Annotated in this window: 394 protein-coding genes, 7 tRNA genes and 6 pseudogenes (2 of these 407 only partly in view); 170 read left to right on the top strand and 237 right to left on the bottom strand. The window is 43.7% G+C overall.

The genetic code is table 11. The features are described 5' to 3' along the window. Positions 1-1,063, top strand: the end of a protein-coding gene (locus ACZ5ZC_RS07565; RefSeq protein WP_464931569.1) for an ABC transporter permease. It extends 1,394 nt beyond the left edge of the window; only the last 1,063 of its 2,457 coding nucleotides appear in the window; its start codon lies beyond the left edge, outside the window; its stop codon occupies positions 1,061-1,063. A 353-nt stretch (positions 1,064-1,416) separates the two neighbouring features. Continuing rightward, positions 1,417-2,856, top strand: coding sequence for an FAD-dependent oxidoreductase (locus tag ACZ5ZC_RS07560; protein WP_464931568.1), 1,440 nt, complete (start codon positions 1,417-1,419; stop codon positions 2,854-2,856). 27 nt (positions 2,857-2,883) lie between these two features. Here the strand turns inward: ACZ5ZC_RS07560 and ACZ5ZC_RS07555 are convergent, their stop codons facing one another. From ACZ5ZC_RS07555 to ACZ5ZC_RS07545, 3 genes are read right to left on the bottom strand one after another with little or no spacing between them, the layout of a single operon-like run. Continuing rightward, complete coding sequence (locus tag ACZ5ZC_RS07555) at positions 2,884-3,819, bottom strand: 5-oxoprolinase subunit C family protein (RefSeq protein WP_046876110.1); 936 nt, start codon at positions 3,817-3,819, stop codon at positions 2,884-2,886. Then, positions 3,816-4,499 carry a 5-oxoprolinase subunit B family protein gene (locus tag ACZ5ZC_RS07550; protein ID WP_134645663.1) on the bottom strand — a complete coding sequence of 228 codons (684 nt, stop codon included), beginning with the start codon at positions 4,497-4,499 and terminating at the stop codon, positions 3,816-3,818. Before ACZ5ZC_RS07550 ends, ACZ5ZC_RS07555 begins: the two co-directional genes overlap by 4 nt. Beyond that, positions 4,499-5,254: a 5-oxoprolinase subunit PxpA gene (locus tag ACZ5ZC_RS07545; RefSeq protein ID WP_330942972.1), complete on the bottom strand. Its 756-nt coding sequence runs from the start codon at positions 5,252-5,254 to the stop codon at positions 4,499-4,501. The genes ACZ5ZC_RS07550 and ACZ5ZC_RS07545 overlap by 1 nt, the downstream gene beginning before the upstream one ends. Positions 5,255-5,573: 319 nt before the next feature. Here ACZ5ZC_RS07545 and ACZ5ZC_RS07540 point away from each other — a divergent pair, with 319 nt between their 5' ends. Next, positions 5,574-7,532 (top strand): diguanylate cyclase domain-containing protein, encoded by a 1,959-nt coding sequence (locus ACZ5ZC_RS07540; RefSeq protein ID WP_464931567.1) that lies wholly within the window; start codon positions 5,574-5,576, stop codon positions 7,530-7,532. A gap of 54 nt (positions 7,533-7,586) precedes the next feature. Beyond that, positions 7,587-8,603, top strand: coding sequence for a UDP-glucose 4-epimerase GalE (gene galE, locus ACZ5ZC_RS07535; protein ID WP_375222879.1), 1,017 nt, complete (start codon positions 7,587-7,589; stop codon positions 8,601-8,603). 334 nt (positions 8,604-8,937) lie between these two features. On the opposite strand, the gene ACZ5ZC_RS07530 is transcribed toward galE, so the two are convergent. Further along, a complete protein-coding gene (locus ACZ5ZC_RS07530) occupies positions 8,938-11,076 on the bottom strand; it encodes a TonB-dependent hemoglobin/transferrin/lactoferrin family receptor (protein ID WP_464931566.1) in 2,139 nt (712 codons plus the stop codon). Between the two features lie 232 nt (positions 11,077-11,308). Between ACZ5ZC_RS07530 and ACZ5ZC_RS07525 the strand changes: the two genes are divergently transcribed. Beyond that, positions 11,309-12,196 carry a LysR substrate-binding domain-containing protein gene (locus tag ACZ5ZC_RS07525; RefSeq protein WP_395207937.1) on the top strand — a complete coding sequence of 296 codons (888 nt, stop codon included), beginning with the start codon at positions 11,309-11,311 and terminating at the stop codon, positions 12,194-12,196. 76 nt (positions 12,197-12,272) lie between these two features. Here ACZ5ZC_RS07525 and ACZ5ZC_RS07520 read toward each other — a convergent pair whose 3' ends face one another. Beyond that, positions 12,273-14,906, bottom strand: a complete 2,634-nt coding sequence (locus ACZ5ZC_RS07520) for a bifunctional acetate--CoA ligase family protein/GNAT family N-acetyltransferase (RefSeq protein ID WP_464931565.1) — start codon at positions 14,904-14,906, stop codon at positions 12,273-12,275. Between the two features lie 236 nt (positions 14,907-15,142). Between ACZ5ZC_RS07520 and ACZ5ZC_RS07515 the strand changes: the two genes are divergently transcribed. The 4 genes from ACZ5ZC_RS07515 (at position 15,143) to yciH (ending at position 17,679) form a co-directional block, all read left to right on the top strand. Continuing rightward, on the top strand, positions 15,143-15,712 hold the full coding sequence (locus tag ACZ5ZC_RS07515) for an SPOR domain-containing protein (RefSeq protein WP_005390018.1): 570 nt from the start codon (positions 15,143-15,145) through the stop codon (positions 15,710-15,712). 149 nt (positions 15,713-15,861) lie between these two features. Next, a complete protein-coding gene (locus ACZ5ZC_RS07510) occupies positions 15,862-16,851 on the top strand; it encodes a D-alanine--D-alanine ligase (protein WP_054867603.1) in 990 nt (329 codons plus the stop codon). Between the two features lie 128 nt (positions 16,852-16,979). After that, the gene (locus ACZ5ZC_RS07505; protein ID WP_054867604.1) at positions 16,980-17,366 is read left to right on the top strand and encodes a DUF3319 domain-containing protein; all 387 of its coding nucleotides are present in this window, start codon (positions 16,980-16,982) and stop codon (positions 17,364-17,366) included. Position 17,367: 1 nt separating this feature from the next. Next, on the top strand, positions 17,368-17,679 hold the full coding sequence (gene yciH, locus ACZ5ZC_RS07500) for a stress response translation initiation inhibitor YciH (RefSeq protein ID WP_012842285.1): 312 nt from the start codon (positions 17,368-17,370) through the stop codon (positions 17,677-17,679). 229 nt (positions 17,680-17,908) lie between these two features. Here yciH and ACZ5ZC_RS07495 read toward each other — a convergent pair whose 3' ends face one another. Then, on the bottom strand, positions 17,909-18,277 hold the full coding sequence (locus ACZ5ZC_RS07495; protein ID WP_054867606.1) for a DUF3693 domain-containing protein: 369 nt from the start codon (positions 18,275-18,277) through the stop codon (positions 17,909-17,911). 126 nt (positions 18,278-18,403) lie between these two features. On the opposite strand from ACZ5ZC_RS07495, the gene ACZ5ZC_RS07490 reads away from it, so the two are divergent. The 10 genes from ACZ5ZC_RS07490 to ACZ5ZC_RS07445 all read left to right on the top strand — a co-directional run bounded on the left by ACZ5ZC_RS07490 (position 18,404) and on the right by ACZ5ZC_RS07445 (position 26,032). Continuing rightward, on the top strand, positions 18,404-18,622 hold the full coding sequence (locus ACZ5ZC_RS07490; RefSeq protein ID WP_140146142.1) for an SAM domain-containing protein: 219 nt from the start codon (positions 18,404-18,406) through the stop codon (positions 18,620-18,622). Continuing rightward, on the top strand, positions 18,606-19,754 hold the full coding sequence (locus ACZ5ZC_RS07485; protein WP_229601808.1) for a replication initiation factor domain-containing protein: 1,149 nt from the start codon (positions 18,606-18,608) through the stop codon (positions 19,752-19,754). Before ACZ5ZC_RS07490 ends, ACZ5ZC_RS07485 begins: the two co-directional genes overlap by 17 nt. A 3-nt stretch (positions 19,755-19,757) precedes the next feature. Then, entirely contained in the window at positions 19,758-20,117 is a 360-nt protein-coding gene (locus ACZ5ZC_RS07480; RefSeq protein WP_005477647.1) for a DUF1293 family protein, read from the top strand. Between the two features lie 3 nt (positions 20,118-20,120). After that, positions 20,121-20,351, top strand: coding sequence for a hypothetical protein (locus ACZ5ZC_RS07475; RefSeq protein ID WP_054867607.1), 231 nt, complete (start codon positions 20,121-20,123; stop codon positions 20,349-20,351). A 5-nt stretch (positions 20,352-20,356) separates the two neighbouring features. Beyond that, positions 20,357-20,602, top strand: a complete 246-nt coding sequence (locus tag ACZ5ZC_RS07470; RefSeq protein ID WP_025552897.1) for a hypothetical protein — start codon at positions 20,357-20,359, stop codon at positions 20,600-20,602. Positions 20,603-20,771: 169 nt separating this feature from the next. Then, on the top strand, positions 20,772-22,271 hold the full coding sequence (locus ACZ5ZC_RS07465) for a hypothetical protein (RefSeq protein ID WP_053300316.1): 1,500 nt from the start codon (positions 20,772-20,774) through the stop codon (positions 22,269-22,271). Position 22,272: 1 nt separating this feature from the next. Then, entirely contained in the window at positions 22,273-22,617 is a 345-nt protein-coding gene (locus tag ACZ5ZC_RS07460; protein ID WP_005477634.1) for a DUF2523 family protein, read from the top strand. Positions 22,618-22,621: 4 nt separating this feature from the next. Further along, positions 22,622-24,007 (top strand): zonular occludens toxin domain-containing protein, encoded by a 1,386-nt coding sequence (locus tag ACZ5ZC_RS07455; RefSeq protein WP_464931564.1) that lies wholly within the window; start codon positions 22,622-22,624, stop codon positions 24,005-24,007. After that, positions 24,007-24,150: a hypothetical protein gene (locus tag ACZ5ZC_RS07450; RefSeq protein WP_080347355.1), complete on the top strand. Its 144-nt coding sequence runs from the start codon at positions 24,007-24,009 to the stop codon at positions 24,148-24,150. The genes ACZ5ZC_RS07455 and ACZ5ZC_RS07450 overlap by 1 nt, the downstream gene beginning before the upstream one ends. 475 nt (positions 24,151-24,625) lie before the next feature. Continuing rightward, positions 24,626-26,032 (top strand): HEPN domain-containing protein, encoded by a 1,407-nt coding sequence (locus ACZ5ZC_RS07445; protein WP_464931563.1) that lies wholly within the window; start codon positions 24,626-24,628, stop codon positions 26,030-26,032. A gap of 26 nt (positions 26,033-26,058) precedes the next feature. On the opposite strand, the gene ACZ5ZC_RS07440 is transcribed toward ACZ5ZC_RS07445, so the two are convergent. The 3 genes from ACZ5ZC_RS07440 to ACZ5ZC_RS07430 all read right to left on the bottom strand — a co-directional run bounded on the left by ACZ5ZC_RS07440 (position 26,059) and on the right by ACZ5ZC_RS07430 (position 27,379). After that, positions 26,059-26,427 carry a regulator gene (locus ACZ5ZC_RS07440; protein WP_464931562.1) on the bottom strand — a complete coding sequence of 123 codons (369 nt, stop codon included), beginning with the start codon at positions 26,425-26,427 and terminating at the stop codon, positions 26,059-26,061. Positions 26,428-26,514: 87 nt separating this feature from the next. Next, positions 26,515-26,691 carry a hypothetical protein gene (locus tag ACZ5ZC_RS07435; RefSeq protein WP_162860670.1) on the bottom strand — a complete coding sequence of 59 codons (177 nt, stop codon included), beginning with the start codon at positions 26,689-26,691 and terminating at the stop codon, positions 26,515-26,517. A 331-nt stretch (positions 26,692-27,022) separates the two neighbouring features. Next, positions 27,023-27,379, bottom strand: coding sequence for a hypothetical protein (locus tag ACZ5ZC_RS07430; protein WP_054867612.1), 357 nt, complete (start codon positions 27,377-27,379; stop codon positions 27,023-27,025). Positions 27,380-27,460: 81 nt separating this feature from the next. Here ACZ5ZC_RS07430 and ACZ5ZC_RS07425 point away from each other — a divergent pair, with 81 nt between their 5' ends. Beyond that, positions 27,461-28,300 (top strand): LysR family transcriptional regulator, encoded by an 840-nt coding sequence (locus tag ACZ5ZC_RS07425; protein ID WP_012842273.1) that lies wholly within the window; start codon positions 27,461-27,463, stop codon positions 28,298-28,300. Positions 28,301-28,606: 306 nt separating this feature from the next. Further along, a complete protein-coding gene (locus tag ACZ5ZC_RS07420; RefSeq protein ID WP_012842272.1) occupies positions 28,607-28,819 on the top strand; it encodes a hypothetical protein in 213 nt (70 codons plus the stop codon). Positions 28,820-28,921: 102 nt separating this feature from the next. On the opposite strand, the gene ACZ5ZC_RS07415 is transcribed toward ACZ5ZC_RS07420, so the two are convergent. From ACZ5ZC_RS07415 to ACZ5ZC_RS07370, 10 genes are all read right to left on the bottom strand, one after another. After that, a complete protein-coding gene (locus ACZ5ZC_RS07415) occupies positions 28,922-29,311 on the bottom strand; it encodes a universal stress protein (protein ID WP_046875460.1) in 390 nt (129 codons plus the stop codon). Between the two features lie 928 nt (positions 29,312-30,239). Next, the gene (locus ACZ5ZC_RS07410) at positions 30,240-30,401 is read right to left on the bottom strand and encodes a YoaH family protein (RefSeq protein WP_005394474.1); all 162 of its coding nucleotides are present in this window, start codon (positions 30,399-30,401) and stop codon (positions 30,240-30,242) included. A 42-nt stretch (positions 30,402-30,443) separates the two neighbouring features. Then, positions 30,444-31,565: a conjugal transfer protein TraF gene (locus ACZ5ZC_RS07405; RefSeq protein ID WP_047009186.1), complete on the bottom strand. Its 1,122-nt coding sequence runs from the start codon at positions 31,563-31,565 to the stop codon at positions 30,444-30,446. Between the two features lie 60 nt (positions 31,566-31,625). Beyond that, complete coding sequence (locus ACZ5ZC_RS07400) at positions 31,626-32,507, bottom strand: DUF2861 family protein (protein WP_005394478.1); 882 nt, start codon at positions 32,505-32,507, stop codon at positions 31,626-31,628. A gap of 6 nt (positions 32,508-32,513) precedes the next feature. Next, positions 32,514-33,176 carry a response regulator transcription factor VxrB gene (gene vxrB, locus ACZ5ZC_RS07395; protein WP_005394480.1) on the bottom strand — a complete coding sequence of 221 codons (663 nt, stop codon included), beginning with the start codon at positions 33,174-33,176 and terminating at the stop codon, positions 32,514-32,516. Continuing rightward, a complete protein-coding gene (vxrA, locus tag ACZ5ZC_RS07390; protein ID WP_005394482.1) occupies positions 33,151-34,605 on the bottom strand; it encodes a sensor histidine kinase VxrA in 1,455 nt (484 codons plus the stop codon). The genes vxrB and vxrA overlap by 26 nt, the downstream gene beginning before the upstream one ends. A 155-nt stretch (positions 34,606-34,760) precedes the next feature. Then, positions 34,761-36,137 carry a Re/Si-specific NAD(P)(+) transhydrogenase subunit beta gene (gene pntB / locus ACZ5ZC_RS07385; RefSeq protein WP_005394484.1) on the bottom strand — a complete coding sequence of 459 codons (1,377 nt, stop codon included), beginning with the start codon at positions 36,135-36,137 and terminating at the stop codon, positions 34,761-34,763. Between the two features lie 8 nt (positions 36,138-36,145). Further along, positions 36,146-37,702, bottom strand: coding sequence for a Re/Si-specific NAD(P)(+) transhydrogenase subunit alpha (locus ACZ5ZC_RS07380; protein ID WP_395196226.1), 1,557 nt, complete (start codon positions 37,700-37,702; stop codon positions 36,146-36,148). Between the two features lie 435 nt (positions 37,703-38,137). Further along, positions 38,138-38,419, bottom strand: coding sequence for an HlyU family transcriptional regulator (locus tag ACZ5ZC_RS07375; protein WP_005394488.1), 282 nt, complete (start codon positions 38,417-38,419; stop codon positions 38,138-38,140). Between the two features lie 41 nt (positions 38,420-38,460). After that, positions 38,461-38,829, bottom strand: coding sequence for a late competence development ComFB family protein (locus ACZ5ZC_RS07370; RefSeq protein ID WP_054867617.1), 369 nt, complete (start codon positions 38,827-38,829; stop codon positions 38,461-38,463). Positions 38,830-39,083: 254 nt separating this feature from the next. Here ACZ5ZC_RS07370 and ACZ5ZC_RS07365 point away from each other — a divergent pair, with 254 nt between their 5' ends. Next, positions 39,084-40,322, top strand: coding sequence for a GGDEF domain-containing protein (locus ACZ5ZC_RS07365; RefSeq protein ID WP_053808401.1), 1,239 nt, complete (start codon positions 39,084-39,086; stop codon positions 40,320-40,322). Between the two features lie 24 nt (positions 40,323-40,346). On the opposite strand, the gene ACZ5ZC_RS07360 is transcribed toward ACZ5ZC_RS07365, so the two are convergent. After that, on the bottom strand, positions 40,347-41,339 hold the full coding sequence (locus ACZ5ZC_RS07360; RefSeq protein WP_047009190.1) for a Solitary outer membrane autotransporter beta-barrel domain: 993 nt from the start codon (positions 41,337-41,339) through the stop codon (positions 40,347-40,349). Continuing rightward, the gene (locus ACZ5ZC_RS07355; protein WP_046875455.1) at positions 41,336-42,295 is read right to left on the bottom strand and encodes a GGDEF domain-containing response regulator; all 960 of its coding nucleotides are present in this window, start codon (positions 42,293-42,295) and stop codon (positions 41,336-41,338) included. Before ACZ5ZC_RS07355 ends, ACZ5ZC_RS07360 begins: the two co-directional genes overlap by 4 nt. A 273-nt stretch (positions 42,296-42,568) precedes the next feature. On the opposite strand from ACZ5ZC_RS07355, the gene ACZ5ZC_RS07350 reads away from it, so the two are divergent. Further along, complete coding sequence (locus tag ACZ5ZC_RS07350; protein ID WP_005394495.1) at positions 42,569-43,006, top strand: DUF3069 domain-containing protein; 438 nt, start codon at positions 42,569-42,571, stop codon at positions 43,004-43,006. Positions 43,007-43,077: 71 nt separating this feature from the next. Here ACZ5ZC_RS07350 and modC read toward each other — a convergent pair whose 3' ends face one another. The 4 genes from modC to ACZ5ZC_RS07330 all read right to left on the bottom strand — a co-directional run bounded on the left by modC (position 43,078) and on the right by ACZ5ZC_RS07330 (position 47,174). Beyond that, positions 43,078-44,184 (bottom strand): molybdenum ABC transporter ATP-binding protein ModC, encoded by a 1,107-nt coding sequence (modC, locus tag ACZ5ZC_RS07345; protein WP_268853413.1) that lies wholly within the window; start codon positions 44,182-44,184, stop codon positions 43,078-43,080. Beyond that, the gene (modB, locus tag ACZ5ZC_RS07340; protein ID WP_012842264.1) at positions 44,184-44,870 is read right to left on the bottom strand and encodes a molybdate ABC transporter permease subunit; all 687 of its coding nucleotides are present in this window, start codon (positions 44,868-44,870) and stop codon (positions 44,184-44,186) included. The genes modC and modB overlap by 1 nt, the downstream gene beginning before the upstream one ends. A 27-nt stretch (positions 44,871-44,897) precedes the next feature. After that, a complete protein-coding gene (modA, locus tag ACZ5ZC_RS07335; RefSeq protein ID WP_012842263.1) occupies positions 44,898-45,653 on the bottom strand; it encodes a molybdate ABC transporter substrate-binding protein in 756 nt (251 codons plus the stop codon). 69 nt (positions 45,654-45,722) lie between these two features. Continuing rightward, complete coding sequence (locus ACZ5ZC_RS07330; RefSeq protein WP_464931561.1) at positions 45,723-47,174, bottom strand: cobyric acid synthase; 1,452 nt, start codon at positions 47,172-47,174, stop codon at positions 45,723-45,725. Between the two features lie 155 nt (positions 47,175-47,329). Between ACZ5ZC_RS07330 and ACZ5ZC_RS07325 the strand changes: the two genes are divergently transcribed. Together ACZ5ZC_RS07325 and ACZ5ZC_RS07320 are read left to right on the top strand one after the other, a co-directional pair. Further along, entirely contained in the window at positions 47,330-47,704 is a 375-nt protein-coding gene (locus tag ACZ5ZC_RS07325; RefSeq protein WP_005394506.1) for a YgiW/YdeI family stress tolerance OB fold protein, read from the top strand. Positions 47,705-47,858: 154 nt separating this feature from the next. Next, a complete protein-coding gene (locus ACZ5ZC_RS07320; protein WP_005394515.1) occupies positions 47,859-48,395 on the top strand; it encodes a hypothetical protein in 537 nt (178 codons plus the stop codon). Between the two features lie 113 nt (positions 48,396-48,508). Here ACZ5ZC_RS07320 and ACZ5ZC_RS07315 read toward each other — a convergent pair whose 3' ends face one another. The 3 genes from ACZ5ZC_RS07315 to ACZ5ZC_RS07305 form a co-directional block, all read right to left on the bottom strand. Next, positions 48,509-49,192, bottom strand: a complete 684-nt coding sequence (locus ACZ5ZC_RS07315) for an ATP-dependent zinc protease family protein (protein WP_054867620.1) — start codon at positions 49,190-49,192, stop codon at positions 48,509-48,511. Positions 49,193-49,203: 11 nt separating this feature from the next. Next, a complete protein-coding gene (locus ACZ5ZC_RS07310) occupies positions 49,204-50,391 on the bottom strand; it encodes an amino acid aminotransferase (protein ID WP_054867621.1) in 1,188 nt (395 codons plus the stop codon). 155 nt (positions 50,392-50,546) lie between these two features. After that, positions 50,547-51,404: an AraC family transcriptional regulator gene (locus ACZ5ZC_RS07305; RefSeq protein ID WP_053808398.1), complete on the bottom strand. Its 858-nt coding sequence runs from the start codon at positions 51,402-51,404 to the stop codon at positions 50,547-50,549. 120 nt (positions 51,405-51,524) lie between these two features. Between ACZ5ZC_RS07305 and ACZ5ZC_RS07300 the strand changes: the two genes are divergently transcribed. Then, positions 51,525-52,910 (top strand): MATE family efflux transporter, encoded by a 1,386-nt coding sequence (locus tag ACZ5ZC_RS07300; RefSeq protein ID WP_464931560.1) that lies wholly within the window; start codon positions 51,525-51,527, stop codon positions 52,908-52,910. An 84-nt stretch (positions 52,911-52,994) separates the two neighbouring features. On the opposite strand, the gene nrdG is transcribed toward ACZ5ZC_RS07300, so the two are convergent. Both nrdG and nrdD read right to left on the bottom strand, forming a co-directional pair. Next, positions 52,995-53,465, bottom strand: coding sequence for an anaerobic ribonucleoside-triphosphate reductase-activating protein (gene nrdG / locus ACZ5ZC_RS07295; protein WP_054867622.1), 471 nt, complete (start codon positions 53,463-53,465; stop codon positions 52,995-52,997). Positions 53,466-53,549: 84 nt separating this feature from the next. Next, positions 53,550-55,670, bottom strand: a complete 2,121-nt coding sequence (gene nrdD / locus ACZ5ZC_RS07290) for an anaerobic ribonucleoside-triphosphate reductase (RefSeq protein WP_330942986.1) — start codon at positions 55,668-55,670, stop codon at positions 53,550-53,552. Positions 55,671-55,979: 309 nt separating this feature from the next. On the opposite strand from nrdD, the gene ACZ5ZC_RS07285 reads away from it, so the two are divergent. Next, positions 55,980-56,846 carry an endonuclease/exonuclease/phosphatase family protein gene (locus ACZ5ZC_RS07285; protein ID WP_054867624.1) on the top strand — a complete coding sequence of 289 codons (867 nt, stop codon included), beginning with the start codon at positions 55,980-55,982 and terminating at the stop codon, positions 56,844-56,846. Between the two features lie 91 nt (positions 56,847-56,937). Here ACZ5ZC_RS07285 and ACZ5ZC_RS07280 read toward each other — a convergent pair whose 3' ends face one another. The 5 genes from ACZ5ZC_RS07280 to ACZ5ZC_RS07260 are packed head-to-tail and all read right to left on the bottom strand — an operon-like array spanning position 56,938 to position 62,552. Continuing rightward, the gene (locus tag ACZ5ZC_RS07280) at positions 56,938-57,993 is read right to left on the bottom strand and encodes an efflux RND transporter periplasmic adaptor subunit (RefSeq protein ID WP_464931559.1); all 1,056 of its coding nucleotides are present in this window, start codon (positions 57,991-57,993) and stop codon (positions 56,938-56,940) included. Then, positions 57,990-61,298: an efflux RND transporter permease subunit gene (locus tag ACZ5ZC_RS07275; RefSeq protein WP_464931558.1), complete on the bottom strand. Its 3,309-nt coding sequence runs from the start codon at positions 61,296-61,298 to the stop codon at positions 57,990-57,992. Before ACZ5ZC_RS07275 ends, ACZ5ZC_RS07280 begins: the two co-directional genes overlap by 4 nt. 28 nt (positions 61,299-61,326) lie before the next feature. Then, on the bottom strand, positions 61,327-61,785 hold the full coding sequence (locus tag ACZ5ZC_RS07270) for a YeeE/YedE family protein (RefSeq protein ID WP_005479357.1): 459 nt from the start codon (positions 61,783-61,785) through the stop codon (positions 61,327-61,329). 10 nt (positions 61,786-61,795) lie between these two features. Continuing rightward, a complete protein-coding gene (locus ACZ5ZC_RS07265) occupies positions 61,796-62,215 on the bottom strand; it encodes a YeeE/YedE family protein (RefSeq protein ID WP_054867626.1) in 420 nt (139 codons plus the stop codon). A 28-nt stretch (positions 62,216-62,243) separates the two neighbouring features. After that, complete coding sequence (locus ACZ5ZC_RS07260) at positions 62,244-62,552, bottom strand: ArsR/SmtB family transcription factor (protein ID WP_012842251.1); 309 nt, start codon at positions 62,550-62,552, stop codon at positions 62,244-62,246. 178 nt (positions 62,553-62,730) lie between these two features. On the opposite strand from ACZ5ZC_RS07260, the gene ACZ5ZC_RS07255 reads away from it, so the two are divergent. Then, complete coding sequence (locus tag ACZ5ZC_RS07255; protein ID WP_012842250.1) at positions 62,731-62,916, top strand: YgaP family membrane protein; 186 nt, start codon at positions 62,731-62,733, stop codon at positions 62,914-62,916. 71 nt (positions 62,917-62,987) lie between these two features. Next, positions 62,988-64,691, top strand: coding sequence for an FAD-dependent oxidoreductase (locus tag ACZ5ZC_RS07250; RefSeq protein WP_464931557.1), 1,704 nt, complete (start codon positions 62,988-62,990; stop codon positions 64,689-64,691). 76 nt (positions 64,692-64,767) lie between these two features. On the opposite strand, the gene ACZ5ZC_RS07245 is transcribed toward ACZ5ZC_RS07250, so the two are convergent. The 4 genes from ACZ5ZC_RS07245 to ACZ5ZC_RS07230 all read right to left on the bottom strand — a co-directional run bounded on the left by ACZ5ZC_RS07245 (position 64,768) and on the right by ACZ5ZC_RS07230 (position 69,649). Next, positions 64,768-65,463: an aspartate/glutamate racemase family protein gene (locus ACZ5ZC_RS07245; RefSeq protein ID WP_258507503.1), complete on the bottom strand. Its 696-nt coding sequence runs from the start codon at positions 65,461-65,463 to the stop codon at positions 64,768-64,770. A gap of 145 nt (positions 65,464-65,608) precedes the next feature. Next, complete coding sequence (locus ACZ5ZC_RS07240) at positions 65,609-66,409, bottom strand: PhzF family phenazine biosynthesis protein (RefSeq protein ID WP_464931556.1); 801 nt, start codon at positions 66,407-66,409, stop codon at positions 65,609-65,611. A 141-nt stretch (positions 66,410-66,550) separates the two neighbouring features. After that, the gene (locus ACZ5ZC_RS07235; RefSeq protein ID WP_046875407.1) at positions 66,551-67,027 is read right to left on the bottom strand and encodes a DM13 domain-containing protein; all 477 of its coding nucleotides are present in this window, start codon (positions 67,025-67,027) and stop codon (positions 66,551-66,553) included. Between the two features lie 297 nt (positions 67,028-67,324). After that, positions 67,325-69,649 (bottom strand): FdhF/YdeP family oxidoreductase, encoded by a 2,325-nt coding sequence (locus ACZ5ZC_RS07230; protein WP_464931555.1) that lies wholly within the window; start codon positions 69,647-69,649, stop codon positions 67,325-67,327. A 667-nt stretch (positions 69,650-70,316) separates the two neighbouring features. Between ACZ5ZC_RS07230 and ACZ5ZC_RS07225 the strand changes: the two genes are divergently transcribed. From ACZ5ZC_RS07225 to ACZ5ZC_RS07180, 10 genes are all read left to right on the top strand, one after another. Further along, positions 70,317-71,201, top strand: a complete 885-nt coding sequence (locus tag ACZ5ZC_RS07225; protein WP_005460961.1) for a LysR family global transcriptional regulator AcsS — start codon at positions 70,317-70,319, stop codon at positions 71,199-71,201. 53 nt (positions 71,202-71,254) lie between these two features. After that, positions 71,255-72,085: a formate dehydrogenase accessory sulfurtransferase FdhD gene (gene fdhD, locus ACZ5ZC_RS07220; protein WP_017447522.1), complete on the top strand. Its 831-nt coding sequence runs from the start codon at positions 71,255-71,257 to the stop codon at positions 72,083-72,085. Between the two features lie 406 nt (positions 72,086-72,491). Further along, positions 72,492-73,886, top strand: coding sequence for a hexose-6-phosphate:phosphate antiporter (uhpT, locus tag ACZ5ZC_RS07215; RefSeq protein WP_021707729.1), 1,395 nt, complete (start codon positions 72,492-72,494; stop codon positions 73,884-73,886). A gap of 138 nt (positions 73,887-74,024) precedes the next feature. Continuing rightward, positions 74,025-74,633 (top strand): transcriptional regulator UhpA, encoded by a 609-nt coding sequence (gene uhpA / locus ACZ5ZC_RS07210; protein WP_005376090.1) that lies wholly within the window; start codon positions 74,025-74,027, stop codon positions 74,631-74,633. Next, positions 74,633-76,135 (top strand): signal transduction histidine-protein kinase/phosphatase UhpB, encoded by a 1,503-nt coding sequence (gene uhpB, locus ACZ5ZC_RS07205; RefSeq protein WP_258652279.1) that lies wholly within the window; start codon positions 74,633-74,635, stop codon positions 76,133-76,135. Before uhpA ends, uhpB begins: the two co-directional genes overlap by 1 nt. A 6-nt stretch (positions 76,136-76,141) precedes the next feature. After that, on the top strand, positions 76,142-77,482 hold the full coding sequence (gene uhpC / locus ACZ5ZC_RS07200) for an MFS transporter family glucose-6-phosphate receptor UhpC (protein WP_464931554.1): 1,341 nt from the start codon (positions 76,142-76,144) through the stop codon (positions 77,480-77,482). A 124-nt stretch (positions 77,483-77,606) separates the two neighbouring features. Further along, a complete protein-coding gene (gene manA, locus ACZ5ZC_RS07195) occupies positions 77,607-78,824 on the top strand; it encodes a mannose-6-phosphate isomerase, class I (protein ID WP_176319492.1) in 1,218 nt (405 codons plus the stop codon). A gap of 352 nt (positions 78,825-79,176) precedes the next feature. After that, on the top strand, positions 79,177-80,439 hold the full coding sequence (locus tag ACZ5ZC_RS07190; protein WP_464931553.1) for a hydroxymethylglutaryl-CoA reductase: 1,263 nt from the start codon (positions 79,177-79,179) through the stop codon (positions 80,437-80,439). A 407-nt stretch (positions 80,440-80,846) separates the two neighbouring features. Further along, on the top strand, positions 80,847-82,415 hold the full coding sequence (locus tag ACZ5ZC_RS07185; RefSeq protein ID WP_464931552.1) for a DUF1800 domain-containing protein: 1,569 nt from the start codon (positions 80,847-80,849) through the stop codon (positions 82,413-82,415). A gap of 9 nt (positions 82,416-82,424) precedes the next feature. Then, the gene (locus tag ACZ5ZC_RS07180; protein ID WP_464931551.1) at positions 82,425-83,750 is read left to right on the top strand and encodes a DUF1501 domain-containing protein; all 1,326 of its coding nucleotides are present in this window, start codon (positions 82,425-82,427) and stop codon (positions 83,748-83,750) included. An 86-nt stretch (positions 83,751-83,836) separates the two neighbouring features. Here the strand turns inward: ACZ5ZC_RS07180 and ACZ5ZC_RS07175 are convergent, their stop codons facing one another. After that, on the bottom strand, positions 83,837-84,931 hold the full coding sequence (locus ACZ5ZC_RS07175; protein ID WP_139059428.1) for a ketoacyl-ACP synthase III: 1,095 nt from the start codon (positions 84,929-84,931) through the stop codon (positions 83,837-83,839). Positions 84,932-85,093: 162 nt separating this feature from the next. Here ACZ5ZC_RS07175 and trxC point away from each other — a divergent pair, with 162 nt between their 5' ends. After that, positions 85,094-85,528, top strand: a complete 435-nt coding sequence (gene trxC, locus ACZ5ZC_RS07170) for a thioredoxin TrxC (RefSeq protein ID WP_464931550.1) — start codon at positions 85,094-85,096, stop codon at positions 85,526-85,528. Positions 85,529-85,704: 176 nt separating this feature from the next. Then, entirely contained in the window at positions 85,705-86,865 is a 1,161-nt protein-coding gene (locus ACZ5ZC_RS07165; RefSeq protein WP_054867635.1) for an MFS transporter, read from the top strand. A gap of 48 nt (positions 86,866-86,913) precedes the next feature. On the opposite strand, the gene ACZ5ZC_RS07160 is transcribed toward ACZ5ZC_RS07165, so the two are convergent. Both ACZ5ZC_RS07160 and ACZ5ZC_RS07155 read right to left on the bottom strand, forming a co-directional pair. Continuing rightward, entirely contained in the window at positions 86,914-87,303 is a 390-nt protein-coding gene (locus tag ACZ5ZC_RS07160; protein WP_258692254.1) for a nitrous oxide-stimulated promoter family protein, read from the bottom strand. Between the two features lie 13 nt (positions 87,304-87,316). Then, positions 87,317-87,826, bottom strand: a complete 510-nt coding sequence (locus ACZ5ZC_RS07155; protein ID WP_054867636.1) for a GNAT family N-acetyltransferase — start codon at positions 87,824-87,826, stop codon at positions 87,317-87,319. Positions 87,827-87,962: 136 nt separating this feature from the next. On the opposite strand from ACZ5ZC_RS07155, the gene ACZ5ZC_RS07150 reads away from it, so the two are divergent. Further along, a complete protein-coding gene (locus ACZ5ZC_RS07150) occupies positions 87,963-88,154 on the top strand; it encodes a DUF2986 domain-containing protein (RefSeq protein WP_012842232.1) in 192 nt (63 codons plus the stop codon). A 53-nt stretch (positions 88,155-88,207) separates the two neighbouring features. Here the strand turns inward: ACZ5ZC_RS07150 and ACZ5ZC_RS07145 are convergent, their stop codons facing one another. Then, positions 88,208-90,379 carry a TonB-dependent receptor gene (locus ACZ5ZC_RS07145; protein ID WP_054867637.1) on the bottom strand — a complete coding sequence of 724 codons (2,172 nt, stop codon included), beginning with the start codon at positions 90,377-90,379 and terminating at the stop codon, positions 88,208-88,210. Between the two features lie 89 nt (positions 90,380-90,468). After that, positions 90,469-91,206, bottom strand: a complete 738-nt coding sequence (locus ACZ5ZC_RS07140) for a siderophore ferric iron reductase (protein WP_054867638.1) — start codon at positions 91,204-91,206, stop codon at positions 90,469-90,471. A gap of 420 nt (positions 91,207-91,626) precedes the next feature. On the opposite strand from ACZ5ZC_RS07140, the gene ACZ5ZC_RS07135 reads away from it, so the two are divergent. After that, complete coding sequence (locus ACZ5ZC_RS07135) at positions 91,627-92,958, top strand: anaerobic C4-dicarboxylate transporter (protein ID WP_005394592.1); 1,332 nt, start codon at positions 91,627-91,629, stop codon at positions 92,956-92,958. An 88-nt stretch (positions 92,959-93,046) separates the two neighbouring features. On the opposite strand, the gene ACZ5ZC_RS07130 is transcribed toward ACZ5ZC_RS07135, so the two are convergent. After that, the gene (locus tag ACZ5ZC_RS07130; RefSeq protein WP_005394594.1) at positions 93,047-93,535 is read right to left on the bottom strand and encodes a LabA-like NYN domain-containing protein; all 489 of its coding nucleotides are present in this window, start codon (positions 93,533-93,535) and stop codon (positions 93,047-93,049) included. Between the two features lie 117 nt (positions 93,536-93,652). Between ACZ5ZC_RS07130 and ACZ5ZC_RS07125 the strand changes: the two genes are divergently transcribed. Next, positions 93,653-94,093 (top strand): DUF4174 domain-containing protein, encoded by a 441-nt coding sequence (locus ACZ5ZC_RS07125; protein WP_012842228.1) that lies wholly within the window; start codon positions 93,653-93,655, stop codon positions 94,091-94,093. A 13-nt stretch (positions 94,094-94,106) separates the two neighbouring features. On the opposite strand, the gene cobA (ACZ5ZC_RS07120) is transcribed toward ACZ5ZC_RS07125, so the two are convergent. The 4 genes from cobA (ACZ5ZC_RS07120) to nirB (ACZ5ZC_RS07105) form a co-directional block, all read right to left on the bottom strand. After that, complete coding sequence (gene cobA, locus ACZ5ZC_RS07120) at positions 94,107-94,865, bottom strand: uroporphyrinogen-III C-methyltransferase (protein WP_152814329.1); 759 nt, start codon at positions 94,863-94,865, stop codon at positions 94,107-94,109. 173 nt (positions 94,866-95,038) lie between these two features. Further along, entirely contained in the window at positions 95,039-95,890 is an 852-nt protein-coding gene (locus ACZ5ZC_RS07115; RefSeq protein ID WP_005394601.1) for a formate/nitrite transporter family protein, read from the bottom strand. A 196-nt stretch (positions 95,891-96,086) separates the two neighbouring features. Beyond that, positions 96,087-96,410 (bottom strand): nitrite reductase small subunit NirD, encoded by a 324-nt coding sequence (nirD, locus tag ACZ5ZC_RS07110; protein WP_054867640.1) that lies wholly within the window; start codon positions 96,408-96,410, stop codon positions 96,087-96,089. 13 nt (positions 96,411-96,423) lie between these two features. Further along, positions 96,424-98,988: a nitrite reductase large subunit NirB gene (gene nirB, locus ACZ5ZC_RS07105; RefSeq protein ID WP_054867641.1), complete on the bottom strand. Its 2,565-nt coding sequence runs from the start codon at positions 98,986-98,988 to the stop codon at positions 96,424-96,426. Between the two features lie 529 nt (positions 98,989-99,517). Here nirB (ACZ5ZC_RS07105) and rnk point away from each other — a divergent pair. From rnk to ACZ5ZC_RS07090, 3 genes are all read left to right on the top strand, one after another. Then, a complete protein-coding gene (gene rnk, locus ACZ5ZC_RS07100; protein WP_054867642.1) occupies positions 99,518-99,925 on the top strand; it encodes a nucleoside diphosphate kinase regulator in 408 nt (135 codons plus the stop codon). 238 nt (positions 99,926-100,163) lie between these two features. Beyond that, entirely contained in the window at positions 100,164-101,117 is a 954-nt protein-coding gene (locus ACZ5ZC_RS07095) for a GGDEF domain-containing protein (RefSeq protein WP_046875474.1), read from the top strand. Between the two features lie 479 nt (positions 101,118-101,596). Continuing rightward, positions 101,597-103,381 (top strand): Ig-like domain-containing protein, encoded by a 1,785-nt coding sequence (locus ACZ5ZC_RS07090; RefSeq protein WP_464931549.1) that lies wholly within the window; start codon positions 101,597-101,599, stop codon positions 103,379-103,381. Between the two features lie 63 nt (positions 103,382-103,444). Here the strand turns inward: ACZ5ZC_RS07090 and ACZ5ZC_RS07085 are convergent, their stop codons facing one another. Beyond that, the gene (locus ACZ5ZC_RS07085) at positions 103,445-105,040 is read right to left on the bottom strand and encodes a hypothetical protein (RefSeq protein WP_005398290.1); all 1,596 of its coding nucleotides are present in this window, start codon (positions 105,038-105,040) and stop codon (positions 103,445-103,447) included. 680 nt (positions 105,041-105,720) lie between these two features. Between ACZ5ZC_RS07085 and ACZ5ZC_RS07080 the strand changes: the two genes are divergently transcribed. Next, entirely contained in the window at positions 105,721-107,007 is a 1,287-nt protein-coding gene (locus ACZ5ZC_RS07080) for a DUF11 domain-containing protein (RefSeq protein WP_225461124.1), read from the top strand. A gap of 72 nt (positions 107,008-107,079) precedes the next feature. Here ACZ5ZC_RS07080 and ACZ5ZC_RS07075 read toward each other — a convergent pair whose 3' ends face one another. The 3 genes from ACZ5ZC_RS07075 to ACZ5ZC_RS07065 all read right to left on the bottom strand — a co-directional run bounded on the left by ACZ5ZC_RS07075 (position 107,080) and on the right by ACZ5ZC_RS07065 (position 109,941). Next, positions 107,080-108,762 carry an Ig-like domain-containing protein gene (locus tag ACZ5ZC_RS07075; RefSeq protein WP_464931816.1) on the bottom strand — a complete coding sequence of 561 codons (1,683 nt, stop codon included), beginning with the start codon at positions 108,760-108,762 and terminating at the stop codon, positions 107,080-107,082. Positions 108,763-109,743: 981 nt separating this feature from the next. Next, a tRNA-Cys gene (locus ACZ5ZC_RS07070) sits at positions 109,744-109,817 on the bottom strand. Positions 109,818-109,854: 37 nt separating this feature from the next. Continuing rightward, positions 109,855-109,941: transfer RNA gene (locus ACZ5ZC_RS07065), tRNA-Leu, on the bottom strand. Positions 109,942-110,242: 301 nt separating this feature from the next. Here ACZ5ZC_RS07065 and ACZ5ZC_RS07060 point away from each other — a divergent pair. Beyond that, positions 110,243-111,172, top strand: coding sequence for a CHAD domain-containing protein (locus ACZ5ZC_RS07060; protein ID WP_464931548.1), 930 nt, complete (start codon positions 110,243-110,245; stop codon positions 111,170-111,172). Between the two features lie 68 nt (positions 111,173-111,240). After that, entirely contained in the window at positions 111,241-112,029 is a 789-nt protein-coding gene (locus ACZ5ZC_RS07055) for a lipase family protein (protein ID WP_256951707.1), read from the top strand. A gap of 74 nt (positions 112,030-112,103) precedes the next feature. Here the strand turns inward: ACZ5ZC_RS07055 and ACZ5ZC_RS07050 are convergent, their stop codons facing one another. The 4 genes from ACZ5ZC_RS07050 to ACZ5ZC_RS07035 form a co-directional block, all read right to left on the bottom strand. Next, on the bottom strand, positions 112,104-112,358 hold the full coding sequence (locus ACZ5ZC_RS07050; protein ID WP_012842214.1) for a hypothetical protein: 255 nt from the start codon (positions 112,356-112,358) through the stop codon (positions 112,104-112,106). Positions 112,359-112,488: 130 nt separating this feature from the next. Continuing rightward, the gene (gene amyS / locus ACZ5ZC_RS07045) at positions 112,489-114,012 is read right to left on the bottom strand and encodes an alpha-amylase (RefSeq protein ID WP_053808368.1); all 1,524 of its coding nucleotides are present in this window, start codon (positions 114,010-114,012) and stop codon (positions 112,489-112,491) included. A gap of 308 nt (positions 114,013-114,320) precedes the next feature. Then, positions 114,321-114,394 (bottom strand) — tRNA-Cys (locus ACZ5ZC_RS07040). Positions 114,395-114,431: 37 nt separating this feature from the next. Next, positions 114,432-114,518: transfer RNA gene (locus ACZ5ZC_RS07035), tRNA-Leu, on the bottom strand. 551 nt (positions 114,519-115,069) lie between these two features. On the opposite strand from ACZ5ZC_RS07035, the gene ACZ5ZC_RS07030 reads away from it, so the two are divergent. The 4 genes from ACZ5ZC_RS07030 (at position 115,070) to ACZ5ZC_RS07015 (ending at position 119,473) form a co-directional block, all read left to right on the top strand. Beyond that, entirely contained in the window at positions 115,070-116,701 is a 1,632-nt protein-coding gene (locus tag ACZ5ZC_RS07030) for a methyl-accepting chemotaxis protein (protein ID WP_012842212.1), read from the top strand. Between the two features lie 189 nt (positions 116,702-116,890). Then, entirely contained in the window at positions 116,891-118,120 is a 1,230-nt protein-coding gene (alr, locus tag ACZ5ZC_RS07025) for an alanine racemase (RefSeq protein ID WP_074189652.1), read from the top strand. A gap of 316 nt (positions 118,121-118,436) precedes the next feature. Beyond that, the gene (locus ACZ5ZC_RS07020; protein ID WP_054867649.1) at positions 118,437-119,168 is read left to right on the top strand and encodes an AzlC family ABC transporter permease; all 732 of its coding nucleotides are present in this window, start codon (positions 118,437-118,439) and stop codon (positions 119,166-119,168) included. Continuing rightward, the gene (locus ACZ5ZC_RS07015) at positions 119,165-119,473 is read left to right on the top strand and encodes an AzlD family protein (protein WP_005396412.1); all 309 of its coding nucleotides are present in this window, start codon (positions 119,165-119,167) and stop codon (positions 119,471-119,473) included. Before ACZ5ZC_RS07020 ends, ACZ5ZC_RS07015 begins: the two co-directional genes overlap by 4 nt. Positions 119,474-119,613: 140 nt before the next feature. Here ACZ5ZC_RS07015 and dld read toward each other — a convergent pair whose 3' ends face one another. From dld to ACZ5ZC_RS06985, 6 genes are all read right to left on the bottom strand, one after another. Then, complete coding sequence (dld, locus tag ACZ5ZC_RS07010) at positions 119,614-121,320, bottom strand: D-lactate dehydrogenase (protein WP_109169012.1); 1,707 nt, start codon at positions 121,318-121,320, stop codon at positions 119,614-119,616. Between the two features lie 384 nt (positions 121,321-121,704). Further along, entirely contained in the window at positions 121,705-122,607 is a 903-nt protein-coding gene (locus ACZ5ZC_RS07005; protein WP_258507476.1) for a LysR family transcriptional regulator, read from the bottom strand. 236 nt (positions 122,608-122,843) lie between these two features. Continuing rightward, a tRNA-Gly gene (locus tag ACZ5ZC_RS07000) sits at positions 122,844-122,919 on the bottom strand. 36 nt (positions 122,920-122,955) lie between these two features. Next, positions 122,956-123,029, bottom strand: a tRNA-Cys gene (locus ACZ5ZC_RS06995). Between the two features lie 206 nt (positions 123,030-123,235). Then, positions 123,236-124,690 carry an ATPase RavA stimulator ViaA gene (viaA, locus tag ACZ5ZC_RS06990; protein WP_012842207.1) on the bottom strand — a complete coding sequence of 485 codons (1,455 nt, stop codon included), beginning with the start codon at positions 124,688-124,690 and terminating at the stop codon, positions 123,236-123,238. A 9-nt stretch (positions 124,691-124,699) separates the two neighbouring features. After that, positions 124,700-126,361: an ATPase RavA domain-containing protein gene (locus tag ACZ5ZC_RS06985; RefSeq protein ID WP_464931547.1), complete on the bottom strand. Its 1,662-nt coding sequence runs from the start codon at positions 126,359-126,361 to the stop codon at positions 124,700-124,702. 268 nt (positions 126,362-126,629) lie between these two features. On the opposite strand from ACZ5ZC_RS06985, the gene ACZ5ZC_RS06980 reads away from it, so the two are divergent. The 5 genes from ACZ5ZC_RS06980 (at position 126,630) to ACZ5ZC_RS06960 (ending at position 131,412) form a co-directional block, all read left to right on the top strand. Continuing rightward, positions 126,630-127,145: an NUDIX hydrolase gene (locus tag ACZ5ZC_RS06980; protein WP_047009230.1), complete on the top strand. Its 516-nt coding sequence runs from the start codon at positions 126,630-126,632 to the stop codon at positions 127,143-127,145. 22 nt (positions 127,146-127,167) lie between these two features. Continuing rightward, entirely contained in the window at positions 127,168-128,172 is a 1,005-nt protein-coding gene (gene ltaE / locus ACZ5ZC_RS06975; protein WP_464931546.1) for a low-specificity L-threonine aldolase, read from the top strand. Between the two features lie 79 nt (positions 128,173-128,251). Beyond that, entirely contained in the window at positions 128,252-128,572 is a 321-nt protein-coding gene (locus ACZ5ZC_RS06970; RefSeq protein WP_005396401.1) for a c-type cytochrome, read from the top strand. A 203-nt stretch (positions 128,573-128,775) separates the two neighbouring features. Beyond that, complete coding sequence (yfcC, locus tag ACZ5ZC_RS06965) at positions 128,776-130,308, top strand: putative basic amino acid antiporter YfcC (protein WP_464931545.1); 1,533 nt, start codon at positions 128,776-128,778, stop codon at positions 130,306-130,308. A 108-nt stretch (positions 130,309-130,416) separates the two neighbouring features. After that, positions 130,417-131,412: a succinylglutamate desuccinylase/aspartoacylase family protein gene (locus ACZ5ZC_RS06960; protein ID WP_464931544.1), complete on the top strand. Its 996-nt coding sequence runs from the start codon at positions 130,417-130,419 to the stop codon at positions 131,410-131,412. A 198-nt stretch (positions 131,413-131,610) separates the two neighbouring features. Here ACZ5ZC_RS06960 and ACZ5ZC_RS06955 read toward each other — a convergent pair whose 3' ends face one another. Continuing rightward, a complete protein-coding gene (locus ACZ5ZC_RS06955) occupies positions 131,611-132,144 on the bottom strand; it encodes a lipocalin family protein (RefSeq protein ID WP_464931543.1) in 534 nt (177 codons plus the stop codon). Between the two features lie 314 nt (positions 132,145-132,458). On the opposite strand from ACZ5ZC_RS06955, the gene ACZ5ZC_RS06950 reads away from it, so the two are divergent. Next, a complete protein-coding gene (locus ACZ5ZC_RS06950; RefSeq protein WP_005396397.1) occupies positions 132,459-132,839 on the top strand; it encodes a cystatin family protein in 381 nt (126 codons plus the stop codon). 56 nt (positions 132,840-132,895) lie between these two features. On the opposite strand, the gene ACZ5ZC_RS06945 is transcribed toward ACZ5ZC_RS06950, so the two are convergent. The 22 genes from ACZ5ZC_RS06945 to tagH form a co-directional block, all read right to left on the bottom strand. Further along, complete coding sequence (locus ACZ5ZC_RS06945; protein WP_054868050.1) at positions 132,896-135,952, bottom strand: AAA family ATPase; 3,057 nt, start codon at positions 135,950-135,952, stop codon at positions 132,896-132,898. A 9-nt stretch (positions 135,953-135,961) separates the two neighbouring features. Then, the gene (locus tag ACZ5ZC_RS06940) at positions 135,962-137,095 is read right to left on the bottom strand and encodes an exonuclease SbcCD subunit D (RefSeq protein ID WP_012842192.1); all 1,134 of its coding nucleotides are present in this window, start codon (positions 137,093-137,095) and stop codon (positions 135,962-135,964) included. Between the two features lie 324 nt (positions 137,096-137,419). Continuing rightward, a complete protein-coding gene (locus tag ACZ5ZC_RS06935; protein ID WP_046875363.1) occupies positions 137,420-138,259 on the bottom strand; it encodes a hypothetical protein in 840 nt (279 codons plus the stop codon). Next, positions 138,260-138,550, bottom strand: coding sequence for a PAAR domain-containing protein (locus tag ACZ5ZC_RS06930; RefSeq protein ID WP_005375969.1), 291 nt, complete (start codon positions 138,548-138,550; stop codon positions 138,260-138,262). Positions 138,551-138,561: 11 nt separating this feature from the next. Next, a complete protein-coding gene (tssI, locus tag ACZ5ZC_RS06925; protein ID WP_104970760.1) occupies positions 138,562-140,397 on the bottom strand; it encodes a type VI secretion system tip protein TssI/VgrG in 1,836 nt (611 codons plus the stop codon). A 48-nt stretch (positions 140,398-140,445) separates the two neighbouring features. Next, the gene (locus ACZ5ZC_RS06920) at positions 140,446-140,925 is read right to left on the bottom strand and encodes an Hcp family type VI secretion system effector (RefSeq protein ID WP_005375967.1); all 480 of its coding nucleotides are present in this window, start codon (positions 140,923-140,925) and stop codon (positions 140,446-140,448) included. A gap of 208 nt (positions 140,926-141,133) precedes the next feature. Continuing rightward, a complete protein-coding gene (gene tssH, locus ACZ5ZC_RS06915; protein ID WP_124007982.1) occupies positions 141,134-143,701 on the bottom strand; it encodes a type VI secretion system ATPase TssH in 2,568 nt (855 codons plus the stop codon). Between the two features lie 10 nt (positions 143,702-143,711). Beyond that, positions 143,712-144,677 carry a type VI secretion system baseplate subunit TssG gene (gene tssG / locus ACZ5ZC_RS06910; RefSeq protein WP_046875360.1) on the bottom strand — a complete coding sequence of 322 codons (966 nt, stop codon included), beginning with the start codon at positions 144,675-144,677 and terminating at the stop codon, positions 143,712-143,714. Beyond that, complete coding sequence (tssF, locus tag ACZ5ZC_RS06905; protein ID WP_464931542.1) at positions 144,674-146,497, bottom strand: type VI secretion system baseplate subunit TssF; 1,824 nt, start codon at positions 146,495-146,497, stop codon at positions 144,674-144,676. Before tssF ends, tssG begins: the two co-directional genes overlap by 4 nt. Then, on the bottom strand, positions 146,494-146,958 hold the full coding sequence (gene tssE, locus ACZ5ZC_RS06900) for a type VI secretion system baseplate subunit TssE (protein ID WP_464931541.1): 465 nt from the start codon (positions 146,956-146,958) through the stop codon (positions 146,494-146,496). The genes tssF and tssE overlap by 4 nt, the downstream gene beginning before the upstream one ends. Before the next feature lie 7 nt (positions 146,959-146,965). Continuing rightward, complete coding sequence (locus ACZ5ZC_RS06895; protein WP_176319527.1) at positions 146,966-147,760, bottom strand: type VI secretion system accessory protein TagJ; 795 nt, start codon at positions 147,758-147,760, stop codon at positions 146,966-146,968. Positions 147,761-147,770: 10 nt separating this feature from the next. Then, positions 147,771-149,282 carry a type VI secretion system contractile sheath large subunit gene (gene tssC / locus ACZ5ZC_RS06890; RefSeq protein WP_152814361.1) on the bottom strand — a complete coding sequence of 504 codons (1,512 nt, stop codon included), beginning with the start codon at positions 149,280-149,282 and terminating at the stop codon, positions 147,771-147,773. A 52-nt stretch (positions 149,283-149,334) separates the two neighbouring features. Continuing rightward, the gene (tssC, locus tag ACZ5ZC_RS06885; RefSeq protein WP_005396386.1) at positions 149,335-150,828 is read right to left on the bottom strand and encodes a type VI secretion system contractile sheath large subunit; all 1,494 of its coding nucleotides are present in this window, start codon (positions 150,826-150,828) and stop codon (positions 149,335-149,337) included. Beyond that, positions 150,828-151,358 (bottom strand): type VI secretion system contractile sheath small subunit, encoded by a 531-nt coding sequence (gene tssB, locus ACZ5ZC_RS06880; protein ID WP_054868044.1) that lies wholly within the window; start codon positions 151,356-151,358, stop codon positions 150,828-150,830. Before tssB ends, tssC (ACZ5ZC_RS06885) begins: the two co-directional genes overlap by 1 nt. Before the next feature lie 15 nt (positions 151,359-151,373). Further along, positions 151,374-152,492 (bottom strand): type VI secretion system protein TssA, encoded by a 1,119-nt coding sequence (gene tssA / locus ACZ5ZC_RS06875; protein WP_012842182.1) that lies wholly within the window; start codon positions 152,490-152,492, stop codon positions 151,374-151,376. Further along, the gene (locus ACZ5ZC_RS06870; RefSeq protein WP_005398381.1) at positions 152,485-153,279 is read right to left on the bottom strand and encodes a PP2C family protein-serine/threonine phosphatase; all 795 of its coding nucleotides are present in this window, start codon (positions 153,277-153,279) and stop codon (positions 152,485-152,487) included. The genes tssA and ACZ5ZC_RS06870 overlap by 8 nt, the downstream gene beginning before the upstream one ends. A 9-nt stretch (positions 153,280-153,288) precedes the next feature. Continuing rightward, positions 153,289-153,984 (bottom strand): type VI secretion system-associated protein TagF, encoded by a 696-nt coding sequence (gene tagF / locus ACZ5ZC_RS06865; RefSeq protein WP_464931540.1) that lies wholly within the window; start codon positions 153,982-153,984, stop codon positions 153,289-153,291. Then, positions 153,966-157,484: a type VI secretion system membrane subunit TssM gene (gene tssM, locus ACZ5ZC_RS06860; RefSeq protein ID WP_109169030.1), complete on the bottom strand. Its 3,519-nt coding sequence runs from the start codon at positions 157,482-157,484 to the stop codon at positions 153,966-153,968. The genes tagF and tssM overlap by 19 nt, the downstream gene beginning before the upstream one ends. Before the next feature lie 16 nt (positions 157,485-157,500). Next, positions 157,501-158,793, bottom strand: a complete 1,293-nt coding sequence (tssL, locus tag ACZ5ZC_RS06855; RefSeq protein ID WP_464931539.1) for a type VI secretion system protein TssL, long form — start codon at positions 158,791-158,793, stop codon at positions 157,501-157,503. Positions 158,794-158,804: 11 nt separating this feature from the next. Next, positions 158,805-160,094 carry a type VI secretion system baseplate subunit TssK gene (gene tssK / locus ACZ5ZC_RS06850; protein ID WP_012842178.1) on the bottom strand — a complete coding sequence of 430 codons (1,290 nt, stop codon included), beginning with the start codon at positions 160,092-160,094 and terminating at the stop codon, positions 158,805-158,807. Positions 160,095-160,151: 57 nt separating this feature from the next. Next, positions 160,152-160,607, bottom strand: a complete 456-nt coding sequence (gene tssJ, locus ACZ5ZC_RS06845; protein WP_005395676.1) for a type VI secretion system lipoprotein TssJ — start codon at positions 160,605-160,607, stop codon at positions 160,152-160,154. A gap of 11 nt (positions 160,608-160,618) precedes the next feature. After that, positions 160,619-161,812 (bottom strand): type VI secretion system-associated FHA domain protein TagH, encoded by a 1,194-nt coding sequence (gene tagH / locus ACZ5ZC_RS06840; RefSeq protein ID WP_005395675.1) that lies wholly within the window; start codon positions 161,810-161,812, stop codon positions 160,619-160,621. A gap of 312 nt (positions 161,813-162,124) precedes the next feature. On the opposite strand from tagH, the gene ACZ5ZC_RS06835 reads away from it, so the two are divergent. From ACZ5ZC_RS06835 to ACZ5ZC_RS06825, 3 genes are all read left to right on the top strand, one after another. Continuing rightward, positions 162,125-164,275 carry a serine/threonine-protein kinase gene (locus ACZ5ZC_RS06835; RefSeq protein ID WP_395214286.1) on the top strand — a complete coding sequence of 717 codons (2,151 nt, stop codon included), beginning with the start codon at positions 162,125-162,127 and terminating at the stop codon, positions 164,273-164,275. 429 nt (positions 164,276-164,704) lie between these two features. Beyond that, complete coding sequence (locus tag ACZ5ZC_RS06830; protein WP_005395669.1) at positions 164,705-165,040, top strand: Hpt domain-containing protein; 336 nt, start codon at positions 164,705-164,707, stop codon at positions 165,038-165,040. Between the two features lie 34 nt (positions 165,041-165,074). Next, positions 165,075-165,266, top strand: a complete 192-nt coding sequence (locus ACZ5ZC_RS06825) for a hypothetical protein (protein WP_054868056.1) — start codon at positions 165,075-165,077, stop codon at positions 165,264-165,266. A gap of 32 nt (positions 165,267-165,298) precedes the next feature. Here the strand turns inward: ACZ5ZC_RS06825 and ACZ5ZC_RS06820 are convergent, their stop codons facing one another. The 4 genes from ACZ5ZC_RS06820 to ACZ5ZC_RS06805 form a co-directional block, all read right to left on the bottom strand. Further along, entirely contained in the window at positions 165,299-165,796 is a 498-nt protein-coding gene (locus ACZ5ZC_RS06820) for an ATP-binding protein (protein WP_053808346.1), read from the bottom strand. A 23-nt stretch (positions 165,797-165,819) separates the two neighbouring features. Then, on the bottom strand, positions 165,820-167,013 hold the full coding sequence (locus tag ACZ5ZC_RS06815) for a PP2C family protein-serine/threonine phosphatase (protein WP_395214287.1): 1,194 nt from the start codon (positions 167,011-167,013) through the stop codon (positions 165,820-165,822). 29 nt (positions 167,014-167,042) lie between these two features. Continuing rightward, positions 167,043-167,303 carry a hypothetical protein gene (locus ACZ5ZC_RS06810; protein WP_005395662.1) on the bottom strand — a complete coding sequence of 87 codons (261 nt, stop codon included), beginning with the start codon at positions 167,301-167,303 and terminating at the stop codon, positions 167,043-167,045. Positions 167,304-167,516: 213 nt separating this feature from the next. Continuing rightward, on the bottom strand, positions 167,517-168,131 hold the full coding sequence (locus ACZ5ZC_RS06805; RefSeq protein WP_054868038.1) for a glutathione S-transferase: 615 nt from the start codon (positions 168,129-168,131) through the stop codon (positions 167,517-167,519). Between the two features lie 144 nt (positions 168,132-168,275). On the opposite strand from ACZ5ZC_RS06805, the gene ACZ5ZC_RS06800 reads away from it, so the two are divergent. Together ACZ5ZC_RS06800 and ACZ5ZC_RS06795 are read left to right on the top strand one after the other, a co-directional pair. Further along, on the top strand, positions 168,276-168,851 hold the full coding sequence (locus ACZ5ZC_RS06800) for a TetR/AcrR family transcriptional regulator (protein ID WP_005395660.1): 576 nt from the start codon (positions 168,276-168,278) through the stop codon (positions 168,849-168,851). A 1-nt stretch (position 168,852) separates the two neighbouring features. Continuing rightward, positions 168,853-169,257, top strand: a complete 405-nt coding sequence (locus ACZ5ZC_RS06795; RefSeq protein ID WP_054868037.1) for a PPC domain-containing DNA-binding protein — start codon at positions 168,853-168,855, stop codon at positions 169,255-169,257. Between the two features lie 98 nt (positions 169,258-169,355). Here ACZ5ZC_RS06795 and nirD (ACZ5ZC_RS06790) read toward each other — a convergent pair whose 3' ends face one another. The 11 genes from nirD (ACZ5ZC_RS06790) to ACZ5ZC_RS06740 form a co-directional block, all read right to left on the bottom strand. After that, positions 169,356-169,691, bottom strand: a complete 336-nt coding sequence (gene nirD / locus ACZ5ZC_RS06790) for a nitrite reductase small subunit NirD (protein ID WP_054868036.1) — start codon at positions 169,689-169,691, stop codon at positions 169,356-169,358. Continuing rightward, the gene (gene nirB / locus ACZ5ZC_RS06785) at positions 169,692-172,211 is read right to left on the bottom strand and encodes a nitrite reductase large subunit NirB (protein WP_464931538.1); all 2,520 of its coding nucleotides are present in this window, start codon (positions 172,209-172,211) and stop codon (positions 169,692-169,694) included. A gap of 10 nt (positions 172,212-172,221) precedes the next feature. Then, a complete protein-coding gene (locus ACZ5ZC_RS06780) occupies positions 172,222-173,058 on the bottom strand; it encodes an ABC transporter ATP-binding protein (protein ID WP_005450080.1) in 837 nt (278 codons plus the stop codon). Between the two features lie 11 nt (positions 173,059-173,069). Beyond that, positions 173,070-174,035 (bottom strand): ABC transporter permease, encoded by a 966-nt coding sequence (locus ACZ5ZC_RS06775; RefSeq protein ID WP_012842517.1) that lies wholly within the window; start codon positions 174,033-174,035, stop codon positions 173,070-173,072. Positions 174,036-174,115: 80 nt separating this feature from the next. Next, positions 174,116-175,480 (bottom strand): CmpA/NrtA family ABC transporter substrate-binding protein, encoded by a 1,365-nt coding sequence (locus ACZ5ZC_RS06770; protein WP_104970777.1) that lies wholly within the window; start codon positions 175,478-175,480, stop codon positions 174,116-174,118. Between the two features lie 265 nt (positions 175,481-175,745). Further along, positions 175,746-176,327: an ANTAR domain-containing response regulator gene (locus ACZ5ZC_RS06765; RefSeq protein WP_054868034.1), complete on the bottom strand. Its 582-nt coding sequence runs from the start codon at positions 176,325-176,327 to the stop codon at positions 175,746-175,748. A 74-nt stretch (positions 176,328-176,401) separates the two neighbouring features. Beyond that, positions 176,402-177,319, bottom strand: coding sequence for a dienelactone hydrolase family protein (locus tag ACZ5ZC_RS06760; protein ID WP_464931537.1), 918 nt, complete (start codon positions 177,317-177,319; stop codon positions 176,402-176,404). A gap of 170 nt (positions 177,320-177,489) precedes the next feature. Further along, the gene (locus ACZ5ZC_RS06755) at positions 177,490-178,443 is read right to left on the bottom strand and encodes a glycosyl transferase family protein (protein ID WP_048625126.1); all 954 of its coding nucleotides are present in this window, start codon (positions 178,441-178,443) and stop codon (positions 177,490-177,492) included. Next, positions 178,440-179,345, bottom strand: a complete 906-nt coding sequence (gene cobA / locus ACZ5ZC_RS06750) for a uroporphyrinogen-III C-methyltransferase (protein ID WP_256952362.1) — start codon at positions 179,343-179,345, stop codon at positions 178,440-178,442. The genes ACZ5ZC_RS06755 and cobA (ACZ5ZC_RS06750) overlap by 4 nt, the downstream gene beginning before the upstream one ends. A 20-nt stretch (positions 179,346-179,365) precedes the next feature. Then, a complete protein-coding gene (locus ACZ5ZC_RS06745) occupies positions 179,366-182,011 on the bottom strand; it encodes a molybdopterin-dependent oxidoreductase (protein WP_464931536.1) in 2,646 nt (881 codons plus the stop codon). A gap of 292 nt (positions 182,012-182,303) precedes the next feature. Continuing rightward, entirely contained in the window at positions 182,304-182,738 is a 435-nt protein-coding gene (locus tag ACZ5ZC_RS06740; protein ID WP_005395641.1) for a GNAT family N-acetyltransferase, read from the bottom strand. Positions 182,739-183,119: 381 nt separating this feature from the next. On the opposite strand from ACZ5ZC_RS06740, the gene ACZ5ZC_RS06735 reads away from it, so the two are divergent. The 5 genes from ACZ5ZC_RS06735 (at position 183,120) to ACZ5ZC_RS06715 (ending at position 189,751) form a co-directional block, all read left to right on the top strand. Continuing rightward, complete coding sequence (locus tag ACZ5ZC_RS06735; RefSeq protein ID WP_150918067.1) at positions 183,120-184,376, top strand: aromatic amino acid transport family protein; 1,257 nt, start codon at positions 183,120-183,122, stop codon at positions 184,374-184,376. 616 nt (positions 184,377-184,992) lie between these two features. Next, positions 184,993-186,906 (top strand): tetratricopeptide repeat-containing diguanylate cyclase, encoded by a 1,914-nt coding sequence (locus ACZ5ZC_RS06730; RefSeq protein ID WP_395211210.1) that lies wholly within the window; start codon positions 184,993-184,995, stop codon positions 186,904-186,906. Between the two features lie 7 nt (positions 186,907-186,913). After that, positions 186,914-187,255, top strand: a complete 342-nt coding sequence (locus ACZ5ZC_RS06725) for a hypothetical protein (RefSeq protein ID WP_012842508.1) — start codon at positions 186,914-186,916, stop codon at positions 187,253-187,255. A 249-nt stretch (positions 187,256-187,504) separates the two neighbouring features. Beyond that, positions 187,505-189,283 carry a S8 family peptidase gene (locus ACZ5ZC_RS06720; protein ID WP_048625132.1) on the top strand — a complete coding sequence of 593 codons (1,779 nt, stop codon included), beginning with the start codon at positions 187,505-187,507 and terminating at the stop codon, positions 189,281-189,283. 12 nt (positions 189,284-189,295) lie between these two features. Beyond that, positions 189,296-189,751, top strand: coding sequence for a hypothetical protein (locus tag ACZ5ZC_RS06715; protein WP_054868032.1), 456 nt, complete (start codon positions 189,296-189,298; stop codon positions 189,749-189,751). A 147-nt stretch (positions 189,752-189,898) separates the two neighbouring features. On the opposite strand, the gene ACZ5ZC_RS06710 is transcribed toward ACZ5ZC_RS06715, so the two are convergent. The 3 genes from ACZ5ZC_RS06710 to ACZ5ZC_RS06700 all read right to left on the bottom strand — a co-directional run bounded on the left by ACZ5ZC_RS06710 (position 189,899) and on the right by ACZ5ZC_RS06700 (position 192,798). Then, on the bottom strand, positions 189,899-190,828 hold the full coding sequence (locus tag ACZ5ZC_RS06710) for an SRPBCC family protein (protein ID WP_047009264.1): 930 nt from the start codon (positions 190,826-190,828) through the stop codon (positions 189,899-189,901). 88 nt (positions 190,829-190,916) lie between these two features. Beyond that, on the bottom strand, positions 190,917-192,158 hold the full coding sequence (locus ACZ5ZC_RS06705) for a sensor histidine kinase (protein ID WP_464931535.1): 1,242 nt from the start codon (positions 192,156-192,158) through the stop codon (positions 190,917-190,919). Beyond that, positions 192,130-192,798, bottom strand: a complete 669-nt coding sequence (locus ACZ5ZC_RS06700; RefSeq protein WP_464931534.1) for a response regulator transcription factor — start codon at positions 192,796-192,798, stop codon at positions 192,130-192,132. The genes ACZ5ZC_RS06705 and ACZ5ZC_RS06700 overlap by 29 nt, the downstream gene beginning before the upstream one ends. 90 nt (positions 192,799-192,888) lie before the next feature. On the opposite strand from ACZ5ZC_RS06700, the gene ACZ5ZC_RS06695 reads away from it, so the two are divergent. Further along, a complete protein-coding gene (locus ACZ5ZC_RS06695) occupies positions 192,889-194,088 on the top strand; it encodes a DUF5666 domain-containing protein (protein ID WP_464931533.1) in 1,200 nt (399 codons plus the stop codon). 159 nt (positions 194,089-194,247) lie between these two features. Here the strand turns inward: ACZ5ZC_RS06695 and ACZ5ZC_RS06690 are convergent, their stop codons facing one another. Further along, complete coding sequence (locus ACZ5ZC_RS06690; RefSeq protein WP_054868029.1) at positions 194,248-195,297, bottom strand: hypothetical protein; 1,050 nt, start codon at positions 195,295-195,297, stop codon at positions 194,248-194,250. Between the two features lie 438 nt (positions 195,298-195,735). On the opposite strand from ACZ5ZC_RS06690, the gene ACZ5ZC_RS06685 reads away from it, so the two are divergent. Next, positions 195,736-196,197 carry a hypothetical protein gene (locus tag ACZ5ZC_RS06685; RefSeq protein WP_054868028.1) on the top strand — a complete coding sequence of 154 codons (462 nt, stop codon included), beginning with the start codon at positions 195,736-195,738 and terminating at the stop codon, positions 196,195-196,197. Between the two features lie 93 nt (positions 196,198-196,290). After that, positions 196,291-196,764, top strand: a complete 474-nt coding sequence (locus ACZ5ZC_RS06680) for a copper chaperone PCu(A)C (protein ID WP_005395626.1) — start codon at positions 196,291-196,293, stop codon at positions 196,762-196,764. Between the two features lie 340 nt (positions 196,765-197,104). On the opposite strand, the gene yegD is transcribed toward ACZ5ZC_RS06680, so the two are convergent. From yegD to ACZ5ZC_RS06665, 3 genes are all read right to left on the bottom strand, one after another. Next, positions 197,105-198,457, bottom strand: a complete 1,353-nt coding sequence (gene yegD, locus ACZ5ZC_RS06675) for a molecular chaperone (protein WP_006742470.1) — start codon at positions 198,455-198,457, stop codon at positions 197,105-197,107. 112 nt (positions 198,458-198,569) lie between these two features. Beyond that, positions 198,570-199,193, bottom strand: coding sequence for a hypothetical protein (locus ACZ5ZC_RS06670; RefSeq protein WP_005395624.1), 624 nt, complete (start codon positions 199,191-199,193; stop codon positions 198,570-198,572). 325 nt (positions 199,194-199,518) lie between these two features. Further along, on the bottom strand, positions 199,519-199,839 hold the full coding sequence (locus tag ACZ5ZC_RS06665; RefSeq protein WP_005375836.1) for a DOPA 4,5-dioxygenase family protein: 321 nt from the start codon (positions 199,837-199,839) through the stop codon (positions 199,519-199,521). A 657-nt stretch (positions 199,840-200,496) separates the two neighbouring features. On the opposite strand from ACZ5ZC_RS06665, the gene pdhA reads away from it, so the two are divergent. The 3 genes from pdhA to ACZ5ZC_RS06650 are packed head-to-tail and all read left to right on the top strand — an operon-like array spanning position 200,497 to position 203,712. Then, positions 200,497-201,591, top strand: coding sequence for a pyruvate dehydrogenase (acetyl-transferring) E1 component subunit alpha (gene pdhA, locus ACZ5ZC_RS06660; RefSeq protein ID WP_464931532.1), 1,095 nt, complete (start codon positions 200,497-200,499; stop codon positions 201,589-201,591). Then, entirely contained in the window at positions 201,584-202,567 is a 984-nt protein-coding gene (locus ACZ5ZC_RS06655; protein ID WP_268853450.1) for an alpha-ketoacid dehydrogenase subunit beta, read from the top strand. The genes pdhA and ACZ5ZC_RS06655 overlap by 8 nt, the downstream gene beginning before the upstream one ends. Further along, the gene (locus tag ACZ5ZC_RS06650) at positions 202,564-203,712 is read left to right on the top strand and encodes a dihydrolipoamide acetyltransferase family protein (RefSeq protein WP_464931531.1); all 1,149 of its coding nucleotides are present in this window, start codon (positions 202,564-202,566) and stop codon (positions 203,710-203,712) included. The genes ACZ5ZC_RS06655 and ACZ5ZC_RS06650 overlap by 4 nt, the downstream gene beginning before the upstream one ends. A gap of 66 nt (positions 203,713-203,778) precedes the next feature. Here the strand turns inward: ACZ5ZC_RS06650 and ACZ5ZC_RS06645 are convergent, their stop codons facing one another. Next, entirely contained in the window at positions 203,779-204,744 is a 966-nt protein-coding gene (locus ACZ5ZC_RS06645; protein ID WP_464931530.1) for an electron transfer flavoprotein subunit alpha/FixB family protein, read from the bottom strand. Positions 204,745-204,882: 138 nt separating this feature from the next. Between ACZ5ZC_RS06645 and ACZ5ZC_RS06640 the strand changes: the two genes are divergently transcribed. Continuing rightward, positions 204,883-206,544 carry an electron transfer flavoprotein-ubiquinone oxidoreductase gene (locus tag ACZ5ZC_RS06640; protein ID WP_432609390.1) on the top strand — a complete coding sequence of 554 codons (1,662 nt, stop codon included), beginning with the start codon at positions 204,883-204,885 and terminating at the stop codon, positions 206,542-206,544. 159 nt (positions 206,545-206,703) lie between these two features. Here the strand turns inward: ACZ5ZC_RS06640 and ACZ5ZC_RS06635 are convergent, their stop codons facing one another. Further along, positions 206,704-215,238: a VCBS domain-containing protein gene (locus ACZ5ZC_RS06635; protein WP_464931529.1), complete on the bottom strand. Its 8,535-nt coding sequence runs from the start codon at positions 215,236-215,238 to the stop codon at positions 206,704-206,706. 368 nt (positions 215,239-215,606) lie between these two features. Between ACZ5ZC_RS06635 and ACZ5ZC_RS06630 the strand changes: the two genes are divergently transcribed. The 3 genes from ACZ5ZC_RS06630 (at position 215,607) to ACZ5ZC_RS06620 (ending at position 219,527) form a co-directional block, all read left to right on the top strand. Continuing rightward, the gene (locus tag ACZ5ZC_RS06630; protein ID WP_054868229.1) at positions 215,607-216,920 is read left to right on the top strand and encodes a TolC family outer membrane protein; all 1,314 of its coding nucleotides are present in this window, start codon (positions 215,607-215,609) and stop codon (positions 216,918-216,920) included. Positions 216,921-216,925: 5 nt separating this feature from the next. Beyond that, the gene (locus ACZ5ZC_RS06625; RefSeq protein WP_168187771.1) at positions 216,926-217,543 is read left to right on the top strand and encodes an OmpA family protein; all 618 of its coding nucleotides are present in this window, start codon (positions 216,926-216,928) and stop codon (positions 217,541-217,543) included. 328 nt (positions 217,544-217,871) lie between these two features. Continuing rightward, positions 217,872-219,527, top strand: a complete 1,656-nt coding sequence (locus tag ACZ5ZC_RS06620) for an ABC transporter substrate-binding protein (RefSeq protein WP_464931528.1) — start codon at positions 217,872-217,874, stop codon at positions 219,525-219,527. Positions 219,528-219,601: 74 nt separating this feature from the next. Here the strand turns inward: ACZ5ZC_RS06620 and ACZ5ZC_RS06615 are convergent, their stop codons facing one another. The 5 genes from ACZ5ZC_RS06615 to artP form a co-directional block, all read right to left on the bottom strand. Further along, a complete protein-coding gene (locus tag ACZ5ZC_RS06615) occupies positions 219,602-220,174 on the bottom strand; it encodes a protocatechuate 3,4-dioxygenase (protein ID WP_012842497.1) in 573 nt (190 codons plus the stop codon). Between the two features lie 138 nt (positions 220,175-220,312). Continuing rightward, positions 220,313-220,981: an arginine ABC transporter permease ArtM gene (artM, locus tag ACZ5ZC_RS06610; RefSeq protein ID WP_253657992.1), complete on the bottom strand. Its 669-nt coding sequence runs from the start codon at positions 220,979-220,981 to the stop codon at positions 220,313-220,315. Further along, positions 220,978-221,667, bottom strand: a complete 690-nt coding sequence (artQ, locus tag ACZ5ZC_RS06605) for an arginine ABC transporter permease ArtQ (protein WP_005388570.1) — start codon at positions 221,665-221,667, stop codon at positions 220,978-220,980. The genes artM and artQ overlap by 4 nt, the downstream gene beginning before the upstream one ends. 1 nt (position 221,668) lies before the next feature. Next, positions 221,669-222,412, bottom strand: a complete 744-nt coding sequence (locus ACZ5ZC_RS06600; RefSeq protein WP_054868226.1) for an arginine ABC transporter substrate-binding protein — start codon at positions 222,410-222,412, stop codon at positions 221,669-221,671. 88 nt (positions 222,413-222,500) lie between these two features. Continuing rightward, positions 222,501-223,229, bottom strand: coding sequence for an arginine ABC transporter ATP-binding protein ArtP (artP, locus tag ACZ5ZC_RS06595; protein WP_101911867.1), 729 nt, complete (start codon positions 223,227-223,229; stop codon positions 222,501-222,503). A gap of 427 nt (positions 223,230-223,656) precedes the next feature. Between artP and ACZ5ZC_RS06590 the strand changes: the two genes are divergently transcribed. Both ACZ5ZC_RS06590 and ACZ5ZC_RS06585 read left to right on the top strand, forming a co-directional pair. Beyond that, positions 223,657-225,891 carry a hypothetical protein gene (locus ACZ5ZC_RS06590; protein WP_268853455.1) on the top strand — a complete coding sequence of 745 codons (2,235 nt, stop codon included), beginning with the start codon at positions 223,657-223,659 and terminating at the stop codon, positions 225,889-225,891. A 141-nt stretch (positions 225,892-226,032) separates the two neighbouring features. Then, entirely contained in the window at positions 226,033-227,028 is a 996-nt protein-coding gene (locus ACZ5ZC_RS06585; RefSeq protein ID WP_005390942.1) for an ABC transporter substrate-binding protein, read from the top strand. An 82-nt stretch (positions 227,029-227,110) separates the two neighbouring features. Here ACZ5ZC_RS06585 and ACZ5ZC_RS06580 read toward each other — a convergent pair whose 3' ends face one another. The 7 genes from ACZ5ZC_RS06580 to ACZ5ZC_RS06550 all read right to left on the bottom strand — a co-directional run bounded on the left by ACZ5ZC_RS06580 (position 227,111) and on the right by ACZ5ZC_RS06550 (position 234,901). Next, positions 227,111-227,488 (bottom strand): nuclear transport factor 2 family protein, encoded by a 378-nt coding sequence (locus ACZ5ZC_RS06580; RefSeq protein ID WP_005390944.1) that lies wholly within the window; start codon positions 227,486-227,488, stop codon positions 227,111-227,113. 144 nt (positions 227,489-227,632) lie between these two features. Continuing rightward, positions 227,633-228,364 (bottom strand): DUF3726 domain-containing protein, encoded by a 732-nt coding sequence (locus ACZ5ZC_RS06575; protein ID WP_054868223.1) that lies wholly within the window; start codon positions 228,362-228,364, stop codon positions 227,633-227,635. Continuing rightward, positions 228,361-230,097, bottom strand: coding sequence for a hypothetical protein (locus ACZ5ZC_RS06570; RefSeq protein ID WP_464931527.1), 1,737 nt, complete (start codon positions 230,095-230,097; stop codon positions 228,361-228,363). Before ACZ5ZC_RS06570 ends, ACZ5ZC_RS06575 begins: the two co-directional genes overlap by 4 nt. A 101-nt stretch (positions 230,098-230,198) precedes the next feature. Beyond that, entirely contained in the window at positions 230,199-231,800 is a 1,602-nt protein-coding gene (locus ACZ5ZC_RS06565) for a BCCT family transporter (RefSeq protein ID WP_203342852.1), read from the bottom strand. Between the two features lie 110 nt (positions 231,801-231,910). Continuing rightward, positions 231,911-232,900 carry a membrane dipeptidase gene (locus tag ACZ5ZC_RS06560; protein WP_006742451.1) on the bottom strand — a complete coding sequence of 330 codons (990 nt, stop codon included), beginning with the start codon at positions 232,898-232,900 and terminating at the stop codon, positions 231,911-231,913. A gap of 69 nt (positions 232,901-232,969) precedes the next feature. Then, on the bottom strand, positions 232,970-234,430 hold the full coding sequence (locus tag ACZ5ZC_RS06555; RefSeq protein ID WP_053349978.1) for an aldehyde dehydrogenase family protein: 1,461 nt from the start codon (positions 234,428-234,430) through the stop codon (positions 232,970-232,972). A gap of 72 nt (positions 234,431-234,502) precedes the next feature. Next, positions 234,503-234,901: a RidA family protein gene (locus ACZ5ZC_RS06550; RefSeq protein ID WP_017634254.1), complete on the bottom strand. Its 399-nt coding sequence runs from the start codon at positions 234,899-234,901 to the stop codon at positions 234,503-234,505. Between the two features lie 155 nt (positions 234,902-235,056). Between ACZ5ZC_RS06550 and ACZ5ZC_RS06545 the strand changes: the two genes are divergently transcribed. Next, complete coding sequence (locus ACZ5ZC_RS06545) at positions 235,057-235,947, top strand: LysR family transcriptional regulator (RefSeq protein WP_006742449.1); 891 nt, start codon at positions 235,057-235,059, stop codon at positions 235,945-235,947. A 105-nt stretch (positions 235,948-236,052) separates the two neighbouring features. Here ACZ5ZC_RS06545 and ACZ5ZC_RS06540 read toward each other — a convergent pair whose 3' ends face one another. From ACZ5ZC_RS06540 to ACZ5ZC_RS06470, 15 genes are all read right to left on the bottom strand, one after another. Then, positions 236,053-237,438: an FAD-binding oxidoreductase gene (locus tag ACZ5ZC_RS06540; protein ID WP_253651234.1), complete on the bottom strand. Its 1,386-nt coding sequence runs from the start codon at positions 237,436-237,438 to the stop codon at positions 236,053-236,055. A 527-nt stretch (positions 237,439-237,965) separates the two neighbouring features. Next, on the bottom strand, positions 237,966-239,069 hold the full coding sequence (locus tag ACZ5ZC_RS06535) for an NADH:flavin oxidoreductase (protein WP_256951912.1): 1,104 nt from the start codon (positions 239,067-239,069) through the stop codon (positions 237,966-237,968). 217 nt (positions 239,070-239,286) lie between these two features. Further along, a complete protein-coding gene (locus ACZ5ZC_RS06530; RefSeq protein ID WP_464931526.1) occupies positions 239,287-239,700 on the bottom strand; it encodes a hypothetical protein in 414 nt (137 codons plus the stop codon). Between the two features lie 123 nt (positions 239,701-239,823). Continuing rightward, entirely contained in the window at positions 239,824-240,744 is a 921-nt protein-coding gene (gene cyoE / locus ACZ5ZC_RS06525) for a heme o synthase (RefSeq protein ID WP_085343639.1), read from the bottom strand. Then, positions 240,705-241,016, bottom strand: a complete 312-nt coding sequence (cyoD, locus tag ACZ5ZC_RS06520; protein WP_012842490.1) for a cytochrome o ubiquinol oxidase subunit IV — start codon at positions 241,014-241,016, stop codon at positions 240,705-240,707. The genes cyoE (ACZ5ZC_RS06525) and cyoD overlap by 40 nt, the downstream gene beginning before the upstream one ends. Then, the gene (gene cyoC, locus ACZ5ZC_RS06515) at positions 241,016-241,618 is read right to left on the bottom strand and encodes a cytochrome o ubiquinol oxidase subunit III (RefSeq protein WP_005375782.1); all 603 of its coding nucleotides are present in this window, start codon (positions 241,616-241,618) and stop codon (positions 241,016-241,018) included. Before cyoC ends, cyoD begins: the two co-directional genes overlap by 1 nt. After that, positions 241,608-243,644, bottom strand: a complete 2,037-nt coding sequence (gene cyoB, locus ACZ5ZC_RS06510; RefSeq protein ID WP_005375781.1) for a cytochrome o ubiquinol oxidase subunit I — start codon at positions 243,642-243,644, stop codon at positions 241,608-241,610. The genes cyoC and cyoB overlap by 11 nt, the downstream gene beginning before the upstream one ends. A 5-nt stretch (positions 243,645-243,649) precedes the next feature. Beyond that, on the bottom strand, positions 243,650-244,531 hold the full coding sequence (gene cyoA / locus ACZ5ZC_RS06505; protein ID WP_005388604.1) for a ubiquinol oxidase subunit II: 882 nt from the start codon (positions 244,529-244,531) through the stop codon (positions 243,650-243,652). A gap of 789 nt (positions 244,532-245,320) precedes the next feature. Then, positions 245,321-246,079 (bottom strand): SDR family oxidoreductase, encoded by a 759-nt coding sequence (locus ACZ5ZC_RS06500; protein WP_065646176.1) that lies wholly within the window; start codon positions 246,077-246,079, stop codon positions 245,321-245,323. A gap of 110 nt (positions 246,080-246,189) precedes the next feature. Next, a complete protein-coding gene (mmsB, locus tag ACZ5ZC_RS06495; protein ID WP_005390978.1) occupies positions 246,190-247,095 on the bottom strand; it encodes a 3-hydroxyisobutyrate dehydrogenase in 906 nt (301 codons plus the stop codon). Positions 247,096-247,106: 11 nt separating this feature from the next. After that, complete coding sequence (locus ACZ5ZC_RS06490) at positions 247,107-248,246, bottom strand: enoyl-CoA hydratase/isomerase family protein (RefSeq protein WP_464931525.1); 1,140 nt, start codon at positions 248,244-248,246, stop codon at positions 247,107-247,109. A gap of 8 nt (positions 248,247-248,254) precedes the next feature. Then, positions 248,255-249,040: an enoyl-CoA hydratase gene (locus ACZ5ZC_RS06485; protein ID WP_464931524.1), complete on the bottom strand. Its 786-nt coding sequence runs from the start codon at positions 249,038-249,040 to the stop codon at positions 248,255-248,257. A gap of 38 nt (positions 249,041-249,078) precedes the next feature. Then, entirely contained in the window at positions 249,079-250,233 is a 1,155-nt protein-coding gene (locus ACZ5ZC_RS06480; RefSeq protein ID WP_434635532.1) for an acyl-CoA dehydrogenase family protein, read from the bottom strand. A gap of 19 nt (positions 250,234-250,252) precedes the next feature. Further along, on the bottom strand, positions 250,253-251,746 hold the full coding sequence (locus ACZ5ZC_RS06475) for a CoA-acylating methylmalonate-semialdehyde dehydrogenase (RefSeq protein ID WP_464931815.1): 1,494 nt from the start codon (positions 251,744-251,746) through the stop codon (positions 250,253-250,255). 23 nt (positions 251,747-251,769) lie between these two features. Next, on the bottom strand, positions 251,770-252,981 hold the full coding sequence (locus ACZ5ZC_RS06470; RefSeq protein ID WP_464931523.1) for a thiolase family protein: 1,212 nt from the start codon (positions 252,979-252,981) through the stop codon (positions 251,770-251,772). Positions 252,982-253,258: 277 nt separating this feature from the next. Between ACZ5ZC_RS06470 and ACZ5ZC_RS06465 the strand changes: the two genes are divergently transcribed. The 5 genes from ACZ5ZC_RS06465 to ACZ5ZC_RS06445 all read left to right on the top strand — a co-directional run bounded on the left by ACZ5ZC_RS06465 (position 253,259) and on the right by ACZ5ZC_RS06445 (position 258,276). Continuing rightward, positions 253,259-253,633, top strand: coding sequence for a MerR family transcriptional regulator (locus ACZ5ZC_RS06465; RefSeq protein WP_012842485.1), 375 nt, complete (start codon positions 253,259-253,261; stop codon positions 253,631-253,633). Positions 253,634-253,699: 66 nt separating this feature from the next. Further along, positions 253,700-254,869: an isovaleryl-CoA dehydrogenase gene (locus tag ACZ5ZC_RS06460; protein WP_046873648.1), complete on the top strand. Its 1,170-nt coding sequence runs from the start codon at positions 253,700-253,702 to the stop codon at positions 254,867-254,869. A gap of 25 nt (positions 254,870-254,894) precedes the next feature. Continuing rightward, a complete protein-coding gene (locus ACZ5ZC_RS06455) occupies positions 254,895-256,499 on the top strand; it encodes a carboxyl transferase domain-containing protein (protein WP_464931522.1) in 1,605 nt (534 codons plus the stop codon). Between the two features lie 29 nt (positions 256,500-256,528). Continuing rightward, entirely contained in the window at positions 256,529-257,368 is an 840-nt protein-coding gene (locus tag ACZ5ZC_RS06450; RefSeq protein ID WP_048625205.1) for an enoyl-CoA hydratase-related protein, read from the top strand. Continuing rightward, positions 257,368-258,276: a hydroxymethylglutaryl-CoA lyase gene (locus tag ACZ5ZC_RS06445; protein WP_085343631.1), complete on the top strand. Its 909-nt coding sequence runs from the start codon at positions 257,368-257,370 to the stop codon at positions 258,274-258,276. The genes ACZ5ZC_RS06450 and ACZ5ZC_RS06445 overlap by 1 nt, the downstream gene beginning before the upstream one ends. 8 nt (positions 258,277-258,284) lie before the next feature. On the opposite strand, the gene ACZ5ZC_RS06440 is transcribed toward ACZ5ZC_RS06445, so the two are convergent. From ACZ5ZC_RS06440 to ACZ5ZC_RS06420, 5 genes are all read right to left on the bottom strand, one after another. Beyond that, complete coding sequence (locus ACZ5ZC_RS06440; protein WP_054868212.1) at positions 258,285-258,836, bottom strand: DUF2301 domain-containing membrane protein; 552 nt, start codon at positions 258,834-258,836, stop codon at positions 258,285-258,287. A 40-nt stretch (positions 258,837-258,876) separates the two neighbouring features. Further along, on the bottom strand, positions 258,877-259,755 hold the full coding sequence (locus ACZ5ZC_RS06435) for a DMT family transporter (protein WP_054868211.1): 879 nt from the start codon (positions 259,753-259,755) through the stop codon (positions 258,877-258,879). 211 nt (positions 259,756-259,966) lie between these two features. Then, positions 259,967-263,014: a D-2-hydroxyglutarate dehydrogenase YdiJ gene (gene ydiJ / locus ACZ5ZC_RS06430; protein WP_464931521.1), complete on the bottom strand. Its 3,048-nt coding sequence runs from the start codon at positions 263,012-263,014 to the stop codon at positions 259,967-259,969. 55 nt (positions 263,015-263,069) lie between these two features. After that, positions 263,070-263,939 (bottom strand): amidohydrolase family protein, encoded by an 870-nt coding sequence (locus ACZ5ZC_RS06425; protein WP_464931520.1) that lies wholly within the window; start codon positions 263,937-263,939, stop codon positions 263,070-263,072. Positions 263,940-263,997: 58 nt separating this feature from the next. Further along, positions 263,998-264,891 (bottom strand): alpha/beta hydrolase, encoded by an 894-nt coding sequence (locus tag ACZ5ZC_RS06420; protein WP_005391008.1) that lies wholly within the window; start codon positions 264,889-264,891, stop codon positions 263,998-264,000. A gap of 154 nt (positions 264,892-265,045) precedes the next feature. On the opposite strand from ACZ5ZC_RS06420, the gene ACZ5ZC_RS06415 reads away from it, so the two are divergent. Then, entirely contained in the window at positions 265,046-266,002 is a 957-nt protein-coding gene (locus ACZ5ZC_RS06415) for a GlxA family transcriptional regulator (protein ID WP_054868210.1), read from the top strand. 37 nt (positions 266,003-266,039) lie between these two features. Here the strand turns inward: ACZ5ZC_RS06415 and ACZ5ZC_RS06410 are convergent, their stop codons facing one another. The 8 genes and pseudogenes from ACZ5ZC_RS06410 to ACZ5ZC_RS06375 form a co-directional block, all read right to left on the bottom strand. After that, positions 266,040-267,398: an MmgE/PrpD family protein gene (locus ACZ5ZC_RS06410; RefSeq protein WP_256952336.1), complete on the bottom strand. Its 1,359-nt coding sequence runs from the start codon at positions 267,396-267,398 to the stop codon at positions 266,040-266,042. Between the two features lie 17 nt (positions 267,399-267,415). After that, on the bottom strand, positions 267,416-268,252 hold the full coding sequence (locus ACZ5ZC_RS06405; RefSeq protein ID WP_237311161.1) for a nitrilase-related carbon-nitrogen hydrolase: 837 nt from the start codon (positions 268,250-268,252) through the stop codon (positions 267,416-267,418). Positions 268,253-268,256: 4 nt separating this feature from the next. After that, on the bottom strand, positions 268,257-269,138 hold the full coding sequence (locus ACZ5ZC_RS06400) for a glycine betaine ABC transporter substrate-binding protein (RefSeq protein WP_046873659.1): 882 nt from the start codon (positions 269,136-269,138) through the stop codon (positions 268,257-268,259). A gap of 35 nt (positions 269,139-269,173) precedes the next feature. Continuing rightward, entirely contained in the window at positions 269,174-269,908 is a 735-nt protein-coding gene (locus ACZ5ZC_RS06395) for an ABC transporter permease (protein WP_006742426.1), read from the bottom strand. Next, positions 269,905-271,074 carry an ABC transporter ATP-binding protein gene (locus tag ACZ5ZC_RS06390; RefSeq protein WP_054868206.1) on the bottom strand — a complete coding sequence of 390 codons (1,170 nt, stop codon included), beginning with the start codon at positions 271,072-271,074 and terminating at the stop codon, positions 269,905-269,907. The genes ACZ5ZC_RS06395 and ACZ5ZC_RS06390 overlap by 4 nt, the downstream gene beginning before the upstream one ends. A gap of 27 nt (positions 271,075-271,101) precedes the next feature. Then, positions 271,102-271,701 (bottom strand): ABC transporter permease, encoded by a 600-nt coding sequence (locus ACZ5ZC_RS06385; protein ID WP_012842483.1) that lies wholly within the window; start codon positions 271,699-271,701, stop codon positions 271,102-271,104. Positions 271,702-271,991: 290 nt separating this feature from the next. Beyond that, complete coding sequence (locus ACZ5ZC_RS06380; RefSeq protein WP_464931519.1) at positions 271,992-273,305, bottom strand: methyl-accepting chemotaxis protein; 1,314 nt, start codon at positions 273,303-273,305, stop codon at positions 271,992-271,994. Positions 273,306-273,855: 550 nt separating this feature from the next. Beyond that, a pseudogene (locus tag ACZ5ZC_RS06375) lies at positions 273,856-274,377 on the bottom strand (group II intron maturase-specific domain-containing protein); the annotation flags it as partial. On the opposite strand from ACZ5ZC_RS06375, the gene ACZ5ZC_RS06370 reads away from it, so the two are divergent. After that, positions 274,363-274,521: a winged helix-turn-helix domain-containing protein gene (locus ACZ5ZC_RS06370; protein ID WP_180767994.1), complete on the top strand. Its 159-nt coding sequence runs from the start codon at positions 274,363-274,365 to the stop codon at positions 274,519-274,521. The pseudogene ACZ5ZC_RS06375 and the gene ACZ5ZC_RS06370 sit on opposite strands and share 15 nt — an antisense overlap. A 251-nt stretch (positions 274,522-274,772) precedes the next feature. Here ACZ5ZC_RS06370 and ACZ5ZC_RS06365 read toward each other — a convergent pair whose 3' ends face one another. From ACZ5ZC_RS06365 to ACZ5ZC_RS06345, 5 genes are all read right to left on the bottom strand, one after another. Beyond that, positions 274,773-275,774: a hypothetical protein gene (locus tag ACZ5ZC_RS06365; RefSeq protein ID WP_025607520.1), complete on the bottom strand. Its 1,002-nt coding sequence runs from the start codon at positions 275,772-275,774 to the stop codon at positions 274,773-274,775. A 342-nt stretch (positions 275,775-276,116) separates the two neighbouring features. Beyond that, entirely contained in the window at positions 276,117-276,962 is an 846-nt protein-coding gene (locus ACZ5ZC_RS06360) for a hypothetical protein (protein WP_050936048.1), read from the bottom strand. Positions 276,963-277,084: 122 nt separating this feature from the next. Continuing rightward, positions 277,085-277,576: a hypothetical protein gene (locus ACZ5ZC_RS06355; RefSeq protein WP_464931518.1), complete on the bottom strand. Its 492-nt coding sequence runs from the start codon at positions 277,574-277,576 to the stop codon at positions 277,085-277,087. A 142-nt stretch (positions 277,577-277,718) separates the two neighbouring features. Next, the gene (locus ACZ5ZC_RS06350) at positions 277,719-278,165 is read right to left on the bottom strand and encodes a hypothetical protein (protein ID WP_050935799.1); all 447 of its coding nucleotides are present in this window, start codon (positions 278,163-278,165) and stop codon (positions 277,719-277,721) included. Between the two features lie 56 nt (positions 278,166-278,221). Next, entirely contained in the window at positions 278,222-278,611 is a 390-nt protein-coding gene (locus tag ACZ5ZC_RS06345; protein WP_464931517.1) for a hypothetical protein, read from the bottom strand. A 504-nt stretch (positions 278,612-279,115) separates the two neighbouring features. Between ACZ5ZC_RS06345 and ACZ5ZC_RS06340 the strand changes: the two are divergent. Further along, positions 279,116-279,348: pseudogene (locus tag ACZ5ZC_RS06340) on the top strand (MerR family transcriptional regulator); the annotation flags it as partial. 77 nt (positions 279,349-279,425) lie between these two features. Further along, positions 279,426-280,356, top strand: a pseudogene (locus tag ACZ5ZC_RS06335) (IS1595 family transposase). A gap of 5 nt (positions 280,357-280,361) precedes the next feature. Here ACZ5ZC_RS06335 and ACZ5ZC_RS06330 read toward each other — a convergent pair. The 3 genes from ACZ5ZC_RS06330 to ACZ5ZC_RS06320 all read right to left on the bottom strand — a co-directional run bounded on the left by ACZ5ZC_RS06330 (position 280,362) and on the right by ACZ5ZC_RS06320 (position 283,455). Further along, a complete protein-coding gene (locus tag ACZ5ZC_RS06330) occupies positions 280,362-281,462 on the bottom strand; it encodes a hypothetical protein (protein ID WP_464931516.1) in 1,101 nt (366 codons plus the stop codon). A gap of 839 nt (positions 281,463-282,301) precedes the next feature. Continuing rightward, positions 282,302-282,916, bottom strand: a complete 615-nt coding sequence (locus tag ACZ5ZC_RS06325) for a hypothetical protein (protein ID WP_225478322.1) — start codon at positions 282,914-282,916, stop codon at positions 282,302-282,304. Between the two features lie 107 nt (positions 282,917-283,023). Then, complete coding sequence (locus ACZ5ZC_RS06320; protein WP_464931515.1) at positions 283,024-283,455, bottom strand: hypothetical protein; 432 nt, start codon at positions 283,453-283,455, stop codon at positions 283,024-283,026. A gap of 656 nt (positions 283,456-284,111) precedes the next feature. On the opposite strand from ACZ5ZC_RS06320, the gene ACZ5ZC_RS06315 reads away from it, so the two are divergent. Further along, positions 284,112-285,635, top strand: coding sequence for an ISNCY family transposase (locus ACZ5ZC_RS06315; protein ID WP_203527022.1), 1,524 nt, complete (start codon positions 284,112-284,114; stop codon positions 285,633-285,635). Positions 285,636-285,753: 118 nt separating this feature from the next. Here ACZ5ZC_RS06315 and ACZ5ZC_RS06310 read toward each other — a convergent pair whose 3' ends face one another. Both ACZ5ZC_RS06310 and ACZ5ZC_RS06305 read right to left on the bottom strand, forming a co-directional pair. After that, positions 285,754-286,467 carry a hypothetical protein gene (locus ACZ5ZC_RS06310; RefSeq protein WP_059678442.1) on the bottom strand — a complete coding sequence of 238 codons (714 nt, stop codon included), beginning with the start codon at positions 286,465-286,467 and terminating at the stop codon, positions 285,754-285,756. 428 nt (positions 286,468-286,895) lie between these two features. Continuing rightward, positions 286,896-287,264: a hypothetical protein gene (locus ACZ5ZC_RS06305; protein WP_464931514.1), complete on the bottom strand. Its 369-nt coding sequence runs from the start codon at positions 287,262-287,264 to the stop codon at positions 286,896-286,898. Positions 287,265-287,352: 88 nt separating this feature from the next. Between ACZ5ZC_RS06305 and ACZ5ZC_RS06300 the strand changes: the two genes are divergently transcribed. The 4 genes from ACZ5ZC_RS06300 (at position 287,353) to ACZ5ZC_RS06285 (ending at position 291,206) form a co-directional block, all read left to right on the top strand. Beyond that, the gene (locus tag ACZ5ZC_RS06300; protein WP_464931513.1) at positions 287,353-288,273 is read left to right on the top strand and encodes an IS5 family transposase; all 921 of its coding nucleotides are present in this window, start codon (positions 287,353-287,355) and stop codon (positions 288,271-288,273) included. Positions 288,274-288,623: 350 nt separating this feature from the next. Continuing rightward, positions 288,624-289,934 (top strand): type II toxin-antitoxin system HipA family toxin, encoded by a 1,311-nt coding sequence (locus ACZ5ZC_RS06295; protein ID WP_464931512.1) that lies wholly within the window; start codon positions 288,624-288,626, stop codon positions 289,932-289,934. Positions 289,935-290,161: 227 nt separating this feature from the next. Next, positions 290,162-290,776 carry a hypothetical protein gene (locus tag ACZ5ZC_RS06290; protein ID WP_464931511.1) on the top strand — a complete coding sequence of 205 codons (615 nt, stop codon included), beginning with the start codon at positions 290,162-290,164 and terminating at the stop codon, positions 290,774-290,776. A gap of 58 nt (positions 290,777-290,834) precedes the next feature. Continuing rightward, the gene (locus tag ACZ5ZC_RS06285) at positions 290,835-291,206 is read left to right on the top strand and encodes a hypothetical protein (protein WP_464931510.1); all 372 of its coding nucleotides are present in this window, start codon (positions 290,835-290,837) and stop codon (positions 291,204-291,206) included. A 45-nt stretch (positions 291,207-291,251) separates the two neighbouring features. Here ACZ5ZC_RS06285 and ACZ5ZC_RS06280 read toward each other — a convergent pair whose 3' ends face one another. Both ACZ5ZC_RS06280 and ACZ5ZC_RS06275 read right to left on the bottom strand, forming a co-directional pair. Then, positions 291,252-291,527, bottom strand: a complete 276-nt coding sequence (locus ACZ5ZC_RS06280) for a hypothetical protein (protein ID WP_054868370.1) — start codon at positions 291,525-291,527, stop codon at positions 291,252-291,254. A 20-nt stretch (positions 291,528-291,547) separates the two neighbouring features. Beyond that, positions 291,548-291,928 (bottom strand): hypothetical protein, encoded by a 381-nt coding sequence (locus tag ACZ5ZC_RS06275; RefSeq protein WP_464931509.1) that lies wholly within the window; start codon positions 291,926-291,928, stop codon positions 291,548-291,550. 189 nt (positions 291,929-292,117) lie between these two features. On the opposite strand from ACZ5ZC_RS06275, the gene ACZ5ZC_RS06270 reads away from it, so the two are divergent. The 14 genes from ACZ5ZC_RS06270 to brxL all read left to right on the top strand — a co-directional run bounded on the left by ACZ5ZC_RS06270 (position 292,118) and on the right by brxL (position 316,698). Next, positions 292,118-292,561, top strand: a complete 444-nt coding sequence (locus ACZ5ZC_RS06270; RefSeq protein ID WP_054868368.1) for a hypothetical protein — start codon at positions 292,118-292,120, stop codon at positions 292,559-292,561. A gap of 700 nt (positions 292,562-293,261) precedes the next feature. Continuing rightward, a complete protein-coding gene (locus ACZ5ZC_RS06265; RefSeq protein WP_464931508.1) occupies positions 293,262-295,685 on the top strand; it encodes a DEAD/DEAH box helicase family protein in 2,424 nt (807 codons plus the stop codon). Between the two features lie 57 nt (positions 295,686-295,742). Beyond that, complete coding sequence (locus tag ACZ5ZC_RS06260) at positions 295,743-296,228, top strand: hypothetical protein (RefSeq protein ID WP_464931507.1); 486 nt, start codon at positions 295,743-295,745, stop codon at positions 296,226-296,228. A gap of 155 nt (positions 296,229-296,383) precedes the next feature. Continuing rightward, positions 296,384-296,812, top strand: a complete 429-nt coding sequence (locus ACZ5ZC_RS06255; RefSeq protein WP_464931506.1) for a hypothetical protein — start codon at positions 296,384-296,386, stop codon at positions 296,810-296,812. Between the two features lie 188 nt (positions 296,813-297,000). Further along, positions 297,001-297,906, top strand: coding sequence for a helix-turn-helix transcriptional regulator (locus tag ACZ5ZC_RS06250; protein ID WP_065091085.1), 906 nt, complete (start codon positions 297,001-297,003; stop codon positions 297,904-297,906). Continuing rightward, positions 297,899-298,495, top strand: a complete 597-nt coding sequence (locus ACZ5ZC_RS06245) for a DUF1819 family protein (protein ID WP_136997939.1) — start codon at positions 297,899-297,901, stop codon at positions 298,493-298,495. The genes ACZ5ZC_RS06250 and ACZ5ZC_RS06245 overlap by 8 nt, the downstream gene beginning before the upstream one ends. Further along, positions 298,495-299,082 carry a DUF1788 domain-containing protein gene (locus ACZ5ZC_RS06240; RefSeq protein WP_213895853.1) on the top strand — a complete coding sequence of 196 codons (588 nt, stop codon included), beginning with the start codon at positions 298,495-298,497 and terminating at the stop codon, positions 299,080-299,082. The genes ACZ5ZC_RS06245 and ACZ5ZC_RS06240 overlap by 1 nt, the downstream gene beginning before the upstream one ends. A 63-nt stretch (positions 299,083-299,145) precedes the next feature. Beyond that, positions 299,146-302,823 (top strand): BREX system P-loop protein BrxC, encoded by a 3,678-nt coding sequence (gene brxC / locus ACZ5ZC_RS06235; RefSeq protein ID WP_464931505.1) that lies wholly within the window; start codon positions 299,146-299,148, stop codon positions 302,821-302,823. A 70-nt stretch (positions 302,824-302,893) separates the two neighbouring features. Continuing rightward, complete coding sequence (pglX, locus tag ACZ5ZC_RS06230) at positions 302,894-306,523, top strand: BREX-1 system adenine-specific DNA-methyltransferase PglX (protein WP_464931504.1); 3,630 nt, start codon at positions 302,894-302,896, stop codon at positions 306,521-306,523. Positions 306,524-306,581: 58 nt separating this feature from the next. Beyond that, entirely contained in the window at positions 306,582-308,510 is a 1,929-nt protein-coding gene (locus ACZ5ZC_RS06225; RefSeq protein ID WP_464931503.1) for a DUF262 domain-containing protein, read from the top strand. A gap of 16 nt (positions 308,511-308,526) precedes the next feature. Next, complete coding sequence (locus ACZ5ZC_RS06220; protein WP_140128971.1) at positions 308,527-309,987, top strand: hypothetical protein; 1,461 nt, start codon at positions 308,527-308,529, stop codon at positions 309,985-309,987. Next, positions 309,974-311,758, top strand: a complete 1,785-nt coding sequence (locus tag ACZ5ZC_RS06215) for an acetate and sugar kinases/Hsc70/actin family protein (protein WP_154217599.1) — start codon at positions 309,974-309,976, stop codon at positions 311,756-311,758. Before ACZ5ZC_RS06220 ends, ACZ5ZC_RS06215 begins: the two co-directional genes overlap by 14 nt. Before the next feature lie 126 nt (positions 311,759-311,884). Further along, entirely contained in the window at positions 311,885-314,584 is a 2,700-nt protein-coding gene (gene pglZ, locus ACZ5ZC_RS06210) for a BREX-1 system phosphatase PglZ type A (RefSeq protein WP_464931502.1), read from the top strand. Between the two features lie 74 nt (positions 314,585-314,658). Then, positions 314,659-316,698: a protease Lon-related BREX system protein BrxL gene (gene brxL, locus ACZ5ZC_RS06205; RefSeq protein WP_464931814.1), complete on the top strand. Its 2,040-nt coding sequence runs from the start codon at positions 314,659-314,661 to the stop codon at positions 316,696-316,698. A 176-nt stretch (positions 316,699-316,874) separates the two neighbouring features. Here brxL and ACZ5ZC_RS06200 read toward each other — a convergent pair whose 3' ends face one another. After that, positions 316,875-317,981: a hypothetical protein gene (locus tag ACZ5ZC_RS06200; protein ID WP_464931501.1), complete on the bottom strand. Its 1,107-nt coding sequence runs from the start codon at positions 317,979-317,981 to the stop codon at positions 316,875-316,877. A gap of 303 nt (positions 317,982-318,284) precedes the next feature. Between ACZ5ZC_RS06200 and ACZ5ZC_RS06195 the strand changes: the two genes are divergently transcribed. Next, positions 318,285-318,461: a DUF4113 domain-containing protein gene (locus tag ACZ5ZC_RS06195; RefSeq protein WP_158155143.1), complete on the top strand. Its 177-nt coding sequence runs from the start codon at positions 318,285-318,287 to the stop codon at positions 318,459-318,461. On the opposite strand, the gene ACZ5ZC_RS06190 is transcribed toward ACZ5ZC_RS06195, so the two are convergent. From ACZ5ZC_RS06190 to ACZ5ZC_RS06160, 7 genes are all read right to left on the bottom strand, one after another. After that, the gene (locus ACZ5ZC_RS06190; RefSeq protein WP_054868358.1) at positions 318,426-318,827 is read right to left on the bottom strand and encodes a hypothetical protein; all 402 of its coding nucleotides are present in this window, start codon (positions 318,825-318,827) and stop codon (positions 318,426-318,428) included. The genes ACZ5ZC_RS06195 and ACZ5ZC_RS06190 overlap by 36 nt on opposite strands. Further along, entirely contained in the window at positions 318,824-319,246 is a 423-nt protein-coding gene (locus ACZ5ZC_RS06185) for an ATP-binding protein (RefSeq protein WP_464931500.1), read from the bottom strand. Before ACZ5ZC_RS06185 ends, ACZ5ZC_RS06190 begins: the two co-directional genes overlap by 4 nt. Before the next feature lie 494 nt (positions 319,247-319,740). Next, the gene (gene ltrA / locus ACZ5ZC_RS06180) at positions 319,741-321,213 is read right to left on the bottom strand and encodes a group II intron reverse transcriptase/maturase (protein WP_031820039.1); all 1,473 of its coding nucleotides are present in this window, start codon (positions 321,211-321,213) and stop codon (positions 319,741-319,743) included. 804 nt (positions 321,214-322,017) lie between these two features. Further along, positions 322,018-323,091, bottom strand: coding sequence for a patatin-like phospholipase family protein (locus tag ACZ5ZC_RS06175; protein WP_464931499.1), 1,074 nt, complete (start codon positions 323,089-323,091; stop codon positions 322,018-322,020). Further along, complete coding sequence (locus tag ACZ5ZC_RS06170; protein ID WP_464931498.1) at positions 323,088-323,960, bottom strand: diguanylate cyclase regulator RdcB family protein; 873 nt, start codon at positions 323,958-323,960, stop codon at positions 323,088-323,090. The genes ACZ5ZC_RS06175 and ACZ5ZC_RS06170 overlap by 4 nt, the downstream gene beginning before the upstream one ends. Beyond that, positions 323,947-326,355 (bottom strand): dynamin family protein, encoded by a 2,409-nt coding sequence (locus ACZ5ZC_RS06165; RefSeq protein WP_140134971.1) that lies wholly within the window; start codon positions 326,353-326,355, stop codon positions 323,947-323,949. The genes ACZ5ZC_RS06170 and ACZ5ZC_RS06165 overlap by 14 nt, the downstream gene beginning before the upstream one ends. Positions 326,356-326,773: 418 nt before the next feature. Then, on the bottom strand, positions 326,774-327,406 hold the full coding sequence (locus ACZ5ZC_RS06160; RefSeq protein WP_025612724.1) for a GGDEF domain-containing protein: 633 nt from the start codon (positions 327,404-327,406) through the stop codon (positions 326,774-326,776). A gap of 335 nt (positions 327,407-327,741) precedes the next feature. Between ACZ5ZC_RS06160 and ACZ5ZC_RS06155 the strand changes: the two genes are divergently transcribed. The 6 genes from ACZ5ZC_RS06155 (at position 327,742) to ACZ5ZC_RS06130 (ending at position 331,291) form a co-directional block, all read left to right on the top strand. Beyond that, a complete protein-coding gene (locus ACZ5ZC_RS06155; protein WP_025576232.1) occupies positions 327,742-328,707 on the top strand; it encodes a helix-turn-helix transcriptional regulator in 966 nt (321 codons plus the stop codon). Between the two features lie 125 nt (positions 328,708-328,832). Next, positions 328,833-329,750: an ATP-binding protein gene (locus tag ACZ5ZC_RS06150; protein ID WP_025576234.1), complete on the top strand. Its 918-nt coding sequence runs from the start codon at positions 328,833-328,835 to the stop codon at positions 329,748-329,750. Further along, a complete protein-coding gene (locus ACZ5ZC_RS06145) occupies positions 329,747-330,085 on the top strand; it encodes a hypothetical protein (RefSeq protein WP_025576235.1) in 339 nt (112 codons plus the stop codon). Before ACZ5ZC_RS06150 ends, ACZ5ZC_RS06145 begins: the two co-directional genes overlap by 4 nt. Positions 330,086-330,099: 14 nt before the next feature. After that, positions 330,100-330,465 carry a hypothetical protein gene (locus ACZ5ZC_RS06140; protein WP_025576237.1) on the top strand — a complete coding sequence of 122 codons (366 nt, stop codon included), beginning with the start codon at positions 330,100-330,102 and terminating at the stop codon, positions 330,463-330,465. Positions 330,466-330,475: 10 nt separating this feature from the next. Beyond that, on the top strand, positions 330,476-330,880 hold the full coding sequence (locus tag ACZ5ZC_RS06135; protein ID WP_025612725.1) for a hypothetical protein: 405 nt from the start codon (positions 330,476-330,478) through the stop codon (positions 330,878-330,880). A gap of 6 nt (positions 330,881-330,886) precedes the next feature. Next, complete coding sequence (locus ACZ5ZC_RS06130; protein WP_262658360.1) at positions 330,887-331,291, top strand: tellurite resistance TerB family protein; 405 nt, start codon at positions 330,887-330,889, stop codon at positions 331,289-331,291. 423 nt (positions 331,292-331,714) lie between these two features. On the opposite strand, the pseudogene tnpC reads toward ACZ5ZC_RS06130, so the two are convergent. From tnpC to ACZ5ZC_RS06115, 3 genes and pseudogenes are all read right to left on the bottom strand, one after another. Beyond that, positions 331,715-333,183: pseudogene (gene tnpC / locus ACZ5ZC_RS06125) on the bottom strand (IS66 family transposase). Positions 333,184-333,454: 271 nt separating this feature from the next. Then, complete coding sequence (locus ACZ5ZC_RS06120) at positions 333,455-334,108, bottom strand: HEPN domain-containing protein (protein ID WP_069535817.1); 654 nt, start codon at positions 334,106-334,108, stop codon at positions 333,455-333,457. Positions 334,109-334,499: 391 nt separating this feature from the next. Continuing rightward, positions 334,500-335,075, bottom strand: a complete 576-nt coding sequence (locus tag ACZ5ZC_RS06115; RefSeq protein ID WP_054868450.1) for a DUF2913 family protein — start codon at positions 335,073-335,075, stop codon at positions 334,500-334,502. Positions 335,076-335,845: 770 nt separating this feature from the next. Here ACZ5ZC_RS06115 and ltrA (ACZ5ZC_RS06110) point away from each other — a divergent pair. Together ltrA (ACZ5ZC_RS06110) and ACZ5ZC_RS06105 are read left to right on the top strand one after the other, a co-directional pair. Beyond that, the gene (gene ltrA, locus ACZ5ZC_RS06110; protein WP_031820039.1) at positions 335,846-337,318 is read left to right on the top strand and encodes a group II intron reverse transcriptase/maturase; all 1,473 of its coding nucleotides are present in this window, start codon (positions 335,846-335,848) and stop codon (positions 337,316-337,318) included. 243 nt (positions 337,319-337,561) lie between these two features. Beyond that, the gene (locus tag ACZ5ZC_RS06105) at positions 337,562-337,816 is read left to right on the top strand and encodes a helix-turn-helix domain-containing protein (protein WP_054868282.1); all 255 of its coding nucleotides are present in this window, start codon (positions 337,562-337,564) and stop codon (positions 337,814-337,816) included. 887 nt (positions 337,817-338,703) lie between these two features. Here ACZ5ZC_RS06105 and ACZ5ZC_RS06100 read toward each other — a convergent pair. The 9 genes from ACZ5ZC_RS06100 to ACZ5ZC_RS06060 form a co-directional block, all read right to left on the bottom strand. Further along, entirely contained in the window at positions 338,704-339,612 is a 909-nt protein-coding gene (locus ACZ5ZC_RS06100) for an IS5 family transposase (protein WP_464931497.1), read from the bottom strand. A gap of 203 nt (positions 339,613-339,815) precedes the next feature. Continuing rightward, positions 339,816-340,847 (bottom strand): IS110 family RNA-guided transposase, encoded by a 1,032-nt coding sequence (locus tag ACZ5ZC_RS06095; protein WP_464931496.1) that lies wholly within the window; start codon positions 340,845-340,847, stop codon positions 339,816-339,818. Positions 340,848-340,977: 130 nt separating this feature from the next. Further along, the gene (locus tag ACZ5ZC_RS06090; protein WP_054868281.1) at positions 340,978-341,349 is read right to left on the bottom strand and encodes an HVO_A0114 family putative DNA-binding protein; all 372 of its coding nucleotides are present in this window, start codon (positions 341,347-341,349) and stop codon (positions 340,978-340,980) included. Positions 341,350-341,479: 130 nt separating this feature from the next. After that, positions 341,480-341,677, bottom strand: coding sequence for a hypothetical protein (locus tag ACZ5ZC_RS06085; protein WP_054868280.1), 198 nt, complete (start codon positions 341,675-341,677; stop codon positions 341,480-341,482). A gap of 156 nt (positions 341,678-341,833) precedes the next feature. Next, complete coding sequence (locus ACZ5ZC_RS06080) at positions 341,834-342,601, bottom strand: hypothetical protein (RefSeq protein ID WP_054868283.1); 768 nt, start codon at positions 342,599-342,601, stop codon at positions 341,834-341,836. A gap of 295 nt (positions 342,602-342,896) precedes the next feature. Next, positions 342,897-344,300 carry a relaxase/mobilization nuclease domain-containing protein gene (locus ACZ5ZC_RS06075; protein WP_464931495.1) on the bottom strand — a complete coding sequence of 468 codons (1,404 nt, stop codon included), beginning with the start codon at positions 344,298-344,300 and terminating at the stop codon, positions 342,897-342,899. Continuing rightward, a complete protein-coding gene (locus ACZ5ZC_RS06070; protein ID WP_065861136.1) occupies positions 344,297-344,836 on the bottom strand; it encodes a chromosome partitioning protein ParA in 540 nt (179 codons plus the stop codon). Before ACZ5ZC_RS06070 ends, ACZ5ZC_RS06075 begins: the two co-directional genes overlap by 4 nt. A gap of 929 nt (positions 344,837-345,765) precedes the next feature. Then, positions 345,766-347,562: a recombinase family protein gene (locus ACZ5ZC_RS06065; protein ID WP_014234481.1), complete on the bottom strand. Its 1,797-nt coding sequence runs from the start codon at positions 347,560-347,562 to the stop codon at positions 345,766-345,768. Between the two features lie 176 nt (positions 347,563-347,738). After that, positions 347,739-348,938: an acetate/propionate family kinase gene (locus ACZ5ZC_RS06060; protein WP_074189974.1), complete on the bottom strand. Its 1,200-nt coding sequence runs from the start codon at positions 348,936-348,938 to the stop codon at positions 347,739-347,741. Positions 348,939-349,301: 363 nt separating this feature from the next. Between ACZ5ZC_RS06060 and ACZ5ZC_RS06055 the strand changes: the two genes are divergently transcribed. Beyond that, positions 349,302-350,840, top strand: a complete 1,539-nt coding sequence (locus ACZ5ZC_RS06055) for a putative bifunctional diguanylate cyclase/phosphodiesterase (RefSeq protein ID WP_031780182.1) — start codon at positions 349,302-349,304, stop codon at positions 350,838-350,840. Positions 350,841-350,913: 73 nt separating this feature from the next. On the opposite strand, the gene ACZ5ZC_RS06050 is transcribed toward ACZ5ZC_RS06055, so the two are convergent. After that, the gene (locus ACZ5ZC_RS06050; protein ID WP_012842482.1) at positions 350,914-352,848 is read right to left on the bottom strand and encodes a DEAD/DEAH box helicase; all 1,935 of its coding nucleotides are present in this window, start codon (positions 352,846-352,848) and stop codon (positions 350,914-350,916) included. 413 nt (positions 352,849-353,261) lie between these two features. Here ACZ5ZC_RS06050 and rnb point away from each other — a divergent pair, with 413 nt between their 5' ends. Both rnb and ACZ5ZC_RS06040 read left to right on the top strand, forming a co-directional pair. Beyond that, a complete protein-coding gene (rnb, locus tag ACZ5ZC_RS06045) occupies positions 353,262-355,265 on the top strand; it encodes an exoribonuclease II (RefSeq protein ID WP_012842481.1) in 2,004 nt (667 codons plus the stop codon). 72 nt (positions 355,266-355,337) lie between these two features. Continuing rightward, entirely contained in the window at positions 355,338-356,147 is an 810-nt protein-coding gene (locus tag ACZ5ZC_RS06040; RefSeq protein WP_012842480.1) for an AraC family transcriptional regulator, read from the top strand. Between the two features lie 40 nt (positions 356,148-356,187). Here ACZ5ZC_RS06040 and ACZ5ZC_RS06035 read toward each other — a convergent pair whose 3' ends face one another. Next, positions 356,188-356,541: a DUF3024 domain-containing protein gene (locus tag ACZ5ZC_RS06035; RefSeq protein WP_012842479.1), complete on the bottom strand. Its 354-nt coding sequence runs from the start codon at positions 356,539-356,541 to the stop codon at positions 356,188-356,190. A gap of 266 nt (positions 356,542-356,807) precedes the next feature. On the opposite strand from ACZ5ZC_RS06035, the gene ACZ5ZC_RS06030 reads away from it, so the two are divergent. After that, the gene (locus ACZ5ZC_RS06030; protein WP_005391035.1) at positions 356,808-357,632 is read left to right on the top strand and encodes a phosphate ABC transporter substrate-binding protein; all 825 of its coding nucleotides are present in this window, start codon (positions 356,808-356,810) and stop codon (positions 357,630-357,632) included. Between the two features lie 59 nt (positions 357,633-357,691). Here ACZ5ZC_RS06030 and ACZ5ZC_RS06025 read toward each other — a convergent pair whose 3' ends face one another. Further along, complete coding sequence (locus ACZ5ZC_RS06025) at positions 357,692-358,372, bottom strand: MaoC family dehydratase (RefSeq protein ID WP_054868278.1); 681 nt, start codon at positions 358,370-358,372, stop codon at positions 357,692-357,694. 328 nt (positions 358,373-358,700) lie between these two features. Here ACZ5ZC_RS06025 and ACZ5ZC_RS06020 point away from each other — a divergent pair. Further along, positions 358,701-358,791, top strand: a tRNA-Ser gene (locus ACZ5ZC_RS06020). Positions 358,792-358,953: 162 nt separating this feature from the next. On the opposite strand, the gene ACZ5ZC_RS06015 is transcribed toward ACZ5ZC_RS06020, so the two are convergent. Next, entirely contained in the window at positions 358,954-360,504 is a 1,551-nt protein-coding gene (locus tag ACZ5ZC_RS06015; protein ID WP_464931494.1) for a methyl-accepting chemotaxis protein, read from the bottom strand. Between the two features lie 284 nt (positions 360,505-360,788). Here ACZ5ZC_RS06015 and modF point away from each other — a divergent pair, with 284 nt between their 5' ends. After that, positions 360,789-362,243, top strand: coding sequence for a molybdate ABC transporter ATP-binding protein ModF (modF, locus tag ACZ5ZC_RS06010; protein WP_464931493.1), 1,455 nt, complete (start codon positions 360,789-360,791; stop codon positions 362,241-362,243). On the opposite strand, the gene ACZ5ZC_RS06005 is transcribed toward modF, so the two are convergent. Then, the gene (locus tag ACZ5ZC_RS06005; RefSeq protein ID WP_047009316.1) at positions 362,231-363,703 is read right to left on the bottom strand and encodes an EAL domain-containing protein; all 1,473 of its coding nucleotides are present in this window, start codon (positions 363,701-363,703) and stop codon (positions 362,231-362,233) included. The two genes, modF and ACZ5ZC_RS06005, sit on opposite strands and share 13 nt — an antisense overlap. Positions 363,704-364,051: 348 nt before the next feature. Here ACZ5ZC_RS06005 and ACZ5ZC_RS06000 point away from each other — a divergent pair, with 348 nt between their 5' ends. From ACZ5ZC_RS06000 to ACZ5ZC_RS05990, 3 genes are all read left to right on the top strand, one after another. Then, entirely contained in the window at positions 364,052-364,786 is a 735-nt protein-coding gene (locus ACZ5ZC_RS06000) for an IclR family transcriptional regulator (RefSeq protein ID WP_005391048.1), read from the top strand. 6 nt (positions 364,787-364,792) lie between these two features. Next, entirely contained in the window at positions 364,793-365,632 is an 840-nt protein-coding gene (locus tag ACZ5ZC_RS05995; protein ID WP_054868275.1) for an arginase family protein, read from the top strand. 307 nt (positions 365,633-365,939) lie between these two features. Further along, complete coding sequence (locus ACZ5ZC_RS05990) at positions 365,940-368,966, top strand: DUF6701 domain-containing protein (protein WP_464931492.1); 3,027 nt, start codon at positions 365,940-365,942, stop codon at positions 368,964-368,966. Between the two features lie 65 nt (positions 368,967-369,031). Here ACZ5ZC_RS05990 and ACZ5ZC_RS05985 read toward each other — a convergent pair whose 3' ends face one another. The 4 genes and pseudogenes from ACZ5ZC_RS05985 to pcp all read right to left on the bottom strand — a co-directional run bounded on the left by ACZ5ZC_RS05985 (position 369,032) and on the right by pcp (position 372,644). Then, on the bottom strand, positions 369,032-370,324 hold the full coding sequence (locus ACZ5ZC_RS05985) for a DEAD/DEAH box helicase (RefSeq protein ID WP_054868273.1): 1,293 nt from the start codon (positions 370,322-370,324) through the stop codon (positions 369,032-369,034). A 170-nt stretch (positions 370,325-370,494) separates the two neighbouring features. After that, positions 370,495-371,481 carry a CobW family GTP-binding protein gene (locus tag ACZ5ZC_RS05980; protein WP_464931491.1) on the bottom strand — a complete coding sequence of 329 codons (987 nt, stop codon included), beginning with the start codon at positions 371,479-371,481 and terminating at the stop codon, positions 370,495-370,497. Between the two features lie 63 nt (positions 371,482-371,544). After that, positions 371,545-371,808: pseudogene (locus ACZ5ZC_RS05975) on the bottom strand (hypothetical protein). Positions 371,809-372,005: 197 nt separating this feature from the next. Further along, a complete protein-coding gene (pcp, locus tag ACZ5ZC_RS05970; protein WP_301576982.1) occupies positions 372,006-372,644 on the bottom strand; it encodes a pyroglutamyl-peptidase I in 639 nt (212 codons plus the stop codon). 287 nt (positions 372,645-372,931) lie between these two features. On the opposite strand from pcp, the gene ACZ5ZC_RS05965 reads away from it, so the two are divergent. The 4 genes from ACZ5ZC_RS05965 to trpB all read left to right on the top strand — a co-directional run bounded on the left by ACZ5ZC_RS05965 (position 372,932) and on the right by trpB (position 377,866). Continuing rightward, positions 372,932-373,180, top strand: coding sequence for a hypothetical protein (locus ACZ5ZC_RS05965; RefSeq protein ID WP_005375646.1), 249 nt, complete (start codon positions 372,932-372,934; stop codon positions 373,178-373,180). 307 nt (positions 373,181-373,487) lie between these two features. Beyond that, positions 373,488-373,700, top strand: coding sequence for a cold-shock protein (locus tag ACZ5ZC_RS05960; protein ID WP_005375644.1), 213 nt, complete (start codon positions 373,488-373,490; stop codon positions 373,698-373,700). 294 nt (positions 373,701-373,994) lie between these two features. After that, entirely contained in the window at positions 373,995-376,241 is a 2,247-nt protein-coding gene (gene rnr / locus ACZ5ZC_RS05955) for a ribonuclease R (RefSeq protein WP_464931490.1), read from the top strand. A gap of 401 nt (positions 376,242-376,642) precedes the next feature. After that, positions 376,643-377,866 (top strand): tryptophan synthase subunit beta, encoded by a 1,224-nt coding sequence (trpB, locus tag ACZ5ZC_RS05950; RefSeq protein WP_085344662.1) that lies wholly within the window; start codon positions 376,643-376,645, stop codon positions 377,864-377,866. A 196-nt stretch (positions 377,867-378,062) separates the two neighbouring features. On the opposite strand, the gene ACZ5ZC_RS05945 is transcribed toward trpB, so the two are convergent. After that, positions 378,063-379,520 carry a DUF3360 domain-containing protein gene (locus ACZ5ZC_RS05945; protein ID WP_182035728.1) on the bottom strand — a complete coding sequence of 486 codons (1,458 nt, stop codon included), beginning with the start codon at positions 379,518-379,520 and terminating at the stop codon, positions 378,063-378,065. 487 nt (positions 379,521-380,007) lie between these two features. Between ACZ5ZC_RS05945 and ACZ5ZC_RS05940 the strand changes: the two genes are divergently transcribed. Then, on the top strand, positions 380,008-380,421 hold the full coding sequence (locus ACZ5ZC_RS05940; protein ID WP_005391068.1) for a VF530 family protein: 414 nt from the start codon (positions 380,008-380,010) through the stop codon (positions 380,419-380,421). Positions 380,422-380,571: 150 nt separating this feature from the next. On the opposite strand, the gene ACZ5ZC_RS05935 is transcribed toward ACZ5ZC_RS05940, so the two are convergent. Next, on the bottom strand, positions 380,572-381,822 hold the full coding sequence (locus ACZ5ZC_RS05935) for a DEAD/DEAH box helicase (protein ID WP_395214320.1): 1,251 nt from the start codon (positions 381,820-381,822) through the stop codon (positions 380,572-380,574). Between the two features lie 547 nt (positions 381,823-382,369). Between ACZ5ZC_RS05935 and ACZ5ZC_RS05930 the strand changes: the two genes are divergently transcribed. Both ACZ5ZC_RS05930 and yidZ read left to right on the top strand, forming a co-directional pair. Beyond that, positions 382,370-383,575: an MFS transporter gene (locus ACZ5ZC_RS05930; protein WP_054868270.1), complete on the top strand. Its 1,206-nt coding sequence runs from the start codon at positions 382,370-382,372 to the stop codon at positions 383,573-383,575. Next, on the top strand, positions 383,550-384,506 hold the full coding sequence (gene yidZ / locus ACZ5ZC_RS05925; RefSeq protein WP_243327694.1) for an HTH-type transcriptional regulator YidZ: 957 nt from the start codon (positions 383,550-383,552) through the stop codon (positions 384,504-384,506). The genes ACZ5ZC_RS05930 and yidZ overlap by 26 nt, the downstream gene beginning before the upstream one ends. A gap of 274 nt (positions 384,507-384,780) precedes the next feature. Here the strand turns inward: yidZ and ACZ5ZC_RS05920 are convergent, their stop codons facing one another. Beyond that, positions 384,781-385,575 carry an AraC family transcriptional regulator gene (locus tag ACZ5ZC_RS05920; protein WP_464931489.1) on the bottom strand — a complete coding sequence of 265 codons (795 nt, stop codon included), beginning with the start codon at positions 385,573-385,575 and terminating at the stop codon, positions 384,781-384,783. Positions 385,576-385,697: 122 nt separating this feature from the next. Here ACZ5ZC_RS05920 and ACZ5ZC_RS05915 point away from each other — a divergent pair, with 122 nt between their 5' ends. Further along, positions 385,698-386,504 carry a sulfite exporter TauE/SafE family protein gene (locus ACZ5ZC_RS05915; RefSeq protein WP_176319595.1) on the top strand — a complete coding sequence of 269 codons (807 nt, stop codon included), beginning with the start codon at positions 385,698-385,700 and terminating at the stop codon, positions 386,502-386,504. Positions 386,505-386,626: 122 nt separating this feature from the next. Here the strand turns inward: ACZ5ZC_RS05915 and ACZ5ZC_RS05910 are convergent, their stop codons facing one another. The 7 genes from ACZ5ZC_RS05910 to ACZ5ZC_RS05880 all read right to left on the bottom strand — a co-directional run bounded on the left by ACZ5ZC_RS05910 (position 386,627) and on the right by ACZ5ZC_RS05880 (position 394,678). Next, positions 386,627-387,646, bottom strand: a complete 1,020-nt coding sequence (locus ACZ5ZC_RS05910; RefSeq protein WP_464931488.1) for an alpha/beta hydrolase family protein — start codon at positions 387,644-387,646, stop codon at positions 386,627-386,629. A gap of 267 nt (positions 387,647-387,913) precedes the next feature. After that, positions 387,914-389,386, bottom strand: coding sequence for a group II intron reverse transcriptase/maturase (gene ltrA, locus ACZ5ZC_RS05905; protein ID WP_031820039.1), 1,473 nt, complete (start codon positions 389,384-389,386; stop codon positions 387,914-387,916). A gap of 755 nt (positions 389,387-390,141) precedes the next feature. Then, positions 390,142-391,383, bottom strand: a complete 1,242-nt coding sequence (locus ACZ5ZC_RS05900) for an NRAMP family divalent metal transporter (protein WP_182035733.1) — start codon at positions 391,381-391,383, stop codon at positions 390,142-390,144. Positions 391,384-391,452: 69 nt separating this feature from the next. Continuing rightward, a complete protein-coding gene (locus ACZ5ZC_RS05895; protein ID WP_225492070.1) occupies positions 391,453-392,415 on the bottom strand; it encodes a 5-oxoprolinase subunit C family protein in 963 nt (320 codons plus the stop codon). After that, on the bottom strand, positions 392,412-393,131 hold the full coding sequence (gene pxpB, locus ACZ5ZC_RS05890) for a 5-oxoprolinase subunit PxpB (protein ID WP_182035735.1): 720 nt from the start codon (positions 393,129-393,131) through the stop codon (positions 392,412-392,414). The genes ACZ5ZC_RS05895 and pxpB overlap by 4 nt, the downstream gene beginning before the upstream one ends. Next, positions 393,128-393,862 (bottom strand): 5-oxoprolinase subunit PxpA, encoded by a 735-nt coding sequence (locus ACZ5ZC_RS05885; protein WP_182035736.1) that lies wholly within the window; start codon positions 393,860-393,862, stop codon positions 393,128-393,130. The genes pxpB and ACZ5ZC_RS05885 overlap by 4 nt, the downstream gene beginning before the upstream one ends. Before the next feature lie 21 nt (positions 393,863-393,883). Further along, positions 393,884-394,678: a putative hydro-lyase gene (locus ACZ5ZC_RS05880; RefSeq protein WP_374987241.1), complete on the bottom strand. Its 795-nt coding sequence runs from the start codon at positions 394,676-394,678 to the stop codon at positions 393,884-393,886. A 160-nt stretch (positions 394,679-394,838) separates the two neighbouring features. Between ACZ5ZC_RS05880 and ACZ5ZC_RS05875 the strand changes: the two genes are divergently transcribed. Next, entirely contained in the window at positions 394,839-395,714 is an 876-nt protein-coding gene (locus tag ACZ5ZC_RS05875) for a LysR family transcriptional regulator (RefSeq protein ID WP_182035858.1), read from the top strand. Between the two features lie 521 nt (positions 395,715-396,235). Here ACZ5ZC_RS05875 and ACZ5ZC_RS05870 read toward each other — a convergent pair. Further along, positions 396,236-396,538: a Fis family transcriptional regulator gene (locus ACZ5ZC_RS05870; RefSeq protein ID WP_182035738.1), complete on the bottom strand. Its 303-nt coding sequence runs from the start codon at positions 396,536-396,538 to the stop codon at positions 396,236-396,238. Between the two features lie 887 nt (positions 396,539-397,425). On the opposite strand from ACZ5ZC_RS05870, the gene ltrA (ACZ5ZC_RS05865) reads away from it, so the two are divergent. Next, positions 397,426-398,898, top strand: coding sequence for a group II intron reverse transcriptase/maturase (gene ltrA / locus ACZ5ZC_RS05865; protein ID WP_464931487.1), 1,473 nt, complete (start codon positions 397,426-397,428; stop codon positions 398,896-398,898). Positions 398,899-399,077: 179 nt separating this feature from the next. Here the strand turns inward: ltrA (ACZ5ZC_RS05865) and ACZ5ZC_RS05860 are convergent. Beyond that, positions 399,078-399,384 (bottom strand): annotated as a pseudogene (locus ACZ5ZC_RS05860) (IS1-like element transposase); the annotation flags it as partial. A gap of 421 nt (positions 399,385-399,805) precedes the next feature. Here ACZ5ZC_RS05860 and ACZ5ZC_RS05855 point away from each other — a divergent pair. Both ACZ5ZC_RS05855 and ACZ5ZC_RS05850 read left to right on the top strand, forming a co-directional pair. Next, the gene (locus tag ACZ5ZC_RS05855; protein WP_253657966.1) at positions 399,806-401,410 is read left to right on the top strand and encodes a S8 family peptidase; all 1,605 of its coding nucleotides are present in this window, start codon (positions 399,806-399,808) and stop codon (positions 401,408-401,410) included. Positions 401,411-402,178: 768 nt separating this feature from the next. After that, positions 402,179-402,427 (top strand): hypothetical protein, encoded by a 249-nt coding sequence (locus tag ACZ5ZC_RS05850; RefSeq protein ID WP_046873682.1) that lies wholly within the window; start codon positions 402,179-402,181, stop codon positions 402,425-402,427. A gap of 139 nt (positions 402,428-402,566) precedes the next feature. Here the strand turns inward: ACZ5ZC_RS05850 and ACZ5ZC_RS05845 are convergent, their stop codons facing one another. Both ACZ5ZC_RS05845 and ACZ5ZC_RS05840 read right to left on the bottom strand, forming a co-directional pair. Next, the gene (locus ACZ5ZC_RS05845; protein ID WP_464931486.1) at positions 402,567-402,812 is read right to left on the bottom strand and encodes a hypothetical protein; all 246 of its coding nucleotides are present in this window, start codon (positions 402,810-402,812) and stop codon (positions 402,567-402,569) included. 40 nt (positions 402,813-402,852) lie between these two features. Beyond that, entirely contained in the window at positions 402,853-403,068 is a 216-nt protein-coding gene (locus ACZ5ZC_RS05840) for a DUF3820 family protein (RefSeq protein ID WP_005375557.1), read from the bottom strand. Between the two features lie 143 nt (positions 403,069-403,211). Here ACZ5ZC_RS05840 and ACZ5ZC_RS05835 point away from each other — a divergent pair, with 143 nt between their 5' ends. Then, the gene (locus ACZ5ZC_RS05835) at positions 403,212-403,520 is read left to right on the top strand and encodes a cysteine-rich CWC family protein (RefSeq protein ID WP_080955956.1); all 309 of its coding nucleotides are present in this window, start codon (positions 403,212-403,214) and stop codon (positions 403,518-403,520) included. 38 nt (positions 403,521-403,558) lie between these two features. On the opposite strand, the gene ACZ5ZC_RS05830 is transcribed toward ACZ5ZC_RS05835, so the two are convergent. Continuing rightward, the gene (locus tag ACZ5ZC_RS05830; protein WP_054867570.1) at positions 403,559-403,903 is read right to left on the bottom strand and encodes a HopJ type III effector protein; all 345 of its coding nucleotides are present in this window, start codon (positions 403,901-403,903) and stop codon (positions 403,559-403,561) included. A gap of 199 nt (positions 403,904-404,102) precedes the next feature. On the opposite strand from ACZ5ZC_RS05830, the gene ACZ5ZC_RS05825 reads away from it, so the two are divergent. After that, positions 404,103-405,872 (top strand): choice-of-anchor I family protein, encoded by a 1,770-nt coding sequence (locus tag ACZ5ZC_RS05825; RefSeq protein ID WP_464931485.1) that lies wholly within the window; start codon positions 404,103-404,105, stop codon positions 405,870-405,872. A gap of 69 nt (positions 405,873-405,941) precedes the next feature. Here the strand turns inward: ACZ5ZC_RS05825 and ACZ5ZC_RS05820 are convergent, their stop codons facing one another. Continuing rightward, positions 405,942-406,280, bottom strand: coding sequence for a 4a-hydroxytetrahydrobiopterin dehydratase (locus tag ACZ5ZC_RS05820; RefSeq protein WP_054867569.1), 339 nt, complete (start codon positions 406,278-406,280; stop codon positions 405,942-405,944). Further along, complete coding sequence (gene phhA / locus ACZ5ZC_RS05815) at positions 406,270-407,064, bottom strand: phenylalanine 4-monooxygenase (RefSeq protein ID WP_005391119.1); 795 nt, start codon at positions 407,062-407,064, stop codon at positions 406,270-406,272. The genes ACZ5ZC_RS05820 and phhA overlap by 11 nt, the downstream gene beginning before the upstream one ends. A gap of 222 nt (positions 407,065-407,286) precedes the next feature. Here phhA and ACZ5ZC_RS05810 point away from each other — a divergent pair, with 222 nt between their 5' ends. After that, positions 407,287-409,260, top strand: coding sequence for an acetoacetate--CoA ligase (locus tag ACZ5ZC_RS05810; protein ID WP_464931484.1), 1,974 nt, complete (start codon positions 407,287-407,289; stop codon positions 409,258-409,260). Between the two features lie 155 nt (positions 409,261-409,415). Here the strand turns inward: ACZ5ZC_RS05810 and ACZ5ZC_RS05805 are convergent, their stop codons facing one another. Further along, positions 409,416-409,991: a class I SAM-dependent DNA methyltransferase gene (locus tag ACZ5ZC_RS05805; protein WP_006742039.1), complete on the bottom strand. Its 576-nt coding sequence runs from the start codon at positions 409,989-409,991 to the stop codon at positions 409,416-409,418. Between the two features lie 171 nt (positions 409,992-410,162). On the opposite strand from ACZ5ZC_RS05805, the gene ACZ5ZC_RS05800 reads away from it, so the two are divergent. Next, complete coding sequence (locus ACZ5ZC_RS05800; protein WP_054867567.1) at positions 410,163-411,041, top strand: LysR family transcriptional regulator; 879 nt, start codon at positions 410,163-410,165, stop codon at positions 411,039-411,041. A gap of 176 nt (positions 411,042-411,217) precedes the next feature. Continuing rightward, positions 411,218-412,114, top strand: a complete 897-nt coding sequence (locus ACZ5ZC_RS05795; protein WP_005391129.1) for a cation diffusion facilitator family transporter — start codon at positions 411,218-411,220, stop codon at positions 412,112-412,114. 91 nt (positions 412,115-412,205) lie between these two features. Here ACZ5ZC_RS05795 and yddG read toward each other — a convergent pair whose 3' ends face one another. Beyond that, entirely contained in the window at positions 412,206-413,108 is a 903-nt protein-coding gene (yddG, locus tag ACZ5ZC_RS05790) for an aromatic amino acid DMT transporter YddG (RefSeq protein WP_048625236.1), read from the bottom strand. A gap of 120 nt (positions 413,109-413,228) precedes the next feature. Between yddG and ACZ5ZC_RS05785 the strand changes: the two genes are divergently transcribed. The 5 genes from ACZ5ZC_RS05785 (at position 413,229) to ACZ5ZC_RS05765 (ending at position 417,501) form a co-directional block, all read left to right on the top strand. After that, a complete protein-coding gene (locus tag ACZ5ZC_RS05785) occupies positions 413,229-413,378 on the top strand; it encodes a hypothetical protein (protein ID WP_006742043.1) in 150 nt (49 codons plus the stop codon). Positions 413,379-413,390: 12 nt separating this feature from the next. Continuing rightward, on the top strand, positions 413,391-414,041 hold the full coding sequence (gene elbB, locus ACZ5ZC_RS05780) for an isoprenoid biosynthesis glyoxalase ElbB (RefSeq protein ID WP_046873691.1): 651 nt from the start codon (positions 413,391-413,393) through the stop codon (positions 414,039-414,041). A gap of 333 nt (positions 414,042-414,374) precedes the next feature. Further along, entirely contained in the window at positions 414,375-415,523 is a 1,149-nt protein-coding gene (gene yiaY, locus ACZ5ZC_RS05775) for an L-threonine dehydrogenase (RefSeq protein ID WP_005391135.1), read from the top strand. Between the two features lie 138 nt (positions 415,524-415,661). After that, positions 415,662-416,738: a PQQ-dependent sugar dehydrogenase gene (locus ACZ5ZC_RS05770; protein WP_464931483.1), complete on the top strand. Its 1,077-nt coding sequence runs from the start codon at positions 415,662-415,664 to the stop codon at positions 416,736-416,738. A gap of 142 nt (positions 416,739-416,880) precedes the next feature. After that, positions 416,881-417,501, top strand: a complete 621-nt coding sequence (locus tag ACZ5ZC_RS05765) for an HAD family hydrolase (RefSeq protein WP_046873693.1) — start codon at positions 416,881-416,883, stop codon at positions 417,499-417,501. A gap of 99 nt (positions 417,502-417,600) precedes the next feature. On the opposite strand, the gene ACZ5ZC_RS05760 is transcribed toward ACZ5ZC_RS05765, so the two are convergent. From ACZ5ZC_RS05760 to ACZ5ZC_RS05720, 9 genes are all read right to left on the bottom strand, one after another. Next, positions 417,601-418,080, bottom strand: coding sequence for a Dps family protein (locus ACZ5ZC_RS05760; RefSeq protein ID WP_054867564.1), 480 nt, complete (start codon positions 418,078-418,080; stop codon positions 417,601-417,603). Between the two features lie 300 nt (positions 418,081-418,380). Further along, entirely contained in the window at positions 418,381-420,381 is a 2,001-nt protein-coding gene (locus tag ACZ5ZC_RS05755; protein ID WP_464931482.1) for a HAMP domain-containing methyl-accepting chemotaxis protein, read from the bottom strand. Between the two features lie 144 nt (positions 420,382-420,525). Continuing rightward, positions 420,526-421,734 (bottom strand): hypothetical protein, encoded by a 1,209-nt coding sequence (locus ACZ5ZC_RS05750; RefSeq protein ID WP_054867562.1) that lies wholly within the window; start codon positions 421,732-421,734, stop codon positions 420,526-420,528. After that, the gene (locus ACZ5ZC_RS05745; RefSeq protein WP_054867561.1) at positions 421,724-422,440 is read right to left on the bottom strand and encodes an ABC transporter ATP-binding protein; all 717 of its coding nucleotides are present in this window, start codon (positions 422,438-422,440) and stop codon (positions 421,724-421,726) included. The genes ACZ5ZC_RS05750 and ACZ5ZC_RS05745 overlap by 11 nt, the downstream gene beginning before the upstream one ends. Further along, positions 422,440-423,675 (bottom strand): ABC transporter permease, encoded by a 1,236-nt coding sequence (locus tag ACZ5ZC_RS05740; protein WP_464931481.1) that lies wholly within the window; start codon positions 423,673-423,675, stop codon positions 422,440-422,442. The genes ACZ5ZC_RS05745 and ACZ5ZC_RS05740 overlap by 1 nt, the downstream gene beginning before the upstream one ends. Further along, the gene (locus ACZ5ZC_RS05735) at positions 423,665-424,894 is read right to left on the bottom strand and encodes an ABC transporter permease (protein WP_074189927.1); all 1,230 of its coding nucleotides are present in this window, start codon (positions 424,892-424,894) and stop codon (positions 423,665-423,667) included. The genes ACZ5ZC_RS05740 and ACZ5ZC_RS05735 overlap by 11 nt, the downstream gene beginning before the upstream one ends. A gap of 34 nt (positions 424,895-424,928) precedes the next feature. Next, positions 424,929-425,675 (bottom strand): outer membrane lipoprotein-sorting protein, encoded by a 747-nt coding sequence (locus ACZ5ZC_RS05730; protein WP_054867559.1) that lies wholly within the window; start codon positions 425,673-425,675, stop codon positions 424,929-424,931. Between the two features lie 117 nt (positions 425,676-425,792). Beyond that, positions 425,793-427,235: a diguanylate cyclase domain-containing protein gene (locus tag ACZ5ZC_RS05725; protein ID WP_054867558.1), complete on the bottom strand. Its 1,443-nt coding sequence runs from the start codon at positions 427,233-427,235 to the stop codon at positions 425,793-425,795. A gap of 142 nt (positions 427,236-427,377) precedes the next feature. After that, positions 427,378-427,719: an alternative ribosome-rescue factor A gene (locus tag ACZ5ZC_RS05720; RefSeq protein ID WP_085344318.1), complete on the bottom strand. Its 342-nt coding sequence runs from the start codon at positions 427,717-427,719 to the stop codon at positions 427,378-427,380. Between the two features lie 365 nt (positions 427,720-428,084). Between ACZ5ZC_RS05720 and ACZ5ZC_RS05715 the strand changes: the two genes are divergently transcribed. The 4 genes from ACZ5ZC_RS05715 (at position 428,085) to ACZ5ZC_RS05700 (ending at position 429,931) form a co-directional block, all read left to right on the top strand. Continuing rightward, positions 428,085-428,294, top strand: coding sequence for a cold-shock protein (locus ACZ5ZC_RS05715; RefSeq protein WP_005375625.1), 210 nt, complete (start codon positions 428,085-428,087; stop codon positions 428,292-428,294). Positions 428,295-428,385: 91 nt separating this feature from the next. Beyond that, the gene (locus ACZ5ZC_RS05710) at positions 428,386-428,931 is read left to right on the top strand and encodes a YaeQ family protein (RefSeq protein WP_005391156.1); all 546 of its coding nucleotides are present in this window, start codon (positions 428,386-428,388) and stop codon (positions 428,929-428,931) included. Continuing rightward, a complete protein-coding gene (locus tag ACZ5ZC_RS05705; protein WP_046873701.1) occupies positions 428,918-429,460 on the top strand; it encodes a hypothetical protein in 543 nt (180 codons plus the stop codon). The genes ACZ5ZC_RS05710 and ACZ5ZC_RS05705 overlap by 14 nt, the downstream gene beginning before the upstream one ends. A gap of 111 nt (positions 429,461-429,571) precedes the next feature. Then, on the top strand, positions 429,572-429,931 hold the full coding sequence (locus ACZ5ZC_RS05700) for a glutaredoxin family protein (protein WP_054867555.1): 360 nt from the start codon (positions 429,572-429,574) through the stop codon (positions 429,929-429,931). Positions 429,932-430,123: 192 nt separating this feature from the next. Here ACZ5ZC_RS05700 and ACZ5ZC_RS05695 read toward each other — a convergent pair whose 3' ends face one another. Continuing rightward, positions 430,124-430,750, bottom strand: a complete 627-nt coding sequence (locus ACZ5ZC_RS05695; RefSeq protein WP_041853166.1) for an OmpA family protein — start codon at positions 430,748-430,750, stop codon at positions 430,124-430,126. Between the two features lie 278 nt (positions 430,751-431,028). Here ACZ5ZC_RS05695 and ACZ5ZC_RS05690 point away from each other — a divergent pair, with 278 nt between their 5' ends. Both ACZ5ZC_RS05690 and ACZ5ZC_RS05685 read left to right on the top strand, forming a co-directional pair. Continuing rightward, positions 431,029-431,661 (top strand): thiol:disulfide interchange protein DsbA/DsbL, encoded by a 633-nt coding sequence (locus ACZ5ZC_RS05690; protein ID WP_457860416.1) that lies wholly within the window; start codon positions 431,029-431,031, stop codon positions 431,659-431,661. A gap of 13 nt (positions 431,662-431,674) precedes the next feature. Next, a complete protein-coding gene (locus ACZ5ZC_RS05685; protein WP_005391162.1) occupies positions 431,675-432,148 on the top strand; it encodes an FKBP-type peptidyl-prolyl cis-trans isomerase in 474 nt (157 codons plus the stop codon). Positions 432,149-432,229: 81 nt separating this feature from the next. On the opposite strand, the gene cyoE (ACZ5ZC_RS05680) is transcribed toward ACZ5ZC_RS05685, so the two are convergent. From cyoE (ACZ5ZC_RS05680) to ACZ5ZC_RS05665, 4 genes are read right to left on the bottom strand one after another with little or no spacing between them, the layout of a single operon-like run. Beyond that, positions 432,230-433,129, bottom strand: a complete 900-nt coding sequence (cyoE, locus tag ACZ5ZC_RS05680) for a heme o synthase (RefSeq protein WP_006742059.1) — start codon at positions 433,127-433,129, stop codon at positions 432,230-432,232. Beyond that, complete coding sequence (locus ACZ5ZC_RS05675) at positions 433,122-434,141, bottom strand: COX15/CtaA family protein (protein WP_006742060.1); 1,020 nt, start codon at positions 434,139-434,141, stop codon at positions 433,122-433,124. Before ACZ5ZC_RS05675 ends, cyoE (ACZ5ZC_RS05680) begins: the two co-directional genes overlap by 8 nt. Before the next feature lie 12 nt (positions 434,142-434,153). Next, entirely contained in the window at positions 434,154-434,690 is a 537-nt protein-coding gene (locus ACZ5ZC_RS05670; protein ID WP_012842467.1) for a hypothetical protein, read from the bottom strand. Then, positions 434,680-435,477, bottom strand: coding sequence for an SURF1 family protein (locus ACZ5ZC_RS05665; RefSeq protein WP_041853124.1), 798 nt, complete (start codon positions 435,475-435,477; stop codon positions 434,680-434,682). The genes ACZ5ZC_RS05670 and ACZ5ZC_RS05665 overlap by 11 nt, the downstream gene beginning before the upstream one ends. Between ACZ5ZC_RS05665 and ACZ5ZC_RS05660 the strand changes: the two genes are divergently transcribed. Continuing rightward, positions 435,470-435,706, top strand: a complete 237-nt coding sequence (locus ACZ5ZC_RS05660; RefSeq protein WP_005391169.1) for a DUF2909 family protein — start codon at positions 435,470-435,472, stop codon at positions 435,704-435,706. The genes ACZ5ZC_RS05665 and ACZ5ZC_RS05660 overlap by 8 nt on opposite strands. 13 nt (positions 435,707-435,719) lie before the next feature. Here ACZ5ZC_RS05660 and ACZ5ZC_RS05655 read toward each other — a convergent pair whose 3' ends face one another. The 4 genes from ACZ5ZC_RS05655 to coxB are packed head-to-tail and all read right to left on the bottom strand — an operon-like array spanning position 435,720 to position 440,007. After that, on the bottom strand, positions 435,720-436,604 hold the full coding sequence (locus tag ACZ5ZC_RS05655; protein ID WP_041853123.1) for a cytochrome c oxidase subunit 3: 885 nt from the start codon (positions 436,602-436,604) through the stop codon (positions 435,720-435,722). Positions 436,605-436,655: 51 nt separating this feature from the next. After that, positions 436,656-437,195, bottom strand: coding sequence for a cytochrome c oxidase assembly protein (locus tag ACZ5ZC_RS05650; protein ID WP_395216540.1), 540 nt, complete (start codon positions 437,193-437,195; stop codon positions 436,656-436,658). Positions 437,196-437,215: 20 nt separating this feature from the next. Beyond that, positions 437,216-438,847 (bottom strand): cytochrome c oxidase subunit I, encoded by a 1,632-nt coding sequence (gene ctaD / locus ACZ5ZC_RS05645; RefSeq protein WP_005391175.1) that lies wholly within the window; start codon positions 438,845-438,847, stop codon positions 437,216-437,218. After that, positions 438,844-440,007, bottom strand: coding sequence for a cytochrome c oxidase subunit II (gene coxB, locus ACZ5ZC_RS05640; protein ID WP_006742066.1), 1,164 nt, complete (start codon positions 440,005-440,007; stop codon positions 438,844-438,846). The genes ctaD and coxB overlap by 4 nt, the downstream gene beginning before the upstream one ends. Positions 440,008-440,337: 330 nt before the next feature. On the opposite strand from coxB, the gene ACZ5ZC_RS05635 reads away from it, so the two are divergent. Next, on the top strand, positions 440,338-442,032 hold the full coding sequence (locus ACZ5ZC_RS05635; RefSeq protein ID WP_464931480.1) for a phospho-sugar mutase: 1,695 nt from the start codon (positions 440,338-440,340) through the stop codon (positions 442,030-442,032). A gap of 99 nt (positions 442,033-442,131) precedes the next feature. Here ACZ5ZC_RS05635 and ACZ5ZC_RS05630 read toward each other — a convergent pair whose 3' ends face one another. Both ACZ5ZC_RS05630 and ACZ5ZC_RS05625 read right to left on the bottom strand, forming a co-directional pair. Continuing rightward, positions 442,132-442,554, bottom strand: coding sequence for a GNAT family N-acetyltransferase (locus tag ACZ5ZC_RS05630; protein ID WP_054867553.1), 423 nt, complete (start codon positions 442,552-442,554; stop codon positions 442,132-442,134). Between the two features lie 79 nt (positions 442,555-442,633). Then, positions 442,634-443,266: a LysE family translocator gene (locus ACZ5ZC_RS05625; RefSeq protein ID WP_281189860.1), complete on the bottom strand. Its 633-nt coding sequence runs from the start codon at positions 443,264-443,266 to the stop codon at positions 442,634-442,636. A gap of 230 nt (positions 443,267-443,496) precedes the next feature. Between ACZ5ZC_RS05625 and ACZ5ZC_RS05620 the strand changes: the two genes are divergently transcribed. The 3 genes from ACZ5ZC_RS05620 to ACZ5ZC_RS05610 all read left to right on the top strand — a co-directional run bounded on the left by ACZ5ZC_RS05620 (position 443,497) and on the right by ACZ5ZC_RS05610 (position 445,424). Further along, a complete protein-coding gene (locus ACZ5ZC_RS05620) occupies positions 443,497-444,324 on the top strand; it encodes an AraC family transcriptional regulator (RefSeq protein ID WP_256964459.1) in 828 nt (275 codons plus the stop codon). Positions 444,325-444,402: 78 nt separating this feature from the next. Then, complete coding sequence (locus tag ACZ5ZC_RS05615) at positions 444,403-445,113, top strand: AzlC family ABC transporter permease (RefSeq protein WP_074189916.1); 711 nt, start codon at positions 444,403-444,405, stop codon at positions 445,111-445,113. After that, on the top strand, positions 445,113-445,424 hold the full coding sequence (locus ACZ5ZC_RS05610) for an AzlD domain-containing protein (RefSeq protein WP_006742072.1): 312 nt from the start codon (positions 445,113-445,115) through the stop codon (positions 445,422-445,424). Before ACZ5ZC_RS05615 ends, ACZ5ZC_RS05610 begins: the two co-directional genes overlap by 1 nt. Here the strand turns inward: ACZ5ZC_RS05610 and ACZ5ZC_RS05605 are convergent. After that, positions 445,421-446,035 (bottom strand): fumarylacetoacetate hydrolase family protein, encoded by a 615-nt coding sequence (locus ACZ5ZC_RS05605; RefSeq protein ID WP_005391187.1) that lies wholly within the window; start codon positions 446,033-446,035, stop codon positions 445,421-445,423. The genes ACZ5ZC_RS05610 and ACZ5ZC_RS05605 overlap by 4 nt on opposite strands. A 221-nt stretch (positions 446,036-446,256) precedes the next feature. Then, a complete protein-coding gene (locus tag ACZ5ZC_RS05600) occupies positions 446,257-447,315 on the bottom strand; it encodes a porin (RefSeq protein WP_046873713.1) in 1,059 nt (352 codons plus the stop codon). A gap of 610 nt (positions 447,316-447,925) precedes the next feature. On the opposite strand from ACZ5ZC_RS05600, the gene ACZ5ZC_RS05595 reads away from it, so the two are divergent. The 3 genes from ACZ5ZC_RS05595 to ACZ5ZC_RS05585 all read left to right on the top strand — a co-directional run bounded on the left by ACZ5ZC_RS05595 (position 447,926) and on the right by ACZ5ZC_RS05585 (position 450,879). Then, on the top strand, positions 447,926-448,897 hold the full coding sequence (locus ACZ5ZC_RS05595) for a porin (protein ID WP_054867550.1): 972 nt from the start codon (positions 447,926-447,928) through the stop codon (positions 448,895-448,897). Positions 448,898-449,362: 465 nt separating this feature from the next. Next, positions 449,363-450,220 carry a DMT family transporter gene (locus tag ACZ5ZC_RS05590; protein ID WP_054867549.1) on the top strand — a complete coding sequence of 286 codons (858 nt, stop codon included), beginning with the start codon at positions 449,363-449,365 and terminating at the stop codon, positions 450,218-450,220. Positions 450,221-450,264: 44 nt separating this feature from the next. After that, positions 450,265-450,879: a glutaredoxin domain-containing protein gene (locus ACZ5ZC_RS05585; RefSeq protein ID WP_053809571.1), complete on the top strand. Its 615-nt coding sequence runs from the start codon at positions 450,265-450,267 to the stop codon at positions 450,877-450,879. Between the two features lie 126 nt (positions 450,880-451,005). Here the strand turns inward: ACZ5ZC_RS05585 and ACZ5ZC_RS05580 are convergent, their stop codons facing one another. From ACZ5ZC_RS05580 to ACZ5ZC_RS05570, 3 genes are all read right to left on the bottom strand, one after another. Further along, positions 451,006-451,140, bottom strand: a complete 135-nt coding sequence (locus ACZ5ZC_RS05580; protein ID WP_005391196.1) for a hypothetical protein — start codon at positions 451,138-451,140, stop codon at positions 451,006-451,008. A 133-nt stretch (positions 451,141-451,273) separates the two neighbouring features. Continuing rightward, on the bottom strand, positions 451,274-451,621 hold the full coding sequence (locus tag ACZ5ZC_RS05575; protein WP_005391198.1) for a hypothetical protein: 348 nt from the start codon (positions 451,619-451,621) through the stop codon (positions 451,274-451,276). A gap of 178 nt (positions 451,622-451,799) precedes the next feature. After that, positions 451,800-452,993, bottom strand: a complete 1,194-nt coding sequence (locus tag ACZ5ZC_RS05570) for a multidrug effflux MFS transporter (protein ID WP_464931479.1) — start codon at positions 452,991-452,993, stop codon at positions 451,800-451,802. Between the two features lie 105 nt (positions 452,994-453,098). On the opposite strand from ACZ5ZC_RS05570, the gene ACZ5ZC_RS05565 reads away from it, so the two are divergent. Further along, positions 453,099-453,986: a LysR family transcriptional regulator gene (locus tag ACZ5ZC_RS05565; protein WP_005391202.1), complete on the top strand. Its 888-nt coding sequence runs from the start codon at positions 453,099-453,101 to the stop codon at positions 453,984-453,986. A gap of 183 nt (positions 453,987-454,169) precedes the next feature. Then, positions 454,170-455,990, top strand: coding sequence for a putative bifunctional diguanylate cyclase/phosphodiesterase (locus ACZ5ZC_RS05560; protein ID WP_006742077.1), 1,821 nt, complete (start codon positions 454,170-454,172; stop codon positions 455,988-455,990). A 107-nt stretch (positions 455,991-456,097) separates the two neighbouring features. Here ACZ5ZC_RS05560 and ACZ5ZC_RS05555 read toward each other — a convergent pair whose 3' ends face one another. Both ACZ5ZC_RS05555 and ACZ5ZC_RS05550 read right to left on the bottom strand, forming a co-directional pair. Beyond that, entirely contained in the window at positions 456,098-457,381 is a 1,284-nt protein-coding gene (locus ACZ5ZC_RS05555; RefSeq protein WP_031780190.1) for a peptidoglycan DD-metalloendopeptidase family protein, read from the bottom strand. A 124-nt stretch (positions 457,382-457,505) separates the two neighbouring features. Beyond that, a complete protein-coding gene (locus tag ACZ5ZC_RS05550; RefSeq protein ID WP_464931478.1) occupies positions 457,506-458,135 on the bottom strand; it encodes a hypothetical protein in 630 nt (209 codons plus the stop codon). A gap of 203 nt (positions 458,136-458,338) precedes the next feature. On the opposite strand from ACZ5ZC_RS05550, the gene ACZ5ZC_RS05545 reads away from it, so the two are divergent. From ACZ5ZC_RS05545 to ACZ5ZC_RS05535, 3 genes are all read left to right on the top strand, one after another. Next, positions 458,339-458,740 carry a GFA family protein gene (locus ACZ5ZC_RS05545; protein WP_012842460.1) on the top strand — a complete coding sequence of 134 codons (402 nt, stop codon included), beginning with the start codon at positions 458,339-458,341 and terminating at the stop codon, positions 458,738-458,740. 152 nt (positions 458,741-458,892) lie between these two features. Then, positions 458,893-459,564 (top strand): YoaK family protein, encoded by a 672-nt coding sequence (locus tag ACZ5ZC_RS05540; RefSeq protein ID WP_395196121.1) that lies wholly within the window; start codon positions 458,893-458,895, stop codon positions 459,562-459,564. A 455-nt stretch (positions 459,565-460,019) separates the two neighbouring features. Beyond that, positions 460,020-461,373, top strand: partial view of a YjiH family protein gene (locus tag ACZ5ZC_RS05535; RefSeq protein ID WP_041853121.1) — the 5' portion only. The gene runs 11 nt beyond the window's last position; only the first 1,354 of its 1,365 coding nucleotides appear in the window; the start codon lies at positions 460,020-460,022; its stop codon lies beyond the right edge, outside the window.

Here is a 461,373-nt window from a genome sequence, read left to right as displayed (position 1 = left end):
AGTAACTAGTGGCCTGCAGTTTGGTGCTTTGGCGTTGTCTTTGATGCTGCTATCTATTATCTGGCTTGTGCGCAGCGATATTCTCGCGGATTGGGAGAGAACCTTACCTGCAGACGCGCCAAATGTCTTCGCATTAAATATTGGTGATTACGAACTCGATAGCTACCTAGAAACCTTAGATAAAAATGGGGTTACACGGTCACAAGCTTATCCAATTATTCGTGGTCGATTGACAGAGATTAATGGTCAAAACGTCAAAGAGATTGAATATGAAGGAGAAGGCTCTGACGCAATACGTCGTGAATTGAACCTTACGTGGGGAGACAGCCTGCCAGAGTATAATGATGTGCTTGCGGGTGAATGGACAAATAAGGGGAGTGTCTCCGTAGAAGCCGATGTAGCAAATGACTTGGGCATCGAACTTGGTGACAAACTGCGCTTTGTTATTAATAGCCAGAACTACGATGCGGTAGTAGATACCATTCGTTATGTTGAATGGCGTGATATGAAGCCTAACTTTTACTTTATTTTCTCATCCGACGTTATGGCTAATCTACCGGGTTCTTACCTCATCAGTTATAGAATTGATGAAGGGAACGAAGCACTATTAACGTCTATGTCTCGATCTCACCCAACAGTATCTGTTTTAGATATTCGTACCATGGGCGAAAAAATCCAGGACTTGATTCAACAAATCGTATCGGCAATCACTATTCTTGCTCTTTTAGGCGTGGTTGCGGGGTTGCTACTTATCTTTACGCTATTGAGATTAAGCTTATCCCAACGTCAACAGGAGATCCGTTTGTATCGCACATTAGGTTCAAGTAAAAAACGGATCAATACAACTCTGTGGGCCGAATACGGCATTATGGCGTTGATAGCTAGCGGTGTCGCGGTATTCGCTGCGGAAGTTTGTGTGGCCGCGGTAATGACATATGGCTTCGATCTGAACGCACAAATTCACCCCGAATTGTGGATAGCTTTACCACTGGCAACATTTGTTACGTTGGCACTTGTCGTAATGAGTTTGTTGAAAAGATTGTTAACGCCAGTAAACACTTAATCACTGCAAATGTTATTAAATGTGGAACACTCCATGACACTTTTATTTTAGTTATCCACAAAAACAGTGGATAACTTTTGGGATAACTAAATGGGGTAAAAAGTGGGGTGTTTCTGCAGGCTTTGCGCCATGGGTCTTACAGTGAAATTGTTATTCACATAGGCACAAAAAAGTGTCTTCCTAACCATGTCGTCAAGTACTTTTTTTGCAATTTTTTTCTACTTTAACGCACCATAAAGGCGCAGTTGGATATTTCGCAAACCCATGAACTTTTTGTGATTTTAATCAAGCCCAAACACGAGTAGAATCCACCGTTAGTAAAGAATTTTCCTTATAAAATTTTTAGTGAAGCAATGAAGTCTGAGTTTCCAAATTACAAAGATAAGCACATCGCTGTTGTTGGTGGCGGTGTCGCAGGTGCAACAGCAGCAATTCATTTTGCGGAGCTGGGTTTTAAAGTTTCCGTAATAGAGAAGGGCGTATCACTGGTAAATGGTCCGCCCATTTGCCATTTACATGCAGGTGGCAACTTATATCGAGAGATTTCTGAGCAACAATGTTTAGATTTGTTAGCACAATCCATTGATACCGTTCGCCTATATCCGCTTTCACTGAATATTCGCCCGACGATCATTGCAGTCCCTCATTCAGATGGTGGAGACCCATCCGCACTTATTCCTCGACTAGAGGTGGTGAAAAATACTTATCAAACGCTCGTTGATAAAGATGAAAGTAACAAAGTGCTTGGTGAACCAAGTGAATACTACAAATTATATTCAAAAGAGGCTCTAGAAGCACTCGCACAACGCACTCAACCAAGTCACCCTGCAACCTTTGATGAGTGGTGTATTCCTTTTGCTCAACATGCTGATCTAGAAGCGCTAAAGTACCCAGTTGTGGCGGTTCAGGAATATGGCTGGAGTGTTTTTCGCCTTGCCGCAATTGCCAACTTAACGTTGAACGCTCTGCCAAATGCCTCAGTATGCACACAAGCAACGCTCAAACAAGCGGACTGGATGGGTAATCACTGGCAACTTGGTTACGAACGAGATGGCATTGATTATCTTATGACATGTGACTACTTGGTCAATGCATGTGGTTTTGAAACAGGATCCATTGACAATACCATCGGTGCCAAGCGTGATAGGTTAGTTGAGTTTAAAGCCGCTTACGTAACCAAGTGGGCAGACTGTCAACAACTGTGGCCAGAAGTTATTTTCCATGGACCGCGTGGAACTGATAAAGGAATGGCTCAACTGACCCCCTATGGTGATGGTTATTTTCAGCTTCACGGCATGACGAAAGGAATTACGCTATTTGAAGATGGCTTAGTTGAGAGTACGCCGTCTTCTGCTCAGCCTGAACTGCCAGTACCTTTACTCTCAAAGATACGTAACGGTTGGCGAGAAGAAGTCTTAGAAGAACGAACCAATAATGCTATTAAACACATGGCGCAGTTCATTCCCGACTATCATTCTGCTATCAAAGGGGGAAAAGCCCTGTTTGGTGCCCAGCAAATTCCTGGAACGGATCCGGTACTCAGGGCAGCCGATGTGACCTTTGAAGACAACCATTACGCACGAATAGAAGTGGTAAAAGCGTCATCAACACTACTCGCAGCGCAAAAAATGCTTCAGTTCTGGTTTGATATCGAACCTAACCAAAACGTGGAATCACAACATCCAGTCGCTGTGCATTGGTCTGAGCAAGAAATTGAGCAGTACGCGATTAAACTCACGCAAGAGCGAGACTATCCGCAAGCGTTAGCAGAGCGTTATGGGATGCCGGCATAATAGTTACGTATGGGCTCAGAGGTTGTATTAATATCCAAAAAACTGAGCCCATTGGCACCATACTTCTTGCAAGCCTTGTCTATCTCCTTTCACAAAATTCACTTTTTGCCCGGGTTTCGCCTGTGCCAACCTTGGCAGGTCAATACGTGCTACACAGCCAAACTTAGGATAGCCTCCGATGGTTTGGTGATCGTTGAGCAACACAATGGGATTACCATCGTTAGGAACTTGAATCGATCCTAGCGCAATTCCTTCCGACAGTACGCCTTCGTAAGGCGGTTTGATTTTGTTTCCTTCAAGACGATAGCCCATACGATTTGAATCAGGGGATATGGTAAATGCGTTGCTATAAAAGGCTTGGCGAGCGTCTTCATCAAAGTCCTCATTTTGATAGCCTTCAATCACTCTCAGCTTAATGGGTAAGTTGTAATCCGGCTTAAAGCGAAATGTCATCAGCCTTGGTTTGTGTTTCGGTAAGTTATGAGGAAAAAAGGGAAGAATATCGCCTGCTTTTAAAGCGCCACCATTTGAGTCATAACCACCAAGAGATTCTCTCGTGACTGTAGAGGCACTTCCTAAGTGCTGAGCAATATCGAATCCACCTTTAACCGCAAGATAGGATCGAAGTCCATTTTTTGCGACTCCGAACTGCAGCTTCTGCCCCTTCTTCAACGTAAAGTCAGACCAATTTGAGATAGGCTCACCATCTACTTTTGCATTCAAATCACCACCACATATTGCAAGATGGCAGTTATGTAGTGCGACAAAGCAAGCGTTACCCAAAGTAATTTCAATCGCTGCACAATTGACTACGTTCCCAAGTAAATGGTTTGCCCAACTGTAGGCGTAATCATCTACGGGGCCACCTTGAGTCACGCCAATATGCGCTAAGCCAAAACGACCAAAGTCTTGAATCAAAGAAAGTGGCCCTGACTTTTCCACCAGCAATCCAGCGTAACTCATAGAACACCTCCTAACTCGATAAACTTTTGTTTGGAAATGGCATTAAACGTGACCTTGTCACCTACTTCAAACGGTATAAAAGGTGGCGTATCAGAGAAAAGGGGAAGCGGGCTTCTACCGATAATGTTCCATCCGCCAGGACTATCTGATGGATAGACGGCCGTTTTAGAGTCTGCGATTCCCACGCTTCCGGCTGGTACTCGCGTTCTTGGTGTAGCTAACCTTGGCATATGTAATTGAGTATCGACATCGGAGAGGAATGCAAAACCTGGAGCAAAACCAATCGCTGAAACCGCATACTCGGCCTGAGTATGTAAAGAAATGAGCGCGTCTAATGATAGTCCACGATCTTGAAAGCGGGACAAATCTAGCGCGGTTTCTTCGGAGTAGTATACGGGAATAGTGATGTGATTAGGTTGAACAAGGCTGAGCGATTGAGTATCAAACTGACGGATCATTTGATGCAGTTTATGCACTAAATCTTTTTCATTGATTCGAAAAGGCAAGTAATCAATCAGGATGGTTTGATAGGATGGGACTACGTTCATAATGATTGACGCTAGAGTGTCTTTGATGTTTCGAGCAAGTTCTCCGACCGCATTTTCAGAGATATTCTCGTCAAACTTAATGAAAATACTGCACTCAGAGATCAAAGAGATACTAAATTTCTCTTTATGCATTAATTTCCTCCCGCGTATAGGCTTTGACGGATCTTTTGGATCAGCGCGATCGACTCTTCATTGTCACCATGAACACAAATCGTATCGGCTTCCAGTAAAATGTAGCCGCCAGAAGCGGTTTTGACACGCCCAGAGTCTGCTAACGTACGGACTTGCTCAAGTATCGCATGCTCATTCTTTAACACGGCATCAGGCTGTGTCCTAGGTGTAAGTAATCCGTCATCTTGATACAAGCGGTCTGCAAATGCTTCAAACAGCAAGGGAACGTCATAGTCATCTGCGATTTCTAAGTATTTTTCGTTTTCCTGTGACGCTAAAATCATTAACGGCACTTTGAATAAAGCTGCCGCCTTTACGACTGCTCTAAATATCGCATCACTTTTCATCATGTCGTTGTATAACGCGCCATGAGGCTTTATATAGCTGATATCTGTGTATTGAGCCTGACAAAGTGCCTGTAAAGCGCCTACTTGGTATATAACCATGTTAGTAATTTCATCACCCGTCATGTTTATACTGCGCCTGCCAAAGCCTTGGAGGTCGGCGTAGCCCGGGTGTGCTCCAATATCAACATCGTTGTCGTTGGCGAGAGTGATAGTGTCGTGCATGACATTAGGATCGGAAGCATGAAAACCGCACGCGATGTTTGCCATATCAACATGAGGCATAACATCTTCGTCTGCCCCCATAATCCAAGAGCCAAAGCTCTCACCCATGTCACAGTTCAATGTAAGTTGCTGTTTATTCAATGTCATACGTTTTATTTCTACACAAGCAATGGGTTCACGATGCAGGAAAATGCATCTAGGTTCAGTGACTCACTTCATTCTTCTATCATGAAAGCGAGGTTTATGATCTGATGGCTGACGAAAAAGATCACTTTAGTCCATAAAGATGTTGCCGTTATTTGAGTTGATCCGAATTTTAAGGTATTTCGTTCCTTTTCCATCCAATTTTTGAGAATTTAAGGTTATTTTGCATTGGCATCGTGTTAATCTTGTCGCCCTTAATGGGTAATGGATTGCATAACAACGCTTCTGTCATTTTTAGTGGTTGTCTGCGACAGGAATACATATGTCATTACGAGCAAAGCTTATTTGGCCAATTTTGGTCTTTATAACGGCTATCTTTGTTATCTCAAAAGGTTATACCTCGTATACTGCATACCAATCGTCTAAGCATGAGTTGGTCGAACAAACGAGAAAGTTGATTAACAATGTTTCTTTCTCAATTAAAGATGCGCTAACGACAAAGAACAAGCAAAAAGCTCAAACTACTCTCATCAACTTTTTAAACCAGCCGAATGTTACGCGGGTCAAACTTTACGACCAAGATGATCAACCTTTCGTTGTTCTTGAAGGAGGTGGGGTATCAGCTCCCGTCCCTAATCAAACTGAAAGAAGCAAGTTACACGCGCTAGGTTATGCCTTATCAGCCAAATTTCTTTATGTTCTAGAACCGATTATTCACGATGGTCGTGTCATTGGCAGTATGAGGGTTACGCTTTCCCATCGTCCAATCATAGAAGCCCAACAATCTTTACTTCAAGATGGTACTGTACTTCTTCTGTTGCTGTTCGCTGGTGGCACTATCTTTTACATAAGTATCGATAGGCTTGTTCTCAAACCTGTCATAGAACTGAGTCATACGATAGAGAGTGTGACACACGGACAAAATACGGATACTCAAGTTCGCTATTACTCCAAGGATGAAATTGGAGAACTCGCACATTCCTTCAATCAAATGATGAACAAGTTAACAACACGCGAGAAACAGCGGCAACATTCATTAGAAGTGTTAGAACAAAAGCGGGCATTTTCAGAAGAAGTCATTGAATCTGTTCAACATGCATTAGTTATTACCGACAACTTCGGGCGTGTTATTTACTGTAATACTGCGACTCGGCAGATATTTCAAAAAAAATCAGAGGAACTTGAGTATGCCAATATCCGTGATCTAATTAAAACGAAAACACCGAATGAGCTGAGCCAAATCCTAAGTAGGGGGTTAGAATGCGATGATATTCACCTCAAAAATGCAGACAACGAACAGCAGTTGAGTTTAACCAGTCGTCGTTTGTCCACACATGGACACTTATTGTTTTCGATTCAAGATATCACCGAAATTGAAGAGGCCATGAGCAGGCAGCGTGTTGCGGGGCGTGTTTTTGAGAGCAGCCAAGATGGCCTCATCGTTCTTAATCATCGAGGTGTTATCACAATGGCTAACCCTGCGGTCACTAAGTTAGTTGGACTAGAGATGGATCAGCTTATTGGGAAGTCATTTATCCAAACACTTAAGTGGCGCAAGTTGCAGGAAATGATGCCTAGCATCATTGAATCGATAGAAAACTACGGGGTATGGCAAGGGGAAGTTATTGAACAGAACCATCTTGGCCAGTTTGTGCCGATGTTTGCAAGGGTTAATCGTATCGTTAAGTGTGAAGACAATGGGTTCTACGACCTAGTCATTGTTCTTACCGATCTTTCTGGTGCAAAAGAGATGGAACGACTTGAGTACTTAGCTCATCACGATGCACTAACGGGGTTAGCGAATCGCTCCAAGTTCCATTTAGAGTTGGAAGAATTAGTACAACGGTCGGGATACTTACGTGACGAATTTGCGGTGCTTTACCTCGATCTCGATGGTTTTAAAGAGGTTAATGATACCTATGGCCATGACGCAGGTGATGAAGTTCTGAAAAAAGTAGCCGAGCGTCTAACATCTGCGACTCGACATAGTGATTTAATCGCAAGACTTTCGGGTGATGAATTTGTCATGTTGGTTAATCCTGCCAACCAAAAAGTCGTCACCCGAATTGCAGAACAACTGCTCGAAAGCGTATGCACACCAATCGAGTACAAAGGTAACTCGCTCAAGGTTGGCGTTAGCATCGGCGTAAAATTGGTCGGTGTTAATGAGCGAGATGCCACTCGAGTGTTAAAAAGTGCAGATACTGCAATGTATCAAGCTAAAAAAGCCGGAAAAGGCCAAGCAATATTAATGGGATGCGAATTGCAGGAGACAGTTTAAATCGTAACGTCAAAGCTTTAAACTAAACCCATTCGCGTCAGAAGGAATGATAAAATGAAAGTACTTGTTACGGGTGGTATGGGCTATATTGGTAGCCATACATGTATTCAAATGATCGAAGCTGGTATGACGCCAGTGATTCTAGATAACCTGTACAACAGTAAGTCTACGGTCTTAGAGCGCATTGAAAAGGTATGTGGCGTAAAGCCAACCTTCATCCAAGCCGATATCAGAGATAAATCGACAATGGTAGAGGTTCTAAAATCGCACGATATAGAAGCGGTTATCCATTTTGCAGGTTTAAAGGCCGTCGGTGAGTCCGTAGCAAAACCTCTAGAGTATTATGACAACAATGTGAATGGCACTTTGGTATTGGTTGATGCAATGCGCGAAGTTGGAGTTAAATCGTTGGTATTTAGCTCCTCAGCAACTGTCTATGGCGATCCTGCATCTGTTCCAATCACAGAAGACTTTCCAACTAGCGCAACTAACCCTTACGGACGCAGTAAATTAATGGTGGAAGAGTGTTTAACAGACTTCCAAAAGGCGAATCCAGATTGGAGCATCACACTTCTTCGTTACTTTAACCCTGTAGGTTCACATCCAACTGGTGAGTTAGGTGAAGATCCTCAAGGTATTCCAAATAACCTAATGCCGTTTGTTTCTCAAGTTGCGGTGGGCCGCCGAGAGTTCCTCTCTGTATTCGGTAGCGACTACCCAACGAAAGATGGCACCGGCGTGCGTGACTACATTCATGTGATGGACTTATCCGATGGTCACGTCGCTGCTTTGGAAAAAGTAGGTAACAAAGCTGGCCTTCATGTCTATAACCTTGGCACTGGCAATGGCTACAGTGTGCTTGAAATGGTGAAAGCATTTGAAACTGCAAGTGGTAAAGACGTTCCATACCAACTTGTTGAACGTCGTCCAGGCGATATTGCGGAGTGTTGGGCTGATCCATCAAAAGCAATGAATGAGTTAGGTTGGAAAGCGTCTCGCACTCTAGAAGAAATGACTGGTGATACATGGCGTTGGCAATCTAACAACCCTCAAGGTTACCCAGACGCCTAATTTTGATTTACATAATAATAACAAAAAGACGCATAATTGCGTCTTTTTTGATCCAAATCGGAAAAAATCGTAAATTACTGGTTAAAAGGTAGCAAGTCTATATAGAGCTGTTAAACTATGTCCGACTCTTAATTTGGGTTATAAATTTTCTCATAGCTATTGGGGTAGTTCATGGAACTCGGTCTGATCATCACTTTTATCATTGCAGCAGCAGTAATGGTGAAAAAAGAGATGGCAAAACAGTAAACTTTCATTTTTCATACTTTTCTTTACATTTTTGAAATGAAAGCCATAAAAAAAGCCAGCATTACGCTGGCTTTTGTGTTTTTAAGGTTTAGAACTCGTATTTAACACTAATGTTGTAATTACGCTCAGCTTGCGTTTTATCTCGACTTAACTCAGTCTTACCGCGAACATCGTTCCAAAGATGGTATTCTTCATTCGTCAGATTCATAACACCAGCATGAATGGTTATATCTTTCATTGGTTTGTAGTACGCCGTTAAGTCAACGACTGTCGCAGACGGCAAAGCAACTTGGTCTTTGATTCCGCCTTTATCACCATCAGAGTTGATATCACTGTTCGATTTCTTAGCCGTGTAGTTTACTTTTAGACTTGTCCCCCAAAGTGCATTTGGTGAATCGTAATTTACCGCTGCCACTGCATTCCATGGGTTGACGCTGTTCAATGGGTTACCATCACCATCTTCACCTTCTGTGTATGCTGCAACAAAACGAGTTGTCACGCCTGATGGAAGACCGGCAATAGCATGCCAATCAAGACGGTTAGATAGCTCAACCCCTTTAATATTTGCTTCATTAATATTGATATTTGTGAATTCAGTTAAACCACCATTATTTGATGACGTTTGCTCAATAAAGTCACTGTAATCACTGTAGTAGAACGCTACTTCAGTTGCAGACGCTGCAGTGTTATGACGGTAACCAAGCTCATAAGACAAACTCTTTTCAGATCCCAAATTTGGGTTAGGGCGGTTGGTATAGCCATGAGCCGGATTATCGTAGGTGTAGTAAAGCTCGTCGAACGATGGCGCTCGAAACCCTTGGCTCACTTGCGCGAAGATCGTGCCAGGTTGCGATATAGAGTAAGTTGCTCCTAAACGACCAGTTAATGCAGAGTCGCTAAACTTCTCGAATGACTCTTCAGAGGTGTTGGAAGGATTAGTAGAGAAGTAATCGTAACGCACACCTGGAGTCAGAATTAGCTTGTCATTAAGAAGTGAAATTTCATCTTGCAAGAATAAACCAAAGCTTTCTTCTTTTGCATCCGGAGTGTAAACGTAAACGGTATCTGGCGTGCCGGGATCGGAATTCAACTCGCGATTGGTATTACTGATGTCACTATGTTTATACGATATTCCGTAAACAATATAGTGATTTTGAATCTCTTTATCTAACTGAGTTTCGAATTCAAATTTGTCTTCAGTATATTCATAATCTTTTTTCTGTTGGTTGTCACCACTAGGCGGTACGTAAGGTGGATAACCTGGGCTGGCTTCGATAAAGCGATTAGACACGCCGTTTTCTTCTTTACCAATCCATGTAAGCTTGGACGTGATCGTATCCGAGATAGCTGCATCTGCAAACCAAATGTGCTTGAGCCCAATGCGATTTTGCTTGGTTGTGTCTTCAGCGTTGAAGTTTTTGTAACTTTTATGTGCGATCTCTGAGTCAGTCTCGTTGTAAATAACTTCTCCCAAGAACTCCAAGCGATGAGCGTCATTCAATTGAGATTGAAGTTTTACCAATAGGTCGTTTTTGTAATAATCTTGGTTGTCCACAGAATAGTTATCGTAAGGTGCCTTAGAGAAATTTTGTAGCTCTCCACCATCACGTCGTGTAAAGGCAACAAGTGCTTCTGTATTACCGAAACGCTTTGCTAAAGCTACATGCTCACTAAAAGAGTTATCTTCCGATGAATAAGAAAGTTTTGCTTGACCACCAAAGTCTTTACCATCTTTGAGGAAATCCTTCGGATCTTTTGTTTCGAATGCGACAACACCCCCAATTGCATCACTACCATGTAGACTAGAAGCTGCACCTTTAACAATTTCGACACTCTTTAGCATATCAGGGTCAACAGTAACGGCACTAGAGTTGATAAACGAATATGGTCCACCGCTGAATACACCTGGTTGAGATGCACCGTCTACTAAGATTTTAACTCGTTTACCTTCCGTCCCGCGAATGTTAATACTTTGAACGCCTTGGCGTTGAGTGCCATTAACAGTAACTCCTGGCGTATACTCGAATAGATCATTCAAGTCCTTTACCATGTTTTCTTCGATTTCTTTCTCAGAAATAACGGCAACAGACGCAGCAACCGTATCAATGGTTTGGTTGGTACGGGTTGCCGACACAACGACTTCTTCAAACTTAGAAACTTCTTCCGCATAAGCAGTCTGGGAAAGGGCAACTAAAATCGAGGCTGACAAAATTGATTTTTTATACATTGGCTTCAATACCTTAGATCCATAATAGGTAACAACAAACGGGATATTAATAGATCTAAATAATAATTACTATCATTACCATTGTCGTTTGTGGTTTTATCTTGAGTAGAACTCTTAGGTTATGAGCATTTCTAGTCTTTAGTTATCAGTGTGTTATATTGTTTAATGTTAGTTCTTGATAAGATCATCCAAATACAATCAATGTGACAAAAATCACATTAAGAGAGGCCATGTGCAGAGTCCAATTACGTTAGAAGCGCTCCATATTCTGGATGCCATTGACCGAAGAGGGAGTTTTGCAGCTGCTGCGAATGAGTTAGATAGAGCCCCGTCATCACTGAGTTATCAGATCCAGAAACTCGAGCAAGACTTAGACATCATTATCTTCGATCGCTCTGGTCACAAAGCCTATTTTACTGAAGCAGGAAAGCTCATCCTTGAAAGAGGGCGAGCCATTTTACAAGCCAGTGAAAAGTTAGTGAACGATGCAACGTTATTGGCGAATGGCTGGGAACTGGATATTACCATTGCCTTTGATGGCATTATTCCTATATCCAATTTCTTCCCTATGGTTGATGCATTGGCTGAAGTCAGCTCAACACGAGTCAGACTGCAAGAAGAGATCTTGGCTGGTAGCTGGGAATCGCTGAATACAGGTAGAGCGGATTTACTGATTTGCCCATCACTGGATACACTTCCTCAAGAAGTCAAATCAGAAAAAATTGGTAAGATGAGCATGTTTTGGGTAGCGGCAGCTGATCACTATGTTCACAAGCGTAGTGGTAAGTTTGATGAGGCGGCGCGAGAAAAGTACCGAATCATTGCCATTGCAGACACTGCACGCGAACAACCTGCGCTCTCAATTAATATCATTCAAAAACAGCCTCGCTTGACCGTCACCAACTTTACGGCAAAAGTAGATGCGCTCACTGCAGGTTTAGGCATTGGTACGTTACCAAGCCAAATTGCACAACCTTTGATTGATAGTGGCGTATTGAAGCGAATCGAAGGTACAGAAGAGCAACCGATGGATATTATCTTAGCATGGCGCCGAAATACCATGGGTGAGGCGAAATCCTGGTGTATTCAATACTTGAAAAAGAATTGGAAACTAAAGTAACAACGTAACTTTTACTTCTTAGGTTCCCATTGCTTACCGAATCTAAGAAGTAAAGTTATCGCTAATGCTTTATTTTTCAATTTAAAGGAAGCACCATATCTGCCGTACCATCGGCAAACTGAACATCGACTTCAAATCCCAGGTTTTGAGCTAACATCAACATCCCTCTGTTTGTAGGCATGGTCATTCCAGACATTTGCTTTGTGCCTTTAATCTTGCAATAGCTGATAATTTTCTGCATCAGCACTTTACCTAAGCCTTTTCCTTTCAAATCTGAACGAACCAAAATAGCAAACTCAGCATCACTATTATCTGGTGTAATCAATGCGCGGGCTACGCCTATGAAAGACGGTCCGTCGGTATTAAACGCTACCGCAACAAACGCCATTTCGCGGTCATAGTCGATTTGGGTGAAGTTTGCCAAAGCCTCATGGTTGAACTCACCAACCTCAGAAAAGAAACGCTTATACAGATCTTCTTTCGATACGCTATTAATGAATTGAGCATGCAGCGGCTCATCTTCAGGCAGGATAGGGCGCAGCAGGATAGGTTGGCCATCTCGAAGCGTTACAGTTTCGACAAATTCTGCCGGGAAAGGACGAATCGCCAGACGTTTTTGCGCATCTCCCTCGTATTTACACAGTGTGATGTCCGCATCGAGGATAGTTAAATCGCTTTCCGACACCAATACTGGATGGATATCCAGCCTTTGTATTTCTGGCAACTCAACCGCCATTTGGGAGATACGAACTAAGAATTTCGACAACTCACTAATATCGAGCGCATCTTTGTGTTTCTGCAGGCGAATCTTTCCAGACTTTAAAGCCACAACGACAAGGTAGCGTGCAAGCGTCATGTTCAAAGGAGGAAGTGCAGCGACGGCATCTTGGGCGATATTCCACTCCGAGCCGCCTTGACCAAGCAAGATCACAGGTCCAAAGACCTTATCTACTGCAATACTAATCCGTAGCTCTTCAGCGCTGCCGAGCTTTGCCATACCTTGTACCAACAGACCGTGTACATTGGCAGAAGGGTAACTTAGCTTTACGGTATCTAGAATGGATAGCGCTGCGTTGGAAACTTCTCGACTGTTTCTTAAATTCAGGGCGACACCGTGTACATCCGATTTATGAGGAATGTCTGGAGATCGCAACTTAACCGCAACAGGGTATCCGATATTTTCTGCCATATGCACGGCTTCAATTTCGTCAGATGCAATCCATGTTGGCAGAACATTAAACCCGAACAGCTTAAATAATGGGCTGGTTTGATGCGTATCCAAGGTAACTGTGTTTTTATCCAGTAGTCGTTCATTTACCCATTCTTTTGCAGAACTCACACTTCCAGAGTGCAATGGCTCAGCCGTCGTTGGCGTTTCCATTAATTGCTTCTGGTTTCGCCGATACTCAACCAGGTGCATGTATGCAACGACCGCACTTTCCGGCGTTCGATAGGTTGGAATGCCAGCTTGAGTAAATGCCAGTCGTGCCTCTCTCGACGTTTGTTCTCCTGACCAGTTGGTCAAGATATTAAAATGCTTATGCCGAGGGTGAGCCTTGATCGCCTCAATAACAGCTTGAGCAGTTTCAAGAGGGTCGGAAACCGCAGAAGGACTATGCATAATCAAGATCGCATCTGCACAGTCGTTATTCATCAGTGCGTTAATGGTATCAATGTAGCGTTTTTTTGTTGCGTCACCAGACAGATCAATCGGATTTCGAGCGCGCCAGTTGGACGGGAGTGCAGTTTGTAATTGCTCAATGGCAGCGTCATCAAGTGTTGCGAGCTGGCCACCACGTTCAATCAAAGTATCAACGGACATAACAGCAGGGCCGCCGCCATTGGTGACGATCGCTAAACGCTCTCCACGAAGTGGCACAGAATGCGTGAGTGTTTCTACCGCAGCGAATAGCTCATGCGTATTGCTGACTCGTAACATACCAGTTCGACGGATGGCAGAATCGTAAATTACATCAAGCGTATCACCATCTTGCTGTTCGAAAGTATTCATCTCTTTAGAGCGGCCCGCTTTTAATACCAATATACGGCGGTTCCGTGAAGCAGCTCGCGCAGCAGACATAAATCGTCGAGCATCTTGGATGTTATCCACATAAAGCAGAATAGCTTCCGTATTCCCATCCATACTTAAGTAATCAAGCAAATCTGCAAAATCGATATCCTGTCCGCGTCCAATCGAAATGAACGAAGAAAAGCCAATATTCTTATCATTTGCCCAGTCTAACACTGTGGTACAAACCGCCGCAGATTGTGAGATGAACGCAATTTTTCCGGGCTTAGCCGCAACAGGAGAAAACGTGCAGTTAAAATTGTGCCAAGGCAAGATAATACCTAAGCTGTTTGGTCCTAAAACTCGAATATTCAATGATGAAATATTTAAAGGCTGGGCGTCATCAGAGATAACAATCGCAAACGGTGTGCCTCTCTCATCTAACTCTTTAAGCAGTTGCTCGTTGCGTGAAACGTTCGTACATAAAATCGCAATATCTGGCGTATAGGGTAGGGAAGCCACATCAGGGTAGGCTATAACTCCGGATACCGCTTTGTATCGCGGCGTTACTGGCATAATCGCGCCACCAAACCCACTTTGTAGAAGGTTGCGCATAACTACATGTCCTGCTCGCAATGCTTTTTGAGATGCCCCAATAACGGCCACAGAGTTGGGTTTAAAGAGTTTATGTAGTTTATTCATGCTGACTCCTAGCCGTTTGCAAGTAACGTTTGCCTATCGGTTTCATATCAATCATAAACGAATAATTTATTGATAAAACGTCTTCAGACCAGACATTGCATAAAATGTGGGCGATGCTTATGGAGTTTGTGTTATTCATCACATCAAAATCACAGATTATTGTATTTGATGCTTGATAAACGGCCCTGCTATCGGCATGATTTATCGTAATATTTATCCAGAGCATTTGTTACTTCATGAAAAAAATCGCAATCATCGGCTTGTCAGTCCTGCTTTCTGCTTGTGCATCTGAAACTTACATCACAGACGTAACTTCTGAAAGTTATCGAGAGGACTACAAATCAGATCGTATCTCTAAGCCAATTATGGCGTCTGAAAACGCTGTAGTAGAAAAAGACGTACAACCAACTGTTGTGAAAATGACGGCAAAGCCTGAAGAGAAAAAAGTAGTCAAGCTAACGCCAAAAGAGCAGGCGAAGCCAGTTAAGATCGTACCACCGAGTAAAAAGCAAGCAGGTATTCAACGATTCGGCTATACCATTCAAGTCGCGGCTGTGGGTAGCCAAGCGAAAGTCGATCAGTTTGCAAATAAGCTGCCACAGAACGGTCAGCCAATTTGGGAAAACTACAAAGTCGTCAACGGTACTAAGTGGTTCTCAGTTTTATACGGAGACTACGCAACAAGCGCGGAAGCCAAGCAAGCGATTTCGACTTTGCCTGCTCAATTTCAGCAGTTAAGACCATTTGTTAAAAGCATTGACGCCATTAAAAACTCAGCTTATCCAACGCTTAACAAATTAAACTAACACATCAAATAAGGGAGCGAATAGCTCCCTTATTTATTTGTTCAAATCCTACTCGAACAAAATTCCTCACACTAAAATTACTGTACGTCACACTTCAAAGGTTTATCATAATAAATAGTATCTTTTGTAGGTCACGGAAAGATTGATTCATGATTAAAAATATTCTTCTACTATGCGGCGGCGGCTCTTCTGAGCACGAGATTTCATTATTGTCTGCAAACTTTGTCGAACAACAATTAAATCTTATTGAAGACGTTCACGTTACACGCGTAGAAATTAAAAACGAAGGTTGGATGACCAACCAAGGTGAGTTGGTTTACTTGGATCTCAATACCAAGCAGTTGTGCTCAAGTGAATCTAATCAAACCATCGATTTCATTGTGCCTTGTATACATGGTTTTCCAGGCGAGACAGGTGATATTCAATCTCTGTTTGAAATCGCAGGTATTCCTTACCTTGGTTGCGGGCCAGAAGCAAGTAGCAATAGCTTCAATAAAATCACATCTAAGCTTTGGTACGACGCTATCGGCATTCCCAATACGCCATACTTATTCTTAACGCGCAACGATGAAGAAGCTCATACTCAAGCTCATAAAGCATTTGAAAAGTGGGGAAAAGTCTTTGTCAAAGCCGCTCGTCAAGGGTCATCTGTTGGATGTTACAGCGTCACAGAAAAAGATAAACTTTCCAATGCAGTAAATGATGCGTTTGGGTTTTCTGACCAAGTGTTGGTTGAAAAATCAGTAAAACCACGAGAGCTTGAAGTTGCTGCATATGAGATGAATGGCCAGCTGCACATAACCAAACCAGGCGAGGTTATTGCACCTGACGGTGCTTTTTACTCGTACGATGAAAAGTACAGCAGTTCAAGTCACTCGCTCACTGAAGTTGAAGCGAAGAATCTAACCCAAGCACAATTAGATGCAATTCAGCACGCATCTGAGAGGGTATTTAAGCAAATGAATCTTCGCCATTTGTCTCGTATCGACTTTTTCTTAACGGAAGATGATGAGATTTACTTAAACGAAGTAAACACATTCCCAGGTATGACTCCGATCTCGATGTTCCCTAAAATGCTTCACAATAACGGGCACAAATTCCATGAGTTCTTGGAAGATTGTATAAACAGTGCAAAGTGATTAACGTTATCAAGGCGCGTTTTATGATAGAAATTGTTTTCTAGAGCAAGGTTTACTCAAGCCGTATTTGAATATTGCTCAGTAGCAATTATGATTATATCAACGCATTAAACAGATGACTCAGTGGTATGGCGATTTCAAACTATAGAGGTTTTAACCTGCAGTCAGGCGGACCAGATGGCAGTATTTGGAAGGTTAAAATCAAGAACCACGTCTTACAAGGCAGTTTGACGGCGGTAAAGAAAAGCATTGATTGGTGGTGCGACACCGCATCAATTATTTATCCCAAAGAGTTTGCCGCCCTTGGACAAAGAGCGCAGCAAGTTGGTGGTGCAAAATCAGAAGTCTTTAACGGTTATACGATTCAAAATGATACAGGTCAGCCCAACTCTTGGTACTGTATGTTTAATGGTAAACTGATTAAGGGTAGTAAAACTGCTATTCAACGTCATATCGAAGCTTATTTAGCTGCAAAGCAAAAAGCGATGCAAGCTCAACAACAAAAGAAACAATAGAATGACTCTGGTATATTCAACAGAAACCGGTCGAATTAAGCCGGAAGAAGAAAAAACATCTCGCCCCAAAGGCGACGGTATTGTACGAATTCAGCGCCAAACGAAAGGACGTAAAGGTAAAGGTGTATGCATCGTGACAGGTTTAGACTTGGATGATGCACCTTTAAAATTATTAGCTGCAGAACTCAAAAAAGTCTGCGGCTGTGGTGGCTCGGTAAAAGATGGCAATATCGAAATTCAAGGTGATGCTAGAGACAAGATCAAAGCGCATCTTGAAAAGAAAGGCATGACAGTCAAATTAGCCGGTGGCTAATTTACATTCAGGGAAACTCAGAATGGCGTCTAAAAATAGACGCCATTTTTTATTTTAGTAAGTAATACGCTAATTGAAGAACAAGCAATCGCAGATTGATAGATCGATATTAGCTATTTTATGGTAAATAGCCATTATGTTTAATACTCACATTAAAGTCTTTAACTTTCAAATTCACAGGGGAATAGGAGCGCTCATTGGCAACATTTGGCGTACGAGCACATTCAATTTAACATAATATACATAATGCGCACTGTAATAGTGGTTCCTGTGGACTTGAAATCACTAAGGCTAATCCAGTGCAAGCCATTGAGATTCCTGACAATCCAAGCCCATTAAACTTTTTTGCAATTCCTTCCCATACTGCTTTTATCTGCGGATTATCATTGCGATCAGCGTGACAACCCAACAATGCAATCTCAGGGTCTAAACCTGATTGCTCTGCAAGAAAAATTGCTTGTGTATCAGTCATATAACGCTTTCCTTTGCGGAAATCACTGATTCTCTGCGGCGGTACATTCATATCCGCTGCAATTTGTTTGTCTTGTACGTAACTTTGAGCCTTTTTGTAGGCATCTAATAGTTTGTTCTGATACATACCGCTTCCTCCGTTTCCGTCAGTTTAGCTTATCAATCACCATTTTTGGTGTCTTGCGCTAACCAATTTTGGTGATTACGCTAATAACCAAATTTGGTTACTCACTTCAAAACTGGATTGGTTTTAATGGAATCTCAAGCTCAAATCATCTATTACGACTTGCTACCTGACTACACGGTTTCTGTGTTGGTCAAAGGTTGCGACGAATGGGATTTGCTTAAATCCATGTCTCATCTTGAGTCTTGGGCTTCCTCTCAGTTCACTTCTTATGAGTTGGTGTCCATCACCAACACGACCGTTGAACAACGTATCAATTTGGGGGTGTTTGATGACTACTGCAACTAACATCCTTAAAAGTTTCGATGAGCAAAGCGTTCATATTGATTACCTGTGTTTTACGTTTGCTGTGAAAGACTTACGCCATTGTCATGACGCCGTTCGTCGATTGCACAAGCATGAGGAATACAAAGGCTTTGCCAAATCTGGACTGTTACAGCGTCACTGTCGCGCACCTAAGTTCCCTGCTCCACCTGTGTTTAATCCGACGGTTGCTAAGACATCTGAAGAAATTGAAGCGTACAACAAAGCCTTTGATATCTGTTACCGAAACTATTTGGAAGATTGCTTGCGCATCTTCACCAACCAAGTGCTTGGTTTGTCATTGTCTGCGCCTCGTGGTTTAGGTTTCCAGTTCTACACCGAATCCATGAAACTGACCTCGCCAGATGGTGAAGACTTCTGCGGCTTCGTTGGTATCGGCGGTAACAATGACACGGTGCATTTCCAAATCAACGGAACGGGATGCAAGCATGTATTTGCCCGTCGTCCTGCGTGGTCGCTGCATGACTGGCTGACCAATGTACTTGGTGTGCAAACTCTGGCGCGTGTTGACTTGGCCTATGACGATTACGACGGGATTTTCGATTGCGAATACGCTTACAAGGCGTGGCGTGACGACTGTTTCCGCACTGCTGAACGTGGCCGTGGTCCTGTACTTCATGAAGATATGACCATTGCCAGTATCGGCAAAGACGGCAAACCGATTTACACCAAAGAGCAATACTCGATTGGTTCGCGTACCTCGCGCATTTACTGGCGTATCTACAACAAGGCTCTTGAGCAGAAACTCGCAAACACGGGTCTTGTCTGGTATCGCTCTGAAGTCGAGCTGAAAAAATGGAATGTTGATGTGTTGCTGAATCCAGCTGGCGCGTATGCCGCGCTCAATGATTTCGCAGCCTCGATTTCTACCGCTAAGAAATTCAATACCAAACCTGTCCCGACGAAACGCGCAGCGTTAGACCTGCTGGCCTCTGCGCACTGGATGCGTCGCCAGTACGGGAAAATCCTTAATTCACTTATCGAATTCCATGAGGGCGACATTGAAACCGTGGTCGGTTCCCTTGTCCGTGATGGAACGAAATTCACCTTCCCCGATACCTACGGCAAGTTGGTGACTCACATATTGGAGACTTAACAAATGGCTAAATCCGTTTTTGTACTTGGCATGGATATCACTTGGAACTCAGCACGTGGCGACAGTGCTCAACTGAACGTGTCACGTCCTCTACGTGAAATCAACTCAGAGAAATTCAAACGCCGCACTATCGGTGAATCGGGTGATGTGAATCCCCAATGGGATCAACCGTTGATGATTGACCATGAATATGCCCTGCTTCTTGAGCGCACTGGTGCTCTTGTTCCTCGCCGCGAATACCAATTGCGCTTGGAGATTAATCCAGAAGACCCACTGGCGGGCGCTATCGTGACTGAGCTTATTCCAGTCGACCAAGAAATTAAGAAGCACTTCGAGGCTTCAATGAAACCCGTTCAAGGCTAAAAAATGTCTGTATGCGTCACCGTCGTTAACCAGTATGGCAATTTGAAAGCAACGAAAACGCCTGTTGTGGATTGCCAAGAATACGTGCTGATTTCGGCGGTGGACTACCAAGAATATAAGGAACCAGTCCTCTTCAACGGTGACTTGTTCCTGTATGTCAGTGGCGTGCTCTTGATCAACATGGTCGTTGGTCACTGGGTGGGTCGTGTTGTTCGCCTTATGAGTAAAAGGTAAATCTTATGAAAAAACTAGAACTTGTTGTAACTAACGTAAAACACGCAGTCGTAAACAAAAAAACCGCAGCTGGCGCTGCTCTTATGGTCGCGTCTGTCTCTCCGGCCTTCGCTGAAGTCGATATCACGGGCGCAATCAACTCTGCGGTATCCGGTGGTCAAGCTAACGTATCACTGGTTGTGGCGGGTCTAATTGGTATGGCTGCACTGGGCTTTGGTGTGACTATGGTTGTTGGCTTCTTGCGTCGCTAACGGTTCGCCTCCATGCCTCCTTTATCTGGTAATTTACTTGGAGATGTTCTCGCTATCATTCTAGGTGTTGCCTTTGCGGGGGCATTTCTCCACGGCTTTGTGAGTGGCATCAATACTCACTAATCAGTTAATCAAGGGGGCTTCGGCTCCCTTTTTTATTGGCTTCTTTATGAAAAAACTACTGCTTTTTCTTCCGTTAATCTTTCTGTCTTTTTATAGCCAAGCTTCTGCGACTCAATTTCCCACAACGGGTACCGCAAGGGATGTAGGTGGTATTTTTGATTGTGCTGAGAACGGGAAAAGCTACAACATTGCTAGCGTGCTTTCTTGTCTTGAGAATCGCAGCGTTCCATATAAGAACTACAAAACCACGACGTGCTTTTTGCAAGTGAACAAGTATGGTGGTGGTTCCATTTGTAATGTTTCAGGCGGAGATTATCCCGGTCAAACGGTTAGGTTTAATGGTTGGTATGGGTTTCAATGTCCTGCTGGCACCGAACTTAACCGAGAAAACATGTGCGAATCGAACTGTGAATTTGGCACCAATCCTGATGGCTCATGCATGGATGCTTGTCAGTTCAAACAGTCCATTGGCGATACGGTGAAATTGTATTGGCACCCTGCTGTCTACGGCGAACTGGTGACGGGCGCGTGTTACGGTGACTACGGTGCCACTCGATGCGAAATGACCAAAAACGAATCCACCATTATTTGTACTGGCGTTCCTGATGGACAGTACACGCCCGACTCTCAATGCTCTCTGCGCTTTGCTTACACTGGACGTCAGTGTGAAGGTGGCACACTTTTCTGGGGCGTGAATGGGCCAGACGAGCCAATCATTCCACCGGATACGCCAGAAGACCCAACCCATGACCCTGACGACCCAACAGGCGAGATTGAAGACCCAAGTGTCCTACCCGATGATTCAACCAACACGGTCAATCCCGGTGTCGTTGATGATAAACCGGACGTAGAAGACCCTGACACGGATGAATCGACAGACACGGCAGTCCTTTCTGCTATTAAAGGGCTTAACGTGGATGTGAACAAAGGCATTCATGATCTTAACGTCGATATCAACCAGTCACACGCGGACATCACCAACGCGGTTATTGATGTGAAAGGCTCTTTGGTCGATAACACCCAAGCCATTCAAGAGCAGCAAATCAATGACAACAAAATTTATAACAACACCAAGGCACTCATCCAACAGGCCAACGGCGATATCACTACGGCGGTGAACAACAATACCAACGCCACTATTGGTATTCGTGACGATTTAAAAGGGCTTGGTGATTCTGTGGGCGAACTCGATAGCAGCTTAAATGCGATTGAGGGTCTATTGACTGGCTCAGAGTTTGGTACACCTACGGGCACCGCTATCACTGGCGAAATCTTCACGGCAGAAGACTTTGCCAACCTGCAAACTACGATAGATGAAAAAGCCGAATCCATCCAAGGCTATGTGGACGACATCAAAGGCTTAATCACTATCGGCACCAACTTCAACAACGGCACATTAAGCGACAAGTCTTTTAACATCAAAGGCGCAACCGTTGAATCAGGATTACAGCGTTTTGATGCGGTATCGGGCTACGTGCGCCCTGTCGTGCTGTTCATTTGTGCCTTAATCGCCCTTTGGGTTCTGTTTGGTAATCGGAGTAAATAACATGGAATACATCTACTCAGCATTAGAGTTTATTGCCAACATTGGGCAAACCTTTCTCGACTTCTTTGATGTGGCGATTGAATGGATAAAGAACGCGTTTGAATACGGCGCGATGTGGCTTATCTCAGTATGGCTCGATATCAAGATTGCCTCGATACAAATCGCACTCAAGATTGCGCAGCTGCTGCTCGAAGAGTATGGCGTCTATACGCTTGTCGAAGACCGCTTTAATGCACTTCCCTCTGACGTCCGTTATATCTTGACCGAATACGGCGTCACCTCTGGGCTACGTGTCATCTTTGATGCGTTCGCTACGTCTTTAGTTATGCGTTTTTTTAACTGGTGATTGAATGGCTACTTCATTTCGATACGGTCACGGTGGCTCTTACAAATCGGCTTGCGCTGTGTGGTTTGACTTACTGCCTGCACTGCGTGAAGGTCGAATTTGCATTACCAACATTCATGGCATGCAGCCACTTGAAGTGATTGAACAACGCCTTGGTGAGAAGTTTCCTGATACGGCTCGGCTCATTCGCATTAGCTCTCGCAATCCTGAAGGCTTCGAGCTTTGGAAATACTTTTTCTGTTGGGCGCCCATTGGGGCGTTCATCCTCATTGATGAGTGTCAGCAAATCTTCTCGGTCAATGCAGGTTTTAAAATGGCGAACATACACAAGCGCCCTTTCACTGACTTTGAGCCTCACTTACCGGAGGGATTCTCTGAGCTGTTTCACTCTCGTTGGCTAACGATTGATACATCCAGTTTGGACAATGGCGAGATAGACGATTGCCAACGCACACGCTTTGATGAGCAAGGACGCATCATCTATCCAGAGAACTTTAACAACGCCTTTATGGAGCACCGGCACTACAACTGGGACATTGTGTTGCTCACGCCTGACTTTGCTCAAATCCCGAAAGAGTTAAAAGGTGTTGCGGAGTTGGCCAAGCAACATAAGGGTAAAGATGGGATCTTCTTTTCCAACCGCAAACCGCGCATCTTGGAACATGACCCGACTCGAACGGTCACCAAACCAAGCAAAGACGATGTGGTTTATAACCTCAAGGTGCCGCTTGATGTCCACCTACTCTACGCCTCGACCGTCACGGGGCAAATCACCAAGTCGGGGCTTGGAAAGAATATCTTTCTTAACCCGAAATTCTTAGCAGCTATGGCACTGGTCGTGCTTTCATTTGGGTACTTAGTTTATGCGCTTATTGGTATGGTTTCTGATTCTGAGACGACAACTGCGGAAGGAACGCAGCTTCATCAAACTTTGCAGCAAAGTGGCGTTTCGACTTCGCAAGGTCAAGCACGTCCTGGTCAAAGTGGTTCGCCTGGTTCTGTCATGGGTTCTAGTGGTTCTGGCTGTACGGGTTCTGGTTGCGGGAATGAGTCTTATCATGACGTAGGCACCGTTCCGGCTTGGTTCCCACTGGCGAACTCAGAGAGTATCTATGTCTCTGCGGTGGAACGTTGGCACAAAGCCACCTCGATACACGTCAACGTGCATTTTGAGGTTGTCACACCGCGTGGTGTGACTTACCTCGATGACGGGTTCCTAAATAAGTTGGGCGTCAAGATGGAATATCTGGACGATTGTCTCGTCCAGTTGTCCCACGGCGCATCCAACTTCTATGTCACGTGTTCGCCGTATGAGCAATATGCACAACGGCAAGAGCAAGATATTGAACTCAAACCCGTTGGCGGTTTGTTTGGTGGGGACGAAAGCTAATGAATGAATACGTAACGCATGGACAGCTGGTTGACATCATCGAGCTGTTTGATCATCTCTCGATAGTGAATGCAGTCATTGTGGTGCTCGTGTATGACCTTGCGAGATATCTCCTAGGCAAACTGGTCGACTACTTCAATTAAAGGCACGGTGCCTGCCCCGCAGGGATAAGGAGTTGCGGAGCGACGACGAGGCACCAAGCCGCCCACCACAGCAAAACCTAGCCTCATTACTTAATCGGCGCGGTTAGCAGCCCAAAGCTACTTGGATGCTGCCGCCCTCCTTCCTGCTAGACCAGCCTCGCAGAGACTATCCACACCAAAGGCGCGTTAACCTACCGGAACGCTGCATACTCACAACATCAAAGCTTTGCGAGTGTCGAGCAATGCTTACTCTTCTTTTCTGGGTTCTCTCCGACGGACGCACGGAGCAAGTGAGGACGGGCTAGGACGATTGCGCGACGTGCGGCGGGAGGTCAAACCCCCGAATCTGTATTACGGGGGTAAATTCCCACTCCGAGCTGGCGTTGTACACTGTACAAGAAATTCTAGCTATAGCAAAATCTTGCAGCCCTGTATTACAATCAAATAAAACAGATTGTTATAATTATGGGTGCACATGAAAGACGATGTTACTGAATTAAGACTGTCAGAAACTTACGAGTTAAACGTAACGATTGATGTCAAAGGAGTTCCTTTTGCAGCAAAACTGAAGCTAAGCCCAAGAGAGATTTTATTACATGTATTTGGGGAGGTACGTGAAGGTAGAAAGTTTGCCTTTGACTGGAGCAACATGGAGAACCTTGAATGTCACTGTATTAATAAAACATTCATACTTAATAATGTAAACCTTTTGCGCGCATCCAAAAGGACATTGACTAGCTATAACAAAGATGTCGTTGTTATAGAATGCTCATATAGCGTTGGTTATTTAGTCCTAGTACCATCCAATTTTTACCAAGAGCATATAGGATTTGATTCCTTAAGCTTGCATTCATCATGTCTCAATCGATGGTTAGGTCATACAAAAAAACAAAGAGAAATCGTTGATTCATATTATAAAAGTAATCCATTTAGTAATAGCGATCTTTTAAATGAATTCCATATTTCGTTAAATAATAATGAATATTTTACCGTAGGGTACAACCTGACAGTATATGACTCACCAAATGAGTTTAGTACAGGTATGCTTTTCACTCCGTCTTTTAATTATTTATTTAATGAAAAACTTATCGCTAAAGATGTTAAGTATAAATTTGATGAATTGTATACACTTTTGGTGTTTTTTATTGGTAGAGATTTTTCAATTGAAAAAATAGATGTCAGTTATGGTCAAAGTAGTCAATTGGCTAGTTTGTACTTTCCCACAGAACACTTCTCGCAGCACAACAAAATGGACTATGAGTTTTTTCCATGTAGTCATAATCTTAACTATGACCAACTTGGACTACCTTCTTTGCCTTTGGAATCATTTTCCAATTTCTTCAGCTTAGATAAACACGATAAAAACCATTTTTTCAAATATTTAAAATACAAGAGAATGACAAGTGATGAAGAGAAGTTCCTTGGTTACTTCAGACTTTTAGAGTCTTTATGTAAAAAGGAAAAAAGCTTTCTTGATGATGAAGTTTTAAATGATTTAATTAAAAGATCTAGAAACTATCTTATTAAAAAATTTGGTGACAAGAAAAACGTAAACTCTTTCCTCAAAGGAATTCCTTACTATAACAAGAGAAAATACAATACCGCAAAATGCATCCAAGACTTATATTTATCAATTCCAACAGAAGTTACTAAAACATGGTTATTTTCTAAAGGCGACATTCCAAAAGTAACGAAAATTAGAAATGACATTACACATGCTAATGATTTTTATATAACTGAGGAAGAATTACATAAAAATACTATATTTATAGAGGTATTATTGATTTTTTCGTTATCAAACAAGATTGGAATTGATTTTGAAATAATGAAAAATATAATTAACAGGTTAAGCCAATACTTATTCATTATAAATAAAGATTAGACAAATGCCCCATTTCGGGGCATTTATTAGATTTTCGTTTGAATTATCGCTCTAACATATCTGAGGATTTTTGTCATCGTAACTTGGTCTGGTTCGCTTCCAATCTCTAACAAAGCAATTCCAGTCAAAACTTGTTGAGCCGTTACTAGCTGCCCTGTTGGAAGTTCTAATCTATCATAATGCATTTTGAATTGTTCCCATTGCTCAGATGAGCTCAATTCCCTTCCCTTTGTCATTCTCATCAGCCGTTTACACTCAGGAGGAATGGTTTTCCCCTTATCCCATTCTTTGACTGTTCTCACAGTTTTTAAACAAAGTTCAGCAGCTTGTTCGACGGATAAACCACATTCAAATTCACGAAAAATATAGTTTTTAGTCATTTCGTGATACTTCATTGAATAGTCCCTCAAAAGAGAGACATTTTATAGGACTAGCATATGCAATCGCATTCAACATAAGCAGATATAATACGCACTTTAGAGTTAGAAGATTAGCATTGAAGATGATAGCTTGGTGACGCCGTATTTGGCTTTTCGCTTTATAGACTGCAGTAGCCGATTAAGGTCCTGCACTGTATCTTTGATTACGTTCGACACTATACGCGTTTGTTCTGCATCTTGCTCATTCAAGTAGACGAACAGTTGGATTGGATATTCCATTATTTCTCTGCAAATTTACTGCTCATTATATCCTTTCGATAACTTATGTTTTAAGTTATCGAAAGGATGAGAAAATTCAATGTTCTCACTTATGGTCACGTATTATCCATCCCAAAAAGTGTAATTATTACATTAGCTTTATAGGAACAAGGCATCCATTAGATGTAAACTCTCTACTTTTCAATCTATACCTAGATCTTTCTTCATATGTTCACTCAACTCGCTAGTGGTTCTTACATTAATTTTATGTTTGCAATGATGGATTCTCAACTCTTCACCAAATAATTTTACTAACGATTTTGTATACAAAGCACTAATATTATTTATTATTCTATACAATGTACCTTTCTGATAAACAGATCTTTTCGAATTTTGTATTGCAGTCTTCATATTTAAATATTCTCACATTTTTAACTTTATAATTTAAAGAATTATTTTCAAGTTCGATCTTTATTATTGCTTTTGTCGATTTTGAATGAGTCATTATCAATGATGCGCAATCGACAATTAAATCACCTGAATCTAACTTAGTAAGTTCACGAGAGAGAACTTTTATTTTTAAATTTTCCGTTTCGTTATTTAAGTCGATTGAGTTAATTTCTTCAGGATATTTGTTTAACTTAATATCCAATATGGTTTTATTAAGGTAGTAGTCTGCCATTATTTCATGACGGCTTTTAAATATCATTGTCCCCCTCCGTTGATGCAAGTTATACTTTCCCTCCCGTTAAAAGACAACGTGACTCAGAGTTGCAAAAAGGTAACAATCATGGAATTGATGAACAATGAGCTGGTCTGCTTTGCAGCCATTTGTAAACACCTCTCTCTTACAGAGGCATCAAAAGAACTTGGAAAGTCGAAAGCTCAAGTCAGCAGGCAGTTAGCGGCATTAGAAAAGCAACTTGGTGTAACACTCGTCCACAGGACAACAAGAAAACTCGTTTTAACTGATCATGGCGAAAGCATTAGAGAGCTTGCCATCAAAACGTTAGAGAGCTTGCAGGAGTTAAATTACAGAGCTAGCTCGTTGAGTGAATGCATTAATGGAAAGTTTAAAATTACAATGCCCAATTCTATAGCCTCTTCTATTTTTGGTTCTGTTCTTAAAGGCTTACAAGAACGATATCCAGCAGTGAACTTTGAAATATCATCAAGTAACAATGTTGAGAATTTATTAGAAAGTAATGTAGATTTAGCGATTAGGCTTAATAATATTATTGATGACACTCTGATTGCACATAAAATCGGTGATTATAACGATGTTTTAATATCTACAGTTAACAATGCCAATAATAACACGCTATTAATCTACAAGAATCACTCGAATAAGGAATCGATTAAAAAGCAGTACACTGACGTTATCGAAGTTGATAACACCTCTATTTTAATAAACTTTGTCTCTGAGGGGGTTGGGGTTGGCGTCATCCCAAATTATCTTGTAAAAGGTAACCATATAGACAACAATATCCAAATTTCACAAAATTTTGATATAGAACGCTCCATGTATATCGCCTACCCTTATCAAAACCCTTTACCAAGAAAGCTAGCTGAAATATCTACTTTTATTAGGTCTGAGTTATCAAAAATATTGAAAAATGAATCACTTTAGGATGGCTTTTCAGGTTTATAATTTTCCTTTGATAACTCATGAGGTCTAGCGAGAAGCTTTGTAACGTATTGTTTCAAAGAGCCTCGTTAGGCATTTATGAAAATCCCCATCTTTATGCTTGTTATCACAACATGAGATGCTATACCGTTTCATTATCAAGGCTTTGCGTGGAATAAATCACGTGGGTGAAACGATAGATTGACTTACATTAAAAATTTAATCGAAAGCAGCTTTATATTAAATTGATTTCATACCGTTCTGCGTGTATCTTCTACCCATATCCCCACAATAACCAAGGAGAATGCCATGGATAAGCTACTCGCGTCTGCACTAGAAATTAAGCAGCGAACTATGGTGACTGGCTTTTTTGCTAGAAATGGATTCAAAATCGCTATGACCGATTTTGATGATGTCACTTTTGAGCGAGAAGGTGTGCAAGTTAACGTGCATTTTGATTTGCAGTCAAACGCAGAGTCTGCATCTATTTTATCCCAAGAGGCTTCTGCCATTCCTGGTTAATTATTTTGTCGTCAATCATACGTAAAGCCGAACACAAACGTTCGGCTTTTTAATATGCGAAAAACGGGATTACAAAAGATGTGGCACAAACCTGCGTTACTGTCACTCATCCAAGTAAACAATCAATAAATCCGCTTCAACCTCATTTGCTACCTTTGGTACCGATGAAAAGAAACGGCTCAATAAATTATGATGATGACCGCAGACAACTAGGTCTATTCCCTCTTTTTTTACGATTCCCGACAATTTGATATGAAGGTCACCGATAACTGCCATCGTCTCGTGTACTGGATATAGGCATTTATCAGCGAGTTCTTGTAGCTCCTTTTGCAACTTTTGTTCTTCTTTCGGCTCCATGATCACACGATCAACATCCACATAAACGAATGAAAGTTTGGCGTTCGAGTTCTTTGCTTGAGTTATTGCTTTTTCGATAACGACTTGGCTAGATTGAGATAAATCAACAGCGACTAAAACGTGCTTGTAACTCATTCTTTCTCTCCTAGTTAGTTTTCATGTGCTTATAGTAAGTCTAGTTCACTAAGAGCGAATGCAATGTCTAAACTCATATTTCATGAAAATATGGGAGTTTGATATAAGAATGTGGAAACAGCCGAGCGATCAGCTATCTAATAGCCATTGAAGGCTCGTGAAGTCAACTAGTGACTTAGGAACCGGTTATTGATATGTGGCCCATTTTGTTCTCCCTCCTTAGGATGTACATAACTATGTAACTAACGCAAACAAACCCACGCTACACTGTCACTACGCTTCTAAATCCTGTCAATTTCTATTGCAGCTTGTTTTATATTCCTAATTACAACGTCGCCTAGTTTAGTAAAACCACTTGGCAATAAGTAATTTCTTCGTGTAATCCATCGATCAAGATTAAGAGCTATTTTCATAGACAACACTGAATTAAAGACAAGATTTAGAGTTAAAACAGAGTCCAACACTCCTATGTTCAATCTAAAACCGACATACGTCTGCGAGTACTTACTGTCTCTATAAGGTCAACTATATAACTATATTCAGATTTTATTTTCTGTTACAACGTGTCTTTTTTGCCTTTTCAGCATAATCCTCTACTTGAAAAAATACCCAACAAACGCCTTGTAATTTAATTACACAAAAACATGACCGAAATAGAAACACAAGACAAAAAAACCAACGTAAGTTGCTGAATTTATTTATTTTAATTTAAAAATAGCATTTTACCCCATATCCGTTCAAGCCAGAACGCATCAAGGTTAACTTAAACAAGTAAAATTTTACTAACTGCTTAGTACAGAATAGAGGGAGTTGAATAAATTGAATGGTATAGAAATAACGTTACGACGTAACTACGTTAAGGTGTGAAAATATTTGAGGATAATATGAGACCAAAAAAAAACAGGGCCAAAGCCCTGATATGAATTAATTAGTTTTGTTGCTGTTGTTTTTCTGCGTACTCAGATCGAATCTGTTCGGCAACAATTTTGATGGCTTCTGCTGTACTTGTGCCCTTCGCCATCAATTCTTGAATTTTCTCTACAGCTTGTTGTTGCTCTTGGTGAGATAGAGGGGGTAAATCGTCAAACATAAAAAAGCTCCTCATTTTGAGGAGCAGACTATAACGATTCAATTAATAGGTCGCAAGGAAATTAATGGATGCCCCCATTGCGTTCTCGTTCGTGTACTGAGCGGCAATATCTAATTCGATCAACTTAAGTGGAGACAGTCCAATACCTGCAGTAATGGTACCTTCGTCGCTACTTCGAGCTAAGTTTTTCATATAACCCGCTCGCAATGCCAGTTGACGCAAGATATCAAATTCAATACCAGCTCGAATCATTTGCGTATTATCATCGAAGGATGAAAAACGTTTTTCTTCATTAAGATCGTAGTCGACACTCATAGTAAAGTAATCGGCAACAACCCCTGCCCCGACCGTATATACGGGACGCATGCTGTACTCGTATGATTTTATCGTATCACTGCCATACATGAACGATTTTGTTTTAACGTCTCTTCCGATCAAGTTTTTTGCTGAAATACCGAGACGATATGGGCCAAAGAACCAAAGCGCGCCCGCATCCAAGTTAAACATCGTTTCCGCTGTCTCATGTTCACGTAAGTCTTTGGTATCGAAATTCTGAAAACTCGTGGCGTAAGAGTACGTATAAATACGCTGAAGTTTAGGCGTAACACCAAATGAAAGGTGTTGATTCATAAAGTTGGTGTATTTAGCAAGTGATACACCTGCTTCAGCAACACCAATAGAAACACCTTGTACGTAGCTATCGTCTAACGGATTAGTACCTGACGTATCTACTTTTGGTTGTACGAATGATTCAGTGTATAACTTACCGTATGCAGTTGCAGATAAAAATTTATTAGGAATACCTATAGCGACAACGCCACCAAGATCAAAGTCAGTTTTTTTTCCATCTATGGCATTCATCGATTTTTTGATTTCATCGACATCAGTCAATTTGCTGATGCGTTCGATTTCATCGACAAGATCATATTGATCATCGTAGTTGCCACCAAAACTTGGCACGATCATTCCTGCATCATCGTTTCGGCGATAAATTGCAGTAAGTGCGGGGTTGAAAAAAGGAGCAGTCAGATAAGTTGCTGATACCGTACCAACGCCACCCATCGCATCGCTACGAGCTTCTATCGCATAAGTGGCAGCCGAAGCAACGTTTGCGAAAAGTGTGGTGGCAACAGAGGTGGCTAGAATTTTATATTTGGTTTTCATACTACACTTGTGATTTTGGTTCTTCCTGAACCTTTATCGGCACAAATGGTATTTCTTTAACTATTCTTCTTGGGAAAGATCATAGGTTCGGCTAATAGTTTGAGCTTGCTCAACAATTATATCGCCCTGCCAACGACGACTGTTGATACTCACTGCTAGCACGTATCTATCATTTGGGACACCCGCAAGCTCTAGTGAATTGGGATAGTTAGACTCGTAAGTCTTTTTCCACATTTGCTCGTATTGACCATCAATGTAGTCATATAAACCAACTTCAAGTTGCGGTAATGGACAATGGGGATTACGAAGTGCGCTCTTTTCTACTTTCCAATTCTCTTTAGATGTCCAACGAACATATTGCGAAGAATTGGAATCTCCTAATATTACCCAAGTTCGATACTCTTGTTTATCTTTAGAAACAATAGTTAAGTGATACAAGCCTGCTTCAAGCTTACCCGTGAGGTTGTAGCGTTTCGAATAACTACGCTCATTGGCTAATTCTGTACCGCTCGGCTGTTCTTCATAACTGAATGAACTGTCTGCGGATATAGAATCATCCACCCATCGATTAAATGAAATATTTTCGATGTCAGTTGTAGCTCTTAGCTTGATCACTAACCTAAATGTATCTCGCCCAGGGCTTTGGATGGTCTGACGAATAACGTTCACGCCACTTATCCATTCAGGCAGCGTTACACCAGTGAGAGACTTGCCACAGTTTTTAGATAGTGACTGACCAAGAAGGTCATTGAGATGAGGAGTCAAATCTTTACTTGGTTCCGTTTGCCACAGTTCAACAAGAGAGTTGAACATACCGGCAAGATCATCTTCAAGTAAGTGTTGATGTGCCTGCGTTAAAGGCGTGTTAGTTTGAAACCAGTCCATTGCATGGACTGGTTTCACTAACGCTAATGAGAGAACTACGGGGAGTAGTGTTTTCATTATGACTTATGCTTTCATCTTGTAGCCAACACCGCGAAGTGTTTCAATTTCCAGTCCTGGCAGTTTTTGACGAAGCTGCAATACGTGCGTATCCACAGTACGTGTCGTTGGGAAGTGATTGTAACCCCAAACGTGGTCAAGTAGCTCATCACGAGTAAACACGCGACCTAAGTTCGACGCTAAAAATAGCAGTAGATCAAACTCTGTACGAGTTAACGTAATTAGCTCATCTTTATAGGTAACTTCACGAGTTGAACGATCAATTTCTAAGTCTTTTGTGATCACTTTATCAGCGCTGCTTTGCTCTGCTGAATCCGGTGCTCGTAGCTGTGCACGGATTCTCGCAAAGAGTTCCGCTTCAGCAAAAGGCTTCGTTAAGTAGTCGTTCGCGCCGGAATCAAGGCCTGCAACTTTATCTTTTACGGTAACAAGTGCCGTTAGCAAGATAACTGGTACGTCTTTAATCTGTTTCCATTCTGGGAGACATTGTACAGAGTCACCATCTGGGAGTTGGCGATCGAGAATAACCAAGTCAGCTTTTTTCCATTGTGGTTCTACGTCTGCAATACGTTCCACATGTAAACACTCATATCCTGCTTGTTCCAGGCTTACTAACAGGCCATCAGCCAAGTTTTTATCGTCCTCAACGAGAAGCAGTGTCTGTTTCACAAGGTATCTCCAATATAAAGGTTGTAGGTGGTCCCATAAGGGACATTTTTCCGCCCATGCGGCCTACCATAGATTCAACGATTGTTAACCCAAGTCCTAACCCGCTCTTACTGACGAACGGTTTCTTCAAATTTGCCCAATCTTTAGCCGTTAGGCCACCAGCATCTCGGACTTGGAATACTATTTTTTCTTCACTAGTTGAAACATCCAATTCAACAGGTGCAATACCGTACTTAAGCGCATTACGAAGCAAGTTATCGATACAAGTTCCTAACCAGTACACATTAACTTTAGCAGCCACATCTTCATTGATGTTGAAAAGCACGGCACTATCAAATTCTTCTTCGATCTTAAATTCTAACCAGTCTGCGACAGACGGAACCCAGTCTGTTGCAAGCATTTGGTTATCAGATTGCAAATAATCTTTACTCGCTTCTGCCAATTGACGCAAACGACGTGTATCTTCACACAATCTGCGAAACTCGTCATATACGCTTTCAGGTAGATGCTCGAACTCTCGGCGAAAGCCCTCAACCGTCAGTGATAGAGATGCAATCGGTGTTCTGAGCTCATGCGTTAAAATTTGCAACACAAGCATTCTACTACGGAGCTCTTCTCGCTTACTATTCCAGCGGTATACAGCCCAACCAATCACTAGAAGAATATTTGCGATTACCAGTATGATCATACTGATCCGCAAAACTTGTGAGTGATCTTCTACATCCCAACAAATATTGCCTCGTTTAACAAAGCAACTTTTGCTTTGAGACGCTAGAGCGTACGACAGACCCGCATTAGCGACGTTTTCTTCCCAGATATCTTTCTCGAAGACAAAGTAACGGTCACCACGTCGTAACCAAAGTTCGTTACCTTCGATAAACATGCTCGCGCCTGCAATCAAAGCATTAATGGCGTCGTCGTCCATGTTTTTCAAGCTTTCTAACAACTCATCCCCTTCCTCATTGTCACGCTCTTTAATATGCATGTATTGAGCAAGCTTGGGTTTGAGTTCTGGATACTTATCCACATAGCGTGCAGCATAAGTCCCACCACCAGGGTGAATGAGGCCACTACGCGAGAACCAACGTGGTGTCAGTTGCGTCCCTTTACAGATAGCTCTTGTAAATACTAACGGCTCAGTAATTAAAGGACTTAGTGGCAATTTACCACGACAAGTATTCGCTAAGCTGTAAAGCTGTTGTATATCTTTTAACGGATAGTCAGACGTTTGCGGCAGAAGCGAATCTGGCGCAAGTAACTTGGTAGGATAATTTGATTGCAGAATACGAATATCATACGATTTAAGAGCTACTTCATAATTAAATAGCTCTGTAAACGTATCTATTCTTTCTGGTAGTGAATCGGAAAATGCAGGTGCCGAAAAAAGCGGCAATACAGTTGCAAAACCGAGCAAAAACTTTTTAATCAAACTGTTACCGTCACTTGTTACATTAGCCAAAACTATACATCAATCTACAAGCAATTGACATCTGCTAACAGAAGGATTTGCATTACTATAACATTGAAACGGAACAAAAAAGGGCCAGCGATTGCTGACCCTGTATAGTTTTAAATCAAGAATGGTTAGAGTGCTTTAAAAATAGACTCGACACTTTCCTTCGCATCACCAAATAGCATTGATGTATTTTCTTTGAAGAACAGTGGGTTCTGTACACCTGCGTAACCAGTATTCATTGAACGCTTGAATACCACTACATTTTTCGCGTTCCAAACCTCCAGTACAGGCATACCAGCAATCGGGCTGTTCGGATCTTCCAGAGCTGCTGGGTTTACCGTATCGTTAGCGCCGATAACCAGTACTGTATCTGTTTCAGCGAAGTCATCATTGATTTCATCCATTTCAAGAACGATATCATACGGTACTTTCGCTTCAGCAAGTAACACGTTCATATGTCCCGGAAGACGACCTGCTACTGGGTGAATACCAAAGCGAACCTCAATACCTTTTGAACGAAGTACGTCAGTAATTTCATGCACTGGATACTGCGCTTGCGCTACAGCCATACCATATCCTGGAGTGATGATTACTGATTTTGAGTTCTTCAGCATTTCAGCGACTTCTTCTGCCGTTGTTTCGCGGTGTTCGCCCTGCTCTTCGTCACCTGAAATTACAATCTCTTGACCAAAGCCACCAGCAATAACACTGATAAACGAACGGTTCATGGCTTTACACATGATGTAAGAAAGAATCGCACCTGAAGAACCAACCAACGCACCTGTTACGATTAATAGATCATTTGCGAGCATGAAACCTGCTGCTGCTGCTGCCCAACCTGAATATGAGTTCAGCATTGAAACGACAACTGGCATATCAGCACCACCAATTGAAGCAACTAAGTGGTAACCGAACGCGAACGCAATCAGTGTCATCACAATCAGAGCGAACATGCTGCCATCTGCTTTTACGAAGTAGATCATAAGAAGCGTAGAAATCACAACCGCTGCAAGGTTCATTTTGTGCTTGTGAGGAAGGTTAAGCGGCGAAGAAGAAATCACACCACGTAACTTACCAAATGCAACAATTGAACCCGTGAAGGTTACGGCACCAATGAAAACACCCAAGAATACTTCTACAAGGTGGATAACATGTTCAGCATGAGTTGCTGCTTCTGGCGCATCAAGGTAACTGTTGTAGCCAACTAAAACCGCAGCTAAACCTACAAAGCTGTGCAGTATCGCAACCAGTTCTGGCATTTCGGTCATTTCTACTTTCTTCGCATAGAAAATACCGATCGCCCCACCTATCGCCATCGCAATAATTATCCACCCAAAGCCTTGAGCATCAGGGCTGAAGATCGTCGCGATCAGCGCGATCGTCATACCTGCGATACCATAGTAGTTACCATTACGAGCGGACTCTTGCTTTGAAAGCCCCGCCAAACTCATGATGAAAAATAATGCAGCAACAATGTAAGCTGCTTGTACTAATCCTGCAGACATTGTAACTCCTATTTATCTTTGCGGAACATTTCAAGCATACGCTTGGTGACGGTGAAACCACCGAAGATATTGATGCTGGCGATCAATACAGCAATAAAGGATAGGAATGAAACGACCCCATTACCTTGCCCAATTTGCAGTAATGCACCAACCACAATAATGCCGGAGATAGCATTCGTTACCGACATAAGCGGAGTATGAAGTGCATGGGTAACATTCCAAACCACGTAGTAGCCGACAACACAAGCTAAAACAAATACAGTAAAGTGAGAAAGGAACGCTGCCGGCGCAACCGATGCAATCCAAGCAAAAGCACCTACTGCCGCGGCTACACCAATAATCTTCTTCGTTGGAGAGGTCGGTTCTTCTACTTTAGGCTCTGGTTTCGCAGGTTGCTCTTGTTTCACTTGCGGCTGCGCTGAAACCTGGATTGGTGGCGCAGGCCATGTAATTTCACCTTCTTTAACCACGGTGACACCACGGATAACAACATCTTCGAAATCAATATTGATGTTACCGTCTTTTTCTTTACACAGCAGTTTTAGAAGGTTAACAAGGTTTGTCGCGTAAAGTTGAGAAGATTGCGTTGGCAAACGACCGACCATGTCAGTGTAACCAACAATTTTTACGCCGTTATCTGTCATGATAACTTGGTCTTTAACTGTGTATTCACAGTTACCGCCATTAGCAGCTGCCAAGTCAACAATGACACTGCCCGCTTTCATGCTGTCGACCATTTCCTTGGTGATCAGCTTCGGAGCAGGTTTGCCAGGGATTAGTGCCGTTGTAATAATGATATCAACATCTTTAGCTTGCTCTGCATATAACTCTGCCGCTTTTTTGTTGAAGTCATCGGACATTTCTTTTGCGTAGCCGTCACCAGAACCAGAGTCTTCTTGGAAATCCACGGTCAGGAACTCTGCTCCCATGGACTCAACTTGTTCTTTTACTTCTGGGCGAACGTCAAATGCACGAACAATAGCCCCTAGGCTACCCGCAGCACCGATTGCAGCCAAACCAGCCACACCCGCACCAGCGACCAATACTTTCGCTGGTGGTACTTTACCGGCAGCCGTGATTTGACCTGTAAAGAAACGACCAAACTCATGAGCTGCTTCAACAACCGCACGATACCCAGCGATGTTAGCCATCGAAGAGAGCGCGTCTAAGGCTTGTGCACGAGAGATACGAGGAACGGAATCCATGGCAAGAACGTTAATGTTCTTACTTGAAAGTTGTTCCATCAACTCTGCGTTTTGAGCAGGCCAAATAAAGCTAACAAGTGTTGCACTATCTTGTAGTAGTGCGATTTCGTCAATGCCTTGTTCTTCATCTACGATTGGCGCATTAACTTTTAGAATAAGACCAGATGCCCAAACTTCTTCACTAGAAACGATTTTCGCACCAGCAGCTTCATAAGCAGCATCATCGAAACTCGCAAGCACCCCCGCTTGGGATTCAATCGCGATATCGAATCCCAACTTTATTAACTGCTCAACCGACTTCGGCGATGCAGCTACTCGCGATTCACCCGCAAGTATCTCTTTAGGTACACCGATTTGCAAAACGCATACTCCTTGTATACATATCAATAAATTAGTCCCAAAACAGAGCGTAGCTCTACTCTAACTCTTTTTTATTTCTATCTGTTTACCACGCAAGACAATTGCAAACGAAAGATGGTGTTTGGGGCCACCCATTTGCACAATAACACCTTGACTAACAGCCCTGTTATTATTCTGTTTGTATCGAACGCGTCTCATTACTTCAAGTGTTTTGTAATTTAAATACTAAATTTCATTACATATAACGCTAAGTAATGAATGATTGTCGCTCTGAGCACGAAAAATAACAACGCTATGCCTTACTAGACTGAGGTCTAACCAGATCATAATTAAATGCTGACTTAACAAACATTTAAGCTCTAAAAAAGAAAGAGCCATCAGCATATACACTAATGGCTCTTTTTAAGATGATTGGAATCAAGTTGCGGTGAATTGTTAGTCGAAGATTTTATCGCCCATTTGATCGATAAACATTTGAGATTTCTTCAACATAAGTTCATTGGCATCTTGTTCCGAGCCGAGCAAATCTGAACGAATAAATCGATGCGTTTTCACTTCATCGTCGTATTGCTTTTCTATTCGACCAGCAATGCGGTATTGCCCACCCTCTGAAAGGCTCTCTTGGTAAATAAGGAAACCTTTGTACTCAACTGGTTCCACAGTTTTTACTTCAGCAGTCTTTTCACTACCACCAAACAAACGCGAAAAAAATCCCACGGTTCCTCCTTGGGTAAGCTCATCGATAGATTAAGCTTGTATCACTTAATATTGACATTGAGGATTGATTTTTCATACCAGTCCAATTCTTTGTCTTCATCATAACTGGTATGAGTAAAAATTACAGGTACATCATGATCTCGGTTTTTACGCCGGTCTTCTTTCACCATTTCTGCCGCGTTTTTCACCGCGATATCTGCACTTTGCTTAAATTGGGTGAGCTTTTGTTCCGGAAGCGAAGATAAAAAATCAATATCATGACGAATATAGACGGGTTTGAGCTGAATAAGTGCAAGGCACGCGATATCTGCGAGCTGCTCGTTGTCATACTGCTCTACAAACTGAGGCAAACTGAGCACTTGTCCAACAAGTGTTTCCATGTAGTTATGCACATCTGAACTTATCTGCATTGGCAAATCTCCCTTGTTCTATGAAAACAAGTATAGCAACGACTTGTTTATAACAACTTATTGATTGCTCTTAATTTAATCAATCTCTCTCTTTTTGTCGTAATGTCTCCCAAAATACTTGGGAAAATGAGCAAATAGACGTATTCTTGCTAGTTCTCGAAGCATGAAAATCGATAGCAGATTAATATCTATATTGATGAAACGCTTAACCTAACCAATTATATAATCAACTATTTTCAGGCAATTTGTAATAGATGTCCTCATCATCAATGACTTCATCAGGCTTTCGATTCCTTTTCCCATTTATGTTGCTGGGATTAGTGAGTTCGAGCATGAACAACATCATTCAGATGACTCAGTCAAACTGGGGTATTGCCGCAAATTTGCCGTACATACTGTTAGGCTGTGCACTGCTCCTTTGCTATTCATTTAAGCAAGGTCGGGAGTCAATGGTGTGCTTAGCGACGTTACTGGCCTATTTCGTGATACAGCACAGGCTACAAGTTCCACTTCAAAGTGGTACAGCCTTACTTGAGCTGACCATTTTAGCCACGCTACTTCCTGTTTCTTTTCTTGCGGTATTTTTGTTTAGTAAAGACGGTTTCGACTCAAGAGCCATGTTTACTTACCTCTTGATGTTAACGATGTTCGTTCTTTGGTCTTACCTTACGTTAGCGTATTACGTTGAAGGTGGGTTTGAACAATGGACAAGCGGCATTTTATTTATCGTACCTACGGTTTCTAAACTGCCTTTTATTCTAGTTTTATATTGTGTGGGTATTGTCTGCTTCCTCGGAATTCTTGTTTTAAAGAAGAATGAAATCATCCATGCTATGACCTACTCTGCAATGGTGCTGGCGTCCGCGACGTTCATTTTCTTTGATGTGCAATACATATCTAGCACCATGTTTACCCTAACGGGATTGCTTATCATTATTTATGCTGCCTCTGCCAGCCATCAATTGGCTTTCACAGATAGCTTAACGCGGATCCCGAGTAGGCGCGCACTCGACCTTGACTTAAAACACATGGGCAAAAAGTTCACGATCGCAATGCTTGATGTTGACCACTTTAAAAAGTTTAACGATACCTACGGTCACGATACGGGTGATGACGTATTAAAAATGGTCGCTTCGCGTCTAACTAAAACTCCCGGTGGCGCAAAAGTATATCGATTTGGCGGAGAAGAATTTACCATCGTCTTTAAAGGCAAGTACGCAGATGAGTGTAAAGAGTTTTTAGAAGAAGCACGTAAATCCATTGCAGAGTATGAGATGATTTTACGTGATGAAGAATCCCGCCCAGATAACCATAAACAAGGTCAAAAAAAGCGTGGTAACGACAGTTCGAGGAGAAAGTCGGTCTTTGTTACCGCAAGTTTCGGAGCGGCCGACAGCAAAAACGGGCAAGCACCTCAGGACGTGATTAAGTTAGCGGACGAAGCGCTTTACAAAGCGAAAAAAGCTGGACGCAATTGCGTGAGGCTTCATTAATCCCCCAGAGCGAAAGTTAGCCGACTAATCTTGATTAAAGAACAAGACTAAGCTTCCTCCTTTTAACGCACTGCCATAATTGATCGTTAATCCGATCCCGATATTATCTATCCAATCGGAGTCAAATGGTGGTGTCATTAACCATCCAACACTGGCTTCGTAGTAGTGCACAGTATTCATGGGTTTTCTTGTATCACCACCAATATCAACTCGATTGAAGCTCGAATACACTGACTGCACAGTATCTCCAATGTGGGTAAAATCATAAAACACCTTTATTCCATTGACCCAATACCAGCCTTCCGGATTGCCAATATCACCATTATTTGCTTTACCCCAGCCAGTGCCATAAAAATAGTGAGGAGCCGACCAGAGGTACCATTTCCCCCACGATTCATGCTCTAGGTATTTGAGCTTTGTGTTGACTTCTCCAACAACGGCCCAAGCACTGGTGTTTAGGTATACACCTTCTAGAAATGGTTTTAGGTCATTCAGTGCATTACTACGATAACTATAATCGTTTTGATAGTACATTAAGTGTGAGCCGATTGCGCCACTAAGCGTTAGTTTGTCTGTGAGGTGTTTTTCTCCAGCAAACTCAATATATCCGCCCATGACTAACTCTTTACTTTTATCTGGAATCTGTCCTTTTTGGTCTACATACACATCTTGCTCTGTACTTAAGGCATAAACTCGGCCATTTAATAGGTAGTGAGTTTGTATTCCCTCTTGTTCAAACAAATCAAAACTAAATGGTAGCGTTGATACAGCGATCTTCTTTCTGAGATCAACCGAATCTTGAGTACCAATGTCTTCGTTATCTATGTTGAAGTATTCGTTCGGATCGAAATCATGAAATCCTACCGTAAAGACATCGCTATCTGACAGAACGATCCCAATAGCAAAGTTCCTTTCATACTCTTTTTGTATCTGATCTTGAATCGAATTAGCCTTAGAACATAATGAAAAAAGTGACAGTGTAGCTAAGGCGTAACTATTGATAACAGCTTGTTTCAACTTGCATTTACCACCGTATGTGTATTTCTTCCTAAAGATTTTGAGGTATACAACGCTCTATCCACCGTCGCATACAAATCAGACTGCAGCTCTTTTCCCGTTGGTTGAAAAACAAAAACACCTTGTGACACTGTCACCCTATTAGACACACTAGAATACTCATGTGGGTAATCCAGAAAATACATGGCCTCTTGTATACGTTCTGCTTCTCTTTCTGCGGTTTGGGCGTCTGTGCAACCCAGTAACACCACAAACTCTTCTCCGCCATAACGCCCTACGTATTCACCAGAGCGACAAAATGTTGCTTTAAGTTGGTTCGCAATGGCTTGCAAGCAACGATCTCCTTCTATATGACCGTAATTATCATTAAACGGTTTGAAAAAATCGACGTCTAATAAAATCAAAGCCATTGGCATGTTGTGACGGCCATGCCATGCAACCATCGATTCTAACTTATGATCGATATAACGACGGTTATAGAGTTTGGTTAAGCCATCTTCATTCGCTTGCTGGGTCAAAAGTTGATTCACTTTCTCCAATTGAGCTGTCGCTTGTTTAAGCTCTCGTCTCATATGGGCAATACGCTGCATTGCGATAAGCTTAGAGTTCAGTACGAGTTTATCTACGGGTTTAATTAAATAATCATCACCGCCGGCCTCTATGGCTTTTGCAATCATTTCTGGCTCTTCGTGACTGCTCAGGAAAATTATTGGGATCCAATCGGGAAAGGTTTCTCTGATATGAAGAGAGACTTCAAAACCGTTCATATCTGGCATCGATATATCGAGTAATACCAGTTCAGGATCAAAACTCTCGTAGGTGTTTAGTGCTTCTAGCCCACTACCCACCGCTTTTACAATATGTCCAAGTTGCTTAAGACGAATAGCCAACTGCATCCTATCTAGCTGAACATCGTCAACCAGGAGGATTCGCATTGATGTCCCTGTCGGTTGCATAACGCGTTCCATTTCTTATTTTATCTTTATTAAACATATACCATACTCAAAGAGTTGTTGCATTCGACTCATAATTAAGTGCTATATTTTTGTTTAAATATCACGGAATCAATTGTCTATAACGATTACACTGAAAATTGCCCTACCAAAACATGACCAACGAACGTTAGTTCAACAAACTCACGTGTTCTGGTCATCTTGCGGACACATGGGTATAGCTATTTGATGCATTTGGTATTAATATTCCCGCCTTTTTGTAATGAGAGACACACCATGTCAGAAGCAACTAACAGCGAAAGCAAAAAAATCGATCTAGCAACCATTTCTCCTGAACTACGTAAAGTTATTGAGTTTGACGAAGTTCCAGAGCAAATGTTCGAAATGGTTACCTCTATCCATGAAGTGTCTGAAGAAGCAGTGCGTGAGTCTTGGGACGAAATGCCTGCAAGTGCTCAGAACATTCTAGATAACTTCGAGCAATTTCATGCTCTAGTTTCTGTTGGCCAAGCATTTGCTGGTATCAACGTGATGGAAGAATTCCCTACTCTTAATCTGCCAGAAAACATGACAGATGAAGATAAAGAAGAATACCGCGCTCAATTACTTGATAATGTGCTTCACAACTGCGTGAAAGACATGGTTAAGCAACTTAAAAAAGCACGTCGCGACCCACTTCTTAAACGCGAATTCAAAGAAGTGTTCGCAAAATAACGTTTTTCCGACAAAATAAAGGCCGCGTTTGCGGCCTTTTTTGATCATTAAGCGTGCGTAGCTTTAAATGATTAATGCGGCGCTAATGCCACGTCTTTTTGCGTGACACTGACACCTTTAATTTGTGCGAATACACTATCACCTGCCTTTAAGTCGAGATCATCAAGCGCCCAAGGTGTTATTGTTGCCCACAAATAACATCCCTCATCTAGCTTTAGCGATACATTAATACTCTGTTTATCATCAGCCGCGTTAAACACCTCGATTGAATCGACAGTCGCAGGCAGGATATTTCGAATAGAAGTCGCCTTAGGTTGCTCTAGCGTAATAGAAACGTCGTTGGCACGCACTTGTAAGCGAATTGGCGTCTCTGGCTCACCATCAATCTTTTGCACCCATAGTGATGCATTAGGTGCAAGGCTGACACAAGTCAGCGCATAACGCTCATGATGTTCAGCAATTCGGCCTTCAAATAAGCTGCTTTGATCCGAGAAAGACTGCCATGGACGCATCGCATGAGAAGCCCACACATCTTCAAGCTTACCTGAACTCGTAATTTTACCTTGATCGATAATAGCGAGGTGTTGAGCGAGTCTTAAGATCTCCTGCAGGCTATGCGTGACATAGATAATCGGAATATTAACCTTATCCGACAATTCCTCCAGAAATGGCATCACCTCACGTTTTCTCGGCATATCAAGCGACGCAAGTGGTTCATCCATCAAAAGCAAGTTGGGTTTTGATAGTAATGCGCGCGCAATCGCAACACGTTGCTTTTCACCACCAGACAGTGAGATCGGGAAGCGCTTTAGTAACGGTTTGATAGACAAGAGTTCGGTGACTGCATCAAAGTACTCGTCATCTTTTTCTTTAACGCCATACAACAAGTTGCCTTGAACCGAATAGTGAGGAAATAGACGCGAGTCCTGAAACACGTAACCAATGCCGCGCTTGTGTGTTGGTAAGTTGATCCCCATTTCACTATCAAACAAAACGTGATCACCAATCGCAACATGTCCCTGCTTTGGTGCAACTAATCCGCTGATGATATTAATTAACGTGGTTTTTCCCGCACCAGATCGCCCAAACAAAGCGCTAATTCCGTTACAAGGTAACTCAAGTTTAATATCGAAATCAGTATCACCAAGCATTTGTTTAAATTGAACTTTAATCGTCATTACTTCGCACCCAATCGACTTGCCGCTTTGCGATTTAGCCATTCAGAGATCATTAATGTAGACAAAGCTAGCGCGACAGAAATGATACATAGGCGAGCCGCCTGCATTTCCGCACCTGGCGTTTCAATAAAGTTGTACATTGCCAGTGGAATCGTTTGGGTCTCTCCCGGAATGTTAGAGACGAAACTGATAGTCGCCCCGAATTCACCAAGACTACGAGCAAAGGACAGCATCGTCCCAGTAATAATTCCGGGAATGGTCAGTGGTAACGTAATGGTGAGAAAAACTTTTAAAGGAGAAGCGCCTAACGTTGAAGCGGCATGTTCCAGTTTTGGGTCGACGTTCTCTAAACTTAACCGCACAGACCGAACCATCAAAGGCAAGGCCACCACAATACAAGCGACTACTGCTCCTTTCCAATTAAAGCTAAAGACTAGCCCTACATGTTCATAAAGCCACTTGCCAAGAAATCCTTGCCGCCCTAGAGAAACCAACAACAAATAGCCGATAACCACTGGCGGCAATACCAGTGGTAAATGAATTAAGCTATCTAGAATCGATTTACCGAAGAACGTTTTTCGAGAAAGTAGCCAAGCAAGAAAAACACCGAGAGGAATGAGCCAAAGTACTGCGTACGCGCCCACTTTGAGGCTTAACATTAAGGCTTGGTATTCCAGTTCTGTCACGCTTCGTTCCTATGATTGAAAGCCGGTTTATTGCAGAAAGCCATATTGAGCAAAAACGCGTGCGGCTTCGTCCGATTTTAGGTACTGGAAGAACTGCTCGGACTCAATAGAATCATTCACAACCGCAGCCGGATAAACAATAGCCGCATGCGTATCACTCGCGAATTCACCAACAATTTTGACTTTGTCGGTTAACTGCGCATCGGTTTTGTAGACCACGCCTAAAGGTGCTTCCCCACGTTCAACCAACGCCAAAGCTAGGCGCACATTCTTTGCTGGTGCGATTTGAGTTTGGATCTCTTTCCATACACCCAGTGTAGTCAGTGATTCTTTCGCGTACATACCAGCAGGCACTGACGTCGGATTGCCTAACGCAAGGCGATTTCCATGCAATGCCTTTTCCCATGCTGTTGCATCAGAGAAGTTAAATGAGGTTAATTCTGAAGACTGAGGCGCAATCAACACTAAGCTATTGCGCACCAAGCTTGTGACATTGTCACGAGAAATAACGTCTTTATCGACCAAATAATCCATCCATTTAGTATTCGCAGAAATGAATATATCCGCTGGTGCGCCGTTGATAATTTGTCGAGCGATAGAAGAAGAACCACCATAAACGGGAGTGATAGAAACGTCATACTTTTCTTCAAAGTTTTGTGCGATTTCGTCGATCGCATTCGTCATCGAAGACGCCGCATACACTTTGAGGTTCGTAGCTGCGTTAGCTGAAAATGAAATGCTTAATATTGCCGCGAGGCAAGCATGCGTTTTCCATGCTTTCATAGAGAAACTCCAATACAAGGCAAGCGAAAGAACTGGTTATTTGGGTTGAAAGTTCAATCAGTTAATGTGCTATTTAAACAAAAAATCAAGGTTCATATGTTGTTCTATCGCATCTGCAATACGATTAATTCCTTGTTCCTTTAACTCTTCAAAGTCTTGTTGTTTGATTTGAGTGCCGTTTACCCACTCTGACACCAGGCTTAAGACATCTGCCTCATCAAAGAACCCGTGAAGGTAGGTTCCCATGATTTGGCCACACTTGCTGATAGCCCCCTCTGCTTCACCAGTACTCAATGTAAGAGGTTGAATGCCCTGCACTTCACTTTGTCCTACGTGGATTTCATACCCCTTTGCATTGGCTGTTTTGCCATTAAGAGAAAGCTGTGCTTGTGTATTTGTAAGCTGTTTGCTGTTAGTTAGCGTCGTGGTGATGTCTAGTAAGCCAAGCCCTTCGCTTTGACCCGGCTGGCCTTCGACGCCATTTGGATCATCAATCAAGTTTCCAAGCATCTGGTAGCCACCGCAGATACCAATCACTTTTCCACCAAGACGAATATGACGTAAGATATCTTTATCCCACCCTTGGCTTCTTAGATACTCTAAGTCGTCTCTAACTGATTTGGTCCCAGGCAAAATAACAAGATCGGCTTTATCTATTTTCTCGCCTTTGCCTACATAACGTAGATTGATGTCGGGATTCAATCGCAACACATCAAAATCAGTATGATTACTAATCCGGGTTAAAACAGGCACAACGACATTCAGTTTTACCTCAGAGTGCAACTCTTGCTGCGCGGTGATCGCGTCTTCTGCTTCTAAATTCAAACCATGAAGAAAAGGAAGCACGCCGAGTACAGGTTTGCCTGTTTTTTCTTCTAGCCAGTCGAGGCCCGATTGCAATAAACGAATATCACCTCGAAAACGGTTGATAACAAATCCTTTTACTCGCGCTTGTTCAGATTCAGAAAGTAACGCGAGTGTTCCGTACAAATGTGCAAACACACCACCACGATCAATATCAGCAACAATGATCACCGGAACATCAGCGGCCTCCGCAAAACCCATGTTCGCAATATCGCCTTCACGTAAATTGATTTCAGCAGGACTCCCTGCGCCCTCGATCATGATCGAATCAAATTCTTGAGTTAGACGAGAGAAGGAATCTAACACCGTGTCCATCGCAACTTTCTTGTAATCATGGAAACCAGCCGCATCCATATTGGAAATTACCTTGCCCTGCAAAATGATCTGAGCACCTGTATCACTATTGGGTTTAATCAAAACCGGATTCATATGCACGGTTGGCTCAATATTACACGCCTGTGCCTGAACTGCCTGAGCTCGACCTATTTCACCGCCATCTTTGGTTACCGCACTATTTAGTGCCATGTTTTGTGGCTTAAATGGGGCAACGTTTATCCCTTTTCTCGCTAATACACGGCATAAACCTGCCACAAGGACACTTTTTCCGGCATCCGAAGTGGTGCCTTGAACCATTAAAGATGGGATCGCTGATTTCATGAACATTTGTAAGGAATAGAGGAAGATGAACAATCATAACGTCATCGTCCCCACTTACTCAAGCAAATGAATAGAATATGAATGTTGAAATCATCATTGGTTCAAACAAGCTCTGTTTTAATGAACCCATCAAAACAAACCGATGAGGATGTAACATGAAAAAGAATACAATTATCGCAACAATCGCCGCCTTAGTTATTGCTCCTTCTATCGCATTCGCGAAAGATCACGCTAAAAACCAATCAAACTTGCAGTTTAATGGTCCTGTCACTGTGGAAAAATTGGACGCCTTGCTAAACGACTCCAATATGTTTACTGAAAAAGATGTAGTCGTTGAAGGTAACTTATTACGTCAAGTTCGCGCGGATAAGTTTGTCTTTAGCGACGGTTCCGGTGAAGTGATGGTGGAATTCGATGACGATATTCAGCTAAACACTCCGATTGATCACACGACTAAAGTCCGTCTGTTTGGAGAATTTGAAGGCGGAAATAAGCCAGAAATTGAAGTCGAGCAACTGGTGATCATGTAAAACAACCCCCGATTGCTTTGGATATCAGCATGATGTGGTGACCATTACAGCTAAATGGTGACGGCAAGCACTTAAAATGATAGCTTTATCAATCTTGGTCTGCTTTTTGCAGACCATTTTTTTGTTCATTTTAATCATCTTGCCCGGAGACACCATGCTAGGTAAAGCTCTAAAGGTTGCAGCCTTTGGTTTGTGCGCTGTTTTGCCACTTTCCGCACATGCAAATAATTTCAACTACAACACGATGGAATTTCGCATGGGCACTAGCCCTGGTACATTTGGTGGCGAGTTCAATACCTACTTTACGGAAAACACCCACTTCATTGCTCGCGCAGACAGTGAATTCAGCGGAGACTGGGACATTGCTGGTGGTATTGGCTTTAACGGCCCAGCAGGCCAATTTGCAGATATTTATGGCCAAATGTTAGTACACAACATTAAAGAAAACGGCAGTGATAAAGTGGGTGACGAGTGGCGCACTGAGGTGAATATTGGTACTCGTATTTGGTTCATGCAAAATGTTGAGCTACATGCCCGTATCGGTCAAATAATGGATAACGACGATTCCAATACCGTTTATAATTTTGGCGCAAGATTCCACTCTACTCAGCAACTATCACTTGGCGCGGATTTCAAAAATAATGGTGTCTATGGCCAACAAATTGTGATGTCTGCTCGTTTTGCATTTTAATTAAGTAACTAAGCAGTTGCATTAATAAGTGTGTGATTCAATAAAAATGGCCTCCGGTTTCGGAGGCCATTTTTGTTAAGTACCGATTGTTAGCAGGAACTAGTAACAAGGCATTAATTTTTGCCGGATTTTTTAGGTTTATCTTGGACATACTTTTTCGATACATCCACAACGGCGATATCTCTAAAAAAGCTTCGACCAAGTAAAATTGGAAACTTCATATGCCCACGCTCAGCTAACGTAAACTCTGTCTTTTCTTTGTGGTCACCGACGGTAATATACGCTTTTACTACCGCTCGTTTATCCACCTCTTCTGACGATGACTGCTTGATTTTAGCCCAGCGCTCTACAGGTACTTTAAACTCTTTAGTTTCTTTATCGCCCAAGTCGATCTTAAACTGAACCCAATCTTTACCATCACGCTCAAACGGAACAATGTCTGTCGCGCTAATTGATGATGTTGTCGCCCCTGTATCAACCCTAGCTTTGAAGGTTTGATCAATTTCAGGAACGTAAACCCACTCTTCAGAACCAAGAATCAACATGCCGTCTGGTGTCTTTGTCACTTTGGCTGGTTTTGTCGGTTTTGGCTCGGGCTTTTTCTCAGGTTTTACTTCAGGCTTAGGCTCAACCTCAGGCGTTGGATCAACCTCTGGTTTCACTTCTGGCTCTACTTTGACAGGTTCTTCGACCTTCGGCGACTCAGGCTCAACAGGTTCCTGCGTCGTTTGAGTTGACGTACACGCAATTAAACTGCCGCTCATCATAAGCGGCAGAATCAGTTTCCAGTTTTTCATCCACACTCCAATTAAGCTTGAGATACTTTCTTAATTGCGTCCGCTACGTATGGAATATGAGTTTCGGTAAGTCCAGCGATGTTAATTCGACCATCGCCAACACCATAAATGCCATAATCTTCACGCAGTTGCGCCATTTGGTTTTCACTAAAGCCTAGCACAGTAAACATGCCTTTGTGACCCTCAATGAAGTCAAATTGATCGGTATTATGGTTGTTTCTCAATTCGTTACACAAACTTTGACGAAGACTAACCAAACGATGTTGCATTTCACTCAACTCTTGCTTCCAAACGGAAGTCAGGTTGTCATCTTGAAGAATCGTCTTAACCAAAGCCGCTCCATGATCGGGTGGCATCGTGTAAGTAGAACGCGCTAACGTAAGTAACTTGCCTTTTGCGTTGGCCACGTCTTGCATGTTCTTACCAACGACAATCGCCGCACCTGTGCGCTCGCGATATAGGCCAAAGTTCTTCGAACATGATGTCGTAATTAACATCTCTTCAACGTTATCTGCCATGAAGCGAAGCCCTTTTGCGTCTTCCTCTAAGCCATCACCAAAGCCTTGGTAGGCAATATCAACAAATGGCGTGAAACCGTTCTTCTGTGACAATTCCGTAATGGCTTGCCAAGCAGAAAAATCGATATCTGCGCCTGTTGGGTTGTGACAGCAACCATGCAGCAATACAACATCGGAAGGCCCTGCTTTCGCAAGATCATCCATCATTTTTGCTGTGTCTACTTGTTTCGTTTCTGGAGAAAAGTAATGGTAGAACTTAACTTTAAGACCTGCCGCTTCCATCACTGGTTTATGGTTTACGTAGCTAGGGTTTGAAATCCAAACCGTCGTATCTGGCTGTGCGACCTTCATTAGGTCACCTAACATACGCAGCGCACCACTTGCACCTGGCGTTTGAATGGCAGCAACACGATCCATTGCTGACGTTCCCGTCAGTAGCAAATCGATCATGCTTTTATTAAATTCTTCGCAACCCGCAAGACCAACGTAAGATTTAGTTTTTTGAGTTTCAACAACGACATCCTGCGCCATTAGAATGGCTTTCATGATTGGCGTTTCGCCTGCGCTGTTCTTATAGACGCCAATACCAAGGTCAACCTTGTTTGGACGGTCATCGTTACGGTATGCAACGGATAGAGATAAAATAGGATCTAATACGGGAGTTGGGAGATTAGAAAACATGAAAGTCATAACCCTTTGAAATTCAAGTACCGAACCTCACGTTAACACCATCGCAAAAAATGGCGAAATGATTTTTCACTTATTTCATCAATTAGAGAACAAAATTCTGGGTTACGATAAGTTTTGTGCGCTCTATCGGTTATAAAAAGAACGATTCACTCCTCAATATACCAATCCACTCTTCCGTTTTTCCTAAATTCTCTTGGCGTCATGCTCGACCACGCTTTAAAACGTGTACTAAAGTTGGCACTAGTTGGATATCCGACTATCTCTCCAATATGTTGAATCGGCCATTCTGTTGAACGAAGTAACCTAGCAGCGTATTCCATGCGCATACGTGTTAAATGTGCCATCGGGCTTCGACCGAACTGCTTTTGAGTCAGACGGTGCAAATGTGGCTCCGAACATGGATATAAAGCTGCCACTTGCTCGACACTCCAATCCTTATGGAGCTGACGCTGGACAAGATCGAATACGCGCCGAAGCCTCAATTGGCTGCGTGATATCGACTCTGAGGGCGGCATGTTTAACATCAGCTCTAACTGAGCCACGCTATGTGCACCAACCGCACCACCATAATCAATGGGAAGATTAATACTGCGTAACAACGTTTGGATACACGCATACATCACCTCAGGTGCAGATGTGAGCTGGTAACTAATATTACTCTCTATCATTGGCCATGCTCTATCAGGAGTAAGAAAAAGCCATGCGATCTGCCAGGGTTCCTCTTCCATACCAAAACCGTTTTCAACACCTGCAGGCACCGTGATCAACGAGCCAGGCTCCAAATCATATCGACACGCCCCACTTTCTAACCAACCTTTACCGCGCACGGTGTAAAGCAGCATGTGTTTTTTTTGGTTTTTACGATAAACAGAGAAGAAGTCACGACAGGTTGCAATTCCGCACTGCACAATGCCTCTCTCCTCCAATGCCAGTACTCGACTGTGATCAATAAACTCTTGATAGGTTTTTTCTGAAATCGCGTAGCGTTCTTGTTTATCTTCCATGATTTATTGGCTCACATATACACTAGTGGAGAGTTTTACAAAGGTTTTGGATGCCTTTGAAAAATACACCGCCAAATCATAGGGATAAACTACTCGCATTAATCTTTAAGGAGAAATGCGATGCTCTTAACACGCGAATACATCGATAAAGCATTTTGGCAAAAGCTGATTGCGATTGGCCTTCCTGTTTCACTTCAATCCATGCTTTTTGCGTTACTCGGCGTCGTGGATATTTTCATGGTGAGCCAACTCGGCGAATCCGCAACGGCTGCAGTCGGTGTCGGAAACCGCATCTTTTTCTTTAACCTTGCAGTCATTTTCGGTCTTTGCGGTGCAGTAACGGTGCTGGCTTCTCAATATTACGGCTCAGGGAACCTGGCAGGAATCCGCAGAACACTGGCGCAATCTTGGTTTATTTCCATTTTAGTGACGCTGCCGTTTATTGTTCTTTATGCGATTTTTGATAAAGAGATCGTCTCTTTCATGTCAGACGATCCTGAATACGTCGCTTATGCGCGTGATTATCTTGTGATTACGGGCTTTAGCCTCATTGCAACCGCGATAGTGGTGCCGATAGAAGCGGTATTGCGCTCCGTAGGCCAAACCAAACTGGCAACCAACGTCAGTGTCTCGGCTATTGTCGTGAATGTCGTGCTTAATTATGTTTTGATTTTCGGTTTATTCGGCTTCCCTCAATGGGGCGTATTTGGTGCAGCCGTTGGCAGCTTTGTTTCTCGATTTTTCCAAACGGCAGTGTTGATTTACTTTTTCTGTAAACGCTACGCATACCTTATTCCGACCAAGTTCGATTGGGCGCAAGGCCGTTTAAAGCAGTATCGTCAAAAATACTTTAAGGTTTCTCTACCCATGTTGGTCCACGATGCGCTCTGGACTGGTGGGCTGATCGTTTACAGCATCATCTATGGTCAATTGGGCGTTTCAGAACTTGCGATCATCTCATTCTTATCACCGATTGAAGGTGTACTGATTTCAACCTTTATGGGATTTGCGGTCGCTGCATCCGTTCTTCTTGGGAATGATATTGGCGCAAAACATTATGATCGGGTCGAGAAAACAGCGTGGTGGTATGTGTTAACCAGCGCAATCTTAGCCACCTTATTGTTTTTCCTAGTGTGGTTGAGCTCGCCTTTGATTCATCATCTATTAGTACTGAGCCCATTAACCGATGCAGAAATGGCACTCAACGTATGCTTAGTCATGGCGCTGGGTATGATTTTGAGAGTGTTTAACATGGTAGGGATTGGCGGCGTACTAAAGAGCGGCGCAGATATTCGCTACAGCATTTTCATTGATACGTTTGGTCAGTGGGCTATTGGTATTCCCCTTACCTATTACACCGGTATGGTACTCGGGTTGCCTTTGCATTTTGTCTTGATGTCTCTGCTAGCGGAAGAATTTGTGAAAGGCGTACTGACTACTTATCGTATCCAATCTAAACGTTGGATAAATAATATGGTCGAGGATGACCAAACGGTGACAGCGTAACTAGAAATACACTAACGAACTCACACCAAAAGGGCTCACCCGTTATGCACGTGTGAGCCCTTTTTATGTTTGGATAATGCTTGATTAAATATCCGTAAAGTGATGAATGATTTGGTTTGAACTGCCACGCCATTCGAGATTGAGATCTTTCTTGTCTTGTTCAAACTTACCATCAATCAAAACATCGATGTATTGCACCACTTCTCTTTGCGCGTCATCCAGTTCAGCCAGCGTGTAGCCTGTCCAAACCCAGATGTCTTTACCGGGACACTCTTCTCTCACCCTTTTCACGATCTTTAAAATATGAGGTACATTAGCAGGATGAAGCGGATCTCCGCCCGACAACGACAAACCGCGACGCTTAATGCGCGTGTCATTCAAGTCATTGATGATCTTGTCTTCCGCTTCTTGCGTGAACAACACTCCCGAATCCAAGCGTTGCGTCGACTGGTTATAACAGCCACGACACTGATGTACACAGCCCGACACAAACAATGTGCAGCGCGTACCCGGTCCGTTAACAACGTCAATTGGATAATATTGGTGGTAGTTCATAATGCGTCTCTTTGTTATCGCGAAAAAGAAAATCAACCTAAAGCAGGTTGATTTTCAAAGTGTTGAATCGAGTGGTAATTAACCTTATAGGTGTTTCACTCGACGTTTAACTTCTTCTTGTTTGCCGAAGTTAAACGGACGTGCATCTGGGCTGCCCAAGTAGCCACATACGCGACGTGTCACCGATACTTTGGTTGAATCGTGGTTGCCACAACTTGGGCAAGTAAAGCCTTTGCTTGTACATTCAAACTCACCGGTGTAACCACATTCATAACACTCATCAATCGGAGTGTTGGTTCCGTAGTAAGGAACGCGGGTGTAACTGTAGTCCCACACGTTTTCTAGTGCTTCTACATTACGTTGCATGTTCGGGAACTCACCGTAGCAGATGAAGCCACCGCTTGAGATTTCTGGGTAAGGCATCTCGAAGTCGATCTTATCGTAAGGGTTAACTTTCTTCTCAACATCCAAGTGGAAGCTGTTGGTGTAGTAACCTTTGTCTGTTACGCCTTCAATCAAACCAAACTCTTTGGTGTCGATGCGGCAGAAACGACTACATAGGTTTTCACTTGGTGTTGCGTACAAGCTAAAGCCATAGCCAGTTTCGTCAGCCCATTGGTTCACCGCATCTTTTAGATGTTTGATGATCGCGACCGCTTTTTCACGCAATACGGCATCATCGTAAACGTGCGCTTCAGTACCAAACAACGCGTTGATAGTTTCATGCACGCCAATGTAGCCTAGAGAAATTGACGCACGGCCGTTTTTGAAGATTTCTGCAATCGAATCGTCCGCTTTCAAGCGCACACCACATGCACCTTCCATATATAGAATTGGTGCAACGCGCGCTTTTACGTTCTCTAGACGAGAAATACGTGTTTCTAGTGCTTTACGAGCAAGACGTAGACGATCATCAAGCAGTTCATAGAACTTCGCTTCGCTGCCTTTTGCACGAAGCGCGATACGTGGCAAGTTCAAGCTAACTACACCAAGGTTGTTACGACCTTCATGGATAAGTTCGCCATTCTCTTCGTAAGTACCTAGGAAGCTACGACAACCCATCGGTGTTTTGAATGAACCCGTTACTTCCACGACTTTGTCGTAGTTAAGAATGTCTGGGTACATACGTTTTGAAGCACACTCAAGTGCAAGCTTCTTAATGTCGTAGTTAGGATCTTCTGCCTTGTGGTTTAGACCGTCTTTAATACCGAACACCAATTTAGGGAATACGGCGGTTTTACGGTTTTTGCCAAGACCAGCGATACGGTTTTTCAAAATCGATTGCTGAATAAGACGAGACGCCCAGCTTGTACCAAGACCAAAACCAAACGTTACGAATGGGGTTTGCCCGTTCGCCGTGTGCAGCGTGTTTACTTCGTATTCTAGAGATTGGAACGCGTCATAACACTCTTTCTCTGTACGTGCTTTTGCGAACTCTTCTGGCTCAGCAATGTTCCACTCTTTTGCGATCTCTAGGTGCTTCTCGTAGCTTGTGATTACGTACGGTTCTAGAACTTCATCAATACGGTTGATGGTTGTACCGCCGTAAATGTGGCTCGCTACTTGAGCAATGATCTGTGCCGTTACTGCTGTTGCTGTTGAAATTGATTTAGGAGTATCAATCTCAGCATTACCCATTTTAAAGCCGTGCGTTAGCATGCCTTTAAGATCGATAAGCATACAGTTAAACATTGGGAAGAACGGAGCGTAATCCAGATCGTGGTAGTGAATGTCACCCACTTCGTGTGCTTGAACCACATCGCGAGGAAGGATGTGCGTTTTCGCGTAGTGCTTCGCCACGATACCCGCTAAAAGGTCACGCTGAGTTGGGATAACTTTGCCGTCTTTGTTCGCGTTTTCGTTGATCAAATCAAGGTTACTTTCTTCAATCAAGCCTTCGATTTCACGAGTTAGTGCACTTTGCTTTTCACGCGCGATGTCGCGGTCATGGCGATATTCAATGTAAGAACGTGCTAGGGCTTTGTAAGGACCTTGCATGAGCTCATTCTCGACTAAGTCTTGAATCTCATGGATGTGAACTTCATCGTGATCTTTTAGCTGTAACTCGACAGCAAGAGCGACATTAAGAGCATAAATGGCGACATCTTTATCTTTGTTTTCCGCTGCTGCTTCAACTGCTGCTTGGATACGATCCCTGTTGAACGGAGCTCTTGAGCCGTCACGCTTGATTACGATTGGTTTCACTTTCTTCTCCTTACCCCAGCATACTCACAGAGTTATCCACAAACACACTATATGGGGTTATTTTTTATTCTGCTAACACAATATATTGTGGCGTATTTAACGAAAAGCACCACTTGAAAACATTGATTTTGATCAATAAAGATCGGCTAGCGGACAAGAACAAATCGATCTTATTGGTACTGATCTCAGTTGCGAAGAAAACCATGAAAATTGCAAAATTGGTACGAAATCTACTTGCTTTTTTTAGAGCGCTTATAGGATAAAGGTTGGAAAGGAATACGCTAAAATCCAGGAGTGAAACAAGCCAATATGCGATCACTATTTGTTACTGCCTTATTAATTTTTAGTTCAACGTCACTTGCTCAAAACTCCATCAACTTAACCAGTTGGAATATAGAATGGCTGTCTATAAATGGAGGTAAGGTTTCTAGAACCAGTGACGATTTCGTCAAACTCAATCAATATGTGAATAAAACTCAAGCCGACATCATCGCCTTTCAAGAGGTCGACTCCAAAGCCGCCGTTCAAAAAGCCGTAGGCGATGGCTATGCGATTTACCTCTCTGATCGAGCTCAATCAAACAATAAGCACCTTCAGTTTTCTGATACCAACCAGTACACCGGTTTTGCTGTGCGCAAAGACATTGAAGTGTCTGACCCAGCAGACTTCTCAATCACGCGTGGTAATAGCAAGTTGCGCTTTGCCAGCTACATCGTCGTTAACCCAAACCAAAAGGACGAGCTTCACCTGCTCTCTGTGCATTTAAAAGCAGGATGCAGCGGAGCATACAAAAACAACCGCAATTGCCAAACTCTGAGCCAACAAGGAGAAGCACTTGCGAAATGGATGAGCGAGAGAGAAAAGAAAAAGCAGCAATACGCCGTAATGGGCGATTTTAATCACAACTTGTCGTATCAACGTGATTGGCTGTGGGCGATCATGACGCTTGGTAACGATGCACAATTGGTAACGCGAGATACCCAAGCGGATTGCAAGGTTCGCTCAAATAAGAACTCAAGAAAAACACACCAATTCCGTTCTTTGATTGATCACATTATTGTTAGCCCGCAAATAAAAGCGAAAAATGCGCATCAAACTCTGTTCAGCTCACAAGATGTTTTGGATTACAAACTGAGTGACCATTGTCCTGTAAACACAACGGTAACGCTTAACTGAACGAACAAAGTAGCCCAGCATCATGCTGGGCTACTTTATGTTGTTACCTGTTAGATAGACGTTTGATTAGTTAACGAGAGAAACCGTTCTATCAAAGCGATCTTGGATTCAGCAGTACGACGTCACCCTGCTTTAACCCCGTTCGCACTCTCCCCAACTCTCCAAGCTGAATAAGCCGAGTTTCTACCTCACCGCTGTCTTGCACCACTTTTACGTAGTCCAATTGGCCAACTTGGTAAACCGCCTCTTTTGGCACGCGAAGTACAACATCGTCGGTCAAGGTCAACGCGACTTTGGCGTATGTACCTGGATAGATAGCCGTTGGCGGCTCAAATTGAAGCTTTACGGTATAACTGCGCGAGTTGGCATCTGCCGACGGCGTCACTTCTTTTACCGCCGCTTGCGCATTGAGATTGTAAGACGGGAAAACAACGTCCACTTCTTTATCGTAAGTCACATAAGGCATGACAGACTCAGCAAAGTTCACCTCTATTTCCAACGAGTTTGGGTTGTACATCGATAAAAGCAAAGCACCCGGTGTCGCGGTATCACCTTTGTTGATGGGCTTTTGCGTGATCAAGCCATCAAACGGCGCAGTAATAATGCTGTAGCCAAAGGTCGTTTCCGCCTCAGAGACCGCCGCCTGAGCTTTATTGAAGTTGGCTTGCGCGGTTTGCAACGCACTTTCCGCTTGGTCAAATTGCGATTGAGGGATCAGTTTTTTGTTTAAAAGCGCTCTGACACGAGAAAACTCCTTTCTCGCCGCATTGAGCTGCGCTTGTGCAGAGGATAAAGCCTCCTCACTTTGACGAACTCGCGCGTCGAGATCATCGCTTTCTAGCCGCGCCAACACGTCTCCTTGCTTCACTCTATCGCCAACCTTCACCAATACCTCCATCACCGATGCCGTTAACCGTGCAGCGATATCGGCGTGCTGCTCTGCAACGACGACGCCCGGAAACTCTCGAACAACCGATTCGCTGGTTAACATCAGTTGATGTGTCTCTGCGTTATTTACATCAATCTGGTTGGTTTTCGCGTCATGTTCTGTCGGCAACTTTTCTGTAAAAAAACCAGCCATATAGAGAAAAAGAAGCGCGAGTATGGCAAACAGAATCACGCCTAACCATTTGGTATCTAATTTCATTGCTCTTCCTCCATCTGAGGTAATCCATGTCCTTTGGTGTTTTGGTATGCAAGGTTGTAAACCACCGGAACCACAAGCAGCGTAAAGATGGTTGAGGCGGCAATACCGAATATGATTGCCCAAGCCAAACCGTTAAAAATTGGGTCTAACGTAATCACGACGTTACCCAGTAACGTTGTACCCGCGGTCAGCAATATTGGCCGAATACGAACAACACCAGATTCAATCAACGCATCATGTAAGCTACGACCTTCAGCCAGCGATTGCTGAACAAATTCAATCAAAACGAGTGAGTTACGCACCACAATCCCAGCTAGCGCAATCATGCCGATCATCGCGGTCGCCGTGAACAGAGCCGGATTGGGGTAATTACCGATGTCACTGCTTAACACATTCAAAATCCAGAACCCCGGCATAATCCCAATCACGGTCAGAGGTATCGCCAGCATGATGATGCCCGATACCGCAGGTAAACCAGTTTGAATCAACATCACTACAAATACGCCAAGCAGCGCAGCGCCATAAGCAATGCCTAAATCGCGGAATACGTCCACTGTGATTTTCCATTCCCCTTCTCCACTCCAAACCACTTCGATGTTGTCTGGGACGCTCCAAGTGACACCAGCGCCATTGCTCAAGTACGTGCGATCTTGCAAGTGACGATGCGCCTCTTCCTCGTGAATTGTATCTTGGTCAGCCATCACATCGGCAATCACTTCACCCGGAACACGCCCAACTACCTCAGCGTAGACATACACAACAGGCTTGAGGTTTTTATGGAAAATCGGTTTGTCCGCTGCGCGTTTCACAAAATGACCGACTTCAGACAACTGCACGATAGGCTGAGGAGCATCCACAACCGCCCCATTGGATTCTACTTTTGCAATGCCCGGACGGCCTCGCACATAAAGCTGCTCTAGTTGATTCAGGTTATCTCTGTCTTCGCGTCGGAGCTGCACTTCGATAGGCAGTGGGTCCACTTCTCTTGGATCGGCGATATAACCGAGCACTTTGGCGTTCGCGGCAGTAATAAGCGTGTTATTGATATCAGCAACAGAAACTCCAGACAGCGCCGCTTTTTCTTGATCAACGATGAATTGCCACGTTTCTAAATCACCTTGGATGCTGGTATCCACCTCAGAAACCAACTGTTCTTTGCGAAGCCTATCCGCGACTTTCTCTGCTTGAATCATCAGATCTTCATAAGATGTCGCTTCATCACCGTAAACTTCTGCCGTAATGGTGGCGATAACAGGCGGGCCTGGCGGCACTTCGACTAGCTGCACGTCAGCGTCAAAATTATCTGCAATCTGCTCTAAATCCGCCCTGAGTCGTGTCACCAGTTCGTGTGATTGCATTGCGCGGCGATTCTTCTCTGCAAGAACGACTCGAAGCTCGCCTTGGTATGGTTCGCTACGCATAAAGTAGTGGCGCACCATGCCGTTGAAATCCATTGGGGAAGCGGTGCCTGCAAAGCCCGACACACTTGTCACTTCCGGCACCGTCATTAAATAGTCCGTAAAGCTCGACAGCGCGTTGGAGGTATCCACAAAGCTTGAAGACTCTGGCATGTTTAATACCAATTGGAACTCATTTTTATTGTCATAAGGAAGCAACTTGAGTGGAACTAAGCGAAGTGCTGGCAACAATGCTGCCAAGACGAACAACAAGGCAACCAAACCAAGGAAAAGCCACGCTTTCTTACGACTTTCAAGTAGCGGAATCAACACACCACGATACAAACGATACATCGGCGAAGATTGGATGTCATAGTGGCCGTTTTCCTCAGCACCTTTGAGTAGCTTCTTGGCAAGCCAAGGCGTGATCATAAACGCAACAACGGTACTAAAGATAACGCTGATCGGAACGTTGAACGCCAGTGGCGCCATGTAAGGCCCCATCATCCCAGTGATAAAAAACATCGGCGTAAACACGATCACGATTGCGACCGTCGACATTAACAAGGCGCTACGAATTTCTGCCATGGCGAGAACAATCGCGTTGGTTCGTGTTAGATTTTTGCGTTTGAGGTAGCGTTCAATGTTGTCGATACTGGCGATCGGATCGTCCACGATCAAACCTAGCGCCAAAATCAATGCAAAGAGTGTGACTCGATTGATGGAATAGCCAAATGCCAAGTCCATCCCGAGCGCGGCGCCATAGCTAATCGGAATCGCGATACCAACCACCAATGCGCTTCGCCAGTTCAAGAACAAACCGACAAACACCACGACCGTTAGAATAGAGATGCCAAGGCTTGATACCAAGTTGTTTACTTTCGCATTCGCCGTTTCGCCATAGTCACGAATGACTGCAACGTGAACTTGTGGAGGAAACTGCTCGGATTGAAGCTCCGCCAGTTTATCCCGAACAGACTGAGCGACGTTAACTGCGTTCGAGCCTTTTTGCTTAGCGACAGAAATGAACACCGCTGGGTATGCTTCATCGTGGTTTTTATCGCGATACCAAGTATCGGATGTCGCCTCACCTTCACCGTCGTAAATACGCGCGACATCTTTCAAGTAAACGGGTTTGCCATTGAGCACCGCGATAACAAGATCGCCAACTTCTTCGGCGTTGGTCAGAAACCGTCCCGACTCCAATGTGTAATTTTGCCCGTTTACGCGAACGTTCTTGCCTTGGGTTTTGCTATTACTGAGCTGAATGGCCTGTTCGAGGTCATCGATGGTTACTTTGAAGTTTGCCATCGCAACGGAATCAAGCTCTATCTGGATTTTTCTCGGCTCACCGCCAATCACTTCCACCTTGTTGGTGGCATCCAATGATTTAATGCCTAACGTGGCTTGGTCTGCAATACGTCTCAACTGATGGCGATCGAGAATGTCTGGATCGGTGGAATAAATTGCGGCAACAACAATGGGTACATCATCGATTTCAACAGGCTTTACAAGCCAGTTAGTGACAGAAGGAGGAACTTTGTCTTGGTTGGAATAGAGTTTGTTGTAAAGCTTAACCAAAGCATCTTCACGGTTTTCGCCGACATAGAAACGAACGATGACTTGCGCAGCACCTTCCATTGACGAAGAATAAACGTATTCCACACCGTCAATTTGGCTAACAAGCTTTTCTAATGGTTCAGTGATTTGATTTTCGACTTGAGAAGCGCTTAGTCCGGGAGCCGAAACCAATACATCTGCCATTGGCACAACGATTTGCGGGTCTTCCTCTTTCGGGGTCAACCACAAAGCCGCGGCACCGACCATAAGCGCGAGTAAAATCATGATCGGAGGGAAAAAGCTGTTCATCACGGACTGAACAAAACTTCGCTTTAGTTTGTCGGGCATCCTTTCCCCTCCATATCAGATTGATTATTTACGCGTTCGCGGTTTTCATCTTCTTCGCGTTACGGTGAGTAATGATCGCCTTCGCGAACAGAGATCCAACTAACATCGCAAGGAAGAACACCACAATGCTCACGTTGCCTAATGCCAGACTCGCAACCGCAGGGCCAGGGCAAATACCCGCCAAACCCCAACCTAAACCAAAGATCGCCGCACCAGATAACAAACGTCCGTCGATGTTCTTATTGGTTGGTGTGCAAAACGCTTCCCCGCTAACTGATTGTTTTCTCGGCTTGATGATTAAAAAATAGCTTGGCATGAATACCGCGAGTGCGCCGCCCATCACAAAAGCCAAACTTGGGTCCCAACTGCCAGAAATATCTAAAAATCCAATGACTTTAGCTGGGTCGATCATGCCGGACACCGCCATGCCCATACCGAATAACACACCGCTCAAAAGAGCAGAAAAACGAAAAATAGTCTTGTTCATGGAATCTCTCTTAAACTAGGTGAAGTCGAACGAATACCGTTAAGCCAGCGACAACCATAAATACACAGGTCGCCACAACAGAGCGTTTAGACAAACGGCCCATGCCACAAATGCCGTGTCCGCTAGTACATCCGTTACCCAGTCTGGTTCCGATTCCTACCAATAAACCAGCGGCAATCACCATCCCTAAAGAAAGGTTCGCGGTACTAGGAACCGCAACGCCCAACATTAGGACGCTAATCAAGCCACCAGCTATCATTCCAACCGCAAAAAGCAATCGCCACGAATAATCGCCTTTTTTCGGTGACATAATGCCATTCATAATTCCACTGATTCCGGCAATTTTCCCGTTAACCAACAACAATATAGTGGCGGAGATCCCTAACAAAAGGCCACCAAACAACGATTCCCATGGAATAACGTTTAACATTATTTACCTCTAAAATCTTAGCTACGAATTAGTTACAGAAAACGCTATGAAGCGCCTTTATTAATGACTCAACTCTCGGTTCTGACAACGAATAAAACACTTGCTGTGATGCCTTACGAGCCTTGATCAATTTGTGTTTGCGAAGCACCGTCAAGTGCTGTGAAAAGGCTGATTGGCTAAGGAACGAGTTCTTTTGTAGCTCCCCAACACCAACCTCACCTTGGGTCAGTTGGCACAACACCATTAGCCTTTCCGGATGTGCCATTACTTTTAGGAGATCAGCAGCTTCATTGGCATTGCCTTTCATTGCTGCTACATCCATATCTGTATAGCTCATGACTCACCTCTATATTAAAAACTAAATTAGATACTACTAAAGTAACATGTTTAGTCAACACTAAATTAGTAATGATGAATTTAGATAAATTAACATTAGACATTTCTAATTTAGATAATTATAGTGATGAATATCAAAGGATGGCGTTCTCAGTTTGAGAGTACGAAGGAGAGGAGTTATGACGTTAGAAAATGCAGTACGAATTTTTGCAGGCACGATGGTATTGATCTCGGTCATACTAACCGTGTTCGTTCACAGTAACTTCATTTGGTTCACCGTGTTTATCGGCGTTAATCTTATTCAAAGTGCTTACACGGGAATCTGCCCTGCTGCTTATTTTTTAAAGAAATTTGGTTTTAGATAATCTAGAGCGTAGTGACCTTTCACACTGGCTATTCGTGAAAGGTCAGTTCGCCCTAAAACTTGGAGTTAAAAATGACTAAGATCTTAATCGTCGGTGGTGTTGCAGGTGGTGCATCTGCGGCGGCGCGTGCTCGTCGTCTAAGCGAAGATGCCGAAATCATCATGTTTGAACGTGGCCCATTCGTTTCATTTGCCAACTGTGGCTTGCCTTATCACATCGGCGGCGATATCCAAGAACGCAGTAAGTTACTACTACAAACGCCAGAAAGCTTTTTAGCACGCTTTAACGTTGATGTTCGCGTGATGAATGAAGTGGTTTCTATAAACCGACAGGACAAGACCGTTACGATCAAAAACCTGTTGGATGAGTCTGAATACGTAGAATCGTACGATTTTCTACTGCTTAGCCCAGGTGCCGGCCCTATTGTTCCGCCAATTCCAGGTCTCGATAACCCGCTCACCCACTCGCTACGCAACATTCCAGATATGGATCGCATCATCGAAACGATCCAAATGAACAAGCCAGAGCATGCGACGGTTGTTGGCGGCGGTTTCATCGGTTTAGAAATGATGGAAGCCTTCCACCAACTTGGCATTAAAACCTCTCTGATCGAAATGGCAGACCAAGTCATGACGCCAGTAGACCGTGAAATGGCAGGCTTTGCTCATGCAGAAATTCGTGACAAAGGTATCGACCTAAAACTTGGCGTCGCGCTTGAATCTGTGAAATTCGTACCTAACGAGCACGTTGCAAGTTTCGACTCTGGTGAGAGTGAGAAACACCAACACCTAGAAGGTGAATTGGAGTTAACACTGAACAACGGTGAAAAACTCACTACCGATATTTTGATTATGGCAATTGGTGTTCGTCCTGAGACAAAACTGGCGCAAGAAGCTGGCCTTCAAATTGGCGCGCTAGGCGGTATTTACACGAACGAATACATGCAAACCAGCGATCCTTCGATCTACGCTGTCGGCGACGCGATAGAAGAGAAAGACTTCGTGACTGGCGAGCAAACTCTAGTGCCACTTGCAGGCCCGGCAAACCGTCAAGGTCGTATGGCAGCAGACAATATGCTCGGCCGCAAAGAAACTTACCAAGGCACACAAGGGACAGCGATTTGTAAAATCTTTGACCTTGCTGTGGCTTCTACCGGTAAAAACGAGAAGCAACTAAAACGCGCTGGCGTTGAATACGAAAAAGTGTACGTCCATACCGCAAGCCACGCGAGCTACTACCCTGGTGCAGAAGTGGTGTCGTTCAAAATGTTGTTCGATCCAAAATCAGGCAAGATTTTAGGTGCTCAAGCAGTTGGTAAAGACGGTATCGACAAACGTATTGACGTTATGGCTGTTGCACAACGTGCTGGTATGACGGTTGAACAACTACAGCATCTTGAACTGACTTACGCGCCACCTTACGGCAGTGCAAAAGATGTGATCAACCAAGCGGCGTTTGTGGCAAATAACATCATCAAAGGTGACGCAGCGGCGATTCATTACGATGAAATCGACAACCTGACTGAAGATCAAATTCTCCTCGACGTCCGTAACCCGGGGGAATTGGAGTCTGTTGGTTATCTTGAAGGGGCAATCAACATTCCGGTTGATCAGCTGCGCCATCGTATGGGTGAACTACCAAAAGACAAAGAGATTGTAATTTACTGTCAGGTCGGCTTGCGTGGTAACGTGGCATACCGTCAACTGGTCAACAATGGTTACAAAGCCCGCAACTTGATTGGTGGATACAGAACACTCAAATTCTCGCGCTTATAACGGGATAATAAAAACAGAGAAAACCGAGGGATTGGTTTTCTCTTTTGTTTATTTACATGGACTCAAATCTAGCTCATTAACCTTTTATCGCCAAACGGACTGCTGCTTGAGCATGGATAGAAGTGGTATCAAGTAGCGTAACATCGGTGTGACTTTGGTTTACAAGTAAGGCAATTTCAGTGCACCCGAGAATCACAGCTTCAGCTCCCTGCTCTTTTAGTTTTTCAATAATTTGCAGGTATATCGTTCTCGATTCTTCTTTGATTTCACCTTGGCATAACTCTTTATAAATAATGTTATGCACTACAGAGCGATCATCTTGAGCAGGAGTTATGACATCCAGCCCATAGGGGTCGGAAAGCCGTCCTTTGTAAAAGTCTTGCTCCATTGTGAATTGAGTACCAAGGAGTCCGACCTTTTGAACCCCTTTCTCACGAAGTAACTCAGCAGTCGCGTCTGCGATATGTAGTATGGGGATATTAATGCTGGCTTCAATTTGAGGAGCAACTTTGTGCATTGTGTTCGTACAAATAAGAATAAAATCAGCGCCCCCTTTTTCTATTGAAGATGCAGCATCAGATAGAATACTTGCCGTTTCTTCCCATTTACCTTGGTGTTGAAGTTTCTCTATCTCTGAAAAATTCACGCTATACATACAAATTTTTGCGGAATTTAGGCCACCTAACGCCTCTTTGACCCCTTCGTTGATCAATTTGTAATAACTAAGCGTCGACTCCCAGCTCATGCCGCCTAGAAGACCGATAGTTTTCATATAACTCTCCAATCGTTATACACCACCGAGGGAGGGGTGTTTTTACAAACAAAATCAACTAAGTGAATAGACAACCTTCTAGCTTTGTCACTAGTGAGAACTGGATAAACCTACAATCAGAAAAAACGAGAACCAAAAGGGACGACTACGCGATTCTCATATCTCCTCGCAACATTGTTACCGCACTTCCAGAAAGCTTAACGTATTCCGGACTCAATAGTTCTGTATAAACAACTCCACTTCTCTTGGATGCTTGAAAGCCTTTTAATTGCGCTTTACCGAGCTCTTTGGCCCAGTAAACACATAAAGCGCAATGAGCAGAACCTGTTACTGGGTCCTCATCAACACCCACCCAAGAGGCAAAATAGCGAGAGACAAAATCAGCGTCAGTGCTTGATTGAGCAGTGATAACAACTCCACGACCTTTTTGTTTAAGTAACGCACTAAAATCAGGTTCGAGTTGCTCTATCAAAGACTCATCATTGATGACGATCAACTGCTTATTATCAAACTGACCATAAGCGTTTACATCAGCCACATCGAGCCCTAAGCCGTAAAGCAAGTCTGTGTTAATACTTGCTCGCATATCTAAAAGAGGAGCAGGAAACACCAAATGAATGTCGTCATGATCAAGTTGTGCAGTTAAAACGCCGGATAGCGTGCCAAACTCAATGGTATCCCCTGTACTATATAACCCTTGCTCTCTCAGCACGTGCGCCGTGGCCAATGTGCCATGTCCACACAAAGCGACTTCCGTTTCAGGTGTAAACCAACGAAGTTGCATTGTGTTTAATGACAGAAACGCGGTTTCAGATAGTGACATCTCTGCCGCTATGGCCAACATCATTTCCTCATCAAGGCTTGATTCTGTGATACACACACCTGCAGGATTGCCTTTGAACACATCTGATGTAAACGAGTCGACCTGAAAAATTTTAACTTCCACAAAATATCCTTAAGTTCTATCAACCACTGTAGAACCATTAGCAGCACTTAGTGCATTTGTACCACGTAATGTATTGCACCAGTTCTTTGAGCAGTAAACCTTTATTAACTAAGAAGAAACCACTTTTTCTTCTGATGGGATTTATTGGTATTTTGCCGAAGTAATGAACTCACCGAATGTTTCACACCAAACAACAACAGTATTGTATTCAGAAATGGAAATCCCTTGAGGAACCTCAACAACGAAGTTATTGAATGTTTTGACATCACCAACCAAGCTCATCTCAGATTTAAGGTCATTAAACGCTTGTTCAGTCTCGACAAATTTAGGAGATAAATAGAGTTTATAGTCAGGCCCGGGAGCGAGCTTTCCTACCAGCGTAATAGCTTGGGAACTCAGATGAATTTCACCTTCTCCCCAATGAAAAGCGTCGCTATCTTTGAGGTCCCTCGTGACAACTGCACTGTATTCTGCACCTTGCATGCGCTCAGAAACTTGCTCATCGGTCGGCGCAGGCGGTGCAATAAGAATCGGTAAAGTATAGATACCTATCGCAATACCAATCGCAACAGCCACTAAGTGGCTTAACGTTAATTTAATTATACTTTTCAAGGTCATCTATCTTCTTGTTAGTTTCATCAGCTTAGATTTCGGCTCAAATACAGACATCCGTCAGGTTATACGTCCAATAGCCTAATTTCATTAATATTATACACAAGCTGGACCAATGCGCCTTAATTGCTGCCTTTTAGAGTGCTATCCAATAACCCCGTTATTAACGAAAATAACTATTTTAATTCAGCCCCCTACACGCCTTCGACGAAATGATCTAAAGGCAAAGTGAGCAATTAAAAACGGCTGATAATTGATATCAGCCGTTTGCTTATCTGGAATGTCGTTGTGCTGGTTTGGGAACTATTCTGCTTCCACCAAAGCGATCTTATCGGATGTCGATTTTTCCAATTTGATCGCAATAAACTTAGAGGTTGGCGTAAACGTTCTATCCCCATAACTATCTAAAGGAACCAATGGGTTCGTTTCTGGATAGTAAGCCGCCGCCTGACCTGCTGGTACGTCATAGGCAACAAGCGTAAATCCGCTCACGCGACGCTCTACGCCATCTTCCCATAATGACACCATGTCCACTTTGTTTCCCGGTTCAAAACCGAGTTTACGAATATCCGCTTCATTGATAAACAGCACTTCGCGCATACCAAATACTCCACGATAACGGTCATTCAAGCCGTAAAGTGTCGTATTGTATTGGTCGTGTGAGCGCATGGTTTGCAAGATCAAATCTGGCTTTTGGCCTTTTTCGAGTATCGCTTCGCTGATCAACTGCTTCGGCAACTCGCTAGAGCTGAACTGTGCTTTGCCGCTTGGTGTATTCCATCGACGCTCGGCAGCTGGGTTTACCAAGTGGAATCCACCCGGGTGTTTAAGCTTATGGTTAAAGTCGGTAAAGCTCGGAATCGTGTCGGCAATCAAATCGCGAATACGGTCGTAATCTTCAATTGCCCACAGCCAATCAATTGGTTTTGCCCCAAGTGTAGCATTGGCAATACCGGCAATAATCGCTGGTTCTGAACGCAAATGCTCCGAACGCGGTTTTAGCTGACCAAATGAGATATGCACCATGCTGAAAGTATCTTCAACCGTCACGCCTTGTGGGCCAGTCGCTTGCTGATCAATCTCGGTACGGCCTAAGCACGGAAGAATAAGCGCATCTTTACCTGTGACAAGGTGAGAACGATTTAACTTCGTCGAAATGTGTACGGTTAAATTACAGTTTCGCATCGCGTTGTGCGTACGTTCTGTGTCTGGCGTTGCTTGTGCAAAGTTACCGCCCAAACCGATAAATACTTTCGCTTGCCCTTCTTCCATCGCTTTAATGGCTTGCACAGTGTTGTGGCCTTCACCACGCGGGACGGCAAAGTTAAATCGACTTTCAATGCGATCCAACAACAGATCTGAAGGTTTTTCATCAATGCCCATCGTACGGTCGCCCTGAACGTTACTGTGACCACGCACTGGTGAAAGACCCGCGCCCGGCTTACCAACGTTACCTCGTAATATTTGCACGTTTGCGACTTCTTTAATGGTTGGCACAGAGTGACGATGCTGAGTCAACCCCATTGCCCAACACATGATCACACGTTCTGCACGTCGATACATGCTCGCCACCATCTCGATTTCACTTAAATCAAGACCCGATTGTTCCGCGATGTGTTCCCAAGAGGTTGCGTCCACTTCAGCCAAATACTCATCAATACCTATCGTGTGTTGCTTGATGAATTCACGGTCAAATACCGCTTTGCCACCGTTTTGCAATGCCTCGCGTTCCCATTGCAGCAAGAACTTCGCGATGCCACGAAACACTGCCATGTCTCCACCTAAAGCAGGACGCAGGTACGCCGTGTTTGTAGGCTCTGAGCCATTACTCAACATCTCAATCGGCATTTGTGGGTTTTGGAAACGCTCTAATCCGCGCTCTTTGAGCGGGTTTAGACAGATAACCTGTGCACCACGTTTTACCGCTTCGCGCAGAGGTTCAAGCATTCGTGGGTGGTTCGTGCCCGGGTTTTGACCTATCACGAAAATCGCGTCGGCTTCTTCAAAATCATCAAAGATCACTGTGCCTTTACCAACACCAATGGTGTCTTTCATCCCGATTGCACTGGCTTCGTGGCACATGTTGGAACAATCTGGGAAGTTGTTGGTACCGAATGCGCGCACAAATAGCTGATACAAAAACGCCGCTTCGTTGCTTGCACGACCAGAGGTATAAAACTCCGCTTGGTGCGGCGAATCCAATTGATTGAGATGTTTCGCGACAAGAGCAAAAGCCTCATCCCAAGAGACAGGTACATAGTGGTCGGACTCGGCATCGTATCGCATTGGGTGCGTGATACGGCCTTGGTATTCCAACCAGTAATCGGTTTGCGTTGAGAGAGATGAAACGCTGTGATTGGCAAAAAACTCAGGATCAACCAGACGATTGGTCGCCTCCCAGTTTACCGCTTTCGCGCCATTCTCACAAAAATTGACTTTACCACTATCTGGCGACTCGCCCCATGCACATCCCGGGCAGTCGAAACCGCCATTTTGGTTGGTTTTGAGCATAGTGCGAATGTTTTTAACTGCATTTTCACTGCCCCACCAACTTCTGGTTACGGCTTTCAGTGCACCCCAACCACCAGCAGGACCTTTGTATGCTTTTATTTGTTCTTTTTGGCTCACGACTTTACTCCTCGCAGATATACCAGCAAGCAGGGTGCCCGTGAAAACAAGCGCGTTATTTATTGAGATAATGCGGAAGTATTGAAGGGCTTAGTTTCTAATCCATGTATTTTTTAATCCAAATAAGTAACCACTCAACATGCTCTCGCTTGTCCGAGCGTTTACTTATCTAGATTCTTGCTATCGGATACCCGCCTACTGTTTCTAAGACTGTTAGATTCAATTTGCATTGTTGCGCCTTGATCTAAATCAAAGATTAAGTCGTTATTCAATATGCGTCCAATTGATAATCCTGACCGAGTGATAAACAAAATCTATGACGAACTTTTCCACTGACGCTCATCACATTTTTAATCAATACAATTTATGAGGTTAATCGTTTTCCCATTCGATTCCACCTAGTTCGCTTAACGAACTCAATAAAATCGGCATTCTTGATAATAGATAGTATCTATCACACTATAGATACTTTAAATTTGACCCTAATTAATATCAGGAATAGCCTTGATTCAGATCAATTTTGAGTGTGGTTTTATTCTTGACTTGGTTTTGGTTTTCCATTTCCCAGTTAAAACGCTCCAGCGCTTAAAAAGTACGGTAGTGCTGTGCCCTTTTTTAGGGAGTTCCCCCGTACATGTGACTCACAACGCAAGGTGAACAATCCATTATGGATATCAAACAACTGAAATATCTCATCGCACTTGAACAGACCAAACACTTTGGTCAAGCCGCCGCATTGTGCCACATTACGCAGCCTACCTTGTCCATGAGAATCCGAAGCTTAGAGGAAGAACTCGACCTCGAATTAATCCAGAGAAGTCAACGATTTGAAGGATTTACTGAAGCCGGAGAACGCATTTTAGCTTGGGCAAAAACCGTCTTAGCCGCTCATGATGGATTGCAAGCCGAAGCCGCCAACTGCCGTGGTCAGTTGGTCGGTTCACTTCGGCTTGGAATGGTGCCACTCGCCAGCCAAAACCCGATGCAATTGCTCAAACCATTAGCTCAACAGTTCCCTGAGTTACGCTTTCAAATACTCTCCATGACGACCGAACAGATCATAGACCAACTCAATCGCAATCAACTTGATTTGGGGATGTGTTATGTCGATCAAGTCAACACCGCGTACTTCGATGTTATCGAGCTAGATTCGACCAAACTTGGCGTTTTATTCGATGAGCGTCATTTTGATTTTGCCGAATCTGAAGTGTTGTGGGAGTCTCTCAATAACATTCCGCTAGGGCTACTTTCGAAGGGCATGCACTATCGCCACTCGATTGATCTTAGCTTTGTGAGTAAAGGGCTAGTTCCGCAAACCGTCATTGAAAGTAACTCCACCTTTCACTTGATCCAAGCAGTAACCAGTGGCCTTTGTTGCGCCATTATGCCGCTGAATTGTGGATTAGAAGAGCTGAACGATACGCTTCGCATTATCCCTATCGAAGAAGCCGCCGTTCACGCCCCACTAGGTTTGTTAAAGCGAAAACAAGAACCCTTCTCCGCGCTCACCGATCAGTGCTTCGCAGAAGCAAAAAACATATTCAATCGATAACAAGAATCCACACGTCAATGTTTGGCATACACAACGGCTTATGAGGTGATTTCATGAGATGTACTACTCAATCTTATTTTGAACTGTCCGATTTCAATCAAGCACCACCTCAACCAAGTGCGTTCAATTACCGAGAATTGATTGATGGCCGCCCAGTGCAACAAATGTCGTTGGCGAGCGAGTCCGCTTTAGCTATCAGCTACAACGGCATTAGCCAAGCGGTCATGATGGTGACGCCAGGCCATCTGGAAGACTTCGTGAAAGGGTTTAGCTTAAGCACAGGCATCGTCCACGACTTCAAAGAGATCAAAGACATTGAAATTGGTGGCGATCACGAATCTCACTATGCGGAAGTGGAAATCAGCAACCGCGCTTTCTGGGCGTTAAAAACACAACGCCGAAATCTTGCTGGCACAACAGGATGCGGCATTTGTGGCGTCGAGGCTCTTGAACAAGCTTTGCCTGATTTGGCGCCGCTGACCCCGTCTCTTCCTCCGCGCTCCGATGTATTTGAAGGGCTGCGAGACAAAGTCGCACTGCATCAAGAAGCCGCACGTGAATCTGGCGCGTTACACGCCGCTTTATTTGCAGATTTACAAGGCAACATCAAGTTGTGCCGAGAGGACATCGGCCGTCACAACGCGCTAGATAAGTTGATTGGCGCATTGGCCAACAATCACATCGAGCCTCAAAGTGGCTTCGCTATCATGACAAGCCGTTGCAGCTTGGAGTTGATCCACAAAGCCGTTCGCGCGCGCATCCCCACTCTGGTTTGCTTATCTGCACCTACAGCGTTAACCGTCGAATGGGCAAGAAGAAACCATTTGAACCTAATTCACTTACCAAAACACGGCTCGCCGCGTCTATACAGCCCTGCGCCTTAACACGTCAACTTAGCCGAATTCCTAATATTTCTAACAGAGACCTCTGGGTCTCTGTTGTTTGCTTCTCGTTCCCAATTGATACTTAGCGACAAGACACTACTCTCTCCAACCAAACGTGCTCACCCCTTGTCTGCACTAAGCTTACGCATATTAACCCGCTTGCATTTGAACGCTTTCCAATCCGATAAGAACCCTGTCAAAAACCCATAAATTAGTAAGGATTTTGTGTGACTCTTTTCACGCTTTTCCGCCTTCCTAGGCATTTCTAGGAATTTTTCCTAGCCGATCTAGGCAACCATCTCATGTGCCTCACAAAACCACTCTCTAGAATTCCGCTCAGTCAAAGGTAACAAGAGCGCATAACGGTCTCCGTTGTGTTTCTAAAACAATTACAAGAGAGTTCATCATGTTAAAATTCCTCGAACAGGTGCGGAAGCCGACCCTCGATCTTCCTGTCGAAGTTAGAAGAAAGATGTGGTTTAAACCGTTCATCCAATCTTACTTGGTCGTATTCATCGGCTACCTAACCATGTACTTGATTCGTAAGAACTTCAATGTCGCGCAAAACGACATGATCTCAACTTACGGTTTGAGCATGACAGACCTAGGTCTTATTGGCCTTGGCTTCTCCATCACATACGGCATCGGTAAAACCGTTGTGTCTTACTACGCTGACGGTAAGAACACCAAGCAATTCCTCCCTTTTATGCTGATCCTTTCTGGTCTTGCAATGCTTGGTTTCAGCTTCAGCATGGGCGGCGGTAGTGCAAGCCTGTTCTTGATGGTAGCTTTCTACGCTCTAAGTGGTTTCTTCCAAAGTACTGGTGGCCCTTCTAGTTACTCAACCATTACAAAATGGACACCTCGTAACAAACGCGGCTCTTACCTAGGTTTGTGGAACATGTCACACAACGTTGGTGGTGCGGGCGCAGCGGGTGTTGCTCTTTTCGGTGCTAACTACCTATTCGACGGCCACGTAATCGGCATGTTCGTGTTCCCTTCTATCATCGCGATCATCGTTGGCTTTATCGGTATGCGCTTTGGTAGCGACTCTCCAGAAGCTTATGGTCTAGGTAAAGTAGAAGAACTTTTCGATGAAGCAGTGAGTGAAGAAGACACCGCCGCAGAAGAAAACCAGATGACCAAAAAAGAAATCTTTGTTGAATACGTTCTTAAAAACAAAGTTATCTGGCTACTTTGCTTTGCCAACATCTTCCTTTACATCGTTCGTATCGGCATCGACCAATGGTCAACGGTATACGCGTACCAAGAGCTTGGTCTGTCAAAAGAAACGGCAATCTCTGGCTTTACTCTGTTCGAAGTCGGTGCGCTTGTGGGTACTTTGATGTGGGGTTACTTATCTGACCTAGCAAACGGTCGCCGCGCATTGGTTGCTTGTGTATCTCTTGGTTTGATCATCGTATCGCTTGAGTTCTACCAGCACGCCACTAGCGAGTTCATGTACTTGGCCTCACTATTTGTATTGGGCTTCTTGGTGTTTGGTCCGCAACTTCTTATCGGTGTTGCCGCGGTTGGTTTTGTCCCTAAAAAAGCAATCAGTGTGGCTGACGGCGTAAAAGGTACATTCGCTTACCTAATCGGTGACAGCTTCGCGAAACTTGGTCTCGGTATGATTGCAGACGGTACACCAATCTTCGGTCTAACAGGCTGGAAAGGTACCTTCGCAGCCCTAGATACCTCCGCCATGATTTGTATTGTTTTGCTTGCTTTCGTCGCTATCGCGGAAGAGAAGAAGATTCGACACGCGAAGAAGCTTCAACTTGCACAAAACCAAGCCTAACTTCTCTGCGCGCTTTACTTCGGTAAAGCGCGCAAGATCATTAAAAAGCATGGTTCAATTCAGTATCATTAAAGATTTTTCTATTGGCTCCTGTTGGAGCTTATTGTTGTTAGTCGTCTGCTCTATTTGGTTGTAATAATGATTCATGTTGCTCTAGTTGATGATCACGTCATCGTGCGTTCGGGTTTCGCACAATTATTAAATTTAGAAAGTGATATTACCGTTGTTGGTGAATTCGGCTCTGTCGCCGAAGCGCGAAAAGGGTTGCCTGCGGTACACCCTCACGTCGTCATCCTAGATATTTCCATGCCAGATGAAAGCGGCTTAAACTTTCTTAGCGAAATACCAACTGGCATTGCCTGCGTGATGCTTAGCGTGCATGACTCCCCTGCGATGGTGGAAAAATCACTAAAGCTAGGTGCAAAAGGCTATCTTAGTAAACGCTGTAGCCCAGACGAACTTATTCAAGCCGTGAGAACCAGTGCTTCTGGCGGCTGTTACCTCACATCAGATATTGCACTTAAACTTGCAACGCCTAGCGACAACACCACCTCTCTATGCCAACTGACAAAACGTGAAAACGAGGTCTGTCAGCTACTTGCGACCGGGTTGGATGTAAAGTCAGTCGCGGCAGAGCTTGGCTTGAGCCACAAGACCGTGCATGTGCATCGTGCGAATGCCATCGACAAACTCGGCGTGAAAAACAACGTTGAGCTCGCCAAACTATTTTCTCAAGAGTCCTTTTAATGCGAGCTTACGCTGTTACTACCATTTGCGGACTATTTGTTATGGCTTGCGCCTGGTTTTGCTTGTGGGTGATTGCCTATTACTTTGTCAATGATCCCGAGCTGGCGATCTTATTGTTTCCTTTCGCTTTACGATTAGGTGTCGCCCTGCACACTCGCACCGCTTATTGGCCGACGATTTACCTTTCGGAGTGGGGGCTTTCCATCGCACTTGCGATGTTACTGGGTCAACCGCAGTGGCTTACCGTGCTGATTGCGAGCATTGCCAGTATCCCGGTCACTCTGATTGCGAAAAAATACTACTACGGAGACCAAAACCGCCATTTAGCCGTGATGAGCGTTGTCATTATCATTAGCGCGTTTATTAATGTGATGGCCGTTGGTTTTCACGTTCCTTCGGTTTACATGGTGTGGCTGGCTAGCATTTCTGGAGGCTTGCTCGTGGTGCCTATGTGCTACTTGTTATGGAGTTATTTGTTCCAAAGTCGTTGGTCTCCGCTTAGCTCTCTCCTACTTAGTAATGCCGTTGTATTTCAGGTGCGTCATATCGTGCTTTATGCGCTGCTTTTGATCGGCAGTATTTTAGTGCAAACCAGTTTGCCTGAAGAGCTAAAACGATTTGCGCCATTTTGTATGGCGATTCCAATCATCGTGCTTGCTCTGCGTTACGGCTGGCAAGGTGCCCTACTCGCCACCATGCTCAACAGCATTGCGCTGATTGCGGCTCGCAGCGGCGTATCAAATCTAGAAATCACCGATTTGTTATTATCTCTCTCGGCGCAAACCATCACCGGCATTATGCTAGGTTTAGGGGTTCAGAAACAAAAAGACCTCAATCACAAACTGCGCGGCGAACTTGCACGCAATCAGAATTTGTCTCGCCAGCTTATCAAAGCGGAAGAATCCGTAAGACGCGATATTGCGCGCGAGCTACATGACGAAATCGGCCAGAACATCACGGCGATCCGCACACAAGCCAACATCATTAAGCGGGTAAATAACGCAGAAACAAGCGTGGGTTGCGCCGACATGATCGAAGGGCTTTCCCTCAACGTGTACGACACCACTAAGCGACTGTTAAGCAAGCTAAGACCAAAAATGCTGGATGATTTGGACTTAAAAGAATCCGTCGAACAACTAACGCGAGAAATGGAGTTCGCCAATCACGGAACCAACGTTCAACTGAACTGGCAGGGCGATTACACCAGCCTGAGTGACACACTCAAAGTCACCCTATTCCGTTTATGCCAAGAATCATTAAATAACGCAGCCAAGTACGCAGAAGCGCAGTTGATCAATATTGAACTGACAATTGGAGAAGCTGCGGTGTCACTGATGATTCACGATGATGGTGTCGGCTTCAAAGTTCAGGACAGCATGAAAGGCATGGGCGTTCGCGGCATGCAAGAGCGTGTGCACGCGTTAGGTGGAAAAATGGTTATTTACTCCACCAGCGATCAAGTGATTGGCACACAAATCAGCATTACTTTACCTAAGGTGTAACTCAAGATGTTTGGCTTTTTACGTTCACCTAAATTTACTCAACCGAGTCTGAGCAACGAGCAAATCAACCAGCGTTACCGCCATTGGCGTTTGCACATTATGCTGGGGATGTACATCGGCTACGCAGGTTTCTACTTTACCCGTAAGACCTTTAACTACGCCGCACCAGCGATGATTACCGATCTTGGTTTAGATAAAGGCGATTTGGGTCTTATAGGCACGCTTTTCTACATTACTTACGGCTGCTCGAAGTTTATTTCTGGCACGATTTCGGATCGCTCTAACCCTCGTTATTTCATGGGGCTAGGCTTGATTGCGACAGGTCTGGTCAATATCGCGTTCGGCTTTTCTAGCTCACTCGCGGCTTTCATCACTTTGTGGGTCTTAAACGCGTGGTTCCAAGGCTGGGGCTGGCCTTCATGCTCCAAGCTGCTAACCACTTGGTATTCACGCTCCGAGCGTGGCTTCTTATGGGCGATTTGGAACACCGCACACAACGTTGGTGGCGCGCTGATCCCAATTTTGGTGGGCTATTTAACGTTGCACTACAGCTGGCGTGAAGGCTTTATTCTACCCGGCATCATCGGTGTATTACTCGGTCTATTCGTTTGTTGGCGGTTGCGCGACAAACCCACAACAATGGGCTTACCAAGTGTCGGACAATGGCGCAACGACGCACTAGAACTTGCGCAAGAAAATTACGGACGTGGCCTCACCTACCGAGAAATTCTGAAATCGTACGTATTTAACAACAAATACATCTGGCTGCTCGCGTTCAGTTATGTGTTGGTTTACATCGTCCGAACCGCAATCAACGACTGGGGAAACCTGTACTTGACCGAGCAGCATCACTATAGCCTGATTAACGCCAACGCTGCTCTGTCGATGTTTGAAATCGGCGGTTTTGTTGGTTCATTGGTTGCGGGTTGGGGCTCAGACAAACTCTTTGGCGGTAACCGTGGGCCAATGAACTTGCTGTTCGCGATTGGGATTTTCTTATCTGTCTCCGCGCTTTGGCTGATGCCTCTGACCAACTTTGCATTCCAAGCGGCGGGATTGTTCTCCATCGGCTTCTTTGTCTTTGGGCCACAAATGCTGATCGGTATGGCGGCGGCGGAGTGCTCTCACAAAGATTCTGCCGGCGCGGCAACAGGATTCGTGGGCTTGTTCGCCTACATGGGCGCAGCATTGTCTGGCTATCCACTGGCGTTAATTCTTGAAGAATATCATTGGACGGGTTTCTTCATCACCATTTCAGTTTGTGCAGCCGTCATTGGCCTTTTGTTGCTGCCATTTTTGCAAGCGCAACCATCACGAAAACCACTCGAACCAAAACCTCGGTTGTAAATCGACTTATCGCCCTTCGGGCAAATTGGCGAGTGACCTAACCGCGCTCGCCATCCTTATTTAACGTATCTCTGCTCAATTTTTCTTCCGATTCAGTTCGGAGGGTTAACTATGGGAAAAATTCATGAATTTGAACACTATTTCATCGCATAGCTTCTTTCAAATGAACAACAAAATCCAAAACTACGCTTGGGGAAGCACCTCTTCTATTCACGATTTGTTTGGCTTTTCTAACGAAACGAATGAGCCTCAAGCAGAAGTATGGATGGGGACTCACCCAAACGGCTGCTCTGAAGTTCAGATTGAGCAAAACACGCTACCTTTGTCTGAACTGATCAAACAAAACCAACCCGCTTACTTATCAGCAGAAACCGCAACGAAATTTGGCGACCTGCCCTTTCTGTTTAAGATCTTAGCGGCCGAACACGCGCTGTCGATTCAAGTTCACCCAAACAAACAAGATGCCGAAGTAGGTTTCGAAAAAGAGCAAAGTGCTGGCATCCCACTAAACGCGAGCCATCGTAACTACAAAGATCCAAACCACAAACCTGAGTTGGTGTACGCGCTGACAAGTTACCAAGCCATGAACGGTTTTCGCTCGTATGCCGAGATTATTGAGGCATTTAGCCTTTGCGATATCGATGAGCTACGCGCACCGCTAGATGCATTCAAACGCGAAATCAACTCACAAGGTTTACGCGATTTCTTTGTGCACATTCTGACCATGGAAGGAGAAACAAAAGAGCGAGCACTGAAGCAGCTTCTTGCCCACGCTTCACGCCAATCGGAACAAGGCACTGACAGCGATGTTTTCCAGCTCATCTTGGATCTATCCACTCAATACCCCGGCGATGTCGGCTTGTTTGCTCCATTACTGTTGAATGTCATCACGCTGCAACCTGGCGAAGCGATGTTCCTGAGCGCAAGAACGCCACACGCTTACATTAAAGGAACGGGATTAGAGATCATGGCGAACTCAGATAACGTTTTGCGTGCAGGACTCACGCCGAAACATATGGATGTTGAAGAACTGGTTAAATGCACAGACTTTGTGCCTAAGCCGTTTAACAGCCTTGTTCTTGAACCCAATGCAAATGGTTGCCAAAGCCTTTACCCCGTTCCAGTGGCAGACTTTAGTTTCAGCATTATTAACCAACCGAACAATGAAGTGGTTGAGGCAAACAGCGCAGAGATTTTGATGGCGATTGATGCCGACCTGGCACTCATCAGTGATAACGGTGAGACGTTAACCGCAGCGAAAGGACAATCGGTATTTGTTCCTGCTTACGTTGGCCATTACCGTATTCAAAGTGCGGGACGTGTGGCTCGCGCCTTTAACTAACTTCTGAATAACGGATTCAAGCTAGCGTCTGACCCAAGGGACTGGGTTAGACAATTTATTCCTCTCATAGATTGAACCATTCCGCTTTTAAGGCACTCATGCTTACACCTTGTCGAATCCAAACACCTACAGGCCAGTTTCTCTAAGAGCCATAACCTCCCGGATCTGCCATTTACTGCAACATTCATTGTCAAAACCCATTTATTTCCGGTAAATTCGCCGCTCCAATATCAAATCACTTGGATAATAAAGGCGCTTGCACAGTGGTATTTGTTGCAAAACGTATAATCAACGTTGTAATCAAAGCCTCAATCACTACAATCTCTGGTTCGATTTTTCAGTTAACGTTTGTATGCCGAAGTTAAACCAAGATAACCCTGTTCAAAGCTCCGCCCTTTCCGATATCGAAACCAGCAGTAAGATTCAATCGGCATTAGAACCGAAGTTTCACAAGCCAGAGAAACGTCTCTGCTTAAGCCCTGGCCTATCGGATAAGCATTTGGCGCGCCGTTGGCAAGTATTGGAACAAGTGACCAATAAAGATCATCTTCTTGATCCTTTCACACAGTCACATTGCGACGCTTACTCCAACAACATCGAGCACTTCATTGGTACTGTCAATGTGCCGGTCGGCATCGCAGGTCCTTTACGCGTCAACGGTTTGTATGCGAACGATGACTTTTTGGTTCCGCTCGCAACGACAGAAGCCGCGTTAGTCGCTTCCTACAACCGTGGCGCAAATCTTGTTACCGCCGCTGGTGGCGCAAGCGCATTGTTACTGAGTGAAGGGGTGAGCAGAACACCAGTGTTCGCCTTTAATAACCTTGCCAACGCTGGCCAGTTCGTCAGTTGGGTTGTGACCCAGTTTGAAGTATTTCGTCAAATTGCGGAATCCACCACCTCACATGGCAAACTCAAAGATATCAATGTAAATATCGAAGGAAACCACGTTTATTTGGTCTTTGAATACGTGACCGGTGACGCTTCCGGACAAAACATGGTGACCATCGCAACAAACGAAGTGTTCCATCATATTTTGGCGACCAGCCCAATCAAACCAACTCAAGCATTCTTGGATGGCAACTTATCAGGCGACAAAAAACCAAACGCGCACACGCTGCGCTCGGTACGCGGTAAGAAAGTATCCGCCGAAGTGGCCATTCCTGCTGAGTTGGTGCAAAAATATCTGCATACCACGCCAGAGTCTATGGTTCAATTTGGCAAAATGACCACGGTGGGTGGTTTACTCAGCGGGACGATTGGCGTCAACGCGCATTACGCGAATGCCCTTGCCGCGCTGTACATTGCGTGTGGTCAAGATGCCGCTTGCGTTGCAGAGTCTGCCATTGGTATCACTCGTATGGATGTGGACGCTCAAGGCAACTTGTACACGAGCGTTACCTTGCCAAACATCATGGTTGGCACGGTTGGCGGGGGCACTGGCCTTCCAACACAAAAAGCATGTTTGGATATTTTGGGGTTGCACGGCAACGGCAATGCGAAAGCCTTAGCCGAAGTCGCAGCTGCGCTTTGTCTGGCTGGCGAACTCTCGATTGTCGGCGCATTTTGTGCCGATCACTTCTCCCGGGCTCACCATAAACTTGCTAGAAAATAATCCTTTTTACTTTGTACAAGAGAACACCCATGCGGTTTTCTCTTGTGCCAATAAAACAACTTTATTTATTAGCTCATAAATTAGTTTAAGTTATATTGCAGACTTAATAATTACACCACTCTCACGTTGACCGCATTATTGCAGTATCACCACACATTCCTCGCTATATCACTGTTTGACCCTATTCTCACGCGATATTAAATATCAGTACGTTACCTAAATAAATATCAAAAACATCTAGCACTAAAGTACCAAATTCATAGATTGAGTTTTTTGTTAGTCACTTATAGAGACTATACTCGTTCCTGCAGCTGCTTGATTTTTCTAAATTTATTATTTAGCTCAAATGAGCTTAATCACTCCCGTTAAATGGATTTAAGTCGTTCCCTCGGGTAAGCGAGTTAACTATGAGACGTCAGAAACAGAATGAAATCTCTTGTTGGGTTCTAGGGTTGATTATCTTATTACTAAGTTACGTCCCTTCAGTACCAGCAGAAATGGAACTAACGCCCTCCGATCAAACCGTTGCGCGTTTCCTCTATCAGAGCACTTTTGGGCCAACACCAACATTAATTGATGAGGTAGAAGAAGTCGGGATGGAAAGTTGGATATCTCAACAAATCAACCTTCCTGCCACCTATCATCAACCGCTCTATCGGACACCTTTTTCCAAAGGCGCACAATCCAATCGCGAAAACGCTTGGTATCAAATTGTTATTACCGCTGATGATCAACTCAGACAGCGCATGGCGTATGCATTAAGCCAGATCTTAGTGGTCTCTCGCTATGGCGGTGTCCTTTCCAGTAAGCCCACTGGTCTAGTCGACTACTATGACGTATTGATTGCTAACGCTTTTGGCAACTACCGAGATTTATTATATGACGTTTCCATTCATCCTGTTATGGGCAGCTATTTGTCAATGCTCGGTAGCGCAAAAGAGAACAACACGACGGGTGCATTACCTGATGAGAACTTCGCTCGAGAGTTGATGCAGTTGTTCACCCTAGGCTTGTATGAACTGAATATCGATGGCAGTAAAAAGCTTGATCGTACAACGGGTAAGCCTATCCCCACATATACCCAAACGGATATTCAAGAGCTCGCTCGAGCATTAACTGGGTGGAAAAATGCCGATTTAGCGTTTGTCGAACCGATGCGAGTCATCAGCCACCGACACGATGATGGCGAGAAACGATTGCTTGGTAACACAATTCCTGCTGGTTTAACTGCGCAAGAAGAGCTTTCAAAAGTGATCGATATTTTGATGTCTCATCCAAACATGGCGCCGTTTGTTTCTAAGCTACTTATCCAACGTTTTGTAACTTCGAATCCAAGTCCGGAGTACATCGCACGTGTTGCTTCGGTATTCAATAACAATGGCAAAGGAGAAAAAGGAGATTTAAACGCGGTCATTCATGCCATCTTGCTCGATTCTGAGGCTCTAGGCATGACAGATACCCCGCCAATAAAAGTGAAAGAGCCAATACTGGTCCTAACTAATTTTCATCGAGCAGCGGGTTTTACAATCAAATCTACACGTTACGAAGACGCCACTACGATGATGAATATCGCCAATCAAGGACCTCTTCGTTCTCCTTCCGTATTTAATTTTTACTCTCCTGATTACCAACCATCTAACGAGTTTACGGAGTCTGGTATTAGCTCTCCGGAGTATGAGCTACTGAACTGGTCTGTTTATACCGATTTGGTCAACTATATGTTGACCAGCACTCGCAGAGGCGGCGGTGATTCCTACACACTCGATCTCGGCGAGTTTTATCTTCTTTTAGATGATCACGATGCCTTAGTCGAGCTGGTTAACGCACGCTTCTTTGCTGGAACGGCCTCGGCGGAATTAAAAAAACTCATGCTCACCGTGTTAGATGAATATCGTGAGGACTATGTGCCAACAACAAAGCTCGCCTTGGTGATTTTTACCGCCATTTCCGGCGATGAATTCTATATTCAGGATTAGGAGTGGATTATGGATATTTCACGACGACATTTTATAAAAAGCACTGCATCGATGGGCGCTTTAGCTTCGCTTGGTCTACCGGGTTATTCTCTCGCGGCGCCATCTAATGACTTTCGAGCATTAATATGTGTCTATTTAGCAGGTGGAAACGATGCGTTCAACACTGTACTGCCATTGTCTGACGCGCACTATAACCAATATGCCAAAGTCAGAGGGGCTCTTTCTGTCGCCAAAGACGACATACTCCCTATCAATTTGCGTACCGCCGATAGCTCGGATAATCTGGTAGAACTTGGCTTACACCCCAAACTAAAGGCGCTGTCTTCAATTTTCGAACAAGGCGATGCCAATATCGTGCTCAATAGCGGTATTCTCAACCATCCCGTTACAAAACAAGCGATTGAGCTAGGTGAAGCGTCACTTCCCGAGCAACTGTTTTCCCACAATTCACAAACAGACGCTTGGTTACTTGGTGGTATGCAAGAATCTAGCAATTTGGGTTGGGCGGGCAGAATGTTGGACGTATTAACTTCTGAATCAGAAATAACCCCGCTATACAGTGTGCACGGGAACTCGCTTTGGTTACGCGCGATGGAACACCGCCAAACCGTGCTGAAAAAAGACCGTGCGGTTCAGCTTACCGCGATTGATAACCCACTATACAAGGGGATCTATGATCAACTGCTTTCTCATCAAACAGAGAATCCGTTTAGTGGTCACTTTAATTTGATGGTTGATGAATCGATGATGATGAGCCGCGTGCTAAGCGAGCAACTCAATCATATTGATGACGCGCCGCTGTTCACCTCATCAACACTCGGCAAGCAGATGCAAACCGTCTACAAATTGATCGCAAGCCAAGATGTGTTAAAGCAACAACGACAAGTCTTCTTCGTTAAACACTCTGGCTACGACCTACACGATTCTCAATTAGTTCGACACCCCGTACTACTCGAAGATCTAGCAACTAACCTCTTAGCAATGTATCGTGCGATTGAAGGGTTGGGGCTAAACAAGCAAGTCACCTCTTTTACAATGTCTGACTTTGGTCGACGGATGACAAGCAACGGTAACGGCACCGATCACGGTTGGGGTGGTCATCAACTATTGATTGGAGGCGCGGTGAATGGTCAGCGACCTATCGGCACATGGCCTGAACTAGTATTGGGTGGAAACGATGACTATTCTCAAGGTCGACTCATACCCCAAATTGCAGCGGATCAAGTGGGCTCAACCCTCGCGCAATGGATGGGCGTGAGTGATAACGCGGCATTGGAATACGTGTTCCCGAATATCCGCAACTTCGCTAATTCAAACCTTGGCTTTATGGCTTAAGCTGCTTTAATGAGCTCTTAATTAACTTGTCATGAAAAAGGGAGCATTTACGCTCTCTTTTCAATATCATTTCCGCTGAATGTCCGTTACGCTTCGTCGCGACGACGCTCGTTACACAGCTTAATGGCACGCTCAAGCAATTCTAGCGCGGATTGCTCACATTCAGGCAGAACCGCATCACTTTCACCAATTGGCGTTACGCGGTCACCCCATTTCAATACTGCCGCACCCCATGTCAAACCTGCACCAAATGCAGCAAGAAGCATGTTATCACCTGGGTTAACTCGGCCTTGCTCTACCGCTTCACACAATGCAATTGGCACCGTCGCTGCAGAAGTATTGCCGTAGTTTTGGATGTTCACAAACGCTTTGTCGTGTGGGATCCCAGATAGGTCACATAGGGTTTGAATAATGCGAATATTCGCTTGATGAGGAATAACAACGTCGATTTGGTCGGTAGTTAACTGTGATGCTTTAAGCACGGTTTTCGCAGCTAGCCCCATGCCTTTTACCGCACGTTTAAAAATTTCTTGTCCTACAAAGTTGAAATCCCAGTAACCGTTGTCCTCAGCAAAGCGATCCATACAAGTACCAAACTTTGGCACGGATAGAATATCGCGACCTTTAGCGTCACAACCAATTTGAGATTGCAGTAGACCCGTTTCTTTTTCTGTTCTTGATAACACAACGGCGCCCGCGCCATCACCAAATAGAACAGCGGTATCTCGCATGGCCCAATCAATGTAGAAAGACAATCTTTCCGCGCCAATAATGATCGCGTTGCGATAGTTACCTGATTGAATCAAACGTGTACCCGTTTCAAGGCCGTAGACAAATCCCGTACATGCGGCATTTAAATCAAAGGCCGCCGCAGAACGAATACCCAAGTTCTGCTGTATTTTAGATGCGATGTTTGGAATAAGTGAATCCGGAGAACAAGTCGCCACAATGATTAAATCAACGTCGCTTGCGTCAACGCCCGCGCGCGCCAATGCGTGTTTGGCAGCAACGGTTGCCATGTCTGAAGTATTTACATGGCTAATACGGCGGTTTTCGATACCCGTGCGGGTACGAATCCACTCATCTGAAGTATCAAGGAAAGTGCTAAGATCATCGTTAGAGAGCACGGCAGGAGGAACACATTTCCCCCAACCTGTAATTTCAGCGTAGTAATTTGTCATCGCAGACCTATTTATTGTTGTATTTTAATAAAATTTCTTAGAACCTTAGGCTCAAATACAAACCTGCTCTGCGTTATTTCGGCAGGTTAAAAAATAAGTATACAAATAATGAGGCTGACTGGTAAGTCATGTTTTCATCAATACGTAATAAAGGAAGAAGTCATGTCATCGTTTAAAACTCGCTGCCCTTCATGCGGCGGTCTGAATCGTGTCCCTAATGAGCGTGTTGCAGAGTCTGCAACTTGCGGTAAATGTAAAAGTGCACTTTTTGATGGCGCGCCTATCGAAGGAACGCAAGATAACTTTTCTGCCCTATTACAAAGTTATACGCCTGTTGTCGTCGACTTTTGGGCCCCTTGGTGTAATCCGTGCGTCGGTTTTGCCCCTGTTTTCTCGGATGTCGCTCATGAACAAGCAGGAACGGCTCGTTTTGTAAAGATTGATACAGAAGCACAACAAGCGCTCGCTGCACAATTTGGCATTCGAAGCATTCCTACCATCATGGTTTTCAAGAACGGTCAACGCGTTGATATGATCAATGGTGCGCTACCGAAAAGTCAGTTTGATCAATGGTTAAATCAAGCACTTAATAAGTAATTCTCCACGCCAACCTCACTGGTAGGTTGGCGTTTTTATGCAACTTATCGACCTATCTATTTAACAAATATTATTTGTCGAAACGACTTAAATTAATCATTTTACTTGCCTAACTATTAGCCTCATATTCGCGCCGAATAACCCATAGATTTCATTTAACTTATAGGCGCAAAACAGTGGAAAACACAGTCGTTCCTGCAGCATCACCACGAGTTACAGTTCCAGTCGTCGCACTGTCTCTTTATGCGGTGGCTTCGGGCTATTTAATGAGCTTGATCCCTCTCATGCTCGGTGAATACAACATCTCAGCAGATTATGCGAGTTGGTTGGCGAGTGTTTTTTATGGCGGCTTATTGGTCGGCGCGATGTTTATTGAACGTGTCGTGCGTCAAGTGGGTCACCGTAAAGCGTTTATTGGCTGCTTAGCGGCATTCTCGCTAACGATTGTCACGCTACCCGTTTTTGCTAATGGGTTAGTGTGGCTTGCTGCTCGTTTTATCGCAGGTATTGCCGTTGCGGGCGTTTTTGTCATTGTTGAATCTTGGCTAATGTCTGGCGACGAAGCATCACGTGCAAAACGTTTGAGCTTGTACATGCTATCGCTTTATGGCGGTTCTGCATTAGGCCAATTTGGCATTGGTGTACTTGGCGTAAGTGGCGGTGTTCCGTTCATTGCAATCACAACTCTGATCCTAATGGCGATGTTGGTGCTGATGTTTATTGAGTGTGAACAACCAAACAGCCATGAATCAACCGCTTTGTCATTTAAGCAAATCGCCAAGCTAAACCATGCTGCAATTATTGGTTGTGTTGTATCTGGTTTGACCTTAGGCGCGATATACGGATTAATGCCTGTTGAGCTCACTAACCGTAAAATCAACCATCAAGACGTTGGTACATTGATGGCACTAGTGATCCTAGGTGGCATGTTGGTTCAACCAATGGTGACCACATTGAACAAATACATGAGCCGCACAGTGCTAATGGCGTTCTTCTGTATTTTGGGTATTTTTTCGATCGGTTTGACCTTTATTTCATCGTCAGCCGTGGTATTAGCTGCTGCTTTATTCTTTTTAGGTGCAGCTACTTTTGCCTTGTACCCAATTGCGATCAACTTAGGTTGTGAAGGACTTGATGAGCGCTTTATTGTCTCTGCCACACAAGTCATGCTGTTCAGCTACAGCATTGGCTCTGTTGCTGGCCCGGTTGTGGCTGATAAATTTATGGGCCAAGAACATGGCTTACTAGGCTACTTGTTTGCCGCTTTGGTTGCGACTGGCGTATACATGCTACTTGCAGCGAGCAAAACTAAGCAGCGTATGGCCGCTGGCCTCTAACCACGCAACTTCTACTCAACGAAAACGAGGGCATGTCGCCCTCGTTTTTTATTCTTCGCTTTTTTGTTTAGATAAACGTTTGTGACGGTTTGACGCGTTCGCTGCAGGTTTTTCCGGTACCGCGCGCTTTTCATGAAGTAAATGACGAACCGCCAAGATGGGATGTTTCAGTAGCATTCTGGGGCCAGAGTAACGCATGACCAAACGCATTTGCTCTTTCGGGGCCGGTTTATAACAGTGAATCGGACACTTGTTACACGTCGGTTTATTCTCTCCGTAAGGACAACGGTCAAGACGAACTTCTGCGTATTCAAGCAGCTCACGACATTCTGAGCACAAGTCACTTTTTGTTCCATGGTGATCGTGACAGTAAACCTCTACCATGGCTTTTACCGTCTTAAATTCAGTGGCGAGCTTGCCAAGTAAAATATCGCTCATGAGCTTCCAAAAATCACAACGTCATTGTGTAAAGTTCTAACGTTCGACCATTATCGTATTGCTGCTCAACTCGTTCAAACTCAAAGCCCAGTTTTTTGAGCAAACTTATACTACGAATATTGTCATTGTTGGTGATGGCAGCCAACTTATCGAGTTTCATTCCCTCTCGAGCATATTCCAGCACCGCGGTTGCCGACTCGACTCCGTAGCCGCAACCATAAGCAGAAGGTAAAAAACCATACCCGAGATCGTAGTGTTGCAATGTGTCACGCTTAACTAGCCCACAAATACCGATCGACTGTCCATCGTCCTTTTTCTCTACTACGAGTAAACTCACGCCTTTAACTTTTTGCATGCGTAGCATGTTTTCTTTTATATAACGCGCCGCTTCATATTCAGTACGAATTTGTTTATCTCCGACAAAACGATAAAAGTCTGGGTGGTTATAAAGTTCTAATATGAATGGTGCATCATCTACACTCACAAGACGTAATATCAAACGTTCAGTGATCAGTGTTTTCATTTGGACTCCATTAAAACGCGAGAGATGATTGGACATAGAAACGTACTTGAATCTTGCGACCGACGTAAGGGCTTATTTAGTTGTAACTTGATAAAAAAATAACTATCCTGCCCCGCTAAATTAAAGGACCACCACCATGAACCGCAAGAAGAAAATCAATCAGATCTTAAAAGCGAAGCAGAAGAAGCACAACGCTAAGCTACATAAGAGCAATAAGCCGCGTTATATCTCCAAAGCTGAACGTGCAAAAATGGAAGCTGAAGAGCAAAACCAAGCCTCGGAAAGCACGGAAAATGTTGTAGACACAGTGCCGACAGATCAAGCCTAAAAGAAAAGCCGCTTTATGCGGCTTTTTTGTTTATTGTACGGAGAGAATTGACTTTAATATTCAACACTGTAGTTCAGTGTGAATGTGCGACCTCTTCCTTTGTAGTCGTAAGCTGCTGCATCGTAGTGTGCCGCATAAAGAATCTGCGCACGTTGACCCCAAGCGGTTGTGTAGTCTTCGTCAAATAGATTTTGAATACCAAAGCCTAACTGCCCAATAGGTAGTGTTACATTACCCAGAAGATCAAACGTGGTGTAGCCCTCCAACTTATTGTTGGCGTCATCTTCGTAATCAAACATCGTCTGACTTTGTAGACGAATCGAGTACGAATCTTGGTAGTATGCAGCCCATGCATCAGCCTTAGACGTACTGGCTTTACCTGCGCTCAAATCTTCCCATTTACCATCGGTTTTCAGCTCAGAAACTACGTAGTGTCCTGATGCCCCTAACAGGATATCGCGAGTCACCCAGTAATTGATGTTTGCTTCTGCACCGTAAACACGCTGCTCGTCGTCAACATTCGTAATCAACAACGTTTTTCTATCATACTTGATGGAGTTGTCTGAAAGCGAGTAATAGCCTGCCGCCTGAAGCGCAAGAGAGTTGGTATCAAGACGGTAACCGATCTCATAGCTGTCCGTTTTAATACCTGACATTTTTGAGTCAGACACGTTAATGCTGTTGTTCAACGCATAGTGACCGTTTGCATCTACAGCATCATAGCTGCCTTGACCATAGTACTTCGCAGGATCAGCAAGTTCGAAACCTTGGGAGAAATTTGCCCAAAGTTGAGATTCATCATTAAGCTGATAAATGGTGCCCAAATTAAACAGACTTACAGAATAGTCGGTGCTGCCACCTGGTACCGCATCCGCTGATACGCCATTACCCGAGGCAATCTTCTTTTGTACGCTATAGGCAACAAAGTCATCAATCTTGTTGTCCATGTATTGATAGCGGTAGCCTGCTTGAACGGACCAATCTTGATTAATTTGATAGTCACCTTGAACAAACATTGCGTAAGACGTTACATCTACACCTGGGTAACGACCAACTTCGGCGTACGTTTTATTAATCAAGTTTCCAGAGTTGTTTGCAATGCTTGGATCGAACAGAGCTTGATTGCTCTCAAAACGGTCTAAATACGCATCAACACCATAAACAAGGTTGAATGATTCCCAGTTTTTTGCCAGTGCCAAACGTCCAGCAAAAACCTCTGTCTTTTGCTGAGAAGCACCTTGATAATAAGGAGTAAATGTTTGGTCTTCACTTCGGTAAGATAACTCGCCAATCAGTTGATGACCGAATACGCTGTCGTGGGCGTAGTTCGCACTTAAGAGAACTCGCTCTGTACCGTGTTCACGATCGGAATCGAATCCCTCTCGTACATCAACAAATTTATTGTTAACAATGTACAAGCCGTATGGCGAATCTTGCTGGCTGTCATAGTATTGTGCGACAAGGTTTAACTTGCTGGCATCGGAGATTTGAATCTCTGTCGATCCCATAACATCGAGCGTTGAATTGTACTGCAAAGAGCCTTGGGAGATATCTGGCGTGACAATGTCGCCATTTGCGTCAAATGCACCTTGTGTCTCGGTGTACACAACCGAACCTCTAGCGGCAACTCGATCGTTACCACCGGAAATAGACTGGGCTAATTTGTAATCAAAATCGTCGCTGCTGTTAAAACCTGTAGTGCCACTCACGTAGGATTCAAATGACAATGCATCCGAATACGCTTTCTTGGTGATAATGTTGATAACACCACCTGTAGCGCCAGCACCATAAATGGAGGTTGCACCAGATAGTACTTCAATTCGCTCGATGTTGAATGGGTCAATTGCATCAAGCTGACGACTAATTGGGCGAGAAGACTGCAGTGAGACACCATCAATCATCACCAACATCGCTCTGCCACGCAGGTTCTGGCCGTAGTTAGTTCGACCACCCGTACCAACGTCTAACGAAGGAATGGTTGCAGAAAGAATGTCACCAAGTGTCTTGCCCGCGCGATATTGTTGGGCAATTTCCTCTTGCCCTACAAACCAAACCGTTCCTGGAATATCAGAGATCGACTTCGGCATCACACTGCCCACGACCACCATTTGTTCATCACTTGGTGTTGATGTTTGTTGAAGTTCTTCCGCAGCTATTGAGCTAACTGCGTATCCACTGCTCATCGCAAGTACGATGAGATTAAGAGAAAACGTCCTTTTTATCATTGTATTTATCTTTTTGTTGTCAACAAGAGCGTGCAATGATACTTATTCTCACTCTCAAATCGAGCACTGTTACATAAGTTAACCAAATGTTAATTAGGATTATGCTTGCTCATAAGCTGTCGATTTTTTTCTAAACGAGGACAATCTTCACAAAGCTTTCTGCCTTCACACTTATAGACTAAACAACAGCTTTTTCTGACCAATTTTAGCGGCTGATCCAGTGACGTCTCATAAAGTGAATGACTACTGTTGGCATCTAAACCCAATGCCTGCAACCACAAGATGGCATGCTCACGCAATGTCGTGTTGGTCATTTGCGGAAAACGCTGTTGAAGACGAATCAAACAAGCCATGATCCCATCCGACATCAATTGATGAGTGAAACCTGGGCGAATGCGCGTCCATTGACTCATTTCTTGTTGGTAGAAATCGAACAACTCTCGAATTTGACGTCCGGCCTCTTTTATTAATTCTTCTGGCTTATCATGTATATGTGTTTCGTCAGCGAATCGATATCCAGACACAAAACAAGGCTTGAGGTGCTGCGCCATCTCACGAATGTTTGGCAACGTGTGGAAACCGTAGATAGAAATGAACGCAACATAAACAGGCTGCCAACACAACAAATCCCACGTTCTCGTCAACCAATACGCTTTCCCCGCTTCCGGATGAGCCTCAGACAACTGTTGGTAAAGGCCTTGAATGATCGGATTGATATCATTTTCGATATGAATAACTTCTTGCCCTATTTCGCCAATATCACCGTGCAGGTAAGGCGTAATCTCACTCGAAGTTTGAAATAGTTGCGGGAAAAATTGCTCAGACATGATGTTTTATTGTTGGTGTAGTCATTCTGACACCTTTATACCCAAGCACTAATCGCAATGCAAACTATTATCCTTTGCGTTCACATAACAAGAGCCTATTCTCATCTGTGGTCTCTGTCTTTATTTTCAAGCTCTTTGCGCCCGTAAGGTCCGGTTACGTATGCGATGAATAGCAACAAACTCTTAAACCTCTTCGCATTTAGCGCTGACATGATCGCAAAAATACACAGCATAAAAACATCCTGATAAAACTGTGTTAACAGTTTCCCTGTTTAGCGTGAGTTATTGCCAATAATTGAATATTGCTGTTTCTTATCCAAAGGAGTGTGAACAACATGAAGTATTTTCTTTCTGAATATCGGGACAATGTAATTAAGTAATTTGGCTATATAGCCCCCTGTTTTGAATAAGGAAATCCACATGTTGTATCTTGAGTTTCTATTTTTGCTCGTGATGCTGTATATCGGCTCACGTTATGGTGGTATAGGCCTTGGGGTCGTATCTGGTATTGGTTTGGTGATTGAAGTCTTCATCTTTAAGATGCCGCCAACCTCCCCTCCTGTCACCGTTATGTTGATAATCTTGGCAGTGGTAACATGTGCATCCATTCTTGAAGCGGCTGGTGGTTTGAAATACATGCTGCAAGTTGCCGAACGTGTGCTTCGTAAGAACCCAAAACGCGTCACCCTGATCGCTCCTTTTGTTACTTACTTTATGACCTTCTTGCTCGGCACAGGTCACGCGGTTTACTCCATCATGCCAATCATTGGCGACGTTGCACTGAAAAACGGCATTCGTCCGGAACGTCCAATGGCAGCCGCTTCCGTCGCTTCGCAAATCGCGATTACGGCCTCTCCAATTTCAGCGGCAGTCGTTTACTACTTGGCACAACTCTCTGATATTCAGCACGAGATCACTCTGCTTTCTATTTTGCTCGTTACTGTTCCAGCGACGCTATTCGGTACGTTGCTGATGTCACTTTACAGCCTAAAACGCGGTAAAGAACTGGAAGACGATGAAGAATACCAAGAGCGTTTAAAAGATCCGGTGTGGCGTGAAAAGATCCTCAACACCACTGCAACGTCTCTTGATGAAGTGCTACCAACAAGTGCTCGTAACTCTGTGTTGCTGTTCATCGCATCTATCTTGGTTATCGTCGTTATCGCGATGTGGCCGGACATTCGTACCATCGTAGATGGCGCGAAACCAATCAGCATGGCCGTTGTGATTCAAATGATGATGCTCTGCTTCGGCGGTATCATTTTGCTTGCAACCAAAACTGATCCACGTGACGTACCAAACGGCGTAGTATTCAAATCAGGTATGGTGGCTGCCATTGCTATCTTCGGTATCGCCTGGATGTCAGATACTTACTTCCAATACGCAATGCCTCAGTTCAAATCTGGCATCGTTGAGATGGTAACCAACTACCCTTGGACGTTCGCGCTTGCGTTGTTCATTGTATCGGTTGTGGTGAATTCTCAAGCAGCAACGGCTCGTATGATGCTGCCTGTTGGTCTTGGCTTGGGTCTGGATCCGGCACTGCTTATCGGCCTAATGCCTGCGGTATACGGTTACTTCTTTATTCCGAACTACCCTTCAGATATCGCGACAGTGAACTTCGATACGTCAGGTACCACTAAGATTGGTAAGTGGTACTTCAACCACTCATTTATGTCGGTCGGTTTGATTGGTGTGATTGGTGCTTGCTGTTTGGGCTACTTGTTAGGACAAATGATCATTCCTTCATAATTAGCCAAATCAACAATAAATTAGAGGCGAGTCATTGTACGTTAGCGTACAGCCTGAATGACTCGCCTTTTCTTTGTCACGTTAGTGATTACAGTAAGAAGTCATCATCAATCGCGACAAAGTTATCGGCACAATCAATCAGAGTTTGGGATGTTAGCTTAGGCACACCATAAACGGTCACCGTTTTATTGAAGCGCTGCTGAATTCGTTCCACCAGAAGACTAAAGTCCCCATCTCCAGAAACGAGAATCACTTCTTCAACTTCAGGGGCAATTTCAATCGCATCAAGAGTAATACCGACATCCCAGTCGCCTTTCGAGCTGCCGTCACGACGCTGAATATAGGGTTTAAGCATTACCTCAAACCCAACACCGCGTAAAATGTGATGAAACTGGCGCTGTTTTGGATCGTTACTCGCGATGGCATAAGCACGAGCACTCACCACCTCTTTCCCTTGCGTCGCAACATACCAAAACTGGTTGTAATCAAAATTACTGCGATACGCTTCGCGACAGGTGTAATACACATTCTGTACATCAACCAAAATGGCGATCTTTTGTTTTCTTTCTGAATTCATCTTTTCTACGCTTGATTTATTTGCTGCCTACCCTAAGTCAGTTTTGGAAAAAGCACAATGAGCCAATTCCACTAAACTTAACGTATAAACGGTATTTGGGTTTCTAGGGGAACTGTCATGGGCGGAAAGTTACTAGTGATACTACTTTCTTGTATCTTGTCATCGACAGCATTCGGTTATCCAGCACATTCAAAGTACTGGCCGCATCGGAGTGTGCTTTACTTCGCTCCAGAAAACGATGAATACGTCAAACAATTCTTGCTAGAAACACTTATGAATGAGTGTGAGTTGGAAGACAGAGATGTGGTCACATTAGTCATTACAGAACAAGGCTATACGTCTCCAGCTTGGCTCAAAGAAGAGTTTGATTTGAAAATGCTTGCCAAGCTGTATGAAATTGAAAAAGGCTCACATACCGCAATTTTACTGGGTAAAGATGGCCAAGAGAAATACCGATGGGGCGCAGAAACGGATTGGCCATTTATCAACAACTTGATTGATCAAATGCCAATGCGTAAGCAAGAAATGCAGAGACGTCACAGCCCCTGCAAAATCTAACCATTAGACGAACTTATTTTCTAAACCAGTCTAGTTTGTTGTGCAACTGAGTCACGCTGCCAACGACGATCAATGCTGGACTGATCGCTTTCTCAGCCATTTCAGAAAGTTCATTTAGTTTACCTTGGAACACGCGTTGCTCTGCTCGCGTCCCATTTTCGATGATTGCGCATGACATTTCTGGATCTAAGCCGTGCGTGATGAGCTTGTCCATAATGTGGCCGCTTTGCTTCAACCCCATGTAGAACACAAGCGTGTTGTTTGATTGCGCTAACGAGCGCCATTCAATTTCGCGACCGTCTTTTTGCACGTGACCCGTGATGAATTGAACGCTTTGCGCATGATCACGGTGCGTTAGTGGAATACCTGCGTAAGCCGTCGCGCCAGCCGCAGCGGTGATCCCCGGCACCACTTCGTATTGAATACCGTATTCTGCAAGCTCTTCCAACTCTTCACCGCCGCGTCCAAAGATAAATGAATCTCCACCTTTTAGGCGCACAACGCGTTTCCCTTCTTGTGCTTTTTCCACCAAAATTTGGTTGATCTGGTCTTGTGGTACGCAGTGAAAATCGAGCTTTTTCCCGACATAAATCATCTCGGCGGATACGTGTGCTAACTCTAGAATCTCTTTAGATACCAATCGGTCATACACCACAACTTCAGCCGCTTGAATGGCTTTCAAACCTTTGACCGTCAGCAAGTCTGGATCGCCCGGCCCCGCACCAACTAGAGAAACAAAGCCGCTGTTTAAAGATGAGTTCGCAGTAGTCATATCAACGCCTATCGGAAATTTGGATATAAAGAGTAACACTCACGTTATTAACTTAAGGTTTAAACTACCCCAAGGAGTTATTACTTTTTATAGCTAAATCAATACAATATCTATTGAAAGTTAAATGAGTTGAGTAGCCCTACCTTCCATAGATAGGGCCAGATAAAAGCAGTTTATTTTGCGATTGCAGGCTCTGCTTTTACTTCTTCTTCAACTACGTTGATAGAAGGCGCTGTTTTCGCATGAGTTAGGTACAGTGGCAGACAAGTCATTACAAGACCACCAACGATGTTACCTAAGATGGTTGGGATAAGGTTGAAGTTCAACCAAGTCGCGATACCAAAATCCGCACCTAGAATCATACCCAGTGGGAATAGGAACATGTTTACCACGGTGTGCTCAAATACGAGTGCGAAGAAGATGAAGATTGGGAACCACATCATCGCTACACGACCAGATACTGAACGTGCCGTCATGTTGCCGATCACGCCTAGGCACACCATTAGGTTACAGAAGATAGCGCGAACAAAACACGTGATCCATCCGTCCATGCCCATGTTTTCGAAACCAAGGCTACGGGCAGTCGATACAGCGACAAACTTCTTCGCTACCGCGTTCAATTCTAGAGAGAAGTTACCGGTTAGAGAGATAGCCACTAGGTAAGCCACTATTAGAGAACCAATCAGGTTACCCAAACCTACCAATCCCCAGCAACGGAAAATACGACCCCAAGTGATACCCGGACGGTTAGCAAACTTAGCCAAAGGCGCAAGACCAAAAACACCTGTGACAAGGTCGTAACCCATCACACTGAGAATCACAAAGCCCACAGGGAAAACAAGCGCCCCCACAAGGCCAATGCCCGTTTGTACAATCGCGGTAATAGCAACCACCACCGCAAGAGACAGAATAACGCCTGCCATCGTGCCGCGAAGCAGAAGATCTCGAGTGCTGGTATTAATTTTCGCTTCACCCACGTTGATCATGGTTTGCACGAATTCAGCAGGTTTAAAGTCTGTAGACATGAATGTGTCCTTATTCAAAATTGAAAGTTAAAAAGTTAAAGATTGAATAGAGAAAGGCTTCCCGTTGACACCCACTGCTGTCGACATCATCTCGCTTCCCTGTTCCCCCAAGATGACGCTTGGAAAGCCTTTGTCTATTGAATCTAAGTACTCAGTGCATTCCCTCCCCTTAAGGAGGAGGGAATGCGAACCAAGCTTATGCAGAAATTTCTACTTCACCGTTGGTTACGCGCGTTTTGTACGCTTTCACGTTAAAACGCTCGTCTTCCATGCACGCACCTGTTGCCAGGTTAAAGCGTTGCTTTTTAAGTGGGCTTGCTACCCAAAGTTCGCCTTGGTGCTCACAAATCAAACCGCGAGAAAGCACGTTTGATTGGAAGAACGGGTCTGTGTTGCTGATCGCCAGCACTTCTTCTGCTTGTGTTGGGCGGAATACCGCAACTTGCTGACCATCAACCAGTGCACAAACACCCGTGCCCGGTACGATGTCGCTGATTTGGCAAATCTTTTCAAATGACATAATCAACCTTCCCTTATGCTTCAGTGATCGCTACGTGTAGGATGTCGCCTTTCGCTTCAGGGTGTTTTTCCGTGAAAGTTGCCGGGCGGTGCTGTTCACGCTCTTGTACAAACATAACGTTGTCATCGCGCTTGTCAGAGTTGATGAAGTGTGCGAAACGAGTCAGTTGTGATTCGTCGTTGATAGTCGCAGTCCACTCACACTCGTACTCGTCTACAAGCTTCGCTACGTCAGCTTCTAGTTGAGCGTTGATGCCAAGTTTGTCGTCAACAATCACTTCGCGTAGGTAGTCAACGCCACCTTCCATGTTTTCCATCCAAACTGATGTGCGTTGTAGTGGCGCAGCAGTACGGATGTAGAACATCATGAAGCGGTCGATGTACTTGATTAGCGTTTCTTTATCTAGATCGCTTGCTAGTAGGTCTGCGTGACGAGGTTTCATACCACCGTTACCACATACGTACATGTTCCAGCCTGCGTCAGTCGCGATGATGCCAAGGTCTTTACCTTGTGCTTCCGCACACTCACGAGTACAGCCAGAAACACCGAACTTCATCTTATGAGGTGTACGAATGCCTTTGTAACGGTTCTCGATGTAAGAACCTAGACCAACAGAATCTTGAACACCGTAACGACACCAAGTTGAGCCAACACAGGTCTTCGCCATACGAAGTGCTTTTGCGTACGCTTGACCTGTTTCGAAACCAGCGTCGATAAGCTTGCGCCAGATCTCTGGAAGATCGTCTTTTTGAGCACCAAATAGACCAATACGTTGAGCACCGGTTACTTTGGTGTATAGGTTGTATTCTGCAGCAACGTTCGCTAGCGCACCCAGTGCTTGAGGTGTTACTTCACCACCCGCCATACGTGGAATGACAGAGTAAGTACCGTCCTTTTGGATGTTACCTAGGAAGTTATCGTTCGTGTCGTGAAGCTTAACCAGTTGTGGCTTAAGAATGTGCTCACCCCAGCAAGAAGCCAAGATAGAACCAGCCAGTGGTTTACAAACTTCACAGCCGTAACCTTTACCGTATTTATCTAAAAGCTCATCAAACGTTTTGATCTCTTCGATACGGATTAGGTGGAATAGCTCTTGGCGTGAGTATGCAAAGTGCTCACACACGTCGTTCTTCACTTCGATACCAGATTTAGCAAGCTCAGCATTTAGAACAGACGTCACTAGAGGAATACAACCACCACAGCCTGTACCTGCGCCAGTCACTGCTTTGATGTCACCCAATGTGTGGTGACCATCAGCAACCGCTTGAGCGATCTTGCCTTTGGTTACGTCGAAACATGAACAGATCACTGCGCTTTCTGGTAGTGCATCCGCACCGAGTGCTGGTTTCTCAGCGCCTGCGTGTGCAGGAAGGATCAATGCGTCTGGGTGTTCTGGTAGGTCGATTTCGTTCAACATCAATTGAAGCAGATCGCCGTAGTCAGACGTATCACCCACGAGTACTGCACCTAGCAGCTTCTTGTTGTCTTCAGAAACGATAAGACGTTTGTAAACTTCTTGCTCTTCGTTTTGGTAAACGTAACTCTTACAACCTTCAGTGCGACCGTTCGCATCACCGATAGAACCTACTTTTACACCAAGAAGTTTCAGCTTCGCAGACATGTCAGCGCCTTCGAATTTGCTTTCTGTGTTACCCAGTAGGTGATCAACGGCAACCGTCGCCATCTTGTAACCCGGAGCAACAAGGCCGTAGAACATGTCGTTCCAAGACGCACACTCACCAATCGCGTAGATGTTCTCATCAGAAGTCTGGCAGTGGTCGTTGATGGCAACACCGCCACGAGGGCCAAGTTCTAGCTCCATTTGGCGTGCTAGTTTGTCTTGTGGACGAATACCCGCTGAAAATACAATGAAGTCTGTTTCTAACTCAGTGCCGTCAGCAAAACGCATAACGTTGCGTGCGTTTGTGCCTTCTGGCGCAATCTCAAGCGTGTTTTTGCTGGTGTGAACGTTCACGCCCATACGCTCGATTTTTTGACGAAGTTGGTTACCACCAGCAAGGTCAAGTTGCTCAGCCATCAGCTTTGGCGCGAACTCAACAACGTGTGTTTCTACACCCAATGCTTTTAGTGCGCCTGCCGCTTCAAGACCTAGAAGACCACCACCGATAACCACGCCTGATTTGCTGTTTTTCGCACACGCTTCAATCGCTTTTAGATCTTCGATCGTGCGGTAAACAAAACAGTCTTTGCTTTCGTGGCCTTTGATAGGCGGGACAAATGGGAATGAGCCTGTAGCAAGAATCAGCTTGTCGTATTGAACTTCACGGCCCGTGCTGGAATAAACAATGCGGTTTTCACGGTTGATGTTAATCGCGCGTTCGCCGATCAGCATATTAATACCGTGTTTCTCGTAGAAGCCTTCTTTTACTAAAGAAAGTTCATCTGCAGTATGGTGAGAAAAGTAAGAGGAAAGGTGCACACGGTCGTATGCGACACGAGGTTCTTCACAGAAAACGGTAATCTCCATATTAGAGATATCAGTTTTCTCGACTAAGTCTTCAATATAACGGTGCCCTACCATACCGTTACCGATGACTACTAGCTTCAACTTGCTCATTATAATTCCTAAGGGTTAGGTTCTTATCACTGAGCTCATTGTTAATTGTGAAAGAAAATTAATACATGATGTAAATCAATTACAATTTTAAACTACCCTAAAGGGGTAGATGAACGTTTTTATCTTGATATTGAAGAATAAAAGGTAATTTATTAACGGATGTTGGTAGTTTTTACAAAATGAGATAACCGCAGTCATGCTCACAAAGGGCTATACAGTTTTGGCTTTTACAGAATGGCAATGATTGTCGAGTTAAACCACGCTAACGATAAACCCAGCTTTGTTTAAAAACAAAGCATTCGTTTTAACCTAGCCGTTTCAAGGCTACTAAAGGTGAACAACTGAAGTGACTGAAAGTTTTAGAAAAATCAAGTCTCACAACAAAAATCTTTTACTAGCTAAGTCGCACTATAAAGACTAGAATCTGATTTAGTTCATATGGAATAAAATCCATATGATTGATACCGTAATTGACATATAGAGTGCCGTCCCATGTTTGTGAGGCGGCCTTTTATTTGGGAGTCATAAAATGTCAGAAAACAATTCTATCTACATTTCAAGCTTAGATATGAACCGAATCACGGCTTTGTTGGATAAAATGCCAAACATCGCGGCGGAGCTTGTTGAGCTAGAAGCAGAGCTAGACCGTGCGACGGTTCTTGAGCCAGAACAAATGCCAGATAATGTGGTCACGATGAACTCAACTGTAGAGTTTAAATTTGCAGGTGAAGATAGAGCCATGACAAAGACACTGGTTTACCCATCTGAGCTGAAAAGCAGTGATGATATTTCCATTTTTGCACCCGTAGGCAGCGCACTGATCGGTTTGTCTGTTGGTCAAAAACTTGAATGGCCAATGCCAAATAATCAAGTGAAGACAATTGAAATTGTCGATATCACCTACCAGCCTGAGCGTTGTGGTGCACTAAACCGCTAACCCTCAGTAGTCCCGGTGCAAAGGCCTCATTTATGACTTTGCACCAGGAGAGCCCCTCGCTTATCCCCTATTTCCCTCTTTGTTTTTCCAAGCATTTACTTTGCTGCTCTTAAGTAACATCACCGATTCTTTATTATTTACCGCATATTCAATACTTATATCTCCAAGCTCAATCATAGAAATTGCAAAGTATTTTTCGTATATTGTCGCTCCGAAAACGACGTAAATTATGCGCAAAATGGAAGAATATCTAACTCGAATTGCCTGCTTAGAAAAAGAAAATGAAGAGCTGAAGCGGAAGAATGCGCGACTACAAGAAAAGTTGAATGCTGCACTCGACAGTAATGGACTGTGTTTGTGGGAGCAGCATATTCCTTCAGGTACTTTGACGATATTCAATATGCAGTGGGGCAAAATGCTAGGTTATCAGCCCCATGAATTAACCGCGACGGTTGAAACGTGGAAAAACAATCTCCACCCTGAAGATTATGATCTTGCGGTGGGTGCATTTGAAGATCACCTAGCTGGCAAAACCGACCTTTATGAGGTAGTTCATCGCATGATTCATAAAGACGGCAGTGATAGTTGGGTCTACGATCGAGGGCGCATCGTCGAGTATGGTTCTGATGGCGAACCACTACGCATGATGGGCACTCATATCGATATTACAAAAGAAAAGCGATATGAGCAGCAACTGGCTAAGTTAGCTTCGAGTGATCCATTGACCGGACTGTTAAATAGAAAAGCAATTGAGGAAAACTTTAATCATCAACCTCAAACCAAGCCGTCTCAGCAGTCTGCCTTAGTGTTTGTTGATATAGATAATTTTAAAGCAGTTAACGACCAGCTAGGCCATCATACTGGTGATACTCTCCTCATCAATATCGCCAATAGCTTAACAGAGCTTGCGCCAAGCAAGTCTCAAGTCGGACGCATAGGAGGAGATGAGTTTGTCGTTTTAAGCTCTTATTCAAATCAAGAAGAAATATCTCAACTTTGTGATCGACTCTTAAGTTCCATCATTCCTGCGATAAATCAGGACTTAAATAAAGTAACGATTGGAATGAGCATCGGTGTTTGTCTATTTGATAAAGGAAAACAACAGTTTAATGAAGTTTATCAAAAAGCCGATCATGCAATGTATGAGATAAAGAAAAATGGCAAAAATGGCGTTGCCTATATCCAGATATAATAATTCTCTTGTTTTTTGAAATTAATATTTCTTTAATTTTACAATTTTCTCTACGGAATTGATAGCGTCTTATTTTTAATAAGTCATTTATATAGTAAACAAAAGAAATAACAAACAATTAAGAGTGTTGCATACTACACGGTGTAATATTATTACTGTCTTTGTGACTGCTTTTGTTGCATACAATATTATTTCTTATTATTTTTATAAAAACCACTAGTAAAAAGTAGTTAAACATTATAATTCATAAACTTATAAAAACCGAAATGCATGGTTGAATTTTAACCACCCCTTCTGCTAATATCTCGCCTCGTGTTTAAAAGTAATAAACACACACAAATATAAAACAAACTTTATAAAACATAATGCACACTTGATAATTACTGGTTCTATTTGGGTAGAGCTCGGTATTTATTTTATTTAAAACATTATGAATTTGTAATTTCATTTAATATCAAAATATTAAGTAGGTATATAAATTGAAGAAGGTCATCCTCCCTCAATTGGGCTTTGTTGCGTCAAATTTACGCTTGCTAGCTCTTGGCTTTGTAACCCTCGTGTCAGCATATTCTTTTTCATCAGAGGTTTATGCTGAGCAAGTGGCTAGTGGTGAACAAAAAACATTAGTTGTACTCGTCAATTTCCAAGAAAACCCTCAAGAGATCCCGATCTCTAAAGAAGACGCCCATCATGTTGTTTTTAATACCGTTAGCGACTTCTATTCGCAAATGTCCCAGGGGCAACTTTGGCTATCTGGTGATGTTGCTGGAACATTCACCTTACCGATATCAAACCAAATTTGCGATGATGATGCTGTAGCAGCGGAAGCCAACAAAATGGCTGAAACTGCGGGATATCAACTATCAAACTATGACCGTTTTATCTACTTAACAACCAAAACTGGATGTGCATCAGAAGGCTCTGGTAGTCAAGGAGTAACTCCCTCTAGAGCGTCAATAAATGCGGTTTTCGAGCCTCGAGTTATCGCCCATGAATTAGGACATAATTTTGGATTGCATCACGCTTCCGCACTCGACTGTAAAGACGGTACGTTAGCTGGTGATTGCCGTGTCATAGAGTACGGTGATAGCTACGATACAATGGGTAACTACGATATGGGTTACTTTAGCGCCTTCCAATTGGAAAACTTAGGGTGGCAGACCTCCCCTGCTCAAATCATTTCTAGTGATGGTGTTTACTCTATTGATGCCTATGAAGACTTTGAAAGTACTTCATCAAAAGTTTTAAAAATCCCAAGAGGTACCGATCCAATTACAGGTCAGCGCCAATGGTTTTACGTTGAATATCGACAAGCTCTTGGCTACGACAGCTTTTTACGTGACCGTTCGTACATCGTATACCGCCAAGATGTGACAGAAGGTGTGGTTGTGCGCCTAGCGACAGACGGTGATCTTAAAAGTAGCCGCTTGCTACACATGAAGCCTGACTCCACTTTCAAACAATTATTTGGGAGTAATGACTGGGAAGACCCTGCTCTTCCAATTGGTGGAACGTTCACCGATCCAAAAACAGGCGTGTCGATTACTTTGGAAAGTGCTAATGGTCAAAACGCACAGGTCAGTGTCATATTTGGTGGTGAATCCGGGCAATGCGTTGCGACATCGCCTCTACTCTCTCTAACCCCACTATCAGGTTCTGATGCAAATGCTGGAGAAACGTTAGCGTATAATCTTAAAGTGACGAACCAGAACAATACAGAATGTGCAGACGCGACTTATACAACGGCTTTAAGCGTTCCTGACGGATGGAATTATGACTCAAGCGCCTTGACGGTTCCTTCCGGCATGAGTGCAGAAACGACGGTCATGGTTACGTCAAACAGCGATGCTCAGCCGAACTCTTACAGCATAACCGTTGACGTTATAGATGCTGAAAATGAACAATCAGCCAAAACCGAGCTATCTTACACAGTGTTGTCTCAGTCGACGTCACCACTTGAGGCGGTGAATGATAGCGTAACGATCAGTGATAAATCCGTCGTTCGCATCGAGCAGTTAAATAATGACTCGTTTGAACAATCGACCTCTCTTGCCATTACGGTCGCTAAGCCAAACAAAGGCAGCGCCCGTGTACTGAGTGATGGCTCCATTGAATACACACCTTCGAAGAAGTTTAAGAATAATGATTCATTTACTTATACGATCAGTGACGGTCAATCTTCTTCAACCGCGACGATTAGTATCACCTTACAATCGACTTCTGGTGGGAATGGTGGTGGAAACGGTAAAGGGAAACCGAACTAAATCACGCAATTCATATGAAAAAGCCTGGAGAATACTCCAGGCTTTTTATTCACAAGACATCAATTAGTTGCTTGGTGCAGGACAAATATCACAGTCTGCAGAAGCTGTATTCGTCGCTTGAGTATTATCGATTTTCAAGAAACCAACCGCCGTCACAGTATCACGGAAAGATTGTGTTTCTGCATTGCTAAATGCCGTTGGGATATAACTACCAGTATAAGACTGACATTGATCCGAAGCGAGTTCGATATTATCCACTACTGTCACGTCATCAGAAGCATCCTCAGGCGTACCTGAGTCATCCACAACAGAAACATTCACTAAAGTAAGTCCAGGCGTTGTGTTACATACCATTCCCGAGAAGCTCACTTCTGCAATGATACCGTTTTCAGTAAGTTTGAAGCCGCTTTCACATGATTTCGTAACACTAATCATTGGAGACAAGCTCAATGACTCACATGGATCACTTGCGGTATCAGTAATGGTCGCTTGACCACCCGGAGTCGCAGCTGCTGTGACTTTCACCGTATTAGTTAGACCATTGCTTGTACTTTCAAAACTGCCGCTGTATGAAGCACTATCACCTGAAGCAATGGCACCTAAGCTATGTGTAGTACCTGCTTCTAAATCCTCTACAACAACATCGTAGAGCGTACCGACACCATCATTAATCACGTCGCCGCTGTATGAGTAAACGTAACCATCTTCTGTTTCATTCACGACCGCTTGATTACATGTTTTGGTGATATCAACACTACACAACTCAAAGTCACCAACCACAAAGTCTTTCAACTGAGCGGTAATACTGCTTGATGCTCTTGTTTCGGCTGCAAACGAGCTAAAACAGGTGTCTGTTTGTAGAAGTTCAGTAAGGTTTACACCACCTTCAAAGAAGGTTTCTGGAGGGAAGACATTTTCGACACCACTTTTTGGCGTATACGCCCATGGTGCAGGTGAGTCAGTTGTATTGGTTGAAGCACACACATCTTGCGCGCCTGGTGAACACAGTGCATTTGTCTTAACTTTCAAACGTAAGTTTGTCGCAGCACACTGACCATCTTGTGGATTATTGTTATCAGCTTTCGCACAAGTTGTGTCCCATTCAAGAACCAAAATTTCTGGCCCCTCATTTGCCCCTTGCAAATAATTCACCTGAATCAAAAGGTCACCAGCAATATGTTGACCAGTGAATGTACCGTCTGGGTTTGTACTGACTGAGTCTTGATAAAACCAAAAACCTAAGAAGGCATCACCGCTGTTACCAAAACGGTCTGCACCAAAGGTGAGTACAAGGTCATTATTAATGTTGTATGCCGCTGCATACGCATGAAGAATGTCCCCTTTATCAAGTACCGTACCAGTCTTCCAACCAAGTTCCGGTATGTCTTTGATGTCTTTATTACCACCAGTAAAGATTGTATCCGGTGTTGCCGTGTCATTCTCAAAGCTAAATACTAATGCTCCACCACTGTTTGGCGGCGTTGACCAGTCATCTGGAGCACCTACTCCAGAGTCATCTATCGCATTAGCATTTGCTTCTAACTCAAACACGCCATCTGTTGGTGTTGCAAATGCAGAGCTACCTATTAGCAAGCTTGTAAATATTGCATAAAGAAAGCTCTTCATCGTATGCCAGATACCTGACTTACAAGAATTCATAACCTACTCCTTAGAACGCTTCTAAAGCTAGACGAAGGTCCCTATGTCATTAATTGCCTTTTAAGAAAAAGTGAAAGCGAGATACAACTTTCGTTTCGAGCTCGTATAACGCATAGAGCATGCCACCACTTAAGGTTATGATTTTATTAAACTAAATATTTTCAACAGCGAAGAGAATGAACAGAGTGTTCAATTTTAAAGAAAGAGAAAGAAAACAAAAGAGACAAAAAAACCTACGATAACAAAGATATATACGTGTTCTAGGATAATGTTACAGATTGACACTTTATTGTTTACACCTGTGACAGATGCGCAAAAGCGACAGTATTGAAACTGTCCACTATGAATATGAAATAGACGCTTACTCACCTACTCCCAATAATGTGAAGGTGATGTGTAACACCTGTTTGCATAGTGTTACATCCTTTACACATCTAATTGAATACTCATTTAACTAAAACATATTCAGTCGTTTAGCGAATAAGTTTTAGCTCAACCATTTATGAAAATATAAACAAACTGTTCACCCCTCTGTACAAAAATAAAAAATAATCAACAAATACAAAAGGTTAAATATGGAACACTCTATGCTAGTCAACTGGCGCAGTTTAACTCTGTGAGAAAACTATCACGTATGTGGGCTCAAGGACGTAGCGAGCCCACTTACACAAGGAGGTTTTATGAAAACCATATTTAACTCTTGGTGGGGCAATAAGAGTTACCGTTGTTCCACTTTATGTAGCCAGAATATACTTACAGCGATCAATATCAGCAGCATGTTTAAGCTGTTTACTTGGGTCATAGCGGTTAGCTTAGTGCTGAGCTCTCAAATTGTTTACGCATCCGCTGGCGACCCTTCAAGCCGAGGCGTGCAACCAATATTTGTTGAAGGGAATAACACCTGTCAACAATTACTTCCAGGGATCGATGGTTTGATAGAATACAAGCTTGAGCCAGTTACAGACGGCACTTTCGGTGATGGCATGCTTGAAGTGGTTATTGATCAACAACCTGGGGCAAAAACCTTCAGTTGGGATCAAGGTGATAGCCCTGTGATTATGCAAGCTATCTTCGTAAAAGGTGGTCCTGACGGAAACCTATATAACTACTTTACAGATGGATTATTGTATCAAGATGATGCCTTACTACATGCACCTGTGGGTAACAATGGTAGATACTATGGCTTAAGTCATATTTCATTCTGTTACACACCAGGCGTACCAGACATTAAAATCACTAAAACTTGTACATTTGGTGATGTTGTCAATGGTAACACTTTGAAATACAACTATAAACTCACTGTAGAAAACACCGGTGACTTTGCATTGTATGATGTTGTGGCAACAGACACTACAGCCGTTGACAACGATATGGCTGCTGGTGACCATGTGTTCAATTTAGCTATGCTCGCCGTTGGACAAACGCAAGAGTTTAATGGTTCGTTTATTATTGACCAAAACGGTATCACTAACTACGCAGAAGTAAGCGCAGCACTTGAAACTGGTGGTGGTGTTGCGGTTTCTGACAACGCAGATTGGGAATGCCCAAGCCAAAACATCCCTGGTTCATTGTCTCTAGAGAAAGACTGTAGTGTCGTCGTCGTGAATCGATTTGAAGATACTGGTATTAATGAATACGGTCTTCAAGTCAATTACAGTGGTAGTGTATGTAATACCTCCAATGTCACCATTGACGGCATTGTCGTAATCGACAACAAAGACTCGAATCCAATCCAGGTTGGTATGCTTGCGCCTGCTGAGTGTTACGACTTTACTGGTAACTACGAGCCAATCCCAGGAGATGGTGAAGGCCTTCCATTACCGGGTGAAGAAGTCAGAGCGTTTACAGATACTGTGGATGCGAGTGGTGAAACTATCTTCGGTAATGTTGTCGTAGAAGCGATAACAGCGTCTGCAGAATGTACGCTATGTCCAACTTGTCCAGAGCCTGTTAACTGCCCTGAATAAGGTCTACTTACAACTTAATAAAACAACGCCTGACGTTAACTCGTCAGGCGTTTTCTTTCGAACTATATCGTTCTATTTATTCTTACCTTTCCCATTGTTACCAGAATTGCCAGAATCGCCACCAGATGAGGACTCTAACTTCACTGAGACCTGAGCGGTCGAGCTGCTTTGACCATCACCTATGGTATAGGTAAAGCTGTCGTTATTTTTGAATTTCTTCTCAGGTGTGTAACGCAGGGTGCCATCTGATAACAGCTCTAGTCGCCCCTTACTTGGTCTAGTAAAAGAAACCACGCTTGCAGCGTTTTGCTCTCCAACAACATCGTTTGCCATCACATCGATAGTCACCGACTGTTTCGAAGACATAGTCACCTGATCATCAACAGCAACGAGCTCTGGTGATGGTGAGATTTCAGTGGTTACAGAGTAATTCACGGATGCTGCGGTTTGCAGACTTGAGTCCTCTCCGTGCGTCACGATCATATTCAAAGCATAGTCTTTATCACTAGCGTCAACCGAAGATACGACTGATATCATTACTTGTCCGGTTTCACCTGCTGCTAGCGTGATTGCATTGCTGCTTGCTTTCCAACCAGTTGGCACTGACGCGTTTACAGAAAAACTGCTCGCTGAACAATCTGCACTATCTTTGTTGGTAATAGTGACCTGATATTGAACCTCATCGCCGGCTGCAACCGAGTTGTTTGTTGCAGCTTTCGCAGTCACTGATGGAGCATTAACAGTACAAGTCCCGATATTACCGTTGTCAGAGCCGTCAAAGAAAACGCTTACTTCGGCGATGCCGTTCGCTGCACTCACCAAACTCAATGTTACACCTGAGTCTGGGTCAGTATAGCTACCACCGACCGGCATAGATGGGTCAAACCAGTCATTTCGGCCAAAAACCGCACGATATTCAGAATCAGTTTTAAAGTGAAGCAGATTACTGCTGCGTCCATCGCCTTCTACAGCACTTCGAATGATGATGCCATCCGTAACGTCCCCACGATAGAACGAGTAAGAACGAGCATCTAAAAAGTCGTCAAACCCAATAGACTGGCGGTATTCAATGTAAAACCATTTTTTTGCACCTGTAGAAGGATCAGTACCACGAGGTACTTTTATCGTAACTGGCTGATCACTAGTCGTCTCGTAATTCGCGATGGAGTAAGTACCATTTTGAGTAACTTCCAGTGTCTTTGAGGCGTGCTCTCCCTCTAGCCATCCTAGTCGCTCGCGCTGGAAAGTATTCAAATAGCCGATGTCTGGACCACCCATTACATCATAGGTATCACCGTATTCACGCAACGTACAGTTGTCTGAAAGCGTATGCTCGCCACAATCAAGAGCACGAGAGTGATGCAAACCAAAGTTATGTCCAAGCTCATGAGCGATATTCATCGGAGAAAAATCACCATTGATGTGCGCGCGTGAAGGCATGCCATCAATAGTTGCCGATCCAGCGACACCACATGCCGTTTTTGTCATCAAGTAAACAATACGATCGTACTCTTCAAGCTTCACTCCCGCAGCGATGGCTTCTTGATCCGCTGCATCTTGAACAGCGGTAAAATCACAAACCTGATTAGACAACGGTAGATTAAACCAACCCACGACTTTCCCAGACAGCCACATTTGATCAAAAGAGCTTTCACGGTAGAAGTCATTCACTGTGCCAAAGATTAGATTATTTGCTTCTGACAAACTTAATGGCTGCTCATTTGGGTTCTCTTTGAAGTTCAGCAGGATAACCAATGTATTTTGCTGTCCCGTCGTACTTCCTGCTGCACTGGCGTAATGGATGCTCTGTAAACAAGCGAATATTACTAATAAAAATGACAACCCTTTATTTAGGATTGTTCTATTTATTTTAATATTTTTTATCACTGCTTCACCTAATTTTGAATTAATAACTAGTTCACCTTCCCGCCAATATAAGCAGAAATGGTAGGGTAAAATAATATAAATTTTAGGCAATAAAATGCCCTAGCCTATAAAGCCAAATATATTCCTATATACATCAACATGGTTATAAAAATATAACCACCAAAAATATAAGAGCCGGAATCATAGCAAAGCAACCGGTCAAAATTCAACCAGAGCGATAAGTAATTTAGGTTAAGTTTGTGTAATAATAAATTTGTCCATTTTTGTCAGTTACTTAAAATAACCTTATGATTGTTTTATATGAACAAACTTTGTATTCAACAATGACTTTAATAAATCACTTGCACTACAGCCAATTTAAATCATTAAAAATCAAACAAGTAGAAATTGAACTAAAACAACCTCAATTTCATCGCATGAAATTATAACCTTTAAATTCATTAACTTAATAACGAGTCATTCGAATAATATACCTCAACAACTCTTGAGTAATATTATCCACCTTTAATTGTTAAGTTTACGTTAAATTAAAGTGGTGAAAAGTTTTTTGCTCACCTAGTTTTATACTCGATTAAAAGACAGACTGAGCGATACAGTGCAATATCAACTAAAGACATATAGAGAAACAAGCAGGATATATGTGCAACTTTATTTTCAGTATTGAACTAAAATCACATGACAATATGACGCTATAGATAGCAATTCAGGAAAACCAGTTAAAGGGTGATTAACTGATAATTGAGGTTGGTATTTGTACAAAAATTAATTATTCAATAAAAAATGTGTATTAGAATAGTTTGACAATACCAGATAGTAAAAAACCGGCACAAGGCCGGTTTTTAGAAATAGTGGAGGCGCCTCCCGGAGTCGAACCGAGGTCCACGGATTTGCAATCCGCTGCATAGCCACTCTGCCAAGGCGCCTTTCTGATTTTTATATCTCTGTTACCAAAGATTTTGATGGTGCCCCGGGCCGGACTTGAACCGGCACAGCGCGAACGCCGAGGGATTTTAAATCCCTTGTGTCTACCAATTCCACCACCAGGGCAACGCAATCATGCGATGGGTTAGACACCATCTGTCTCAGCGGCCTTTGCCGTGAGAACGAGGCGTACTTTAACGGATTAATTTATCTGGTCAACAAAAAATTAGTCTTTTTTATTCAATTGGTTAAAAAGCCAACTCAAACGAACAAAGGGCGATCATTTTGCTCACAAGAACATCAGTATGCTTTGCTCTCGTTTACTTTGCTTCATCACTTAATGTCAACGAGGAATCGACAAGTCGCACAAATTGGCAGTATGGGTATAAACTTAACTCGTACTGCAGGGGACAAATAAGCGCTCATCATGTTTCGAAAGTCATCATTTCAATTACCGCTACATACTGATTCCGAACTCGACTTCGTAGTGCCCCACTTCTTACTTACTGAATTTGATTATGCGCGCTCTCTGGAACAGGGGATCGTCCAAGACTTGGATCCTGAATATACACACCAATATCGCGTCACACTGAGGCGCATACGCTCACTATGCTTGCTACTTCGCGAATTGATACCTCCTTTTGAACAGCGTATTTTGAAACCTCATTTAAAAATAATGATGAAGAAAACAAATAAGCTGCGTGATTTAGACGTATTTATCTTGGACAAAAGCCAATACATTGAAATGCTCCCAAACCATAAATCCTCTCTTGAGCCGCTTTTTGGCGTTATAGAATCCGAACGTGCTTACGAACAGGCAAAAGTTGCGCGTTGGCTAGCGACACAAGAATACACTATGCACTGCACTTTGGTCAGGAATAGTCTGCTGCGAAGTACACAACACGAACGAGTGGATAACAACGTACCTGCGTTACTCTTCGCAAGCCAAAAAGTCTCCGAACAATTTAAAAAGGTCGACAAAGCACGGCGCAAGATCTCGGACAAAAGTTGTGACAACGTGATTCACTCGATGCGGATAAAGTGCAAAGCGCTGCGTTATTTGCTAGAAGGGTTTTCCGCACTCTACCCTTCCCCACAGCACAAAAACAACGTGAAACAATTAAAACTATTGCAAGACAAGCTCGGTGATTTTAACGACACTTCAAGTCAAATTGAATTTTTCACACAGATCAAAGAGGCAGTAAACCTCAATAAACAAGATCGTAAGACCCTGAAAAAGCTGCTTAACGTGCTTAGTGAACATCACGATACTTCGCACCAGACCATCTTAACGCACTTAGATCAATTTGAGGCTTTCATCTACGATACCAACACACAAAGTCTCTACCAGCACTAACCTAGGTTCACGTATTTTTAATATTCATTAATTACAGTCGGTCGTTAGGCTCCATAAAGAAAGATAACGTGAAACCATTAAAACGATACCAATATGAGCGCTATGCCGTACTCTGTAATCTCGCCTATCCTCGCGTCTTCAGACAAACTCAATACGGATTCGATCCTAATGGGCAACGAGTCATTAGAAATGAACACGGTAAGATTATGATTCGCGTGCTCTGGAGTAAAAAACAGAGTGAAGTGGTCGTAGTAATTAAAGGCTCACACAGTATCAGTGATTGGTTGTTGAACTTCGCGATGTGGACGAGAAGCTGTCGACGGTTGGGACTGAATTACCGCATTCACGCGGGTTTCTATCATCTTCTGTTTCAAGAAAGTTTACCGAGCCGAAATGAAGATCGGTTGGGGTTGACCGTGATCGAGCGCCTCGAAGGTATCGTTGTACCGCTCATTCTTAGGGGAAAAAGAATCACCATTACTGGTCACTCTTCAGGTGGCGCGATTGGCAATGTTTTTGCCGACTATATTGAGAAAAAATACCCAAAGAGCATTAAACGCGTCGTGACTTTCGGTCAGCCCGCAGTTGGAGATTGGACCTTTAAAAAACGCTACCGTTTGGGGCACAAAACTTACCGGATTTGTTGCGACATCGACATCGTGACATTCATGCCGCCAGTGCCTTTTCTCTATTGGCATGTAGGCAAAATGCTATGGTTGTATAACGGGAAAATATACGAGAATACGCCAACGTTCATTCGACTTGGCCGTTCTCTATTTAGTTGGTTGATGCTACCATTCTCTTATCACTTTATGAGTAAATACATCCGCGATAAAGACTTCTTTGACGAACGCTGAGCTAAGTACCCTAAAACTATGATGTACAGACACGAAAAAGCCGGACTCAGCCGGCTTTACGTTTTTGTGGTGAATTACAGAGAGGCAATTTCTTTTTCAAGTTGATATTTGCTATCTGTGACTATGCGCTCTAACACTTCAACGCGTCGCTTCAAGTCACCAATTTGCTTGTTAAGGTTATCTTGTTCTTCTTGGCTCATCGTATTACGTTCAGATATCTCCAAGGCTCTTACCTCTTTACGATGATTCAAGATTAACTTAATTATCCCGCCCCCAAATATGGCACCGAACACAATAGCCACAACCAATACATCAGCAATAGATTCCATTCTTCATCTTCCTCTAGATAATGCTCAAATATAAGTTACTCATTTGTTAAATGAATATCAAATAACGTATTGATTCACTGCAAAGTTTCATCAAAATTTGCCTGTTCTGTATCAAAATCACAAGAATGGATTACTCAACGCTAACCCAAACCGAGACAGATCCACCATTTACAGGGAACTCAGCCCACCCGTTCGCATCTGTCCAAATGTCTTCAGTTCGGATGCCCAACTTGTCGACATAGCGTGTACTTGGCTTGCCCGTATACATCCACTTCGAGCCACCTGGTCCATCGCTCATGATCACTGCCATTGAATGTGGATGTTCTGCATCGCCCTCGCGAGTCCAGCCAATTACATCCCAATGGTCAAGATAAGAATGTTGTTTGCCATACGCATAGTCTTTACGCAGTGTTACGAGCTCTTCGATGTAAGGCACTTTGACCATATTGATGTCATGCCCTTTATCACTGTACTGCGCGCCGTAGTAATCTGCATAAAACACAGATGGATAACCTTCTTCACGCAATAAGATAAACGCGTAAGCGAGCGGCTTAAACCACCAATCAACCGTCGACTCCAACGCCTGCAAAGGTTGAGTATCATGGTTTTCTACTAAGGTTACCGCTTTGACTGGATTGTCCTTCATCAGCGTACCATCCATGATTTGACGCATATCGTAGCTACCACCCGATTTAGACGCATTGTAGAAGTTCATATGTAACGGTGCGTCGAATAGCGACATGCTGCCAGAAGTTTTGGTGATAAAGTTATGCAGCTGATTCACATCGTAGTTCCAGTACTCTCCGACCGTGAAGAGTTCTTTCCCTGTTTTCCAACGTAGGTGATCAATCCATTCTTGAAGATATTGGTATTTGATGTGCTTCACCGCATCCATTCTAAAGCCATCAACACCAGTCATGTTGATGTACCACTCACCCCAATCTTTCAGTTCTTGTTTAACTTCAGGATGATCCATGTCTAAGTCAGCATACATAAGGTAGTCGTAATTCCCCTTTTCAGAACTGACTTCCCAATCCCATGCCTTACCTTCACCTTTGAATTTAAAAATGGCTTTTTCTTTACCTGCATCGTCCCAGTCCACCCCATCAAAATGGTACCAAGTCCAATGGAAGTTAGAGTACTTGTCGTTGCGTCCAGGGAAATCAAACTCCACCCACGCTTCAATCCATTTATCACCAAGTTCAATGTTGCGGTTGTTCCAATCTACCCGCTTAGTATCAACCCAAGATTTCCCATCCGCACCACCACGGTGGTTAAACACCACGTCACCATAAACCTGGATATTGTTATTGTGAGCGGCATTGATAGCGCTAAGATACTGATCTTTCGTGCCGTATTTGGTGCGCACTGATCCTTTTTGATCAAACTCCCCCAAGTCGTACATGTCATAAACGCCGTAGCCGACATCATTACTGCCACCCGCACCTTTGTATGCAGGCGGTAGCCAGAGCGCTGTGAATCCGTTTTCTGCTAGCGTTGGAGCGTTATTTTCCACTTGAGTCCACAGTGTGCCATCGTTAGGCACATACCAATGGAAATACTGCATCATTGTGCCATTCTCAGCAGCCAATGCAGATGAACTTAGCAACAAGGTTAAAGGTAAAATAGTGCGTTTTAATTTAAATGTTTTCATTATTTTTCTCTCACGTTAAGGACTAAAATCCTCCTTTCTGCTCATACACACCAAGCATTGCCAACGGTCACGCTAGCCAAGTTGCTGCCTGTGATACAAAAAGTTCGGATTACAATCGAAGAGAAATTAGCACCAATCACCCTATACAATTATTGAGTTATTTAACATTTATAAAATCAATGACTAGCGCATTGAAAATATTGAATGGTGATCAAAACATGGGAGGAATTTAGAGAAGAGTGAACGAGTATAGATTGATGGATTTAAAACGAAGAAAGCCAGTCATTTAAGACTGGCTTTCGAAATAGTGGAGGCGCCTCCCGGAGTCGAACCGAGGTCCACGGATTTGCAATCCGCTGCATAGCCACTCTGCCAAGGCGCCTTTCTGATTTTTATATCTCTGTTACCAAAGATGTTGATGGTGCCCCGGGCCGGACTTGAACCGGCACAGCGCGAACGCCGAGGGATTTTAAATCCCTTGTGTCTACCAATTCCACCACCAGGGCAACGCAATCATGCGATGGGTTAGACACCATCTGTCTCAGCGACCTTTGCCGTGAGAACGAGGCGTACTTTAACGGATTAATTTATCTGGTCAACAATAAATTTTATCTTTTTGATTTAAGTGCTTAAAAAGCGATCCAGACGGTACAATTGGCATTCAATTAGGCCAAGAAACACTCGTTAGCTTCATCAACTTTAAATCACACACATGTTGATGCCCGTAACTGCTTAGCTTGTAAACGCCTGACTAACGCGGATCGTAGTCACCACTCTCTTCAGCTCGGTAACATCTGTAACAATTGGAGTCCCTACTCTTGGCACTATTTCACACGAAATATCATATTTTGTTACCGATAACTTTGCATCGAATGTGGTCGTACCTTTATAAAATCATTGACATTTTTTATTTTCAAAAAAAGCTCAATTCATTATCGAAAATATCAATAAATAATGATAGCTTACACTCGTTGCAGTAATTTAATGGACATATATCACATATAAGGACGTGGTTTACTTTGGCGACACACCATAAGAAAAACAAGGTATATCACTAATGTCTATCAAGAATCTTTCTATAGCGAAAAAGATATCGCTATCGTTTTTACTCATTGCCATCGTCAACATTGCGTTTGGCGTATTTTTATCTACAGAGCTCAAAAGCATTAAATCTGAGCTTTTAAACTATACCGATGATACGCTTCCTGCTATGGAAAGAGTAGATTCGATCCGAGATCACTTGTCTCGCTGGCGCCGTGCTCAGTTTGCGACATACACTTATGAAGACGCAGACCAAATCAGAAACAAAATTGCCAGCAACATTCGCGAACGTGAAAAGATCAGCAAAGAGCTCGATTCTTACGGTGAAACGATTTGGCCTGGTGAAGAGCAACAAACTTACCAGCGCCTTATGCGTCAGTGGAAAAAGTACTTGGTCACTATGGATCAGTACAACGAAGCGATGCTAGCCAACGACAAAAGCAAGGCCCACCCTATTTTGGCGAACTCTTTACCTGCTTTCGAAGCGGTTGACTCTGAGCTCGGTGAACTGATCCGTCTACTTAAAAATGCTATGGACAGTAACAAAACTCATATTCTTTCTTCTGTAAATGGATTGAGTAACTCGTCAATTGCAAGCAACGTGATTATTCTGCTTATCATGGTAGGCATGACGTACGTGCTGACACGCCTTATTTGTGGCCCACTAAAACTTGTTGTCGAGCAAGCAAATGCCATCGCAACAGGTGACCTATCAAACGACATCGATCGTAAAGCCATCGGCAATGACGAGCTAGGTGAGCTGGCAGATGCGACCACTAAGATGCAAGATGACTTGCGCCAAGTTATCGACAACGTGATTGCTGCGGTCACACAGTTAAGCAGTGCAGTAGAAGAGATGAATCAAATCTCTGATATTTCTGCGTCTGGTATGAAAGATCAACAACTGCAAATCACACACATTGCTACGGCAATGACAGAAATGAAAGCAGCAGTAGCCGATGTTGCACGTAATACTGAAGATTCAGCGAACCAAGCTAACGAAGCAAACCGTCGTACACAACATGGTGTTCGTGAAACGCAAGGCATGGTTGACGCGATTCATGAAGTTTCAAACGTAATTGGTGCTGCCGGCGATACTGTGGCAGAGCTTGAACAGCAATCGAATAAAATTAACGTTATTGTTGATGTTATCCGTGACATTGCCGATCAAACCAACCTACTTGCGCTTAATGCAGCCATTGAAGCTGCGCGTGCTGGTGAGTCTGGTCGCGGTTTTGCCGTGGTTGCGGACGAGGTTCGAACGCTTGCAGGCCGTACGCAAGATTCAACCAGCGAAATTACGTCGATCATTGAACAGCTACAATCGCTTGCAAAAGACGCGAAATCTGCGACAGAACTTTCTAGAACCAGTATCTCAGAATGTGCAGAGCAAGGCATTCAATCAAAACAGCTGATGAGCGACATTGAACACTCGATTTCTGATATCTCAGACATGGGTACCCAAATCGCCACGGCTTGTAACCAGCAAGACTCTGTTGCAGAAGAGCTTAACCGTAGCATTGAAAACATACACTTGGCATCTCAAGAAGTATCACAGGGCTCAGAGCAAACCGCACAGGCTTGTCGTGAGCTAAGCCAGCTGTCAATTTCTCTTAAAGATGTAATGAGCCGCTTTAAACTGAGTTAAACTCAGTGGATACCTTAGTTGATATTGAATCAACCTCGATTTGCACAAATTGAGTGCAATCACTGAGGTATATTGAATCATGATCTTCAAAAACGCTCCAAAGCACTACTTGGAGCGTTTTACTTCGTCAGGTACTTTCCCCAAGTACTCAATAACATAACCAATACAAAAAACGCGTACGGAGACTTTATGCGCTTAAATAAAACCTTACTATCACTGACTATCGCTGCTGCAACCGTTGCTCCTGCGATGCAAGCTACTGCTGCCCCTCTTCAAATTAGCAACACTGTAGTAAAAGCAGAGCAAGTTCAAGGCGCTAACGCTTGGCTGGAAATAAACTTAGGTCAGTTCCGCGATAATATTGAGCAGTTTAAATCGCACATGGATGGCAAAACGAAAATCTGCGCCGTGATGAAAGCCGACGCATACGGTAATGGCATCGCGGGCCTGATGCCAACCATTATCGAACAACAAATTCCTTGCGTTGCCGTTGCAAGTAACGCTGAAGCACAGACCGTTCGTGACAGTGGCTTTAAAGGTCAACTTATGCGTGTACGTTCGGCGGATATTGGCGAGATCGAAGCTGCAATCGACTTAAATATTGAAGAGCTGATTGGCACTGCAGAGCAAGCCAAAGTACTGTCTAAGCTAGCAGAGAAAGCGGGTAAAGAAATCAAAGTTCACCTTGCTCTTAACGACGGTGGTATGGGACGTAATGGCGTTGATATGACGACAAAAGCGGGCAAGCAAGAAGCGCTAGAAATCGCTCAACAAGCTGGCGTTAATATTGTTGGCATCATGACTCATTTCCCTAACTACAATGCAGACGAAGTTCGTCAAAAGTTATCTTCGTTCAAAAACAGCTCTGCATGGCTGATTAAAGAAGCGGGCCTAAAACGCGAAGATATTTTGCTGCACGTGGCAAACTCTTACACTGCACTTAATGTTCCTGAAGCACAGCTTGATATGGTTCGTCCTGGTGGCGTTTTATACGGTGATCTGCCAACCAACCCTGAGTACCCTTCTATCGTGTCTTTCAAAACACGCGTGGCATCCGTTCACCACCTGCCAAAAAATAGCACTGTCGGTTACGACAGCAGCTACAAAACGAGCAAAGAAAGCCTAATGGCGAACATTCCTGTTGGTTACTCTGATGGCTACCCACGAAAAATGGGCAATACGGCAGAAGTACTGATCAATGGCCAACGAGCAAAAGTTGCAGGTGTGGCTTCAATGAACACCACCATGGTTGATATTACAGGTATCAAAGATGTTGAGCCTGGTTCTGAAGTTGTACTGTTTGGCTCTCAGCAAGGCAAAACGATTTCGGCAGCAGAAATGGAAAAACATGCAGAGGTCATCTTCCCAGAACTATACACGGTTTGGGGTACTGCGAACCCTCGTGTCTACGTAAAATAAACCCTTTCAGTTATTCGTAACAGAACGAAAAAGCGAGCCTCGTGCTCGCTTTCCTACTTATATACTAATCTGTAACAATCCGTGCTCTTCTCAATTGAACAGAGTTTGCTATTTGCGTTGCGTTACTTTCCTTGAGCCCTAGCAAGTGACAAATCCTCTAACCCCTTCATCTTAAAATCGTTCAGGTATACTTGTTTTTTATATAGCACTTAGTGTTTGAAAGCCCTTTCAATTGATGTTAAACATGAAGTTTACAAAAGAATAACAAACGCATTCATATGGCACAGCCCTTTTTGCCTGCTGGCTAGGTATCTCTATGACAGAAAATACTCAACATCTTCAGCGTTCCTCATCTGAGTTGCACGAATTTACTCGGGTCGACGTGTGGAACGGTTTCACCCAACTTTTACCTCTGTCCATGTTTGTGGTCATATTTGGCCTCGCATTCGGTGTTGCCGCCGTACAAACTGGACTAGATGTATTTCCCACTATGTTGATGAGCACACTGGTCTTCGCCGGTGCTTCACAATTTGCCACGCTAGAAATGTGGGGAGCAGAAGTACCTCTGATTCCAGTGCTTATTACTGTATTTGCTATTAATGCTCGTCACCTCTTGATGGGCGCTACGCTTTATCCATGGTTACGACAACTCCCAACGACAAAACGTTACGGTGTAATGCTAGTAGCATCAGACGCAAACTGGGCAATGGCACTCAATGCATTTGGTAGAAAAGAACCAGGTTTTGGTTTGCTTGTTGGTGGCGGCTTAGCGATGTGGTCGTTTTGGATTGTTGGAACCTGGATCGGCATTTATTTTGGTAACGCAATCAAAGACCCGGTGAGCCTCGGGCTCGATATGGTTATGGGATGCTTCCTGCTGTCTATGGTTGTGGCAGGGCCGAAAGACTTAAGAATCTTTGCAATTTGGGCCACAGCAGCAGCCTCTTCTATGTTGGCGTACTGGTATTTACCAGAGAATAGCCACGTAGTGGTTGGCGCTATTACTGGTGGAGTCTTAGGTGCTTGTTGGAAGGAGAAAAAAGCATGAACATCGAAACGAGCGTAGGTGGAACACTGCTTATCATCATCGCTATGGCGTTAGTCACGCTCATAACCCGCTGGGGCGGAGTATATGTCATGTCATTCATTCCAATTAGCGAACGGGTTCAACGTTTCATTACTGCGATGTCAGGTTCCGTATTGGTTGCCCTTTTAGCCCCACTAGCGGTTGAGGGTGATTACGGTGCTAGAGCAGCACTTTTTTCTACTGCTGTCGTTATGTTCATCGTGAAAAAGCCTCTGCCCGCAATTGCAGCTGGCATCATTGCAGCCGCCGCGGTACGCGCTATTTAACCGTTGTTTCAACGCCGATACCAGTCATCAATAAAAAGCCCCAAAACACGAAGCCCTGATGTCACGAGTGTCATCAGGGCTTATCTTATGCTCATCGTTTTAACGATGAGCAACGATATTAATCACGGTGAGATAGAACATTATGCACAGCAGTTACAATTGCGCTTATATTTGTCCATTTTACCAATACCAGGGTTAAAGGTGTTGGTTGGATCTAGCTCGTGGTAAAACTTCTGCAGCGAATTTTCAGCTTCGTACAAGTGACCCACATTATGTTCTGCTGGGTATTTAGCTCCACGGCTATTGAGGTGTTCTAGCATCAGCTTTTTCATCAACTTCGTGTCGGTCCCTTTTTTGAAAATGTAATCTTGATGGAATACATAACACATAAAGTGACCATAATAGAGTGCTTGAACAAGGTTCTTACTCACTTCTTCTGGTAAAGTTTCTAGCCACTCTTCATCATTACGTCGCAATGCGATATCAAGTGCAACGATATCTTCTACGTCTTTTCGGTGAATCGTCTCGTAACGAATTGCTGCACCTGCTGCTGCAAAGCGATGTAAATAAGCTTTTTTACCCTCTTCCGGCGTACACTCGAAGAAATCACAGTCGTCTTCAACAGCCCAAACTTCTTTGAGGTATTTTTGTGCTTCAGCAATACCACCATCACTCATTTTCAATACCAGGTGATGCTCATACTTGTCACGGAAATCCAGCATTCGTTCTGGTAAATGTTGTGGGAACAACTTACTCGCGTAGTACAAAATGGTATCCGGCAGGTATTTACTAACAAACGGGACGCGCTCTAAGAAATTTTCTACTTTAGCTTTAAGTGCAAACATTTTTGGCAGCTTATCAGTGCCTAATAAGTCGATGGATAAGAAGACATCTTTGCCGTACTTCTCTGCCATGTTGAAGATATCTCGATGCAAGTATTCTCCCATCTCAGGCAAGTTCTCAAACGTAGATAAGAAATCTTTTCGCAGCTTCGTCAGTTTCGCAGGATCATTGGTGCCAAGGTAAAAAACCTGCTCTTTTTCAGGTACTGGGTAGCTGTCAACTCGAACGGCAAAAACACCCAACTTACCAGCACAGCCACTGGCTTCAAATAATCGACGTTCATCGGCATTAAAACGAGAAGGAATGTCAGAAGTCACGTCTCGAACACGTTCATCGTATTCTTTGTCTGATGCCATTCGCTCGTCATGAATGATCTTCGCTGGGTCAAAGTTTCCTTCTTGCAGGTTTGTCAGAATTTCTTCTGGCGTTTCACCTAACCCTTCAATACCAAGGTGATTAACCAGGTGTAACTGGCCTTGCTTATCGACCTGCGCATAGATCGCCAGTTCCGTGTAAGCAGGACCACGCTTGACTAACGCACCGCCTGAGTTATTGGCGATACCACCAACCACAGTGGCACCTAATGATGAAGAACCGATGATAGAGTGCGGCGCTCGGTTCACCGCCTTCAATTCTTTTTCCAATGAGTGCAAACTTGCACCTGGCAAGCATACCGCCTGCTTACCGCCATCTAATAAGTGAATCTTCTTGATTTTGGTAATATTGATCACGACCACATCACGGTCATAATCATTACCACTTGGAGCTGAGCCTTCTGTTAAACCTGTTTTGGCAGCCTGCATAATAATAATGCAGTTTGCTTCAACGCACTGTTTAATTATCTTCCATTGTTCTACAAGAGTATTAGGAAACACGATAGCAAGCGCAGTGCCACTACCTGAGCGAAAACCTGAGCGGTAGTATTTTGTTTTAACCTCGTCGGTTAGGACATTTTCTTCCCCAACGATAGTTTTAAATTCGTCAATCAGCTGCTTTTGTTTCATATCCGTATCTCTCGTTATTGTACTTCGCTCACATCACCGTTTAGTGACGGTAATGGGCGTTTGAGCCACTATAAGCAGTCCATTTATCGGCGTCTATGTCAGGCAGGCGAGCAACACTTAACCAATAGACAACAAACAAAATAATTCTTTTATTTTTCTGTCACTTATCTTTCACATTCGGAAAATTTAACGCAAGAAACAGACCGTTTCTTAAAAGAAACAATAGCAAAACCATTTGTTAACAGTTGTGCGCAGCATCTTGTTATCAATATTAGTGATAAAACAAGGAGAAAGCTTAAGCTTCTAAATTTATAAGAATTATTAGAAATGAAGATGGAAACAATAACTCAACACCAACATAACGATTGGTGTTGAGTTATTGTCTTAAAATCGATGATTTTGACTTTGAAAGCTGGTGTATAGATGATCAATGAAGATCTTAATTTTTTCTGGTTGTTGACGAGTGTAAGGATACACTGCATAAATACCCAAACATTTGGCGGTTTCGTCTTTGAACAATTGAATCAGGCGGCCTTGCTTTAAGTCTTCATAAACCAAGACACGCGGCACATAGATGATTCCCTGCCCTAACAGCGCCACATTTCTCAATACAGAAGAATTGTTGGTACAGAGGTTACCGTCGACGGTGATTTGATATACCTCGTCTCCCTCTTTAAACGCCCACTCATGCGCTCCGGTTTCTTGGTAGGAATAGACTAAACAATTGTGTTTATCCAAGGCTTGAGGTTGTTTAGGTATGCCATGTTTAGCCAGGTATTGGGGTGACGCGCAAATAATCCAATTCGCATCCACCAGCTTTCTTGCAATCAGACTAGAATCTGGCAACACACCCGTTCTAATTGCCAGATCAAAACGTTCATTCACGATATCGACGAAACGATTATCTAGATCCATGTCGATATTGATGTCAGGATATTTCTGATTAAACTCATTGATCACTTGAGGAAGAATTAACTCACCAGAGATAGTGGGTACAGAAACTTTAATGTTTCCAGATAAATTCTTACCCAACCCCACAATGGATTCTTCTGCCGTTGCCACCGCTTGATAAACGGCTTTTGCATGAGTAAAGAACGCCCGCCCTGCCTCCGTCAACGTTAACGTTCGCGTTGTTCGGTAAAGAAGCTGTACACCAAGCTCTTGCTCAAGCTTCGCGATGCGTTTACTGACAACCGATTTGGTCAATGACATGTGTCTTGCTGCAGCGCTAAATGAACCTTGCTCGATCAGGTGATAGAAAATGATGTAATCGTCGGTATTTCTCATGCGTCTTCGTCAAATCCTTTGGAGACCGACATTGTAAACGGATATTGGTCAATCTGCGAAATATCGGGTCACACTTAACAACATAACTGGTGACAGAAACAAGTGTTATACCCACAGTTCAAGAAACTGAGATGGCGTAAATTTATCAATATTCAGATACAAAAAAACCAGCTTTCGCTGGTTTTAAGTTGATGCACTTGGCATCGAGATACCGCAATTGCCATATCTGAATAATTTGGAGCGACACACGAGGTTCGAACTCGTGACCTCAACCTTGGCAAGGTTGCGCTCTACCAACTGAGCTAGTGTCGCATTGATTCTCGAAAGCCATTCACTCTCAAAGAATAATGGAGGCGCCTCCCGGAGTCGAACCGAGGTCCACGGATTTGCAATCCGCTGCATAGCCACTCTGCCAAGGCGCCTTTTTTACTTCGCTTCAGGGCTCTTCCCCGTTGCGTTGGTGGCTACTTTACGGATTGAGAGAAGATAGTCAAACAAAAATCTTTCATTTTCTGTTTGTTTGATTTCTTTTAAGCCAATTAGACCAAAGTTCGATCTTATCGGCTTAAAACGAAGCAATATAAATCTAGCTTTCTGTACGTTTTACTCAATAGAATTTCAATGTCACTTAATAATTACCGACCCGTTTAAGCAACCTGCCCACAACATTAGGATGATAAGACCAAGTGTGATCAAACATCGACATTAATGCTGGGTTTCCGTATTTAGATAGACTGATCGCGTGAAAACGGTTTTTCTTCGCTTTAAGCGCATCCACTTTGGCAAGCAACTCGTCTTGTTGTTTTGGCGCGATAAAGTCGGAAATGACCACCATATCGGCATTTTTGTACTTATCACCGCTCATCAAGTCGATAGATTTGATCAAAGTTGGCTCTAAGTCTGTACCACCATGGAAGCTATAAGTTAAAAAGTCCGCCGCCTCGCGCAGACCATCTTGTTTGGTTAGCTCATACGTAATGTGTTCCGTCGAAAAAATAATGACATAGCAATCACGTTGCTCCGCTAATGCAATTTGCATCAGCGCATAAGCCATGGCTTTGGCGCATTGTTCAGGAAACCCGCTCATTGAGCCGGACGCGTCCACACACACAATAAACGGTCCTTTTTCGATATCTACCGCTTTGTTGTCAGGTCGGTGAGCTTTAACTTTACGTAACGTGCGCGATTTGCCCTGTGTACGGTAGTTCATAAGTCGTTTATCGACTAAGTGTTTATAGAACACGACCTCGAGTTCAGGATACGCCAAAAACATCGTTTCGTTGGGAAGTAGCTTATTTAAATCATCGCTTTCGTGAATGCCGACAATATCATCTGTCGCTTCATCACTCTTCTCTTCGATCATTTGTAGCTCTTCAGTAGGCGCGCGGTTAAGTTCGGGATCATTCACTTGCCCCGCCATACGGCCAAGTTGCTCGGCTATTTCTTGCAAGCCTTGGTGCTTCTTCAGAAACTCCGCATGGCGTTTCATCACTGTTAAGTCAGTTTTGCTCAACTTGGCAGATGCCATATCCCATAAGCGCCCTACACTTTCAGCATCACCCGACTCTGTGACCTTATCCATATTACGCATGGTCTCCATACGCTGATACAGGTCATTCAGCACTTTCTCTTTATTGGCCTCAAGCTCGCTTACTTGCGCTTGCTTAATCGCATCGGCTAGGCTTTGGTACCATTGATCACAGAAGTAATGTGGGAACATGGGATTATTCATCCCCTTGTTCTTCTCCATCATTCGGCGAGCCTGCATATAAAAAGCGGAGTGCCACTCAAGCTTTTTAATCACATCTTCGATGTTTTCGAAAAACGCCTCTTCATCCCAGTGAATGACCTCTTGATATAAAGACAGCTCTTGTTGGAAACGCTCTGTCTCACATACTTTGGTAATCCGTTTTTTAACACTGCCTCGCCACTTTAATAAGTGGCCTTTAACCGAAGATTTAACGCCTCGGTTTTCTGCCATCATCATGACTTGTGAACGCGCCATTAAATCATTAACTGCGCTATCGATGATGCCAGAGTCGGCTACCATCAGCGCGAGGTTAAGTCCGTCTGCACCTAGCATGTCGTCTCCTTATGAGAAAAACTGATGTAAGTTTTTAAAGCGTTGGATAACTTTCTCGCTTTCAGCTTGGATAGACTCAAGTCTCTGACTGACCTGCTGCAGACTCGACTCCATTAGGCGTGGTAATTCAGGATCAACAAAGCTATGCGGAAGCGCATCATGGAAATTCGCTTTTACCTTGCGCATATGGTGCTCTGCTTCATTGAGTTGATTTACGGCTTTTTCACTCTGCGTTAACCACTTTTGGTAAAGCTCTACATCCAAGCCCTCTTGAGTCACTAAGCTCACCAGAATGCCTCGGTTTGCGATATCACGGATAACTAGGTTATTTGCGGCATCAACATCAAATCGTAAACGGCACATGTTGGTGTTTTGATTGACGTAGCCATACACATCACCGTGTCCCTCTTTGATGACTCGGTCTAGTTCATCTTTTGGCACGTAAACCCAGCGGCTATCGCCTTTCTCTGATTCTGAAACCGACATGTTGCTTTGCAAAATAACCAGTTTAACTAAGTTAACGGCTGCGCCAACTTTGTAGGTCTTAGCTTTAGAGGTATCAAAACGCATGGTTTCTTTGCGCAGAATACCCGTTGCCGCTTCAGACGTTAACGTCATGCGGTAGGCATCTTCAAGCTCATGCTGAACATCGACCAAAGACTCGCGACAGTATTCAATTTCCTGTTCGGCGTCTTGTTGGTCAAATGCATGTTTTAGGGCGAACTCTTGGACCACTTCGCGTACCACGTCTCGCGATTCAGGGCTGTTCCATAAACAATCTTGCAGCAACAGTAGATCAAGTGGGTTGATTTCATCGCGTCCATTAAAAAACGCGCTCGCTTTTAGCAATTTCACGGCTTTCTTCCAGCGGCGGTCAGACACATACATGTCGGTATTAGCGACATCGCCAAACTGAGCTTCGACTTTGCTTTCTAACATCGTTTTAAGCTGGAAAAGCTTCTCGAATGCATTATCGGTTAGCGTCAGCTTGTCGAGCTGCTGTTGCCATTGATGATATTCTTCATCTGTTATTGCTAGCCCTTCTGGCACTTGTGCCTCTTGTGACGTGCCTACCGTCAACATCGACTTAAAGTTTTGTTTATTCTGAATTCGATTCACAAACACGCGCACCAACATGCGGTCATAGAGTGCATCCAAACCACTGTCTTCATCTGGCAGTTCATTGGACGCCGATACCAACAAACGCATTGGCACACGCTCAATATCGCTGCCATTTTTGAACGTTTTCTCATTGACCACTGTCAGCAATGTATTCAGAATGGCGGGGCCCGCCTTCCAGATTTCATCTAAAAATACGACTTGTGCGGTTGGCAAATACCCTTTAGTTAAGCGAACATAACGACCGTTATCTTTGAGTTCTTGAATACTCAGTGGCCCAAAAACTTCTTCAGGTGTTGAGAATCGAGTCATCAAGTATTCAAAGTAACTGCTATTATCGAACGCTTGGATAAGTCGCTTGGCAATTAAGCTTTTTGCAATGCCAGGTGGGCCTAAAAGAAAAACACTTTCACCAGCAAGTGCCGCAAGGAGGCAGAGCTTGATGGTATGTTCGCGTTCATAAACGCCATCCGTTAACGCTTTAGCCAACTTGTTGATGCGTTCTGAGAGAAGCGCTTTTTCGGCATTTGAGGCAAATAAGGTTTGTGTCATACGTTCTCCGGCTGCTGAACTGGTATTGCGTTAACATTTTTATACACTTGTTATAACTTTGTTACAAATGTATTTTGTTGAATTCCCCTTATAGCAGATGCTTACCCCCTTCTTTAGCCAGCAATCAAAGTTTCCATTTATGAGATACAGCTCACTGAAAGTGCAAACGCTTTCGTAGTGTTGCAACATTTTTTGCTTTTGTTTCCCACCATTTGTGGTTAATGTCGAAAAACGTCAAAATGCGGTAACAGCTAGGGTTAATAACTGCATGAGCAAAATAATTCATAAATGGAAGCAAATTTCTCTGATTGAAGAAGAGGTTATGCTTCCTACAGGACAGGCAATTACGCACACCACAATCCATCATCCGGGCGCTGCGGTGATTCTCCCGATTACAACGGAAGGAGAGGTAGTCCTAGTCCATCAATTTCGCCCTTCACTTAATAAATGGCTTCTGGAGCTCCCTGCTGGTACAAGAGAAGGCAATGAAGACCCTCTCTGCTGCGCGAAAAGAGAGCTAGAAGAAGAAACGGGCTATAGTGCAGAAAAATTCACTTCTCTCGGCCAAGTCACTCCCCTTGCCGGATTTTGTGATGAGATACAGTACCTATTTGTTGCTGAGAAGCTCAGCCAAACCAACCGTTACGAATGTGATGAAGATGAAGTGATTGAGGTTGTTACCTTGTCACTCCAACAACTCGAAGACAAGATTATTGATGGCACAATTACCGATGCCAAAACGATCGCTTGTTTAAGCAAAGCGCGCCTTTGCGGATATATTTAGGACTTTGACCAAGGAGACATTCATGGATTTTCGATCAGATACCGTTACACAGCCTACCCAAGCAATGCGAGAGGCCATGTTTAAGGCCCCCGTTGGGGATGATGTTTATGGTGATGACCCTACGGTCAATGAGCTTGAGGAGTTTGCCGCAGAGCTTGCAGGATTCGAAGCGGCTTTGTTTACCACTTCGGGCACACAAGCCAATCTGCTCGGCCTAATGGCGCATTGTGAACGCGGAGATGAATATCTGTGTGGGCAACAAGCACATAACTACAAGTACGAAGCCGGCGGCGCAGCAGTACTTGGGTCAATTCAACCTCAACCAGTCGAAAATAACCCAGATGGCACACTCCCATTTGATAAACTGGCAGCGGCGATTAAGCCAGATGATTGTCACTTTGCTCGTACCAAGCTGCTCAGCTTAGAAAACACGATTAATGGTAAAGTATTACCTCTGTCTTATTTAGCAGAAGCACGTGACTTCGTGAATAAACATAACTTGCAGATGCATCTAGATGGCGCTCGCGTTTTTAATGCAGCCGCTGCGCTTGACGTTCCGGTAAAAGAAATCGGTCAGTATTTTGATTCAATGACGATTTGTCTGTCGAAAGGTTTGGCTGCCCCTGTTGGTTCGTTACTGCTTGGTAGCAAAGAGTACATCGCAAAAGCACGTCGCTTAAGAAAGATGGTCGGCGGTGGTATGCGTCAAGCGGGTATTCTTGCCGCAGCAGGCAAACTCGCCCTTACCGAACAAGTGGAACAGCTAAAACAAGATCATATCAACGCAAAAAATTTAGCAGAAAGTTTAGCAGAACTGCCTGGTTTTTCAGTCAACCCTGATTTTGTTCAAACGAACATCGTGTTCGCGAAGCTTGATCCTCAAGTGGACATAGTAAGTATCGCTGCGAAACTGAAGGAACAAAATATTACGATAACACCTGGAAACCCTATTCGTTTCGTGACTCATAAAGACATTTCAGCGCAAGATATCGACAATTTCTTATCAAGCATTAAATCTCTGCTTTAGTTTGATTTTGATCATTGAGCTTCCCCTAAGGGGAAGCTTTATTGTATCGATATGACTTTTTAGCGAATAGACAATCTTCATGTTCAGATTTGTACTTCTAACTTCTCTTATTTTCTCTTCCGCTAGCCATGCCGCGCCTTTTGGAGACGCTGATAAAGGTAAAATCAAATCCCCTAGCTGCGTCTATTGTCATGGTGCAACAGGCGTCGCAGGTAATGATGCCTATCCAAATCTTGCAGGTCAAAATGCCCAGTATCTATACGATGCGATGAAGTCTTACCAAGCAGGCGAGCGTAAAGGACCGCTTGCCGAAATGATGGGCGCACAGTTAAGAATGTTAAATGATGAGGATCTTCGTGATGTTGCTGCATTTTATGCAGAACAGACGCAAGACAAATGATTTGTTTATCTCGGCTCACAACAAGAGATTGTGAGCCCCCGAACCGAGCCAAAACATTTAACCAAACTTTGCTTGTAAAATAATCACAATGACTTCACTTCAAATATTTGATGAATTTATAGTTCAATATTTCCATTAATATTGACTTTTTATTCTGGTTTATTGATATTTCATGCTTCATTGAATTTAACGTGAAGTAAGTTATGTCTCACACACATGCGCAACCAACGGACTCGGTTGCTACACCCAAATCATGGCAGATGCCAGATACCCTCATTTTGATCTTCATTGTTGGTATTCTCGCTGCGATTCTTACCTACTTAATTCCTGCTGGCCATTTTGACAGTCAGCAAGTGACTTATATGGTCGATGGTGCAGAAAAAACTCGCACGGTTATCGATCCATCTTCTTTCTCTTATGCAACCGACGAAAACGGTGAATTGGTTTACAACAAGGTTGGCCTGTTTGCTTCTGGTGGTGGCATTGGTCTCATGAACTTCCCTTTCGAAGGGCTAGTTTCAGGCTCTAAATGGGGCAGCGCGATCGGCGTGATTATGTTCATGTTGGTTATCGGTGGTGCTTTCGGCGTTGTAATGCGAACAGGCACCATCGACAACGGTATCTTGCGCCTTATCGATAAGACCAAAGGTAACGAAGCGCTATTCATTCCAGTGCTATTTTTGCTGTTCTCTCTGGGCGGTGCGGTATTTGGTATGGGTGAAGAAGCCGTAGCATTTGCGATTATTATCGCTCCGCTTATGGTTCGCCTTGGTTATGATGGTATCACTACGGTAATGGTGACCTATGTTGCGACTCAAATTGGCTTCGCTACTTCTTGGATGAACCCTTTCTCCGTCGCTATTGCACAAGGCATTGCGGGTGTACCTGTTTTATCCGGCATGACAGTGCGCATGGGGTTATGGGTTGGCTTTACGTTAATCGGTATCGCTTTCACAATGCTCTACGCCGCTCGAGTGAAGTCAAACCCAGAACTTTCTTACAGTCACCGCACAGACAAATACTTCCGTCAGCAAGAGCTTGGCAATCAAGATTCTCGTTGGAATATCGGCGATACACTCGTCATTCTTACGGTCATCGCGACCACAGTATGGGTTGTTTGGGGCGTAGTCGCTAACGCATGGTACATCCCAGAAATCGCTTCTCAATTTTTCACTATGGGCTTTGTTGTCGCGATCATCGGTACGATTTTTCGCTTAAACGGTATGACGCTCAACTGCGCAGCCGATGCGTTTAAAGAGGGGGCGGCTATTATGCTTGCTCCTGCTCTATTGGTTGGTTGTGCGAAAGGTGTGTTACTTATCCTAGGTGGCGGTACGACCGATGAAGCGAGTGTACTGAATTCTATTCTGAACAGTGCTGGCGGCGTGATCAGTGGGCTTCCTGACGTAGCTGCGACATGGTTAATGTATGTATTCCAATCTATCTTCAACTTCTTCGTTACTTCCGGATCTGGACAAGCGGCACTGACGATGCCTTTATTAGCGCCATTGGCGGATATTGCAGGTGTCACGCGCCAAGTTGCCGTTTTGTCATTCCAACTTGGAGATGGTTTTACCAACGTTATCGTCCCTACTTCAGCATCCTTGATGGCAACACTTGGTGTCTGCCGCATCGACTGGGGTGACTGGGCAAAATTCTGCTGGCGATTTATCCTATTACTCTTTACCCTGTCGAGTGTCGTCGTTATCGCAGCTCACATAATGGGGTTTGCGTAAAACGAAATCAATTGGCACAAGGCGAGACACGTTCTCGCCTTATTAATACTCTTCGTATGGCGACGTTAAGGTTTTAGATTGGCTTATGGTTTTGGAGTGGTAACTTTAATGGCAACACAACTTCTCGATGACATGATTCAAGGTCATCAAGTGATTCAATCTCTCAATGTAGCAGACCTAGGTCCGGGTGAGCATAAGTTTTGGTTCCGCATCGCAACCAACGCGCTCTCTCAGTGGCAACATCTTCCTGTTTTAGTATTCAAAGGTGAAAAACCTGGCAAGAAAATCATGATCACCGCAGGGGTTCATGGTGATGAATATAATGGTGTGTTAGCAGCGCAGAAGACCGCTAGAGAACTCATTGGCACTGAAGTCGCTGGTACTGTCACGATTGTTCCAACCATTAACATGCCAGGTATGCTAAACCACAGCCGCAATTTCTATTCCGCAGACCCGGATGCGTCTCCTGCAAACTTAAACCGCTTTTTCCCTGGTGACCAAAACGGCAATGAGGCACAACGCTACTTATATGCATTGTGGAATGATCTGCTCAAGCCAAATGCTGATTTAGCCATTGACCTTCACACTCAAACCAGTGGTGCGGCCTACCCACTATACGTGTTTGCAGACTTCCGAATTGAGCAATCATTAGAAATGGCTCGTCTCATTAATCCTGATGCGATTTTAAATGATCCCGGAGATGCTGGCGTCCTTGAAACCGTTTGGAATAACCATGGTGTCCCAAGCATTACGGTTGAAGTGGGTATGGGGCGCTACACAGAGCAAAAACTCATTAGTCGAACCGTATCAGGCATTTTAAATGTGTTGAAGCAGCATAACGTCGTAGAAGGTGAGATAGAGCCTATCACTTCATGCTTGGAAGGAAACGAGATCGTCAGTGTGAAAGCGACACATGGCGGCTTTGTACTACCTCATGTCGGTTTGATGGATTTTGTCGAGCAAGGCCAACTGGTTGCGATTCAATACGACAGCTTTGGCACTGAAGTTGAGCGCTACACCGCCCCTACAAGTGGTACAGTGCTCAGCCACAATGTGGAATCTATTCGGGCGCCTGGCTCTCTGATCGTTCGTTTGATTAAGTAAACCATAACCGTTTGTCGATAGATCTACCTTTCGACGCTCACTCAAATTTATATAAGCCCCATCACGAGTAATCACAAATGATGGGGCTATATTTTTGACCACATGAGGTTACAAGGTAACAAAAATATTCCAAGCAAAACTCAAAACCGCGAGACAGAAACTTCGCTTCTGTTGATTTTAGAAGTCACATTGATGAACTTAAAACTGTCGTCCACTCTCTTGATCAACGAGAATTAGCTCATCTAACGCGAAACCTTTCTCTTTAGCAACCTGCTTAAAACGCTCCAGGATTTTCTCATCAACGTTGGGTGTTCTAGACAATAGCCACAAGTAATCGTGGTTGTAACCAGAGACAAACGCATAGTCATAGTTTTCACCTAGCTCAAACACAATGTAAGAAGAATAGATTGGCCAAAAAAAGGAGACTTTTAAGTGCGCAACCGTTTCGTCTTCAACAAAATAAGCTTTACCTTCAGCTTCGGACCACTGTTGATCTTCTTCTGAATATCCGCGGTTTGTCACCTTAACCCCACCATCCTCGCGAAGCCGATAATCGGCCGTAACGTTGGATAGACCACGCTCAAACGAATGATCGAGCCGTGCGATTTCATACCACTTGCCTAGATAAGGCTCTAAATCAAAATTGTTAACTGGCTCCACCCCATCAGGTTTAGAGGTACAGCCAAATAAAGTAACAAGTGATAAAAGTAATAATGTTTTTAGCGATTTCATACAACACCTAAATTTGATTTAGTGATTGATTTTACTGTAGAAGGTAGCAAATCGATCACTAAGTCGCACCACTGTCCCAAAGGTACGTAGCTAGACATCACAGTTCTTCATTGTCAATAGTATGCTGAACACCAAAACCTCGTTATGTCAGCAATTCCCTAACAATATTGTTCTATGTTTTACTTACAAGTTGGGCATACTTGTATATTTTGTCAGCATTTAACCGTATGCATATAGAAACTTTGCACAATATAGACATACGCTGTCATATCCCCCTCCTATAATACGTCGCGATATAGACAGAGGTTATTGTTATGAAATTAAAAACAGTGTCAGTTTGTGCACTTTTGGTATTGCTTGCAGGTTGCCAGCAGGAAAACCCAAGCCAAGCGACACAATTAACAACCTCGGCAGATGTATGTAATACACAAGGAAACATGCCAGGTGGGTGGAATGAGTTTAATGCTACCCCTGATGCACAAAAGGCAATGGCTTTTGTTTTGAAAAGAATGGACACAATAGCGTCGTTCAAACAAATACTGAACGTTCACGCGCAAATCGTTAGCGGCGTCAACTATGCCATTGAGTTTGAATTGGATGATGGCTCTATTTGGAATACAGTTGTTTATCGCAACCTAGATGGTGAGTATGCGATTACCCAGTCGCCAAAAGAAGGCCACTTTTGCGAACAGTAGCGATTAAGTAAGAAAGCCCCTAGATAGGGGCTTTGGGGTTTGTGATAGCAACGGAATTAGACAGCGAAGCTACATTGAGATTTGACCGATACTATCGAACCGACTCTTGATGGTTCAACATCAATCCTCTGCGCCATTTGTTCTTTTAACTCAGAAACGTGAGAAATAACACCGATCATGCGTCCAGTTTGTTGCAAATCCACTAGCGTTTGAATGGCGAGATCCAAAGATTCTGGGTCTAGACTACCGAACCCCTCATCAATGAATAAAGTGTCTAAACGGATACCACCACTATAGGATTGCACAACATCCGACAAGCCAAGCGCCAAAGCAAGCGCTGCCATAAACGATTCACCACCGGAAAGTGTCGCAACATCACGTGTTTTTCCTGTGTAACCATCTTCAACCATTAAATCTAAGCCGCGACCCGCAGCGCCTTTGAAGCCCTCTGTTTTTCGAGCAAGAATATAGCGCCCTTTACTCATGAGGCTTAAACGCTGAGAGGCCTGAATCAATACATCATCCAACAGTACACCAAGAACAAAGCGATGCAGGCTAACCCTGCTGCCTGTTTTACCGCTGGCAACGTCGTATAACGTACCAAACACTTTGTACTCTTCTTCTAACTTGCTATTTTTCTCATGCAGCGTAGCAATATCTTTACGAACTTTTTCAATTCGCTCAAAGGTTGAGCGCGTGGTATCGAGCTGATTCCTTACTTCAATATACTGCGCCTGCAGAGTGGTTAAGCTGTCGTTAAGCGAATCCAAGTCCGGTCTTTCAAGCGCTTTCAATGCATGGTTTAAATCATGTAGTGTTTGTTCAAGCTTGGTTTGTGCCTGTTTGAAGTTGTCTATTTCTTTCTGCCACACTTGAAGCTCATCATCTGTCACTCTGCTATTTAGATAACTGCTTTCATCCTCAAATTTACTCGCCTGTAACGCCTCATTCCACGCTAATTCTGCTTGGCTAAGCTTTTGTTCTGACTCAGATAGCCACTGCTTGTTCGTCACTAACTGACTTTCAGCATTCGATTGCGCTAATACCGCTTGCTGCAAAGCGTTTTGTGCCTTTTCTAAACCTGTATTCAAGGTCAGAATTTGCTCTTTTGTGAGCGAAATGTCACGCTCAAGCGCATCAACGGAACTGTATTTCGGATCAATGGAAGCTTGTAATTGAGTCAATTGTTCTTGGTTTGCTTGAACGGTTGATTCATTTGCCGCCATTTGATTCTGCAGCTCATGAATTTTATTTTCACCCACTAAGCAGCGTTGATTAAGCTGTTCAACGTTCTTTTCTAGCTTTTCAATATCAATAGATTGTAGACGTAGAAGTTGATCATTAAGCGCCTGCAACTCAGTTTGAACCGTTGAGATCTCAGATGCTGCATGCTCACCAAGCTCTTCTTTCAACTGGTCGATTTGATTCTGATGCTGAATAATGACAACGTTATGTTGTTCTTGCTGATTACTTAGCTGGTTCAGTGAGGTTTGAGCTTCTCTTTCTTTCACTCTGGCAGCCTGAACTTGCTCTTTTGTAACGACTTCTTCAACAAACGTCGCAGGGTTAGGATGCGCTTGGCTGCCACATACCGGACATGCTTCACCTGCCTTTAGTCGCTGCGCTAATACTGCCGCTTGAGCGTTGTGCCACTTAAGCTCTATCGTATCAGCGGCTTGTTGACACTGCATATAGCGCTGACTGGCCTCCTGTAATGACTGCTGCTTGCTTACGGTTAACGCCGTGAGTTTAGAGAGCTCCAAAGTAAGACCATGCAGCTTTTGTAGATCCTGTAGTAGTCGTTGTTTTTGTTTTATTTCCGCATCGATGCTGCCAACAAGCGCAACATCTACTCGGGCTTGCTCTAGATCTTTCTGGCCCTGTTGCGCCTGAAACGCCAACTTGTCTTTCAGCTCTATGTACTGTTTTAACGTTGCTTCAAATTGTTGCTTTTGTTGATGACCTGCCGTTATTTTTCTTTCCAAGTTGGCTTTTTCAACCAACTTGTCTTTCATGCTTTCAAGTTGATACTGCAGTTGCGTTAACTGTGGGACTTTTGCCGCGGCTTCTTTTGCACTTTGCTGCAAGTTTTCTTTTTCTTTCGTAACAGCATTGGCTTTATCAAGACTCTCTTTCAAGGCAACTATTTTTTGTCTGAGCTCTTGAGCTTGAGTTTTTACATTTTGTAATGAGACGTAGGATAATTCTATCTTATTGGCATTTTTAGCATTTTCTAATTGCTGTTGACGAACTTTTATCGAGTCTGAGTGTTCTAGATGCAGCTTGAGTGCGTTTTCTGCTTGCTCTCGTTTCGAAAACTCTCCATTAATAGTTTCCGCTTTTTGCAATTCAGATTTAGCAACATTTAGCTTATCTAACGAAGCTTGTTCTTTCTTTCTATCGACCTCTAGCTGCTCAGTTGCTTGTTCAAGCTGGTGTAATAATTCCTGCTCTGAACTCACTCCTGCAACTTGTAAAGCGCCTCGAATTTGATTATCAAATTCATCTTTCGCTTTACTGATTGCGCTCGCTTTATCTTTGAGCGCGTACTCAATTTTTTTATATATGTCCGTTTGAAAGAGCTGACCAAAAATTTCTTCGCGCTCTTTAGAACTAGCAAGCAACAGCTCCCGGAATTTTCCTTGAGGCAATACCATTACTTGGCGAAATTGCGTTTCATTCAAACCAATAATATTGCTCACTTCTGTTTTAACTTGAGCCGTCTTGCTAGTGATGAGCTTTTCGGCCTCGCCGAGTTCATAAAGAGCCGCAGTGTGCTTTTTTACCGTCATCCCTTCACCACGCGCTTTGGGCGCTTCCTGCTCTGGAGATCGCACAACTCGGTATTGTTTGCCATGTAACGAAAATTCTAGAACGACTTCGGTTGGTAAGTCTTGCGCCGATAAGTCACATCGCATCTGGATGCCTTGCCGCTCATTACCGGTAGTTTCACCGTAAAGGGCAAAGCAAATGGCATCTAAGATCGACGTTTTACCTGAGCCTGTAGGACCATTAATCAAAAACAGAGGGTTACGGCCAAGCTTTTCAAAGTCAATGACTTCGGTTTTTGCAAACGGACCAAAGGCTTGCATGGTAAGTTTAATTGGTTTCATCTTTGGTCCCTATTGCTGTGATAATTGCTTAATAATGTCAGTAACGGCTTGTTCTTGCTCTTGGGATAATTGACTATCTTGTGCCTCAATAAAAAAGTCTCGGAACATATCAATTTCGCTTCGGGCCAACTTTGCTTGCGCCATTTCCTGCTCTACCCCAATTAACATACCCGGTTTCTCAAGATGTAAAACGTTTGGATACACCGAACGAAGCTTTTCCATTGGATTTAAAATCGCATGTTTATCCATCAAACGAACTAACAAATAATCTTCATTTTTAGGGTCAGTCTTGCCCTGCTCTATGACTTTATCTAGCTCTCCCTCAACAATGCGCATTTCATGAGGGGCAATTAGCTCAATATGTTTAGCAGAGACAAATCCTTTCTTGTCTAGTTCGACTAACGTGAAGCCTTTCTTCTGGTTCTGTTCACCAAAACTATACTTCATAAGTGAACCAGAATAACGGATATGCTCTGCGCCTTTCTTCTGAGGCTGATGTAAATGACCAAGTGCGACGTAGTCGAAATCTAAGAAATGCTCATGACTTACGCGATCAGAGCCACCAATAGATAGTGGTCGTTCAGAGTCAGACTCAATAGCACCATCAACAAAACAGTGGCTAACGAGAACACGCCTTTGCTCTGAAATGAAATGCTCTCTTATTTGCTCTACAAGCAGTTGATGTGCCTCATCATGAGTTGATACCGAGGTTTTGTAGGCAAATCTGACCTGTTCAGGGTCGTTATAAGGCATGCCATAAAACGCTACCTCACCCGCAGAGTCCGTTTTTATGATGATGGGAGTTAGCATATCTTCAAAGTTACTAACAATATGAAGGCCTGCATTTTTCATTTGCTCTGAGCCAAAACCTAATCGTTCTGCACCATCATGGTTGCCAGATATCAATATCATCGGTGTTTTCAGTTCAGTACAAATACGCTTCACGACTCGATTTAGCAGTTCTATTGCAACCGTTGGTGGCACCGAACGGTCATAAATATCTCCCGCCACTACAACGGCATCGACGGGGTTGTGTTCAATATAGTTAATCAGTTGTTCGAGTACTGCTTGTTGATCTTCGAGTAGTGATACATTGTGGAATTGTCGACCAAGATGCCAATCTGAGGTGTGGATAAACTTCATTCGAATTCACTTTCCGCCAAATCTTTAAGCAAGGTTTGCTCCTGCAAGAATCCGAATTTCAGCCGTGTAAACATCAGAGTATTACGTGACTGGCTGAATCTGGCACAAACCAAAGCTCAATTTATTTAATTTGGGTTAGGATATCTTGAGTCGAACAGCTTTTCATGTAGTTTATGTTCTATGGTTCACTATTTCACCGGAAAGCGAGAAGAACGTTGTATAAACACCTTTTAAGCAACATTAAGTGATGGTCTCGAGTAAACATAACCGTCACATTTAAACCATTAAAAGCCAACGTTTAGAAGGGACAAACTAGATCCAGAACTACTCGTTATGCCAATTGTATAGAACTCCCACCGTATAACCATCTGGCTCGATATCAGCTTGCAAAACGTGGAAGTCTGAGTTGAGGCTACTTCTTTGATGCTCCTCAATCATTAACACTTTTAAAACACCTCCGCATGCGCCCAGCCCTCCTAGTTTAACATCAATAAATTGATACTGAGTTTGATCGGTCACCCAGGGAGACAAGAGTTGCATAGCATTTAACCATCGAGGCTCATCTCCATCAATGGATAAATGCAACTCACTAAGTGAGTGATCACACCCTACTCCAAGTTGTTTAAACACTTTATCGACAGCAATGCTTTGTTGTTTGGTATCTAAATCAATTCTAACATCATCAGTAACAAGGCCGGACTGTTGAAAAAAGCACTTCGTCAAAATGATCGAGTTTTGAGATTTGGCATGCTCTTCTGCATCGCGAGCAATTTCTATAGCCAGTATCCAAGTTGCTTGTGTTTCGTTAACTTCACGGTTTATCCGATTTAGCGCCATCAAGAACGCCGCTTGACCATAAGGATAAAAATAAATTTCTCTATTGGCAGAGTTACCAAGGATAAGAGAAAACTCGTTTATCAATGCCTTAAGCAAGCTTTTATCTACCGAAGACGGTAAAAGAACGCAGATATTCCCTTTGATATCACTTTGCTCCAGTATCTCGCGCTTAGAGCGCACAAGATTTAATATCTGCTCATACAGTGATTGATCAGGATAGGATCTTGGTGTTTCTGCGGGCAATCTAAAACATTCGTTAGCTATCTCACGAACAGTGTATGGCCTGCCATTAATAGCAAGAAGATGAGTTTGAAATGCGAGTGGCATCTAGCCTCCGATTAAAACCGTAGGCATGCCAGACAGAATTTTACCACCATGAGACGTTGAATCCCCGACCCTTGCAGCTGGCTTACCGTTGATTGTAACGCTAGAAGAGCCTGCTGAGATGCTATCCGGAGGACCTATACATATAAGCTTATCTCCCTGCCTAGCCGCTGGAATGCCGCCAATTGTCACGTTTGGCGAGCCAACTACGACGGGGCCACCTACATGAGGAATTTTTCCTGTTTTTTTAGGACAAAGATGAAAGCTGCCCAATATCGCGGCTGGTTTACCCACTTTAAATCACCTTAGTTCAATGAAATTTGCCCAGCTTTAAGAGCGATAGCAGAGCCGTTAATAGATATTTTATTGCCTTTGATGTTGATTTCTCCGGAACTAGACATCTGAATCGAAGCGCCACCGACTTTGATCTCGATACTCTTTCCTGCATTAAAAGACAACACTTCACCCGTTTCATTAGAAAAGTTTTTACCTACTTTCAAGGTCGCATTCTTGCCAATCTCTTGATTGACATCATTCGTCACTTTTTCGGTTTTACTGTTTTCAACGGCAATATCAACACAGTCTTCAACTAGCATTTGGAAAAGTTTTTCGGCATGAAGATAGATGTGTTCTTCACCGGGTTTGTCATCAAAGCGCAACTCATTAAAATTAGATGTGCCTTTTTGTACAGAACGCGATTTATAACCACTTTGAGAGCTTTGCTCTGGTAACGTGTAGGGAGGGAGTTGACTACCATTGTACAGTGACCCCGTAACAATTGGCTGGTCAGGATCGCCATTGACAAACTCGACGATGACCTCTTGTCCTACTCTAGGATGAAACACCGAGCCCCATCCGTTACCCGCGATATTTTGCGCAACACGAATCCAACATGAGCTGTTTACATCGTATTTACCAACACGATCCCAGTGAAACTGAACTTTAATACGACCGTGTTTGTCTATGTAAATTTCGCCATCTTTGTTTCCCGTTACCACTGCGGTTTGCAAACCTTTCATCTGAGGTTTCGGATAGTTCACTGAAGGGCGAAGGATTGTTTTTGAGTCAACACAACTAAATGATACTTTAACACCTTGCGCAGCAGTGCCACCTTGACCAGTCTGATTATAAACAGCCGCAGATAAAAAAACGGAGGACAGTACGTATTCTTTGCCGACTCGAGACTTATCTTCATGCTTTTTAAACTTAAAGCACTTTCCCACACTGAACGTTCGACACGTTGCCTCGCCACGGCACAGATATGCGTTTTGCTGTAGTGCTTCTATAGCGTGCGTGTTTCTAAGTGCGTATTGGTCATCACTTTCCGTTTCACCCATGTATTCAAAATACTCGCTTTCAGGCACGGTAAAAAAATCACTTTCACCCTTGGCAGTATTTTTAGGATTAGACGAAGGCTTAAGCATGTTATAGCCAGACTTTTGGCTTGCTTTAGTCGTCAAAACTTGGGTTTCATGCCAAGAAGAAATATGGCTAGACTTAGCTGTACCTGTATCAAAATCGACTAAAAACTCTGTACCCGGCTTATAGAAACTGATGTCGTCAAAAATCTTAAGCGTGTGGACAGACTTAGTGTGTGTGAAACAGAACGATAGCCCTTCTTCTGACAATAAGCGTCGGACAAATTCAAGGTCTGACTCTTCATATTGCACTTTGTATGTGTATTTAGGGTACGACTTAGTTAACTCAAAACTAAAGGCGACACTATGCTCCGAGAGTACTTCGGAGATAATTTCTTTTATATCTTTATGCTGAAATATTCTGCAATTTTTTCTGTAATCGGCGAAACGTAATTTAGGCTCTATTAATAACTCTATATTTTTATAATTCTCACCATTATGAGTATTAGAAACTCGTTGCCCTTCTAACCTTGCAGCAGATACATAACCATGTATATAACGAGGTTTTGAAGAAACATCCTCACTATTTTCAAGGGTAATTGTTACTTCTTTACCAATTATTTCGTTTAACTCACTTCGTTGATCATTAAAGTAAGCTTTAGCACGCAATGAAAAAAGTTCTGAGATCTCTTCTCTATACTCAAATGAGTTTAGTATGATGGCATCTTTTCCGAATGGAGAGGAAATTCGGATGAAATTGTTATCTTGAGTTGCTCTTTTCATTAAATACTTCTTTCAAAAAATGCGGGGGAATATTCCCCCGCATAAAAATTACATTTGTTGACCTTTAACACCGCTGTAGCCGTATACCAATGGCGCAGAAGTGTTGTTTTTATCGTCAGTAGGAGTCACTGTCATCATCATTTCAGTGTAAGAAATAGTGATGGTTTCAACTGGACGATCATCCTGGATAGAAACTGAGTAGTTAGAAATCATCGCATCAGTCAGTTCGATCTTCATGATTTCTTCAACTTTCTCACCCTGCTTAGTAATATGGAAAACCGCAGGTTTACCTTTACCAATTGTCGCTTCTTTAAATAAGTCAGGAGAAGAACGGTCTTGAAGTTTAGTGATAGTCAAATCATATAGACGAGTAGCGCTCGCTTCACGGTCCATCGCTGTACCAGTGTATGATGAGATCTCACGACCTACACTCCAATCTACAGATAGTAGTGTAATCAAATCTTTATATTGCTCGGCAGTTGCCTCACCCTTAATATCTGCGTATTTAAGATACGTATTAGACTGCATGCTAATCTCCTATAGCATTATTAATTGACATATATCGTAGTAATTTAATTATCTGACGTTTGATGATAATTAGTGATTAATGTATCAAAAACTTCATTTTAAATACGCCCTGTTATATCTTTAAATAAGACTTAATTTAAGCGTTTTTTATAAAAAATAATAGTTAATATGAACCAACTCCCAATTATTATTGAGAGTGTAAAGGATGTTAAACTATTGAGACATCAAGTCCACTAGTTGTACCTTTAACAATAATTTCATCAAACGTCTTATCATTAAGAATTGCATGCAATATTTCATGAGAAATCTTAGGAAGTAATGTGTTTTCTATGGTTGTCTGTACCACACGTGCACCGCTCCCCGACTCATTACTATTGTCTACAATATCATTAATTAGTTCTTCATCAAAAAATAGGTCAGCGCCGTAATTTTTACGAATGCGATTCGTAACTTTGGCTAATTTTAATTTTGTTATTTCTATCAATACTTCTCTTGATAGAGGCAAATAAGGTAATACATTAACACGTCCTAAAAATGCAGGTTTAAAGTCAACCAACAAATCGTCACGCAAAGCATCTTTTAGTGCTGAAGGTTCTGGAGATAAATCAGGATCAGAATACAACGACATCGTCGTTTCGGTCCCTGTATTCGCGGTCATAATAATAATAGTGTTTTTAAAATCTATATCGCGACCTTCACCATCTTTAATTGAGCCTTTATCGAATACCTGATAAAAAATATCTTGAACTCCAGGGTGTGCTTTTTCCATTTCATCCAAGAGAATCACACTATAAGGTTTGCGTCTGACGGCTTCAGTAAGTACACCACCTTCGCCATACCCAACATAACCTGGAGGCGAGCCTAATAATAAGGAAACTTTGTGCTCTTCTTTAAACTCGGACATATTGATAGTTGTGACATTCTCTTCACTGCCGTACACTTTCTCTGCAATAGCTAAAGCAGATTCAGTTTTACCCACTCCACTTGGTCCCGTGAGAAGAAATACACCATTTGGTCGTGTCTCATCCGTGAGCTGTGCACTGGCAGTTTTTATCACTTCAGACATGACTTCCAAAGCGTGCTCCTGTCCGACAACTCGTTTACACAAACTCTCTTTCAAACTCAGTACTGCTTGGATTTCATCATCCTGGAGTTTGCCCAGTGGTATCCCGGTCCAATCTGAAATTACTTCTGCAATAAGCGCTTCATTGACATGCGAAAATACTAATGGCTGCGAGTTAGCGGAGAGGCTACTTTCGAGCTCCTGTAACTTGTCCCTAGCAGTCTCAGAACCCTCCTTGATTATTTGAGCTCTAAGTGACTTAGCTTCACTTACCCACTCTTTTTCTTTCTCCCACAGCGTCTCTAGTTCAACTATTTCACTAGATAGAACATCAATCTCTTTTCTGACATCTTGCAACTGCATATCAAGAGGTGTACCTAGCTGACTTTCTTGGCTTAGGTGCTCATACTCAGCTTGCTTGGCTTTTAGTTTATTCCTTTTCGCATCTAGACCTCCCGGTGTAGACGATTGACTTAACGCAACTCGCGAGCAGGCTGTGTCTAAAACAGACACAGCCTTATCTGGCAGTTGTCGGCCATTAATGTATCGAGCTGAGAGTTGAACGGCAGCATTGAGAGCCTGGCTAGTGATGTGGACGTCATGGTGTTGTGCCATTACGTCAAGTAAACCACGTAACATCTCGATCGCTAGCTCCGGCGCTGGCTCGTCGACCTTCACTACTTGAAAGCGTCTGGTAAGAGCCGCGTCTTTTTCAAAATACTTTTTATATTCTGCCCAAGTTGTTGCTGCGATCGTCCTGAGTTCACCTCTCGCTAACGCTGGCTTTAGAATATTCGCTGCATCACCTTGTCCTGCTTGTCCCCCACCACCAATCAGACCATGTGCTTCATCGATAAACAAAATAATGGGTTGTGGTGCGTCGTTAACTTCTTTCACAAGATTTTTAAGTCTGTTTTCAAACTCACCTTTCATGCCAGCACCAGCTTGCAATAACGCCAGATCCAAAGACTTAATCGCTACATTTTGTAGAGCAGGAGGTACATCGCCATCGATAATCTTTTGCGCCAAGCCTTCAACAACGGCTGTTTTTCCAACGCCAGCTTCACCAGTTAGAATCGGGTTGTTTTGTCGACGTCTTAATAAGATGTCGATCATTAAACGGATTTCATTGTCTCTACCAATAACCGGATCTATCTTACCTTCCCTAGCCTGCTCAGTAAGATCTGTTGTAAATTGATTCAGCGCAGAATTCGCGTTTGATTTCCCTAGGTCATTCGATCCTGATTGACGCGTATTACTTTCTTTAAAGTTCAATAACCGAGATGGTTCTATCTTGTTTAGCTCAGGGCTAATCGAACCAGCCATGTTGACTAACGTATTATCGGACAAGTAGGCAAATAAAAGATGAATGCAATCCAACTGCTCCTGATTGAATTCAATCGTTGCCGATAGCAAAGCATTTTGCATCACAGTCACTGTGTGAGCTGAAAGACCTGGGACCGATTGACATCCCGTTTTGTATTTTTCAAGTGTCTTTTGAAGATCAGTTTCAACCTTGATTTTATCGACATCAAATTCGTCGAAAACTTCCGAGTAAATATCGGCAGGGTGTTGAATAATCGTCATTAACCAGTGAGACATTTCAATACTGTGATGGGTTCGAGAGCTTGCCATCGCAGCTGCTTGTTCAAGTGTTTCCTTAGCCTGAGGAGACAATCTTTCGACCAACGCTGAAAGTGAGAGTGAAGCCATTATGTTTCCTTTAAATAGTAATTGTTATGGTTCGATCTTTTGTGCGTTTATGTTTTTTAAGTACAGAACCAACACCTAACTGACCATGTTTTTTTGATAAACAAACTTGAGGTAATAAACTATGTTTGGTGGTGAGCTGCCATTTCACTTGCTTATGCTTACCAATAAATTCATAAGCCGCACGTTTAATAATTTCTACATTTGGATGGTTAGGCAGTAATTTACTAACCAGATCTTTGTGCTTTGGCAGAAACTCGATCGTTGTTCCTGCGTTTATATTCCAAGCTTTCGAGCCTAAGGATGCTCCGGAACCAAGTTGAGCAAACTGCCCTTCTGGCATAGTTCGAGATGAAAGACGTGTTTGCTCTTCTTTTGCAAGATGTAGCCACTGCCCTTGAAACTCATGAATCTTTACTTGGCATCCAGATAAACATTCAAGAACACTTTTTAGTCCAGCTTTACTTCTCGTCGGTGAAGCAAAAACACCACCATAGTGCAGGGACAAAGAACTACCCTGCCCAGTTAATGCCGATTTACAATCTTCTAAAGGTGAACGTAATCCCTGTGCATGAGCACGAGACTGAACGGTCAATTGACTTAGTTGCCAGCATCGATAGTAAAGAGACAGTAAACGATGGTTAAAAATATCGTAGAAGTCCACCATTGCTGTATCGCCTTCTTTTTGACGATGCAAAGCTAACTCGCTGTAGTGCTGAGGAAGCACCCCCTGCTCACCCGTTAGGCCTATCAGATTAGTTTCTAGTGCTAGCTTGTGGCTATCAATATGTTTCAGATCGCAAAGCTGCGCATTTTCAAAACCTAACGATGGGTTGACCTTTAGGTTTAGTTTTTCATGCTTAGGTAGAGCATCTGTCCCTATTTGTGCCTCGGCTTGCAAGATCTCGTGTTCGATAAGGTGAATTGCTTCAAACAACGGATGTTGCTTTAGATCTCGATAAAATTGCTCCGCGATCATAGCAACACCTTATCGCCAGTTAATGCAGGCCATAAGTGGAAGGGTTTTCCCGTTGACTTAAGTCTTATTTCTAGCTGCGTAAAAATGTTAATTTCAGCATATTGTGCAAAGTAAACGGATAAAACACTACCTAGGAGGAAGATTTGCTCTTTAGGTAAAATTTGATCAGAAACCGTCAAAATGATTTTTATACCGTGCGCAAAACCAACTTTACCTTTCTGACTTACTCTGCCTGTAGTCGGCTCGAACTCTAACTTCGCTAAAGCATCAATTACCGCTTTCGTTTCTGCGGTCCCAGAAAATGCATAGAGATTCAGAGTTTGCTTCAAAGTTGTTAATCCATCTTCTTCGGTAAAGTGGTTTAAAGTTAGAAGCTTAGTTAACTGCCATCGTGTACTTTCATCCATTTCTGGCCGGAGGGTTTCTGATATAGAAACTAAACAACGAACTGACTCGAAGTTGTCATTTACTTCCGGCAAAGAGACTTTTGGAAGACCGCCTCCAAATGGAAGCTTCTGCGCTAAATTACGATTGCAGCACTCCGCTTCAACGTACATTAGCCAGTTTTCTCGGCTCTCTGGACTGAACAATTGATGCCTTTTATCAACAAAAGAAATGTAAGTTTCCCTGCCCGGCTCATCGTATCCACCAGCCCAGTTTTTATCCTCACGTCTCATCAACCAATAAATTTCACTGGCGTTCATATAATGCGTGTGCTCACCAGCGTGATAACATGGCAGGTTGTGATACGTTTTGTTCCAGTTTCTCAATGTTACGTCAGAAATAGAGACAACCTCGTTACTCTCGGCTTCCTGGTATTGCGGTGATAAGTGGTAATCGTACTCGGTTGGTAGAATACGCTTGGGCTCCATAACACTTTTAAATAAGTTGACGACTGGCACACAACCAACCATCAAGCTCTCTTCATCCACTTGCTTAGGAAGCCAATCATCATTGGTATCAAAGTAAAAATACAGTTCAGCTTGCTCTCCAAGAGCTAGCTCTGATAATCCGAGTTCAGTGATATCAAAGAACATGAACTTCTCAGGAAAGTGCAGATACTCAACAAGTAATCTTGCTCCCGAAAAGCTTCTCTTACTGTATGGAACAACCTTCTCATCTTCTGAAAATCCCACTTCAATAAGATGCCTTTTCGTTAAAGACCGAACTTCTTTGCCACCCGCAACGACAGATAAACCAATTAGATTTTGAAATAGCATTTGGTAAAGTTTAAACGTCAACTGAGATTGCCCGTTTAAATAAAAGCGCAACCGTTCTAATCCCATTTCACTCAGAGATGTCTCTTCATCTAGGGCGGTGAGCTGGATTTTCAAAACTGAATGAGCATGGCTTTCCCATTGGGAGCCCACCGACTTAAGCGGTGCGTTTTTGAAAGCGCCAGAGGTCACATCAACAGGGTACATTCTGACCGGATAACACGTTCTAAACTCGCATTCGTGGTATCCAGGAGCACCGATAACGACTCGCTCACCTTCTTCTACGTCAAAAAAAGAGGAAGTGGAGCTAGAGCAGTTCATCTTAATGACGGACATTGATGGAATTGGTGCGTGAAAATCCGGATATAACTGCCCCATCAAAGATTCAGTGAACTGAGGATAACTATTGTCTAAACTTTGTCTAATCCTTGCCGTTAGAAATGCACAGCCTTCTAGCAATCTTTCTACATGTGGATCGTCAACCTGCTCCTCACTGATACGGAGCCTCGCGGCGATCTTAGGATACTGCTCCCCAAACTCTTGTCCTTTGTGACGTAAATAAGCTAACTCGCGATTATAGTATTTGAGAAACTCTTCACTCATTTCGCTCTACTCAGTTTCATACCTAAATTTACCGGCTCTACTTCAGAATTGAATCGCACTTCATGAATGCTGTTATCAATTAAGCAAGTGGCGCTGATTTGTAACCTCAACACCCTATCAATAGCGTTTTTCTCGTCCGAAATCTGGACATAAGGATTCCTTAACCTCGGCTCGAACTCTTTAATTGCATCATGAACAATGTCACAGAGCTCATTCTGCCCCTCTTGGCTGCTATAAGGCATCGAGGAAAAATCTGGCAGACCATAATTCAATATTGAATAGCGAACCTCTAAAAGGTCATCAGGAATGTTTTTCCATCCGATACGACTATTTAACATAGACTCCAGATCTCTAAGCAAGCTGTTCAACATCTGTTGTTGGCTCGTAGGGAAGTCTTTTTCATCTCTAGTTGAAGGATCACTATCCATCAATTTGTCGAGCAGAGAAACGGTTAAAGACATGTTATTGTTACGCTATTTGTTTCGACTCTAACAATGTAGTCAAGTCACAGATTGGGAGGGCTGAATCACCAACTAGCCAACATTTTTGGCCTAAACCCACGAAGGATTCTTGCTCACCAAGCTGTTTCCAATCTGTTTCTCGACCTAGCTTTTGTGCGTCAGTTTCTGAGTCAACATAAGTCAATGGCATATGGCCTTCTCCTTCGCCAAGTCCGTCAATATCAAACTCTACAGGTCGCCAAATACTTTCTAATAAAGAGGTAGGTGCTTTTATTTCTAGTGCTTGAATGCTAGAAATTGGAACAAGAAAATAGTTACCCGCGGTGGAAAACAGTTCAATGTAACCACCTAAACGATCATCAATATCCCTAGCATCTTCATAGTTTGTACCGTTTATGTTAAAGCCTTTAATAGTACGCTGCTCTTCAATGCTATGCGCTAGGTGTGACGCTTCTGCATAGTCTTGATTTCCGAGAGCAAGGTTAAAGCGAACAAGCTTTTTAGTGAATTCCTCGTCACCTAATACCTTGGCACTAGCCGCACCGTCGATAAAATCTTTTCTAGCCTGGGCCGCTTTCACTAAATGTCGCAACTGACTTGCACCAGGTAGATACTCAGGAAACAATTTGATCGATTGCATAAGTTGCTCATCCGCACGCTCGAAGTCTCCATCAATGCAAAGAAGCTCAATGAACGAGCTTCTCAAGCTTGCATCTTTAGGCGCCGCTTTAATTTCATCAATTAATAGCTCTAGAGCTTGTTGCAATTGGCCTTGGGACAAAGCATTTTTCCATTGGGTCATTGTTATTTCCTTACACCAAGTGCTCTGGTGATAATTCAGTAATTAATTTAATGCTAGATACCATTTGATCGAGCTGGAAGTGCGGTCGCAAATGGATAACAGAGTAATAGTGTCCTGGAGTTTCTCTTTTCTCTCGAACCGTAATTTTCGCTTCATTTAAGGGGTACTTCGCCCTAAGTTCATCAGATGCTTCATCCGACGCGGTAGTGTACTGATGCAACCATCGTTGAAAGTCCCGCTCTAGGCTTTCTGCATCTTGATACCCACCAATCTTGTCACGCCCCATAACCTTGAGATAATGTGCGACTCGCGACACACACAACGTGTATTGCAACATCGACGTGAGCTTTGCATTCGTTGAAATGTGTTTTTCTGCATATTGCTTAGGCTTGTAGAGAGATACATTCGAGGTCATCCCTACCATATCGGTTTCAGGTACAGGAGAAATAGAAATGAAACCGCATTCAGACAACTCTTGTTCTTTTCTCTCAGAGATCTTTAAGTTTAAAGGACATCTTTCACGGTCATTCTTGCCATTAACACGCATTTTGTTCCTAGTAGGAGCGACGATAATACCCTGACTATAATCCCCTTGCTTAATGCCTCGCATGTGCGTAAACCACCCATGCTCCTGAAACGCTCTAATTGATACGGCCGCAAAACAATACGCGCTACTCCCCCATAGCAAATCGCGATTAGAGTCGTAGACATGCTCTTGAAAGTCGAACTGATCGTTGCGTGAACCATCACTTTTATATGGCTGACGGAATAAAACATTCGGCGCAGTCAGGCCAATAAATTTGGTATCATCGTTGTCTCTCAAACTGCGCCATTTTGCGTAATCTGCCTGTTCAAATTGGGCCGCAATATCTCTTATCGCAGAGAGCTGTGAAAAACTGTCAACACCAAACATCTCCGGCGATGCTGACATAATGAACGGGCTGAATGCTGCCGCTGCAGACTGAGAGATCTTGCTGAGCACAGACAGATCTCTATCAAAATAATTTTTACTCGCATCACAACGAAGTTGATAATCGCCAACTACCACGCCAAAGGGTTCTCCCCCGGCCATGCCATATTCATTTTGATAGAGCAGCTTAAATAGTGCTGATTGGTCAAACTCGATGGCTTTTAGTGCATCTTTACTGACTTCATTCCATGTTGCCGCCAACACCTTGACTTTGACGGAGTCTGATGAGCGAGTGTCGACCTGTTCGCATAAATACCTCACGCCGATCCAACCTCTTTCGAGTTGTTGAAACTCAGGATGATGTATTATTTCGTTTAATTGAGATTCTAATAGCTCATCAATTCGGTTTATCGTGTTCATCACACTATGACGAAAACTGTCCAAATCTCTTGAACGCGTACCTTCTAGCCAAATTCGAGCTGACTCTAAAAGATCAGAAGATTCATTGAATCGAGTCAACCACGGGCTATCAAGCTCAGCATAGCCTCCTGTGCTGAATTCATGCTTTAGCTTACTGGGATCGCGAAAGTTAAGTGACACTGCTATTTCCATCTAGAACATAACGATTTGGTATGGCTGGCCCTACGACCAGCCAATTCATTTCTTATCCACCCGACTGAGGGATCTTTGCAACAAGTCGCAAAGATGTCGTCAATTCTTCCATTTGCAGCCAAGGCTTAAGCCATGCTACAGCATTGTAAGAACCTGGTGCGCCAGGGATTTCCTTAACCTGGACACGAGCATCTGCTAGAGGGTATTTCGCTCGGATCTCTTGACCACCACCCTCTGAAGCATTTACATAGCCTAGAATCCAGCGGTTCAACCAAGACTCAACGTCTTCTGCTTCCATAAAGCTACCGATTTTATCTCGAGCCATTACCTTCAAATAATGCGCAAAACGAGATGTCGCCATCATGTAAGGTAGACGTGCTGAAATCGCCGCATTAGCCGTTGCTTCTGGAGATTCGTGGTTCGCCGGTTTTTGACAGGTTTGCGCACCAAAGAACACCGCATAGTTGGTGTTTTTGTAGTGACAAAGCGGTAAGAAACCAAGTTTACCCAGTTCTGCCTCACGTCGGTCGGTAATACCAATCTCTGTTGGACACTTCATATCAGGATCGCCATCATCACTCATGAAGAAATGTGTTGGCAAATTATCCACTCGACCACCACCTTCTGCACCACGGATAGCTGTACAGAATCCATATTTTGAGAAGGCATCTGTTAACTTAACACCAAGAACATACGAAGAGTTCATCCAACAGTAGTCATTATGCTCAGCATTGACAGCAATACCTGACACTGGATCTACTTCGAACTCTTCAAATCCAAATTCCTCAACTGGAGCAGTGGCTTGTCCGTATGGCAAACGAGCCAGAACTTTCGGCATAGTCAGGCTAACAAAACGTGAATCAGCACTCTCACGGAACGAACGCCATTGAGCGTATTCTAGCGACTCAAAGACCTTGTCTAGATCGCGTGGTTTTGACAGTTCAGTCCACTCATCAAAACCAAATAGTGCTGGTGAGGCCGCGGACAAGAATGGGGAGAAGCCTGAAGCGGCTACATTTGACATTAGGCGCAGCGACTCAATATCCTCTGGGTGGTTGGTAAACTCATAGTCACCAATTAATGCACCATAAGGTTCACCACCTGCACTGCCAAACTCAGACTCGTAAACTTTCTTAAAGATCTGGCTTTGGTCAAATTCAACCGCTTTACTCAAGTCTTTATGTAATTCTTTCTTGGTCATACTCATCATGCGAATTTTCAGAGTAGAGCTCGTCTCTGAGTTCATCACTAGATAATTTAAACCACGCCAAGAACCTTCAAGTTTCTGTAATTCAGGATGATGCATTACTTCAGACAACTGATCAGAAATCTGTTTATCAAGTAAATTAATCGCTTCACGAAAAGTTACCGTTAGGTTTTTGTTCCAAGTAACCGTCCCTTTCATTGCTTCTTCAGTGAGCGTTTTAATTAGCTCTTCAGCACGAGAGGCTTCTGTCTGCTTAGTTGCACCAATAGCTTGATCTAAAAATGAAGTTGTTTGTTCATTAACAGTTGGATCTAACTGCTTTTCAGCTTCAGTCGTCATTATTCCGCTCCTTCAGTACTGTCTGGCTTCGCTTTCTTGCCAAGATCTAACTCGCCCGCAAGTTTTGCCAGATTGTCTGTGTTGTTCAAAACATCCTCTAAGATGTTTTCAAGCTCTTCAGAACGGTCAACTTTTGTCATCAAATCACGCAGTTTATTACGCGTTTCCATCAGTTGGCGCAGTGGATCAACTTGATTTACGATCGCAGCGGGCTCAAAGTCTTGCATTGATTTAAAGTTCAAATCCACCTCAAACTGTGAATCGTCGTTCGCAAGCTTGTTCGCAACTTTGAACTTAACCGATGGGTTCATCTTTTTGAGCACATCATCGAAGTTGTCTCGATCGATCTGAATAAAACGGCGGTCTTTCAAAGGCTTCAACGCTTCAGTGTTTTGACCAGCGAAGTCACCCATTACACCTACAACAAAAGGTAGCTCTTTCTTAAGAGTTGTACCTTCAGTTTCAACATCATAGGTAATGTGGACACGAGGCTTCCGTACTCGTGACAGTTTCGAGTGGATACTCGTCATACCATTCTCCCTTTATTAATTTTCATTTTGTTCTGCTATGCCAACCAAACGGAAGTAGCTTTTCTTTGCATCTCCGTCGGAGATAAGTTCCGCCAGTAACTCCGGCAGAGGCATTCCACACCAACGAATGATCTGTTCGATGGAGTAAGAAACTGGTGAGTGAGGCTCACTCTCTCTGAAGAAATCAGCCACTTGCTGCAATTGTCTAATCGCCTGCTCTCGTGATTTCATGTTTGTCGCTAATAGTGCATCAGAACTTTGTGAACTCACTTGTTGTTCCGAAGAAGAAGATTCATCCACCTCCTCCAGTTCTTCAAACACAGCTTGTGGTTGATTAAAACGCTCTCCAAGGAGATGCTTTAATGCCGAGTGTATTGATTCAAGCCTTTTTGATATATAAGAGCTAGGAGTGACATCACCTACCGCTTCATCTAATCGCTGACTGAATTCATTAAATGACTCTGTGGCGAACTCCAGATCAGCGATTAGCTCACGATAAAAGGCATCAGAGGTAGATTTAACTGTAGTTGTAATATCAGATAGCTCTGTAGCGCCAAGATCGACTCGATTTCGGCGCTTATCTTCATCTAAACGCTCCAACTCAATAGCTTGCTGATATTCCCAGTAGGCATACGCTTGCTCAACGCCTACGTCAGTAAGCGGGATACAAGCAATAGGGAAAATAAGTGTTCCTTCGCTATCGATACCATTGAGGCCAGTAATCGCCGATATTCTTGTTTCAATACCATCCTCATCAGGCATTGGATAGAGATCATCCCAAAACTTCTCGATGAACTCGGTTGCGAGTTTGTACCCAACGCCCATACCACGAAAACCATGCAATCGAGTTAGAGCCTCTATAAGCCAAGCCACAAACTCTAAATCTTTAGATTGATTCGTAAGTATCTCTGGTACTTCTTCAATAAATACCCGCCATAAGTTACTGTGGGTATAAATACTTTCTTCTTCTATAAGCGCATTACGCTCTGCATTTCGCGCAGCCATACGCTGATCTTTTAATCGGTAATAAGCGGACTGTGGCGATACATCTTCTCTAGGATCAACACCTGTGGGATTCTCTTGAGATATAGGAGCCAACGCTTGTTCATACCAATCGAACATCTCACTATTCATAAGACCTCCCTCTAAGAAAAACGGGGATCGTCGCGTCTTCTCTCGTTACTGCTTCAAATTCTGTCTGCGCTTGGCGAACTTTGACTAACGCACAAGTAACGTTATCACTTGCACCTCTCACTAACGCCGAATGCATGAGCGCTAATCCTGCTTGATTTACTGAGTCCGCATACAATGTCCGGTGAATTTCATCACTCGTTAATTCTTTAGAAAGCCCATCACTACACAGAAGAAATTGATCTCCGTCAGCCAACTGCCCCGAAACTTGATCAATAGTGATACTCTCATCTACCCCAACAGCTCTGGTAATAACATTTGCGAGAGGATGTGACTCAGCATCTTCAAATGCCAATAACCCTTGATCGACTAAATCCATAACTTGACTATGATCGCGTGTTTTTTGAGAAAAATGACCATTTCTAAGCTGGTAAATTCGGCTATCACCGACCCAAAGACAGTGGTAATACCCGTCCTGGATAAACAACAAAACGAGAGTTGTTCCCATCGTTTTACCGTCTAAGTGATTTTGTGCGTATTGATAAATTTCTAAATTCGCGGCTTGAACCACACTCCGGATATCATCGATATTGGTATTTGGGACATCCTGCATATGGCGCGCGATTCTATCCACTAGCATCTGGCTTGCTATGTCGCCAGCACTATGCCCACCCATTCCATCGGCTACAACCCAAATATGCTGCTCTGTCATATCTAAAAGAGCATCCTCGTTATAAGGGCGTACTTTTCCTGCGTGCGATTTAGCAAAGGTAAAATAGTTCCAATTCATTCTTCTATCCTACCAATTCCACTTTTTCCAACCGCCATCAAGCATGGCAGAAAATTGACCAATAGAAGGGAAACCGCTGGTCATAAACATACATGGTTCAACTAGAGTCGAGCCTTCAGTCCACCAAAAGCATGGCTTACTCAATTTTTCTTTAATGACGTAATTCAAAAGTGCGCTTTGATCTGCTCCACCTTGATCATGAAAAATCGTAGATATTTGGCTTTGATAAAGAAATTTAAGAGGCCGCACTTCACTTTTTACATTCGCCACTAAATCGTTTTTTTCTTGCATGCTCTTATGCCAAACATCAAATACAAAGTCGTCCTCAAGTACTGCTAGGGCAAGAGATGCACTGTCCTCGGTCCAAGCTTTGTCCCCCCAATATTGCGCAGCTTCACCTTTTACGGCACGAGCTATAGTAAAGAAAAAGTATCTACCGCATGCATCTACACTAGGAATCATGCTACCAATGTATGTCGAGTCTTCTAAGTAACTAACATCCAGAGCAAAGTGCCACACAGGCGCGGTTAAAAAGTGCTCATTCCAACTTTCACCCAATTGTTCTCTGCTGACTGCAATAACAGCCTGCTGCCAGTCATGCCAGCGCTCTGAAAAATCTTGTGATAAGCCATCTTTCACAAAGTCTCCTTTTGCAGGCATTTTACCGATATAACCCCAGGCTGATGTTACAAGGTTCGTGGACATCTGAACCTCTCCATTTCATTTGACCAAAACGGATTAATAGCACTAGACGGAATAAGCTCTAGTTGCACCTTATTTCCCTTTAAATCAATCATAACTATGTTGTCTTTACGTGATTCTGGTCTTGCTTTAAGTGATTGATCCAAAAGCTTGAATATGCCCCACTCACCTTCATAGGTATGAGCAATTTCGCGTTTAGATTCTGGTGGTGTGAACACTATTCGAGTCTGGTCTTGACCCGCAGGCCAGCTCAAGGATTTAGCTCGTGCTGGTCCATGCTTATAAACCAAATCTTGCTTACCTAGCTCTAGAACAAACCGAGTAATGTGCTGATCCAGATACACTGGTTTCATACCGAACTCTACGCGCAATGAATTATCAGATTCAAAGAAAGACTGCCTGATACGCTTCGCTCTTTGAAAGACCATCAGCGTTTCTGGACGAACTCCAATTTCCTTTTCTAATCGCCAACGACTTTTCGACGTATCGACAAACGGTTCAAGATACTCTTGGAAGAATGAGTCAAGCGTACCTCCATAACCAAAGAAACGTTTGAAGTCCTTCAGCCTTACTTCTCTGCTCGCATTTGGCTCGAATGGGTATCTACCCGCAATCGTCCGCTGATAAGGGCGCACCACTTGCGTAACCCAAAGCTGATTTAGATGATCTTTCGACCCGCTCTCCGCAAACTTAACTGACTCTTGAGAAAGTTCACCTAGCCATTGATTAAATGGCCTAGGCAAAAGTTCTTTAGCGCGAGCAAAGGAAGCAGCCACATCTTGTGTAACGGTCCCATCTAAAATACTTTTGTAAGCAATTTTCTGATTATTACCTGAGCTTGATAAATCGCTTAAGTACGAGCGCAAGTTAACCATAGCTTGTTGAATATCATCAAAGTCTTGTTCGCCGAGACGTAAGATCTCCGAAAAATGAGATTCGACTTCTTTACCTGGCAGTGCAACATTGAAACCATTTTCTTCAGGCAAGTACATGTCTAGTCTATCTGCCGTATTCGAAAATTTAACTTTGGCAACCTTACCAGCAACTTCAGAAGCGGCCTTCTGATTTTCTGACAATGATACTTTCGACAAACCAACTTCTTTTTGGATTGCCCTCAACAACGATTCGATTGGTCTTTCAACTCCAGATAGAACTCTAGCTTGTTCTGTTGCAAGCTCTAGGCTCGGAGCCTGCTTAAGTTGAATATCTTCGATCAGAGTTTTCCATTCATTCACATAATCTTGATAGTATCGAGATTGGACTCCTTGAATAGCGCTATCTTGATCAATTTCATGAGCCTTAAGATCGTCACCATAAACCCAGTTCTCTTCCATTAGGCTTTTTACTGTACGGTTGATCTGAATCTGAAAAATGCTATGAAAGCCATTGTACGTATAAAAGCCCGAAATGCCCTGTGATAACGGCTTTCCACTCGCTCGTTCAAACTGCTCAAGCCCTTTAGGCCCCAAGACATCAGTCAAACGAAATGAAGGAACATGACTCTTCGAAAATTGTATCTTCATTCGCTGATAAGCACGTTCTGGTAGAGACATTTGTGTCAAAACCTCGCGGGCATTAGTCACGGCAGCAGTATTATAAGAAAAGCCTTGTCCATTATTCTCTAATAAATTTTGAGTGTGCTGTAACAGACCTTTTCTTAAGTCTATATTTAGTTCACCCGGATATTGACGTTCAAAATAGAAGTTAAACCAAGCCAACACTTCATCTTGTTGGTATTTGTCTGGATTAAATAACATCAAATAAGTTTTCAACGTTTCATACAAATACTCTCGATGCTGTTGATTACTTTCCATTTCCGTCACCAAGCTATCAAGAAGCAAGGGAGCGTAATATTGGGTCAACGCATCAGAATATGCATTGTTCGCCGCCTGTGAGACTTTATCTCCTTGATAGAGACCAAACCTTTTTACGGAATCAGCATCGCCGTAGTTGCTTTGCTTTCCTAGAGGAAGCGTCATCAATCGGTCTAATGTCTCTACGGCTGAGATAATATCCGCCTCAAAATCTAGGCTCTCAGCACCAATCATTGCTTCAATATGGCCGGCTTGCTCATTGGTATCGACAATCAGCTGAGAATTCCACTTGTAGCTCATAAGCCAAAGTGAAGACGCACCTAGCAGTAGAGAAGCACAGCCAATGTAAACACCTCGGCGCATCCACCCTGACTGCTTTTGATAGTGACGATTAACCGTTCCTAACAGTTGTTCCTTGAAAATAACCTTATCAAACAAGTTCTTCACGAAATAACTATGAGACCCTGTTGGGCTCTTTGCTAGAGCGAGGCGATTTAGTCCAAGTCCATTGGTCGATTCATTCATTAACTTATCGACTGGTAAGCCTTCTTGGACCGAGCTCAACATAAACACACCACGAATCAAGGCTGGCTCTTCAAAACTATTTTGTGCAAATATTTCCGCTAAAAATTCATCAAGGTTAGCTTGCAATACCCTTAGCTGTTTAGGAAATTCAAAAATAAGTGCTCGCTTCTCTAAATCATCTTCAGTTTCAAGGATTCTCAGCATTCGAGCATCAAGTCGCTCCAACATGCCATGAAATTCTTTATTGAATAAAGAAATAACCCCTCTTTCATCAGCCACTTCACGCGGAAACATGAAACCGAACAATTCCTCACGCTCTTCCTTACTTAGATCAGAGAAGAACTCATTGAAACCCGCAACTAAATCCATTTTGGTCAGTAGTACGTAAATAGGAAATTGCATCCCTAACTGATTCTTCAGTTCTTGAAGGCGCGACTTGATAGCTCGAGCATGAAGGCTTCGCTCGGTTCTCGTCTGCGACATCACACTGGCTAAACTGATCGTGACAATTGCACCATTAATTGGCCTTTGCGTTCTATATTTTTTCAACAACCCTAAGAAGCCGTGCCATGCTTTAGAGTCGACTTTTTCTTGACTGTCTTGTGTCGTGTATCGACCGGCCGTATCAATCAGAACTGCTTTATTTGCAAACCACCAATCACAATGACGAGTTCCACCGACTCCAGCAATAGAGTCAGAGCCAAGGCTATCCGCTAACGGAAACTCTAGCCCTGACTGCTTTAACACTGTTGTTTTCCCTGTCCCTGGAGGGCCGATCAACACATACCAAGGCAAGTCATATAAGCTTCGCTTTCCTTTATGTGTTTTCGTTACTACTTTGACAGCTTGCTCAATACGCTCGCGCATTAAGTCAATTTCACTCGCCGCTTCTTTATCTGATTGACTATCAACCTCAAGTAACGTTTGAATACTTTCGTCTTCTTTAACTTTTTGCTTGTGCTGCTTAGTCACGTTGAATAAAGCCCACACAAACACCAGCACCAAAATCGTGACGAGTCGTTGGAAATCGCTCTTTAGTGGCTCATATCCCGCTATCGTGATAAGTGGACCAACAACCCAAATAAAAATTGAACAAGCAGCGACACCGATAAGACCGAGAAACCACCTTTGAGTAAATATTCTGCCAATTTCTTTAATACGCATCTCTATCTACCTGTTATTAATTCGCGACAAGGAGGTCGATTTCAATTCGACGGTTAATAGCTCGGTTTTCGTCACTATTGTTTTCAACCAATGGTCTTGCATCACCCAGCCCTTCTGGTATTACTCGACCTTCTAGTGCGCTATTCGAGATAAGTTGTTCAGATATAGCAGTAGCTCGAGCTAATGATAGATGCCAGTTCGAAGGATATTTACTCGTGAAAATTGGCCTATCATCGGTATGACCTGTCACAATGATCTTGCCTTGGGTCGACTCCAACGTTCTAGCGAGTTTAGAAATTACGGGTTGGATATACGCAACAACATCAGCACTACCTGATTCAAATAGATCTTGCGACTTTAACGAAATTCTTACCCTGTCTTGCAACGGCTCGACGTTAATTAGCCCCTTCCCGATCTCAGTTGCCAGATACATAGAGATCCTTTCTGCAATTGGCGCTGATTTTGATTCTGACGTTGTATCTTGGTTAAGCTGTTGCGGTTGAACCAAATTGACTAATTGAGAAAAGGTGCGGTTGGAAGCCTTGTTTAGCTCATAGCTAAAATACATAAATATACAAACCAATAATGCAGCCGTTACGGAGCACACAACCCAGAGAGGAGCTCTGTCGGAAGCCTTAGAGCCATTCAAAATGTGTTGTTCGATACTATTGCTTAGCTCTTGAGGTATCCCTCTTCCGTAAGACTTAAGAATAGCGATAATCTGCCTTCTCAGTTTTCGGTGAGACTCCAGTCCGTTTTTTTCCAAACGATATTGGCCGAGAAACCCAAGCGATAGGCACACGTACATCAATTCAAGCAAATCTAAATTTGTATCTGGTTGCGCCATGCATTTATCAAGGTACTTAAAGAACGCTTCCCCACCCTGGCTGCTGGCATAGAAAGAACTAAGCAATGAGTCATGGCTCCAAAATGAATGCCCCCCCCAATTAGTATTGAGCACCGCTTCATCTAACGAGCAACACAAACAGTAACGAGCCGTATCAATAGTGTCCAAATCAACGTCGTGGTGGCGTAGTCGGTTCTCATAATCTCTAAGTTTTTGTGCCAACGTCTCTTTTAGAAACAACGGGTCAGAATGAGTCGCTGTCGCTCGAATTTGACCAATAATGGATAAAAGACCATTCGCTTCTGCCAATAAAGGGTTGTTCCCATAAGCAACCACTGAATCGTTATTCACCAATTCAGGACTTTTTGAGATAACTACCGTATTATCCGCTGACTTTTCTGATGGTGGTTTCGGTGCGGGCGCTCTTCCACCCGGTGTTGGTTTTACGATCGTTTGTTCCATACTGAGCACACCTATTGACTAATACTCCACAGCTCAAGGTCAGCATTCGGAAAATGCCCCGATAAATGCAGCGCAATACCACCACTGTCTTTCAGCCTCATCCAAAACGGGCCTTTCTTGACTACTTCGAAGTAGACATAACCCGTTTGGTAAGGGATCTGCCTCGGTACTACACTCAATGGCGCTACGTTTATGCCATTAATCTGATTGTTGATCAGATCACGAATCTGCTCCGCTGGTCCAAACTTGAGCTGCGCCGGGACTAAACGTCTGATTTCATCTGTTGTCGTATCAGCTTTGACCGCAAGCACAAACTGGCATGATTCAAGTAAACGCTTATCTGGAAGTGGCGTCACTTGAATTCCATATTGTCGTGGCTCCAAAGGAAGTTTGCTTGCTGTTTGATCAAGGACAACGCTCAGATATTGACTCAGAACTTGATTCAATTCGCTATAAACACTTGATACATCTAAGTGATCGTATGTAAGTAAGCTTGGCATCCTCTTGGTTTTGTCAGAAAACGTAGCTAATTCACCAATATAACCTTTCAGGGTCGTAGCTAATTCCAATGGATGTAGCCTGTCTAGGTCACTAAAGTGCTTTAACATCGCCTCATACCTGTTCAACATTTGTAGCATGATGAAATCAACAGCAGATGCAGATGCGGCTTTGCCCTTAATCAATCGCTGCGCAATAACGTCGGCACGCATCTTTGTCATCGCAATAACGTTACGCAAGTAAGCCGACATAACTTTGTCGCTAAGTAAATTGATAAGCGGTGGAACATACGAATCGTCTAGTATTACTTCGCCTTCTGCCGTTACCTCTTTTATTTTCAAAATCGGTAACTCAACATAACCCGCTAATTTGTCATTGCTGGCTTTCAGTTCTAGGTTTAAGGCTGCGACTTGAATCGTTTCTTCATCCTGCCCAGTGAGATTATCTATAACGTCAACGTCTTTAAGTACATAACGAGAAACGATCGCCTCACTTACATCAGAAACATTTTTACCTTTGACATTTGAAAGGGGAAGAGTGATTTTTACTAACGTATTTTCTACGTCTTTATCAATAAATAAAGGCACAACCGAATCGCTGGCTGTTAAGGTATTAACCAGAGTCATATCTGGCAAAACTGCCTCAAAGTGATCTAATTCAATCAGACCATCTTTTAATGCATGTTCTTTTACTCGACATTTCCAAACCCCCCAATTATAAGCCCCACCAAACTGATGTAAGCCTTTGAATTCTTGAGAGGTTGCGCGTTCATGTTGTTGAAAGTGCTGGGGACGTAAAAACATCCCTTCGCACCAAGCCGTCTTGGAGTATTGCGTCATTTATAATTAGCCAACTAAACGTTATTTTACGACCAAAGACAGATCTTCTAACAGAATTTGATAGGTGTTGTAACCGGTCTTATCCACTTCAATGACTTGTCGCCAATTTGAATTTTCAATATCTCGAAACGCTGCGACAATGCCTAAGTATTCAGTCTTTGGAGACATACTTGCCTGATATGTTTCTTTCTGACCTGGAGTTAATGATATTTCATATTTATTCACTAAATCAGGGCCTAAGACTTTTTCACTTTCTTCATAAATTGAAAAAAAATCCTGACTTTCAAAAAGGGTATTTGATGTTAATTCAAAAACATACACGACTACAGGGGATGGCCTACCATTGGAGTCAGGGTTAATATTGTGATTTGCTGTTATTTCTAAATCTGAATATGGATCAACAACTAAATTGGCTGCTGAGCATCCAAATAAAACCATTGAAATTAATAACAAAATGTACTGATAAACTCTTTTCATCACCCTATTTCCTAGCTTTTATTTTTTAATGCTAACTCATAGTGTTTAGCGAAATCTTCTAAATAAAATGGAGATTCTTTATTGATAATGTCATCGGATAGCTTTTCATGAATATCCTCAAACCGCTTCCAACTTTGAGCATATTTCCTTGCTGGAATAACCTTATTAATAACCGTGTCTTTAGCTAAAGCTTCTGAGTATATCGACGTAGGTTCAACAAGCGACATAACACTTGAAACCGTACCCTCAACACCTTTCATTAACGCTTGTTCATGACTTTCTATATCACTAAACGCTTCTTTAATGGCTGCACTTGGCTTTAGGAAACTTGCAGTTTGACGGTTATATAAGTTATGAATTGCATCTTCTAAATTCGCAGAGAACTTCAGAGGATTATTTTCTGACTTCCGAAACGCAGTATGACTAAGTCGATTTGTTTGTTTAAATACCGCGCGATTGTGCAGCGTTTCCATTAAACCAACTAACATCAAAGAAAATGATTCCCCCAGCTGTTCAAACCATTGCTCTCTGTTATCGCTGGGAATCATCGTTGGATCAATACCCGCTCCTTTAATGAACGCCGCAAGCTCGCTCCCTTTACTATCAAATTTGGGAGTTGGCTGACGTTCTAGCTGACGTGGGGTTTCCGGTACAGGTGTAGGATCTACACTCTGTTTTTCTGGTTTGGGGATATCAATGAAATCATCGACTAATCCAATATCTAATTGAAAGTCAGAAGGAACACTCTCATTCAAAAGCTCACTGGCACTAAGGCCGAGGTCTACAAACTCTGCTTCAGATGAACTCGAGAATGCTTCAGGTTCTGAACTGGAACGAAAGTTACTTTCCTGATTATTGAATGCCTCAGTGCTAGTTTGAATACTTACTGAAATTTGGTAATCCCCTAAACTAACCGTATCGTCGTCACTTAGTGCAATCTCATTTCCTTGGCCCACAGGTGTCACAGCGTTATTAACAAACGTGCCATTAGTTGATAAGTCTTTTATCAAGTATTTATCACCAAACTTGATGAGCTCTCCGTGAGTTCCGGATACTACTCTTTCAGGGTCTGGCAGTGTCCAATCACATTGCTCAGACCGACCAAACGTAACTTTGGCATGCTCATCACTTGATTCAAACACAAACTCACTCTCAATCTCTGGAGTAAATTTGTGGAAACTTGTTATGGTTAAAACCAACTTCATGTAAACCTCGCCAAAGACCTGCTAAATATTATTTTTAATTTTATTATTAGTCACTTTATTATTAACAGTAAGATTAATAAAAACCTTAAACCTGCCATTGAAAATCATGCACGGAATAATGAATCATTTTTTTATCAAAGCAATCACGTAATGTTCAACAATTTTAATTATCCAACCAAGTTCAAATTTTTGACACTTAGACTTTCATCAATAAAAAAACGAATGTTAGTTTGGCCGCGAAATTCTAACATAATGACTTTTCATTGAGCAGAAAGGTATATATTCCCCCATCATTTATACGGAGTTCTTGTGATGGAAGACAGCAATAAAAACAATTCTATAAATAATAAAGATAGCGGAGACAAAACTAAAATTGTAAAGACTCAAAAACGAGACAATGCAATTCAATCAAATAAAGTTGCTAGCAATGAAGGCTCCGTTCAAAATAAAAATGAAACAAATACAAAACTGTCTCAAAAAGAAAACACTCCGTTAGTTAATAAGAAAATAAACAATAAAAATAACAAATCAAATAATGACAAAGATGTTATTAATGAGAGTTTAATAGGCACAACTGTCAAAAATCGATATGAAATCGAGTCGGTTCTTGGCCATGGCGGACTTTGTGATGTTTATTTGGCAAAAGATAAGATATTAGAATCTTCAGGTTCAGAAACCCCTTACGTAGCATTAAAGATTTTACAAAAAGAGTTTGCATCTCAACCAGAGACTGCACGCATGTTGATACGTGAAGCTCAGCAAACACAAAGATTAAGCCACCCTAATATTATTAGGGTTTTTGATTTTGGTGTCGATGGCGAAATATATTTCTTAGTGATGGAATATATTAATGGGGAAACATTAGAGAATTTAATACAACGATCTAGGCCGCATGGGCTGAAGTTTAATGCAACTTTATCGATTCTAAATCAGGTACTTGACGCCCTGTCTTACGCCCATTCACTTGGTGTCGTGCATGCCGATTTAAAGCCCGCTAACGTCATTTTAACGTCTGAAGGTAATGTTAAATTACTCGACTTTGGTGTATCTAAAACTCATCAATTAAAGCAAGATCAATACGCAGCTAAACGTAAATCCGAAAATGTGGAGACTCTTGGTTATACTCCAAACTACGCATCGCTCAACTTGTTGTCGGGTAAAGAGCCAAACTTAAGCGACGATATGTTTGCGCTATTTTGTATTGCTTACGAGTTATTGAGTTGCAAGCATCCTTATTCAAGAACTCCTGTTAATGAAGCTCTCAAAAAGAAAATGAAGGTCTCGAAACCTGCTAATATGCCAGCATCTAAGTGGCCTATCTTTGCACGCGTGTTTTCAACTGGCATCATCCCCAAAGACCTTACCCCAGAGCAGTTAAAACAAAAGTTGAACATGCGATATTGGCCTATCGTTAGCGGTGTAGCTGCAAGCGTACTATTGGTTACCGGAATCGTATTTGGCTATCAACAACAACAAGAAACCATCTCTGATTTAGAAATAGCGATTAACAAGCAAAATGATCAGATTAATGGGCAGGAATGGTTGCTTGATACACCGCCAGAAAAAAGCTTGTCACTGATTAATAGTGAGAAAAACTTACACCCGGTGATTAAAGCTGGCTTACTACGACAGCACAAGAGCTACCTTCTAAGTGAGTTTGAATCTGAGATTGATCAGGTTCTGAATTCTGATGCTAACAACTATCCAAATTATGATGAAATCGAGTCTGTACTAAACAAAGCAAAAGCCTACTACCCTGACTCACATAAAATTGAAGTTCTGGCGTTAGATATTCAATCAAGCAAGCACTCAACATTGCTTTCGATAGCCAGACAAATCAATAGCCAACTGGAAAAGTCTCGATACAGTAAAGAAGAAGACAGTAAGTCCATCTATGAACTGAAAGATGAGTTAAATCAAATTCATCAGGATTACCCATTTACACCAAGCTCATTATCTAGCGATGTTTTTGGTAAACACCTAACTGAAGCACTCAAAAATAAAGATGCTGCAGCACTTGTTGCGCTAATTAAGGTTGGGAATACTTTCTTCTCAAACGTTGAAGAGCATCAAAACAACTTAAAAATAAGCAACGCGATGAAAGATGCAGTCCTCGAGATGAAACTGTATGAGACCGCGCTAGACTCTAACGATCCTCTACCATTTCCGGACGAGGCTGCTCGAATTTTGTTCCAAGAGGAATTTGAAAACTTCTATTACCGCCTAGAAAAGGCAAGAACAACAACTCACCTCGATAACTTAGTGAAAGATGTTGATCAGTTTTCGAAGAACTTTCCTATCGGTTTTCAAGATATTAACGATTTGAGATTCAAAACTGCAGATAAATACCTGCGCTTCTCCGACATACTGCTCAATAAGAGAAGGACCACAAGCGCAAGGCGCGCAATGAAGAAAGCGAACGAATTAATGAGACAGGTAGAACAAGACTCCAAGCAAAGCTAATTGTACAAAAGGGGCTCAAGGCCCCTTTTTTGCGTCAAGCTACTTGCCATTATGCAACTAGGTTGCTAGTTTGTATTTGTACTCGATTAGGAGAGTTAACCTTGACTGAAGGAATAGTCAAAGTTGGCGAGCGCTTGGCTTACTTATTTGATGATTGCTTTAAACTAGGTAGACAAGATTGTTCCCAACCCGGCATTTTATTTGGAACCCACTATCACGTAACTTGTGTTGCCACGACACGAGTGCAAAATGCTTTGCACAAAAGATTAGATCATAGACACTTGTATATAAGTCAAAGTGTACCGAACAATAACTTTGTTTTTATGAGTCTAGCTCAAGTGATAAGCACACTGTTCAGCGCTCAACTCCCCCCACTTCAACATTCCTATCCGATACATTTTTCTACCTCGCGGTTAGTCAGAGGTAAACATGATTAATTTTGATGTTCTCAATAAATACATGGAGAACGACGTAGATCTTATCGTCACCGTTTTTTCCACATACTTAGAAGACCACGCCAATGACATACAGCGTATCAATGAGTTGTACGCAAACAAATGTTGGCCGGAACTCTACTTATTGGCTCACAGTCTAAAGGGCATTCTAGAGAGCTTTGGTGAAGAAACCGCTGTCATTGTTTTCACAAAAATAGAAGCAGAAACAAGAAACGATAACGAGCCAGATAGCTCAGATATAGCTATAGTTACTAAAGAGCTAGCTGCCATTAATCAACAAATCTTTGCTTACTTGAAGAATATGCAATAAAACAAATTAAGGCTTAACTGGGGGAAATATGGCAATGAACAATAGCAATTTCAAGGAGCTGATTGAGTCTCTCAAAGACTTAACGCCAACTCAAAAGAGGTACTTGCTTAGTCGTACAAAGATGGCGTTAGATGATGAGAGCAATATGCTAAACATCAGTGATATCCTGACACCAGAAGAGTTGGAAGCATTATTGTCGCCTTCACCAACCACAAATACAAAATAACAATAATATACAACGTAACCGTCAGATTAACGCTAGGGACCAGGTGGGGTGAATAGATCTTGCTTGGTTGTTAGTTTTTCTCCGTTCTTCTTCACTAAAACAAACGTGTTTTTTCCAATCTCTTTTTCTAACTTGAACTGGTCAGATAATTGAGCGACTAACATCAGTCCACGACCTGAAGCAGACCAACTATCATCATCCATTAAGTTAGGAGCCTCAATCTGTTTATTTTTATGTTGGTTGAATGTCATTTCATTGATTGACGCTCCGTAGTCAGAAACCCTAAGTTCAATGAAATCTGACATTTGGTCACATCTAATCCTACACTCCACGTCTATCGGCTTGCCTTCAATTTCACTGTAAGAATGGATGTAAGCATTGTTCATAAGCTCAACAACACAAAGCTCCAACGACTGAGCCGTACTTAACGATACTTGATTATCCATTAAAAACTTAGCAACCTCTTTGCTCGCACTTCGAGAGCGAGTAAGGGATCCGCCGTAAGTTCGTTTAAACTCGCTCTGGAACATTCTTTTCCTTTATCCCTAGGCTATCAGCCACGCCACCTTACTTGTAAAAGACTCGCATCATCATCAAACTCATCTTTGTTCTGCCACGATTGTACTTGTTCAAAGACACATCTAGCCTGCACTTCTGCTTCTAATTGCGAAGTACAAACAGCTTTTATACTTGATGCCAACCTTTGTACTGAATACATCGCCTCGCCTCGCCTCGCTTCTATCAAACCATCCGAATAAAGCCATACTACATCCCCCTCACTCAGAATAATTTGATTATCAACGTACTTCATCGGCTGCAAAGCGCCAATCATAAAGTTGTCTTCACCCGCCAGCTCTGTAGTTTCGGTGCTCGCTCGCCAAACAAGGAACTTAGGATGACCAGCAGTACAATAGCGAAGTTGTCCTGATTCTGTATTAAGAATGGCATAAACCATGGTGAAATAAAGCTGACTGTTCCTAGTTTGCTGATACCGTCGGTTTAGCCGATCAATAACGGCTGCTGGTTCACTGATACAGTAGTCGCCATCTCTTAGCTCCATGGTTATCGAATCAGGTCCCAGATTTTGAGATAACGTCTGTTGGATAGAAAAAGCCATCAAAGCAGACGAAACACCATGACCTGAAACATCGAAAACATAAAATGCGACATGTTGTTCATCAAGCTCAAAATACCCCAACATGTCACCACCAATCTGGGAGCACGGTTTGTAGGCGTAACTAAATTGCATGTTCTGGATCGACGACTCCGCTGGGAGTAGTTGCTCCATCAGGTGACTAGCAGACTGTAAATCTTGATGGATCATTCGATAGGCTGCATCTAACTCTTTATTTCTCTCAACGAGTTTGTTGTGCAGTTCTAAAGTACGAAACCCCGCGCGGATTCTGGCCTGAAGTTCCTCTACAGACGTCTTCTTATCCACAAAGTCATCTGCGCCAGCATCGATGCCTTTCACGATCGAGCTTTGGTCATTTCTAGAGGACAATAAAACAAAGAAAATGTAACGTTCGCTAACTTGTGATTTTAATTGCCGACACAGCTCAATACCATTAATGCCAGGCATCATTAAGTCACTAAGTACAAACTGAATATCTTTGCGATAAGTCAGCACTTCAAGTGCGGATTGTCCGTCTTCAACAGCAATAACTTCATATCCCTGCTTTTCTAATGCACTGCTGATATAAAGTAGTACTGTTTTACTGTCATCGACCAAAAGAATGGATTTCATTCGCCTCCTTAAGACGGTAGTCGGGCACGCTAACGTAGAACACTAGTCACTGATTGCTCATTTCTAAAACGACTATAATCTTCAGCTAATAACTGGTGTTGATATCGAGTGTAAGACAGCGCCTCATTGGAGATTAATATCTGATGCTCTTTCTCTATTAACTGACTTTGCAGTTTTTCAATCTGTTCATTCTGCTGTGTGTTATTGAGGTACAGCGCGACGAGACCAAAGACCGAAACCATTAAAAGAGCAATAAGAACATTATTGATAGTTTTAACTTGAATACGCATGACCTCTCCTTGTCTATTAATAGACTTCCCACTATGAAAAGAACGTCTACAGACTAAGAGCGCTAGGCTCTAAAACGCATTGAAGCCCATTGAGGTTGTTTTTCCAATTATAGGCGATAGGAGACAAAATAAGAAAAAAGCTGAAGAATTTGAATATCCTTGTGAATTCGAAAGGCAATAGCAGCGAGCAATGATCTACTCGCTGCTGGTACATCAACTTAGAAATGCAGGCCGAGCTGAAACTTGCTCATACCAACGCGCAATGTTTGGTGCAGTAGTAAGCACATCGATTTCTAGGCCTTTAATTGCAAAACCAATCAAAATAAAGCCTGTAATATCGACGATAGTAAAATGGTCAGCGGCAATGAACTCGCTTTCACCAAGTCGCTTATCTAACAACGGTAAAAACTCTTGCACGCGCTGCTTGGACTCTTCGCCCCACTCTTTAACACAACGCTCTCTATCTTCATAGATAGCTGTGATGTTTCTAAATGCTTGAAAAGCGGCATACAGACCTTGAAACTCCACCACGCGATGCCACATTTCCACCTGAGCACGTTCGAGCTGGTTAGCACCAAACAGCGCCAGATCATTTTCAAACGCTTCATCGAGATAGCGGCAAATTGCGACGCTCTCACAAATCGTCGTGCCATCTTCAAGCTCAAGCAATGGCACTTTTCCATTGACGCTTTTTTGCTTGAAATCTTCCGCTAGATTTTCGCCGTCACGCACATTTAAAGCGATGCGTTCAACATCGCCACCAATTTCCTTTAAAAAAATGCTAACTCGCTTACAACTTGGAGTTATCGCGGTTTCGTAGAGCTTCATTTTATATCCTTTTTCTTTTTCTAACCGATTGGTTAGGATATACTGTAGCCAGTTTATAAACGATCAGTCAAGAACTTCATTTCCCAAAAGTTGATCAATAAGTTTAGGAGTGGTTTGAGAAAAACCGCTCAGGTAGGTACGCATATGGCAAGAAAAGCCAACTTCGATCGAGAAGAAAAACTATTAGTCGCTATGGACGTTTTTTGGCGCAAAGGTTTCGCTAATACATCCATTTCTGATCTCACCGACGAGTTGAACATCAACCGCTTCAGTCTTTACAACACCTACGGTGACAAGCAACAGCTCTACTACGAAGCGCTCGATACTTACTTGAAAAAGGTCTCGCTACCGTCACTGAATGATTTGGAAAAAGACGACGCGTCTTTACCCGAGTTGGAATCGTTCCTTAAATCTTTTGCTGAGCTGCAACGCAAACGCAACTGTGGGTGTTTTATTCAAAATGCGTTGATTGAGCACGCTGGCGAAGACGATGACGTACTGCGCAAAGGGCATTTCTTATTTGACCATCTTATCGACATCATTGCGGATGCGCTGACTAATGCGCAGAAAGAAACCTTAGTGCCCAAAACGCTTAAGCCAGAAGAGCTCGCTCGTTTTGTTCTCAACAACATGCAAGGTATGCGCGTACTTGGCAAAGCCAAACGTTATGCAGACTTGGATACGGCGCTTTCCTGCTTGCTGGTTTTAATTAGGAAGTAATATGTCGATTGAAGTGATAGCAGTTCGTCTTACCAAAGGCATGGACTTAAAGCTGAGCCTAGCGAAATTGGTCGAGAAGCACGGTATCAAAGCAGGCTCGATTGCCTCATGCGTTGGCTGTGTCTCTGACCTCAATCTTCGTTTGGCAGGTGCAGAGTGTACGTTAACCAAACAAGAGCCATTTGAAATCGTCTCTGTGATGGGAACACTGACGCCTGAACATCAGCACGTTCATATCTCGGTGTCTGATCGTGATGGACGAGTCTGGGGCGGGCATTTAATGGAAGGCACGGTTATAGACACCACCGCAGAATTGATCATCCATTCTTATCCAGAACTTGAGTTTACCAGAGCGATGGACGACTCGACTGGCTATACCGAGCTACAAGTGAATTCTTGCAAATAGTCAAAAGCTCCAGAGCCACACTGTGCTGTCTCTGGAGCCTTATTCGCTTGTCTCTTACGCCAATAATTTATTCATATCGAGCAAGCTAATTTCGAGGATCATTCTTCGACTAAGTAACAAACCTGATTATCGTCGACCGTTACTTGCCACGTTTTTAGACAGTGCGCTTCGTCTTCCAAACACTGCCCGCTCTTTAGGCTGAAATGCTGTTTGTACAGTGGTGACGCAACACACATCTCACCATCAATATCGCCGACAATCCCTCGACTCATCACGTAAGCCTTGCCTATTGGGTCCCAATCTTGAACGGCGTAAACACCGCTATCAGGAATGTAGAATAACGCAACGTGTTCGCCTTCAATCAATACAGTTGCACCGATAAACGGCATTAGGTCATCCAGCTGACACAATTTCACTTTGGTTAAAGCTCTCATTTACACCTCCTGTTTCACGGGTATACGCTGACCACGCACACGTTGGTACGGTAAGACTTTGCTGCCCGACGTGCTGTTCAAGAAAGGACGGAAGCGTTGCAATTTTTGAGGATTATCCAACGTACTCTTCCACTCACATTGATAGGTATCTACGACTCGTGCCATTTGCTCATCCAATGAATCACATAGGTTGAGAGAGTCATCCAAAATCACTTGTTTAAGGTAATCTAAGCCCCCTTCCATGCTCTCCATCCACACTGACGTACGCTGCAAGCGATCTGCGGTGCTTACGTAGAACATCAAAACTCGGTCGATCATGGTGATCAACTCTGATTTGGATAAGTCGGATGCAAACAAATCAGCGTGTCTTGGTCTCATGCCGCCATTACCACAAACATATAGATTCCAGCCGTTTTCAGTGGCGATCACCCCAATGTCTTTACTTTGCGCTTCTGCACACTCGCGAGTACAGCCCGATACGGCAAACTTAAGCTTATGGGGCGCTCGTAATCCTTTGTAGCGGTTCTCTAACTCAATAGCTAATCCGACCGAGTCATCAACACCATAGCGACACCAAGTAGAACCCACGCACGATTTCACGGTGCGCACCGATTTGCCGTAGGCGTGCCCTGTTTCAAAACCAGCATCAATTAAGGTTTGCCAGATTTCAGGAAGCTGTTCTAATTGCGCACCAAATAAATCCACGCGCTGACCGCCAGTGATCTTGGTGTACAGATCGTATTGCTGAGCAACTTCGCCTAGCACGATGAGTTTGTCTGGTGTGATTTCACCGCCCGGAACACGAGGCACAATCGAGTAAGAGCCATCTTTTTGCAGGTTAGCCATAAAGGCATCGTTAGAATCTTGCAGAGATTGATGCTGTGGCTCCATGATGTGTTCATTCCACAAAGAAGCAAACACAGATGCTGCTGTCGGCTTACAGATATCACACCCATGCCCTTTGCCATGCAGTGCGATTAAGGTGTCGAAGTCTTTGATTTGTTCCACTTGGCAAATATGGAACATCTCTTGTCGACTGAGCTCAAAGTGCTCACAAAGGTGGTTGTTAACCTCTACCCCCATGGCTGCCAATTGAGTATCCAATACCGACTTCACCATATTGCTACAGCCACCACAGCCAGTACCGGCTTTGGTGTTGGCTTTAAGGTCCGTCAGGTTGGTAGTGCCAGCTTGAATCTCGGCAACTAAATCGCCTTTTGTGACGTTGTGACAAGAACAGATGATGGCGCTGTCTGGCATCTCTCCATCCAGCATTCCGGTATCAAACAGCAGATTCGCCGCGTGGTCTGGCAAGACAGTTTTGTTCAAATAACACTGTAAGAGCGCATCGTAGTCGCTGTTGTCACCAACGAGAATCGCACCAAGCAATTGGGTACCACTCGCATCAACCACTAGCTTTTTGTAGATGCCTGTGACCGCATCTTGCAACACCATTTCCTGTGCGCCTTCGGTTTGCATTTGTGCATCGCCGATAGACGCCACATCTACCCCAAGCAGCTTGAGTTTGGTGCTCATGTCTGCACCTTTAAAACCTTCACTCGGCATCCCAGTCAAGACATCGGCGGTGGTTCTCGCCATGGTGTAACCGGGTGCAACTAAACCAAAGATCTTCTGCTCCCAAAGGGCACATTCGCCAATCGCGTAAATATTCTCATCGCTGGTTTGGCATTGGTTGTTAATCACAATGCCACCTCGCTCACCTACTTCTAGCTCAGCCAGCCTTGCCAACTCATCTTGAGGGCGAATGCCTGCGGAGAAGACTATCACATCAACTTCGAGAGGATCTTTGTCTTTAAACACCATACGATGCTTAGCCGTTTCACCATCGCAGATTCGTTCCGTACCCGTTGAGGTGTGTACTGTTAGCCCTAGCGCTTCAATCTTCTCTTTCAGCACTAAGCCAGCACCATCATCTAACTGTACGGGCATCAGACGAGGCGCAAATTCAATAACGTGAGTTTCTAGCCCCAATAGTTTGAGTGCATTTGCCGCCTCTAAACCCAATAAGCCACCGCCAATTACTGCGCCTGTTTTTGCGCCTTCACATGCTTTTTTGATTTGTGAAAGGTCATCAAGCGTACGGTAGACAAACACGTTGTCGCGGTCTTTACCTTCAATTGGCGGCACAAATGGGTAGGAACCGGTCGCGAGCACAAGTTGGTCGTAACCCAGCACATCTTCACCATCAAGCAGAATACGCTTTTGCTCTCTGTCGATGCCTGTTACTTGGCTGCCAAGTACTAGTTGGATGCCATGCATGTCGTACCATTCTTGGTTACTCAGCATCAAATCATCATGGGACTTACCCGCAAATAAAGAAGAGAGTTGTACACTGTCATACGCGATAAAACGCTCTGCACCAATAACGGTAATTCGGTGCTCTAAATGCGCGTTTTTCTGCACTAATTGCTCGACGAGGTGTTGCCCGACCATACCGTTGCCTACCACAACGATGTGGCTCAATGCGTTCTTTACTGGAATCGTTAAAGGACTGTTCATCGCTGCCTCCTTATGCCGTTTGCGCTGCGGTTTTGGGTTTGTCTTCTTTCGAAGCAGGAATCTCGACTTTGGATTGCTTCTCGTAAAGGAACTTCAGCACCGCTTGTCGACACTTTTGATACTGCGCATCATCCGCCAGTGCTACACGCTCGCGAGGGCGAGGTAGATTCACTTCTAACACTTCACCAATGGTTGCCGCCGGCCCGTTAGTCATCATCACGATTTTGTCGGATAGCAGCACCGCTTCATCCACGTCGTGGGTAATCATGATGACGGTGTTGTTTAGCTCGGCTTGAATCTTCATCAGTGCATCCTGTAAATGCGCGCGTGTTAGCGCATCCAACGCGCCAAATGGTTCATCCATCAATAAAACCTTTGGTTGAAGTGCCAGTGCTCTCGCGATGCCGACTCGCTGCTTCATACCACCAGAGATTTCATCCGGCTTTTTGTGCGCGGCATGCTGCATTTGAATCAACTCTAAATAGTGATTCACTTGTTCCTGAATCCACGCTTTGCCCTTTTTGCCGGCAATTTGTTTTACTGCGAGCTCAACATTTTGATACACGGTGAGCCAAGGCAATAGTGAATGGTTTTGGAACACAACCGCACGGTCAGGTCCCGGTCCAGCTACTTCTCGTCCATCGACGATCACGCCGCCGTCTGTTGGCATGTGCAGTCCTGCGACTAAGTTCAATACCGTTGATTTTCCGCAACCAGAGTGGCCAATCAGCGATACAAACTCGCCTTTATTGATTTGTAAATCGACGTTCTTAAGCGCGATGAATTCGCCATCTGGCGTTGGGAATCGCATCCCTAAACGCGTTAGATCTAATAATGCTTTTTCCATGATCTTTTCCCTTATCTCAACGCTTGTTGTTTATTCCAAGACAGCCACTTTTGAAGTTGCAGCATGCCTCTATCGAGCATCAAACCAATAAAGCCGATAGTGATGACCGCCACCATGATGCGACCCAATGATGCCGAACTGCCGTTTTGGAACTCATCCCAAACAAACTTGCCCAACCCAGGGTTTTGCGCGAGCATTTCTGCCGCAATCAACACCATCCAAGCTATACCTAAAGAGAGACGTAAACCTGTGAAGATCATTGGAATGGCAGAAGGCAAAACGATGGTGCGAATGTGTTGCCACCACGAAAGTTGAAGCACTTTACTCACGTTGATTAAGTCTTTATCAACGCTCGTCACACCCACAGCGGTGTTAATCAGCGTCGGCCACAAGCTACACAGCGCCACTGTGATCAGAGAGTTAATGAACGACTTAGCAAACATCGGGTCATCACTCACATAAGTGGCACTTACAACCATGGTAACGATGGGTAGCCAAGCCAAAGGTGATACAGGCTTGAGCAATTGAATGATTGGGTTGAACGCTTGATACAGCCCTTGATTAAGACCAAGCACGATACCAAGCGGAATCGCGATAACCGTCGCCAGCAGAAAGCCCGCTGTCACAGTCACTAAGCTCGTCACGATTTGGTCGAAGAACGTCGGCTTACCTGTGTAAGGACGAATCTTCACTTCCGCGTCTGGATTCTTGGCTAACTTCGCAGCATTTCGTTTTTCCTGGCGTTCGATAAACGCTTGTTCTTTTTCTCGCTCTTGCCAATGGTCATCGACAAGGTTGCTGAACTGCTGAAAAGTTTGCACTGGTCCCGGTAGCGTACCTAATGAAGTTTGCACTTCTCTCGCTGCTAAGTGCCACATTGCCAAAAAGATCAGCAAGCCAATGACGGGCAAAAGCACCAACCGACTTCGGTTCACTACCTGCTTAGCAGGAAACAGGGAAATGACATTACTAGACATACTCACTCCTAAGAAATTTACATCCTTGTTATTGCGGGCAGACTCACCTGCCCGCTGTATTTTTTGTAGGACTGCTCATCCTAAACTTTGTCTTTTCCTTTAAGCCCGATAGAGAACTTCTCTAGATATTTATTTGGCTCGCGACCGTCATAAACGATGTTGTCGATAAAGTGTGTTTGTGGCGCGCGAAAACCATCTTCAGCGCTGAAATCTGGGAAGTCTTTTTTGCTCAACACACCATCTTCAATTAGCGCTTGAGCTGCTTGTTGGTAGATATCTGGACGGTAAACCTCTTTTGCCACATCCATGTACCAATCATCGGATTTCTCGCTTGAGATTTGCCCCCAGCGGCGCATTTGGGTCAGATACCAAATCGCATCGCTGTAATACGGATACGTGGCGTTATGACGGAAGAACACGTTGAAGTCTGGCACGTCTCGTTTGTCGCCTTTCTCGTATTCAAATGTGCCCGTCATTGAGTTGGCGATAACTTCGGCATCCGCTCCAACGTATTCGCTTTTTGATAGCATCTTCACTGCTTCTTGGCGGTTGGCATTGTCGTTTTCATCCAACCAATGTGCAGCTCGAATCAAGGCTTTCACTACGCGAATGTGCGTGTTTGGATACTTCTCAGCCCAAGCTTTAGAAACACCAAACACTTTCTCAGGGTTGTTCTTCCAGATCTCGTAGTCGGTCACGACTGGCGTACCAATGCCTTTAAATACGGCTTGTTGGTTCCATGGTTCGCCTACGCAGTACCCTTTGATCGTGCCCGCTTCCATTGTTGCTGGCATTTGTGGTGGCGGTGTAACACTCAAAAGAACGTCAGCATCCAACTGACCACTGTTGTCACCGGATTCTGGTGCGTAAAAACCTGGATGAATCCCGCCTGCCGCTAACCAGTAACGCAACTCATAGTTGTGCGTCGATACAGGAAACACCATACCCATGTTGAACGGTTTACCTTTATCCAGATAGCTGTCCACAACTGGTTTTAAGGCATCCGCTTTGATTGGGTGAACAGGTTTGCCATCTGGTTGTTTTGGAATGTATTGCTTCATCTGCTCCCAAGTATCCTTGGAAACCGTGATTGCGTTGCCGTTCAAATCCATACTGAACGCGGTAATCACTTCCGCTTTTGTGCCGACACCAATCGTTGCGCCCAATGGCTGACCAGCAAGCATGTGCGCGCCAGCAAGCTCACCATCGATGACTCGGTCTAAGAGCACCTTCCAGTTTGCTTGCGCTTCTAAAGTGACGTACAAGCCTTCGTCTTCAAAAAAGCCTTTCTCATAAGCAACCGCCAGCGGTGCCATATCGGTTAACTTAATAAAACCAAACTTCAGGTCTTCAATTTCTGGCTCACCCAACTCTGCCTTTACGCTGACCGTGGTGAATACCGATAACGAAATTGCTGACACTTTCAGCATCGAACTCCATTTCATTGGTTTGCTCCCATAAAAAAAGCGCCACTACTCCGAAGAGCAGTAGCGCCGTTGCTAAGTCTACAATTACCGCCGTTGATAATTGAGATAAGCGATTCAACAATAAACCCGTTTTAACTAATCCAAGTACTGTGCCAACTTATTTTTCACAGTAAATACAATAAATTAGCATATCCCGCAGTTCGTTATCCCCCGTTATTGCTTGCTGATAGTGCAACACGCACCACGTTAGAAAATGCCCCCTAATCCCAAAGTGGTAGGGCAACTAATCCAACACTTCCAAAGTAGTTATCAAATTCTTGGCAACTTGTGCGAGCGTTTGGCTTGATTGCATGGCTGAGCTTCTGAGCGCTTTATAAGCCTGTTCTTCATCAACACTGTGCATCTTCATCAGCAGACCTTTGGCTTTTTCCACCAGCTTGCGCTCTTCAATCTTATGGGTCAGCGATTCAATTTCCGATTGCATACTTTCGAATTTCGCTCTCACTAATGTCGCATGTTCAATCCAGGGTTGAAGTGCAAACTCACTATCATGTGGCATGAGAACATAGTCCATTTTTTCTGATAACCGATTGATATCATTAGATGATAGTTGCTTCAACACGATAAGGAGTGGTGCCGATTTTCTGCGGCAGAAATCGACGATCAAACGCAGTTCCGCGGTTGGTTGCTGCCATCCAACCACAACGCTTGCCGACGGTTCTCGTTGCATTAACGTTTCTAGTTGTGCCAATTGGCAGCCGATGATGTTGTCGTAATCTTTGCTCAATAAGCCGGACAATCGAGCCTGCTCTTGGAGGCTATCACAGCATACTATGATGGGTGTTTTTGACGTTGATTGAGTCATGCACATTCCTTGTTTATATCTCACTCACTAAGAGAGACATAAACAAGGAATGTGCCAACTAAAGTAGACGCGTTTTAACTAGAGGCGAGATGTTCTTTGAAGAAGCCGAGTGTGCGCTCCCAAGCGAGTGCTGCTTCTTCCGGTGCGTAGCGTGCTGTTGAGTCGTTATGGAAGCCGTGGTTGACGTTTTCATACATTAACGCTTGATATTGCGCATCGTTCGCGATCAATTGCTGCTCATAGGCAGGCCATGTGTCGTTAACACGCTTATCGAGCCCTGCGAAGTGAATCATCAACGGCCCTTTGACCTGCTTTTGAATCTCTTGCGCCGCTGGTGTTCCGTAGAAAGGCACACCTGCATCCAGCTCTTCTGGCATTACCGCTGCAAGCATATTGACGATGTATCCACCGAAGCAGAACCCAACTGCGCCCAATTTACCGTTCCCACCCTCGTATTGTTTGAGGAAGTTAGCGGCTGCAATAAAGTCTTGTTCGATCTTGGCTCTGTCCATCTCTTTCTGCATGGCGCGACCTTCATCGTCGTTCCCCGGATAGCCACCGAGTGGATAAAGCGCGTCAGGAGCAAAAGCAATAAAGCCATCTTTCGCGAGTCGCCTGGCGACATCTTTGATGTATGGGTTTAGACCTCGATTTTCATGAATCACCAACACAGTCGGCGACTTTAAGGTCTTCTTCTGTGGCACAACCAAATAGCCGTTACCTTCCCCATGTCCATTGGGCGAGGCAAAGGTTTCATAGGTTGCTTTGATCTCAGGATCATTAAAGGAAACTTGCTCTGCGAGTGCATAATTTGGAGTCAGAGCATCAACTAGGGCCGTCATACTAAAACCTAAAACGGCGAGGCCACCAAGACGGTTGAGAAACTCTCGGCGAGAGATTTTGCCATGCGCGTATTCGTCATACCAATCGAAAGCTTCTTGTGGAATGGGATGTGACGCCTTGTTTTTAGAATTTGAGTGCTTTAGAACCATTATCCTTGTCCTCATTTCTTATCGAAAAGTAAACTCATCAGGCCTCACTGATGTTTGCCCCAACCAGCTGTGAGACACTTCAAGTGATAAATACATCACTGACAAGCTTAAACAAACAATAGATAAAGGATTCCGATCCAACAACGTTTCGCGGTTAGCTCGTCACAGGATTAACTGCCACAACAATAGTTTTCCCAATAAGCAAACGCACGTTCAAAGGCCTGTTCCCTATCGTGCACTTGAGCAAAGAGCACAACGGTCATCGTTGCCAAAACCGTATTCGCCATTTGGTTCATGTCATCTTCTGACGTCCCAAACGGACAGTTCGTAGGCATTGGCACCTCAGACAGCATTTGCTCCGTCCAGTAGTGCGATGTCACGCCGCTTGTTTGGCTTAACCATACCGTTTGGCTTACTTTCGGGTTGTATTCTGATTCGCCCGATTGCCCTTTGAATGACACAACAGCGTGAGCTGTTTGACCGATTTCATATTCGACTTCTGCATGAAGTTGTTGGAAACCAGGATGGAAGCTACCACGAATACCAACCGTCGCCTGCCCCGGATTCAATGCACGAACCACGGTATTAATCGGCGTTCTCAGCCCATAACGATTCTTCCAACCGATCATGGTTTCTGCTTGTGGAGCAAATGCGCTGAGCGGTAGATACACGATGTTTTGTGTTTCTAAGACACGCTTTGCTTCTTCTGCTGATTCCGCTTTCTCGATAGCAAACTTGTCGAGGTAGTCTTCAGCGTGTAAACGCCCAGATTGACGGTCGTGATAGCCATGCATCAGCACTTTATGACCATTATCGGCAAGGATCTTCGCTGCCAACAGGTGCCAAGGCTGACCTGCCGCTTCACGTTTGCCTGCGTAACATGGCCAGTCGATGTCTGCACCAATAGCAGGCATGCGGGATTGGAATGCTTTTACAAAGCCAGCGATTTCTTGTTGAGTCTCGTTTTGTACGCGGATCAGCATCAGCAGCATTGCCATTTGATCATCATCGCACTCTCCGTTTAGGTATTCATCCATAACTCGAAACGCTTGATCAAAGTTCAGTGGTTTTCTACCACGTTCGCCACGACCGACTGTTCTGATACATTCCAAAATGCTGCTCATATTCCCTCGTATTCCGTCACTGACTGTACGGTTTCTATTAGTTGTTCGCGCAGTTTGACAACTTCTCCCATCACAATCAATGCTGGGCTGATGCCTTTAAGTGTAATCGATAACTCATTGAGCTGATTGAGTTGGGTAACATGAACTTGCTGCTGAGGGCTGCAACCATGAGTGATGACCGCAACAGGGAAATCTTGGTTCAAACCAGCGCCGACTAAACCGATTTGTATGTCTGCCGATTTTTCTAATCCCATGTAGAACACCAATGTTTGTCCGCTTTGCATCAGTTGGCTCCACGCTTCAAATGCGCCTGTTACCACTTGCCCCGTCACAAAGGTAACGCTGCGAGCAACGCCGCGATGAGTCAGCGGAATCAAGCTGTTTGCTGAACATCCAATCGCAGCAGTAATACCGGGGATGACTTCGTAAGCGATAGAGTGTTTGACGAGCGCTAACGCCTCTTCGCCTCCACGACCAAATACAAAAGGATCTCCCCCTTTTAAGCGCACAACTCGCTTTCCTTGCTGAGCGAGCGACACCAACAAATCACAGATTTCTTCCTGACCAATACTAGGTTGTCCGCATCGTTTGCCCACGTAAATCCAATCGGCTTGTGGCGAGGCCAACTCCAAAATATCTTTGTTTACCAGACGGTCGTACAACAGCACCTCTGCCGACATAATCGCTTTCACTGCCTTCACGGTTAACAAGTCTGGATCGTGCGGTCCTGCTCCGACAATCGACACAAAACCTTTGTGGTTCGCGTCGAGGTCTACTGAGTGGTCTTCTAAAAGTTGGTTCAGTTTGCTTGCTTGGTCATGCTTAGAAAAGCGAGACGAGCGATCTTGATTCTGGTCCGCTTGTCCTTTCTTAAACCAAGACTTTTGATAAGGCGCTTCCATGTGCTTATCCTCTTTATGATTTACTTTATTTGCATCGCCAGACTTTGCTGGCTCGCTTGCTGTTTGCCCTTTTGATGCTGATGGCTGTCGACCATTTGTTTGATTTGAGAGACGCACGAGCCACAGTTGGTACCGCATTTTAGTTTGTTTTGAAGTTGGGTCAGTGAAGTGCAGTCTTGTTTCTCCATCGCGTCATGTATCTGTTTATCAGTAACACGGAAACAACTACAGACCAGTTTGGCACTGCTTTGCGATTGAGTGATGGTAAGCAGTTGCGATAGCTCCATCGGCTTGCCAATCAAGCCGGTAAAGTTGGTGTAGTCGGTTTGAATCGGTTCACTAGACACCACCAAAACAGAGCGAATGATACGAACGTCTCCAACAAGATCGTAATCCACTGCTAGCCAACCTTGGGCAATATCAATCGTGATCCTGCGGCTCTTTTCCGTTCGACAAAAACTCTGCTTTTTTGGTCGTTTATCGTGTGCGAAGCGCCAGATGCCCAAATTACTTTCTGCTTGAAATGCGCTGTAGAGAAACTTGCCGGAATCAAACTGTGTCCCGATGAACATACCGTAGGTTTTTACCGCTGCGTCTTGCACTTCAACATAAGACGACTTAAACGCAGGTTGCCCAGAAATAGGGTCTTTTGCGCTGTTTATTATCGCGTTAACACTGCTTTCACCGCCATATCGGCCCGCCCAGTGCATTGACATAAACAGCTCCTGAAAACCTAAACCTTCATCAATGGCAACTTTGGCATAAATACCGGTGTTTGAAGTAGGCTGAAACAGCTTGGTGAGTTGTCCTGCTTTTAAGCGATTTTGAGTGGCGGAGAGTGTATTCATGTACACGGTTGGCTCTAACTCAGAGGCGGCTAGGTGTGCGATATGCCCTGTACGCGTCATGGTATGCCATTGGTCGCGTTGCCTACCCGTATTGAGCCACCAGCCTTTTGTTCTCTCTAAGCGTTGAGGTAATTCGCTGGTGACGACAAAACGCGCTTTTCCATCTGGGTGTGAATAGATTCCATCAGCAAAAGGGCGCCCTCCTCCCCATTGAGTCGGTACCCACTCTTCGTATTCTTGCTCGGTTAAGTTCGCGTGTTGAGACAGGTCGAGCTTCAATGGCGAATCTGCATTCATACCTGTCATCGCCGCATATTCCCTGAATACCGCCCGCTCAGAAGTAAACGCAAAGCCATTTTGTGTTTTTTCCAATGTACACAGAGCTTGTCCGACTTGGCTTATCGCCCACCAATCTGGTTTTACTTCACCAGGTGGTATTTGAAACTGACGTTGACGAGACATTCTACGTTCAGAGTTAGTCACCATGCCTTGCTTTTCACCCCAACCAGCCGCTGGCAATAAAACATCTGCATATTTAGCAACGTCCGACTCCGCGGTAATATCAGACACAATCACAAAAGGACAAGCCTCTAACGCGCGCTTAACCATCTGATTATCAGGCAAAGAAACCACGGGATTGGTTGCCATGATCCACAGAACTTTAATCTCACCACGTTCTACCGCCTCAAACAGCTCGACGGCTTTTAATCCAGGCTTAGTGGCAATTTCGGGTGAATCCCAAAACGCTTGGACTTGCTTTATAGAATCTGCGTCAAAAGCGCGATGAACCGCTAGTTGGTTTGCCAAACCACCGACTTCTCGCCCACCCATCGCATTCGGCTGACCTGTAATAGAAAACGGCCCACAACCTGACTTAGCAATTTTACCTGTCGCCAAGTGTGCATTAATGATTGCATTGCCTTTATCGACACCATTTTCGGCTTGGTTAACCCCTTGGCAAAACAGCGTGATTGCGGTTGGGCTTTGTGCGAACCATTGGAAGAATGTCGTGAGTTTTTCTTCTGAAATACCAATGGAAGACGTTAAATTAGTGACATCGTAACGCAAATCAGAAACTTCTTCTGCAAGCGCATCAAACCCGTCGGTATGGGAATTTATGTATTCAGAATCAATACATTGCTGCTCGATAAGAAACTTGAGCAGCCCATTAAAAAGTGACACATCCCCATCGTTTTTAATCGGTAGATGCAAATCCGCTTGCTGCGCGGTGACCGTTTCACGCGGGTCAATAACCACTAATTTAAGGTTTGGATTATTCTCTCGCGCTTGCTGAACACGACGGAATAACACGGGATGCGTCCAAGCGGTATTCGCACCGCAGATGATCAATAGCTCAGTCTTATCAATATCGTCGTAATTGACAGGAACCACATCTTCGCCAAATGCGCGTACGTGAGCAGCAACCGCCGAAGACATGCATAAACGGGAATTGGTATCGATGTTCGCGCTACCCACGTAACCTTTCATGAGTTTGTTGGCGACGTAATAGTCTTCCGTCAACAACTGGCCTGACACGTACATAGCGACGGAATCCGGTCCAAACTCTGCTTTCGCTTGATGGATCTCTTGTGCAATTAAGTCTGTGATCACCTGCCATGATACTTCTTTTTCCCTTAGCTTGGGGTAGAGCAATCTTGAAGGCATTTGTAAGCTTTCTGCTAATGCGACACCCTTTACACACAGTGAACCGGAATTGGCCGGATGAAGCGCATCTCCAATAATCTTGTTATTGCTGATTTCAATTCCGCAGCCTACTCCGCAATACGGACAAGTTGTCTTTCTACACCCTTGTGACATAACGCCTCCTGCGCGACTAATCCTAAATTACAGGCAAAAAAAAGCCTCTCCCGAATCGAGAGAGGCAGCAATGCCTTTAACGCTGTTAGTACATTTTCAAAAGTAATACCCTATCCCGCTCTCGCCTGCTATAGAGAGCGGCGCATCGAGTTAACGATGAACATTTATCTCAAAGCAAACGAGGTGCCAAGATTGAAAATCATTAATTTACAAAACGTTAGAATGTAAACAACTATTGCAAAGTAATACCGCGCACTGATTGAGTGCAAGTTTCGTTCATTATCGTGCAGGGTTACTTTACTAATTCCATGACCAATCTAGACTCTTCGTCACCGAAATAATGCGCTTCTTCTTTTAATACTTTGAAGCCAAGGGAGAGGTACAAAGACAATGCAGGCTGATTATTCGGATCGACCGTCAACTTCACACTTGAGCCCAGCTTTAACGGCGCGATGGCACTTTCAATCAGAGAACGCGCAATACCCTTACCACGATGTTGAGTATCGACAGCCAGTGACATGATCCAATATTGCTGCGCATTTGTGCTCGTCGTCAGCAAAATATATCCTGCGACTTGCTCCCCCTCTTTCGCCACTAGTAAGCTTTCCCCCCAACAATCAAAAGCTTGTCGAAAGAAAAATTGAGGATAGGCATGTTCTCCAAACAAAGTATTTTCAAGCGTATACACAGCCAATAAGTCGTCTTTATGTGCAGACAGAATGTCCATTCAATGATTCCTCCTTTAACATTTGTGGCGGCAGTATATACCTAAAGCTCATCTAAATGCAGGACTCATAGACCTGCCACTTGCTAGCCCTACAATATGCACCATGGCTCATTAAGTAAGAGCAAGCTTCTTTAGCATATACATCCATGATTAAGTTTTAACCACGAAATCAAAAACCACCCATTAGTAAAAATTTGAAATATAACACCAATTTATTACTCAGATATCAGATTAAAATTCTAGTTTTTAAAAAAATTCATAGTTTGATAAGTTACAACCACCCCTTATCTTCAGCATGATTCACCACACTTCCGATGTGATAACAAACACCAAAACCTATACCATTCTCCGCATTATTATTTTTATAAAAGCGAGTTTTAAGTGAAAGAATCTCGAAATGCGTTAAATTCCAGTGAATTAAACACAACAACATCTTGGTCAAAACACGATACACATTGGGTCCTTAGTCTGTTTGGAACAGCCGTTGGTGCAGGCATTCTATTTCTGCCGATCAACCTTGGTATTGGCGGGTTTTGGCCGTTAGTCGCAATGGCTGTGCTTGCTTTCCCAATGACTTATCTTGCCCACCGTGGTTTAGCTCGCTTTGTACTGTCTTCCAAGATCAAAAATGCAGACTTTACTGATGTAGTAGAAGAGCACTTTGGCGCAAAAGCGGGTCGCTCTATTTCACTGCTGTATTTTCTTTCGATCTTCCCGATCCTGTTAATTTACGGTGTCGGTATTACCAATACCGTAGACAGTTTTATGGTTAACCAAGCTGATATGGCTTCTTTGCCTCGCCCTCTGCTTTCAGGTGCACTAGTGTTTGCATTAATTGCCATTATGATGGCGGGCGAAAAAGTCATGCTACGGGCTTTTGCCATTATGGTTTACCCATTAGTGGCTATTCTTGCCTTTCTTTCATTTTACTTGATACCAAACTGGACCATGCCAATCATGGACGCCCCTGAAGCGTCTGCTTTTGCTAGCACTATGTGGTTAGCGGTTCCTGTGGTTATTTTCTCGTTTAGTCACGCAGCTGCGATTTCAAGCTTTGCAAATGTGCAACGTCGCCATTATGGCGATCAAGCGGATGCGAAATCCGAAGTAATTCTTCGACGCACTAGCATCATGTTAATTGCGTTTGTGCTTATTTTTGTCTTTTCGTGTGTATTAGCGCTGTCACCAGAGCAATTGGCTCAAGCTAAAGAACAAAACGTGTCGGTGCTGTCTTATTTAGCCAATGCAACAGACAACCCATTTATCGCAACGCTTGGTCCTTTGGTGGCTTTTGTTGCTATCACTTCCTCTTTTCTTGGGCACTTTTTAGGTGCACGCGAAAGCTTAAATGGTTTAATTACCAAACACTCTAAACTGTCTGAAAAGCGGGTTGATCGTATCAGCGTTGCAGTACTTTTCTTTTCAATCTGGGCAGCAGCGATCATGAACCCAAGCATTCTTGGTATGATGGAAGCGTTGTCAGGGCCTGTTATCGCGATGATCTTATTTATTATGCCAATGTTAGCGGTATACAAAATCGATTCATTGAAACAATATCGCGGAAATGGCTCAACTTACTTTGTTTTAACTGCGGGCATTGTAGCGGTAAGTGCATTGATTTTTAGCTTCTTCAGCTAAAAAGTAGTTATTAGGTTGGATTTTCAGGGGAATACCTTATACGAGATTAAGGTGATTCCCTGAATTTTCTTACTCTTAAGCGGGTAACCATCGTTACCATTGACTCTTAAATAAGAGCAAAAACGCCCGCAATCATAAGTACTGAAGCGATACAAGTGCGGCCAATAATACCGAAGTGTGAAGGTTGAATCATTTCATTATGCATAGTTAATCTCCTGTTTATTATAAAAGCCATTTTTTATTGGCTTAATAACACTATGTCTAATATCGAGTTTTTTAACAACCCATACAAACATTAAATATTTATGACAGAAAGATAATTTTTTAGCGAACCAGCCATCTTTCGAGATGCGAATCGCACCGACTAAATGATGAAACTTACACCACTAACAATGTTCGACACACTAGATTCGTCGTACTGTTTATCTTGTCGTTAAATCAATCTTTCCACTTTTGAACAGATTTATCATTATAAATCATAATATTAGCCTCACCTTTCGCGAAACTTTCTTCACAAGCCGTTTGTAACTCGGAATCCATCCGCACTTAGCCAATAAGAAGTGATAGACTTACCTAGTATTAGGGTTAAACGAGATCACATTTTATTAATAAGCTCATGCACTTTCCGATTAAAACGCTAACTTGCGCGCTGTTCTCAGTACTTGGATTCTTCTTCCATCCAACCCATGTACTTGCCAACACAGAAAAACAGAGCTACCTGGAAGAACACATTTCTCCTCAAAGCAGCTCCATGCTCAATCTCTATTTTCGTTCAATGGGTAAGCCGCGCTCAATTGAAGAAGATGAATTAGTTGCGCCACAGAATGCGTCAGCGGAATCTCTTGCGCTTTATTACTTTGCGCGCCTATACCTAAAGCGCTACGAAGGCGTTCCGCTGCCCAAAGATATGCCTGATTTAATTGAGTTTGGGACAGAGCATAATTTACCGTGGGTAGTCGCTGAAGCACAGCTTAATAAAGCGGTAACCATGATTGAACTAGACGACAATTGGAATGCAGAACTTGTACTCCATGACATCATCGCTGAAGCCCGCGATCTCGGCTATTTAGCGCTAGAAGGAAGAGCATATCGCTGGCTAGGGAACTTAGAGGTTTCACGGAATCAACTACGTAGCGGACTCAAGTATTACCGAACCGCCTATGAGTTGTTAGAGAGAACCGTATTTGAAATGCAAGTTGCCATGACGCTGAATAACATCGGTACCGTCTATATCGATGCATCCGATTGGGCTCGCGCCAGTAGCTACCTTACGCAAGCACTCGATACCTATTTAAACAGCGAATATCAATATGACAACAGCCTTTTCATTGGGGTTATCTACGCAAACTTAAGTATTGTTCACTTAAGCAGTGGAGATAGCGAAAAGGCAGAACACTATTTTAATGAAGCAATCCGACTCTCAATGCAAACGGGGTCAGACGTCATCAAACACTATTCATTATCCAGCTTCTCACAAATGTTAAGTTCGATAGGGAAAATTGATGAAGCGTTGATGGTTGCACAGCGTTGCGTAGCTCTCCCTATCACGGGAAACGTAGAGGCGAAGAAAATGCCTTGTTATGAAGCATATGCAGAAGCATACCTCGCAGATGAACAATACGATAAAGCTATTTCGACAGCTATCAACGTACTTGAGCAAACTAAATCAACCGATGAGCTAGAAATACGACAGCGCATTGATATGCTGTCGGTCCTAGTAAACGCGAATCAAACCCTTAATAATTTTGAAGCGGCTTTTCGTTACTTAACTCAATTAAGAGAGCTAGAAGCTGAATTTTCTCATCATATTCACGGCGAAGAGATGATTAACATTAAGTTTGACCTCGAAGCTAAGTTAGCTCAAAAAGAACTCAAGCTACTAGAAACGAAAAATGCGTTGCAAGCCTCAGAGCTGCGCTCACAACGCTATAGAGAAATGTTCTACTTTATCGCTATCGCAGCGATTGGTGTCGTTGGCTTTCGTTACGTACTGCGCGTTAGGCGTATTAATAAGGCACTCACTCAAGAAAATACTACCGATCCATTAACTCAACTGCACAACCGTCGCTACCTTCCCATTTGGCTGGATAAAATGGCTCGTAGAAGCCCAGATAGAACGTTTGCCTTAGCCGTATTAGATATCGATCATTTTAAAACGTTTAACGATGAATATGGGCATGATATTGGCGACAAGATGTTAATGCATATTGCCAGGTTATTTAATGAATCGACTCGCTCTGGTGACCTACTCATCCGTTGGGGTGGAGAGGAGTTTGTCTTATTATTTGAAGTAAACAGAACTGAAGATTGCGCTAAATTCTTGGATCGATTGAGATATATCGTGGAAAACACGCCACTAGTGGTTGACTCTAAGTCACTAAACGCGACAATTTCTCTCGGAGCTGTCGACAGACTGTCCGTAAAAACTATTCAACAAGAATGGGATCAATGGTTTTTCTTCGCAGATCAAGCTTTGTATGACGCAAAGCAAGCAGGAAGAAATCGCTTCGTTATTCACCCGACGTCATAAGAGCAAAATGAAAAAAATCCTAACCATCGCTATTTTTGCGCCTGCACTTCTCACTGCGTGTAGTAACCATCAAGCCTCTCAACTGGGAATGCGCAGTAGCAGTGTTAACGTATATGCCCAGCAAATGAGTAACACTCAGTTGTGCGAGACCCTCTACTACAACCGTGCAACCAACCAAACCAAAGTTGCGATTGGCGCTGAGTTTAACCGACGTGGTTTAAACAAGAAGTGGTGTGATAGTGAGTTCAATAAGCTATACATCAAAAAGTGGATTGATAACGTGTTACCCAAAGAAAAGGCCAAACCGAAGAAACCAATGGCGACAATTCAACCCGCTTCAACTAAATAATCCTTCCTCTCAAAGCAGACAGTACGACCGTATTTTCTGCTTTTTACTTTTCATGCGTGCGCTATTCGACATTAAAAAACCCTATAATTTCAGTGAATTAACACTGACTCATGTTGTTCGTCGAACTTTTGATGTAAACAAGTTGTAAATGGTTTTCGTCCTTATTCTTTGTCGTTAGCTTTGTTTATTCCTGTTAGAGGAATATGAAACAGGAGCTAAAAAATTCCAAACAAAGACATGAGGTCAAAAATGGAAATACGCATTAACCGCCTATTTGCTGCTATGTTGGCAGTAGGCATTGCACCTGCCGTCTCGGCGTTTGATCCACTCTATTCTGAACAATGGCACTTAGACAACACAGGGCAAACTGCTTTTGCAGCTAACCCAGCAGTTGCTGGGAACGACCTAAACACCAAGCTCACTCAAGCAATGGGTATTGCGGGTATTGGTGTAAAAGTCGCGGTCATTGATTCTGGAGTGCAGATCGATCACCCGGATCTTGCAGGTAATATAGTTACAGGTAGCAGAAATTTCGTCGAAGACTCTTCTTTCCCATTAAGTTATCCGGTTGATACCAATGGTCACGGCACTGCTGTAGCCGGTTTGATCAGCGCAGTCGGCAACAATGGTGAAGGTGGACGCGGTGTTGCTTCTCACTCTTCTCTTATTGGTTTTAACTGGTTAGCCAACCAGACATTAGAAGGCTGGCTAATCTCTCACGGCATGGACCCTGCCACACGCGATGTTCGTGTATTTAACCAAAGCTACGGTTTCAGCCCGATCAACCCAATAACTTTTGATGAAAGCGATCCTCAACTTAAACTTGAAATGGACGTGATAAAAAATGTCAGCGAGAGTAACTCATGGGGACGCGGTGCTGTATTTGTTAAGTCAGCCGGCAATGGTTATCGCTATTTCAATGCGGGAAGATTCTTCGTGTTGCCAAGTAACTTCTTTGCTGGTGGAGACAACCAAGGCTTGCCGATGCACAACTCCGCTCAGTCTTATGACAACGCCAACTACTTTAATTTAATCACCAGTGCACTACGTGCGGATGGCACGCGAGCGAGTTACTCATCGGTGGGATCTAACGTATGGGTTGCCGCACCAGCAGGTGAATATGGGCAAGACTTCCCTGCCATGGTCACCACCGATTTGATGGGTTGTGAAGAAGGGCAAAATACCAGCGACGGCCTTGGTATCAATGGCTTACACGGCGGTACGGAGCTAGACCCGAACTGTAACTATACCAGTACAATGAACGGAACCTCGTCGGCTGCGCCAAACACGTCCGGTGCCATCGCGGCAATCATGTCCACAAATCATGCACTTTCTGCTCGTGATGTACGTGCTTTACTAGCAGAAACAGCAAAAGTAACAGATAAAACGCATCCAGGCGTACAACTTGAATTTACTAACCACAAAGGTGAACAGGTTAGCTACGAGGCTATTTCTCCTTGGCAGAAAAACGCTGCAGGCGTAGATTTCCATACTTTTTATGGCTTCGGCGCTGTCGATTTGGATGAAGCAATGCAACGTGCTCGCATGACGAATCGTGTTTTACCGCCTCAAGTTATTACGCCCTGGGTTAATAATGCTAAAGAAGTCAGTGTACCCGATGCGAGTCTGGCTGGCGGTTCATCAAGTATCGCTATTGCCGATGATCTGAAGGTAGAATCCGTTCAAGTGAAATTGACATTAGACCACTCTCGCCTGCCCGACTTAGCTATCGAGCTCGTTTCGCCATCAGGGACTCGTTCCGTTTTGCAAACACCACGTAATGGTCTTGTTGGTCAATCTCTTGACCCAACGATTACTGGCTACAAAGACCAACTAATGTTGTCTAACCAGTTCTATGGCGAAGATGCAAAAGGCGAATGGACATTACGAGCAATCGATACGAATGGCGACGAAGTCTTTTCTTACATTGCATATTTTAACTCTTCAACCATCTATGACGTTCCGATGGCAAACAACGCTCAGCCAGGTGTTATTAAGAACTGGTCGATGCGCATCTTTGGACACTAAGGAGTCAATTACATGAAATACATATCATTTTCTATGCTGGCTCTTTCTATGATGACGGCTAGCGCATACGCTGAGCAACAACTCTCTCAACAACCCGCACCTGAACTGTTTGTGCCTTCAGAAGCGGTTGAGATTAATGGCCAAGATTATCGCAAGGTGCAAACGGGTACAGCTAGGAGCCTATCCGAAGAAGTAAAACTTCAAGCCGGTGATGAAGTGTTTAAGAATGCGTTTAGCAATGTATCCAAGGCCACTGGACTGGTTTACATCACGGTAAACAACTCTAACGAAGCGAAAGCGGTCGCCAAAGAGCTAAAGCTGGAAGTTGTCTTCGCAGAGGGAGAGTCTGCGGTATTAAAAGCATCTCAAGATCAAGATCTACTAAGCATTAGCGACTATCTAAACGCAGACAGCCGGGTAAAAGCGTCTAAAATTGAACTAAACAGCGGTAAGTACCGTGCACAATAATTCTCTAGCAAGAGAAGTTGGCTGATAAAACCATGCCTCAGCGATTGCTGAGGCATTTTTATAGGTGGGTATAGAGACCCTCTTTTTCTTTTGTAGATTACTACGGAACTAGCATGATATTTAGGGGAGCGTGTCCGGCTGCGCCTGTCATTTCTTAAATAAAATAACTTCGGTTCTTAGTTTATCCTGCGTGGTTTCTTGCGGATTATCTAAGTAGCGCTCAATCCCTAATGGACTGGTTTTGGCTTTCATACCACTCTGACGAACCAAGTTCATCGCTAAAGCCCATGCATTTCCCAAAAACTGATATTCCCCACGGTGCTCGACGACAAATGTTTCACTCTCAGGTATGGTACCGGAAACCGCTCCCTCTGGCGCAGTTACCGCGTTATCAAGTGGTAAGCAAGTGATAAACTCAAACGTGCCTTTCTGCATATCCATCGACTGGTAATAACAAAATAACTCACCGTTCACAGATAAGCCCTTGTCATCAACTATCTGCTTTAACTTGTGAACTTGTTCTTCTATTACCGGACCTAGTTCTGGAATGCTGGCCTCGCCTTTAATTCCGATGTAATGAACCTGAGGCTGAGTTCGATTACCAATTTCAACCAAGTCTGAGAGCACTTGCCCGGTTTCAAGTTTGCTTTTAAGCATGCGTAGCCCACGTTGATAATCCATCTCTATCATCGACTTAAACATACTTTTCAAAAAGAACAGATACCAAGGAACGCGTGATTGCATTTGCCATTCGACTAAACAACCATCTTGTGACGGCGTCACTATTAGAGTCACCTTTCCGTGACTCTTAATTGGGCGAAAGAAATGAAGCTCCATATCTAACCGATGTTCTTGAGTGCTTTCAAGTACGATGGCACCAGTCCCAATACGCTGACCATTCCATTGGTAACCGGCTCCAACGTGACCTTGATTATCGCTGAATGTCAGCTCGCAGCTCGGTTCAAGAATGATCCAAGGTGACCAATCAGGCCAGTTATTAAAATCCTTGAGATAGCCAATAATCTCGCTTTGATTCTTATTAATTTCAATACTTCTGCTGACCTGATAAGAAAGCATAACGGTTCCTCAAGTTTCCGCGTCACTAACTTCAGTCTAATTCAAATTCCAGTTTTTTCTTGTTTGACTGTGGGTTAGACGCACAAAGCTAGGAACGGAATTCCACTTTCGCACTAAATCGAACACCATCATCGTCCAGTATTAACGCCCATCCCATCCGTTCACATATGCGTTGTACGATAACAAGCCCACAACCGTAGCCGGCGTTGTACGTCTCGTTACCATCGTGACGATTCAGGATCTTAAGAGCATGACCTTTCAACTCAATTTCAATATCCCCTACACTATAGCTAAAGGCGTTTTTAATCAGATTGTTGATAACAATGGTCACAAAACTCTCTGGAGCCGTCACTACATCACTATGTTGTTCGTGCAAAGAGTAGTTCGAATCTTGCTTGGCAAATAAAGGAGCCAGCTCTTCCAGTTGTTTTTGTAAACAAGTAAGAAGCTGATGCTCTCCGTAATGCTGAGGCTCTATTTTCTCTTTACCTAGCAAGAGAAACGCTTCTGTCAGTACGCGCATGTCTTCACAAGCTGACTGCATTCTCGCGATGGCTTTTTGCGCGACTCGAGGTTGTTCTGGGATACGCGTTAGAATGTCTGTTGAGCCTTTGATCACCATGATTGGCGTTCTCAACTCATGCGATGCAAAACGACTAAATTCTTGTTCTCGTTTGAAATAGCCCGCGATATCGTTTTTATTATCCAGCAAAGTTTGCTCTATTTGGCGTGTCTCGCTGAACTTGGTTTCAACTTGGAAAGCGGGTTGATCCGGTGACATTTGGCTGATTTTGTCTTCGATTTGCGCTAGTGGTCGAGACAATATTCGCACCATATAAATGCCATACCCGACCATAACAAATGAAAATAAGCCACCGAGCAGTAGCGTAAACTGATGCAGCGAGCTTTCGTATTCGTCGAGGTAATCATCGGAGTCATCTTGAAACACAATGTACATAAGCCCCTTCCCTGAGGGGTGTTTCAATACGACAAAGTGTTTGTCTTCTTCACCAAGCAGATATTCGTAAAAACCGGGCGAAGTAAAAGAGAGCAACCAATCCGGTGTCGGTGCTTCACTCCAATATGAGTTGAACTCCAATACGTTTGGCAATGGCGCATCCCAGCCCTGTTTCTCGAAATTCTCACTATAAAGCGCAGCTTCAGTATCAAGCCAGTGATGTAAACTCAGCACTTCAAGTTTGTTTTCTGCCACATAAATCAGCGACCAAAAAAGAGTAAACATCACAAGCGTCATCACCCCAAAACCCCAACGGATCTTGCGATAAATACTTGGATATTCGTTATGCTTTAAGTCGGTAACCTTGTCCATGAATAGTCTCTAATCGTGATTCTTCAAAACCTTTGTCTAACGCGGTTCTTAAACCATAAATATGGCTACGAAGTGCATCACTTCCGGGTGGTTCATCTCCCCACACACTATCGATCACTTCTGTGCGCGAAACCGATGCTGGAGCACGTTGGAGAAGTAACTTTAAAATCTTGGTTTGAATTCGGCTCAGCTTAATTTCTTTGTCTTTTCTCGTCACTTTGCCTGTGCGCGCATCTAAACAAATGTCCGCAAACTTGAGCGTGCCAATATCTTGCCTTGGACCGCGATTAGCCAAAGCATGAACACGTAAACTAAGCTCTTCCATCGCAAATGGCTTCATTAAATAGTCATCGCCTCCCGCTTTAAATGCCGCGATTTTGTCATCTAACGTATCTTTTGCGGTTAGGAAGAGGATTGGCGTTCCACAGAGCTGATCTTGTCGAAGTTTCTGTACCGTACTAATGCCATCGAGCTTAGGCATCATGATATCCATAATGATTACATCGTAATGATTATCCTCGATTAACTTCAGTGCGGCCTCACCATGATACGCACAATCGATAATCATGCCTTCAAGCTCAAGATAGTCCGCAACCGTCTCCGAGACATTGTGGTTGTCATCTACAATTAAAATTTTCATAAAAATCACATTTCTTCACGATCTCTTCACGATATGCCCAATAAGATACAGGCAATTTCCTAAACTAGCTCGTAAATTGAGGTTAATACAATGAAAAAACTCGCTCTTATTTCTGTAGTAGGTTTGGCATTGTCTGGTTGTGGTGGTTCAGGTGGTGGCAGCAATAGCGATAGCACACCAACTCAACCAGTAGTGAAACCAAGTGTAGCGATTGGCTCTGTTGAAGCGGTCAACGCTGAAGAAAACACGTTAACCGTCAATGGATATACATACCATGTGTCTGGGGTGGTTTATGGCGATACATCAATGCAATTGGCCGATGTAGAACCAAAAATGATGGTTCAAGTAGGAACAGATGTTCGTAAAGCGTCTGACGATGGCTTCTTAGTAACACTTGAGCCAACCATTACCGGACGTGTTACAGCAATTGATTATGTGAAGAAAACATTTACGGTAAACGGCGTAGATCTGCAGTTTGACGGTTTAAGTGATGATATAGAGATCAACGACTGGGTGATGGTGTCATCCTTGCCGACTGCTGATGCGGGTTATCGAGTGTTGTCTGTGGTCGAAATCGACATAGATAACGATTACCCAACTCTTGGAAGCTACTACGAACTGGAAGGTCGCATTACTAGTATCGATGAAAATGCTGGCACGTTTAAGCTTGGTACAAATATAACCGTATCTTACGACAACATTAGCCAACTTAGCATCGGCCAATGGGTGGAAGTAGAAGGTGAAATGCAAAACGGCATCTTCATGGCAAATGAGGTAGAAGTTGAAGGCTACGACGTCATAAGCAATGACAGCGATGTGGAAGGCATCGTGACTTGGGTTGCAAATGATTACAGTGAGTTTTCATTAAACTACCGAGGTGCATTCTTCATCGATAACGCAACACGATTTGAAGATGGCAGCAAAGCGAACCTAAAACAAGGCCAAGAAGTGGAAGTAACGTCTGTCATGAAAAATGGCAAACGCATCGCTACCGTTATTGAGTTTGAGCAACCAGACTTTGACGATAACAACCAATGGCAAGGTAAAGAATTTGAATGTGAAGGATACGTATCAAACTACGATGCTGAAGCAAGAACATTTGACATCGAGCGTTGCGAAAACGACGCAGATCAATTGCTAAACAACACGACCGTTGTAATTGATGCACAAACACGCTTCCAAGGCATCGAAGAACTTAACCTAAATGGTGCTCGTGTCGAAGTCGATGGTGTAATCATCAACGACCAAAATATTGCCCGTGAAGTTGAGTTGGACGTTTACGACAACTGATCCCTTCTACACTAGAGAAAAAGTGTCACTTCGGTGGCACTTTTTTGTTTTTCTATTTTTTAAATCCTCTCTCTTCTTTTGGCTCACTTTAGTAGCGAAACCTTACAGTAAAAAAAGAGCGCCGATTGACGCTCTTTCCGATCTCTAATTGATAACCAATTATGCTGTCTCTGTCTGACCTATCCAATGATAATGGTGGTTGGCTTTTTTACCCACTAAACCGAGCTCTGCCAATTCCTCAAACACCTTGTCTACCTCTTCCGCAGATAACCTAAATTGTTTGGCAACGGCTTTTTTTGTGCACGTAATTTGATGCGTTTTAAGTGCATCGCTCACTTGCTCTAACAGAGTTTTCGGTTCTTTTGGCTCTTCAGGCTCCGGCGTTACTGGTATTTCTTGCGCTTCCTCCTCTTTGATATGAGGAAGATACCCCGCTGGCTCTGGATCGATATCGCGAACCGTTTTCAGTATCATGCCCTCATTTCGGCGATAGAAATGTCTGAACCGTTGCTCTTCACCAATCAGGCCGACAAAAAATGCAGCAAAGAAATCCAACAGAATCGAAAGAAATACAACCAAGCCAAGCTGAGCTTGCTGAGAGGTGGTACCAAATGCGTTGGCTAGGCTATCAATCAAACCAATCACTGAGCCTTGCGTGACCGGTGGCAAACTATCACGTTCCATAGCCAAGCGTTGCTGCTCTTCGCGTAAGGTTTTGTTTTGCTCCTGAATGCGAGTTACACCGGTCGCGATACGCTCCATCTCGATGTATTTCTGCGCTGCCATATTGTTGAGCTCAATCTGTTTATCGATTGCCGCAATTTGGCGATTAAACGCGTCCACTTTCGCCTGCTCTACCGAAATATGGCTTTGTGCGCTGTTTGTTGCACTGTTAATGCCACCAATACTACCGCCAATGGAGATCGCAGCTAAGACTAAATAAAACACGAGAGCGGTTGCCGCCCCTGTATAGTTGCGATGGGCTCGGCGCTCACCGTATTCATACCAGGCGTAGAACTTACCCGCTTCAAAAATAATCGCTAAACCACCAAATAAGGTTTGCATCATCGGGTTTTCGTCGATCGACAAAAACAGCAATAGAGAAAAAATAGTCGATGCTAAAATCGCAGCACCAGTGAATGCGTATACACTCACCATGGCAAATCGACCTTTAGGGTATCGATATCCAATCTGTTGTTCGTATTTCATTTGAGAAATTTCTTAAGATTAATCGCCCCTCCGACTAAGTAGGACGGACGTTCTGGCATGTACAAAGGAGCGCAGAATACCGTATCCTTTATTAAATTACTGTCATAATTCCGTTAATGGAAAACAAGTGAAGATTCGGTGTGCATTTTGAATCGATATCAGCCAAATCTAGCACGTAAAAACACCACCACGACACCCACTAACCGAAGCTTCAGTGACATATAAGAGAGATTAATTCGGTATCTTCAAAAGCGACTAGACAAGACTGACAAGTTGAATTGGAGGTTGTGAATGCCAGCCGAATCAAGACATTAAAGCGTTAATAACAGGCAATAAAACAAATAATGCACACTTGCATCACCTTTTAGTAAACTGATAATTACATTGTTTGGTTAATTTGTTAGTATCCCGCGCCGAAGAAGATAAGCACTCAATTGTATGGAAAACACTCTAATACAGCATAAACACCATCGCTTGCACGCTATTGCGGTTATTATCGCGGTGTTGTTTCAGTTGTATTTAGCGTCCACAGCGACTCTTAACCCAACACAAGTTCACAACACAACATGGCTTAACAACGTTCAAAGTGAAAAGGTCTTACTGTGTACCGCAGATGGTTTCAAATGGGTGGATATCAATACGCTGATTGAAGCTAACGCTCAACCTTCTTCTACGCTCATTCAAGATCTTAATTTACATGAAGGCTTTCAGTTTGAGTGTCCGCTTCTTCAAGCAGTTCAATTCTTTCTTTTGGTTGCGATTGGGCTATACCTGACTACCATCCATTGGCAGCGCCGAGTCAAGAAAGCTCTGACGCCTTACCGATTTTCAAAATGCGATAAGCTCGTTTACAAACACATCGCGCCTAAGCACTCTCCGCCGAGTGTTTTTCCTGCCTAACAGGCATCTAATCATTAACAACTTTATTCAAAAATAACGATGACTCTGTTTGTTGTCCATTCAGAGAAGCTATTCATTCAAAAGGAAAAACACATGCTTAAATCATTTAAAACCGCCGCTATCGCGCTTATTGCTGTCATCGCTAGCCCACTGAGTTTAGCGCACGATTATGAAGCAGGAAAAATTCATATCGACCATCCATGGAGCCGCGAAGCGCCACCAAACGCACCTGTTATCGGTGGTTTTTTTCAATTAACCAACCACGGTGACAGTGAAGATGCATTGATCGCAGCAGAAAGCCCAATCGCAGGACATGTCGAAATTCACACGCATAAGAAAGAAGATGGTGTGATGAAAATGATTAAGATTGACGAAGTGCGCGTTCCAGCCAATGACTCAGTGTTGTTTAAGCCAGGCAGTTTCCATTTAATGATTTTCAATCCAACACAAGCGCTCAAAGAAGGTGACCGCTTCCCTATGACGTTAACATTCAAAAACGCGGGTAAAGTGGAAGTAGAAATGGCGGTTGAAAAACAAGGTCACATGGAAAAACACATGCACCATTAATGACGTAAACAAAAATGCCCGCTGATTTAGCGGGCATTTTTATTTCAGCTTAGTAAAAATCATTATTCCGATAGATCATAACCCGATTCTTCTGAATAATGGCAGCTAGTAGCGCTTAGCGAGACGAAGTCATATACATAACAGCATGCTCGGACAATAGATTCTGAATCACGCTCGTCCCTCGCGGTTCAGAATGACATTGAAAGATTTAAGAACCCCCAAAAGGTTCCCTACTCACATGAAACTCAATCTCTCAGCGAAGTCTTCCAACCATCATTTGACAAGCCTAAGCGAAGCCATAAATTTGGTAACAATGCCCATAGCACAATTAGCTTTCTTTCTACTTGAAACAGACCTCAGCCCAACGAGCTAGGCCAGCAGTGACCGAGCCAAAATAATTTCCACTGACAACCGGAATATTTGGCAGTACAGTTTGCACCGCATCGCGCAAAATTGGCGAGCGTGCCGAACCACCAGTCATAAAGATAGCATCGGGTTTCACCCCAGCTTGCTCTACCGCTTCTGTCACCAACGCCGTCATTTTATTCTTCGGCGACTGAATCGCTTCGATCATTTCGTCTCGTTGCACATCGACTTCAATCAGTTCTGACAGTAAGTTGATGCCAGTTCGGTAAGATGCTTGTTCTGAAAGCGCCACTTTCGCTTCTTCGGCACGGCGAACAATGTTATAGCCTAAAGACTCATGATACACCTCTAGCAAACGAGCAAGCTTTTCTGGCTCTTGAGCCTGCTTTTGAAGCAACTTCAACGCGGATAGGTTCTCTCGCGAATAGAAATCACTCTGCGCTTCTACATTGTTGATTGCTATCGGGTTCCAAAATTGGGTGGTCGGCATCACAATACCTGACTCCATTTTGCTTTCCATGCCAAACGGGAACATGAGCTGCTTAAATGCTAACGCGATATCAAGATCATTCCCGCCGACGCGCTGGCCACTATGAGCTAACAAGCTTGCGGTCCTATCCGCTTTGCCACGCCAAGACGGCCCCATTTGAATCAACGAGCAGTCCGTTGTACCACCGCCAATATCGACCACTAGAATGGTTTTGTCTTCGCTGAGTGTCGCTTCATACTCTAGGCCCGCCGCGACAGGCTCAAACTGAAACTCCACATTTTGGAAGCCCGCACGTTTCGCTGCCCGCAACAAAATGCGTTCAGCCTGAATGTTAGCCGTTTCACCGCCACGCCCATGGAAGTTAATTGGCCGGCCGATAACAGCATCGGTAATACTTTGCTGCGCATCGTTTTCGGCTTGCGACTTAATATTGTCCATCATCGCGCAGACAAGATCTTCGAAGAAAGCCAATTGCACGTCACGCAAGCCAGAAGCGCCAAGAAAAGACTTCGGCGACTTTACGTAATAGATATCACGAGGATCTTCCAAATAGAGATTAAGCGCCGCCTGACCAAATGCAATGTCGTCAGATTCGAGATCAATACTTTCTTCTCTGTTTAAATTGATTGCCCGGCGTAAAACCTGCTCACCAACTTGATCTAATGGTTTAATATCTCGATGGCGAAATAAGTGCTCGGATACCGATTCACGAGTCGGTGCAGCAAGGGTGGAAGGAATAAATGGACTGCTCCCTTCTAGGTTAAGCATTACTGGCTCACCCGATTCCATTTTTGCCACTGAACAGTTTGCAGTGCCATAGTCAAAGCCGATAAACATAGTTCCTCCCACTAATAAGGGCCTGTAGACCGTTAAAAAGCCGGCAATGCTAACTTAATGGCATAGGAATTACTATCCTAAAATCGTGTGTAATTTAACGTGGCAAGTCTATCTAAGGTTTATTGCTCTCTTTTTTCATAGATGGCAAAACAACCGCAACCAATAACGCTAATAATAAGAATACAGGAGTAAGCGTTAACCCGTGCCAGATCGAATAACCGTCATGGAACAACCAGAAAATACCAACAGTCAAGAGATACGCAAAGTAACTGCAAAACACTAAGCTAATCGCAACAAAGCGAGTTCGATTGATAATAAGAATCCGCACTAGATACTGACTAAGAATACCAGAACAGTGCATGGCAAGTTGCCAATTGATGATAAAGAAAGCAAGCGCAATAAACCCTGCAACCACTAGTGAATCGTGAGTATTTAAAATAAAGTAGCTACCAAATCGGCTTATGATGATCGGGTAATCCCCTTCATATACTGTTGACCAAGATATCGCATTTGCTGCTGCAATATAATTCGCAAAATAAGCGATGGCGTAAAAAGTCGTTTGAGAACTGAACGGCTGAAATACATCCGTACAATATCCTCGCCATTCTTCTTTGTTGGCGGTAGGTCCAACCCAGTTACGTTTTTGATGAGCGACGCGCTCGGCGAATGCAGGTCCGTTGCGAAACAACAACCAAAATATATACAGTGAAAGTATGACCAAGAGTATCGAAAACATACCCTTCCCCCTCAGAAATTATCGGCTCCACTGCCAATGGCGTTGGGGTCGTAAACTGCACTTCCCTGCGATATCTATTTCATTTATCTGAACTTATTATTTTATTGCTGCCAAAACTTATTTAACGACATGCTAAACAGAAACATGGTCTCACTTGATGTTTAAGCTCAAAAACCTACTTGTAGGTTTAGCACACAAAAACAGGGCCTGCAGAATGGAGAAAAGGAAATCGCGACTTATTAACGAACATGAAAACGCTAACTTGCTACGGTGACCGCGATGAGGGGAGAAGCATTCAAAGCGGTCATACATGCGGGAGGAACAGCTATTTCTCTAGCTTCTCTTCAAATACACCAATCTCTCTACCCAGCCAAATCGCGCGTTCCGTATGATCGAGCAACTCTTCTTCACTCACAGGATGGATAAGCACAGAAAAATCACCTCGAATTGTATCGAGCCAAGCCAAAAACTCTTCACTCAATGACTCTAGATGAATTTCAAACATCGGCATTTTATGTGGGCCAACCAATCTTCCAACCAAAGGAAACACACGCAGCACATCTTGACGCTCTTGACGGATGATCTCGTTCAAGGCTTGCGCTTTATCTTGTTCTCTTAAAGGAAAATAAACATGAGCGTGATACATAATTTCTCCATAATCACTTCGACTTGAGCGCCATCTACTGCTGATAAGCTCAAGGACCGCCGAGGGTATACATTTGTAATGCCGTCACCCTACCCTGATTCCACTCTGTTGGGAAGAAGTTATGTATTCTCATAAGGCCGAAGTTTCGGGCACAACAAAAAATCTCAATACAACACATAACAACTACTTGAGTTGATTCATTAATAATGACTCACTTTGTCAAATTTTACAGCCAAATTTTGTTGCAAATATGTTTCATTAACCAGTAATTAAATTCGAGTTTAAAAATGCCACCAACAAAATAACAGCATATTACTCTGCCAAATCAAGGTGTAAGCAAAACTTTACTACTGGGCGAAAGTCAAAATGAAGCACAATTTAACAATTTGTTTACACTTATTGTATCTGGCTATACCACGATTTAGTTAGAGGGTTAGATGCAGAAAAAATGTTTCTCTGTGTCTTGCGATGAAATAGCCGCAGCGGTGTTATCGGAAAATAGTTTAAAGGACGTACAGATGCCTACAGCTATAGAAAACACAAGCAACCTTAGGTATGGCCTTTGCGCTGATATCAGAGTTTGAGTACCCATACAAACTCTGGTTTGATATGAACAGCTGCAGTCCAAAAGACACGCAGCGTCAAAAGGAGCTTGAGATGAACGTTCAGGCATTACCCATGCATCGGTTTATCGACCATCATGGGGACCTAGTCGGCCAACTACCCAACTGGGCTGACACTGAAACTTTGGTCGGGTTTTACCGAGACATGGTATTGACTCGCACTTACGACAACAAAGCCGTTGCGTTGCAACGCACCGGCAAGTTAGGGACCTACCCTTCGCACCTAGGTGCTGAAGCCATCGGCATTGCGGTCGGCAGAGCGCTGAAAGCCGATGATGTATTTGTCCCTTATTATCGCGATATGCCTGCAATGTGGTGTCGTGGTATTGGCATGGAGAAGAATCTTCAATACTGGGGCGGTGATGAGCGCGGTAGTGATTTTGCTCCAGAGGGCAGCCCAATTCCTAGCCGAGATCTTCCATTCTGTGTCCCCATTGCGACGCAATGTACGCACGCTGTCGGGGTGGCTTCCGCACTGAAAATTCAAGGTAACCATGAAGCTGCGCTAGTCATGTGCGGCGATGGCGGTACATCCAAAGGGGATTTTCTAGAGTCAATAAACTGTGCGGGTGCTTGGAATATTCCACTTGTTTTCGTTGTGAATAACAACCAGTGGGCAATTTCAGTGCCGCGTAGCCTTCAATGTGCTGCCGATTTCTTATCAGAAAAAGCGCAAGGCTCTGGTATACCGGGCATTACGGTAGATGGTAACGATGTCGTCGCCGTTTATGATGCAACCAAGACCGCACTTGAGAGAGCGAGAAAAGGGAAAGGCGCAACACTCATCGAAGCGGTCAGTTACCGATTAAGTGACCACACTACTGCCGATGATGCGACTCGTTATCGTAAAGAGGACGACGTTCAAACCGCATGGCAATACGAACCTATAGCACGTCTTAAAACGTATCTCCTTAATCAAGGGGCTTGGAGCGATGAACAAGAGCAACAATGGCTAGAATACTGCAAGGAACAAGTGGAACTGGCAGTTGAACGCTACCTCAACTTACCGTCACAAGCACCAGAAACTGGGTTCGATTATTTGTATGAATCGCTTCCCCAAGAGCTTCACGCTCAAAGAGATGAACTCATCAACAAAGCAATGCGAATGCAGGGAGGCAAACATGGCTGAACTAACGTTAGTTGAAGCAGTAAACCTCGCTCTGCACCACGAAATGCAACAAGACCAAAATGTTGTCGTGTTAGGTGAGGACGTAGGTGATAATGGTGGCGTATTCCGTGCCACCGTAGGGCTCAAACAAGAGTTTGGTCTCAAACGAGTGATCGATACGCCCCTCGCTGAAGCGTTAATCGGCGGTGTTGCGGTCGGTATGGCAACGCAAGGATTACGACCTGTCGCCGAATTTCAATTTCAAGGTTTCGTTTTTCCTGCAATGGAGCACTTAATGTGCCACGCTGCACGCATGCGTAACCGAACTCGCGGTCGCCTCACTTGCCCTGCGGTTTTCCGTGCACCATTTGGTGGCGGTATTCACGCTCCAGAGCACCACTCAGAAAGTATAGAGGCGCTATTTGCGCACACTGCTGGCTTTAAAGTAGTGATTCCTTCTTCACCTCAACGCGCATACGGCCTGCTTCTCGCCGCGATTCGAAGTAATGATCCTGTCATGTTCTTCGAACCGAAACGCATTTATCGAACCGTAAAATCTGAAGTCGTTGATAATGGCGAAGCACTTCCACTCGACACCTGCTTCACCTTACGTAAGGGGCGCGATATCACGCTTGTTACTTGGGGCGCATGCGTCGTAGAGTCACTTCAAGCCGCACAGACCTTATCTAGTCAAGGGATTGAAGTCGAGGTGATTGATTTGGCGAGCATTAAGCCAATTGATACCGCAACGATTTTCAGCTCACTAGAAAAAACCGGACGTTTACTCGTTGTTCATGAAGCGAGTAAAACTTGTGGTGTGGGCTCTGAGCTTTTAGCTCGAACAGCCGAACACGCCATGTGCTTACTAAAAGCCCCACCTAAACGAGTAACTGGAATGGACACCATTATGCCTTATTACCGTAACGAAGATTATTTCATGGTTCAGGAAGAAGACATTGTGACCGCAGCGCGCGAACTCGTGGAGGATTGGAAATGAAGACGTTTAACTTACCCGATCTCGGCGAAGGCCTCGCTGAATCAGAAATTGTAAAATGGCACGTTAATGTCGGTGACATGGTTAAGTTGGATCAAGTGATCTTAACTGTCGAGACAGCAAAAGCGACGGTCGACGTTCCCGCCCCCTACTCGGGCCGTGTAGTCAGCCGCCATGGGGCAGAAGGTGATATCGTCAATATTGGCGCATTGCTACTCGAAATTGACGAAACTGGCGCAGAGCGCGGGGCTACGGTAGAGAAAAAAGAGACCGCTGACGCCGCGACCGTTGTCGGCAATGTTTCTCATCAAGCGCATCACGTTAACGTCGATGACTTCTGGATTGGAGGCAATCACAACACGACTGAGAGTAATCTAGTTACTGCTCTACCGTCGGCTCGTCTATTGGCACAAAAACTTGGGGTAGATCTTAATCTCGTGTCAGGCAGTGGTCCAAACGGTCTTATCGTTGATGCCGACATTTACGACGAAGCCGGAAAACAGCGTCCGGGCACAGAAGTATTGAAAGGTGCTCGACGCACCATGGTGTCCTCGATGACTGAGTCACACGAGCACGTTGCTGCCGTGACCATTACAGAAGAAGCGTTGCTGGAAGACTGGCTGCCGAACGAAGACATCAGTATCCGCCTGGTTCAAGCGATTGTTCATGCGTGTCAGGAAGAGCCCGCTTTAAATGCTTGGTTTGATGCAGAAACCATGACGCGTTGCGTGCACAATACAGTTAACCTTGGTATTGCTGTAGATAGCCGTCATGGCTTGTACGTACCCGTATTGCGCCACGCAGATGAATACGAGCCACAAGATGTTCGTCGTTGGCTCGATCAAACTGTTGAAGGGATCAGAGAGAGAAAAATCGGTCGAGAGCAATTACAGCACGCGACGATTACGCTTTCCAACTTCGGAGCGATTGCCGGCATTTACGCGACACCTGTCGTCACACCTCCACAAGTCGCTATTGTTGGTGCTGGTCGAATACTCGACCGAGTGGTGATAAGAAATGGTCAAGCAATTTCGGTGAAAGCAATGCCGCTATCAGTAACGTTTGATCATCGCGCTTGTACTGGTGGTGAAGCAGCAAGGTTTACTAAAGTGCTTGCAGAACACCTGCAACGCCCGAGCGAAAAGTAACTGGTAAAAACCAAATGATAAAGGCTTCCAGCTCGGAAGCCTTTTGTTTGAGGAAGCTGATTATATCTACAGCTTCTCTAGCAACTCCGGCATCACCTCAAATAAATCTCCGACCAACCCATAGTCAGCGATGTCAAAAATAGGCGCATCGGGATCGCTGTTAATTGCGACAATCACCTTTGAGTCTTTCATTCCCGCTAAATGTTGAATAGCACCAGAAATTCCGACGGCAATGTATAATTCAGGTGCAACAATTTTACCAGTTTGCCCGACTTGATGGTCATTAGACACATACCCCGCATCAACCGCCGCTCGGGACGCTCCTACCGCTCCACCTAGCTTGTCAGCCAATTGTTCGACTAAAGCAAACTTCTCTTTACTCCCGAATGCACGACCACCCGATACCACCACTCTAGCCGCTGGCAATTCTGGTCGCTCACTTTCTGGCGTTTGCTGCGAAATAAACTCACTCAGTTTGTTGATAATCACTGTATCGACTTGAGTAACCTTAGGGACAACTGGTGTGTCTGACAGCTCTACGGCATCAAAAGCCGTACTTCGTATGGTCATAACTTTATAGAGGTCGTTCGACGTGACTCTCGCCAATGCATTCCCGGCATATATTGGACGAATCACCGTATCGATAGACTCGATGGTCATCACATCCGAAAGTTGCCCTACATCGAGCAACGCCGCCACGCGAGGCATTACATTCTTACCAAACGTACTAGCAGGAGCAAGAATGTGCGAGTAATCTCTGGCTACTCGTGAAATCAAAGGCGCAATGTTTTCCGCTAACCCATGCTCGTATTCCTTTGCGTCAACCCAGATAATTTCTGCAACGCCCTTAACACACTTCAACTCATCCAAAACCGATTGGCACTGATAACCAATAAGCAATACAGAAATAGGAAGCGATTTAGCATCATCCTTGATATCAAATGCCGCTTTAATTGCACACAGCGTCCCTACAGCCAACGACTGGTTGTCATGTTCCGCAATGACAAGTGTTGCTAATGGTCGGTCATCCATGGTCATGCCTCGTATAACACGTCAGATCCATTACTTGAGCTTAGTTCACTTCACGTTAACGTCAACTGAGCTATAGTTTTCTGTATAGAAACCAAAAACCTGTCACGCAGATGACGATAATAGAAAGGAAGCATAGAGATGGAACGAGAATGCATGGAGTTTGATGTCGTGATCGTGGGAGCCGGACCTGCGGGCTTAAGTGCCGCTTGTCGCCTAGCTCAACTTAGCCAAGAGAGTGAAGGTGACGCACTTTCAATTTGCGTTGTAGAAAAAGGCTCAGAAGTGGGCGCACATATTTTATCTGGCGCTGTTTTTGAAACTAATGCCTTGGATGAACTTTTCCCCGATTGGAAAGAAATGGACGCCCCGCTATCAGCCTCAGTTCAGCAAGACCATTTCCTTTATCTTACTACTGAGCAAAACCATATTCGCGTCCCTCATTTCCTTACGCCACGTCCAATGATAAATGGCGAAAATAATTATGTAATTAGCCTTGCCAACCTTTGCCGTTGGCTCGCTAACCAAGCAGAAAGTCTTGGGGTGGAAGTTTTTCCTGGCTTTGCCGCTGCAAGCATCAATTATGATCAGACTGGCGCCGTGACAGGCATTAATACGAGCGATATGGGACTAGATAAGAACGGCCAAGTCAAACCTAACTTTGAGCCAGGTATCGAGCTAAAGGCAAAATACACCCTTTTTGCTGAAGGTTGTCGCGGACACCTGGGTAAAGAACTTATTCAAAGGTTCGACCTAGACGCAGGCAAGCAACCTCAGCACTACGCGCTTGGCTTAAAAGAGATATGGGAATTACCCTCTGACAGCAAGGATGTATCTGGCAGTGTTATCCACTCCGCTGGCTGGCCTTTGAGCGAGACAAATACCACTGGCGGCGGTTTTCTATATCATATGGAAAACAACCAAATCGCGGTCGGTTTGATCGTAGATTTAAACTACAGCAACCCTTACTTAAGCCCGTTTGACGAGTTTCAACGCTTTAAGCATCATCCAGCTATCAAGCAACACCTAAAAGGTGCCCAACGTATCGCATATGGTGCAAGAGCCATTGCAAAAGGTGGACTTTCTTCTCTGCCGAAACAGCAATTCCCCGGCGGTTTATTGATTGGTTGTGATGCAGGCACTTTGAATGTCGCTAAAATTAAAGGCAGCCACACAGCCATTAAGTCCGGAATCATTGCAGCAGAAGCAGTACATACTGCCCGACAAACTGGGGCTTCTGAGCCAGACTACCAGTCATTGTTTGAATCATCATGGTTGTATGACGAGCTCGCCGAAACACGTAACTTTGGTGCGAACATCCACAAGTTTGGCAGCATACTGGGCGGTGCACTTTCGACCTTTGAGCATAACCTATGGCAACCACTGGTTAAGAAGCCGTTACCTTGGACTGTCAAGGACTATTCGTACGATCACGAACAGTTAAAACCTAAACAAGAGTGCCAACCAATTACATACCCAAAACCAGATGGTGAAATCAGTTTTGATAAGCCTTCGTCGGTATTTTTGTCGGGAACACAGCACGAAGAGAACCAACCTTGCCACCTTGTTCTGACTTATCCTCACATTCCAATTGATGTGAATTTGGGTATGTATGACGAGCCGAGCCAGCGCTATTGCCCTGCAGGGGTTTACGAAGTGGTGGAAGTTGAGAGTAAGTTGAAGTTTCAGATAAATGCCGCCAACTGCGTGCATTGCAAAACCTGTGACATCAAAGATCCTTCACAAAACATCACATGGAAAGCGCCAGAAGGTGGTGGCGGACCAAGCTATCAAAACATGTAACCAAAGAACCACTTAAAGTGCGAAGCAGTGCATTTACTACTGCCAATTTTTGAAGTGGTTAGGCAAAAAGTCGGTAACTAACAACAGCAGAAAAGAAAAACAGCACCTGATGATTCAATCAGGTGCTGTTTACTAAAATAACTTTATCTTCAGGTAATACTAATCCACGTTAAAAACTTGGTGATGGAACAGCTGATCAACAATTTCATGAGATGTCGCTGACGACCCTAGCTCCAACCCTGATAAATCAAAGTTCTCTAATGCCACTGACATTGTGTTGCTGCCTTCTCCAGTAATCGTCAAATTCAGAGTATCTTGGGCACTATCGTAGTCTGCGCTTACGTGTTCCAACAAGTTATCCATATCCGTTGTGTCGTCACCGACAAACTCAAGAATGTCACTCAAATCCAACTTGTCTTCATCCAGCCTAAAGTCTTTAATCACATCTCTTGATGACGTCATGTCCAGTGATTCTTGAGTAAAGGTGAAGGTGTCAATACCCTCTCCACCTGTCAAGATGTCACTGCCTAGGCCTCCCATCAGGATATCGTTTCCAAGCCCACCAACCAGAATGTCATTGCCTGCGCCACCATTCAACGTATCTTCACCTGCTTGACCTAGCAAAATATCAATGCTTTCGCCACCAGTGATGCTATTCGCAAACTCATCTCCCACCGACGCATGGCGCTCAGTTTGGGTAATATCGGTACCAGAATCGTTTAATGTAAGTGTAAAGACGTTTTCACTTATGCCACCTTTACCATCAGACACTTTAAACAAGAAATGCAAATCCGCCTGCTGGTCCCCCTGTAGAGTAAGTTCATCGCTTTGAGTAAAGCTATAACTGCCATTGGATGACACTTCCAAAGTACCGAACGCTGTCTGGATATGAAGTTGACCATCTACGTCACTGGTTGAAGAAACTAACGGCTGATTTACGCTTACACCGTGCAGATCTGCGCCCAACAGAGTGAAATCGCCTTCTGCCAAAGAAATGGTCATGCTATCACCATCAGCGTCCTGGCTTCCCGCCAGTAACTCACCGGCAATTGGATCGGGAGAGAACTGGTTTAGGTACTGCCCCAAGTCTTCACCTGAGTCGATAAACACCACTTTGTCGCTAAGCTCATCTAGAGCCTCTGCTGCTTTGACATTATCAGAGAGAGCAATACCAATCCCATATACCTTGGCGTCATGAGTCTGTTTGTAATCCTCCCAGCGCTCGTCTAGATCAGGAGAAGTAACAGCGCCCTCGCTAGGGTTGGGTTCGCCATCTGAGATAAAGAATATGGTGTCCTTACTCTCTGACGGTTTTTCTGGACCGAAATAGTCCCAACCATCCTGCCAAGGGTAAACGGCATTACTTGCCTCACCAGGCTCCATTACAGCCTCTAAAGCTTTATCGTAATCCGTATTGGTACCGTATTCTACGTCACACCAGTTGCGCACATATTCTGACACTTCATTTTGGAAACTTAAATCGTTTGGATCACGGCCATTCATCTCTGGTGGGCGTGTCATCAACTCAACTTCACTCAAAGTCAGCCAGCTATGTGTGGATGTATCACCGTCGAAACGTACCAGGCGGATATAGGTATTTGATTCTCCTCCATCGGCAATCATGTTTTCAACCATGGAATGTAACGCTGCTGCTTTGTAAGCTCTCGATTCAGTTTTCGGTGCGGTTGCATCACGACCCACGGTATTCTCACCGTCAAAGGTACGGGTCATGCTGTTCGAGTGGTCGAACACTACCGTCACTTTATTGATCGGTAAGTCTTCCATCTGAGCAAAGCCCTGAACTGGAGACGAGGTTGGGGCATGGTTCTCAGTGACATTCAGGATAACCTGAGTTGTATCGGTATCCACACCATCGCTTGCAGACACTTCCAACTGATACGTTTGCTGAGTCGAGTGATCCAGTTTTACACCATCTTTCAGCCAAATCTCACCGCTATTCGAGTCAACACGGAATAGGTCAGCATCACCACCACTCAATTCATACTTTATGGTGTCACTGCCATCCGGATCAAACGCTTCCACCTGGCCGACTAATACCCCAACTTCTTGCTCAGCGACGTCAAAGCTTGCTGTATCTTCTGTTGGCATACCGTTGGCATCGGTGCCATGGGTTTGGTCTGTATCACCGACACTGATGAATTCTGGTGCGCGATCTCGGATATCAATGGTAACTTCGCTATTTGTAGTATCACCGTCAGCATCAATAACCGTAACGTCAAGTTTCTCTTGTTGATGACCTACAACATTACTCGCTTGATAGTCGTAGTGACCATTTTCAAAGTTAATGGTCAGCTTGCCGTGGTTGGTATCAATCTGCGCCAGAGAATGATCCGATATTTTCGTGCCATCGCTGGTAGTGACATCATCGTTTACTTTGTTGTAGTAATATATCTCGCCATTGATAGTGATGTGATCTACCCACTGAGCATCACCGCCATTGTCATCCAGAAGGTTACCTTGCAACTGGCCTGAGACCGTTTTACTAAGCAAATCCACAATCTGAGAATCATCTACAACGACAATAGCACTGCCTTTATCTGTAGCGATCGACTCCAGATGTTCCAGAGACGCACCATTACCGATACCGACAGACCAGATATTTTCAACATCCTGACCGCTACTGCTGATGCCATTTTCCATCGCATTTTGCAGAATGATGCCCTCTTCTTCAGAAGTAGGCTGAACCCGACCATTCACTATGTCCTGATAACGCTGTTCACTTTCAAAATCATCTGATGTTGACCACTTAATCAAGTTTTCACGGGTTTGAATTTCTCCCACGTTCGTTTGATTTGTCCAATAGGTAAAATCGGAAGGTCGACCATCTGAGATAAAGTAAAGCTGGGTATCGGTATTACTAAGCAATGCGTCATCTTCTGGATCACTAAGTATTTCATTTATTTGGTCAACGGCCTGGTTATATGGCGTCGATGCATATGGATGTATACCAGAGATAAAGGCATCAATGGCCTCGGCAGAATCTAGCCACTCAGAAATCTGGCCAGATGGTTGTCCGCTGTAAGTTGCAATTCTAAAACTTACTGGCCCCAAATCTTGGTATTGCTCAAACATTGACTTAATAGAGTCTTGAGCAAGTTGCCAGCGAGTAACATATTGTCCGTCTGCATCTGTTACCCAGTCGAGCATTGATTCTGACGCATCAAGCGCAATCACAACACTATTACTTTGTGAATCAACATCATTTATTTCGTAGTGAGCTGAAGACGATGACGGTAATGAATCCGTTACATTCAGATGCAAGGTGGCACTCTCAGACTGACCTCCGGCATTCACCTCGACGCTGGCGCGGATATCCAGCATGTCCGCCCCCTGCTCCGCATGATCAAGAGGCATATGTTGATCAACTGTGAAATGACCCGTTTTGCTATCTATGTTGGCTTGAACCACTTTGATGCGGTCGGCACCTGTTCCAGTATAACCAGTTAGAGTGCTCTGATCTGCACTCACTTCAAACACGACCTCTTTACCATCGCTGGTGAAACCACCTAGGTTTTGATCGGCGTTGAAGTGATATTCAGCCTCCGTTGCAGACCCGAGGTTTGCGATAAAGTTGCCTTCAGCATGTACGCCAGTATCCGTGCCAACTTGAGATTCATCCAATGCTGCGTGTGCATCGCTGAGCGACATAGGCTCACCCATCACACTAACGGTAACTTTTGCTTTATCAGTCAGACCATCGTCATCACGGATGGTGTATTCGAAGGTATAATCTTTCACTTCACCCGTTTTCAGGGTTTGTTGATCAGCTGGCAGTGACTCTAGGTACTTGGCCGCATCAAAGACCAATTTACCATCTTGCAGATTAAGGAAACTTTCTGATGGATAGTCGATAATAGTCAGAGCGTCACCATCCGGGTCGCTGTCATTCGCTAGAACATCCAGCTCTAAAGTACCTGAGCCGTTGGTCTGGTAAGCGTCATCAAAGGTCGTCAGGTCCGCTGATACCTGAGTAATAAAGTACTCTGAGCCTTTAGGATCAATGACACCGTCTTTATAGCTGGTAGTAGACATTTCAATACTATCGAAGAAACGCCCATCTGCATTGATGTTGACTACTTGATTACCACCACGGGTACCTTCAAACACACCTGTCGCAACCAAGTCACCTTTGTAGTAAGCCTTCCAAACACCGCGCTCAATACCAGGCTCCCAGCTACCGTTCGAAGTGTCTGTCCATAGGTTTTTCACTTCAACTTCAGCATGATCGGCAACCTGACCATTAGCAAAGGAGAAGCGCATTGCTTCACTTTGTCCGGTTGCATCATCATATCGAATCTGACCATCTTGAACCCGGTCTGAGCCGCTGTCTAGCGCAGAACTAACGCCATATTTGTGGTCGCCGTCACCAACATAATCAGCTTTCGATGCATCAGAAACCTTGTTTCCAGATCGAGTATCAATCACATAATAATCAACTGTGATATCAGTGCTATCATCCCAGTTGCTCTGGTCAAGTGTCTTGGTTGTTTTTTCAATGCCCTTATCATCTTCAGCAATAGGGGCTTCATTAATATCACGAACCAACACTTCGACCTGAGCGGTGTCTTTACCGCCAAACTGGTCACGAGCTTCCACTTCTAGCTGGTAGTTATCGATAGATTCATGGTCCAGATTTGCACCATTTTTGACACTGATCTCACCAGTAAGACTGTTGATTTCAAACAGTTCGCTATGACCGTTTAAGTGATACGTTATCTGACTGTCCTGATCGACATCGAATGCATTTACTTTTCCAATTACACCCGATTGACTGTTTTCATCAACGCTAAACTGGTAACTATCGATGTCGGTTTTACCTTGAGCATCCAGACCAAAGTTGTCATTACTCCCACTAACAAATTCAGGAGCATCATTAGTGCCCGTAATATCAATCACGATCTTTTGTTGGGTGCCATCGGTCGCCGTGAGAGTGATGATGTCTTGCACCTGGTCACCCTCGTCCAACTGTTGAACCTGGCTTTGATCCAGCGTATACGTCCACTTTCCATCCGCCAATACTAGCTCACCGTAGGTGCCCGTAACGGTAGTGTTGCTGAACACTGGCTCATCGCCATTATCAACATCAGAGATAGTGATGGTGCCTGTTGCGGTCGCGACATCGCCGAGGTTGCCTTCGCTCACCTTGCCAGTAAACGTACCGTCAACAATAGGCGTGTCTTCGGTGCCCGTAATATCAATCACGATCTTTTGTTGGGTGCCATCGGTTGCCGTCAGGGTGATGGTGTCTTGCACCTGCTCACCCTCGTCCAGCTGTTGAACCTGGCTTTGGTCCAGCGTATACGTCCACTTCCCATCCACCAATGCTAGCTCACCATAGGTGCCCGTAACGGTAGTGTTGCTGAACACTGGCTCATCACCATTATCAACATCAGAGATAGCAAGGGTGCCGGTTGCGGTCGCGACATCACCGAGATTGCCTTCGATCACCTTGCCGGTGAACGTACCCGTCACGACTGGCTTGTCTTCGGTGCCCGTAATATCAATCACGATGTTTTGTTGGGTGCCATCGGTTGCCGTCAGGGTGATGGTGTCTTGCACCTGGTCGCCCTCGTCCAGCTGTTGAACCTGGCTTTGGTTCAACGTATACGTCCACTTTCCATCCAACAATACCAGTTCACCGTAAGTGCCCGTCGCTGTAGTGTTGCTAAACACTGGCTCATCGCCATTATCAACATCAGTAATAGCAATGGTGCCGGTTGCGGTCACAACATCACCGAGATTGCCTTCGGTCACCGACCCCGTGAACGTACCGTCAACAATAGGCGTGTCTTCGGTGCCCGTAATATCAATCACGATCTTTTGTTGGGTGCCATCGGTCGCCGTGAGAGTGATAGTATCTCGTACCTGATCACCTTCGTCTAACTCTTGAACCAGACTTTGATCCAGCGTATACGTCCACTTTCCATCCACCAACACCAACTCACCATAGGTGCCCGTAACGGTAGTGTTGCTGAACACTGGCTCATCGCCATTATCAACATCAGTAATAGTAATGGTACCTGTTGCGGTCGCGACATCACCGAGGTTGCCTTCGGTCACCTTACCCGTGAATGTGCCCGTCACGACTGGCGCGTCTTCAGTGCCCGTAATATCAATCACGATGTTTTGTTGGGTGCCATCGGTTGCCGTCAGGGTGATGGTGTCTTGTACCTGCTCACCCTCGTCCAGCTGTTGAACCTGGCTTTGGTCCAGCGTATACGTCCACTTCCCATCCACCAATGCTAGCTCACCATAGGTGCCCGTAACGGTAGTGTTGCTGAACACTGGCTCATCACCATTATCAACATCAGAGATAGCAAGGGTGCCTGTTGCGGTCGCGACATCACCGAGATTGCCTTCGATCACCTTGCCGGTGAACGTACCCGTCACGACTGGCGCATCTTCGGTGCCCGTAATATCAATCACGATCTTTTGTTGAGTGCCATCGGTCGCCGTCAGGGTGATGGTGTCTTGTACCTGCTCACCCTCGTCCAACTGTTGAACCAAGCTTTGGTCCAGCGTATACGTCCATTGCCCATCCACCAATACCAGCTCACCGTAGGTGCCCGTAACGGTGGTATTTGCAAAAATCGGATCGTCACCATTATCGACATCAGCAATAGCAATGGTGCCTGTTGCGGTCACAACATCACCGAGATTGCCTTCGGTCACCGCCCCCGTGAACGTACCGTCAACAATAGGCGTGTCTTCGGTGCCCGTAATATCAATCACGATGTTTTGTTGGGTGCCATCGGTCGCCGTGAGAGTGATAGTATCTCGTACCTGATCACCTTCGTCTAACTCTTGAACCAGACTTTGATCCAGCGTATACGTCCACTTTCCATCCACCAACACCAACTCACCATAGGTGCCCGTAACGGTAGTGTTGCTGAACACTGGCTCGTCGCCATTATCAACATCAGTAATAGTAATGGTACCTGTTGCGGTCGCGACATCACCGAGGTTGCCTTCGGTCACCTTACCCGTGAATGTGCCCGTCACGACTGGCGCGTCTTCAGTGCCCGTAATATCAATCACGATGTTTTGTTGAGTGCCATCGGTCGCCGTGAGAGTGATGGTGTCTTGTACCTGATCACCCTCGTCCAACTGCTGAACCTGGCTTTGGTCCAGTGTATACGTCCACTGCCCGTCCACCAATGCTAGCTCACCATAGGTGCCCGTAATGGTGGTGTTTGCAAAAATCGGATCGTCGCCGTTATCAACATCAGAGATGGTGATGGTGCCGGTTGCGGTCGCAACATCACCGAGATTACCTTCAGTCACCTTGCCGGTGAACGTACCGTCAACAATAGGCGCGTCTTCGGTGCCCGTAATATCAATCACGATGTTTTGTTGGGTACCATCGGTTGCAGTGAGAGTGATGGTGTCTTGCACCCGGTCACCCTCGTCCAACTGTTGGACCTGGCTTTGATCCAGCGTATACGTCCACTTCCCATCCACCAATACTAGCTCACCATAGGTGCCCGTAACGGTGGTGTTGCTGAACACTGGCTCATCGCCATTATCAACATCAGTAATAGTAATGGTACCTGTTGCGGTCGCGACATCACCGAGATTGCCTTCAGTCACCTTACCGGTGAACGTGCCCGTCACGACTGGCGCGTCTTCGGTGCCCGTAATATCAATCACGATGTTTTGTTGGGTACCATCGGTCGCCGTCAGGGTGATGGTGTCTTGCACCTGCTCACCCTCGTCCAGCTGTTGAACCTGGCTTTGGTCCAGCGTATACGTCCACTTCCCGTCCACCAATGCTAGCTCACCATAGGTGCCCGTAACGGTGGTGTTTGCAAAAATCGGATCGTCGCCGTTATCAACATCAGAGATAGTAATGGTACCTGCTGCGGTCACAACATCACCGAGATTGCCTTCGGTCACCTTACCCGTGAATGTGCCCGTCACGACTGGCGCGTCTTCGGTGCCCGTAATAGAGATCACAACTTCATGCTCAGTGCCATCTACAGATAAAACGGTAATACTTCTGATGACTGGGTCACTGTCATGATCCAAAGCCTGCACTTCTTCGTGCTCATTATTCAGCTGATAATTCCAGTTACCGAAAGCATCAATTGAGAAGACGCCCCAATAACTATCTTGAACCTCACTCTGTGATTGGAATAACGCTTCACCTGTATTTGGATCAGTAACACTGAGGTTGCCAGAAGTTCCAAGCGTCACGTCTTCTTGAACGGCACCTCTATCTTCACCATCAATCAACGTTTCAGTTTCACCAAGCTCTGAGGTTGTGAATCGAGAAATATTAAATAGCGTTATACTTTGCTCTGTCGTCACGCCGGCGGTTTCAAAAAAAGTACTTGCTAGTACTTCTGCCCCCGTTCGTTCAACAGTACCAGAGGCCGTCAAACTTGAACCCGTAATTTCACCAGCTTCAGTAGCATATTCATCACCTAGTTGACTCGGGTCTTGTCCTTTTTCGATGGCCTCTAATATTTTCGCAAGCTTGTCGGTAGAATCAGTTTGAGCTTCACCTTCTGTGTCAGCAATATATACATGCTGAGGTTGGATCTTCCCCTCTACTAATTCAACGACCACTTCTCCCGGTAACAAGTTTTCTTTAGACGCAAAAGCTTTAATTTGACCATCTAGGCCGATTACAACATAGGTTTGTGCGGTTAATTTTGATGGTCCAACCAAGAGCTTATACCTCATTTAGTAAATACAAAAATCTCAAAGTCCATAAAACTAAGAAAGTAATAAGACTTATTTTCAAGAAGCGATATACACAATTGGGCGTAAGCTAGCATCAATTAACCCACCTAAAACACGCAATTATCCTATCAATAATTTTCATGTTTTAAATTTGTTTTATTTTGCACCGTAAAAACATATGTTATGCGACCTATTTTTAATATTCTTTAAACTTGTCATTAAATTTTCATTGAAATAGCAGCTTACATTCCAAAAAAGCAAGCAAAGGGAAACGTTTGCCTTGGGTAACATTAGTAATCTTTAATATTTATTTTTGAAAAATAACTGGCGTTAAATTATTTGGGGAGATTTTAGTGAAGCTAAGTAATATTAGTATCGCGTGTTTTGGTTTGCTAATACCACTGGTTTCTAGCGCACAAACTTTAGAACAAGCAATAGCGACAACATTTGCAACGAACCCTGATATCAAAAGTGCGTTTAACGAGTATATGAGTAGTCGTTATATTATCGATAAATCACGTGGAGCATATAAACCTAGTCTCGATATTGACGCGGGTATCGGTTACGAGAGCATTCACCCTTCCGACTCTACTGGTAAGAGTGATACCGAGATGACCCGCAAAGATATGGCAATTACTCTTACCCAGTTGATCTGGGATGGTTCAAAAACCCTATATGACATTGATCGTACCTCTGCAGATGCAGAGTCTGTGCGTTATCAGTTACTTGCAGATGCCCAAAATGTTGCGTTAGAAGTCATCAAAGCTTATTTGGATGTAATAAAAACACAAAAGCTGACTGCGCTTTCCACTAGCAACCTAAACACACATAAGCGAATTTATACTGATATTAAAAAGCGTACAGAGTCAGGAATTGGCTCAGTTGCCGACCTTAACCAGGTTAAAGCTCGTTTAGCAAAAGCTCAAAGTAATGTTTTAGCTGCACAAAATAACCATAAAGACGCTCAAACAGCATTCTTTCGCTTAGTTGGTGAGGCACCAACTAACCTTATTTTTCCGCACGCAGACCAGAACTTTATCCCCAATTCTCTAGACGAGGCCCAATCGCAGGCTTTTGACAATCATCCTGTCATAAAAATAGCACTCGCAGATGTCGATTCTGCCAGGTTCCAATATAAACAAGCGGATGCAAACTATTTCCCAGTCATCTCATTTGAAGCGAAACAAAGCTGGAACGATGATGTAGGAGGAGTAAATGGTCTCAACTCTGAAACACAAGCAATGCTCCGTGTCCGATACAACCTTTACAACGGTGGCCGAGACTCTGCAAACAGTGACAGTATGGCCTACCAACTCAATAAAGCGAAAGACCTCAGAGAGCGAGCATACCGAAGTGTGGAGCAAGAGCTCCGCCTTTCTTGGAGCGCTCTTGAGCTGACTAAACAACAAAAGTCTTTTTTAATACAACACGTTGATTCCATGTCAAACACCGTTATTGCATACCAAAAACAATATCGTATTGGAAAGCGCACCCTACTTGATCTGCTGAACACTGAAAACGAGTTGTTTGAATCACGCAAAAACTACTTAGAAACACAATTTGCGCAGCAATACGCACAATATCGAACCCTGACTTCAACCGGGCAGCTTTTAGACGCATTGCGCGTCGACATACCGGAAGAGTGGACTCAATCGGTGGAGTACTAAATACAATGAAAAAGAATCTTCTAATCACTCTGGCTTTAGTCATAATGAGTCATCATAGTGCATACGCAAAAGATGAGCTGGCGTACATTCCTATACCAAAGGCGAATCAGATTGCTGACCTAAACGACTTGGACCAAGATGGTGTGATAAACGCTCGTGATCTTTGCGCAGGTACTCCAATAGGGGCAGAAGTGGACAATGATGGTTGTGAAACCTATTTGCATAAAGAAGAGCAATACCAACTTAAGATTTTGTTTGATAATGACTCTGCTCTTATTAACCAAATTTTTAAAAACAAGATAGATGAGTTGGCTGCATTTCTTAAAAAGTATCCAACCACTTCTATAGAGATACAAGGATACGCAAGTAAGGTAGGACGCGCAGAATACAATTTAAACCTATCTCGCCATCGTGCAGAGAATGTACGCGATCTATTGATAGAAAAAGGAATCCCGGGTGACCGCCTCGCAATTATTGCTTTTGGCGACACACAGCTAGCAGAGCCGGGTATGGATCGTGTCAGCCACGCATTAAACCGCCGCGTTACTGCCACTGTTGTCGGCCAGCAAGGGATGGTTAAAGATGAGTGGACGATATTCACTACCTTCCCAGAAGTAAAATAAACTTATACCCCTGCTTATTTACATAGATGAGTGGGGGTATTTTCATGCCATTACGCCTAACTAATTAGACACAACTAATAAAACAAACACTAACATTAATCATAACTCACTAATATTATAGTAAAAATTAAAAGTGAGCCTTTGCTCTCTATTAGTAGTAATATATTAGAGTCAAAATGAAAACCACCAATACTTTTAAATGGGAAGAAGATAAGCCAATCAATAACACTGAGAGGTTTAAGCAATCACCTTTCTTCACCACAATATGAAATCAATTTATTATATAGCTTTAATAAATCAATCATCTATTGAGGAAACATAATAAAACATGACAGAAACATGTCTTCGTAGATTGAGCCAGTTATTAAAACATTACAAACACTCTCAAACGTATCAGGTAAACCTCGACGATTTAGAACTGGTTTTTTCAACTTCTAGACGCAATATATCTAATATACTGAGAATACTTGACAGCTACAATTGGATCCACTGGGAGCCAGGTCGTGGCCGTGGGAAAGCCAGCACACTAAAAGTGACGGTAACAATACACCAAGCCCTCTACTTTACGATTCGTAATGAAATCAACAATGGTAGTTTTGACGTCATCTCGAGGTTACTTGAGCATTACCGTAGCACCGCTGTAAGCGCACTTAGCCAAGCACTCGCAGAAGTTTCAGAAGAAAACAAAGATTCAAATACACTCATCGTCAGCCAGTATCCTTGGGTAGATGAGCTAACCCCTTCACTGACTTATCGTTTTTCAGAACTGCAGGTAATACGCAGCTTGTATGACACCCTATTTACCGTTGATCACTACGGTCAATTAAAAAATCACCTCGCTTGTGAGTACAAAAATGAAGGCAGTTGTATATATATTTGGCTCCGCCCTGATATCTACTGTCACGATGGGCTAACATTACAAGCAGAAGATGTCGTACACTCTTTAAATAAGCTCATTACAACAGATGGTCCCGTCCAAAAATTACTTCAGCAAGTCACTCGTATCAGCTTCGATAATGCCAAACAAGCTATACGTATTGACTTAAATCAGCCTAATAACTTATTCATTTACTGCTTAGCAACCGCAAATGCGTCTATCACTACTCGACGTCAGAAGAGCTTTAAAGGTCGCAGTATCACAATAGGTACTGGCCCGTTTGTACTTAGGCATTGGGATACCGACAAAATAGTACTGAAGAAACATCATAACTATTTCGCAAAAAAGGCATTATTGGAGCAAATCACGCTCTCTCATCAGGGGACTGAGCTGGATCAATACATCAGTTATAATCAGGAAACTGACGATACCGAATGTTATATGATTCAGGCATTTTCTTTTCTAGCACGTAACCGTCGCGCCGAGTGCTCACTAAGCGAGCAAACTTGGCAGCGCCTATTTTCTTTTATTGAGAGTCGTAGATTTGAATTTGCCAAAGCGAATGGCTTGGAAACGATGCACATTCTCGATGATAGCTCTCACAACGAGAGTGTTCCTCAGCTTGAGGGAACGTTAGTCATAACCCATCCAAAGTGGACGATTGATTATTTAAGTAAAGCGAACCAATGGATCGTAGATTTAATCCGTCAAACTGGGTTGCATGTAGAATTTGTGGAGCTAACTGACGCTAGTAATCCTCAACTTGTAAAAGAACAAGCCGACTTGCTCTTTGTCGAAGATGTCATTGAGCCACCTTTAACCTATGGAATTTATGAGTGGCTATTAACAGGTACAGGTATTCGATTTGCTCTTCACTCTGATGAATTTGAACAGCATGTTAATCACGTACACGATGCAGTCTCAGATCCCACGCCTGAAAAACGTTTGGAGGGAATACTCTCAGAGCTCAGAGATGATACAACAATCTTACCATTGTTCTGGGGGCAAGAAAAAATCACCAGAGCGAAAGGTGTAAGCGGTGTTCAATTCCGTAAATCTGGGTACAGTGATTTCTACAAACTAAGAGTCAGAGCCGGACAAGACTAATCTGTTAGAAGCTTCTGTTTGCTAATTACTTTGGTAATCTACGATGTGAGTTTTCAAAATAACGCTTAATCGTACTAAGCGAGCACAAAATTGAACTCACCGACCACACGACCATCAATGTTGACAGGCTCAAACTGCAAATAATCACGGGCTTTTCCGCCCCACCACTCGTTACCAGTTCGCCCTTTCAAATAAAGCTGAGTCGTTAACAGCTCTTTCTCTCCACGCCACAATTTTACGTGGATGTGGGGAGGTCGAGAGCTATATGGAACCGGAAATAACGTTTGAAAAAGGTAATTCCCATCTTCGCCAGTTAAAACTGCACCAAAGCCTGCAAAGTGAGGATCAAACTTATTATTGTTAGGTTGATTCGGGTGATCATAGATGCCTTGTCCATCACATTGCCATATTTCTATTTTCATTTCAGACAATGGGTTTCCTGCTGTATCCATTACCTTACCCTGAAGAAAAATGGGCTCACCAATAAGACCTTTCGACTGCAAAATCAAATTTTGACGAAGTGGCACTGGAACCACGGGATAAAATGGCCCTTCCGTTTGAGGCGGTGTCGGCTTCATTGGGCTAGCGGATTTTAGCGAAGGCGCAAATATTAGCGACCATAAAGCTAAGAAGTGTCGACGTTCCATATCATCACCAGTGATTGTTTACCTTACTTAAGTTTGGTGATTCTTGATGATTTTTCCAGCGTAGCAGTACACTACAACAAACATGCCTCTGTTCAGGGCAACGCTGAACAGAGGCATTTACAAATTAGCTACTAATAATTAAACGGCTTCAAAGGCTAGTGCTTTCTTCTCTACCTGACGGAAGATAAGAGTGAGCAAACCATTTACGGTTAAATAAAATGCGCCTGCAATACCAAATACCGTCAACGTATCGTAAGTTTGTGCGTTAATGCGCTGCGCGTAACCCATCAGATCCATGATCGTAATCGTGCTTGCTAGTGAAGTACCTTTGAAGACTAAAATCACTTCGTTCGAATAAGCCGGAACGGCACGACGAATAGCGTATGGCAGCAGCACTTTTAGCGTTGCGGTTTTGTTCATCCCTAGAGCACGACACGCTTGCCATTGACCAGAAGGAATCGCGTTAAACGCGCCTTTAAACAGCTGAGTGCTGTACGCCGCGGTATTCAGTGCTAACGCTAACATCGCACAGAACCAAGGTTGGCTTAACCATGTCCAAAAAACACTTTCTCTCACTACATCAAACTGACCCGGACCGTAGTAAACCAAGAAGATCTGTACCAACAAAGGCGTACCAGTAAACAAGGTGATGATGCCACGGCTTACCCAATGCAAACCCGGAGTACGTAGGATCAGAGTCAGCGTCATCATCAAAGCTAAGAGGCAGCCGACAACCAAGGAAGCGGCGGTCAATTGGAGGCTAGTGCCCAAGCCATTCAGCATTTGCCAAACGTGTTGTTCGTTCATGCGGTTGCCTCCTGTCCCATGCTCATGCCTTGAATTGAGAACTTCTTATCAATCAGTTTGACGGCACGTTGTGTAATCAAAGTAATGCCTAAGTAAATCGCCGCAGCGGTTGCGTACCATGTAAACGCTTCATGCGTCGCTGCAGATGTTAGCTGCGCTTGTTTCAACAAATCCGTTACGCCAATCAGTGATACAAGCGCGGTGTCTTTCAGCAGAACCAACCATTGGTTAGTTAAACCTGGTAGTGCGTGTCTTACTGCTTGTGGTAAAACAATGCGAACGAAAGCGTGTGCTTGACTGATGCCGAGTGCACTTGCTGCTTCTCTCTGCCCTCTTCCAACGGCTTTTAATGCGCCACGTAGAGTTTGAGAAGCGTAGGAAGCGAAGATCAATGACAACGCCACCACGCCAGACAAGAACGGGCTAACTTCAATAAAGTCGCCGGTGATTAAAAACAGAACCTGCGTCGAACCAAAATAGATGAACAACACGACAAGGATTTCTGGCAAGCCACGTACAATCGTCACAAACGCCGTCATTGGCCATTTAACGAAAACGCGGCGAGACATTTCACCACTGGCGAATACCACTGCCAGAATCAAACCGACTAAGAGGCTTGTGAAGGCTAGCTGGACAGTCATCCAACTAGCTTGAACAAGCGATAAAGAGTAACCCGTTAGTGCCATATTACTTACCGAAGTACTTGTTGTAGATTACGTCGTATTCGCCGTTCGCTTTCACTGTTTTCAGTGCCGTGTTCAGCTTGTTCACTAGCTCGTCGTTACCTTTGTTTACTGCGATACCGAAACCGTTACCGAAGTATTTAGGGTTGGTTACGTGCTCGCCCACGTATGCTAGATTGTCTTCTTTCTTGAACCATTCAGCTACGACAGCTGTATCGCCGAATACAGAATCAATACGACCGTTCTTCATATCGATGAATGCGTCTTGGTAGCTAGAGTAAGGAACCGCGGTTACGCCCGGCATTTGCTCAATCAGGTAACTTTGGTGTGTTGAACCGTTTTGAACACCAACGCGCTTACCTTCTAGTGCTTTTTGATCAGCAACTTTTTCTTTGATAGAAACAAACGCTGCTGAGTTTTCATAGTATGCATTCGTGAAATTCACTTGCTCCAAACGCGCGTCAGTAATATCCATTGCAGAGATAGCCGCATCGTAACGCTTGAATTTTAATGCAGGGATCAGGCTGTCAAAAGATTGGTTGTGGAAGGTACATTTTGCTTCCATTTCTTTACATAGTGCATTCGCCAGATCCACATCAAAACCTTGGATTTGGTTGTTTTCATCCATGTATTCGAACGGTGCGTAAGTCGCTTCCATCGCAAATTTGATCTCTTCTTGTGCTGCTGCGTTCGCTGCCATGGTTGCAGAAGAAAGGCCGATTAGTGAAGCTAGTAAAATCTTTTTCATTGCAATACTCCGTGTGTACTTAGTGGGCTGACACTCGCAATGACAGCCGAGCTTATCTGTTAAATAGACTGAACTTTAAAAACGTAATTTAGTGATTTAGGTAGTCAGCAAACTGGGCGGTTTGCGGGTTAGAAAACGAATCATTTGTGCCGTGCTCGACGATGTATCCTTTTTCTAGATACAGTACGTGGCTAGCGATTTTTTTAGCAAAATCGACCTCATGCGTTACTACGACTTGGGTGATGCCAGTTTCGCTTAAATCTTTAATAATCTTAACGACTTGGTTAGTAATTTCCGGATCAAGCGCAGCGGTCGGTTCATCAAAAAGCAAGACTTCCGGTTTCATCATCAATGCACGAGCAATCGCCACACGTTGTTGCTGACCACCAGAAAGCTGCATCGGCCATGCATCCGCTTTGTCTGCCAAATGCAGCGTTGCGAGAATTTGCATTGCTTGGTTCTTCGCTTCTTCTTTATCCATGCCAGATACTTTTACCGGAGCCTCAATCAGGTTCTCCATCACTGTCATGTGCGGCCATAAGTTGTACTGTTGGAACACCATGCCTACTTTACGACGAAGTGCTAAACCTTGTTTCTCTTTGATTTCAGTAGAGAAATCAAAAACATCATTTGCGATGTTTAGCTTGCCGTTATCCGCCCCTTCAAGAAGGTTAAGAACACGCAGTAGAGAGCTCTTACCTGCGCCACTTGGACCGAGTAAAACCAGTGTTTCCCCGCTTTCACACTTAAAGCTGACATCGTGAAGCACTTGTGTCTCACCGTAGGATTTATTGATTCCGCTTACCTGAATAGTCATGCTGACATACCGCATTAATTGTCACTTGGTATTTATATTACTCAACTGGACTTTTTATGCAATAAAAATGTATAAAAATTTAATTTGTTAATTTTTTGTATGATCTGCAACCACCAAGACAGAGTATCTGACTGGTTTGAAGAGTTAGTTTTAACTGAATTTGTTGAAGAAAACCCAACAACATGGTGACGACCGAAACAAGGTTAAAATGGTGGTTATTTTTGTGCTGACGTGTAGAGGAAGTTTTGAGTCTATGAGGATGATCTATTCCAAGTACACCCGCTCATTTTTGCACAGCATCCCCTGTTAGTTTTCCTGTAAAGTCCTCTATGGCAGGGGCCTGATTACGACTTAGCGAATGGACTATAATTTCTCTTTGTACTCTGACTCTTAATTTGAGTCATCTAAGTATTACTGGGATAACTCCATGTTGAAGTCGCATTGCTTTTCTCTCGCTACACTCATTTCTTTGAGCTTGCTTTCTGTACCCAACGTTTGGAGTAGAACAGCAATCGTGTTACCTGGGTTGCATGAACAGGGTATTGATCTTCAAGATAAGCCTATCTCTGCTGCCGTTGCACTTGAATGGGAGTTGGATAATGCCGATATCGTATTTGGAGCTTACAAAAATAAGAGTGATAACGAGCGTGTAAAAGCGATTGGGTACATGTACAACCAAAAGCTAGAACTTAACTCAGGTTGGCTTGAGAACGACATCCGTAATCAAGCAGAACTGAATGGAGTTGACTACGAAGATTTCTTTCTCCACTTTTCTGAAGACACTATCATCGCAGAGGTTGACTCAAGCCATGGTGAAAATACTCTGCTAAATCGCAAACCGATGATCGTTGGCTATACCGCCAGCTCTGACCACGCCGGCTTTTGGCTATATCAACCACCGCCATGGGATGCTGACGTATTTGGTCAGGCGAATAATGGTGGTGAACTCTATGTTTATCACTCAGAGAAGTTCGACCGCTTAACCTTTACGTTTTCCCAGTTTGCTCAAGGTGGCAACTTCATAATTGAATACCCTTCTGCCATCGATTCATTCGGTCTGGTAACAGAATGGAAAAACTTCGCAATTAAAAAAGACAAAACTGAGAACATGACTAAAAACCAAACGGTAAACTGGTCTGTTCCTTCGGATTGGGTTCGCGCTACGACACACGATGGTAGCGGACAAACCTATGGTGGCGGTCAGTATTTTGGGTCCACTTTTTTACGCGACGGCGGCCGCCTTTACGTTGCGAAAATTACTTGGCATGACGACAACATAGAAAACCGCCCACGCCTCGAAAACATTCAACTCAAAGATAGCTTCCCTGTCGTCAATGTCTTAGGAGCACCAACGGAGACACCTGAAGGTCAAACCATTCAGCGCTGGCGACAAATTCGAGGTTTTGACGAATCAGCTGATCGAAACCAAGATAATTATCTTTCTTGGCAAGAGTTCAAGAGCCGCTCAAATAAGAATGCAACAGCACGATTTCGTTGGGAGTCACGCGTTATTCCATTTGGTCGCATGTGGAATCAAACCTCTTCTTGGGCATTGACTAATCTCGGCAATCCCGATTTTGCCAATACAATGCGCCACTATTATCAAGCTGAATGGGCAAAACAAGGTTTAAACGGTGCGTACAACGACGATACGAATAAGTTACTCGGAGAAAATCAGTTCTACGTTTATTCCGGTGGTACGGTGGATGAGCTTGGTTTGGTGGCGGGAAGCCAAGCCGCTGATGATGCATACAAAGCGCAATTCTCGGCGTTCTTAAACAAATTGGCGACGCTGGATGCGGATGCGTTAATTGGCCTCAACATAGGCGCGGCCAACTTATTCGGTCGTAACGGCCAAAACCACTTGGTTGGTGCTGGCTCCTTGTACTTGCGCGAGCACTACCTTTTCCCTTCCACTGGCTTTAGTGGCTATGCTGGCTTGGCTAAGTTTTGGGATAACTCTGCTCTCGCCAAAGTTGGCCAGAACGTGATTTATCAAGCGACAACGCGTTATGGTCGCGTTCAATACTTTGGTAACACAGAAGACAATTGGAAACAGGACCAATACTCTGCACTAGCGGTGTTCTACTTAAACTATCACCCTGAGCGCAGTTACTTTAATCAGTGGAACAATGGCTACTTATATGGAAGTAATAACACAACAGGTGACAACTTCTGGAAGGCAGGCGTACCAAAGAATATTGCTTATCAACCTAGCACCTTGCTTGCCGTTGATTTAGGTACACCAACCAATCAAATCCCAGATGGGTATCAGGCGACTCCGCTAATGATGTCCACCAGCACGCCCTATTCCGCCGATTACACGGTGATTGGAGATGCTTCTATGAGCAAAGTAGCTCATCCTGACTTGCCTAATGGCGCTATCGATTTGTTACCAACCCATACGTACTTTGCGTATCACTCAGACGATACGGTAGTGATGCATGGCCCTACAGAGATGGTGTTAGCCCGCGAATTCACCAAAGGCCGAGTGCTGTATCGGACTGATTTCTTTGGCAAAAATATCGATTACTTCTCCTCACCGAAGATAACTATCGCACTTCCAGAGCCTATGCGACCTGTAGATCAAGACGGTAACATCGGCGACTATGTTTCTCATATTGAGATTGGCGGCTACGAAGGAGTGTTCTTGCTGTATTAACGCCCTTTAAACCCCTCTCACCAAACGCTTCATAAATCACCGTTTTTATGCTTAACGTCACTGAAAAAACCTTGTTCACTGAATCTTTATAAACCGATGTATATACTGAAGTAAATGACAACGACAAGGAAATTCAGTCACATGAAGACGACACCTTCAATGCTCTCTGTTCTGCTGCTATCAGCATTATCAACTCACGCAAATGCGGATGAATGTGGAAAAATAACCATCGCGGATATGAATTGGAATTCGGCCAGCTTAATGGCGCACATCGACCAATTTGTCTTAAATGAAGGCTACCAGTGCGATGCGGAATTGATCCCTGGTGATAGCGTTCCTACAGGCACCTCTATGATTGAAAAGGGGCAGCCTGACGTTGCGCCAGAGTTATGGACAAACGGTATTAAAGAAGCACTTGATAAAGGGATTGCGGATAAACGCTTGCGTATCGCTGGTGAATCGCTTGTCAATGGCGGTGAAGAAGGGTTTTGGGTTCCCGCCTATCTGGTAAAACAGTATCCAGAGCTCGCGACGATAGAAGGCGTCATCAAGCACGCCAAACTATTTGAACACCCAGAGGATGATGACAAGTTCGCCTTTTATAGCTGCCCTGCTGGTTGGACATGCCAAATCACCTCCGGTCACTTGTTTAATGCATTAGGGTTAAGTGAGCACGGCTTTGAGATGGTTGACCCAGGCTCTGGCGCTGCACTAGCTGGTACCATCGCCAAAGCCTATGATCGCAAAATGCCTTGGTTTGGTTACTACTGGTCACCAACACCCGTATTGGGCAAGTATGATATGGTCAAAGTGGATTTTGGTAGCGGAACGGATCTGGAAGAGTATCGCAACTGTACCACCCAGCCTGATTGTACTTCTCCCAAAGTAACAATGTACCCACCTTCTCCAGTTCGCACAGTAACAACTGAGGCATTTGCGAACAAAGAACCCCAAGCATTCGCGTACTTGCAGAAACGCGGATTTACCAACGAGCAAATGAGTGAAATGCTGGCCTGGATGGAAGATAACTACGCAGATGGTGAAGAAGCGATGTTTTACTTCTTTAATACCTACCCTGACTTATGGAAAGGTTGGGTATCTGAAGACGTAGCGATGAAGATCGAAAAAGCGCTCTAGTGATTGACGTCTAACTCGTACCAAATAATTTAGCCTCCCATACCGTTTGAATAAATAGTATTGGAGGCTAATCAACGATTCATTAATACATGGTGTGACCATTCAATGTTTCTTTAGGAATCTCTTGCAGAGCGTCCCAATGTTCGACGATTTTCCCATTATGATCAAAACGAAAGAAATCCATCGTCACGTATTCAATATCATTAGGCCATGTTTGGTGAGTGTGTAGTGCCACCAAATTCCCCTCAGCAATGGCTCGCACAAACGTAATGTCTTTATTGGGATACTCGTTTTGCATCCGCTCAAAATACTCGATAAAAGCCTCGGGGCCGTTTCCAACTAATGGATTGTGCTGGATGTACTCATCGCCAACGTAGTCTTCAACCGCCTTTCTTGGATTACCTCGATAGGCGGTTTCGTAAAACGCAATGGCATTTCTTTTGTTCTCTTGCAGGTCCATTTTTCTTCCCTATGTCGCTCTACTTGGTATTTAACGATAATCATAGTCTTAGAACCTAAGAAGTGACCGAACATCGCGCACAAAAAAGGCCGCTAAACCGCAGCCTTCATCACTTGAAACTTGGAATCACCGTCCCTTCAGAGCTTAAACCACACCACCAGCGCCCTGCTTGGAACGCTCACTGTTCTCCACTAGCAATGCAGTTGCGGTTTGTTTCAATGTTTCCCACTCTTGATCTTCAACAAAAATGCCTTCTTGCCAAGAAGTACTCTGCGCCTGACTCAACGCTTCACCTGTAATATGTGTGGAATAGCCTTGTGCGCTTTGGGCGATATCAAAGTCATTCACTGACAGTTCGATCGTCATGGCATGATAATCACAATTGCCATCTTCTATTCGCTCAGAGAAAAACACCTCAGGAGCAACACAACCACGATTTAAGACATAAAGTATCCCTTTCGGGCTCGTGCCATTGACCCACTGCGCACGGCACGCAATGCCTTTCGCAGAGAGCTTCAACAACTCACTAAAACCTAGCCAGCGGTTATGACACTGTTTCAACGTGATGGTAATCGACTTACTGTTGATCATTTTCTCAAGTGCGAAATCCAACACGGCGGGTAAGTGGCACGCCACACTGCCGTTGTGCAGGTCCACCTCGATGCTTGACGGCGTGCTTTTAGTCACCGATACGGCGCAGTCTGAATCTAAGCCAAGAAACAGGCTGGCGTTATTAAAATGGCGTACTCCGTGCAAGCCAACCATTTGCAAGTCCGCCACCATGTTCGCAATGACATCCGCCTCACCACAGTGACGGCGCATGCCAAGAAATGCCTTATTAACCGCGGCCACCAATTCGTTGTGAGAGACGATCATAATGCAAATCCTCCGTTGATTTTTTGATTGTCACTTTGCGCAATTTCTTCTCGTTCCGGCATGCTCGGGAAAATCCATGTGTCCGCCAGTTTAGGATCGTGAATTTCATCTAACAACGGCGCGCCCTGGAAGAAAGTTACTCGAACCCAACGATCCGAGCGCGGATCAAACTTAGTCGCACCAAAGATCGCCAATTTACATCGCAGTAAGTGCATTGGCAGTGCATCTTGGCGTAGCACGTTCATTTGAATATCACCCATTGCTCGGTTGCCTAACGTCCATACGCGACGTGTGATCGAACGGTAAGTCGGATTTTGCAACAGAAACTCTGCTACGGACATTTCTTCATCACAACCAAGCAAGGCGTGGTACAAGCGATTCACTTGTCTGCCGATATCAAGCGGCAGCTCTTTTTCTTCTCCTGCTTCCTCCCCACGAACACCAAGCCTTGGTTCTTCTTTGTCTTGTGAACGATACCAGAACCAGTAGTTGTTCTCGGCTAGTGAGTAATCTGCATCAATCGCCCAGCGGTATTTGCTTTGCAACACCTCAAGTAAATCTTGGATCTTTTTCCCGCCCGGAATCGATAACGTTTCATCCGTATTCATTTGGCTGGCAAATTCGTCCACTAAAGATGGGTAGAGCTCGATCAAGCAAGAGGTGAGGATTTCTTGGGCTTCCACACTCATTGTTTTCTTTTGCTCGACCAAACTCGCCCAGTTCGGATGTGATGCCATTAACGTTGTTAGCTCTGATAGCAGTTGTTTGATGTCTGCTATCGCTTGATGATTGAGCCTGTCTTGATGTTCATTGATGGTGATGACTTGCTCTAGATGGCGCTGTGCTTTTTGCAGTAATCCTTGCAAATGAGCATGGAATGAAGCTTCACACGGCATCGCAAAGACTCGCGCTACCGCACTCTCGCGAGAGGTCATCCATTGGTCAACGATGCACGGGTGATTAATCAAGTATGGAGCCATGCCTAAGCCAGTAGCATTTCCGACACCAAGGTAGCGCTGCAAGCCACGGTGCAATGCCACCGCGTTGTCGCCACCTTGCTGAAGTGCCAGGTAGTGTACCCAGTCTAGGCTGAATTCACGCAACATATACACAGCACACATTTGCGCACTAAAAGACTGGCTGAAATCTGGGTTATTCTCTAACAGTTTGAAATCGGCGATACCAAACTTTCCGTTACCATAAACAGCTGTGGTACGCAGGATATAACCCACTTCCGCCAGCTCTTTTGGCTCGGGCTGCTTGCCTTGAGAAAGAGCGCTAACAATGTGTTCAAACACGCGCACGCTTTTGTTTGCGCGAGCCAGAACAAGTACGTTGTTTGGATTACGTCCCGCTTCTTGCAGCGGTACATTTGCTCGCAATCTTTCCAACAAAGTAACATCAACATCGCCTTGAACCAGTGCGAATGTGACGTCCCACTTTTCAGCAATGACGCGGTCATTACGCTCGTCATCAGCAATTTCATCACAGAACACCACCAAATGATAAATGTGCTCTGGCGTGGTCAACTTGTAAATAACGTGACCATAACCACGCGGACAAAGTTGCCACTCATGCTTGGTTACTTGCCAGTTTTGGCTTGCCATATTACGAATCAGACTACGAACAAAGCTGATTCGGTTTTGGTGCATTGCGCCAAGCCTTTCGGCTGCCATGACAATTGCTGCATCGCGCATAGTTGCTTCCGTATAAGTAGAACGATGTGCATCCATTTTGCTCACCACCTATTTGTTATTGTAAGAATACTAGGGTTTGTGCGGATGCAGGAGGAAAACACCCGCACAAGCTCCACGTTGTTTGAATTAGATAATTGTTATAGCCCTTGCTCTTTCGCCATTTTGATTGCGATTTGCGGTGCATTCCAAAGTGACGGCAACAGAATCAGCGAAACCGGAACCGCGGTAATCACAATGAAAGATTGCAGTGCAGAGATGCCGCCAGAGCCAAGGGAAATCAGGATCAATGCCGTCACACCCATCATTACTCCCCAGAAGGTACGGATGATCGCATTCGGCTCCGTTTCACCACTGATCACGACGCTGATGGTGTAGGTCATTGAGTCGCCCGTCGTGACGATGAAGATCGTTGTTAAAATCAGAAATAGAATTGATGTCAGCATTGGCATTGGTAGTTGCTGAGTCACTGCAAGCAAAGCACCTGGCAAGTTAAAGCCCTCAAACGCCGCACTCACGCTACCCGGTTCAGCAATTTCAAACGCAAGACCTGAGCCGCCCACAATCGTGAACCAAAAACAGGTGGTTAACGGAGCCACTATACTGATGGTTGAAATAACTTGGCGAATAGTGCGACCACGGGAAATACGCGCAATAAAGATTGCCATCATCGGACCATAACCCAGGAACCAGCCCCAGAAAAATACTGTCCACCAGCTTAGCCAACCTTCGTCACCACGATAGGTCGCCATTGGGATAAAGTTATCCAGCATGCTCCCTACACCTTGAATGTATCCGTTAAAGATAAAATTCGTAGGGCCAAAAAACAGGATGTAAACCATCAATGCCATTGCCAGAATCACGTTGTAACGACTAAGCAGTTGCATGCCTCGACTCAATCCACTGAGTGCTGACAAGGTGTAAAGCGCAATCGCAAACAAAATGATGATAAGCTGAGTGGTAAAGCCATCAGGAATATCAAACAATGCATTTAACGCGTAGCTAACCTGCAAGCCTAGAAACCCAATTGGCCCGATGGTGCCCGCGGCTACCGCGATAATGCAGCATGCGTCAATCAATGCACCGAGCTGGCCTTTAAGCGCTCGTTCGCCCAACACTGGATAAAGCAAAATACGGGGTTTTAGTGGCAAACCTTTGTCGTAATGCAGGTGCATCACCACGATGGAAGTTAAGCTACCTACAATCGCCCAAGCCAGAAAGCCCCAGTGCATAAAGGATTGCGACAACGCATTCACCGCGCCTTGCTGCGGGTTATCTTGCGCGCCGTATAAAGGGGGTGGGCTAACATAGTGTGCGATAGGCTCAGCCGCGGCCCAGAAAACGCCACCACCAGCCAATAAGGTACAGAAAATAATCGCCATCCAGCGGAAAGAATCCATTTCTGGTTTAGCAATCCCACCCAACATCACCTTGCCTGTTCGCCCTGCAGCCAAGCCAAGACCAATAAGAAAAGTGAGAAGCAGCAGTAACTGCCAGTATGGACCAAACACCTGAACTGCCCAGCCAAAGCCGGCGTTAACAATCGTAGACAATAGCTCGCCATCGTACAGCGCAATGGCAACGAACAGCGCAATAAAGCCGCCGCTATACCAAAGTACAGGATTATTCAGACCTAATTTATCAGTTGTGCTATTCACGGTTGATGTGTTGTGTGTTGCTTGTGCCTCGCCTGATGACATGCTCATCGTGGAAGCTTTCATGCTATCGGTTAAATCAGACATACTCTGACTCCAGAGGTTCTTTGCAGCTGCCAAAGACTGGCTACAAAATGTGAGTTTTACGCCTGCCGTATTGTTGTTATGTAGGCAGGCGGTTCCTAATTTTGGGAGTACTATGAAATAGGCTCTAATCCTTCTTTGAGGAAGTTGAACCAGTTTTCACCCAATATTTTTCCTGCCTCAGATTCACTAAATCCGTGACGCATTAATCCGTTGTAGATGTTCTCCATCCCTGCACTGCCGCAGAACCATGGCAGCGCATCTGGCCATCCCGAGTTACTTGCAGAACCTTCGCCGTAATCCATCGCTTTTGACCAACGACCGTTGCGCATCCACTCCAACACTTGTTGCGGCTGATTTAGGCACAAATCGCTACCGATACCTAAATGGTCAACGCCAAACATGTCTGCGGTTTTCGCAACCATCTGGCAGAAATCATCCAGCGTGCACTGGCTGCCATTTGGCAAATGGAATGGATATAAACTGAATCCAATCAAACCACCGCGCTCCGTCAGTGCTTTGATCACGGTGTTGGACTTGTTGCGCAGTGCGTCATGCGCAAACGTCGGGTTAGCATGGCTGATACAAATTGGACGCGAAGAGAGCTCGATAGCTTCCAACGTTGAACGCTCCGCGCTGTGGGACATATCAATGATCATCCCGACTCGGTTCATCTCTTCAATCGCTTGCTTACCAAAGCGAGTTACGCCGGAATCGTTTTGTTCGTAACAACCTGTCGCTAGTAAGCTTTGGTTGTTGTAGGTCAGTTGCATGATCAGCAGACCTTGGCGGCGCATCACTTCAATCAGGCCAATTTCATCATCAATCGGTGAGCAATTCTGCGCGCCGAAGAAGATGCCGACTTTGCCTTCTGCTTTGGCTTTTTCTACATCTGCCATTGAATAAATAGGCATGATGAGGTCCGCATTTTGCTCGAAGCGCAAGTTCCATTCAGCAAAACGCGTTAAGGTTTCGCGCGCAGTTTCGTGGTAGACGATGGTGGCATGAACGGCGGTAATGCCACTCGCCTTAAGCGTTTGGAAATACTCTCGATCCCAATTGCAGTACTGCAATCCGTCAATCACAATCCGTTGTTGGTACATAACCACTCCTTAAACAATTTCTTAGCCTTTCAGTGCGGGTAACTGACACCATCAGCTACCCTGCTGTTCTTAGTAAGGGCGCTGATAAGCGGTTTTCACCACGGTGTAGAACTCTTTGGCGTACTGACCTTGCTCACGAGGACCAAAGCTAGATTCTTTACGGCCACCAAATGGGACGTGATAATCTGTACCCGCAGTTGGCAAGTTAACCATGACGCAGCCCGTTTGGACTTGCTGTTTGAAGATCGCACTGTTGCGCAAGCTTTGCGTGATAATGCCGCCTGTCAGACCAAAGCGCGTATCGTTCGCGACTGCAATTGCCTCATCCAGATCAGAAACGCGAATCACGCTCGCCATTGGTGCAAAGACTTCTTCTTGGTTCACTTCCCAGCTGTTTTGTGTGTTCAAGAACAGGGTTGGTGACATGTAGTAACCGTCATGCTCTAGGCTCAGACGCTCGCCACCAAAAGCCAGCTCTGCGCCCGCTTGGCGTGCATTTTCAATCCACTCAAAGTTCGCATTCAGCTGGTTACCATCAACAACAGGGCCCATGAATACGCCCTCTTCCAGTGCGTGACCCACTTTAAGTTCACTCATGCGTTTGATTAGCGCTTCAACATACGCGTCGTGAATTCCGTCCATAACCACAAGACGAGAAGACGCGGTACATTTTTGACCTGCACCCGAGAATGAGCCTGCAATTGTGGCTTCAACGGCAATTTGAATGTCTGCATCATCTGCCACCACGAGCGCGTTTTTACTGCCCATTTCTAGCTGACAACGCACAAAGTTTGGTGCCGTAGCTGCTGCAACTTTACGGCCTGTGTCCACAGAACCAGTGAAGCTCACGCCGTTCACGTCTTTCGAATTGATAAGGGTATTACCGACTTGCGAACCGCTACCCAAAACGAGGTTAAACGTGCCAGCAGGTAAACCTTGGCGATGGATAATCTCAGTCAGTGCAACGGCACTTGCTGGAGTTAGGTTGGCAGGCTTCCAGACGACACTGTTGCCAAACGCAAGTGCTGGCGCGATTTTCCAAGCCGCTGTTGCTGTTGGGAAGTTCCAAGGAGAGATAATGGCGATAACGCCGACGGCTTCGCGAGTAACTTCAACGGAGACACCTGGACGGACGGAAGCAGCGTTATCGCCAATTTGACGCAGTACCTCAGCAGCAAAGTATTGAAAGAATTGGCCGGCACGGTAAATCTCACCTCGACCTTCAGCAAATGGCTTACCTTCTTCACGCGAAAGCAAGGTGCCCAATTCGTCACATCGTGCAATAAGCTCATCACCAATCGCTTGCAGCACTGCTTGTTTGCGCTCGATTGGTGTTTTTTCCCACTCTGGCTGCGCTGATTTAGCCGCTTGAATCGCTTGCTCTACTTGCGACACACTCGCTTGTGCGAAATCGCCAATGTTTTCGCTGATATCAGAAGGGTTAATATTGGCGATGGTGTCCATGCCCGATTGCCATTCACCTGCTATATAGAGGGATTTTTCTGCTTGAACATTGTTAATAAAAGTCATGGTTCTTTCCTTGTTCTTCCGATTTGTGATGGCAAGCCACCCACTCACTGATCTCAATTATTCTTGTTGGATTTATTCTGGCTGGCTTGCCGACGCGTAGACGACAAACTCCACCAACATTTCTTCTCGTGCTAACCCTGCAACCACCATGGCGGCGCGATTTGGGTACGGCGCTTCAAAATATTCCGCGTACACTTGGTTAACGGTTTTTAAGTATTCTCTGTCGGTCACGTAAATCAGGACCTGCAATACAGAGTCCAAAGACTCCCCTGCACACTCCAGGGTGTGAATGAGATTGTTAAAGGTTTGACGTGTTTGTACTTCGATGCCGCCTTCCACAACCGCGCCTGTGTCATCAATAGGAATTTGAGCCGTATACAGGGTTCCGTTGTTGACTATCGCCCATTCAAGCGGCGCTTTAGAAGCAAATAGACTGGTTTTAACTGGGTGTTTTTTAGTAGGAGTATTCACGTGCCTTTCAACCTTTGTAACAACTTTGTTTCAATATGGTTAAATGATGCACATTGACAGGCGATAAATCTAACGGTAAATTTTTTACAATTGATAAATTAAACTTATCACCTCGTTGAGAATAACGTAAATAAAGGGATTAAGAGGTATTAGGGATGAGTATTAAGCTTCAACAATTAATGCATTTTGTGATGGTAGTCGAGGAAGGTGGGTTTCGAGCCGCTTCACATCGTGCAAATCGATCTCAGGCTGCACTCTCCACATCGATAAAAGAGCTAGAGAAAATGCTAGGGCAAACTCTGTTTGAACCCGGCAACAAAACCAAATTAACGCCTTTTGGTGAAATTTGTTTGCCCAAGGTGGTTCAGTTTCTCAATATCTACAGTGCGCTCGACAATGATTTAAAAGCCGCCGCGGCCGGACAGCAAGGGAGAGTGCGAATTGCGAGCGTTCCTTCTGTTGCAGCGAAACTCATCCCGAGCGTGTTGGGTGCCTTTTGCGAGCAGTATCCAAATGTAGAAGTAAGCTTGATCGATGATAACGCGGCGGGCGTCGAGGCTCGCTTACTCTCCGGTGAAGTCGACTTGGCGCTCGGTAACCCCTCTCACCTTGATGAAGGCGGTATTGACTTTACGCCGCTGTTGTCCGACCCCATTGGCGTGGTGTGTTTAAAAGATAACCCTATTGCCGATCAAACAGAGGGAATCGAGTGGCAAACTTTGCTCGAACAACCTTTCATTCGCAACGGCACCTGTACGCTTCTCGATCCAACCCCAGCCAGAGCACTGAGTGAGCAAGCGCTCTATTCGGTCGAGAATATCACTTCGCTGTTTTCTGTCTTAGAACTTGGGATTGGTGTCACGACCCTACCGAAGCTTGCTTTCCCAACCAATGAAACACGCTTGGTTTGGATCCCACTTATCGATCCACCGCTTGAAAGGCAAATTGGTATCTTTACGTTGACCGACCGCACGATCTCGCCTCAAGCTAAAGCGTTTCATGATTTGTGTGTACGTTATCTAAACTATCAAGATGAAGAAACGTAGTTCGAAGGTTTTAGCTAACAGTGGCTCCATTAGATTTTAGAGCCACTGTTATTTGATATTAAGTGACAGATCCGGTCATATGAAATGACGACGCTCTTATTGCACTTATTCTGGCTTGATATTCTGATTCATTCTGAACAAGTTATTTGGATCAAACTTCTTCTTCACTGCTTGTAAACGCGCAAAGGTTGGACCATAGGCAGACTCTGTACGTTCAGCTTCGTCTTGTGTAAGGAAATTGATATACGCTCCGCCACTTGCATAGGGCTTAGTCTTGGCAAAAAATTCCCTTGCCCAGCTGATGCAAGCTTCATCATCTTCTGCTAAATCCCATCTTCCATGCACATTTAATACATAGTTTGCATCACGGCTAGAATAAGCCATAGACTCGGGCTCAGGTCTAGAGGCAGCGCAGCCAAGAGAGGCGATAAAAATCTCACACTGAGGCGATGGTAACTTACCTGCGTATTCTATCGCCGCATCAATCACACCTTCGCTTAGCGAGTTAAAATTGTGCGATTTCCAATAGTTACGTGCGCCCGGAGTAAGCAATGGATCAAACGCTTGCTGCCACGCCGCAAATGGCTGTACACCAACGTGCTCACCATGTGCATCACCAAACTCTCTCAACGGTGCAATTAACTTCTCACCTTCAGCCGGGTCACCCGCATAACATATCGCGAGTACAACTACTTCTTTACCGTGAACGCTTTCAGGTAAGAATGGGAGTGGCGGCGCTTTCCGACTCACCATCCAGACACTTAGGTCATCAGGGGCCGACTCAGTGAATTTCGCAAACTGGGTGATAATGGATTTCGCTTGCTCAAATGGAAAGACAATGAGACCACTAAACACCTCTGGACCGACAGGATGTAGCTGGAATTCAAAACGCGTAACGATACCAAAGTTACCGCCGCCCCCACGTAACGCCCAGAACAAATCGGCATTTTCTGTCTCATTCGCGAGCAGTTGACGACCATCTGCAGTTACGACATTTGCAGAGACCAAGTTGTCTATCGTCATACCATATTTTCGGCTCAACCAACCAAAACCACCGCCAAGCGTTAACCCCGCAATTCCCGTGGTTGAATTAATGCCGACAGGCGTTGCTAATCCATATTTTTGTGTGGCCTCATCGACATCAGCCAACGTACAGCCAGGTTCAACGAAAGCCCTTCTTTCGCTTTCATCCACTTGAACATGATTCAAAAGTGACAAGTCGATCATCACACCATGATCGCAAACCGCATTGCCCGCAATATTATGCCCACCACCTCGGACCGAAAGTAGCTGATTGTTATCCCGAGCAAAGTTAACCGCCATCACGACATCATCGGCAGACTTGCAGCGAGCGATAACACCGGGACTGCGATCTATCATGCCATTCCAGATTTGACGAACTTCGTCGTACGTAGGATCTCCGGGCAAAACAACATCACCCTGAAATTGATTTTTGAAGTGTTCAATGGTTGCATTTTCTAGACTATTCATATTAGTTGCCTCTCACGTTTTACATGAGGCTTGCAAAGCACAATGCAACGACAAGCTAATACAAGTCCCTCACAATTAAACGTGACGTTTGAGTAGCTATTTTCAGAAAATAAACAAGGCCCCACAGTAACGATACCGTAGGGTCACAAATTCCCTTACTCTTTTGGGTTCGATAAAGCTGAAACACAGTTATAAAAATCAGATAGTTATCGCAATGATACCGCACCTCAAAGCACCTTCTGTATTCTTTACCCTGCGTGACACTCGCACCTAATTATTAATAAGTTCATTGTAAGTTTAGAATGCCATTTAGTTTCAGATATGAAACTTTGTCTTATAATTAATATTTTTAATAATTAATTATATTACCTTTATTTATCAATTAAATAGGATTATAAAAATATTTCGGACTGCGAATAGTGAATAGCCGTTAGAGGCAGTGATATTGAATTAAATTGAATAGCCTTCTTAGTGTTTTAGAAGACTATTGCACTATTTATCAATGACATACCGCCACTTAAGGTGGGTTATTTACGACGATTTCGGTTCTTATACACCACGCAAAAGTTACCACGTTTGGTTCGGCATTTTGAGCAACGCTCGCAATCCACTGGTGCTCGGTTACCCTCTTTCCAGCGCTTTATTAACTGAGGCTCAGCCAATAAAGGACGTGACACAGCGAAAAATTGGATATCTGTGTTTTCTGCAATTTTCTCAATCGCATCAATGTCACTCAATCCGCCGACAGTAATCACCGGGATGCTCACATCTTGACTGATCACATGTCCATATTCGTGAAAATAGCCTTCTTCTTGTAGTGTGTAACCATCGAACGTTTCACCAACAAGCTCGTTTGCTTTGCCGTGAATATTGCCAGACACGATGATCGCATCAACGCCCACTTCTTCGAGTTTCTTACAAACGACGCGAGTTTCATCGAACGTTAAACCGCCGTCAAGGAATTCTGTCGCGGTAAGCTTCACAAGGATCGGGAAAGTATTCCCAACCAGCTTTCTGGTTTCAGAAAAAATTTCTAAAAGGAAACGCATGCGATTTTCTAAGCCACCACCGTATTCGTCTTCGCGACGATTATAGTACGGGCTTAAAAACTGGTTAATTAAGTAAGTGTGTGCCGCATGTATCTCTACGCCGTCAAAACCAGCGTCTTGAGCACGTTTACTCGCCAATGCGAATGCCTTTACGATGTAATCGATCTCGTCCTTAGTCATCGCTTTGCCTTGCGTATTCGTGCCACGCTCAGGCACATCACTCGGAGCAAAGATGACACGCTCACCGACGCTGTAGGTGGTTTTGGTTCCACCGTAAGCAATTTGCATTACGATTTTAGAATCGTGTTGATGTACTAGCTCTGTTAGCTTTTTGTATTCTTCAATAAAAGAGTCGTTATAGATCCCCATCATCCCAGCGTTGGGTTTCTCTTCTTCCACGATATTGGCATAACCAGTAACAATTAAACCCACTTCACCTTTCGCCAACTCTTCGTAAATATCGTAAAGCTTATCCGTCATGTGGCCATCTTCGGTCGCCATGTTCTCCCACGTTGCGCTGCGCACAAAACGGTTCTTTAGGGTCATGTTGCCAATGCGGGCTTCGGAAAACAAAATGCTCAAAACCAGTCCTCTTAATGTTGTCTTTATGGTTCTATCTTTTCCCAAGTAACCAAGAACAAAAAAGGAACAGCGATACCCAACGTATGGCTGTTCCTTCTCTGAATCCGTGAGACCTGCAAACTACAGGCGCACCTTAATGCCTCGTGGGTGGCAAAACTTTAATCTGGATTAAGGTTTAGTGAGATAAGCTTGTAAGAAAAGCAACTCGGCCGATTTCTCAGTTTACCTTCACTCTACATTCTGGGGGTAAGATCTTCTCTTTTTCGAATGAGACTTCACAATCCACAAGAACGCTTCCTCCCCCATGTAGATAAAAGTAATCAAGCACGAAAAATACTTTATTATCAGGCACTCCATACTCTTCTACAAACACGCCAGCACTCTGGTTGAAATCCAGTTTTTCATTATCTAGAGAAATGAAGGCAACTCGAAATACATCATTTATTTCATAATCTGAACGATTAATTGTATCGACTTCAATCACTGGATTAATCTCCATGTTGTGAATAATAAGCCTGACAAGAATATCTCCAATACGATAAGTTTCCACGGAGCTAACCGAGGACGGAACTTGGGCTAATACGCATGAAGAAATAGCAACAATTGAAAGAAGAGTAAAACGACGAAACATGAACCAAGACCATAGTTAGAAGGGATAATCATATTATCTCTTTTAGGCATGAATTCGAGTCTAGCAAAGCATGTAGCTCTCAGAATGGGAGCTACATAGAAGTGATATTAAAGAATTTCAAACTCAATAAATAAATGGCAACGGAATAAGCTCTAATCCTAGTACACCACTGATCCCCATCACCACTAGCAGTGAGACTTTAAACACCGACTTTGACCAAGCGATGTAGTTGCTGTCATCAATGCTGCGAAAGGTCACTTTCGTCCACATAAAGCAAACGACCGCTGCAACCGCTAAGTATTCATACCCGGCTTCACCAAGTAAAAATAACCCCAACGATACTGCTCCAAACGCCACAACATACGCTTTCATGTGTCGATGCGCTTTATGAATGCCTTCTTTAACTGGCAATACGGGAATCCCGGCTTCTCGGTAGTCTTGCATGCGGAACATGGCAATCGCGTACGAGTGCGGCATTTGCCAGAGACAGAACATGGTAAAGAGTAAAATCGCTTCCAAGCTAATGAAGTTTGTTACCGCCAAGTAACCCACCAATGGCGGGACTGCGCCTGAAATACTTCCCACTAAAGTTCCATACACCGAGTTACGTTTGTACCACATCGTGTAAAAGAACACGTAATACACGTAGCCAAGCAAAACGACGACAGCGGATAGTGGGTTCACTCGGATAAATAACAGTGCGGTTCCTACCAGCAATAAAGCAAGTGCATAAACAAACGCAATATCGATATTGATGTTGCCTTTCACTGTTTCACGATTTTGTGTACGTGCCATCTTTTGGTCGATATCACGATCAAAAATATTATTCACCACACAACCTGAAGCGATGACTAACCCCACACCAACTAACGTTGTAACGAACAACATTAGACTGGCTGGTTCTGTTTTTGCGGCGAGGAAGAACCCCGCCGCAACAGAAATCAGGTTGCCGAAAATAATGCCCGGTTTGGTGATAGACAAATAACTTTTCAGCATACCTTGGCCTACAACTTCATGTTGACGTTCATGTTGTAGATGATCCATACCGAGCCAGCGATAAGGATAAGTACAACAATGGCGGTAAACATCAGTGATACAAGGTTCCAACGTCCGTCGGATGTTTTTGTTTCCATGTGCAAGAAGTATTTGAAGTGAACAAATATCTGCACTAATGCACATCCAAATAGAATCGCATAGGTTGTTGTATCTGGTAATGATTTCGTCCAAACAAAGTAGAACGGAATTACCGTCAGAATCAGTGAGGCAATGAAGCCTTTCACGTAATCTGACGCACTGGTTTCTACATGTTGATCCATTACATTACCCCCAGTAAGTAAACGATGGTAAAGACACAAATCCAGACGATATCTAGAAAGTGCCAGAATAGGCTTAAGCAGTTAAAGCGCATTGCCATATTGTCGTTCAGGCCTTTCGTCGACAGTTGATGGTACGCTACCGCTAACCAAATCAGACCAAAGGTTACGTGCAGGCCGTGCGTACCAACCAACGTAAAGAATGCCGATAGGAATGCACTTGTTTGTGGACCATAGCCTTCTTCAATCAGGTGATGGAACTCATAGACCTCCATACAGATAAAGCCAAGACCAAGCGCGAACGTTACTAACATCCAACGTTTGAGACCAGCAACGTTGTTGCGCTTCATCGCGATAATGCCAAAACCAAATGTGATACTGCTAAACAGCAGCAGCATGGTTTCGACAAACACGAATGGGAGTTCGAAAATGTCTTTACCTGTTGGGCCCGCAATTGAATTGCTCGACAGCACAGCGTATGTCGCGAACAAGGTCGCAAACAGTACACAGTCACTCATCAGGTAAACCCAGAAGCCAAATAGCTTGTTGCCATTCGTGTCATGGTGGTGATCATGGTCGTGATGTGCTGCGATATTAGTTTGCATACGTCACCTCCAGATCATCTTTACTTTCGCTGTCTTTCACTGAGTTTTTCTTCGCTTCTTCAAGCTGAGCTCGACGTTCGGCCTCAATTGCTTTGATCTCTTCAACTTCCACGTAGTAATCCACGTCATCGTTGTAGCTGTGCTGAATACACGTCACGATAATACCGACCAAACTTGCTGCCGCTAGCCACCAGATGTACCAAATCATGCCGAAGCCAAATAGGAGCGACCAAGCCGACACGTAGATGCCTGTTGCCGTGTTTTTTGGCATATGAATACGTTCGTATTCCACTTCTTTAGTTGGATCGAACTCGCCACTTTGTTTCTGGTACCAGAAGGCATCCAGCACATCACCTTTTGGCAGGTGTGCAAAGTTGTAGAACGGCGGTGGAGACGATGTTGCCCACTCAAGAGTACGACCACCCCACGGGTCACCAGTTAGGTCACGGTTTTGCTCGCGGTCACGGATACTCACGTAAATTTGGATGAACTGAGACAATACGCCCAGCGCGATCACAACCGTACCTGCTGCGGCAATCGACAACAGTGGGAAGTATTCAGGGTTGATGTCTTGGCTTAAACGACGAGTCATACCCATAAAGCCCAATGCGTAAAGCGGTAGGAACGCCATTAAGAAACCAATAATCCAAAGATAGAACGCACGTTTGCCCCAAGTTTCATTCATGGTGAAACCTGTCGCTTTCGGGAACCAGTAAGTGATCGCAGCGAAACATCCAAACACCACACCACCGATGATAACGTTGTGGAAGTGAGCAATCAGGAATACTGAGTTATGCAGAACGAAATCTGCGCCCGGAACAGCCATGAGTACGCCTGTCATACCACCAACAGTAAAGGTGATCAGGAAGCCCACCGTCCACATCATTGGCGTCGTAAAGCGGATGCGGCCTTTGTACATGGTGAATAGCCAGTTGAAGATCTTCACCCCTGTTGGGATAGAAATGATCATCGTGGCAATACCGAAGAAGGCATTTACGTTCGCGCCAGATCCCATCGTAAAGAAGTGGTGTAGCCAAACGACAAACGCAAGAATCGTGATAACTACGGTAGCCCAAACTAGCGATGTGTAACCGAACAACTTTTTACGTGAGAAGGTTGCGGTGACCTCTGAGAACACACCAAAAATTGGCAAGATCAAAATGTACACTTCTGGATGGCCCCAAGCCCAAATCAGGTTGACGTACATCATTACATTGCCGCCAAGATCATTGGTAAAGAAGTGCATGCCTAGGTATCTATCCAGCGTTAGCAGAGCGATAGTCACCGTCAGGATTGGGAATGAAATGATGATCAAAATGTTTGCACATAGAGATGCCCAAGTGAAAACTGGCATCTTCATCATTGGCATAGACGGTGTACGCATACGCAAAATGGTCGCGAAGAAGTTCACGCCTGTTAACGTCGTACCAACACCTGATATCTGCAGCGCCCAAATCCAATAGTCGACCCCGACTCCTGGGCTGGCCTCAATACCTGAAAGCGGCGGATACGCCAACCAACCGGTGCGACCAAATTCACCTAAGCCGAGAGACATGTTTGTTAGAATGACACCAACAACAAACAGCCAGAAGCTCAAGTTATTCAGATACGGGAAAGCTACGTCACGCGCACCAATCTGTAATGGCACGATGATGTTCATCAGACCAATAACCAATGGCATCGCTACGAAAAAGATCATGATCACGCCATGGGCAGTAAAAATTTGATCGTAGTGATGCGGTGGCAAGTAACCTGCTTCACCCGCAGAAGAAAGGAGTTGCTGACTACGCATCATGACTGCGTCAGCAAAACCACGAACAAGCATCACCATCGCTACTGCGATGTACATGAAGCCAAGTTTTTTATGGTCTACTGAAGTAAACCATTCATTCCACAAATATTGCCACTTTCCGGCTTTAGTTACCGCGTAAACTACGGCTAAACCAACCAGCGCCACAACCGCTAAGGTGATGACGATAATAGGTTCGTGGAATGGAACTGAATCAAGAGTTAATCTTCCAAACATTACGATTATCCTTGGTTTTCAGGCAAACAGTTCATTGAACCAGGATGCTGAGTCACAACGTCGGTGAACAAGAACGGAGGAACGCTAGAGAACAAAGTGACTGGCTCTGCGATACTTGGTGCTGCCAGTGAGCTGTATTGCTCCCAATCTTCAATACGATCAGGGCTCGCCTTCACTTTCTGCACCCAATTTAGGAACGCAGCACGATCAGACATTGCAGAGGCTGTGAACTTCATTTGCGAAAAGCCTTCGCCGCTGTAGTTCGATGCAAAACCCTTGTAGTCACCTTCATGGTTCGCTATCAGGTTGAGCTTGGTAACCATGCCTGGCATCGCGTAGATCTGTGTACCTAAGCGAGGGATGAAAAACGCGTTCATGATGTTGTCCGAAGTCAGTTTGAACTGTACTGGCACGTCTTTCGGGAACGCCACATAGTTCACCGTCGCAATGTTTTCTTCTGGATAGATGAACAACCATTTCCAATCGAGTGACACCACTTCGATGGTCATTGGTTTAACATCACTTTCCAAAGGTTTGGATGGCTCTAGTTCATGAGTCGAACGCCATGTGATCGTCGCAAGAATCGCAATGATGATGATTGGAATTGTCCATACCACCACTTCGATTTTGGTCGAGTGTGACCACTCGGGTGCGTACTCTTCTTCAGTGTTAGAGGCGCGGTATCGGTAAGCGAAGTAAATCGTCATTAAAATCACAGGGATTACAACGATCAACATCAGCAAAAGAGCAGTAATAATTAGCTCTTTTTCCTGCACACCAATGGCACCTTTGGGGTCAAGTAAAGCTGAATTACATCCTGAGAGCATAAGTATGACGGACGCCAAACTTCCCCTCGACAAGATGCGTTTATATCTTGAGGCTTCCATTAACTTTCTCGATGGTTGTCTGGTTTCAAAACAAATGCCAATCACAGTAAATAAGAGCTCAGAAACAGCGCAGAGGAATGTTTGATAAAAAGGCAAAAATTTTGATAAGTAGTTATTCTACTTACAAATTTTTCAGCGCCGTTATCAAACATCTTAACCAGCTAGAATGAACAATTACTTGCTACGATTGGTATCAAGCTAAGAACCAGTTGTTATAGTCATTAGAATGTTTATGTGTTGAGCATGAGTAACGTCGGGATCAGAGCGAAACAAAACGGAATTGAGTGGAGATCAAAACCACACTATTAGTGTGAGTTTATTGTTACACTTTGAAACACAATGTTACATTTGGCGCATTATGAGGAGTAAAAAGTTAAAGCTCATTAGCCACAACTGGAAACTAACCTTCCATTAATGAAACTCACACTCTTTCAATAGGACATTAACCTCAACACGAATTTTACGTGCTTCAAAGTTAATGTCTTTTGAAACAGACAGTTGCAAATTCATTTTGATGAGACTGACTATCAACTGCATTTACATAGATAGCTTGAGTACGAAGGGGAAATTAAAAGTGGAAAATTGTGATCAATATCAAATTAATGATTTCACTTAGTATTTGAGTGGTATTTACTTCTCATTGTTTACTTTTGGCAAACCATTCGCAGGGCGAATCCAAATATGAGTAATAAACACTTACGTTACCCAGAACTGGCTCTCGGAAAAATAGGAAATGCTGAAAGGGAAAGAAGCTTGTCATTCCGGTCTGTAAACCTAACCCTAGGGCTTTTACATACGAATACCGCCATCCACTTCTAAAACTCTGCCAGTAAAGTAATCACTCTCAAGAATGTATTTTACTGCATGCGCGATTTCACTTGTTTCACCCATCCTTCCAATTGGGATCATCTTTTCTAGTCGTTCTATGGCTTCTGGTTTCATTTGCTCTGCCATCGCGGTATGTACCACACCTGGTGCAATCGCCGCCGCGCGGATACCGTATCTTGCTAACTCACGGGCCCACGTTGTCGCCATGGTTGCGACCGCCGCTTTAGATGCAGAATAATTGGTTTGACCGATATTCCCTGCTCTCGCGACACTAGAAATATTGATGATAACGCCTTGTGAGCCGCTCTCAATCATCTTGACGGCAGCTTCACGCCCACACAAAAATGTCCCCGTAACGTTGACGTTCATGACCAAATTGAATTGATCCAAAGACATCTTACTGATCACGCCGTCTTTTGATTTTACAAGTAACCCATCTCTTAGCACGCCAGCGTTATTGACTAGCCCATTGAGTTGGCCAAAATCTTGGATAACCGCGTCAAACGTGGTTTCAACGTCGATTTCGCTCGTTACATCCACTTGATAAGTCAACGCTTTTGCGCTCAGCATCCGGCACTGCTCTTGTGTTTCCATTAAACCGCTAGCGTTTACATCTAATAACGCTAAATCTGCACCGGCTTGAGCAAGCGTAATTGCCATCATTTGCCCAAGTCCTTGCCCTGCACCTGTAATGGCAATGACACTATTTTTAATATCCATAGTTACTGCACTCCATCGCTAATAATGTTCCCTATTTCAAGCCTGTTTAGGTGGTCCGAAATGATGAGTTTTACTTCACCATTTCAGACGGCTTTGTAGCAAAACTCAGTCTAGCCTTTCTTACTCTTGTAAAACTCAAACAAGCTTGAGAAGTCGAGCTCGCCGTGGCCGCTCGCGTTGTGGAAAGAATATAGATTACGCGCCAGTGAGCCCATAGGAACCGAAGAGTGTGTTTGTAACGCCGCATCTAACCCCAAACCGAGATCTTTCAACATGAGTTTGCTCATAAAGCCCGGTTGGTAATCGTTGCTGGCTGGTGCACTGTCCATCACGCCTGGGCAAGGATTATAAAGCTCCAATGCCCAATTTCGGCCAGAGCTTTGCAGCATGATGTTTGATAACACTTTGGGATCGAGCCCATGATCGATACCTAGATTTAGCGCCTCGCACGTACCAGACATTAAAATGCCGAGCATAAGGTTGTTACAGATTTTCGCCATTTGACCATCGCCCGCTTTACCGGCATGGAAAACATTTTTACCCATGTACTGCAAAATGGCATTGGCTTTAGAAAACGCTTCATCCGAGCCACCAACAATAAAGGTTAATGTCGCCGCTTTAGCGCCGGCAACGCCACCCGAAACGGGCGCGTCGACAAACAGCACGCGTTTATTTGCCGCTTCATTGGCGACTAATCGCGCAGAGTCCGGATCAATGGTTGAACAATCAATCATCAAGGTACTTGGCGAGACAAGATTGAGGACACCTACACCGCCGTGTAAGTCACCAAGATACACGGAACGAACGTGAGAACCTGCTGGTAGCATCGTGATGACTGTGCTTGCACCATCCACGACTTCCTCGATAGAGCTCGCCACCACCGCACCAAAAGGTGCAAGTTGCTTTGCCGCTTCGCTATCGACATCGAATACTTGAACGTTAAATCCAGACGCTAATAAGTTTTGCGCCATCGGATGCCCCATTCTTCCTAAACCGATAAATGCGATGGTACTCATGATCATTCTCCTTATTGACCTAGTGTTTGTTCACCCAAATCAGCAAGCGGATGTTCGTCATCCGGCCAAAGTGAGGTAAACAAGGTATCGATGACATCTTCATCGACTTCACTGACACTGTTAAACATCCAGTTAGGTTCGCCATCCCGGTCAATAAGCCGAGAACGGACGCCCTCTTTAAACTCACCTAATAAGGCGCTGCGAACCGATAAACTCAGCTCCAAGCGGAAGCAATCTGCAAGTGGTAAGCTGTGGTATTCTTTCACTTGTCTGAAGCAAATATGCGCGGTGATTGGACTGCCCGCGGCGAACGTTTGTTTCGCGTTTTCTATCCACTGACTGTTCCCTTCGATAGCCATGATTCGCTGTGCTATCGCATTAAGATCAAAGCCTTTGCACGCTTCCTCTATCTGATCTAAGTATGGACAAATTTGCGTGGTTGGTTTGCTATCAATAACCTGTTCTTCCATTAATTGTAGTAGCGCAGTTACCAACTCTTTCGCATCTTCTTTGCCCCAATGGAGCCGCTTTAGCTCATCCAGTAAGGTGGGATACTGCTCTTCCAACAGTAACCAATCGGCCAAACCAATAGTGACAGCGTCACTTGAATTCACCATTGAACCTGTCAATCCGAGGAATAAACCCACTTGCGGATCTATCTGGCTTAAAAACCACGTACCTCCCACATCAGGATACAGTCCGATATTGATTTCTGGCATAGCAAGGCGTGATGTTGTTGTCACAACTTTATGGCTGGTTCCCATAAAAAGTCCCATTCCACCGCCCATGACAATACCTTCTCCCCAACCGATAATGGGCTTGTTGTAAGTGTGAATGAGATAGTCACACTCATACTCCAACGAGAAATAGTCCGTACAGAACTCTACGATTTTTTCTTTACTCTCGTTATGCATGACGTGATACATAGCTCGAACATCGCCACCAGCGCAGAATGCTTTTTCTCCAGCGCCAGTGAGTACCACACAAGTCACATGCGGATCGTCTTGCCACTTGATAAGCTGATCGTTGAGTTGGACTAACATGTCATACGTCAATGCATTCAATGAAGCGGTGTTGTCTAACGTTGCGATACCAATGCGGTGCACGCCATCTAAGCACTCTATTTCACTGATGGTTACCATCCCTGCCATGTGGCCTCCTATCGGTTTTTCCATTGCGGTGGGCGTTTTTCTAAAAAGGCGCGAACACCCTCAACTTGATCTTCCGTATCAAAAAGATTCAGAAACAACTCTCGCTCTTTCATTAAGCCGTGCTTAAGTGGCGCAGAGCGCATATTTTGAATGAGCGCCTTACACGCAGCGACAGAAGATGGCGACTGGTTCGCAACAGATTCAGCAAGCTCCAACGCTTTACTTAAAGCTTCGCCTTTGGGAACCAACTCCTCAACCAAGCCTAGTTCTTTTGCTTTGTCAGCGCTGACTTGCTCTCCACATAAAATGATACGCTTTGCCCAGCCTTCCCCTACTAACGCTGTGAGGCTTTGGGTACCGCCAGCGCAGGGCAAAAGTCCGACTTTGGCTTCAGGTAAAGCAAGTACCGCTTGCTCTTCAACTACTCGAATATCACAAGCTAATGCCACTTCTAAACCTCCGCCCATGGCGTAACCATTAATGGCGGCAATGGAAACACCACGGAATTCCGAGAGCGTTTCAAAAGCTTCACCAAAGCATCGCGCCATGTCTAACGCAACCGCTTTGTCACCATCAGAAAATAGCTTGAGATCCGCACCAGCAGAGAAAAACTTTTCTCCACTGCCAGTTAAAACCAGTGCGTAGACCTGCTTATCATTGTTAAGTGTGAGTATCAGCGACTTCAGTACCTTGAGGCTCTCTGCTGTCCACGTATTGGCTGGCGGGTTGTTCATTGTCACCACCGCAACATGATTAGTGATCGTATGTTGAATGGCTTCTTGGGTTAATGGCATATCTGAATCCTTTCTCAATGAGCAAATCCAATACTTCGCTACAGCAAGGCCGATTCCTCAGAGAGCAAACGGCGCGCGATGATCAAGCGCATGATTTCGTTTGTCCCCTCCAGAATTTGATGCACACGCACATCTCTGAAATGACGCTCCATTGGATACTCTTTGATGTAACCATAGCCGCCATAAAGCTGCAGCGCTTGGTCGCAAACCTGAAAGCCCACATCGGTTGCGAACCGTTTTGCCATCGCGCAATAAGCCGTGGCATCCGGGTCATTTCGGTCGAGCTTACTGGCGGCATAGCGCACCAACTGCCGCGCTGCCACTAGCTCTGTCGCCATGTCTGCTAATTTGAATTGTAAGGCTTGAAACTGCGCAAGCGGTTTGCCGAACTGCTTACGTTCTTGAATGTACCGTGCCGCCTGATTAAGGGCCTGTTGCGCCGTACCGACGGAGCAGGTCGCAATATTTATACGCCCTCCATCAAGCCCTTTCATCGCAAAGACAAAACCTTGCCCTTCTTCGCCCAGTAAATGGCTAGCTGGAATAACGACATTTTCAAAAGTAACCGCTCGTGTTGGTTGGCTGTTCCAACCCATTTTGGGTTCTTTGCGCCCATAGCTGATACCATCTGTTTGAGCAGGAACAACAAATGCAGACACGCCTTTGGCACCCGCTTCTCCGGTTCTCGCCATCACGACCAAAACATCTGTCTCTCCTGCGCCAGATATAAAGGTTTTGCCACCGTTGAGCACATACTTATCTCCCTTTTTTGTAGCGGAAGTGGTCAGTGCAGCGGCGTCTGATCCTGCGTTGGGCTCGGTTAAGCAATAGGAGCCTAACCACTCCCCCGTAACTAACTTCGGACAGAACTGCGTTTTGGCTTCATCGGTAGCAAAACTGGCTATCATCCAACTGACCATGTTGTGAATCGTCATAAACGCCGTAGTGGACGTACATCCCATGGCCAGTTGTTCAAAGATAATTGAAGCATCCAAGCGACTCAGCCCTAGGCCACCTTGCGCTTCTGGAGTGTAGAGGCTGAGAAACCCCAGTTCTCCCGCCTCTCTCAATACGTCTTTGGGGAAGATCTGTTTTTCATCCCACTCCGCCGCCATCGGTGCTAAACGCTCATAGGCAAATTGCTGAGCGGTATCGGCAAATGCACGTTGATCTTCATTAAGTTCAAAGTCCATAAAAGCTCCTTCTATTCACTCAGCGCAGTTGGATGGTCAAATTAGGCCCCGTTGGAATATCGTCATCAAACCAACGTGCCGTCACCGTTTTAGTCTCGGTATAAAAACGTACCGCTTGTTTACCATACGCATGCAAATCGCCATAGAAACTGCCTCTCCAACCAGTAAAGGAGAAAAATGGTAAAGGGACTGGAATTGGCACATTGATCCCCACTTGACCGACTTGAATGTCATGCTGATATTTTCTTGCAGCAGCACCATTAGCGGTAAATATGGAAGTGCCGTTACCGTAAGGGTTGCGATTCACCAACTCAATGGCCTCTTGCAACGTTTCGACTTCCATACAAACTAAAACGGGGCCAAATATCTCTTGCGTGTAAATCGACATATTCGCTGTTACACCGCTAAACAAGGTTGGGCCAATCCAGTTTCCATCGGGAAAGCCTTCCACTTCACACTGACTGCCATCCAGTTCACACACTGCGCCTTGTTGTTTGCCATCTTCAATTAAGTCCAATACGCGTTGTTTAGCTTGCTCACTGATGAGAGGACCATAAGCAGCTTGCTCATCGTCCCAAGGCCCTGGGTGTACTTTCGCCATTGCCTGTTTGAGGTCTATAATCCATTGTTTTGAATCGCCGACAAATACCGCAACAGAAATCGCCATACAACGCTGCCCCGCCGCCCCAACGGAGGACCCCACTAGGTTATTCACCACTTGTTCTTTGTTCGCATCAGGCATGATCACCATGTGATTTTTAGCACCAGCAAAAGCTTGAACGCGTTTAAAGTGTTTCGTACCCGTGGTGTAGATATAACGGGCAACAGGAACCGAGCCAACAAATGACACCGCTCGAATGTCAGGATGAGCCAGCAGAAAGTCGACTTGGTCTTTGCAACCGTGAACGATTTGCAACACTCCTTTCGGCGCGCCAGCTTGCTCAAATAGTTCGGCTAAACGAATAGAGGTCAACGGCACTTGTTCGGAGGGTTTAAGCACAAACGTATTGCCCGCAGCGATGGCGATTGGGAACATCCACAACGGAATCATGGCAGGAAAGTTAAACGGCGTAATGCCGCAACACACACCTAGGGGCTGAATCATTGAGTAACTATCAATATCCGTGGCAACATTTTCGACGGTTTCGCCCATCAAATTGCTGGCAATGTTTGCAGCCTGCTCAACCACCTCTATGCCTCGCCACACATCGCCTTTAGCATCCACTAAAATCTTACCCGTTTCATGAGAAAGCAGTGTGGCAAGCTCATCATGATGTTCTTTGAGAAGGTGCTGATAACGAAGCATGACTCTGGCACGCTCGGATACTGCCACTTCCTTCCAGGATTGGAATGTCTCTTTCGCATTATCAATGGCGGCTTCCATCTCGTGGTCCGTTGAGCAGGGAACGTACGCAATGACATCATTAGTGGCAGGATTGGTCACCTCGATCCAATCCGAAGTTTGAGATTCACGAAACTCTCCACCAATAAACAAGGGAACTAAACGAGTCATCATTTACTCCTTTCTGATTTCAATTAAAGCGGTATTTCAATGCCTATCGCCGTTGCCTCTCCACCACCGATACAAAGTGACGCAACGCCTCGCATCACTTTTTTGGCGTCTAGATCACCGTCGGTACCTAAAGCTTGTAGCTGACGCAAACTATGAATCAATGTCACCAGAATTCGTGCGCCACTTGCGCCTATCGGATGCCCCAGTGCACACGCTCCGCCTTTAATATTGACTTTACTCATATCAAGCCCAAGTTCTGCTACCGCGATTTGTGTCACGACAGCAAAGGCTTCATTGATTTCCCACAGATCCACTTCGTCAATTGACCAATCCAACTGGGACAACAACTGTTCAATCGCATAAACGGGAGCCAAAGTATATTCAGCAGGTTTTCTGGCGTGTGTGGCGTGAGACTTGATAACGGCGAGTGGCTCAAGACCTTGGTGGAGCGCAGTCTCTTCATCCATTAGAACAAGCGCTGCAGCGCCATCGGAAATCGCACTCGAATTAGCAGCGGTCACCGTGCCTTTTTTATCAAATGCAGGTTTGAGTTGAGGGCTTTTATCCAGATCAATCGAGCGCGGGTGCTCATCGTAATCCAGCGTTCCTTGTTCAGACTTGGTGTTGAATTCAATCGGTGACAGCTCGTCTGCAAATAAGCCTCGCTCTTGAGCTTCCAACGCACGTTTTGCCGACATCACTGCCCATTCGTCCATTTGCTCTCTGGTAAACTTAAGCCTGTCTGCGACGTGCTGAGCATAAACACCCATTAAGTGCCCTTCGTACGCATCTTGCAATCCATCGAGAAACATGTGGTCATACGTCGACTGGTGGCCCATGCGCATTCCCTTTCTCGCCTCTTTCAATAAATACGGCGCATTGGTCATACTCTCCATACCACCAGCAATGGCCGTTCGAATCGTTCCAGCTTTGATAAGATCGTGCGCCAACATGACGCTCTTCATGCCGGAACCACACACTTTATTGATAGTCGTACACCCTACATTCATGGGTAAATCCGCACCAATTGCCGCTTGTCTCGCCGGGGCTTGCCCACAACCCGCAGGGAGCACACATCCCATGAAAACTTCATCTACAGATGTCACATTCACTTCATGCGTCGCAGCCTTTATCGCTAGTGCACCTAATTGGGGAGCGGAGTAAGTTTGCAACTTTCCTTGAAAGCGCCCGATCGGCGTTCTTTTCGCGCTGACAATCCAGATGTCTTTTTCCATGATTCGCATTCCCTTGAGGTATATGTGAACACTAGACTGACTGATGACGCCCCTGCATGACATTACTCACCAAGTGCTACGCCAGTCTTTGTCGCCCTTTCTCACTGACAAACTTTCATACTGCGATTTCTTGACGTTTACGTAAGCATAGCACTAGCCTTTACAATGAGATGAAAAAACACACCAAGTAGGCGTTTATCTTTCAAAATTTGCGTTCGGCCTTTCCGTTGAAGGTTCGATTTCCAGAAACTGGATTTTTATTCGAGGTAAGTATGTTATGGAAAAATACAAGATCAGTGACCTCGCCAAGGAGTTTGATATTACCACTCGCAGTATCCGGTTTTATGAGGACGTAGGTCTGATTGAACCAGAGCGAAAAGGCAACATGCGCGTTTATCAACGCAGAGATAAAATTCGTCTCAAACTGATTTTAAGAGGGAAACGGCTCGGTTTTTCACTGGCAGAAATTCGTGAACTTTTCGAGCTCTATGACATGCAACAAACCGAAGGACAGTTATTGAAAATGCTCAATATCATTGAAGAGAAACAAGCCGTCCTACAACAGCAACTCAATGACATCAGCGTCGTAATGGCAGAGTTGAATGCCGCTAAAGAACGCTGTATTCAAACACTCAAAAGCAAAGAGACATAACCGCTATACTCAAATAGCGACACTGCAATCGGCTTTTCCACCTTACCTCTGATATCGGGAGACGTTATGAAAAGCACCTACGCCCCACTGAATTTCGGACTTGGTGATACCATCGATATGCTCCGAGACCACGTTAATGCCTTTGCTACGGAACATATTGCTCCCATCGCCGCAGATATAGACCGCGATAACCAGTTTCCGAACCATTTGTGGCCTTTGTTTGGAGAAATGGGGCTGCTCGGTGTCACCGTCGATGAAGAACTTGGTGGTGCAGGCATGGGATACCTTGCTCACGTTGTGGCGATGGAAGAGATCAGCCGAGCCTCTGCCTCCGTCGCTTTAAGCTACGGCGCTCATTCCAATCTGTGCGTCAATCAGATTTTTCGCAATGGCACGCCTTCTCAACGCAAGAAATACCTTCCCAAACTCATCGATGGTACGCACGTTGGCGCCCTAGCTATGAGTGAGCCCAATGCCGGTTCAGACGTGATAAGCATGCAACTGAAAGCGGAGAACAAGGGCGACCATTTTGTACTGAATGGCAACAAAATGTGGATCACCAACGGTCCCGACGCTGACATAGTGGTGCTTTACGCTAAAACGGATGTCAATGCAGGTTCACGAGGTATTACCGCATTCATTGTTGAACGCAACGTCGAAGGTTTCAGCCATGCTCAAAAGCTGGACAAACTAGGCATGAGGGGCTCGAACACTTGCGAACTTGTATTTAACAATTGCGTAGTGCCGAAAGAGAATATTCTTGGCGAGCTGAATCAAGGCGTCGAGGTGTTAATGAGTGGACTAGATTACGAGCGCGTCGTCCTCGCTGCCGGACCACTCGGGATAATGCAAGCTTGCATGGACATTGTGGTCCCGTACGTACATGAACGAGAGCAGTTTGGAAAATCCATTGGCGAGTTTCAGTTAGTTCAGGGCAAGATCGCCGATATGTACTCTCGAATGAGTGCAGCAAAAGCGTATGTATATACCGTCGCAGCGGCTTGTGATCGAGGTAACGCAACACGCAAAGATGCCGCAGGAGCGATTCTGTACAGTGCAGAACTCGCCACACAAATGGCACTCGATGCAATCCAATTGCTCGGTGGGAATGGCTACATCAATGAATACCCTGCTGGTCGTTTGCTACGTGATGCAAAGCTTTATGAAATCGGCGCGGGTACCTCAGAGATTCGCCGCATGTTAATAGGCCGAGAACTGTTCGAAGAATCTCGCTAAGGGAACATACGACAAGGAAGTCATTATGGCCATTATCAAAAGTAAAACTAAGCCAACTGACGAGTTATTTCTTTCCAATAAAGCTGCGATGGAAATGTTGGTCACTCAACTTAATCAACACATCGAGACCATCAAACAAGGAGGCGGTGAAAAAGCCATTCAGCACCAGAGGCAAAAAGGAAAACTCCCCGCCCGAGAACGCATCGCGCGCTTGCTTGATGACAACACTGACTTTCTTGAAATCAGCCAGTTTGCCGCCTGGCAAGTGTATGACGAATCCATCCCCTGTGCTGGCGTTATCGCCGGCATTGGTTTCATAGCGGGGATTCAATGTATGGTCATCGCCAACGATGCTTCGGTAAAAGGCGGAACCTACTACCCACTCACGGTAAAAAAACACCTTAGAGCGCAAGAGATAGCCCAACGTTGCCAACTCCCCTGCGTATACTTGGTGGACTCCGGTGGCGCAAATCTCCCTCATCAGTCCGACGTCTTCCCCGACAAAGAACACTTTGGTCGCATTTTCTTTAACCAAGCGAGGATGTCAGCAAAAGGCATCCCTCAGGTTGCTGTTGTGATGGGGCTTTGCACTGCTGGGGGCGCATATGTTCCTGCCATGGCGGATGTGTCCATTATGGTCAAAGAGCAAGGCACCATATTTTTGGCGGGACCGCCTCTGGTGAAAGCGGCCACTGGCGAAGTCGTGACGGGTGAAGAGCTCGGCGGTGCAGACGTGCATTGTCGTAAATCTGGTGTTGCTGATTATTACGCTGAAAATGATGAGCATGCCCTAATGCTTGCCCGAGAAGCCATTGCCAATGCCAATAGAGCGAAACCGATTAAGCCGGAAAACACCGTGCTACCTCCCCGCTACGATGCTGAAGAAATCTACGGAATCGTGAATGCCAACTTACGACTATCATTCGACGTTCGAGAAATCATTGCCCGCATCATCGATGATTCTGATTTTGACGAATTCAAAGCCTTGTACGGCAGAACGTTAGTGTGTGGCTTTGCTCGCGTTCACGGACACTTGATCGGCATTGTGGCAAACAACGGCATCTTGTTTTCTGAATCGGCACAAAAAGGCGCGCACTTTATTGAACTTTGCGCCAAACGGAAAACACCGCTTCTCTTTCTCCAAAACATTACCGGATTTATGGTTGGGAAAAAGGTGGAAGAAGAAGGCATCGCAAAACATGGCGCCAAGCTGGTGATGGCCGTCGCTTGTGCTGACGTACCAAAGTTTACCGTAATCATCGGTGGGTCGTACGGCGCTGGCAATTATGGCATGTGCGGCCGAGCTTATGATCCAACCATGATGTGGATGTGGCCGAACGCTCGTATTTCTGTGATGGGCGGAGAACAAGCGGCAGGCGTCTTAACACAAGTTCGAAAAGACGCGAAGGAACGCCAGGGGGAAGCGTGGTCAGAGCAAGAAGAACATATTTTTAGAGAATCAATCATAGACTTGTATGAAGCACAAGGACATCCCTATTTTGCGAGCGCTCGGCTATGGGATGATGGAATTATTGACCCCAAACAAACGCGTCAGGTGTTGAGTCAGGCGCTAACGGCAGCATTAAATGCCCCCATTCCTGATAGCGAGTTTGGCGTCTTCAGAATGTAAATATCCAAAGATAAATTAAGGAAGTAAGTATGCAGGAAATGCAACCAAGCATTATTCCCAACGCCCAAAGGCAAGATGATGTTCTTTGGCATGTCGATGACAATGGCGTAGCGACCATCACTCTAAACAGAACAGCCAAGCACAATGCTTTTGATGCTTGTACGATCGACTTGCTGATCCACCGCCTAGATTATCTCGCTTTACGAACGGATGTGCGATGCTTGGTATTAAAAAGTAACGGCAAGCACTTTTCATCCGGGGCCGACCTGAATTGGATGCAGTCGATGGCCGACAGCACGAGGCAAGATAATTTCGTTGATGCCCAAAACTTGGCAAGACTCATGGAAACACTAGATTCGTTCCCTCAACCCACCATCGCGGTTGTACAAGGCTCCGCTTACGGCGGCGCGCTGGGATTGATTTGTTGCAGTGATATCGCCATCGCGAGCCAATGTGCCAACTTTTGCTTAAGTGAAGTTAAGCTTGGTTTAGTTCCGGCAACCATTGCACCCTACGTCATGCGAGCGATGGGGAATCGACAAGCTAGACGTTATATTTTAAGTGGTGAAGTCATTTCAGCCGAGGATGCCGAACGGTTTGGTATTGTGCACGAAGTGAAAGAAGCCAAACAACTTGAAAATGCGGTCGATAGCGTGATCAAGACGTTACTACTTAATAGCCCAGATGCGATGCGTAAAGCGAAAACGCTCTGTCACCAATGTCATCAAAACCCCATCGATCAACAACTGATTCACTATACTAGCAAGCTCATTGCGGACATTAGGGTATCGCCACAAGGCCAAGATGGCTTGCAAGCGTTTCTTGAAAAACGAAGCCCAAGTTGGGTAACCAAATCACAGGACAAGTAATGCTGCCTTCCAAAGTAAATATTGTCGAAGTAGGTCCACGAGATGGGTTGCAAAATGAATCTCCTGTTGCGACCCAGACTAAAATCCGGTTGATCAACTTACTCTCTGATACTGGGCTAACGCATATTGAGGCGGGCTCTTTTGTTTCGCCCAAATGGGTGCCACAAATGGCGGACTCAACAGAGGTCATGAAAGCAATAACAAGGCGAAATCATGTTACTTATTCAGCCCTGACACCAAACCTAAAAGGCTTCGAACAAGCCTTGGAGGCTGGTGCCAATCAGGTCGCAATTTTCACTTCATCATCAGAAGGATTCTGCCAACACAATATCAATTGCTCGATTGCAGAAAGTTTAACTCGCTTCGAGCCTGTAATGCGATTAGCCACCAAACACGGCATCCCTGTTCGAGGTTATCTATCCTGCGTTGCCGATTGCCCTTACGACGGTCCGACAGACCCTAGGCAGGTGGCGAGCGTGACCAAATCCCTCATCGATTTAGGGTGCTATGAGGTGTCTCTAGGTGACACCATCGGCACAGGCACGCCAAATCGAATTGCAGCCATGCTGGAAGCCGTCATGTTGGTTACACCTCTCCCCCAACTTGCTGTCCATTTCCACGATACATGGGGACAAGCGCTCGCCAATATTCATCAAGCATTAAGTATGGGCATCAATACCATCGACAGTAGTGTAGCTGGGCTAGGTGGATGCCCATACGCTCATGGGGCCTCGGGGAATGTCGCGACGGAGGATGTACTGTATTTATGCCAAGGATTAGGGATCGAAACGGGGATCGACTTGGAGCTGTTAGCAAAAGCTGGCTGGATGATCAGCGAAGAGCTTAATCGAGAACCCACGTCAAAAGTATCGCTAGCTTTGCGTAACCGTATGACATCTCTAACTTAAGGCGTTTATTAAACCTCGTAGTTTGCTTTGATACCAATATCAAAATGAAGTGGCATCCGCCACTTTGATATAGACAGGAAGCCCATAATTAAGCCAGACAACCCTGTTGCAATAGTCGCTACCGTCAGTATTTCGAAACAAAACGCAAAGGTTGCGATGACAAGTAGCACTGGCACCGCTTTCAAGCCTGGAACTTTAAAACAAAAGGACTCTTTCAGCGCCACACCGGAAAAAGTGACAAAGACAAAACCAAGAGAAAGCCACACGCGGGATAAGTCTGGATCGCTCACCATGAAGAGCAGTCCCACCCAAGTTGACCAGCTGATGACAGTACGCACAGTTTTACTGTAGACATGGATATTTGCTGCAGTTAATACACCTGCAATGGCGATGATCAGCAACACATTTCGATCATAAAATGCCGAACCTTCAATAAGGTGCAAACCCGATATCGTCATCGCGATAAGTCCAAAGGCAAATACGCTAATTCCTAAACGATATAAACAGACACTTAAAATATCTAAAAAGTCTAGTGATTCCTGATGCTCAGTATTGGCCATGCTTCACTCCTAAATTGTTCCCTACCCACATTTCTTGAAGCTACCTAGGGATAGACAAACGAAATCGACCGCCAGTACGATAAATAATAAGAGAGAATAAGATAAGCACACAGCCTACTAGCTTATTTGCCGTTAGCACTTCGCCATACCACAGCACGCTTAGAATGACGGTCCAAACTGGCTCTAATATCATGATCAAGGCAGCATTACCTGCCTGAACAAATTTTTGCCCCATGGTTTGCATTACGTAACGCAAGCTCGTCGCTAGCAAAGTGCTCAACGCGAACCACCACCAAATGGAGGAGTCAACCTCTGCCGGAAAAGACTCCATAAAGAAAGAAACCAACAAACCTAAACAACCAGCAGAAAAAAGCTGCACGCAAGTAAGCAGCAACACAGGTAATTTTTGAGAGTATTTACTGTTCACATTAAAATGAAGCGCAAGAACCAGTGCCGCCCCAAGAAACCAAAATTGACTGGCCGATTGCTTCCAGCCGCCAACTAAAGAGAGACAGGCTAGACCTAACACCGCGATAGGCAAAGAAAGCCAGAAAATTCGTTGTGGTCGTTGACGAAACATAACCCACGCAACAATAGGCACAAATAGCATGGAGAGACTCATGATAAATGCGCCTTCTCCGAGCGTATCGCTGATGGAGATGGCGTAAATCCATGTCATAACGGCACTGCCTAACAGGAGCCCGACACCACCAGCAGAAAGCACATCTCTCAAATTCGCTTTCAGAAAAGGTCGATAGCACAATGGCAACAGACAGAGCGATGCAATAGTAAATCGCGCCCCGATAAAGCCAAAAGGTGGTAAGCCCTGTATTGTTTCCTTAGAAAAGATCCAACCAAGTGCCGCGATCATCGTTGTCGCAACCAGAATAACCGTCGCTTTGCGTTCTGAGTTAAACATAAGTACTCACAAAATATGGAACACAGTATCGCAGCAAGGGAAGTTTGCTGCGCTGTTGTATCAATTTGAAAGGAGTTTCTGTCGAGCGAAAGTGAAAGCCCGATTCTCTCCTGTGTTGTTGTTACGCAGATTGAAGTTCTGCGGTCGGATACATTAAAGGCAGGTAAAGTCTTAAGGCAAGCGTTTTCGTATACTAAATTGCCTAAGCATCTTATGCACTAAACAAACTGGCTAAAACTTGGACCGGATGTCGAACGACCTCCCCTTCAAAACGCTTAACTTGACTGCGACAGGAATACCCCGTGGCTAACACACGCTCAGTGGGCAGGTTCTTTATATTCGGTTTCCAACTCAGTTGATAAATAGCTTCAGACGTACTTTTCTTATCCACTTCATGGCCGAATGTCCCCGCCATACCGCAACATCCCGTAGGTATCACCTGCAGCTTTAAGCCAAAGTGATGAAAAATAGACTGCCAAGATTTCTCAGTCTGCGGTATTTTGGTCTTTTCTGTGCAATGCGCCATCAAATACCAAGGTTCTTCGTCTGATACACTTACTGGCAGCCATTCATTGAGTGTATCCACCAGCCACTCATGAGCCGTATAAACTGTAAACTCGCCCCGCTTTTCTTTTAGAGCCTGACGGTATTCATCGCGATAACAGAGTACTAAGGCTGCATCGATACCGATCATAGGAATTTCAAGCTCAGCAACTTGTTTGAGAAAATCCGAGGTGTTTTGTGCATTTCTGGCGAATGCCTTAAGGAAACCTTTTACATGTTGAGCTTTCCCATTGGGTTTGAAAGGCAGAACAACAGGGTGTTTCCCTAACCGCTGCAATAACTGAATAAAGTCCGTAACCAACTCGGCTTCATAAAAGCTGGTAAATGGATCTTGAACAATCAAGACGTAATTTTGCTTCACTTCTGGGGAAAGCGATTCTAGATACGCAAAGTCGAACGGGCTCACTCCAAGTGCCTGACATCGACTTTGCAACGTAGGGATCGATAGCACTGGCGAATCAACAAAACCGATGGATGTCTCTAATACCTGCGTAACAGGCCTACTAGATGCAATTCGATTAACCAGCTTGGGGGCTTTTGCCATAATCGGCAGCAGTTGCTCAATATTCGACACCAGATAGTCGCGCAGAGGTCTGCGATAACGTGAGTGATAGAGGTGTAAAAAACGCGCTCTAAAATCAGGCACATCAACTTTAACAGGGCACTGACTCGCACACGCTTTGCACGCTAGACAGCCATTCATCACCTCATAAACTTCATGCGATAGGTCGTCAGATGTGGGGCGAGATATCAACTTACTCAGCTTCTGAGTCAAAAGCTTAACCGATAACGTTTGATTGAGAAGCTGTTGTTCGTTAGCGAGCAAATCGAAGCCACTGTCATTCAGGCGACGCAGCCATTCACGCATTATCCCAGCCCTCCCTTTCGGAGAGTGGCGACGATCGGCTGTTACTTTAAATGATGGACACATTGGGCTATCAGCATCGTAATTAAAACACAGCCCATTGCCATTGCAAGACAGCACGGGCTTAAGCGACTCTCGGACTGCTAAGGGGATCTGACGATCATAGTAGCCACGCTTGGTCGCTGTGACTTTTACCATGTCAGCGTCGCTATTCAGTGGTGTGCAAATCTTGCCCGGGTTCATTTTATTGTCGGGGTCAAACGCCGCTTTAATACGCCTTAATTCAGTAAAGAGCTCATCACCAAAGAAGGCTGGTCCATATTCTGATCGATATCCTTTACCGTGCTCTCCCCACATTAAACCATTGTATTTTGCCACCAGCGCGACCACATCATCGGACAGTTGATGCATCAACGCTTCTTGCTCAGGGTCACACATATCGAGCGCTGGACGCACGTGAAGAACGCCTGCATCCACATGCCCAAACATGCCATAATGCAGGTTATTGCTGTCTAGCAACGTACGAAGTTCCGCGATAAAGTCCGCCAAATTTTCAGGCGGTACACAGGTATCTTCCGCGAATGCAATCGGCTTTGCCTGACCTTTGGTCGCGCCAAGCAGCCCGACCGCTTTCTTGCGCATGCCATAAATAGCCTGGATGTCTTGGGGTTCACGACAGACTTGATAACCGATGATACCACTGCGTCGGTGAGCCATTTCTTTATCGAGAATTGAAAGTAAGCGTTCAACTTTATCCTCAATATCATCGTCGTGACTGCCTGCGAACTCAACAAAGTTAAGCCCTTGCATCTCTTTGCCCCGCACATCTGAGATCGCGTGTTTTACCGAGTGCCAGACAATGTCTTCTCTTGCAAGATTAAGCACCTTTGCATCAACTGTCTCTACCGATAGCGCCTCTGCTTCGACCATCAAGGGAGCATTTCGCAATGCAGAATCAAAGCTATCGTATTTAACGTTCACTAACCGTCGCGTGGTAGGTATTCGCGTAAGATTGAGCTTGGCTTCAGTGATAAAAGCTAACGTGCCCTCAGAGCCACATAATATTCTCGTGACGTCAAACGCTTCACTCTTGTCGTTGATGGCATTTTTTAGGTCATAACCAGTAAGAAATCGATTCAGAGGAGGAAACTTATCCAAAATCTGTTGACGCTTGTCTCGACAAACTTTCTCTGTAATTTTTAACGCTCGCGATACTACATCACTGTTTAACCATTTGTTTTGTTGAATAGCTTCGGTATCGAGCACCGAACCATCCGCCAATACCGCTTTGAGCGCCAACACATGATCCGAGGTTTTACCATATTGCAAAGAGCCTTGGCCTGATGCATCGGTATTAATCATCCCACCTAATGTTGCGCGGTTGCTGGTCGACAGATCTGGCGAGAAGAAATAACCATAAGGACGAACGATGTCATTGAGTTGGTCTTTAACTATCCCAGTTTCCACTCTCACCCAGCCTTCCTGCTCGTTAATCTCTAACACTCGATTCATGTAGCGAGACAGGTCAACCACAATCCCCGAGTTCAATGATTGTCCGTTGGTGCCCGTTCCGCCTCCTCTGGGCGAAAAGGTCAGGTGCTTAAATTCATCACGTGCACTGACCTTGCCAAGTATTACCACATCATGATGGTTGGCAGGAAAGACGACCGACAAAGGAAGTTGCTGGTAGACGCTGTTGTCAGTCGCCATACTCAATCGAGTGGTATAACGAGCATCAGTATCCCCCTTGAAACCAAGTTGTTTAAGGGTGTTAAAGAACTTGATAACCACAGGATCAGAGGAAACCTGTAGCGGAAGTGCAGGAAGCATAATTTGAATCGGTGCCTTACGGTTGTCTTTTTAGGTTCGTAACATGAATGCGGAGTTAAAAGTGGTAGAGGCGCTTGGGGTTATCGACCAGAATCTTGCCAAACAGTGTCGTATCTTGCGTCCAGTGCCACAAGGTATCTAATAGCTGGCCATCATTTGGCATCTCAGCAGCAAAACATGGATGAGGCCAATCCGAGCCCCAGACGCATTGCTCTTCATTCGCTTCTAACAAAGCTTGAGCAAACGAAGAAACGTCATCATAAGGCGGAGATTGAAGCGACAAACGATACGGCGCCGACAATTTTGTCCACACTTTCCCTTCGGCCTTAAGCTTCAATAAGGTTTGAAAACCAGGATGAGAAATAAGCTTGTTTGTTGGCATATGTCCAAGATGATCAATCACTACGGGCACGGGTAAAGCCCTTAATCGCTGATATAAGTCATCAAACTGCGAAACATCAATTAAGCATTGAAGGTGCCAGTGTCGCTCTGCAAGGCGAGCCGCTAAACGTTCAACATCTCGCCACTCAATACCACCTTTAAACAGCAAATTCATCCGCACCCCACAAAATCCGGCTTCTTGTAGCTCATCCAGCGTTTGCTCGGAAACATCCGCATCCACGACCGCGACGCCTTTGTAGTCGTAACCTTGCTGGCGTAAATACCGTAATGTATCAAGATGCAACTGGTTGTCATTGCCATACACACTCGGCTGAACCAGCACGCCATGACGGATGCCTAATTGCTGGTGCAAATGCAGGTACGCGCCAACGCTGGCATCGGGTGGCGTGTAGGTTCGCGTTTCACAGTACGGATAACGTGAAGAAAAAACGTGGGCGTGACAATCAACCGCGCCGTCAGGAATCGCGATTGTTGGTTTATGTACAAATGGGTCCGCCGCTTCACAAAATGGAATTATGCTCATCGAAAATCATCCTGTCAGAAAGGTAGAGGTGCCATCAACGAAAGCACCTCTTGAAGACTTAACTGAAGTTCTCACTCAACCAGTTCGCGATCACGCCAGAGAACTGAATAAACTTAGGATCGTCGTCCAACATCCACTCGGTGTGACCACCTTCAGGCAGTAAGAATAGAGATTTCGGCCCAGGGTATTTCGCGTACAGCGACTTTGCTTCGGTCACTGGGTGAAGGTCGTTTTCTGCACCGTGCGCAATCAAGATTGGCGCGTCTGCAAATCGCTCGTCCAGTAGAGCTTCCGGTTTGAAATTGATGAGAGAATCCGCAAAATCCAGATCAGATGTCACGCCGTAGCCCGGCGCTTTGACCAGTTCAGTGAATACATATTCGCGGCTTACTGGATCAAGCGGGTAGATTTCAAATGGATCAATCCCCTGCTTTTCTCCACCAAGAGCAAGACGTGTACGCTCTTCTAACATAAATTGACGGAACGCTTTCCAGCCGTGCTCGCCACGTTGAGCCACCTGAACACGTACCGCATCATAAAAGCCGTTCATGGAGATAAGGCCATCAATCGCATCTTGGCAAACGCGGTAAGCATCAAGAATTAATCCCCCCGCCATGCCCCAGCCAGCCAGTACGACTTTGCGGCCTTCCTCGTCAGCGCGCTTTTTCACAACCGCAACCGCGTTGGCGATGTCGCGTACTTGTTCATCCAAAATAACTCGCTCACGAATACCCTCAGATTCGCCAAAGCCACGGTAGTCAAATCCGAATACTGTAAAGCCCTTCGCAGTTAAGGCTCTCGCGTAACGCTCTGGGTGAATATTTTTTTGCCCAGTAAAGCCTGAGCAGACAATAACGATCGGTAAGTCTGGGTTGTTAACGTTCTCGTCAGTAAAGAAAGCGCCATCAAGGCGTAGACCATCACTAATTACTGGGGCTTTTTGTTCAATCATAATTATCTCGTCCAAATGAATGTGTATGCTCGACAAAGAAGTCCTTGTCTTAAGTCACATCATGTTCGAATTTTGATAGCAATAATTTAACAATTGCGACATTCTTATCCAGAAATACGACATAGATGAACTGCCCACTTGGTGACCACAGAGAATGAAAACGACACACACGTATCGCATTGGTTTTTTCCTTATTCCTGATTTTTCGATGCTCTCTTTTTCGGCGGTTATCGAACCTCTTCGAATGGCAAATCGCCTCGCTGGTTGCGATTTGTATCAGTGGGATATTTATGGATTCGAAGATAAAGAAGTGTCGGCCAGTAATGGCGTTTCATTCTCGCCAACACAGTCAATCAACAACATTGCTCATTTAGACTTGCTGCTGGTTGTGGCAGGTATTGGCGCCCATGTTGCTGCTACGAGTGGCTCGGTGAATCAGTGGTTAAAACAGGCGCTTCGTCAAGGCATCGCCGTGGGCTCGACTTCGACAGGCAGCGTGTTGTTAGCAAAAGCTGGCCTGTTAAAAAACAAAACGTGTACCGTGCATTGGGAGTCCGCCAACAGCCTGGCAGAGGAGTTTCCAAACATTAACGTGACCAGTGAGTTGTACGAATTCGACCCACGCACACCAACTTGTTCGGGCGGCTTAGCCGGTTTGGATATGATGCTTCATTTAATTACAAACCAACATGGGAGCGACTTGGCGAATCAAGTGGCTGAGCAATGCATTCACCCTGCGATTCGACCAGCGCATGATAAACAGCGGATGTCGTTAATCCGTAAGCACAACATCCGCCACCCGCGCCTGCTCGACGCTGTAGAGATCATGGAAGCCAACATGGAAGAACCGCTAAAATGCTATGAAATTGGCGAACAAGTAGGGTTATCGGTCAGGCAGATGGAGAGGTTATTTTTGCAATACTTGCAAGACAAACCAGGCAATTACTACCTTCAATTGCGCTTAGAACGTGCTCAACATTTGTTGTTGCAAACCATGCTGTCCATCACCCAAATCAGCACCGCTTGTGGGTTCAGTTCTACATCGTATTTTGCGCGCTGCTACAAAAAACGCTATGAAAAAACGCCGCGTGAAGAGCGACGTTTAGCTTAAGATTGAGTAAGAGAAAAGAAGTTCGATCTCTTCGATCTCATCGTGATGTGTCAGGCGACGTGTCAGACGGCTTATCAGACAACGTGCCTTGGTAAAGCAGTGATAGCCAAGCAAGTACCTGCTCTTTACTGGCTTTATCAAGTTGCAAACAGCCCTCTTCTATCGCTGACACGCGTGAAGCGGACAATTCTTTCTCTGCCAAAGTGCGAAACTTACCTCGCATCTCGTCTCGACTGAGAGGATTTTCAGGATTACCTCGCGCAATACAGGGAGGCGAAGTCAGTTTGTCGCCATTTTTCAACGTCACCACGACATGCGCCCAGCGTTCGGCTGGAAACTTATCATTGTAAGCGGGCTCTTCAATTAACTTCATCCGCTCCGTAAGTGCCAAGCGAGCAGGATCTTTCAGTCCTTTGGTGACGGCTTCTACCGTGACCGTATTATCAATAACCGCACTCGCGACTGAAAATGGCAAACTGTACTGAGCCTGCTCGGTTGTCTCTGGGCGCTTGATATGCAGGCACACCGCCTGATGAAAGCTGTGAACTTCGATAAGTTCAATCTCATCAGGTTCTAGTTTATTTTCTTGTTGCAGTGCTCTCACCGCTTCAACCGCAGGTTGAGCCCAACGACAAACCGGATACGGTTTAAAGTATTGCTCCAGAATATACCAGCGCTGCCCTAAATCTGCCCACAAAGCGTGAGTTTGTTGGTCCAGAAGAGTCACGGCTGGCGCGCCAGTAAATCCTTCTTCTGCCAGCTCTGCACTGGCAAAGCCCGCCATCGCTCCCCAGCCAGAGCCGTCTTTGAGCATGGTTGGATGTTCAATACAACGCATCATTTGGCTGCGTGGACCATAAAACTCAGCAATGCCGAGCGCATGCTCTGTTTGTGCATCCGTTAAGTCTTTTCTTCTTGCAGACACCGCAGCGACGCCCAACGCATTCCAAGCACCAGAAGTATGATAATCACAAGCGGTTTGATGCAGCGCGATTCCGGCGCGAGTTGCTATTTCGTAGCCAATGACGAGGGACGTTAATAACTCTTCTCCCGTAACTGCTGAATCATGCATACTGGCGAGCAGCCCCGGCAAAACAGCGACGCCGACATGACCTTTCGTCAGGACTTGGCCGTCGTGCGCGTCCATACTGTCAATCAACATGCCGCCATATAGAGTCGCCCCACAACCACTGACCGTGTGATCAGAAAACAGCATCGGCGTATCACCGGCAAACTGCTTCTGCGCGAGTTTAGCTACCATATTTTGCAGCTGCGTCGCTTTACCAGCTGCGGCGACACCTAACAAATCCAAGACGCAATATTTCGCTTGTTCAATAACGTCAGCAGGAAGCTGTTCAAAGGTTAATTCGTGAATAAATCGATGAATAGATTGCATCGTCTACTGCTCCAGTTTTAGCGTTTTGCCTTCGACAATAGTGTTGTGATCAATGGTGTATTGCTGTCTCGCATGGTAGGCAGCTCGAATCTGGCTTTATCAATATCGTCCAATGACAAGGTTGCAGTTATCAAGGTTTCACCGTCTTCTGCCTGCGCCAATAGCTCACCCGTTGCAGACAAAATACAGCTTCCTCCCCAAAACCACGCTTCGCCCTCTGGCCCGTAACGGTTGGCCATCAAAACTGGAGTTCCGTAGAGCACCGCATAAAATTTAACGTTAACTAACCAGTTGTCTTCATTGGAAAAATCTTTACTGACAATACTGCTGGCCGAATTGATCGGCGCGAGCAAGATTTCAGGCTTATCGAGTAGCGCGCAATGAACCAAAGGTGGATTCCATAAATCGGCACAAATTAAAACCGAGCCTCGCCAATTATCATCAAGAGAAACGCTGGTGGTTGCGTCTCCCGAATGAAACCACTTGCCCTCTTCAAGCCCACCATAGGTTGGTAAATTGATTTTGCGATGCACAGCAACCACCGTACCACCGAGCAACCAAGCCATCGCGTTGTAGTATTCTCCCGGAGCGGCCTGTTCCACAAAGCCGACAATCACGGACATGTGCGGTGCAAGTTGCGCCAGCTCTTTAAGCCGAGCATCATCACGCTTCATGGCAACTTCACGCACAGAAGATTGGAGCTGGTATCCGGTCAAGGAGAGTTCAGGAAACAGTAATAGCTGCGACCCCAAGGCCGCAGCTTGCTTTATGTAATCCTGATGAGTATTCAGATTGGCATTCACATCGCCTAACTGGGCGTTGATTTGGGCCACACTGACTTGCAGGATAGTCATGGTATTACCCCAAGTTATGCTCAGATAGGAACTGGCTTGCGACTTCTGAGATCGAACGTCGCTCCACATCAACTTGTTGATTCAAAGTCGACATCGTATCGCCATCGATCGCCGCAGAAAGCGCGTTCATTTGCTCGGCAAGCTCTGGGTTCGCATCTAGCGTTTCTTGGCGAACCACAGGAGTGATCGCGTAATCAGGGAAGAACTGTTTGTCATCCGTTAAAACGGTAAAACCAAATGCTTTGATACGACCATCTGTTGCAAATACGAGCGCAGCATCGACTTCTTTCCCTTTCAGCGCATCATAAGTTAACCCCGTATCCATGCGTTTCACTTGGTCTCGTGAAGCTTTGAATTTGTAGGTTTTCTGTAAAGGTCGGAAGCCATCTTTTCGTGCATAGAATTCCGCATTCAAAGCAATGGTCATTGGCGGGTCTTGGCGCATTTGCTCGGCGAAGTCGGATAAGGTTGAGATGCCACGTTGCTTCGCATCGTCACTGCGCATAGCGAGCGCGTAGGTGTTGTTCGCTTTTGAAGGGTTAAGCCAAACTAGACCTTTCTTCGCATCGAGTTCCTTAACGCGTTGATACACTTGCTCTGCTGGGAGCTTGTCTTTGACTTTGTTGTAAATGATCAGTGATGTGCCCGTGTATTCCCAATAAAGATCAATCTGGCCGTTTTCTTGCGCTTTACGCAAAACCGCACTGCCCATGCCCGAACGTTTATCAACGTCGTAGCCTTTTTTGGTTAAATATTGAGACGTGATTTCCGTTAAAAGCTGTTGTTCTGTAAAGTTTTTACCACCTACGACGATTTCCGCAGATGCGTGAAAACTTGAAAGCAGTACACCAACGGCCAGCAAGCGGCGAGTAATTTGCTTCAACATGTTTGACTCCTGTCTGTGTTCAATTTTTAGGATTGTTATTGTCTAGCTCTAATAGGGTTACAGCCTTTAGGTACAGTGACATAAGAAACGGCTCCTACCACACTGTCGATAGCGATAGCCAGCATCGCTGTAGGAATAGCGCCTGCCAGCATCATGATGGGTTCATCCAGATCAATACCGGTAAAAATGAGCTCCCCTAACCCACCGCCACCAATTAAGAAGGCCAGTGGAACGGTGCCCACGTTGACAGCTAACGCCGTGCGGATACCGGCAAAAATGACGAACAGCGCATTAGGAATTTCAACCTGAAACAACATTTGTAACTCGGTCATACCAATGCCTGACGCCGCTTCTTTTAAATGAGCGGGCACTTCTTTCAGTCCAATGTAGGTGTTTCTGACAATCGGCAACAACGAGGCAATCGTCAGCCCAAATACCGCAGGCACGGTGCCAATGCCAAGAAAGCTCATTGCCAGCGCGAGAATGGCTAAAGTAGGAATCGTGGTCCCCACATTCAAAACCTGCATCGCCGATTCTGCGACTTTCTGAAAACGAGGACGGCTGAGCAATACGCCGACGGGAATCGCGATTAGGATCGCCAATCCACCAGACAGCAGCACCAGTTCAATATGCTGAACCGTCAAATAAACAATGTCTTCTTGGTAGTAAAGAAAATCATCGATCGTACCCGCGCCTTGTAAATAAATACCCAACGCAAAGACACACGCCAATAAAACGAAATAGTAGGTTTGTTTAAGCTGATTGGTCACGATGCCTCCTTAGCCTGATGCAATTGCTGCGGCTGACTAGGAGAGGTATCGCGCTGATAAGTTGCACCGAGATAATGGGTAATGCCGCGCTGTGTGACTTCGCCCACTAAGCGGCCATTCTCGTCAACACACGGCATCCAAACAATGTCGTGCGTGAACATCTTCGATGCGACTTTACGCAGATCATCCGTGGTTCGGGCGATTGTTTTCAGGCCGACATAATGTTCGCCGCAGTACCCCTTCATATTGATTGCGGTAGCTTTTGGCACATAACCGATAGGTTGGTGTTGGTCATTCACTAATATCACGGCGTCGCGATACCCATACGCGTCAATTTTGGTTAGGGCGTCGGCAAGCGTATCGTTAGGTTTCACGTACGCAAAAGTGGTCTGCATGACGGATTCAGCCGTCACTAAGCGAAGACGTTTAAGTGCGCGATCATCTCCGACAAAGTTTTTCACGAAATCATCTTTCGGGTGTGCGAGCAAATCGTCAGGCGTATCGTACTGAACCAGGTGACCATCACGGAAAATCGCAATTCTATCGGCCATTTTGACCGCTTCATCAATGTCATGACTGACAAACATGATGGTCTTGTTGAGCTCTTGCTGCATTTTAAGGAACTCATCCTGGATTACTTCACGGTTGATCGGGTCAATCGCACCAAAAGGTTCATCCATCAGCATGACGGGAGGATCCGCCGCCAGCGCTCGGGCAACACCAATTCGTTGCTGCTGTCCGCCAGACAACTCATTTGGATAACGATTAAGGAAGACACTAGGATCAAGAGCCACCATCTCCAATAGCTCTTTTGCACGCGTCATGTATCTTGCTTTATCCCATCCTAATAACTTGGGAACCACCGCGATGTTTTCGCCGATCGTCATATTGGGAAATAAGCCAATTTGCTGAATAACATAGCCAATGTTGCGGCGCAGAGTGACCGTATCCATCCCAGAAGTATCTTCACCACCAAGGTAGATCTTGCCCGATGTCGCGGGAATAATTCGGTTGACCATTTTCAGCGTGGTGGTTTTGCCACAACCGGATGGGCCAAGTAACACACATATTTCACCACTGGGAACTTCCATCTCAATGTGATCTGCGGCAGTCACCGGGCCATTAGGCGTTTCAAAAATTTTGGTTAGCTTGTCAATTTTGATCATTTGAATGTCCCTATTATTTGTCCTTTATCAAGCAGCGGTTAGGCCCGGTGGCGTTAATCTTTTTTGTAGTCGAATCAATCCGTAATCCGCGATGATAGCCAGAAGGCTGACGGCGATGGCACCAACGATCAGTTGTCGAGGATCACTTTGCGATATGCCACGGCTGATAAACACGCCCAACCCTCCTGCTCCGATATACGCGGCGATCGCCATAACGCCAATATTCATTACTACTGCCGTTCTCACACCCGCCATAATCACCGGAATCGCCAACGGAATTTCCACCATTTTCAAACGCTGAAAAGGCGTCATCCCGATGCCGCGAGCTGCCTCTCGGAGTGACGGTTCTACGTTGTGAATGGCGGTATAAGTGTTGCGAATAATAGGCAGCTGAGAATAAAGCAGTACGGTAATCACGGCGGGCACGTAGCCAATCCCATGACCAATGGTCGATAAGAGAGGAATCATCAAACCAAACAGTGCGATTGAAGGAATGGTGATAATGATGGACGCTACGTAAAGCACCACTTTCGCAACGCGCTCATTTTGTGTGATAAGAATGCCGATAGGTACGCCAGTTAGGATGGCAAGCCCAACAGCCAGAGCGACCAAAGAGATGTGCTCCATGGTAAGCGTACCTAGCAGCGCTAAGTTATCTATGGTGAAATTTAGTAAGTCCAAGTAGGTCTCCCCCAACTGTGATTCGCAACCAAGTTAACAGGAGATTAAATTACGCTACTTTTTATTAACAGTGTTGTAAAATAGCGACACGTTAAGATAGAAATACGAAATATTAAGGAGGGAAATAATTAGCTTTCTCATCACCAAAAAAAGCGCTTTATTGGCGATGAGCAGCAGTAGTAAACAAGTTGATTATATCGGAACTGAAAACAGCCATTGATAGCATGAAGAACCCACTACAATGAGCGGTTAAATTGCTCCACAGCCTCTACGACACGGCTAGCGCCATCTTGTATTTCGTTCATCACGTTCCCCGCTTTTTCTGAAAGCTCTAGCGTATCTAGTGCTTCTTTTTGGCATTTGGCGATCAGTTGGACAGCATTATCGGTTCGCTCTAAGTTTTCAGTTACCATTGTGACAATTTCATCAGTGGTCGCATTGGTTCTTGTGGCAAGCTGTCTGACCTCGTCAGCAACAACGGCAAAGCCTCTACCATGCTCACCCGCGCGAGCTGCTTCTATCGCCGCATTTAACGCTAGTAAGTTAGTTTGGTCTGCAATACCACTGATGCTATTAACCAGTTCACTAATGCGTGATGAGTGCGCTTTGAGCTCGTCAATGGCCGTATTCGCTTGCTGCATCTGGTCAGACAGTGTTTGCACCTTTTCTAGCGTCGAACCTATCACTTGCTGACCTTGCAGTGTTTGTGTTCCGGTCTCTTGAGAAACTTCATTAGCCAATTGCGCAGCCTGAGCCATTTGCTGCTCTTGCATCACCTGCTGGGTGATGTCGGTCGCGAACTTGACTACCTTGTAGAGCTCTCCTCTATCGTTACGGATAGGGTTATAGGAGGCTTCTAACCATACCTCTTCACCGTAACGGTTAACTCGCTTAAATCGGTCTGAAGCAAACTGTCCTTTTGCCAAACGTTGCCAGAACTCGCGATAAGCTTCAGAACCAGCCTCTTCCTGATCGCAGAACATACGATGATGCTTTCCTTTAATTTGATCCAGTGTATAACCCATCGTACTAAGGAAATTATCATTGGCTTTTAATACATTACCATCTAACGTGAACTCAATAACCGCCATAGAACGGCTCAACGCATTCAGCATGTCCTCTTGCTCACGCGATGTTTTGATCGTTCGCGTAAGCTCAGAAGCAAACACAAAAAAGCTTTCAACTTCTTGATGTTCGTTCAAAACAGGCTGGATAACCGTTCGTAACCACGCTTCTTCGCCGTTGCCTTTAAGTACTTGCATCGCGCCATTCCAAAATACTTTGTCTTGAACGGCTCTCTTCATTCGATGAAAGTGCTCTGTATTACGCGAATTTGATGGAACCAACTCGGTAATCGGTTTCGCTAAAATATCCGCATCAGTGAAAAAGAGTTGTTGCTGAAGTTTTGTATTTGCAGAGGTAATGCAGCCTTTCTTATCCAGCGTTAAGCGAAGCATTTCTTCATCTAAACTGTGTTGGATTTGCTGCAAGCGTTGCAGATCCTGCTTGAATCGTTGGTTTTCTTGCTGAAGCGACTTATTAAAAAACATGACTTTCTCTCATTTGACTAATCTTCGAACTAGTCAACGGTTTATTATTTATATGCCCAATAGCCTGCAAAGATCCGATTTCGTTTGATCGTTCTTCAAACGCAATTCCTGTCTCCGAGCTGAGACACCTACATGACATAAGGCTATTTTTCTTTGTTATGACTTAAGCGCAGTATACTGAAATTTCTTCACCGCCCAAGTTATTTATATATTTATCAATATTAAGACAATTGGCAGCTATTATAGATCCGTATTAATGCGGATAGTTGTATGGAGAAAGGATGTATTTGGATCAAAAAAAGCCCTTTCCATAAAGGAAAGGGCTTTGACTTAGTTCCCAAAATTTTTGCCGTTTTACAGCAGTTCCACCGACTGTTGAGCGATTACCCACTCTTCATTGGTTGGGTTTCCATTAGTATCGCACCTACTAACAGGGATTTGTCGAGTAGACGACACTTATTACCAAGTGCCGCCCCTCTAAGAACCGTACGTGCAACTTTCACTGCATACGGCTCAAGCCTCCACTAAGGCATCATTGATACCCAGCAACTTATAACACAGTCGGGACAGGCTCTTTCCAAGAGTTACGAGCTAGCCTTTTAGATTTTCTCTTCACCAGATATTCTTGGTATTGAGGGTCAAAAGGGGTCGCAGCACTCCTAATTTTTACGTGTCTTTCGATAGGCACTTTCGCTATTTGGAACAGATTGAAGTGACAGTCCATGTTCATGATTTTCTGCCAACCGTGAAATTGCCACTGGCCTTTACGATTGAGAAAATACTTGTGCACAACCCAGTCTTTGGACTTGGTTGGATGACGTCTAACTGCCCAGTGCCATAACGCTTGGAATAGTTTGTGGCCGACATACCCGAATACTTGTTTAGCAACACAGTGGCGATAGTAATTCGCCCATCCCCTAAGTTTCGGATTTATCAACTTGATAAGATCGTTAACAGGGATGGTTGCGTGCTTTTTAATAAGTTCACGTAGATTTCTAAGGAATAACAGCGTATTGAATTTGCTCGGTTTAATGAGCAATTTCCCTTTGTACTTCCTGTGATTGAAACCCAGTGTCAGCGCCGAGAAATTTTGCGTGAACTCTACCGTAAGCAGTTAGAAGATAACGGACGAGTCAACTTATCCCAAATTGCCAGAGAAATGGGACTCTCTAGGCAAAGAGTGAGTGTGTTAGTGAAAGAGCTTCTGTTTATGTAAAAAGTGCATTTGTTCAGTTTATATATAACCTACCAAAAATGCACTTTTCTGAATGTACAAGCAACAAGCGCTTGTGCTGACCTATAGTCCGACCAATCAAGCTTAACCTCGCTAACTCGAAAGTGGACATTTGTGAGTTAGAACTTTGGGCTGACTCTGTGGTTTGATATTAGAAAAAGTATCTTAAAGAGTGATAAGATCAACCTCACCTTTATCAAATCAAAGCTGAAGTTAGCTCAAGAGCATCATATCTAGTTCAGAGTTACTTCGTCTTGTAATCGCAAATGGAACGGGTTCATCTCAGAAAGAATAAATTCTTCAAACCAAATATTTACACCATCAAGTAACTTTAACCCACTCTTGGCCGTATGTGCCGAAAGTAAGTCAAGCTCTTCAAGGTCGATCATCTCTTCAAGAGGCGAAGACCTTACTAAGTTGTGAATAGATCTATTTCGCTCTTTACGCCACGAATCCAGATCACGTTTAAGATTCTTGGGTAAAAACTCATTACATAGTTCTATGAGCTTTACAAAGCTCTTTGTCCCTGCCTTTCGCCCTTTCGAGTACAAAACCAACGATAAGCGGTCTGAAATGCAACTTTCTTCAAGAGCGATTGCTTCTAGATAAAATTCTTGGTTTATGGCCTCGTTGATACGCTCAACAATGTTCTTAGAACGCTCTTCTTTCTTGATGAGCGTTGAATAAGCAGAAAACTCTTCATCTGGGATATGTCTTGAGATGTGCAGATTCATCACTATAGACCTAAAGCTTGGCATAGAATCTAAGATCTCGGTGAATTGCTTCATAAAGGTATCAAGATATGTGTATGTATAGACGTTCTCACGCTTTAACCACCAAGAATAAAGTATATCCCTTTCGGTTCTTGGGATTTGAATAACTCCTTCTCCGATATGGGAAATATAATTGTGAATATTATGAAGAAAGAATGTGCAATGGAATAGAATCGTTTTCCCTTCTGGATACATTGCGTATGCTTCGGGTGTCATATCGTTAATATGAGTTTCAAATACTTTCTTTTGTTCTACATGCTCATCTTCAATGAATAAACACAGTGCATTAAGCAAATCTGTAGGGTTCTTTACATCAAAACCATCTAACCATAATGATTCGAACAGCCAAAAAGCAAAGCTATAACCATCAATGTAACCATCTTTGAAGAATGTGTAGTGTTTGCGACTTTCAAGTTGAGCTTGCTGCTCTTCCAATGAGATATTCACTAGGTTCTTGTTCATTTCACTTCCTGATAATACGCAGAGATATCAAAATCACACATTAGAAAATCTTAGACTAGATGAACACATTAGTTTAGTGAAGAACATCTAACCTAAGTAGAAGTGGGGCAGAAGTGTTTCAGTCAGACAAACCCGTTCATCACACACCCCATTCATATCCCGTTGGCACACCTATGGACAAAACCTTGTCAGTAGCTTTGCTAATTTAGTAACTAATGAATTATTTCTAGTATGGAATACCGCTTTTATAATTGGTACTGACGAAAGCGTACATACCATACTCCAAACCCAAAGCGTCGAACGTTTTGCGTTCACTAAAGTAACTTATTAACTGCTTTCCATTCACTTGAGAAACTCTTTTTCGAACTTGAGTGCCTCTGTACGGTCGCCTAGGTATCTTGGTACACTCTGTAGCGCCATAAAGCCACCTATTGGTTTGTCATGATGTCCAATAATAAGGCCACCATAACAATTGTGAGCATGGCATTCGCTTAGTAACATTGAATTATTAGTGACCAAAATATTGCTTGGTCTTATTAAAATCTCCACACCATTTCTAAGTAAGCGTCCACGGTTTATAACTACACGATTCGGTGGATAAAACTCGATTTCAAACAGGATTTTTTTGTGCGCTTCCCTAATGGTTAGTTTTTTACCTACTAACTGTATGTCCCACGGCGAAGTTGAGTATATTAATTGATTATTCTTGATATGAAGCACTGGAGAATTGAATTCATCAAAAACAACCAAATTTAGTAACAAATGCCCATCCGCTAGGATCAAACCAATAAGAGGCGTACCATCAACACTTACTGGTACCATAGCTGTACCATACCCCTTATCTCGACAAGTGAAACTATTACTACCAATTTCAACTGTGGCTTCAGTACCAGCAAAGTGTAAGTTGTAGGGCTTTGAATTACCCTCTCTCAAATTGTACGGAGATTTGTTAGCCGCACGCACAACTTCAATAGGAAGTAGCCCACCAGTTTTTTCTCGATGGTGCTGATCGCATAAAAGAGTAATTTCATCAGCTACATGACGCTTGACAACAGCCCACTCCTCCATATGTTCATATTCATATAGAGGCAAACCACAAATCACGCAGCCAAAACCACACCTTTGACGAACTTCCCGTTGAATTGGTAGTGGGATATTTCGACTATTACATTGCTCTATTTCACACATAGTTTTCCTTGATTATCGGCATACAGCTAACGCTTTGCTAAACGGATATGACGGCTAATATTTGTTATGATTTCATTCAAATAAATATAAGTATTTTTCCATATCATCCTCTGAAACATAAATCATTTTTCGATGAGTGCTTTCCAATCAATAAAATCACTCAAATTTACAATTTGACTATCATCGACAAAGCAACCCTTGAATGGAGAATCTTGCACAATCTCTGAAAAGATACGCTTAAATTGACCTAACACTTCCGCTGTGTTTGTACAGTTTTCAAATGAAATCACGTGGTATGCGCCATAACACTTATCTGGTGGTATCAGATCAAAATAGCGTCTAGGACCGCGTGGTCTTTCGGGGTTTGATTTAGAGATAATAAAGGTAAAACCACCTTTTCCCTTACCGACTCTAATCCAGCCAACAGCATTATTCTCTCGCCAGCTTCTCCCCATATCTTTAGCCAACTGATCTTTCATTCTGATTTGCATATTTTGATTAATTACACCACCAGTTTGAGCTTCTAACTCAGAAATCCTCTTAGCAAATGCATTTTCATATTTATCTTCAAACTGTTCCTTTGTTTCTTTATAAATTGGTAAGTAAAAGTACATTCTTCCCCCATGAGTTATAACGCTTTGCTAAGGTGTGAGCAACGCAATACCGAACCTTCCGCACATCACCTTAAACACTAAAATCAACGCATAGTGAAAATACCACGCGTTGCGAATCAATCTTAAGCAACGTGTTAGGCTACTAAGCTCCGATGCCAATCATTACTTTTGCACCGATAATCGAATTACCTGACAAACTATTATTCATTACACTTAGCGCCTCACCTTTGAGGAATACATTAATCCCAAATGGTCGCAAATCTAATTTAGTTATTTCAGCTGCATTCTTTGACTTACGCGCAACCTCTAACACAATTCCATCAGGAGTATTAACCGTAACCATTGAGTCTGTGGCACTAACAATTACTGCGTTGTGCAAAGATCTATTTTTTCTTACTAATGGTTGCCATTGCTCTCCTTTTGGATCTGAAGGAATATTAATCCATACTTCTAGTTGTTCATTTGAACCAATTAGGAAAGGAATAAACTCATTTACAGTGATTAGAGCGATTCCATCAATCAACTTATTTTTAGCAATTTCTAGCTCTTTAAACGGCTTAAATTGCAAAGGAAGTGAGTCTAGTTTCATTATGATCTCCCCCTTTTCGGTGAAACGTGAATATTTCTCTTAGGATTTTGAGAAAACTAATCATCTATATATTTCACAATTTCCTGTTGCTCTAATTCATCATCAGATAATGTTGGGGTTCGTAAGTTCCATGAAGCAATAGCACCTAATAAAACTGTAGCTATTTCATAAATTTCAATCGATATCTCTTGTTTCGTTAAAGATAACTGAATTACTTTTGCAAGAAGAAGAAATATAGACCCAGCTGTTGCACCAAGTGCAGCATTGAACCACACTGATTTATTTTCAAATTTCTTTTTAAGAATGCTAAATTCATACTTATCGAGTTCGTAAGGCTTAACTCCAAGATACTTAACTGGCTCGCCCTCAACTCCTCCCTTAACAAACAGAGGTTCATTACAAGTCACCTCTTCGCTGGGACTTTCTGACAAATTATCACTATTCATCAAAACTCCTTTTGTAGCCTAACGCTTTTTAGACTAAATCTTTCCGCCTTTGCTTTCGGTCTATCTTGCTACCATCATGTATGCAACTCAAGCAATATAAGCACATTATGTGAATGTTGGCCTTTCATGACGGAAAGTATCCGCCTGAAATTCTTACGCTGCACCATTAGGTTTAGTAAGACAAAAAGAGATGAACAACATGTGAACGAGTTTTTAATCTAAGTAGAAACGGGGCATAAATGAGCCAGCACAGATCTAGCTGGCTCGAAGATGGACAATAGTTTACCAGTGATTTTGCTAATTTAGCTATTCATATCATAAATAAATTCTCGTATTGAACACGGTCTACTAGCTACCGACTAATAACTCAAAATCATCCACAGTCCTCACCAACATCTCACTTCAGCCACGGTTGGTGAAAAATTCTAACAAGTCTACTTGACCTGTCTACTACCCTACAGTTCATACTATCCAAATACTAAGAACATTTGGGTCAAATCTCACATGTATTGCGTATTTCGGAATTGGGGCAAAGGCTGGTATATCTCGCACCACCTTGCTCTATTACGAGAAGCTAGGGCTGATTAACGGCCATCGCCTTGACAATGGGTACCGCTATTACAGCGAAAACGATTTGCAGCTACTGTTTTTGACTAAACAACTTCAAAGTGCAGGACTCTCACTGAAAGAGTGTGAACAATGCATGGACGCGAAGTTAAGTAGAAGCTCATTGGAAAACCTGATTACGCATAAGTTTCAGCTTGATCATTTCCGAGCCAAGCCTATACTCAGATCATTGGTTTGAGAGGTGTTTATGGCTAGAAATGAGATTCAGTTTCAAAAAGGTTTATCGTTGATCCGCTTCAACAACCTTTATGGAACGGAAACTCAGTGCTATGACAGACTTTTTTAATCTTAGGTGGGGTAATGGGTTTGTCTGCCCTAGCTGTGGCGGTAAAGAATACTGCAAGCTAAAGCGGCATTCGTTATATCAATGCAACACCTGCCACCAACAAACATCTCTTACCGCAGGGACTATTCTTGATAACACCAAGCTGCCACTGACTAAGTGGTTTCTCGCCATCCTCCTGCTGACTAAAGTTAAAAACGGCATATCAGCATTAGAGCTATCAAGGCTAATTGAGGTCTCATATAACACGGCATGGCGCATGAAGCATAAGCTCATGCAAGCGATGAAAGAGAGTGATGATAAAAGACAACTCGATGATGCATATTGGGGCGGTAAAACAAAGGGTAAGCGTGGCAGAGGATCTGTAAACAAAGTGCCTTTCATTGCTGCTGTCGCTCTGAATGAAGACTACAACCCTGTTTACATGCGAATGACTGTGGTTAAAGGCTTTCGTAAAGATGAAGTTGAGAAGTGGGCTAAGAAGCACTTAGTGCCGTCCACTCTCGCCATATCAGATGGACTTTCCTGCTTTGAAGCCCTGTCCAATGCGAACGTACACCATGATCGGGTTGTTAAAGATGGCGCACCTGATCTTGATGAAATTCAAGATAAATACTTCCATTGGGTTGATACGATGATCGGTAACGTCAAGAACTCATTGAGAGGAACTTACCATGCTATCAGTAAAAAGCATCTACCTCGATATCTCGGTGAGTTTTGCTTTCGATTTAACTACCGATTTAGACTCGAAGAAGTGCTAGATGAGCTTCTTGGCTCATCAATGACAACACCTCCTATGCCATATCGGTTACTAAAATTAGCAGAGTCGTATTAAGTGACTCATTTGAGCCACTGATATACCCATCCATCAGCGATTAAGGTCTGTTTGATTTTAGCTTTATCTTTGCGACTGGCACGGTTGTAGATTGATCGGATCTCTTGCTCAAAGCTATCTTCATTAAACCCACGTTTAATTGCTTTTTGATACCACTCATGCCCTTGAGCAACATCTCCCAAGATCATCTTACATGCGCCAATTAGAGTGCATGGGCGGTAGTCTTGTTTAGTAAGTTCATGAGCTTGAGTACCAAATTGGATCGCTTTATCAAACTTGTTTAGATCACGCTTTGCACCACCACTTGTGGTTAAGAGTGCCGATTTCAGGCTCTTGTTGCCATTTGCGAAATTGAATGGGAAGTTTTTATTAACCAGAGCGACCGCAATTTGGGGTTTCCCAGCCTTTCTGTAATCAGCAATAGCATTCACGAGATTCCAAGGTTTCTTCGTATCTTCCCATTTGCGCTTTGCTAGCTCAGCTCGATTCAGATAGTACAGCCCACTTACATATTGATTTTCAAAACCTTTATTGATTAACCATAAGTAATCGCTCTCAGAGATTGTTTGCCCTTTGGTCAATGGTTCGAGGATTTCTGCTGCTTTGGATCGTCTTAGTACCTTAACTACCTCTATCGATGGAAAATCAATGTAGTCCCTCTCATATTGAGCTTTTCGTTCCTTAAACATCTTTTCTGATGCTTCACGTCTCGCTTGCAGCTTTTGCTCTTGAATCTGGCGTTGTTCATTTCGTTGTTCTGCGGGAGTTTTGGTTCCGATAGAGACATGTTTTGAGAGCAGGGATTTAATCATTTCACAATCACCTGCGAACTCACCACTGTTAGTCGCTATCCTCTTTTTAGCTGAAAGTTTTAAAGGCATTAACTTCAAAGGTAATGAATATGGCGATTCAGGTTGGGAATCAATAAGCAATATCAAAGCCTCGGTGTACTCATTACCCATCAGTTTGGATATGTCATTAATCTCATTCATTAGGTACTCTTGGTCACTGGAAGCGGCAATGCTCTTTTCTATCAATTCTAACCAGCCATAATGGAGTGGGAACTGGGAGCGAGAGAACAAATTTTTTACTTTGCTGAGTGACATGTGAGTTAATTCCTTGAGTGAATGATGAATAGCCTTTGTTCATGTAAGTCATTATAAATGGGTAACAAAAAAGCGCAACGAAGTGATATTTCAACTTAGCTGAAAGTTATGCGTAATCAGGTTGGAAAATTGGCTAACGCAACTCAACCATGAAATTGATGAAAAATCCACGCCCGCGAGTTGCTACTGGCATTACTTGGATAACGCCCACAAAGATAGTTACACTTGGTAACAAGTGTCGTCTACTAAACAGAGGTGAGTTTGGCAAACAGGCTTAAGGCTTACACCAATTGGCATCATTAATGTTGGTGGCTCTGATTCCACCAGTATTAATGCACAAAGTATAAAGTCAATATGATTGAGTAATTTTTTCAAAATGATAGATGGGAACTCGCCACGTGCCATCACATCAAACACGATATTACACCAATAATATTACCGAGCGTCTATAACTTTACAGGTTACGGTAATCAATACCTTCACTTGTTCCAAAGCACTATCAAGGCAATATTGAGTTGAAAAAGCATGGTTATCCGTCAATGACTCTATCTGCTTGGAAAGTCCTAAAAGTCTACGAAGAATTTTATCGAGGGTTAATGCATGGGTTCGCCAATCACTCTGGATACGGCTATTGGCTATTAGTAAATCTATCCTTAAGAGGTAAATTTGAAGCTCTAAGAGAATGTTCTGCTCTCCAACCTTTTTCGATATTAACTTCGCATCTTCTAGGCATTTGTGAAGATGACTAGTATTGATCTCGTTAGGTAGATGGGTTAACAACACAAACCTCCTTGGTGGATGAGTGGCTACTATCGAGTAACTACACACCTGCGCCAGTATTATTTAGATTTGAAAACTAGTCCATTTCTAGCCAGTTCATAGTCGAGATATTCCCAAGCAGTAAAATTTGTAAAGCCGATTTCATCATCATCTTTAATGTTCAGAAGAGACTTGTCACCTGTTTCCTCATATTCTTCTTCAACTTCACCTTCCACTCCGTTTAAAGCCTCTTCCACAAGCTGTTCTTGAATGTCTTCGTCTGACCAACCTAAGAATTTTGCAGTTAGATTTGGCTTAAGCCGATAGTAATCGTCAAGTTCACCTAGTGGTGGCTCTTTTCCTTGTTGTACCGCTTTAATGGTCTGTTCTAGCCCATAGGGGTACGTAGCCTCATCCCATTTGAACAACTGTTCTTCATCAACCACGAATATAAGCCAATAATCAGGATTAATAGCCACCTGCCAACCAAGTAAGTTGAACTCTCTAATGATGTAAAAGCGATCATCATGCGATAATGGCATGCCCACCATCTTCTGAATAAGCCCTTCACGTACTATGAACCGATTTTGGTTTGCTTCAGCATCCGATTTGTGAGTTTGAGAGCATAAAAGAATTAGCTTTGCTACTTGTTCATAATTGATACGATTATCTTTTACTCTTCTTTGAATAGGCATAGTTAGTTTTATCCTGTTATTTACATAAAAATTAATACGCGCTAACAACTAGCTAAACTCGCTTATACCTAAAACTAAAAAAGAAATCTCACGATTTTGCCCGATACTCAAGTCATCAAGCCAGTAAGTAACTCTTTTGTGACGTCTGCGGGATGACTGCTCCCTTGCGGCCTTACCCAAAAACGTATTGATTCACTAAGAGTTTTGGGACTTCCATCTTCACCATTGGCAAAAGGGATATTCAGATCAAATGGGAAAAGAGCATTATGGAAGCAAGTGATAATGTCTTGTTTAGAGTTCAACTTACCCTCGCTAATATACCCTTCAGCGAACTCTTTGATTATTGCAGTTTCTAGTAGTACTGACTGAAACCAATCGACAGAGTGCTTATATGAGATGACCCAATTAGGACCATTTACAATATCAAAACTAGTGTCATTTATTCCCCAAGACGTTGATTCAGAGAGAGTATCTTTGCTAGCAGCCAAACAAGAACTCACAATCAGCCCCTTTATATTGCGTCCTTTACTCTTAACCATTTCTGATACTTTTTAATGGAAGCATCAGCTACGCACTTACCATCACCATGTCCACCGATGTAAAGTATTTGTATGTTCTCTTCCGTGTCAGTTAGGTGATTTAACGCATATTCCAACGAGTTATTATCGTAATAATCACATGAATAAATATTAAGCTGTGACTTTTTAGCATTTTTGTTCACATACTGCTTTATCCCTGTAAAAAAGGGAGTCCAGTCGCTTGATCTCTGTTGTTTTTGAATGAAAACCAAGGCGCTTCGGCTACTAGTAGCGCGACATCTCTTTTCAATTTAAATACCTCTTAATCAAAATTGTTGGTGGCTTACTCTTCTTACTTGTCATGGTTCACCTAGTTAGTGGATTGGGGGGACGGTGAAATCCTATAAGTTGATATTACCTACATCTATGGCTAGTCACATTAGTTATTCTAGGGAAAACTGCGAGTTTTCTCTGCTACTGAGTAAATACATTAACGCGAAGTGGGGCAATGATGAGTCAGCTAGGAAGAACAACTGACTGTGATCACCAAGCGATTCTGTCGTACCTTAACTACCAACCGATTTTGTCGGTGAACTAATTACCAAGGGAAAATGACGGATCCATTTCTATACCTAACCCTTTGAATAGGTCAACTCACCATTCAGGGGTTAGTAAGGATGATCATCATGGACTCTCGCTCCCAGCTTACTGTTGATGTGATCGCTAAAGTCACTCAAGGTAAGATCAGCATTCACAGTGCTTCCAAACTCCTCAATAAGTCCCGTCGTACCATAGAGCGTTACCTCCACCGCTACCGTCGTGAAGGCATACGCTTTGTAGTCCATGGCAATAAAGGTCGTGAGCCTGTCAATAAAACCCCTGATTCACTGAAAAGACAGGTTCAGCAACTGATCCAAACTAAGTACTTCGATTTCAATTTGCAGCATCTGGCCGAGTTACTCACGGTCAACGAAGGCTTGACCATCAAGCGGGAAACTTTGCGAAAGTGGGCGCACGCTATCCACCATGTGAAGCGAGCCAAGCGTCGTCGTAGCCGAGTAAGAAAGTACAGGGAACGAATGGAGCAGCCTGGACTGATGCTGCAAATGGACGGCAGTCCGCATCAATGGTTTGGTGAGCATCGCTCATGCTTGATTGCCATCATCGACGATGCGACCAGTGATATCCATGCCGAGTTCTTCCCTTCCGAAACCACGGAAGGCTGTATGAAAGTCATGAAGGCATATATCGAAAAGCGAGGTCTGTTTAAGACGCTCTACGTCGATAGAGCGGGTATATTCGGTGGTCCAAAACGCAGTAACTTCTCTCAGATGCAACGCGCTTGTGAAGAGCTAGGGATCGAAATCATCTTTGCGAATTCGCCCCAAGGCAAAGGACGTGTCGAACGGGCATTCGACACGTTCCAAGACAGGCTGGTTCCAGAGCTTCGGCTGCATCATATTACCGATATTCAAAGCGCCAACGAGTATCTTCAAAACCAATTCATTCCACTGTACTGGCAACAGAAAATCGCGGTGCAGGCGAAGAACCCGAGGTCGGCATTCAAGGTTGTACCTGAACACATCAACCTTGATACGGTCTGTGTTCACAAGGAATATCGCAAGGTTCGCCGAGATCATACCTTCAGTTATAACAATAAAATGTATCTCATCGACTCGCCCATAAGGCACTCCATCGTCAATCAGAAACTGGAAATACGCTGTCAGTTCGATGGTGCATTCTCAGCCTATTTTGGTCACCGAAAACTGCATATTACCGAGTTAGAAGAGCCACCAAGAGCGAGTGAGTATGGGATGGAAGTCCAGCGCAAGTTGGATGTCATCGAGCTTGCCGACCGCCTGGGTAATGCGACGGAAGCCGCTCGGCTCACTGGTTGCTCGCGCCGAAGTATCTACAACTATCAAAAGGTATTAGCCGAGGAAGGCGCCCTTGGCCTTAAGCGCATTAACAAACCGCTGCACCGCAGCAAAAACAGCATACCTGAAGAAACCGAACACAAAATTATCGAGCTGACCTTAAACAATCCGTATCAAACCTCAGTACAGTTGAGAACCATGCTAAAGAAGGAGTACAACATCACCGTCAGCAGTTGCACGATACGAAATATCTGGAAGCGCGAGGCACTGAATACCAGAGCGCTGAGAATACAACGCTCAGCGGCATTAAATAAAGAAGTCTAGCCTGTGGGCTAGACTTAAAGGTGAACGACAAAGTCGCTTGGGATTTATCCCGTCAGGCTCCCTTGGTAATCACATAGGAAGAACAACTGACTCAAAAGTGGGCTAGTTAAGTTAACACTTAGCTATAGTTGTCATGATAGCCATCGATTGCTGGATGGTACTGTCTATCGTTTTCGAGGTCTAATGCTGTAGTTCTTTCATCATAGACATGGTTATTTACATATTCTCCATCGATGAAAAAGAATTCACGGTAGCAAGAGCCAAATTTCGAACCTATGCGCTCTTTCGCAATTTCATTAGCGTCTTCAATAGTCCAAGGATTGTTTCTGTTTCGTAAGAACTCAACACAGATGTATCCCCACTGGTGTAATTGCGAACCATAGCCTATATCCAAGTCACGGTGTTTAACTTCAGCGAAACTTAGTATCCTTGCACCTATATCGGTTGCAAAGCCTTTATCGAGATACTCGGCCTTAAAGTTACGTCTAATAAGTTTGGGAGTGGTGCCTTCATACTCTAGCTCATTTACCATCAAATCATCATCAAATATAACCAATAGAGAGCTGTTTTGATTTGGATTAAGCTGTTTACCTCTATTCCCCTGAGCCATAGCGAACTCTTGATTAACCCCATCCATACCTTTATTTGCATTAACTATATTAGCTCTATGATTGTTAGCTTTTTTCGAATGCTGTAATAGCGAATGGTAGTTAGGGAAGCCAACTTCTCGTGCTGCTAATTCAAGTGCTTGGGTGTGCTTAACACCTAGTTCAACTTGAATCTTTTTAGCTAGTTTCTTGATATTTGAAATGAAAGATTGAGTAATATTCATGATCTTATATACCTAGACGAAAAGCTAAGTAAATCCACTCCTAATTTTCTTCTTCCCGCCGAAATAAATAAGAAAAAATATATAATTTAGGATTATGGTTCTCGAAAGAGTTTGCCTTATTGGAGTGAGCAGGCTTCCATCCAGCCTTAATTTAACAATCTATCTCATACTAACTCATTAGTCAAACTAACAAAACCCATACCTTGAGGCATCACTTGGATAACAAAATCTAGTTCAAACTTCCATGATGAGATTGAACGAATCATCATTGCTAGCAAGGTTTGGGGCAGAAACGAGTTAGGTTCATTGCTCTAACTCGTCAAACTACAATTAGTAAAAGTAAGTAAAAACAACAAAGGCAAAAGACAAGACCTGACCCTATCTAGAACCTCTATACCCATTCATTGTGACTTTTTGGTCATTGCTGTTTATCTACTAGACACCATCGTACTCACTTTAAAACTGCTCACGGTTGTCATTCTCAAACGTCTCTCCGTTGGATAATTAGCCTTAATGTATGTTGAAACTGTTTTTTCTCTCCAAGGCTGTGGTAGATGAGTCTGGGAAAAAAGATCGCCTATTATCTCGAAATAGTTCTCCATGCTCTTATTTTTACTTTCATTAAACTTTTTTGCTTCAGCTTGCATATGAGCAAACTGTGTATTTAGGTCACCATCATGATACCCTAAGCAACTGGCTGCACGCTCTAACACATAGCGCATTGCCTGTGGACTGTACCCAGCTTTGACCATAATATCCACAGCAACAACGTCAGCGGTTACTTCATTCGGAATCATCAAGTGATTGGCTTTGTTGCGTAATTCGATGGAACTAAATCAAGAAACTACGATCTGAGCGGCTACGCCCATCAATCGTCGTAGCCTCATGCCTAAACCTCGTTACAAAACAACTAACTGGAAGCAGTACAATAAATCCTTAATCAACCGTGGTTCTCTGACCTTTTGGATTGATGAGGAAGCGATAGCTGAGTGGAAGCAAAACAAACAAGGCAAGCGTGGTAGACCTCGCCGATTCAGCGACTTAGCCATTACTACTGCACTGATGGTGAAACGCGTTTTCTCTATGCCCTTGAGAGCGCTGCAAGGTTTTCTAGACTCCGTATTTAAGCTGGCTAACATCCCGCTTGTTTGCCCGCACTACACCTGTATAAGCCGCCGAGCTAAGGAAGTTGAAGTTTCATTTAAAACCAAAACCAGAGGAGCAATACAACATCTGGCCATTGATGCCACTGGCCTCAAGGTTTATGGCGAAGGTGAATGGAAGGTCAAGAAGCATGGAACTGATGGGAAGCGAAGAGTCTGGCGTAAGCTGCATATCGCGGTAGATACAAGCACCCACGAAATAGTCGCAGCAGAGCTGAGCTTATCTAACGTCACTGATGCCGAAGTGCTCCCCAACTTACTCAAGCAAACACGTCGTAAAATCATTGAGATATCAGGCGATGGCGCTTATGACACAAGGAATTGCCATGATGCCATACGGATCAAGCGAGCTGTTCCGCTCATCCCGCCAAGAGAAGGAGCAGCCTTCTGGGAACAAGGGCACCCTCGTAACTTAGCGGTAGGTTGCCAGAAGCTCTACGGCTCCAACAAGAAGTGGAAAAAGCGGTATGGCTATCATAAGCGCTCTCTGTCAGAGACCGCAATGTACCGAGTAAAACAGTTGCTAGGTGGGAAATTAAGTCTAAGAAATTACAACGCTCAGGTTGGCAAGACTTACGCCATGATCAAAGCACTGAACAAACTTACAGGGCTTGGTATGCCTGAAACTCAGTATATTGTATAAAAGTCGCTCAACTTTAGGAGGTTTGGTTTCTCGTCTGAATTACGCAACAAAGCCTCGCCATGCGCGTACTTAACGATGATCTATCCGACACAAAAAAATCGAGCACCGTGCACGAATTCAACCATATGTTTTTAAAATAAATTCACAGTTCAACCGAACACATAGAAATCCCCCCTACTGGATGAGCGTCAAATAGTATTGCAACAACAAAAAGACAACGGTAAAACTCTACTAAAACATTTCAGCCTACTTGAGTTATTGGTATCTCCAAAAGAGCCGTACAAACGACTATTAGTACGATAATATGATATCTGAGTAATTGCCGTTCTAACCGAGAGTCAAAGCAGCCAATGCCTTCATTAATAGCACATATCAACAACACAAAAATTGGCCATCTAACCAAGACTACCGATGGCTCAATGCAATTTTGCTATGACGATAATTGGTTAGATAAACCGAATGCCTACCCGATTTCGCTATCTCTTCCACTTCAAAGCGAGCCACACAAAGGTGACCCTGTAGCAAACTATTTTGATAATCTGTTACCTGACCTAACTTCAACACGTAAGAACATACAGCGTCGCCATAGCACCGCCTCAACAAATACCTTCGACTTATTGCATGCAATCGGTCGAGACTGTGTAGGCTCATTATCATTAGTACCTGAAGAAGAAGTTGAGGATAGATTAGATCTAGCCAAGTTGGAGACACTTTCAGTTGATGATTTGCGCAGTATCATAACTGCTCATAAGCAGCAGAACCCACTTGGCATGATCGATAAGCATGACTTTCGCATCACAATATCAGGGGCACAAGAGAAAACCGCGCTACTTAAGATTAAAAATGATTGGTTTTTACCCAATTTGGATTATCCAAGTACTCATATTCTCAAATTTCCGATTGGAGTTATTCAGCAACCATTCGCTACACTAGACATGACTGAGAGCGTTGAAAATGAGTATCTCTGTATCAAACTAGCAGAAGCAATGGGGTTCAAAGTACCTAGCGTAGAGATATTAGACTTTGATAATGTGAAATCTTTAGTTGTTGAACGGTTTGATCGTGCATGGTCTACAAGTACAGGTTCGCTTATAAGATTAGCTCAAGAAGATATGTGCCAAGCATTGTCTTTACCCACCAGCATGAAATATCAAGCTGACGGAGGAATTGGTATTGTAGAAATAATGCAGCTATTGAACAGCTCCACTAACGCAGAGAAAGACCGTGATAACTTCATGCGCTTCCAAGTTTTTCAATGGTTGATAGGCGCAACCGACGGTCATTCAAAAAACTTTTCAATTTTTATTGAGACCAATGGTGCTTATAGACTAACACCTTTCTACGATATTATGTCAGCCTTCCCCGCATCAAATGGCAAAGGTATAAACACTCGTAAACTAAAGTTAGCTATGTCTTTCAAATCCACTTCAAGCGGCAATAAGTGGCATCTTGAAAAGGTATATCCCCGTCACTTTATTGCAACAGCAGAAACCGTTGGTTTCTGCACAATTCGAATGCAAGAGATACTTGACGAGTTTGTTGAGTCCTTTCCGAATGCTATTGACCAAGTAGTTAGCCACCTACCCAACGGCTTTCCTGCTCAAATCATTGATTCCATTGTCAGCAACTCGCTTAGAATTCTTGGTAAAATAACGCTCTAGCCGATCAAAAAGTTGTTGGGTTGTGATGATTAGAAGTCGAACTCGGTACTTGGTTAGATAACAAGGGAATCGTTTTTCAGTGAATGTTACTGAAGAATTATCCAGATAGCTTGAGTTTAAGTCAAAATCGTGAGATTTATTTTCACTATTTAGGTATAAGAGAACTTGGCTAACTGCCAGTACTTTTCACATCATTAATAATGAAAAATAACAGGACAAAATTGATCATGTCTATTCAAAGAAGATTTAAAAATGAACGCATTACTTATGAACAAATAGTTAAGCTTATTCTTTTGTGTTCTAAAAGACATAGTTCTGACTCTCAAGATAACCAACATAAGTTCAAAGTTCGTGAGGAGTTTATTCAGAGGATATTGGGGATGCCATTGTCCCATGATGACCGTTTTTCTATTATCAGAGAGTTCAATATACTTGGCTGGCAGGTAGCGATTAGCTCTGAATTTTGGCTAGTATTCGTTGTAGACCAAGAACAATTATTCAATTGGGACGAAGCGACCTACCTCTCTGGATTAGAAGGTAGCATTAGAGCAGTAAGAGAAGGCAAGGAACCTCCGCTCAGTGAAATTTATGACTATTATCCAATCAGTTCCAATAAAACGGCTAAGTTTTTAGGATGGTCAGAGAACGATATTCAAGAGCAACTTATTGACGAAGCTTTAGATAGAGCTACAGAAGAAATTCAGTATGAATATGAAGAATATGGTGATAAATCGCTTCTAGGTATAGAAAAGGGTGATGAAATCGATCTAACGAACTTTACTTCTTGGGAATATCTGGACCACCAACTGGTTGAAAGCGGTTTGGTTTTTAAAACAAAATAGATTAGCGCTAGTTTGTGGCTACTCGTTAGTAGCCACATAGTTTCCAAAGAGGCTTGTAATGATCCCCCCTCAAACACTCACCATAATAAATACCCGAAATCTTCATGATTGTTTAGATAATGCCAAGTTTGAAGCTATGAGTATTGGCGAGCAGAACATCATTTTAGAGCTTCAAATCTACGTCTTAAGGATCGATATACTAATATTAGCAAGTAATAACCAACATGACTGGAGAGCAGTAACGTTAACTTTAGGCAAGGTCCTTCGTAAATTCATCTCACTCTCCAAACAGATAGAGTTAATGCTAAATTCTAATGCGCTGTCAGATAAAAATTGGCTTTATGAAGCTTTAGAACAAACAAAGAAGTTGACTGCTTTGATACGAGAAACATCTGTTCAGTTTTGTGACATAACCGTATCTCAATATTAGTTTTTAGTCATGCTGATAAGCATGACAAATACAAAAGTAAAGCGACTAAATCAGTTTATAGTTAACAGCTTTATGAAAATGAGCAGTAACCTTCTGTGTAGTTTTTTCAAATTTCAAGCCACAATACGGACAATGAATGATGTTAAAAGCAGTTTGCCACAGCAACTCTCCTACATCATTAAGTTCATGGCTTAATTCTAGATCCATTTCTGTTGCGGTTTCAGAGACAAACAAAAACCATTGTTCTTCAGTTGTGTAGTGATCTGTATAGTACACTTGAACTTCCTCAGGCATTTGTTCACATTGATGCTGCTTCGTCATAATATCTATCCCGATTCACATTAAAAGAAACAAAACATTTCGCTTTCTTTGACTTGCTCTTTTCGTTTTGATTTGTAACGATTGCAACCATAGAGTCCAGGGACACGAGATTCCTTCTGTGTTTGGTTGCTTTGCGCTGATTGGAGTCTATCCGTTTTAATATGGTATTGACTCGACAACATACAGTTAGCCGATTTTTTATTGGAGAATGATGCGTTTGGTTTAATTCTATGCTGCTGTTCTTCAACAGTTAAACTGTTCGCTTTAAGTAATGCTTCGCAATCTGAGATTAAATAATCATCAAAAGGATTTAAATCAACACTGGGGTTTAAAACATCATTTAAACGACTTTTAACAAGGGTTAGTTTTTGATTTTTATATACATATTTACGACGATTCATTTTGGTAACCTTTAAATCAATAAGATGTTTAACACCTTTTTAATAAACCACATTTAAAAACCATTGTAAATATAAAAACAAAAGTATAAATCAAACAAAAATTTTTTAATAATTAAAAACTTCCACACTTTTTAAGTTTGGTTTAAAATTGGAGTATTGGCAATTGTACATCTAATAGGAATAAAACTAATGACATTGACTGAAAAACAAGAAGCAGCCATAGAAATATTTAAGAGTCGCAATAATATCCGAGGCTTAGAACTATCTCTGGGTGAGTTAGAAGCAATCCGTGATAGAGTTAGCCACGTTATAGATGAGCTTAATACTGCGCAAGAAGTGAAGGCTGTTGAAGCAGCCATACACGCTTTACAAGTAATTGACTTTGAAATCCCTCACGAACTCGAAAAAAAGTATAAAACTTTAACAGGTTCAAAGTCTTCTACCGCAACGAAGCGAAAACCAGCACCACTTGTTAAATTTAAAGTAGGAGAAGATGTTTTTAAAGAAAGATCCCAAGGTAAAGCATCACGTGAACTGGCGGCAGCAATTGAAAGATACAATAGTGAAAATGGTACAAAACTGACTAAGAAAGACTTTAAAACCGATGAAATCGTTGAGGATGACAACCTTTAGTTTAAGTCTAAATATCATTAAGTATCACCATTCGTTACTGGAGTTATGACCACGTACTCATCTATTGAAACTCTCGCTCAAAGAGCGAGTCTACCTACTGATGCACTGATGCATAATACTTCGCAAGTGGCATATAGATTTAATGTTTAATTTTGAGTGTCCACTTCTCCATTTATTATTATATATACATTTGAGAAGTGGACACATAGGTTGATAGCCATTCAAAGGTTAACTTTTACTCAAATTGAACAACCAGCAAACTTAGCATGCTACCGCATGCATAGTTCAATAATTCAATGTCAATTAAGAGTTTATGTTTAGGAATACAGGCTCTCAGTGTCCACATCTACATTTCTGTATTATATATACAATACAGAAATGGACACATTGGTATACGATCATAAGTCAAAGTAAGTCATATTTCTAAACTTAAATACACTAAGTTACAACCTGAACAGTTCGTTATACATGGGAGTAATATTATTTAAATAATATTATTAACAACGTAAGAACTCATTTAGCCTTTATATTTTAATTTTAATATCATCGAATATTAAAATTAAAATATAAAAACCAATAACAATTAAATCATTGAAATACAAAGAATAAATGGACATTATAAAAAATATTAAAAAATAGATTGATTTTGTCGTTATTTATTAATTAGAATTTTTAAAAACTAATTAATCGAGATTAAATCATGGAATATTATTATAAAAATATCAGCACAGCTACACCTTTAAAAAACAAAAATATTAGACTTCACATTACTAAGAATGAAAAGGATGTTATAAAAGATACCGAAGCACGTGATGACTTAGCTATACGATCTCCGAGTGAAGTACTCATTAATAACCACGTCTACAACCGTTGTGTGAGTTCAATCTGTATTTACGCATCGACTGATTTACACGAAATTATCGATGCCATAGCCACAGCCATCCGATTTAAAAAGGAGTTGCTCATCTCAGGCCACCCGATAGATTTGATCGATATGCACCCTATATTTCAAGAAGTCTACTTAACGTCTCAGGCATGTAAGCTAGACATCAACAGTGATGAGTTAATAGAACATGCGTTCAAGCTGCTCAGAAAAGCTGTGCAAACGTCTTCTGCATCTATTGATTTTGTGAAGTCTTTTGCTTCAACATTCTTTGAAATCAGTGACGATGAGATCAATCAGCGTTTACGCTCCGTCAGGCTAAAGGAGAATGAAGCGATCACTCTGTCCCTGAACTTTTCAGAAGCAAAGACGGTTTCCTGTTTAAACAACATCGACTTATCGTTAAACCGAGTTAATGTTATCTCTGCTGAAACAGGGACGGGGAAAACAACGTATGTCATTGATAATTATCTTCGTGATCTTCTGAAAAAGGATTCGAACTTAAGAGTTGCCATCATTGCTCATAAAAACGAAATCAATAATAACATAAATTATAAGATCTCAACGCTGCTACCCAATGCGAAGGAAGCAAATCACAACACTAAGTCATTAAGAAAGCTTGAAGAGGCACAAATCATCGTTTCAACCACAAACTCACTGCCTAACATGCTGCAGTATGTACTCGGCTGCGATTTAGTTATCTTCGATGAGAGCGAAAAAGGCTTCTTATCACTCGACGGTAATCATTATAAAAATGAACGACTGAAAGCAAAATCATTTAACGCTTTAAAAACGGTCATCACCTACGCGAAGCAAGTTATCATGATGGATGCTGACAGCACTAACTGCATCACGGCTGAATTAGTTAAGTCTACAGGAATTCACGATTATCAGTTCTATAAAGTCGAGGGCGGAAAATATTCTGACATCAACATCAACCTCGTGAATAGAGATACCGTACTGAACGCAATCAGGAACGAAGATAACGCTTATCAGGTGATTGCTTTCGATAAGAAAGAAGCTTTGTACCAATATTTGTTTTCGATCGGCCTTAAATCTTCAGGTAAAGGCTGTGCTGAAAAAGCACTGGAAGCTGGGTATCTAGTGGTTACCCGTGATACTTGTAATACTGATGCTGTACGTAAATATCTAGCTACCCCAAACGTTTCATGTTTCTTGTACAAGCAAATCTTATACTCGCCCTACATCGATTCAGCAGTCAGTATCGAAACCAATTACACAGATAAGGTTTTAGTTATATCACATAGCATACTCACACCTAAGGGACTCATTCAGATGGGGAGAAGGTTTCGCCAAGCAAAGGAAATTACTTACGGTATTCAAACCGACAACGTTATCCCCTATGAGTACAAAAACATAGATTCTTCTGGTAAACCAATCAATAGTTCGTTTACTTTCGAACACATGCAGCACGTTATCCATCATATCTCGACGCATACGCGCCATAATATGCCTGTATCTTTAAAGCGCACCGCGACAGCGTTAGGTTTTCGAGTTAACGCTGAAGAATACTACGCAAAACAAGATGCCAATGAATCTCTGCTGCAAAAGCAGCTTGAAGAAGTATACAGGGCCTCAGTTAACGAATCGATTTATAACGCGCCTGAACATGTCACTGACCTGGATGAAGCTAATGAAGTCATTCAATCAGGCCAAGCAAACAACTTGCAACTGAGTGCTGCTGAAAAGAGAGTGATTTCAGAAAGGTTGCATATTCAAATTGATTATTTGACTGACGACGCAATCTCATTTTCTAGAAACAAAGCTTCGTTATTAGAACATTTGCAAGCATATACTGAGTGGCGCCAGACTAAAACATCAGACCAGCCCCTTTTTAATCTGATGAATGTTCTTTTTAAAACTTTAAACATATCTATTGAACGTATTGACCAGAAGCATTCGATCCCTAAATCCAGTTATTATGAAGCTTATGATATCATCAACCAGTTATTAAATGGTAATTCCGCACTCTGTAAAAAACTGAGTTCGATGAATACTATGTTGAAGCCCATCACTTCACAGTCACATTCTGAAGGCTATAAAACACGGGCAATAAATGATTTTCTTTCTAAACTCGGGTTTGACACTGAAGTTGATCATAAAACAAACGGAAATTATAGAAAGTATAACATCTGGTTAAATTCACACGCGTATCCATCGATACTCAATCAACATGATTATTATGAAGCTTCACTTGATATAAAACAAGCTATTATGTAATCATTCTGTTCGGTTTTAAGCAATTCTACCTTTTAATCTATGAAAATGATTTTCGAAATGCAGTATCGGCGTAAAGAAAAGTTTATCTATAGACGTGATGAGATCTGCTCAATCTTTAGAAGTGATGATATTGAGCAGATCATTGCAAAACACGACTACATCGTCAGTATTAATTTTGAGCGATTTGTTTACTTGCGTTCGACATTGCCGCCTGATTTCTTTGACAAACTAGCTTTGTCACTGCGAGATGGCGAACTGTGTTATATATCTTTCGAAGATGCCCTCTCAAGGTGGAGTGTTATCTCTCAGATCCCGATGATTTTAATTCTGGGTACAACAGGGGAATCAGGTTTTTATAAGACTAGGTTTGGCAGTATTGAGTTTGTCCATGTTCCTCATAGTCATGAGATAATACTTTCAAATACGACTGAACCTTATTACACCATTCGCTTAGCTAAGAAGTTTTTTGCTTTTGATGATTTAAAACGGATTGATAGGAACATGCATCTTATCGATTACGAAGAACTCTATTGTGATGATTAAATAATTAAAATGATAAATCTTTACTTTTTATAGAATTTAATTGACTTTAATCATCATCAGTTATAACTTAAAAACAGACGCGTTAAACACCCCGCGTGTCACTTAATAAATCTACAATAAACGAAGTTTTGGGGTAAGTTTATTAAGGATTTATTATGCAAAATTTGAAGAACTATCAAGAACAGTCAAATAATCAAATTTCTTTGATTAACCACCCCCTGCTCACTAGTCATGACATTCGTTTAAACGGCAGAAAGTTACATATCACTTCGCCACTAGACCTATGCCTTACTTTTGCACAATCTATGGAGCTAGTACTCCTTTCGTATGTAAAATTGAATGATGGTTCTGCTATTATGGCAACCTTTTCAAGCACGTTTCTATGTCAGGTTGAAAGTGAGGAAGACATTTTAAACGTAGTGTTTGCTCTCAATAAATCTCACTTTAGAAATATAACTGATAATGGGCAACTTCAACTTTATCTTTTTGATGATGTCGATAACAACTCCGAAATGGATGATTTCTGTTGCTCTTTCTCAATTAACGACTGGCTAAAACAAGTTAAGACCCATCAAATCTCATAAAACCATACTCTTTACTCTATGTTAATCCTTTCCCCAGATTGACTGTTGCCAGCGTGTAAACGCTGGCTTTTATCGTCTGTGCCTACCTCACATTTATGCTTAATAAAACACCTACCAACACTATCTGGATTGATGTCAGACCCAAAATGGTTCATACTTCAGACATTAAATAATTCACGATAATTGCTATGGAACAACTTAGCTACGCTCAAAAACAACGTTTGTCTTATATAGATTTCCGTTTGATGTTTGTAGGCCATTTTTCGCGAGCTGAAGTCGTCGCACATTTTAAGATGGGGCTTTCCAATGCCACTCGGGACATTAACCTGTATAAAGAGCTGGCTGGAGAGAATCTTGTGTACGACAATGCCGAGAAGCGTTATTTCCAAACGTCATGTTTTAAGCCACTTTTTGACTATGATGCGCAAAAAGCGCTCAGTCAGCTTACGCACAACTTCAGTGATAGCATTGACATAATGGAAGATGTTCGTTTCCCTGTTGAAACACCGAGTCAGCTTGCTGTACCCGATATCCACATTGTTTCTAAGCTAACCCAATCAGCACTCAACAAAAAAGCGGTATCGATTGAATACATTTCTCTAGATAGTGGCCCAAGCAAAAGAACGATAATACCACATACATTAGTGAACAATGGTCTTCGATGGCATGTACGTGCCTACGATATGAAGAGCCATGAGTTTCGTGATTTTGTTGTTACTCGTATAACTAAAGCCAAACTGCTGGATCTAGCGGTATCAGAGTCTCAATCCAAGATGTCCGATAACCAATGGTTACGTATCGTTCCATTAGAGCTAGTACCCCATCCCAAAAATATTAAGCACCCCAAAGCCATTGAGTTGGATTACAACATGAATGATGGTGTTTTATACCTCGATGTTAGAGCCGCTATTGCTGGCTATTTATTACGAAGACTCAATGTCGATTGTTCTGATAGTGCCAGATTACTGTCTCCAGAACACCAACTATGGCTGCGTAACAGTCCAACACTTTATGGTATCGAAAACCTACACTTAGCCGCAGGCTATGAGGGGAATCGAACTCAACTTCATTCTTTAGGAAACATTGATGTCTGAACACAAACGCTACTTAGGCGATCTTATTGGTGGAAGTCTAATGCTCCGTGAAAGCCAAATCATTGCCGACCTGCTATTAACAGAACCAACCCTAGAGGATTGGAACAAAGCGATTGTAGAAGAGAACATCTTGCAAAAGCCTTCAGCTGCGTCAGCTAAACGCAATGCCGCGACAATCAAAAAGCGTCTGGAATCGTTAAACAACGAGTACCTTCAAAAATTAGCTTATAGCGGTACAGAAGAAGCAACACAGTTAATGTTCGCTGCAACATTAATCAACGCCCCTATCCTAGCGGATTTTATGCGAATTGTGGTAACAGACGCAAAGCGTATGTATAGAGAAGCATTGAATGTAGATGACTGGCAGCATTTTTGGCAGGAGCGCGGACGCCTATACCCAGGTTTACTTGAGATGTCAGAGTCATCTACGTATAAAATATCCCAAGTCGCGTTCAAAGTTTTAGCAGATGCAGGCTATATAGACTCCACCAAACACAAAAAACTCATGAATATCTTTGTCTCACCTGATGTACGCATTCTCCTATCAGAGATGGATAGAGATGATATCGTCAGAGCAATGGAGCCATAATGCAAACAGTACAGCAACTCCAGCAACGTTTGGAAAAAGTGCAAGACAGACTGGAAAGTGATGAATTTCTTACCAATAAAGAATTGGGCGGTGAGATAGGCTTCTACATTTTCGACTACCCTGCTGAGCACGAGATTATCGTTAGAGAGCATATCGACTTTTTGACTAAAAAGCTGGCATCACGCAGCGAAATCACAGGTAAACGCTTCGCGAGTATCAATTTATTTGAAATGGTCGTCGAGTTACTGAAGTCTCGTAAGCTCCTCGATCGAGCTTACAAGATGCAATTTGAGAAAGGTGATGATGCCTTATTCAAAGCACTAAAAGGCCCTCTTGAACAAAATCGGTTTGCTGAATTTATTGTAAAACAGGCTAATGTACTTGAATGTGACTTCATCATCTTACACGGGCTAGGCAGTGTCTGGCCTATCATTCGTGGGCATGGTCTTCTCAATGCATTGCATGCCAAAGTGGGGAACGTGCCTACCGTAATGTTTTATCCTGGTGAATACGATGGAGCAACATTAAAACCATTCGGCCGTATCGAATCAAATAACTATTACCGTGCGTTCAAACTCGTCCCATAGTCAATAAAAAGTATATGACGATGAACTTGCAAACTTACAATAAGCATGTTGGTTAGAAAAAGAATGAATATTAAACAACTTTTTACGAAAGATATCGCTCGCCCTATCAATGGCGTTGTTAAAGCAGATCAAACCGAAAATGAAACCGTCTTCGTCGAACTTGATGAATATGTCATCACGAATGAACTAAAAGAGCATATAGAGAGCTTTTTTAAATTTTATATGCCCTCTGTGTACGACCCAGAACAAGCTGCGATCACTGGCAAATCAGGGATTTGGGTTTCTGGCTTTTTCGGTAGCGGTAAATCGCACTTCATCAAGATCCTGTCATACCTTTTGAAAAATGTGTCAGCTACTGATGGAATAACGACTCGCACAGCGTTTGATTTTTTCTCTGAAAAATTGAAGGACGATGCATTCCTAGTTGGTGACATTGAAAAAGCGATCCAGAAAGACAACAAAGTTATCTTATTCAATATTGATAGCCGAGCCGACACTGATGACAAAGAAGATGCGATTCTTAAGGTCTTCCTAAAAGTATTCAATGAAGAAATGGGCTACTCAGGAGATCATGCGCATATTGCCCACTTGGAACGAGAACTGGATTCTCGTGGGCAGTTTGAAGGCTTTCAAACTGCCTTTGAGTCAATCACAGGTGAAAGCTGGCTAGAACAACGGGATTCCTATGATTTCTACCGTGATGACATGGCAGAAGCACTTGCACAGGTTACGGATCAATCATTAGATTCCACTAAGCTGTGGGTCGAGAAAATTGAAGAAAACTTCCCTCTGGATATTGCCAATTTCTGTAAGTGGGTAAAAGAATACCTTGATGGGAATCCCGATCGCCGCTTGCTCTTCTTCGTCGATGAAATCGGTCAGTTTATTGGTAAAAACACCCAGATGATGCTCAAACTACAAACTATCACCGAGAATCTCGGAACAATTTGTGGTGGTCGCGCTTGGGTGATAGTGACTTCTCAAGCCGATATCGACTCCATTGTTGGCGGTATGCAAGGCTCAAAAAGCCAGGATTTTTCCAAAATCCAAGGTCGATTTGAACGTATTTCCCTTTCTAGTTCCAACACAAATGAAGTCATCGAAAAGCGTCTACTCAGTAAAACAGAGGAAGCTAAAAGTCACCTGTCTGAACTTTATGATGCCAAAGGCGATATCATTCGTAGCCAGTTGAGTTTTGAACAAAGCAATGCGGCAGAAATGGCGAACTATCAAAGTAGCGATGATTTCATCAATACCTATCCATTCGTGCCGTACCAATACAACTTGGTACAAAAGATCTTCACAGGCATCAGCCGTGCTGGTGCTTCAGGGCAGCACATGAGTCGTGGTGAACGTTCGTTGATTGACGCCTTCCAAATCGCCTCAAAAGAGTTTGCCGATAAAAACGTGGGTCGCTTGATCCCTATTCACAGTTTTTATCACTCTATTAAGAAGTTTCTTGATGATGCTGTCGTGCGTGACATTAACCATGCCGCAGACAAATCTTCCATCGATGAATTTGCAGTTCAAGTTCTGCAAACCTTATTTATGATCCGTTACGTCGATGAAGTGAAATCTAATATTGATAACTTGGTAACCCTTTGCATCAGCGAAATTGATCAGGATAAACGCGCGTTGCGACTGGCTATTGAGGCTCGTCTCGAGGTACTGGAACGTAACAACTTAATTGCTCGACAAAACGATGAGTACATTTTCCTGACTAATGAGGAAAAAGAGATCGAAGAAGCGATTAAGAAGACCGATATCGAACCTTCAGATGAGACAACCGAACTGAGTAACATCATCTTTAACGAGATATTGCGTCGCAACAACAACTACCGTTACCCAGAGAACAAGCAAGACTTCCCAGTAGCTCGTTTTTGTAACGGTGTTCCTTTTGATCGCAATTTAGACAGTGATATTTTGCTGAAAGTCGTTTCGCCTATTGATAACAGTTACGACGAATACAACGACGCTACCTGTGCAAACTTTTCATCAGATTGCATTCTTGTCAAACTGAATGATCACCCTCGTCTATTTGATGATCTTCGCACTTATATTAAGACGGAAAAATTCATTCGCAAAAGCAGTAGCGCCTCAGGCTCGAGTCAAGAACAGATCCGCCGCGATAAAGCCAACGAGAACATGAATCGTCGTAAGCGATTAGTCGGAGATCTCGAAGAACTCATCAAAGAGTCTGATTTTTACACGCTTGGCTCTGGCTTTGATGCAAAAGGTAGCTCACTTGCCGTGATGCTAGAGGGAGCCTACCGCTACATCATTGAAAATACTTTTGGTAAGCTCAAACTGATCAAGCCATTCCCTGGAAACATCTTAAATGAAATCCAGCAAACTTTAGCCGCTGGCGATACGGCACAGATTGGCCTCGACTTAGCGGGTGAAGAAGCCAATCCACTTGCAGTCCTTGAAATCGAACAACACGTTTCTTTAAGTGATGACCACGGTTACGCGGTCACGGCGGCCGATATCATCAAAAAGTTCTCAAAACGTCCTTATGGCTGGAACACCGATGAGATCATCCTAATATTAGCACGTCTTGGTCTTGCCAATAAACTTGTGTTTCAGGCTAACCAACAGGAAGTCCCGTTAAAAGGCTTATATGAGCATCTAAGTAAGTCTCAAAAAAGAGCGAACCTGCGTATTCGCCGTATCAAGCAACAATCTGAAGCTAATCTTAAAAAGGCAGCGAAGCTGTATAAAGATCTTAGCTTTGGCACCGCTCCTAGCGCCGAAAAAGAGTTATTTAACTCAGCAGTTGAAAAGTTAAATCAATGGCTGACTAAATTGAGACGATTCAAATCTATGTCATCGACTGGCCATTACCCTGGTGGTAACGAGATCGATGATGGCGTTATGTTGTTATCAGGCTTAACGGAAATCAAAACCAGCTTCCAGTTCGTTGATGAATTCATCGCTAAAACCAACGACCTACTCGATTTTGAAGAAGACTATGAGTTACTGGAAAACTTCTACGAAACTCAGTTTACAAGTTGGCAAGGGCTAGAGCGTGCTTTAAATATCACCTTCTCTGCAAACCGTGCGTTCCTTGAAAAGAATGCAGAGGCAATGGCTGCACTTGATAAACTTACTGCTATTTATCACAACGCATCTCCGTATCGAGATATTCGCAATATTCAACCTCTAGTTGAGACGCTGACCTCAATCAATAACCAACTGATTCAAAAACAGCAAAGTTACACTATTAAAAAGCTCGAACAGCGTATTGATGAAGTTAAAGAACTGATTGAAAACGCTGGAGCAAGTGCAGAGATCAGCAATAGAGTATTATTGCCATTCCAGAATGCAATTAAACGCGTACAACGTGAAAACAGCGTTTCGCAGATTAAGCACGAGCTTATTGAAGCGGATGATTGGTTTAACGATGCGGAAATGGCAGTGAACGCCTACATTCTTCAGCAGCAAGCGCTAGCGAAAAAAACGCAAGAAGCACAATCTCCAAATTCAGAAGCGACCGACTCGCCATCATCAACGAGTCAGTCTGCTGCGAACTATGGTTCATCGACGACAGAAGCAATGCCTGTCCGCGAAAAAGCGCCCAAGGCGAAGCCTACTCAAGCAATTGATGCGATGGAAGTCTACAGAGAAGTCTCTGAGGCGACTTATATGGAAACTGTCGAAGATGTTGACATTTACCTGAAGGCGCTGCGCGATAAACTGGTCACTCTCGTTGAGAGTAACCATAAAGTACGCATTAAATAGCAGTGAAAAACAACAACCATTGAATTTCTGCCTGAGCGCAAGCTCAGGCTAAACCACCGAGTTATATAAAATGAATACCAACAAACTCAAAGCCTATGCCCCGAAAGCCCGCTTGGCTTTTATGGATGCAGTAAAAAAACGTGCTGCCGTACTCGGCATTTACGAAAATAAAATTAGTGAAGCCCTGACACAAGGAACGGATACCCTTATCGAAGGGCGTATCTTTACACGCAAGCAAGGTCAACAACGTCAACAGTTAGTGAATCGCATCGAAGCGCTTGGTGGTGGTAAAGATGGCTACAACCAATTTATTAACGAAATGGCGTTTACCTGGTTTAACCGTTTTACGGCCATTCGTTTCATGGAAGTGAATGGCTATCTTGACCATGGCTTCCGTATGCTGAGTAAAGAAGAGGATTCGGAGTTTGGCCAAGGCTTTGAAATCTTAGCTCATGCCGCTGATGTGGCAGAGGATTTAGGTTTAAACAAAGCCGACATCGTAGAAATGCTATTAGCTGGCGACAAAGAAGAAGAGCTGTATCGTGAATTATTGCTCGCTCAATGCCACCAGCTCAGCAAAATCATGCCATTCATGTTCGAGAAACTCGATGATGCCACTGAGTTACTACTGCCAGATAATCTGACTAAAACCGACTCAATTCTCAAAGAACTGGTTAATGACGTGCCTGAAGATAATTGGCGTGAAATTGAAGTCATTGGTTGGCTGTATCAGTTCTACATTTCCGAGCACAAAGATGCGGTTATTGGTAAAGTCGTTAAAAAAGAAGACATTCCAGCTGCAACACAGCTTTTTACTCCAAATTGGATTGTAAAATATTTGGTTCAAAACTCACTTGGTCGCCAGTGGCTAGCCACCTACCCTGACTCTGATCTGAAACAGAAAATGGAATACTACATCACACCAGCCGAGCAAAGTGATGAAGTAATAGAACAACTAAAAGCGATCACGCCTACCAGCATCGACCCAGAGCAAATTAAAGTCCTCGACCCAGCTTGTGGTAGTGGTCACATCTTGGTTGAAGTGTATGAAGTGCTCCGTGAGATCTACCTAGAGCGTGGTTACCGATTACGTGAAATTCCTGAGTTAATCCTTACTAAGAATATCTATGGTTTAGATATCGATGATCGTGCCGCACAAATGGCCGCTTTCGCTGTACTAATGAAGGCTCGCGAAGATGATCGCCGTATCTTTAGCCGCATTGAAGACAATCGCATTCAACTTAATATTCACTCAATCCAGTCAACAGAACACCTTGATATCAATAAGATTTGGCAAGACTTAGATCTAGATGAAAATAAACAAGCAGGCTCTATGAATGACCTGTTTGCAGAGCCGCAGTTAGAGATAGCAGAACCATCAACTGAGAACAAAAAATATCTAGAGCTACTTCGATACCTACATGCACAGTTTATTGATGCGAAAAACCTTGGTTCTTTGATTCAAGTTGATAGCAAGTATAAGTCGGTACTTGACAATTTCAGGAAGTTGCTTGAAGACAAAACACGAGATACTAACCCAACGACTCGTGTCACTAGCGAGACTCTTTTACCTATCGTTAATCAGGCTATACTCCTAGCTAATAAGTACGATGTATGTGTGGCTAATCCACCTTATATGGGTAGCAAGTATCAAACACCACTGGTTAAAACATACCTCAAAGATAACTTCAAAGGATATGAAAAAGATCTTTTCTCAGCATTCATCATACGTAACTTACAACTTACACGTGAGCATGGTGAGCTGGGCTTTATGACACCATTCGTTTGGATGTTTATCTCAAGCTATGAAGAGTTACGTTCCAAATTAATAAAAGACGACGTCATATCTTCCTTAGTACAACTTGAGTATTCAGGCTTTGATGGAGCAACGGTTCCAATCTGCACTTTTACAATCACTAAAGGGCACATCAACAACTATAAAGGCTCTTATATACGACTATCTGATTTCAAGGGCTCAGCTAATCAGGGCCCAAAAACTCTCGAAGCCATTAACAACCGAGATTGCGGGTGGTTCTTTGAAGCTAGGCCCGATGACTTTAACAAAATTCCAGGAAGCCCAATAGCATACTGGAGTTCATTCCACAAAGCCTTTAACTCTAAAAGTATCTCCCATAAGTTAACATCTGGAGGAAGGTGTAAAACACACAATGATGAACTATATGTAAGATATAATTGGGAGGTTTCAGCTAACAGTTCAACATGGATTCCGTATGAAAAAGGAGGAGAATATAGAAAATGGTATGGAAATACCATAAGTGTAGTCAATTGGAGTTCTGATGCGAAACAACATTATTTATCTCGCGGTGGCATAACTCAAGAAAAGTTCTGGAACAGGCATGCAATAACATGGTCAGCGATTACTAGCTCAAAGAATAGCTTTCGATTAAAACGTACCGATGCTCAACATAGTTCTGGTGCTCCATGTTTATTTTCAAAAAACAAAGCTAAAGATGACGAAGATGTATTTTTTACTTTACTAGGGTTATGTAACTCAAAAGTAGCAGAAAAGCTGCTGTCCATTTTATCTCCAACACTAAACGCCAATCCAGGTGATGTTGTTAAACTTCCTATGGTAAATGGATGTTCCGAAATAGCTGAGATAGTGAAAAACTGTATTAAGTTAGCAAAAGACGACTGGGACGAAAACTTAACGTCCATCGACTTCAAGTATTCTCCATTCTTAAATAATGAGCTTACGATTCTTAAATCATTCAGAAAGTACATGAAAACAGCTAAAGATAGGTCAGCGACACTATTAAGGTTAGAACAAGAGTTAAATACCTATATAAACCAAAATTTTAATTCAAGTCTAACGGGTGACATAAATCTGGACTACTCAGATATTACACTGACCTCAATGTACAATGATGCAAGCCAATTAGGTGATCTTGTCAAAGACAAATTAACATATCTAACAGACTTTATAGTCGGCTGTATGATGGGTCGCTACTCTCCAGACCGCGAAGGACTAGTCTACGCTTATGCTGGCAACCAAGGGTTCAAAGAACTTGTAGCCGAAGGCGCATACAAAACCTATCCAGCAGATGACGATGGTATCATCCCGTTGGCGGCCGAAGAGTGGTTATTTGAAGACGACGCCACCACCCGCTTCCGTGATTTCGTAAAAACGGTCTGGGGTGAGGAGCAGCTACAAGAAAACCTCGATTTTGTTGCCGAAAGCTTATGCTTAGACGCCATCAAACCAAAGAAAAACGAAAGCTCGATGGAGACGATTCGTCGTTACTTCTCTACTCAATTCTACAAAGACCATTTGAAAACGTATAAAAAGCGCCCTATTTACTGGCTATTTAGCTCAGGCAAAGAAAAGGCATTTGAATGCTTGGTGTACTTGCATCGTTACAATGAAAGTACCCTTGCCCGTATGCGTACTGAGTATGTTACCCCATTAATGGGTAAGCTGGAAACTCAGCACTCGGTCTTAACGGAAAGCCGCACAAACGCGAGTAGTACAGAGCAGCGACGTATTGATAAAGAGTTGAAATCAATCGAGAAGAAACAGTCCGAACTTCGTGCCTTCGATGAAGAGTTGAAGCACTTAGCAGAAATGAAGATTTCTATAGACCTAGATGACGGAGTAAAAGTTAACTACGGTAAGTTCGGTAACCTACTCGCAGATGTCAAAGCGATTCATGGTAAAAATCCAGAAGAAATAAAATAGTTTTACGTAGAAGAGCAGGCATAACCCCCTGCTCTTTTTTGATAAAAAGAGCAATAAAATGAAACTACAAAACCTTAATGAAATATTTAAAGGACGTCTGTTACGCATTCCCGATTACCAACGTGGGTATGCATGGCTAGAGCATCAACTTGAAGACTTCTGGGAAGACCTTTTACAACTTGACCCAGAACGTGTCCACTATACTGGAGTGATCACCCTAGAATCTGTTAACAAGCAGCAATGGTCACTTTGGGAAAATGACTTGTGGGTAATTGATGGTGTTGGATATAACCCATATTACGTTGTTGATGGGCAACAACGCCTAACAACATCAATGATCCTCATTCAGTCAATACTTGAATCTGTCCCTACTGACACTCAGTTAAACTATCAGTCAATTGAAAGTATAAAAAAGCAATATGTACTATTCGCCGCAGATGACGGTCAACGTCAAAGTTTCCTCTTTGGGTATGAAAAAGACAATCCAAGTGATGAGTACCTTAAAACAAAAATATTTGGTGAACATTCTCATAGCAACGACTTTAAAGAAACGCTTTATACCCAAAATTTGTTGAATGCAAAAAATTACTTTAAATCTAAGCTATCGGTATTAACTGTAGAAGAAATTGCTATCCTCTATAAGAAACTAACTCAAAAATTCAAATTTAACTTGTATGAAATTGATGACGAAATAGACGTATTTGTCACATTTGAAACCATGAACAACCGAGGCAAGCCACTGACTAGCCTTGAACTGTTAAAAAACCGTCTTATTTATTTATCCACGCTCTTTCATGATCATGCGGGACATGATGTGTTAAGAAGGAAGATTAATAATGCATGGAAAACCATGTATGAATACCTTGGGAAAAACCCTGAAGCCCCGCTCAATGACAATTTATTCTTAAGAAATCACTGGACAATGTACTTCAAGTACACTCGTCAAAAAGGTGATGACTACATAAAATATTTGTTAGATGAAAAGTTCACATCTCAAAATGTGACTCATCCAAAAAATGAGCACAACCGATTAACGGTCGAAGAAATCGAGGCTTATGTTACCAACTTACAACAATCTATTCGTCCTTGGTTTTATATGCATAATCCATATTTTCAAATATCTGACTATGATAATGAAGAGAATCGACTATTACTTGACCGACTTCATAGATTGAGCTTTCGTGCTTTTAAGCCACTTATTCTTGCCGCATTTGTATCAAAACAAAGTTTCGAAGATATTAATCAGTTACTGAGATCAGCGGAAAGGTATAACTTCACTCTATTCACTCTCAGCCAACGTAGATCAAACACTGGAGACACTGAATTCTTTTCTATGGCAAGAGAGCTGATGACAAAGACAACTACCATACCTTTGGTAGTTGATAAAATAAATGTTTGGGTCGAATACTATTATGATCCAGAAAAGTTCTATAACTACATTGCAGAAAAATACGAGCTTGGTAACGGAGGATTCTTCCGCTGGGATGGTTTACGTTACTTCTTGTATGAGTATGATCAATGGCTCACATATCGAGGTAAACAGTCTACGAACAAGCTGTCTTGGCATCACTTATCCTCGTCAAAGAAAGATAGTATAACTATTGAACATATATATCCTCAAACTGCCACCAACGAATACTGGCAGACTCGTTTCGGACATATTGACAAAGAGCAATCTGTTCTGCTGACAAACTCATTAGGGAACCTTGTTCCACTTAGCCGTTCCAAAAACTCGAGCCTGCAAAATGATGGATTTGATCTAAAGAAAAATAATGGTCATGGAGTGGGTTACTACAATGGATCCGCCTCCGAAAATGAGATTGCACAAAAAGACGAATGGGTACCAACCTCGATACTCGAAAGAGGCCTTGATCTGTTAGCGTTCATGGAGGAAAGATGGGCAATCTCTCTAGGAGATTTAGATTTTAAATATACACTTCTCCATTTGAAATTTTTGCAACAAGACATAGAAAAAAGCGAAGCTTAGCTATTGAGGTTAAAACTTGAATACTGAAGATATACTAACGTCAATTGAAGCCGCCGACTCAATTGTTGATGTTAACGCCATTCTCACGAAATGCATGGCAAATAAATCAATTCAAAGCATCATTAAAGATAGCAATCTCATTAGAGTCATCGAGGTCATTATCGATTTGGGCACTGAGGATGACGATCCCCTCTCTATCGACAGACTTCGTGCTGCCGCCAGTTTAGGGAGATTGGCGGCCGTGTCGAGGTCAAGGCAAAGCGAGGTATTCGCCCAACTATCAGAAGTTCTTATTGACGAACCATGTGATATTGAAAACTTGAACGATGGCGATGAAAAGCATTATGCAGCTCAAGCATTAAACCATATAAATGCAGACTGGGTTTCTGAATACGCTTTCAGACAAAGCACTCTCACAGATACATCTGAAAATGCTCGAAGAGCATTAATACAACTAGCACTGCAACGTTGTGGAAGCCTATCTTCTGCCTGGCAATCTTCTAGCGATTCGTTAATGTACTTAGCAACCGTCGAAAACGTCGATGCACGAATGAAGAGAGCAAGACGTATTAGCCGAGCTTGGTCAGAAGTGGTGAAAGACTGGTATAAGGATATTGGTTCAGAGGGAGGCTTGGCGCTAGCGAATTGGCTACGAGCAATATTAAATCATTCATCTCCTTCAGTAGAGCACGATGTCTTGATTGATATTGTCGATGATGCTTTTGCAATGTTAATCAGAATGATTGAAATCCGATTTTCACACGCTCTACTGTCTAGTAGCTATCAAGTGTTAGAAGTTGCTCGCAACAGTTTAAGTAGTAGTGCTTGGAGCGAACTGAATCGCGACTCAATCATGTTGCCAAGAATCAAAACCAATCTTAAAGAAGCAGCTCTGGTTTTAGCACGTCAAAACCGTACAGATAATGCCATTTTGAAACTACTCTCAAAAGCCTACTATTCTAAAGCACAAGTAATCCCTGCACTTAAAGATCATTTCGATGATTCCAAAGAGTTAGATCCAGACGTTAAAGAATGGTGGTTAAAAGGTGGTAAGCAAACCAGTAGTGAACGAGAAGTGACACACAATATCGGCAATTCTGAAGACCAACAAATCGGCTCTCTGCTCATACAGGTGGAAACCAGTCAAACGGTCATGGAAAAGCTCCAAAGAGCCGTTGTTCCATTCCTTGAAATATCAGATCCACCACTGGCTTCTACTGTTAAAAAAGCGTCTAGTGGTTTTATTGATATGTCGAGGATAGCAAGACAATTAGCACGGATGCGTAAGCTCACTCACACAAATATGTTGGGTCAAATTGTTGAATATAACCCAAGACAACATGAGATGCTTGGTGGCCACAAGTATGGTGTACGTAAAGTACGTGTAGTACGCGATGGTATCCAAAAAGAATTTGGTGGAAAAATCAAGACTCTCGTGAAGCCATGGGTAGAGGTAATATCAGATGACAATAAGTAAATCTACACAATCCACTATTCTACTGACAAACTTGTTAGATAGGTTTAAGCCTGTTGCAAACGGAGGCTATACCCTTTCTGGTGAACTGACTGAAAGAGAGATGGACGCTCTTAAATTTGCGTTGAATCAATTGTCTGCTGGTGAAGCGTCTCCAGAGGCTTCGATAACGGATGACACAGCAAGCAAAACTGAACATCTACCTAGCCTACCTGAATCTAACTCAGAAGAAACCTCTGACTTCAGTCATAGAGAAAACGAACAAACTGGACTAGAGGAGCAAGTTGCTCCATCAGTATTACCGTCTACAGATCAAAAAGATAATCAACATATTGATTATACTGTTTTAAACACTAGTATTTTTGATTTGCCCCTTGGACACTCAAATTCGAGAGTTTGTTTAGACTTCGGTACGGCCATGTCCAAGGCAACCTTAGTTCACGAAGATGAACACGATGACGAAATCGAAGATATTGAAGTTATAACGCTTGGTATTCCTGGTGATCAGGAAGAAATAAGTGAAAATATGCTCATCTCTTCAGTGTTTATTGATGATGAAGGGTACGTTTGGTTTGGCAAAGCTGCCGTCGAGATGTCTCGCATTCAAACTGGCATTGAGCAAAGGCAACGTATCGATAACATAAAAAGATACCTCTCTGAAGAGGGCTTAGGTGAACGAGTTCCAAAATTATTCAACCCTACAAACACTGAATTGTCTTTTGAAGACATGGTATTAGCTTACCTTGCTTATTTCACATGGACAATGAACGAAGCGATTTCTCCAATGGGGTACAATCGAAATATTTCAAGAAGATATGCGATGCCGTGTCTTGACCGATTTAAGCACACGTACGTTTCCGATAGATTGAAACTTCTTCTTGGTCAAGCGCAAGTTTTGGCTGACACCTTCGCAACTCAATTCAACGATGGTATCCATTTAGATAACTTTGTAAATGCGATAAAGCAAGTGCGTGAATTATCAAATGAATATTTATTTGTTAAAGAAAACGTGACAGAGCCACTTGGAGTAGCAGGTTCTCTAATAAGTTGGCGCGACAACGTAAACTCGTTGGTAATGGTTGTTGATGTGGGTGCTGGTACAAGTGATTTTAGCTTATACCGCGTAAAATATGACCAGAAGAAGCAGCAGAGTATCGCCCTTGAAGTGAAAGGAGCAAGCCGTGGTATCACCGAGGCTGGTAATTACCTAGATAAATTGCTCCAGGGGATGATCTTAAAACAAGCGAATATTAACTACGAGAACCCGTTATACGCAAACACGGTTGGTGCGTTGAGCTTGAGTTTGCGTGAATACAAAGAATCTCTCTTCAAAGATGGGTTTGTGAATGCAACATTATTTAATGGTGAAGTTATTGAAGTTTCACTTGACGAGTTTTTATCGTTACCTCAGGTCGCTGCATTCTCTACTTCGCTTAAAGAATGTATGCAAAACATCCTAAATGAGATAGATCCTAGCTTCGTCAAAGGTGCTCCTATGGGTGTTTTAGCTATCGCACTAACAGGAGGTGGATCTGAATTACCTATGGTTAGAGAGCTTGCCCAAGGACAAATTCAAGCTCATGGTACAACTTTAAAATTAGTCCAAACGGACCCTTTTCCTAAGTGGTTGGAGCTTGATTACCCCCATCTAGAGCAAGAATATTCTCGAATAGCGGTATCACTTGGTGGTGCTCGCAAGCGCATTCTCTTTGCTTCAGGCCCTGCGACGGTCACATGTGACCCTGTTGGGGAGTACAGTTTAGAAATGTACTGAAGGTTCACTACCATGGGGGCAGCATTTTAGAATGCAACCCCCTTGCGTATTGATACTAAAAACGGTTGTGGAATGGTATAATTCTGTCATTTTTGTATAAGCAACATAGCCCTATCGGAATCCACAATGAACATAGACCAAATATCTCAGGGCCTTTTAAACAAATTTGAACATAGCCGTTTGGTATTTTGGCAAGATACCGACAAAGAGTTCATTGATCAGCTTGATGAGCTTTCTATTGACGGCATTGAGATCATCCATTTAGATGATAAGTCCCACTTCGAAGTAAAAACACGTGTCGAGCTACTTGAACCAGCCACCCGATTTGTTCTGTACAGCAACACTGAAACCAACAAACCAGAACGCGATTGGTTATATGACATACGCCTTTACTCCGAGGATTTCTATGCTGACTCAAGCTCAATGATCCTTAATGAGATTGGCATGAGAATGGAGTTTCGTCAGGTTATTTCCCATTACCGCGCCTTTTTTACAGCTAAGGTTCGCCGTGAACGCCTCAAGAAGTTGCTGCCTCACAGTGCAAATAAGGAAGAGCTGGAACTAGCACTACTAGCAGCGACACTTAAAGTTGAGTCTCCAACCTTTCCTGATATCTTGAATCATCTGTTATTAAAGCTTGCAGATAGCATCGATGTTAATACTATTTTCAGTGATCTAGAAAAGTACAACTTGGTTGATACTTTCTGGCGCTTTGCTTTCGATGTGATGGGATATCAAGTTGAAAAATTTGATGACACAGAGCAAATTCAACCTCATCTAAACGATTTGGTGACCAAACTTCTATTCACAGAGTGCTACCAGTCTTTACTTAATAGTGGAATCAACGGCAATCACGAGGTCTTTGCAAGGTTCAAGCAGCACCTGCTACCAATCAATTTAGATGAATCAGGTAAACGCGATTATACCGAGCGAAGAACATTTAACTCATCTAAACGAGCGACAGCGATCAGTTTTATTAAGGGTATGCGAGAAAATCGAAATTTATCAGATGCATATAACACCCTTGCAAAACAAGTAGAGCAAGAATTCGAGATAAAGCACATCTTGTCGATGGTTAAGTCCCCTACGCACCTTCATCGTGTCGATACTTTTGAATATGCAGAGCAACATTTTATTATCTTACTCGCTCAACAATTGAGTGACCTTGATCAAGTTGAGGTCGATTCGTTGATCTCTCATCGCTTAACGACACATTGGACTCATCATCAGCCAAATTACGCAGCTATCTTAAAAGCAATTCGAGCTGCCAAACAGTTTTATGCGTTAAAGCAGCAGTATATTGACGGCTTTAATTTTTCGTCTGCCAAAGAAATGTACCGAGCGTATGAAACTGACTTGTACAAGTTCGATTCTGCATACCGACGTTTCTGTGAGCATGCTTTAAAAGTCGCTCATAATGGCTCTGATATATTGAAAAAAACAGGGTTGGTTTCTGATATCGAAACACTCTATGTGGACTGGTACTTACACGACCTAGCGATCGCTTGGGGTAAACTCGTCGATGAAGAGTCTTTGTTAGAGAACTGGAAGATTTCAGGCGTACCAAACCAAAATGAGTTTTATAGACGACAAGTCGAAGGCATTTTTAATACAACACAAGTCAAAAAAGTATTTGTCATTATCTCTGATGCACTTCGTTATGAGGTTGCCCATGCGATAAGTGACCAAATTAATAATGAAAAGCGCTTTCATTCCGAAATTAAATCTCAACTTGGTGTAGTACCTTCCTATACTCAGCTTGGTATGGCTTCTTTGCTACCACACAATGAAATCTCTACACACATCAACTCAACGGTCGAATACAAAGTCGATGGTATCAGTGCTCGTGGTACAGACAATCGAAATAAGATTTTGGCTAAGCGCAATGGGATCGCGTTTAAAGCCTCAGAAGTGCTGAACTGGACTAATGAGGAAGGCAGAGAAAAAGTTCACGATGCTAGAGTGATCTATATCTACCACAATGAAATTGATAAGGTTGGAGATAAAGGTGAATCAGAGCATCAAACGTTTGAAGCCTGTGCGACAGCTATCAGTGAAATCAAGCAGTTAATTGAACGTATCATCAATCGCTTAAATGGTAGTCGTGTGTTGATTACCGCTGATCATGGTTTTATTTTTAAATCCAGCGATGTTGTCGATTCAGATAGAACGGCTTTAACCGTCAAACCAAAAGGCGCTGTCGAAGCTAAAAAGCGTTACATCATTGGTGAAAGCCTTCCAAACGATAGCTTCTATTGGCACGGTAAGATGACCAACACAGCGAGTTTAACAGTAAACTCGGAATGCAGTGACGGTGAATTTATTGTTCCTCGTGGATCAAATAGATTTAACTTCGTTGGAGGGGCAAAATTTATTCACGGTGGCATTATGCCACAAGAAATTTGTGTTCCAGTCATCCAAGTCAAAGAACTGACTACAAATAAATTGCAGTCACGATACGCCAAAGAGCGAGTACCTGTTGTTCCGCTTTCAAACCCTATCCGTCTTGTCTCTATGGCAGATAAAATCGAGCTTTTCCAAGCAGCAGCTGTTGGCGAAAAGTACACAGCTCGTGAGCTAGAGATTTGGATTGCTGACCCTAATGGCCAACCCGTATCCCACAAACAGAAAGTGATGTTTGATGCGGCCTCTGAAAAGCAAGATGATAGAAAGCGAAATGTCGTGATCATGCTCAACGGTACGGGATTTGATCGCACCGTATCTTATAAGTTAATGATGAAAGACATCAGCGATCCGACTAAGACACAAGAGCTACAACCTCACTCTGTCACGATCGATATCGCGATAGAAGATGACTTCTTTTAAGGCGTTAGGAACCCTGTATGACAGAAAATTATAATCAACAAGAGCCTATTGACGTCCCTAATCAGGCAGATGAAATCCAACATGTCAGAGATGTCGATCTGGATGAGTTGATGACGACTCAATTCAAAGGAAGAGTTGTACGTAAAGACCTGACCAAACAACTCAAGGAAGGAGCCAATGTTCCTGTCTATGTCCTCGAGTACCTGTTAGGGATGTATTGCTCGACTGATGATGATGAGTTGATAGAAGCTGGCTTAGGTCGAGTAAAACAAATTCTGACTGATAACTATGTTCGCCCAGACGAAGCTGAAAAGGTCAAATCACTGATCCGAGAAAAAGGCACACATAAAGTTATTGATAAAGTCACTGTAAAGCTTAATCAGAAAAAAGACGTATACGAGGCGAGCCTATCGAATTTAGGTATCAAGGACGCGGTGATCTCTGCCAATGTTGTTAAAGAGAATGAAAAGCTGCTGACAGGCGGTATTTGGTGCATCATTACTCTAAGCTACTTCTATGAGGAAGGCCAAAAAACGTCACCATTTTCTGTTGTTGGCTTAAAAGCAATTCAGATGCCTTCAATGAACATGCAAGAAGTGTTTGATGCTCGACGCGACTTCACTATGGATCAATGGCTAGATATGCTATTACGCTCAATTGGTATGGAACCTGCCAATCTGGAGCAGCGTGCTAAGTGGCATATCTTAGCCAGAATGATACCGTTCGTTGAAAATAACTATAACGTCTGCGAGCTAGGCCCTCGCGGTACAGGTAAGTCTCACGTTTATAAAGAATGTTCCCCAAACTCTTTATTGGTATCGGGCGGTCAAACCACCGTCGCTAACCTTTTCTATAACATGTCAAGCCGCCAAGTCGGTTTGGTTGGCATGTGGGATATTGTCGCTTTTGATGAAGTCGCAGGTATCCGATTTAAAGACAAAGATGGCGTGCAGATAATGAAAGACTACATGGCTTCAGGTTCATTTAGCCGTGGTCGTGATTCCATTGAAGCGAAGGCTTCAATGGTCTTTGTCGGTAATATTGATCAAAGTGTTGAAACGCTGGTTAAAACGAGTCATCTACTTGCCCCATTCCCTGCAGAGATGATTGACTCAGCGTTTTTTGACCGTTTCCACGCTTATATTCCTGGCTGGGAAATTCCTAAAATGCGCCCAGAGTTTTTCACAAACCGTTTTGGTTTAATCACTGATTACCTTGCTGAATTCATGCGCGAAATGCGCAAACATGCATTTGCTGATGCTATCGACAAATTCTTCAAGCTAGGAAACAATCTCAATCAGCGAGATGTTATCGCCGTTCGCCGTACTACATCTGGACTACTAAAACTTTTAGTGCCACATGGCGAGTACTCTAAAGAAGATGTACGGATTTGCTTAACCTATGCACTCGAGGTTCGCCGCCGAGTAAAAGAGCAGCTCAAAAAAATTGGGGGAATGGAGTTCTTCGATGTTAACTTCTCTTACATTGATAATGAAACGCTCGAAGAGTCCTTTGTCAACGTTCCAGAACAAGGCGGGTCTAAAATCATCCCTCCAGGTAGACCCAATGCGGGAGTCGTTCATTTCGTTAGCCCTGGCACTGCGGGTAAACTTGGTGTCTTCCGTATTGAAACTCAAAAAACAGCAGGTAACGGGAAACTAACGACATCAGGGCTTGGTTCGGATACAGAAGCAAAAGAGCAAGTCAAAGTCGGTTTCGAGTATTTCAAAGGAAACCTATCACGAATAGCGGCGAACAATCAGTATTCGGAACATGAGTTCCATTTGCATTTTGTTGACCTCCAGATGTCTGGTCATTCACATAGTTCTAGCCTAGCCGCTTTGATTGCTAACTGCTCAGCTCTACTTGGAAAGCCGATGCAAGAATCGATGGTGGTTTTGGGGTCGATGACCCTAGGAGGAGTATTGCATCCAGTTCAGGATTTAGCAGGTTCAATGCAAGTCGCTCTCGAAGCTGGTGCAAGCAAGATTCTTATTCCTATGGCATCTGCTACGGATATCCCGACAGTGCCAGCTGAAACATTTACTAAGTTTCAAGTTAGCTTTTACAGTGACCCTGTAGATGCTGTTTACAAGGCCCTCGGGGTTAGTTGATATTTGTTTATGAGATATTAAAGCGGCTTATGCCGCTTTAATATAATTATGCTGCTCAGTTTTTATCATTTCTTCGCTTGCACTGACTCACTGTCAACATCGGAATTGACCTGTTCATTAATGTAGGTATTTAATGGCAAGCCTTAAAAAATGCAACAAATCTCACAGCAACTATCCTACACCAATACCCTTGCACCTGGTACGTAACCGCCCGACTTAGCTATCCTACGTTTTAATTCGAGGTGGTTATCAATAGGTAGTCCACACCACTTTCTGACATCTTCAATGATAGAGAATAACTTCAGTGAATTGATGTTCTCGACTACGACTAACAAGTCATTCTCATCCACATCCGTTAGCCAGGTGAGTTCATTCATATGTACGGCCCCATCACCGTATTTTTCAGCATCTGGATAAGAACAAATCTGGTACTCATGAGAAAGATGAATCAGCAGGTGATAGTTCATGTCTTCACTTAGGTACAGTTCACATCGTACCGATTGCCATAAATCATGTTTGATGCATTTATTGTTTGGATAGCGACTGCCATCGCCAAAACGCTCGATAATCGGTTGATTAACAGGTTTGGGGTTGTTCGAGTTTTCGATTAGTAATACTTTCTCTCCTGTCATGACGACCTCTTCAACATCAACGACAGGATTTAGGTTAAAAGACTCCTCGGTAGCTAGTAAAAATGTCGGACATTGCTTAACAAGCATCCAAAGTTGGTATATCAAGTGGAAGACATCTTTATCTTCAACTAGCACAGAGCTGTTGGACACAGGCATCTTAAGACAGGAATCCTCATTCTGATTTTTTAACCAGTGATGATATCTTTGGAAGGTATCTTCTAAGTCATCATCGCGAATCATTTCATCTATATCTGACAAGCGAATAGTTTCAATGTAGTTACCATTCTCATCTTCTATTGGAATACACTTACTTAATAAATTGGCCTGATTTTCATGATCTTGGAAAAAGCGAATGAGTTCCCGCAAGTAGCGATTTTCCATTAACTCACCAAACGACGCGACAAAGGTGTCTACGCTGTTAAAGCATAAAGCATGCTCAAAACGTCCAGACTCACGACGCGGCGCTCCGCAAAAGTCGATAATTGATTGCCTTTCAGATGGCGACAAAAGTCTTTTGGCCGTTTTCATCTCACTTATGCGAGACTCTTCTATACAGAGTACATTTGACATATCTTTCTGCGTTTTACCCTGACTCTTAAAGTAGCTGATAGCGTGGTTTATCCACAATATGGTATCTCGTTTCTTGCTCATAAGTTCTCCTTAAGTATTGATTTATAGACTATAGAATACCCAATGAGATGTAATTACTTATTTATCGTAATTTATCGTAATAAATTACGAATCAAAAAATACAGAGCATTTTGCACTGGGAGGTAATACCTAAAACCGAGTTACAATGCTGGGCTTAACCTACTAAGCATCCTCTAAACTATCAGACCTGTTATTTCAAACGAAATAAGATTTTATAAAATTGGTATGGAACTGGTTGACTTAGTGGGTGAGCAACATGAGCAGTCGAACTCTTTAATCTGAATCACAATTGGTCCAAAATTAATGGATGTTTATGATACGTTAAACCAAAGATTTGGGTGTGTGGAACAAGGGGGAATCGCAGAAGTGCAAATGCGGCGTCAGATGTTAACGCCGCAATATACGACCCGCTGGGTCGATGAACCGAAGATCAGGTGTTCGCTATCACACACTCAACAAATCGATGTCAGGATACACTAGTCTATTGAGTTTCTTTTCAGCTTTACAATAAATCTGATCAGTAAATTTTTGCGTGTTGAGGATCTTTGCGTCCGCCGCTATCGCTTCATCGCGATACACGTTGATCAATTTCCACACGGTTTTACCACGTTCAACTTCAACGAAAGTTGCATGAGGTATGCCTCGGTATGAACTCGCAACTGCTGTATAAACTGTAATCAAGACTTGAATACCTACCTGATCCTTTTTTAATAGATAAGTATCTAAAGTCTGTTGTACTTCGTTGAGTATTTTATAGACGCCTTCGCTGGTTAATTCTCTAGCACTTGTACGCTTTTGCACTGACTCGAGTGCTTTGTCTAACCCATTGATTTTTATTAAACTCATTGTGACGCCTCCATTGCAGTTGAAGACATCAATGCAGGATTTAACTTCTCAAACTGTTTACTCATTCGAGTAATGACAGCATCAGGTACACCATGAATATTTTGGTATTTCCCATTTATCTCAATGACTTTGAATGATACATTCATCTCATCCGCAAGTGATTTGTAAAATGACATTTCCCAGTTTTTTACAAATGTGTTTGCAACCACGACGTCAAATCCTGCACGAAGTAAGCGCTTCGTTTCGAGTTGACACCATGCGTGAACATTTTTGATTAGTGCGGGGTCGTATTGGTAATTATCGTTTTTATCGATAAAAAATTGATCAGCTTCAACTAAGATAGCATCGAGAGTTTTTGCGTATGTAGACTTTCCAGAGCCTGGTAATCCACGCACAAGAGTAAGTGTTTGCTTGGCCATTTTGGCGTTTCCTTTTATTAAAAAATAATCTCCTCCTCTCACCGATAAGGTGATGAATTCTTTGATATTGTTTAATTTATTTAACTCAATCTTTATACAAATTGAGATAGAGAGTGTTCAAGTTTATTAAAACGTATAAAAATCTTTTCGTCAACAATTTATTTCATTTAAAACAAAGACTTATCATTTACTTTTAACGCTATTTATATCTAATAAAAACAAAGAATCGGTTTTACCCCTTATCGGGGGTAAACGACAGACTACCCTCTATCAGGGGTAAAGATGGTTTGTTGACTATGAATCAAACATTGATTGATAGACAGCGAAAGCAGCGCTGATTGAAAACATTTAGTACCACATTGGGTAAACATTTAGTACGGAACGTCGGATAGGCGACACCTGTTACCAGATGCCGCCCTCCTAAGAACCGTACGTGCAACTTTCACTGCATACGGCTCAAGCCTCCGCTAAGGCGTATTACGTTACCCAGCAACCTAGATAGCAGTTAAGGCAGGGTCAAACCAAGAGTGACGACTTTCCTTTTTCGGCTTCCTCTTTGCCAAGTAATCTTGGTAAAGCGGATCGAATGGGGTTGCTGCACTTCTAATTTTCACATGCCTTTTGATCGGCGTTTTCGCTATTTGAATTAGGTTGTAGTGACAGTCCATATTGGCGATTTTCTGCCAACCGTGAAATTGCCATCCACCACTTCTGTTCATGTAGTATTTTCGCCTTACCCAGTCTTTTGGTTTAGTGGGATGACGTCTAACCGCCCATCGCCACAGTAACCAGAAAATTTGATGACCGAGGTAACCGAAAGTGCGCTTTGCAACGCAGTGGCGATAATAGTTCGCCCAACCTTTCAGCTTAGGGTTCAGTAATCTAATGAGATCATTGACTGGCATTGTTGCGTGCTTCTTGATGAGTTCACGCAAGTTACCCAAGAAAGAGAGAACGTTGCTCTTACTCGGTTTGATGAGTAGTTTGCCTTTGTACTTCCTGAGGTTAAAGCCCAGAAAATCAAAGCCATCATCTATATGAGTAATGTGTGTTTTCTCTTCAGAGAGTGTCAACCCTCTTTCTTTTAGAAAATCAATCACCCTTGGTTTGACTTCGTTAACAAGAACATCTTTTGACGAGCCTGTTATCACAAAATCATCCGCATAACCGATAAAGTTAACTCGTTCTCCCGATTTCTTAGCGACTTCTTTCACGAGCTTTTCTAGGCCCGCAAGCGTCAGTAACATAAGCGTTGGAGAGATAATTCCTCCTTGCGGAGTTCCCTCCGACGTTCGGTAGAACAAGCCCTTATCGATATAGCCAGAGCCTAACCACTGCTTCAGCATCCTTTTGTCTATTTGAACATGTTCAAGTAGCCATTCATGCCCAATCTTGTCAAAGCAAGCTTTAATATCCCCCTCCAAAACCCAGCGACCTGAGCGCTTAAGACACAAGCATTTGAAGCATTGTGCTATTGCGTCAGCCGTACTGCGATTAGGGCGAAAACCGTAGCTATTTGGATCTGCTATCGTTTCCGATATCGGTTCCAAAGCGAGCAGATAAAGCGCTTGTTGCGCTCGGTCTATCATGCATGGAATGCCGAGGGGTCTAAGTTTGCCATTCTTTTTCGGGATGTAGATACGTCTGAGCGGTTTAGCTCGGTAGCCTTTGCGATTCAATTGGTCCACTGCGGTCATTCGACGGGCATCCGTATTCCAAATGACACCATCGATTCCTGGAGTGTTACTGCCTTTGTTTTGGGACACCCGCTTCACAGCAAGTAATTTCGCTGATCTGGAGTGGGTTAAGATCCACTGCAAAGCCTTCGCTTTACTGTGTTTTCCCTCTCGAGTTGCTTTTGCAATGCGCATTTGAAGCTTTAACACGTGCGACTCGACAGCTTTCCAATCGATGGATTGCCATTGAGTGCCATTAGGAGAGGCACTAACTTCTGATGAAGCCACCATTTGCGTTTCTCCTTGAATAAAGTTCTTCAAATCATCTTGCAACGGGAGACCAGTTAGAAGTCAGCTCGCTTTCGCGCCAGATATAAACCTGTATCCACTTCATTACAAAGCGGCCTTTGCTTTTTCTAACCTCCTTTACCTGCACACCTATCGGCAATCTTCGCAGACTGCTTTCCCAATGGGAGATATACAGGCTTACCCTGTTCCGTATGTCGCGCAAAATATCAGCTTAGATGCCCACTATAGTGCGGAGAGTACATCGATCACGAAAGAGTACTGTCCAACTTCTTTCCGACTCTCATTGCCATTTTGGCCACAGCGTATTAACCACTTCCGCTGCTTCATCATATAACGCGCCTTGCGTGGATTCACTTACGTTCATCATACTGACACCCTAGCACTTACCCGATTTGTGGTTATCAGGAAGAACGTCCTCTCACGATTCAGTTCCCACTCGGTCTAACAACCGAGTTTCGTTACATTGTCGGATCCGCTGCTTTATTCAGGATCCTAGGGTCATCTGGTGATACAGATGGTTCACTCTTATCGTGGTGAACAACGCTTCATACGACTTCAGGTCGCACGGACAGAAATGAGTTACTGCATTTGCTAATTTAGCAACAAATGAATTAGCCCAAGTATTGCAGTTTACCAATCATCGCACATTTGGGTGAACAGCTAGCTTCTGTGCTGCTGACCAAAGTCGTTAATCCAATACATTGAAATTAAAAGCCACTACAAATGTAATGGCTTAGAAGTTAACAGGTAAGGTTACAAATCACCTTTGGTGCTAACCCTGTTCGGTTAGCACCCGTTTGGCGTTTGCGATAGCTTCGACATGATATCGTCCAACTGATTATCGACAGACTTAGATTTACTCAGGCTTTCCTTGAGAGATGACTCTGAATCCCTAAGCTCAGCTTTTTCTACCAAAGGCTTTGAAATCCGTTCCATTGACCGTAGAGTGTCCTTATAGCCCTGCTCTATCCATGAGTCGATATTCTTTGGCTGGAAGCCAAGGAGGTCTTTTGCGCCACCAAACAGACCATCATTACGATTAATGGTTTCGTTTGGTCGCAGCTCAATGATCGTCGTGTCACCAAAGTTATACCTCGACCACAAGCTTCCGTCTGCCAGATGAGACACAATAACCACATCACAGCCAGCATCAATTAGTGGCTGAACAGGGGTATTTCCCTGATTGCGTGTCCATCCGCCGATACCCCCGTCCACATACTCTTCACCACCAATCATTTTGGGTTTAAAAAGAAGAGGTAAAGCAGCGGAGGCCAGCAGCGCTTCTTTCTGTTCTTCATCTGACAGGCTCTGGATATGGATATATTCTGAATCCTTACTCTCGGCAATGCCCAGTTCGGAGGTCACGCACTGTAGAAGATCCGTTAAAGCACCGTCACTCTTAAAGACTGAAGCGTATAACGGTAAGCCCGTCCTTAGCCTTTCAACATCAAGGCTATCGGCCATGATCTTTGTTAACGGCGCATCATCCAGTAGGCTTTCAGCAACCTTTAATGGCATTGGGATGTACTTTGCCCAGATTGGTTTCAAGTAAGGTGAATCGAGTAATTTCAATAGCCTTCCTGCATTCAACTGTAGGCCAGATGCAAGCAATAATTGAAGGTAAACAGCCTTATTGATTTTCAACGGGTTGTCTTGCGCTAGGTGACTCCATAGGGTATCCAGCTTCTGGTAAGCGCTCGTGACCGAAGCCTCACTGGCAACAATGGCACCGTTTAGAGCACCGATACTTGCCCCAGCAACCATATCTATTTCGATACCTTCCTTTGCCAATGCTTTAAGCACACCTACCTGATAAGCACCCAATGCGCCACCACCAGATAGAACTAGACCAACTTTCATGCGCCCTCCTGCCCAAAAACTTCTTCAGTTAAATAGTTGCCTAACTTGGTGGCCGAAATGATCCTTGGCATATACAAGGGGGCTTTCTCCCACTCCTGTGTAACAAAATACGTTGCAGGGTGTTTGTGTTCTAGGCACCAATCACCTAGAAACTCGACAGCTTCTTGCGTTTTTTTTGCGCTATGTTCGATCCATGTTTGAGAATCAATGCGCTCTTTGACCGTTGATCCACTATCGGCCGCCAATTGCTCAATCACCTTGTTTCTCAACAGTTCAAGGTAGTTGCTGCGTTCTTTGTCGTTAGCACTTCGAATGAAGTCACCAAAGCTTCCCCAGCGAAGTTCTTCGAGAGCAATGTAGCATCGAGTCGCAATAGGGAAGTCATGCCAATAACCTGTTCTCCACCGTGAGAATACCAAGTCCAATTGAGTGTTCGCTTTAACCTCCAGTTTTAGGTTAGCGATATCATTCTCAAGGACAGCCAGCCTATCAGAAGTAACGGCAGCCAGTGCCTTTAGCTTGGAGCGGGTTTCCATGTAATCACCAGCAAGGTGAGTCAAGTGCTCTGTTAACTTATCAACTCGCTGGTTAACCTGCTGGATAGCCAGATTGCTGTAAGCTATAGAATCTGTAAGCTCTGTGAGCCAGGACAAGGTTGATTCCAATCCTTCAGTTAAGGATTTGTTGATCTCGCCCTGACGTGCTTGATTTTTACCTGTAAGGCCGTTTAACAGTCGTGATGAAATGCTCTGTGAATCAAAGTTCTTCTGGTGGTCACGACTTACGTCCAAACCGTTCACCAGATCAACGATAGCTTTATCCTTGATGCAATCTATTTTATCAAACCACGAATTATCATTTTCTCGCATATGTTGTTCCATCATTTACCTCTAAATCAAGCTCATGAACTTGATCAGAAATTATTTCATTACGTTCCAAGTAATCACGCAATTGCTCAATCAACCGCGCCTTCTCTTGTGTGCTTAACGACTGATTCTGAATCGACACCTGAATGTTGGAAACAACTGAATCCAAGATTGTTCCGAAATCATCAAAGAAGGCATTAACCTCATGATCAACAGGTTCTTGTATCGACTTCTTGATAGTGTGGTCTATCGCCTTCATAAACGAAGTCACTTGCGCACGGGTCTTTTGATGGATCTTGGTAAGATCAATTTGGTAATACTCAACACTAACCTCATAGGATTCCCAACCCCAGTCATCCGTATTGAAAAAACTACAAACTTTGCCCCAGGCACCACTTTGTCGGCGGTGTCGCCTTTCAGAGCGAGATTTCTCTTCTAAGGCCGAGTCAAACATTGTTTGAACATCAAGAGAAAGTGAACGCTTACTGAAACTAGGCAGGTTCAGTGAAACGGTAAACCCTGCTTCTTTCAACTCACTTTCAATGCTGGCTTGAATAGGCTTTATGGACTCTTTGATGGCTTCGTTCAGTGCAGATTCAAGCTCAACAAAACAACGAGAGAAAATGTTCTCTAACTGCCCCTGACCATCTTTAAGGATGGCATTCGTAGAGGCTTCAATCTTTTTCAATAATGTCTTTGCGGAATTCCGATCAGGGAACTCAATCACCGTCTCATTAGGATTAAAGTCTTGCTGCCCTGTCTCAGCGACTTGGTGTTCCCAAGTTGTAAGTGCACTGATAACGTTCGAGAAGAGAGCGGGCAACCCAGGATTCTTCTCTTGAGGCTTTTTTGATTTGGCCTTGCCATGCCTTTGACGCTGCTGGTCCAGCTCCTGCTGCTTGCCTTCTTTGAAGTACTTGGTCACTTGGGTATCAATGCAATTCTGAATCTGAGTTGCAGAGTTCTTCGTTGCTTTAATGACTTCAACGATGGTGTTATTCGCATGAACTTTGATAGCCTTCTCGGCTTCATCAAGCTTTTCAATATCGGCTTGCAGGGCAGTCACGCTATTCTCAAGTGTGCTCAACTCTTTGCTTGCACCCTGACTCATAAACTCAAGCTCACGCTTGAAAGTCTGTGACAAGATCTTTGTCTTCTCTACAGCACTTTTAATAGAGAACTTGGCTGAATTCGTGTGTGCTGAATGCAGAACGTTTTTGATAGGGGATGAAAACTTCGAATCCTCCCATATCTCCAAAATTAGTTGGTTAACCTTATCAGCATCATCAATTGAATGCTTCCAACGTTTTCCGAAGGCTTCCTCACCAAAATCTTCGACCCACGGTGTAAAATTGTAATCTGGCAATTTACCGCAGGCGTTCATATGGCGCTTGGCAATATTAGCAAGGTACGCTTGGTTAGCTGAGATTGGGAAAACCGCGTCATCGTTAACACGGCCCTTCATCAACTGATCAACAATAAGCCTTTTGATCTCCTCTGGGGAGTCACCGTTACGCTTTTTGCCATCAATCTTATTGATAAACACGTAAAGGGGTAACTCTGTCGGAAGCTTTGAGACGAGTTCACGAACTTCACCATCAGCTTCAGAACCAATTTGAGTATAATCGACTACCGAAATGACAGCAGAGGCTTTGGATAGTTGCTCTTTGAGCATTGATGCTAAGTGTGGTTGGCCGCTTTCATTCGGCCCAGGCGTGTCGAGAATACTGATTTGGCCTTTAGATTCTTCAAGCCCTGCTAGATGCGTGAATTCAACTTCAATAAGCGGAACCTGATCAACATTCCCATACTCTTCAAACGGGAAGCGTGAACCCATTGCGCCTGAGAGGCGAACTAGGTCATTCAGCGATGAGAGATATTCAAAAATGGCTTCTTCACCTTCATAAATATCTTTATTAAAGCTCGTACCATTTTTAATTTCGACGATGAGTGCTTGAATTTCTTTGTAGCCTGCTACATCACCAGTAGGCTCTTCACCAGACTGGAACTTTTGTGCCAACTCAATACACAGGTTGGTAATTGGCTCTTGGTTTTGTGGGCGCAAAACAGGTTTGAGTAGACCTTTCGTGTGTCGGATCAGGGTAGGTAGGGCCGTCATGGGGCGGTTACGATAAGGTAGGACTTCTGTTCCCGCAATGGCGTTAATGGTAGTTGATTTTCCTGCCTTCATGGTACCGACAACAGCGATAACCATTTCATTGTTAGCGAGCTTGTTTTGTTCATTTTTCAAAATCGTTACATTGTTAGCCAGTTCCTTTTTGAATGCACTGTCATTTGGTAAAGGAATGCTATCCTCGATTCGACAGTTTAAATCCAAAGAAGCATCAACAAGCCGTAATGCTTCATCCGTTATTAGCTCAATTTTTTGTTCACTCATCGCAAATACTCTAATGTAGTAGCTGTCTTTCTAAGTTATTGTTCTATATGACGCATATCAACATAACAACCTAGAATTTAAAAGCAGATTTTTCAAAAAATATTAATGAGCACCTTTTCTAACGGGGATTGATTTGCGAATTTCAGAGAGAAAATGAGTTTCCCCAGCCTGAAGGGCTGATATGAGGAAGTATTGGGCAATTTTCAGGTTAGATTGAATACCACTTTGCTGCGCAAACTCGAAAAGGGGCAAAAATTTGTCAGGTTTTTCTGACACATCCTTGACGTTTTTTAAGTAACAAAGTACGAATTGTGATGAAGCGATCAATATTCGTATGTGTTAACTCTTAACTTACCCATGTAGTTCCTAGTCCATATTCGTTGTTTACTCATAGAGTTCCTAGTTTTTGGATGGTTCGTTAACGAATGCGACCACCTTTCTTTTGATACATATCGAGGTCAACCAAACTGATTAATTGGTTCGATGTTAATCTCTCATCGCCTTTCATGTTGTAAACATAACTTCCAGTAGTGACGGTGATGGAAAGTGATGAACGAGCAAGTGGTAGTCGTTGTTTTGCGAGTGTTTCGTGCAGTTGTTTACACCAAACATTGATTTCTTGATGTGTTGCATTGGGTAGCACCGCAAGGAATTCGTCGCCGCCATAACGTGAGATAGATTCGTAAGGCTTCTGAATATTCTTGAGTGCACTACCCACATAAGACAAAACTTCATCCCCGACCACATGTCCTTCTGTATCGTTGATTATTTTAAGATGATCGACATCTATAAAGACTAGCCCTAGTGAGTTCAATTGTTCATTTTTTAAAGACATTTCTAAGTATGTCATCCCGTACTCACGAGTTTCAACTTTAGTTAAGCAGTCCGTTCGAATCTGATTTTCTAAAGAGTACACCTTATCCTTGAGCTTCTTATTTTCTACTTCTAAGAAACGTATCTGATTGATTAGATCCTGCCATGTCGCTTTACTAATTGTGCTGATATCAAGGGGTTCAGCAGAGACATTCTTATCACACGTATTAACAGACATTATGCACTCCAATGTTAAAAGTGTCCTTAATAGAAGTGATCTTAAATTCAAGTACGACATTATGTGTCACATAGAGCAAGGGGTTTTCTGTGCGTTAGAAATGGCTCTATCACTCAAAGTGATTGTTTTTTAAGCGGTTTGGTGCGACACAATTTGACATACAACACGTTATAGTCAATTTGTTAGGTATACGACTGCTTGTTTCTTAACTAAAGGTTGCATATTGAGGTATAAGGAGTTCATTAAAAGGTATGACATGACAATATGAAATATCATTTCTTTTCAGTTGTATCAAATAAAGACATCATTTTTTGAAAAATTAGGTAAGACTAAGTATGGCCAAACGAACGAGCACTCACGAGTCTCTTGTTGTAGCGTTTGAGTTGCTAAAGCGGATACCAAAATCACATCAAGTTACGGCACGAGAGCTTCACCAGCAATTAGAGCATATTGGTATAGAGAGGGAACTCCGTACAATTCAGCGGAATTTAGAACTGCTTTGTGAACACTTTGACATCATTCGTGATGAAAGAAGTAAACCATATGGGTATCGTTGGAACAAAGAAGCTGGGGGGATGACGCTACCTAAGCTGTCAGCACAAGAGGCATTGCTTTTAAACCTAGCAGAAGAGTATTTGATTAAGCTCTTACCAGTTAACATAACAGCGTCACTTGATGGTTTTTTTCAAGAGGCCAAATACAAACTCAACCCAACGAGTGGAAACTCTAGAGAAAGAGAGTGGCTAAAAAAGGTGAGAGTAGTGAGTGAAACTCAACCACTATTGCCACCCAAAATTGCCACAAAGGTATTTTCCGCAATTAGCGAAGCTCTATATCACGATCGTTTGCTCAATATTGATTATTACAATACTAAACAAGTTCAAAAGTCTGCATTGGTGATGCCGTTAGGTTTGGCTCAGCAAGGCCAACGAATGTACTTAGTTTGTCGATTTGATGGCTATGACAACGAACGGAGCATCGCAGTTCATCGGGTAAGTAAAGCCTCTGTTTCATCTTTCGGTTTTGAACGCCCAAAAGAGTTTAAGCTAAGCCAGTATGATGCTGATGGAAGGTTTGGTTTTGGCGAAGGACAGAAGATCTCCCTAGAACTTGAAGTTAAAAATGAGTTAGCGTTGCTTCTTTCGGAAACACCAATCTCGACAGACCAAAACATTACCCAACAGGGGGACATATACAAAATTTCAGCAACTGTGGTTGACTCAAAGCTATTAGTTCAATGGCTCTCTGGGTTTGGTGACTTAGTTATAACACAACGCATAAATAGAAACTTTGAAGGTTAAATGAGCTGGAGATAAGCGGATAAAAATTTATTTAAAAAAGTTTTACACGTGTAAAAACACTTTGAAATCAATCAGTAGGTACAGTAAATTGTACCCATCAAACTATTAGAATGAATCAATATCATATGCCTATAGTCCAATCAAGCGCTGTCAGTAAACCAGCTCCAGTGACAAAGAACAAAGATCTTTTTGTTACGCCAGTTACTCCAAAGTTTTCATTTAATGATTTGATTCTTAGCGAAAAAATTGAGAGTCAAATCTATGATTTGTTATCTTCTAGAGAGAACCAAGACAAAATATTCAGTGATTGGGGTTTCAATCAAACCCACAAACACCAGAGTAAAATTGCTTTAAATCTATATGGTGCACCTGGTACAGGAAAAACCATGGCAGCTCACGCCATAGCTAATCAGCTAGGACAAAATATTATCGAAGTAAATTACGCTGATATTGAGTCCAAGTACGTCGGTGATACGCCTAAAAATTTACAAAAAGTATTTGAAGCTGCGACCCAGACAAATAGCGTTCTTTTTTTTGATGAAGCAGATGCTATGTTGAGTAGACGTGTTACTAACATGTCAAATTCAACGGACACAAGTGTCAATCAAACTAGATCTGTACTTTTAGTTCTTCTAAACAACTTCACGGGAACTATTATCTTTGCCACTAATTTTATATCCAATTATGATCCTGCCTTTATGAGAAGAATACTTGGGCATGTTCATTTCACTCTTCCTGATCAGAAAGAGCGAGAAAAAATTTGGTCTAGGTTGACACCTAAGAACTTTCCTAACTCTCTCGATTTCACAAAAATTGCTAAAGACTATTCAGGGGTATCAGGCAGCGACATTTCAAATGCAATACTTAAAGCTGCATTTCGAACAGCTAAAGAGAACTTAAGTAGTGCACCACACCGCTACTTTGAAGATTCCATTAATCAAATAATTAAGAGTAAAGAGGATAACTCTGTTATATCTATGACTAGTAGAAAAGTCACAGAGGAATATGCTTTAAAACAATTAAACAACGAGGTTGAAAAATGATTCCTTTTGTATTACTTGCTGGCGCAGCAATCATGGGTATAGGCGCAGTGGCAACATTCTGGAGTGACATTAAAGAGTGGATTGTACGTGGCGCAAAAAAAGTAGCAGAAGTTGTACGTGGCGTAGTGTTTGGCGTTCGTGTTTTTGTAAAGAAAATGCGAGATGCATTCAAAGAAATATCTCGACATTACAGTAAAGACCGACAAGGTAATTGGGAAGAAACTACTGTTACAAGAAAAGTATCACCTAGTGAAGTTCCACAAGAAATCCTTGACATGGCAAATGCTATGTCTGAAACAGATATCACCAGTAAACTAGAACTAGAATTAAGCTAATTAAGGAAATGCAAATGAGTAAAGATGCACTCAATGAATTAAAAGAAGCCTGGGAATCTACTCTTGATGCTATTTTTTTAGAGCCTCAATCTATTGAAGAAATTGTAGGCAACTTATCAGAAAATACTGATAAGTTGATAATGAAAAAAGAAAAACTTAATGAGCTTACCTTTATCGCTGGTACATTTAAAATCATGGCTCATTGCGATAATAATGAGGCGATAGCAAAAGCAGAATTGTTTTTCCAGACAAGAAGTAAAGAATGGGTAAAAGATGAACTAACAAAAAGATTTACTCATCGTTTATTTAAAGAGGGAGAGTTTGAAAAATTACTATCTCAGGGAAGTATAGATTTCAAAATAGTTCACCCTCTCAAGTAAGGATCTGTCAATGGGAACAATCTTTTTTTCGCTTATCGTGATTTGTATTGGTATTGCCTTGTTTAAACGTATATGGCCTTTAATCGTATTAGGAGTTGTGATTTGGTTGGTATACCTATTTCCCGTACCAACAATATCAATTATGGCGATCCTTGCATTATTAGGCTACTGGGTTGATAGTTCTTCAAAAAAAGACTTAGCTACGATTGAAACGTACCTTGAGGAAAAAGGTATGTTAGATATAGGACAAATCGCAAGTGGTACATCGATAAGCGAGTCATCTATCAATACGGCACTTGAAAAATTGATTGAAGTAAATAAAGTTGAAAAAGTAGAACTTAAGAAAGGAGAATTTCTTTATAAATCTCACAACTATAAAGAAGTTAGTAAGACCACTGAAATAGAACTAGACTAAATAAAAATGGAAAACAATTACTTAACGGAAGTTTTTACAACTAAAAGATCAAAAGAAAATTTGGTACATGCGTTAGCTAAATTAGCCTACGCTGATAATCAAGTGGACAAAACTGAAATCCAAATAGTACAAGAGATCGCTCTTCAAGTGGGCTTAGGTCAAGAAATACCGTCGCAACAAGAAGTGAAAGAAATTAAAATTCTTTTTGACAATAGAGAACAGGAAATCAGCTTCTTCAAAGAGGCTATTCGTCTTGCTATCGTCGATGAGAATTACTCTGACATTGAAAGAGAGTTTTTAAAGTCATTATCTGAGAGCTTCGGTTGGAGCAAGGAAGACTTCTCCAAACTTGAGGAGGAACAAGAAAGTTTACACTGGCTTAAGCCCACTCAAACTATTGAGCTAGATTAAACTTTTATCAAACCTAACTCTTTGGTTCATAAACATCCTTTTATTAACTGGATGTTTATGGACATATATATTCATAAGAAATTACGGTGAGTAAACTTGATAAAGTATATTGTAGTTTTCGTCTTAACTGTGTTATTTAGAACCTTTTTATAAAACTATAGATAGCTTTATAAAAAGGTAATTAGAAGGTATGCCTCGTCATTCCAATAAGCTCGTTAGTATTGAGGAAAAGGTTACCATCATTCTCAAGGTTCATATTATCGGCATCGACTTAGTAAAACATATTTTCCATTTTGTCGGCCAGAATTTATCAGGTCGAGAGGATTTTCGCAAAAAAATAACCATACAGAAATTACGTCAATTACTCTCAAACAAAATTTTCTCCCTACACTCATCGAGATTTAAAGTCTAATGTTGGGCAGCTTAGTGCTGACTTAGAGGTAACCATTTACCAGTAGTCACTTGATTTTGTGGATTACAGGCTAAGCACGTCAGAGTAGGCTTGCGAAGTGTAACTGCTTTAATTATTTCCATTATAGCAGACAGGTTCGAGATGCCTCGTTTGTTACAGGTCTCAACAAGCTAATGCATATGGCCCCTGAACTTGTCGCCCGCATCAGATTTCGTTCCGAAGCTAATTTTACGTTGGATGACATGCAACTTATTCTCCGCTCTGCTTCTTTGTTGTTAAGGGGGGATTGAAGTATCGGTTAAAAATAACCCCAAGCTTTGACTGTGAGATTGTAGCTTTTTACATCGACCTTTATATCTCTGAACGACTATCCCACAGCCTTTTTGAAACCAGTGGTCGAAGGACTTTCGCAGTCGATTTATGCGGCGAATATACTGTTCGGGCTGGATGTCTGCATTTTCCAAGCGGTGGCGTATTCTGAAAACCATATTAGAGATCAGTGTTAGCCGTTGTCCAACGAGAGCGGTATAACCACCACCAGTATAATCAGCGATTTACTGAAGATTTCGTTTCACATGTGACCAGCACAGTTGATGTTTTTCTGGCTTTAACCAGTTATAGCTTGGGCATTGGTCAGTGACCACAAGGCCGCTATAATTCTTACCTAACATTGTCTTGGCGGAGTGGGTTGAAGATCTTTTCGTAGACAAGGTCTTCACTGGCGACCAACCAACACCAACGTAAGCTCTCTTCACCATTATGAGGATGGGAGGTTTCATCTACCTGAACTAGCGGTGCTGTTTGGATACTATCTCGTATTGCATGATGTAAAGGGGTCAACATTGAAGCCACTTTGGTCTGAACTTCGCTGATGGCACCCACAGAGAACGTCATACCCAGTTGCTCTTTTAGCAGAGAGCGAATTTTGCGGATACTTAAATGATATTGTCCTGCTAATACAGCGATACAACTGAGCAAGTTAGGCCCAATAATATCTTGTGAGATATTTTCAGGTTTCTTAGCTCTAACGACCTCATGGCAATATCGTCATTGACCTGAAAATAATCGGTAGTCAGAGATCTCGACCGTTGGCTTTGGTATTTCGTGAACTTGATGCCGATAAAACGGGTTATTGTGAACGAAGATGTCTGATTTACCACAGCACGGACACGTAGAATCAGGCAAGCAATCGATAACAGTGTCCGTTTTCTTTAGTTTAGAGAGCTGTCGTCAACTCCCTTAGTGACCCTGTTTCGATCCTCTTGGATTGCGGTCACCAGAGCTTTGAGCTTTTTTCGCTCAGCCCGCTTTTTGGGCCATCCGAAGACGGTGGTTTTGAAGAGTTAGAGCAACTGGTTTTAGCTTATCTTCATAATGGCCAAGTTGTTCCCACAACTCTTCGATGAGCGCGTTAGCTTCATTGATATCGGAGGCAATAGGAGGAAGGAGCCTCTGCGAATTTGGATTTCTTCTTTTTCATTCCTTCCTCATGAAGATTGTAAATGATCACTCAAGAAGAAAAAGTGGATCAACTGTGGATAGTCACACTTGATTGTCAATGGGGGACGGTGAACGGTTACACTTATAGAACAAAGAACAGGCTCTGAAAGAGTACAACGATATTCTTCAGATGGGTGAAGAGGATAAGCTTAAACTTTGTGTATGACACCTGTTTATCAAACTTGACAAAAAGAATAAAGTAGTAAAGTGATTGAGGGCATATATAAATGCCCTCAAGCTCAACTCAACTTTTAATCTTGTATTAACGGATAGACAGGGTCTCCCCATAATTCATTGCTAGAATCCATCATAACTTTAATTATAGTTGGTAATAGCTTTTTCAACAGATTAGTACAATCTCGGAGTTGTTTACGGTTCGCTGAGCTACCGTAAGTTGATCCACCATGAATAATTTGATTACGTAGTGTATATAGACGGGCAAATACGATTGAAAGAACTGAAGCGGTATTGTCCTGTCCTAGAGCGGCGTTAGCAGCAATCTTGGCTCTACTTCGGGCTGCCTTCCATTCACCTTCGGTGATCCTCCCTGCATGATAACTCCAATAACTTTCTAGAATAAATTCATTGTCCAATAAAGATCTTATAGCCCCAGAGTAATTATGCCAGACGATGTGTGATAATAAATTTTCAGTATCCAATTCAACAAGTCGTGTCAAAAACTCTTGATAAAGTCCTCGTTCTCCATAATTAACTTTTTGTTCAAACTCTTGTGCGTATGCAGCATTGAAGGCAATCCAAAGGAAAATAAACTTTGAGTCTTCGTCATTACATGACTCAGCTTTCTTAAGCCAGCTCAGTGAGCGATGTACTCTAGTTGAAAGAGCCTCAGAGTAGTATTCCCTCTCATTGCGGTGACGTTTTTTTAAAGTATCGAAAGTAAGCATTTGTTCCTCGTTTACTATGATTATGGGAGTGTATTTTTTATGACCAGCCATCACTGTGACTAGACATGGACAAAAAGATTTTTAAATACGTTTTTTATATTTGGCATTTTCCCTGATTGCGATTTCATAGCAAAGATCGAATCATCGTCTGTAGTATCTAAATATTGAAAAAGGCCAGGCTTAAATATACATATGAAAAACTTTACGACTTTGTTGCTAAAGTTTTATCTCAGTATCAGGTTAATCGCAGTCTTCTGATTGCTGTGCAAGCTTGGCTTTTAATATAACTACACTCATTTGTCTGATCTCAAAGAATAAAAATCTGAAAGTCTCTAATATCGCCTTCATTATAAACACTTTTCTACTTTGGAAATCTTCGCTTGTCAGAGATTTATGATGTAGGATGTAAGCGATAGTGATAGTTCTTCAATGATTCGTTAACTTGAAAAGTTTCATATTTAAAATGGATTTGTTCATCAAGACATTGAGTAAACTTGTCTAGTTGTTCTGTATGAATGAGTAAAGAAATAGGTGCGATTTGGTAATTATCGATCTCATCGAAACAATGGTTAATGTGTGCTCTATCTAAATAAACAACATCTTGAATCTGTGTTGGAGTTTCCTCAATCAGCTTTGTTTCAAACCCTGCCTTCTCGAACTGCTCAAGCAAGTCATAGAGTTTGTCTACATCATTCTTGCTCTTGATTGAGCTATATTGTTGAATAATCCCATTTAAGTGTTTCTCGATTGACCCAAATTTGTTTTTCATTAAGCAGATGGTTTTTAGCTTTTTTTTGATAAGTGAATAGCGTTGCTCTCTCAATTTTGGTTTTAAGAAGTCAATGAGGATTTTGTTGCGTTGTACTTCTTTGACAAAGTTTTGAGACGCACTGACCTTAAAGTAGAGATGAAGAAGTGCATTTTCAAAAGTAGTTTTTAAAAGCTTGTGATATGACTGTTCTGACATTGTGAGAGTTGATTATTTTCTGGTGCTGTTATTCTAACATACCAGGGAAAAGCAAACGAACACAGCAACTGGTTTACTGTCATTTGTATAAGGGAGTGTCCGATTATCTGAGCGGATACCCATTAAAGAGTGATATAGAGCAGTCTAGCAGGAAGTGTAATGGAACCAACTAACTCAATTCTGTCCGTGCGACCTGAAGTCGTATGAAGCGTTGTTCACCACGATAAGAGTGAACCATCTGTATCACCAGATGACCCTAGGATCCTGAATAAAGCAGCGGATCCGACAATGTAACGAAACTCGGTTGTTAGACCGAGTGGGAACTGAATCGTGAGAGGACGTTCTTCCTGATAACCACAAATCGGGTAAGTGCTAGGGTGTCAGTATGATGAACGTAAGTGAATCCACGCAAGGCGCGTTATATGATGAAGCAGCGGAAGTGGTTAATACGCTGTGGCCAAAATGGCAATGAGAGTCGGAAAGAAGTTGGACAGTACTCTTTCGTGATCGATGTACTCTCCGCACTATAGTGGGCATCTAAGCTGATATTTTGCGCGACATACGGAACAGGGTAAGCCTGTATATCTCCCATTGGGAAAGCAGTCTGCGAAGATTGCCGATAGGTGTGCAGGTAAAGGAGGTTAGAAAAAGCAAAGGCCGCTTTGTAATGAAGTGGATACAGGTTTATATCTGGCGCGAAAGCGAGCTGACTTCTAACTGGTCTCCCGTTGCAAGATGATTTGAAGAACTTTATTCAAGGAGAAACGCAAATGGTGGCTTCATCAGAAGTTAGTGCCTCTCCTAATGGCACTCAATGGCAATCCATCGATTGGAAAGCTGTCGAGTCGCACGTGTTAAAGCTTCAAATGCGCATTGCAAAAGCAACTCGAGAGGGAAAACACAGTAAAGCGAAGGCTTTGCAGTGGATCTTAACCCACTCCAGATCAGCGAAATTACTTGCTGTGAAGCGGGTGTCCCAAAACAAAGGCAGTAACACTCCAGGAATCGATGGTGTCATTTGGAATACGGATGCCCGTCGAATGACCGCAGTGGACCAATTGAATCGCAAAGGCTACCGAGCTAAACCGCTCAGACGTATCTACATCCCGAAAAAGAATGGCAAACTTAGACCCCTCGGCATTCCATGCATGATAGACCGAGCGCAACAAGCGCTTTATCTGCTCGCTTTGGAACCGATATCGGAAACGATAGCAGATCCAAATAGCTACGGTTTTCGCCCTAATCGCAGTACGGCTGACGCAATAGCACAATGCTTCAAATGCTTGTGTCTTAAGCGCTCAGGTCGCTGGGTTTTGGAGGGGGATATTAAAGCTTGCTTTGACAAGATTGGGCATGAATGGCTACTTGAACATGTTCAAATAGACAAAAGGATGCTGAAGCAGTGGTTAGGCTCTGGCTATATCGATAAGGGCTTGTTCTACCGAACGTCGGAGGGAACTCCGCAAGGAGGAATTATCTCTCCAACGCTTATGTTACTGACGCTTGCGGGCCTAGAAAAGCTCGTGAAAGAAGTCGCTAAGAAATCGGGAGAACGAGTTAACTTTATCGGTTATGCGGATGATTTTGTGATAACAGGCTCGTCAAAAGATGTTCTTGTTAACGAAGTCAAACCAAGGGTGATTGATTTTCTAAAAGAAAGAGGGTTGACACTCTCTGAAGAGAAAACACACATTACTCATATAGATGATGGCTTTGATTTTCTGGGCTTTAACCTCAGGAAGTACAAAGGCAAACTACTCATCAAACCGAGTAAGAGCAACGTTCTCTCTTTCTTGGGTAACTTGCGTGAACTCATCAAGAAGCACGCAACAATGCCAGTCAATGATCTCATTAGATTACTGAACCCTAAGCTGAAAGGTTGGGCGAACTATTATCGCCACTGCGTTGCAAAGCGCACTTTCGGTTACCTCGGTCATCAAATTTTCTGGTTACTGTGGCGATGGGCGGTTAGACGTCATCCCACTAAACCAAAAGACTGGGTAAGGCGAAAATACTACATGAACAGAAGTGGTGGATGGCAATTTCACGGTTGGCAGAAAATCGCCAATATGGACTGTCACTACAACCTAATTCAAATAGCGAAAACGCCGATCAAAAGGCATGTGAAAATTAGAAGTGCAGCAACCCCATTCGATCCGCTTTACCAAGATTACTTGGCAAAGAGGAAGCCGAAAAAGGAAAGTCGTCACTCTTGGTTTGACCCTGCCTTAACTGCTATCTAGGTTGCTGGGTAACGTAATACGCCTTAGCGGAGGCTTGAGCCGTATGCAGTGAAAGTTGCACGTACGGTTCTTAGGAGGGCGGCATCTGGTAACAGGTGTCGCCTATCCGACAAAGGTGTGTTTGAAAGTACTAAACATTTTCTAAACTTATTACCCCTTTGAGGGGGTAAAATCAATTTTAACCCCTCAAAGGGTTAACGTGATATTATCCTCTATAGGGATTAATTTACATTGGAGGTATATATGCTCATAACTAGTCCTAAGCAACTAGGAATATACTTGCGTGATGTACGCAGGAATCAAAGGCGGAACCAAACTAAGGTCGGAGATATCGTTGGCCTAAAACAGACAACGGTATCGAAACTTGAACGTGATCCTGCCTCGTCCTGTATCGAAAGTCTGATGCGACTGCTGTCGTCACTAGAGCTTGAACTACATATTCAACACAAAGCTGTAAGTCGTGAGCATGTAAAAGTTTTCGACCCTGATGATTGGTAAAATGCTATAAATAAAACTAACTCTATAACTAGATAGTTATCTCACAATCATCATCGAGTTAGCAACTCGATGGTTGCGCGAGCAGCTTATTCGTATCCCCTAAGTGAGTGGCAAGCGGTAGCAGCAGGAATTATAGAATTTTGATTTTCGATTAGATTATCGAATTGCTGTAAAAGCAAATCCTGCCCCTAGAACTTCCCTATTATTCTTAATGCTCTATTTTTTGATGCTACGTTACTTACATTTGAATCTATGGCAGACTTCACTCGTGAAGAAGAGATCGATTTTGGCACAAATCAAAGATATTCCCTTCATATTAGAGGAGCCTTTAGTGCGAGGTTCAGCCCGTTATTCTAAATTTAAACCTTAGCAGGAACATGTTATTATGGATGGAACTGTTTACACGGCCCCCTACCAGTGGTGTCGGTAAAGCCATCGTGAATCGATTCGCTTCGTGATAATTAGGACTAAAACTGAGCCTTACTGAGAAAACAAGTTTGATAATAGTTTTCTTCCACGTCGTAAATAGCTTTTTTTGGCTCAGAAATATCGCCATTCGTTTTAGCTAGCTTAGCAACTCGTAATCACGTCGGTGTTATGTGCATGATAAAAATACCTATGTCCCGAATTAAGCTCTTAGCACGTTACTTTAAGTATAATATCTCGCCAGTTAGTCGTATATTGCGGAGTTAGCCATTTCTCTTCGCATGCCCCATTTCTGTATATGGGATCCACGTATTTACAAAGTGATTTAGCAATTAAAGTTAAGATGCGGTCGTATATTCGGCTTCTTGTTGAAGGGGCTACCTTCTAGCCTTTGATGTTTTGCGCACGGCCTTGTTGATCAAATCAGGCAACGGATGAAGTTACCTTACAGAACCCACCTGTCAGTTTCTAATAGGCATACCTAGCCCTAGGACTTTGTTCATTGCTTTGACGTTTGCCAAAGCCTCACCAACTTGAGCGTTATAACATCTCAAGCTCAATGTGCCGCTAGTCAGCCCTTTATATCGAGACATTGCTGTTTCAGAGATTGAACGGCTGTGGTAACCAGAGTCAGTTTTCCACTGAGCTAGGGAGTCGTTTTTAAGGGCATCAACCGCTTCATTTCGAGGGTGTCCCTCTTCCCAATAGCCAGCATTCTTTCTGGGAGGTATGAGAGGCTTACAACCCTTAATCTGCAATACTTCATGGCACTTTTTCGTGTCGTAAGCACCATCTGCTGATACAGAATGGACTTTCCTACGAAGCGGATTCAATAATGTAGGGAAAGCTTCGCTATCACCAACATTGACGAGGCTTACTTCTGCACTAATCACATCATGTGTATTGACATCAACGGCTAGGTGCAGTTTACGCCAAGTCCTACGCTTCTCGGCTCCATGTTTCTTAACTTTCCATTCGCCTTCACCGAAAACTTTCAGACCTGTTGAATCAATGGCGATATGGCGAACTGAGCCTTTAGATTTGTTTTTGTATTTAACTTGAACTGTCTTTGAGCGCTTGCTAATACTGGTGTAGTTAGGAGAGCGTAAAGGGACGTTCATCAAGGCAAATATAGAATCGATAAAGCCTTGAAGCGCACGTAACGGGAGAGAGAATATCCCTTTAATCATCAAAGCTGTTTCAATAGCAGTATCAGAAAATTGAAAGCCTCTCCCACGTTTACCATGGTGACTTTTACATTGCCACGCTTCAACGGCTGAGTCGTCAATCCAAAACGTTACTGAGCCTCGTTTGCACAAGGCTTCATTGTACTCACTCCAGTTCGCTATCTTCTTCTTTGACTTACCCATAACAACACCATGCTTCTACTACATGAGATCAGATCGCAGGACTGGGAAAAGGTTCCATCGATTTAGTCAACAACGCCTTTGCGCACCTACTGTCCTCATCGTGCTATCAGGTTTAAAAGCATGAAGGAATGGTCAGGTTTTCAGTAGGTTGGTCTTACCTTTTATGCTTCATCATTTTGTAAAATCTAAGAATCTATTAGTAATTAATTTGTGAGTAAAGCAGGTTTGTATTCAGTCTCATACCGAAGCATTGCCCACGCCGTTCGTACCACCTTGTTAGCTAATGCGATGCAGGCCTTTTTGAAGCCAATACGTTCAATGATGCTCCTCAACCAAGCATCCTTCTGGGTCTTTGGTTTTTCGGGTAGTCGCCCAACGTAGGACATTGCACCAAGATAGAGAAGGGAGCGTAACTCTTTCACGCCCCCGCACTTGTCGATCCCAATCATAAAGACCTTGCCACCTGAACTGTGTTGTTTTGGGGTAAGACCAACAAACGCTGAAGCTTGTCTACCATTCTTGAACTGCTTTCCATCACCAAGAGTTATGTAGAGCATTGCAGCGGTTGTTTCTCCAACACCTTCAATTTCCATTAATCGTTGGCATGGCTCTATCTGACGCGTTAGAGCATTTTTCTCTTTTTCGAATGCGATAAGTTGTGCTTTCAGTTCTTTATATTGATTCCATAACATTGACAGAACGGAAACGACATTGGCTGGTATTGATGTTTCTCCATCAAGAGCTGTTTGAACCGACGCTTTTAAACCTTTTTCACCTCTTGGGTTAGCAACGCCATAACCTAACATCGTTCCTCGAATATGCTGTCCTAAAGAAACTACACTGCGAGATAAGAAACGGCGACTACTCTCTAAAGAATGCATTGACTGTTGCTCTAATGATTTTGGTCGGCTGTATTTGATACCTATTTGAATTGCTGCGTTAGCAATAGCAAGAGCATCATTGTGATCAGTTTTATGGCCTTCCAAGTACCCTTTCACTTTTTTGGGGTTAATGATGCGTACTTGATGCCCATGTTTTTCAGCAAGTTGTCCCCAGTAATGGCAACCGCAGCAGCCTTCCATAGCAACAATTGAAGGCTTTGCCTTAGCAAGAAACTCTTTCATTTTCTGTCGGCTTAAGGGCTTATTGGAAAGCAATTCACCATGAACACTGATATGACAGGCTTGAAGAACATTTTTGGCTAAGTCGATAGCGATAACATTATTCGTCAACATATTGGAATCCTTGTCTTGGTCTCATTCTCCTAAGTCTAATTGGCAAAGGAGGGAGTGGATTCCATACATCATTCTATGCCTTGGGAACAACAAAAAAGTATCAGTGCGCTTGATTTTAGTATCAAAGTAGCTATTGAAGCAGCTCTTCCAGTTCTTTGCCCACTAGTATCACAAAAGATGTATAGATTGCTGTAAGACACTCTTCGTTTCCACACCTATCAATACGAACAAAACCTTTAGATGCAAGGTCGTCAATAGAAATCGAAAGTTCTTCGACACTGCGACCTGTTATCTCAGATAACTTCCTTACACTATTTGCTCTATCACGAGAAATCATATACAAAAGCTTAATATTTTCGTTAGTTAAAACCTGGGCCAGCTCCGTTAATGATGTAAACCACAAATGAGGAAAATCTTCTACATGGTTTAATTTACCAGCTGAAACATCCAACATATATTTACGAACTAGTTCTTCATCGGCTATTCCAATTCGAGCTTTCATAGTCTATCCATATCTATAAAATATAATACTTCCCTTTAATGGAAAGAGAAAACTGTGATAATAATGATAAATTACAGTCGATTTCTCAAACCTTATTATTTAAATCTAATTTCATTAAACCGCACTATTATTACTCACTACTTTTATAAAGCGCAATAATTTTAAGAACATCAGCTGTAATATTAATTGCTTTAGAGCCAGATGGTATGTCCATCTTATCTTGATATTGCACCCAAACCTCTCCGTCTTTAGATATGCGGATCATTGCGAATGTGTCGTTAAGAAAGGACTTATTAACGCCAAGTTGTTCATGCATATCATCCTTCATAATCATCCCTATTACATGTTGGTAGCAGAATATGATGAATACTAATCCATGATGTTCAGTAAAACAATACTATTCATCCATTATGTTTAAAAACGGACACTTGAATATAATATGAAAAGCCAGATCTTTGATCTGGCAGATATCAATGAGGTTTTATTAAAGACTGGAACACAAAGACTCTAATATCTTTCTTTCAGTGCTTAATTTTTTAACTCTATTACCAGTTTCAAAACTGTCTATTTTACTCATGTGTTTAACAAAACGGTCAGCATTTGCTTTACTTGAAATTTTGAAGTTAGATAAATGATTGTAAGTCTTAATTTTATCAGTTAATTTTTTATCATAGAAAAGCATATTCTGAAAAAGAATATCAGGCATAACGTATGCGTCTAATACTTGTTTAATTCTGTACATTGACTGATACAGATCTTGTGCTTCTACAGCAGTCAAAAGACCATCTAAAGCAAGCTTTTCAACCATATCTGCTACGTCATGAACTGGCTTTGATATCTTTGCCGCCTCTTTCTTAATTCCCGCTCTGTCAATCTCGAAGTAACCGCGGCATTCATTCATTTTTGCTTGATGATATATTCTGTAATAGTATTTATGTTTAGCTAAAAATTTTTCATAGGCACCTCGAGTAATCTCGAATTCCCCCGCCTTCACGCATTCCGAAGCATTGTTACTTACAAACTCTTCAAATGTATACTTCGGATACTCATCAATACGTTTTTGAGCAACATTAATCACCATTGTCATGGGAGATCTATTTCTAGAATCTTGATCATTTACCTTTATATTTAATCTAAGATAAAGAGTCATACCTTTTCTATGACGGTAAGGCGTATAGTACATACCATCATTATTTTTGTTATATCTTTCTTTATCTACTGCTACATTAATTGCATCTGCGTTATTAGCCATGATTAAAACCTTATCATTTATTTTTATCTTTAAATATAAGATACCAGTTAAATTAATATAAGTAAAGAAACTGAAATTTGCCAAAAATATAATTTTAAAAGATTGATTTTCAATCTCTATCTAATACAAACTAACTGACATTCCATTATTATTGACAGAAAAATTTGATAAAAAATTTATTAACTAAGACGAATCATTGATTTTTAAAAATCACCGAGACATTAAAAAATAATGACTAGGGAATTATATATAGAAAGTAATATCATTGCATTTAAATACAACTATAAATATTAGGTTACTTCTTTATACCTTTGTGGTCCTGGCGAATGATACTTTCTAATAGTTTGTTCACCAAACTTTGTTGTGGTTTATCATTCTTGTGTAAGATCTCAACATGAGCGGTAGTAATAAAAGTCTTATAGTCACTCTCAGAAATCTGTTTTGTGCTTAAATTTTCAAATAAATTTTCCATTGCTTTTCGCTTAGTGATGCATCTAAATGCTTTATCAATAGTATCCAAAAATAGCGCTTCAATGACAGTTTCAAAACCCATTTCAACATCTTTAAGCGTAGAAATCATCTCAACGACATACACAACATCAGAAGCGCCTTTTAATCTTTTACGTGCTCTCAAGTTCCACTTCATATCATCTATTAATTGTTCCACTTCTCTGCGATATCTAACATTCACAGAAAGCATGACAAGATAAGTCCTCATATCTTGATCTTGCTTATTCTCATAAACTCTAATCGCATTATCTGATTGTTCTTGAGCGTGCGCAGCCGCTCTTTCAAGTTCTTCTTCATAGTTACTAAGGTCTTTACAGGCGTCATGTAGAATACCGTTTCTAATTAGCTTTCCTAGTGTATATTTTCGATTTCCGCCCAGCTGAGAAGCAGACATTCGAACCCCGTCGAGATTAAATACGATACCCACCGCCATCCCCTTCTTTGTTTGTAGCTCTACTTTGAGCCTTGAATGTGTTGACTCAACAGCAGTGACAAACTCTGCAAGATTAGAGCCTGGCTTTAACTTATTAATACCTGTTTTTACCAGCCGAGCGATTTGAGCCTTCTTGTTAAATTTTTTAGCGTCATTAATATCAGCATAGGTATCGTAACCAACCTCATTACTACTTACTAATTGTCGCAGACCAAACTCTATCTCTAGCTCCCTCATTACTTCTTGTGCTCGTATCTTGCTATAAGAGTCTTTGATGCGCTTTCTTGTCACTATATCGATGGTAGACGTGATTACGTGTATATGTTCTTGGTCGGTATCATTATGTTTAAAGACAATATATCTACAATTTGCATAACCCAAGCGGCTCATCAAATTTTTAGCTGTTTTACACCATTGTGCATTAGTTAAGCTTTCATTTGTATCGAGGCTAACTATCATGTGCTTAAACTGCTGTTTAGCACTTGGGTTAAGCCTTATAGATTCTTGCATCTCCCTTATCGCAAGTGACATATCTAACATATCCTCTGGTGCGTTTTTAGCATTTACAGGGATATTTATAATGTTATTTGCATAAATAAATTCTGTTAATGCACCAGCGACTTTAGTGGCTCCTGCACCATAATTTACTAAATATTTAGCCACTCGTTCATCGTCACCAGCAACATACTTTATGAGAGCATCTGCGGTTTGCTCTGTGTGTTTACCGCCTTTTTGTTCAGGTTCCTTATAGATCATGACTTGAACCCATTAATTTCTTTCAGTAGCTGAAAAAGCTTGTCTTCATTTAAATGCTGTTTTGCTATTTCATAAGCCACTTCTTGAGTAAAGCTATTCACTAGCAAGTGACGAGTAGCTTGAAACTCTCTTAATAACCCTGCTAGTACAACAAGAGTACTTTCTATTTCATCTCTTGTGAGAGATTTACTATTATCAATATCGTTGGCAATTGTTTTAATGTGTTCAGTGAGTTCTGAAGTTTCTGTGAAGAACTCTTTAGATGCCTCTAGAATGATGGGTTTGACTTTTACAGCATTATTGATGATGTCACGAGTAAATGCTGAAAGCTTTGAATAACCAGCTATGCATTGCTTGTTAACTAGCTCTTGATATTCTTTTTCAGTGAGATTTGTCTTTACTGATTTAATCTGCAAATCAGCAGGTTCTTTACGAGCTTTGTATTTCTCTTTTTTTACTGTCTTTATGGCAGTTTCAATAGCTCTAAAATCCTCTGCCCCTACATCCCTTAGAAGATCTAATATATCGTTTTTCATAATTATTACCTTTTGTTGTATTTATACTCACCTCTCAAATAATTAGATATGGTTATTACGAACTAAGACTTACAGCATATGATAAGCCAGCGCTAACACCGAAGGGGGTTAGTGCAACCAACCTGAATGGGCGGAGTATTTGTCGGAGTTTTATTTGGAACAAATAAACGCGCAGACACAGCTTGCTTCAAGTTGTATTTTTATCATATTAACAATCTATTAAAAATATTCAATATAAATTTAAATCAAGCGTCTGTTTTTTAATTTTAATCATGAGTTTATATCTCTAATTTTAGAGTTAACCAAAAAATAACTTTACAATCATAGACTTAACAGTTATTTTATTAAAATTAATTACATAACTTCTTAACTATTAAGTGCCATGGCATGTGATAATACTTACCCTTTAAGTAAAAAGATAATATTAAATACTTATCGAATAACAATTTAAAACATCTTTCATTAAATAATAATTACAATAGTTACTCATTTGAAATCATTCCATTTATTACAATTGAATTAGTCAATAATTAACATAGCCTGAGTCGTCATAAAAGAACGGAAAGAAACACTTTTACATTAAATATATATGCACGATTCCAGTTGTAACAATAAATTATTTCAGCTACCCAATCGGTTTCCATAGCTCTCATTGAATAGAACAGAATTAACTATTAATAAATCATGTTTTACCCAATGACCAATCATTTATTGTCCTGAGCAGAAATCTAAGAAAGAGGTTTAGCAAAGTTCCTACTCTATTACCCCGAGCTTCGTAAGAGGATATATCACGGCACTGAACAAGCTACGAAAACATACTGCTCAAAGGCAAAATTGCCCACTCAATGATCTCGGGTATATAATTGGTTTTTTCGCGTTTTTTCCAAACGAAACAAAAGCACCGCTTTGCGGTGCTCTGTTGGTGGAAGTTACTCAAATAACCTTGCGTCATCTGCGATTGCTTGCCATTTTTCGGGGTTTTGTAGTACAGCTTGTCTTACTGCAAAAAGATATTTTATCCTTTCTAGTGCGTCGCCCAAATCATCAGGTACGGGTACAGTATCAATAGCTGCTAGTTTACCTAAATTACCATGCACGCGTGACATGTTGATTAGTCGTATTGGGGCAGCTTCGTTTACATCTTTCTGCGCGGTAAAAATATCACTAATAGCTTTGTTATTTTTGTCGTCATTAAAGAATACTGGCACTTCACCCACAGCTTCACTTTTAAACACTATACGCAGTGGTTTACCAAGCTTTGAATCCGATGCTATCACATACTTGACGAATGAGCGCACAAAGCCGTTGTAGCGCTCTCTGTCCTCGTTTCGCTCTAATTGTAGCTGCTCAAGCGTGTTTACATCATAGTCGCTTGTTTGCGTTGATAGCTTTTCAAATCGTGCTTTTGCTTTATCTTGCTCTGTATAGATAGCTTTTAGCTTGTTTACATAAACGGATATAATACGAGGATCTGACTCTTCAAGCATTTGTGTCTTAATATCGTCAGCGCTTGCTTCTAGCTCTGCAACCTGCGCTTCTAGCGTGTTTAGCTCTTTCTGTAAGCTAGCAAAGCTATTGTTGTTAATCTTTGCGTAATCTAAACCAGCCAGCGCTTTAATTAATCGCGGCTCGATTTCTTCATAGTTAAGTGCGCGTTGGTCGCAGCCTTGCTTGTCAATCTGCTTGCGACATCTTACTTTGATGCGCCCGCGATTAGGCTTAAAGTAAGACATGCAAGAACCACAGGTTGGGCAATAAAGCATGCAGCTAAATAGATTTGAAAACGCGCCCGTTTGTCGCCCTCCAGATCTCTTAAAAGATGCTTTAAGCCTGATCCACTCTTCTTCTGTAATCAATGCTGGGTAATAGCCTTTTATTACATCTCCAACAGGTTCTTTGCGCACCCCCTTTTCGCCGTGCACATGCTCGACTGGTTGAAAGTCGCCGACAAGCTGTATCATCTTTAGATACTTCTCAACAATCTTTGTGTACCAAGTATTGCTGCGGTTCCAGCAAGGATATCCTTGCTCATTAAGATAAACTGTAATGCGATGAGCACCCCAGCCTTGCAGCTTTAAATCTACCATCTTGCGCACAATTCGCGCACGCTCAGGTATCAACACAAAGTGCGTTTTATCTTTGCTTAATTCAATCCAGCTAGGACTCATTGATGTGCGTCTCTCACCGCCCTCTTTTTCTAATAGTCGCTTGTGTGTGAATCTGGCACGTATGCGTTTTGATTTCTGTTCACTCTCTAAGTGCGCTAAATGTATTGCTGTAGTGATAAGCAGGTCTTGACCTAAGTCACTACTTTTGTCGTGATAAATGATCAGGTTGAAACGGCAAATGGCAACATCAATGCCGTACTTTTTGAAACGTGCAAACAGAGCGCGGGCATCATCAACGGGCAAGCGACTTATACGGTCAATTGCTTCTACAATTAGCAACGTACCTTTTTCTACCTGTCCGTTTTCCGCTGCTTTTAAGAATGCGCCAAGCCCCGCGTTTTCATCTGTATTTAAGCCAAAGTACGCACTTAACCCCCTGTCGTAGATGGGGCTATCTGCAAGTGTATACACTGGTAAACCATCACGGCTGTTTGAAATGTTTACATCTTCAATAAACTTGCTAGCTATTTCGATTTGTCGCCGTAGGCCATCTCCTTTTACTTGTGTGCCCTTTGAAACTCTAGAATAAATATGTGCAATGCGTGGTTTTTCGTCCATTCCAATCAGCCTGTAATGCTATAACCTATAATTTTTTGTTAGGATTGATTATTGCACATTAATCAAATGGATCAAAAAAAAGAGGGCTTTATACAGGAAAGCACATTAAGTTATTGAATTTATTAAATAAAAAAGCCACCATATTTGGTGGCTTGTTGTTTAAATTAACTGCTATACTATTGATTTAGAAGCTCAACGGATTGCGATGCTATCACCCACTCTTCATTGGTAGGAATAACTAGTGCTTTCGCACCGAGCAACTCAGATGTTGCAATAACACCTGCGTTGCCAAATCTTGCATCTTCGTTGCCTTTCTCATCTTCAACAAAACCTAGCAGTTTTAGGTTTTTCAAGATTTCACGACGAATTGGTAGTGAGTTTTCACCAATACCACCAGTGAAGATGATGCCGTCTAATGAATCCAGAGCAGCTAGGTAAGAAGTAATGTATTTCGCAACACGGTAAGTGAAGATTTCAAATGCCAACTTCGCACGTGAGTTACCCGCTTCCATGGCTTCTAGTACACCACGTGCGTCACTTGTTACACCGGATACACCTAAGAAGCCTGACTTCTTGTTCATCATCTCGAACACTTCGTCTTTTTCCCAACCTTTACGGAAAAGGAACTCGATAACACTTGGGTCGAGGTCACCACAACGAGTGCCCATCATTAGGCCAGCTAGCGGCGTCAAACCCATACTTGTATCAACACATTCGCCATTTTTAACCGCACTCACTGATGCACCGTTACCTAAGTGCACGGTGATAAAGCTGCTTTCTTCAACCGGTTTATCTAGCATTTTCGCTGCTTCACGGCTTACGTAGTAGTGGCTTGTGCCGTGAGCACCGTAACGACGCACTTTATGCTCTTCGTAAAGCTCGTAAGGAAGCGCGTACATAAACGCTTTGGCAGGCATTGTTTGGTGGAAAGCAGTATCAAACACAGCGAATTGAGGCAGTGAAGGGAATGCTGCCATTGCTGCTCGCATGCCTTCTGCATTCGCTTTGTTATGAAGTGGCGCTAGCTCAGCAAGACGCTCAACTTCTTGAATAACTTTTTCATCGACTTTTACTGTGCCTTTAAAGGTTTCTCCACCAGCAACAATGCGGTGACCTACAGCCACAAATTTTGAGCTCAAACCCAAAGTCTCGAGTAGTTTTACCACTCGCTCAACAGCGTACTGATGATGGTTACCGCCAGCAGGAATTGCTTCAACGGTTTTTTCTCCCTGATATTTCCAACTGATTTCAGCTTCAGGTAGGCCAAAACACTCACCAATACCTGATACCAAAGCTTCACCGGTTTCAGAATCAATAACAGCAAATTTTAATGAAGAGCTACCAGAGTTGATCACCAGTACAAACGAATTAGACATGAAATAGTTATCCTGTTGTAGAGCAGAGGTTGTAATAGCGCTTGTGCGCTGCGTACTTCTTGTTTGCCCCTCTATTATTCAATAATTTTTTAATCTTTCAACAATCTTTTAGTAAAAGCGATTTGATTGAACAAATTTTGTTGATCTGTAGCAAGTTTTGATTTTATTTGAAGACTAAAAAATATGACTTGTTAAACATAATTTATGAATAGATCAATTTGTACAAATTCAGAGATATGAGCTACGTTGTTTATTGGGTGAACAAAAATAACAAACCAATCAATAAATCGGGGTAATAATGTGCCCACTATTGCATTTCTATTAGTGATCTTAGGTTTGATTTTGCTCTGCTGGGGATGGCAGATGACAAAAAACATCTGCTCGAGAACTGATGTACCCGGGTGGACTTTCCTATTGTTGTTAATCAGCTGTTTCATTTTTGCGTATGCCGCTTTTTTACACGCTATAATGCAAAAACCTATCGCTTCCCTCTTGGAAACCGGAGTTTCTCTCATTTTATTCGGTGGCAGCATTTTTGTGGTGCTGGTTATCAAATGGAGCAACGACTCCATACTGGAACTTCATACCGTTGCTGAAAAAGAGAAGCGTAATGCCGTTCACGACGCACTTACTGGACTCCCTAACCGTAAATACTGCTTTGAGTTAATCGAAGATAGAATACAGTCTGGAGACCCTTTCTCAGTGATCCTTTTCGATGTCGTTAACTTTAAACAAGTCAACGATGCTATGGGACACTTTTGTGGAGATCAACTGCTGATTCAAATTGGGCAACGTCTCCAAGAGAAACTTAAAGGCAGTGACAAAATTTTCCGCGTTGGTGGCGATGAATTTGTCATCCTCACCTCGTCAGCATGCGAGGAAACAGGCAAAAGTCTCATCGAAGAGTTAGATTCAGCACTGTCTAATCGCTTCCATTTAGATGAGTTTCAAGTCTCTTCCCGCGTTGTTTTCGGTGTCAGTACCTACCCTTATGACGCTCTATCCAATGATCTATTGATAAAGCATGCGGACATTGCCATGTATCACGCCAAACGAAATGGCAATCTCTTTGCATTTTATAATGAGGACATGAACGTCGGGGCCAAATACCAGCTCGAAATCTCTTCTCGTATTCAATGTGCGCTGGAAAAAGAGGAGTTCCAGCTATACTACCAACCGTTGATTGACGCACATACTAACTTAGCTGTCGGCTTCGAAGCCGTGATCCGTTGGCATGATGAAAATGGTAAAACGATTTCGCCTAACGACTTCATCCCCATCGCGGAGCGAAGTAATCAAGTGCACAACATCACCATGTGGGTCCTCAACCAAGTTGAAAAAGATCTCCAGACCTTTATAGAAAAAGACATCAAGCTTCCTGTCCACGTTAACTTATCTGCAAAAGATCTCTCGTCTAATTTATTGTTCAACCGCTTGGAAACACTGCTCAAGGTAAACCCTCAATTTGCTGACCTTATAAGCTTAGAGATTACTGAAACGATGGCGATTGATAGAGTTGTTGAGCTCAACCCCCTAATTCACCAAATCAAAGGATTGGGTATTAAGATCAGCTTGGACGACTTTGGCACCGGGTATTCATCTCTGTCGCTTTTGAGAGATCTCCCGGTTGATCAAATTAAAATCGACCGATCATTTCTTTGTACCGCAAGCCGGACAGAAGGCACCCGCTCTATCGTTGAGAACACAATAGCGTTAGCGCATGGCCTAGGGTATTCAGTCGTCGCAGAAGGCGTTCAAGACATGGATACACTGCATTTTTTGCGCAGTCGTGGCTGCGACATCATTCAGGGCTACTTGTTCTGCCCAGCCCTACCCTTAAACGAAGTAATAACCTGGGTAAATGAGCACGATGAAAAACAAAGCCGTATTCGACGCGCATAAAAAAGCCGAGCATTTCGCTCGGCTTTCAATTCTTACGGCAATTTAATCAATTGCTCTAATCACTGATTCGTGATTATGCTTCTTGAGTGCGACGACCACGGCCGTGACCACGCTCACCACGGTGGTTACCACGGTGATCACCACCACGGTTACGATCGAAGCGACGTTCGCCACCTTCACGGTTACCATCGCGGTTGCCGTCACGGTTACCACGGAAGCCACCTTCGCGACGACCGCCTTCACGACGATCACCACCACGGTTGCCGCCTTCGCGGTTGCCACGGTAACCGCCGCCATCACGACGACCGCCATCGCGACGACCACCGTCACGGCGACCACCACGAGACTCTCGGAAGTCATCGAAGTCACATACTACAGCACCAACATCTTGTTGACGGATGCGTAGTTTGCTTAGCTTGCCCGCAGCTTCAGAAGTCATTGCTTTTGGTAGCTGAACGAATGTGTGGCCTTGTGCTAGCTTGATCGCACCGATAGAGCCTTTACCTAGACCTAGTTCGTTCGCTAGAGCACCAACGATGTCTTTAACTTGAACACCTTGCTCGCGACCAACTTGAAGCTGGTAAGTATCCCAATCTTGGTTGTTGAAGTTACGACCGCCGTCACGACCACCTTCACGGCGCTCTTTACGACGTTGCTTATCACGCTCAATCGCTTCAACCATTGGGTCTTCGCCAATGTAGAACAGAGGACGTTTACCTTGCTGGCGCTTAAGAAGCATAGCAGCAAGCGTTGCTGGGTCGATGTCTAGAGAAGTTTGTAGTTTCTCTACCAGCTCAGCAAATTTGTCTAGTGCTTTGTGCTCTTTCTCTGCTTCAAGCTCAGCACCTAGTTTAGCTAGACGAGCTTCAGCAACTTGGTCACGTAGAGGAAGTTGAATCTCTTCCATAGATGACTTAGTTACGCGCTCGATGGTGCGAAGCATACGGATTTGGTTAGTGCGAACAAGAAGGATCGCTTTACCTTTACGTCCAGCACGGCCAGTACGACCGATGCGGTGGATGTATGACTCAACATCAAATGGGATGTCGTAGTTGAATACGTGCGTAATACGTGGAACGTCAAGACCACGAGCTACAACGTCAGTTGCAACTAGGATGTCGATAACACCTTGTTTGATGTGATCAACAGTACGCTCACGTAGAGACTGAGGAATGTCACCGTGCAGAGCTGCCGCTTTAAAGCCACGTGCAGATAGCCAATCAGCTAGACGCTCAGTGTCTTGACGAGTACGTACGAAGACGATTGACGCGTCAGTTTCTTCCGTTTCAAGAAGACGAGACATCGCTTCATCTTTCTCTACACCTTTCACTACCCAGAACTGCTGTTGAACTTTGTCTACAGTGTGGTTCTTACCAGCAACGTCAACCATTACAGGCTCACGTAGGAAACGCTCAACGATTTTCTTAAGCATCGGAGGCATTGTTGCAGAGAATAGAACGCGTTGAGCAGACTCTGGTGCGTGTTCCATGATCGCAGTAACGTCATCAACGAAACCCATGTTTAGCATTTCGTCAGCTTCGTCTAGTACAAACGTGTTTACTTCATCTAGGTGTAGACGTTCACGGTTGATAAGGTCTTGAACACGACCTGGAGTACCAACGATAACTTGTGCACCGCTCTTAAGAGCACGCATCTGATCTACGATAGAAGCACCACCGTAAATCTCTAAAACTTTAAGACCCTTGATGTTCTTACCAAGGTTTTTCATTTCAGCCGCAACCTGGATCGCTAACTCACGCGTTGGCGCAAGAACGATAGCTTGTGGTTTACGTTGGTTGAGATCGATCTTATTTAGAAGAGGCAGAGAGAACGCTGCCGTTTTACCTGTACCTGTTTGAGCTTTACCCAGCGCGTCAGCACCTTCCAACAGGTGTGGGATTGCCGCAGCCTGAATTGGAGTTGGTGACACGAAACCCATTCCGTCTAGAGCAGAAAGGATAGAATCATTCAGAGATAAATCGCTGAATTGAATAACAGAATCTTGCATTGGGATCCTACTTAATTAAACAAAAAAACAGTCCCATATGCTCTTCCAATTCGATACTGATTCATCCAGTTACTGATTCCATTCAGACAGGAACACAGCACAGTACACAACCGCGATAAGCCATTAGGGACGACTAAGGGAGGCGGATTATTCCTTAAAAGCATAAAAAAAGCCAGAAAAAATTGAATTACATCACAATTTATTCTCAATAATGGCATTTTTAGCATATTTTTCCACCAACCCCACCATTCCCCGTAGATTTGCGCAGCTCGCAGATGAGTTTTTCATCAATATTTAAGCCGATTTCCTGCAATTCGATCAGCAAAATTCACGGCGAAATTGCGCTCCACAGGTAGTAATAATAGCTCGCAATGATTATAGTGTGCCCAACTCCATAGGTAATTTAAGAAAAGATGTTTCAAGATAACCCACTACTCGCTCAGCTTAAGCAGCAAATCCAAGAAAACCTGCCGAAAAAAGAAGGCTCAATAAAAGCCACAGATAAAGGCTTTGGCTTTTTGGAAGTGGACAGCAAGACTAGCTTCTTCATCCCACCTGCGTACATGAAAAAGTGCATGCACGGTGACAAAGTCGTCGCCATTATCCGCACAGAAAATGAACGCGAAGTTGCAGAGCCACAAGAGCTGTTAGAACAAGCCGTGACTCGCTTTATTGGTCGAGTCAAAATGTTCAAAGGCAAGCTAAACGTAGCACCTGATCACCCACAGCTTAAAAAGCTTTCTCTTAAAGCGAAACTAAAGAAAGGTCTAAAACCTGACGAGTTCGCTGAGGGAGATTGGGTTGTCGCACATCTTATTCGCCACCCTCTAAAAGGCGATAACTCTTTCTTCGTGGAAATTTCTGAAAAAATCACAGACGCGAACGACAAAATTGCACCTTGGTGGGTAACGCTTGCTCAAAACGATCTACCAAACTCTGAGCCAGCAGGCATCGAGAACTGGGAACTAAAAGACGACGCCGATCTAGAACGCGTAGACATGACACACGTTCCTTTCGTGACTATCGATGGTGAATCAACCAAAGATATGGACGATGCGCTGTACGCGAAGAAAACCGAATCTGGCGATTTCGAACTGACAATCGCTATCGCAGATCCAACCGCCTACATCACACCAGAAGATGAAATGGATAAAGTAGCACGTGAGCGTGGCTATACTATTTATCTTCCGGGCCGCAATATTCCAATGCTGCCTCGCGATCTAGCAGACAACCTATGCTCTCTGATTGAAGGCGAAATCCGCCCTGCTATTTGCTGTACCGTAACCGTAAATAAAGACGGCGTAATTGGCGACGATATCAAGTTCTTTGCAGCAAACATCAAATCACACGCACGCTTAGCATACGATCACGTGTCTGATTGGCTAGAAAACGGCAGCTCAGAAGCATGGCAACCATCTGAAGAGATCGCGACAATCGTTCGTGACCTTTACGACTTTTCCCTTGCTCGCGCAGAATGGCGTGAGAAAAACGCAGTGGTCTTCCCAGACCGTCCTGACTACCGTTTTGAGCTGAGTGAAGACAACGATGTGGTTGCTATCCATGCAGATATGCGCCGCAGTGCAAATCGCTTGGTTGAAGAGTCAATGATTACCGCAAACATCTGTGCTGGTCGTACACTGCGCGATAAATTTGAAACAGGTGTTTTCAATACTCACGCTGGCATTAAGACTGAGAAGATTGAAGAAGTGGTTCAACTTGTCAATCCAGAAGGTGCACTGGAATTCACAGCGGAGTCAATTACCACTCTAGAAGGCTTTGCTGCATTGCGTCGCTGGTTGGCTGCGCAAGAAACCTCTTACCTTGATAATCGTATTCGTAAGTTCCAAGCCTACAGTGAAGTAGGTAATCAGCCTCTTCCTCATTACGCTATGGGGCTGGATATCTATGCGACTTGGACATCACCAATTCGTAAGTACGGCGATATGATCAACCACCGCATGTTGAAGGCCGTCATCCTAGGCAAAGAGCCAGTGCAAAAACCTGATGATCAAGTCGGTGAAGAACTAGCTCTGCACCGTAAACATCATAAAATTGCTGAGCGAAATGTCTCAGATTGGTTATATGCACGTACGCTTGCTGATGAGCCGAACAAGAAAACTTGTTTCACAGGTGAGATTTTCGATATTAATCGTGCTGGTGCACGTGTCCGACTTCTCGAAAATGGCGCAGCAGCCTTTATTCCTGGTGCACTAATTCTTGATAATAAAGAAAGAATTGAGTGCAATGGCGACAACGGTACCATCTCTATCGATAAAGAGGTCGTATACAAACTTGGTGATACATTGGAAATTGTCCTTGCGGACGTAAACCAAGAGAACCGCAGTTTAGTTGCAAAGCCAACCCAGGTATTTGCTGAACAACCAGCAGCACAAGCAGAACAGACTGTAAGTGAATAATACCGAATGAAGTTAAAAGGCGCTCTATTGAGCGCCTTTTTTATTTGTTATGTAAAAATGATAAGAACGAATATGCCGAACATTGAGATCATTCGCTTTAATCACTTCACTGCGCGCAAAAGTGAGCGTTACACCGCAACACATAATGGCTTATATGTTGTTGAAGAAGGTGCCCTATTAGTTCATCAACCAAATGGTGAACAGTTTGAACTTAAAGCAGGAGATTTTACTCTCTACAACTCTGCTGATTTGAGCAGCGCAGAAGCCATCCCTAGTGAAAAAGGCTTTAAAGCACTGGCTCTAGTCTTCAACCCAAATCTATTCTGTGACTTTAAAAAAGCGCATCCAATGCTACGCTCCAAGACAGAAGAAAGGCGCTTCTATCCTTTTTCAGCGCAAGCCAGCAGCGAAGTAGCACAACTAAAAGACACATTGGTCAACTTAGCGAGTCGCAATGCTCCAGACTACACACAAGGTCATATCGCAATGGCACTGCTGTCGTTAATGGTGGAGGTAGAGCCAAACATCCTATCAATCATAGATGATGCAAGCAGCCTAAGCGACTCTCAAAAGGCCATCAAGTATATTGAGAACAATATCGAGAAAGATATCACTCTGGAAGGCTTAGCGGCTCATATGAGCATGTCTATCGCGACCTTAAAACGCCGCCTCGCCGCAGAGGATCTTTCATTTTCACAGATATTAAAAGTGAAGCGGATCAACTTCGCCGCGACCCAGCTGCGCATGTCAGAAAAATCTATAACAGAAATAGCGTTTGAATCCGGATTTAAAAGTGCAGCGCATTTCAGTACAGCATTTAAATCGGTTTACAACATGACACCGAAAGACTTTAGAAACCAAGTCGTTAAATCCAAAGCATAAATCATGGTGACATTGACAGCTGTTAGAATTGGAGCGTTCCCTATTCCCAAAAACACGCTTGAGGATCGCTTTCCAATTCGGTGAGTAGTTCTTCAAGCGTTTGGCTGTATGGAAGTGGCTTATAAGGTATCCACCTTAATAATTCGTTGCGGTACGTTGGGACGTAGAAATACCAAAGCTGATTGCCCTCATCAAACACGATCTTCGCGACGGGAGAGGTATATTCGCTGTGCTGTGAATCAAGAAGAAAATGCGCTCTATGAAGCTCGACACCATTCTCCACTGGCTCATATAGGCACTTACCCTGCTCGACAGGCAGGTTAGCATTACGCGCAGAGCAGAGCGATTGAACTGATTTGTATAAACGACTTGTCGCCATTTGGGACACTGACATCAACGTTCTCCCGATGGATGATAGTTAGAGCTGTCGATCCTAGTATATAACCTTTACACCACCATCGATGGTGATTATCTGCCTACCTCAAACAAAAGGTGGCTATATTCTCATTTACTCAGATTACCATCTCACTTTGCTTGGAAACGCTACCTACATCACCTCTTGGTTAGAAAGAATTCCCTTGTTTAGACCTGACAGTTCACAAAAGTGTAACCTGAACGCAATATCATAAACGCTGCTTTATACCGTATATGGAGTTTAATATGTTACGTTTTACTGTGGCGACGTTATTGGCCATAGCAGTCTCCCTCCCCGCCATTGCAAAAGAAATTAATATCTCTGGGTCAACCTCGGTTGCTCGCGTAATGGATGTACTTGCAGAGGAATACAACAAAACACACCCGGACGATTACATTGCAGTTCAAGGTATTGGTTCTAGTGCGGGTATTACAATGGTTAATAAAGGCGTAGCCGAGATTGGGATGAGCTCTCGCTATCTGACAGAAAGCGAAAAAGGTGAAGATCTCAACGTATATCCTATCGCTTATGATGGCCTAGCTGTTGTTGTAAACCGTACAAACTCTGTAAAAAACCTTTCTCAACAACAACTGTTTGATATCTACAAAGGTAAAATCAAGAATTGGAAAGAGGTTGGTGGTGCAGATCAACCTATCGCTGTTGTCACTAGAGAGGCGTCTTCAGGCTCACGCTACAGTTTTGAAAGTCTGCTAGGACTAACCAAAATCGTAAATGATCGCCTCGTCTCAGATATCAGCCCGAACAACTTGGTTGTAAATAGCAACAGCATGGTAAAAACCATCGTGAACCATAATACTCGTGCAATTGGGTTTATTTCTGTGGGATCAGTAGATCGCTCAATAAAAGCGATTCAATTAGATGGTATTGACCCAACTTCGGCAAACATTAGCAATCACAAGTATAAATTGGCGCGGCCATTCCTAGTACTCTACAAAGTCAATAAGATTAGCGAACCAGGTAAAGGGTTCGTCACCTTCCTTCGCTCAGAACAAGGACAAAAAGCGATTGCTGATTACGGTTACACTCCAGTAAAAAGCTTTAATCAATAAAACCAAAAAGAGAGCATATTAATGCTCTCTTTTTATATGTTTTCTATCTGGCTCTGGAATTAGAAATGCAGTTGAATAACAGAAACGACAACAGCACCAGGTCGACGAATACCTTCGATTTCCACTTTAATTTCACGCTCAATCTCCAAACCTTTTTTGATCGGCGTTACTTTTGTTAACTTGCTGACAGCACGAACGTTGTTTCCTGCTTTAACAGGGTAAGGGAAACGAACTTGGTTTAAGCCTAAGTTAACGACCATTTTGGCTGTTGGGAACATTGGCTTATCAGGGTCCACTGAGTCAGTCAATTTAGGCAACAATGCTAATGTTAAAAAGCCATGAGCGATGGTTGTCTTAAATGGAGATTCAACTGACGCACGTTCTGGATCTGTGTGAATCCACTGCATGTCTTCCGTTACCGCACCAAATTGATTGATACGTTCTTGAGATACATGCACCCAGTCACCAGTGTGAATCACTTCACCAATTTTTTCACTTAACTCGTCATACAGCTTTTGAGCCTCAGGTGCCATTACGATTGGTGCAGGTTGAGGCGCAACCTCTTCGTTAACAGCTGGCTGTTGGTGATCACGAACTTTTGAGAAAAGAAAGCTATTCTGAGCTTTTCCCAAAAAGTCACTCCAATAATCGCGTAACGTTGGAGACATCCAATTCATAAACTCGGATTGATGAGCAGAAATCGCATCAACTTTGTCTTTAAATAGATTTGTGACCTTCATAAACACCCTTAAAAAATTTAAGCACAACTGGCTATACCAGTTAATTTTGAATTAGTTCACAAAGTCTTGCAAATACTTTCGGGCGAACACCTGTACCCTAAAAGCAAGTTATTTCTTAAATATCATAAAGATAACAATAAAACACCATTTTATTGACTTGCGCCAAGATAAAGTAAAAACTCTATAAATTGCTACTATTTGTCTCTTTTTTACCCCATTTTCAAACTGTTTAACATTACATCAGCGACTATAAAACGAGCAAACAGTACTTCTATTATAATTCAGCACTTTACAAGTCGGACTATGCTCCCTATTATACGTCCGAAACGGAGAGATGGCTGAGTGGTTGAAAGCACCGGTCTTGAAAACCGGCATACGTTAATAGCGTATCTAGGGTTCAAATCCCTATCTCTCCGCCACTTATTTAGAAAGCTCGCATTTATTGCGAGCTTTCGTCGTTTTAGCGCTTGTAAAATGACGGAGGTTCGAACCCCTAGTCGTATACGGCCCCAGAGCTTCACCACATTCCAATAAAGAGCCCGCTAAAAATTAGCGGGCTCTTTATTTCTATTTTCTAGTGTTTAAGCAAACTTCTTAATCATTTCGGATAGGTCATTGGTACAACTTTGCACTTTAGAGTTCATCTGATTCGTTTCTGTCATCAGATCATACGATTCACTGTACTTTAAGTTAAGCGACTGGATGTTTTCGTTAATCTCATCCGTTACGTAAACCTGTTCTTCTATCGCTACCGCAATTTGTTGATTTCGCTCGACTACATCCTGAACGAGAGATTGCAGCTGTTGGATGCTATCTAAAGCCGTGCCTAATAATGTTACCGTTCCAGTCGACATTTCATTGCCTTTCTCTAGCGCAGAAACCGCTGATTTACTGCCCTTTTGAATTCCTTCAATGGCCGCTTTAATTTCTGTTGTCGATTCCTGTGTTCTTTTAGCAAGGGTTCTCACTTCATCCGCAACGACCGCAAAGCCTCTCCCTTGCTCGCCTGCCCTCGCCGCTTCAATTGCTGCATTCAACGCTAATAAGTTGGTTTGTTCAGCAATATCATTGATCACTTCAACAACGGTTCCTATTTGCTCGGTTTGTTGGTTCAAACGCATGACCACTTTAGAGATTTCGCCGAGCTCATCCACCAGCTCTAGTACCGAGTGGTTAACATTATCGATAACGCTACGGCTATCTGTCATCGTGTTCTGCGCTTCTAGCGTAGCATCGGCCGTCGCTTGAGCATTATTTGATATCTCAGATGATGAGGCTTGCATCTCGTTGACCGCTGTAGCGACCGAGTCGATCTCTACTTTCTGTGCACTCAAGTTTTCCGTTACTTGCTGGCTATTAGTCGCAGCACTGTTGGCACTTGCACGCGTTTCTTCGCAAGAGTCTTTTACAGACACCCCGACTCGCCCTAATAGCGCATCTGCAAATTGCTTACGCATCTTCATACCCAGTTCAATTTCAGCCAGATCGTTAATTTTTCCGCAATAAATATACTCCATTAGTGGATTGTTGAAGTCTTGCCTAGCCTGTCTAGCAAGCTTTTCAACTGGCCTTGTTAATACATAAATTGAGAAAACGGAAAGTAATGCAGCAATGCCAAAGGCCACCGCTGGTGATTGGTTCATTTGTAGAGTTAGCAAGCCAAGAAGGTTTGAAATGAAAAGAAAGAAGGCTGATCTTATCCACAAACGCGTACGAGGAAGATACATTTGCAATGGTTTACCGTTATTCCGAAGCTTTGAATACGCTTTTTCCGCTCGTTGAACGTGTATACGCTCAGGTTTAAATCGAACCGATTGGTATTCAACAACTTCACCATTGGATTTGATAGGAGAAGCAAACGCATCAACCCAATAATACCCTCCGTTTTTACGTCGGTTTTTCACCATTCCCATCCAGTGTTTTCCGGCTTTTAGGTGCGTCCATAAATCTTTAAAAGCCTGTTTCGGCATGTCGGGGTGGCGTACAACATTGTGAGGCTTACCGATAAGTTCACCATCACCAAACCCCGCGACTTCATTAAAGTTTTCACTGGCATATTTGATATAGCTGGACGTATCGGTGATAGAAACTAGGCTGTAACTCGAAGGGTAATCATATTCCGTTTCACTCATAAACATGTGTCCTTACATTGATTAATTAAATAAACGGCAAGTATGAGTGTAGCAGCATAACATTTGTGCGCATAATGATAAGCTCATTGTAAAATTCAATGAAATTACTGATAGGTCAATTTATTACCTGCAAGCGTAGTGGCGGTTTCACTCTCAAATAGCACTACCCTTGAGTGCTCACAAGATGGTGCATTGATTAAAATTAATACACAAAAGCGCTTCCTTACTGAGTTCGTAAATTGTTATAAATAAACGATTACAACGAAAACAAGGAAGACAAACATATGACTATTCGTTTTAGTCAGCTTGCCGCTCAAGGGAACACGGCTCACCTATTTATTGACGATTGGAAAATAGACACTCAGCACTCTTGGGGAATATTCAGCGCGGATGGGGATATTGGTTCTCTACTTGGAGACCTTATTTGTGGTGAACTTTCACCAATAAGCGGGAAACTTGAGCTTGATGGGTTGTCCGTTGCTCAAGTGTCGTTATCAGAGCAACAGCGATTACTGGAAAGGGAATTAGAAAAGGACGATACAGACTTTCTTGATCGTATCGATCAAGGCAGTACCGTTTACTCACTCATTCAGGAGCGCAGCCAAGACGCTAATTTAATAGATCAGCTGATTACCGATCTCGACCTAACTCACCTTAAACACAGTGGCTTTCGTGTTCTCTCTACAGGAGAAACAAGACGAGTGATGCTAGCTCGCGCTTTAGCAACACAGCCTGATTTGTTACTGCTAGATAACCCATTTACTGGTTTAGATATCGCCCATCGAGCAGCTCTCGCTCACTATTTACACTCGCTTTCTCAAACCGTACAGCTACTGGTCACGTTTTCTCGCGAGTCTGATATGCCTGAGTGGATTGATCGCGTTGCGCTTTTCAGTGCAGGAAAGCTGGACAGTACGATGGATAAATCCAGTTGGGATAATCATCCAATCATTGAACAAATTAAATCTCAGTCCGAGCAACAGAGTGAAGAAATGATGAACTTGATACGTCAGCATCAGCACTCGACACACTTCGACAACCCAATATTTAAACTAACAAATGGGTCTGTTGAATACACTGATAAGAAGATCTTTACTGACTTAAACTGGCGAATAGACAAAGGTCAGCATTGGCAGATCAAAGGCCCAAATGGCTGTGGGAAGAGCACCTTGCTTGGGTTAATCTTTGGTGATCATCCTCAGTGCTACAGCAATGACATTGATATCTTTGGTAAAAAGCGAGGGTCTGGCGAGACAATCTGGGAAATTAAGCAGCACATAGGTATGGTATCTTCAGCGTTACACCTTCAATACCGCGTTAACTGCAGTGCGCTAGACGTGATTTTGTCCGGTTTTTACGACTCCATAGGGTTGTATAACCAACCCACTCGTAAAGAAGTGGACATCGCAAACGAATGGCTCGACATCCTACATATGAGCCAATACCGAAAAACCTCATTCAAGCAATTAGAGTATGGTCAACAGCGCCTGTTGTTGATTGCAAGAGCCATCGTTAAACAACCAACATTACTGATTTTGGACGAGCCATATCAAGGGTTGGATTTTCTTGGCAGGCGTTTAGTTAAGAATACACTTGAGCTCATCGCCCGAGAGAATTTAAGCCAGCTATTGTATGTATCTCATTACCAAGAAGACCGCTTGGATAGCATCAAGAATGAGTTAGAGTTTGTTTTTGATGACAATGACCAATGTTATCGGGCTAACGTTTACCAATCATAATGACTTCGCTGAGCAAGTTGATCATAAGGTAAAGGCTTGGAGTAAAAATATCCTTGATGATATCGCACTCCCATCTTTTTCAAATGGTCGGCTTGCGCCGTTGTTTCTACACCTTCAGCGATGAGTTGTACTTTTAGCTCTTCCGCAAAGTGAACAATAGCTTTTAAAACAGAAGCACTAAGGCTAGGTATACCAATAGTTTCGACAAAACATTTATCGATTTTTAGGTAATCAATACGCATGTGCTGCAGAAACGCCAGCGAGGTTTGACCGGTACCAAAATCGTCGATCAACACATCAATGCCATGTACTCGCAGCGCTGCGATGCACTTTCTGGCTTCAGCATCAATGAGTTGACGTTCTGTTATCTCTATGCCTAATGAGACGTTATTTCGACTTAACTTCCTATCAATGAGTTGAATCTTTCTAATCGCGTTTGGCCCAACTAAGTAACCGGGCGGCACATTAATACCAAGGTGAACAGACTGATTAAAGTCTAATTTACTAAAGTCTTCTGCCGCTTTATCGAGAACGTAATCCGTGAGCAAAAAGACCAATCCACTTTGCTCCGCCGCTGGTACAAACTCATCAGGAGAAATGAACCCTTTATTCTGATGTTCCCATCGCACTAGGGCTTCAAAACCAAATAGTTGACCAGTATCAACGTTAATCTGGGGCTGGTAATACAGAGTCAACTCGCCTTTCTTTATGGCTTTCTTTAAATCCAGAACCAAGCTTCGATGAGGATCGATAAATTTATTTAACGCATATAAGCAAAGATAGATAACAAAAATTATTGGAATTGAATACAAAAAATAGGAAAGTGTTCTCTGTTTGACGAACAGATCGCTAGCTTCACTCAAAGCTTCATACTCAAACATTTGCGACGATTTGATGCCAATAGGATTACTTCCCGTTCTCAACGCTTCTTCAGGTGCAACTTGGTCATGAATAAATAAGGCAGAGCGTTTTAAGCGTAAATCGTTATTAAATCCTATCTTCGCATTAAAGTAGTCATGATCAATAATCGTCACCGCTTGATAACCTCGCTCTCCTTCGGTCACGACGAGCAAAAATTGGTCATATACGCTATCCACGTTTCCCAGTGCTAACGCTTGTCCCTCAGGAAATGTAATGTGCTCGGCTAACGGCTTAGAAATTACGCCCAGTTTAGAAGAACACGTAATGATCCCATCTTTTACAATCAGCATTTCTTCGATATCTCGTTCAAACATCAAGTTTTGCTGAAGCTCTTCACATCGTCTAGGATGCAACAAAGCCGTGCGGTTTTCGGTCTCTATTTGGAATAAAATTTCGTCTGCGATTTGAACGTTTTTTTCTAATAGATGGTTGAGGTTGTTTTGCACGCTTTCACGAGCTAAATACAAGACTTCGCCAACAATCAAAGGAATGGGCAACAAAAAAATGATGGCTTTTTTAAAAAGCGCCTTATTCAGCATATAAAAGTAACCTTTTATAAAACCGATTTACTGAGATGGTATCTGGAATCTGATACCCACTAGCAACTCTCGTTTATAATATTATTTATTTAGATTAACTCAGTATGCGAAACACTTGGTAATACCGCAAACTAAACAATGCCTTAATCCCTCCTGTTCCAATTTAGCATCAAACGACTCAAACCTGAGACGTCAATACGACATCATTTTTGAGCCTATCGGTACCGAGGTAAGCCCTCAGTCGTCAAATTCTCACTCTACGAGAATTACCCATTAAAATTATTTTTCTTTTCTCAGTGATTAAGAATTATATTTGTCGTAATTCATATAACACGTTACAACACTCTCATGACGACAAACAAAGCTAATGCGAACCAGGTAAACGAAAAAGCACTGCAGTTGTTAATGCAAGTTGCAGTTAGTCCATTCCCAGTCTCTGCGAAAACGCTAAGCGAGCAATTGAACGTTCCTTTGAGCAGTCTCTACCGACACTTGAAGCTACTCAAAGAGTGGAACTTGATTGAAGAAAGCGTACACGACAAGACATTTGTCGTTGGCCCGGCAGCATTGCTGCTCATGCATAGCTATGAGACCGCACAGCATGGGTTAGATATGGTCGAAACCATACTGGCTCGGTTGGTCCAACAAACAGGGGAAATGGCCGCTTATATGGTACCTGCAGGGTATCGCGCGCTTTGTGTCAGACAAAAAGAAAGTATGCAGGCGCTGCGTTGCAGCTTCGTCCAGGGTCAAAGTCAACCTCTGCTACGTGGTGCCTCATCTAAAGTGATGCTCGCTTTTATGCCTCAAAGTCGATGCGAGAAAATCTTGAGATACTTTAATCAAGATCACCGACGAGACGAATGGGAACAAGAGCTCACAACCATCCGTAAACACGGATATGCCGTCAGTACTTCAGAAATTGACCCGGGTGTTTCTGGCATCAGTGCACCAGTGATGAAAGGAAGCAAACTGATCGGCGCGGTCTCGGTGATGGCTCCGGCCCACCGAGTCGAAAAGGATAAGCAGCGCATTATTTTGCATGTGTTGCAAGCGGCAAGGGCACTACCACCAGAAAGGTAATTCATCATGTTAAGCTTTTTCAAACGCTATAAACTCCACCACACCGTGAAACAGCCGCAGCATTACCCTTTTTCTTTTATGACAGTGTGTGAGTATTTGCCACCCATGTCTAAGGGCGCGTTTGAATTAGCTGATCAAAGTTTGGAAAATGCTAGTGATTGGCTATACCAACAGCATGATCATGAAACCGCTGAAAACTTTGGTCACTTCAACCACGACAAGCTGGAAAATGGCGAGTTTCAGGAAGCGTTAAGCCTTTCGCTTTCTCGCCACTCAATTCCTGTTTTAGTAACTAACTGTACCGAGGCAATCTTGTCCATGTTACCTGTGGTCGTGTCTTATCGAGAAGAAGTGGGTGTGGTAAATATTGGACATGACATGAACTTGAAGCCGACACTTGAACCACGTTTAGGCTCTGCATTCCATTTTGCTCTTTCTCGCTATCAAAACGTGCGATTATTTTTTGCTGGTGTTAGCGAACAAGATACAAAGCAAGAAACGTGGGAATACGCGGAGGATCAAGGTTGTGACTGGGTAACCGATAAAGAGTTTTCTTTTCGTCATCGCAATAATGTAAAGCAGTTGATCGGCAATTACCTCGACCATTGCGACCAAATAATCCTCAGTATCGACCTTGGCTCCTTAAAAACCAAAAACAGCCTTGATGGTACCTCAGAAATTGATATCCAAATGGTTCTACGCACCATTAGGCAATGCCTGGTTGCAGGTAAAGTCAGAGCCATTCAACTCGTAGGCGATCGCGATCGTCTGGTCTATTCGAGACAAACGAAAGCCATACTAGAAGAGTTATATCAAATGGCTCCACTCATTGTTCACGCAGCCTAGGATTAAGTTCGGTTCAGAATCAGGACGCTCAAGCTACTGATTCTGAACCAACATGGTTAATTATTATCTTTTACCAACAAATAGTTACATGAATAAAGCGACTCATGTCACACTTAGCTATTGAACTTATCTCATACCTACGTTCTAATAACGCCACTATGCTTTGGTATGACATACGAAATAAAAATAGCCAAAGTTCAATAAGTAAGCGGATTAAAAACCAAAAACACCGCCGACATTTCAACTTCTGTGAGCACTTGCTCACGCTCGCTTGATGCCATCTTATTCCACTTTTTTAGGACATTTGATGATGCGTCTTTGCAGTATTTTCGCTGCGGTTCTTGTTTTACCGCTAGCCTCACACGCCACCACTTATGACGTCAAAGATCTATCTGAGTTAGGTCAACTTTGCTCACACAAGAGTTTTAGTATCGGAAGTGATGGTACGACTTATCACTGTACAGGGAAACTAGTCCTACCCGCAGGTGACAAAATTGTCTCCTCATTACCGGAAAAAGAGATAACGCTAGAAGCAGCTCATGGCATTGTGTTAGAGGGGAACAATACGATTGGTGAACCCAATAAGCGTATATCTCTACACGCACTCGCTACCGGATTAACGGTTAACAATGAGAAAGCTTCAAGCATTGACGATTACCAAAACAAGCACACGGTTATCTATGGTGATCTTCTATCGGCTTACCCAACAAAGCTGAATAACGTTCTCATCGATGGGGATATAGAGCTAACAGGTGAGGCCCTTCATATTGATGGTGAGTACAACACCATTATTGGTGACATTTTGACTCACAGTACGACCGATATATTCAACGCTAACGTTTGTGGCACCATTGAATCAAAAGGCCATCAATTGCATCTCAAGACGAAGAACCCTTTCCAACGACATTTCGTCGTCGGTGACATTGTGGCGCACAGTTCTCTGCTTATTGATGACATGGAGATCTACGGCACTACTGAGACTAAAGGAGCATCTGCCGCATTGAACGGTTCGTTCTATGGCTCTACTACAGCAATTAAATACTTCCAAACATTGAACTTCAACAACGCTCCAAATCAGCCAAGTCAAGTTTGTGGTGAAATCCAACAAACGCCAGGAAGTGCACAAACGAAAGTACAAGACAACAAATACACGCAATACTGTGGATTGGGCGACACTGATTGTCACTACTCTTCTCAGATCTGTCCGATCACCCCTCAAGATGTTCCGAATTGCAGCATGCAACCACCATCAGAGAACGACTTCGACCTAAGCGTCACACCATCGGACGATATGGCACTGATGTGCGGCGACGATCTTCCGCAATTTACAGCAACAACAACCAATAATGGAGAAGTTGTAAGCGCAGAAGTCAGTGCTGTCCTATCACACCCTGACTTGTTCACTTTAGAGATGGTCAAAGGTCAGCAGATATTAAAAGCAAACCAATTTATGTCTGACGACAATGGTGAGCTCGTTGTTCGAGTGGTCCCGAACGATATCGATACCATCGCGTTAGATACTAACTACACGCTGACTTTCACTATGGCAGAAGACACCAGCAAGCATCAAACGGTTAGCTTTATGTTTACGCCATTTATGTTTGAGGCCTACTCTAAGACGAAAAGCGCAACTTTAAATGAAATACGCGTTATTGCAGGTAAACCAGAAAACGTGCATACGCGATTGCTTGCTTGTGCTTCCACCGGCGAACCTGTAGTCGCAAGCAACTACAATGGTACTCCTAAGGTTTTTCATCCATTGGTTCAACCATTAGGAGGAAGTGAAGGAAACTTTAGCTATTCAGCGGAATTTAAAGACGGCTTGTCTGAACATGGTCTTATCACGAATGAGTCCGGCATATTTGAAGTGACATTGTCCGATCATTTTGAGTGTGAGGGATTTGAAGAGTGCCCAGAAGAAGGCAAAGTGGAAGTGAAAGGGACATTTAATGTGTACTCGCGACCATGGACACTCGCTATTTGTGAGAACCAACGTGCTTTGCCTTCTGGTACCTCTGAACAAGGAGAAGGGTTTCTTGCTGCTGGAGAACTTTTCTCTCTAACAGTGAAGCCGATCATTTGGCAAACTGACGGCTCTGTAAGTGGTCCTGTTGAATCAGCACGTTATTGTGATGCCTCTATCACCCGTAATTTTATGCTTGATGGCGCTCCAGCAGCATCGGTTGTCTTGTCGAGTGAGCAACATACGCCATCAGAGACAGCGAACCAAACCTCGAAATTGCTAAAAAGTAGTGACTCACTGGCTCAGGCGCATAATTCAGCCAAGAATGATCAATTCGTCTTTAATGGATTATATTGGGAAGAAGTCGGGAGCTTGAGAGTAAAAGCAAACTTAGCAAGTAAATATCTAGGTATGACTGTGAACGAAGGCTATCGTTACGTCGGTCGTTTTTACCCAAAATATTTTCAAGTGCAAGACCAAGAATGGCACTACCCACATGGCCAAACTTTTGCTTACATGAATCAACCTTTTGAGAAAGTCACTTACGATGTTGTCGCACTCAATGCGAATAAGGAAAACGTGAAGAACTACGTCCACTTTTCATCTAACCTTCAACAACATTTCGACTTAGGCGAGCTAAGCTCATACTCCGAACGGTTTTTGCCGCCTAAGCCTAAGAAGGTAGACTGGAAACTACTGGGTAGCGCGAGTGTTGGAACGTTTGTTATCGAGAAGCCCTCGACCAATGCGACTTGTAACAATAGCCCATGTTGGAAAAAGAACACGACAGATAAACAATACCCTGATGGTCCATTTAATAATGGGACTAACAGTGACAGCAGCAAAATAGGTATAGTCACGACTAAAGCCGTTGATGAGGTAAACTTCTTTGATAACAGCGAAGTGCTCACACAACAACCAGATATTCGATTCGGTCGTTTGAACTTTCAAGATGTGGGTGGCAACCAAGGCATGGTGATCAAAGTGCCACTTGATGTGGAAATTTGGCAAGACGGCCGATTTACGACTAACTTCGATGACAGCTCAACAACGGCGAATGGTGAATATTACTTCAGCACGCCAATTTGGTCGCATGCGCCAGCAAACAACGCCCTGCTTTCTGGCGTTGGAACGATGAGTATTGGCAGGATGACCGATATCGTTGCAAGCCAAATTGACTCAGCGCGCGAGCAAATACAATTCCACCTAGATTTAGACAGCTCAGGCAATCGCATCCCTTGGCTAAAATACGACTGGGATAGCTCTACAAGTGAAGAGGAAAACCCACCCGTCATTATTACGTTTGGTATTCACCGAGGAAACGATCGCATTATTTATCGTGGTGAACCCAATATGCTTGGCCTAAATTAACGCGAAACGGCAAACAAAAAGAGCCCCTCAATTGAGGGGCTCTTTTCATCACAAACTGATGTAATTTACTTTGTGCCACGACGCGCTTTCAGGCGCTTCACCATAGCAAGACGACGCTCTGCCGACCCTTGGTCTGTTGCCGACTGGTTCGGATTATTACGACGACCTTGACGATTCTTAAATGCTGGTTTTGAGTGCAGCTTTTCAATGTAAGACTCACGCTGCTTTGGTTCATAGCCTGCAAGCTCAATACGGCGAATGCGTTGCTGGATTAGATTTTCAACCTGAACCACCGTGAGCTCTTCATCTCGGTTTACAAATGAAACGGCATGGCCTTGTTTACCTGCACGACCCGTACGGCCAATTCGGTGAACGTAATCTTCCGCTAGGAAAGGCATGTCATAGTTCACAACGTGAGGTAAGTCTTCAATATCTAGACCTCGAGCAGCGACATCGGTAGCCACCATGACACGTGCTTTGCCAAACTTGAACTCTTCTAGCGCACGACGACGAGCGCTTTGAGCACGGTCACCATGACAAACCACCGCTTTGATACTATCAAGTTTCAGCTCTTTTACCACTTCGTTTGCGGTCTCTTTGTAGTTCACAAATACCAACACTTGTTTCCAGTTTTTGCGACCAATTAGCTCTGAAAGCAGTTCCGTTTTTCGCTCTTGATCAACTGGATATAGCACGTGAGCAACTGTTTGTGCCGTAGTATTTGCACGCTCTACTTCGATACGTTTTGGTTTACGCAGAATGTCTTTCGCTAACAGGTTTAGCTGGCTTGAAGTCGTTGCCGAAAACATCATGATTTGTGGGTCTGTATCCACATCCAGCATGATCTTACGAACTGCATGAATAAAGCCCATATCCAAGATACGGTCTGCTTCATCAAACACCAAAAACTCTAAGTGTGCCACCGAGACATTACCTTGTTCGATGTGTTCTTCCAATCGACCAGGTGTAGCCACAAGGATATCAACACCATTTTCCAGTGCCGCAACCTGAGAAGACATTTTACGGCCACCGAAAATCGCCGCCACCGACAGATTGGTGTACTTCGTATAAGCTTTGATGTTGTCAGCAATTTGTTCAGCAAGCTCGCGAGTTGGAGCCAAGATAAGTGCACGAGCAGTCTTACGAGAAGCGCTACGGTTACTGTCTAACAACTGCTGAATCATAGGCAGAGAAAACGCAGCCGTTTTACCAGTACCTGTTTGTGCTGTAGCGAAAATATCATGGCCTTTGCGAGCCATTGGAATCGCCTTCTGTTGAATTGGCGTTAACTTTTCATAACCGCATTCTGCCAGTGCTTTAACCACTTCTGGCGCAAAACCTTGAGATGAAAATGACATTGAGCGTATTCCTTAAACAAACCACTAAAAATAGCTTTAAAAATTTAGCCGTGCACTATACCCGAATTTGAGTGATTTATCTCACTTTTCTCATTGAAACGCTACAAAAGCAAAAACGGCGAACGCAGACAGATTGCAGGCTCACCGTTTCCGTTTAATATTTGTTCGATTTAACGCTTAATGCCAGACAGCTGAAGGAGAATTTGCTCAAGTTCATCCCATGGCAACAGCTGAGAATCTATCACTTCTAATCGTGATTCAAACCCTTCTAAGCTGATTTCATTCACCGACACGACTCGGTTGGCAACATTAAACGCGTAGCACCCCTGATCCGTGTTGACCACCGCTTTAACGCGTTCCGCCGTTAAGTCCGAAAGCATTGAGAAAAGTTTATCAAAATCAAACGTGTACTCTGCCCCAAACAACCACCCGCAGCTAAAATACCCTTGCCCTTTGTTCTCTTTGCGCACAAAGGCTTCACCTGGCGGCAACTGGAATTGAGGCTCTTGGTGAGCATGGTCATGATGATGTGACTCGATATGGGAAGAAGCGCTGCCGTAAACCCGTTCGATATCCAATACTTCTATCGGTAACTCACCATCATGAATAAGCTTACTGAATACTTTTGAGGGAGATTGGTCCGTCACCCAGTCATTAAACACATCAATGTCGTGACTGGTACAAAGGTCAACCTTACTACCTATAACCACATCTGCACTGTCTAACTGGTCCACGAAACTTTGGTTAGAAAGGTACTTTTCATCACTTAAGTTACGCGGATCAACCAGAGCGATCGTCGCTTTTAGATCAACGTAAGGTTCATACTGTTCTGAGGTAAGCGTCGCGATAACCTGTTTTGGATGACCAAGGCCTGTCGGCTCAATCAATAAACGGTCCGGTTTTTGGCGCAGTAACGCGGTAATACCGACCGACATCGGCACACCCGCCGTGCAACACATACAGCCACCCGGCACTTCTTTAATCAGCGCACCTTGGTCGGTCATCAATGCACCGTCGATGCCAATCTCACCAAATTCATTGACCAAAACCGCCCAGCTTTCGTTTTCCGGTTTGTTCTTCAGTAGATTTAAAATCGTGGTCGTTTTACCGACACCCAAAAATCCGGTCAGTATGTTGGTTGGTACTCGATTTGACATGCTTATCTCCGACACGTTAGTGCATTAATGCTCCAGCAAAGTATACGGAGAATGTGACTCGCTTCAACGCTTTTTATCGCGCTCATCAAGCTCATTGCGTGATGCGTGGGTACACATTTTTTGAGAATGATCAGAGTGACTTATCAACTCTGAACGCTTCATATCAGAAAGATACATACTGGTGTAAATGACGCAGGTAAAAAACGCGATAATAGCGACTACGATGGGAAGAACTCAGAGTGTGTTTTCGAATTTAAGCGCAGCGATAGCCAATGCGAAAACAACGACAGAGATAAGTGCGATAGACTTACTTTTGTTGCTTTTCATGATAACTCGCCTTTCGTAAGGGTAGCCCCTAATACCTCCTGTATTAGGGGAATGCCAGTTTGAACAACATCCAACCTGACTATTCAATGCTACTCCTTTCGCTACTTGTGAAATTTGACAAAGCTAACATTTATTACAACATCAAACGATGAACTTATTACTAGCTTTCAGACACTTAGTGGACTGTAAAACACTTATTAGCAAATCGACCCGCCGCTGACCAATATGTCGTTTTCATTGGTAATACAAACTTGAGCCACCAGCCTCAACCCTTCGACTATCATCTCCAGAGACATGGAAGGCTGACTGCCACCTGCTGCTTGTTCTGGCAATAATGGGATATGAACAAACCCATGACGAATTGGTTTGTCTTTTAGATAATGTTGGATGCCATAAAAAAGGTGGTTACATACAAATGTTCCGGCACTGTTGGAAATCTGGCTAGGTATCCCCTGCTTTTGCAGCGTTTGAACAATACGCTTTATCGGCAGTGTCGAGAAGTAAGCATCTGGGCCGTCAGCCACTACGGGTTCATCAATCGGCTGATGACCAGCGTTATCTGGAATACGAAAATCATCCACATTAATTGCGACACGCTCTGGGGTGATCGCGCCACGTCCGGCCGCTTGCCCAACGGTAATCACACAATCTGGCTGGTGCGCTTCTATTGCATCAATAACGGTATTCACTGACTTATGCCGAATCACAGGAACTGGGCAAGTAACGATCATGGCATCTTCTATTGCCGCCCCCTCTAATCGCTTCACCGCTTCTAAAGCGGGGTTAATGGCGTCACCACCAAAAGGTTCAAAACCGGTAATCAGGACTTTCTTCATAACAGCCTTTAGGAAAAGAGTTTCACAAATTATTGCACTCCCCTTCACCCCATCCAATAGCAAAAGTATTGTTGACATAAGCCAGACAACATTATGTGACTCATGTCTAACCAGCGAGGGTTTTCACTTTATTGAATCTAGACAAGTTCCGGACTATCGAGACTAACTATCGATGATTAGTGGCAGGGCTTGGCTCTCTCATTACATGACTCACGCAGAAACTTGGTTTCCACGCTTAACTTAGGTAGAGTACGCGACCGCAATGCAATTCGAAGAGATTGAATACAATGAATATTGATAACCATGTAATCGAAACGATTGAAGAGTTAGAGGCATTTCTGCATTTAGTAGAAAGCGGCGCTCTGGGTCTTGAAGGTGTCACTGGCGTTGCGCTAGCCACCTCTAATACCGATGGCCGTCCATTTGTTGCCGTATTAGGAGAAAAGCACCAATTGCTCCTTGGCCGCTGGGTTTCGCAGCACGTATATGACAATGGTAAAGACATCGTTCGTAACGGCCCAACCAGAAAACACTAAGCGCTCAGCACCATCTATAACACCATGCCGTCTTATACACCAAGCGTATGCTTTGAAAGCAATGCGCTTGGTGTACTTAAAAAATAAAAAAAGAAAAGGCTAGCCTTTATTAATTTTGTCGGTATACTGCACATCAGCTCTTACGGAAAGAGCTATTAATGTAATTAAAGATCAAAGTTTCTCTCAGTTCCACATCGAATTCCTCGTTTACGTTCCTGCGACAAAATAGTTATCTCTAAAATCATATAGTAGCACTTGATATTAGCTAAAAATTCAATATTTAAAACAATCAAATATAGAGGTATCTATGTCTAATAAATTAACTGGTTCAGTAAAATGGTTCAACGAAACTAAAGGTTTTGGTTTTATTTCTCAAGACAATGGCGGTGATGACGTATTCGTTCACTTCCGTTCTATTGTTTCTGAAGGCTTCAAAACTCTTACTGAAGGCCAAAAAGTATCGTTCGTTGTTGAACAAGGTAACAAAGGTTTACAAGCTGCTGAAGTAACTGCACTGTAATTCTTTGTGTGGCATCAACGTTGTTGGTGCCACCATCCCCTTCCACTTATTGCCGCCCTTACTATTCTCTATCTAAGTTTATATACCCAAATCACTTACCTCTCCCACACCGTCATTAATCACTTTCAATAAAGTCACTTTGGTATACATCTTTAGGTAATCACACTACCTACCTTGCAATTCCAGTTTGGAATTAAATTAATCTGATTCATATCTGAATCACTTCGCCTCATGCTTTGCTCATATAAATAAAGTTTATAAAATAAAAGCGATTGGCGAATATAAGAGAAAAAAATGAAATTAAATATATCCGCACAATCAATAAATTCTAATAATTACGAGCACATTATACCTAGCCGAGACGTTATCCTTAGCCTATTCGATAAAGTTAAAAATCACTTAAGTCACGAGCAAATTTCTCGCTCTACTGGCTTAGATGAGAAACCACAAAAAGACGCTTTAAAAAAACGTTTACGCGCTATGGAGCGCGATGGCCAGTTGATTTTCACGCATCGCCGTGGTTATAAGAAAGTCGATCAAACCGCTTTGGTTTCTGGAAAGGTCAGCATTCACGCAGACGGCTTTGGTTTTGTCACTTACGACAGTAATGAAAAAGACCTTTTCTTACCTAAACACCAACTTACTCATGTGTTTGATGGCGATATCGTACTGGTTCTGAAAGGCAATGCTCAGCATCAAGGACGCTCAAATCATCGTTTCATCAAAATAGTGGAACGAAAAACAACCCACATCGTGGGCTTGTTAAAGAGAAAAGGTTCGAACTTCTATCTAGTGCCAGAAAGCACGAAACTGACTCAAACCATTCATGTCACACCAAATGATCTTATCGCCAAAAATGCCGGTAAACTCGTTCATTGTAAAGTCACGGCCTATCCAGATCACAGACAATCAACAACAGTTGAAGTGGCGGAAGTATTAGGGCGTCCGGGAGAAGCAGGGATTGAAGTTAAATTGGCGTTACGTCGACATGGCATCAATGACCATTGGGATGATGAAGTTCTTCACGCCGCCTCCGCATTTGGCAATCACGTAGAAGAAAAAGACAAAACGTCCCGAGTAGATTATCGAGATTTACCGTTCGTCACTATCGATGGGGACGACGCGAAAGACTTTGATGATGCCGTTTACGCATACCAAATGGACAATGGGCATTGGAAGTTATTCGTTGCGATTGCAGACGTATCTCACTACGTTCAGCCAAACGACCATTTAGATCTTGAGGCGCAATCTCGTGCAACGTCCGTTTACTTCCCCGGATACGTTGTACCAATGCTACCAGAAACATTATCTAACGGTTTGTGCTCGCTTAACCCGAATGAAGACCGATTGGTTATGGTATGTGAGATGACCTTTGACGACGAAGGTAACATGCTAGATTCAGAGTTTTCTGAAGGGATCATTCACTCGCATGCTCGTTTAACTTATAACGAAGCTTACCGCATTGTTTCCCAATCAACGGAAGCAAAAAAATACCAAGGTAAGAACCCAAAGCAAAACATTAAACAGCATCTGGTGAATCTCCATCGCTTGTATTTGAACCTATCTGGTCAACGTCAAGTCCGTGGTGCCATTGATTTTGACACGCAAGAGCTTTCATTCACGTTAAACAATAAAAAGAAAATCGCGTCCATCGTTCCGGTAGTTCGAAATGATGCCCACCGAATGATCGAAGAATTCATGCTTTGTGCCAACGTTGCCACCGCTCAATTTTTGCAGCAACAAAAAATACCGAGCTTATACCGCGTGCACTCTGGTCCTCAGATGAAAAAACTGTCTTCATTAAGAATGATGCTTGCAGAGAAAGGGCTAACGCTTGCGGGTGGTGATAAACCAACTTCTCATGACTACAACGCATTACTGGAACAAGTGCGAGATTTGGATGAGTGTGATGTGATTCGTACCCTACTGCTACGTTCTCAGAGTCAAGCCGAGTATTCGCCGAAGAATATGGGTCACTTCGGTTTAGCCTATGACGCATACGCACACTTTACTTCGCCAATTCGTCGTTACCCAGACTTACTCGTTCACCGCGCCATTCGCGCTAAACTTCGAGAGCAAAAAACAGGCAAGCTACGCAGTCTGCTCATGAAACTAAAACCTATTCGTCAATTGACAGGTGCTGCGGACAACTACCCTTACGATGCAAAAGTAATCGAGCAACTGAGTGTGCACTGTTCGCATCAATCTCGTCAGGCAGATGAAGTGAGCCGAGAGGTTGAGTCTGCACTGAAATGTCATTACATGAAGCCATTTATCGGACAACACTTCATGGGGACGGTGTCTGGAGTCACACACTTCGGAGTATTTGTTGAGTTAGAGGAAAACCGAATCGAAGGTCTCATTCCTTTATCAAGTTTTCAAAATGGTGAGTTCGAATTTGATGCAGTCAAACAAAAAATTTCCAGCCAGAGCACCACGTTTACTTTAGGGACGAAAGTGCACGTGTTGGTTAAAGACGTCGATTCGAAACAAAGAAAGATCATGTTCAATTTAAAAGATGCAGAACACACGGTAGGTTAGTCTGTTGTAGTCTATTTTCTAACCCATTGTTCAAAAATAAAAAATAAGCTTTAGATACCGCGATTAACTTGTGACATTTCGCTGACATCAGCTCATTCTAAAACCCTAATATCTGGCAAAGGAAACGAATCTAACTTTTGTTTCCAGACACCATCGCAGAGTGTATTTCCAACACTCTGTTTGCCTCGAGAGGTTCTTATGACAGCCTAGGATCTCTCGGGGCTTTTTTGCGCCTCTTAACCCCCACCTTATGTTGTACCCAACCCGTTACCAACCACACAAATTGTACTTTTTAACTAGTTCACTAGATCGCGAATTCTGATTTAAGCAACTGATCACACAACCACTTCTAAATTTTGGGTATAAAAGTATCAATACTTTCGTTAACTAGGATGTAAATAATGAAAAACTCGTTTGATCTCACCATGCCCAATGAAGAAGGATACTTTGGTGAATACGGTGGTAGCTTCGTGCCGCCAGAGCTTGAACAAATCATGCGTGACATCAACGCAGCTTATGAGGAATGCAGCAAAGATCCTGAATTTAAAGCGGAACTTGCTCGCCTGTATAAGCACTTTGTTGGACGACCTAGCCCAATCTTCCATGCAGAAAACTTGTCTAAGAAATACGGAGCAGACATCTACCTAAAGCGCGAGGACTTAAACCATACAGGCGCACATAAAATTAACCACTGCTTAGGAGAAGCCATTCTCGCTAAAAAGATGGGTAAGAAGAAACTGATTGCTGAAACTGGCGCAGGACAACATGGTGTCGCGCTTGCGACAGCCGCCGCACTGGTTGGCTTGAAGTGCGATATTTACATGGGTGAAGTTGATATTGCCAAAGAGCACCCGAATGTCGTCCGTATGAGAATCCTTGGTGCCAATGTCATCCCTGCCACTCACGGGCGCAAGACTCTCAAAGAAGCGGTTGATTCTGCCTTCGAAGCCTACTTAAAAGATCCTGACACACAACTTTACGCGATAGGATCCGTCGTTGGCCCTCACCCATTCCCAAAAATGGTACGAGATTTCCAGTCAATTATCGGCAACGAAGCACGTGTTCAATTCAAAGAAATGACTGGTAAGCTACCCAATAATCTCGTTGCATGTGTTGGGGGAGGATCTAATGCGATGGGGCTATTTACTGCTTTCTTAGACGATGAACAAGTCGCTATTCACGGTGTCGAGCCCGCGGGCCGCTCTTTGCAAAAGGTTGGCGAGCATGCTGCAACACTCACACTTGGTGAGCCAGGTATTATGCACGGATTTAAGTCTTACATGCTCAAAGATGAGCAAGGCGAACCTCAAGAAGTGTACTCTGTAGCAAGTGGCTTGGATTACCCATCGGTTGGTCCTCAGCATAGTTACTTAAAAGACATTGGCCGTGTCAATTACGGCTCAATCACCGATGACGAAGCAATTGATGCATTCTTTGAACTGTCTCGCGAAGAGGGGATTATTCCAGCGATTGAATCCTCACACGCTGTCGCTTACGCGATTAAACTCGCGAAGCAAGGAGAAACAGGCTCAATTCTGATCAACTTATCCGGTCGCGGTGACAAAGACATTGATTTTGTCGTTGAACACTACGGCGCAAAATATGGCATTGAATCAATTGTTTAGTCCCTGTTTGGTAGGCTAACTGTCTATACAAAAAGCTACCTATTACTAGGTAGCTTTTTGTTTGCGCCTTACTTTCCCTACATGCGCTTTGAAGGCTTAACTACACAGTCCAAACCTTTTACTTTTGAGAAATAGGCATAGCTTGAGAAAGCCCTCTTACTCACCACTCCAACTATGCCTTTAGAGCGTAATTCGATTAACCGATCAGAGCAGGAATGCCCGGAAGCTGACCAACGACAGCAAGCGAACCTGCACAAACGATAAATGCAGTGCCAGGAATCAGGTATTTATCTTTCCGCGAGAGTTCGTTGGCACGCTCATGGTCGCCGATAAGTCCAAGGTTATCCAGCAGCATCGTGATTGCCCAGCCAAAGACTGGATTAACGAATGCACAGGCAAAAATACAGATACCGGCACTGAGTGAATCTTTATGCTTGTGGATCATCTGCATTCCCGCCTCAAGAAGTGGTAAGAATACACCGACAATCAAAGCAACACGCAGAACAGGCTCCCACATCGCTAGATCCATAGGGTAACCAATTACCGCCGCGGCAATACACATGAAACCCGTTAACAGTGCGCCACCTGGAATAGGACGTTTAGCAATTGCGGCTGGAATCATGTACGTTCCCCAAGAAGAAGCTAGGTTTCCGCCACCTAATAGTGAGCCAACTCCCTGACGAACAGACGCTCCGACCATCGTGTCGTCGACATCCATGAGTACGCCTTTCGCTTCTTTCGGGTAGTTAAGTTCTTGAAACACACGATGGCCAAGATAATCAGGGGACCACATAGCGACTGCCAGTAGCGCAAATGGAGTCACGGCAATAAAGTGCTCTAAGGTTGGCCAACCTAGTTGCCAGCCTGTATCTTCACCCCACCAATAGAATGGACTGAAATTAGGCAGGCCCGGCTCAGTGGTAAAAGCAAACTCAGCGCCCATCACATAAGCAACAATACCCGCGAGAGCCGAACACAGTGGGATTGCCAACCAACGCTTGTTAATCTTAGCTAGGTAGGCATAAACCATAACGGTTAGGCCTATGACCACAAACGAGATGTAACCTTGATCCGTACTAGCAGCCCACGCTTCCGTCTTATTAATCTGTCCGAGCAACCCAACAGCGCCTAGGTAGATCAATAACCCTCCTCGAACCCCAATGCCAGTCAAGGTCATGAGTTTAGAACCGCCTTTAGTCAAAGCGAGAATTAAGCCAAAAGCACATACCATCAAGCCAAGCGCCAGAGGATGCCCTCCTGCGGCAGCAATCATGGGAATCAGCGGTATCATTGGGCCGTGGGTACCGGCTAGGTTTGCGTTCGGGTTTAGGATGGCAGAAAACAAAATAACGAACAAAGCACCCGCGATAAGCAATTCGTAACGCACGTTTTCTGCAACGAACTCCGGAGATAAACCGAACTGAGCAGCAAAGGCAGCAACCATGGCGGTGACCATCACCACTTTACCAATGGTTGCGGCTAATGCAGGCACCCAGTCTTCGATTTCAATACTGTAATCACGTGATGGCAAATGAATACCCCAGCGACGAAAGCTCATGATGGTTAAATCATGGTTTAGAAAGTCTTCACGACTTTCAAATTCATGCGGTTTTTTGCGCACATCCCTGTAAAAGGTCTTACTTGAGTCAGACATTGAGCTATCCTTTGTTATATTTCAACGTTGAACTATGCCAACTAGAGTTTCGCTTGGTATACAGACCAATACGAGACAACACCCACATCAAACATCGAGGCCACACCAAGAAAGTGGTATGGCTAATTTTTGATTTGAACCTATTAAGCATGTATTGCTATCAGTAGGAATATTAGACATTAGTAAAAGAACAACAAAAATCTCACTTATTACACAAAGATTTAACATTACATTAGAGTACGCTGATCTTTAGTGAGAGTTTTTGAACAGCAATTCAAGAAGAGGAACAGTCGCAACTCCACCTGTGCTTTTCAAGGTAGAAAAAACATATCCGTATTCACACAGGTAATTGGTTAATTTTGCTCATGCAAGTATGCACTAACAACATCAAATCGAGTTGCAACCCAAACCATCGCTGCCTAACTATAGATATCTCTGTAATGTATACTTTGCTAAACTCCACCCTTTGATGAGTAAGGCCCCTAAAATGATGACTGACGAAGAAAGAATCGAACTGCAACGGAACAACCCACTGCACGGGTTAAAGCTAGAGACAATGTTGCAAGAGTTGGTGGATTTTTATGGCTGGGACATTCTAGATACAGCAATGCGCTTTAATTGCTTTAACACTAAGCCTTCGATTGCAAGTAGTGTGAAGTATTTAAAGAAGACCGAATGGGCGAGAGAAAAATTAGAAAACTTTTACCTTTATCGCTTTAAGCGCATGCCACGCGCAAGTGAAGAAGAATATGATTTACCACCGAGAGCTCGTACGTTCCCTCATGGTCTTGAACCTAAAGAGCCAATGCCGCTAACCGTTGACTCTATCCTCAAGTCACAAGCTAAAGCTGCATCCGCATTTAAAAAACGCTCACCTCGTGGACGTCCGACGCGTCGATAGTACATAACCTTGAAAAGCAATAGAGCCCTACTGGTAGCTCCAGCAAGGCTCTATTGTTCTTTAAAGAAATGGCTAGAAGAGAATACTCAAGCTAGTGCGCCCCCTTCTCCAGCGCCTCCCATAAGTAAACTCACATGTAGTTTACGTTTTCTATTGATTACGCTTTTTCTTCTTTTTACCCGTACCTGCTGGCTTTGCACGCGGCTTCATCGGTAAAAAGTAGGCTTCACTTTGGTCGTCTTCCACTTCAAAGCCCTCTACCTGCTCACGTTCAAGTTGGAACTTATTTTTCTTTTCTATCACTTTGAAATGGTGATAGTCATCGTAATCGATAAGAGATAACCCTAGACCCACTTCACCAGCACGACCACTACGACCGATTCGATGCATATAGTCAGCGGGACTACGTGGAAGATCGAAGTTAATCACCACTGGCAGCTTTTCAATATCAAGGCCACGTGCTGCGATATCGGTGGCAATAAGAACTTGAATCTCGCCAGACTTAAAACCGTCAAGTACACGAGTACGAGCGCCCTGCCCTTTATCACCATGGAAAACTTCAGCTGTAATACCGCGTTTTGACAGTTTTTGAGCTAAATGGTTACAGGCATTCTTAGCATTCACAAAAATCAAAGTCTGTCGCCACTGATGCTGTTTGATTAAGTGCGCAAGTACCGCCGTTTTCTCACCTTTATTTACACTAAACACGCGTTGCACCAAAGTGCTGGCTTCTGCGCTCTGCAACTGAACTTCAACAGGGTCGTGGAGCAAGTGCTGAGCAAGCGTCGTGACTTTATCAGGGAAAGTAGCAGAAAATAGCAGCGTCTGTTTCTTCTCTGGCAGTAACGCAAGAATCTTATTGAGTTCTTCGGTAAATCCGAGGCTCAACATACGGTCAGCTTCATCGAGCACGAGCGTTTTGACTTGGTCTAACTTAATCGCGTTACTGGATACCAGATCAAGTAATCGACCCGGCGTCGCCACGATAATGTCACAGCCACCACGAAGCGCCAGCATTTGTGGGTTCACCGATACACCACCAAATACGGCAACCGTTTTGATCTTATCTCTAAGATGGTATGAGTAAGATTTGACGTTGTATGCCACCTGTGATGCCAGCTCACGAGTTGGAACTAAAATCAGGTGAGAAACGAAGTTACCACGTCGATTATTTGATTCGTCTTGCTGAACAATTTTTTGCAGAATTGGCAGCGAAAAAGCAGCGGTTTTACCAGAGCCCGTATTGGCACCGCCAACAATATCTTTCCCTTCAAGGATATAAGGAATGGTATGAGATTGAATGGGCGTCGGTTGGCTGTATTCTAACGCTTCTAGTCGCTCGACTAAGGTTGGAATCAGGCCAAGATCGGCAAATGTCGCTTGCTGTGTTTTATCTGTCATTACGATGAGTGGCTCAGTGCTAGTAAAGGCCGTGTATCTTATGCTATTTCGCGTCTGGATGTTAGCGATAATGGCCCAAACAGAAGATTGGTGAGAGAAGCACTATAGGGAGCTGGAATCTCCTTTCACTAACTGAGTTAATGGTTTCTATAACTAAGGCTCTACAACTCACGATGGTAGCGTTCGCGACGAACACTGGGAAAAAGGAGCCAGGCCAGTCTGACTCCTGTAAAGCCAAAACACATTGTATCTTGGAAAAATTAAGGTTGCAGAGACAGACCAACTCCGCTTGAAAGGCTTAATCATACTATCTAAACCTTCGGTTTTGAGAGCAGAATACATAATGTCCATCGTGGTCTATTGTGGACTCGGTTGTATAGATTGCTTTCGCCCGATACCACGGTTCTTCTTAGGGCAAGTTTAACTGCTATAGCCACAATCGTTACTGATGTCGTATATGGAAATACCTGTTGTCAGAAAGGTAACGCGCCAAGGTGAGTAATGTTGCATATCATCCTCGTAAGCCCAATTCCTTCACGAGGTAGTAATGGAACAAATTAATTTGCCCCGATATCTGATATGTAGCTTCGCCTTTGTGTTGCTTTATCCTACGGCAATAGATCTCTACTTGGTTGCTTTACCACAAATCGCCAATGACCTGTCTGCGAGCGAATCACAACTTCATATTGCTTTTTCTATTTACCTCGCTGGTCTAGCATCGACTATGGTTTTTGTTGGGCGAACTGCTGATTGTTTAGGACGCAAACCTGTTGCCATTTGCGGTGCAGTGATTTTTACCCTTGCATCAATGTTCGCGGGCTCTGCTGAGACCAGTAATAGCTTCCTAATAATGCGCTTTTTCCAAGGCGTAGGTGCCGCATGTTGCTATGTAGTGGCCTTTGCCATTTTGCGCGACACTTTAGATGACCCAAAGCGAGCTAAGGTTCTATCGATGCTTAATGGAATTATCTGTTCTATCCCAGTACTTGCCCCCGTGATCGGCAATCTGATTATGATCAAGTTTCCGTGGCCCGTGTTATTCACTGCCATGGCGATGATGGGTATTGCGATAAGCTTAATTGCTTGCTTTGTCTTAAAAGAAACCTTGCCTAAAACCAAGCGCACAACTTTAAATGTGAGTGAAGCTTCAAACGAATCACTATCTAACCGCTTTTTCATATCGCGCGTTATTTATACATCTTTAGGCGTCACAGCTATTCTCTCTTATGTAAATACGTCACCAATGATAATAATGGATTCAATTGGTTTTACTCGAGGCGAATATTCAACAACGATGGCACTACTCGCGATGGTAGGTATGACGACATCGTTTTCAGTTCCATTTGCTCTTTCTTGCTTCAAACAAACCACATTGATGTTCGCTGCACAAATGACCAATTTTCTGTCGGCTATCGTTATTCTCGCGGCTCACTTGAATAGCGATAGTCCGACACTTTATATGGTAGGATTCACTCTGCTCAGCATGAGTTTTCCAATGGGGTTTGGTGTGGCGATGAGTCAAGCGTTAAGCCAGTTCTCACGCAAAGCTGGACTTGCAAGCTCTATGCTTGGCATAGGTCAGGTTTCTTGGTCTGCACTTTACATTTGGTTGATGGCGACGTTAGGTGTGTCGGCCGTGATGATGTTAATGATAGCGTTGGTTGCTAGTGGCGTTATTGGACTCTCCATAATATTATTATTTCCAAATCAGAACGTTAGTGAGCCTCATGAAGAAATCTCTTGCCCGACTTGATCTTAATTTACTGCTCACTCTGCAATTGCTACTGCAAGAGCAGAGTGTTACTAAAACGGCGAAAAAACTTAATGTAACTCCCTCAACCGTGAGTAAGTCTTTAGGCAAATTGCGCGCTTGGTTTGATGACCCGCTTTTTGTGAATACGCCGCAAGGCCTAAAGCCAACAAATCTCGCGACAAACGTGCAAGTGCTTTTGTCAGACTGGATGCAGATCGGTAACCAGATTGTTTCACACCGAGGTGATGATGCGCCAAGCGGGGTTAAATTTCATCTTGGAGTAGAGTCGCCATTGTCACTCATCATGGCGGATGAACTGACCAAACGAATCCATGATTTTTACCCAGACTCAACGGTAAAGTTCCATAACTGGGATTACGACTCGTTAGATGCCATTACCAGCGGTGAAGTGGATATTGGTTTTACTGGCCGTGAAAGCCATCCTCGCTCCAAAGAGTCGTTAGAACTGCTCCCGTATTTTATTAATTTCGAAGTGCTGTTCTCGGATTTACCTATGGTGTATGTCCGCAAGGATCATCCTGCACTCAAGCAAAAGTGGAATTTAGATACTTTCTTAAGCTATGCCCACATCAATGTAGCATGGGAGAAAAATGACAGTTGGGCATTGGATGAGATCTTGGCTGAGCAGGGACACACTCGAAACGTTAGCCTAACGATGGCGAGTTTCGAGCAAGCTTTATTTGTTGCAGAAAAGCCCGATCATCAAATGTTAACCACAGCACCAAAATATTGTCAGCGATACTGCGAACAGCTTCACCCCAACTTAATAGCGTTGCCTATCCCCATTGCGGAAGATTATCAGCACAAGCTACTGATTCCATTTACTATGATTTGGCACAAGCGCAATAACCAAAACCCTAAAATCGTGTGGTTGAGGGAGACGATAAAGAGCCTGTATGGCACAAGTTGAACAGGTAATTTTGAAGTACATTTAAAGCAAAGGAATGAACATTCTCCCCCCTTTATGTTGTCAATAACCGTAGGAGTGTGGTCTTGCCTTCCATTAGATTAAATATTTTAAAATCTTGAAATCTTGAAATCTTGAAATCTATTATCCACTTCGAAATTGATTTCAGCTCATTTGGGCAGAAAGAAGCTAGAAGCACTTGCTTATGTTGGGTGAGTAAATGTATGCAAAACCTCAGTACATAAAAACGAACCTAATTTAGGTAAGCTCTTGGCAACTATATGCCACGACTCGAAAAGTAACGCGTGGGTGAATCGCCATAGACCCGACGAAACATCGCGATAAAGTTACTGGGCGTCGAATAACCCAAAGCATGTGCAACCGCTCCTACAGATTCTCCGCGAGCCATCATTTCTAACGAATGTATTAGCAGTGCTTGTTGCCGCCATTCACTAAAACTCATGTTTAACTCACTTCGAATCAATCGTCTTAACGTCCGAGATGAGACTGCCCCGATCTTTGCCCAATGCTCCACAGAATATTTGCTGTTTGGGTCTATTAAAATTGCTTGAGTAACTGTTTGCAGTCTCGGATCTCTGGGCAGGGGGATATGGAGTGACTCATGAGGGCTATTGACGATTTCATCGGATATTACGGCAAGAATACGTAAAGACTGTATGGATAGCTCGTCTGTTTTGCTCCATATCGATGCCCTAACCGATAGGGCTTTCAAGACATCGCTCATTTGGATCACACAAGGTCTCATTGGAAACCGCTCACAACTCTCTGGAGTAAACAGTAATGAACGACCTTTCAGAGAACCACAAAAATAAACACTGTGCATCGCACCCGGGGGGATCCAACCAGCTCCGTGAGGTGGTAGTATCCACGCTCCTTCATCGGTTTTTACCTGTATTAGCCCTTCATTTATACACAGTAGCTGGCCTCGATGATGACTGTGCCAATTATGTGGCCGTTGCTCCAAATGGTTGAAGTCGCTCCTTTCATGCTGCCACTCCTTAGCGATCAGTGCGGCTCCATTTTTCCATTCGCTGTAGTCAGAGTTTGTCACTTTATTTACTCAATTCCATTTTGGCCATTATTCATTATTTTCTGTCCTCTTAACGTTACCATAGCAAGTTAGCGTTCGAGTAACATTTTAGCAACGACCATTTTATCGAAGGCAGAACCATCATGAACGAACCTATCTTTATTATCTATTACATTACAGCAGGCTTAGGCATTGGCTTTCTCGCTGGACTCGTTGGTGTGGGTGGTGGTGGAATGGCCGTCCCTATTTTTGCGTTTCTGTTTTCACTACAGGGAATAGCTGATACAGAAGTGGTCCATCTTGCGTTAGGGACATCAATGGCTTCAATGATTATTACAACATTGGGCAGCATGCGCGCTCACTACAGAAAAGAGAATGTAGACTCGACAATGGTAGTAAAAATGTTGAGCGGAGTTCTAGTCGGAACATTTTGCGCCACATTCGTAGCATCGTATCTACAGGGGATCTATCTGGCAGGTTTTTTCAGCGTATTCATGTTGTATGTAGCTTATAAGATGTTTCGCAACACTGAAAATGAGTACAACCCGAACCCACATGGGGCTATCGGTAATATCACTGTAGGCTCGGTGATTGGCTCTGTATCAGCACTTGTCTCTATAAGCGGTGCGGGCTTGATCATCCCCTATCTTGTCCAGCAAAATTTTGAGGTAAAACGTGCTATTGGCACCTCTGCTGCGATAGGTTTCCCTATCGCGCTATCAGGAAGCCTCGGTTACATGTTAAACGGGTGGGAAAATACAGATTGGAACAACTTAGTATTAGGATACATATATCTTCCTGCAATGATCAGCTTCTCCATTAGCAGCTACTTAACTACTAGCCTTGGCGTGCGTTGCGCAGAGTATTTCCCAAATAAAGTTCTTAAGAAAATCGTTGGTATTTTGTGTGTTCTTCTGAGTTTTAAAATGCTGGTACAAGTACTTAATTAAGGCAAGTAATACAGTCATCAGTATGTCTTGCAATATGTTGTGGGGACAAGCCTGAAAAACTTACTTCTCGCTTTGCTGGTCCAAGCACACAATGTGTAAGAAAGCTCTACATTGTTGCACTCTTATGACTTTGTTAACCTAGCCAGAATTACATCCAAAATTTGTTGGTGATTATCCTTTCTGGAAACCTCGTCACGCTCCTGGCAAAGTGCTTCCTCCCCTTCTGATGCGAGAATTTTAATGCCACGCTCAGTACATTCTGCGAACGCACTAAACTGACTCGCACTGGGGATCTCTTGAAATGTCACATTGGGAAGAGCAACGAGTGATTCGGCTGGTGTCAGTGCGGGATGTAGCCAATCAGAAAGCATCACCAAGGTGATGGTATTTTTCATCAAGGCCAGAGTTTCAGGGACAAAAGTTTTTGTTAGCTCAGGGTTGATAACGACGACCGATTTCAGTTTGTTTTCAGACTGAAATCGGGGGAATTTTTGATCCGGGATGTTGGTAATATCAACGTCATTTTCACGTAACCAATGACAGTCTACATTGGTGGCGTTGTGACACGATGTTCGATATTTTTCCGGGCTTATTTGCGCTCCGGAGAGCATCAGCATAGATGTGCCACCCAGAAAAAAGCCGACACCCTGCACTTCATCAGTATCTACACCTCCGGACAGTATCCCGACCGAACTTAATTCGTTCAGCCCAAGCACCAAATCACTAGTCCTGAAAGTGATTTCATCAACAGCCATTTCTGCATTGATTTCGTTCGGTGCAGGAGGCTTTGGTACAACAACGATATAACCTTGTTTCGCTAGGCCTGAAGCTATCCAACCACTATGGGAAAATGCTGACCGTGTTCCGCCCTGCGACAAAAGCACAACGGGAAATTTTCCACTTGCTAAAGGGGCATCTAACTGCGTTTCGACTGATTTAAAAATGTTACCCCTACCAAACGTGAAGTTGGTTTTTCCGTTCGTTGTGGGATACCAATAATAGACTTCTACAGGCTTGTCTCTGTCTTCACTGAATACCGTTTTGATTGTTAGCGCAGAATGGTATTTCGGCTCATTCGTACTGGCGCTGACACTGACACACAATGAAGCGAGTAGAAACGACATTATTATTTTGGTTTTCATTTTTACCCCAGCCGATCAATACATTACTCTGCACGGCATCTGGAAAAATAACGCGCAGGAGATTCTCCATATATTTTGCGAAACATAGCAATAAAGTTACTTGGAGTCGAGTAACCCAAAGCAAGTGCCTGCTTTGAACTACGCCAGCAAGCTTTTGTCGGATAGGCGACACCTGTTACCAGATGCCGCCCTCCTAAGAACCGTACGTGCAACTTTCACTGCATACGGCTCAAGCCTCCGCTAAGGCGTATTACGTTACCCAGCAACCTAGATAGCAGTTAAGGCAGGGTCAAACCAAGAGTGACGACTTTCCTTTTTCGGCTTCCTCTTTGCCAAGTAATCTTGGTAAAGCGGATCGAATGGGGTTGCTGCACTTCTAATTTTCACATGCCTTTTGATCGGCGTTTTCGCTATTTGAATTAGGTTGTAGTGACAGTCCATATTGGCGATTTTCTGCCAACCGTGAAATTGCCATCCACCACTTCTGTTCATGTAGTATTTTCGCCTTACCCAGTCTTTTGGTTTAGTGGGATGACGTCTAACCGCCCATCGCCACAGTAACCAGAAAATTTGATGACCGAGGTAACCGAAAGTGCGCTTTGCAACGCAGTGGCGATAATAGTTCGCCCAACCTTTCAGCTTAGGGTTCAGTAATCTAATGAGATCATTGACTGGCATTGTTGCGTGCTTCTTGATGAGTTCACGCAAGTTACCCAAGAAAGAGAGAACGTTGCTCTTACTCGGTTTGATGAGTAGTTTGCCTTTGTACTTCCTGAGGTTAAAGCCCAGAAAATCAAAGCCATCATCTATATGAGTAATGTGTGTTTTCTCTTCAGAGAGTGTCAACCCTCTTTCTTTTAGAAAATCAATCACCCTTGGTTTGACTTCGTTAACAAGAACATCTTTTGACGAGCCTGTTATCACAAAATCATCCGCATAACCGATAAAGTTAACTCGTTCTCCCGATTTCTTAGCGACTTCTTTCACGAGCTTTTCTAGGCCCGCAAGCGTCAGTAACATAAGCGTTGGAGAGATAATTCCTCCTTGCGGAGTTCCCTCCGACGTTCGGTAGAACAAGCCCTTATCGATATAGCCAGAGCCTAACCACTGCTTCAGCATCCTTTTGTCTATTTGAACATGTTCAAGTAGCCATTCATGCCCAATCTTGTCAAAGCAAGCTTTAATATCCCCCTCCAAAACCCAGCGACCTGAGCGCTTAAGACACAAGCATTTGAAGCATTGTGCTATTGCGTCAGCCGTACTGCGATTAGGGCGAAAACCGTAGCTATTTGGATCTGCTATCGTTTCCGATATCGGTTCCAAAGCGAGCAGATAAAGCGCTTGTTGCGCTCGGTCTATCATGCATGGAATGCCGAGGGGTCTAAGTTTGCCATTCTTTTTCGGGATGTAGATACGTCTGAGCGGTTTAGCTCGGTAGCCTTTGCGATTCAATTGGTCCACTGCGGTCATTCGACGGGCATCCGTATTCCAAATGACACCATCGATTCCTGGAGTGTTACTGCCTTTGTTTTGGGACACCCGCTTCACAGCAAGTAATTTCGCTGATCTGGAGTGGGTTAAGATCCACTGCAAAGCCTTCGCTTTACTGTGTTTTCCCTCTCGAGTTGCTTTTGCAATGCGCATTTGAAGCTTTAACACGTGCGACTCGACAGCTTTCCAATCGATGGATTGCCATTGAGTGCCATTAGGAGAGGCACTAACTTCTGATGAAGCCACCATTTGCGTTTCTCCTTGAATAAAGTTCTTCAAATCATCTTGCAACGGGAGACCAGTTAGAAGTCAGCTCGCTTTCGCGCCAGATATAAACCTGTATCCACTTCATTACAAAGCGGCCTTTGCTTTTTCTAACCTCCTTTACCTGCACACCTATCGGCAATCTTCGCAGACTGCTTTCCCAATGGGAGATATACAGGCTTACCCTGTTCCGTATGTCGCGCAAAATATCAGCTTAGATGCCCACTATAGTGCGGAGAGTACATCGATCACGAAAGAGTACTGTCCAACTTCTTTCCGACTCTCATTGCCATTTTGGCCACAGCGTATTAACCACTTCCGCTGCTTCATCATATAACGCGCCTTGCGTGGATTCACTTACGTTCATCATACTGACACCCTAGCACTTACCCGATTTGTGGTTATCAGGAAGAACGTCCTCTCACGATTCAGTTCCCACTCGGTCTAACAACCGAGTTTCGTTACATTGTCGGATCCGCTGCTTTATTCAGGATCCTAGGGTCATCTGGTGATACAGATGGTTCACTCTTATCGTGGTGAACAACGCTTCATACGACTTCAGGTCGCACGGACATAAATGTGTCAGTGGCTTTCCTAAATTAGCAATTCATGGATAACTAAAGATTATGGAAAGTCGTTAATTTGGTGTCCTATATTGATAAGTGCAGATCAGTTTGCGTTCCCCAAAAAGCCCCACCCTGTATTAAGCATTGTGGGGCTTTTACTAACGGTGTTTAGGCTTAACCAAAGATCATAATAAACAGTGTATACAGACTCATTGCTGCCATCATGATGGTAATCAACCAACCAAACACCGACATCCATACCGGGTGTCTATAGTCTCCGACAATGGCAGATTTACGGGCAGCAATCAGCATAATGCTTAATGTGACGGGTAGAATAAAACCATTCAATGCACCCGCTACAATCAATAAAGTAACTGGCTTACCAATAAAGCAAAAAATAAGGCTCGACGCTAATATAAAGGCAATAATGAAACCTCGAGTGTTGCGAGCAATAAAAGGGTGAAGTGTTTTCAAAAATGATACAGAGGTATATGCCGCACCGATCACCGAGGTTATAGCAGCAGTCCAAAGTACTAAACCAAACAATTTGTAGCCAATGTTGCCTGCTGCATGCTGAAACATTGATGCTGGTGGGTTTTCAGGGTCAAGGATCACACCTGTACTTATGACCCCAAGTGCAGCAAGGAACAATACCACCCGAACGACAGATGCCAAGCTTATTGCAGAGATTGAGCCACGGTTAACCTGTGGCAACGCTTCTTGCCCTGTCACACCCGCATCGATCAATCGGTGTGCGCCCGCAAATGTGATGTAACCACCAACGGTACCACCAACCAAAGTAACAATAGCCAACACATTGAGCTTCTCAGGCCAAACAGAACGATACAGCGCCTCACCAACAGGTGGTGAGGTCGAAAACAAAACGTATAACGTCATCACTATCAGTGAAGCGCCCATCACGATGGTAAATCGGTCCATCTCTTTCGAGGCATCTTTTAATAAAAAGATACTGATCGCAATCACCGCACTAATCGCTGCGCCTGCTACTGGCGTGATCCCTGGAAATAAGACGTTCATTCCCATACCAGCACCGCCTAAGTTACCGATATTAAATGCCAGTCCCCCCAACGCAACAGTACCTGCAATGGCAAAACCTAAACCAGGTAACAGATCATTTGCAATGTCTTGAGCACGTTTTTTCGAGACTACAATTACCCGCCATATGTTTAGTTGAGCACCGATATCAAGAAAGATCGACACCAAAATAACAAAAGCAAAACTGGCGCCAAGTGTTTGAGTAAAGACGGTGGTTTGAGTAAGGAATCCTGGACCAACTGCAGAGGTCGCCATCAAAAAAGCAGCGCCCATGATCAATGACCAGTTAAAGCCCCCTTTAGCTGACGGCTTTGAGATCGAGTCGCTCGCCGGTTGCTGTATCACTTTGTCTGTAGACATGTATTACTCCTGTAATTGTTACTCTGCAGCGCCTATCCGAATGCTGCTTCTTCCATAATTTGATGAACATCACCCGACTAGAGTTTGTTCTTGTCTCCATTTTTTCCCGACATAGCCGTGAAAAAACTGCTGTTGAATCGAATGTTCCGCCTCTGCTTCATAGAGGTTTTTTTCAACAAACCGAATTTCAGCACCCGGTTGGCATTGTGCAAGTTGGCTCAGCCCTTTAGCTGTAACACAACCAATTTTCGGGTAACCGCCAATGGTTTGCCTGTCTCGTAGTAAGACAATCGGCTGCCCATCTGCAGGGATCTGGATCGCGCCAAGGGCGATCCCTTCCGAGATCAGGTTACGCTTTTGGCATTCGATGGCTTCACCAGATAATCGACACCCCATCCTATCCATTTGTGGTGTTAGGGTATAACTCGCATTGAAAAATCGCTGGCGTTGCTCTGGTGTAAATAGGTCATACTGATAACCGGGGATCACTTCCAGTGTCACTTGTTGGCTATATTGCGGAATAAACTGGGGCAGTACTTGCTTGGTCGCCATTGGTTGACTCACCGAGTACCGGATATAGTCCTTGGCATTCAGCTTTTCACCTACTCCTTGAAGGCCGCCTAGCTCATCCCGAATGACAGTCGCACAGCTATTGAGTGGTGTAGGCACCTTGAACCCACCTTGAACAGCAAGGTATGCCCGCATCCCAGAACGAGCTCCTCGCAGTGCTAATTGGTCGCCTTGACGAACCGGATAAGACTGCCAGAATGCAATAGGCTGGCCATTCAATGTGGCCGCCATATCCGCGCCCGTTAAAGCAATTGTGGTTTCGGCATAGAATTCACAGCTAAACTGCCCCATCGCAATCTCAATTTGTGCCGCATTACGGTCGTTACCTAACAGGCGATTACTCCATAAGAACGCATGTTCATCCATTGGCCCACCAGTACTCACCCCGATAGCCTGATGACCAAATCGACCAAGGTCTTGCAGTAGGCTCAACGGGCCAGCAGTTAAAATTCGTAGCGTCATGCCACCTCCCCATCCATCGCAATTTCTTCTGGCAGCAGCACCCCACCCATGTCTAGGAACGTCGCCCTATCAATAGGCGTAAATGAAACTTGTGCCCCCATTTCAAACACCGTTAGATTCTCACGTTGGTAATCAATCAAACTAATGGGGGTTCGACCAATAATTTGCCACCCCCCCGGAGACTGCTTCGGGTAAATAGCCGTTTGCCGATCTGCGATAGCCAAGCTTCCGGCTGGCACTTTCAAACGAGGCGTTTGTTTGCGGGGAATTTCTATCCGTTTATCCGTATTACCTAAATACGCAAAGCCCGGCGCAAAACCAATCGCGTAAACGCGGTATGTAGCAGATACATGGATATTAACGACGTCATCAAATGACAAGCCGGTATGACGGCAGATCTCTTGCGCATCCAGCGCAACTTCAGGCCCATAATAAACAGGTAGTTCAATACACCTTACCTGATTCGCAGATAGCGAAGCACGGCTACATTCAATCAGAACCTTCTGTAAGCGCAGGTTAAATTCGCGAATTCCGATGGTGATCAAGTCAAAGCTAATTAATATCGAGGTATATGAAGGTACGATATCAACCACATACAATCCTAACTGCTCACGGATGACAGGAATTGCTGCCGCGATCTGCTCAGCCGTTTCAGGACTGACCGAATCCGAAAAATACACCATCAACGTGTTTTCATTTACTGCAGAGATCTTCATTGGCGATTTAACCTCGCACTCAGAACTTGCGCCGTTGGCAACGATAATGCCCCATCACCATGAATGCATAAGGTATCGGCATGAATGGCAATTTTCTGTCCAGACAGCGAAATTACCGCTTGCTCTTCAATCAGCATTAAAGCCTGCTGCTCTATTTGCTCAATCGTCGTAAGGCTTGAGCCTGATACAGAGCGCGGGGTAAGACGTCCGCTGTCGTCATAGGCTCTATCGACAAACGCTTCAAACCAAAGCTGAATACCGTAAGTTGCAGCTAGATCTTGATACTTCCGGTAATCCGGAACAGCCATAACAACCAACGGAAGATCAGAATTGTACTGATTAAGGGCAGAGAGGAGCGTGAGAAAAACGTCATCATCTTTCATCATCGCGTTATACAGTGCGCCATGAGGTTTAACATAACTAAGCACCACCGACTCACTCTGGCAAATAGCCTGTAGCGCACCAAGCTGATAAATAAAAAACGCGTCCAGCTCGTCTTTTTCCATAGCGATAAAACGACGGCCAAAACCTTGCAGATCTGGATACCCCGGATGAGCGCCAATAATCACACCATGCTGCTTTGCTAGCTGCACTGTTTTCTTCATCACCACAGGATCTGACGCATGCATACCACAGGCGATATTAGCCATATCTAAAAAAGGCATCACTTGCTCATCGCAACCTAACTGCCAAAGACCAAAGCTCTCACCCATATCACAGTTAATTTTCATGACGTTCTCCTTGGTTTCGCCTTACAGGAATGCAAATTCGTTATTTAACCGATCGGTGATCAACATCTTGCCTGGAGCATGAGTAATACACAGAGGTGGCTTACTGTTACGCATTACGTTTTGCGGAGTAACACCACAAGCCCAAAATACGGGGACTTCATGCGAGTTTATCGTTACCGGGTCACCATAATTTGGAATATTAATGTCTTCAATGCCTATAGCATCTGGCGTACCAAAGTGAACCGGGGCACCGTGGGCTTTAGGGAAACGAGTGGTCACCTGTATTGCACGAATAGCATCAGCAGGTGTGAACGGGCGCATCGAGACCACCATGTTTCCATGAAATCGCCCTGCGGGCTGACAGGCAATATTAGTATCGTACATAGAGACATTACATTGCTGGTCAATGTTACGAACATTCAGGCCAGCCTGAAGCATCGCTTCTTCAAAAGAGAACGAGCAGCCCAAAACGAAAGTGACCAAATCATCACGCCAATGCTGAGTTAAATCCGGTGTCGCAAGCTCAAACTGACCATCGTAGAACACATGGTATTCAGGCACATCACTACTAATATCGATATCGAGGCCAATCTCAGCCAAATTTTTAGCGCCGGGTTCGGTCATTCCTATCAATGGACAAGCAACTGGGTTACGCTGGCAAAATAGCAAAAAATCATTCGCCCACTCAGCCGGCAATATCACAAGGTTGGCTTGCATATACCCCTTTGCTAAACCACTGGTCGAATCGGTAAATGCATTTTCACGAATACGTTGACGTAATGCAGGAAGAGGAAGTTGTGATACTGATGCTGTCATAATGTCATCCATTGGTAATTACTATGTTAACGCCAAATAACAATACTGCTTATTTAGATAATGTCTATTTGTGATTTTTTGCGTATATTGATAAAAATAATTTATGCAGTCATAAATTCATGACTGCTGATACCTTAAAGAAATAAGAGAAGTGTCTGGGATGTTAAACTTAAAGCAGCTTGAAACTTTTGTCTGGATTGCCAACTTAGGTAGCTTTCGCCAAGCTGCTGAGCATTTATGTACAACCCAGCCCGCCATTTCAACCCGTATTACCAACCTAGAGCACACGCTTAATACAACGCTGTTTAATCGAGAAAAAGGCGGCGTCACATTGACGGCAAAGGGACGAGAGTTACTCCCTTTGGCGGAAAATATCCTCAATAGTACAACGCAACTTTGTTATAAAGCCGACGCAGCCAGCGCCCTCTCTGGATTACTCCGCATTGGTGTATCAGAAACACTGGTACACACTTGGCTACCTGAATTTCTGACAAGTCTTAATGAAAAATACCCTGATGTTGAAATTGAGTTGATTGTTGATGCAACAGTGAACTTAAGAAAAGAACTGATGGCGCATAATATTGATATCGCCATTCTCCTTGGTCCCATATCTGAGCCGTCAGTGATCAATAAAGTAATATGTGAGTATCCTCTCTATTGGGTTGCGAGCCCCTCACTTGGTTTAAATGAACCGGCAGAAACACATACCTTTACCCGCTGGCCAATTATCACCTACGCCAGAAATACAGTCCCGTTCCACGAAATAGACCGTCACTTCACAGCCCAAAAAGTCCATCCCGTCCGCTTCTATTCGGCAAGCTCATTATCTGCGAGTGTAAGGCTGGCAGAGAGTGGCGTCGGGGTCGCAACCCTTCCTAAAGAAGTGATCAAAGAGCAGCTTAAAGAGGGGCGACTACAAATCATCGAGACGAATTGGACACCACAGCCACTGACATTTACGGTGTCATACATTACAACCCCCAATAGCTTATTGATCGAAGAAATCGTCAAGCTCGCCTTTGAATGGCTTTGTTGAATCGCTATACTCAACAATATCGCTAACGAAAACTTCGCTATTATAGTAGGCCTATAGAAATAGGTTGGTCAGCCCAACTATTCCAATTATAACCAAGATATCCGCATCAATCTGACTGGACAGTTAGCCAAGAAATCACAGCTTTAGAATTCTTTGCTGCGCGAATCAACTTCTTCTCGGATCAAACTAAAATTAGACTGTGTCGTATATAATAGACGCATTCTTCCTTAGAGTGGGTTGTTGCTATTGATGATGACTAAGGCCAAATGATTTGTTGGCATCACGTAATCTGTAGTTGGGCAAATTCAGCTAGCCCATGAACGCAACATTTTTGACGAAACTGATAATGGGACAAAGGTGAGTTTGTCAAAGGAAGCTCAGGCAAGCCCTGGACTTAAGTGGGTATGCATTAGTCTCCTAACTAAGAACGTAGGTTTAGCCTTCAGGCTTTATATCAAAACTTGGAAAATAAAGCCTTAGATGCTCACTACAACCCTAATTAACGTTCATTGATGGCTGCACTAACGCTTTTGCTGTGTATCGTAACTGATTTGCTTACCTACGTTCTTTAGTTGCACCCCAACCTTATTAAACGCCTTTTGGATAGCTGTTGAGACATGCTGGGGACCTTCGCCCACTAAAAAATTTTCTCTATCTTGATTCGTTTCGAATACGCAGACTATTTCTAAGCTTTGTGGAAAAGAAGGGAATTTGACCGTATGAGTCACCCAAAGAAAACCATCGTAGCCTTTTAACGTATCTTCACAAACTTCGGTCAACACGTCTCTAATTAGATTCTCGACCTTCTTATCTGATTTGCGCATGAAGCAAACTTCCTATTTAACACCTTTAAAAAGGGTTCAGTCTACATTGTCTCAAACGATATTGGGCAGCGGAATTTAGTCAACAGCCTGTTGACCATATTATTTTTATGAAGTTTTACTGTGTTCTAAACACATTTAGGGGCAGAAGTGCTTCATAGTGATTTTTGCAACAGGCTGTTGCAAAATTGGGGTTGGAGTTTGTCCAACAGCCTGTTGGACATTCGATGAAGCAGGCGATTTCCTAATTGTGCAGCAGCTTGCTGCACAAATAAATCTCATGTTGGTTTCATGCGCTCTAAACACGTCTTGGGGCGTGCGACGTGAAGTCGTATGAAGCGCTGTTCACCGCTTAATGTGTGAACCATCTGTATCACCAGATGAACCTAGGACTCTGAATAAAGTAGCGAGTCTGACAATGTAACGAAGACTGGTCATGTACCAGTCGGGATCTAAATCGTGAGAGGACGATCCTCCTGATAACCACAAAATTGGGTGAGTGCTAGGTAGTCAGCATGATGAACATACGTGAATTCGCATAAGGTGCGTTATACGTTGAAACAGCGGAAGTGGTTAATACGCTGTAGCCAAAAGGCAAGAGAGTCGGAAAGAGATTGCCCCATGCTCTTTCGTGATCATTGAACTCTCCGCACCATAGCGAGCATCTACCCTGACATTGCGTAACATACGGAACACGGTAAGCCTGTATTACTCCCTCTGGGAAAGCCTCTGTGGCCGATAGTGATGCAGGTAGAGGATGTTGGAAAAAGCGAAGGCTGCATTGTAACGATGCAGATACAGATTCATATCTGATCACGAAAGTGGGCTGACTTCCGACTGGTCTTCCATTGCAAGATAATTTGAAGAACTTTATTCAAGGAGAAACGCAAATGATGATTTCAAAAGAGATTAGTGCCTCTCCTGACAGTGCTCAATGGCAATCCATCAATTGGAAAGCCGTTGAATCCCATGTTTTAAAGCTTCAGATGCGTATTGCAAAGGCAACACGAGAAGGTAAACACGGCAAAGCGAAAGCATTGCAGTGGATATTGACTCACTCGCGTTCAGCAAAACTTCTTGCTGTTAAGCGAGTATCACAAAATAAAGGCAGTAAAACGCCTGGAATAGACGGCGCTATCTGGAATACGGATACGCGCCGCATGAAAGCAGTCAATCAATTGAGCAGGAAAGCTTATCAAGCCAAACCACTCAAGCGTATCTACATCCCCAAGAAAAACGGTAAACTCAGGCCGCTGGGTATCCCGTGCATGGTTGATAGAGCACAGCAAGCGCTTCATCTTCTTGCACTGGAGCCAGTATCAGAAACACTTGCCGATCCCAATAGCTACGGTTTTCGACCCAATAGAAGTACTGCTGATGCAATTGCTCAGTGTTTCATCTGTTTAAGTCAAAAGAGATCCGCGCAATGGGTGCTTGAGGGAGACATCAAAGCCTGTTTCGATAAAATCGGACATCAATGGCTTATGAATAACATTGCCGTAGATAAACGCATGTTGGAACAATGGTTAAAGTCTGGTTTTATGGACAAAGGACTGTTCTATCGCACTGACGAGGGAACACCACAAGGCGGGGTCATATCTCCGACCTTGATGTTAATGACACTTGCAGGGCTTGAACAGCGCATAAAGTCTACCGCACTAAAAAAGGGTGCGAGAGCCAACTTTATTGGATACGCCGACGATTTCGTCGTCACCTGTGCTTCAAAGGAAGTGCTGGAGAACGATATCAAACCGTTGATTGCTGATTTCTTAGCAGAAAGAGGCTTAACACTCTCCGAAGAGAAAACGCACATTACCCACATCAGCCGTGGTTTTGACTTCCTAGGTTTTAATCATCGGAAGTACAAAGGAAAACTGCTCATTAAACCGAGCAAATCCAACACATTGATGCTCTTGAGTAACTTGCGCGAACTCATCAAGAAGCACGCAATCATCCCTGTTAACGATCTAATCAAGTTGATAAATCCGAAACTCAGGGGTTGGTCGAATTACTATCGACACTGCGTTGCTAAACAGGTATTCGGATATGTAGGTCACAAGCTATTCCATGCGTTATGGCACTGGGCTAAAAGGCGTCATCCGACTAAGTCTAGAACTTGGATTGCCCTTAAATACTTCATCAACCGTCAAGGTCAATGGCAGTTTCACGGTTGGCAGAAGATCATGGATATGGATTGTCAGTTCAATCTGTTTCAAATAGCTAAGGTGCCGATTGAGAGGCATGTGAAAATCAGGAGTGCTGTAACGCCTTTTGATCCTCAATACCAAGAATACTTGGCAAAGAGAAAATCAAAGAAGTTATGTCGTAACTCTTGGCGTGAGCCTACTCTCGCTGCTTTATAAGTTGCTGGGTACCAACTGGTGCCTTCGTGAAGGCTTGAGCCTAGTGCGGTGAAAGTTGCACGCTGGGTTCTTAGAGGGGCGACACTTGGTAACAGGTGTCGTCTACTCGACAAAGGTGTGTTGCAGTTCTTAAATGGGGAAGTGTTTTCCTCATATTCCTCAACCAATGCAGCTAGCCTTTCAAGTTTACAAATTAGTCTGATATTTGCTCTATCGAAAGGTATTGAGGTTACTTACCTTGGCGAGATTTTTTAAAGTGCTCAATACCGTGTTGTATGCGACATTCAACACTTGTGCTGTTTCCCTAACTCCAGAGCTATTCATTGACATATCGACAATTTTTTCTTTTACATCTGGCTTGCGGGCTTCGTAAACTTAATCGAGTTGAAAGCCCTTTCGACATTCGATACACCTGAAACGAGGAAAGCCAGAATGCCCTTTTCCATGTTCACGGACGGGCTCTGTTTTATTACAGAAACGACATTGAACTTAGATAGTAGCCATGAGTTAAAAAACATCAGAAACCAGGTGGCTATATTAACATCTATCAACCAATTTGAGTCATGACCAATGAAAGGATAGTTAGGTTTTTATTGCGTAAATTATCGGTAAGAATAGTGCATATAACAGGCAATAAGCTAGGTGTGTAGAATTATTCTATTTTAGGGATTTTGCTCTAAATCTAAATGAATCTTTGCATTTCAATTTCAATAAAGCTTAGTTATTGATCATGTTTCTGAGTATGCGAATTATTATCAATTATGCATATGGTTACTCATTGTCTAGTTTGATTTGTGTAACGTCACTGCAGCACGTATTGAGCGTACTACGCTGATTGTCTGTGTTTTCGTGTTGACAGTTTGGTACTAGGTAAAATCAACAAGACTATGATTTCAAGGAACATTTTATGTTAAAGAAACTACTAAGTTGTTGTATCACCTCCGCGCTCTGTTTTCATTCTTCTCTCGCTTTTTCGCAACCCAATGAGATTGCGGACAGTGCAGAGTTACAACAAGCTCCCGACACATTGCCTGCCACTTTGATGCTTGCACCGGACGACATCGCCATTGCAGATCGCTACATAGTGGTATTTCAACAACCGCAAATGATGGCGAGCAACTCAACAGAATTCGAGCAATTCACGCAACAGTCTGTAGACCGCATGTCTGGTTTGTATTCGATACAAGTGGAGTCGGTTTTTGACCACTCGATAAGTGGATTTGTCGCTAACTTGAGTCCTGAGCAACTGAAAGATCTGCGTTCTGATCCTCGTGTGGACTACATTGAGCAAGACAGAATCCTATCACTTGACCCAATAGTCTCGGCAGACGCAAATCAGACCAATGCCATTTGGGGATTAGACCGAATCGACCAACGTAACTTGCCACTCGATAACAACTACAGTGCCAACTTTGATGGAACTGGTGTAACGGCTTATGTTATCGATACTGGTGTGAGCAATGCACACGTTGAGTTTGGTGGGCGCTCGGTCTCAGGGTATGACTTTGTCGATAACGATGCAGATGCAAGTGACTGTAATGGACACGGCACACACGTGGCGGGCACCATTGGCGGCAGCTTGTATGGTGTTGCGAAAAACGTCAACCTTGTCGGCGTGAGAGTATTGAGCTGTAGCGGATCGGGGTCTACGTCTGGTGTTATCGCCGGTGTGGATTGGGTGGCTGCGAACGCTTCCGGACCTTCAGTTGCCAATATGAGTTTAGGTGGCGGTCAATCTGTAGCTCTCGATAGCGCGGTGCAAAGTGCGGTTCAGTCAGGTGTCAGCTTTATGCTTGCAGCAGGTAACTCCAATGCCGATGCGTGTAACTACTCTCCAGCGCGCGTTGCTACTGGTGTAACTGTCGGCTCGACCACCAGCACGGATGCACGTTCGAGTTTTTCAAACTGGGGCAGTTGTGTGGATGTGTTTGCGCCAGGCTCACAAATCAAATCTGCGTGGTATGACGGTGGTTACAAAACCATTAGTGGTACATCGATGGCGACGCCACATGTAGCGGGTGTAGCAGCACTGTATCTTCAAGAAAACAGTTCGTTATCTCCAAGCCAAGTAGAGGCCTTGATCGTTAGTCGCGCAACTAGCGGAAAGGTGACGGACACAAGAGGCAGCGTGAACAAGCTACTTTATAGCTTAACGGATGCAGATTGTGGCCAAGACTGCGGTGGCCCAGATCCAACACCGGACCCAGAAGGCAAATTAACCTCGGGCGTGCCAGTAAGTGGTTTAAGTGGTTCAACGGGTCAAGTAGCGTATTACTATGTTGATGTCGAAGCTGGGCAGCGCTTAACCGTACAAATGTATGGTGGCAGTGGTGATGCAGACCTGTATCTCCGTTTTGGTGCAAAACCAGCACTGAACGCATGGGACTGCCGACCTTTCAAATACGGTAACAATGAAACTTGTACGGTCAGCGCGACACAAAGTGGACGTTATCACGTCATGATTCAAGGTTACTCAAACTATAGCGGTGTCAGCATTCAAGCGAGCTACTAGTTATTATTTTCGTTATTGAAAGAGAACAAAGCCCACTTGTCGGTGGGCTTTGCTTTGGGAATACTGAGTTTAATAGGTGGCGTTCGATGCTATTCAAACGCACCGGCCTTTTTCTTCAAGAACTCAACTCGAAACGGCATCGAAGCTTTCTATTAGTACACCGCATAAGTCGGGTTCTCCAAGTCGTGTACATCAAATAGGATGCGAACTTAATCTCCTCGAGCTAACTCTTTCTCCATCATAAATCTTGGCATGATGGCAAACCCAAGATGATACAAAACAAATTCTTTACTGTGACCGCGGTTCTCAATTGCAATTTTAGGCTGTGAGACAAACGCGTGACCTGACCTTGGCTGTTGATAATCGTGAACGATATAGTGGCTAATCCGAGAAGATTGTATCCACTCAAAACTCAGACCCCATACTGCACATGTTGATGGGCTGGCAACGGTAACATTGGATGAAATGGGCCTTGAACCACGCAAGATCATTATAAATAGGAACTATTAGGCAAAGAGACGCTCAAACGAGCTAAATTGGAATGGGGCAAAGACGTTACAAACCATACCGACACGCCTCTGGATATAAATGTTCGAGTCCTTTTCTATTAAATCATTAATAACCAAGGATATTGCAAAGAGAGTTTTGGACAGCTAGCTCGAGCTGTAGGCTTGTGCTAGCTAAGGCGCCTGACATTGGGAGCGCACTAAACATGAGCCTTGGATTCTGCTACCGTAAAGCCCATATTTAATTTGAGAGAGATGGATAATGAACGACAGTTGGGCTAACTTCTTTCCGTACTTTGCTGGAGCTTTTAAGCTTATTGTATTAGGTATTGGAGCTTACTTAGCTATTAAATGGCATTTTGATGAAGAGCGAAGAGTAAGGGAAGCCGAAGGCGTGGTATTCGATAAACCAAGCTTCAAGAAAAAGTTCGCAATGATGCTAACCTTCCCATTCCTTCTAGGTCTTCTAGTCCTTCTCGTTATTTATGCAACTAACTGGTTTCTCTACTGACGGACTTTATTGATACGATAAATGTTTAAGCTCTCAACGGGTTTGGAGCAAAAAAGAGTCAGCCTAACGGTCTGGCTCTTTTGATGAAAACACATGGTATCGTGGAATAACTAGGGAAGCTGTGGCAGGTTACACTCACTTACTCCTTAGGCAGGTGACCAGTTTCCTTCGCAAGCTTTTGCATCGCCTCGGCAAACGTTGTTGTCCCGCCTTTAGCTTTAACCTGTATTACCTTATACCCCATTTTTTCCAACGCTTGGCGCTCTGCCAAAACAGCTTTGTCATCTTGCTGGCTACCTTGAGCTGGCTGATGAATGTAACATCCCTTTAATTTACCATCTTCGACCAATTGGTGGTGTTTCAGTGCATCGATATCAAAATTCATAATAAGTCTTTTCATTAAAAGTGGGAGTTTCTGTGGCTAGTTACATACGCTTCAAAGGCTTCACGACACTATCTAAGCCTTCAATTTTGAGCGCTAAACACAGCTTGAGCAAATCCCCTAGTTCGCCGCTTGGCCAGCCCTTTTTATCGAACCACAGTAAGTATTCTTCAGGTAGGTCGATTAACACTCGCCCTGCATATTTCCCAAATGGCATTTGCATTCTAGCGAGTTTAATGAGGTTTTCTTTTTCTAACATAAGTGACAAAGATTTGAGGTAACTCGTCCAAGAATATCACTGCCGTCCTCTCCTCACCAGCAAATCGCACTCACGTTTATTTTGGCGGCTTTGACTCGCTTTGTGCTAGAGTACGCGGCATAAAAAATGAGAACGAGAAAGCAATGAAGTCACCTTGTCGAGCTGCATGTAAAAATAACGCCGGAATATGCTCTGGTTGTCACCGAACGATGGATGAAATCATCCAATGGAAAGACAAAACCGATCTCCAACGAGATACGATTATCGAACAAATCGCAGGGAAAGATTCAACGCACAATTGTCCTGAGTGCGGGACTCAAGCCCATTGTGATATCGCCGCAGGCAAAGAAACCTGTTGGTGCTTTACTATTGAAACCCGTGATTTACCCAAGCCAAGCGCCAACCAGTTGTGTTTGTGCCGAAAATGTCTAGAAAAAAAGCCAGTCGCATAATACGACTGGCTTACTGTTCTGCGTTTTCTGACTGGTGTTTATTTAGCGGTTAAAGCGGGTGCTTCAAACTTAATACCATCCCACCCTGTTACCATAAAATTACGAATATTCTGGTGATCGCTATTCTCTGGATGCTGCAATACATCTTCACGATAAAAACGGCCAAAGCAGGCTAGCGTCGCTTCTTTGTCTAGGTTATTTAGCAAGCCGAAAGCGAAGATCTTACACGAACCGTTGTTCTCACCCGCGTTGTTTTGCGTCTCACCATTAACAAAAGCGGTTTGCTCAAACGTATAGTTTTCTTCGATCACCGCCATCGTTGCTTCAAATTCGACCTGCTCTGGTGAAGCTGCCAACAAATCTAAAAACGATTTTAATTCCATTATTCCTCTATCCCTACTTCATCATTTTGATGACACATTAGTTTCATAAAAAGCCAATATAAGAGTCATCAATCATACATATATTCAGAGCCTTACCAAATCACACGTCATTCAGCGTTCCATCATTCCAATTGCGGAAATGGACAGAAGCATAAACCCCATGCTGATTGACAACGTATCGGATTGATAAGGAGATATCATGATCACCCCCTTAAAGGCAATCGGTGCACTCGCATTGTCATCACTTGCCATCGCGTGTTCATCACAACCCGAAGATACCGTGGCTTCATTCGCTACACAATGCAAACCTACCACTGCGCCCGTTGCTGGGGAAACTTCAATTCAAGGGTTAACGTTTATCGGGACATCCGTTGCTGATGCCCCATTCGACACATCGGCAGCTGAAATCGTCAGTTATGACGCCTGTACGGATAAGCTCTATGTGATCAATGCTGAAGCAAAACGTGTCGATGTACTTTCTATGGATGACAACGGCGTACCAACGCAAACCGCATTCATTGATCTCAACAGCGCTGGCGAAGCAGCTGGCGTTGAAATTGGCGCTGCAAACAGTGTCGCTGTATTCAATGGTTTGGTCGCGGTTGCGATTGAAAACAGTAATAAACAAGCGAATGGTATTGTTGGTTTGTACCGCTCCGACGATTTGTCATTAGTCACGACGTTCCCAACAGGCGCATTGCCAGACATGGTGGGCTTCTCGAAAGATGGCCGATACATCGCAACCGCTAATGAGGGCGAACCAAACAGCGATTACAGCGTCGATCCTGAAGGTAGCGTCACTTTGATCGATCTGAACCTTGGCGTTACTCAAGCAGAAGTGACACAAATTGGCTTTAATGAGTTTGATGGTTCACGAAAAGCAGAGCTCCCAATGAATGTGCGTATTTCGGGGCCAAACGCCACTATCGCTCAAGATCTAGAGCCTGAATACCTCACTTTTGCAGATAACGGTAAAATCTATGTCGCGCTACAAGAAAATAACGCCATGGCAATCGTCAATCCAGTGAGCAAATCGGTAGAAAAAATTGTTGGCTTAGGTGAGAAGTCTTGGTCGGACGCTAAACTCGATGCATCTAACAAAGACAAAATTATTGGAAACTTGAAAAGCTACCCACAACTGGTTGGCTTATTTATGCCTGACACCATCGACAGCTACTCAGTGGATGGGAGTACTTACATCGTATCTGCAAATGAAGGAGACGGGCGTGAGTACGGATTCAAAACCACTCAAGAACACTGCGACAAAGCAGGCTTGATGTGGGATGAAGACGATTTCCTTGGTACAGATGAATACACATCTGAGCAAGGGACCTGTCTAAGCCATGTTGATGAAGTGCGCGGTAAGAAGCTGAAAGTAGCAGCAGAGCACCCACTGGCAGAAGCACTAAAAGACAACAAACAACTCGCGCGTTTAAAAGTGATTAAGCCGGAACAAACGCTTTCTGCACAAGAGAATGTTCAAGCATTTGGCGCGCGTTCATTCTCGATTTGGGATGAAAACGGCAAGTTGGTCTTCGATAGTGGTGACGATTTCGCGACCATCGCGCTGCTGAATGAAGGTAAAAACTTCAACAGTACCAACGATAACAATCACAGTGGCGATGACCGAAGTGATGATAAAGGCATTGAGCCAGAGGCGATTGAAGTAGCACAAATTAACGGTCGCCATTACGTGTTCATCGGCTTAGAGCGCCAAGGCGGTATTATGATTTATGACATTACCGATCCGAAACAAGTGCAGTTCCTACATTACGTAAACCGTCGTGATTACAATCAGCCAGTGTGTACACAAGTGGAAGATGGAGAATGCACCAACGACACATACAATCCAAAAGCAGGCGATTTAGGCCCAGAATCCATCAATTACTTTACCCGTAATGGTAGTCATTTTATCGCTGTTGGCAATGAGGTATCTGGCACGACATCCGTCTTCCGAATCAATCTATAAAGTAATGTAAAAGTCATTTAGAACCAAAACGCCCGACGTAAGCCGGGCGTTTTTTTATGAGGTAATGTCCTACTCTGCCGATGCTAGCGCGTCACATTTTGATGCGCAGATAAAATCGTTCTTATGCAGACCTTTGATCGAGTGACTCCACCAAGTTACGGTGACCTTACCCCACTCCAACATAATAGAAGGATGGTGGAACTCATCTTCTGCCAGTTCCGCGATTTTGTTACTGAAAGCCCATGCTTGTTTGAAGTTCTTAAATTTATACACCTTTTCTAGTTGAGGTATGTCTTCTCTTTCAATGATCTGCCAATCAGACAATTGCAGCAGCAGAGATTGTTGTTCTTCTTTGCTTAGTGCAATGGCATCGATACTACAAGCTTCGCATTTTTGTTCATTCAACATGAGCAGGTTCCTTTGGTTCAAAAAGTGGAGGAAGCAGTCCAGCTTCAATCGCTAGATCGGCTTGTTTCAATAAATTTAACTGACTGATTTTAAAGAGCTGAGAAAAGTCATCAATCACGTAATACTTCGGTTGCATGATGTCGATACGATAAGGCGTTCTCAGCACAGTTTGTAACTCAAATGGGTCGCGAATTGCTACATCACTCTCTAATGCGTAGAGGGTTTCGCCAGGAGATGAGAGAATACCACCACCGTAAATTTTGGTTTTGTCCCCTTCTTTGACCAAGCCAAACTCTACGGTAAACCAGTAGAGACGAGCAAGATAGGCTCTTTGTTTTGGTGTAGCGGCTTGCCCTAGTTGACCATAATGCTCGGTAAATGCAGCAAAATCTGGGTTGGTTAACATCGCGCAATGACCAAATATTTCGTGGAAGAAATCCGGCTCTTGCAAGTAATCGAACTCTTCTCTGGTACGCAAGAATGTGGCGACTGGAAAGCGCTTATTACCGAGCAGATTAAAAAAACGGTCGAAGTCAATAAGCGCAGGAACGGGCTCCACTTGCCAACCTGTTGTCTCCATCAAGACACGATTAATTTCTGGCAATTGAGGAACGCGGTCTTGAGGTAAATCAAGCAGCGTTAAACCGTGTAAATAAGCCTTACAAGCTCTGTTTTGGATCACACCCATTTGTCGTGTTACCAAATCTCGCCAAATGGCGTCTTCTTCACGGCTCCATTCAACCCTGCCTTCCTGGTTTACGGGTTTAGAACGATACTGAGTCATGGCACATCTCCATTAACAAATCCTTTACATTAAGCCTATCTTCAGTCTTGAGAGCTTCCAATCCCTACACGATTTTCTCAGTATCGATTCGATGTAACATATTGTTTACAACACGTCGTAACTGCATGATTTTTATGACACGATATAATATCTAGCTTGTTTGACTTTATCGTGTATTCCTCTCAAACTAAAATCTGTTACCACTTTGTTATAGAGGGACCTATGCGCGAGAGCAGCAAAGTATGGCAACCGAGCGAAAGTCGTATCGAAGAAGCCAACATCACACAGTTTATTGAACACATTAATCGACAAGGAAATACCATTGAAAACTTCGCCGATCTGCATCAATGGTCGCTCGATCATGTGGAAAAATTTTGGCAAGAAGTCTGGTTATTCTGCGACGTCATTGGTACTCAAGGAGAGACCGTAAAGGAGCAAGCAGAAAGTCGCTGGCAGCAACCCGTCGAAAATAGAGACATAAAATGGTTTCCAAACGCACAAATTAACTACGCAGAAAACTTGCTAACCTACGCTTGTCACCAACCCGATGATCTCGCGATTTGGTTTGAAAATGAACGTGAAGAAAAGCAAACCTACACATGGAAACAATTGTGTGAAGAAGTTTCGAGTGTCCAGCAATGGTTGAAAGAATGTGGAATCAAGCAAGGTGATGTCGTCGCTGGCTATTTGCCTCACTTACCTCAAACGGTGATAGCCATGTTAGCAACCACCAGTTTAGGGGCAACCTGGACTTCTACCTCACCTGATTTTGGCGTTGAAAGCGTTTTGGAGCGCTTTGGTCAAGTGAAACCTAAAATCCTGTTTACTTGTGATGGCTATACATTCAATGGCAAAACTTTCGATATGTCTGAGAAAAACCAGCACATTGCGGATCATCTTGATGGTCTTAAACAGGTTTGCCAAATTAGCTACCTGAAACCACACATTTTTGAATGCGACGTCTGCACTCAAGATTGGCAAAACGTCCTGAATCAATACACACCCGAAGCGCTGACTTTTACTCGTGTTAATTTTAACGATCCGCTATTTGTGCTCTATTCTTCAGGCACGACAGGCAAACCGAAATGCATCGTTCATTCCGTCGGCGGAACAGTGCTTAACCATTTGAAAGAGCACCAACTGCATTGCGACATCCAACCTAACGACAGAGTGTTTTATTACACGACCTGCGGCTGGATGATGTGGAACTGGCACGTTTCTTCACTCGCGAGCGGCGCATGTTTAGTAATTTTTGATGGTAGCCCTGTTTATCCCGCTCATAACGTACTTTGGGACCTCGCTGAACAAGCCGAAGTGACGCTGTTTGGAACTTCGGCGAAATACCTAGAGGCATTGGAAAAAGTTTCTTTTTCTCCGCCGAAAAGTGATGCATTTCCAAGTCTGAAAACCATTTGTTCAACGGGCTCGGTTCTGTATCCAGAACAGTTTGATTATGTCTATCAGCACATTAAAGAAGATGTCCACCTCGCATCGATCTCAGGCGGGACAGACATTTGTGGCTGCTTTGTGTTAGGCAACCCTATTTCTCCCGTTTATCGAGGAGAGTGCCAATCAGCGGGATTAGGGGTCGATGTCAGAGTCTTTAACCCACAAGGTAATAGCGTAATTGGAGAGCGCGGTGAGTTGGTTTGTGCCAATTCATTGCCCAACTTCCCCGCTGGCTTTTGGAACGACACCGGGGAAAGATACCATCGTGCTTATTGGGATAAGTTCGACAATATTTGGCACCACGGCGACGATGTTGAACAAACCAGCGTTGGTGGATACGTGTTTTATGGTCGAAGTGATACCACGTTGAATCCCGGTGGCGTAAGAATCGGCACGGCCGAAATCTATCAGCAAGTGAACAGTATAGACGGTATTCTAGATTCCATCGCAGTAGGAAAAGAAGTCGATCGCAACGAAAAAATATGGCTGTTTGTCCAATTAATGAAAGGGATAGAGCTCAACGACGAGATGATCGCCTCCATCAAAGCACAGCTAAAATCTGCATGTTCTCCAAGGCATGTACCTAGTGCAATTTACGCAATAAGCGATATACCTAAGACCCGTTCGGGAAAACTGGTTGAGTTAGCCGTTAAGCAAGTCGTTAACAATCGGAGTGTAGAAAATTTAGGCGCAATAGCCAATCCTGAAGTGTTGGAGGAGATACGCAGGATAGTCGCCCCAAAATAACCTCAAAACACTTGGTTGTTAGAGAACCACTTTGCGTACACCCGCAGCGACAGGTTGAAGAACAAGTGAGGTTAACTTGGGTACATACCCTCAACCGATAAGAAAAAAGCGAGCTAGGTAGCTCGCTTTTATCATGTAGTGTTCTTTATTCAGTCTTAACGGCGACCAAGCCCCATTAATACCGACATCGTTTTACCGTCAGATGTAATGTCAAAAACGTGTTGCGATTCAACCTCAGTAAAACCTGCATCTTTCAAAGCACGTTTAGACTTCGCAAGGGTAAAACCGTCTTGTTCAGATTCTGCAATCCAATCAAAATGAACAAAGTAACCGCCGTGGTTAAGTAAAGAATGCGAGATTTTTAATGACGCATCTAAGTCTTCCACAAACGCTAAAACTGACGATGCAACTACTAGGTCAAACTGTCCACGAAACGCTGGATGCTGAGCGACCAAGCCGCGAGACAATGCATCTACGACAGGTTCTACATTGGCAAGCTCTTTTTTATCGAGTTCTTCAATCATGGCTTCCGATGCGTCTAATGCTACGATGTCTTTAACCATCGGTGACAATCGTTGACTTAACTGCCCTGTTCCGCATCCAAAATCTAGTACTTTAATGCCATCAAGCTGAGTTAGCTGTTGTAACTGCTCAAACACCGACTGCGCAAATTGCTCTGTTGCTGGATTTGATTCCCAGTTTTTTGCTAAGCCGTCCCAATCTTGTGCCATCGTGGCCTCCATGTTCACTTTTTGTAACCCACATAGATTACCGCAAAACCGTTAAAAGACCATAGACTTATCTGGCGGATTCGCGTTTTTTTCGATAATCTTTCACGGCTTTGGGAGCACATCTGCATAATACCCAAATTATTTGAATTCATTTATTGGTTGTGTCAAATCATGAACTTAACTCAAGTAGAAACCTTCTGCACCATCGCTGAGTGTGGTTCTGTTTCTGAAGCAGCAAGGCAACTCGATTGTAATCGCACCAAACTCAGTATGTCGATTAAGGCTTTAGAGAAAGATCTCAACGTTGAGTTGTTTGCCCGAACTGGCAACCAGCTCACCCTCTCTGAAGCTGGGAAAGCCATTTACAAAGATTGCGAACACCTACTTATCATCGCACAGCGGATAAGAAAAACCTGTGCTCAAATCTCTGAAGGTTTTAACGCGGAAGTTTGGGTAGCACGTGACGACTCCTTACCTGATGATCTCTGGCAAGAGCTTTCTCATACATTGAATAACCGCTTCCCTTCCACTACCTTCAACTTAATCCTGGCATCCAGTGGCGACTTGGCCAACTTAGTCAGTACCCACCAAGTGGATTTTGCCTTTGGTGTTGATTATGAGCGCGTCGACGATCCTCGTATCGTGTATAACCCGCTAGGCAAGATACGTATGATGTCAGTATGCAGTGCAGAACATCGCCTAAGTAAGATGCGCCGAGTCTCAGACGAAGATCTACGCAGTCAGATGCAAGCGTTGATGGTGTACCTAAATGAGAAAGATAACCCTGAACTGCAGCCTTTCTCGACTCGATACATTGGCTTTTCGAGTTTTGACTACATGCTCAACACCATCTTAGAAGAAGACGCTTGGGGTGTACTGCCAGAACCATTAATCCGCCATTACCTTCGCCAGCAAAAGCTCGCCGTTATCAAGCATACATACGGATTGACACAAGAAGACTACTGTATGTTTTCACCTAACGGTCAAACTGAGCACCCAGCAATGACATGGTTAGCGGATAAATTGAGCGAGTATTTATTTGACTTCTAAACATTTTATCAGTGAGCGCCAATTTTATTGGCACCAAGATCATGCGGCAAGTTATTGTTTTATAAGAACATAAACAAAAACGCAACTTTTTAGATTAGAACCTGCTCACTTAGTGGTTGCCTAAATTACCTTATGCGAGAAGAATAGTAAGGTATTAAAATTTAAAGGCATCTTTTATGTGTGACAGGACAAGCAAAAACGAAAACCGTATTCTAACCATTTCAGCCCTTTTAGCATCTGGGTTCGCTGCTGGTGGTATGGTACTTGGCTTGCTTGTAGGATCAATTGTCATCGTTTTTGACGGTGTTTACTCTTTGGTCAGCTTACTGTTAACTTTATTGTCACTGGCCGCTTCCTACTATATTAACAAGCCCTCAAAATCTGTATTCCCATTTGGAAAAGCGGTCTTAGAGCCAATCGTTATTGCGATAAAAGCGGCTGTTATTTTAGTGGTTGTAAGCTTTTCTCTTTACTCTGCAATTTCAGCATTGATGTCCGGAGGCCGTGAAGTCGATGCTTCTATTGCCACTCTATTCGGCATCGTAAACGTCATCGGTTGTGGTTACGCTTGGTGGTTTATGGCTAAACGCAGCCGTCGCTTCTCATCAGGCTTGATTGAAGCAGAGAAAAAACAGTGGCAGATGGATACGCTATTAAGTGTAGCGGTGACGGTAGGATTTGTTGCTGCTTGGGTTGTATCACTAACGCCATTCGCTGAATATGCGGTTTATGCCGATCCTATGATGATGGTGCTAATGGGCTTCTACTTTCTGAAAGTTCCTTTTGATATGTTGGTTGGTGCACTACGTGAGCTACTAATGATGACACCAAGCAAAGAGCTATGTCAGGTCGTTGGCAATGATGTACTAGAGATAGAAAAAACATCTGACCACCAGCTGAAGTTAGCGGGTATCACTAAAGTGGGCCAAGAGCTTCGTATTAACATCGATTTGCACGTCGATGACGACACCATTGCATTGGATAAGTTGGAACAAACTCGCACTCAGTTAACGAAACGTCTGTCGAAGCACAGATTCAAACTGCAACTCCATTTAAACGTCGCAAACTGTTAGAACACGAAAGAAAAAAGCTCCCTCGGTCGGGAGCTTTTTTCTTTCTGTCATTTGAGCATACAGCGCAAAGATAAAATCAGATAATTTTGGTTTAACCTGCAGCTTCACGCTTCTCCTTGGTGACAACCCAGCAAAGCAAAGAGCCCACCGTAACCATCACAACCCCCTGCCAAAAACTCGGACTCAACGTCACACCAAGAATAATGGAAGAAAATAGCGCAGAGAAAATGGGCGTAAAGTAAGAAAGTGTCGCGAGAAAGACCATGTTTCCGCCAACAATCGCGATGTTCCACAAACCATAACCACCAGCCATCAACGCCGCAGAAGCAAAAAGGTAGCCCATTGCTTCCCATGAAAAAGTCATCTCTGGCTCATCGGCAAACGCATATTTCACCCATAACGAAACAGCAGTAGCAATGAAAAACAACGTAATCGCGTTATGTTTGGATTGCTGTCTCTGGGTTAAATTACAATAAAAAGCCCATATAACTGCTCCTGCGAAAGCCATAAAGTAAACCAAAGGGTTACTACTGACATTGGACATAATCTGAGTAACGGATAAGCCATTCTCACCACTCACCGTCCACGCGACTCCGATAAACGCCAGCGCAACCGCTGGATAAAGCAGCCAGTTTGTTTTTTTGTTACTGCCTAAAACCGCAAACAAAACGGTGAGTGCTGGCCAAAGGTAATTGACAATCGACACCTCAATAGCCTGCGCACGCGAGTTGGAATATCCCAGAGATAAAGCGAGAAATATTTCATAACAAACGAACATCGCGCCACCAAGCACGAGATACTTTGGAGAAAAGTACGATAACTTCGGAATGCCAACTACGATAAGAAGGAAAATAGAACTGAGAGAGTACAACATGGCCGCCCCGCCCACGGGACCTAGGCTCTCGGTTACCAACCTGGCAATGCCAAGTAAACAACTCCAAGAGAGGATGGCAATACAACCATAAAGTGTGAAACGAAATTGCACTGATTTCATGTGACCTACCACTCACGAATGCCAAAGGAAACATCAGCTTAACTCAAAAATGATCAGGTTCAACGTACTGTTTTATAAAAATCAGTATAAAAATCACTCCATTACGCAGTTGGAGTCGATATGAAACATTTTCTGCCCTCGAGTGTTATGCTTACACCTTTTGTTGTGCGCTACTATGATGAAGAAGACGACGATAGCGAAATCGCCGAAACTGATTCGAGCACTCAACATCTAAAAGAAACAGAGCAACAAACGGAAACCTCAGACTAAAGGAATTCTCAAATGAAAAAAGTCGCAGTTATCTTCAGTGGTTCAGGTGTTTACGATGGCACAGAACTACATGAAGCCGTATTAGCACTCCATGCCATTGAAAAAGAAGGTGCATCATGGCATTGCTTTGCTCCTAACATCGATCAATTACACGTGATTAATCATCTAACTGGCGAAGAGATGGACGAAACACGAAATGTGTTGGTGGAATCTGCACGCCTTGCACGTGGCAATATTGATGATGTTGCAAGATTAAACCCAGATGAGTTTGATGCCCTACTCTTACCTGGCGGTTTTGGTGCCGCTAAAAACCTCACTGACTTCGCTGTATCAGGAGCTGAGTGCTCGATTAATACACACGTAGCTCAAGCATGTCGCGCATTCGCTCATGCGAAAAAGCCAGCAGGTTATCTGTGTATTTCACCTGTCATTATTCCGATGATTTATGATCAAGGCGTGAAAGGCACCGTAGGCAACGATGAAGCGATCTCGATAGCATTTAATCAAATGGGCGGTGAGCACATCACTTGCTCTGTCGAGGATATCGTTTTTGATGAAACACACCTCGTTCTATCAACCCCAGCTTATATGTTGGCAGAGAATATCTCTCAAGCGGCATCAGGTATCGAAAAGTTAGTATCAAAGCTGATTGATATTGCCTAATTATTGATAGATAACTTATAAACCTACCTCCCATCCCCATTGATAGTTAAGTTATTAATGGGGATTTTTTATACTTTAGTCTAATTTAGAGATATATCCGTATTAGATATCAATTTTTGCCAATCGATTGCGTCACTGGTTTCATATTTGTTCTACTTTATATCTGTGTTGCACCTATACGCTGTGCAACAAGATCACTGTCACAGTTTTTCTCTTGCAAATACCTCTAAATAGGTAAACTTGCTTCAGATCAACTTCAATCTGGAAACGAGTGTGCGACAGTAAATGGCAAATTAAGAAAGATTATTAAAAATAACGACGGAGCTATCCAATATGACAAGTGCATTTTTTATCCCTACGGTAAACCTAATGGGCGCTGGTTGTTTAAAAGACGCAGCAGACAGCATCCAATCTCAAGGCTTTAAAAAAGGTTTGATCGTTACGGATAAGATCCTTAACCAAATCGGTGTAGTCAAACAAGTTCAAGACCTTCTCACTGAACGCGACGTAGCAACCGTTGTGTACGATGGCACTCAACCAAACCCTACTATCACCAACGTTAATGATGGCTTAGCTTTACTAAAAGAAAACGAATGCGACTTCGTTATCTCACTCGGAGGCGGCTCACCGCACGATTGTGCAAAAGGTATCGCTTTAGTGGCGTCAAACGGCGGCAAGATCGGCGATTACGAAGGCGTTGACCAATCAGCAAAACCAATGCTGCCTCTCGTATCAATTAACACAACGGCTGGTACTGCTTCTGAAATGACGCGTTTCTGCATCATCACAGATGAAGAGCGCCACATTAAGATGGCGATTGTGGACAAACACACAACACCATTGATGTCAGTGAATGATCCTGAATTGATGCTTGCTAAACCTGCGTCTCTTACTGCCGCAACAGGTATGGATGCGCTAACACACGCAATCGAAGCTTACGTATCTATCGCTGCGACACCAATTACCGACGCGGTAGCAATCAAAGCAATTGAACTGATTCAAGCTCACCTTCGCACAGCAGTGAAAAACGGTGAAAACCTTGAAGCTCGCGAGCAAATGGCATACGCACAGTTCATGGCAGGTATGGCATTCAACAACGCATCTCTTGGTTACGTTCACGCAATGGCGCACCAACTAGGCGGCTTCTACGACCTACCACACGGTGTATGTAACGCGATTCTTCTACCTCACGTACAACGTTACAATGCGCAAGTATGTCCAGAGCGTTTACGTGACGTTGCTAAAGCAATGGGTGTTGATGTTGAAGGTATGTCAGCAGAGCAAGGTGCTGCGGCGGCCATTGATGCTATCGTTGAGCTTGCTAAAGATGTCGGCATCCCATCAGGCATTAAAGAGCTTGGTGCGAAGCTAGAAGATATCCCAACCTTAGCGGACAACGCGCTAAAAGACGCTTGTGGTTTCACTAACCCGAAACAAGCAACGCACGAAGAGATCTCTAAGATCTTCGAAGAAGCGATGTAGGCTCGCTAAGTAAACAATTCTCTAGTCTTAATTCAATCCCCGATCTCGTATTGGGGATTTTTTATATTCGCATACCCTGCCAAACGTCCTCTTTTAGTGTTAGCTTTTAAGTATCTTGGATTCATATTGGAAGGAACCATGAGAACGATCACTGCGACCCTACTCGCTTGCCTAGCTTTTTCTATCGATGCTGCGGACTATCGTGCCAATGAGGTTGCCAATGGGTTTCAAATCCCATGGGGAATTGAATTTCTCGATAAGCAACAAATGATCGTGAATGAAAAAAACGGCACCGTTTCATTACTTAATATTGCTTCGGGAAAACAGCAAACCCTCTTCAAAGTACCGAATGTGAACACCAGTGGGCAAGCTGGTTTATTAGATGTAGCTCTAGTGCTGAATACCGCTCCACAAAATCCACAACTTTTCTTTACTTACAGCAAACGTACCGATAAAGGAAATACGGTGGCATTAGCGACCGCACAATTGAAAAACAATCAACTTGTGGATTGGAAAGACGTCTTTGTCGCCGACGCAATCACGGACACCAGCCGTCATTACGGCAGCCGTATTGCGTTTATCGATGACAAGGTTTACTTCTCAATTGGGGACCGTGGCGAACGTGATAATGGGCAAGACACTCAAACCCATGCAGGCACTATTCTTCGCCTCAACCTTGATGGCTCGGTGCCACAAGATAATCCATTCAAGACTTCTGAGGCTCGCCCTGAAATATGGAGTTACGGGCACCGTAACCCACAAGGCATGTTTTACGACGAAGCAACAAAACTACTTTGGTCGATTGAGCATGGCCCTCGTGGTGGTGATGAAATCAACCTGATTAAGAAAGGTGCAAACTACGGCTGGGCAAAAGTCTCTCAGGGTAAAGAGTATTGGGGACCGTTAGACGTTGGAGAAGCGAAAAGCTTACCGAATATGGAAGACCCAAAGTTGGTTTATATTCCGTCTATCGCGCCAAGCAATATGGTGGTGTATCGTGGTGATAAGTACCCAGAGTTGGATGGAAAAATCCTCGCCGGTGCCTTGAAGCTGGCGCACATCAACGTGGTTTCTATTGAGAATGGCAAGCTCACCGAATCAAAAAGATTGATGGAGAATCTTGGCGAGCGAGTCAGAGATATCACCATCAGCCCGGATGGCTATGTCTATTTTTCAACAGATACAGGCAAAATTTTCCGTCTTGAAGAGAAGTAATCAAACACCAACATTATTGAGACTATTTAATTTGTGACGTATCAGTGATTTATTTTCGTACAAGTAACACGTTTGAATATAAAATTAACAATAACCTTTTGTTTTTAGAAAGATAGCTTGGTTTAAGTCGTACGAGGTCATCATGGTTCCTTTTCCATTAAAACTTGAAAGAGTCAAAGCCGTTATTTTCGACTTAGACAATACGCTCGTCAGCTCCGATATGAACTTCAAAGATCTTCGTCAGCAACTAGGCTGTCCACAAAACGAAGATTTATTGGATTTTGTTGATAAGCTTGACCATCCACATCAGAGAGAGCATGCCCATAATGTTATCTTTGATCATGAAATTTCTGATGCTGAGCAATCATCTCCGATGCTGGGTTGCCACGAGCTTTTGGCATACTTACATCAGCATAAAGTTAAAACCGCGATAGTAACGCGCAACTGTTTGATCGCTACGCAGCGTAAGTTGGAACATAACCGAATTGATGTTGAACATGTCCTCACTCGTGAATGCTACCCAGCAAAACCTGATCCTTTATCGCTCCAAGTCCTAGCCAAAGAGTGGCGATTAATGCCAGATGAAGTACTTTATGTGGGCGATTTCCTTTATGACCTACAAGCCGCATACAACGCCCAAATGCCATCCTGCCTTGTTCACCACAATACGACTGCACAATTCCACGACTCCGCCTCTCTTGCTGTAACAGAACTGACCGATTTACTCGAACATTTTCAGTCTTTTAAGCACATTCACGACTAACTGGGCACTTTCATAAACAAAAGGAGCACTCGCGTGCTCCTTTGACTTATTCCCGATTTATTTATGCGCCCCCAAGTGAGTGCTCGGGTGATGCGTCGCTTAGCCTTGTAGGTAAGCGTTAAGCATCCACATTAATTTTTCTTGCTCACGGATGTAGTCACCCATCAATGCCGCGGTACCTTCGTCGCCTGCTTCACCCGCGTTTTGTAGAATCTCACGCTGTTTTAGAAGTAGAACGCTAAAGCCTTGAACCAGACCTTGTACACACTCCTTACCAGAAGTCGCGTTTTGATGTTCTTTAATTTCACTTGCTTCCAAGTAGTTGCTGAATGCGTGCGCTGGTGTATGACCCAAGGTAAGAATACGCTCTGCAAGCTCATCGATTTTGGTTTGTAGATCCGTGTAGATCTCTTCAAATTTTACGTGCAGTTCGAAGAATTGCTGACCTTTGATGTTCCAGTGGTAACCGCGTGAGTTCATGTACAACACTTGGTAATGCGCTAGTAGTTGATTTAGCTGTTGAGCTAGTTGTGCTGATTGTTCGCTGTCTAGACCAATTAGGCTTACTTGTTTGTTCATAATCTTGCTCCTAGAAGGATGATACCAATCGTAGTAACGAACGATTCTCTTACCGGGATTGGTATAAAGTTTAAAAATTCTTTTGCAGTATTTGCTGCCGATGGAGTCATATTACGACTCCACCTCGGTGAAGAAAATTTGGTTTTAGCTATGATTTAAATAGCCAAATCCAATGAGCAAGCAGACGAATATCGGCGTATCATCCAACAAAAAGCCCCAACCCTTTTTGTGTAAAAAGGATTGGGGCTTTTTTACTATTTGGTTAACGTTCAAAAGTAGATGAACAGACGTAAACCTTATCTACGCCGTTTTAAAAGTTGCCATCTGTTGATTCAGCTCAGTAACTTGCTCTTTTACTTGCAATGATGTCTCTGATGCACGTTGGCTGTTATTCGAAACCTCATCCACTGATTGAGTAATACCGGACATCAATCCAGTGATCGAATTGGTCGCATGAGATTGCTGCTCTGCCGCTGCCGCAAGCTCTGCCATTTGTTCATTCAAAGAACCAATTTGCTCGGTCGTGACAAGCAAACGAGTTACCGCTTTTTCAATGTGCTCAGCGCCCTGCTCCGCAAGTGATTGACTGTGTTCAATCTCCTCAACCACCGAATGGGTCGAGCGTTGAATCGCATTGATGATACCGTTGATTTCTGTCGTCGACTGAGTAGTTCGCGTCGCTAACATACGCACTTCGTCTGCCACGACTGCAAAGCCTCGTCCTTGGTCGCCCGCACGCGCCGCTTCTATCGCGGCATTCAATGCCAGTAAGTTAGTTTGCTCTGCCAAGCCTTCAATCACTTCCGTCACTCGACCAATGGCTTCGCTCTCTTTGCTTAACTGCGTTACTTGCGTGCTCGCGGTTTCAATGCTGCCGTGCAAGCTTTCCATGGTGACTTTATTTTGCTCTAAAGCATCACGACCTTGTTCAATCTCGCCTTTTGAATCAGAAAGCTTCTGCACCGATTGATTGGCTTGATCTAGAGTGTTACGCGCGGCTAAAGCGATTTCATCCAATTGGCTTCCCATTTCAACAATGCTGGTCTGTTGCTGTTCAACATTCAATGAGGTGACTTGCGCCGATTCCAACAAAGCTCCCATGCTGGTATCCACTTGATGCGCTTTCTCACTCACCCCGGCCACGATGCTCGCTAACGATTGGTTCATGCGGTTAATCGAATCGGTAAGGTCTGCCAATTCATCTTTCCCAACAACAGTGAGCGAAGGCTGAGAAACGTCCCCTGAAGCGATCGTCTTTGCTCGCTCCGATAAGTTTTTCACTCGGCGACCAATGGTGTTGCCCATGTATTTTGAAATCGCTACTGCGGCAAACAAAACCAACGCTGCCGCAATCAGCATGGTGGTGAGTACGTTCTTGATGGACTGATTAATGCCCTGTCCGCTTTGATCAGCACGACTTTGCTGCGCCAATACGATCGTCTCTAAGCTTTGGTCTAGGGCATCTGCTGCTGGCAACAGTTCGTTCGCCATCAGCAAGTTTGATTCGTTCCACTCTGGCGATTGACGCAATGCAATTACCTGCTCTGCTAAAGGAAAGTACAGTTGCTGCATTTCCTTAAACAGTGACCACAATGATTGGTCGTTATCAGTCAGTCTGTCGAGTTTACTGTCGATTTCCGCCACGGACTGATTGTGGTACTTAATCAAGTCGTAGTATTTGTCCAAATGATCTTGCTGCCCGTACAACAGGAAATCTCGCAAAGCAGACAGTGCATTGGCGAGCGAGGTATAGCTGTCGGCATAGACTTTAAACAGACGTTTTCTGTCTCCACCAAATGGGTTTCCTGACTCTTCGTTGATTAAGCTTTGAAGCTGATCAAGTGCCACTTCTGCAATGGGTGCCGCTTCGTTAATAAAGAGGTTGTGCGCGGGTAAGTTCTCATCACTGTGGCTAAGTTCAATCAACTTGCTTAAAGAGACTTTTACCGCGTTCCACTGGCTTTGAATCGCTTGAAAATCCTGTTCAGAGATCAAAGCCTGCAAAGTTGGAAGCGACTCGTCTGTAGATGCCATGATATTGCGTACGTCCTCACTTAGACGTGCGCTCGCCTCTTCATCGCCACCTAACAACATGTAGGCTCGAATAGAAGACAACGACGCTTGAACGGACTGTTGGATACCGCGACTGGTGTCAACGGTCGGTAAATCGGATTTAAGTAACGAAGAGGCGTATTGCTCTACGGTGGTGACGTTGCGATACGTGAATACCGCTGATGCCATAAAAAGTACGGCTAGCAGCACAAAACTGAGCTGCAACCTCCCTGATATCGTAAGGTTCATCCATAAACTCCTGACAACGATGAGCCTTAAATATAACGATGTTTACAAAAATGTTAAATGCTTGTTTCAAAAACAACTTCAGAACAAGGCATTATTTGTGATTGATTGCATTATTTAGGGATAGCAGCTAAATGAAAGGCGTCTCTAGTAACTATACCGGATATTAGCAAACACCAAAGTTGCAGGTGTTTCTCCAAATAAGCTGCCGTCCGTACCGTTAAAATGTTGAACTACAGTTAGCAGTTGCCAATTATCACTGAGTGAATAGCTGCTGGATAATCCAGCAAAGTAAGAGCCATCATCATAGTAACTAGCCGATAAGGTGACGCGGTTGAGCGCCGTTAAGTCGAAGCTAGCATCGGCATAAACAGTATGCTCCGTGAAGCTCAAGGTTTTCGCAGAGAGAGGGAGGTTTAGGTAAGTTAATGCGCTGCTCGCTGGCTTTGGTTCAGAAATAAACAACCAAGCACCTCTCACCATCCAGTTACGCACACCACCAAAACTGTAATCTGACTCCAAACTAGCGACTGTCGTATCCTCAGTAGGCTGACCTTGACGCTCTGTATCAATAGGATCAAACCAGCTTAACTCGCCTCGAAACCCGGCTTGATAGATATCAGTCGCGAACCCTGCTCCAAGAACATAGTCTTGCCGAGATCGACCCGCAATGATTTGATAGTCCCAACCAGAAACGTTGGAGAAATATCGTAGTGACGTGCTGTTTTCTTTAGACTGCTTTGACGGAGAGAAAACGAGATCTAACCCAGCGGCAAACCCAAGTTTTTTACTCACCATGACAGCGTCGGTGCCCGCCCGCTCTTCGTAATCAAAGTCGTAAATAGAATAGGCGTTGTAGATGTCGTTTGGGTTCCAAATGGTGTTCATTGACCAGTTGACCCGGAACCGCCCTAACCTTGCACTCCAATCTTGGTCACTCCAAGAGACGTAGAGTCGATCCAGTTGGGTATTGAGGATTACATTATCTTCTCGCCAGTTTTTGCTTAGATCAAAATACCCATTATCAAGCGCCACGAGTTCCGCATATTGAGGAATCTCAAGCGCATCGCCCCACAATGCTCTATTCCTGATACCAAGATTTATTCGCCATTCAGGAGAAAAGCGATATTCAACGTTAATCCGGTTATGGAGTAGATGGTCAAGGGTATTACCCTGCTCGTCAGGCATACTATAGGTCGCCATGTATTTCACATAGCCATTGATATCCCATGCTTTTTCAGGCTCCAAACCCGGTATGCTGGCATTAGTTTTAATGCAAATTACCGCAGGACTTAACGCAAAAAAAAGCCGCAATAACTTGGATAGTAAGCTTACGCCTTCTACTCTACCACGCATGGCTGTTCTCTATGGTGTTATCAATGTTGGCAAAATCTCGTGCCAAACGCCCGTCCTCAAATACTATGATTCGATGTGCGCGCTTAATAACTCTAGGATCATGGGTAGAAAAGATAAATGTCGTGCCTTCTTTTTCACTGAGTTGTTCCATGATATCAAGCAGCTCGGCTGTACTTTTTGCATCTAAGTTGGCGGTAGGCTCATCTGCCATTACAAACCTTGGTTTTGGTGCCAATGCTCTTGCAACCGCAACTCTCTGTTGTTGGCCTCCAGACATTTTACTCGGACGTTTATGCATCTGCTGTGATAATCCAACCTGTTGCAGTAGCGCGCTGGCGCGTTCACGACATTCCCTTTCTGTTTTCCCTTGCAATTGCATAACAAACTCGACGTTTTCAAGAGCTGTCAGTACGGGGAGCAGACTATAATCTTGGAAGATAAAGCCAATGTTATCGCGTCGATAAGCGATCAACTCTTTTTCTGACATATCAGAGATTAAGCATCCATCAATTTCCACGCGTCCTGATGTAGGAGAATCGATCCCGCCCAACATGTTTAGTAGGGTCGTTTTCCCTGAACCAGAAGGTCCCATAATAGCGACAAACTCACCTTGCTTGATCTCCAAATCTACGCTCTGAACCGCATGTACCGGAAAATCACTCTTTGGGTTGTACGTCTTGGATAAGCCTTCCAATTTAATCGTCATTACGTTTTCTCCGCCATGGCATCCGCAGGTCGATGTTTGAGAATTTGCCTTGCTGGATACAAAGCCGCAAATAAGCTCGCGACAAAAATAGCCACAATAATCAATTGATACTCGTAAAACGATACTCTTGGATAAAGCAAGGTATCGACGCCATAAGCACCTAATCCATCAGCAAGTGCGCCAAGCGATAAGCCAGTAATACTCAGTATTTTCAGCATGACTGCGCTTCCTAATAACCCTAACGCGCAACCACTCAAACCAAGGAATAGCGTTTCCAAAATAATCAGTGTGCGAATTTTATGCTGCTGCATGCCAACCGCCATTAACACACCAAACTCTCTCGTTCTTTCAAAAACTGACATCAGCATGATGTTGATGATTCCGAGAGTCATGGCAAGTACGAAAACGACCAACATAATTTGGTTAGAGATATCCATTGAGCTCATCATTGTTGCGAGTAAAGGCTGTATTTCTTGCCATTTTCTCACGACCAATTGTTCACGGTTGGCTTGTGGCAATATTGATAACGTAAATGCCTCTGCACTTTCTAGCTGTTCAGTCTCGTTGGAGTTCAACAAAACGCCAATTTCATGCGCACCCGACAAGCCTGCGATTGTTTCGAGAGCGACTTTACGGACGTAGACATTACCGTCATCAAACGTGGTGGATGGCGTTTTAAAAATACCTCGAACGCGAAAAGCTGCGCCAGATACATCACCCTTGATGTCAGATAATGTTAAAACCACTTTCGATCCAACACGCAGCTTCAACCGATTTGCGGTTTTTTGCGAAACAAGAATGGGGTTTCTTCCCACTTCGTTTAACCATTCTCCGTCTATCACATGGCTTTTAAGCGGTGTGATACTTTGCTCTTGTTCAATATTGATGCCATTGATCCGAACGCCTCTCGTACTACGCGCAGAAGCAATCATGCCATCAGCAAGAAATCGCGCCGATACCGCTTTAACATCTTGATGTGCAGCCAAAGCGGCCGTTATCGTTTGATAATTCGTTATTGTGTCACTAAGGTCAGGATTATTAAGGTAGGATTTCTGATGCACTTGTAGATGACTGGTTTGCCACGCAATCGCGTTTTTGATCATGCTGTCGACCAAACCGTTCATGAATCCAATCATGGCAACAACGCCCATTAAGCCGAACACCATCGCTCCTAGCATAATGGAAGTTCTGAGCTTGTTCCGCCATAAATTACGCCACGCCAATTTAATCAACATGCGCGCCTCCTTTTAGCCCACTAGCAATGGGCAAGCGAAGAAGTCTAGCCATCGGATACATCAGACATAACGATAAAATAACGAGAACGACAAGAATTTGATCAATTAACAAATACGGCTCTAGCGAAACAGGTACGATTGGTTCAAAGCCACTCTCCAGCATCACTTGTGCAGCATCGCCTGTAATCTCAATCGGATTGATATAGAAATACGCAAGCACAGGCGCGCTGATCAAGATACCGAGCACAAGACCAATAACGGAGATAAACATCGATTCAATGGCGACGAGCCCCATAAGCTTGCTGCGCAACATACCCGTCGCGAGCATCACCGCAAATTCACGCTGGCGCTCTAACGTCATCATCAAAATCGTGGCAAACAGGCCAAAACCAACAATGCCGTACAAGATATAGATCAAAAAGATCCCACCCGCTTTGTCCAAGGCGATCTGTTGGGAAAGTTCTGGCGACAGCTCCTGCCAGCTTTTTACTGCGACGCCATTCCCGTAGTGGCGCTTTAGTTGTTTAACAATGTCAGGCAACACGCGTAAACTTTGAGTGTTAAGGACCCATGCGGTGACTTGGTTATCAAGCGAATACAGCGCTTGTGCGGTATCAAGAGGCATGTAGACCAACTGAGAATCTAACTGCTGCAAAGGAAAGTGCAAAATACCGGACACCTGATACAGTCCAGCCGCCGTTTGACCACGATAACCCGAACCATACAACACCAGTTCATCACCAACGTTCAAATGAAGGTAGTTTGCCAAGCCCTCACCAACAAGCACCGAGTTTTGTCCAGATGCAATAAAGCGCCCTTGTACGATTTTGTCACTAATGCTGGAGTAGCTATCTTCAGCGTCAGGCTCAACGCCGAGCACCATCACGCCTTTGGATCGTTCATCTTTGGCGGCAAGCGCAAATGACTCAATTCTCGGCAGAACGATGTCGATATCAGGATTATTTTTGGCAGATGCAATGAACGCAGGCGTTTGTGGAAGGACATCATCAATGCTAGAGGAGTCCCCAAAATCGGGATGTTGTAGCTGAATTAATCCCGTATAGAACTTCGCAGCGTTTTTAATATTTGAGGAGTAACTTCCTTCTTGGAACGCTCGAGTCAGTAAGGAGAGAAACAGAACAAGAGCTAACGCAGAAGCGGTTAACAATGTCCGCCGTTTTTGCCGCCATAGATTTCGCCATGCGAGCTTGATGAGCATCCGATCTCACCTCTTATCTAAACCAAAATCCACCCTAATCTCGCAGAGCCTTCATTTGCTGCTGGGAGAAAAAGTCATCATCGATATCAAAATCAAATTGCGCTTCGTGCGTAATCAAAACCGTTTTATTTCCTGGTTTATCTATCGGCTGCATCTCCATGCGAGCCGCAACGTCTCGCCCACCTAACGTTTGCACATCGTAAGTCGTCAAAACATTTACCAGTTCATCAAATTCATCGTAAAACTCGACTTTGCGCTGTAAAAAGCTCGTTTGAGAGATCCACAGTCTGACTTTGCTCCAAACCACTGGGGCGTCAGGCTTGGCAAGTGCATCAATTACCCAAACTTTGTCACCATCAAAGGTTTCACTTGGGAGCAGTTGATGTTGATAATCGACAACAATAGAAGATTGGTTAATTAAATCATCATTCGTGAAGTCTGATCCCATCCAAGACTGACTGAGCATGGATGGCGCAATTTTAATCACTCGCTCGATACTCGGCACCCAATTCCACATTTCTCTATGACGTTTTAACGAGGTGCTACCTTTATCTTTCGCCGGAGCAGTCACCAAGACCAAAGATAATTCCGTACCTTTCGTCCAACTCTTCATGGTCATTGAACGTGACCAGTCAGGGCGAACAATTTTCATGGTGGCTTCGCTATAACTAGATTTCCCGCGCATCGCTTGATCAGACTTTTGGACTATATCGAAAGCGCTCTCAGCGTAAGAAAAAGAAGAGAGAAGTACACAAGCGAGAACACAAAACGTTTTATACATACCTTCCCTTTGTACCGACACGACCTAGAATTTGAAGCGAAACGGGTATAATAATTTTAAATTCAATTGAGTATAGCAAGTGAGGATTTAGAAATAGCGATTGGTGACTCAAAAACACTAAGGGACTTGACGAAGCTCAAGTTGAACCTGGCTGTCTGTTATGACTTGAAACACCGCCCGATTTTTACCTTCAGACTTACCTTGATACATCAGTTGATCAGCGTCTTGTAAATTCACGATATGAGTAAATTCAGGGTAGTATGCGCAGCCTAAGCTAATGCTCAAATGAATCGCTTGCCCGCCAAGGATAATAGGTTGTTCGTACACGGCTTTGCAGAGCATTTGAGCAAAGTTGCTCGCTTCTCGCTCAGAGAGCGATGCCGTCACGAGTGCGAACTCTTCTCCGCCAATTCTCGCCAATGTCATACGTTCATCAGTCATTGATTTTGCTGTTTCAGCCACGGCCACTATCGCTCTATCTCCGACAAGATGACCGTATTGGTCATTAATTGATTTAAAATCATCAATATCAAATACCATTACCGTCAAGCTTCGCTGCAAGTGATTCAAGAGCGCCAATTGTTCAATCAAGTGTCTACGGTTGTAGAGTTTTGTTAGGGAATCCGTTAACGTCATCTCCAGCAATTGCTGGTTAGCAATCGTCAATTGTCTTGTGCGCAGCGCAACCATGCGTTTGAGTGCGAAGATATGATACAGCGTCGCGACCGCCATAACGAAAATCGCAATAGGTAGGAGATAAAGAGGATAGACCGTTTTCACCACACTCCAGCGATTGAGGATCCTTTCTCGATCTGTATCGATAACTTTTTCAAACGCTCGAGAGACATCCAAAATGGAAGCAGAACTATGCAACCCTGCTGCAATCCGAAGGTCTTTACTATATAAATTTATTACAGGAACAAACATGCCTGCTCCCGGCATAGTTGCCATATAAAAGTTAGCTACTTGAAGGTCCGCGACGAAATACAGCACCTTCTTATCGACAGCAGCCCGTATCATCGTGTCGTTATTGATGTACTCTGCGACGGGCGCATTAGGATAATTCGTCTTAATAAACTCAGACTCGTAACTTCCTTTAACGACACCAATTGGCAACGTCATTTCACCAGCTAAAACACTTTTGACATCAATCGAAAGCACGTCTTGATTGACATATAATTTAGTTTGAATGGGCATGATAACTGCGCCAAAATCCAAGTAATCGGCTCTTTCCGATGAGTAAACCAATCCCGCGTGAAAGTCAGCACGCCCCTCTTTTACGGCCTGTAAAGAAGCCTCCCAATCAAGAAGCAGAAACTGAACATCAATTTGGTTGTCCGCCGCATACGCTTTCCAGAAGTCGATCAAAATGCCTTTGGGCTCACCGTCTGGGCTAAGGTAAGAGAATGGCTTCCAAGCTTTGGAGTTAGCAACAATTAAAGAATGAGACTCTGACTTGTGCGCATACGTCATCGGGCAAATAGACAGCCATAGTAGTAACAAAGAAGCACACGCTTTTGTACACTTGCAACCATAAGTACCATAACTCGTCGATGACATACCTACTTCTCACCAGTCTTTTTAAACCATAATCTCGGCTGTTTTGTCTGATCTAAAGATATAGCAGAGCGGTGTCGGACAGGAAGTGGCTCCTATTGATATGAATCTAACTTAGTAGGTTTTAGTACTTATTTGGTACTTTTCAGCGTCTAGTTTTAAGAAGAAAGCTAGCCAGTATAAGGTGAGATAAGAGTGATTTAACTAACACTAAACCATTGAATTTGAATAGTTTGATAAAAACCAGCTTCAATAAAAAAGCCCTATTCAAAATCCACATCGGGGAGAACTTTGAATAGGGCTCTTTGCCTCTATGCTTCATTTTCCGACTGAAGCTGCCTTTACCTTTTTTCGCTTTTACGACTCGTGTTCTGAACAATTGACTGGTGACAACCGCTTTTAACGCATTGTCCTTGATTTCACCTCTGCCGAAATCGGTCTCGTGTTGTAACTCATTCGGCTGAGGACTGGTTTTAGGTTTTGCCATAAATCCTCCTTAATGGTCGAACCAGATTGGACAATAATTATATAAATAAGTCAAATTTATAGATTTAGTTGAATTTTATGCTGAAAAACTTCACATCACCGTCATTTATTTGAAATTTAATCAAAAACATGCTGGTTAAATAGTGACTAAATACAAATATTTGTCCATAAAGCACTAATATATGTTGACTCTTCGTGGAATTAACCTAGACTCAAACACGGCTAGAAAGAAAGTTCTTTGTTTTCACATTTCGTTGGATTACTTGTAACCCGTCGTCCTGTGGTACGCAATAGCAATTTATTTTTCCACGCTATAAGCGCCGTTGAGGCGAAAGATTACATTATTTAGATATTTAGGAAATAGACATGTCTAACACAGCTACTGGCACAGTTAAGTGGTTCAACGAAACTAAAGGCTTCGGTTTCATTCAACAAGAAAACGGTCCTGACGTATTTGCTCACTTCTCTGCAATCACTGGTGACGGCTTCCGTACTCTAGTTGAAGGCCAGAAAGTAGAATTTGTTATCTCTCAAGGTCAAAAAGGCCCTCAAGCAGAGCAAATCAAAGTACTTTAATTCTTAAAGAATTTGATACGATAGCCAGCTTCTAAAGCTGGCTATTTTTTTGTCTATAACTTATTTTTGCCAACAAAAACGATATAAATCCATGGCTCTTAAACCGACTATTTATAAATTTCGTATCGCCATTTCCGATATGAATAACGACTATTACGATTCTAAAAATCTAACTATCGCCCTTCACCCTTCAGAAAAACCTCAACGAATGCTGGCTCGTGTTTTAGCTTACTGCTTAAACGCTCAAAGTAATTTAGAGTTTACGAAAGGGCTTTCTACAATTGAAGAGCCTGATTTATGGCATGTTGGCGATGATCAAAGCATTACTCACTGGATTGAAATTGGCGAACCAGAACCAGAAAGAATCAAGAAAGCCTCTCGCCTAGCAAAACACGTAAAAGTCTACACTTATAACACTAAAGCGACGGTATGGTGGGATAAAATGTCAGGAAAGTTCTCAATGCTTCCCGTCAACGTAGAAAGCTTTGACTACGACGCTATCGACTTGATTTGTCAGCACCTTGACCGAGGCACTAGCCTTTCTGTTATGATTACCGGCAGCTCTATTTTTGTTGATATCAACGATCAACACGTCGAAGTAACGGTGAAGGAACTAAAAAGCCATGACGTCTCTTAGTGAACTGAGTCAAGAGATGGGATTCAAAGAAATTCCCTTCGTTAAAGAACATAAAGCGGCAAAGCGACGTTGGTTAAAAGAACAGTCACAACTGTTTACAAAAGTTTGTGAGAACAAACCCGCCACGGCGCCTACTCTTCACCTGCTTGGTCTTTTGACTAAGTCGCATATTGAAGCCAGCGCTAACTATGAGCAACATGCGCATTCTGCCCAGCAAATGCAGCAAGTGCTGACTGACTCCTTGGGTGATGAGCACGCGGATAAGTTCACTAACCAGTCCGCAGAAGACCTTATCTTGATAACCCACCTTTGGCTTTATACTCAAGGCTATTTGAATATGGACTTTAGCTTGGCGCACGATCATGCCGAGCAAACTCAGAATACATTGCAACACGAGCTTGTTGTAAAACGCATGGATGTTGATGCATTCAGAACCGAACTGATGCAAAGCTTTTATCTAGGTAGAGAAGCCAGTCCAGCTTCGACTAGCGGCTTTTGGGGCAAGTTAAAACGCTTATTTTCCGCATAAAATACATGGTTTTATCCATTTCAAACAACTGATAGACTTCACGCTCAATGCAACAAGCATCATGATTGCATTTTTAAAGGACAATTACCCAATGAACATCAAGGGATCATTATGAAGTTTATCCGTTGGATTTTAGGCAAGGTTATCTTATTGCTGAACGCCGTGTTCTCACCTCGTGGTATTAAACGCAGTGCAGAAGAACAACAACGTATTGATGAAAAAGCAAAGCAATACGCACTTTACCAATTTGAAGCTTGCCCTTTTTGCGTAAAAGTCCGCCGTGCAATGAAGCGTCAGTCAGTGAACATTGAGCTACGTGATGCAAAAAATAACCCGACTCATCGAACTGAACTAGAGCAAGGTGGTGGACGAATTAAAGTCCCTTGCCTGCGTATCGAAAAAAATGGCGAAACACAGTGGCTATACGAGTCATCTGACATCGTCGCTTACGTTGAAAAAGAATTTGCCTAAGTTCCCCCTATGAACATTGGCGGATGTAAAAGAGGCACCATACAGGTGCCTCTTTTCTATTCAGTCTAGCTGCTCGTTGCTATGCCTAGCCTTTGGGTTCACTCTTCTTGCTCATTCCCAGACGGAAACGCCAGTAAACACATAAGGGCTCAGTGAAAACAACACGACGTAGTTTATCGACCAACCATCGCCTTACTCATCAACGATCAGCGTTAGCTCTACGCGTCGATTACAAGCTTTGCCATTGGCTGTCGAATTACTGCACTGCGGCACATACTCGCCAAAACCTCTAGAAAACACGCGTTGACGAGGAATACTCGTCGCCAGTAGTTGCTTTTCCACTTCACGAGCTCGCTTTTCTGACAACGTGTCATTAAAGCTGGCAGCTCCTGTGCTATCGGCATGGCCATCGATCACGACATCCACATCCGTTCTTCCTGCTAGATAGTGACCAATGTTTCGAATCCAGTCTTGAGATTGCGCTGATAACTGAGCAGAGCCAGTTTGAAAATGCACTTGCTCTTTCAAACGTATCATTAAGTGACCGCCACTGAGTGTCTCATGAGGAATATTGTGCCTGTTCAGAAACATTTCCAGAGAGGTCACATTTTGCGACTTTTTTACTGATGCCCTCTCAGTCTGATACGTGCGAGGTGAAGAAGCCACACTGGAAGCACTCGGATAGCCCCACTCAGGATGTCTCAGCTCGGTGTTTGTTTTAGGAGCTGTATCTAAAATGTTCCCGCCAGGAACCATGTCTTGATCAAGGCTACTGCACCCAGTCAGAATGCCGCAAACAATTAAAAACCACTGCTTCATACCACTACCAACTTAGAAAAACTCTTGTCCATTGTGTCGACAAAACACGCCGAATCTTTAGCGCTTTTATCCACCGATTGGTTTGTATATGCAGCGTTCATGCCACTGGAATCAATATCAAGTATCTCTCAAATAAAAAGCGATGCCAAAATACCTCCCTGCAGCCTACACATCAGGAAAAGTCTGTTACCAATCGTCTCACTTTATTGTTATTTAATGGTTTTAGTCACTATCGTTAACCGATAAACTAACGCAAATTTCTTACTTAGAGCATTATTATGTTAAAAACCATATCGAAAGGCTTTGCTGTGATTGCCGCCATGATGGCTTTGTCGGCATGCGATAGCGGCAACACTCAGCCTCAGCAAGGCAAGCAATACGAAGTTTTGCCTGTATCTCTTCAAGAATATGATTTGGCGCCATTGACAGAAGCTTTTGCCCTAACTTGCGGCCACTGCCGTTCAATGGAAGAGTTTGTCCCTCAAATTGAATCATTGACCGATCAAAGCGTTGAAAAAATGCATGTAACGTTCAATGAAAGTGCACAAGTGAGCGCCATCATCTTCTATACTGCCGTAATGCAGCTAGAGTCGACACCTGACAAAGCATTTATGGCAGATCTTTTTACTGCCGTACAAATGGGTTCTGATACGACTGCTGAGGAACGTCAAATCGCCGTAGAGAAAGCCTTTGAGTCTCGCAACCTTATCAGCCCTTACCATTTAGATGAAGCACAGCAAAAAACGCTGTTTGAGTACATCACTAAGGCAGAAGCGATCACGACTCGCGGCCAAATTAACTCCGTTCCAGCCTTTATCGTTAACGGAAAATACCAAGTCATTACTGGTGGCCATGACAGCGTCGAAGCCATGGCAGAAACCATTAACTATTTGCTAAAACAACCTAAATAGACAAGGAGCTTACGTGTCTAAATTTTTGTTTCCTCTCATTATTTTCATTCTGGCGGGCTTTTTCATTTACCGTACTTGGACAAACCATAAAGTAGCGGATGAAAACTTTGCGAAAGGCCAAGCATTCTTGCTCGAGAATGCGAAGAAAGAAGGCGTCATTACAACAGAAAGTGGTCTTCAATATATTGTTCTTGAAAAAGGCGAAGGTGAGGTTCACCCAACCGCGACAAGTAAAGTCAAAGTGCACTACCACGGCACGTTGATTGATGGCACTGTGTTTGATAGCTCCGTTAATCGCGGTGAGCCAATTTCGTTTGGTCTTAACCAAGTCATTAAAGGCTGGCAAGAAGGCCTGCAATACATGGTCGAAGGTGAAAAAATCCGCCTTTTCGTACCAAGCACGCTCGGTTATGGCAAAAGTGGCTCAGGCCCAATTCCACCAGCAAGTGTTTTGATCTTTGATGTTGAATTGTTAGAGATTCAATAATTCTAGAAACTTTGCATAAAAGCCAAACTATCAAAACCAAAAACGCCGCGAGCCACGCGGCGTTTTCTGTTTAAAGAGAGGCTACAAGCCAATATAGTGATCCGAAAGCAATGCAATGAACAACGCAAAAAGGTGATAGATAGAAAATTTAAACGCCTCCATCGCGGTATTGGGCTCTGGCGCGTATTTTAGCTTCCATGCATGGTACATAAAGCCAGCGTTAAGTAGTAACGAGGCAAAAAGATAAACTACGCCGACCATTCCAACCAACACCGGCAGCACACAAACCAACGTCAACAATACTGTATACAACAGAATGGAAGTTTTGGTGTACTCGATACCATGTGTCACTGGCAACATTGGAATATCCACCTTACGATAGTCCTCTACGCGATGAATTGCGAGTGCCCAAAAGTGTGGTGGCGTCCAGATAAAAATGATCATCACAAGCAGCCAAGCATTCGCATGCAACTGCCCTGTTACGGCAGTCCAACCGAGAAGAGGCGGCATCGCACCCGCAATACCTGCAATTACGATATTTTGGGGCGTAGCGCGTTTGAGGTACATGGTGTACACCATCGCATAGCCGAGTAAACTCATCAAAGTCAGCCATGCCGTCAGTGGGTTAACCAGCGCATATAAAAGAACAAACCCTATGACGCCTAAAGCCGTCGCAAAGGTTATCACCGATAACGGCTTAGCTTCACCCGATGGCAACGGACGTTTGTGTGTGCGAGCCATTCTCGCATCAATGCGGCGGTCAATCAGGTGATTAAACGCTGCCGCGGAGCCTGCCATCAAACCAATGCCTGTTAGGCCAACCGCCGCCTGCAACCAAGGAAACTCAGTAACAGGCGCTAAACTCATCCCGACAACGGCCGTCACCAGCATTAATGCGACTACTTTAGGCTTCGTTAACTTCAAATAAACGGAACTTAGTCGCTTTCGCTCATTTAACGACAGTGCGATTTCTTTACTCATAGCGAACTCCTTTCGCGGTGTAACTCCAAGCTTTTTTGCCCTGCCACAAATAAAACTGACTCACACAAACAAGACTCAACATAATGGCGGCACCCAAGTTATGCGCCACGGCGACATAAATAGGAAGTTGGAATACGACGTTGCTTACGCCCAACATAATTTGACACGCTAAAGTGAGTAGTAACCATCCTCCAATGCGCTGTGAATGATGGGAATCTTGCCTCATGAGCATAATGCTATAAGCCAATACGACAGTGGCGGTGACAATCGCACCGAGGCGATGCGTAACATGTATGGTCATTCTTGCCGGATACTCCAAAATACCAAACTCGTAATTCTCGAATCCGGTTTGCCAGAAAGAAAACGCCTCTTTCCATGAGAGATAACTCATCCAATCTCCCTCACAAATCGGCAGTGAGGTGCACATGAGCGCGGCATAGTTTGACGAAGTCCACCCTCCTAGCAGCACCTGCATAAAAACAACCAGAAAAACCAATAATGAGAAGCCTCGCAGCGAGCTGGAAGATGGAGAGAAATAGAGATTATTTTGCGCTTTTAACTGACAGTAAAAAATCGCCTGCAGAACCAGTAAAGTAAATCCACCAAGCAGATGAAGCATTACGATGACTGGCATTAATTTGAGCGTCACGGTCCACATCCCCAAAAGTGCTTGCCCGACCACCAGTACACTGAGAAGCATCGGAATAGTAGGATTCACGCGCTCAGATCTCGTTGATATCACTGTCATAGCAAAAATGACCAGACCCAGCGTTCCTGCAAAATAGCGATGAATCATTTCAAGCCATGCTTTCTCATGCTCGACAGCCCGTTCAGGGAAATTAAGATTGGCACGTATTACGTCTTCTTCTTGATGAGGCACAGCAAGATGCCCATAGCAGCCGGGCCAATCAGGGCAACCTAACCCTGCATCAGAAAGGCGAGTATATGCGCCTAACATGATCACCACGAAAGTTAGGAGTAAACTGAATTTAACCAACTGAATTAACTTCATATACGCCCCTTTCTAACCAACTCGTGACAATTTTAAGAGCTTGCGTAAATCCGCCAACATACCTTTGTTGAACGAGACTAAATCTTCATTCGGTTGCGGCGAGTAAGACATCACCAATTGCCCCAGAGGATCAACGATTAATATTTGTCCGGGTTTCACTTTGGCGGTAACCGATTGATTAATTTGCATTGTCGTCATCGATACATCTACGGTATCGGACAACTCTGTCTGCCAAAGCACCGGCACCACACGCTCTTGATATTTTCCTAAAGCGACATGGCTTTGCTGAAGCAAGTAAAGCTGCTGCCTGCATTGTTCTGTGCACTCATTAGGTAAAACATAAGCGAGTTGCCATCTGTGATCCTTGAGTGGGGACTCTTGACCAAGTAGCTCTAACGTTGTGTATGGTTCAACTAACACACCTCTATTGGTCACACCGCTTTGATACCACCCTTGGGTGAGAATGACCTTAGCGATGACGGCAGGAAGCGCAAACGTACACACCAACGCAATCAACATTAGCCGCCCTTTGGTTACTTTAGATGTCATGCTTCACCTCCATATGACGCAATTTTCTTTGCCAACGAACAAAAACAATTAAGGTCAATAATAAGAAAACGCCCGCCATCGAAAACCACTGAATCGAATAACCGAAATGCTTGGCGCTGTTGAGCGGCAATGGGTTCCAAGGAAAGTCGTAAGGCCAATTTTTTAGATTGTCTGGCTGCAAGACTGCGGGCATAAGTTCAATATTAAGTAGCTGATTCAGTTGCGCGATATTCAGGTTCTGCACACGAATGGCATCGCCAACTTCTGGCATTAATTCAGAGCTCAGTGGGTTAGCAGATTTTCTGTACAGACGTCCCGAGATAAAGGTCGACACTTCGAGTGTTGTGACGGTTGGTAATACTGAACGATCTGCTATTCCCTCCAAAAAACCAAGCTCTAATAATGCATAGGTTCCTGATTCATCACTCATAGAGACAATCTGAAATGCTAAATAGCCCACATTGCCCTGATGCGTTTGGTTATCCAGTAAAATCACGGGAAACGCCTGAGGAACAACATTAGCTTCCACTTTTTTCCCGAGAATGCTGCCTTCTCTCCAATCGTTTTCTTCAAGAACTTCGCCTAATGCTTGGTACGCACTATCCGCTCGCGCAAGAATGGCTTGTTCCAAAGCCTGTTTTTCTTGCCCTCTCTCAAGCTGCCAAAAACCTAGTTTGACCAAAAGAGAAAACACAACCACAGTTAAACCAACTGCAACCCAAAACCGTTTCGATAGCCATAATTGTCTCGATAACAACAACGATGAAACCGGAGGTGCTATGTCCACCGTATTTCTATTCAAACTGACGCTTGTCCTTTTGCTGCTTTTCATTATCTTCAACCTCGCAAAAGCGCTTATCGAAATGGTTCGTGAAGACCCCGATAATCCCGAAAAAAGAGACAAACCTATGAGTCATTACTTAGGCCGTCGAGTCATGTTCTCCGCTTTAGTAGTTATCCTTCTACTTATTGCGCTCAGTTCAGGCTGGCTGGCTCCGAATCCCCGTCCTTACTAATCGCCCAATGCACCTACAGCACGTACACAAACACAAACAGACATAACCAAACCACATCCACAAAGTGCCAATACCAACTACCTGCTTGGAAGGCAAAATGGTTGTTAGACGAAAAATGATCTTTAGCGATTCGGAGCAATAATATGATTAAGAAAATCGTCCCAAGACAAACGTGCAAACCGTGAAAACCCGTCAACATAAAAAAGGTGTTTCCGTAGATACCAGATTGCAACGTGAGCCCCATTTCTTGATAAGCATGAGCATACTCGACCGCTTGGTAATATAGGAAAAAGCCCGCAAGCACGATGGTGATTTCCAACCAAACAATCAGTGCCGTTCTTTTGTCTTTTTCAAGGCTTATGTGCGCCATATGAAGTGTAATCGACGACAATAACAGCAAAATAGTATTAGTAAGGGGAATGCCCTGCCACGGCATAGCTTGCGTTGTGTCTCCACCCGGAGTCAGTGTGAGTGGCCACATCGCTTCGAAGGTTGGCCACAAAACCTCGTTGGTCATGAAGTTGTTATCTGCCCCACCTAACCAAGGCACAGAAATCATCCTGGCGTAGAATAACGCACCAAAAAAGGCACCAAAAAACATCACTTCAGAGAAGATGAACCAGCTCATCCCTTGGCGAAAAGAACGAGTAATTTGCGAGCTGTACTTTCCACTCAGTGACTCAGTAATCACATTACTAAACCAGCCCGCCAACATGTAAAGCAAGAACAGAAAACCTACCGCTAGCACAATGCTACCAATGGTTCCCACAGCCCCTTCACTTTGTGTCCCCTGAACGGTCATTCCTGCACCAACGGCAACTAAAAATAGAGCAAACGCACCGATGATCGGCCAGCTACTTTGAGCGGGAACATAATATGTTCCTGGCTTGTTACTCATAATTTCTCTCCTTACTGACCAGCCTTGGTCTGTATCTCTCTCCTTGAGTGGCTAAGAACCTGTAGGAGGGGGAAGTTTATAGAGTGTGTATGACAGCGTTAACGTGTGTATCGACTCCGGTAAATCCGGTTCGATATAAAAAATCAACGGCATTTGAGCTTGTTGTTTGCCATCCAAAGGCTGTTGGTTAAAACAAAAGCACTCAATCTTATTGAAATAAGCGGCACCATTCCCGGGAGAAACAGAGGGAACGGCTTGCCCTACCAACTTCTGCCCGCTTTCATTAAATGCAAGGTATTCGGTTTGCACGACTTCACCGGGATGAACGTCCATCGAAATCACTTTGGGTTTAAACTCCCAAGGCATATCTGGGCTGACATGCGCCATAAACTCCACGCGAATGGTTCGGCTCATATCTGGCTGCATACCAGTTGGTTGAATCGCGGCCACTTCACTTGTTTTTCCATTGATACCCAGTGCGTCGCACATTACGTCATACAATGGGACAAGTGCGTAGCCAAACCCGAACATCAAAAGGGTCGCTAAAAGCAACTTCATTGTGAGCTTTTTGTTTGATGGATTCGGTTTCATCTCACTCACCCTATTCGTTTCTAATCGACTTTAGGCGGCGTAGTAAACGTATGATGGGGCGCCGGGCTTGGCACCGTCCATTCTAAGCCCTCCGCACGTTCCCACGGTTTTGCAGCGGCCTTTTCACCGCCACGAATACACTTAATCACCACCCATAAAAAGATCAATTGTGACAACCCAAACGCAAATCCACCAATGGAGACGATTTGATTGACATCAGCAAACTGAATAGCGTAATCCGGGATACGTCTTGGCATACCCGCTAAACCTAGAAAGTGCATCGGGAAAAACAAAACATTAACTGAAATAATCGAGCACCAGAAATGCCACAAACTCAGCTTGTGGTCGTACATATTGCCTGTCCACTTAGGTAACCAATAGTACGCTGCCGCCATAATCGAGAATACGGCACCAGATACCAACACATAGTGGAAATGCGCAACCACGAAGTAAGTGTCATGATATTGGAAATCCGCCGGCACAATTGCCAGCATCAATCCCGAGAAACCGCCAATCGTAAAGAGCACAATAAAGGCAATGGCAAACAACATTGGCGTTTCAAATGTCAGAGCCCCACGCCACATGGTGGCGACCCAGTTAAAGACTTTCACCCCTGTTGGTACCGCAATCAGCATGGTGCAATACATAAAGAAAAGCTCTGCAAAAACTGGCATCCCCGTTGTAAACATGTGATGCGCCCACACAAGGAAAGACAACAACGCAATGCTGCACGTCGCGTAAACCATCGAATGATAACCAAACAGCTTCTTCCCACTGAAAGCAGGAAGGATGGCAGAAATGATGCCAAACGACGGTAAAATCATGATGTACACTTCTGGGTGACCAAAGAACCAAAAGATGTGTTGGAACATCACCGGGTCACCGCCACCAGCAGCATCAAAGAAGCTAGTCCCGAAATATTTGTCAGTAAGAACCATCGTCACCGCACCTGCTAATACCGGCATAACCGCGATCAACAAGAAAGCGGTGATTAACCAAGTCCAAACAAACATTGGTAACTTGAACCAAGTCATTCCCGGAGCTCGCATATTTACGATCGTCACGATAACGTTGATCGCGCCCATAATGGAGCTGATCCCCATGATGTGAACAGAGAATACAAACAGCGCGGTGCTATCTGGGCCATAAGTCGTGGACAGCGGAGCATAGAACGTCCAGCCAAAATCGGGGCCGCCGCCAGGTAAAAACAACGAGCTCAATAAAATAAGAAATGCAAAAGGTAGAATCCAAAAGCTCAAGTTGTTCATGCGAGGTAGCGCCATATCTGGAGCACCGATCATCATTGGAATCATCCAGTTAGCAAGGCCCGTAAATGCTGGCATCACAGCACCAAACACCATCACCAAACCGTGTACCGTAGTCATTTGATTAAAAAACTGTGGATCAACCAGCTGAAGTCCAGGCTGGAATAATTCGGCACGAATGACCATCGCCATCGCACCACCAGTCAGAAACATCGCGAAACTAAACCAAAGGTACAGGGTGCCAATGTCTTTATGGTTTGTGGAGTACAGCCAACGAGCAATACCTTGGGGAGCATGATGATCATGGCCATCATCAATCGCAATGGTACTGTTTGCACTGGCTTCCGCTGGAGCAGACTTCACTGCCTTTTCTATTGGCTTACTCATATTTCCTCCTTAGCACTGCCTTGTGCCTTAAAGGCATTCACATCGGATGCTTGCACCCTATCACCAGTGTCGTTGCCCCATGCGTTTCGCTGGTATGTGATGACCGCAGCAATTTCTTTGTCACTTAACTGGTTCGAAAAAGACTGCATTGCAGTGCCCGGACGGCCATTCACAATCACATCAATGTGCTCTGAAATTGGGCCTGTTGCGATAGGACTGCCCTTAATCGCGGGAAATGCACCCGGAATCCCCTCACCATTAGCCTGATGGCACACAGCACAACGCGCCGTGTATATCGATTCGCCCTGCGACATCAACTCATCCATGGATAAGTCTTGAGAGAGCGCCTCTTGTGCCGCCGCTTTTTGAAGTGCGATTTCTTCCTTCTTACTCGCTAACCATTCATCAAACTTTTCTTCTTCCATCGCATGCACCACCACCGGCATGAACCCGTGTGCACGACCACATAGCTCCGCACATTGACCGCGATATACGCCTGGCTCATCAATTCTTGTCCATGCTTCATTAATAAAACCAGGGATGGTGTCTTTCTTGACAGCAAAATCCGGCACCCACCATGAGTGAATAACATCATCAGAAGTCATCAAAAAACGCACTTTGCGATTCACAGGCAACACCAAAGGGTTGTCTACTTCCAATAGATAATGCGCGCCTTTTGTCTCGATACCATCAATTTGCTTTTGGCTGGTGGCAAGCAAACTGAAGAACTCAACATCTTCACCAAAATAGCTGTAATGCCATTTCCATTGCGAGCCTGTGATCTTGACCGTGATATCTGATTGGCTTGTGTCTTCCATTGCGACTAAAGTTTTCGTTGCGGGAATCGCCATGGCGACAAGAATGATGATAGGTATGACTGTCCAGATAATTTCCACTTTTGTACTTTCGTGGAAATGTGCGGCAACTGCTCCTTTTGACTTGCGATGACGAAAGATGGAATAGAACATGACACCAAATACAATCAAAGCAATTACGCAGCAGATATAGAAAATCAGCATATGTAATTCATACACTTGCCCACTTATCGCTGTGACCCCTTTGGTCATGTTGTAGTCACTTTCCTTTGACCAACTGAAAGAGGAGAATGTGATTAAAATCACATTCAGTGATAAGGCTAGAGTAGTCGTTAATCTTTTCAAAAGATCTCTCCTCTGCTCAGCCGCTACGCTTGCGCGAGCTTCCTTGCGTCCCGATGCAAATATCGAACAACTTTACGAAAAATCACAAAAACTACGATTTCGACACGGTTTGTTATATTTATGTTAAAAGGCTAGTTATAGTTCCAAGGTTCTTCAAGAAATTAAATATGATTAAATTTTGTTCGGATAAGAAAAATTAATTCGGTTTATCGATTGCCCTCTTTGAAATGTAATTGAGAACCATTTACATTAATTTAAAAGAAAACATTGAGATACTTACAAAACGAAGTGTCCAAGAAAGTAGGCGCCCCCTACTAAGGAATGATTGATATGACAGCACTAATTACTCAATGGCTAGAACGAGACCCTGATCCTAAGACTCGCGAAGAGCTACAACACCTCGTCGATACAAATAATGAACAAGAGCTTACTGATCGCTTTGGATCACGCCTTGCCTTTGGTACAGCAGGGTTACGCGGCAAAGTGGGCGCAGGTCCAAACCGAATGAACCGTTTGGTGATCCAAGAGACAGCCACTGGCCTAGGAAACTATTTGCTAGAGCAAGTCAAAGATGCCGCAAGTCGTGGTGTCGTTATTGGCTACGACGGTCGTCCTGATTCGAAACAATTCGCGCATGATACCGCTTCCGTACTGACTGCCCTTGGCATCAAGGTTTACCTAACGTATGACGTTGCAGCAACCCCAATTGTTGCATTTGGTGTCCGTACATTGAATGCTGCAGCCGCTGTTGTTGTTACCGCTAGCCACAATCCACCAGAGTACAATGGCTTTAAAGTATATTGGGAGAATGGCGCACAAATCATTCCTCCACACGACTCTGGAATCGCAGCGAAAATTGATGACGCAACAACGAAGCCATTACCTTTAATGTCTCTCGATGATGCAAAACAGCACGGTTTGTTAGTTTGGTTGGAAGACGACTACTACCAAACTTACCGTAAAACGATGAACGAAAACGCGCTGCTTACTCCTGACAACAACATCGATATTTCTATCGCTTACACTGCGATGCATGGCGTTGGGGCGAATATGGCGGAAACGCTCCTCGCAGACGCGGGCTTCAAAAAAGTGGCAAGTGTTAAGGAACAGCGCGAACCTGATGGTAGCTTCCCAACCGTCAACTTCCCAAACCCTGAAGAAGCGGGAGCAATGGATATGGTGATGGCGTTAGGTAAGTCCGTAGATGCTGATATCGCTTGTGCTAACGATCCAGATGCCGACCGTTTTGCAGTGGCGGTCAAACGCCCAGATGGCGAATACCAAATGTTAACCGGCGACCAAGTGGGGTCACTGTTTGGCGATTACTTGCTAGAACAGCAACCTAACGCTCTGGTTGGCAACACCATCGTATCATCAAGAATGCTGAGTAGCATTGCCAAAGCGCATGGCGCCCAATACTACCAAACGTTAACAGGCTTCAAATGGCTTACTAACGTTGCAATGGAGCAAGAGACAGAAGCCAATCCATTCTTGTTTGCTTATGAAGAAGCGCTCGGTTATACCGTGGGTAACAAGGTGTGGGATAAAGATGGTTTATCTGCAATCGTCGCATTTGCCCAGCTAACAGGAAAACTTAAAGCTCAAGGCAAAACACTATGGGATAAATTGGAAGAACTGTACCGCAAGCACGGTTTCTACTTTAACGCGCAGCGCAGTATCGCTCTCGACCCGAACTCTCCACCAATCGGCGACAAACTCCGTGCAAACCCACCAACAGAGATTGCTGGTAAAAAAGTCGCAGTAACTGAAGATCTAAAAACATCAGTTCGCATGTTTGATGACGGCTCAGAAGAATCCATTGACTTACCAGCAAGTGACGTATTGATTTATCACCTAGAAGATCAGTCTCGTGTGATTGTTCGCCCTTCGGGTACTGAGCCAAAACTAAAATGTTACTACGAAGTCATCAACCTTTTCCCTGCGGATATGAGCTATGCACAAGCACAGCAAGCGGCAGAGGCGAAGATGAACGAACTTATCGACGCGCACCAGCAAAGTTTGTAAGTCAAAGAGAAACATAGATATTTGATACAACAAGAGGCGCAAATTCGCGCCTCTTTTTTGATTTTAACTAGAACAAGTCAAGCTAACCCGTGCTTTTCCCTAGCCTACAATTTCCTTTTGTAGAAAGTACTTGTGGATGCCCTCTGCAGGATAGCCTGAGTACTGCCCTACTTTTTCAAAACCCAATTTGAGGTAGAACTCAAGAGCTTGGAAGCTGTAGGTATCCAAATAAACATGGGTAACCCCGTGAGGCTTTACTTTTTCTTCTAACATTGACATTAACTGGCTACCGAGACCAGATGTCCGACTTTCAGCATCTACCCACAAAAACTCAACAAACACCGTGTTTTTAAACATTTCGCCAGTCAGGCCACCCATAGTCTTGCCATTCTCATCTTTAGCAAAACAGCCCACAGCATGCACTTCCCCTTCAGGTAAATGCAGTCGGTTATAAGATCGAATACCTTCACTAACAAAATCAAGGTCTGTTTGATCTGGATTTAAACAAAATTCAAGCTTCATATATCCTCTCCTTAGGAAACACCAATATCCTAAAACAAAAAGCCAGCAATTGCTGGCTTTCTGGTGGAATATGATAACTTTACAAGGCGAAACTGCTCAGCATCCACAACGCGAGAATAACGAACACTAAACCCATTAATTTATGTTGATACGTGCGGAATTTCTCGTTCTCGAGCAGCCCCTTACCCAATGTGCCTGCCAGCCCAACAAGTAATAAATTGAATGATAAGCCAAGAACGTTCAACAGTAACCCTAGTGCTAGCATCTGCTCACCAGAAGACGCTGTGATATTGCTTGAGACAAACTGCGGCAAAAACATCACAAAAAATACCAACGCTTTAGGGTTAAGCAAATTACTCATCAAGGCTCGTTGATAATAAGTCGATGCCATTTTGTTTTGATTATCAAGTTCTGGAGCCGCTGATGCCTCAGTTCGTAAGCAGTCCCAGCCCATTTTTAGCAAGTAAGCACCACCTAATATATGAAGGACTTTAAGGGCGATTGGGCTCATTGCAATCAGGGTAGATACTCCCATTGCAGCAAGCAAAGTAAGAATAACACCAGACGTCGCATTGCCTAAGCTAGCAAACAGACCGACCTTCTTACCGTAACTCATACTAGAGCTCGCGATAAGCAACATATCGGGCCCTGGTAACAGCAACAAAGCCACTACTGCGGTGAGATAAACAGGAAGTACAGATAAATCAATCATGATGGAACCGCTTTTTCTACAACAAAGCGGCGAATGTTATACCAACAAAATAACAACAGCCAGCCCAAAATCACCAAGATGATTCAGAAAATAAAAATCATAGTTCGCTAGATTGCAAAATAACAATCAATTCGCCTATTTATAAAAATCGAATAGCAATTTTGTACAAAAATAAGCACGATGGATCCGTTACACTTCTAAGATGACTTTCTTGAGCAGACCGGATAAAGATGAAAGAAAAGAATAAGGAAATCGCTACCTTCAAGATAGCTCAAGAGCTCGGTGGTTTAGAACTGCTCGATGCAAAGTACGAGAAGCAGAATTTCTCACGCCATAGTCACGAGGGTTACACTATTGGCGTCATCGAGAAGGGAGCACAGCAGTTCTTTAGAACAGGCGGAAATCATATCGCGCCACAGGACAGCATCATCCTTGTTAATGCCGATGAAGTACACAACGGGCATTCGGCCTCAGAAGGCGGTTGGGAATACAAAGCAATGTACCCCGTACCACAGCAGTTTCAGACCTTAGGGCAAGAGCTTGGTTCACCAAATGTCGCGCTGCCCTATTTCCCTCAACCTGTGGTTTATGATCCTGAACTAGCAAATCAGTTGCGATTGGTGTTTGAAACGCTAGAAAAATCAGACAACCGACTACTACGAGAAACTTTGATTTACGGCACGTTGATCAAACTAGCCAGCAAACACAGCACCCACCGGGCACCGCTCAAAGAATCAACCAGAGCTCAGCGACAAATACAGCTGGTCAAAGAGTTTTTGGAAGACTTCCCGCAAACGGACGTCTCGCTAGAAGAGCTCGCAAAACTGGCTGGGTTAAGCCCTTTTCATTTGCTAAGAGAGTTTCAAAAACAGTTTGGCTTCCCTCCCCATGCTTATCAAATTCAACAACGTTTACGAATGGCAAAGAAGTTGCTCAAACTCGGACAAAAAATTTCAGATGTAGCGCAAGAATGTGGCTTCCATGATCAAAGCCACCTGCATCGACACTTTAAAAAAACCATGGGCGTCACGCCCGGTCAATACATTCGTCACAGCTAAAGAGCAATATTGTACAAGGCGTTATGCCGCTACCACGTTACCTTGATAACCTGATTTTGGAACAACTAAGAATAAACTATGGACCACACTTTGCCGCTAAAAGAAGAATCAAAAGCTGCGTTATTTTGGCAAGGCACACTTGCGATGATGCCACTGAGTATCGCGGTGTTACCTTGGGGTTTGCTCGCAGGCTCATTCGCGATTGATACTGGGCTTCACCCTTTGGAAGGACAAGCACTATCCGCCATTCTGTTCGCAGGTTCCGCGCAGCTCGTCGCGATGGGGATGATTAAATCGGGGGCAGGCCTAGTAACCATGTTACTAACAACGTTTTTTATCACCTCTCGACACTTCCTCTACAGTGTATCGATGCGCAGTAAAATTGCACCACTTCCTCTTAAATGGCGGTTATCACTCGGATTCTTACTCACTGATGAGCTGTTTGCGATTGTAGGTCATCATTCCGATAAACAATTTAATCGCTGGTATGCGCTTGGGGCTGGTTTGAGTTTTTACCTGTTTTGGAATATCGCGACATTGACGGGCATTATTGCGGGAAGCCTGATCCCTGAACTGAACGAAATGGGATTGGAATTTGCTGTGGCCGCGACTTTTATCGCAATTGTAGTTCCGACTATTAAAAATATGGCGGTGCTCGCGAGTGTTGTCGTGGCATTAGTGAGCTCGGTCGCCCTAACCTATTACCAAGTGGAAGGAAGTTTGATGATTTCGAGCATTTTAGCCATGCTTACAGGCTACTTTGTGGAACAAGTACAGGAGAAACACTAATGATCATGTTGTCTATTTTACTGATGACGGGACTTGTTTTCACCAGCCGCTACTTGTTTTTAGAACCCAAGCTACCACTGCGATTAGGAACACGTACACAAAAAGTGCTCAACTACGCCAGCCCTGCGGTACTCACTGCGATCTGGGCGCCTATCGTTTTCATTCCCGATGGAGCACTCAGCGTGAATGTGCACAACCCATTTTTATTGGCTGCCTTGCTGGCTGCGTTAATCGCGTACTTTACTAAAAATGTTCTTTTAACGACGGTGATCAGCATGGTGGTATTTCTCGTTCTGCGAATTTGGCTTTAATTCGCCACCCACTCAATCTCCAACAAGGTGACATCACCACACTTTAATCGTCCAAGGAAGATGTCACCTTGATGCACCTCACCAACTCCTTTTGGTGTGCCGGTCATTACCACATCGCCATCTTGAAGTGTTGTGTAACTCGTTAATTCATCCAAAATGGTTAGCGGCGGATAGAGCATCTGGTTAACGTGACCTTTTTGTACACGAACGCAGTTAATCAAGAGCTCTAGGTTAAGATCATTAATATCAATGTTATCCAAAGAGACAAATCGACTAAACACTGCGGAGCCATCAAACGCTTTAGCACGCTCCCAGGGCAACCCTTGTTGTTTAAGTGAAGACTGCAAACCGCGCTTGGTCAGATCCAATCCCAAACCGACCGCTGAATAGCGTCCATCTTTGATCAGAAAACAGATTTCAGCCTCGTAATGAAGAGGCTCTTGATGAAATGAACGCAGAGTCGTCGATACGGAAGTCGCGGGTTTATTAAATACCACCATTTGCTCAGGTATCGCATTATCAAGCTCATGAATATGTTCAACGTAATTTCGCCCAACACAAAGCACTTTACCCACTTCTACTTTCTTTTCTTCAACTTGAATAACGCTCATCGCTCTTCCCTGCAAAACAAAAACCTCATCATAATCTAACCTATTGACTTAACGACACTAAATCCCATCCTCTAGTGTGAAAAATAAGACATTCACCCCGTTTTGAGTTTTGTATCATCTAATTGAAACATCACGGTATTTACAAAACAAATAGACAAAAAAGCCAGCACGAGGCTGGCTTTAAATCAATAAGGGTGAATGATTGTTCTCGCTAAATCCTATTATAGGTAGTAACGAGCACCTATCGCCCATTTGTCATCAGTTTCACGACCATGGTCATCATTTAGGTCAAACTGGTAACCCGCGTAACCAACAAATTTAGGCGTGAAGTTGTACTCTGCCTGCAGTGCCATTTCCTCACGAGCGGTTTCTGTTTTAGAATTTTTGAACTCTTTACCTTCAACCATCTCGTAGTTAACGCTCAAGTTTAAGCTGTTCGCTAGAGCGTATGCGATGATCGCTTCGTACGCATCACTTTCCGCCAAACGGTCGCCATTTACACTGAAGTTCATATTTTCATTTGAACCATATACCGCGGCAAGGAACAGACCTTGGCCGTAAGCGCCGTAAGATGCAGACACAACATGTGATTCTGCGGTGTGTTTACCTGTGTAAGCAGGGTGTTGGAAGTCACCACCGTTGTATGAGTAGCCAATTTTCGCGCCCATGATTGCGTAAGAAAGCGCAACTTGCATGCGGTCATCGTATTTAAGACCACCAGTGATAGTACCTGCGTCGTTACGCGTGTATTCATCATTTGCGCCTTGCCATCCAAGACCAACGTTAATCGCACCTGCTTCGCCTAAATCAAAGCCATTTCGATAAGACAGCATTTTATCCGCACGACCTGTGCCTAGGTTTCCGTGATCGTCGTAAATGAAGTCATTCGCAAACGCAATTGGCATATCCGCGATGCCTGCTACATCATAGTAAGGTGACCATTGCGTACCACCTACTGCACGACCGTAAACCTCATGTGTTAAACCTAAGTAACCTAGACGAGTTTTAAACGACTCTTCACCGCCATCTAAGTAGTTTAGAGCCCATTCACCACGTGCGTCTGCGGTGAAGCCATTGCCTAAATCTTGTGTCGCAGAGATATTGATACGAGGAGAGTTAGTACCAACATCCGTGTCACCTTGCTCTGAACCATTTAAGTTAACAGAAACGTGGCCGCCCATCGAAAATGTTGTGCCATCGTTATTATAAAGTTCCACTGCCACTGCTTGAGTGCCGAAAGTTGCTGCTGCGATTGCCGCTGCTAATAATTTTTTATTCATTTCTAAATCCATTACTTATTAGTTGGTTAGTCAGTTTTAGACCCAGCTCTGATTCACTTTCGTAAAACGAAATGATGAACACAGAAAGGAATACAAAGGCCCTCTGGGGCATCTTTTCCGCCAGAATGGATTTACCTTTGTGTAACAACTGCCGACACTTTATTTGATTAGTTCCTGATAACCGAGTGAAAAATTCTCAGCAAAAAACTAAAAAGCAAACGTTTACTTATCCGAAAAAAAATCCAGGCGTAAAAACCTTACAAAAAGAAATGCTTTAACGAGATAGTGCTCACAAATACTTGATGAACCCCAACTTTTGAAAATAACTTTCCCGTCAAAATGAAATATTTACTTACATTTTGGAACAAAAATAGGTTCAGGAACTTTTTGAAAAAAGCACGGTCTCCAATAGAAGGCAGAAAAACCTCAAAAAAGATAAAACCTTTCTTTTTATAAGAGATATAAGAAGGGGCACTTATTCTCGACAGCAATAAAAGTGCAATCAAATCATAACTTAACAGAAATCTATCTTTCATTTTCAGCGTTTACCTTAGCGTCATCAACACATCGGGCAAGAAAGCCCATCGATTACAACTAGGGTAATAAGAAAATGAAAAAGGCAGCACTAACTACTGCAATTCTTACAGCATTGGTATCAGCACCATCATTCGCAGCAACAGTATACAAAAACGACGGTACTGAATTAAAAGTTGGCGGCCGCGTTGAGTTCCGTGGTGACTTCATCGGTTCAGGTGGTGCTGAAGTTGAAGGCTCAATGGAAGATAAAAGCCGCGCTCGTCTTAATCTAAAAGGTAAAACGGACATCGGCAATGGCCTTTCTGCATTCGGTGTTTACGAAGCCGAACAAAAAACGGGCAAGAGTGAATTCAAAAACCGCTACATGTATGCGGGTGTCGACTCTGATATCGGTGCTTTCTCTGTAGGTCGTCAAGACATGGCTGCAGTCATCATCTCTGACATGACGGATATCACTGAGTTCTCTGGTGTTCAGCAAGTTATCGATTCCTCTTCTGATAAGCAAGACAGCGTTTTCGCATACCGTGGTGCGTTTGATGCGCTACAACTGCAAGCAACCTACCAAGCAAACTCTAGTGATAACGAAGATAAATACGGCATCTCTGGAATGTACTCACTGCCAATGGGCCTAGACCTCGGTCTTGCATATTCTGGTGGCGACGTAGATAAAGACAACTCTGAAGATCAAATTCTAGGTGGTATCGCTTACTCGATGGATAACCTTTACCTAGCAGGTACTTACTCTCAAGGTTCATTGACTGACGCTGAAGACTTTACGGCTTACGAGCTAGTCGCAAGCTACAAAGTAGCGAGCAAAGTGACACTTGCAGCTCTATACACAGCTCAAGAGAATGATCCAGACAACGGTTCAAAGTACGACACCGTTGAAGGTATCGAGCTTGTTGGTTACTACAAACTAAACAGCAACTTCCGTACTTACCTGTCTTACTACATCAACCAACTTGATGAAGCAAAAGATCCAGCAACAGGTCTAGTAACAGAAGGCGAAGATACACTGCGCCTTGGTGTACGTTACGATTTCTAATTCACTCTTGTCCTAAGAGCGAGTCCAATTGGCCAGCATGCTTGCTGGCCATTTTTTATGTAACCCAACATAACTCGATAAATTTTCACACTATCCAAGCATCGCTCTGCAATGAAAAACGAGCGTAGTGACTCCTGCCTCTGCCCTCTTTTAATGCGATTTGTCACTAAGTTAGTGCATTTCTCCTAATAGCCAACCGAACTAAAATAAAAAAGGCAATTAAAATCAAATAGATAAAAACTGGCACGCGTTCTGCAATACCAATTATGCAAATGCATGGCAGCGTTTGTGCTTCTCGTTCTTTGTACCTGTTATAACAGGCACGTCCTTTGAATTGGTAATGTCGCCTCCCTCTGGGAGGCATTTTTTTATTGGCGCGAAAAACAATAGGACGTATGATCCCGCCACCTCTATCAAACTGGAATTTTTCAATTGAATCATCATCCTGTTCAAGGTGCGTCCTGGATGCTAACAGCTGGCTTGGCATTCGCCATAGTGAACAGCTTCGCCCAAATTGCTAGCATCAACTTTGGTGTCTCTTCCACCACATTCGCATTATTCCAATACGCTATTGCCTTATTTGTCATTCTGCCCTATCTGCGTACACTTGGAATTAGACGCTCACTAAAAACCCAACACTTTGGTTGGCATGCCTTCCGTATTTTTCTCTCTGTTATCGGGATTCAGCTTTGGCTTTGGGCACTCGCTTATCCAGTTCCGATTTGGCAAGGCATTGCGCTGCTGATGACCTCTCCATTATTTGCAACGGTTGGATCTGGCTTGTTACTCAAAGAGAAAGTAGGTACTGCACGCTGGTTAGCAACATTAACAGGGTTCGTTGGTGCTATGATCATTCTTGAGCCGTGGGCAGATTCATTTACATGGGCGACCCTGCTTCCTGTTGGCGCCGCATTTTTCTGGGCAGCGTATTCTCTGATGGTAAAGAAAATGTCGGTCAACGATCCGCCCTCAACCATGGTTGTCTATTTATTACTGCTGATAACGCCGTTTAATATCTTATTGGCAATACCGACATTTACGATGCCAAATACCTGGACGATATGGGGCGTACTTTTAGCCGCAGGCGCGCTTACAGCACTCGCTCAATGGGCTATCGTTAAAGCATATGCAGTAGCAGACGCCTCGTTTGTGCAACCATTTGATCACGCAAAGCTGCCTTTGAATGTCGTTGCTGGCTGGTTGGTGTTTGGCTGGGTACCACCTGGTCGTTTATGGCTAGGCGCCGCGATTATTATTGCCTCCATTGCGTTTATTACGCATTGGGAATCGAAAAAGACAAAGCTAGTTGAAAGAAAAGTCTAATTTCAAGGTTCTATATTTTCAGGAAAGGAAATGAGGAACACCATATGAGTCAACCAATCAAAATTACACTGTACCGCTGGGCTGGTAGTTGGGGTCCATTCAAAGTCAATATTCCTTGTGGTGAATGTACGTTAACTAAAGATATTTTGACGGATACTTTTAAAAACGAACTCGCTGATGTCCCCGTTGAACTGGAAGTAAAAGATTGGTTATCACATTGGTGGGAACCATTAAAAGCAGGGGCCTGGCATGCACCGATTCTTATTGTCGAAGGAAAAGTGGTCAGCCAAGGAGAAGCGCTAAACCGGGGCGTGCTTGTGCAATCAGTTATCGCTGAATGGGTCAAACGCGATGAGCTAAAAGGCAACATTGTTTATGGTAAAGCCACCTGCCCTTACTGTGTCAAAGCGAAACAACTACTTGACGATGCTGGTGTTCAATACGAGTATCATGACGTGGTTAAAGACAGCGCCGCTTTGTATCGCATGATCCCCGAAGTAAAAGCCATCATTGGAGAAAAAACGCCGGTAACAGTGCCGCAGATCTGGTTGGATGGAAAGTATGTTGGAGGCGCTGACGATTTAGAAAAGTGGTTAGCAGCAAAGGGGCTAGATAAAGTGCCTAATAATGTCGTGGAGATACCAAGCCAATCCGCTTAGCGTTTGATTCAAATGCCATCCGTCTTTGAGTAGTGGTTTACCAATGTTATTCAATATGTAGGCTGCCACTAAAAACAAGACAGATAAAAGCAAAAAGCCCTGATTCTTCAATCAGGGCTTTTTAAATTATTTCGCCAGTTTTTTCATAACACGAGCAAAAACAGAAGCTTTTTTCTTCTTCGCTTTACCGTAAAGCGCTTTGTGCATCGCGTCTTTTGCAATCATCTGGCCAATATAAGCACCACCAAGTTCGTTACCCATGACCTTCTCCTGAATGTATTGACTTAACTATGTTGTAATTTTACACCACAATTGAATAAAAACAAGACTTGTGTCACATTTATTTTGTAATTAACTTTCAGGTTGGTTCTGATTACTTTTTCGAAACGGGCGCCTATCGCTTAGGTTGCTGGTATGTTTTACCCGCTGCGACGTACGTATCTTTCTGTTTGATTTCAAAGAATGTTTCAAAGAACCACGCAGCAAATTTGATCAAGTGATCGCCTTCATTCATGACGTGCTCCACGTATTCTTGCTCTTCTCCGGACTCGTCTTCTTGAGTGGTAATATGGTAAATACGTTTCTCGCCATCAACTTCTGCAAGACCAAACTGACCCGTTAGGGATTGTGCCGCTTGTGCAACTTCTTCTTCCTCACACGCCTTCAAGACTTCGAGTGCCTTTGGCATGCTTTCTTGCTGAGTAATTTCTTTTACCAGTGTTTCAAATTCGTTTTGTTGCATTCTTTCACCTAACGATTAGAGATCGGATAGTCATTTGGGCAGAAATGTATCACCAAGCTTGAGAGGAGCATCAGGCATTGCCCTCTTCCTCTCAAACTGAGTCATTCAATATACACAATGATCCTGACTTAATTTAGCAGCGCATTTTAGAAAGCTGCCTCTTTCGTTGCAAGTATATTCAGGTGGAAGTTTCTGCTTGAATAGTCCCTTTGGGTACTTTACGAAATTGACTCAATGCAAGCACACAGCAAGAAAGTAACGCAATAAACAAATAAAACACCCCAAGCTGGTTTTGATTCGTGACCCAAGAATCTACCAAGTATCCGCCAAACAACCCGGCTAAACACATTTGAATTGAGCCAGACAATGCAGAAACCGCTCCAGCCTGTTGCTTATGTGGCGACAGCAACAAACTAATTGATACCGGAAACGACATGCCTTGGGCAAAACTTAAACACGTAAATGCCACTAGTAATGAAAATACACTGAAGGGTGTAACCAACAACATGAAGCCAGCAATAGCAACAATCGCGAAACTCATCAGCAAGATTTGCTGAGCTTTGTAACGAGCGTTGATCAAATTAAGCACCAAGCTACCCGTCAGCAAACCAACTGACGGTATGATCATCAACGAGCCATAATCCGCCGCCGTTAATCCTAACTTTTGTTGCATTAAAAATGGATACAAGGAGAGCGTAACCAGAGCCGATAAATAACTAAGCCAGTTGTAGCTCGCACTACCAATCACTTGTGTATTCGTTAACAGACGCAAATAGTTCGCGCTGACTTGGCCTACTTTAAATTTTCGCTTCGGGTAAGGCAGCGTTTCTGGCAGCACCAATAAACCAAGCGTAAAAATAGCCATTAAGTAAATCAGCACAAACACGAAGACAGCATGCCAACTCAGGTGAAAAGCAATCCAGCCACCAAACAGTGGAGCAATAATTGGCATCACAGAAGCCGTTACTGAAATATAAGATAGCGCTTTGGTTAATTGCATACCGTCATAACTGTCACGCAATACGGAGCGACCAAGCACCGAGGCACTGCCCGCTCCCAAACCTTGAAGTAACCGCCCCGCTTCAAGAGCAATAATGTTGTCCGAAAAGGCGATACACATAACCGTACCAACTAGGTACACACTTTGGCCCAGAATAAATACTGGTCGACGACCAATCGCATCAGACAATGGGCCATAAAACAGCTGAGAGATACCGAAGCCAACGAGAAATAGTGTGACGAGATTCTGAATCGAATGTTGCGGCAAATTCAAGTCATGACCAATCAATGGCAAAGAAGGAAGATAAATACTAACGCCAACTTGGCCTGTGGCAATGATCATCATCGCTAATAACAATGGTGTTTTACGCAAACGTTCCTCCTACTTTGTGACAGATTGATGGCAAACAGTGTATATTTGATACTCAAAGATGATAATCAGCTAAGTTGGAAAGGAATTAATTCCCAAGGAGACACAATGGACTGGATTCAAAGCGTGAAGAGTTATATTCGTGTGGTCGAAGAAGGTAGCTTTAATGCCGCAGCGCGGAAACTCAATACCACCAGCTCAGCTATCAGTAAACGAGTTCAATGGCTAGAAGATAAAATTGGCGTTCAGCTACTTAAACGCACGACCCGCTCTATTAGCCAAACCGAAGCTGGTGCGCTGTTTTATCAACGAGCAAAAAATCAGTTGGATTCGTGGCAATCAGTATTAGATGAAACTCGCTCAGTCAATCAATCACCAGCGGGGTTATTGAAAATTGGCGCGACACTGGCGGTTGGTTCTAAGTTTTTGGTGCATTACCTAGATGATTTTCTTGAGAAATATCCAGACATCACGCTTCAATTAACGACAACGCTACCAGGCCAATTGCCAGAGCTAAGCTTAGACCTGTTTATTAGCCGGGAATTAGAGCAACTGAACTCTCTGAGTTTCAAAGCCACTGCGCTTTTCGAACATAAAGCCCAGTTTTACGCTGCGCCTAGTTACCTAAAAAAATACGGCACCCCACAATGCGTTGAGGATCTGACAGAGCATAATGTCCTGATTTGGGGTGAAAAGCCCTCACGAGAAATCAAAACCAATCGAGGTAAACGTATCAGCTTGTCCGGTAACTTTGCCACGACCAACCCAGAAGCGCTGTTTCATGGTGCCAAAAGAGGCATGGGTATTCTGATGACGAATAACGTCATGATCAAAGATGATCTCAAATCCGGAGCTTTAGTGCCTATCTTGCCCGATATCACAGCGGATAAAGCCACTGTATATGCCTACTATCCAAAGCTGGATTATCAGCATACCCGAACTAAGCTGTTCCTCGATTATCTCAAATCGCGATTAGAAGAGGAGAAGCGCGCCTAGCTTAGCGTTTTTATCGCTATACCTTTAAAAGGTTCAAGCATAAAAACATGAAAAGAATGATTTGTTCGTTCACAAAATTTGAAAAATTCGCCTTAGTAACCGATAGTTTATTTGATGCATATCAAATAATAATTCTTCGTGTCTCACACGATATGGTAATCACAACGCTAGGTGAAATGCTCAATGGGTCAGGTACAAATCAGTTTCCACAAAATTGATGAAATATTAAAGCTAAACGGCACGGCTCAGCTAAACCGAGTCACGTTAGATATTCATCAACAATTGCAGAGCCATTGCACTTGCGTTGTAGAAGTTGCGCATCTTCAGCATTCGGCTCATACCATCTCCTTCGCTAGCAATGGAAAAATAACAGACAATCTAAGCTACCACCTTTCAGGCACCCCCTGTGAAAAAGTGGCAAAAGACATTGGCGAACATATTTTCTATCAGGACCAAGTTTACAAACGCTTTCCTGAAGATCAGATGTTTCAAGAGGATGGCATTCAAGCTTACATTGGCCTGCCATTGAAGACACAAAATGGCGAGGTTCTGGGAATTTTATTGTCTACCTTTACCCGAAGCATCCACGCTAAGGAAGCGCAAGATATCCTCGACTTCCACCGCTTTTATGCCAATGTCATTATTCACAGCTTACGTGAAAAGTGGGTCAGTGAACGTTCAGATAAGCTTCTTAATCAGCTTAGCTATGAAGTATCGCATGATAATCTAACTGGACTGCTCAACCGTAGCTGTTTAGCTGATACCTTGGAGACATTGACGCAACAGGCCACTCGTCCATTCAGTTTGGCTTACCTAGACATCGATAACTTTAAATCGATCAATGATATCAACGGAAACTACATCGGCGACCAAATCATTAAGTTTACGGCGAACGCCATTCAACAAAGCTTGTCATCGCCAAACAACGCTTTTCGTGTCGCAGGAGATGAATTCGCCTTCATTACTTACGACGAAGATCCTGTCGCCGTGTGTCAGGAAGTACTCGACAAAATTGAAAGCGGCTACAGCGACAAATCTAACCGAATTTCTTTCACTGTTAGTATTGGTATCGCGCGCGCACCAGTACATATGTTGAACAGCGATGAGCTAATTTTGAATGCCAGCCTCGCTCTCAAAGACTGTAAAAAACATCGCGATACACGAATTCAGCATTACGACACACATCTTAGTGCCCTTTATCACCGTAGAACTCAGCTTATTGAAGCTATGCGCATTCAACTAAGCGCTGACATACATGATAGCGAAGAGTTGTATGTCGTTGTTCAGCCAATCGTAGATATCACAAGCGATCGCTGGAATTACTTTGAAATCCTAGCCCGCTGGAACAGCAATGTTTACGGAAACATCTCCCCTGCGGAATTCATTGAAGCTGCCGAACAATCAGGCCTGATTATCGAGTTGGGTGAACGTATTATTGAACTCGCATGTATCGCAAAACAAGAGCTAGAAGCTAACTTAGGATACAAAGTCAAACTCTCTATCAATTGCTCTGCGTATGAGCTGGTCGACTCTAACCGCTATATTAACCACCTAACTAACATGGTTGAAAAGTATCAGCATGAAGCAAAAGACTTTGTTATAGAGCTCACCGAGACCGTTTTACTCTCGCAAAGTGGCCGTGAACAGATGGTACTTAACTCATTGCGGTACTTAGGTTTTAAGGTCGCGTTGGATGATTTTGGTACGGGATACTCAAGCTTGAACTATATACACAATTATCCGATTGATAGCATTAAAATCGATGCAACCTTCGTTCAAAACATGCTCTCAAATACAACCTCTGAACAAGTGGTGTTTTTGATAGCGCAATTAGCAGAACTGCTTGATGTGGATTTGATTGCCGAAGGCGTAGAAGACGATAGAGCACTACAAAAGTTAATTGAAATGGGCTGCCACTACATTCAAGGCTATTTCTACTCTCGCCCACACAGTGTTGATGAAATCGTACACCTGATAAATGAACGTGAAGTGCGGAGCGCCTAAGAGCTCTAAACAAGCGACGGTCATGGAATGTAAATCTAGTTAATGCACAAAGTAAAAGAGACCAAGCTATACTTAGTCTCTTTTTATTTTTTGAGCGAAGTACTTTGTTACAGCACTGCTTTCTCTTTATCGCGTAATAGCTTATCCATTTCATCTCTGTTCGCGACAAAGGTTGCCATCTCTTTCTTAGGAACAGAGCTCGCCATTGGGATGTTTGCTCGCATGGCGTTAACTGGACGGCCGTATTCAATCAATTCATAGTGAAGGTGTGGCCCTGTCACTCGACCTGTTTTACCTGAAAGACCGATACGCTGGCCTCGAGAAACCTTTTGCCCTTTCTTCACCAGAATCTTACTTAGGTGTAAGTAACGGGTTTTGTATTTGCTGCCATGCTCAACAACCACGTAGTTACCCGCATAAGGGTGTTTACGAGTCATGATCACTGTACCGTCACCAGTAGAAACGACTGGAGTACCGGTTGGTACGGCAAAGTCAGTACCGTTGTGCGGCGCGACACGCCCCGTTACTGGATGTAAACGATTGGGATTGAAGCCAGAACTGATACGCCAACGGCTACTTACAGGATAACGCTGGAATGCGCGCTGCAAGCTTTCGCCTTTGGCATTGTAGAATTGACCATCGGTATGAAGGTAAGCCGTGATTTCACGTCCGCGATTGTAGATCTTAATCGCCTCAATTTCGTTCTTGCCCGTTGGCACACCATTGATGCTTTGCGAACGACGAACGACTTCAAATCGATCACCTGCACGAAGATCACGCCCAAAGTTGAGTTGCTCTTTGAGTAAGCTCACAACTTGACTCACTTCTGCCGACGTTAGACCTAATCGACTTGCAGAAGAAGAGAAACTGCCTTGAATAACACCAACCAATGGTTCTTGGCTCCACACGCCAGGAATCGAGATATCGGTAAAGTCATAGCTACCATCACTATTTAGTTGGTAGACCACTTTATCTGCAATAGAAAATTGCAGTTCCATTTTCTCTAACTCGCCTGTCGCATCATCACGCCAAAAGCGGAGCGTGTTGCCCGGCTTTAGTGTATCAAGTGCAAGGTAGTTCAAATCCGTTTCCATTACTTTCATTAACGAGCTGTAACCGAAACCGAGCTGGCTAAAAATAGTGCTTAGGTTGTCACCTGCTTGGATTTGATATTCGAAGTTCGGGGGAGTGACAACTTCGGCAGTTGTCGCATCAAGAATTTTTTCAACGACCTGAGATTCAGGCAGGTTCAATGCGATGGTTTTGGTTAAAGATGACTCTTTGAGAGAGTGAGAAACACCAATCGCAACTAAAACTGGCAAGGAGTATAACAGCAGCGCTCTACGACTTGTCAGATTCGGCAACCGTCTTGTAATTTCATTTGTAGACACGGGAATTACTATCTCCTTTCAAACAAGGCTCATAGCTTATGCATTCCCGTATAAGAAATCACTATGAAATTTCGAGATCTAGCGCAGAAAACACTGAATTTTTACAGAACTCAAAAAAAATTCATCACTGTTGCATATGTAAGTTATTCCCTACACGCTTTAATGTGGATGAATTTAATTGATTTGGCGTATCTGCCATTGCTTGATCGTCACCATGCGCTAAATATGAAAGCGTGATAATGGCATCACTTTCCCATGTAATTTGGGTAAATTTAACGCGGTCACCGACAAAAATATTGTCTAAAAGGACAACTCGGCTCGGCACGGGGTCAAACTTAAACAAGCCAACATAGTTAAACGAACCGCTACCTTGTGTCGTTACAATCATCGGTGCAGCAATCCATGAAACCCTCTCAATATCACGCTGACTAATAAACGCAGTTGGAACGAGTACCTGACCTTTTGTCGCACCTGCATCATAATCGCCTATCAAATAGCCGTTTTCTTTATCCCACTCATCAAGAAAAGTGACCGCTCCCTGCTCTGGTACTTGAATCGTCCATGGGTTGCGTGAAGTAATTCCCAGCGTCTCTTGCACAATAACATTGGTTTCTGCTTCCGTTTGAGGGAACTTAGCCATGATCTCTTCATCAGACAAACTAAAGCGATAAACACCCGCGATCACAACCACGACCAATAATACGATCGGAATAAGAAGAATAAGTGGTATCGGCAGGATTCTTTTGTGAGCCATGAAGACTTCCTTGTTTAAAGGTATAAATGAAAAAGCGAGTATAGCATTGTATACCCAAATGATTTCATCCCTTCAAGTGTTTCAAAATTAAACTAAACTGACTGTATCCAAATGATTTTCAAGCCCAGAGTTCATAACTGGCCACTGACACTGCTCTCAGTGTTCCAAATTCATTGGTGTATTAGGAAGAATAGGTAATCACGATGACAACAACCATTCATACATGCGAATGCGCTTGCGGTTTAGTTGAGCTCCGTTGTAAGGGAGAACCCATCCGTACGTCTGTCTGCCATTGTTTTGAATGCCAAAAGCGGACAGGCAGTGTGTTTGGGGTACAGGCTCGCTTTGATAAAGAGCACGTAACTTTAAACGGTGAGGTCACCTGCTATACGCGAATGGGGGATGATGGCAGCGAGGTTCAGTATGAGTTTTGCCCTTCTTGCGGCACGACAATGCGCTTATTGGTCTCTACATTTCCTGAAATCATGATCATTCCCGTCGGTCTTTTTACTGATAAAGAGTTCCACCAACCAACGGTTTCCATCTATGAGCAGAGGAAACATGGATGGGTGAGTTTCGAATGTACAATGGAACACATCAGGTAGGGGAAATCCCCCTCTATGTCGTTATCACGGTCAACGCAAAAGCTCTATAAATGAGATTTTTTTGAGAATGATCAACCGAGTTTTACTGTAAGGGGTTTCGTAACGCGGTGTGAGCGTTATAATCGGCTCCTAACATTTGGTGGGGTTTTATTGTGATTTCCAGACTTCCTCGTTGGGTGGAATATGGCGCGTTTCTACTTGCCCTTCTCGCGGGCTGCGTCAATGCCGTTGGTCTTCTCGGCTTTCAACATCAAGCGATAACACATCTTTCGGGAACCGTAACTCAGCTAGGGAACAGCTTGCTAACAGGTGTGGATAGCTCCATTCACCTGCTCTTCATCGTATTTAGCTTTTTGATCGGTGCTGCCTTTAGCGGCTTTTTTATTGAGAGCAGTGCGTTAAAACTAGGGCGAAGATATGGTGTTGCACTGTGCATAGAAGGGAGCTTGCTCCTACTCAGTTTGGGCTTTTTGGTGCAAGGGGATTTGTACGGCCAATATCTAGCGTCAGCAGCATGTGGATTACAAAACGCAATGATCACTACATTCAGCGGCGCAGTAGTCAGAACCACACATATGACTGGGATCATCACCGATCTGGGGATTATGATTGGAGAAAGCTTAAGAGGTCGTCAATTTGATCGACGTAAAGCAAAGCTATTCCTATTCATTTTCTTCGGATTCTTGCTGGGCGGTGTCGCGGGAGCCGCACTATTCGTGGTATATGGATTATATACGCTCGTTTTCCCTGCAATGTTGGCTTTCGCTACGGCTCTGATCTACTGGAGTTACCTTTACATGCTTAGTCGCCAACAAAAAGCATAAAATCTCGAACCGATTGAGGCCGAATGCTTCAATCGGTTGTAGATCAACTCTCTCACCACTGCACATCATAATAAACGTTTTATCGTGTTGTAACGCAGCTAAAAAACCTTATAACAGCTAGGGCTAACAGGGCTCCCGGCAAAAAGTTAGTTAGATCAAAGTCACATTTGTTTACCGTTTTATTATTCCAGTCACAATGCGCCCCATAATTCTCTGCGCTGCCCGCGCTCCGTGCTACAATTTTCTAACACAAGCAACATATTCGTATACACTTATACGTTATTTGACCAATAATCCGACAAATCGGCTGAATAACTAGATGTATTTAATGAATAGTATTGCAATGGATGCAGTTTGCGGGTACCCTCCGCAAAACTGTGATTAAATACGGATGTTTAGTGAATATTTATGTCATGGAAATGGCAAGTATTGACTAGTAGTAACACGAGACAACTATGCATAACACCACTAATGCTACTGAAGCTCCTAAGGGCAACTTTTGGATGTTTTTCATCCCTTCCCTAATCGGTCTTCTACTCTTTATGGCTCCGATCTCATACGATGGCGGCCTAACTATCCCTGTTGCGGTTATGGCAAAAGTCATCCCGGCAGTATTAGGCGATACCTTGATCGCTATCGTCACCAGTATCATCGCTTTCATGGCAGTCGCTTCTGTTCTTTGCAAAATTTTCAAGCCTGCAGCGATTTTACGTAATGGATTTTTAAACGGTCTTTTCAATCCATCGCCACTTTGGCTTGTTGTTCGCTTAATCGGCGGTGCAGCCGTATTAATGACATTCTTCCAAGTGGGTCCAAAAGCGATTTGGGAAGAAAACACAGGTGGCCTTGTTCTTACCGGTCTTCTACCAACTTTGTTTGCGGTGTTCATTTTTGCGGGCCTACTCCTTCCGCTTCTTCTGAACTTTGGTCTTCTTGAGCTGTTTGGCGCATTACTGAGTAAAATCATGCGCCCGGTATTCAACCTGCCTGGACGTAGCGCAATTGACTGTATGGCGTCTTGGTTAGGCGACGGCAGTGTTGGTATCTTGCTAACCAGCAAACAGTACGAAAATAAATTCTATACTCAGCGTGAAGCCGCTGTTGTCGGGACAACGTTCTCAGCAGTATCGATCACGTTTAGCTTAGTGGTTATCGCTCAGGTACAGTTAGAGCATCTGTTCCTACCTTTCTACGGCGCAATCTGTTTAGCAGGTATTGTCGCTGCGGTTATCATTCCTCGCTTACCGCCGCTAAGCCTGAAGAAAGATCGCTACATTGATGGCAGCAACCCAGATAAAGATGCTGACGCCGTACCAGAAGGCCACACCACATTCTCATGGGGTATGGATCTAGCACTTAAGCGTGCTGGTCAGGTAACATCTGTTCAGTCGGTATTTAAAGAAGGCGTACATAACGCAATCGACATGGTGTTTGGTGTACTGCCTGTGGTTATGGGTCTGGGTACCGTGGCATTAGTGATTGCAGAGTACACTCCTGTATTTGAAATTCTAGGTCAGCCATTCATTCCATACCTAGAGCTACTGCAAATTCCAGAAGCTGTCGCCGCATCACAGACTATTGTTGTTGGCTTTGCGGATATGTTTATCCCGGCAATTTTAGCGGCATCAATTGATAATGAAATGACACGTTTTGTTATTGCAGCAATGTCAGTAACTCAGCTTATCTACATGTCAGAAGTTGGCGCCCTACTACTAGGCAGCAAAATTCCAGTAAACATTGTAGAACTGTTCGTTATTTTCATTCTGCGTACGCTAATCACATTACCTGTGATTGCTGGTGTTGCTCATC

This window comes from Vibrio sp. JCM 18905, assembly GCF_055393305.1.
The sequence above is the reverse complement of the archived record's forward strand: the minus strand, read 5'-3'. Positions and strand labels throughout refer to the sequence as shown.

Excerpts from the sequence above, each read along its gene's own strand:
- ACZ5ZC_RS05695 (WP_041853166.1), bottom strand. The coding sequence starts at position 430,750 with ATGAAGCAGTGGTTTTTAATTGTTTGCGGCATTCTGACTGGGTGCAGT.
- ACZ5ZC_RS07540 (WP_464931567.1), top strand. The coding sequence starts at position 5,574 with ATGTCATTACGAGCAAAGCTTATTTGGCCAATTTTGGTCTTTATAACG.
- ACZ5ZC_RS06035 (WP_012842479.1), bottom strand. The coding sequence starts at position 356,541 with ATGTCAGTGTCCCAAATGGCGACAAGTCGTTTATACAAATCAGTTCAA.
- ACZ5ZC_RS06830 (WP_005395669.1), top strand. The coding sequence starts at position 164,705 with ATGATTAATTTTGATGTTCTCAATAAATACATGGAGAACGACGTAGAT.
- artM (WP_253657992.1), bottom strand. The coding sequence starts at position 220,981 with ATGAACGAACAACACGTTTGGCAAATGCTGAATGGCTTGGGCACTAGC.
- ACZ5ZC_RS06350 (WP_050935799.1), bottom strand. The coding sequence starts at position 278,165 with ATGAAACTAGACTCACTTCCTTTGCAATTTAAGCCGTTTAAAGAGCTA.
- artP (WP_101911867.1), bottom strand. The coding sequence starts at position 223,229 with ATGACTATTCAGGTAAGCGGAATCAATAAATCCTACGGTGAGACACAA.
- ACZ5ZC_RS06380 (WP_464931519.1), bottom strand. The coding sequence starts at position 273,305 with ATGTTTTTTAATAAGTCGCTTCAGCAAGAAAACCAACGATTCAAGCAG.
- trpB (WP_085344662.1), top strand. The coding sequence starts at position 376,643 with ATGAAAAACTCGTTTGATCTCACCATGCCCAATGAAGAAGGATACTTT.
- pglX (WP_464931504.1), top strand. The coding sequence starts at position 302,894 with ATGAATACCAACAAACTCAAAGCCTATGCCCCGAAAGCCCGCTTGGCT.
- cyoC (WP_005375782.1), bottom strand. The coding sequence starts at position 241,618 with ATGCAAACTAATATCGCAGCACATCACGACCATGATCACCACCATGAC.
- ACZ5ZC_RS06215 (WP_154217599.1), top strand. The coding sequence starts at position 309,974 with ATGACAATAAGTAAATCTACACAATCCACTATTCTACTGACAAACTTG.
- ACZ5ZC_RS07445 (WP_464931563.1), top strand. The coding sequence starts at position 24,626 with ATGAAAGACGATGTTACTGAATTAAGACTGTCAGAAACTTACGAGTTA.
- uhpC (WP_464931554.1), top strand. The coding sequence starts at position 76,142 with ATGTTTGGCTTTTTACGTTCACCTAAATTTACTCAACCGAGTCTGAGC.
- ACZ5ZC_RS06625 (WP_168187771.1), top strand. The coding sequence starts at position 216,926 with ATGAAAAAGAATCTTCTAATCACTCTGGCTTTAGTCATAATGAGTCAT.
- ACZ5ZC_RS07190 (WP_464931553.1), top strand. The coding sequence starts at position 79,177 with ATGCCGAAGTTAAACCAAGATAACCCTGTTCAAAGCTCCGCCCTTTCC.
- ACZ5ZC_RS06765 (WP_054868034.1), bottom strand. The coding sequence starts at position 176,327 with ATGACTCAATCAACGTCAAAAACACCCATCATAGTATGCTGTGATAGC.
- ACZ5ZC_RS06280 (WP_054868370.1), bottom strand. The coding sequence starts at position 291,527 with ATGACGAAGCAGCATCAATGTGAACAAATGCCTGAGGAAGTTCAAGTG.
- ACZ5ZC_RS05740 (WP_464931481.1), bottom strand. The coding sequence starts at position 423,675 with ATGTTGATTAAATTGGCGTGGCGTAATTTATGGCGGAACAAGCTCAGA.
- ACZ5ZC_RS06240 (WP_213895853.1), top strand. The coding sequence starts at position 298,495 with ATGCAAACAGTACAGCAACTCCAGCAACGTTTGGAAAAAGTGCAAGAC.
- ACZ5ZC_RS06960 (WP_464931544.1), top strand. The coding sequence starts at position 130,417 with ATGGCAACACAACTTCTCGATGACATGATTCAAGGTCATCAAGTGATT.
- ACZ5ZC_RS07140 (WP_054867638.1), bottom strand. The coding sequence starts at position 91,206 with ATGTCTGAGCAATTTTTCCCGCAACTATTTCAAACTTCGAGTGAGATT.
- amyS (WP_053808368.1), bottom strand. The coding sequence starts at position 114,012 with ATGAAAACATTTAAATTAAAACGCACTATTTTACCTTTAACCTTGTTG.
- ACZ5ZC_RS07160 (WP_258692254.1), bottom strand. The coding sequence starts at position 87,303 with ATGAGCGATATTTTACTTGGCAAGCTCGCCACTGAATTTAAGACGGTA.
- ACZ5ZC_RS05580 (WP_005391196.1), bottom strand. The coding sequence starts at position 451,140 with ATGGGTAACGAACTTGGTGGTGCTTATATTGGCCAGATGATTGCAAAA.
- tagH (WP_005395675.1), bottom strand. The coding sequence starts at position 161,812 with ATGAAGTTGGTTTTAACCATAACAAGTTTCCACAAATTTACTCCAGAG.
- ACZ5ZC_RS07400 (WP_005394478.1), bottom strand. The coding sequence starts at position 32,507 with ATGAAAACACTACTCCCCGTAGTTCTCTCATTAGCGTTAGTGAAACCA.
- ACZ5ZC_RS07145 (WP_054867637.1), bottom strand. The coding sequence starts at position 90,379 with ATGATAAAAAGGACGTTTTCTCTTAATCTCATCGTACTTGCGATGAGC.
- ACZ5ZC_RS06490 (WP_464931525.1), bottom strand. The coding sequence starts at position 248,246 with ATGGCAGGGATGGTAACCATCAGTGAAATAGAGTGCTTAGATGGCGTG.
- ACZ5ZC_RS05885 (WP_182035736.1), bottom strand. The coding sequence starts at position 393,862 with ATGAAAATTAACTGTGATATGGGTGAGAGCTTTGGTCTTTGGCAGTTA.
- ACZ5ZC_RS05590 (WP_054867549.1), top strand. The coding sequence starts at position 449,363 with ATGCTAACAGCTGGCTTGGCATTCGCCATAGTGAACAGCTTCGCCCAA.
- ACZ5ZC_RS07350 (WP_005394495.1), top strand. The coding sequence starts at position 42,569 with ATGTCAGAAGCAACTAACAGCGAAAGCAAAAAAATCGATCTAGCAACC.
- ACZ5ZC_RS07490 (WP_140146142.1), top strand. The coding sequence starts at position 18,404 with ATGGAATCTCAAGCTCAAATCATCTATTACGACTTGCTACCTGACTAC.
- ACZ5ZC_RS06565 (WP_203342852.1), bottom strand. The coding sequence starts at position 231,800 with ATGTCTGATTTAACCGATAGCATGAAAGCTTCCACGATGAGCATGTCA.
- ACZ5ZC_RS07245 (WP_258507503.1), bottom strand. The coding sequence starts at position 65,463 with ATGAAAACTATCGGTCTTCTAGGCGGCATGAGCTGGGAGTCGACGCTT.
- ACZ5ZC_RS06480 (WP_434635532.1), bottom strand. The coding sequence starts at position 250,233 with ATGGACTTTGAACTTAATGAAGATCAACGTGCATTTGCCGATACCGCT.
- ACZ5ZC_RS06040 (WP_012842480.1), top strand. The coding sequence starts at position 355,338 with ATGCCGAACATTGAGATCATTCGCTTTAATCACTTCACTGCGCGCAAA.
- ACZ5ZC_RS06305 (WP_464931514.1), bottom strand. The coding sequence starts at position 287,264 with ATGATTCCGAATGAAGTAACCGCTGACGTTGTTGCTGTGGATATTATG.
- ACZ5ZC_RS05675 (WP_006742060.1), bottom strand. The coding sequence starts at position 434,141 with ATGAAGTTAATTCAGTTGGTTAAATTCAGTTTACTCCTAACTTTCGTG.
- ACZ5ZC_RS06755 (WP_048625126.1), bottom strand. The coding sequence starts at position 178,443 with ATGAGCAGCATTTTGGAATGTATCAGAACAGTCGGTCGTGGCGAACGT.
- ACZ5ZC_RS06330 (WP_464931516.1), bottom strand. The coding sequence starts at position 281,462 with ATGTCACTCAGCAAAGTAAAAAATTTGTTCTCTCGCTCCCAGTTCCCA.
- ACZ5ZC_RS06475 (WP_464931815.1), bottom strand. The coding sequence starts at position 251,746 with ATGACTCGTTTAGTTCCCTTGTTTATTGGTGGAGAGTTTCGTGAATCT.
- ACZ5ZC_RS07440 (WP_464931562.1), bottom strand. The coding sequence starts at position 26,427 with ATGAAGTATCACGAAATGACTAAAAACTATATTTTTCGTGAATTTGAA.
- ACZ5ZC_RS07365 (WP_053808401.1), top strand. The coding sequence starts at position 39,084 with ATGTCCTCATCATCAATGACTTCATCAGGCTTTCGATTCCTTTTCCCA.
- ACZ5ZC_RS06355 (WP_464931518.1), bottom strand. The coding sequence starts at position 277,576 with ATGTACTTTTACTTACCAATTTATAAAGAAACAAAGGAACAGTTTGAA.
- ACZ5ZC_RS06655 (WP_268853450.1), top strand. The coding sequence starts at position 201,584 with ATGGCTGAACTAACGTTAGTTGAAGCAGTAAACCTCGCTCTGCACCAC.
- ACZ5ZC_RS06945 (WP_054868050.1), bottom strand. The coding sequence starts at position 135,952 with ATGAAACCAATTAAACTTACCATGCAAGCCTTTGGTCCGTTTGCAAAA.
- ACZ5ZC_RS06275 (WP_464931509.1), bottom strand. The coding sequence starts at position 291,928 with ATGAATCGTCGTAAATATGTATATAAAAATCAAAAACTAACCCTTGTT.
- ACZ5ZC_RS06745 (WP_464931536.1), bottom strand. The coding sequence starts at position 182,011 with ATGTCACAAGGGTGTAGAAAGACAACTTGTCCGTATTGCGGAGTAGGC.
- ACZ5ZC_RS06575 (WP_054868223.1), bottom strand. The coding sequence starts at position 228,364 with ATGATCGTCTCTCACAACGAATTGGTGGCCGCGGTTAATAAGGCATTT.
- ACZ5ZC_RS07015 (WP_005396412.1), top strand. The coding sequence starts at position 119,165 with ATGAACATCGAAACGAGCGTAGGTGGAACACTGCTTATCATCATCGCT.
- ACZ5ZC_RS07555 (WP_046876110.1), bottom strand. The coding sequence starts at position 3,819 with ATGAGTTACGCTGGATTGCTGGTGGAAAAGTCAGGGCCACTTTCTTTG.
- ACZ5ZC_RS06770 (WP_104970777.1), bottom strand. The coding sequence starts at position 175,480 with ATGAAATGGAGTTCGATGCTGAAAGTGTCAGCAATTTCGTTATCGGTA.
- yciH (WP_012842285.1), top strand. The coding sequence starts at position 17,368 with ATGACTCTGGTATATTCAACAGAAACCGGTCGAATTAAGCCGGAAGAA.
- ACZ5ZC_RS06270 (WP_054868368.1), top strand. The coding sequence starts at position 292,118 with ATGACATTGACTGAAAAACAAGAAGCAGCCATAGAAATATTTAAGAGT.
- tssL (WP_464931539.1), bottom strand. The coding sequence starts at position 158,793 with ATGGAACAAACGATCGTAAAACCAACACCGGGTGGAAGAGCGCCCGCA.
- ACZ5ZC_RS06090 (WP_054868281.1), bottom strand. The coding sequence starts at position 341,349 with ATGAAAGCTCGAATTGGAATAGCCGATGAAGAACTAGTTCGTAAATAT.
- ACZ5ZC_RS06365 (WP_025607520.1), bottom strand. The coding sequence starts at position 275,774 with ATGAACAAGAACCTAGTGAATATCTCATTGGAAGAGCAGCAAGCTCAA.
- ACZ5ZC_RS05755 (WP_464931482.1), bottom strand. The coding sequence starts at position 420,381 with ATGAACCTTACGATATCAGGGAGGTTGCAGCTCAGTTTTGTGCTGCTA.
- ACZ5ZC_RS06445 (WP_085343631.1), top strand. The coding sequence starts at position 257,368 with ATGCTGCCTTCCAAAGTAAATATTGTCGAAGTAGGTCCACGAGATGGG.
- ACZ5ZC_RS07370 (WP_054867617.1), bottom strand. The coding sequence starts at position 38,829 with ATGCAGATAAGTTCAGATGTGCATAACTACATGGAAACACTTGTTGGA.
- ACZ5ZC_RS06870 (WP_005398381.1), bottom strand. The coding sequence starts at position 153,279 with ATGAATTGGAACTATTTTACCTTTGCTAAATCGCACGCAGGAAAAGTA.
- ACZ5ZC_RS07405 (WP_047009186.1), bottom strand. The coding sequence starts at position 31,565 with ATGAAAACCAAATATAAAATTCTAGCCACCTCTGTTGCCACCACACTT.
- ACZ5ZC_RS06820 (WP_053808346.1), bottom strand. The coding sequence starts at position 165,796 with ATGTTCCAGAGCGAGTTTAAACGAACTTACGGCGGATCCCTTACTCGC.
- ACZ5ZC_RS06000 (WP_005391048.1), top strand. The coding sequence starts at position 364,052 with ATGACGACAAACAAAGCTAATGCGAACCAGGTAAACGAAAAAGCACTG.
- tssJ (WP_005395676.1), bottom strand. The coding sequence starts at position 160,607 with ATGAAAAGAGTTTATCAGTACATTTTGTTATTAATTTCAATGGTTTTA.
- ACZ5ZC_RS05600 (WP_046873713.1), bottom strand. The coding sequence starts at position 447,315 with ATGAATAAAAAATTATTAGCAGCGGCAATCGCAGCAGCAACTTTCGGC.
- ACZ5ZC_RS07485 (WP_229601808.1), top strand. The coding sequence starts at position 18,606 with ATGACTACTGCAACTAACATCCTTAAAAGTTTCGATGAGCAAAGCGTT.
- ACZ5ZC_RS06265 (WP_464931508.1), top strand. The coding sequence starts at position 293,262 with ATGGAATATTATTATAAAAATATCAGCACAGCTACACCTTTAAAAAAC.
- ACZ5ZC_RS06005 (WP_047009316.1), bottom strand. The coding sequence starts at position 363,703 with ATGCTGAATAAGGCGCTTTTTAAAAAAGCCATCATTTTTTTGTTGCCC.
- ACZ5ZC_RS07060 (WP_464931548.1), top strand. The coding sequence starts at position 110,243 with ATGTTTCGAAAGTCATCATTTCAATTACCGCTACATACTGATTCCGAA.
- ACZ5ZC_RS06670 (WP_005395624.1), bottom strand. The coding sequence starts at position 199,193 with ATGTTTTCGATACTCTTGGTCATACTTTCACTGTATATATTTTGGTTG.
- ACZ5ZC_RS05825 (WP_464931485.1), top strand. The coding sequence starts at position 404,103 with ATGATCACCCCCTTAAAGGCAATCGGTGCACTCGCATTGTCATCACTT.
- ACZ5ZC_RS06120 (WP_069535817.1), bottom strand. The coding sequence starts at position 334,108 with ATGCTTACTTTCGATACTTTAAAAAAACGTCACCGCAATGAGAGGGAA.
- yddG (WP_048625236.1), bottom strand. The coding sequence starts at position 413,108 with ATGAAATCAGTGCAATTTCGTTTCACACTTTATGGTTGTATTGCCATC.
- ACZ5ZC_RS05560 (WP_006742077.1), top strand. The coding sequence starts at position 454,170 with ATGGGTCAGGTACAAATCAGTTTCCACAAAATTGATGAAATATTAAAG.
- ACZ5ZC_RS06935 (WP_046875363.1), bottom strand. The coding sequence starts at position 138,259 with ATGCCACTCGCATTTCAAACTCATCTTCTTGCTATTAATGGCAGGCCA.
- ACZ5ZC_RS06940 (WP_012842192.1), bottom strand. The coding sequence starts at position 137,095 with ATGAAGTTTATCCACACCTCAGATTGGCATCTTGGTCGACAATTCCAC.
- ACZ5ZC_RS07130 (WP_005394594.1), bottom strand. The coding sequence starts at position 93,535 with ATGAATTCAGAAAGAAAACAAAAGATCGCCATTTTGGTTGATGTACAG.
- ACZ5ZC_RS06555 (WP_053349978.1), bottom strand. The coding sequence starts at position 234,430 with ATGACTTTTATTAACAATGTTCAAGCAGAAAAATCCCTCTATATAGCA.
- tssM (WP_109169030.1), bottom strand. The coding sequence starts at position 157,484 with ATGCGTATTAAAGAAATTGGCAGAATATTTACTCAAAGGTGGTTTCTC.
- pntB (WP_005394484.1), bottom strand. The coding sequence starts at position 36,137 with ATGTCTGCAGGATTAGTACAAGCAGCTTACATTGTTGCTGCATTATTT.
- modF (WP_464931493.1), top strand. The coding sequence starts at position 360,789 with ATGACTATTCGTTTTAGTCAGCTTGCCGCTCAAGGGAACACGGCTCAC.
- ACZ5ZC_RS05605 (WP_005391187.1), bottom strand. The coding sequence starts at position 446,035 with ATGAGCGTTATTCAAGTTGAAGAAAAGAAAGTAGAAGTGGGTAAAGTG.
- ACZ5ZC_RS07355 (WP_046875455.1), bottom strand. The coding sequence starts at position 42,295 with ATGCAACCGACAGGGACATCAATGCGAATCCTCCTGGTTGACGATGTT.
- phhA (WP_005391119.1), bottom strand. The coding sequence starts at position 407,064 with ATGACTCAGTATCGTTCTAAACCCGTAAACCAGGAAGGCAGGGTTGAA.
- ACZ5ZC_RS06290 (WP_464931511.1), top strand. The coding sequence starts at position 290,162 with ATGTCTATTCAAAGAAGATTTAAAAATGAACGCATTACTTATGAACAA.
- ACZ5ZC_RS05625 (WP_281189860.1), bottom strand. The coding sequence starts at position 443,266 with ATGATTGATTTATCTGTACTTCCTGTTTATCTCACCGCAGTAGTGGCT.
- ACZ5ZC_RS05770 (WP_464931483.1), top strand. The coding sequence starts at position 415,662 with ATGAGAACGATCACTGCGACCCTACTCGCTTGCCTAGCTTTTTCTATC.
- yidZ (WP_243327694.1), top strand. The coding sequence starts at position 383,550 with ATGAAGAAATCTCTTGCCCGACTTGATCTTAATTTACTGCTCACTCTG.
- ACZ5ZC_RS06415 (WP_054868210.1), top strand. The coding sequence starts at position 265,046 with ATGAAAACGACACACACGTATCGCATTGGTTTTTTCCTTATTCCTGAT.
- ACZ5ZC_RS06145 (WP_025576235.1), top strand. The coding sequence starts at position 329,747 with ATGATTCCTTTTGTATTACTTGCTGGCGCAGCAATCATGGGTATAGGC.
- ACZ5ZC_RS06740 (WP_005395641.1), bottom strand. The coding sequence starts at position 182,738 with ATGGACATTCTGTCTGCACATAAAGACGACTTATTGGCTGTGTATACG.
- ACZ5ZC_RS06705 (WP_464931535.1), bottom strand. The coding sequence starts at position 192,158 with ATGGACAAGGTTACCGACTTAAAGCATAACGAATATCCAAGTATTTAT.
- ACZ5ZC_RS07180 (WP_464931551.1), top strand. The coding sequence starts at position 82,425 with ATGGATATTTCACGACGACATTTTATAAAAAGCACTGCATCGATGGGC.
- ACZ5ZC_RS07545 (WP_330942972.1), bottom strand. The coding sequence starts at position 5,254 with ATGACATTGAATAAACAGCAACTTACATTGAACTGTGACATGGGTGAG.
- ACZ5ZC_RS06720 (WP_048625132.1), top strand. The coding sequence starts at position 187,505 with ATGGAAATACGCATTAACCGCCTATTTGCTGCTATGTTGGCAGTAGGC.
- ACZ5ZC_RS07330 (WP_464931561.1), bottom strand. The coding sequence starts at position 47,174 with ATGAAATCAGCGATCCCATCTTTAATGGTTCAAGGCACCACTTCGGAT.
- tssK (WP_012842178.1), bottom strand. The coding sequence starts at position 160,094 with ATGTTTTTACGTCCCCAGCACTTTCAACAACATGAACGCGCAACCTCT.
- cobA (WP_256952362.1), bottom strand. The coding sequence starts at position 179,345 with ATGGAAGCGCCTTATCAAAAGTCTTGGTTTAAGAAAGGACAAGCGGAC.
- ACZ5ZC_RS07550 (WP_134645663.1), bottom strand. The coding sequence starts at position 4,499 with ATGCATAAAGAGAAATTTAGTATCTCTTTGATCTCTGAGTGCAGTATT.
- ACZ5ZC_RS06100 (WP_464931497.1), bottom strand. The coding sequence starts at position 339,612 with ATGGGTAAGTCAAAGAAGAAGATAGCGAACTGGAGTGAGTACAATGAA.
- ACZ5ZC_RS05730 (WP_054867559.1), bottom strand. The coding sequence starts at position 425,675 with ATGTATAAAACGTTTTGTGTTCTCGCTTGTGTACTTCTCTCTTCTTTT.
- ACZ5ZC_RS06085 (WP_054868280.1), bottom strand. The coding sequence starts at position 341,677 with ATGAAGGATGATATGCATGAACAACTTGGCGTTAATAAGTCCTTTCTT.
- ACZ5ZC_RS06775 (WP_012842517.1), bottom strand. The coding sequence starts at position 174,035 with ATGTCTAGTAATGTCATTTCCCTGTTTCCTGCTAAGCAGGTAGTGAAC.
- ACZ5ZC_RS07470 (WP_025552897.1), top strand. The coding sequence starts at position 20,357 with ATGAAAAAACTAGAACTTGTTGTAACTAACGTAAAACACGCAGTCGTA.
- ACZ5ZC_RS06225 (WP_464931503.1), top strand. The coding sequence starts at position 306,582 with ATGAAACTACAAAACCTTAATGAAATATTTAAAGGACGTCTGTTACGC.
- ACZ5ZC_RS05795 (WP_005391129.1), top strand. The coding sequence starts at position 411,218 with ATGTGTGACAGGACAAGCAAAAACGAAAACCGTATTCTAACCATTTCA.
- nrdG (WP_054867622.1), bottom strand. The coding sequence starts at position 53,465 with ATGAACTACCACCAATATTATCCAATTGACGTTGTTAACGGACCGGGT.
- ACZ5ZC_RS05830 (WP_054867570.1), bottom strand. The coding sequence starts at position 403,903 with ATGGAATTAAAATCGTTTTTAGATTTGTTGGCAGCTTCACCAGAGCAG.
- yegD (WP_006742470.1), bottom strand. The coding sequence starts at position 198,457 with ATGTTTATCGGCTTTGACTATGGCACTGCAAACTGTTCAGTGGCAAAA.
- ACZ5ZC_RS06780 (WP_005450080.1), bottom strand. The coding sequence starts at position 173,058 with ATGGAAAAAGCATTATTAGATCTAACGCGTTTAGGGATGCGATTCCCA.
- ACZ5ZC_RS07275 (WP_464931558.1), bottom strand. The coding sequence starts at position 61,298 with ATGCCCGACAAACTAAAGCGAAGTTTTGTTCAGTCCGTGATGAACAGC.
- nirD (WP_054867640.1), bottom strand. The coding sequence starts at position 96,410 with ATGTCATTTGAAAAGATTTGCCAAATCAGCGACATCGTACCGGGCACG.
- viaA (WP_012842207.1), bottom strand. The coding sequence starts at position 124,690 with ATGCTAGGTGCAGACGGACTTAACCTCGCGCTGATGGTAGCCGACTCT.
- ACZ5ZC_RS06730 (WP_395211210.1), top strand. The coding sequence starts at position 184,993 with ATGCACTTTCCGATTAAAACGCTAACTTGCGCGCTGTTCTCAGTACTT.
- ACZ5ZC_RS07410 (WP_005394474.1), bottom strand. The coding sequence starts at position 30,401 with ATGTTTGACGATTTACCCCCTCTATCTCACCAAGAGCAACAACAAGCT.
- ACZ5ZC_RS06615 (WP_012842497.1), bottom strand. The coding sequence starts at position 220,174 with ATGGAACGTCGACACTTCTTAGCTTTATGGTCGCTAATATTTGCGCCT.
- ACZ5ZC_RS06460 (WP_046873648.1), top strand. The coding sequence starts at position 253,700 with ATGAAAAGCACCTACGCCCCACTGAATTTCGGACTTGGTGATACCATC.
- ACZ5ZC_RS06710 (WP_047009264.1), bottom strand. The coding sequence starts at position 190,828 with ATGCTTTCTTATCAGGTCAGCAGAAGTATTGAAATTAATAAGAATCAA.
- ACZ5ZC_RS06980 (WP_047009230.1), top strand. The coding sequence starts at position 126,630 with ATGAGCAAAATAATTCATAAATGGAAGCAAATTTCTCTGATTGAAGAA.
- ACZ5ZC_RS06800 (WP_005395660.1), top strand. The coding sequence starts at position 168,276 with ATGGCAAGAAAAGCCAACTTCGATCGAGAAGAAAAACTATTAGTCGCT.
- ACZ5ZC_RS06075 (WP_464931495.1), bottom strand. The coding sequence starts at position 344,300 with ATGATCTATAAGGAACCTGAACAAAAAGGCGGTAAACACACAGAGCAA.
- pcp (WP_301576982.1), bottom strand. The coding sequence starts at position 372,644 with ATGAAGAAAGTCCTGATTACCGGTTTTGAACCTTTTGGTGGTGACGCC.
- ACZ5ZC_RS05935 (WP_395214320.1), bottom strand. The coding sequence starts at position 381,822 with ATGACAGATAAAACACAGCAAGCGACATTTGCCGATCTTGGCCTGATT.
- ACZ5ZC_RS07515 (WP_005390018.1), top strand. The coding sequence starts at position 15,143 with ATGAAAAAAATCGCAATCATCGGCTTGTCAGTCCTGCTTTCTGCTTGT.
- ACZ5ZC_RS05725 (WP_054867558.1), bottom strand. The coding sequence starts at position 427,235 with ATGTCATCGACGAGTTATGGTACTTATGGTTGCAAGTGTACAAAAGCG.
- ACZ5ZC_RS05880 (WP_374987241.1), bottom strand. The coding sequence starts at position 394,678 with ATGACAGCATCAGTATCACAACTTCCTCTTCCTGCATTACGTCAACGT.
- ACZ5ZC_RS05635 (WP_464931480.1), top strand. The coding sequence starts at position 440,338 with ATGACAGCACTAATTACTCAATGGCTAGAACGAGACCCTGATCCTAAG.
- ACZ5ZC_RS06825 (WP_054868056.1), top strand. The coding sequence starts at position 165,075 with ATGAACAATAGCAATTTCAAGGAGCTGATTGAGTCTCTCAAAGACTTA.
- ACZ5ZC_RS05705 (WP_046873701.1), top strand. The coding sequence starts at position 428,918 with ATGACGTCTCTTAGTGAACTGAGTCAAGAGATGGGATTCAAAGAAATT.
- ACZ5ZC_RS05810 (WP_464931484.1), top strand. The coding sequence starts at position 407,287 with ATGCGCGAGAGCAGCAAAGTATGGCAACCGAGCGAAAGTCGTATCGAA.
- ACZ5ZC_RS06645 (WP_464931530.1), bottom strand. The coding sequence starts at position 204,744 with ATGGATGACCGACCATTAGCAACACTTGTCATTGCGGAACATGACAAC.
- ACZ5ZC_RS07050 (WP_012842214.1), bottom strand. The coding sequence starts at position 112,358 with ATGGAATCTATTGCTGATGTATTGGTTGTGGCTATTGTGTTCGGTGCC.
- rnb (WP_012842481.1), top strand. The coding sequence starts at position 353,262 with ATGTTTCAAGATAACCCACTACTCGCTCAGCTTAAGCAGCAAATCCAA.
- ACZ5ZC_RS06310 (WP_059678442.1), bottom strand. The coding sequence starts at position 286,467 with ATGAATATTACTCAATCTTTCATTTCAAATATCAAGAAACTAGCTAAA.
- ltrA (WP_031820039.1), bottom strand. The coding sequence starts at position 389,386 with ATGGTGGCTTCATCAGAAGTTAGTGCCTCTCCTAATGGCACTCAATGG.
- ACZ5ZC_RS07480 (WP_005477647.1), top strand. The coding sequence starts at position 19,758 with ATGGCTAAATCCGTTTTTGTACTTGGCATGGATATCACTTGGAACTCA.
- ACZ5ZC_RS06470 (WP_464931523.1), bottom strand. The coding sequence starts at position 252,981 with ATGGAAAAAGACATCTGGATTGTCAGCGCGAAAAGAACGCCGATCGGG.
- ACZ5ZC_RS06080 (WP_054868283.1), bottom strand. The coding sequence starts at position 342,601 with ATGGCTAATAACGCAGATGCAATTAATGTAGCAGTAGATAAAGAAAGA.
- modA (WP_012842263.1), bottom strand. The coding sequence starts at position 45,653 with ATGAAAGCATGGAAAACGCATGCTTGCCTCGCGGCAATATTAAGCATT.
- ACZ5ZC_RS06055 (WP_031780182.1), top strand. The coding sequence starts at position 349,302 with ATGACAAAAAACATCTGCTCGAGAACTGATGTACCCGGGTGGACTTTC.
- ydiJ (WP_464931521.1), bottom strand. The coding sequence starts at position 263,014 with ATGCTTCCTGCACTTCCGCTACAGGTTTCCTCTGATCCTGTGGTTATC.
- ACZ5ZC_RS07235 (WP_046875407.1), bottom strand. The coding sequence starts at position 67,027 with ATGACCTTGAAAAGTATAATTAAATTAACGTTAAGCCACTTAGTGGCT.
- ACZ5ZC_RS05630 (WP_054867553.1), bottom strand. The coding sequence starts at position 442,554 with ATGAAGCTTGAATTTTGTTTAAATCCAGATCAAACAGACCTTGATTTT.
- ACZ5ZC_RS06690 (WP_054868029.1), bottom strand. The coding sequence starts at position 195,297 with ATGAAATACGAACAACAGATTGGATATCGATACCCTAAAGGTCGATTT.
- ACZ5ZC_RS06325 (WP_225478322.1), bottom strand. The coding sequence starts at position 282,916 with ATGCCTATTCAAAGAAGAGTAAAAGATAATCGTATCAATTATGAACAA.
- pglZ (WP_464931502.1), top strand. The coding sequence starts at position 311,885 with ATGAACATAGACCAAATATCTCAGGGCCTTTTAAACAAATTTGAACAT.
- ACZ5ZC_RS07465 (WP_053300316.1), top strand. The coding sequence starts at position 20,772 with ATGAAAAAACTACTGCTTTTTCTTCCGTTAATCTTTCTGTCTTTTTAT.
- ACZ5ZC_RS05900 (WP_182035733.1), bottom strand. The coding sequence starts at position 391,383 with ATGTCTACAGACAAAGTGATACAGCAACCGGCGAGCGACTCGATCTCA.
- brxC (WP_464931505.1), top strand. The coding sequence starts at position 299,146 with ATGAATATTAAACAACTTTTTACGAAAGATATCGCTCGCCCTATCAAT.
- artQ (WP_005388570.1), bottom strand. The coding sequence starts at position 221,667 with ATGGCACTAACGGGTTACTCTTTATCGCTTGTTCAAGCTAGTTGGATG.
- ACZ5ZC_RS07185 (WP_464931552.1), top strand. The coding sequence starts at position 80,847 with ATGAGACGTCAGAAACAGAATGAAATCTCTTGTTGGGTTCTAGGGTTG.
- ACZ5ZC_RS06950 (WP_005396397.1), top strand. The coding sequence starts at position 132,459 with ATGAAATTAAAAACAGTGTCAGTTTGTGCACTTTTGGTATTGCTTGCA.
- ACZ5ZC_RS06600 (WP_054868226.1), bottom strand. The coding sequence starts at position 222,412 with ATGAAAAAGATTTTACTAGCTTCACTAATCGGCCTTTCTTCTGCAACC.
- ACZ5ZC_RS07315 (WP_054867620.1), bottom strand. The coding sequence starts at position 49,192 with ATGAAAAACTGGAAACTGATTCTGCCGCTTATGATGAGCGGCAGTTTA.
- ACZ5ZC_RS06760 (WP_464931537.1), bottom strand. The coding sequence starts at position 177,319 with ATGGTTCTAAAGCACTCAAATTCTAAAAACAAGGCGTCACATCCCATT.
- ACZ5ZC_RS06970 (WP_005396401.1), top strand. The coding sequence starts at position 128,252 with ATGTTCAGATTTGTACTTCTAACTTCTCTTATTTTCTCTTCCGCTAGC.
- ACZ5ZC_RS05710 (WP_005391156.1), top strand. The coding sequence starts at position 428,386 with ATGGCTCTTAAACCGACTATTTATAAATTTCGTATCGCCATTTCCGAT.
- ACZ5ZC_RS07225 (WP_005460961.1), top strand. The coding sequence starts at position 70,317 with ATGGATATCAAACAACTGAAATATCTCATCGCACTTGAACAGACCAAA.
- ACZ5ZC_RS06260 (WP_464931507.1), top strand. The coding sequence starts at position 295,743 with ATGCAGTATCGGCGTAAAGAAAAGTTTATCTATAGACGTGATGAGATC.
- ACZ5ZC_RS06250 (WP_065091085.1), top strand. The coding sequence starts at position 297,001 with ATGGAACAACTTAGCTACGCTCAAAAACAACGTTTGTCTTATATAGAT.
- ACZ5ZC_RS06425 (WP_464931520.1), bottom strand. The coding sequence starts at position 263,939 with ATGAGCATAATTCCATTTTGTGAAGCGGCGGACCCATTTGTACATAAA.
- tssC (WP_005396386.1), bottom strand. The coding sequence starts at position 150,828 with ATGACGACTGAAGCTGAAAAGCAGTTAGATCCAACTGTTAATGAACAA.
- ACZ5ZC_RS06700 (WP_464931534.1), bottom strand. The coding sequence starts at position 192,798 with ATGAAAATTTTAATTGTAGATGACAACCACAATGTCTCGGAGACGGTT.
- tssI (WP_104970760.1), bottom strand. The coding sequence starts at position 140,397 with ATGAAAAGAGCAACTCAAGATAACAATTTCATCCGAATTTCCTCTCCA.
- galE (WP_375222879.1), top strand. The coding sequence starts at position 7,587 with ATGAAAGTACTTGTTACGGGTGGTATGGGCTATATTGGTAGCCATACA.
- ACZ5ZC_RS05595 (WP_054867550.1), top strand. The coding sequence starts at position 447,926 with ATGAAAAAGGCAGCACTAACTACTGCAATTCTTACAGCATTGGTATCA.
- manA (WP_176319492.1), top strand. The coding sequence starts at position 77,607 with ATGAATTTGAACACTATTTCATCGCATAGCTTCTTTCAAATGAACAAC.
- ACZ5ZC_RS06140 (WP_025576237.1), top strand. The coding sequence starts at position 330,100 with ATGAGTAAAGATGCACTCAATGAATTAAAAGAAGCCTGGGAATCTACT.
- ctaD (WP_005391175.1), bottom strand. The coding sequence starts at position 438,847 with ATGAGTAAGCCAATAGAAAAGGCAGTGAAGTCTGCTCCAGCGGAAGCC.
- ACZ5ZC_RS05845 (WP_464931486.1), bottom strand. The coding sequence starts at position 402,812 with ATGAATTTTGATATCGATGCACTGAAACACCACCAATTGGTCGAAGAT.
- ACZ5ZC_RS06135 (WP_025612725.1), top strand. The coding sequence starts at position 330,476 with ATGGGAACAATCTTTTTTTCGCTTATCGTGATTTGTATTGGTATTGCC.
- ACZ5ZC_RS07155 (WP_054867636.1), bottom strand. The coding sequence starts at position 87,826 with ATGAAAACACTGATCACTGAACGTTTGATATTACGTCTTGTGAGTGTA.
- ACZ5ZC_RS06650 (WP_464931531.1), top strand. The coding sequence starts at position 202,564 with ATGAAGACGTTTAACTTACCCGATCTCGGCGAAGGCCTCGCTGAATCA.
- ACZ5ZC_RS05835 (WP_080955956.1), top strand. The coding sequence starts at position 403,212 with ATGAAGTCACCTTGTCGAGCTGCATGTAAAAATAACGCCGGAATATGC.
- ACZ5ZC_RS05575 (WP_005391198.1), bottom strand. The coding sequence starts at position 451,621 with ATGCAACAAAACGAATTTGAAACACTGGTAAAAGAAATTACTCAGCAA.
- ACZ5ZC_RS07280 (WP_464931559.1), bottom strand. The coding sequence starts at position 57,993 with ATGAAATTAGATACCAAATGGTTAGGCGTGATTCTGTTTGCCATACTC.
- ACZ5ZC_RS06195 (WP_158155143.1), top strand. The coding sequence starts at position 318,285 with ATGGATGTTTATGATACGTTAAACCAAAGATTTGGGTGTGTGGAACAA.
- ACZ5ZC_RS05990 (WP_464931492.1), top strand. The coding sequence starts at position 365,940 with ATGATGCGTCTTTGCAGTATTTTCGCTGCGGTTCTTGTTTTACCGCTA.
- ACZ5ZC_RS07460 (WP_005477634.1), top strand. The coding sequence starts at position 22,273 with ATGGAATACATCTACTCAGCATTAGAGTTTATTGCCAACATTGGGCAA.
- uhpB (WP_258652279.1), top strand. The coding sequence starts at position 74,633 with ATGCGAGCTTACGCTGTTACTACCATTTGCGGACTATTTGTTATGGCT.
- ACZ5ZC_RS06320 (WP_464931515.1), bottom strand. The coding sequence starts at position 283,455 with ATGGTTAAGAGTAAAGGACGCAATATAAAGGGGCTGATTGTGAGTTCT.
- ACZ5ZC_RS06190 (WP_054868358.1), bottom strand. The coding sequence starts at position 318,827 with ATGAGTTTAATAAAAATCAATGGGTTAGACAAAGCACTCGAGTCAGTG.
- tssC (WP_152814361.1), bottom strand. The coding sequence starts at position 149,282 with ATGGAAATAGCAGTGTCACTTAACTTTCGCGATCCCAGTAAGCTAAAG.
- ACZ5ZC_RS06715 (WP_054868032.1), top strand. The coding sequence starts at position 189,296 with ATGAAATACATATCATTTTCTATGCTGGCTCTTTCTATGATGACGGCT.
- ACZ5ZC_RS05715 (WP_005375625.1), top strand. The coding sequence starts at position 428,085 with ATGTCTAACACAGCTACTGGCACAGTTAAGTGGTTCAACGAAACTAAA.
- ACZ5ZC_RS05545 (WP_012842460.1), top strand. The coding sequence starts at position 458,339 with ATGACAACAACCATTCATACATGCGAATGCGCTTGCGGTTTAGTTGAG.
- ACZ5ZC_RS07085 (WP_005398290.1), bottom strand. The coding sequence starts at position 105,040 with ATGAATTCTTGTAAGTCAGGTATCTGGCATACGATGAAGAGCTTTCTT.
- ACZ5ZC_RS07310 (WP_054867621.1), bottom strand. The coding sequence starts at position 50,391 with ATGTTTTCTAATCTCCCAACTCCCGTATTAGATCCTATTTTATCTCTA.
- ACZ5ZC_RS06580 (WP_005390944.1), bottom strand. The coding sequence starts at position 227,488 with ATGGACCTGCAAGAGAACAAAAGAAATGCCATTGCGTTTTACGAAACC.
- ACZ5ZC_RS05800 (WP_054867567.1), top strand. The coding sequence starts at position 410,163 with ATGAACTTAACTCAAGTAGAAACCTTCTGCACCATCGCTGAGTGTGGT.
- ACZ5ZC_RS05760 (WP_054867564.1), bottom strand. The coding sequence starts at position 418,080 with ATGAACAAACAAGTAAGCCTAATTGGTCTAGACAGCGAACAATCAGCA.
- mmsB (WP_005390978.1), bottom strand. The coding sequence starts at position 247,095 with ATGAGTACCATCGCATTTATCGGTTTAGGAAGAATGGGGCATCCGATG.
- ACZ5ZC_RS06465 (WP_012842485.1), top strand. The coding sequence starts at position 253,259 with ATGGAAAAATACAAGATCAGTGACCTCGCCAAGGAGTTTGATATTACC.
- ACZ5ZC_RS06170 (WP_464931498.1), bottom strand. The coding sequence starts at position 323,960 with ATGCGAGAAAATGATAATTCGTGGTTTGATAAAATAGATTGCATCAAG.
- ACZ5ZC_RS06245 (WP_136997939.1), top strand. The coding sequence starts at position 297,899 with ATGTCTGAACACAAACGCTACTTAGGCGATCTTATTGGTGGAAGTCTA.
- ACZ5ZC_RS07530 (WP_464931566.1), bottom strand. The coding sequence starts at position 11,076 with ATGTATAAAAAATCAATTTTGTCAGCCTCGATTTTAGTTGCCCTTTCC.
- ACZ5ZC_RS06680 (WP_005395626.1), top strand. The coding sequence starts at position 196,291 with ATGCTTAAATCATTTAAAACCGCCGCTATCGCGCTTATTGCTGTCATC.
- ACZ5ZC_RS07150 (WP_012842232.1), top strand. The coding sequence starts at position 87,963 with ATGAACCGCAAGAAGAAAATCAATCAGATCTTAAAAGCGAAGCAGAAG.
- tssH (WP_124007982.1), bottom strand. The coding sequence starts at position 143,701 with ATGGCTTCACTCTCACTTTCAGCGTTGGTCGAAAGATTGTCTCCTCAG.
- ACZ5ZC_RS06130 (WP_262658360.1), top strand. The coding sequence starts at position 330,887 with ATGGAAAACAATTACTTAACGGAAGTTTTTACAACTAAAAGATCAAAA.
- ACZ5ZC_RS07020 (WP_054867649.1), top strand. The coding sequence starts at position 118,437 with ATGACAGAAAATACTCAACATCTTCAGCGTTCCTCATCTGAGTTGCAC.
- ACZ5ZC_RS06345 (WP_464931517.1), bottom strand. The coding sequence starts at position 278,611 with ATGAATAGTGATAATTTGTCAGAAAGTCCCAGCGAAGAGGTGACTTGT.
- dld (WP_109169012.1), bottom strand. The coding sequence starts at position 121,320 with ATGAAACAAAAGCAGCTGATTGACGAATTTAAAACTATCGTTGGGGAA.
- uhpA (WP_005376090.1), top strand. The coding sequence starts at position 74,025 with ATGATTCATGTTGCTCTAGTTGATGATCACGTCATCGTGCGTTCGGGT.
- ACZ5ZC_RS06725 (WP_012842508.1), top strand. The coding sequence starts at position 186,914 with ATGAAAAAAATCCTAACCATCGCTATTTTTGCGCCTGCACTTCTCACT.
- ACZ5ZC_RS05870 (WP_182035738.1), bottom strand. The coding sequence starts at position 396,538 with ATGCGCAAATCAGATAAGAAGGTCGAGAATCTAATTAGAGACGTGTTG.
- cyoA (WP_005388604.1), bottom strand. The coding sequence starts at position 244,531 with ATGGAAGCCTCAAGATATAAACGCATCTTGTCGAGGGGAAGTTTGGCG.
- ACZ5ZC_RS06105 (WP_054868282.1), top strand. The coding sequence starts at position 337,562 with ATGCTCATAACTAGTCCTAAGCAACTAGGAATATACTTGCGTGATGTA.
- ACZ5ZC_RS06050 (WP_012842482.1), bottom strand. The coding sequence starts at position 352,848 with ATGCAAGATTCTGTTATTCAATTCAGCGATTTATCTCTGAATGATTCT.
- ACZ5ZC_RS07560 (WP_464931568.1), top strand. The coding sequence starts at position 1,417 with ATGAAGTCTGAGTTTCCAAATTACAAAGATAAGCACATCGCTGTTGTT.
- ACZ5ZC_RS05785 (WP_006742043.1), top strand. The coding sequence starts at position 413,229 with ATGAAACATTTTCTGCCCTCGAGTGTTATGCTTACACCTTTTGTTGTG.
- ACZ5ZC_RS05620 (WP_256964459.1), top strand. The coding sequence starts at position 443,497 with ATGAAAGAAAAGAATAAGGAAATCGCTACCTTCAAGATAGCTCAAGAG.
- ACZ5ZC_RS06665 (WP_005375836.1), bottom strand. The coding sequence starts at position 199,839 with ATGTATCACGCTCATGTTTATTTTCCTTTAAGAGAACAAGATAAAGCG.
- ACZ5ZC_RS05985 (WP_054868273.1), bottom strand. The coding sequence starts at position 370,324 with ATGTCATTTTCATCTCAAGGTTTTGCGCCAGAAGTGGTTAAAGCACTG.
- ACZ5ZC_RS07505 (WP_054867604.1), top strand. The coding sequence starts at position 16,980 with ATGGCGATTTCAAACTATAGAGGTTTTAACCTGCAGTCAGGCGGACCA.
- rnk (WP_054867642.1), top strand. The coding sequence starts at position 99,518 with ATGTCAGAAAACAATTCTATCTACATTTCAAGCTTAGATATGAACCGA.
- ACZ5ZC_RS07250 (WP_464931557.1), top strand. The coding sequence starts at position 62,988 with ATGACTAAGATCTTAATCGTCGGTGGTGTTGCAGGTGGTGCATCTGCG.
- tssB (WP_054868044.1), bottom strand. The coding sequence starts at position 151,358 with ATGACGAGTATCCACTCGAAACTGTCACGAGTACGGAAGCCTCGTGTC.
- ACZ5ZC_RS06895 (WP_176319527.1), bottom strand. The coding sequence starts at position 147,760 with ATGACCCAATGGAAAAATGCTTTGTCCCAAGGCCAATTGCAACAAGCT.
- nirD (WP_054868036.1), bottom strand. The coding sequence starts at position 169,691 with ATGAGAGCTTTAACCAAAGTGAAATTGTGTCAGCTGGATGACCTAATG.
- ACZ5ZC_RS06025 (WP_054868278.1), bottom strand. The coding sequence starts at position 358,372 with ATGAAGGTCACAAATCTATTTAAAGACAAAGTTGATGCGATTTCTGCT.
- ACZ5ZC_RS07420 (WP_012842272.1), top strand. The coding sequence starts at position 28,607 with ATGGATAAGCTACTCGCGTCTGCACTAGAAATTAAGCAGCGAACTATG.
- ACZ5ZC_RS06590 (WP_268853455.1), top strand. The coding sequence starts at position 223,657 with ATGTTGAAGTCGCATTGCTTTTCTCTCGCTACACTCATTTCTTTGAGC.
- ACZ5ZC_RS05805 (WP_006742039.1), bottom strand. The coding sequence starts at position 409,991 with ATGGCACAAGATTGGGACGGCTTAGCAAAAAACTGGGAATCAAATCCA.
- ACZ5ZC_RS06150 (WP_025576234.1), top strand. The coding sequence starts at position 328,833 with ATGCCTATAGTCCAATCAAGCGCTGTCAGTAAACCAGCTCCAGTGACA.
- ACZ5ZC_RS05700 (WP_054867555.1), top strand. The coding sequence starts at position 429,572 with ATGAAGTTTATCCGTTGGATTTTAGGCAAGGTTATCTTATTGCTGAAC.
- ltrA (WP_031820039.1), top strand. The coding sequence starts at position 335,846 with ATGGTGGCTTCATCAGAAGTTAGTGCCTCTCCTAATGGCACTCAATGG.
- ACZ5ZC_RS05690 (WP_457860416.1), top strand. The coding sequence starts at position 431,029 with ATGTTAAAAACCATATCGAAAGGCTTTGCTGTGATTGCCGCCATGATG.
- ACZ5ZC_RS07450 (WP_080347355.1), top strand. The coding sequence starts at position 24,007 with ATGAATGAATACGTAACGCATGGACAGCTGGTTGACATCATCGAGCTG.
- ACZ5ZC_RS05965 (WP_005375646.1), top strand. The coding sequence starts at position 372,932 with ATGAATATTGATAACCATGTAATCGAAACGATTGAAGAGTTAGAGGCA.
- ACZ5ZC_RS06165 (WP_140134971.1), bottom strand. The coding sequence starts at position 326,355 with ATGAGTGAACAAAAAATTGAGCTAATAACGGATGAAGCATTACGGCTT.
- ACZ5ZC_RS05750 (WP_054867562.1), bottom strand. The coding sequence starts at position 421,734 with ATGCGTGGTAGAGTAGAAGGCGTAAGCTTACTATCCAAGTTATTGCGG.
- ACZ5ZC_RS06065 (WP_014234481.1), bottom strand. The coding sequence starts at position 347,562 with ATGGACGAAAAACCACGCATTGCACATATTTATTCTAGAGTTTCAAAG.
- ACZ5ZC_RS06420 (WP_005391008.1), bottom strand. The coding sequence starts at position 264,891 with ATGATTGAACAAAAAGCCCCAGTAATTAGTGATGGTCTACGCCTTGAT.
- ACZ5ZC_RS07030 (WP_012842212.1), top strand. The coding sequence starts at position 115,070 with ATGTCTATCAAGAATCTTTCTATAGCGAAAAAGATATCGCTATCGTTT.
- ACZ5ZC_RS06685 (WP_054868028.1), top strand. The coding sequence starts at position 195,736 with ATGGAAAACACTCTAATACAGCATAAACACCATCGCTTGCACGCTATT.
- cyoB (WP_005375781.1), bottom strand. The coding sequence starts at position 243,644 with ATGTTTGGAAGATTAACTCTTGATTCAGTTCCATTCCACGAACCTATT.
- ACZ5ZC_RS07175 (WP_139059428.1), bottom strand. The coding sequence starts at position 84,931 with ATGACAAATTACTACGCTGAAATTACAGGTTGGGGGAAATGTGTTCCT.
- fdhD (WP_017447522.1), top strand. The coding sequence starts at position 71,255 with ATGAGATGTACTACTCAATCTTATTTTGAACTGTCCGATTTCAATCAA.
- ACZ5ZC_RS05850 (WP_046873682.1), top strand. The coding sequence starts at position 402,179 with ATGAACGACAGTTGGGCTAACTTCTTTCCGTACTTTGCTGGAGCTTTT.
- ACZ5ZC_RS06810 (WP_005395662.1), bottom strand. The coding sequence starts at position 167,303 with ATGCGTATTCAAGTTAAAACTATCAATAATGTTCTTATTGCTCTTTTA.
- ACZ5ZC_RS06115 (WP_054868450.1), bottom strand. The coding sequence starts at position 335,075 with ATGTCAGAACAGTCATATCACAAGCTTTTAAAAACTACTTTTGAAAAT.
- ACZ5ZC_RS05840 (WP_005375557.1), bottom strand. The coding sequence starts at position 403,068 with ATGTTAGAAAAAGAAAACCTCATTAAACTCGCTAGAATGCAAATGCCA.
- ACZ5ZC_RS06545 (WP_006742449.1), top strand. The coding sequence starts at position 235,057 with ATGAGTATTAAGCTTCAACAATTAATGCATTTTGTGATGGTAGTCGAG.
- ACZ5ZC_RS05565 (WP_005391202.1), top strand. The coding sequence starts at position 453,099 with ATGGACTGGATTCAAAGCGTGAAGAGTTATATTCGTGTGGTCGAAGAA.
- pxpB (WP_182035735.1), bottom strand. The coding sequence starts at position 393,131 with ATGAAGATCTCTGCAGTAAATGAAAACACGTTGATGGTGTATTTTTCG.
- ACZ5ZC_RS06620 (WP_464931528.1), top strand. The coding sequence starts at position 217,872 with ATGACAGAAACATGTCTTCGTAGATTGAGCCAGTTATTAAAACATTAC.
- ACZ5ZC_RS05655 (WP_041853123.1), bottom strand. The coding sequence starts at position 436,604 with ATGAGTAACAAGCCAGGAACATATTATGTTCCCGCTCAAAGTAGCTGG.
- tssF (WP_464931542.1), bottom strand. The coding sequence starts at position 146,497 with ATGAGTGAAGAGTTTCTCAAATACTATAATCGCGAGTTAGCTTATTTA.
- ACZ5ZC_RS06060 (WP_074189974.1), bottom strand. The coding sequence starts at position 348,938 with ATGTCTAATTCGTTTGTACTGGTGATCAACTCTGGTAGCTCTTCATTA.
- ACZ5ZC_RS07005 (WP_258507476.1), bottom strand. The coding sequence starts at position 122,607 with ATGAGAAATACCGACGATTACATCATTTTCTATCACCTGATCGAGCAA.
- ACZ5ZC_RS06285 (WP_464931510.1), top strand. The coding sequence starts at position 290,835 with ATGATCCCCCCTCAAACACTCACCATAATAAATACCCGAAATCTTCAT.
- cyoE (WP_085343639.1), bottom strand. The coding sequence starts at position 240,744 with ATGGATCATCTACAACATGAACGTCAACATGAAGTTGTAGGCCAAGGT.
- tssG (WP_046875360.1), bottom strand. The coding sequence starts at position 144,677 with ATGATCGCGGAGCAATTTTATCGAGATCTAAAGCAACATCCGTTGTTT.
- ACZ5ZC_RS06560 (WP_006742451.1), bottom strand. The coding sequence starts at position 232,900 with ATGTACCAACAACGGATTGTGATTGACGGATTGCAGTACTGCAATTGG.
- ACZ5ZC_RS05910 (WP_464931488.1), bottom strand. The coding sequence starts at position 387,646 with ATGAAAACCAAAATAATAATGTCGTTTCTACTCGCTTCATTGTGTGTC.
- ACZ5ZC_RS06300 (WP_464931513.1), top strand. The coding sequence starts at position 287,353 with ATGCCTAAACCTCGTTACAAAACAACTAACTGGAAGCAGTACAATAAA.
- ACZ5ZC_RS06070 (WP_065861136.1), bottom strand. The coding sequence starts at position 344,836 with ATGAAAAACGATATATTAGATCTTCTAAGGGATGTAGGGGCAGAGGAT.
- ACZ5ZC_RS05960 (WP_005375644.1), top strand. The coding sequence starts at position 373,488 with ATGTCTAATAAATTAACTGGTTCAGTAAAATGGTTCAACGAAACTAAA.
- rnr (WP_464931490.1), top strand. The coding sequence starts at position 373,995 with ATGAAATTAAATATATCCGCACAATCAATAAATTCTAATAATTACGAG.
- ACZ5ZC_RS05550 (WP_464931478.1), bottom strand. The coding sequence starts at position 458,135 with ATGGCTCACAAAAGAATCCTGCCGATACCACTTATTCTTCTTATTCCG.
- cyoD (WP_012842490.1), bottom strand. The coding sequence starts at position 241,016 with ATGGATCAACATGTAGAAACCAGTGCGTCAGATTACGTGAAAGGCTTC.
- ACZ5ZC_RS07260 (WP_012842251.1), bottom strand. The coding sequence starts at position 62,552 with ATGAGCTATACAGATATGGATGTAGCAGCAATGAAAGGCAATGCCAAT.
- ACZ5ZC_RS05585 (WP_053809571.1), top strand. The coding sequence starts at position 450,265 with ATGAGTCAACCAATCAAAATTACACTGTACCGCTGGGCTGGTAGTTGG.
- ACZ5ZC_RS05745 (WP_054867561.1), bottom strand. The coding sequence starts at position 422,440 with ATGACGATTAAATTGGAAGGCTTATCCAAGACGTACAACCCAAAGAGT.
- ACZ5ZC_RS05875 (WP_182035858.1), top strand. The coding sequence starts at position 394,839 with ATGTTAAACTTAAAGCAGCTTGAAACTTTTGTCTGGATTGCCAACTTA.
- ACZ5ZC_RS07325 (WP_005394506.1), top strand. The coding sequence starts at position 47,330 with ATGAAAAAGAATACAATTATCGCAACAATCGCCGCCTTAGTTATTGCT.
- ltrA (WP_464931487.1), top strand. The coding sequence starts at position 397,426 with ATGATGATTTCAAAAGAGATTAGTGCCTCTCCTGACAGTGCTCAATGG.
- ACZ5ZC_RS06695 (WP_464931533.1), top strand. The coding sequence starts at position 192,889 with ATGAAAAAACTCGCTCTTATTTCTGTAGTAGGTTTGGCATTGTCTGGT.
- ACZ5ZC_RS07320 (WP_005394515.1), top strand. The coding sequence starts at position 47,859 with ATGCTAGGTAAAGCTCTAAAGGTTGCAGCCTTTGGTTTGTGCGCTGTT.
- ACZ5ZC_RS06530 (WP_464931526.1), bottom strand. The coding sequence starts at position 239,700 with ATGTTTCGTCGTTTTACTCTTCTTTCAATTGTTGCTATTTCTTCATGC.
- ACZ5ZC_RS07520 (WP_464931565.1), bottom strand. The coding sequence starts at position 14,906 with ATGAATAAACTACATAAACTCTTTAAACCCAACTCTGTGGCCGTTATT.
- ACZ5ZC_RS06410 (WP_256952336.1), bottom strand. The coding sequence starts at position 267,398 with ATGCAATCTATTCATCGATTTATTCACGAATTAACCTTTGAACAGCTT.
- ACZ5ZC_RS07095 (WP_046875474.1), top strand. The coding sequence starts at position 100,164 with ATGGAAGAATATCTAACTCGAATTGCCTGCTTAGAAAAAGAAAATGAA.
- cobA (WP_152814329.1), bottom strand. The coding sequence starts at position 94,865 with ATGACTACTGCGAACTCATCTTTAAACAGCGGCTTTGTTTCTCTAGTT.
- ACZ5ZC_RS06640 (WP_432609390.1), top strand. The coding sequence starts at position 204,883 with ATGGAACGAGAATGCATGGAGTTTGATGTCGTGATCGTGGGAGCCGGA.
- ACZ5ZC_RS07430 (WP_054867612.1), bottom strand. The coding sequence starts at position 27,379 with ATGATATTTAAAAGCCGTCATGAAATAATGGCAGACTACTACCTTAAT.
- ACZ5ZC_RS05615 (WP_074189916.1), top strand. The coding sequence starts at position 444,403 with ATGGACCACACTTTGCCGCTAAAAGAAGAATCAAAAGCTGCGTTATTT.
- ACZ5ZC_RS05720 (WP_085344318.1), bottom strand. The coding sequence starts at position 427,719 with ATGGCAAAACCTAAAACCAGTCCTCAGCCGAATGAGTTACAACACGAG.
- ACZ5ZC_RS07255 (WP_012842250.1), top strand. The coding sequence starts at position 62,731 with ATGACGTTAGAAAATGCAGTACGAATTTTTGCAGGCACGATGGTATTG.
- cyoE (WP_006742059.1), bottom strand. The coding sequence starts at position 433,129 with ATGAGTAAAGAAATCGCACTGTCGTTAAATGAGCGAAAGCGACTAAGT.
- ACZ5ZC_RS07305 (WP_053808398.1), bottom strand. The coding sequence starts at position 51,404 with ATGGAAGATAAACAAGAACGCTACGCGATTTCAGAAAAAACCTATCAA.
- ACZ5ZC_RS07115 (WP_005394601.1), bottom strand. The coding sequence starts at position 95,890 with ATGTCTACAGACTTTAAACCTGCTGAATTCGTGCAAACCATGATCAAC.
- ltrA (WP_031820039.1), bottom strand. The coding sequence starts at position 321,213 with ATGGTGGCTTCATCAGAAGTTAGTGCCTCTCCTAATGGCACTCAATGG.
- elbB (WP_046873691.1), top strand. The coding sequence starts at position 413,391 with ATGAAAAAAGTCGCAGTTATCTTCAGTGGTTCAGGTGTTTACGATGGC.
- ACZ5ZC_RS05735 (WP_074189927.1), bottom strand. The coding sequence starts at position 424,894 with ATGCTCATCAAGCTCGCATGGCGAAATCTATGGCGGCAAAAACGGCGG.
- ACZ5ZC_RS06155 (WP_025576232.1), top strand. The coding sequence starts at position 327,742 with ATGGCCAAACGAACGAGCACTCACGAGTCTCTTGTTGTAGCGTTTGAG.
- ACZ5ZC_RS05995 (WP_054868275.1), top strand. The coding sequence starts at position 364,793 with ATGTTAAGCTTTTTCAAACGCTATAAACTCCACCACACCGTGAAACAG.
- ACZ5ZC_RS06385 (WP_012842483.1), bottom strand. The coding sequence starts at position 271,701 with ATGGAGCACATCTCTTTGGTCGCTCTGGCTGTTGGGCTTGCCATCCTA.
- ACZ5ZC_RS07475 (WP_054867607.1), top strand. The coding sequence starts at position 20,121 with ATGTCTGTATGCGTCACCGTCGTTAACCAGTATGGCAATTTGAAAGCA.
- ACZ5ZC_RS06315 (WP_203527022.1), top strand. The coding sequence starts at position 284,112 with ATGATCATCATGGACTCTCGCTCCCAGCTTACTGTTGATGTGATCGCT.
- ACZ5ZC_RS06955 (WP_464931543.1), bottom strand. The coding sequence starts at position 132,144 with ATGAAATCGCTAAAAACATTATTACTTTTATCACTTGTTACTTTATTT.
- ACZ5ZC_RS06920 (WP_005375967.1), bottom strand. The coding sequence starts at position 140,925 with ATGCAGTCTAATACGTATCTTAAATACGCAGATATTAAGGGTGAGGCA.
- alr (WP_074189652.1), top strand. The coding sequence starts at position 116,891 with ATGCGCTTAAATAAAACCTTACTATCACTGACTATCGCTGCTGCAACC.
- ACZ5ZC_RS06570 (WP_464931527.1), bottom strand. The coding sequence starts at position 230,097 with ATGGATGCACATCGTTCTACTTATACGGAAGCAACTATGCGCGATGCA.
- ACZ5ZC_RS05915 (WP_176319595.1), top strand. The coding sequence starts at position 385,698 with ATGAACGAACCTATCTTTATTATCTATTACATTACAGCAGGCTTAGGC.
- ACZ5ZC_RS06585 (WP_005390942.1), top strand. The coding sequence starts at position 226,033 with ATGAAGACGACACCTTCAATGCTCTCTGTTCTGCTGCTATCAGCATTA.
- tagF (WP_464931540.1), bottom strand. The coding sequence starts at position 153,984 with ATGTCCACGAACCTTGTAACATCAGCCTGGGGTTATATCGGTAAAATG.
- ACZ5ZC_RS06200 (WP_464931501.1), bottom strand. The coding sequence starts at position 317,981 with ATGAGCAAGAAACGAGATACCATATTGTGGATAAACCACGCTATCAGC.
- ACZ5ZC_RS05930 (WP_054868270.1), top strand. The coding sequence starts at position 382,370 with ATGGAACAAATTAATTTGCCCCGATATCTGATATGTAGCTTCGCCTTT.
- ACZ5ZC_RS07135 (WP_005394592.1), top strand. The coding sequence starts at position 91,627 with ATGTTGTATCTTGAGTTTCTATTTTTGCTCGTGATGCTGTATATCGGC.
- ACZ5ZC_RS07300 (WP_464931560.1), top strand. The coding sequence starts at position 51,525 with ATGCTCTTAACACGCGAATACATCGATAAAGCATTTTGGCAAAAGCTG.
- ACZ5ZC_RS06160 (WP_025612724.1), bottom strand. The coding sequence starts at position 327,406 with ATGTCTGTTAATACGTGTGATAAGAATGTCTCTGCTGAACCCCTTGAT.
- ACZ5ZC_RS07270 (WP_005479357.1), bottom strand. The coding sequence starts at position 61,785 with ATGAACAAGACTATTTTTCGTTTTTCTGCTCTTTTGAGCGGTGTGTTA.
- ACZ5ZC_RS07455 (WP_464931564.1), top strand. The coding sequence starts at position 22,622 with ATGGCTACTTCATTTCGATACGGTCACGGTGGCTCTTACAAATCGGCT.
- ACZ5ZC_RS06985 (WP_464931547.1), bottom strand. The coding sequence starts at position 126,361 with ATGACACAAACCTTATTTGCCTCAAATGCCGAAAAAGCGCTTCTCTCA.
- ACZ5ZC_RS06255 (WP_464931506.1), top strand. The coding sequence starts at position 296,384 with ATGCAAAATTTGAAGAACTATCAAGAACAGTCAAATAATCAAATTTCT.
- ACZ5ZC_RS05670 (WP_012842467.1), bottom strand. The coding sequence starts at position 434,690 with ATGACATCTAAAGTAACCAAAGGGCGGCTAATGTTGATTGCGTTGGTG.
- ACZ5ZC_RS06400 (WP_046873659.1), bottom strand. The coding sequence starts at position 269,138 with ATGTTGAAGCAAATTACTCGCCGCTTGCTGGCCGTTGGTGTACTGCTT.
- ACZ5ZC_RS07425 (WP_012842273.1), top strand. The coding sequence starts at position 27,461 with ATGGAATTGATGAACAATGAGCTGGTCTGCTTTGCAGCCATTTGTAAA.
- pdhA (WP_464931532.1), top strand. The coding sequence starts at position 200,497 with ATGAACGTTCAGGCATTACCCATGCATCGGTTTATCGACCATCATGGG.
- ACZ5ZC_RS05650 (WP_395216540.1), bottom strand. The coding sequence starts at position 437,195 with ATGAAACCGAATCCATCAAACAAAAAGCTCACAATGAAGTTGCTTTTA.
- ACZ5ZC_RS07415 (WP_046875460.1), bottom strand. The coding sequence starts at position 29,311 with ATGAGTTACAAGCACGTTTTAGTCGCTGTTGATTTATCTCAATCTAGC.
- ACZ5ZC_RS06805 (WP_054868038.1), bottom strand. The coding sequence starts at position 168,131 with ATGAAGCTCTACGAAACCGCGATAACTCCAAGTTGTAAGCGAGTTAGC.
- ACZ5ZC_RS06435 (WP_054868211.1), bottom strand. The coding sequence starts at position 259,755 with ATGTTTAACTCAGAACGCAAAGCGACGGTTATTCTGGTTGCGACAACG.
- ACZ5ZC_RS05940 (WP_005391068.1), top strand. The coding sequence starts at position 380,008 with ATGATGACTGACGAAGAAAGAATCGAACTGCAACGGAACAACCCACTG.
- ACZ5ZC_RS06450 (WP_048625205.1), top strand. The coding sequence starts at position 256,529 with ATGCAGGAAATGCAACCAAGCATTATTCCCAACGCCCAAAGGCAAGAT.
- ACZ5ZC_RS06295 (WP_464931512.1), top strand. The coding sequence starts at position 288,624 with ATGCCTTCATTAATAGCACATATCAACAACACAAAAATTGGCCATCTA.
- uhpT (WP_021707729.1), top strand. The coding sequence starts at position 72,492 with ATGTTAAAATTCCTCGAACAGGTGCGGAAGCCGACCCTCGATCTTCCT.
- ACZ5ZC_RS05980 (WP_464931491.1), bottom strand. The coding sequence starts at position 371,481 with ATGTCAAATCGAGTACCAACCAACATACTGACCGGATTTTTGGGTGTC.
- ACZ5ZC_RS06440 (WP_054868212.1), bottom strand. The coding sequence starts at position 258,836 with ATGGCCAATACTGAGCATCAGGAATCACTAGACTTTTTAGATATTTTA.
- nirB (WP_054867641.1), bottom strand. The coding sequence starts at position 98,988 with ATGAGCAAGTTGAAGCTAGTAGTCATCGGTAACGGTATGGTAGGGCAC.
- ACZ5ZC_RS07125 (WP_012842228.1), top strand. The coding sequence starts at position 93,653 with ATGGGCGGAAAGTTACTAGTGATACTACTTTCTTGTATCTTGTCATCG.
- ACZ5ZC_RS05895 (WP_225492070.1), bottom strand. The coding sequence starts at position 392,415 with ATGACGCTACGAATTTTAACTGCTGGCCCGTTGAGCCTACTGCAAGAC.
- ACZ5ZC_RS07510 (WP_054867603.1), top strand. The coding sequence starts at position 15,862 with ATGATTAAAAATATTCTTCTACTATGCGGCGGCGGCTCTTCTGAGCAC.
- ACZ5ZC_RS07285 (WP_054867624.1), top strand. The coding sequence starts at position 55,980 with ATGCGATCACTATTTGTTACTGCCTTATTAATTTTTAGTTCAACGTCA.
- ACZ5ZC_RS06175 (WP_464931499.1), bottom strand. The coding sequence starts at position 323,091 with ATGAAAGTTGGTCTAGTTCTATCTGGTGGTGGCGCATTGGGTGCTTAT.
- ACZ5ZC_RS05855 (WP_253657966.1), top strand. The coding sequence starts at position 399,806 with ATGTTAAAGAAACTACTAAGTTGTTGTATCACCTCCGCGCTCTGTTTT.
- ACZ5ZC_RS05945 (WP_182035728.1), bottom strand. The coding sequence starts at position 379,520 with ATGTCTGACTCAAGTAAGACCTTTTACAGGGATGTGCGCAAAAAACCG.
- ACZ5ZC_RS06405 (WP_237311161.1), bottom strand. The coding sequence starts at position 268,252 with ATGACTATCCTGCAAGTCAGTGTGGCCCAAATCAACGCCCAGTTAGGC.
- ACZ5ZC_RS06015 (WP_464931494.1), bottom strand. The coding sequence starts at position 360,504 with ATGAGTGAAACGGAATATGATTACCCTTCGAGTTACAGCCTAGTTTCT.
- ACZ5ZC_RS07265 (WP_054867626.1), bottom strand. The coding sequence starts at position 62,215 with ATGTTAAACGTTATTCCATGGGAATCGTTGTTTGGTGGCCTTTTGTTA.
- ACZ5ZC_RS07080 (WP_225461124.1), top strand. The coding sequence starts at position 105,721 with ATGAAAACCATATTTAACTCTTGGTGGGGCAATAAGAGTTACCGTTGT.
- ACZ5ZC_RS06185 (WP_464931500.1), bottom strand. The coding sequence starts at position 319,246 with ATGGCCAAGCAAACACTTACTCTTGTGCGTGGATTACCAGGCTCTGGA.
- ACZ5ZC_RS06540 (WP_253651234.1), bottom strand. The coding sequence starts at position 237,438 with ATGAATAGTCTAGAAAATGCAACCATTGAACACTTCAAAAATCAATTT.
- trxC (WP_464931550.1), top strand. The coding sequence starts at position 85,094 with ATGTCATCGTTTAAAACTCGCTGCCCTTCATGCGGCGGTCTGAATCGT.
- ACZ5ZC_RS07495 (WP_054867606.1), bottom strand. The coding sequence starts at position 18,277 with ATGTATCAGAACAAACTATTAGATGCCTACAAAAAGGCTCAAAGTTAC.
- tssA (WP_012842182.1), bottom strand. The coding sequence starts at position 152,492 with ATGAATAGTGAGATGTTCGATTGGTATGAACAAGCGTTGGCTCCTATA.
- ACZ5ZC_RS06360 (WP_050936048.1), bottom strand. The coding sequence starts at position 276,962 with ATGTGTGAAATAGAGCAATGTAATAGTCGAAATATCCCACTACCAATT.
- yfcC (WP_464931545.1), top strand. The coding sequence starts at position 128,776 with ATGTCTCACACACATGCGCAACCAACGGACTCGGTTGCTACACCCAAA.
- ACZ5ZC_RS06835 (WP_395214286.1), top strand. The coding sequence starts at position 162,125 with ATGGAAGACAGCAATAAAAACAATTCTATAAATAATAAAGATAGCGGA.
- ACZ5ZC_RS06485 (WP_464931524.1), bottom strand. The coding sequence starts at position 249,040 with ATGCCATTAACCCAAGAAGCCATTCAACATACGATCACTAATCATGTT.
- ACZ5ZC_RS05820 (WP_054867569.1), bottom strand. The coding sequence starts at position 406,280 with ATGTTGAATGAACAAAAATGCGAAGCTTGTAGTATCGATGCCATTGCA.
- ACZ5ZC_RS06500 (WP_065646176.1), bottom strand. The coding sequence starts at position 246,079 with ATGGATATTAAAAATAGTGTCATTGCCATTACAGGTGCAGGGCAAGGA.
- ACZ5ZC_RS06390 (WP_054868206.1), bottom strand. The coding sequence starts at position 271,074 with ATGATCAAAATTGACAAGCTAACCAAAATTTTTGAAACGCCTAATGGC.
- yiaY (WP_005391135.1), top strand. The coding sequence starts at position 414,375 with ATGACAAGTGCATTTTTTATCCCTACGGTAAACCTAATGGGCGCTGGT.
- modC (WP_268853413.1), bottom strand. The coding sequence starts at position 44,184 with ATGACGATTAAAGTTCAATTTAAACAAATGCTTGGTGATACTGATTTC.
- ACZ5ZC_RS06795 (WP_054868037.1), top strand. The coding sequence starts at position 168,853 with ATGTCGATTGAAGTGATAGCAGTTCGTCTTACCAAAGGCATGGACTTA.
- ACZ5ZC_RS06095 (WP_464931496.1), bottom strand. The coding sequence starts at position 340,847 with ATGTTGACGAATAATGTTATCGCTATCGACTTAGCCAAAAATGTTCTT.
- ACZ5ZC_RS06815 (WP_395214287.1), bottom strand. The coding sequence starts at position 167,013 with ATGAAATCCATTCTTTTGGTCGATGACAGTAAAACAGTACTACTTTAT.
- tssE (WP_464931541.1), bottom strand. The coding sequence starts at position 146,958 with ATGTCTTTAACCGTTTCTCTGCTCGACAAATTGATGGATAGTGATCCT.
- ACZ5ZC_RS06030 (WP_005391035.1), top strand. The coding sequence starts at position 356,808 with ATGTTACGTTTTACTGTGGCGACGTTATTGGCCATAGCAGTCTCCCTC.
- ACZ5ZC_RS06455 (WP_464931522.1), top strand. The coding sequence starts at position 254,895 with ATGGCCATTATCAAAAGTAAAACTAAGCCAACTGACGAGTTATTTCTT.
- ACZ5ZC_RS05765 (WP_046873693.1), top strand. The coding sequence starts at position 416,881 with ATGGTTCCTTTTCCATTAAAACTTGAAAGAGTCAAAGCCGTTATTTTC.
- ACZ5ZC_RS07435 (WP_162860670.1), bottom strand. The coding sequence starts at position 26,691 with ATGGAATATCCAATCCAACTGTTCGTCTACTTGAATGAGCAAGATGCA.
- ltaE (WP_464931546.1), top strand. The coding sequence starts at position 127,168 with ATGGATTTTCGATCAGATACCGTTACACAGCCTACCCAAGCAATGCGA.
- ACZ5ZC_RS05610 (WP_006742072.1), top strand. The coding sequence starts at position 445,113 with ATGATCATGTTGTCTATTTTACTGATGACGGGACTTGTTTTCACCAGC.
- ACZ5ZC_RS05660 (WP_005391169.1), top strand. The coding sequence starts at position 435,470 with ATGTCCACCGTATTTCTATTCAAACTGACGCTTGTCCTTTTGCTGCTT.
- nirB (WP_464931538.1), bottom strand. The coding sequence starts at position 172,211 with ATGAACAGTCCTTTAACGATTCCAGTAAAGAACGCATTGAGCCACATC.